This is a genomic window from Crystallibacter degradans, from assembly GCF_012952295.1.
Classification (GTDB): domain Bacteria; phylum Actinomycetota; class Actinomycetes; order Actinomycetales; family Micrococcaceae; genus Crystallibacter; species Crystallibacter degradans.
In genome coordinates this window covers 57672-515360 of sequence record NZ_JABBCH010000001.1, presented here as the reverse complement: position 1 = coordinate 515360, position 457689 = coordinate 57672, and the positions used below count along the sequence as shown (strand labels likewise).

At 65.0% G+C, this 457689-nt stretch carries 418 protein-coding genes, 2 tRNA genes, 6 pseudogenes and 2 riboswitches (1 of these 428 cut by a window edge); of the genes and pseudogenes, 224 read left to right on the top strand and 202 right to left on the bottom strand.

Translation table 11 applies throughout. The features are described from left to right. Both HGO92_RS02325 and HGO92_RS02320 read right to left on the bottom strand, forming a co-directional pair. Positions 1 to 235 carry the start of a dihydrofolate reductase family protein gene (locus HGO92_RS02325; protein ID WP_169991477.1) on the bottom strand. 383 nt of this gene lie to the left of the window's left edge, so only the first 235 of its 618 coding nucleotides appear in the window; the start codon lies at positions 233 to 235; the stop codon falls past the left edge of the window. Positions 236 to 330: 95 nt separating this feature from the next. Further along, on the bottom strand, positions 331 to 1896 hold the full coding sequence (locus HGO92_RS02320) for a HAMP domain-containing sensor histidine kinase (protein ID WP_169991475.1): 1566 nt from the start codon (positions 1894 to 1896) through the stop codon (positions 331 to 333). Between the two features lie 101 nt (positions 1897 to 1997). On the opposite strand from HGO92_RS02320, the gene HGO92_RS02315 reads away from it, so the two are divergent. Further along, on the top strand, positions 1998 to 2744 hold the full coding sequence (locus HGO92_RS02315) for a response regulator transcription factor (RefSeq protein ID WP_169991473.1): 747 nt from the start codon (positions 1998 to 2000) through the stop codon (positions 2742 to 2744). Positions 2745 to 2845: 101 nt separating this feature from the next. On the opposite strand, the gene HGO92_RS02310 is transcribed toward HGO92_RS02315, so the two are convergent. The 20 genes from HGO92_RS02310 to HGO92_RS02215 form a co-directional block, all read right to left on the bottom strand. Further along, positions 2846 to 3097: a hypothetical protein gene (locus tag HGO92_RS02310; protein ID WP_169991471.1), complete on the bottom strand. Its 252-nt coding sequence runs from the start codon at positions 3095 to 3097 to the stop codon at positions 2846 to 2848. Between the two features lie 33 nt (positions 3098 to 3130). Continuing rightward, on the bottom strand, positions 3131 to 4384 hold the full coding sequence (locus HGO92_RS02305) for a heparan-alpha-glucosaminide N-acetyltransferase domain-containing protein (protein WP_169991469.1): 1254 nt from the start codon (positions 4382 to 4384) through the stop codon (positions 3131 to 3133). Between the two features lie 112 nt (positions 4385 to 4496). Continuing rightward, positions 4497 to 7328 (bottom strand): PEP/pyruvate-binding domain-containing protein, encoded by a 2832-nt coding sequence (locus tag HGO92_RS02300; RefSeq protein WP_240974336.1) that lies wholly within the window; start codon positions 7326 to 7328, stop codon positions 4497 to 4499. Positions 7329 to 7351: 23 nt separating this feature from the next. Continuing rightward, entirely contained in the window at positions 7352 to 7741 is a 390-nt protein-coding gene (locus HGO92_RS02295) for a CBS domain-containing protein (protein WP_169991467.1), read from the bottom strand. 33 nt (positions 7742 to 7774) lie between these two features. Continuing rightward, on the bottom strand, positions 7775 to 8125 hold the full coding sequence (locus tag HGO92_RS02290) for a P-II family nitrogen regulator (protein ID WP_169991465.1): 351 nt from the start codon (positions 8123 to 8125) through the stop codon (positions 7775 to 7777). Continuing rightward, on the bottom strand, positions 8122 to 9600 hold the full coding sequence (locus HGO92_RS02285) for a DUF1538 domain-containing protein (RefSeq protein ID WP_169991463.1): 1479 nt from the start codon (positions 9598 to 9600) through the stop codon (positions 8122 to 8124). Before HGO92_RS02285 ends, HGO92_RS02290 begins: the two co-directional genes overlap by 4 nt. A gap of 16 nt (positions 9601 to 9616) precedes the next feature. After that, entirely contained in the window at positions 9617 to 9934 is a 318-nt protein-coding gene (locus HGO92_RS02280) for a hypothetical protein (RefSeq protein WP_169991461.1), read from the bottom strand. A 232-nt stretch (positions 9935 to 10166) separates the two neighbouring features. Then, positions 10167 to 10550, bottom strand: a complete 384-nt coding sequence (locus HGO92_RS02275) for a hypothetical protein (RefSeq protein WP_169991459.1) — start codon at positions 10548 to 10550, stop codon at positions 10167 to 10169. A 73-nt stretch (positions 10551 to 10623) separates the two neighbouring features. After that, positions 10624 to 11463, bottom strand: coding sequence for an alpha/beta fold hydrolase (locus HGO92_RS02270; protein ID WP_169991457.1), 840 nt, complete (start codon positions 11461 to 11463; stop codon positions 10624 to 10626). 56 nt (positions 11464 to 11519) lie between these two features. Next, positions 11520 to 13181 (bottom strand): alkaline phosphatase D family protein, encoded by a 1662-nt coding sequence (locus tag HGO92_RS02265; RefSeq protein WP_169991455.1) that lies wholly within the window; start codon positions 13179 to 13181, stop codon positions 11520 to 11522. A gap of 86 nt (positions 13182 to 13267) precedes the next feature. Next, positions 13268 to 13711 (bottom strand): UPF0158 family protein, encoded by a 444-nt coding sequence (locus HGO92_RS02260; protein ID WP_169991453.1) that lies wholly within the window; start codon positions 13709 to 13711, stop codon positions 13268 to 13270. Between the two features lie 25 nt (positions 13712 to 13736). Next, positions 13737 to 15251, bottom strand: coding sequence for a tripartite tricarboxylate transporter permease (locus HGO92_RS02255; protein ID WP_169991451.1), 1515 nt, complete (start codon positions 15249 to 15251; stop codon positions 13737 to 13739). A gap of 3 nt (positions 15252 to 15254) precedes the next feature. Further along, the gene (locus HGO92_RS02250) at positions 15255 to 15770 is read right to left on the bottom strand and encodes a tripartite tricarboxylate transporter TctB family protein (protein WP_169991449.1); all 516 of its coding nucleotides are present in this window, start codon (positions 15768 to 15770) and stop codon (positions 15255 to 15257) included. Further along, positions 15767 to 16798, bottom strand: a complete 1032-nt coding sequence (locus HGO92_RS02245) for a Bug family tripartite tricarboxylate transporter substrate binding protein (protein WP_205834090.1) — start codon at positions 16796 to 16798, stop codon at positions 15767 to 15769. The genes HGO92_RS02250 and HGO92_RS02245 overlap by 4 nt, the downstream gene beginning before the upstream one ends. Before the next feature lie 317 nt (positions 16799 to 17115). Further along, positions 17116 to 17298, bottom strand: coding sequence for a type II toxin-antitoxin system RelE family toxin (locus tag HGO92_RS23625; protein ID WP_346768818.1), 183 nt, complete (start codon positions 17296 to 17298; stop codon positions 17116 to 17118). A 78-nt stretch (positions 17299 to 17376) separates the two neighbouring features. After that, entirely contained in the window at positions 17377 to 17625 is a 249-nt protein-coding gene (locus HGO92_RS02235) for a type II toxin-antitoxin system prevent-host-death family antitoxin (RefSeq protein WP_169992014.1), read from the bottom strand. Between the two features lie 9 nt (positions 17626 to 17634). Further along, positions 17635 to 18147: a pyridoxamine 5'-phosphate oxidase family protein gene (locus HGO92_RS02230; RefSeq protein WP_169991447.1), complete on the bottom strand. Its 513-nt coding sequence runs from the start codon at positions 18145 to 18147 to the stop codon at positions 17635 to 17637. 31 nt (positions 18148 to 18178) lie between these two features. After that, entirely contained in the window at positions 18179 to 18616 is a 438-nt protein-coding gene (locus HGO92_RS02225) for a pyridoxamine 5'-phosphate oxidase family protein (protein WP_169991445.1), read from the bottom strand. A gap of 59 nt (positions 18617 to 18675) precedes the next feature. Then, complete coding sequence (locus tag HGO92_RS02220; RefSeq protein WP_169991443.1) at positions 18676 to 19032, bottom strand: hypothetical protein; 357 nt, start codon at positions 19030 to 19032, stop codon at positions 18676 to 18678. Between the two features lie 67 nt (positions 19033 to 19099). Beyond that, complete coding sequence (locus HGO92_RS02215) at positions 19100 to 20245, bottom strand: benzoate/H(+) symporter BenE family transporter (RefSeq protein ID WP_169991441.1); 1146 nt, start codon at positions 20243 to 20245, stop codon at positions 19100 to 19102. Positions 20246 to 20558: 313 nt separating this feature from the next. Here HGO92_RS02215 and HGO92_RS02210 point away from each other — a divergent pair, with 313 nt between their 5' ends. Both HGO92_RS02210 and HGO92_RS02205 read left to right on the top strand, forming a co-directional pair. Then, positions 20559 to 22205 (top strand): HNH endonuclease signature motif containing protein, encoded by a 1647-nt coding sequence (locus HGO92_RS02210; protein ID WP_169991439.1) that lies wholly within the window; start codon positions 20559 to 20561, stop codon positions 22203 to 22205. A 154-nt stretch (positions 22206 to 22359) separates the two neighbouring features. Beyond that, positions 22360 to 23331: a D-2-hydroxyacid dehydrogenase gene (locus HGO92_RS02205; RefSeq protein WP_169991437.1), complete on the top strand. Its 972-nt coding sequence runs from the start codon at positions 22360 to 22362 to the stop codon at positions 23329 to 23331. 18 nt (positions 23332 to 23349) lie between these two features. Here HGO92_RS02205 and HGO92_RS02200 read toward each other — a convergent pair whose 3' ends face one another. The 3 genes from HGO92_RS02200 to HGO92_RS02190 all read right to left on the bottom strand — a co-directional run bounded on the left by HGO92_RS02200 (position 23350) and on the right by HGO92_RS02190 (position 25900). Next, positions 23350 to 23925, bottom strand: coding sequence for a hypothetical protein (locus HGO92_RS02200; protein ID WP_169991435.1), 576 nt, complete (start codon positions 23923 to 23925; stop codon positions 23350 to 23352). Next, the gene (locus HGO92_RS02195) at positions 23922 to 25223 is read right to left on the bottom strand and encodes a serine/threonine-protein kinase (RefSeq protein WP_169991433.1); all 1302 of its coding nucleotides are present in this window, start codon (positions 25221 to 25223) and stop codon (positions 23922 to 23924) included. The genes HGO92_RS02200 and HGO92_RS02195 overlap by 4 nt, the downstream gene beginning before the upstream one ends. A gap of 218 nt (positions 25224 to 25441) precedes the next feature. After that, a complete protein-coding gene (locus tag HGO92_RS02190) occupies positions 25442 to 25900 on the bottom strand; it encodes a DUF4383 domain-containing protein (RefSeq protein WP_169991431.1) in 459 nt (152 codons plus the stop codon). A gap of 153 nt (positions 25901 to 26053) precedes the next feature. Between HGO92_RS02190 and HGO92_RS02185 the strand changes: the two genes are divergently transcribed. The 4 genes from HGO92_RS02185 to HGO92_RS02170 all read left to right on the top strand — a co-directional run bounded on the left by HGO92_RS02185 (position 26054) and on the right by HGO92_RS02170 (position 30051). Next, positions 26054 to 27676 carry a molybdopterin-dependent oxidoreductase gene (locus HGO92_RS02185; protein ID WP_346768817.1) on the top strand — a complete coding sequence of 541 codons (1623 nt, stop codon included), beginning with the start codon at positions 26054 to 26056 and terminating at the stop codon, positions 27674 to 27676. A gap of 131 nt (positions 27677 to 27807) precedes the next feature. After that, a complete protein-coding gene (locus HGO92_RS02180; RefSeq protein WP_169991429.1) occupies positions 27808 to 28494 on the top strand; it encodes a fasciclin domain-containing protein in 687 nt (228 codons plus the stop codon). 145 nt (positions 28495 to 28639) lie between these two features. Continuing rightward, positions 28640 to 29221, top strand: a complete 582-nt coding sequence (gene sigK / locus HGO92_RS02175) for an ECF RNA polymerase sigma factor SigK (RefSeq protein ID WP_074702956.1) — start codon at positions 28640 to 28642, stop codon at positions 29219 to 29221. Continuing rightward, complete coding sequence (locus tag HGO92_RS02170; RefSeq protein ID WP_169991427.1) at positions 29221 to 30051, top strand: anti-sigma factor; 831 nt, start codon at positions 29221 to 29223, stop codon at positions 30049 to 30051. The genes sigK and HGO92_RS02170 overlap by 1 nt, the downstream gene beginning before the upstream one ends. A 119-nt stretch (positions 30052 to 30170) precedes the next feature. Here HGO92_RS02170 and HGO92_RS02165 read toward each other — a convergent pair whose 3' ends face one another. Together HGO92_RS02165 and HGO92_RS02160 are read right to left on the bottom strand one after the other, a co-directional pair. Then, positions 30171 to 31847: a thiamine pyrophosphate-dependent enzyme gene (locus HGO92_RS02165; protein WP_169991425.1), complete on the bottom strand. Its 1677-nt coding sequence runs from the start codon at positions 31845 to 31847 to the stop codon at positions 30171 to 30173. A 210-nt stretch (positions 31848 to 32057) separates the two neighbouring features. Beyond that, positions 32058 to 32714, bottom strand: a complete 657-nt coding sequence (locus HGO92_RS02160; protein ID WP_169991424.1) for a GntR family transcriptional regulator — start codon at positions 32712 to 32714, stop codon at positions 32058 to 32060. A gap of 185 nt (positions 32715 to 32899) precedes the next feature. Here HGO92_RS02160 and HGO92_RS02155 point away from each other — a divergent pair, with 185 nt between their 5' ends. From HGO92_RS02155 to HGO92_RS02105, 11 genes are all read left to right on the top strand, one after another. Then, positions 32900 to 33961, top strand: a complete 1062-nt coding sequence (locus HGO92_RS02155) for an aromatic ring-hydroxylating dioxygenase subunit alpha (RefSeq protein ID WP_169991422.1) — start codon at positions 32900 to 32902, stop codon at positions 33959 to 33961. An 8-nt stretch (positions 33962 to 33969) separates the two neighbouring features. Continuing rightward, positions 33970 to 34419, top strand: a complete 450-nt coding sequence (locus HGO92_RS02150) for a hypothetical protein (RefSeq protein ID WP_169991420.1) — start codon at positions 33970 to 33972, stop codon at positions 34417 to 34419. After that, positions 34407 to 35474 (top strand): M14 family metallopeptidase, encoded by a 1068-nt coding sequence (locus tag HGO92_RS02145; RefSeq protein WP_169991418.1) that lies wholly within the window; start codon positions 34407 to 34409, stop codon positions 35472 to 35474. Before HGO92_RS02150 ends, HGO92_RS02145 begins: the two co-directional genes overlap by 13 nt. A gap of 67 nt (positions 35475 to 35541) precedes the next feature. Further along, the gene (locus HGO92_RS02140) at positions 35542 to 36483 is read left to right on the top strand and encodes an ABC transporter substrate-binding protein (protein ID WP_169991416.1); all 942 of its coding nucleotides are present in this window, start codon (positions 35542 to 35544) and stop codon (positions 36481 to 36483) included. A gap of 18 nt (positions 36484 to 36501) precedes the next feature. Next, positions 36502 to 37440, top strand: a complete 939-nt coding sequence (locus tag HGO92_RS02135; protein ID WP_169991414.1) for an amino acid ABC transporter permease — start codon at positions 36502 to 36504, stop codon at positions 37438 to 37440. Continuing rightward, complete coding sequence (locus HGO92_RS02130; RefSeq protein ID WP_277351850.1) at positions 37437 to 38234, top strand: amino acid ABC transporter ATP-binding protein; 798 nt, start codon at positions 37437 to 37439, stop codon at positions 38232 to 38234. The genes HGO92_RS02135 and HGO92_RS02130 overlap by 4 nt, the downstream gene beginning before the upstream one ends. 21 nt (positions 38235 to 38255) lie before the next feature. Next, complete coding sequence (locus HGO92_RS02125) at positions 38256 to 39209, top strand: PDR/VanB family oxidoreductase (RefSeq protein ID WP_169991412.1); 954 nt, start codon at positions 38256 to 38258, stop codon at positions 39207 to 39209. 141 nt (positions 39210 to 39350) lie between these two features. Further along, positions 39351 to 40304 (top strand): Lrp/AsnC ligand binding domain-containing protein, encoded by a 954-nt coding sequence (locus HGO92_RS02120; protein WP_169991410.1) that lies wholly within the window; start codon positions 39351 to 39353, stop codon positions 40302 to 40304. A 176-nt stretch (positions 40305 to 40480) separates the two neighbouring features. Continuing rightward, positions 40481 to 41245, top strand: coding sequence for a DUF5058 family protein (locus tag HGO92_RS02115; RefSeq protein ID WP_169991408.1), 765 nt, complete (start codon positions 40481 to 40483; stop codon positions 41243 to 41245). A 37-nt stretch (positions 41246 to 41282) separates the two neighbouring features. Further along, positions 41283 to 42017: a hypothetical protein gene (locus HGO92_RS02110; protein ID WP_169991406.1), complete on the top strand. Its 735-nt coding sequence runs from the start codon at positions 41283 to 41285 to the stop codon at positions 42015 to 42017. A gap of 23 nt (positions 42018 to 42040) precedes the next feature. Beyond that, positions 42041 to 43288 carry an amidohydrolase gene (locus tag HGO92_RS02105; protein ID WP_169992011.1) on the top strand — a complete coding sequence of 416 codons (1248 nt, stop codon included), beginning with the start codon at positions 42041 to 42043 and terminating at the stop codon, positions 43286 to 43288. Here HGO92_RS02105 and HGO92_RS02100 read toward each other — a convergent pair. The 5 genes from HGO92_RS02100 to HGO92_RS02080 all read right to left on the bottom strand — a co-directional run bounded on the left by HGO92_RS02100 (position 43245) and on the right by HGO92_RS02080 (position 45761). Further along, positions 43245 to 43802, bottom strand: coding sequence for a hypothetical protein (locus HGO92_RS02100; RefSeq protein ID WP_169991404.1), 558 nt, complete (start codon positions 43800 to 43802; stop codon positions 43245 to 43247). The genes HGO92_RS02105 and HGO92_RS02100 overlap by 44 nt on opposite strands. 98 nt (positions 43803 to 43900) lie before the next feature. Further along, complete coding sequence (locus tag HGO92_RS02095) at positions 43901 to 44332, bottom strand: VOC family protein (RefSeq protein WP_169991402.1); 432 nt, start codon at positions 44330 to 44332, stop codon at positions 43901 to 43903. Continuing rightward, positions 44286 to 44816 carry an SRPBCC family protein gene (locus HGO92_RS02090; RefSeq protein ID WP_169992010.1) on the bottom strand — a complete coding sequence of 177 codons (531 nt, stop codon included), beginning with the start codon at positions 44814 to 44816 and terminating at the stop codon, positions 44286 to 44288. The genes HGO92_RS02095 and HGO92_RS02090 overlap by 47 nt, the downstream gene beginning before the upstream one ends. A gap of 106 nt (positions 44817 to 44922) precedes the next feature. Beyond that, positions 44923 to 45408 (bottom strand): SRPBCC family protein, encoded by a 486-nt coding sequence (locus HGO92_RS02085; RefSeq protein ID WP_169991400.1) that lies wholly within the window; start codon positions 45406 to 45408, stop codon positions 44923 to 44925. Then, positions 45405 to 45761 (bottom strand): ArsR/SmtB family transcription factor, encoded by a 357-nt coding sequence (locus HGO92_RS02080; RefSeq protein ID WP_169991398.1) that lies wholly within the window; start codon positions 45759 to 45761, stop codon positions 45405 to 45407. The genes HGO92_RS02085 and HGO92_RS02080 overlap by 4 nt, the downstream gene beginning before the upstream one ends. 183 nt (positions 45762 to 45944) lie before the next feature. Here HGO92_RS02080 and HGO92_RS02075 point away from each other — a divergent pair, with 183 nt between their 5' ends. Next, positions 45945 to 46181: a DUF6480 family protein gene (locus HGO92_RS02075; protein ID WP_169992009.1), complete on the top strand. Its 237-nt coding sequence runs from the start codon at positions 45945 to 45947 to the stop codon at positions 46179 to 46181. 41 nt (positions 46182 to 46222) lie between these two features. On the opposite strand, the gene HGO92_RS02070 is transcribed toward HGO92_RS02075, so the two are convergent. The 7 genes from HGO92_RS02070 to HGO92_RS02040 all read right to left on the bottom strand — a co-directional run bounded on the left by HGO92_RS02070 (position 46223) and on the right by HGO92_RS02040 (position 50943). Further along, positions 46223 to 47050: a hypothetical protein gene (locus HGO92_RS02070; RefSeq protein WP_169991396.1), complete on the bottom strand. Its 828-nt coding sequence runs from the start codon at positions 47048 to 47050 to the stop codon at positions 46223 to 46225. Next, positions 47047 to 47598: an RNA polymerase sigma factor gene (locus HGO92_RS02065; RefSeq protein ID WP_169991394.1), complete on the bottom strand. Its 552-nt coding sequence runs from the start codon at positions 47596 to 47598 to the stop codon at positions 47047 to 47049. The genes HGO92_RS02070 and HGO92_RS02065 overlap by 4 nt, the downstream gene beginning before the upstream one ends. Before the next feature lie 71 nt (positions 47599 to 47669). After that, entirely contained in the window at positions 47670 to 48311 is a 642-nt protein-coding gene (locus HGO92_RS02060; protein WP_169991392.1) for a hypothetical protein, read from the bottom strand. A 301-nt stretch (positions 48312 to 48612) separates the two neighbouring features. Further along, a complete protein-coding gene (locus tag HGO92_RS02055; RefSeq protein ID WP_169991390.1) occupies positions 48613 to 49011 on the bottom strand; it encodes a hypothetical protein in 399 nt (132 codons plus the stop codon). Between the two features lie 331 nt (positions 49012 to 49342). Next, positions 49343 to 49663 (bottom strand): hypothetical protein, encoded by a 321-nt coding sequence (locus tag HGO92_RS02050; RefSeq protein ID WP_169991388.1) that lies wholly within the window; start codon positions 49661 to 49663, stop codon positions 49343 to 49345. Further along, the gene (locus tag HGO92_RS02045) at positions 49660 to 50028 is read right to left on the bottom strand and encodes a GNAT family N-acetyltransferase (protein WP_169991387.1); all 369 of its coding nucleotides are present in this window, start codon (positions 50026 to 50028) and stop codon (positions 49660 to 49662) included. Before HGO92_RS02045 ends, HGO92_RS02050 begins: the two co-directional genes overlap by 4 nt. A gap of 201 nt (positions 50029 to 50229) precedes the next feature. Continuing rightward, complete coding sequence (locus tag HGO92_RS02040; protein WP_169991385.1) at positions 50230 to 50943, bottom strand: TetR/AcrR family transcriptional regulator C-terminal domain-containing protein; 714 nt, start codon at positions 50941 to 50943, stop codon at positions 50230 to 50232. Between the two features lie 254 nt (positions 50944 to 51197). Between HGO92_RS02040 and HGO92_RS02035 the strand changes: the two genes are divergently transcribed. Then, entirely contained in the window at positions 51198 to 51467 is a 270-nt protein-coding gene (locus tag HGO92_RS02035; protein WP_169991383.1) for a hypothetical protein, read from the top strand. Between the two features lie 145 nt (positions 51468 to 51612). On the opposite strand, the gene HGO92_RS02030 is transcribed toward HGO92_RS02035, so the two are convergent. The 3 genes from HGO92_RS02030 to HGO92_RS02020 form a co-directional block, all read right to left on the bottom strand. Beyond that, positions 51613 to 53022, bottom strand: a complete 1410-nt coding sequence (locus tag HGO92_RS02030; RefSeq protein ID WP_169991382.1) for a trimethylamine monooxygenase — start codon at positions 53020 to 53022, stop codon at positions 51613 to 51615. Positions 53023 to 53400: 378 nt separating this feature from the next. After that, complete coding sequence (locus HGO92_RS02025; protein WP_169991380.1) at positions 53401 to 55038, bottom strand: ABC-F family ATP-binding cassette domain-containing protein; 1638 nt, start codon at positions 55036 to 55038, stop codon at positions 53401 to 53403. Between the two features lie 105 nt (positions 55039 to 55143). Continuing rightward, positions 55144 to 57606 (bottom strand): penicillin acylase family protein, encoded by a 2463-nt coding sequence (locus HGO92_RS02020; RefSeq protein ID WP_169991378.1) that lies wholly within the window; start codon positions 57604 to 57606, stop codon positions 55144 to 55146. A gap of 303 nt (positions 57607 to 57909) precedes the next feature. On the opposite strand from HGO92_RS02020, the pseudogene HGO92_RS02015 reads away from it, so the two are divergent. Then, a pseudogene (locus HGO92_RS02015) lies at positions 57910 to 59335 on the top strand (amidase). Between the two features lie 17 nt (positions 59336 to 59352). Here HGO92_RS02015 and gluQRS read toward each other — a convergent pair. The 4 genes from gluQRS to HGO92_RS01995 form a co-directional block, all read right to left on the bottom strand. After that, positions 59353 to 60261 (bottom strand): tRNA glutamyl-Q(34) synthetase GluQRS, encoded by a 909-nt coding sequence (gluQRS, locus tag HGO92_RS02010; protein ID WP_346768816.1) that lies wholly within the window; start codon positions 60259 to 60261, stop codon positions 59353 to 59355. A 9-nt stretch (positions 60262 to 60270) separates the two neighbouring features. Further along, positions 60271 to 61608 (bottom strand): NtaA/DmoA family FMN-dependent monooxygenase, encoded by a 1338-nt coding sequence (locus HGO92_RS02005; RefSeq protein WP_169991376.1) that lies wholly within the window; start codon positions 61606 to 61608, stop codon positions 60271 to 60273. Beyond that, positions 61608 to 62372: a 3-oxoacyl-ACP reductase gene (locus HGO92_RS02000; RefSeq protein ID WP_169991374.1), complete on the bottom strand. Its 765-nt coding sequence runs from the start codon at positions 62370 to 62372 to the stop codon at positions 61608 to 61610. Before HGO92_RS02000 ends, HGO92_RS02005 begins: the two co-directional genes overlap by 1 nt. Before the next feature lie 52 nt (positions 62373 to 62424). After that, positions 62425 to 62518: riboswitch (TPP riboswitch) on the bottom strand. 72 nt (positions 62519 to 62590) lie between these two features. After that, positions 62591 to 62935, bottom strand: a complete 345-nt coding sequence (locus HGO92_RS01995; protein ID WP_169991372.1) for a hypothetical protein — start codon at positions 62933 to 62935, stop codon at positions 62591 to 62593. A gap of 266 nt (positions 62936 to 63201) precedes the next feature. On the opposite strand from HGO92_RS01995, the gene HGO92_RS01990 reads away from it, so the two are divergent. Further along, complete coding sequence (locus HGO92_RS01990; protein ID WP_169991370.1) at positions 63202 to 63552, top strand: hypothetical protein; 351 nt, start codon at positions 63202 to 63204, stop codon at positions 63550 to 63552. A gap of 47 nt (positions 63553 to 63599) precedes the next feature. On the opposite strand, the gene HGO92_RS01985 is transcribed toward HGO92_RS01990, so the two are convergent. Continuing rightward, the gene (locus tag HGO92_RS01985) at positions 63600 to 64997 is read right to left on the bottom strand and encodes a dihydrolipoyl dehydrogenase family protein (RefSeq protein WP_169991368.1); all 1398 of its coding nucleotides are present in this window, start codon (positions 64995 to 64997) and stop codon (positions 63600 to 63602) included. A 162-nt stretch (positions 64998 to 65159) separates the two neighbouring features. Here HGO92_RS01985 and HGO92_RS01980 point away from each other — a divergent pair, with 162 nt between their 5' ends. From HGO92_RS01980 to HGO92_RS01955, 6 genes are all read left to right on the top strand, one after another. Then, positions 65160 to 65351, top strand: coding sequence for a hypothetical protein (locus HGO92_RS01980; RefSeq protein ID WP_169991366.1), 192 nt, complete (start codon positions 65160 to 65162; stop codon positions 65349 to 65351). Between the two features lie 85 nt (positions 65352 to 65436). Next, positions 65437 to 66513, top strand: coding sequence for an AraC family transcriptional regulator (locus HGO92_RS01975; RefSeq protein ID WP_169991364.1), 1077 nt, complete (start codon positions 65437 to 65439; stop codon positions 66511 to 66513). Between the two features lie 183 nt (positions 66514 to 66696). Then, positions 66697 to 67542 (top strand): catechol 1,2-dioxygenase, encoded by an 846-nt coding sequence (gene catA, locus HGO92_RS01970; protein WP_169991363.1) that lies wholly within the window; start codon positions 66697 to 66699, stop codon positions 67540 to 67542. Between the two features lie 69 nt (positions 67543 to 67611). Then, complete coding sequence (locus tag HGO92_RS01965) at positions 67612 to 68202, top strand: flavin reductase family protein (protein WP_205834088.1); 591 nt, start codon at positions 67612 to 67614, stop codon at positions 68200 to 68202. 28 nt (positions 68203 to 68230) lie between these two features. Next, positions 68231 to 69832: a 4-hydroxyphenylacetate 3-hydroxylase family protein gene (locus HGO92_RS01960; protein ID WP_169991361.1), complete on the top strand. Its 1602-nt coding sequence runs from the start codon at positions 68231 to 68233 to the stop codon at positions 69830 to 69832. A 119-nt stretch (positions 69833 to 69951) separates the two neighbouring features. Beyond that, positions 69952 to 71133 carry an MBL fold metallo-hydrolase gene (locus HGO92_RS01955; protein ID WP_240974335.1) on the top strand — a complete coding sequence of 394 codons (1182 nt, stop codon included), beginning with the start codon at positions 69952 to 69954 and terminating at the stop codon, positions 71131 to 71133. Between the two features lie 147 nt (positions 71134 to 71280). Here the strand turns inward: HGO92_RS01955 and HGO92_RS01950 are convergent, their stop codons facing one another. Together HGO92_RS01950 and HGO92_RS01945 are read right to left on the bottom strand one after the other, a co-directional pair. Next, complete coding sequence (locus HGO92_RS01950) at positions 71281 to 71520, bottom strand: DUF6221 family protein (RefSeq protein ID WP_169991359.1); 240 nt, start codon at positions 71518 to 71520, stop codon at positions 71281 to 71283. Between the two features lie 66 nt (positions 71521 to 71586). Next, positions 71587 to 73335, bottom strand: coding sequence for a pyruvate dehydrogenase (locus tag HGO92_RS01945; protein WP_169991358.1), 1749 nt, complete (start codon positions 73333 to 73335; stop codon positions 71587 to 71589). Positions 73336 to 73426: 91 nt separating this feature from the next. Here HGO92_RS01945 and HGO92_RS24185 point away from each other — a divergent pair, with 91 nt between their 5' ends. After that, positions 73427 to 73561, top strand: coding sequence for a hypothetical protein (locus tag HGO92_RS24185; RefSeq protein WP_277351849.1), 135 nt, complete (start codon positions 73427 to 73429; stop codon positions 73559 to 73561). Between the two features lies 1 nt (position 73562). On the opposite strand, the gene HGO92_RS01940 is transcribed toward HGO92_RS24185, so the two are convergent. The 3 genes from HGO92_RS01940 to HGO92_RS01930 all read right to left on the bottom strand — a co-directional run bounded on the left by HGO92_RS01940 (position 73563) and on the right by HGO92_RS01930 (position 75450). After that, complete coding sequence (locus HGO92_RS01940) at positions 73563 to 73853, bottom strand: DUF3040 domain-containing protein (protein ID WP_169991356.1); 291 nt, start codon at positions 73851 to 73853, stop codon at positions 73563 to 73565. Between the two features lie 289 nt (positions 73854 to 74142). Continuing rightward, on the bottom strand, positions 74143 to 74373 hold the full coding sequence (locus HGO92_RS01935) for a hypothetical protein (protein WP_169991354.1): 231 nt from the start codon (positions 74371 to 74373) through the stop codon (positions 74143 to 74145). An 81-nt stretch (positions 74374 to 74454) separates the two neighbouring features. Further along, on the bottom strand, positions 74455 to 75450 hold the full coding sequence (locus HGO92_RS01930) for an NAD-dependent epimerase/dehydratase family protein (RefSeq protein ID WP_169991352.1): 996 nt from the start codon (positions 75448 to 75450) through the stop codon (positions 74455 to 74457). Positions 75451 to 75652: 202 nt separating this feature from the next. Between HGO92_RS01930 and HGO92_RS01925 the strand changes: the two genes are divergently transcribed. Next, a complete protein-coding gene (locus HGO92_RS01925; protein WP_169991351.1) occupies positions 75653 to 76771 on the top strand; it encodes an NAD(P)-dependent alcohol dehydrogenase in 1119 nt (372 codons plus the stop codon). A gap of 170 nt (positions 76772 to 76941) precedes the next feature. After that, on the top strand, positions 76942 to 77799 hold the full coding sequence (locus tag HGO92_RS01920; RefSeq protein WP_169991350.1) for a pullulanase X25 domain-containing protein: 858 nt from the start codon (positions 76942 to 76944) through the stop codon (positions 77797 to 77799). Positions 77800 to 77932: 133 nt separating this feature from the next. Here the strand turns inward: HGO92_RS01920 and HGO92_RS01915 are convergent, their stop codons facing one another. Together HGO92_RS01915 and HGO92_RS01910 are read right to left on the bottom strand one after the other, a co-directional pair. Next, entirely contained in the window at positions 77933 to 78205 is a 273-nt protein-coding gene (locus HGO92_RS01915) for a DUF3040 domain-containing protein (protein WP_169991348.1), read from the bottom strand. Positions 78206 to 78311: 106 nt separating this feature from the next. Next, positions 78312 to 79256 (bottom strand): NAD-dependent epimerase/dehydratase family protein, encoded by a 945-nt coding sequence (locus HGO92_RS01910; RefSeq protein WP_169991346.1) that lies wholly within the window; start codon positions 79254 to 79256, stop codon positions 78312 to 78314. 137 nt (positions 79257 to 79393) lie between these two features. Between HGO92_RS01910 and HGO92_RS01905 the strand changes: the two genes are divergently transcribed. Beyond that, positions 79394 to 80113: a TetR/AcrR family transcriptional regulator gene (locus HGO92_RS01905; RefSeq protein ID WP_169991345.1), complete on the top strand. Its 720-nt coding sequence runs from the start codon at positions 79394 to 79396 to the stop codon at positions 80111 to 80113. Between the two features lie 40 nt (positions 80114 to 80153). Here HGO92_RS01905 and HGO92_RS01900 read toward each other — a convergent pair whose 3' ends face one another. Continuing rightward, positions 80154 to 80864, bottom strand: coding sequence for an HAD family hydrolase (locus tag HGO92_RS01900; protein WP_169991343.1), 711 nt, complete (start codon positions 80862 to 80864; stop codon positions 80154 to 80156). A gap of 217 nt (positions 80865 to 81081) precedes the next feature. Here HGO92_RS01900 and HGO92_RS01895 point away from each other — a divergent pair, with 217 nt between their 5' ends. Beyond that, positions 81082 to 81807 carry a hypothetical protein gene (locus tag HGO92_RS01895; protein ID WP_169991342.1) on the top strand — a complete coding sequence of 242 codons (726 nt, stop codon included), beginning with the start codon at positions 81082 to 81084 and terminating at the stop codon, positions 81805 to 81807. Positions 81808 to 81882: 75 nt separating this feature from the next. Continuing rightward, positions 81883 to 82284 (top strand): hypothetical protein, encoded by a 402-nt coding sequence (locus tag HGO92_RS01890; RefSeq protein ID WP_169991340.1) that lies wholly within the window; start codon positions 81883 to 81885, stop codon positions 82282 to 82284. Positions 82285 to 82368: 84 nt separating this feature from the next. On the opposite strand, the gene HGO92_RS01885 is transcribed toward HGO92_RS01890, so the two are convergent. The 4 genes from HGO92_RS01885 to HGO92_RS24180 all read right to left on the bottom strand — a co-directional run bounded on the left by HGO92_RS01885 (position 82369) and on the right by HGO92_RS24180 (position 86075). Beyond that, a complete protein-coding gene (locus tag HGO92_RS01885; protein ID WP_169991339.1) occupies positions 82369 to 82983 on the bottom strand; it encodes a DUF305 domain-containing protein in 615 nt (204 codons plus the stop codon). Between the two features lie 115 nt (positions 82984 to 83098). Next, positions 83099 to 83566 (bottom strand): DUF6153 family protein, encoded by a 468-nt coding sequence (locus tag HGO92_RS01880; protein WP_169991337.1) that lies wholly within the window; start codon positions 83564 to 83566, stop codon positions 83099 to 83101. 105 nt (positions 83567 to 83671) lie between these two features. Then, on the bottom strand, positions 83672 to 85819 hold the full coding sequence (locus HGO92_RS01875) for a heavy metal translocating P-type ATPase (protein ID WP_169991336.1): 2148 nt from the start codon (positions 85817 to 85819) through the stop codon (positions 83672 to 83674). 28 nt (positions 85820 to 85847) lie between these two features. Beyond that, positions 85848 to 86075 carry a heavy-metal-associated domain-containing protein gene (locus HGO92_RS24180; RefSeq protein ID WP_346768845.1) on the bottom strand — a complete coding sequence of 76 codons (228 nt, stop codon included), beginning with the start codon at positions 86073 to 86075 and terminating at the stop codon, positions 85848 to 85850. 451 nt (positions 86076 to 86526) lie between these two features. Here HGO92_RS24180 and HGO92_RS01865 point away from each other — a divergent pair, with 451 nt between their 5' ends. The 3 genes from HGO92_RS01865 to HGO92_RS23615 all read left to right on the top strand — a co-directional run bounded on the left by HGO92_RS01865 (position 86527) and on the right by HGO92_RS23615 (position 90273). Next, positions 86527 to 86934 carry a four-helix bundle copper-binding protein gene (locus tag HGO92_RS01865; protein WP_169991333.1) on the top strand — a complete coding sequence of 136 codons (408 nt, stop codon included), beginning with the start codon at positions 86527 to 86529 and terminating at the stop codon, positions 86932 to 86934. A gap of 204 nt (positions 86935 to 87138) precedes the next feature. After that, positions 87139 to 88488 carry a Na+/H+ antiporter NhaA gene (gene nhaA / locus HGO92_RS01860; protein ID WP_169991331.1) on the top strand — a complete coding sequence of 450 codons (1350 nt, stop codon included), beginning with the start codon at positions 87139 to 87141 and terminating at the stop codon, positions 88486 to 88488. A 123-nt stretch (positions 88489 to 88611) separates the two neighbouring features. Further along, a complete protein-coding gene (locus HGO92_RS23615) occupies positions 88612 to 90273 on the top strand; it encodes a DUF222 domain-containing protein (RefSeq protein ID WP_240974333.1) in 1662 nt (553 codons plus the stop codon). A 68-nt stretch (positions 90274 to 90341) separates the two neighbouring features. On the opposite strand, the gene aztD is transcribed toward HGO92_RS23615, so the two are convergent. Together aztD and HGO92_RS01845 are read right to left on the bottom strand one after the other, a co-directional pair. Then, positions 90342 to 91595, bottom strand: coding sequence for a zinc metallochaperone AztD (gene aztD, locus HGO92_RS01850; protein ID WP_169991329.1), 1254 nt, complete (start codon positions 91593 to 91595; stop codon positions 90342 to 90344). Positions 91596 to 91792: 197 nt separating this feature from the next. Next, a complete protein-coding gene (locus HGO92_RS01845) occupies positions 91793 to 92203 on the bottom strand; it encodes a hypothetical protein (RefSeq protein ID WP_169991327.1) in 411 nt (136 codons plus the stop codon). Positions 92204 to 92264: 61 nt separating this feature from the next. Between HGO92_RS01845 and HGO92_RS01840 the strand changes: the two genes are divergently transcribed. From HGO92_RS01840 to HGO92_RS01815, 6 genes are all read left to right on the top strand, one after another. Continuing rightward, complete coding sequence (locus tag HGO92_RS01840) at positions 92265 to 94118, top strand: L,D-transpeptidase family protein (protein WP_169991325.1); 1854 nt, start codon at positions 92265 to 92267, stop codon at positions 94116 to 94118. 179 nt (positions 94119 to 94297) lie between these two features. Further along, a complete protein-coding gene (locus HGO92_RS01835) occupies positions 94298 to 95689 on the top strand; it encodes a CAP domain-containing protein (protein WP_169991323.1) in 1392 nt (463 codons plus the stop codon). 58 nt (positions 95690 to 95747) lie between these two features. Next, positions 95748 to 96779, top strand: a complete 1032-nt coding sequence (locus HGO92_RS01830) for a universal stress protein (RefSeq protein ID WP_169991321.1) — start codon at positions 95748 to 95750, stop codon at positions 96777 to 96779. A 76-nt stretch (positions 96780 to 96855) separates the two neighbouring features. Continuing rightward, the gene (locus tag HGO92_RS01825; RefSeq protein ID WP_169991319.1) at positions 96856 to 97860 is read left to right on the top strand and encodes a pirin family protein; all 1005 of its coding nucleotides are present in this window, start codon (positions 96856 to 96858) and stop codon (positions 97858 to 97860) included. A gap of 64 nt (positions 97861 to 97924) precedes the next feature. After that, entirely contained in the window at positions 97925 to 98287 is a 363-nt protein-coding gene (locus HGO92_RS01820) for a GNAT family N-acetyltransferase (protein ID WP_169991317.1), read from the top strand. Next, positions 98275 to 98748 (top strand): carboxymuconolactone decarboxylase family protein, encoded by a 474-nt coding sequence (locus HGO92_RS01815; RefSeq protein WP_346768815.1) that lies wholly within the window; start codon positions 98275 to 98277, stop codon positions 98746 to 98748. Before HGO92_RS01820 ends, HGO92_RS01815 begins: the two co-directional genes overlap by 13 nt. A 28-nt stretch (positions 98749 to 98776) precedes the next feature. On the opposite strand, the gene HGO92_RS01810 is transcribed toward HGO92_RS01815, so the two are convergent. After that, positions 98777 to 100300 carry an FAD-dependent monooxygenase gene (locus tag HGO92_RS01810; RefSeq protein ID WP_169991315.1) on the bottom strand — a complete coding sequence of 508 codons (1524 nt, stop codon included), beginning with the start codon at positions 100298 to 100300 and terminating at the stop codon, positions 98777 to 98779. 212 nt (positions 100301 to 100512) lie between these two features. On the opposite strand from HGO92_RS01810, the gene HGO92_RS01805 reads away from it, so the two are divergent. After that, a complete protein-coding gene (locus tag HGO92_RS01805) occupies positions 100513 to 100905 on the top strand; it encodes a TraR/DksA family transcriptional regulator (protein ID WP_169991313.1) in 393 nt (130 codons plus the stop codon). A 25-nt stretch (positions 100906 to 100930) separates the two neighbouring features. Here the strand turns inward: HGO92_RS01805 and HGO92_RS01800 are convergent, their stop codons facing one another. Then, positions 100931 to 101215 (bottom strand): hypothetical protein, encoded by a 285-nt coding sequence (locus HGO92_RS01800; RefSeq protein WP_169991311.1) that lies wholly within the window; start codon positions 101213 to 101215, stop codon positions 100931 to 100933. A 246-nt stretch (positions 101216 to 101461) separates the two neighbouring features. Here HGO92_RS01800 and HGO92_RS01795 point away from each other — a divergent pair, with 246 nt between their 5' ends. After that, positions 101462 to 102772, top strand: a complete 1311-nt coding sequence (locus HGO92_RS01795; RefSeq protein WP_169991309.1) for a Glu/Leu/Phe/Val family dehydrogenase — start codon at positions 101462 to 101464, stop codon at positions 102770 to 102772. A gap of 88 nt (positions 102773 to 102860) precedes the next feature. On the opposite strand, the gene HGO92_RS01790 is transcribed toward HGO92_RS01795, so the two are convergent. From HGO92_RS01790 to HGO92_RS01765, 6 genes are all read right to left on the bottom strand, one after another. After that, positions 102861 to 104387, bottom strand: a complete 1527-nt coding sequence (locus HGO92_RS01790; RefSeq protein WP_169991307.1) for an APC family permease — start codon at positions 104385 to 104387, stop codon at positions 102861 to 102863. Continuing rightward, the gene (locus HGO92_RS01785) at positions 104384 to 105421 is read right to left on the bottom strand and encodes an agmatine deiminase family protein (protein ID WP_169991305.1); all 1038 of its coding nucleotides are present in this window, start codon (positions 105419 to 105421) and stop codon (positions 104384 to 104386) included. The genes HGO92_RS01790 and HGO92_RS01785 overlap by 4 nt, the downstream gene beginning before the upstream one ends. 2 nt (positions 105422 to 105423) lie before the next feature. Further along, entirely contained in the window at positions 105424 to 106449 is a 1026-nt protein-coding gene (locus HGO92_RS01780; RefSeq protein WP_169991303.1) for a nitrilase-related carbon-nitrogen hydrolase, read from the bottom strand. A 137-nt stretch (positions 106450 to 106586) separates the two neighbouring features. Next, the gene (locus HGO92_RS01775) at positions 106587 to 108065 is read right to left on the bottom strand and encodes a gamma-aminobutyraldehyde dehydrogenase (protein WP_169991301.1); all 1479 of its coding nucleotides are present in this window, start codon (positions 108063 to 108065) and stop codon (positions 106587 to 106589) included. An 82-nt stretch (positions 108066 to 108147) separates the two neighbouring features. Next, positions 108148 to 109599, bottom strand: coding sequence for an NAD(P)/FAD-dependent oxidoreductase (locus HGO92_RS01770; RefSeq protein WP_169991299.1), 1452 nt, complete (start codon positions 109597 to 109599; stop codon positions 108148 to 108150). Then, the gene (locus HGO92_RS01765) at positions 109596 to 111335 is read right to left on the bottom strand and encodes an amidohydrolase family protein (RefSeq protein WP_169991297.1); all 1740 of its coding nucleotides are present in this window, start codon (positions 111333 to 111335) and stop codon (positions 109596 to 109598) included. Before HGO92_RS01765 ends, HGO92_RS01770 begins: the two co-directional genes overlap by 4 nt. A gap of 127 nt (positions 111336 to 111462) precedes the next feature. On the opposite strand from HGO92_RS01765, the gene HGO92_RS01760 reads away from it, so the two are divergent. From HGO92_RS01760 to HGO92_RS01750, 4 genes are read left to right on the top strand one after another with little or no spacing between them, the layout of a single operon-like run. Beyond that, positions 111463 to 112215, top strand: coding sequence for a TetR/AcrR family transcriptional regulator (locus tag HGO92_RS01760; RefSeq protein ID WP_169991295.1), 753 nt, complete (start codon positions 111463 to 111465; stop codon positions 112213 to 112215). Beyond that, positions 112212 to 113582 (top strand): NAD(P)/FAD-dependent oxidoreductase, encoded by a 1371-nt coding sequence (locus HGO92_RS01755; protein WP_169991293.1) that lies wholly within the window; start codon positions 112212 to 112214, stop codon positions 113580 to 113582. Before HGO92_RS01760 ends, HGO92_RS01755 begins: the two co-directional genes overlap by 4 nt. A 42-nt stretch (positions 113583 to 113624) precedes the next feature. Next, positions 113625 to 113900: a hypothetical protein gene (locus HGO92_RS23610; protein ID WP_240974332.1), complete on the top strand. Its 276-nt coding sequence runs from the start codon at positions 113625 to 113627 to the stop codon at positions 113898 to 113900. Beyond that, positions 113828 to 115027, top strand: a complete 1200-nt coding sequence (locus tag HGO92_RS01750; protein WP_240974331.1) for an AAA family ATPase — start codon at positions 113828 to 113830, stop codon at positions 115025 to 115027. The genes HGO92_RS23610 and HGO92_RS01750 overlap by 73 nt, the downstream gene beginning before the upstream one ends. Before the next feature lie 123 nt (positions 115028 to 115150). On the opposite strand, the gene HGO92_RS01745 is transcribed toward HGO92_RS01750, so the two are convergent. Next, on the bottom strand, positions 115151 to 116554 hold the full coding sequence (locus HGO92_RS01745; protein ID WP_169991291.1) for an aspartate aminotransferase family protein: 1404 nt from the start codon (positions 116552 to 116554) through the stop codon (positions 115151 to 115153). Further along, positions 116551 to 116979, bottom strand: a complete 429-nt coding sequence (locus HGO92_RS01740; protein WP_346768844.1) for an Lrp/AsnC family transcriptional regulator — start codon at positions 116977 to 116979, stop codon at positions 116551 to 116553. Before HGO92_RS01740 ends, HGO92_RS01745 begins: the two co-directional genes overlap by 4 nt. A 323-nt stretch (positions 116980 to 117302) precedes the next feature. Here HGO92_RS01740 and HGO92_RS01735 point away from each other — a divergent pair, with 323 nt between their 5' ends. From HGO92_RS01735 to HGO92_RS01720, 4 genes are read left to right on the top strand one after another with little or no spacing between them, the layout of a single operon-like run. Further along, on the top strand, positions 117303 to 118523 hold the full coding sequence (locus tag HGO92_RS01735) for an ABC transporter substrate-binding protein (RefSeq protein ID WP_169991289.1): 1221 nt from the start codon (positions 117303 to 117305) through the stop codon (positions 118521 to 118523). A 5-nt stretch (positions 118524 to 118528) separates the two neighbouring features. Continuing rightward, on the top strand, positions 118529 to 119695 hold the full coding sequence (locus HGO92_RS01730; RefSeq protein WP_240974330.1) for an ABC transporter ATP-binding protein: 1167 nt from the start codon (positions 118529 to 118531) through the stop codon (positions 119693 to 119695). Further along, a complete protein-coding gene (locus tag HGO92_RS01725; protein WP_169991285.1) occupies positions 119692 to 120630 on the top strand; it encodes an ABC transporter permease in 939 nt (312 codons plus the stop codon). Before HGO92_RS01730 ends, HGO92_RS01725 begins: the two co-directional genes overlap by 4 nt. A gap of 9 nt (positions 120631 to 120639) precedes the next feature. Further along, positions 120640 to 121437 carry an ABC transporter permease gene (locus tag HGO92_RS01720; RefSeq protein WP_169991283.1) on the top strand — a complete coding sequence of 266 codons (798 nt, stop codon included), beginning with the start codon at positions 120640 to 120642 and terminating at the stop codon, positions 121435 to 121437. Position 121438: 1 nt separating this feature from the next. Here HGO92_RS01720 and HGO92_RS01715 read toward each other — a convergent pair whose 3' ends face one another. Continuing rightward, the gene (locus HGO92_RS01715; RefSeq protein WP_346768843.1) at positions 121439 to 122056 is read right to left on the bottom strand and encodes a TetR/AcrR family transcriptional regulator; all 618 of its coding nucleotides are present in this window, start codon (positions 122054 to 122056) and stop codon (positions 121439 to 121441) included. A gap of 221 nt (positions 122057 to 122277) precedes the next feature. Here HGO92_RS01715 and HGO92_RS01710 point away from each other — a divergent pair, with 221 nt between their 5' ends. From HGO92_RS01710 to HGO92_RS01695, 4 genes are all read left to right on the top strand, one after another. Then, entirely contained in the window at positions 122278 to 123717 is a 1440-nt protein-coding gene (locus HGO92_RS01710) for an FAD-dependent oxidoreductase (protein ID WP_169991281.1), read from the top strand. Positions 123718 to 123722: 5 nt separating this feature from the next. Beyond that, positions 123723 to 124637, top strand: a complete 915-nt coding sequence (locus tag HGO92_RS01705) for a universal stress protein (protein WP_169992000.1) — start codon at positions 123723 to 123725, stop codon at positions 124635 to 124637. A gap of 2 nt (positions 124638 to 124639) precedes the next feature. After that, positions 124640 to 126169, top strand: coding sequence for an APC family permease (locus tag HGO92_RS01700; RefSeq protein WP_169991279.1), 1530 nt, complete (start codon positions 124640 to 124642; stop codon positions 126167 to 126169). A gap of 125 nt (positions 126170 to 126294) precedes the next feature. Beyond that, positions 126295 to 127191 (top strand): diacylglycerol/lipid kinase family protein, encoded by an 897-nt coding sequence (locus HGO92_RS01695; RefSeq protein WP_169991277.1) that lies wholly within the window; start codon positions 126295 to 126297, stop codon positions 127189 to 127191. Between the two features lie 18 nt (positions 127192 to 127209). On the opposite strand, the gene HGO92_RS01690 is transcribed toward HGO92_RS01695, so the two are convergent. Continuing rightward, complete coding sequence (locus HGO92_RS01690; protein ID WP_169991275.1) at positions 127210 to 127704, bottom strand: LapA family protein; 495 nt, start codon at positions 127702 to 127704, stop codon at positions 127210 to 127212. Positions 127705 to 128140: 436 nt separating this feature from the next. Here HGO92_RS01690 and HGO92_RS01685 point away from each other — a divergent pair, with 436 nt between their 5' ends. Further along, positions 128141 to 129043, top strand: a complete 903-nt coding sequence (locus HGO92_RS01685; protein WP_169991273.1) for a macrolide 2'-phosphotransferase — start codon at positions 128141 to 128143, stop codon at positions 129041 to 129043. Here HGO92_RS01685 and HGO92_RS01680 read toward each other — a convergent pair. The 4 genes from HGO92_RS01680 to HGO92_RS01665 all read right to left on the bottom strand — a co-directional run bounded on the left by HGO92_RS01680 (position 129040) and on the right by HGO92_RS01665 (position 132723). Then, entirely contained in the window at positions 129040 to 129873 is an 834-nt protein-coding gene (locus HGO92_RS01680) for an MSMEG_6728 family protein (RefSeq protein WP_169991271.1), read from the bottom strand. The genes HGO92_RS01685 and HGO92_RS01680 overlap by 4 nt on opposite strands. 5 nt (positions 129874 to 129878) lie before the next feature. Next, complete coding sequence (locus tag HGO92_RS01675; protein ID WP_169991269.1) at positions 129879 to 131312, bottom strand: FAD-binding oxidoreductase; 1434 nt, start codon at positions 131310 to 131312, stop codon at positions 129879 to 129881. 251 nt (positions 131313 to 131563) lie between these two features. After that, positions 131564 to 132298, bottom strand: coding sequence for a hypothetical protein (locus tag HGO92_RS01670; RefSeq protein ID WP_169991267.1), 735 nt, complete (start codon positions 132296 to 132298; stop codon positions 131564 to 131566). A gap of 47 nt (positions 132299 to 132345) precedes the next feature. Continuing rightward, positions 132346 to 132723, bottom strand: a complete 378-nt coding sequence (locus HGO92_RS01665; protein ID WP_169991265.1) for a MarR family winged helix-turn-helix transcriptional regulator — start codon at positions 132721 to 132723, stop codon at positions 132346 to 132348. 359 nt (positions 132724 to 133082) lie between these two features. Between HGO92_RS01665 and HGO92_RS01660 the strand changes: the two genes are divergently transcribed. After that, positions 133083 to 133529, top strand: coding sequence for a hypothetical protein (locus HGO92_RS01660; RefSeq protein ID WP_169991263.1), 447 nt, complete (start codon positions 133083 to 133085; stop codon positions 133527 to 133529). A gap of 50 nt (positions 133530 to 133579) precedes the next feature. Here the strand turns inward: HGO92_RS01660 and HGO92_RS01655 are convergent, their stop codons facing one another. Then, positions 133580 to 133861, bottom strand: a complete 282-nt coding sequence (locus HGO92_RS01655) for a hypothetical protein (protein WP_169991261.1) — start codon at positions 133859 to 133861, stop codon at positions 133580 to 133582. Between the two features lie 238 nt (positions 133862 to 134099). On the opposite strand from HGO92_RS01655, the gene HGO92_RS01650 reads away from it, so the two are divergent. Beyond that, complete coding sequence (locus tag HGO92_RS01650; protein WP_169991259.1) at positions 134100 to 134588, top strand: NADPH-dependent FMN reductase; 489 nt, start codon at positions 134100 to 134102, stop codon at positions 134586 to 134588. An 11-nt stretch (positions 134589 to 134599) separates the two neighbouring features. Here HGO92_RS01650 and HGO92_RS01645 read toward each other — a convergent pair whose 3' ends face one another. Further along, a complete protein-coding gene (locus tag HGO92_RS01645) occupies positions 134600 to 135142 on the bottom strand; it encodes a histidine phosphatase family protein (protein ID WP_169991257.1) in 543 nt (180 codons plus the stop codon). A 265-nt stretch (positions 135143 to 135407) separates the two neighbouring features. Between HGO92_RS01645 and HGO92_RS01640 the strand changes: the two genes are divergently transcribed. The 3 genes from HGO92_RS01640 to HGO92_RS01630 all read left to right on the top strand — a co-directional run bounded on the left by HGO92_RS01640 (position 135408) and on the right by HGO92_RS01630 (position 140143). After that, on the top strand, positions 135408 to 136517 hold the full coding sequence (locus tag HGO92_RS01640) for a DUF1611 domain-containing protein (RefSeq protein ID WP_169991255.1): 1110 nt from the start codon (positions 135408 to 135410) through the stop codon (positions 136515 to 136517). A 14-nt stretch (positions 136518 to 136531) separates the two neighbouring features. Beyond that, entirely contained in the window at positions 136532 to 138289 is a 1758-nt protein-coding gene (locus HGO92_RS01635) for an ABC transporter transmembrane domain-containing protein (protein WP_169991253.1), read from the top strand. Positions 138290 to 138481: 192 nt separating this feature from the next. Beyond that, positions 138482 to 140143: a catalase gene (locus tag HGO92_RS01630; RefSeq protein WP_169991251.1), complete on the top strand. Its 1662-nt coding sequence runs from the start codon at positions 138482 to 138484 to the stop codon at positions 140141 to 140143. Positions 140144 to 140211: 68 nt separating this feature from the next. Here the strand turns inward: HGO92_RS01630 and HGO92_RS01625 are convergent, their stop codons facing one another. From HGO92_RS01625 to HGO92_RS01615, 3 genes are all read right to left on the bottom strand, one after another. After that, positions 140212 to 141867, bottom strand: coding sequence for an HNH endonuclease signature motif containing protein (locus HGO92_RS01625; RefSeq protein WP_169991249.1), 1656 nt, complete (start codon positions 141865 to 141867; stop codon positions 140212 to 140214). 394 nt (positions 141868 to 142261) lie between these two features. Then, a complete protein-coding gene (locus tag HGO92_RS01620) occupies positions 142262 to 142888 on the bottom strand; it encodes a GNAT family N-acetyltransferase (RefSeq protein ID WP_346768814.1) in 627 nt (208 codons plus the stop codon). Between the two features lie 169 nt (positions 142889 to 143057). Continuing rightward, positions 143058 to 143480 carry a hypothetical protein gene (locus HGO92_RS01615; protein ID WP_169991245.1) on the bottom strand — a complete coding sequence of 141 codons (423 nt, stop codon included), beginning with the start codon at positions 143478 to 143480 and terminating at the stop codon, positions 143058 to 143060. Positions 143481 to 143786: 306 nt separating this feature from the next. Between HGO92_RS01615 and HGO92_RS01610 the strand changes: the two genes are divergently transcribed. Both HGO92_RS01610 and HGO92_RS01605 read left to right on the top strand, forming a co-directional pair. Beyond that, positions 143787 to 144692: a phosphodiesterase gene (locus HGO92_RS01610; protein ID WP_169991243.1), complete on the top strand. Its 906-nt coding sequence runs from the start codon at positions 143787 to 143789 to the stop codon at positions 144690 to 144692. A gap of 85 nt (positions 144693 to 144777) precedes the next feature. Continuing rightward, positions 144778 to 145191 carry a hypothetical protein gene (locus tag HGO92_RS01605; protein ID WP_346768813.1) on the top strand — a complete coding sequence of 138 codons (414 nt, stop codon included), beginning with the start codon at positions 144778 to 144780 and terminating at the stop codon, positions 145189 to 145191. 81 nt (positions 145192 to 145272) lie between these two features. Here HGO92_RS01605 and HGO92_RS01600 read toward each other — a convergent pair whose 3' ends face one another. The 5 genes from HGO92_RS01600 to HGO92_RS01580 form a co-directional block, all read right to left on the bottom strand. Continuing rightward, positions 145273 to 146691: a stealth family protein gene (locus tag HGO92_RS01600; RefSeq protein WP_169991998.1), complete on the bottom strand. Its 1419-nt coding sequence runs from the start codon at positions 146689 to 146691 to the stop codon at positions 145273 to 145275. Between the two features lie 273 nt (positions 146692 to 146964). Further along, complete coding sequence (locus HGO92_RS01595) at positions 146965 to 148662, bottom strand: dipeptide ABC transporter ATP-binding protein (RefSeq protein ID WP_440915753.1); 1698 nt, start codon at positions 148660 to 148662, stop codon at positions 146965 to 146967. Beyond that, positions 148662 to 149609 (bottom strand): ABC transporter permease, encoded by a 948-nt coding sequence (locus HGO92_RS01590; RefSeq protein WP_240974329.1) that lies wholly within the window; start codon positions 149607 to 149609, stop codon positions 148662 to 148664. Before HGO92_RS01590 ends, HGO92_RS01595 begins: the two co-directional genes overlap by 1 nt. After that, positions 149606 to 150589: an ABC transporter permease gene (locus HGO92_RS01585; RefSeq protein WP_440915705.1), complete on the bottom strand. Its 984-nt coding sequence runs from the start codon at positions 150587 to 150589 to the stop codon at positions 149606 to 149608. The genes HGO92_RS01590 and HGO92_RS01585 overlap by 4 nt, the downstream gene beginning before the upstream one ends. 52 nt (positions 150590 to 150641) lie before the next feature. Then, the gene (locus HGO92_RS01580; RefSeq protein WP_169991239.1) at positions 150642 to 152303 is read right to left on the bottom strand and encodes an ABC transporter substrate-binding protein; all 1662 of its coding nucleotides are present in this window, start codon (positions 152301 to 152303) and stop codon (positions 150642 to 150644) included. A gap of 326 nt (positions 152304 to 152629) precedes the next feature. On the opposite strand from HGO92_RS01580, the gene hpaH reads away from it, so the two are divergent. Beyond that, positions 152630 to 153415, top strand: a complete 786-nt coding sequence (gene hpaH, locus HGO92_RS01575) for a 2-oxo-hept-4-ene-1,7-dioate hydratase (RefSeq protein WP_074699314.1) — start codon at positions 152630 to 152632, stop codon at positions 153413 to 153415. Beyond that, on the top strand, positions 153400 to 154227 hold the full coding sequence (locus HGO92_RS01570; protein WP_169991237.1) for an aldolase/citrate lyase family protein: 828 nt from the start codon (positions 153400 to 153402) through the stop codon (positions 154225 to 154227). The genes hpaH and HGO92_RS01570 overlap by 16 nt, the downstream gene beginning before the upstream one ends. Positions 154228 to 154329: 102 nt before the next feature. On the opposite strand, the pseudogene HGO92_RS01565 reads toward HGO92_RS01570, so the two are convergent. Then, positions 154330 to 155486, bottom strand: a pseudogene (locus tag HGO92_RS01565) (glycosyltransferase family 4 protein). Between the two features lie 125 nt (positions 155487 to 155611). On the opposite strand from HGO92_RS01565, the gene HGO92_RS01560 reads away from it, so the two are divergent. The 5 genes from HGO92_RS01560 to HGO92_RS01545 all read left to right on the top strand — a co-directional run bounded on the left by HGO92_RS01560 (position 155612) and on the right by HGO92_RS01545 (position 161110). Beyond that, a complete protein-coding gene (locus HGO92_RS01560; RefSeq protein WP_169991236.1) occupies positions 155612 to 156364 on the top strand; it encodes a TSUP family transporter in 753 nt (250 codons plus the stop codon). Positions 156365 to 156505: 141 nt separating this feature from the next. After that, complete coding sequence (locus tag HGO92_RS24175; RefSeq protein WP_257790771.1) at positions 156506 to 156637, top strand: hypothetical protein; 132 nt, start codon at positions 156506 to 156508, stop codon at positions 156635 to 156637. A gap of 328 nt (positions 156638 to 156965) precedes the next feature. Next, positions 156966 to 158333, top strand: coding sequence for an FAD-binding oxidoreductase (locus HGO92_RS01555; RefSeq protein WP_169991234.1), 1368 nt, complete (start codon positions 156966 to 156968; stop codon positions 158331 to 158333). Between the two features lie 148 nt (positions 158334 to 158481). Next, the gene (locus HGO92_RS01550; RefSeq protein ID WP_169991232.1) at positions 158482 to 159660 is read left to right on the top strand and encodes a zinc-dependent alcohol dehydrogenase; all 1179 of its coding nucleotides are present in this window, start codon (positions 158482 to 158484) and stop codon (positions 159658 to 159660) included. A 124-nt stretch (positions 159661 to 159784) separates the two neighbouring features. After that, the gene (locus HGO92_RS01545; protein ID WP_169991994.1) at positions 159785 to 161110 is read left to right on the top strand and encodes a cell division protein PerM; all 1326 of its coding nucleotides are present in this window, start codon (positions 159785 to 159787) and stop codon (positions 161108 to 161110) included. A 26-nt stretch (positions 161111 to 161136) separates the two neighbouring features. Here the strand turns inward: HGO92_RS01545 and HGO92_RS01540 are convergent, their stop codons facing one another. Continuing rightward, positions 161137 to 161553, bottom strand: coding sequence for a hypothetical protein (locus HGO92_RS01540; RefSeq protein WP_169991230.1), 417 nt, complete (start codon positions 161551 to 161553; stop codon positions 161137 to 161139). Positions 161554 to 161593: 40 nt separating this feature from the next. Here HGO92_RS01540 and purN point away from each other — a divergent pair, with 40 nt between their 5' ends. From purN to HGO92_RS01525, 3 genes are all read left to right on the top strand, one after another. Then, positions 161594 to 162163: a phosphoribosylglycinamide formyltransferase gene (purN, locus tag HGO92_RS01535; RefSeq protein WP_169991228.1), complete on the top strand. Its 570-nt coding sequence runs from the start codon at positions 161594 to 161596 to the stop codon at positions 162161 to 162163. A 165-nt stretch (positions 162164 to 162328) separates the two neighbouring features. Continuing rightward, entirely contained in the window at positions 162329 to 163000 is a 672-nt protein-coding gene (locus tag HGO92_RS23605; protein ID WP_169991226.1) for a DUF6318 family protein, read from the top strand. A gap of 482 nt (positions 163001 to 163482) precedes the next feature. Then, entirely contained in the window at positions 163483 to 163977 is a 495-nt protein-coding gene (locus HGO92_RS01525; RefSeq protein WP_205834144.1) for a PKD domain-containing protein, read from the top strand. A gap of 19 nt (positions 163978 to 163996) precedes the next feature. Here HGO92_RS01525 and HGO92_RS01520 read toward each other — a convergent pair whose 3' ends face one another. Then, on the bottom strand, positions 163997 to 165349 hold the full coding sequence (locus tag HGO92_RS01520) for an MFS transporter (protein ID WP_169991224.1): 1353 nt from the start codon (positions 165347 to 165349) through the stop codon (positions 163997 to 163999). Positions 165350 to 165524: 175 nt separating this feature from the next. Here HGO92_RS01520 and HGO92_RS01515 point away from each other — a divergent pair, with 175 nt between their 5' ends. The 5 genes from HGO92_RS01515 (at position 165525) to HGO92_RS01495 (ending at position 172011) form a co-directional block, all read left to right on the top strand. Then, positions 165525 to 165920 carry a hypothetical protein gene (locus HGO92_RS01515; RefSeq protein WP_169991222.1) on the top strand — a complete coding sequence of 132 codons (396 nt, stop codon included), beginning with the start codon at positions 165525 to 165527 and terminating at the stop codon, positions 165918 to 165920. A gap of 198 nt (positions 165921 to 166118) precedes the next feature. After that, a complete protein-coding gene (purH, locus tag HGO92_RS01510) occupies positions 166119 to 167786 on the top strand; it encodes a bifunctional phosphoribosylaminoimidazolecarboxamide formyltransferase/IMP cyclohydrolase (protein ID WP_169991220.1) in 1668 nt (555 codons plus the stop codon). A 107-nt stretch (positions 167787 to 167893) separates the two neighbouring features. Next, entirely contained in the window at positions 167894 to 168154 is a 261-nt protein-coding gene (locus HGO92_RS01505; RefSeq protein WP_169991218.1) for a hypothetical protein, read from the top strand. Positions 168155 to 168321: 167 nt separating this feature from the next. After that, on the top strand, positions 168322 to 170541 hold the full coding sequence (locus HGO92_RS01500) for an NADP-dependent isocitrate dehydrogenase (protein WP_169991216.1): 2220 nt from the start codon (positions 168322 to 168324) through the stop codon (positions 170539 to 170541). 261 nt (positions 170542 to 170802) lie between these two features. Beyond that, positions 170803 to 172011 carry an AI-2E family transporter gene (locus HGO92_RS01495; RefSeq protein WP_169991214.1) on the top strand — a complete coding sequence of 403 codons (1209 nt, stop codon included), beginning with the start codon at positions 170803 to 170805 and terminating at the stop codon, positions 172009 to 172011. A 12-nt stretch (positions 172012 to 172023) separates the two neighbouring features. Here the strand turns inward: HGO92_RS01495 and HGO92_RS01490 are convergent, their stop codons facing one another. Continuing rightward, positions 172024 to 173502, bottom strand: coding sequence for a glutamate-cysteine ligase family protein (locus tag HGO92_RS01490; protein WP_169991212.1), 1479 nt, complete (start codon positions 173500 to 173502; stop codon positions 172024 to 172026). Positions 173503 to 173627: 125 nt separating this feature from the next. Next, positions 173628 to 174089, bottom strand: coding sequence for an Hsp20/alpha crystallin family protein (locus HGO92_RS01485; protein WP_169991990.1), 462 nt, complete (start codon positions 174087 to 174089; stop codon positions 173628 to 173630). 240 nt (positions 174090 to 174329) lie between these two features. On the opposite strand from HGO92_RS01485, the gene HGO92_RS01480 reads away from it, so the two are divergent. The 3 genes from HGO92_RS01480 (at position 174330) to HGO92_RS01470 (ending at position 178389) form a co-directional block, all read left to right on the top strand. Beyond that, positions 174330 to 175418, top strand: a complete 1089-nt coding sequence (locus HGO92_RS01480; RefSeq protein WP_169990810.1) for a hypothetical protein — start codon at positions 174330 to 174332, stop codon at positions 175416 to 175418. Between the two features lie 87 nt (positions 175419 to 175505). Beyond that, positions 175506 to 177260, top strand: a complete 1755-nt coding sequence (locus HGO92_RS01475) for an LPXTG cell wall anchor domain-containing protein (protein ID WP_169991210.1) — start codon at positions 175506 to 175508, stop codon at positions 177258 to 177260. 145 nt (positions 177261 to 177405) lie between these two features. Next, entirely contained in the window at positions 177406 to 178389 is a 984-nt protein-coding gene (locus HGO92_RS01470) for a bile acid:sodium symporter family protein (RefSeq protein ID WP_169991208.1), read from the top strand. A 24-nt stretch (positions 178390 to 178413) separates the two neighbouring features. Here the strand turns inward: HGO92_RS01470 and HGO92_RS01465 are convergent, their stop codons facing one another. After that, the gene (locus HGO92_RS01465) at positions 178414 to 179505 is read right to left on the bottom strand and encodes a Gfo/Idh/MocA family protein (protein ID WP_169991206.1); all 1092 of its coding nucleotides are present in this window, start codon (positions 179503 to 179505) and stop codon (positions 178414 to 178416) included. Positions 179506 to 179634: 129 nt separating this feature from the next. Between HGO92_RS01465 and HGO92_RS01460 the strand changes: the two genes are divergently transcribed. From HGO92_RS01460 to HGO92_RS01445, 4 genes are all read left to right on the top strand, one after another. Next, positions 179635 to 180768, top strand: coding sequence for an efflux RND transporter periplasmic adaptor subunit (locus HGO92_RS01460; protein WP_169991204.1), 1134 nt, complete (start codon positions 179635 to 179637; stop codon positions 180766 to 180768). Further along, entirely contained in the window at positions 180765 to 181505 is a 741-nt protein-coding gene (locus HGO92_RS01455) for an ABC transporter ATP-binding protein (RefSeq protein ID WP_169991202.1), read from the top strand. Before HGO92_RS01460 ends, HGO92_RS01455 begins: the two co-directional genes overlap by 4 nt. Further along, positions 181502 to 182695, top strand: coding sequence for an ABC transporter permease (locus HGO92_RS01450; protein ID WP_169991200.1), 1194 nt, complete (start codon positions 181502 to 181504; stop codon positions 182693 to 182695). The genes HGO92_RS01455 and HGO92_RS01450 overlap by 4 nt, the downstream gene beginning before the upstream one ends. Before the next feature lie 171 nt (positions 182696 to 182866). Continuing rightward, on the top strand, positions 182867 to 183379 hold the full coding sequence (locus HGO92_RS01445; RefSeq protein WP_169991198.1) for a hypothetical protein: 513 nt from the start codon (positions 182867 to 182869) through the stop codon (positions 183377 to 183379). A gap of 108 nt (positions 183380 to 183487) precedes the next feature. On the opposite strand, the gene HGO92_RS01440 is transcribed toward HGO92_RS01445, so the two are convergent. The 8 genes from HGO92_RS01440 to HGO92_RS01405 all read right to left on the bottom strand — a co-directional run bounded on the left by HGO92_RS01440 (position 183488) and on the right by HGO92_RS01405 (position 191404). Continuing rightward, the gene (locus HGO92_RS01440; protein WP_169991196.1) at positions 183488 to 184372 is read right to left on the bottom strand and encodes a carbohydrate ABC transporter permease; all 885 of its coding nucleotides are present in this window, start codon (positions 184370 to 184372) and stop codon (positions 183488 to 183490) included. Further along, positions 184372 to 185277 carry an ABC transporter permease subunit gene (locus HGO92_RS01435; protein ID WP_169991194.1) on the bottom strand — a complete coding sequence of 302 codons (906 nt, stop codon included), beginning with the start codon at positions 185275 to 185277 and terminating at the stop codon, positions 184372 to 184374. The genes HGO92_RS01440 and HGO92_RS01435 overlap by 1 nt, the downstream gene beginning before the upstream one ends. Positions 185278 to 185368: 91 nt before the next feature. Beyond that, complete coding sequence (locus HGO92_RS01430) at positions 185369 to 186649, bottom strand: ABC transporter substrate-binding protein (RefSeq protein ID WP_169991192.1); 1281 nt, start codon at positions 186647 to 186649, stop codon at positions 185369 to 185371. A gap of 146 nt (positions 186650 to 186795) precedes the next feature. After that, complete coding sequence (locus HGO92_RS01425; RefSeq protein ID WP_169991190.1) at positions 186796 to 187989, bottom strand: ROK family transcriptional regulator; 1194 nt, start codon at positions 187987 to 187989, stop codon at positions 186796 to 186798. A 65-nt stretch (positions 187990 to 188054) separates the two neighbouring features. After that, positions 188055 to 188573, bottom strand: a complete 519-nt coding sequence (locus HGO92_RS01420; RefSeq protein WP_169991189.1) for a gamma carbonic anhydrase family protein — start codon at positions 188571 to 188573, stop codon at positions 188055 to 188057. Positions 188574 to 188630: 57 nt separating this feature from the next. Beyond that, entirely contained in the window at positions 188631 to 189242 is a 612-nt protein-coding gene (locus HGO92_RS01415; protein ID WP_169991187.1) for a class I SAM-dependent methyltransferase, read from the bottom strand. 96 nt (positions 189243 to 189338) lie between these two features. After that, positions 189339 to 190208 carry a formyltetrahydrofolate deformylase gene (purU, locus tag HGO92_RS01410; protein WP_346768811.1) on the bottom strand — a complete coding sequence of 290 codons (870 nt, stop codon included), beginning with the start codon at positions 190206 to 190208 and terminating at the stop codon, positions 189339 to 189341. Between the two features lie 74 nt (positions 190209 to 190282). Continuing rightward, on the bottom strand, positions 190283 to 191404 hold the full coding sequence (locus HGO92_RS01405; RefSeq protein WP_169991185.1) for an FAD-dependent oxidoreductase: 1122 nt from the start codon (positions 191402 to 191404) through the stop codon (positions 190283 to 190285). A 354-nt stretch (positions 191405 to 191758) separates the two neighbouring features. On the opposite strand from HGO92_RS01405, the gene glyA reads away from it, so the two are divergent. Beyond that, complete coding sequence (glyA, locus tag HGO92_RS01400; protein WP_169991183.1) at positions 191759 to 193042, top strand: serine hydroxymethyltransferase; 1284 nt, start codon at positions 191759 to 191761, stop codon at positions 193040 to 193042. Between the two features lie 52 nt (positions 193043 to 193094). Then, entirely contained in the window at positions 193095 to 193994 is a 900-nt protein-coding gene (locus HGO92_RS01395; protein ID WP_169991181.1) for a bifunctional methylenetetrahydrofolate dehydrogenase/methenyltetrahydrofolate cyclohydrolase, read from the top strand. A 430-nt stretch (positions 193995 to 194424) separates the two neighbouring features. Here the strand turns inward: HGO92_RS01395 and HGO92_RS01390 are convergent, their stop codons facing one another. Next, entirely contained in the window at positions 194425 to 195837 is a 1413-nt protein-coding gene (locus HGO92_RS01390) for an MFS transporter (protein ID WP_169991179.1), read from the bottom strand. A gap of 169 nt (positions 195838 to 196006) precedes the next feature. On the opposite strand from HGO92_RS01390, the gene HGO92_RS01385 reads away from it, so the two are divergent. After that, a complete protein-coding gene (locus HGO92_RS01385; protein WP_169991177.1) occupies positions 196007 to 196918 on the top strand; it encodes a LysR substrate-binding domain-containing protein in 912 nt (303 codons plus the stop codon). 7 nt (positions 196919 to 196925) lie between these two features. On the opposite strand, the gene HGO92_RS01380 is transcribed toward HGO92_RS01385, so the two are convergent. Genes HGO92_RS01380 through HGO92_RS01370 form a run of 3 tightly spaced genes read right to left on the bottom strand, consistent with a single transcriptional unit; the run spans position 196926 to position 199866 of the window. Further along, positions 196926 to 198263, bottom strand: a complete 1338-nt coding sequence (locus HGO92_RS01380; protein ID WP_169991175.1) for an NAD(P)/FAD-dependent oxidoreductase — start codon at positions 198261 to 198263, stop codon at positions 196926 to 196928. 29 nt (positions 198264 to 198292) lie between these two features. Continuing rightward, positions 198293 to 198619: a 2Fe-2S iron-sulfur cluster-binding protein gene (locus tag HGO92_RS01375; RefSeq protein ID WP_169991173.1), complete on the bottom strand. Its 327-nt coding sequence runs from the start codon at positions 198617 to 198619 to the stop codon at positions 198293 to 198295. A gap of 47 nt (positions 198620 to 198666) precedes the next feature. Continuing rightward, positions 198667 to 199866, bottom strand: a complete 1200-nt coding sequence (locus HGO92_RS01370) for a cytochrome P450 (protein ID WP_169991171.1) — start codon at positions 199864 to 199866, stop codon at positions 198667 to 198669. A gap of 136 nt (positions 199867 to 200002) precedes the next feature. Between HGO92_RS01370 and HGO92_RS01365 the strand changes: the two genes are divergently transcribed. Beyond that, positions 200003 to 200926, top strand: a complete 924-nt coding sequence (locus HGO92_RS01365) for a LysR substrate-binding domain-containing protein (RefSeq protein ID WP_240974327.1) — start codon at positions 200003 to 200005, stop codon at positions 200924 to 200926. A gap of 37 nt (positions 200927 to 200963) precedes the next feature. Here the strand turns inward: HGO92_RS01365 and HGO92_RS01360 are convergent, their stop codons facing one another. The 8 genes from HGO92_RS01360 to HGO92_RS01325 are packed head-to-tail and all read right to left on the bottom strand — an operon-like array spanning position 200964 to position 209874. After that, positions 200964 to 202112, bottom strand: coding sequence for an XdhC family protein (locus tag HGO92_RS01360; protein WP_169991167.1), 1149 nt, complete (start codon positions 202110 to 202112; stop codon positions 200964 to 200966). Positions 202113 to 202139: 27 nt separating this feature from the next. Beyond that, positions 202140 to 202901, bottom strand: a complete 762-nt coding sequence (locus HGO92_RS01355; protein WP_169991165.1) for an SRPBCC family protein — start codon at positions 202899 to 202901, stop codon at positions 202140 to 202142. Positions 202902 to 202922: 21 nt separating this feature from the next. Next, positions 202923 to 204215, bottom strand: coding sequence for a vWA domain-containing protein (locus HGO92_RS01350; RefSeq protein ID WP_346768810.1), 1293 nt, complete (start codon positions 204213 to 204215; stop codon positions 202923 to 202925). Then, positions 204208 to 205131, bottom strand: a complete 924-nt coding sequence (locus tag HGO92_RS01345; RefSeq protein ID WP_169991985.1) for an AAA family ATPase — start codon at positions 205129 to 205131, stop codon at positions 204208 to 204210. The genes HGO92_RS01350 and HGO92_RS01345 overlap by 8 nt, the downstream gene beginning before the upstream one ends. A 12-nt stretch (positions 205132 to 205143) precedes the next feature. Then, a complete protein-coding gene (locus HGO92_RS01340) occupies positions 205144 to 206073 on the bottom strand; it encodes an XdhC family protein (RefSeq protein ID WP_169991163.1) in 930 nt (309 codons plus the stop codon). Between the two features lies 1 nt (position 206074). Beyond that, complete coding sequence (locus HGO92_RS01335; RefSeq protein WP_169991161.1) at positions 206075 to 208468, bottom strand: aerobic carbon-monoxide dehydrogenase large subunit; 2394 nt, start codon at positions 208466 to 208468, stop codon at positions 206075 to 206077. Further along, complete coding sequence (locus tag HGO92_RS01330) at positions 208465 to 208992, bottom strand: (2Fe-2S)-binding protein (protein WP_205834084.1); 528 nt, start codon at positions 208990 to 208992, stop codon at positions 208465 to 208467. Before HGO92_RS01330 ends, HGO92_RS01335 begins: the two co-directional genes overlap by 4 nt. Before the next feature lie 3 nt (positions 208993 to 208995). Next, positions 208996 to 209874: an FAD binding domain-containing protein gene (locus tag HGO92_RS01325; RefSeq protein ID WP_169991159.1), complete on the bottom strand. Its 879-nt coding sequence runs from the start codon at positions 209872 to 209874 to the stop codon at positions 208996 to 208998. 113 nt (positions 209875 to 209987) lie between these two features. Here HGO92_RS01325 and HGO92_RS01320 point away from each other — a divergent pair, with 113 nt between their 5' ends. The 10 genes from HGO92_RS01320 (at position 209988) to HGO92_RS01275 (ending at position 218597) form a co-directional block, all read left to right on the top strand. Further along, positions 209988 to 210959, top strand: a complete 972-nt coding sequence (locus HGO92_RS01320) for a LysR family transcriptional regulator (RefSeq protein WP_169991157.1) — start codon at positions 209988 to 209990, stop codon at positions 210957 to 210959. Positions 210960 to 211011: 52 nt separating this feature from the next. Next, positions 211012 to 211965: an ABC transporter ATP-binding protein gene (locus tag HGO92_RS01315; protein ID WP_440915690.1), complete on the top strand. Its 954-nt coding sequence runs from the start codon at positions 211012 to 211014 to the stop codon at positions 211963 to 211965. Then, on the top strand, positions 211958 to 212899 hold the full coding sequence (locus HGO92_RS01310) for an ABC transporter permease (RefSeq protein ID WP_346768809.1): 942 nt from the start codon (positions 211958 to 211960) through the stop codon (positions 212897 to 212899). Before HGO92_RS01315 ends, HGO92_RS01310 begins: the two co-directional genes overlap by 8 nt. Beyond that, entirely contained in the window at positions 212896 to 213747 is an 852-nt protein-coding gene (locus HGO92_RS01305) for an ABC transporter permease (protein ID WP_169991155.1), read from the top strand. Before HGO92_RS01310 ends, HGO92_RS01305 begins: the two co-directional genes overlap by 4 nt. Before the next feature lie 113 nt (positions 213748 to 213860). After that, the gene (locus HGO92_RS01300; RefSeq protein ID WP_169991979.1) at positions 213861 to 214220 is read left to right on the top strand and encodes a VOC family protein; all 360 of its coding nucleotides are present in this window, start codon (positions 213861 to 213863) and stop codon (positions 214218 to 214220) included. Positions 214221 to 214353: 133 nt separating this feature from the next. Then, positions 214354 to 214884: a hypothetical protein gene (locus tag HGO92_RS01295; RefSeq protein WP_169991153.1), complete on the top strand. Its 531-nt coding sequence runs from the start codon at positions 214354 to 214356 to the stop codon at positions 214882 to 214884. A gap of 47 nt (positions 214885 to 214931) precedes the next feature. Beyond that, positions 214932 to 215792, top strand: a complete 861-nt coding sequence (locus tag HGO92_RS01290) for an exodeoxyribonuclease III (protein WP_169991977.1) — start codon at positions 214932 to 214934, stop codon at positions 215790 to 215792. 15 nt (positions 215793 to 215807) lie between these two features. Then, complete coding sequence (gene trpS, locus HGO92_RS01285; RefSeq protein ID WP_169991151.1) at positions 215808 to 216878, top strand: tryptophan--tRNA ligase; 1071 nt, start codon at positions 215808 to 215810, stop codon at positions 216876 to 216878. A 2-nt stretch (positions 216879 to 216880) separates the two neighbouring features. Beyond that, positions 216881 to 217510, top strand: a complete 630-nt coding sequence (locus HGO92_RS01280; protein ID WP_169991150.1) for a 2'-5' RNA ligase family protein — start codon at positions 216881 to 216883, stop codon at positions 217508 to 217510. After that, a complete protein-coding gene (locus HGO92_RS01275; RefSeq protein ID WP_169991148.1) occupies positions 217452 to 218597 on the top strand; it encodes a YihY/virulence factor BrkB family protein in 1146 nt (381 codons plus the stop codon). The genes HGO92_RS01280 and HGO92_RS01275 overlap by 59 nt, the downstream gene beginning before the upstream one ends. A gap of 50 nt (positions 218598 to 218647) precedes the next feature. On the opposite strand, the gene HGO92_RS01270 is transcribed toward HGO92_RS01275, so the two are convergent. The 5 genes from HGO92_RS01270 to sdhC form a co-directional block, all read right to left on the bottom strand. Continuing rightward, positions 218648 to 219427, bottom strand: coding sequence for an alpha/beta hydrolase family protein (locus HGO92_RS01270; RefSeq protein ID WP_169991146.1), 780 nt, complete (start codon positions 219425 to 219427; stop codon positions 218648 to 218650). 134 nt (positions 219428 to 219561) lie between these two features. Then, the gene (locus HGO92_RS01265; RefSeq protein ID WP_169991144.1) at positions 219562 to 220344 is read right to left on the bottom strand and encodes a succinate dehydrogenase iron-sulfur subunit; all 783 of its coding nucleotides are present in this window, start codon (positions 220342 to 220344) and stop codon (positions 219562 to 219564) included. Next, positions 220344 to 222131 (bottom strand): succinate dehydrogenase flavoprotein subunit, encoded by a 1788-nt coding sequence (sdhA, locus tag HGO92_RS01260; protein ID WP_169991142.1) that lies wholly within the window; start codon positions 222129 to 222131, stop codon positions 220344 to 220346. Before sdhA ends, HGO92_RS01265 begins: the two co-directional genes overlap by 1 nt. A gap of 135 nt (positions 222132 to 222266) precedes the next feature. Continuing rightward, positions 222267 to 222737, bottom strand: a complete 471-nt coding sequence (locus HGO92_RS01255; RefSeq protein WP_169991140.1) for a succinate dehydrogenase hydrophobic membrane anchor subunit — start codon at positions 222735 to 222737, stop codon at positions 222267 to 222269. Between the two features lie 2 nt (positions 222738 to 222739). Next, positions 222740 to 223123 (bottom strand): succinate dehydrogenase, cytochrome b556 subunit, encoded by a 384-nt coding sequence (sdhC, locus tag HGO92_RS01250; protein WP_169991138.1) that lies wholly within the window; start codon positions 223121 to 223123, stop codon positions 222740 to 222742. 354 nt (positions 223124 to 223477) lie between these two features. Between sdhC and HGO92_RS01245 the strand changes: the two genes are divergently transcribed. The 22 genes and pseudogenes from HGO92_RS01245 to HGO92_RS01140 all read left to right on the top strand — a co-directional run. Then, positions 223478 to 224626, top strand: a complete 1149-nt coding sequence (locus tag HGO92_RS01245; RefSeq protein WP_169991137.1) for a mannose-1-phosphate guanylyltransferase — start codon at positions 223478 to 223480, stop codon at positions 224624 to 224626. A 105-nt stretch (positions 224627 to 224731) separates the two neighbouring features. After that, positions 224732 to 225910 (top strand): amidohydrolase, encoded by a 1179-nt coding sequence (locus HGO92_RS01240; protein WP_346768841.1) that lies wholly within the window; start codon positions 224732 to 224734, stop codon positions 225908 to 225910. A gap of 242 nt (positions 225911 to 226152) precedes the next feature. Then, positions 226153 to 227259 carry a BMP family lipoprotein gene (locus HGO92_RS01235; protein ID WP_440915684.1) on the top strand — a complete coding sequence of 369 codons (1107 nt, stop codon included), beginning with the start codon at positions 226153 to 226155 and terminating at the stop codon, positions 227257 to 227259. 154 nt (positions 227260 to 227413) lie between these two features. Then, positions 227414 to 228967 (top strand): ABC transporter ATP-binding protein, encoded by a 1554-nt coding sequence (locus HGO92_RS01230; RefSeq protein WP_169991131.1) that lies wholly within the window; start codon positions 227414 to 227416, stop codon positions 228965 to 228967. Then, positions 228964 to 230331: an ABC transporter permease gene (locus HGO92_RS01225; RefSeq protein ID WP_169991129.1), complete on the top strand. Its 1368-nt coding sequence runs from the start codon at positions 228964 to 228966 to the stop codon at positions 230329 to 230331. The genes HGO92_RS01230 and HGO92_RS01225 overlap by 4 nt, the downstream gene beginning before the upstream one ends. Further along, a complete protein-coding gene (locus tag HGO92_RS01220; protein WP_169991128.1) occupies positions 230328 to 231617 on the top strand; it encodes an ABC transporter permease in 1290 nt (429 codons plus the stop codon). Before HGO92_RS01225 ends, HGO92_RS01220 begins: the two co-directional genes overlap by 4 nt. Positions 231618 to 231846: 229 nt before the next feature. Continuing rightward, complete coding sequence (locus tag HGO92_RS01215; protein WP_169991975.1) at positions 231847 to 232227, top strand: cytidine deaminase; 381 nt, start codon at positions 231847 to 231849, stop codon at positions 232225 to 232227. Between the two features lie 28 nt (positions 232228 to 232255). Next, positions 232256 to 233542: a thymidine phosphorylase gene (locus HGO92_RS01210; RefSeq protein WP_169991126.1), complete on the top strand. Its 1287-nt coding sequence runs from the start codon at positions 232256 to 232258 to the stop codon at positions 233540 to 233542. A gap of 391 nt (positions 233543 to 233933) precedes the next feature. Continuing rightward, on the top strand, positions 233934 to 234644 hold the full coding sequence (locus HGO92_RS01205; protein WP_169991124.1) for a VTT domain-containing protein: 711 nt from the start codon (positions 233934 to 233936) through the stop codon (positions 234642 to 234644). 88 nt (positions 234645 to 234732) lie between these two features. Beyond that, complete coding sequence (locus HGO92_RS01200) at positions 234733 to 235878, top strand: adenosine deaminase (RefSeq protein WP_169991122.1); 1146 nt, start codon at positions 234733 to 234735, stop codon at positions 235876 to 235878. A 7-nt stretch (positions 235879 to 235885) separates the two neighbouring features. Next, on the top strand, positions 235886 to 236599 hold the full coding sequence (locus HGO92_RS01195; protein WP_169991121.1) for a MazG nucleotide pyrophosphohydrolase domain-containing protein: 714 nt from the start codon (positions 235886 to 235888) through the stop codon (positions 236597 to 236599). Positions 236600 to 236695: 96 nt separating this feature from the next. Beyond that, positions 236696 to 237976 carry a phosphopyruvate hydratase gene (eno, locus tag HGO92_RS01190; protein ID WP_169991119.1) on the top strand — a complete coding sequence of 427 codons (1281 nt, stop codon included), beginning with the start codon at positions 236696 to 236698 and terminating at the stop codon, positions 237974 to 237976. A gap of 180 nt (positions 237977 to 238156) precedes the next feature. Next, the gene (locus HGO92_RS01185) at positions 238157 to 238888 is read left to right on the top strand and encodes an FtsB family cell division protein (protein ID WP_346768808.1); all 732 of its coding nucleotides are present in this window, start codon (positions 238157 to 238159) and stop codon (positions 238886 to 238888) included. A gap of 129 nt (positions 238889 to 239017) precedes the next feature. After that, positions 239018 to 239722: a DUF501 domain-containing protein gene (locus HGO92_RS01180; protein ID WP_169991115.1), complete on the top strand. Its 705-nt coding sequence runs from the start codon at positions 239018 to 239020 to the stop codon at positions 239720 to 239722. Then, the gene (locus HGO92_RS01175) at positions 239719 to 240663 is read left to right on the top strand and encodes a Ppx/GppA phosphatase family protein (RefSeq protein ID WP_169991113.1); all 945 of its coding nucleotides are present in this window, start codon (positions 239719 to 239721) and stop codon (positions 240661 to 240663) included. The genes HGO92_RS01180 and HGO92_RS01175 overlap by 4 nt, the downstream gene beginning before the upstream one ends. Before the next feature lie 110 nt (positions 240664 to 240773). Next, positions 240774 to 242288, top strand: coding sequence for a S8 family serine peptidase (locus tag HGO92_RS01170; protein ID WP_169991112.1), 1515 nt, complete (start codon positions 240774 to 240776; stop codon positions 242286 to 242288). Positions 242289 to 242402: 114 nt separating this feature from the next. After that, positions 242403 to 243845 carry an NAD(P)/FAD-dependent oxidoreductase gene (locus HGO92_RS01165; RefSeq protein ID WP_169991110.1) on the top strand — a complete coding sequence of 481 codons (1443 nt, stop codon included), beginning with the start codon at positions 242403 to 242405 and terminating at the stop codon, positions 243843 to 243845. Between the two features lie 213 nt (positions 243846 to 244058). Continuing rightward, positions 244059 to 244571, top strand: coding sequence for a GNAT family N-acetyltransferase (locus HGO92_RS01160; RefSeq protein ID WP_169991108.1), 513 nt, complete (start codon positions 244059 to 244061; stop codon positions 244569 to 244571). Positions 244572 to 244639: 68 nt separating this feature from the next. Then, positions 244640 to 244712: transfer RNA gene (locus HGO92_RS01155), tRNA-Leu, on the top strand. Positions 244713 to 244997: 285 nt separating this feature from the next. Next, positions 244998 to 246380, top strand: coding sequence for an ABC transporter substrate-binding protein (locus tag HGO92_RS01150; protein ID WP_169991106.1), 1383 nt, complete (start codon positions 244998 to 245000; stop codon positions 246378 to 246380). A 260-nt stretch (positions 246381 to 246640) separates the two neighbouring features. Beyond that, positions 246641 to 247309 carry a 13E12 repeat family protein gene (locus HGO92_RS01145; RefSeq protein ID WP_169991104.1) on the top strand — a complete coding sequence of 223 codons (669 nt, stop codon included), beginning with the start codon at positions 246641 to 246643 and terminating at the stop codon, positions 247307 to 247309. Between the two features lie 138 nt (positions 247310 to 247447). Continuing rightward, positions 247448 to 248380 (top strand): annotated as a pseudogene (locus HGO92_RS01140) (HNH endonuclease); the annotation flags it as partial. Between the two features lie 62 nt (positions 248381 to 248442). Here the strand turns inward: HGO92_RS01140 and HGO92_RS01135 are convergent. The 5 genes from HGO92_RS01135 to HGO92_RS01115 form a co-directional block, all read right to left on the bottom strand. Further along, a complete protein-coding gene (locus HGO92_RS01135; protein ID WP_169991102.1) occupies positions 248443 to 249198 on the bottom strand; it encodes an ABC transporter ATP-binding protein in 756 nt (251 codons plus the stop codon). Next, positions 249195 to 250256 (bottom strand): ABC transporter ATP-binding protein, encoded by a 1062-nt coding sequence (locus HGO92_RS01130; protein WP_169991100.1) that lies wholly within the window; start codon positions 250254 to 250256, stop codon positions 249195 to 249197. Before HGO92_RS01130 ends, HGO92_RS01135 begins: the two co-directional genes overlap by 4 nt. Beyond that, positions 250253 to 251233: a branched-chain amino acid ABC transporter permease gene (locus HGO92_RS01125; protein WP_169991098.1), complete on the bottom strand. Its 981-nt coding sequence runs from the start codon at positions 251231 to 251233 to the stop codon at positions 250253 to 250255. Before HGO92_RS01125 ends, HGO92_RS01130 begins: the two co-directional genes overlap by 4 nt. Positions 251234 to 251243: 10 nt before the next feature. Then, positions 251244 to 252566: a branched-chain amino acid ABC transporter permease gene (locus HGO92_RS01120; RefSeq protein WP_169991096.1), complete on the bottom strand. Its 1323-nt coding sequence runs from the start codon at positions 252564 to 252566 to the stop codon at positions 251244 to 251246. Between the two features lie 228 nt (positions 252567 to 252794). Beyond that, positions 252795 to 253157 (bottom strand): GroES family chaperonin, encoded by a 363-nt coding sequence (locus tag HGO92_RS01115; protein WP_169991094.1) that lies wholly within the window; start codon positions 253155 to 253157, stop codon positions 252795 to 252797. 200 nt (positions 253158 to 253357) lie between these two features. On the opposite strand from HGO92_RS01115, the gene HGO92_RS01110 reads away from it, so the two are divergent. Further along, positions 253358 to 254200 (top strand): Bax inhibitor-1/YccA family protein, encoded by an 843-nt coding sequence (locus tag HGO92_RS01110; protein ID WP_169991092.1) that lies wholly within the window; start codon positions 253358 to 253360, stop codon positions 254198 to 254200. Positions 254201 to 254300: 100 nt separating this feature from the next. Here the strand turns inward: HGO92_RS01110 and galK are convergent, their stop codons facing one another. After that, positions 254301 to 255503 (bottom strand): galactokinase, encoded by a 1203-nt coding sequence (gene galK / locus HGO92_RS01105; RefSeq protein ID WP_169991090.1) that lies wholly within the window; start codon positions 255501 to 255503, stop codon positions 254301 to 254303. Then, on the bottom strand, positions 255500 to 256609 hold the full coding sequence (gene galT / locus HGO92_RS01100) for a galactose-1-phosphate uridylyltransferase (RefSeq protein ID WP_169991088.1): 1110 nt from the start codon (positions 256607 to 256609) through the stop codon (positions 255500 to 255502). Before galT ends, galK begins: the two co-directional genes overlap by 4 nt. A 39-nt stretch (positions 256610 to 256648) precedes the next feature. On the opposite strand from galT, the gene HGO92_RS01095 reads away from it, so the two are divergent. The 4 genes from HGO92_RS01095 to HGO92_RS01080 are packed head-to-tail and all read left to right on the top strand — an operon-like array spanning position 256649 to position 260856. Then, the gene (locus HGO92_RS01095) at positions 256649 to 257584 is read left to right on the top strand and encodes an aldose 1-epimerase family protein (protein ID WP_169991086.1); all 936 of its coding nucleotides are present in this window, start codon (positions 256649 to 256651) and stop codon (positions 257582 to 257584) included. Positions 257585 to 257603: 19 nt separating this feature from the next. Then, positions 257604 to 259007 carry an AI-2E family transporter gene (locus HGO92_RS01090; protein ID WP_169991084.1) on the top strand — a complete coding sequence of 468 codons (1404 nt, stop codon included), beginning with the start codon at positions 257604 to 257606 and terminating at the stop codon, positions 259005 to 259007. Further along, positions 259004 to 260242 carry a threonine ammonia-lyase gene (gene ilvA / locus HGO92_RS01085; protein ID WP_169991082.1) on the top strand — a complete coding sequence of 413 codons (1239 nt, stop codon included), beginning with the start codon at positions 259004 to 259006 and terminating at the stop codon, positions 260240 to 260242. Before HGO92_RS01090 ends, ilvA begins: the two co-directional genes overlap by 4 nt. A gap of 2 nt (positions 260243 to 260244) precedes the next feature. Then, on the top strand, positions 260245 to 260856 hold the full coding sequence (locus HGO92_RS01080) for a rhomboid family intramembrane serine protease (protein ID WP_169991080.1): 612 nt from the start codon (positions 260245 to 260247) through the stop codon (positions 260854 to 260856). Positions 260857 to 260968: 112 nt separating this feature from the next. Here HGO92_RS01080 and greA read toward each other — a convergent pair whose 3' ends face one another. Beyond that, a complete protein-coding gene (greA, locus tag HGO92_RS01075) occupies positions 260969 to 261460 on the bottom strand; it encodes a transcription elongation factor GreA (RefSeq protein WP_169991078.1) in 492 nt (163 codons plus the stop codon). A 306-nt stretch (positions 261461 to 261766) separates the two neighbouring features. Continuing rightward, on the bottom strand, positions 261767 to 262219 hold the full coding sequence (locus HGO92_RS01070; RefSeq protein ID WP_346768806.1) for a DUF4307 domain-containing protein: 453 nt from the start codon (positions 262217 to 262219) through the stop codon (positions 261767 to 261769). A gap of 84 nt (positions 262220 to 262303) precedes the next feature. Here HGO92_RS01070 and mca point away from each other — a divergent pair, with 84 nt between their 5' ends. From mca to HGO92_RS01055, 3 genes are all read left to right on the top strand, one after another. After that, a complete protein-coding gene (gene mca, locus HGO92_RS01065) occupies positions 262304 to 263236 on the top strand; it encodes a mycothiol conjugate amidase Mca (protein WP_440915672.1) in 933 nt (310 codons plus the stop codon). A gap of 82 nt (positions 263237 to 263318) precedes the next feature. Then, positions 263319 to 263708 (top strand): hypothetical protein, encoded by a 390-nt coding sequence (locus HGO92_RS23405; RefSeq protein WP_205834081.1) that lies wholly within the window; start codon positions 263319 to 263321, stop codon positions 263706 to 263708. A 6-nt stretch (positions 263709 to 263714) separates the two neighbouring features. Next, positions 263715 to 265856, top strand: coding sequence for a thioredoxin domain-containing protein (locus HGO92_RS01055; RefSeq protein ID WP_169991077.1), 2142 nt, complete (start codon positions 263715 to 263717; stop codon positions 265854 to 265856). Here the strand turns inward: HGO92_RS01055 and trhA are convergent. Next, a complete protein-coding gene (gene trhA / locus HGO92_RS01050) occupies positions 265853 to 266596 on the bottom strand; it encodes a PAQR family membrane homeostasis protein TrhA (protein WP_169991075.1) in 744 nt (247 codons plus the stop codon). The two genes, HGO92_RS01055 and trhA, sit on opposite strands and share 4 nt — an antisense overlap. Positions 266597 to 266757: 161 nt before the next feature. Here trhA and HGO92_RS01045 point away from each other — a divergent pair, with 161 nt between their 5' ends. Beyond that, positions 266758 to 267519, top strand: a complete 762-nt coding sequence (locus HGO92_RS01045) for an isoprenyl transferase (protein ID WP_169991073.1) — start codon at positions 266758 to 266760, stop codon at positions 267517 to 267519. Between the two features lie 268 nt (positions 267520 to 267787). After that, positions 267788 to 269194 carry an RNA 5'-3' helicase PhoH2 gene (gene phoH2, locus HGO92_RS01040; RefSeq protein ID WP_240974326.1) on the top strand — a complete coding sequence of 469 codons (1407 nt, stop codon included), beginning with the start codon at positions 267788 to 267790 and terminating at the stop codon, positions 269192 to 269194. A 24-nt stretch (positions 269195 to 269218) separates the two neighbouring features. Here the strand turns inward: phoH2 and HGO92_RS01035 are convergent, their stop codons facing one another. The 5 genes from HGO92_RS01035 to HGO92_RS01015 form a co-directional block, all read right to left on the bottom strand. Beyond that, positions 269219 to 269875 carry a GNAT family N-acetyltransferase gene (locus HGO92_RS01035; protein WP_169991071.1) on the bottom strand — a complete coding sequence of 219 codons (657 nt, stop codon included), beginning with the start codon at positions 269873 to 269875 and terminating at the stop codon, positions 269219 to 269221. Between the two features lie 47 nt (positions 269876 to 269922). After that, on the bottom strand, positions 269923 to 271434 hold the full coding sequence (locus tag HGO92_RS01030) for a sensor histidine kinase (RefSeq protein ID WP_169991069.1): 1512 nt from the start codon (positions 271432 to 271434) through the stop codon (positions 269923 to 269925). Beyond that, on the bottom strand, positions 271427 to 272092 hold the full coding sequence (locus tag HGO92_RS01025) for a response regulator transcription factor (RefSeq protein ID WP_169991067.1): 666 nt from the start codon (positions 272090 to 272092) through the stop codon (positions 271427 to 271429). Before HGO92_RS01025 ends, HGO92_RS01030 begins: the two co-directional genes overlap by 8 nt. A 191-nt stretch (positions 272093 to 272283) precedes the next feature. Next, entirely contained in the window at positions 272284 to 273225 is a 942-nt protein-coding gene (locus tag HGO92_RS01020; protein WP_240974325.1) for an AfsR/SARP family transcriptional regulator, read from the bottom strand. A gap of 378 nt (positions 273226 to 273603) precedes the next feature. Next, positions 273604 to 274512 carry a hypothetical protein gene (locus tag HGO92_RS01015; protein WP_169991065.1) on the bottom strand — a complete coding sequence of 303 codons (909 nt, stop codon included), beginning with the start codon at positions 274510 to 274512 and terminating at the stop codon, positions 273604 to 273606. 60 nt (positions 274513 to 274572) lie between these two features. Here HGO92_RS01015 and HGO92_RS01010 point away from each other — a divergent pair, with 60 nt between their 5' ends. Together HGO92_RS01010 and HGO92_RS01005 are read left to right on the top strand one after the other, a co-directional pair. Then, on the top strand, positions 274573 to 275085 hold the full coding sequence (locus tag HGO92_RS01010; RefSeq protein ID WP_169991063.1) for a prepilin peptidase: 513 nt from the start codon (positions 274573 to 274575) through the stop codon (positions 275083 to 275085). A 10-nt stretch (positions 275086 to 275095) separates the two neighbouring features. Then, positions 275096 to 275566 (top strand): NUDIX hydrolase, encoded by a 471-nt coding sequence (locus HGO92_RS01005; protein ID WP_169991061.1) that lies wholly within the window; start codon positions 275096 to 275098, stop codon positions 275564 to 275566. Here the strand turns inward: HGO92_RS01005 and HGO92_RS01000 are convergent. From HGO92_RS01000 to HGO92_RS00980, 5 genes are all read right to left on the bottom strand, one after another. Further along, positions 275538 to 277199, bottom strand: a complete 1662-nt coding sequence (locus HGO92_RS01000; protein ID WP_169991059.1) for an MDR family MFS transporter — start codon at positions 277197 to 277199, stop codon at positions 275538 to 275540. The two genes, HGO92_RS01005 and HGO92_RS01000, sit on opposite strands and share 29 nt — an antisense overlap. A gap of 60 nt (positions 277200 to 277259) precedes the next feature. Continuing rightward, a complete protein-coding gene (locus HGO92_RS00995; RefSeq protein WP_169991057.1) occupies positions 277260 to 277913 on the bottom strand; it encodes a TetR family transcriptional regulator in 654 nt (217 codons plus the stop codon). A gap of 209 nt (positions 277914 to 278122) precedes the next feature. Beyond that, entirely contained in the window at positions 278123 to 279553 is a 1431-nt protein-coding gene (locus HGO92_RS00990) for a class II fumarate hydratase (protein ID WP_074699222.1), read from the bottom strand. Between the two features lie 22 nt (positions 279554 to 279575). After that, positions 279576 to 280190 carry a carbonic anhydrase gene (locus tag HGO92_RS00985; RefSeq protein ID WP_169991056.1) on the bottom strand — a complete coding sequence of 205 codons (615 nt, stop codon included), beginning with the start codon at positions 280188 to 280190 and terminating at the stop codon, positions 279576 to 279578. 60 nt (positions 280191 to 280250) lie between these two features. After that, positions 280251 to 280862 carry a DUF4245 family protein gene (locus HGO92_RS00980; RefSeq protein WP_169991054.1) on the bottom strand — a complete coding sequence of 204 codons (612 nt, stop codon included), beginning with the start codon at positions 280860 to 280862 and terminating at the stop codon, positions 280251 to 280253. 196 nt (positions 280863 to 281058) lie between these two features. Between HGO92_RS00980 and glpX the strand changes: the two genes are divergently transcribed. Beyond that, complete coding sequence (glpX, locus tag HGO92_RS00975; RefSeq protein WP_169991052.1) at positions 281059 to 282096, top strand: class II fructose-bisphosphatase; 1038 nt, start codon at positions 281059 to 281061, stop codon at positions 282094 to 282096. A 265-nt stretch (positions 282097 to 282361) separates the two neighbouring features. Here the strand turns inward: glpX and HGO92_RS00970 are convergent, their stop codons facing one another. From HGO92_RS00970 to HGO92_RS00950, 5 genes are read right to left on the bottom strand one after another with little or no spacing between them, the layout of a single operon-like run. Beyond that, positions 282362 to 283411, bottom strand: a complete 1050-nt coding sequence (locus HGO92_RS00970; protein WP_169991050.1) for a lipid II:glycine glycyltransferase FemX — start codon at positions 283409 to 283411, stop codon at positions 282362 to 282364. 32 nt (positions 283412 to 283443) lie between these two features. Beyond that, a complete protein-coding gene (manA, locus tag HGO92_RS00965; RefSeq protein WP_139005219.1) occupies positions 283444 to 284718 on the bottom strand; it encodes a mannose-6-phosphate isomerase, class I in 1275 nt (424 codons plus the stop codon). A 56-nt stretch (positions 284719 to 284774) separates the two neighbouring features. Continuing rightward, positions 284775 to 286451 carry an LCP family protein gene (locus HGO92_RS00960; protein WP_169991048.1) on the bottom strand — a complete coding sequence of 559 codons (1677 nt, stop codon included), beginning with the start codon at positions 286449 to 286451 and terminating at the stop codon, positions 284775 to 284777. Then, entirely contained in the window at positions 286448 to 286960 is a 513-nt protein-coding gene (gene purE, locus HGO92_RS00955) for a 5-(carboxyamino)imidazole ribonucleotide mutase (RefSeq protein WP_074699217.1), read from the bottom strand. The genes HGO92_RS00960 and purE overlap by 4 nt, the downstream gene beginning before the upstream one ends. After that, positions 286957 to 288150: a 5-(carboxyamino)imidazole ribonucleotide synthase gene (locus HGO92_RS00950; RefSeq protein ID WP_169991046.1), complete on the bottom strand. Its 1194-nt coding sequence runs from the start codon at positions 288148 to 288150 to the stop codon at positions 286957 to 286959. Before HGO92_RS00950 ends, purE begins: the two co-directional genes overlap by 4 nt. Before the next feature lie 172 nt (positions 288151 to 288322). Between HGO92_RS00950 and HGO92_RS00945 the strand changes: the two are divergent. Then, positions 288323 to 288829, top strand: a pseudogene (locus HGO92_RS00945) (GtrA family protein); the annotation flags it as partial. A gap of 185 nt (positions 288830 to 289014) precedes the next feature. Here the strand turns inward: HGO92_RS00945 and HGO92_RS00940 are convergent. Beyond that, complete coding sequence (locus tag HGO92_RS00940) at positions 289015 to 289716, bottom strand: TIGR03089 family protein (protein WP_169991044.1); 702 nt, start codon at positions 289714 to 289716, stop codon at positions 289015 to 289017. A 398-nt stretch (positions 289717 to 290114) separates the two neighbouring features. Here HGO92_RS00940 and HGO92_RS24170 point away from each other — a divergent pair, with 398 nt between their 5' ends. The 3 genes from HGO92_RS24170 to HGO92_RS00925 all read left to right on the top strand — a co-directional run bounded on the left by HGO92_RS24170 (position 290115) and on the right by HGO92_RS00925 (position 296133). After that, positions 290115 to 290669, top strand: coding sequence for a WhiB family transcriptional regulator (locus HGO92_RS24170; RefSeq protein ID WP_139005223.1), 555 nt, complete (start codon positions 290115 to 290117; stop codon positions 290667 to 290669). 116 nt (positions 290670 to 290785) lie between these two features. Next, the gene (locus tag HGO92_RS00930) at positions 290786 to 294295 is read left to right on the top strand and encodes a glycosyltransferase family 2 protein (RefSeq protein ID WP_346768805.1); all 3510 of its coding nucleotides are present in this window, start codon (positions 290786 to 290788) and stop codon (positions 294293 to 294295) included. A 2-nt stretch (positions 294296 to 294297) separates the two neighbouring features. Further along, positions 294298 to 296133 carry a DUF5719 family protein gene (locus HGO92_RS00925; RefSeq protein ID WP_205834080.1) on the top strand — a complete coding sequence of 612 codons (1836 nt, stop codon included), beginning with the start codon at positions 294298 to 294300 and terminating at the stop codon, positions 296131 to 296133. Positions 296134 to 296169: 36 nt separating this feature from the next. Here HGO92_RS00925 and HGO92_RS00920 read toward each other — a convergent pair whose 3' ends face one another. Beyond that, a complete protein-coding gene (locus HGO92_RS00920) occupies positions 296170 to 296661 on the bottom strand; it encodes a metallopeptidase family protein (protein ID WP_169991042.1) in 492 nt (163 codons plus the stop codon). A gap of 90 nt (positions 296662 to 296751) precedes the next feature. Here HGO92_RS00920 and HGO92_RS00915 point away from each other — a divergent pair, with 90 nt between their 5' ends. The 4 genes from HGO92_RS00915 to HGO92_RS00900 all read left to right on the top strand — a co-directional run bounded on the left by HGO92_RS00915 (position 296752) and on the right by HGO92_RS00900 (position 300540). After that, positions 296752 to 297141 carry a DUF3499 domain-containing protein gene (locus tag HGO92_RS00915; RefSeq protein WP_139005225.1) on the top strand — a complete coding sequence of 130 codons (390 nt, stop codon included), beginning with the start codon at positions 296752 to 296754 and terminating at the stop codon, positions 297139 to 297141. 104 nt (positions 297142 to 297245) lie between these two features. Next, entirely contained in the window at positions 297246 to 297500 is a 255-nt protein-coding gene (locus tag HGO92_RS00910) for a Trm112 family protein (protein WP_139005226.1), read from the top strand. A gap of 19 nt (positions 297501 to 297519) precedes the next feature. Further along, positions 297520 to 299022 carry an adenosylhomocysteinase gene (gene ahcY / locus HGO92_RS00905; protein WP_139005227.1) on the top strand — a complete coding sequence of 501 codons (1503 nt, stop codon included), beginning with the start codon at positions 297520 to 297522 and terminating at the stop codon, positions 299020 to 299022. A 408-nt stretch (positions 299023 to 299430) separates the two neighbouring features. Further along, a complete protein-coding gene (locus tag HGO92_RS00900) occupies positions 299431 to 300540 on the top strand; it encodes a pyridoxal-phosphate-dependent aminotransferase family protein (protein WP_169991040.1) in 1110 nt (369 codons plus the stop codon). A 48-nt stretch (positions 300541 to 300588) separates the two neighbouring features. Here HGO92_RS00900 and HGO92_RS00895 read toward each other — a convergent pair whose 3' ends face one another. After that, complete coding sequence (locus tag HGO92_RS00895; RefSeq protein ID WP_139005229.1) at positions 300589 to 301392, bottom strand: RDD family protein; 804 nt, start codon at positions 301390 to 301392, stop codon at positions 300589 to 300591. Between the two features lie 110 nt (positions 301393 to 301502). Here HGO92_RS00895 and HGO92_RS00890 point away from each other — a divergent pair, with 110 nt between their 5' ends. Continuing rightward, positions 301503 to 302495, top strand: coding sequence for a stage II sporulation protein M (locus tag HGO92_RS00890; protein ID WP_346768804.1), 993 nt, complete (start codon positions 301503 to 301505; stop codon positions 302493 to 302495). A 161-nt stretch (positions 302496 to 302656) separates the two neighbouring features. Continuing rightward, positions 302657 to 304363 carry a TIGR01906 family membrane protein gene (locus HGO92_RS00885; RefSeq protein ID WP_346768803.1) on the top strand — a complete coding sequence of 569 codons (1707 nt, stop codon included), beginning with the start codon at positions 302657 to 302659 and terminating at the stop codon, positions 304361 to 304363. 78 nt (positions 304364 to 304441) lie between these two features. Here HGO92_RS00885 and HGO92_RS00880 read toward each other — a convergent pair whose 3' ends face one another. Both HGO92_RS00880 and HGO92_RS00875 read right to left on the bottom strand, forming a co-directional pair. Next, the gene (locus tag HGO92_RS00880; protein WP_169991038.1) at positions 304442 to 306253 is read right to left on the bottom strand and encodes an AMP-binding protein; all 1812 of its coding nucleotides are present in this window, start codon (positions 306251 to 306253) and stop codon (positions 304442 to 304444) included. A 60-nt stretch (positions 306254 to 306313) separates the two neighbouring features. Then, entirely contained in the window at positions 306314 to 307957 is a 1644-nt protein-coding gene (locus tag HGO92_RS00875) for a dolichyl-phosphate-mannose--protein mannosyltransferase (protein WP_169991036.1), read from the bottom strand. 532 nt (positions 307958 to 308489) lie between these two features. On the opposite strand from HGO92_RS00875, the gene rsmI reads away from it, so the two are divergent. Continuing rightward, a complete protein-coding gene (gene rsmI, locus HGO92_RS00870) occupies positions 308490 to 309356 on the top strand; it encodes a 16S rRNA (cytidine(1402)-2'-O)-methyltransferase (protein ID WP_346768802.1) in 867 nt (288 codons plus the stop codon). 168 nt (positions 309357 to 309524) lie between these two features. Then, a complete protein-coding gene (locus HGO92_RS00865; RefSeq protein ID WP_169991034.1) occupies positions 309525 to 311012 on the top strand; it encodes an NAD-dependent succinate-semialdehyde dehydrogenase in 1488 nt (495 codons plus the stop codon). Positions 311013 to 311111: 99 nt separating this feature from the next. Here the strand turns inward: HGO92_RS00865 and HGO92_RS00860 are convergent, their stop codons facing one another. Genes HGO92_RS00860 through HGO92_RS00850 form a run of 3 tightly spaced genes read right to left on the bottom strand, consistent with a single transcriptional unit; the run spans position 311112 to position 316004 of the window. After that, on the bottom strand, positions 311112 to 313466 hold the full coding sequence (locus tag HGO92_RS00860) for a transglutaminase TgpA family protein (protein ID WP_169991032.1): 2355 nt from the start codon (positions 313464 to 313466) through the stop codon (positions 311112 to 311114). Then, positions 313463 to 314914, bottom strand: coding sequence for a DUF58 domain-containing protein (locus tag HGO92_RS00855; RefSeq protein WP_169991030.1), 1452 nt, complete (start codon positions 314912 to 314914; stop codon positions 313463 to 313465). The genes HGO92_RS00860 and HGO92_RS00855 overlap by 4 nt, the downstream gene beginning before the upstream one ends. A gap of 10 nt (positions 314915 to 314924) precedes the next feature. Continuing rightward, positions 314925 to 316004 carry an AAA family ATPase gene (locus tag HGO92_RS00850; protein WP_169991029.1) on the bottom strand — a complete coding sequence of 360 codons (1080 nt, stop codon included), beginning with the start codon at positions 316002 to 316004 and terminating at the stop codon, positions 314925 to 314927. Between the two features lie 115 nt (positions 316005 to 316119). Between HGO92_RS00850 and HGO92_RS00845 the strand changes: the two genes are divergently transcribed. The 5 genes from HGO92_RS00845 (at position 316120) to HGO92_RS00825 (ending at position 322528) form a co-directional block, all read left to right on the top strand. Further along, positions 316120 to 317067: a TatD family hydrolase gene (locus tag HGO92_RS00845; protein ID WP_169991027.1), complete on the top strand. Its 948-nt coding sequence runs from the start codon at positions 316120 to 316122 to the stop codon at positions 317065 to 317067. 337 nt (positions 317068 to 317404) lie between these two features. Further along, positions 317405 to 318541: a resuscitation-promoting factor gene (locus tag HGO92_RS23600; protein ID WP_346768801.1), complete on the top strand. Its 1137-nt coding sequence runs from the start codon at positions 317405 to 317407 to the stop codon at positions 318539 to 318541. 167 nt (positions 318542 to 318708) lie between these two features. Further along, positions 318709 to 319599 carry a 16S rRNA (adenine(1518)-N(6)/adenine(1519)-N(6))-dimethyltransferase RsmA gene (gene rsmA, locus HGO92_RS00835; RefSeq protein WP_169991953.1) on the top strand — a complete coding sequence of 297 codons (891 nt, stop codon included), beginning with the start codon at positions 318709 to 318711 and terminating at the stop codon, positions 319597 to 319599. Positions 319600 to 319628: 29 nt separating this feature from the next. Then, positions 319629 to 320564: a 4-(cytidine 5'-diphospho)-2-C-methyl-D-erythritol kinase gene (locus HGO92_RS00830; protein ID WP_169991951.1), complete on the top strand. Its 936-nt coding sequence runs from the start codon at positions 319629 to 319631 to the stop codon at positions 320562 to 320564. A 68-nt stretch (positions 320565 to 320632) separates the two neighbouring features. Then, positions 320633 to 322528: an ABC-F family ATP-binding cassette domain-containing protein gene (locus HGO92_RS00825; RefSeq protein WP_169991023.1), complete on the top strand. Its 1896-nt coding sequence runs from the start codon at positions 320633 to 320635 to the stop codon at positions 322526 to 322528. Between the two features lie 14 nt (positions 322529 to 322542). Here HGO92_RS00825 and HGO92_RS00820 read toward each other — a convergent pair whose 3' ends face one another. Further along, entirely contained in the window at positions 322543 to 324213 is a 1671-nt protein-coding gene (locus tag HGO92_RS00820; RefSeq protein ID WP_169991021.1) for a response regulator transcription factor, read from the bottom strand. A 141-nt stretch (positions 324214 to 324354) separates the two neighbouring features. Here HGO92_RS00820 and HGO92_RS00815 point away from each other — a divergent pair, with 141 nt between their 5' ends. Continuing rightward, the gene (locus tag HGO92_RS00815; RefSeq protein WP_169991019.1) at positions 324355 to 325179 is read left to right on the top strand and encodes a methyltransferase domain-containing protein; all 825 of its coding nucleotides are present in this window, start codon (positions 324355 to 324357) and stop codon (positions 325177 to 325179) included. A gap of 17 nt (positions 325180 to 325196) precedes the next feature. On the opposite strand, the gene HGO92_RS00810 is transcribed toward HGO92_RS00815, so the two are convergent. Beyond that, positions 325197 to 325691 carry a MarR family transcriptional regulator gene (locus HGO92_RS00810; protein ID WP_169991018.1) on the bottom strand — a complete coding sequence of 165 codons (495 nt, stop codon included), beginning with the start codon at positions 325689 to 325691 and terminating at the stop codon, positions 325197 to 325199. Positions 325692 to 325793: 102 nt separating this feature from the next. Here HGO92_RS00810 and HGO92_RS00805 point away from each other — a divergent pair, with 102 nt between their 5' ends. Together HGO92_RS00805 and HGO92_RS00800 are read left to right on the top strand one after the other, a co-directional pair. Beyond that, positions 325794 to 326372 carry an NADPH-dependent FMN reductase gene (locus HGO92_RS00805; protein ID WP_169991017.1) on the top strand — a complete coding sequence of 193 codons (579 nt, stop codon included), beginning with the start codon at positions 325794 to 325796 and terminating at the stop codon, positions 326370 to 326372. Between the two features lie 494 nt (positions 326373 to 326866). Beyond that, positions 326867 to 327049, top strand: a complete 183-nt coding sequence (locus HGO92_RS00800; RefSeq protein ID WP_169991016.1) for a helix-hairpin-helix domain-containing protein — start codon at positions 326867 to 326869, stop codon at positions 327047 to 327049. On the opposite strand, the gene HGO92_RS00795 is transcribed toward HGO92_RS00800, so the two are convergent. Then, positions 327046 to 327708 (bottom strand): TetR/AcrR family transcriptional regulator, encoded by a 663-nt coding sequence (locus HGO92_RS00795; RefSeq protein WP_169991015.1) that lies wholly within the window; start codon positions 327706 to 327708, stop codon positions 327046 to 327048. The two genes, HGO92_RS00800 and HGO92_RS00795, sit on opposite strands and share 4 nt — an antisense overlap. Positions 327709 to 327781: 73 nt before the next feature. Between HGO92_RS00795 and zapE the strand changes: the two genes are divergently transcribed. Continuing rightward, on the top strand, positions 327782 to 328264 hold the full coding sequence (gene zapE / locus HGO92_RS00790) for an AFG1/ZapE family ATPase (RefSeq protein WP_169991014.1): 483 nt from the start codon (positions 327782 to 327784) through the stop codon (positions 328262 to 328264). 140 nt (positions 328265 to 328404) lie between these two features. On the opposite strand, the gene HGO92_RS00785 is transcribed toward zapE, so the two are convergent. The 4 genes from HGO92_RS00785 to HGO92_RS00770 form a co-directional block, all read right to left on the bottom strand. After that, positions 328405 to 329364, bottom strand: coding sequence for a DMT family transporter (locus tag HGO92_RS00785; RefSeq protein ID WP_346768800.1), 960 nt, complete (start codon positions 329362 to 329364; stop codon positions 328405 to 328407). A gap of 74 nt (positions 329365 to 329438) precedes the next feature. Continuing rightward, the gene (locus HGO92_RS23400; protein WP_205834079.1) at positions 329439 to 330011 is read right to left on the bottom strand and encodes an avidin-fold protein; all 573 of its coding nucleotides are present in this window, start codon (positions 330009 to 330011) and stop codon (positions 329439 to 329441) included. A 102-nt stretch (positions 330012 to 330113) separates the two neighbouring features. Beyond that, entirely contained in the window at positions 330114 to 330929 is an 816-nt protein-coding gene (locus HGO92_RS00775; protein WP_169991013.1) for an ABC transporter permease, read from the bottom strand. Beyond that, on the bottom strand, positions 330929 to 331897 hold the full coding sequence (locus HGO92_RS00770) for an ATP-binding cassette domain-containing protein (protein ID WP_169991012.1): 969 nt from the start codon (positions 331895 to 331897) through the stop codon (positions 330929 to 330931). Before HGO92_RS00770 ends, HGO92_RS00775 begins: the two co-directional genes overlap by 1 nt. 213 nt (positions 331898 to 332110) lie before the next feature. Between HGO92_RS00770 and HGO92_RS00765 the strand changes: the two genes are divergently transcribed. The 7 genes from HGO92_RS00765 (at position 332111) to HGO92_RS00740 (ending at position 348132) form a co-directional block, all read left to right on the top strand. Continuing rightward, positions 332111 to 333628, top strand: a complete 1518-nt coding sequence (locus tag HGO92_RS00765; protein WP_205834078.1) for a SulP family inorganic anion transporter — start codon at positions 332111 to 332113, stop codon at positions 333626 to 333628. An 835-nt stretch (positions 333629 to 334463) separates the two neighbouring features. Beyond that, entirely contained in the window at positions 334464 to 337169 is a 2706-nt protein-coding gene (locus HGO92_RS00760) for an AAA family ATPase (protein ID WP_169991011.1), read from the top strand. Further along, positions 337169 to 339955 (top strand): helix-turn-helix transcriptional regulator, encoded by a 2787-nt coding sequence (locus HGO92_RS00755; RefSeq protein ID WP_169991010.1) that lies wholly within the window; start codon positions 337169 to 337171, stop codon positions 339953 to 339955. The genes HGO92_RS00760 and HGO92_RS00755 overlap by 1 nt, the downstream gene beginning before the upstream one ends. 318 nt (positions 339956 to 340273) lie before the next feature. Continuing rightward, positions 340274 to 342388 (top strand): helix-turn-helix transcriptional regulator, encoded by a 2115-nt coding sequence (locus HGO92_RS00750; protein WP_169991009.1) that lies wholly within the window; start codon positions 340274 to 340276, stop codon positions 342386 to 342388. A 38-nt stretch (positions 342389 to 342426) separates the two neighbouring features. Further along, positions 342427 to 345456, top strand: coding sequence for a LuxR C-terminal-related transcriptional regulator (locus tag HGO92_RS00745; RefSeq protein ID WP_169991008.1), 3030 nt, complete (start codon positions 342427 to 342429; stop codon positions 345454 to 345456). Between the two features lie 372 nt (positions 345457 to 345828). Continuing rightward, the gene (locus HGO92_RS23590; RefSeq protein WP_240974323.1) at positions 345829 to 346281 is read left to right on the top strand and encodes a hypothetical protein; all 453 of its coding nucleotides are present in this window, start codon (positions 345829 to 345831) and stop codon (positions 346279 to 346281) included. Positions 346282 to 346293: 12 nt separating this feature from the next. Next, positions 346294 to 348132, top strand: coding sequence for a bifunctional polysaccharide deacetylase/glycosyltransferase family 2 protein (locus tag HGO92_RS00740; RefSeq protein WP_346768839.1), 1839 nt, complete (start codon positions 346294 to 346296; stop codon positions 348130 to 348132). On the opposite strand, the gene HGO92_RS00735 is transcribed toward HGO92_RS00740, so the two are convergent. The 6 genes from HGO92_RS00735 to HGO92_RS00710 all read right to left on the bottom strand — a co-directional run bounded on the left by HGO92_RS00735 (position 348122) and on the right by HGO92_RS00710 (position 352879). Beyond that, positions 348122 to 348526, bottom strand: a complete 405-nt coding sequence (locus HGO92_RS00735) for an NUDIX domain-containing protein (RefSeq protein WP_169991007.1) — start codon at positions 348524 to 348526, stop codon at positions 348122 to 348124. The two genes, HGO92_RS00740 and HGO92_RS00735, sit on opposite strands and share 11 nt — an antisense overlap. 83 nt (positions 348527 to 348609) lie before the next feature. Continuing rightward, positions 348610 to 349590, bottom strand: a complete 981-nt coding sequence (locus HGO92_RS00730) for a chitinase (RefSeq protein WP_169991006.1) — start codon at positions 349588 to 349590, stop codon at positions 348610 to 348612. 185 nt (positions 349591 to 349775) lie between these two features. Further along, a complete protein-coding gene (locus HGO92_RS00725; RefSeq protein ID WP_169991005.1) occupies positions 349776 to 351368 on the bottom strand; it encodes an HNH endonuclease signature motif containing protein in 1593 nt (530 codons plus the stop codon). A gap of 261 nt (positions 351369 to 351629) precedes the next feature. Further along, positions 351630 to 351824 carry a hypothetical protein gene (locus HGO92_RS00720; protein WP_169990808.1) on the bottom strand — a complete coding sequence of 65 codons (195 nt, stop codon included), beginning with the start codon at positions 351822 to 351824 and terminating at the stop codon, positions 351630 to 351632. 93 nt (positions 351825 to 351917) lie between these two features. Then, entirely contained in the window at positions 351918 to 352382 is a 465-nt protein-coding gene (locus tag HGO92_RS00715) for a hypothetical protein (RefSeq protein ID WP_205834077.1), read from the bottom strand. Between the two features lie 215 nt (positions 352383 to 352597). After that, the gene (locus HGO92_RS00710) at positions 352598 to 352879 is read right to left on the bottom strand and encodes a DUF3040 domain-containing protein (RefSeq protein ID WP_169991004.1); all 282 of its coding nucleotides are present in this window, start codon (positions 352877 to 352879) and stop codon (positions 352598 to 352600) included. A gap of 364 nt (positions 352880 to 353243) precedes the next feature. Between HGO92_RS00710 and HGO92_RS00705 the strand changes: the two genes are divergently transcribed. From HGO92_RS00705 to HGO92_RS00695, 3 genes are all read left to right on the top strand, one after another. After that, the gene (locus HGO92_RS00705; RefSeq protein WP_205834076.1) at positions 353244 to 354038 is read left to right on the top strand and encodes a helix-turn-helix domain-containing protein; all 795 of its coding nucleotides are present in this window, start codon (positions 353244 to 353246) and stop codon (positions 354036 to 354038) included. Positions 354039 to 354110: 72 nt separating this feature from the next. Then, the gene (locus HGO92_RS00700) at positions 354111 to 354341 is read left to right on the top strand and encodes a hypothetical protein (protein ID WP_169991003.1); all 231 of its coding nucleotides are present in this window, start codon (positions 354111 to 354113) and stop codon (positions 354339 to 354341) included. An 11-nt stretch (positions 354342 to 354352) separates the two neighbouring features. Further along, complete coding sequence (locus tag HGO92_RS00695; RefSeq protein ID WP_169991002.1) at positions 354353 to 354808, top strand: VOC family protein; 456 nt, start codon at positions 354353 to 354355, stop codon at positions 354806 to 354808. Positions 354809 to 354829: 21 nt separating this feature from the next. On the opposite strand, the gene HGO92_RS00690 is transcribed toward HGO92_RS00695, so the two are convergent. Further along, positions 354830 to 355033 carry a helix-turn-helix domain-containing protein gene (locus HGO92_RS00690; RefSeq protein WP_169991001.1) on the bottom strand — a complete coding sequence of 68 codons (204 nt, stop codon included), beginning with the start codon at positions 355031 to 355033 and terminating at the stop codon, positions 354830 to 354832. An 18-nt stretch (positions 355034 to 355051) separates the two neighbouring features. Continuing rightward, positions 355052 to 356014, bottom strand: coding sequence for an AfsR/SARP family transcriptional regulator (locus tag HGO92_RS00685; protein WP_346768799.1), 963 nt, complete (start codon positions 356012 to 356014; stop codon positions 355052 to 355054). 174 nt (positions 356015 to 356188) lie between these two features. Here HGO92_RS00685 and HGO92_RS00680 point away from each other — a divergent pair, with 174 nt between their 5' ends. The 3 genes from HGO92_RS00680 to HGO92_RS00670 all read left to right on the top strand — a co-directional run bounded on the left by HGO92_RS00680 (position 356189) and on the right by HGO92_RS00670 (position 358248). Further along, entirely contained in the window at positions 356189 to 357070 is an 882-nt protein-coding gene (locus HGO92_RS00680) for an SDR family oxidoreductase (protein ID WP_169991000.1), read from the top strand. Between the two features lie 212 nt (positions 357071 to 357282). Further along, positions 357283 to 357660 (top strand): nuclear transport factor 2 family protein, encoded by a 378-nt coding sequence (locus HGO92_RS00675; protein ID WP_169990999.1) that lies wholly within the window; start codon positions 357283 to 357285, stop codon positions 357658 to 357660. Between the two features lie 141 nt (positions 357661 to 357801). Next, a complete protein-coding gene (locus tag HGO92_RS00670) occupies positions 357802 to 358248 on the top strand; it encodes a cupin domain-containing protein (RefSeq protein WP_346768798.1) in 447 nt (148 codons plus the stop codon). Between the two features lie 79 nt (positions 358249 to 358327). Here the strand turns inward: HGO92_RS00670 and HGO92_RS00665 are convergent, their stop codons facing one another. Further along, positions 358328 to 358996: a haloacid dehalogenase type II gene (locus HGO92_RS00665; protein ID WP_205834074.1), complete on the bottom strand. Its 669-nt coding sequence runs from the start codon at positions 358994 to 358996 to the stop codon at positions 358328 to 358330. 202 nt (positions 358997 to 359198) lie between these two features. Between HGO92_RS00665 and HGO92_RS00660 the strand changes: the two genes are divergently transcribed. Continuing rightward, positions 359199 to 361580, top strand: a complete 2382-nt coding sequence (locus HGO92_RS00660) for an FdhF/YdeP family oxidoreductase (RefSeq protein WP_169991937.1) — start codon at positions 359199 to 359201, stop codon at positions 361578 to 361580. A 50-nt stretch (positions 361581 to 361630) separates the two neighbouring features. On the opposite strand, the gene HGO92_RS00655 is transcribed toward HGO92_RS00660, so the two are convergent. Further along, entirely contained in the window at positions 361631 to 364318 is a 2688-nt protein-coding gene (locus tag HGO92_RS00655) for a LuxR C-terminal-related transcriptional regulator (protein ID WP_169990997.1), read from the bottom strand. 655 nt (positions 364319 to 364973) lie between these two features. Between HGO92_RS00655 and HGO92_RS00650 the strand changes: the two genes are divergently transcribed. The 15 genes from HGO92_RS00650 to HGO92_RS00580 all read left to right on the top strand — a co-directional run bounded on the left by HGO92_RS00650 (position 364974) and on the right by HGO92_RS00580 (position 381739). Next, positions 364974 to 366491, top strand: a complete 1518-nt coding sequence (locus tag HGO92_RS00650) for a sugar transferase (protein WP_169990996.1) — start codon at positions 364974 to 364976, stop codon at positions 366489 to 366491. Next, entirely contained in the window at positions 366491 to 367573 is a 1083-nt protein-coding gene (locus tag HGO92_RS00645) for a Gfo/Idh/MocA family protein (RefSeq protein WP_169990995.1), read from the top strand. The genes HGO92_RS00650 and HGO92_RS00645 overlap by 1 nt, the downstream gene beginning before the upstream one ends. Next, positions 367570 to 368568 carry an NAD-dependent epimerase/dehydratase family protein gene (locus HGO92_RS00640; protein ID WP_169990994.1) on the top strand — a complete coding sequence of 333 codons (999 nt, stop codon included), beginning with the start codon at positions 367570 to 367572 and terminating at the stop codon, positions 368566 to 368568. The genes HGO92_RS00645 and HGO92_RS00640 overlap by 4 nt, the downstream gene beginning before the upstream one ends. A gap of 31 nt (positions 368569 to 368599) precedes the next feature. Beyond that, the gene (locus HGO92_RS00635; RefSeq protein ID WP_169990993.1) at positions 368600 to 369739 is read left to right on the top strand and encodes a DegT/DnrJ/EryC1/StrS family aminotransferase; all 1140 of its coding nucleotides are present in this window, start codon (positions 368600 to 368602) and stop codon (positions 369737 to 369739) included. Next, on the top strand, positions 369739 to 370428 hold the full coding sequence (locus tag HGO92_RS00630) for a NeuD/PglB/VioB family sugar acetyltransferase (RefSeq protein ID WP_169990992.1): 690 nt from the start codon (positions 369739 to 369741) through the stop codon (positions 370426 to 370428). Before HGO92_RS00635 ends, HGO92_RS00630 begins: the two co-directional genes overlap by 1 nt. Further along, on the top strand, positions 370425 to 371630 hold the full coding sequence (locus HGO92_RS00625) for a glycosyltransferase (protein ID WP_169990991.1): 1206 nt from the start codon (positions 370425 to 370427) through the stop codon (positions 371628 to 371630). The genes HGO92_RS00630 and HGO92_RS00625 overlap by 4 nt, the downstream gene beginning before the upstream one ends. Further along, positions 371627 to 372751: a DegT/DnrJ/EryC1/StrS family aminotransferase gene (locus HGO92_RS00620; protein WP_346768797.1), complete on the top strand. Its 1125-nt coding sequence runs from the start codon at positions 371627 to 371629 to the stop codon at positions 372749 to 372751. Before HGO92_RS00625 ends, HGO92_RS00620 begins: the two co-directional genes overlap by 4 nt. Further along, positions 372748 to 374235: a lipopolysaccharide biosynthesis protein gene (locus tag HGO92_RS00615; RefSeq protein WP_169990990.1), complete on the top strand. Its 1488-nt coding sequence runs from the start codon at positions 372748 to 372750 to the stop codon at positions 374233 to 374235. The genes HGO92_RS00620 and HGO92_RS00615 overlap by 4 nt, the downstream gene beginning before the upstream one ends. Continuing rightward, complete coding sequence (locus HGO92_RS00610) at positions 374232 to 375500, top strand: glycosyltransferase family 4 protein (RefSeq protein ID WP_169990989.1); 1269 nt, start codon at positions 374232 to 374234, stop codon at positions 375498 to 375500. Before HGO92_RS00615 ends, HGO92_RS00610 begins: the two co-directional genes overlap by 4 nt. Positions 375501 to 375826: 326 nt before the next feature. Then, positions 375827 to 376633 carry a glycosyltransferase family protein gene (locus HGO92_RS24485; protein WP_346768796.1) on the top strand — a complete coding sequence of 269 codons (807 nt, stop codon included), beginning with the start codon at positions 375827 to 375829 and terminating at the stop codon, positions 376631 to 376633. After that, on the top strand, positions 376630 to 377955 hold the full coding sequence (locus tag HGO92_RS00600; RefSeq protein WP_169990987.1) for a hypothetical protein: 1326 nt from the start codon (positions 376630 to 376632) through the stop codon (positions 377953 to 377955). Before HGO92_RS24485 ends, HGO92_RS00600 begins: the two co-directional genes overlap by 4 nt. Beyond that, on the top strand, positions 377952 to 378890 hold the full coding sequence (locus HGO92_RS00595; RefSeq protein ID WP_169990986.1) for a glycosyltransferase: 939 nt from the start codon (positions 377952 to 377954) through the stop codon (positions 378888 to 378890). The genes HGO92_RS00600 and HGO92_RS00595 overlap by 4 nt, the downstream gene beginning before the upstream one ends. Then, positions 378890 to 379630: a YveK family protein gene (locus HGO92_RS00590; protein WP_169990985.1), complete on the top strand. Its 741-nt coding sequence runs from the start codon at positions 378890 to 378892 to the stop codon at positions 379628 to 379630. The genes HGO92_RS00595 and HGO92_RS00590 overlap by 1 nt, the downstream gene beginning before the upstream one ends. Positions 379631 to 379637: 7 nt before the next feature. Then, positions 379638 to 380966 (top strand): O-antigen ligase family protein, encoded by a 1329-nt coding sequence (locus tag HGO92_RS00585; protein WP_169990984.1) that lies wholly within the window; start codon positions 379638 to 379640, stop codon positions 380964 to 380966. 2 nt (positions 380967 to 380968) lie between these two features. Continuing rightward, positions 380969 to 381739, top strand: a complete 771-nt coding sequence (locus HGO92_RS00580) for a hypothetical protein (RefSeq protein ID WP_169990983.1) — start codon at positions 380969 to 380971, stop codon at positions 381737 to 381739. Between the two features lie 345 nt (positions 381740 to 382084). Here the strand turns inward: HGO92_RS00580 and HGO92_RS00575 are convergent, their stop codons facing one another. Beyond that, the gene (locus HGO92_RS00575; RefSeq protein WP_169990982.1) at positions 382085 to 384907 is read right to left on the bottom strand and encodes a WecB/TagA/CpsF family glycosyltransferase; all 2823 of its coding nucleotides are present in this window, start codon (positions 384905 to 384907) and stop codon (positions 382085 to 382087) included. 311 nt (positions 384908 to 385218) lie between these two features. On the opposite strand from HGO92_RS00575, the gene HGO92_RS00570 reads away from it, so the two are divergent. The 3 genes from HGO92_RS00570 to HGO92_RS00560 all read left to right on the top strand — a co-directional run bounded on the left by HGO92_RS00570 (position 385219) and on the right by HGO92_RS00560 (position 387864). Continuing rightward, positions 385219 to 385290 (top strand) — tRNA-Gln (locus HGO92_RS00570). 100 nt (positions 385291 to 385390) lie between these two features. Next, a complete protein-coding gene (gene glmU, locus HGO92_RS00565) occupies positions 385391 to 386887 on the top strand; it encodes a bifunctional UDP-N-acetylglucosamine diphosphorylase/glucosamine-1-phosphate N-acetyltransferase GlmU (RefSeq protein WP_346768795.1) in 1497 nt (498 codons plus the stop codon). Beyond that, positions 386884 to 387864, top strand: a complete 981-nt coding sequence (locus HGO92_RS00560; RefSeq protein ID WP_169990981.1) for a ribose-phosphate diphosphokinase — start codon at positions 386884 to 386886, stop codon at positions 387862 to 387864. Before glmU ends, HGO92_RS00560 begins: the two co-directional genes overlap by 4 nt. A 40-nt stretch (positions 387865 to 387904) precedes the next feature. On the opposite strand, the gene HGO92_RS00555 is transcribed toward HGO92_RS00560, so the two are convergent. Further along, positions 387905 to 388255 (bottom strand): hypothetical protein, encoded by a 351-nt coding sequence (locus HGO92_RS00555; RefSeq protein ID WP_169990980.1) that lies wholly within the window; start codon positions 388253 to 388255, stop codon positions 387905 to 387907. Positions 388256 to 388359: 104 nt separating this feature from the next. Further along, positions 388360 to 389298, bottom strand: coding sequence for a prolipoprotein diacylglyceryl transferase (locus HGO92_RS00550; protein ID WP_169990979.1), 939 nt, complete (start codon positions 389296 to 389298; stop codon positions 388360 to 388362). Positions 389299 to 389300: 2 nt separating this feature from the next. Next, positions 389301 to 389473, bottom strand: a riboswitch (cyclic di-AMP (ydaO/yuaA leader). A gap of 619 nt (positions 389474 to 390092) precedes the next feature. Between HGO92_RS00550 and HGO92_RS00545 the strand changes: the two genes are divergently transcribed. Together HGO92_RS00545 and HGO92_RS00540 are read left to right on the top strand one after the other, a co-directional pair. After that, positions 390093 to 392378 (top strand): hypothetical protein, encoded by a 2286-nt coding sequence (locus tag HGO92_RS00545; protein WP_169990978.1) that lies wholly within the window; start codon positions 390093 to 390095, stop codon positions 392376 to 392378. 137 nt (positions 392379 to 392515) lie between these two features. Continuing rightward, positions 392516 to 393007, top strand: coding sequence for a hypothetical protein (locus HGO92_RS00540; RefSeq protein WP_169990977.1), 492 nt, complete (start codon positions 392516 to 392518; stop codon positions 393005 to 393007). Positions 393008 to 393029: 22 nt separating this feature from the next. Here HGO92_RS00540 and HGO92_RS00535 read toward each other — a convergent pair whose 3' ends face one another. The 6 genes from HGO92_RS00535 to HGO92_RS00510 form a co-directional block, all read right to left on the bottom strand. Next, positions 393030 to 393383 (bottom strand): GNAT family N-acetyltransferase, encoded by a 354-nt coding sequence (locus tag HGO92_RS00535; protein WP_169990976.1) that lies wholly within the window; start codon positions 393381 to 393383, stop codon positions 393030 to 393032. 183 nt (positions 393384 to 393566) lie between these two features. Beyond that, complete coding sequence (locus tag HGO92_RS00530; protein ID WP_169990975.1) at positions 393567 to 394832, bottom strand: ArgE/DapE family deacylase; 1266 nt, start codon at positions 394830 to 394832, stop codon at positions 393567 to 393569. A 34-nt stretch (positions 394833 to 394866) separates the two neighbouring features. After that, positions 394867 to 395607, bottom strand: coding sequence for an RraA family protein (locus HGO92_RS00525; protein ID WP_240974321.1), 741 nt, complete (start codon positions 395605 to 395607; stop codon positions 394867 to 394869). A gap of 3 nt (positions 395608 to 395610) precedes the next feature. Then, a complete protein-coding gene (locus HGO92_RS00520) occupies positions 395611 to 396003 on the bottom strand; it encodes a RidA family protein (protein WP_346768794.1) in 393 nt (130 codons plus the stop codon). Beyond that, complete coding sequence (locus HGO92_RS00515; RefSeq protein WP_240974320.1) at positions 396000 to 397388, bottom strand: MFS transporter; 1389 nt, start codon at positions 397386 to 397388, stop codon at positions 396000 to 396002. Before HGO92_RS00515 ends, HGO92_RS00520 begins: the two co-directional genes overlap by 4 nt. A gap of 299 nt (positions 397389 to 397687) precedes the next feature. Then, positions 397688 to 398503, bottom strand: a complete 816-nt coding sequence (locus tag HGO92_RS00510) for a class I SAM-dependent methyltransferase (protein WP_169990973.1) — start codon at positions 398501 to 398503, stop codon at positions 397688 to 397690. 181 nt (positions 398504 to 398684) lie between these two features. On the opposite strand from HGO92_RS00510, the gene HGO92_RS00505 reads away from it, so the two are divergent. The 3 genes from HGO92_RS00505 (at position 398685) to HGO92_RS00495 (ending at position 400127) form a co-directional block, all read left to right on the top strand. Then, entirely contained in the window at positions 398685 to 399365 is a 681-nt protein-coding gene (locus HGO92_RS00505; protein ID WP_169990972.1) for a winged helix-turn-helix transcriptional regulator, read from the top strand. Positions 399366 to 399492: 127 nt separating this feature from the next. Continuing rightward, positions 399493 to 399768, top strand: a complete 276-nt coding sequence (locus HGO92_RS00500) for a hypothetical protein (protein WP_169990970.1) — start codon at positions 399493 to 399495, stop codon at positions 399766 to 399768. Continuing rightward, positions 399765 to 400127, top strand: a complete 363-nt coding sequence (locus HGO92_RS00495) for a ribbon-helix-helix protein, CopG family (protein ID WP_169990969.1) — start codon at positions 399765 to 399767, stop codon at positions 400125 to 400127. The genes HGO92_RS00500 and HGO92_RS00495 overlap by 4 nt, the downstream gene beginning before the upstream one ends. Before the next feature lie 27 nt (positions 400128 to 400154). Here HGO92_RS00495 and HGO92_RS00490 read toward each other — a convergent pair whose 3' ends face one another. Further along, complete coding sequence (locus HGO92_RS00490; RefSeq protein WP_169990967.1) at positions 400155 to 401330, bottom strand: helix-turn-helix domain-containing protein; 1176 nt, start codon at positions 401328 to 401330, stop codon at positions 400155 to 400157. Between the two features lie 178 nt (positions 401331 to 401508). On the opposite strand from HGO92_RS00490, the gene HGO92_RS00485 reads away from it, so the two are divergent. Next, a complete protein-coding gene (locus HGO92_RS00485; protein WP_169991925.1) occupies positions 401509 to 403164 on the top strand; it encodes a thiamine pyrophosphate-dependent enzyme in 1656 nt (551 codons plus the stop codon). A gap of 43 nt (positions 403165 to 403207) precedes the next feature. Further along, positions 403208 to 404506 (top strand): M20 family metallo-hydrolase, encoded by a 1299-nt coding sequence (locus HGO92_RS00480; RefSeq protein ID WP_169990966.1) that lies wholly within the window; start codon positions 403208 to 403210, stop codon positions 404504 to 404506. Here the strand turns inward: HGO92_RS00480 and HGO92_RS00475 are convergent. The 5 genes from HGO92_RS00475 to HGO92_RS00455 form a co-directional block, all read right to left on the bottom strand. Beyond that, complete coding sequence (locus HGO92_RS00475; RefSeq protein ID WP_169991923.1) at positions 404488 to 405069, bottom strand: dihydrofolate reductase family protein; 582 nt, start codon at positions 405067 to 405069, stop codon at positions 404488 to 404490. The genes HGO92_RS00480 and HGO92_RS00475 overlap by 19 nt on opposite strands. 44 nt (positions 405070 to 405113) lie before the next feature. Continuing rightward, positions 405114 to 405668: a hypothetical protein gene (locus HGO92_RS00470; protein ID WP_169990964.1), complete on the bottom strand. Its 555-nt coding sequence runs from the start codon at positions 405666 to 405668 to the stop codon at positions 405114 to 405116. Between the two features lie 472 nt (positions 405669 to 406140). Then, entirely contained in the window at positions 406141 to 407769 is a 1629-nt protein-coding gene (locus HGO92_RS00465; RefSeq protein ID WP_169990963.1) for an efflux permease Rv1217c-related protein, read from the bottom strand. Further along, positions 407769 to 408674, bottom strand: a complete 906-nt coding sequence (locus HGO92_RS00460) for an ABC transporter ATP-binding protein (protein ID WP_169990961.1) — start codon at positions 408672 to 408674, stop codon at positions 407769 to 407771. Before HGO92_RS00460 ends, HGO92_RS00465 begins: the two co-directional genes overlap by 1 nt. A 217-nt stretch (positions 408675 to 408891) precedes the next feature. Next, positions 408892 to 409452 (bottom strand): dihydrofolate reductase family protein, encoded by a 561-nt coding sequence (locus tag HGO92_RS00455; protein WP_169990959.1) that lies wholly within the window; start codon positions 409450 to 409452, stop codon positions 408892 to 408894. 91 nt (positions 409453 to 409543) lie between these two features. Here HGO92_RS00455 and HGO92_RS00450 point away from each other — a divergent pair, with 91 nt between their 5' ends. The 3 genes from HGO92_RS00450 to HGO92_RS00440 all read left to right on the top strand — a co-directional run bounded on the left by HGO92_RS00450 (position 409544) and on the right by HGO92_RS00440 (position 412701). Then, the gene (locus HGO92_RS00450; RefSeq protein WP_169990957.1) at positions 409544 to 411181 is read left to right on the top strand and encodes a helix-turn-helix transcriptional regulator; all 1638 of its coding nucleotides are present in this window, start codon (positions 409544 to 409546) and stop codon (positions 411179 to 411181) included. A gap of 180 nt (positions 411182 to 411361) precedes the next feature. Continuing rightward, complete coding sequence (locus HGO92_RS00445) at positions 411362 to 412228, top strand: alpha/beta fold hydrolase (protein WP_346768838.1); 867 nt, start codon at positions 411362 to 411364, stop codon at positions 412226 to 412228. Continuing rightward, complete coding sequence (locus tag HGO92_RS00440; RefSeq protein WP_169990955.1) at positions 412225 to 412701, top strand: OsmC family protein; 477 nt, start codon at positions 412225 to 412227, stop codon at positions 412699 to 412701. Before HGO92_RS00445 ends, HGO92_RS00440 begins: the two co-directional genes overlap by 4 nt. Here the strand turns inward: HGO92_RS00440 and HGO92_RS23580 are convergent. After that, positions 412702 to 414679: pseudogene (locus tag HGO92_RS23580) on the bottom strand (APC family permease). Positions 414680 to 414839: 160 nt separating this feature from the next. On the opposite strand from HGO92_RS23580, the gene HGO92_RS00430 reads away from it, so the two are divergent. From HGO92_RS00430 to HGO92_RS00420, 3 genes are all read left to right on the top strand, one after another. Then, a complete protein-coding gene (locus HGO92_RS00430; protein ID WP_169990954.1) occupies positions 414840 to 416678 on the top strand; it encodes a DUF4118 domain-containing protein in 1839 nt (612 codons plus the stop codon). 479 nt (positions 416679 to 417157) lie between these two features. Next, positions 417158 to 417841 carry a response regulator gene (locus tag HGO92_RS00425; RefSeq protein WP_169990952.1) on the top strand — a complete coding sequence of 228 codons (684 nt, stop codon included), beginning with the start codon at positions 417158 to 417160 and terminating at the stop codon, positions 417839 to 417841. Between the two features lie 71 nt (positions 417842 to 417912). Further along, entirely contained in the window at positions 417913 to 418248 is a 336-nt protein-coding gene (locus HGO92_RS00420) for a hypothetical protein (protein ID WP_169990950.1), read from the top strand. Between the two features lie 59 nt (positions 418249 to 418307). Here the strand turns inward: HGO92_RS00420 and HGO92_RS00415 are convergent, their stop codons facing one another. Continuing rightward, complete coding sequence (locus HGO92_RS00415) at positions 418308 to 418832, bottom strand: flavin reductase family protein (protein ID WP_240974316.1); 525 nt, start codon at positions 418830 to 418832, stop codon at positions 418308 to 418310. Between the two features lie 271 nt (positions 418833 to 419103). Here HGO92_RS00415 and HGO92_RS00410 point away from each other — a divergent pair, with 271 nt between their 5' ends. Next, complete coding sequence (locus tag HGO92_RS00410) at positions 419104 to 419778, top strand: urease accessory protein UreF (protein WP_169990946.1); 675 nt, start codon at positions 419104 to 419106, stop codon at positions 419776 to 419778. A 49-nt stretch (positions 419779 to 419827) separates the two neighbouring features. Then, a complete protein-coding gene (gene ureG, locus HGO92_RS00405; RefSeq protein ID WP_346768793.1) occupies positions 419828 to 420583 on the top strand; it encodes an urease accessory protein UreG in 756 nt (251 codons plus the stop codon). Between the two features lie 63 nt (positions 420584 to 420646). On the opposite strand, the gene HGO92_RS00400 is transcribed toward ureG, so the two are convergent. Beyond that, the gene (locus HGO92_RS00400; RefSeq protein ID WP_169990943.1) at positions 420647 to 421783 is read right to left on the bottom strand and encodes a glutamate--cysteine ligase; all 1137 of its coding nucleotides are present in this window, start codon (positions 421781 to 421783) and stop codon (positions 420647 to 420649) included. 235 nt (positions 421784 to 422018) lie between these two features. Then, positions 422019 to 422465 (bottom strand): Hsp20/alpha crystallin family protein, encoded by a 447-nt coding sequence (locus HGO92_RS00395; RefSeq protein ID WP_169990941.1) that lies wholly within the window; start codon positions 422463 to 422465, stop codon positions 422019 to 422021. 307 nt (positions 422466 to 422772) lie between these two features. On the opposite strand from HGO92_RS00395, the gene HGO92_RS00390 reads away from it, so the two are divergent. The 7 genes and pseudogenes from HGO92_RS00390 to HGO92_RS00360 all read left to right on the top strand — a co-directional run bounded on the left by HGO92_RS00390 (position 422773) and on the right by HGO92_RS00360 (position 427540). Further along, complete coding sequence (locus HGO92_RS00390; RefSeq protein WP_169990939.1) at positions 422773 to 423090, top strand: hypothetical protein; 318 nt, start codon at positions 422773 to 422775, stop codon at positions 423088 to 423090. A 403-nt stretch (positions 423091 to 423493) separates the two neighbouring features. After that, complete coding sequence (locus HGO92_RS00385) at positions 423494 to 423769, top strand: hypothetical protein (RefSeq protein ID WP_169990937.1); 276 nt, start codon at positions 423494 to 423496, stop codon at positions 423767 to 423769. Between the two features lie 72 nt (positions 423770 to 423841). Continuing rightward, a pseudogene (locus HGO92_RS00380) lies at positions 423842 to 424075 on the top strand (hypothetical protein); the annotation flags it as partial. A gap of 3 nt (positions 424076 to 424078) precedes the next feature. Continuing rightward, entirely contained in the window at positions 424079 to 425542 is a 1464-nt protein-coding gene (locus HGO92_RS00375) for a protein adenylyltransferase SelO (RefSeq protein ID WP_169990935.1), read from the top strand. Positions 425543 to 425717: 175 nt separating this feature from the next. Next, positions 425718 to 426338 carry a DUF3592 domain-containing protein gene (locus tag HGO92_RS00370; RefSeq protein ID WP_169990933.1) on the top strand — a complete coding sequence of 207 codons (621 nt, stop codon included), beginning with the start codon at positions 425718 to 425720 and terminating at the stop codon, positions 426336 to 426338. A 17-nt stretch (positions 426339 to 426355) separates the two neighbouring features. Continuing rightward, the gene (locus HGO92_RS00365; protein WP_169990931.1) at positions 426356 to 426793 is read left to right on the top strand and encodes a hypothetical protein; all 438 of its coding nucleotides are present in this window, start codon (positions 426356 to 426358) and stop codon (positions 426791 to 426793) included. Positions 426794 to 427204: 411 nt separating this feature from the next. Further along, on the top strand, positions 427205 to 427540 hold the full coding sequence (locus tag HGO92_RS00360; RefSeq protein WP_169991917.1) for a nucleotidyltransferase domain-containing protein: 336 nt from the start codon (positions 427205 to 427207) through the stop codon (positions 427538 to 427540). A 207-nt stretch (positions 427541 to 427747) separates the two neighbouring features. Here HGO92_RS00360 and HGO92_RS00355 read toward each other — a convergent pair whose 3' ends face one another. Further along, on the bottom strand, positions 427748 to 428701 hold the full coding sequence (locus HGO92_RS00355) for a GlxA family transcriptional regulator (RefSeq protein WP_169990929.1): 954 nt from the start codon (positions 428699 to 428701) through the stop codon (positions 427748 to 427750). Between the two features lie 98 nt (positions 428702 to 428799). On the opposite strand from HGO92_RS00355, the gene HGO92_RS00350 reads away from it, so the two are divergent. Continuing rightward, a complete protein-coding gene (locus tag HGO92_RS00350; RefSeq protein WP_169990927.1) occupies positions 428800 to 430152 on the top strand; it encodes an alpha/beta fold hydrolase in 1353 nt (450 codons plus the stop codon). 550 nt (positions 430153 to 430702) lie between these two features. Here HGO92_RS00350 and HGO92_RS00345 read toward each other — a convergent pair. The 9 genes from HGO92_RS00345 to HGO92_RS00305 all read right to left on the bottom strand — a co-directional run bounded on the left by HGO92_RS00345 (position 430703) and on the right by HGO92_RS00305 (position 438733). After that, positions 430703 to 432883, bottom strand: coding sequence for an Rv1352/Rv1906c domain-containing protein (locus HGO92_RS00345; protein ID WP_169990925.1), 2181 nt, complete (start codon positions 432881 to 432883; stop codon positions 430703 to 430705). Between the two features lie 140 nt (positions 432884 to 433023). Further along, the gene (locus HGO92_RS00340; protein ID WP_169990923.1) at positions 433024 to 433701 is read right to left on the bottom strand and encodes a class F sortase; all 678 of its coding nucleotides are present in this window, start codon (positions 433699 to 433701) and stop codon (positions 433024 to 433026) included. 24 nt (positions 433702 to 433725) lie between these two features. Continuing rightward, positions 433726 to 434502: a GVDTG sorting domain-containing protein gene (locus tag HGO92_RS00335; RefSeq protein WP_346768792.1), complete on the bottom strand. Its 777-nt coding sequence runs from the start codon at positions 434500 to 434502 to the stop codon at positions 433726 to 433728. Between the two features lie 138 nt (positions 434503 to 434640). Further along, a complete protein-coding gene (locus HGO92_RS00330; RefSeq protein ID WP_169990921.1) occupies positions 434641 to 434856 on the bottom strand; it encodes a hypothetical protein in 216 nt (71 codons plus the stop codon). A 141-nt stretch (positions 434857 to 434997) separates the two neighbouring features. Beyond that, on the bottom strand, positions 434998 to 435291 hold the full coding sequence (locus HGO92_RS00325) for a hypothetical protein (RefSeq protein ID WP_169990919.1): 294 nt from the start codon (positions 435289 to 435291) through the stop codon (positions 434998 to 435000). Between the two features lie 193 nt (positions 435292 to 435484). Further along, positions 435485 to 436240, bottom strand: coding sequence for a ZIP family metal transporter (locus tag HGO92_RS00320; RefSeq protein ID WP_169991913.1), 756 nt, complete (start codon positions 436238 to 436240; stop codon positions 435485 to 435487). After that, a complete protein-coding gene (locus HGO92_RS00315; RefSeq protein WP_169990917.1) occupies positions 436240 to 437367 on the bottom strand; it encodes an AI-2E family transporter in 1128 nt (375 codons plus the stop codon). The genes HGO92_RS00320 and HGO92_RS00315 overlap by 1 nt, the downstream gene beginning before the upstream one ends. A 7-nt stretch (positions 437368 to 437374) precedes the next feature. After that, complete coding sequence (locus HGO92_RS00310; RefSeq protein WP_169990915.1) at positions 437375 to 437791, bottom strand: GNAT family N-acetyltransferase; 417 nt, start codon at positions 437789 to 437791, stop codon at positions 437375 to 437377. Positions 437792 to 437893: 102 nt separating this feature from the next. Continuing rightward, positions 437894 to 438733 (bottom strand): glucose 1-dehydrogenase, encoded by an 840-nt coding sequence (locus tag HGO92_RS00305; RefSeq protein ID WP_169990913.1) that lies wholly within the window; start codon positions 438731 to 438733, stop codon positions 437894 to 437896. Positions 438734 to 439018: 285 nt separating this feature from the next. Here HGO92_RS00305 and HGO92_RS00300 point away from each other — a divergent pair, with 285 nt between their 5' ends. Beyond that, positions 439019 to 439621, top strand: a complete 603-nt coding sequence (locus HGO92_RS00300) for a TasA family protein (RefSeq protein ID WP_169990911.1) — start codon at positions 439019 to 439021, stop codon at positions 439619 to 439621. 110 nt (positions 439622 to 439731) lie between these two features. Beyond that, positions 439732 to 440367: a signal peptidase I gene (locus HGO92_RS00295; protein ID WP_169990909.1), complete on the top strand. Its 636-nt coding sequence runs from the start codon at positions 439732 to 439734 to the stop codon at positions 440365 to 440367. A gap of 70 nt (positions 440368 to 440437) precedes the next feature. Here the strand turns inward: HGO92_RS00295 and HGO92_RS00290 are convergent, their stop codons facing one another. Continuing rightward, positions 440438 to 440614: a CsbD family protein gene (locus HGO92_RS00290; protein ID WP_169990907.1), complete on the bottom strand. Its 177-nt coding sequence runs from the start codon at positions 440612 to 440614 to the stop codon at positions 440438 to 440440. Positions 440615 to 440832: 218 nt separating this feature from the next. Here HGO92_RS00290 and HGO92_RS00285 point away from each other — a divergent pair, with 218 nt between their 5' ends. The 3 genes from HGO92_RS00285 to HGO92_RS00275 all read left to right on the top strand — a co-directional run bounded on the left by HGO92_RS00285 (position 440833) and on the right by HGO92_RS00275 (position 445144). Continuing rightward, positions 440833 to 441321: a hypothetical protein gene (locus tag HGO92_RS00285; protein WP_169990905.1), complete on the top strand. Its 489-nt coding sequence runs from the start codon at positions 440833 to 440835 to the stop codon at positions 441319 to 441321. 510 nt (positions 441322 to 441831) lie between these two features. Continuing rightward, positions 441832 to 444792, top strand: a complete 2961-nt coding sequence (locus HGO92_RS00280; protein ID WP_169990903.1) for a hypothetical protein — start codon at positions 441832 to 441834, stop codon at positions 444790 to 444792. A gap of 139 nt (positions 444793 to 444931) precedes the next feature. Next, positions 444932 to 445144: a hypothetical protein gene (locus tag HGO92_RS00275; RefSeq protein WP_169990901.1), complete on the top strand. Its 213-nt coding sequence runs from the start codon at positions 444932 to 444934 to the stop codon at positions 445142 to 445144. A gap of 63 nt (positions 445145 to 445207) precedes the next feature. Here the strand turns inward: HGO92_RS00275 and HGO92_RS00270 are convergent, their stop codons facing one another. Continuing rightward, a complete protein-coding gene (locus HGO92_RS00270; RefSeq protein ID WP_169990899.1) occupies positions 445208 to 446350 on the bottom strand; it encodes a carboxylate-amine ligase in 1143 nt (380 codons plus the stop codon). A 189-nt stretch (positions 446351 to 446539) separates the two neighbouring features. On the opposite strand from HGO92_RS00270, the gene HGO92_RS00265 reads away from it, so the two are divergent. The 3 genes from HGO92_RS00265 to HGO92_RS00255 all read left to right on the top strand — a co-directional run bounded on the left by HGO92_RS00265 (position 446540) and on the right by HGO92_RS00255 (position 449281). Beyond that, positions 446540 to 447016, top strand: a complete 477-nt coding sequence (locus tag HGO92_RS00265) for a hypothetical protein (protein WP_169990898.1) — start codon at positions 446540 to 446542, stop codon at positions 447014 to 447016. Positions 447017 to 447048: 32 nt separating this feature from the next. After that, the gene (locus HGO92_RS00260) at positions 447049 to 447651 is read left to right on the top strand and encodes an arsenate reductase/protein-tyrosine-phosphatase family protein (RefSeq protein WP_169990896.1); all 603 of its coding nucleotides are present in this window, start codon (positions 447049 to 447051) and stop codon (positions 447649 to 447651) included. Between the two features lie 79 nt (positions 447652 to 447730). Then, a complete protein-coding gene (locus tag HGO92_RS00255; RefSeq protein WP_169990894.1) occupies positions 447731 to 449281 on the top strand; it encodes a sugar transferase in 1551 nt (516 codons plus the stop codon). 371 nt (positions 449282 to 449652) lie between these two features. On the opposite strand, the gene HGO92_RS00250 is transcribed toward HGO92_RS00255, so the two are convergent. Further along, complete coding sequence (locus HGO92_RS00250; RefSeq protein WP_346768791.1) at positions 449653 to 451251, bottom strand: tyrosine-protein kinase domain-containing protein; 1599 nt, start codon at positions 451249 to 451251, stop codon at positions 449653 to 449655. 324 nt (positions 451252 to 451575) lie between these two features. Between HGO92_RS00250 and HGO92_RS00245 the strand changes: the two genes are divergently transcribed. The 4 genes from HGO92_RS00245 to sufU all read left to right on the top strand — a co-directional run bounded on the left by HGO92_RS00245 (position 451576) and on the right by sufU (position 454856). Further along, a complete protein-coding gene (locus HGO92_RS00245) occupies positions 451576 to 452178 on the top strand; it encodes a 50S ribosomal protein L25/general stress protein Ctc (protein WP_169990890.1) in 603 nt (200 codons plus the stop codon). Positions 452179 to 452187: 9 nt separating this feature from the next. Beyond that, on the top strand, positions 452188 to 452775 hold the full coding sequence (pth, locus tag HGO92_RS00240) for an aminoacyl-tRNA hydrolase (protein ID WP_169990888.1): 588 nt from the start codon (positions 452188 to 452190) through the stop codon (positions 452773 to 452775). A 302-nt stretch (positions 452776 to 453077) separates the two neighbouring features. Further along, a complete protein-coding gene (locus HGO92_RS00235) occupies positions 453078 to 454394 on the top strand; it encodes a SufS family cysteine desulfurase (protein ID WP_169990886.1) in 1317 nt (438 codons plus the stop codon). Beyond that, the gene (gene sufU, locus HGO92_RS00230; protein WP_169990885.1) at positions 454395 to 454856 is read left to right on the top strand and encodes a Fe-S cluster assembly sulfur transfer protein SufU; all 462 of its coding nucleotides are present in this window, start codon (positions 454395 to 454397) and stop codon (positions 454854 to 454856) included. Between the two features lie 66 nt (positions 454857 to 454922). Here sufU and HGO92_RS00225 read toward each other — a convergent pair whose 3' ends face one another. Beyond that, positions 454923 to 455549, bottom strand: coding sequence for an LPXTG cell wall anchor domain-containing protein (locus HGO92_RS00225; protein WP_169990883.1), 627 nt, complete (start codon positions 455547 to 455549; stop codon positions 454923 to 454925). A gap of 139 nt (positions 455550 to 455688) precedes the next feature. Beyond that, positions 455689 to 457335, bottom strand: coding sequence for a DUF4012 domain-containing protein (locus tag HGO92_RS00220; RefSeq protein WP_346768790.1), 1647 nt, complete (start codon positions 457333 to 457335; stop codon positions 455689 to 455691). Positions 457336 to 457689: the final 354 nt, after the last annotated feature.

The window sequence follows — 457689 nt, the reverse complement described above, 5'->3', positions numbered from 1 at the left end:
CGTTTGGATCGGTCATGTTAGGCCAGGACTGCGCGAACTCCTCGTACGTGCGGCGGCCCAGCAACAGGCCATCTGCTTCCGCCAGCCAATCGGCGGCCTGCTGCATGAACGTCTCGTCCATGTGCGGGACGAACCATCCGCCCTGTGTGAAGCCGCCGCTGGTGTCCTCTTCGGGTGAGCCCGGACCTTGGGAAACGCCGTCCAGGGAAAGGAACTCGGTCAGGGTCAGTTTCATGGCTGTACTTGCTCCCGAGAGAAGTTGGAATGGCCTTCATACAGCAAAGCCTAGGGGCAGCCGGGATCGCACGACACCCGTTCGCGCAGGTTCTTTTACCCCGCGTGCTGGACGCCGGCGCCCGGGAGACGGACGATAAACTCCGTTTTCCCCTCGCTGCTGCTGACGTCGATGCGGCCGCCGTGCGACTTCACGATGGCATCCACGATGGACAGGCCCAGGCCGTGGGTGCCGCTGCGGTCGGAGCGGGCGGTGTCGGCCCGGGTGAAGCGGGAGAAGATCTTGTCGATGAAGTCTGCGGGGATGCCGGGACCGTCGTCGGCCACCGTCAGGACGGCGGCGCCGGGCTCGGCGGCCAGCGAGGTGACCACGGTGGTTCCGGGGCCGGTGTGTTTGTGCGCGTTGGTCAGCAGGTTGATGAGGACCTGGCGCACCTGGCCTGGGTTGGCCCGCACGGTCACGGGGTCATCGGGCAACTGCAGGACCCAGCGGTGTTCGGGGGCGGCGGCGCGGATGTCGCTGACGGACTCGACCACCAGCTGGGTCAAATCGACGTCGTGCTGTTCCGCCCGGTGCCCTTCCTCCATCCGCGCCAGCAGCAGCAGGTCTTCGACGAGCGCCGTCATGCGTTTGGACTCGGACTCCACCCGCGAAATGGAGGAGCGGCCTTCTTCGCTGAGGTTCTCGGTCAGCCGGATCATTTCAGAGTAGCCGCGGATGGCGGTCAGGGGAGTGCGCAGTTCGTGGCTGGCGTCGGCGACGAACTGGCGGAGCTTGGTTTCGCTGCGATGTCGGGCACTGAACGCGCCGGCAACGTTGTCCAGCATCAGATTGAAGGCGTGGCCCAGCCTTCCCACTTCGGTGGCCGGGACCGCGATCCCGGCGGGCACGCGTTCGGCCATGGCGACTTCGCCTTCGCCCAGCGGCAGCCGGGAGACGCGGGTGGCAACGCCGGAGAGCTCCTCCAACGGGCGCAGGGTACGGCGGATAATGAGTGTGCCCAGCAGTGCCGCCGCGGCCAGTCCTGCTGCGGAGACCACGGTCATGGTCCGGGTCAGGGAGGCTAAGGTTTCCTCCTTGGCGAGCAGCGGCAGGCCGGTGACGATGGTGTATTCGCGGTCCGGGTTGTAAGTCGCCACCAGCCGGTAATCGCCCACCGAAAGCGTGCGGTCAACAGGCGGAACGTCGAGGGACAACTCGTCGAGGATCTCTTCATCCGCCTCGGTCAGGTCCTGCCTGCCGCCGTCGGGGGTGAAGATGCCGGCGCCCCGGACGCCGTGGTCGCCGATGCGCGCGTTCAGCGTTCCCCCCTGGGTGCCTGGTCCGTTCAGCGGATCCGCAACATTCTCCGACCCCTGGGCGCCGCCGTCGTCCTCTTCGTGGTCTTCATCATCACGGTCCCGGCGGAACTCTTCCTGCGACCGGTTGGCCCGGAAGGAGGCCTGCGCCAGCTGCTCGTCCAGCTGCCCGGTCAGGAACGAGGTCATCGCCGCGTGCGCGGAGAGGCCGACGGCGAGGCAGATCGCGGCCAGCAGCGCCAACGTGATCAGGACCAGCTTGGTGCGCAGCTGCCATTTCCGGAACGGACGCCAGCCGCCGCTGCGCCCGTGGCCGGACGCAGGCGCTGACGGCGGGAGGGAAGGCCGCTTGTCGCTCTGCATGGGCTTCTCTTTCAATCTGACCGATCCACTGATGGGATGTAGTAACTGTAGTGGTTATTGTTGAAACAGTATCCGCGCAACTTGTTACCAGGGGAGTAATCATGGCCGCACAGGATCCCACCGAACTGGTCAGCGGTCTGCCCAGACTCCGCCATCCGGACGGCAGCCCCGTCCGGGCGCTGGTGGTCGATGACGAGCCGCAGCTTTCGGACCTGGTACGGATGGGACTCCGGATGGCTGGCTGGGACGTGCACGTGGCGCATGACGGGCCGTCGGCGGTAAAAATTGCCCGCGATATCCGCCCGGACGTGCTGGTGCTGGACGTAATGATGCCAGGGTTCGACGGCGTGGAGGCGCTGGGTCGGATCCGGTCTTTCTCGCCCAATGTGCCCGCCTTGTTCCTGACCGCAAAAGATGCCGTGGCGGACCGGATCACCGGCCTTGCCGCGGGCGGGGACGACTACGTGACCAAGCCGTTCAGCATGGAGGAAGTGATGCTGCGCCTGCACCGTCTGGTCCAGCGCTCCGGCGTGGCGGCAGCGGCGGCGGCCGAACTGGTGGTGGGGGACCTGGTCCTGAACCTGGATACGCGCGAGGTCACCCGCGCCGGGACGGACTTCCAGCTCACGGCCACGGAATTCGATCTGCTGCATTACCTGATGGACAACGCCCGTACGGTGGTCAGCAAGAGCCAGATCCTGGACCACGTGTGGAACTACGATTTCGGCGGCCAGAACAACATCGTGGAGCTCTACATCTCCTACTTGCGCAAGAAGATCGACGCCGGCCGCTCGCCGATGATCCATACCGTCCGCGGCGTGGGTTATGTCCTCAAACCAGCCGTTTGAGGGGCCGATCGAGGGAAGACGTTCGGCCGGCCCGGCGGCGCGCACCGGACCGGCAGGGCGGCCGGTCCGAAGGGGGCGGCTCGGACCGGCAAGACTCATGGTTACAGCGGCTGGGTGATGAATTTGAGGAGCTCCGGAATGACCGGCTGGATTTTCGTCACCCAGAAATAGATGCCGCAGGCGATCAGGCCTACGGCCAGGATGGTCCACGTGAACCACGATGATGACCAGAAATGCCCGCGGTTCCCCGCTCCCGGGGAGCCCGTGGTACCGGGGGATTCCGTGGTCCGGTTGGTCCCGCTTGTCCTGTGCAGGGCTCGTGCGCCGGGCCGCCGATGGAATTTGCTTGCCATGGTCTAAGGATGGAACCGTGGCATAAGCGGCCCCTATGGTGAACCTGTGGACGGGCTGTGTAGGGAAACCGGCCCGCGCCCCGCCTTGCTGGCGGTGAAGGCCAGCAGCTCAAGAGGACCCCGGCGCGCGGAAACCCGGTAGGCAATGCCGATGGCCGTGAAGATGAGGACCTGGCCCCAGAAGAGCAGGTTTTCCCCGACCTCGATTTCCGTGGTGTAGACGAAGCTCATGACCAGCACATGCGCGCTGTAGAGGGTCAGTGTCATACCGCCGGGGCCTGCGAGGGCAAGCATTCCCCGTCCGGCAACGCGGGCAAGCAGCAGGCACAGTCCCAGCACCATCGCCGCGCTGCCCATGGTGTTGAGCAGGTCCAGCGTGGTCCCGGAGTGCGGGGCGCCGACGGCCAGCCACCAGCCCGATGTTGTCTGGTCCACCTCCGAAACGTCCAGCAGCAGCCGGTTGTCCCACTCCGCCAGGTCCCAGCTATCGACCTCGCCGGTGGCCAGCAGGGCGCTGCCGCCGCCGAGGCCATTGAGCAGGAACGTGCTGGTCAGCTGGGCCGCGGCCACCGCGGCGGCACCGCCGGCCGTCAGCCACAGCTGGACCCGGACGGAATCCAGCGCCAGCCGGCCCAGCAGCAGGCCGAGCAGCAGGTAGCTCAGCCACTGGAACACCGGGTAGGGCCCGGTAAAGAACAGGCTGGACAGCAACGCGACCGGGTCGGCCAGGTTGGTCCAGTTCGGATCGGTGTCAATGACGGCCATGAACGGAGCTTCATAGAGCACCGGCCGCACCAGATACGCGATGGCGGGGGAGAGCAGCGTCCACGCGGCGGTGAAGACGGCCAACTGCCTGATGCCCATGGTGATGAACGGCAGGGCGAGGACGAACAGCAGCGAGTAGCAAACGAGGATGATCGCGACGTCGACCCAGAACAACCCCAGCGTCAGACCGACGACGGCGATGACCGCGGCCCGTGCTGCGATGCCGCGCCGGCCGGCCGACGCCTGCGCTCCGGTGTGGCGGTGCACGCCGCCGCTGACCAGGGCCAGTCCGACGCCGGCCATCACGGCGAACAGGGCGGAGGCCCGGCCGTGGAAGACGGCCGCCAGCCAGGACACGGAGTCCGTCTGCTCGTCGTACAGGCTGAAGATGTGGACTGCCATCATGCCGATCAGTGCGATGCCTCGCGCGGCATCCACCCCGACGAGCCGGGGTCTCTTCGGCGGCGGCCCCTCGCCGGGGCGGTCGGACTGGTCGGCGGAGAGGCGCGATGGGATCGACATGTTCCCAGCCTTCGGGGCCCGGTTAAGCAGTTCTTATGTCCTTCCTATGAACCCGCTGTGAAAGGGGGGCCCCAAGGAAACTACAAGGACGGCGGCTGCGCAATAGCTGAGGCTACTTGACACTGATGGTGCCCGCCGCGCCGTCGACCGTGATGGTGTCGCCGGTGGCGATGCGGGTGGTGGCATCGGGGACGCCGACGACGGCGGGGATGCCGTACTCGCGTGCGACGACGGCGCCGTGGGAGATAGGTCCGCCCATCTCCATGACGAGGGCGCCGGCGGTCAGGAACAGCGGAGTCCAGCCGGGATCGGTGGACGGGGCGACCAGGATTTCGCCGGGCTCCAGGTGGGCGCCGGCCGGGTCCAGGATGACCCGTGCCTGGCCGGTCACGGTGCCTGCCGACGCTGGCGCTCCGGTGAGGGTCCCGGGCGGAAGGTGGGCCCCCGCCGTCGTTGTTGCGGAAGCGCTTGCGCCCATGGCGGCCTCGACGTCCGTGCCGTCGGAAAGCAGCAGGCGGGGGATGCGGCGGCGGCGCAGTTCGCGGTTGTAGGTGCGGCGGCGTTCGGCGGCGAGCTCGTGCAGGTCCGCGCCGCGCAGGCCGACGCGGGCTTCGGCGAGGTCCAGGAAGAAGATGTCCTCGGGACTGGCGATCCTGCCCGCATCGGCCAAGACCGTTCCGACCCGCCGGAGCTGGGCGCGCAGCGCGGCGAGGGCCACGATGAGGCCGAACTTCGGGTACTCGCGCCGGCCCGCGGTGGCCCTGACCCGGCGCAAGCCGTAGGCCACGAGCCTGCCGCGGACCCGGCCTCTGGTTCTGGCGCGCTGGGTCAGCTCGGCGGCCTTGGCCTCGGCGGTGGCGGCGGCGCGTGCGAACTGCCGGTCCGGGGCCCGGTCCGGATCGTTCAGGCGCAGGTAGTTGGCGAGCACGTTGATGATGTGGGCCGGCTCCTCTGACCAGCGCGGGATGCCGAGGTCGATTTCCGCCACCGCGCGGTGGCCGTACTTGTCGAGGAACGCGGCCAGCTCGTGCTGGGCGACGGCGGGGAGTGAGCCTTCGGCATACCGGCGGGCAAGCTCCGGCGGGTCCTCCTGGGTCAGCGCCTGCGCTGCCTCGGCGTCGTCGCGGATGATGGTGGCGGCGTGCCACAGCTCCAGGTCCATCTGCGTGGTCACGTTGTCCGGCAGCCCGCGCAGGACGGCCTGCAGGTCACCGGACTGGACCAGCGGGCCCAGCAGCCAGCGCACGATGCCCAGCCAGATGTAGCCGGCGGCCGGGGGCGGGAGCTGCTTGAGCAGGCCCGGCGTAATCATCCTGCCGAGCATGCTTTCGACGAAGTCCAGCCGCCGGGCGGGCGTGGCCGGCTCGGGAAGCACCAGCATCCGGTGGAATTCCTGCTCGGCCCGCCTGCTGCGTTCCAGCGCGGCGGCCGGCCGGACCAGGCCGTGGAGCACGTGGGGAATCATGGCCAGCTGCGGCATGGACTTGAGCGAGCCTTTCAGCGATCCCCTGAACGACCCTTTGAGCGCGCCCAGTTTCGGCGCGCTGAGGATGGAGAACCGCGGATCCTCCATCAGATACTGCAGCGCCCCGACCGAGCGGGCATCGGCCGCCCTCATGGCGGCGGGGATGATGCGCCGTCCGGTCTTGCTCCGCAGCACCGGCGTCACATCCACGAAGAGCCGCAGCCCGGCCTGGCTGTAACTGAAGGGGACCGGCGCCCCGTAGTTCCCGCCGGCCGGCCGGTAGGCGTCGGCCAGCACCTCGAACGCGGACAGCCCCATCGGCGTCAGCGGCCGGGTAAGCCCTTGCAGCAGGCTGGCGCAGAGGTAAGCCCGGGTTCCGCCGTCGCCGCTATCGCTCGCGTTGCCCTCAGCGCTGCCGCCGTTGTTCCCTCGGCCGTTCGCACTGCCTGTCTCCGCGGGCTCGGGCAGCGGGTACAAGGTGGTGATGGGGCGGGACTGCACCAGCTGGATTGCACCGTCAGGTCCGATGGCCCACTCCAGATCCTGCGGTTCGCCGAAGTGTTCCTCCGCGCGGGCGCCGAGTTCGGCCAGGGCCCGGACCTGCTCATCGTCCAGACACACCTCGCCGCTGCCGGCGGCGTTGTCGCCCGCTGTCCGCCCAAGTGTGTCGCCGAGCGTCCGCTCGAGGATCCGCCCGCTGGCGGTGTCCACCACGAACTGGTCCGGGTTCACCGCGCCGCTGACCACCGCCTCGCCCAGCCCGGGTGCCGCATCGATCACCGCCTCATGGCGCCGGCCGGTGAGCGGGTTGGCCGTGAACAGCACCCCGGAAACCCCGGCGTCCACCATCTTTTGGACAACGACGGCGATGCTCACCGCGCGCTGGTCGATTCCGTTGTCGCTGCGGTAGGCCACCGCCCGTTCCGTCCAGAGCGAGGCCCAGCACCGGCGGAGCGCATCCAGCAGCGCGTCCTCGCCGACCACGTTGAGGTAGGTGTCCTGCTGGCCGGCGAAACTGGCCTCCGGCAGGTCTTCCGCGGTGGCGGAGGAACGCACCGCCACGGCCAGGCGCCGGACGCCGTCGTTGTTCCCAAGCTCCGCGTAGGCAGCGCGGACGGCGGTGGCGATATCGTCCGGCATGGGCGCGGCTTCCAGCGCGGCGCGGGCACGTTCCGCCAGCCCCGCCAGCGCGGCGGCTCCTTCGGCGGAGGTGTCCCGGCTTCCACCGGTGCTTGCCTCGGCACCCGCCCCCGCCTCGAGCTCGGCCACGATCGCATCCAGGCCGGCCTCCGCCGCGACCCGCTGGTACGCCGTCGTCGTAATACAGAATCCGTCCGGCACCGGCAGGCCGGCGTTGATGAGCACGCCGAGGTTCGCCGCCTTGCCGCCCACCCAGGCGAGCATCCCGCCGTCGACCTTCGCCAGCGGGAGGACGGTTCCGGGCCGGTCCAGCAGGTGTCGTGCAGCGCTGTTCATCATCGGGCTCCTTTAAATCAGGTCGTCTAAATCAAGTCGTCCATCAGCCGGGCGAGGATGTCGTTCATGGCCAGCAGGCCGATCAGCTTGTTGCCCTCCACCACCACCATCCGGTTGAGGTGATAGCGGCTCATCAGCGCCGCGGCCTGGTGCACGGAGAGGTCCTCGCCCACGGTGATCACCGGTTTCGACGCGGCGTCGTACACGTTGAGCAGGTCCACATCCCCCTCCTCGGCGACCACGGTGCGCAGCAGCTCGCTGTAGGTCAGCAGCCCCCAGGCATCGTGCGGGTGCTGGCGATCCACCACCAGGCTTTTCACCTGGCGGGTTTTCATCACCGACAGCGCATCGCGCAGGGTGCTGAACGGGGAGATGGTCACGATGTTGCGCACCATGACATCCTTGACGGTCAGCATGGGACTCCTCCTGTGATCTTGTGTCCTCTAGTATCAGCTGTCTTCATGGCGCATGTGCTCCTCGAATTTGGCTACTTGGCGCAGGTCGATGCCGGTCAGGTGCTCGATGGGAATGCTGAAGGCGAGGCCCCGGGAGTTGCCGTCGTTGACCAGGATGGTGTGCAGTTCCTTCAGGATCGAGGTGGACAGGTGCGAGCCCACCACCATCAGCAGCACGGACTGCGAGCCCTCGAACGTCAGCCCGAAAAACGTCCGCTTGGACTCGCCGCCGATGCCTTTGCCCGGCAGGATGGTCACACCCGTGGCGCCGGCTCGCTGGGCGTGCTCGATGACCCGGTCCTCCAGATGGTCCGGGGCGATCACGACGACGGCGGTGAATTTCATGACGTTTCCTTCCGCAGGGTGGGAATTCTTTCCAGGAGCATGGCATAGAGCAGTACGGAGATGATCGGGAAAATGGACGCGAAGGCGATCAGCCCGAAGCCGTCCATCAGCGCATCGCGGCCCTCGAGCGCGGTTGCCAGCCCGATGCCCAGGGCGGTCACGAGCGGGACGGTGACTTCCGACGTCGTGACTCCGCCGAGGTCGAAGGCGAGGGCGACAATGTATTTGGGTGCCAGGAAAACCAGGACAACGACGACGCCGTAGGACGCCATGACGTAGTAGTGGAATGGCCCGCCGACGAGGATGCGGTAGACGCCCAGCGTAATGCCCGCCGCCACCCCGACGGCGACGACAATCCGGATGACGGAGCCGTTGACTCTGCCGCGTGAGGCGTCCTGCGCCTGGTTGCCGATCGCCACCAGCGCGGGCTCGGCCATGGTGGTGGCGAAGCCGATCAGCAGGGCGAAGAGCAGGATGAGCACCGGCACGTCGCGCTCGATCAGCTGCTCGGCCATCTGCGTGCCGATGGGGAAGAGCCCGATTTTGAGTCCGACGACGAAGGCATACAGGCCCACCAGGACCATCACAAAGCCGACCATGACCCGCACCGGGTGGGCGATCTTGTGCTTGAGCACCAGATAGTGGAAGAACAGGACCACCAGGACTATGGGCAGCACATCGCGCACGGTCTCGGCGAGCCCGAGGGCGAAGTCCGCCGCCCAGTGGACTGACTCGGCGCCGGGGGCGGCGGCAACGGTTCCGGTGTTGCCGAAGGTGTAGACCCAGACCCCGTACAGCTGCACGCCGATCATCGGCACCATCACACAGAGCGCCACCAGGCCGAAGCCGTCCGCGAGCACGCTGCGCCCCCTGATCGAGTTGGCCAGGCCCAGGCCGATGGCGGCGATCATGGGCACGGTCACGATGTTGGTGGTCACGCCGCCGGAATCGTAGGCAAGGCCGACAATCTCATCCGGCGCGATGAAGGTGATCGCCAGCGCCAGCACGTAGCCGCCGATCAGCAGGCGGTGCACCGGCCAGCCGCGCAGGATGCGCAGCAGCCCCAGGACCAGAACGCAACCCACGGACACCGCGACGACCACGCGCAGGGTCAGCCCGTTGATCCTGCCGTCGCTGACAATTTCGGCCTGTTCCGCGACGGCGATCAGCGCGGGCTCGGCGACAGCGGCGGCAAACCCGATGGCGAAGCCGAAGGCCAGCAGCGGTCCCAGCGCACCGCGGCGGGTGAACTGGTTGGCGATGTTCTTGCCCACCGGGAAGACACTGAGGTCCAGGCCCTGCAGGAATAACGCGATGCCCACCCCCACGATGAGCAGCCCAACCACCAGCTGCAGCGGATCGTCGGGCAGCCTGCGGAAGACCACCAGTTGGAACACCGCGACCACCGCCACAATAGGCAGGAGGTTCCTCATCGCCTTCAGGAATTCGCGGGCGAAGCCGGTGAGGTGTTCCATCTCGTCAGGGCTTTGTCTACGTGGCCTGCGCGTCCTGCCCGGTGTCGGCCCACAGTACGTCCAGGTTGCGGAAGACGGGCGGCCCGTCGCACAGAGAGGCGAACTTCTCGGCGAATTCGGAAGTCTCCGGACGGGCCGAATTTTCCATCGCCGACTCATACGAGTCGAACTCCACAATGGTGTAGTAGTTGCCGGGCCGGTCCCTGTCCGCGGTGACCTTTACCCCGCGGAAGCTGGCAGGCGTGCTTCCTTCGGCCCTCGACGGCGTCCCCAGTTTTTCAATCTCCTCGATGCGCGAGGTCTTGAACTCGATGATCTGCACAAACCCGGCCATGGCGGTTCCTTGTTAGCGGTGGATGCTGATGCGCATCACGCTAGACCCAGCGGGGGAGCGGCGCAATAGTTGATGTCCCGGGCCACCAGGTGGCTGACCGCCCGGGACAGATCCCCCCAACAGCCACAGATCGAGCGAACGGTCCCGATCAATGGTTGCCGGGCAGGAGTGGGGTCCTTCCCGGCTCCTTACATGATCGGGGCAGCACCCGGTGCTAACGCTCAAGAAAAGCTCAAGTTTTGTGCAAGAAACCGAAGTCCGCCAACTGCACAATGCTCCAGCGCCCTACCTGCTGCCGCTCGCCCGGGGCAAAGTGCACGGACGCATCCGCCGCAAGCTCGTCCAGCACCCCGGCGTGGCCGGCATCCTTCCGCTCGGCGGGTGCGGCCGCCGCACTGTCCGTCTCCTCCGCCGCGGCACCTTTGCGCTCCGCCGGCGGCATGTATGTGTGCACCAGCTCCCAGTTGCCCTCGAGCAGCTCGTGGTTATCCAGCGCCTCGGCCAGCTGTGCCGCCAGCAAACCCTCGGCGCCACGGTAGACGAAAACGGGAGGCGGGGCGCCGCCGTCGTTGTTGGGGGTTTCTGCTGCCGCGAAATACTCACCCTGAATGCTCATGCGAGCAGTGTAAGCACACAAATAACGACGGCGACAGGCCCTCCCGCGCTCCGGTGCACGCTCCTGCCGAGTGTCAGCTCTTGCCGAGGAAGCGCAGCAGGGCCTCGTTGACCTCGGCGGCGTGCGTCCAGAGCAGGCCGTGCGGCGCGCCCTCGATCTCGACGAACTCGGCACTGGGCAACGCCTTGGCGAACTCGCGCCCGGTGGCGTCGATGGGCAGGATGTTGTCCGCCGTGCCGTGCACGATCAGCGCGGGCACGTCGATCTTGGGGATGTCCGCGCGGAAGTCGGTCAGCCACGTCGGCTGCGCGGCGATCGAGGCGACGGCGCCGGACCTTGCGGCGATGTTCCAGCTGGCGTTGACGTGCTCCTGGCTCAGCCGCTCGGTGCCTAGGAACGTGTCGGAGTTGTAGAAGTTTTTGAAGAACTCGGTGAAGAACGAGTACCGGTCCGCCGTCACGGCTTGGCCCAGCCCGTCGAACACCTCCTGCGGGACACCGGTGGGATTGTCCTCGGTTTTGAGCAGGAACGGTTCGAGTGAACCGAGGAACGCGGCCTTGCCGACCCGCTTCGAGCCGTACGTGCCCAGGTAACGGCCCACTTCGCCGGTGCCCATGGAGAAGCCCACCAGCACCACGTCGGTCAGGTCCAGGGTCTCCAGCACCGTGTTCAGGTCCGCGGCGAAGGTGTCATAGTCGTAGCCGGTGGTCGGCTTGCTGGACTGGCCGAAGCCGCGGCGGTCGTAGGTGATGACGCGGTAGCCGGCCGTCAGCAGCGCGGCGGTCTGCTTCTCCCAGGACGAGCCATCCAGCGGGTAGCCGTGGATGAGGACAACGGGCTGGCCGGCGCCGTGGTCCTCGTAGTGCAGTTCGATATTGGTGCTGTTCTCGGTTCCAACCTTGATGTAACCCATGGCAGATATCCCTTCGACAGATGGCAACTCGGGGGTTTCCCCGCACTGCCCCCAGCTTAGGCCCCGCGCGGCGGGACCGTCACGGCGGCGACCTCCTGCACCCGCGGCCGGTCGTGGTCCCCATTTTCGACGACGCCGGTCTGCCACCAGAACTTCAGCCCGTCCGGGGTGTCCTCGAGGCCGGCCAGGTTGTTGTCGAACCACGGCCCCTTGATCGTTTGCCAGCTGAACGGCGGATCGGGCACCTTCGCGGACTTCGCCATCAGCGCGCCCACCGGGCCGGCAACGCCGTAGGACATGATCGCGGTGAAGGAGCGGATCAGCCGGGGCAGGGGGTTGCGGATCGGCGAGCAGACCGCCTGCACAATCCGGCTGCCGGCGGGTCGCTGTACTTCGGCGACGTAGGAGAAGTGCACGTCCCCGGAGAGGAATGTGATGGTTTCCGGGGCCGGCCCGCGCTCGCCGTCGGCCACCTCGAGCACCATGGACGCCACCTCCTGGAAGCTTTTCTGGAAGGCGCCCCAGTGCTCCAGATCGATCGCCTGGCGCAGTCTCTCCCCGAGTTTCGCCGCCGGCTTGCCCCAGACGCCTTCGGAGAGCGCCTCGTTCCAGGACTCGAGATGGTGCAGGCCGGTGGGCAGCAGGAACGGCAGCGAGGTTGCCACCAGCACATGCCGGAAGCCGCCCTGCAGCCGGCCGTCCAGCCACGCCATTTCCTGGTCGTCCAGCAGCGCACGGTGTTCCGGCTCCAGCACCCGTGCGGCGCGGGAGTCCAGCACAATCAGCCGCACTCCGCCGATATCGCGCGAGAAACTCCACCGGTAGCTCTCCGGATAATGGTCTGCCTTCTCGGCAAAGGCGTCCAGCGCCTCGCTCAGGTCCAGTTCCTCCTCGCCGTGATGCTCCGCAATCAGCCGCCAAACGACGTCGTCGGCCCTTTGCCGCGGGGAAAGATTGCCCAGGTGCTGGTAAACCCAGTACGAGGCGAGCCCGGACACAATCCGCCCGTGCCACCACGAGGTCTCCTGCATCTGCTGCTTCCAGGTCTGCGAGGCGTTCCAGTCGTCGCGGATGTCATGGTCGTCGAAGATCATGGCGCTCGGCAAGGTCGAGAGCAGCCACCGGTTGGCCTCGTCCGACCACGCGAGGTAGTAGAGGTGCGCGTACTCCTCGTAATCCTTGAGCTCCTCGCCGGGAGGTTCGCCCATGTCGCGGCGGGCCCGGATGAACTCCTGCATCTGGTCGCTGGTGGAATCCGCGTAGACCTGGTCGCCCAGGAACAGCAGCAGATCCGGCCAGGACACGTCGCCGCCCTTGGCCATGTCCAAGGCATAGGCCCGCATCGAGTCGACGCCGTGGGTGCGATTGCCGTGCTTATCGTGCGGCACACTGGTGCGGCAGGTTCCGTAGGCCAGCCGGAGCGGTTTGTCCGGCTTGAGCGTTGCAATGCACGACGGCGGGAATTCGGCTCCCGCTGCCGGCCAGACTTCCTCGCCGTCGATCTCCACTGTGTAGGGAGTGACGCTTCCCGGCTCCAGGCCGGATACTTCCACCAGGGCATAGTGGTGGCCGTGAACGGCGAAAGTCCGGGCTTGCCACGATCGGCCGCCCGCCCGGACGGCGACGCGCGCGGCGTCCCGCGTTTCCACCCAGATGCTCGCGGTCGTCTGGTCCACATACCGCATCATCGGGCCGAGCACGAGGGGCGATGTCGTCATGAATCAGTTCTACCTTTCCAAGCGGTCCGCGGCTACAGAATCGGCCAACCCAAATTCGGCCGCCCCTGCTCCTGCCGCCAACGCACTCATGCCTGCGTGCCCAGGGTGCCCTGGGCTTCCTGTTCGTCAATGAGTCCTTCGGACAGGAGCCAGGTGATGGCGTGGTGGCGCATGCGCTTTTCGTGGAAGGCATACCAGTCTTCCTGGACCTTGGGATAGTCGTACAGCACGTCCTTGAAATGGCGGAACGGACGCTTCCTCTCGATGGCTCGGAACAGGGCGGCGCGCACCCGCTCGTCTTCGAGCGTGGCGATGAAGTCTTCCATGTCCCGGTAGCTCCGGTGCGAATCCGCTTCCACAACCACCAAGTCACGTTCTTCAAGTTCTTCCGGCGAGAGGCCCTCGTCCACCATGTCGCCACTCAACTCCAGCTCGCCGGTGTCCCGATCCAGCCGCCACCGCATGTCATAACTGGCGTTCTCCATCGCCGTGGTCAGCATGTCCATGTCAATGTCCTTCAGGCGGAGCATTCTCTGCCTCCGTGAGCAGCTGATTTCATGTGGTGGTCCCGGCATCCGTCGCGGTGCGCCTGGGCAGGACCCGCGGCAGCAGTGTCGGCAGCACCAGCACCGCGAGGGCCAGCAGCAGCAGGACGAGCGTCAACGGGCGCGTGAAAAACACTGAGAAGTCGCCCTGGCTGATGGCCAGTGCACGGCGGAACTGGGTCTCCATCATGGGGCCCAGGATGGAACCGAGCACCGCCGGCGCCACCGGGAAATCGTAGAGGCGCATGAAGAAGCCGACGATGCCGATGACGTAGACAATGATGACTTCGAGCACGCTCCCGGACAGGCTGTAGACCCCGAGCGTGCCGAAGACCAGGATGCCGGTGAACAGCAGCGGCTTGGGGATGTCCAGGATCCTGACCCACACCTTGACCAGGGGCAGATTGATGATCAGCAGCATGATGTTGCCGATGAACAGGCTGGCGATCAGCGTCCAGACCAGGTCGGGGGAGTTCTCGAACAGCTGTGGGCCGGGCTGGATGTTGTAGATCTGGAAGGCGGACAGAATGATCGCCGCAGTCGCCGACGTCGGAATGCCCAGGGTCAGCAGCGGCACCATCACGCCGGAGAAGGACGCGTTGTTGGCTGCTTCCGGACCTGCGATGCCTTCAATGGCGCCCTTGCCGAATTCGTGCGGGTGCTTGGAGAGCCGTTTTTCAAGGTTGTAGCTGAGGAAGGTTGGGACCTCAGAGCCGCCGGTGGGCATGGAGCCGAAGATGAAGCCGAGGAAACCGCCGCGGATCCAAGGCTTCCACACCCGGCGCCGCTCCGCCTTGTTCAGCCAGATCCGGCCTTCGAATTTGACCTCTTCCACCTTGGCGAACTGCAGCCGGGCCAGCCCGTAGAGGGCTTCCCCGATGGCGAACAGGCCGATCACCACAATCACGATGTCGATCCCGCCGAGCAGCTCCGGGGCGCCGAAGGTGAAGCGCTGCTGCCCGGTCAGGAAATCCAAGCCGATGAGTCCGATGAACAGCCCCAGGAACAGGCTGACCAGCCCGCGGATGATCGATGTGCCGACCAGTGCGGTCACGCTGACGAAGGCCAGCACCATCAGGGCGAAGTAGTCTGTCGCCTGGAAGGACTTGGCGAGATTGGCGACGGCTGGCGCGAGGAGGGTTAGTCCGAGCGTAGAGATGATCCCGGCGGCGAAGGAGCCCATTACCGCCGTTGCAAGGGCCGGTCCCGCCCGGCCGGCCTTGGCCATGGGATAGCCATCGATCGCCGTCGCCACGGACCCTGCTTCACCAGGGGTGTTGAGCAGGATGGAGGTAATGGCACCGCCGTATAAGGAACCGTAATAGATGCCGGCGAAGATGATCAGCGCGCCCGTGGGATCGAACCCGTAGGTGAGCGGCAGCAGCAGCGCGAGCGCCATCGCCGGCCCGATCCCTGGCAGCACACCCACCAGCGTTCCGATCGTGACCCCGATGGCGGCGAAGAGCAGGTACTGCAGCGACAGCGCGTTGGCGAAGCCGCTGGCAAGGTCAGCGAAAACCTCCATGTCCTAGAGCACCCCCTGCAGGATTCCCGCGGGCAGCCGGACTCCCAGCAGTTCCGTAAAGCCGAAGTAGATGGCCGCCGAGAAAAGGACGGCAACAATGATGTCCCGGATCCACCGGCGGCTCCCGGCCACCCACGCAATCCCAACAAAAAAGAGCGATGTGGAGACGATATAGCCGACAGGTTGCAGGACAAAGGCGTAGGCCACCAGCGCGGCGATGACCAGCCAGACAGTATTCCAATGGGTTTCGGACTGCTCTTCGGCTGCATACACAAAGAGCGCCTTGTCCTGCATCAGGGTGGTGCGCAGCAAGAACAGCAGGCTCACCACCACGAGCCCTACACCCACCGCCATGGGGAAGAACCCCGGTTCGCCCGGCGCCAGGCCGCCGCGCTCGGAGATGCTGATGGCGTCGTACAAAATGATGGCGGCACCGAGCAGAAGCACGACGGCGGCAATACGGATCCCGGACTTGCCGCCCCGCTGGTGCGGGGCGGCTTCCGGACGACCGGAGGTCACTCGATGATTCCCAGGTTTGTCAGCGTCTGGGTGATCGTCTTGTCCTCACTCTGGATGTACTCCGAGAACTCGTCACCGGTGAGCAGGTAGTCATCCCAGTTGTTGGACTCCAGCGTCTCCTGCCACTGCTGGGTTCCGGCCATCTCCTCGATCATGCCGATCACGGCTTCACGCTGTTCGTCGGAGATTTCGGGCGGGGCAACCAAACCGCGCCAGTTGGCGATGGACACGTCGTAGCCGGCATCAATGATGGTCGGAGCGTCGACGCCCTCGATCGGCTTCTCACTGGAAACGGCCAGCAGGCGCATTTCTCCGGCGTCGATCTGGTCCTGGAATTCGGCCAGGCCGGAGGCGGCTGCCTCCACATCCCCGGAGAGGATAGCCGGCGTGAGTTCGCCACCGCCGGAGTAAGGGATGTAGTTGAGGTCGGCCACTTCCACGCCCACGGCGTCCGCGAGTTGGGCCACCAGGATCTGGTCTACACCGCCCACCGAACCGCCGCCCCAGGCGATGCTGCCTGGATCCGCCTTGAATGCCTCCATCAACTGTTCAAGGGTCTGGTACTCGGAATCCGCCGGCACGACGATGGCATCGTACTCGGCGGTCAACCGCGCGATGGGTGTGGTGTTCTCCAGCGTCACCTGGGAATCGGTCTGCTGGATGGCGCCGACCAGGATCTTGCCGATCACCATCAGCTGATGCGGGTCTCCGCTGTTCTGTACGAACTGGGTGAGGCCGATGGTCCCGGATCCGCCGGGGACGTTGTAGACATCGGCCCCGGTTTCGATGACGCCGCCCTCGGTCAGCGCCCGCGCGATGGAACGTGCCGTCTGGTCGTAGCCGCCGCCGGGGTCTGCCGGCGCCATGATCTCGATGGACGCGCTCGGATATTCCTCGGCGGTCCCGCCGCCTCCGCCCCCTCCTCCGCCGTTACCTCCGCAACCGGTCAGGGCCAGGAGCCCTGCGGCCACGGCAGCCAGCGCGGTATAGGTACGTTGTTTCTTCGAGCCTCTTGTCGAAATCATCATTGAATCCGTCCTTCTCGTCGGGCAGGCCCTGGGCACGCCTTGTGAGGACATCGGTGCGAGTGACAGCTGACACTGATGGGGCCTGCTTCACTGTCTACCATTGGACGGCAAGCTTGTACACGATTGTGATCTACCTGCAATGTGGCACTGGCAGCCGCCACATCGCGTGTGACCAGGGCTCGGCGTTCCAGCTTGAACTCGTCCGCCAGAGCGGTCCGGCGACCGCAGATCTGCGAGGGTGCGATTCCACAAAGGTGGTTTTGACCGACGCTGTCCATGGACGCAGCGACAGCGCTCCGCCGTGACGCCGCCAGCTCCTACCGGTAGATTTCCCGCCGGTGGCCGGCCCTAAAGACGAGGATGACCAATGCGTCGTCGTTGATCTCGTAGATGATGCGACAGTCGCCGGTTCGTATCCGGTATTCGCCGCCGCCGATGATAAGCTTCTTCGCTGCAGGCGGGCGGGGGTTGTCCTGGAGCAGTTCTATTGGCTGCGGCAACCCGGACCTTGGCCTTGGCATCAAACTTTCGAAGCGACCTCTCCGCCGCATGGGTCGGCTTGATCTCGTACGCCCTGGTCACTCAAGTCCGAGGTCTGCTTTGACCTCCTCCCAAGGGATGGAACCGCCCTCAGCTCGGGCCTCTCGGGCGGCTTTGAGATCCTCGGCATCTTCCAGCGCTTCCAATGCACGCTCTGCGAGCTCGGCATTCATGAGGACCACAGCTTCTCGCCCATGCCGGGTGATGGACACCGGCTCTCGTGACGCCTTGTCTATCGTTTCGCTCCAATGCTGGCGGGCAGAAGCGGCCGAAACAGAATCGCCCACAGTCAAGGTTCAGCGCTCCAGCTTGAACTCGTCTGCCAAGGCAATCCGTCGGCCCCTGATCTGGGAGGGCGTGATTTCCACATAGGTGGTTTTGACCGATGCTGTCCACGAACGCAGGGACAGTTGCTCCGCCGTCGTTATTTCGGCTTCGGCGGTGAGCTCACGGACGGTGCCTTTGACCACCACGCTCCAGACAGAGTGGAGGGAACGACCGTCCGCCTCCAGCGCCACCTTGTTATTGATGGCCATGGAGACCAGCTTGGTGCCCTGCATGGTGCGGATCAGGATGCGGCGGTCGTGGGCCAGGAAGTTGACCGGGTACAGTTCCGGCTTGTCCGCTACGCTGACCGCCAGCCGACCCAGCATCGTGCCGATCAGTAAGTCCCAGCATTCGTCCTCGCTGAGCTCGATTACGGGATTGTCCAGGTCCGGAATGGCGGGCAGAGTGGCGTCTGGCTCGTTGCCGGCGGCAGCATTCTCGGTAGGGATGGTCGACGGCGGACCGTTGGGATGCCGGGGCATGGAGGATTTCCTTTCGGCAGGCCGAGTTGGCTCAGTCATTGATTTCAGGTCCGACGGCGATGCGCCGCCCGGTAAGTTCCGAGGGTTCCAGTTCCAAATACAGCACCCTGCGCGTGAGGGTCCAGGGCTTGAGTTGCCGGCGCTCGGCCGCCGCGATTTCATCCGGGCCGGTCAGCTCGCGGAGCATGCCCTTGGCCATCACGCTCCAGACCGATGAACCGCTGCGCCCGTCTGCCTCCAGCACCACCTGGTGCCTGGCCCGGCGCACGATATCCCTGACGTGCTCGGACCCGTGGAGCAGAATGCTCTTCTCCGCGGCCCAGAAGTTGACCGGAATGACGTCCGGCTCGTTGCGGTAGCTGACGGCCAGCCTGCCCAGCGTCGTGCCCGCGAGAAGTTCCCAACATTCTTCCGGGCCCAACCGGAGGGTCGGATGGCCGGCGTCGGGCATCCGCAGATCTTCGCTCATGGCGCCACTTTGCCATGAACCGGCCGCGCTGGATAGGGGCGGAACGGCAGGGTTAGATGTTAGGCAGTTCCCTGTTGGTAGTCGAGGTAGATCTTGGTGGGCAACGGGGATTCGAGGATCTCCTGCGATATCCCATGGACTTCCTTGAGCTTGCCGCGGAACCAGACGTCAAAGGGGTCGTCCGAGCGGGCAATGGCGCTAAAGGCCTCGGACAAGTTTTCGGCCTCGTGGAAGAGGCAGCAGACGTCATCGCCCTGCGGCGTCTGCATGTGCCCGGCGACTTCCCGGACCAAGCCGATGCGCTGGCGGGAACGTACGAGCTCTTCGCGCCGCGGCCCTTGGCACTCTTGGACGAATTCCTTCCAGGCCTCCAGTTTTCCAGGCACGATCGGCACAAACCAAGTAATACATTCCATGGCACATCCCTTTCCAGCGAAGTAGCGCCAATGCTAGCGACGCCGCCGCCCGAGGGACATCCTCAGTTCAGGGGGTGGCCGGGCCATTAGTTGTGCTGGCCTCCCGTAACGCCTTCAACTCATCGCGTTCCAGCAAGCGGGACGCGAGCACGCCAATCGCCAACGCCCAGAAGGCCGGGCCAAGGCCGAGCAATGAGATGTCGGACAAGGTCACGGCAAAAGCAAAGAGCGGCCCTAGCTTCAGCGGGCCTGCCGTGACCTGCCCCAGAGCCATGCCGAGGACGCCGATGACCGCCAGTCCGGCTATCGCCAGCATCATCTGCCGCGGCACCAGTTCGATGACATCCGCAGCGAAACCGGCCAGCGCCAGCATCGCCAGAAAGGCACTGCAGACAATGAGATTTGCGCGGTACCGGTGTTCGGGCCGGCCCGCGTCCGGTCCGGCCACCAGTGCCGTTGCGGGCAGGGACATGGAAACGCCCACCGGCCCGAGCAGCGATCCGGTCATAGTGCCGATGCCGGAGAGAAAATCCAACACCCGCGCCGGTGGAGAGTAGTCCTGGCTCCGCAGGAAAACCAGCGAGGGCACGTTGGCCTGCAGCACAATCGGCACCACCAGCACCGGGGTGACCGTCAACATCGATTCCCACGAGAACACCGGAAGGGTTGGCTCCACAATCGGCGCACGGAATCCGCCGTCGATGCTGCCGAAGCGGCCCAGCACCGCCGCGCCCACCAGCGCCACCACCAGCGCAGCGAAAATCGGCGGCACCTTGCCCAGGAACAGCGAGCTGAGCAGGTACGCGGCAAACGCACCGCCGATGATGAGCGGCTCCTGGCCAAGGACAGTGAAAATCCCGGCGACAAACGGCAGCACCGATCCGGCAAGCAGCCCCATCACCACCGGCGCAGGAACCCATTCGGCCAGGAGCCCGTTGAGCCCCAGCAAATTCAGGATAATAACGACGGCGCCCGCAGCCACTGCTGCCCCGGCCAGTTCCGCGAAGCTCAGCCGTCCGTTCAGGGAAACGATGAAGATCAGGACAAAGATGTTCCCGGTCAGCAGCAGCGGCTGGCGGTAACGCAGGGCCAGCACCAGTCCCAGCACCGACGGCAGCCCGTAGACCGCCACGATCCAGGCCGTGATCTGCGGACGGGGCAGGGCCAGCTGCTCGGCCGCCGCCAGCGGGATGGTGATGACGGAGGTGGCCACCCTAAACAGCGAAAGTGCCGCGCCGAGCTGGCGGACATCCCTTATGCTGCCACTTTCCCACAATCCCCGCGGCCCGCACAGGGCACGCCGCTCTGCTGCAGACGATTGAACGGCTTGCACGGCGCCTGTCCTTGTTCTTATCGCCGCCGCTTCGCGAGCTGCTTCGGATGCCTTGGGCATCGCGCCGCTCTGGTCGCCCTGGTCGCCATTGTCGGCCTTGGCAAACACGGCCGTCGGAAAGTTTTCTCGTGTTCTCCACCCCACGGTGTGTGCGCACTCACAAACTGTCACAGCCGGTTCATAGGGTGGTGGTATGGATAACTTCCAGTTTGATTTCGTGGCGGCGCCGGAGCCGGACCGGGACCGTGGCCTGCGGGCGCTCGGTTTGGCGGGGAGTTCGCTGCTGGAAATCATGCTGCATAAGGTCCTGCTTGATGCCTGGGCCGAGGAGAACCTGGCCTTCGGCGGCCGGCTCGGGGATCCTTTCGACGAAGCGGCCGAGGAGGCCGCGGCGGAGGCCGGCCAGGTGCTGGCGAGGGCTGCGGTGCTGCCGGAGGTGCCGGGCCTGCCGGAAGGCTGGGAGAACCTGGCGCCGGCGGCGCTGGCCGGGGTGCTGGAGCGGATTGATCCGGAGGCCCTGGATGATGTCGGGACCATTGATTACCTGCAGGCGTCCGCGAAGACCGTGGCGTGGCTGCAGTCCGGCCGGGTGAAGGCGTTGAACCGGTTCACCGAGCTGCGCCCGGCCGAAGGCGCCGAGACCGGCAACGCGCACGGGTTCTCCTCCTGCGCCGCGACGGAGATCGCCGCTGCCCTGGCCCAGCCCCGCGGGGCTGCGCAGAAAGACCTCGCCGAGGCCGCGCAGCTGTGCGGGCATTTGCCGGCCACGGTGGAGGCGATGGCCGCCGGGACCCTGGACCTGCCGCGGGTCACCGCGATCGCCCGCGGCTCCGCCGACCTGCCCGAGAATCTGCTGCCTGCGTTCGAGGCAGGGGTCCTGCCCAAGGCCGGCGAGATCACCGTCGAGAGTGTCCGGGCGCGCGCCCGCAAGGCCCGCGAACGGTTACACCCGGAAAGCCTCACCGTCCGCCACGAAAAAGCGAACCAGTCCCGCAACGTCGGTCTCGTGCCGCAGGATGACGGGATGGCCGAAGTCTGGTTCCGCTGCAGCGCGGACAAAGCGGTCATGGTGTTCAACCTCGTCCAGGCCCTCGCGAAAAAGCTGCAGGGCCCCGAGGAGACACGGACCCTGCCCCAGCTGCGCGCCGACGTCATCACCGACCTGCTCGTCAACAACCCAGGCGCGTGTAACGGCACCGGCAACACCACCGGTACCTGCACGGGCGCCGGCACCTGCAACAGCAGCACAGCTACCAGCACGTGCAACGGCAGTTGCAAGGGCACGGGGACGGGCACCGGTGCCGGGGCCGGCGTGACGGCCAGTGTCGCGGTCACGTTGTCGTTGGAAACCGCGGCAAGGTTGAGCGAGGAGCCCGGCGAACTCGCCGGATACGGGCCAATCCCGCCGGAAATGGCGCGGAACCTCGCCGGACTGGCGAAATCCTGGCTGCTGGTGCTCACCGATGAATACCGCAACGCGATCGCCGCCGCCAAAGACCTCCGGCATCCATCTGAATGGCTGAAACGACTCGTCCGGTTACGTGACGGGCACTGCAGCGGCCCCGGCTGCCGCGTGGAAGCGAAATTCTGCGAAGTGGATCACACCATCGCTTGGGAAGACGGCGGCAAAACCGTCCTGGAAAATCTCAAGGCCGCCTGCAAACCTGACCATCGTGCGAAGCACAAAGGTGGCTGGAAAGTCACCCAGCACCCGGACGGCAGCACCACCTGGAAATCGCGGACCGGCCACGAATGGACCAGCACCCCCGAAAACAGTTGGTCCATCCGCCCGCCAACCGAACCACCACCACCGGACCTCTACACCCCACCACCATTCTGACACCGGCATATAGCCGCGGCCGTGCGATCTGTGAAAGATCTCCGATGTCTGCAAGTCGACGTCGTACGCCTCGAGGAAGCCGGCAGGCAGCGAGGGCAGCCAATCCCCGGTACAGGAGTCCTCCAATGCACAGTTTGGCTACTAGATTGGACGGATGAACGCAAAGCCCATAGTCACCGTCCTGGCAGGGGACAGGCCTGTTATCGGACTAGAGAAGCTGCAGGAACACGCGGAGCTCAGGATCACGGACATCGAGGGTCTGGAAGCCGCGCTGTCCGGGGCGGAGGTGCTGTACCTGTGGGACTTTTTCGCCGAGGGTCTGCAGGATGTGTGGCACAGCGTGGACGCACTGAAGTGGATACACGTGCCCGCAGCCGGTGTGGACAAGCTGCTCTTTCCAGAGCTCGTCGAATCGGACGTGGTGGTCACGAACGCCCGCGGTATCTTCGACCGGCCGATGGCGGAGTTCGTCCTCGGCGGCATCCTGCATGCCGCCAAGGGATTCGGACTGGCAGGCGAGCGCCAGCGCCGGCAGCAGTGGGAAAGCTGGCCGACAACGGAGGTTGCGGGGGCACGGGTGCTGGTCGCCGGTACCGGGAGCATCGGCCGCTGCACCGCCAGGCTCCTGCGCGCTGTCGGAATGGAGGTGGACGGATTGGGCCGTACCGCCAGGACCGGAGACCCTGACTTCGGGACGGTCCACGCCAGCGCAGACTTTGCCCAGGTCGCCGGCGAATATGACTACGTGGTGCTCGCGGCTCCGCTGACGACGGCGACAGAGAGGATGGCCAGCCGGACAGTCTTGGAAGCGATGAAGCCGTCTGCCGTGCTGATCAATGTGGGCCGGGGCAGACTGGTGGACCAGGACGCGCTCGTGCAGGCCCTGTGTACCGGGCGGCTCGGCGGCGCTGTGCTCGACGTCTTCGAAACCGAGCCGCTGCCCCAGAGCCATGCCTTGTGGCAGCTGGACAACGTCCTCGTCACTCCGCATATGTCCGGCGATTCCCAGAACTGGCTGGACGAACTAGCCGCGCAGTTCGAAAGCAACTTCCATGCCTGGCGGCAGGGGAAACCGATGGCCAATGTGGTGGACAAGCGGCTCGGCTTCGTTCCGCGGGACCACTAAACGGCGGTCACGCCTGCATCAGTGGTGTCCGTGATCTGAGTCGTCTCGTTCGTCATCCCATTGGTCCCAGGACTCGTCTTGTTGGTTCTCCCAGTGGTCCCATGACTCGTCCTGCTGGTCATCCCACCGATCCTGGTCTTCGTCATCCCAACTGTCCCGGCCGTCGTCGTTCTCCCACTGTTCCCAGTCCTCATGTCCCTCGGAGTTCCGCCAGTCTTCACCTTCATCGGAGAAAGTTTCCTCAGGGGCCGGAAGGTCGGGCGTTTGGGTCACGTCCGGCTGGGCGGATTCCTCGGCCAGCACCTCGAGATCATTGCGGACTTTGGCCAAGGCCTTCGCAGCTTCCTGCTGCATTTCCGCCGCGATATGCCCATTCGCGGCCGCCCTGTCCAAATCGTTCTCCAGCAGGTCGACTTCGTCCAGAGCAGTGGAAAGGTTCTGTTCTGATGCAAGTTGCCTGATGGTGCTGGCCCGTTCCTGGAGGGTGTCGAGGGCGGTTGCGGCCGGATTCTCCTGCTGGACGCAACCTGCCAGCAGTGCCGTGGCTGCTACGCCGGCCAAAAGCATTCGGGTGAGGGCTGCCGGCCGGTTCATGGGGTGAGGCTTTCTTCGAGCTGTTGCAGGTGCTCGTCCAGCTCCGTAGGCACAGCCGGAGCGGGCGTTTGCGCGGGGTCGGAGCTCCCGGAGGTGGCGATCACGGCGCCGAAGATCAGTGCCGCGACCATGAGGATCAGGGCCACCGCCGCAAGGCCGAGTTGCAGCATGGACGGCTTTCGTCTGCCGCGGGTCCGCGTGGCTGCGGACCCGGACCGCGCTGCCGGATATACCGGGGCCGGTTGACGGGTAGGCCTTTCCGGCAGGGCCTGCCAGGGCAGGCCTCGCGTGGCGTTGGTCATTAGGCTCGTCTTCAGGACGGGCAGGGCAATGTGTGCTGTCGGCGGTTCGATGCCCGGGCGGGCAGCAGCCGGTGGCATGGCAACGGATCTGACATCGGAACCAACACCGGAACGCACATCGGAACCGACACCGGCAGCGGCGACGGGTGCCTCGCTACCGGAAATCCTGCGGAGGATTTGGGCGGCCTCGACCGCTGCGGGACGATGCCGTGGATCGATGGCTGTCATGGATTCAAGAAGCCGGGCCATGTCCACCCCGAGGTGACTCGGTATTCTTGGCGGACGCGCCAGCCTGGCTCTTGCCGATGCCAAGGGCTGGCCGGGATACTCCAATTCGCCCGTGAGGCACTGCAGCAACACCAGACCAAGAGAGTAGACGTCTGAAGGAGATCCAACGGCTGAGCCGATCACCTGTTCTGGGCTGAGGTAGCTGGCAGTGCCCAGAATAATCCCGGAGGCCGCCAGCGGCGTCCCATTGATCATGCTGGCAATGCCGAAATCGGCGAGTTTGGGGTGGGGAGCTTCATCGTCGAAGTAGCGGGCCATGACGATGTTGGCCGGCTTCACATCACGATGGACTATGTTGCGCCGGTGGATGTAGTGAAGGGCGGAAGCCAATTCGGCACCGAGCCGGGCCGTTTCCCTGTAGTCCAGGGGACCTACATCCAGATGCCGTCCGAGGTCGACCCCGGGGATGAGTTCCATGACCAGCCAGGACACGGTCCCGCCGTCGAAAGGGGAGCTGCCGGCATCGTAGAGCGTGACCAAGCCCGGGTGATTCAGCCGGGCCAGGGTCGCGATTTCCTCCTGGTGCCAACGGAGACGTTCCGGATCAACGGGATCCGGGCGGTAAACCTTGAGTGCCACTTCGCGGCCAAGGACTTCGTCCTCGGCGCGGTAAACGGTACCCATGCCGCCCAGCCCGATGACCGGACCCACTCGGTAACGGCCGGCCAGAAGATTATTCGAGATGCCCGGAACTGAGTGGTCGGTCATCAGATTCCCCGTCGGTCCCGGCGGGGTTCTGGTGGCAAAGACGCTGTGTTTAGCTGTCATAGCGGTCCGCTCCCTGCAGCCAGACGTGTTAGCTGGCCTTGCTCGCGTAGTTCCCCCTGCGGGGCTATACCTGAGACCTTAGGCGGCGAATCTATGAAGAAGCTGTGACAGTCCTTTGTTCCTCAGGTCAGATGCTCCCTGCGTCAGGCGTTCCCAGATCAGGCCCTGGTTGCCGTGTGGCCTCGTCCCAGGAGAAGACCGAGGCCGAGCATGGCCACGCCGAGGACGAAGTGCAGCCAGTTATCGGCCATGTTCAGCGGAACGAAGTTGGCCGGAGACTCGTGCCCGATGACCAGCCCGTAGATCCACAGCACAAGGTAGATTGCTCCGCCCCAGATAAGGTAGCTTCGCGAGCCGGTCCAGCTGCGCGATAGCGCCAGACCGACGACGCCGAAGAGCAGGTGCACAATGTTATGCAGGACTGAAACCTGGAACAGTCCCAGCAGCATGGCACCGGACTGGTGACCTGCGAAACTGAGCTGATCGACGCCGCTGGTGATGCCCGGAACGAAGCCCAGGATCCCGACCAGCAGGAAGACCGCGCCGACGGCCAAAGTTACGGTCTGAACGCTGGTCCGCCGGCCACCACGGATGCTGGTTTGATCTGACGTAGTCATGATGCTCTTCCTCTCTGATGGACTTACTTTTCGGCGGCCACATAGTTGTCGTGTGGACGCGCCTGTCAGTTATTCGGAGCGGACGCGCGGGTGGTTTGGGCCTTCTGTGAAAATCCGGCCAATACTTTTGGGCCGCGGCTACGAATACCGGGTGTGAAGAAGCTCAAGAGAATCCCCTTATCCGCCCTGGCCGCAGCGCTCGCCGGGCTGGTTTCGGCCGGTGTGCTGCTGGGAGTCGCCCAGCTGGCCGGCGTCTGGTTCCGTCCGGCCGCTTCGCCGCTGGTCGCCCTCGGCGCCGCGTTTATCGATTTCACTCCGGCATGGCTGAAGAATTTCGCCGTCGAAACCTTCGGCACGGCGGACAAGACCGTCCTGTTCATCGCGATGGGTGTAGTCACGGCAGTACTGGCCTGCCTGGTTGGACTGCTCGCCCGGCGCCGCTGGACCTGGGGTGCCGCAGCGGTGGTACTGCTGGGCGCGGTGGTCGGCGCGGCAGTGATCACCCGGGCGGGGGCCAGTGTCCTGGATTTAATCCCGACGGCGGCAGGCACCTTGGCCGGACTCGTTTCGCTGCGGCTGCTGGAGCGCCGCGTTCCCGAGGCAAGAGAAACTGGCGCTGCAGCCGCCGATCCCGCTGCGGGCGTTACCTCCGGTCCGGCCGTTGCCGGTAACCGCTCGCCCTCCGGTCCCGCTGCCTCCGGCCCGCCGACAAGGCGTTCCTTCTTTGCCGCCGCGGGGCTGCTCGCCGTTACCGCGGCGGTCATGGGGGCTGGCGGCACCGCGCTCGCCGGCCTGCGCAACAGTGTGGAGGATTTCCGCAAGGCGCTCCGGCTGCCGTCGCCGCTCCGCAAAGCAGAACCACTGCCGGCGGGTGTCCATCCACCGGTCGACGGGGTGGTCCCCTTCGTCACGCCCAACGCGGACTTCTACCGGATCGATACGGCGCTGGCCGTGCCCCGGGTTGATCCGCAGAGCTGGCAGCTTCGCGTGCACGGCATGGTGGAGGAGGAGTTCACGATGTCCTTCCAAGAGCTGCTGGATTCCGAACTGCTGGAGTCCTATGTGACGCTGACCTGCGTCTCCAACCCCGTGGGCGGGGACCTGGCCGGCAACGCCAAATGGCTCGGCTATCCGCTGGCGAAGGTACTGGAACGCGCCCGTCCGCTGCCCGGTGCGGACATGGTGCTCTCCACCAGTGTCGATGGCTTCAGTGCCTCGACTCCGCTGGAGGTGCTGCGGGACGGTCGGGATGCGTTGCTGGCGGTCGGCATGAACGGCGAACCGCTGCCGCTGGACCACGGTTTCCCCGTGCGGATGGTGGTGCCCGGACTCTACGGCTTCGTTTCAGCTACCAAGTGGGTGGTGGATCTGGAGGTCACAAGGTTCCAGGACAAGACCGCCTACTGGACGGACCGCGGCTGGTCGGAGCGCGCTCCCATTAAGACCGCGTCACGGATCGAAGCCCCGCGGCCGTTCGCACGTGTGCCGGCAGGCAAGGTCGCGGTCGGCGGCACCGCGTGGGCCCAGCAGCGCGGCATCGAACGGGTGGAAGTGCAGGTGGACGACGGGCCCTGGCAGGAAGCCGAGCTGGCCGCCGAAGCCACGGTGGACACCTGGCGCCAATGGTCGTTCAGCTGGCAGGCCGAGCCCGGGCAGCATTACCTGCGCGTCCGGTCCTACGACGCGGAGGACGGACTGCAGACCGATGAGCGGGCAGACCCGATTCCGAATGGCGCCTCGGGCTGGCATTCCATCAGCGTCACGGTCGAACCCTGACCGGTCCCAAAGTTTTTCCAATCTCATCCAATCCATCCCGGCACCGGTTCCGAATACATCATGACAGCCCGGAAGCGTTGCTTCCGGAACAGGAGGCGGCAGCAGCCGCGCCACCCTCAAGGAGAAAACCCATGTTGAAGAACAGCAGCAGGAACTTTGCAGCACTCGGAATGATCGCAGTGGCGACCCTCGGCCTGTCCGCGTGCGGCGGCGGATCCGAGGAATCGGGGGACGCCGGCGCCGCCCCTGAATCAACCACCGGATCCGAGTCCACCTCAACGGAGTCCATGGCCCCGGAGTCCGGCGAAGCCATGGATCCGGCCGCCAACCTGGTCGGCCCGGCCTGCGCCGACTACGCCGCCGCGGTGCCGGACGGCGCAGGATCCGTGGCAGGCATGGCGCAGGACCCGGTTGCCGTCGCCGCCTCCAACAACCCGATGCTCACCCAGCTGACCGCAGCCGTCTCCGGCGAACTGAACCCCAAGGTTGACCTGGTAGACACGCTCAACAGCGGCGAATTCACCGTCTTCGCACCGGTGGATGAGGCCTTCGGCGCCATCCCCGCCGAAACGCTGGAAACGCTCAAGACCGACGACGCCACACTGAGCACCATCCTGACCTACCACGTGGTGGAGGGACAGCTGAGCCCGGACGAAATTGTCGGCGAGCACACCACAGTGCAGGGCGAGTCCGTCGAGGTCAGCGGCAGCGGCGACGAGCTGATGGTCAACGACGCCAAGGTTGTCTGCGGCGGCGTCCAGACTGCCAACGCCACGGTCTACATGATCGATTCGGTCCTGATGCCCCCGGCCAAGTAGCCGGAAAAACTCCGCCGGGGGAGCGGAAGGGGGGAGAACGACGGCGGCAGCCCGCCTGCCGCCGTCGTTCATCGCCAAAAAAGCAGGGCCGACACAGGAACGAGGGAGGTGCAGAGTGTCCGACGGGCGTGAGAACCTTGAATCCATGCGATTGCCATGGCTGCGGCCCGTGGGGCCGGACGCCCCGCCGACACAGGAGGAGCTCATCCGGCGCGTGGCGCTGGGAGACGAATCCGCGTTCGAATCGCTCTATGACTCGGTGTCGCCCACCATCTTCGGGCTGGTGCGCAGGGTGGTCAGGGACCCGGCCCAAAGCGAGGAAGTCACGCAGGAAATCTTCGTCGAAATCTGGCAGAACGCGGCCCGGTTCGACGCGGACCGCGGCAAGGCCCTCTCCTGGATCCTGGTGATCGCCCACCGGCGGGCCGTGGACCGGGTGCGGGCCAGCCAGGCCAGCATGGACCGGGACCTGCGCCAGGGGGCCAAGGAGTACCAGGCCAGTTACGACGACGTCGCGGATACAGTTGAACTGCGGCTGGAGTCCGAACGCGTGAACAAGGCGCTCGCCAGCCTGACGGACAGCCAGCGCGAGGCGATCACGCTGGCCTACTACGGCGGCCATACCCACCGGGAAGTCGCTACGATGCTGCACATTCCGGTGGGAACAGTAAAGACGCGGATCCGCGATGGCATGATCCGCCTCAGGGACAAGTTGGGAGTGGCGTGATGGACGAGCAGTTGCATCTGTTGACCGGCGCGTACGCCCTCAACGCCTTGGACGATGACGAACGCGATGCCTTTGAACGGCATGCCCTGGGCGCCGTGGATACCCGCGAGGAAGTCCGTGGATTGAGCGAAACCGCCGCCATGCTGGCCTACGGAACGCCCGCCGTCGCCCCGCCGCCGGAGCTCAAAGCCAAGGTGATGGCATCCATCCGCAACACACGGCAGCTGCCCGTTGACGCAGTGGTCGCGGACCTCGGTACGAAACGGCTTGAGGCCGCAGAGAGCCGGACCGGCCGCAGGGCCCGGGTCGGCGGCACGGACCACGGCTCGGACGGTGCCAGGGCCAGGAGTACGACGGCGGTGCGCTGGCTAAGTGCCGCGGCCGGAGTTCTGCTGGTCACCACCGCAGCGCTGGGCGGCTGGGCGGTTGGAGTCTCCAATGACCAGGAACGGACCGAGCAGCGGCTCCAGGCGCTGGCCGAGCAGCAGAGCCAGGTGATGTCGGTCTTGACGGCGCCGGACGCCAAGATGATTCCGGCACGGATGCCGGACGGCGCGGCGGTGACCATCGCCTTGTCCGCGCAGGCTGACAAAGCCGCGGTGATCACGCACGACCTCCCGCAGCTGGAGCAGGACCGGACCTACGAGCTGTGGCTGATCTCGGACGAGGGCGCCCAGCCCGCCGGCCTGATCCAGACGGACGCCGCGGGGCAGACCAGCATGAGACTGCTGGAAGGGGTCTCCGCTGCTACCCATCTGGGCATCACGGTGGAACCCGCCGGCGGATCACCCCAACCCACCACGGATCCGATCATGCTGCAGGAGCTCTAGGCAGAGCCGGTCCTACTAGCACCAGCCATTAAACGAAGCGGGCGGCCACCGAAAAGGTGACCGCCCGCCGTCGTAAGCCCTTCGGATAAGCCCGGCCTTGAGCCGGACTTGGCCGGAGCTTAGTAGGCGCGGACCCGCTGCTCGACCACGAGGTGGATGAGGGCGAAGGTTTTCTGCTCGTCGATTGCCTTCAGGGCCGCTTCGAGGGCGGCGGGCACATCGGCGTCGTTCTCTACCTTGATGCCGAAACCACCGAAGGCCTGGGCCATGAGCGCGAACTCCGGGTTCTTCAGCTGGGTGCCGGAGATCCGCTCGGGGTAGTGCCGCTCCTGGTGCGTGCGGATGGTGCCGTATTCCTGGTTGTCCATCACGATGACCAGCGGAGTGGCGCCGTACTGCGCGGCCGTGGCCAGCTCCTGGCCGTTCATCAGGAACTCGCCGTCGCCGGCGATGGTCACCACGCGGCGCCCGGGATGCGCCAGCGAGGCGGCGATGGCGGACGGGATCGAGTAGCCCATGGAACCGTTTCGGGCACTGAGCATCGAGGCGTACTGCTGGGTGGGGAAGTAGCGGTGCGCCCAGTTGGTGTGCTCGCCGGCCCCCAACGTGACCATAGCGTCTTCGGGCAGGCCGCGGACCATGTTGGACATGAGGGTGTCCATGCGGGCCTGGCCAGCCGTGGGCTCGGCCGGCGGGAGGGCAGCGAACTTCTCCTGCTCGGCACGCATGCGCTCGGTCCAGGTCTTCCATTCCGGCTTGACCGGCAGGTCCATCATCACCAGGTCGCGCACAAAGACATCGGGCTTCGCCACGATCTGGTGCGAAACTGCGCCGGAGCGGCCACGCAATGACGGGTCGATGGTGACAAGGAAGTTCTTCTTCGACCAGTCCTGCCGGACGAGGAAACCGTCGGTGATGACGTCGCCGGGCACGGTGCCGACGAAGATCAGCAGGTCCGTTTCCTCCAGCAGGTCGTACGTGGGCTTAGGCCGGCCGTAGCCGATCGGGCCCACGTAGGACGGCGAATCGAACGGGACAATGCCTTCGCAGCGCCACTCGGCGGCAGCGGCAATATGGTGGTCCTCCAGCCAGTTGGCCAGCGCTGTTGCGCCCTCCTGGGTCCAGTCATTGCCGCCGACTACGAACAGCGGCTTCTCGGCATCCTTGAGCGCGGACTTCAGCGCCTTCCAGTCCGTGACGGTCATGCCGCCCTGGGCCACGGGGATTTCCGGGTGCAGCGTCGGCTCGATCTGCTCGCGGATGATGTCTTCCGGCAAACCAACGACGACGGGGCCCGGGCGTCCGTTCATCGCGGCGAACATGGCTTCGGCGACGATTTCGGACGCGCGCTCGGCGTGGTCCAGCACCATGACGCGCTTGGCGCCGGTGTCGAACCAGGACTTGATGTCGAACTCCTGGAATGCCTCGCGGTCCCGGTGCTCGAAGGGAATCAGTCCGACAAAGAGGACCATCGGGGTGGAGTCCTGCCACGCGGTGTGCAGGCCGACGTGCGCGTTGGCCGCTCCCGGGCCGCGGGTGACCATGGCGATGCCGGGGACCTGGTTCATCTTGCCGTCGGCCTCGGCCATGTAGGCGGCGCCGCCTTCGTGGCGGCAGACCACGGTCTCGATGTCGGACTCATGCAGGCCGTCGAGGACATCCAGGAAGCTCTCGCCCGGAACCACATAGGTGCGCTTCACCCCGTGGGTCACCAGCGTGTCCACAATGACGTGCCCGGCTGACTTCAGCAGCTGCTGCTCCTTGGCGTCGGCTGGTTCCACGGTCAACTGCGTCATGGGCGTCCTCTTTCATCTTTGAATGAACAGTTTGGTCGGTTCGTCAATGTGCGGTCGCATGGATTTTGCACATTGCGATTGAGCAAAAGTTACATCACTATCGGCGTAGGACGTCAGCGGGCAGGACACAGTGGGGTAATGAATGTGAAACGCGGCACTTTGGGTTGTTTTGCCCGATTGCCGCGCTTCCGTCGGGCTGGAAGGCCCGCTTTAGCCGATCGGCTCAAAGCGGTTGGGGTCTTTAACATCGTGGCAGTGCGCCAGCACGTCGACGGCGCGGGCTATGTCCTGGTCCTTGAGCGCCTGGAGAATGCGGCGGTGATCGTGGATGACCTTGGCCTGGTGCTCGGGACCTTGGCGGTAAGTGAGGGTGATGCGGTGCTGGATGGGGTGGTTCCAGATCGATGTGATGACGCCGCGCAGGTAGTCATTGCCCGAGGGCTCGACCAGGGCCAGGTGGAACGCCCGGCCAAGCCGGAAGAGTTCGGCGCTGTCCGCGGGATCGACAATTTCCGTTTCATCAATGAGGCCCTTGAGCCGCACAAGCTGCTGGGGCGTGTAAGCGCCGGCGGCACGCTGGACCGCAAGGGATTCGAGCGCGTAGCGGACCTCGTAAACATTTTCGATCTCGCGCTCATCCAACTCGTTGACGATATAGCCCTTACCAGGGACGAGCGTCGTCAGTCCTTCAAGGGTCAGCTGGGTCAGGGCGTCGCGCACCGGCGTGCGTGAGACGCCGTATTGTGCGGCGACGGTCTCCTGAGCCAGCGCCGAACCCGGCTCGATGGTCCCGCTGATGATGTCGGTGCTGATCTGTTCGTAAACGCGCACGGCCAGTGGCCTCACATCATTCGGCATTCCGGCCATGGCGGTCCTCCTTGGGTCTGATCCATCTTGGCATGAAGTTGGTCCGTCCAGCATTAGCCCCGCTGCCCGTGCGTGGTCAGGACCGAAGGCTGGATAAGCATTTGCAAACCTTTTTCCAAAAGTGGTTGACCTCACATCGTTCCTCTGAATACAGTGTATACACCCTGAACGAGGAGATCTAGAAAATGTATGTGTTGAACACCTGGTACGTAGCCGCGTGGTCCACTGAAGTGACGCGCAAGCCGGTTCGCCGGGTCATCTGCGAACAGCCCATCGTCCTGTTCCGCACCCAGGACAACCAGGCCATCGCGCTGGCGGACCGCTGTGCCCACCGTGCCTTCCCGCTGTCCGAAGGCCGCACCGTCGGCGATTCGGTGGAATGCGGCTACCACGGCTTCACGTATGGGCCCGATGGCATGTGCACGAAGGTGCCGGCGCAGTCTTCGATTCCGGAACGCGCAAAGGTGCGCAAGTATCCGGTGGTCGAACAGGACGGCTGGATCTGGGTCTGGACCGGCGATCCCGAACTGGCGAACCCGGCCGACGTGCCCGATACGCACTGGATGGTGGACCCGGAATGGGCCACGGTGACGCACTCATACCACTTCAAGTGCCGCGCTGATCTAATCCACGACAACCTGCTGGACCTGACCCACGAGTCCTTCCTGCACAAGACCACCGTGGGAGATGACTACATCTACGAACACGGCATCACGGTAGAGGTCGAGGGCAACGTGGTCAGCGTCGACCGCCTGATGCCCTCGGTGGCAGCGCCCCCGCTTTACGCCGAAACGATGGACGCGCGCGGACTGTTCGACCGCTTCCACTGCACGGAGTTCTTCGTGCCGAACCTGCACGTCCTCCACTCCGGGATCACGGGCGAGGGCAAGCCCCGCGAGGAGGGCTACCTGATCAAGGTCCTCAACGGCATCACCCCGATCGACGAGCACAATTCCTGGTACTACTACGCCTTCAGCCGCAACTTCGCCGTCGACAACGAACAGGCGACCGAGGATCTGCGCATAGGTTTGGCCACGGTGCTGGACGAGGACGCATCGGCGCTGGAGGCGCAGGAGATCGGCATGCAGACCCGGCCCGAGGGCGAGTTCGACGTGCTGATCGCCCAGGACGGCGGCGTGGCCAAGGCCCGCCGTATCCTGAGCGCCCTGCTGAAGAAGGAACAGCAGGCGAAGTCCGCGGCCGGATCAGCTGTCCGCCGGGAGCCGGTTGCTCCCAGGACGGCGTAGGTGCCCGCATGTGGATGCTGATCAGAGCCAACGCGCTGGGCGGGGAGACCGCGGCTGAATCCGGTGCCAGGATTCTTGCGGCCTGTCCTGACTCGGCTGAGCGCGGCGACCCATGGCGCTGGACCGTGGAGCTGGATGAATCCGGCCCGGAACCGGCAGTAGCGCTCGACGCCGATGCCAGCTACATCTCCTCCGAAAGCCACCGCTACACCGGCGGCTATACCGGAGTGCTGCAGCGTGGAGCCGGCGAGCAGCTGGTGGTGACGGGGCTGGCAGGCGAAGCACTCGTCGCCGCGGAGGACGGCCCCTGGGAGCGCTGGCTCCGGGCGGGCGACGTTTTCATCGTCGAAGGCGAGGAAGCCGAGACCCTCAGGCTGTCGCTGGCAGCCGGCAATGCGGCCGTCCAGGTCATCACCCTCGCCCCGAGGCAAGCCAAGGTTCTGCGGTGGGTCCCTTGACCGCCGGTAGCGCCGTCGACACCCAGCGCGGTACATCAGGTACGGCCCTGCACGGGATCGAAACCGGCCGGGCAGGCAAGCAGTTGGGTTTTGCCGGCCTGTCGCATTCGGACAACGTCTACGACAACGGGCTGATTCCGGTGCCGGTCGCGGTCATCTCCTCGGGAACCGGGCCAACGGCGTTGCTGGTGGCCGGCACCCACGGGGACGAATACGAAGGCCAGGTGGTGCTGCACGAACTGATCCGCTCGCTGGAACCGGAGCACCTGAACGGCACGGTGGTCATCGTGCCCGCCGCGAATGCGCCGGCAGTACGGGCCGGCACCAGGGTTTCGCCGATCGACGGCGGCAACCTCAACCGCAGCTATCCGGGACAAGAGCTCAGCGGTCCCACGGACCAGGTCGCCGATCTGATCGCGGGCACGCTGCTGCCGGAGGCCGACGTCGTTATTGACCTGCATTCGGGCGGTTCCAACTCCACCTACCTGCCGAGCATGTTCATCTACCGCGGGCCCGACCAGCAGACGTGGGAGCGGAAGGTCTCTGCGTCGCGGGCCATGGGACTGCCCTATGTGATCGCGGTGCAGCCCCGCCTTGAACCGGGTTCGCTCAGTACCGCGGGCGACGACGCCGGCGTGCTGGCACTGTCCACGGAACTCGGCGGCGGAGGCACGGTGGATCCGGGCATTCTGGCTGACGCGCGGCGCGGCGTACGCTCGCTGCTGGCCCACCTGGGAATCCTGGCAGCGCAGCCCGGTACCGAAGTGGAGCCGGAAGCAACGGCCGCCGAACCGACCTGGTTGGAGCTGGTGCCCGATTCCCCGGTCATGGCTACCGCTGCGGGGATCTTCGAACCCCTGGTGGGCCTGGGCCAGCGGGTCCGGGCGGGCGATCCCGTTGCCCGGGTCCATGCCATCGATGACCTGGCGCGTCCGCCCCAGGAATACACGGCCCGGGTGGACGGCGTCGTCGCCATCTTGCGCCGGCCCGCACTGGTCGCGCTGGGCAACTACCTGCTGCATGTCGCACCTGAACTTGAAGCACCGAGGCACTGATCGTCTCCTGATCAATGCCGGATATCCATAACCGGACAACGCTGTCCGGACCATGAGAGGAAAATCCATGCGTCATTCCCGTCAACGTGCCACCCGTTCAACCATCCTGGCCGGCTCCGTCCTGCTGGCCTTGTCCCTGAGTTCCTGCACCAATGCTTCCCAGGCCGCACCGGAACCGGCAGGTTCCGCTGCGTCAGCCGGATCCGGTGCCGAAGCTGTTGCCCTGAACGAGGCGGCCAGGGACCTGCTGCCTGAAGAGATCCGGGCCGCCGGAACCCTCCGCGTGGCCTCGGACCCGACCTACGCTCCATTCGAGTACTACGACACCGACAACAAGACGATGATCGGTTACGACGTCGACTTCTCGGACGCCGTGGGTGCCGCTCTGGGTCTGGAAGTCGAACATGTGCCGGCAACGTTCGATACCATCCTGCCGGGTCTGGCCTCCGGCAAGTACGACATGGCCATGTCGACGTTCTCGATCACACCGGAACGCGAGAAGATCGTGGACTTCGTGAAGTACCTCGACGGCGGTTCCGGCGTCGCTGTTCTGCCGGGAAACCCCAAAAATATCTCCATGGACCCCCTGAGCATGTGCGGCAAGAAGATCGCCGGCCAGAAGGGCTCGATCCAGTCCATGGACTATCTGCCCAAGTTCTCCAAGGAATGTGTCGACGCCGGCAAGGAGCCCATCACCATTCGCAACTTCCCGGGGCAGACGGATGCCAACCTTGCACTCACCTCCGGCCGGGTGGATGCCGTTGTCGCTGACAGCATGTCGCTGGCCTACCAAGGCAAGGAAGCCGACGGACAGTTCGAGCTGGCCGCCGGCGAGGATTACGACCCGATCCCCACCGGCATCGCGCTAAGCCAGGACGGCGGGCTGCAGAAAGCTGTCACAGAGGCCACCCGGGGAATCCTCGACAGCGACTACTACCAGGAAATCGGCGACAAGTGGGGCATCCCGGACTCTGTCCTGCTGACCTCCGACGCCCTCGACAAGAAGTAGAGGAGGGGAAGCAGCCGCATGACTGCCGTGACTACCCGAACCGAGCAAGCAGCCGCCACCAGCGACGGCTACACCGTTGTGAAGGCCAAACACCCCGGCCGCTGGCTGTCCGCCGTCGTTATCATTGTGATCGCGGGGCTGCTGCTGCGCTCCGTGATTACCAACCCCAACTTCGGTTGGGACATCGTGGGACTGTACCTGCGCGATGTTTCCATTGGCCGCGGCATCCTGGTCACCCTTGGGCTGACCGCGATCAGCATGGCCATCGGCATCGTTCTCGGTGTGATCTTCGCAGTCATGCGGCTCTCGGCCAATCCGATTGTCCGCAGCGCCGCCTTCGCCTACGTCAACTTCTTCCGTGGCACGCCGGTGCTGGTGCAGCTGCTGTTCTGGTTCAACCTGGCGGCACTGTACCCGGTCATCACCCTCGGCATCCCCGGTGTCCAGCTGGACGCTAACCAGCTGATCACACCCATGACCGCGGCAATCCTCGGACTCGGCCTGAACCAGGGCGCCTACATGTCCGAGATCGTCCGGGCCGGCATCCTCTCCGTGGACCACGGGCAGACCGAGGCGGCCGAGGCCTTGGGCATCACCCGGCTGCAGACCATGCGCCGGGTGGTCCTGCCGCAGGCGATGCGGGTAATCATCCCGCCCACGGGCAATGAAACCATCGGCATGCTCAAGACCACCGCCTTGGTCAGTGTGATCTCGGTGCCGGAACTGCTGTATTCGGCGCAGATCATCTATGCACGGACCTTCGAGACCGTGCCGCTGCTGATCGTCGCCAGCCTCTGGTACCTGCTGATCACCTCGATCCTGACGGTTGGTCAGTACTACCTGGAGCGGCGGTTTGCACGCGGCAACCAGCGGAACCTGCCGCCGACGCCGCTGCAGCAGCTGAAAAGGTTCTTCGCCACCCATGACGCACTCTCCCTGAAAGGCGGCAAAAAATGACGACGGCGCACGACGTTGAACCGATGGTCAAAGCCAACGCGATCTGCAAGAACTTCGGCTCCAACCAGGTGCTCAAGGGCATCGACCTGCACGTCCAACCCGGAGAGGTAGTGTGCCTGATCGGCCCGTCCGGATCCGGGAAGAGCACGTTCCTGCGCTGCATCAACCATCTGGAAACGGTCGACGGCGGCCGGATGTGGGTCAACGGGAAGATCGTCGGCTATGACCTGAAGGGCAGCAAGCTTTACGAGCAGAGCCATAACGACGTCTGCCGCAGCCGCTCCGAAGTGGGCATGGTCTTCCAGCAGTTCAACCTGTTCCCGCACATGACCGTGCTGGAGAACCTGATTGAGGCGCCGCGACTGGTGCGGAAGGAGAAGAAAGCCGAGGCTGTGGCACGGGCCATGACCTTGCTGGAGAAGGTGGGTCTGGCCGAGAAGGCCCAGGCCTATCCGCGCCAGCTCTCCGGCGGCCAGCAGCAGCGGGTGGCGATCGCACGCGCCCTGTGCATGGAGCCGCAGCTGATGCTCTTTGACGAGCCGACCTCCGCCCTGGACCCGGAACTGGTGGGCGAGGTCCTGAAGGTGATGAAGGACCTGGCCAACTCCGGCATGACCATGGTGGTGGTCACGCACGAGATGAACTTCGCCCGCGACGTCGCCGACCGGGTGGTCTTCATGGCCGACGGCCACGTGGTGGAGCAGGGCCCTGCCCGGGAGGTCATCACCAATCCGCAGAACGAACGAACCAAGGCCTTCCTCGCCTCGGTGCTCTCCGAGCCGGCCGCGGCCTGAACTATCAACGGTGAATGAATCATGAATGAAGAATTTTTCGACGTCGAGGTCCGCTCGATCCAACGCGAGTCCAGCAGCGTGGTCTCGCTGCGGCTGGAACACCCATTGGGGGAGGAGTTGCCGGAATGGGAGGCCGGCTCCCACGTGGATGTCCTCCTGCCCAACGGGATTCTGCGCCAGTACTCGCTCTGTTCCGAGACTGCCGACCGGACTGCATGGCGGCTGGGTGTGCTGCGCGAAGCCGAAGGACGCGGCGGCTCGGCCTACGTCCACGACGAGCTGAAGCCTGGGACCAAGATCCAGCTCCGCGGACCGCGCAACAACTTCGCGCTGGAGCCAGCCACTGGCTACGTCTTCATCGCCGGCGGGATCGGCATCACCCCGGTGCTGCCGATGGTCCGCGACGCTGACGTGCGAGGGGTTTCCTGGCGGCTGGTTTACCTAGGGCGCAGCCGGGAATCGATGGCATTCCTGGAGGAGATACAGGCGCTCGGCGGGAACGTCGAAATCCACGCCGACGACGAAAGCGGTCTCTACCCGCTCGCAGACCTGCTGGGCGGGCTGGAGACGGGCACCCATGTGTATGCCTGCGGGCCAGGGCCGCTGCTGAATGTGCTGCAGTCGTTCGCCGACGGGTGGGATGATGCCTCGCGCTTCCACTGCGAGCGGTTTGCCGCTAGCGACCAAGCCGCGGCCAAACCATCCGGCGAGTCTTCCTTCGTGGTGGAACTAACCGACGGTACCGAGGTTCCGGTGGGACAAGATGAGACCATCTTGCAGGCGCTGGAAAACGCCGGGATCAACCAGCCAAACTCCTGCCGGGAAGGAATCTGCGGTACCTGCGAGACCGGCGTGCTTAGCGGCGAGATCGACCACCGTGACTCGCTGCTCTCCGACGACGAGCGCGAGGCCGGTGGCACGATGATGATCTGTGTCTCCCGGTGCAAGGGCAAGCGGCTGCTGCTGGACCTGTGAGGCGTCTCCGCTGCTTGTAAGCTGGACGAATGCTTCGACGCCCTGCTGGCCAATCCCTGGTTCCGTCCGGCCCGCTGCCGCCGCGCGCCGGCTACAGCGGCCGCAGCGGACGGCGCGGCTCCGCCGGAAGGGAGTAGGCGCGTGCACGAGCTGACAGTGCTGGAGCAGCAGATTGTCACGGCACTTCAAATAGACCCGCGCGCGTCCTGGCGGAAAATCGCCATGGTCCTCAGGGAACCCGAGCGGACCGTCGCCCGCCGGGGGAGCGAACTGCTCGAGTCCGGCATCGTCGGCGTGCTCGGGATCCGTTTGCGGCCGACACCGGTACTGGTTGAAATGCGCTGTGCCCCGGGGACCGCCCGGGTCGCAGTCCAGGCGATGGCTCAACGAGCGGATACTTCCTTCGTCTATATGGTCACGGGTACTACCGACTGCCTCGCCGAGATCCTCACCGATCGGGACCGGCTGCATTCGGCGCTGGCCGATGAGCTGCCCGGAATTGCCGGACTCCAGCATGTGAACACCTACCCGATACTGCGCTACTTCAAGACCCTGCGGGCCTGGCAGCCCGGGCCGCTCACAGTTGAGCAGCGTGCCGCACTGCAGCCCGTCCCGCTCAAGGATCCGGCAGTGTTCGGCGAATACCCGGAGATGACCAAGGCCGACGAGCAGATTGCCACGGTGCTGTGCGAGGACGGCCGGGCGTCCTTCGAAGCCATTGCCCGGCGGGTGGGAGTCTCCGAGGCAACGGCACGGCGGCGCACCGAATGGCTGCTGGAAACCAACACCGTGCACCTGCGTGCCCTCGTTGAACCGGCAACGCTCGGACTGCCGGTCGAGGCATTGTTGTGGATCAAGACCAGTCCCGCCCAGCTCGAAACCCTCGGGCAGCGCTTGGCCGCGCTGCCGGAGACACGGTACGTGGCTGCGATTACGGGGGACTACCAGATCCTTGCGGACGTCACCGTGGCAAACAACCAGGCGCTGTATGACTTCACCAGCAGCGGCGCCTGGACCGCCGATGTTGCCCAGATCAGCACGTCGCTGCTGCTGCATGCGCGCAAGCGCGGCGGCCGCCTCACCCCAGGGAAATAGCAAAACTGCGATCCCGGTGACGCTATCAGCCCCCACTGCCTTCGATGATCGTGCCACATGACGGATTGGGGCAGAGTTGTGGCAGATTCCGTCACCTATTGCTTCTGGTTGGCCGAAAGACGCATTGTTGTTCCAACAAGAAACCGTTTGAGACACACATCACATCTTGAGGAACCATGTCACCCACAACCTCCAGCATTGTCTCCGCCGCCGGCGAATCCACTGACATTCTGGCCATAGCAAACATGCCCGTGCTGTGGATCTGCGCAGCCGGCGTCTTCGCCGTGATCCTTATCCAGTCCGTCATCTATATGAAGGCCGCCCGCAAAGCCGCCCCGGCGGCCGAGATCACCGGCCCTGAGCTGAAGACCGCCTTCCGGTCCGGTGCGATTGCCGCCATCGGCCCGTCCCTCGCCGTCGTCATGGTGGCCATTGCGCTGCTGGCGGTCTTTGGTACACCTGCCGTACTGGTGCGGATCGGCCTGATCGGCTCGGCTGCCTATGAGACCGGCGCGGCGAGCATCGCGGCCGGTAGCGCCGGGGCAGAACTCGGCGGACCGACTTACACCCAGAACGTCTTCGCCATCGCCTTCTTTGCCATGAGCATGGGCGGCGCGATGTGGATGCTTGCCACCCTGATCCTGACTCCGTTGATGAAACGCGGCGGCACCAAGCTGGCCAAGGTCAACCCGGTGGCCATGTCGATTGTCCCCGGCGCCGCCCTGCTCGGTGCGTTCATCGCCTTGGGCGTTGCCGAGGTACCCAAGTCCATGATCCATGTCTATGCACTGCTCACCTCCGCCGCAGTGATGGGCCTGTGCGCGGCAATCGGCCGGAGCCGGAAGCGTGCCTGGCTGCGCGAATGGGGCTTGGGTTTCGCCATCGTCGCCGGTCTTGTGGTGGCCTACATGGCGCACACGGCCGGAACCCCTGTCGCCTGATCCGCCGCCCTACCGGAACGCTCTTAAGGAACGCATAATGTCTGCAACCAGCATCTCTACTCCCATCACCGCGGCCGAGGCCGAGTCGGATCTTGCCGAATTCGACCGCACTACGTCCCGCTGGGGACGCCTGACCATGATCGCCGGCCTCATCCTCTCGGTGGCCGGGCCGCTGTACCTGGTCTTCTTCACCGGACTGGACATCAGTGCGGCCCAGCTGTGGACCGCCTTTGCGGCCGTGGCCGCCGTGTTCGCCATCATCTGGATCGTCGAACCGGTCACCTATTTCCCGATCCTGGGGCCGGCCGCCATGTACCAGGCCTTCATGATCGGCAATATCTCCAGCAAGCTGCTTCCTTCGGCCCTGATCGCGCAGACCCGGATCGGTGCCAAGCCCGGCACCCGCCGGGGTGATTTCGCCGCCGTCGCCGCTATCTGCGGTGCCGCAGCAATCCACCTGGTCTCGCTGGCCCTGTTTGTCGGCATCCTTGGCACCTGGCTGATCAGCATCATCCCCGTCGAGGTCATCGACGTTGCCCGGCTCTACGTCCTCCCGTCGGTGTTGGGAGCGGTCATCGTACAGGCGATCCTCACGATCAAGCAGTTGCGGATCACCATCATCGCCGTGGTCGTCGCGCTGTTGGTACAGTTCGTCCTGTTGCCGCTGGTCCCGGCCATCGCCTTCCTGACCACCGGTATCGCCGTGATCGGAACCATTATCGTTTCGTGGCTGGCACGGGACCGTAAGCCCGCTGTCGCCGTCGAGAATTAGACCTTAGAACTACAGGAGAGATGATGACCAACACCCTCGACGCCGTGGAACAGACCGCCGGGCTTGCCCTCACGCAACAGCAACAGGCGCAGCTGCACGAGCTCTACCGCCACCTCCACGCCCATCCGGAACTATCCATGCAGGAGCACCGGACGGCGGAATTCATCGAGCAGCAGCTGGACGGGCTGGGCATCGAGAACTTCCGCTGCGGCGGCACCGGCGTGGTGGGCGTACTGCGCAACGGCAACGGCCCTGTGGTCGGCTTCCGCGCCGATACCGACGGCCTGCCGATCAAGGAAGATACGGGGCTGGATTACGCCAGCACGGACACCGGCATCCTGCCGGACGGCGCCGAGGTCCCGGTGATGCACGGCTGCGGCCACGACACCCACGCCGCGGTGCTGCTGACCGTGGCCCGCATGTTCGCGGAGTCCCGAGAAGCCTGGGCCGGAACCTTGGTCCTGATCTTCCAGCCTGGTGAGGAGACCGCCGCCGGCGCGGCCGCCATGGTGGCCGACGGGCTGTGGGAGCGCGCCCCGAAACCGGAAATCGTCTATGGTCAACATGTCATGCCCGGGCTTGCCGGGACGGTCTCGCTCTCGGTCGGCAGCGCCATGGCCATGGCGGACTCGCTCAAAGTCACCGTGCACGGCCGCCAGTCCCACGGCTCGCAGCCGCAGGATTCCATCGATCCGGTTGTCCTGGGTGCCCACATGGTGGTTCGGCTGCAGACGATCGTCTCGCGCGAACTGGATCCCCGGCAGTCTGCCGTGGTCACCGTCGGTACTTTCCACGGCGGATTGAAAGAGAACATCATCCCCGCGTCCGCGGAGTTCACCCTGAACATCCGTACCTTCGACGACGGCGTCCGTGCCCGGGTGCTGGCCGCGGTACGGCGCATCGTATCGGCCGAGGCCGCCGCCTCCGGAGCGCCCGAGCCGGAGATCGAGGAGCTGTACACCTTCCCGGCCTGCTACAACGAGCCCGCCGAGGCCGAAAGCTTGGCCGAGGTGCTGCGGGGCGCGATCGGGCACGATGCGGTCTCCGTAGTGCCGGCGCTGATGGGCAGCGAGGACTTCGGCCATCTGGCCGCAGCCATCGATGTGCCGGCCGTGTACTGGTTCTTCGGCGGCCACTCCGCGGAAGTAGTGAACGGCGAGGGGTCGGTTCCGATGAACCATTCCCCGTTTTTTGCTCCGGTCATGGAGCCCACGCTTTCCACGGGCGTCAACGCCGCTGTGGCAGCTTTGCAGTCGCGGCTGGGCCGCTGAAACCGGTTTCTAAATAACGACGGCGAGGGGCGGGCTTCTGCGGGAGCCCGCCCCTCCGGCGGCTCCAGGCCATCAGCAGCGCGGTCAGCACGGCGGCAGCCAGATGGAGGTGGAGCATCAGCATGACATACTCCGAGTGGGGTCCGGCATGCTCGGCAGCGATGTTGGCTGTGGCCGCCAGCTGAGCAGCGTCCACTTCTGCATGGTGGGAGTGGGACATGCCTGCCGATGAGGCTGCGGACTCGCCCGATGCTGCCGGTCGTGCGGCAAAGGCCTCGAAGGCCAGATGCAACACCTGCTGTGCAACGCCGGCGGCCAGGATAAGCGTCCAGGCCGGGGCATCGACGCGGGACAGCACGGTGGCGGCGAGGGTGGTCAGGGCACTGATGGCGATGAGAACCGGAAGGGCCGGCATGGTCCCGCCCGAGGCCAGATGGGCGACCAGGGCCAGCACTATTGTCAATCCTGCCGCCGCCAGTACAGGCACAAGAGGACTGGTGGAATTCCTGGCCATCTATGCCCTCCGTGCCGTTGCTGGTGTTTTAGCGTAGAAGTAGTTCGGAGCCGGCCGCACCACGGATTGCATTCCCAGCAGGAAAAACCGTATACGGGCTATTTCTCGCCGAAGCCCGTGCGGACGTCGCTTGGGATCAGCGGCTTTTCGGCCCGGACTTTCAGCTCCTGCACAGCCCACGTGTTGCCGTCCGGATCGCTGAAGCCGAAGAAGGTCCCGCCGTCGCGCTTGTCGAAAACGGTGATTTCGCTGGCCTCCACACCGCGGGAGAGGAGTTCCTCGCGGGCGGCTTTGGCATCGGAAACCACCAGTTGGAGGCCGCGCAGGGAACCGGGCTCCATTTCGTTCTGGGCTGGCAGGTTGCCTACGACGATCGAGCAGCCCGACCCCCGCGGCGTCAGTTGGGCCACGTTCATGTGCTCATTGATGGTGTGGTGGTCCAGGTTGAAGCCGACCTTGTCGCGGTAGAACTCGATGGCGCGGTCAATGTCGGCGACCGGCAGCAGCACTACTTCCAGCGTCCAATCCATGGCGTATCTCCTTATTGGCGAGCAGTTCCTCGAGCCGATCGTAACCTTCGGAGATGCCCCTTTCCATGCCATCGGTCAGATAGCGGTCGCGCGAAGCCAGGTCAGGGAAGACGGAGCGCCCGGTCAACCGGGACCGTCCGCCGGGCAGATCCTCGAACGTTGTGTATTCCAAGGTCACGACGTCGGGGTATCCCTCGTACTCGAAAGTATTCAGGATGAACTCGTTGTTGCGGACACTGTGGAAGATGCCGCGGAAGGCGTGTTCAATGCCGTCGCCCCGGTGCTGGACGAAGCGGAAGGATCCGCCGCTCCGGTAGTCGTGCTCCTCGATCCGGGTGGTCAGGCCGCGCGGGCCGATCCACTGTCGGTACAGCTCCGGATCGGCATGGGCGCGGAAGACCTCGGCCGCCGGGTAGTCGAACTCGCGCTCGTACTCGCTGTACGGCAGGCCGTCAGGATTGTTGAGCTTCAGTACGTACGCCATCATGTCCTCCTAGCATTTGGTGAGGTGCCCGCACAAGGGGCGAGCACCGCCGTCGTACTTTGTTTGTAGTCGTACTTTGTTTGTGTAGGTGGAATCAGCGCTGGAGTTAGGCCGTCCGCGCGCCGGTTAGCAGTTCGTCCAGCCGCTCGTAGCCCTCGGTCATGCCGCCCTCCATGCCGGATTGGGCCATGCCGTCGCGGGCCTCCTGGCTGGGGTAGACGGAGTGACCGATCAGCTTGCAGCGGCCGCCGCCGAGGTCCTCGAACGTCATGAACTCGATGCTGACCACGTCCGGGTAACCGCCGAACTCGAAGGTCTGGACGGCGAAGTCGTTCTCGCGGACGGTGTGGAAGACGCCGGAGAAGGAGTACGCGACGCCGTCCGGGCCGGTGTGCAGGTAGCTGTAGCTGCCGCCGGTGCGGAAATCGTAGTGGTCGATGTCCATTTTCAGGCCGCGCGGGCCGAGCCACTGCTTGATCAGCTCCGGGTCCTTGTGGGCGCGGAAGACGTCCGCTACGGGGAAGTCGAATTCGCGCTCGTAATCGATGAACGGCACGCCTTCGGGGACGGTGAGTTTCAGTGCGTTGCTCATGATGGATCCTTGGTGATGTTGGTTGTTGCCTGGGATTGGAGCACGGCGTCGAGGCTGCGGAACTGCCCCTCGCGGACCAGCCGGTACTGGTCGATCCACGCGGTGAGCGCTTCCAGCCGTGCGGGATTCAGGTGGACGGGCCGGCGCTGGGCGTCGCGGGTGCGCGTGACCAGTTGCGCCTGCTCGAGGACCTGGATGTGCTTCGAGACCGCCTGCTTGGTGATCTCGAAGGGCTCCGCCAATTCGTTGACGGTGGCCGGACCGCGGCTGAGCCGGGCGATGATGCGGCGGCGGGCCGGATCGGCGAGGGCCAGGAATGCCTTGTCGAGGAGGCTGTCGTCGCTGCGGTCCATGGCTTAGTCAACTTCTTTGTTTATCAACCGATTGGTTGTTAACAAATTACGCCCGGAGTGGGGGCCGGTCAAGAGGTTCGGGGTGTTAATTCATCCGAGGCATTCTGATGGACAGTCTGCTTATTACCTGTCTACTGTTGCAATCAGCAGGTTCACGGTTTGTTCTTGCAAGGAGGCATGACGATGTCCAGTTCCAACCCGGATCCGGCCGAAGACCACATCACCGGACTTGAGCCCGGGGGCGGCGTCCCGCCGGGGGAAACGCCGCCGGCGGAGGCACAAACAAATCTGACTCAAGGGCATGCAGAAGGCGGGCCCAGGAGATGGGTGCCGTGGCTTTGGCTCGGCATTATTGGCCTATCGGCCCTCATCATGGCACTGCTGTTCCTGGTCTATGCGGGCGTGCTGGCCTTCTCCTGATCGATGAACCTTGAGCACGACGGCGGACCCCGGCCGTTGATTTAATTGCTGCCGTCCACAGCCGATCCGGGGAGGACCGGGACGTCGGGGATCGCGGCGGGATCGGTTTTCTGTGGGGCGGCCGGTGGCTTCGGCTCCGCCGGCAGGGGCAGCTTGTCTTCGCCGGGCTGGTCGTCGAGGTTCTTGGGCAGGACCTTGTCGCCGGGCAGCTCGGGCACCGGCAGATCCGGCTGGGCGCCGTCCTGGTGCCGCCTGCCGTCAAGCAACGGAACACCGTCGCTGCGTGTGGCCCCGTCCTGCTTGCCGGACGGGGAAGTACCGGACCGGGATGTGCCGGTAGAGCCGGTTCCGGTTTCATCGTGCTCACCTGGTTTACCGGCGTCGTCGGCCTCACCGGAGTTGGAGTCGGCGGAATCGGTGTCGCCGCCCTCGGCGGGCGTCCGCCGATCTTTGCCGGTGTCCTCGTCCGTGCCCTTACTATCGTCCTGGCCGGGGTTAACTACGGTGGTTTGCTGCAGGGGCGAGCCGCCGTCGTCGCTGTTGAAGAAGGAGGCGACCTGCTGGACTGTCTGGTCCGCGGCGCTGCGGAACTCGGGGCTCGCAGCGGCGACGCCGGTTACGCCGAGCCCGGTGGCGGCGGCTACTGCGACGCCGATCATGGCGCCCTTGGCTGCCCGGCGCCGCGGCCGCAGGGGAGTGACCTTCGGCGACATGAAGGCGGCCAGCTCAGCGGAAGGAGGGGCGGCCTGGGCCGAGCCGGCGGCGCGCAGCTCCAGCAGCGCGTTGTGCAGCGTGTCCGAGGAGGGCACATCCGCTTCGTCCAGCAGCTGCCGGAGGAATTCTTCGTCGGTGGACGCATCGGTCTTCATACCAGTGCCTCCTTCCTTTCAATCAGTGACTTGAGTTTCAGCAGGCCGCGGCGTTGCAGCTGCTTGATGGAGCCGGTGGATTTGCCCATGATTTCGGCGACCTGCTCGAGGGAGAGGTCGGCCACGATCCGCAGGAGCAGGACCTCGCGCTGGTCCGAGGGCAATTCCCGCAGCTTCTCCTCGACGATGCTGCCGCCCAGAGCTTCCAGCGCCACGGTTTCGGCTGAGTCCGAGGTGCGGGCGTCGGTTTCCGGATCGTATTCGGCAACATAAGGCTGGCGGGCACGCTTGCGGACTTCGTCGACGTAACGCGCGTGCGCAACCGAAAAGGCAAAGGTGCGCAGGCCCTGGTAGCCGCCGCGCACCGTGCCGATGCGGGAGAAAACGGTGAGGAAGACCTCCTGCGCCGATCCTTCCGCATCCTCCATGCCCCGGGCTTTCAGATAGCCGGAGACGCCGGGTGCAAGCGTGTAATAGATCTGGCTGAAGGCTTCCGCGTCGCCGGACTGCGCAGCTGACAGAACGTCATCTGGGAGCGCTTGGGGCAAGGGGTATCCTTCGATCCTGGGCAGGGGTGCGGCGCCACCAGTGTAGCCGCCGCACCTCCGCCGCCCGGAATCTACTTGCCGGCTTCGGGCTGGCCGGAGATAGCGATGCCGGCTTCAGCACCCGCGTCAACGCCCTTTTCGGACGCATCGGCGGAAGCCTCGCCGCGGGCGTCGATGTGAGCCTGCGCCTGGCCATTGGTGGCCGGAACCTCCGGCGTGGCCGGAACAGCGGGCACGGCGGGAACATCTACGCCATCGACGCCGGGAACCGCGGGAGTTGCGGGAGTCGCGGGGCTAACGACGGCGCCGTTGTTGGCTTCCGCGTTAACGTTCACCTCCGCGTCGGCCTCCACCTCGGCATCAACATCAGCGTCGACATTTGCGTCCGCCCGACCTTCACCGTTGATGCCCGCGTCAACAGCAGCATCAGCGTCGGCTTCAAAATTGCCTTCAACATTGGCTTCGGCCTCGGCCTTCGCGTCACCGGTGGCGGGCACTGCGGGAGTTGCCGGAACAGCCGGAACCGCACCTTCGACGTCGTCTGTCGGAACTGCGGGAGTGGCGGGCACTGCCGGAGTGGTCACAGCAGTCGTGTCGGCAGCATCGGTCAGGGCCGGGGCTGCAACGGCTGCACCCGCACCGCCGACGGCGATGATGGCGGCCAGTGCGGCGCCCTTGGCGGGAAGGCTCAGGGTGCGGAAGCGGTTGGTCATGAATCTCCTCATACTCGTCTAGAAGGCGCCGGCGCTGCGGAAAGAAGTGCTGCGCCGTGCTCGTACACCCAACTAATCGAATGCCGGAGCCGAAAGGTTACGCCTGCCCTGAAATTCTTTCGACCGGTCGGGAAATGCGCGGCAAAAGTGGGGCGAATCAGGCCCGCTGACAAGACAAGGGGACGCCCGCGTCCGGACGTCCCCTTGGTTTGGGCTCAATTGGTTTTTAGTTATGTCGGAAGCTCGCGTTCAGGACCGCCGGCCTTCCGCTGTAGTAGTAGCGACCAGTAGCGCGCTTGGCCTAGCACTTGACGTGCAACGTCCTGCTCGAGTCCCAGTCGTCCTTGTAGCTGTAGGAGTGCGCCTGGTATGTCTTGCCGCACTGCAGCTTCTTGCCGGACCACTCGAAGTTGCCGTTGTTGGTCACCAAGTGCTTATGCGCGACTATGTGAGACCTGCCGTTCTTATTGATCTTGACGACCTTCACATAGACCTTCGTGGCCTTGTAACCCTCGCCCTTGACTACGAACTTTCCGCTGTACCTGAGGTCCAGATCCGCCCCGTACCTGTCGTTTGAAGCGGCAGAGACCGAAGTCGGTGCTGCAGCGGTTGCCGGAGCCGGGAGGCCTAGTCCGGCGAGCAAGCCGAGAAGGGTTCCGGCGACTAGGACAAGCAGTCGCCAAGTGCGTGGTTTTTTCATGATGACTTCATTCTTTCGCGAATACCGGTAGCACTGCGAGTCTGGACTCCAGCCTTCTTTGGCTGAACCTCCGCCGAGGGTAAGGCAAACAATAAGTCGCCCTCAGGGACGGGGACAGCCCAGAATTGGGGATTGCGAACTGCCAAAATCTGGGTATTGCCTCGGCTGAAACGGTTGCTTTCGTGAAAAATCCCCAAGCTGGGGGATTGATTTCTGAGGCTTTCCCCTGATAGGCCGGGCCCGGCCCCTCCGCCAGCCAGTCCTCGCTATCGGGTGCGCCGACTCTGGCAGACAGCGTGTGGCGACCGGGTTGCGGAGGCCGAGATACGGATCAGGCAGCCAATGCGAGGCTCGACGGCGTCTGTGCCGGAGCTGCGCTGACACTCAGCCGGCATTCGGACTGGCCTGGGTCAATCTTGGTGGGTAGCTGGCGCGCCGCCGCGTACTTCAAGAGCTGCGCCATGACTTCCGGCTGGACGGTTGCCCGCTTCAGGTCGAGGACAATATCCATCCCGGGCATGATCGCGTTGGTTCGTTTGGCCACAACGTAAAGCGCCTGGACGTTCCGGACATCCACCGAGCCTCTGATTTCGATGCGCGCGTGTGAGCATTCCAGGTCCATCTGGACGAGGGCCTTCAATCTGCCGCTCACCGGACACCCGCTTCCGCCAACTCGCGCCGGGCATAAGGCCAAACGGGCAGCTGTTCTTCCACGGGCTTACGGAAGCTCTCGCGGTCGGCTTCGGGCACCAAGTTGAAGTAAACAGGATGGGCGAAAATTTGCTTGCGGACTTCATGGCAGAACGGCAGGACCTCAAGCCGACGGCGGTGCGCATCGGCCAGCGCATTCCGGATCAGGCCGGTTCCCAGGCCTTGGCCGCGGTGCGTATCGTCCACGGCGGTATGAAGAAGCCACAGCTGATCACCCTGCATCTGATAGTGCAACGATCCCGCTACCGCTCCGGCGATGTAGGCATCGAACTGGGACGCTCGAAAGTTATTGTGAATCACGTGCATGCTTCTCTCCTCACTTTTCACCCCGGACGTGGTGAGGCGGTCAGAGCGACTCGTAGCGCTGCGAAACTGTTCCGCCCTGTCCGGACGTGGCAGCCTCAAGGCTGTTGCCCGTAGACTGCAATCGGATTGGCTTACAACGTAAGCTAAGCATGCTTAGTTATTTCCAGCAAAACGGGGTCGATGGGCGGTTTGCATCTGCGACTAGGCCTGGAGGGTCTCCAGCCGATCGAGCAGGCTCTCCAGTGACTCCTCGAATTCCTGTTCTGAACGGTCTTCAGAGAGCCGCTCCTGCAGGCGCTGCAAGAGGGGGTAGTCATCCAAGTCCGTGCTCCTCGGCGGCCGGGGCTCGACGTCATCCACCGGTCCTACATCAGCACCCAGAGCTGCCACTTCCAGGAGGAGATGGCCCAGCAGGAAACTGCTGAAGGCGCGGTAGGCATCGACGGCGGCCTGATCGGAAAAGCCGGCTGACGTCAGCGCTTTGAGGAAGGATTCGACCCAGCGCAGGCTGCGAAGGGGCGGGCGCACCCATGGCGCCTCGGTTGGCCGGGTAGCGATCAGGGGGAATACCTGGGGATGCGCCAGGGCCAACCGGCGCAGTCCGTGGGCCAACCGCAGGAGGTAATCCTGCCAGCCGTGACGCGGCTCGGGGTAGACCTCCGGGTCTTTGTAGAGTTCGTCGATGACGACTTCGACAATGCCGTCCAGCAGGTTTTCCCGAGACGGGATGTAGCGGTAAAGGGACATCGCTTCGACGCCCAATTCGGTTCCAAGCCGACGCATGGTTAAGTGGCGCGGGCCGAACTGTTCGATAAATTCAGCGCCGGCCTCGAGAATGCGCTGGCGGTCCAGCCGGGGTTTCTCCGCGGTGGATTTCCCCCTGTCCCCGCTATCGCGCCTTTCGGGTCCAGACATCGATCGCTCCCTCCATGCGTTCTCCCCACACCCTACGCCGCGGGAAACAGCTTCGTCACGTGGTGAGGGTGAGGTGGGGACTTCGTGCGGGGGTTAGGCCTCAGTCGGAGAATATCGCGTCCGGCTGAAAGGGTTATCCTTCTGAAGGCTTACATTGTAAGCTGGGCGGAGGCAGCGTCCGCCGGCGGCTGTCCGGCACGCCTGGTTGGATTCCGACCCGGGCGCCTGCCCGGACCGACTGATTGGATGAGTAAATGATGGACGACGAGTTGAAGCAGGTATGGGCCGCCTCTGCGGCGCTGGAAACACTTCAGGTTGAAATGGATCAGGCTCAGCTTTCCCTGAAGGAAGCCATTGACGAGGCAACCAAAGCCGGAGCGGATCCCGAATCGATCGACGAGGCGGCGCAGCTGACCTCAGTTGAGTTGACCGACCCTGAGTTGGCTGAGCCCGTAGTGCTCACCGAGCCCGTTGAGCTGACGAAGCCTGCGGAGCCGAGCCACGCCGAGCTGGAACTCCGCTAGCTCTTTGGCTCTCATCGCCTGTTAAGCGCGGCACGGCCGTTGCAACCCCAACCTATTGAGTGTTGCAACGACCGCCTGGACCGAAGCTCCTATGGTGAGCCCCGCCGTCGTGCTTTAATCGACCGATTACTGACCGCAGCGCGCCTTACTTGGCGGCGAGCTGCTCGTCATCGCGAGTGAGGGCGGTCAGCGCGCCGGTATCCACGTCCTGGGACGGGCCGCTGAGGTAGCGCCGCAGGCTATCGTCCATGGCATTGATCCAGCGGGTGTGGTGGCGCGTGGCCATGGTGCCGGTGATAACGGAGCGGTGGATGTTGTCGCGGTAGCCGAGGATGTCGTCTTCCTTGTCCTTCATCCACTGCTTGAACAGGGCGGAGACGGTGTCCAGATCGAACGCGGGGTAGTCCGTCAGCGCGATCAGTTCGCGCAGGTAGTCCGTCTGGTAGTCGGCCTCGGCGTCGTGGTCAGGCAGCGCATCCTGGCGCTCAAGCCAAGCCTGGATATCGGCGGCGCGTTCCTTCGCCGCGGGCAGCTCGATGCGGCCGAGCATCACGTCGCGGGCGAACCAGGCCTGCGCGTCGAACATGTTGAACGTGTAGTACTGGTCCTGCGCGCCGAGGTAGAACAGGTTGATGTTGTCCTGCCACACCACGCCCTTGTAGAGGTTGCCCGGGTAGAGCACGTTCTTGGACTTCAGCGACAGTTCGGCCGGCAGGAACGGGTACTTGTGCTGGTAGCCGGTGCAAAGCACGACGGCGTCAAACTCGCCGGTGGTGCCGTCGCTGAAGTGCGCAGTGCGGCCTTCGAAGCGCATGACCAGCGGGCGCTCGACGGCGGATTCCGGCCAGTCGAAGCCCATGGGGCCGCTGCGGTAGCTGAACGTGACGGACTTTGCGCCCATCTTGTGGGACTGCATGCCGATGTCCTCGGCGGAGTAGCTGCTGCCGATCAGCAGGAGATCCTTGCCGGCGAAACGCTCGGCGCCGCGGAAGTCATGGGCGTGCAGGACTTCGCCGGGGAAGCTGTTGATGCCGTCGAACTGCGGCACGTGGGGGACCGAGAAGTGGCCCACGGAAACGACCAGCTTGTCGAAGACATGGGTCTCGGTCTTCTGGGCGGTCAGGTCCTCGACCGTGACCGTGAATTCCTGCGTTTGCTCGTTGTAGGAGACCCAGCGTGCCGTTGTGTTGAAACGGACGTACTTGCGCACATCCGACTTCTCCACGCGGCCCTTGATGTAGTCGAAGAGGACCTCGCGCGGCGGGTAGGAAGAGATCGGGCGGCCGAAGTGCTCGTCGAAGGTGTAGTCCGCGAACTCAAGGCATTCCTTGGGCCCGTTGGACCACAGGTGGCGGTACATGCTGCTGTGCACGGGCTCGCCGGCGGCGTCCAGGCCGGTGCGCCAGCTGCTGTTCCACTGACCGCCCCAGTCGGACTGCTTTTCAAAGCAGACGATTTCCGGGATATCGGCGCCGAGCTGGCGTGCCGATTCGAACGCCCGCAGCTGTGCCATTCCGCTGGGGCCTGCACCAATGATTCCGACTCGCAATTTCATGCATCTCCTCATCCATTGGATCTTGTTTCGTCAGATGCGACGCCCGGAATGACGCGGAACCAGTCGGCCAGGCTGCGCAGAGGCGCGTACGCCCGGCGCAACGCAGGTTGCGGCGGCAAAACAGTAACAGCGCACTACGCGCTTGGCCCTGTTCATCAATCCCGGCGATGGGAGACGGTCAATCAATCCCGGTGACGGGAGATCGGGGCACTGCAGGTCAGAGGTCCAGGCGGTCAGGCCTGAACCAACGATTCCGAGCGGTTCACTGAAGATCCAATAACCACAGCAAACCTACTCCCCAGTACAACATTGCAGGATTGCTAAGTCAAAGCGTGCCGAGGATAAGCGCTGCTTGAGCTCCGCGCGTCCTGCCTGGAATTAGTTGACCGCAACCCGGCCGTTATCGACTTCCCAGCGGGTGTCGAGCCGGACGTTTTCGAGCAGCCGGCGGTCGTGGGAAACCAGCAGCAGGGCGCCGTCGTAGCTTTCGAGGGCTTCCTCGAGCTGCTCGATGGCAGGCAGATCCAGATGGTTGGTGGGTTCGTCGAGCACGAGCAGGTTAACCCCGCGCGCCTGCAGCAAAGCGAGGGCGGCACGGGTGCGTTCGCCGGGGGAGAGGGCACCTACCGGACTGCTTACCTGATCGGCTTTCAAGCCAAATTTGGCCAGCAGGGTGCGGACTTCGGCTTGGTTGAGCTGGGGCACCAGCGATTCGAAGGATTCGCTGAGCGGTTTCGTGTCCGCCAGTTGGCCGCGGGCCTGGTCGATCTCGCCGACCGCGACGCTGGATCCCAGGCTGGCTGCGCCGTCGTCGGGGGAAAGATGGCCGAGCAGCAGCTTCAACAAGGTGGACTTGCCTGCGCCGTTGGGGCCGGTGATGCCGATCCGCTCGCCAGCGTTGACCTGCAGGGAAACGGGGCCGAGGGTAAAGCTGTCGCGACGCACAGTGGCCTGGTTCAGGGTGGCCACCACGGAGCTGGAGCGCGGAGCGGCGCCGATGCTGAACTGCAGCTGCCACTCCTTGCGCGGCTCGTCGACCTCGTCCAGGCGGGCGATGCGCGATTCCATCTGCCGGACCTTCTGCGCCTGTTTCTCCGAAGATTCCATGCTGGCGCGGCGGCGGATTTTGTCATTGTCCGGGCTCTTCTTCATCGCGTTGCGTACACCCTGCGAGCTCCATTCGCGCTGCGTCCGTGCCCGCGAGACCAGGTCCGCCTTCTTGTCGGCAAACTCCTCGTACGCCTCGCGGGCATGGCGCTTGGCCACGGCCCGCTCCTCCAGGAAGGCGTCGTAGCCGCCGTCGTACACCGCCACTTTGTTCTGCGCGAGATCGAGCTCCACCACCTTAGCGATGCAGCGGGCCAGGAATTCGCGGTCATGCGAGACGAGTACGACGCCGCCGCGCAGCCCGCGGACAAAGTTCTCCAGCCGTGCCAGTCCGGCAAGGTCCAGATCGTTGGTGGGCTCGTCGAGGAGTACGACGTCGAAGCGGCTCAGCAGGAGAGCGGCGAGGGCCACGCGCGCGGCCTGCCCGCCGGACAGGCCGGTCATGTGGGCGTCAGGCCCGGCGTCCAGATCAAGCTCGGCCAGCACGGCCGGAATCCGGTCCTCCAGATCCGCGGCGCCGGAGGCCATCCAGCGGTCCAGCGCAACGGCATAGGCATCCTCGGACTGCTTGGTCCCGGAGCCGAGGGCCTCGGCAGCGGCTTCCATTTCGGCGGTTGCGGCCGCGGAGCCAGTGCGGCGGCTGATGTAATCGGCGATGGTCTCGCCGGGAATGCGCTCGTGCTCCTGCGGCAGCCAGCCGATAAACGCGTCCGAGGGAGCGGCGCTGACCGTGCCGGCCATCGGTGCGTCCACCCCTGCCAGGAGGCGCAGCAGCGTCGATTTCCCTGCTCCGTTGGCACCCACGACGCCGACAACGTCTCCCGGGGCGACGGTCAGGTTCAGATTGGCAAACAGGGTGCGGTGGCCGTGGCCGCCCGAAAGGTCTTTCGCCACAAGGGTTGCAGTCATTAGTCCATCTTAGAGACGGAACTGCAGACCCACGGCCGCCGGTCCTGCCCGGAGCAGAAGGCGGCAGGCCACGTAGGTGACCTGCCGCCGTCGTTATTCCTGCTGTTACTTGAGGACTGTGGTGCTTTCCAGATTCGCATCGAGCTGCTGCGGGTACAGGTTCTCGGTTTTGCATTCGAAATCCGCATACATCTGCAGCTGGTCCGCGTAGTGCTCGGACTTGGTGCCGTCGGGAGCGATGAAGCCGCTCTGCCCCGGCGGTGCGACCGTGCACATGCTGGCTTCCGAGCCGAAGAGCGAGACGATGTCGTTTTGCGTGCCGCGGTTCATGTAGGCGGGTCCGGTCAGGTTTTCTTCCGCGTTCGCCTGTGGGACGCCGATGAAGTTCTTGTAGGAGAACTCATGCTGGGGTGTCGGCACGCTCCACGCGGAGCGGTCCGCACCCTGCTCGGCTGCCAGCTGGGCCAGCGCCTGACGGTAGGTGTCCAGCAACACCTGCTTTTTGTCGGCTCCGTTGAAGAAGTCGACACTCTGCTCGACGCCGGCGTCCTCGCCCAGCAGGGCGTTGTAGACGAGCTTGCTGCCGTTGGCGGGCCGCGCCAGGCCGGTGCCCTGTGCGTAGTTCTCGAACACCGATGCCGGAAGGTCGTCCTTGAGTACGGTTTCGAACAGGATGGGCAACCAGGTATTCATGATCGCAGCCTGCGGACCATCCAGATCGCCATCGCCGTCCCCGTCGCGCCGCTGGCCGTCCCACTCGGTGAGCAGCCGGACATCCTGCGCCAGGGCATCCTTGGCGGGGAGCGTCTTCACGGCCTCTTCGAGGAAGGGGCGGAAGTAGCGGATGTTCAGGTCCGCGAAGGACGTTTCCTCGTTGATGTCCCAGATCTCGTCCGTGGTGAACTTCTGCTTCTCCTCCAGCCGTTCGATGATCTCGTTCACCCGGTCCACGGGGGACCAGTTGCCGGAGCCGGCATTGAATCCGGCGGCCGACTGGTTGTTCCAGTTGACGATGTAGCCCTGCTTGGGGTTGTAGGCCTTGGGGTTCTCGGAGAAGGGGCGGATGCCCTCCCACTCCATGGAGCCATCTCCGACGGCGGGCAACCGCGGGTCGTGGCCTTCGGCACGGACCGGCAGCTTTCCGGGCGAGACGTAGCCGATGTTGCCTTCCTTGTCGGCGTAGTACCAGTTGATGGTGATGCCGACCTTCTCGGCCTGCTCCAGGTACTCCTCCCAGTTCTGGGCCTTCATGATCTTGATCCAGGCCATGAACGACTGGATTTCCGTACCGGCCCAGCTGCGCTTTTTCGAGTAGGCGGTGTTGTTCGCTGCGTCGAAGCTGGTCACATAGCCGTGCACCGTGGAGTAGACCTGATGCTCGACAGGTTCCTGTCCGGCGACCTCGATCTTTTCAGTGCGCACGTCCATGGGGCGCCATTCGCCGTCGTATCGGTATTCTTGCGGGTTCTCCGGGTTGAGCTGTTCCTGATAGACGTCGTTGACGTCAAGCGGCCCGGCCGTTGAACCCCAGCTGATGTCCTTGTTGGTGCCGAACAGGATGGTGGGGTGTGCAAACGGGGTGTTGCCGGTGACATCGAAACCGGCTCCGTGCAGGCCGATGCCGTAAACATAGGAAGGGTTGAACCAGGAGAACTGCGGGCCGTTCAGGAGGATGGAGCCCTTTTCCTTGGACTTCTTGTCGCCCACAATCCAGAGGTTGCTGGCTTCCGGCTTGACCGCGGGCCAGTCACTGCCGCCGAACTGTTTCATGGAAGCCAGCCCGCTGTCCTCCAGATCCGGAGAGACCTTGGCAAGATCGGACAGCTGGGAGGGGCTGTCCACGGCCAGTTTGTTCGGGTGCTTCTTGTCCTCGCGGGGAACCGTGGTCGGCGCCGTCGGATCTTCGGTCCACTGCAACTGGTCGAACAGCAGCTGGCCCTGCTCCGCGCCGTACTCGGTGGTGAGCTGCTGGAGGACCTGCAGGTTGGACAGCTCGCCGGCGCTGTCCGAGAAGCGGTTGGCCATGGTGCCAACCCAGATCATGGCGACGTCGTAGCCGCTCCAGGTGGTTGGCTCGAAGCCGTAATCGGTGAACTGCTTCGGCAGCAGCTCCTCCTGGTTCGCCATGACCTCGCCGACGCGCTCGTTGAAGCCTGCCGCGTAGCCTTCGAGGATGTCGCGGTCCTCCTTTGGCAGGGCCTCGATCTGCGCCTTGATGGCCTCGGGATCGAAGGAGGCTCGGGAACGCTTGTCAATCTCCACGTAGTCCGGGCCGAGCACCTCGGCGGAGGTTCCGAGGACGGCCCGCTTGGCCATTTCCAGCTGGAACATCCGGTCCTCCGCGACGGCGTAACCGTAGCCGTAGAAGAGGTCGCGCGTGGTGTCAGCGTAAACATGGGGGACGCCGTAGCTGTCCCGTTTGATGGTTGCCTTTCCTGCTTCGGACACCTGTGCATTGACCTGCGCTGCCGCTGGTTCCTGGGCTACGGCGCCTGGAGCGGCGACCCCGGCAACCAAGCCGGTTGAAAGGAATAAGGAAAGTGCCGCTAAGGCGGACTTCTTCTTCATCGGACTCCTCATCGAATCTAATGGAGCACGCCTCAAGGCGCTGCGGGGGAGGGAGGGGAGGCGCCGGCACGGCGGGCTTATGGCGCGCAGGGCCGGCGGACCGCGGCAGGGCGTGGGATGGCTTCCCGGCGCGGGCGTACCTAGTGTTGCGACGAAAAGATCCGATGGCAACCCAGCTGGTCTTAATTCCTGACCGGCCGTTCATTTGGACAGGTGGCCTTGAAAAGCGAAGGTAAGGTCTATTAGTGTTCGCCGTCACTGCACGCCCTTGGCTACGACTCATGGGCGGGAGAAGCTGGAAGCATGACCGAGATTCTGGACCTGTCAGCGGCAGACTTGGTGGCCGGCATCCGCCGCCGGGACTTTTCGGCCCGCGAGGCCGTGGCTGCGCATCTGACGCGGATCGAAGAGGTGAACCCGGTGATCAACGCCGTCATCACTCTCGATCCCGAGGCCGCAATCGCCGCCGCGGATGCCGCCGATCGGCTGACCGCCAGCGGGGCGGAACTGCCCCCGCTCCACGGGCTGCCGATGACGCATAAGGATACGCACCGGACCAAGGGGATGCGGACGACGCAGGGGTCGCCCGCTCTTCAAGGACGATGTTCCCGACGAGGACGACCTCATCGTGGCGCGGCTCCGGGCAGCCGGTGTTGTGACTACGGGGAAGACCAACGTGCCGGAGTTCGCGGCCGGGTCCCACACCTTCAACGAGGTCTTCGGCACGACCACCAATCCTTATGCGCCGGCGTTGAGCGCGGGTGGTTCGTCCGGCGGTGTGGCTGCCGTGATTGCGGCGGGCGTCCAGCCGCTGGGTGATGGCTCCGATATGGGCGGTTCGCTGCGGATTCCGGCGTCGTTCTGCAACGTCGTGGGTTTTCGGCCGTCCTACGGCGTCATCCCGCTGCCCTCGCCGAACAATGCCTGGGCCTGGCTTGGCCGCACGGGTCCCATGGCCCGGGAAATAAGCGACATTGCGTTGTTTATGTCCGCTGTTGCGGGGCCGTCGCCGCTGCTGCCGACACCGGCCCCGCTGGATGGGTCCGCGTTTGAGGGCAGGCTCGACGGCGATTTTCGCGGCGTCCGAATCGGCTGGAGCCCCGATTTCGGCATCGGCATCCCGGTGGAGCCGGCAGTGCTGGAGGTGCTCCAGCCCCAGCTGCGCGTCTTCGAAGAGGCCGGCGCCATGGTGGAAGAGGCGGCTCCGGATTTCTCCGAGGCGGACCTGGTTTTCCAAACTACCCGCGCCATCGACTTCGCGGCGATGCTGGGGCCGCTGGTGCGCGAGCACCGCGACATGATCAAGCCCGAAGTGGTCTGGAATGTGGAGCTTGGCTGGTCGCTCACCGCAGAGGACCTGATCGAGGCAACGGCGGCACGGACCAGGCTCGAAGCCTCCGTGCGCGAGTTCTTCGGCCGGTACGATCTGTTCCTGAGCCCGGCGGCGCAGGTCCTGCCTTTTGATGCAACGCTGCGCTATCCCGAATCCGTGGCGGGCACCGAAACCCGGACCTACCTGGACTGGATGCGTTCGGCCTGCATGATCTCCGCGACCGGCCTGCCGGTGCTGGCGGTGCCTGCGGGATTCACCCCTGACGGCCTGCCCGTTGGTTTCCAGCTCGCCGCTAACCATTACCGCGACGTCGGGCTGCTGCGCTATGCGAAGGCGTTCGAAGACCGCACGCGGTGCGTAGACGTACGGCCCGAGCTGCGTCGGCCGTCGTCGTAGTTGGAGTGTGGATTTTTTCAGTGCAGGTCGAGCACCGGCGGTTCGAAGATCCACGGTTCGGTGGGCAGCTGACCGGGTGAGAACGCCTCGAGCGCCTGCTCCAGCGGACCGGCCGGGAGATCTACCGAGCGCAGAACCACGTCCCGCACTGCGTCCGGGCCAATCCCGGCCAGCGCGAGGGTGCGCAGGGAAATGGCGCCGTCGCGCTTAGCAATCCGGCGGTGATGGGCATTCAACACCAGCGGCACATGGGCATACTCGACCGACGTCAGGCCGAGCAGGGATGCCAGATAGGCCTGCCGGGGAGTGGAACTGAGCAGGTCGTCGCCGCGGACTACCTGGTCGATGCCCTGGTCCGCGTCGTCGACGACGACGGCGAGGTTGTAGGCCGGCACGCCGTCGTTGCGCAGCAGCACCAGATCGTCCACGATGCCGGTGTACTCGCCGTGCAGCCGGTCCATCACGGTGTATTCGGTGACCCCGGCGCGCAGCCGGAGTGCAGCGGGCCGCTCCTGCCGCCGTCGTTCGCGTTCTGCATCGCTGAGGTTCCGGCAGGTTCCAGGGTAGGCGCCAGCCGGGGCGTGGGGAGCGCTGGGGGCTTCGGCGATCTCCCGGCGGGTGCAGAAGCATTCGTAGACCAGGCCCGCGTCGGCCAGGGTCGTGATGGCCGTTCGGTAGACGGGGAATCGGTCCGTCTGGCTGAGCACGTTGCCGTCCCACGTCAGCCCGACGGCGGCCAGATCCTCGAGCGCCTTGGCCTCGGCTCCGGCGCGGGCGCGGTCCAGATCCTCGATGCGCAGCAGGAAATCACGGCCCGTGCTGCGGGCGAAGAGCCAGGCGAGAATGGCGGTGCGCAGGTTTCCCACATGCAATTCACCCGATGGGCTGGGGGCGAAGCGGCCGGCACCGGCGTCGATAGGAGGCACGGGTCCAGTCTATAAAGCGGAGCCGGCGGTTGCCCTTACTTCAGCCGCGGCAGCCGGACGGTCCAGCCCCAGGTGCTCGCGCAGTGTGCCGCCCGTATAGGAGGTGCGGAACAGCCCCCTGCGCTGCAGCACCGGAATGACGCGGTCCACGAACTCGTCCAGGGAGTCCGGCAGCAGCGGCGGCATCAGGTTGAACCCATCCGCGCCGCCGGAGCTGAACCAGAGCTCGATCTGGTCCGCCACCTGTTCCGGCGTGCCGGTCATGGTGCAGTGTCCGCCGCCGGCAGCCAGCCTTCCGAGCAGCTGGCGCACCGTGGGCTTTTCGGCGTCGATAATCCGCAAAATGGTGGTGTAGCGGCCCTGCGGGCCGGTAAATTCCGACGCCGGCGGGAGGCTGGGCACGGGCGCGTCCAGCTCCCAACCGCTGCAGTCCTGCTGGATGAAGGTGCCCAGCTGGGCCAGGGAGTGTTCCGTGGGCAGCAGCGCATCGGTTTCGGCCTGCTTGGCCTTGGCTTCCGCCGTCGTTGTCCCGAGGTAGGTCACCAGGCCTGGCATGACGGCCACCTTGTCCGGGTTCCGGCCGGCGGCGGCGATACGGCGCTTCACGTCCGCGTAGTAGGCCTGTGCGCCGGCCAGATCGTAGGCGACGGCGTAGATGCCTTCGGCATAACGGGCGGCGAGGTCGCGTCCCTGCTCCGAAGCGCCGGCCTGGAACAGCACCGGCCGGCCCTGCGGGGAGCGCGGGACGGTGAGCGGGCCGTCCACCAGAAAGTGCTTTCCGGCATGGTGGAGCGGCAGGACTTCGGCCGGATCCGCGTAGTGGCCCTGGCGGTCGAGGACAAGCGCGTCGTCGGACCAGGAATCCCACAGCCGCAGGGCGACATCGATGAACTCGGCGGCGCGGTCGTAGCGTTCCTGATGCCCGGGCATGGCCGCCATGCCGTGGTTGCGTGCTTCGGCGTCGAACATCGACGTGACGATATTCCAGCCGACGCGCCCGGCGCTGATATGGTCCAGCGAGGCCAGCATGCGGGCTGCGTGGAAGGGCGTGTAGAAGGTGGCCGAAACCGTGCTGACGAGGCCGATCCTGCTGGTGGCACGGGCCATGGCGGACAGGGCGGTCAGCGGTTCCAGGTGCCAGAGCGGACCGGCGCCCAGATTGCCCGCGGAGTGCCCGTCGGCGAAGAAGACGGCGTCGAACAGGCCTCGCTCGGCGGTTTGGGCCAGCCGCTCGTAGAACGCGATATCGCCGAGCTGCTCGATGGGGGACTGCGGCCGGCGCCAGGCGGCGCTGTGGTGGCCGCAGCCGAACAGGAACGCGTTGAAGTGCAGTTGCCGTGCAGCCACTAGTTCATCACCAGTCCGCCGTCGACCATCAGGTTCTGCCCGGTCACCGAGCGGGCCCAGGGCGACGCGAAGAACAGTACCGCGTCGGCGAGTTCATCCGGCGTCGTTACCTTGCGCAGCGGAGTGGAGGCGGCGATCAGGTCGAAGACCTCGTCCGGGGTGGCGGCGCTGGCGTCGGTGGTGCGGAGCAGCCCGCCGGAGACCATGTTGACGGTGACGTTGTGCTGGCCCAGGTCCGCCGCCAGCGTCCGGGTCAGCGAGAGCAGGGCCGCCTTGGCTGCGGTGTAGTCGTGGTAAGGCACCACCGGATTCTGGAAGAGGTTGGTGCCGATGTTGATGATCCGACCGAACCGCTGGCCGCGCATGCCGTGAAGTGCTTGCTGCGTGGTGTTCAGCGCGCCGCGCACGCTGCCGGAGAATTGGGTTTCGAACTCGGACCAGGAGATGTCGGCGGCGCCGGAGCGGGCGTCCCCGTTGAAGGAGAAGTCCGCCAGTGCGTTGTTGACCACCGTGCTCACTGCGGCGCCGAAATGGGCTTCGGCACGGCTGAACAACTCCGCCACCTGGCCGGCATCGGTGACGTCCGCCGGCAGTGCCACGGCCTGCTCCGGCCCGAACTTGGCGGCCAGTTCCTCGGCGGTCGAGCCGCTGTTGCGGTAATTGATCACTACCCGGGCGCCGGCTTCCGCGAAGGCTGCGACGATCCGAGCGCCGAGGCCACGGCCGCCGCCGGTTACCAGTACGGTCTGTTCTGCGAGCTGCATAGAGGTTCTCCACCTTGAGTAAGGCGAAAAGATGGGTGCAGCGCACCGCACGGCAGCCGCTGCATGACATCCCTTCGCTAGTACGAACTAGATCAGGTTCAACGGGTTTGCTCTCAGCCCCTCAAGGGGCACCCCGTGTCACTGCCTGCGAGTCTACCTGCGTGAACCGGCTACTGCAGCAACGCCACCTCCATGCGGTCTAATTAAGCTCCGCGCCGTTACGCCCGGTAGTCCAACACCACTTGAGAAGGCGGTCCCTGAGCCAGCATCTCCTTGGTGACCCCATGGAGCTCCAGAATCTTGTCCTTGAACCAGACGTCGAAGGGGTCCTCGGAGGCAGCCAGCTTGCTGAACCCCGCGGAGACGCTCTCGCCCTCGTGGAACAAGGCGGCGAAGTCTCCTTCGGGACTCTGGACCAGGCCGATCACTTCACGGCTGGCTCCGAGGCGCTGCCGGGACTGGGCGAAATCGTCCTTGCGCGGACCGTTGATCTCCTCCACGAAAGCCCTCCACGCCTCAAGCTTCCCGGGCAGGATAGGCACAAACCAGGTAATACATTCCATGACGGATCCTTCTTTTGCTGCTGCAGGGAACTCATGGTGCGAGCCGGTGTAGGGCTCATCGTAGGCCCGGCCCGGGAGCGCTAACACCCTCAATCTGAGGGATGCGGCGGCGCTAGGCGCGTCTAACCTGGGTAACCGGTAGCAGGCCGTCCTACAGTAAGGAACTTGGGTCATTCCCGGGCGCCTCCGATCCCCGTTTGGGAGGGCTAATCTGGAGCGGTGATCATCGTCCTTGGGGCATTGATGGTTTTCCTGGGCCTGCTCTGGTGGGCCTCTCCCTCCTGCTGCCGGACGGGATCGCGCTGGTTGGAACCGTGGTTTTTGGCGGAGCCGTGGTTGCGGTGCTGGCGTTTGTATACGTGAAGTCAGAGCGCTTCGGCCGGCCGGAACAACGGGAGTACAGCCGCCGGTTCCGGGCCGTGCTGCGGGAAGCCGGGCGTGCCGGCCGGTACGAGGAGATCTGGGCCGTCACCCGCAGGGAAACAGCCGATCAGGACATGGCACTGTTTATTGCCGCCGAAGATCAAGGGCTCCTCGACGGATTCATCGCCGAATGGGACCAGGCGCTGCGGCACGGCCGGGAGGACGATTTCTTCCGGGAGCGCCGGCAAGGCTGATACGGCCATCTCCACTATCTGGCCCGCAGCGCGGCCGTCCCGGTGGCTCAATCCTCAAGGTATGCCGGGGTGACGAGCAGGTTCAGTCCTTCGGCAATGGTCGGATGCGTGATGACGGCATCCCGGACCGCCGTGAAGTCCAGCCCTGCCAGCATGGCCATCTGGACCACGGCAATGGCTTCACTGGCCTCGGTGCCTAGCAGCGCCACGCCCAGGATCCTGCCGGTCTTCCGGTCCAGCACGGCCTTCCAGACGCCCTCGGTCTGGCCCAACGTACGGGCGCGCGGAATGGCGGCAACCGGCATCTTGGCGATGCGCACGTCGTGGCCGGCGTCGCGGGCTTGCTGCTCAGTCAGGCCGACCCGACCCAGCTCCGGCGTGATGAAGACCGTGTAGGGGATGAGCCGTCCGGCGGTGGTGCGGGCTTCGCCGTCGCCATGCCGGGCGGCCAGATTGGCCTTGAGGATGCGGTAGTCGTCGTAGGAAGCGTGCGTGAACTGCGGGGTCCCGGCGGCATCGCCGGCGGCCCAGACGCCATCCCCCGCCCGCAACTGCTGGTCGACCTCGATGAAGCCGCGGTCGTCCAGGACTACGCCGGTGGCTTCCAGATTGGCGCCGTCGGTCATGGGTTTCCTACCGAGCGCCACCAGGACGTCCTCCGCGCTGAGCCTTTCGCCGTCGTCGAGGGTGATGGTGACCGTGCCGTCCGCAGCGCGCTGGATTTTCTCGGCTGCGGCGCCGAGTCGGACGGTGATGCCGGCGTCGATAAAGGCCTTCTTGACCGCGGCCGACACGTCTTCATCCTCGCGGCCAAGCAACTGCTTTCCGCGCTGGACGATCGTGACGTCAACGCCGATGGTGTTGAGCAGGTCAGCGAACTCACAGCCGACGTAGCCGCCGCCGAGGATGACAATGTTCTCCGGCAGGGACTCAAGCTCCAGCAAAGTGTTGCTGGTCTGTACCCGGGCCTCTGCCAGCCCGGCGATGGGAGGCAGCGCTGGTTCGGTGCCGAGGTTGATCACGACGTCGGTGCCGCGCAGGACGCGTGTGCCGCCGTCGTTCAGGTCGACGTGCACCGTTCTGGGGCCGGTAAATTTCGCTTCGCCCAGAATGAAGTCCATGCCGGAGTCGGTGAAGCTGGTGAGCTGCCCCTTGACCATAGTGCCGACGACGTCGTCTTTGCGGTGCCTCAGCAGGGCCAGGTCCATCCGTGGGTCTTCGACGCCGGAAATGCCGAACTCTTCGGCGCGACGGACGGTCTCCAGTACGCGGCCGCTGTTGATCAGGGTCTTCGTGGGAATGCAGGCCACGTTAATGCAGGTGCCGCCGATCATGCCGCGTTCAACCATGGCAACTTTTTGCCCGGCCTTGGCCCGGTCCATCGCGAGGGATTTGCCCGCCTTGCCGCCGCCGATGACCAGCAGGTCGACTTCTTCAATGTCCATGATGGTCCTCCTGAAGTGTGTCGCCGGGCAGTGCCGCCCTCGGCTCGATCCTACGCGGGACGGCGTCTAGAAGGGTGTAGACAGGTTGCTTAGCACCTACCTACGCTGGGAATCCGCCGTCCGGCAACCCGCAGGACAGAGCAACGCCCAGGAGCGTCCACGATGACCGGTGAAGAGAACGAAAACAAGGATCAGCCCGAGGACTCGGAACTGCATCCGCACGAACCCCAGCCGGCCGCCGAAGCCGGCAGCAGCCAGGAGGAGCCGATGGAGGCGTCGGCCGGCCCGGATTCGGAAAAGGTGGATGGCTCAGCCGAGGCCCAGAACGCCAAGGAAGGCGGTTACGGCTACTGACATCCGGTGCCTAGACCAGCGAACACCTTCTCGGCAGAGTGCCGGGCTATCGGGAAAATGTGATTCACGCTACACTACTTGATCCATGAGCCAGCACCACTTTGATGCCGCGCGGCGTGCCGCTGCAAGGCAGGGCTCTGCCCCGGGACAGGAACAAACCACAGTTCCGGCCCCGGGTCTTGCCAGTCACAAGCCTGCCAAGCTCCTGAAGTTCAGCACCGACGGCATCCCGGCTACCAATCGGGTCCAGCTCTGGGAGCACCATAACTCCAAGGCGTTGATTCCGCTGGACATCCGCACCATGGACGATGCCCCGCTGCAGGCCAGCGAGGTGAACCTGCATTTTCCCTCGCTGAAGTTTGCCCAGGTCAAGGGCAGTGCGCAGGTAGTGGAACGAAACGAACGGTTCATCCGGCAGAACCCCATGGACGCCATTGCCGTCTTCTTCGCGTTGGAAGGCGAAGCATTTTTCTACTATGGAGACGGACAGGAATCGCTCAAACCCGGACAAGCGGTCATCTACGACGCCGACCGGCCGTTTCTGCGGGGCTTTTGCAAGGGTCTGCGTGAACTGGTGCTCACCATCCCGCGCGATGACTATCTGGAACTGTCCGGCGGGAAACCGCTGTTAAAGCCCCGGGTCTTCAACTTCAATCAGGGCGAGTCAGCGAACCGGCACATGCTCGCCTTGGCCAAGTTGGTCAGCGGTACGATCGTCGGGCAGGCGCAGCCCGGCCAGCCCTCGGATCTGGAGCGCGCGGAGGACTCGGCCCTGGAACTGCTTAGCCTCATGATCAGAGGGGAGCGCAGCGGCACCGGTGCCGGCTACCTTGCCACCGCCCGCAGTTACGTCGAGGACAGGCTGGGCGATCCGCGGCTCAGTGCCGCCGAAGTTGCCGCGGCGGTCGGCATCAGCGAACGCCATCTGACCCGGATCTTTGCCGAGGCCGGCGAACCGCCCAGTCTTTATGTCCTGGGCCTGCGGCTGGAGCTGGCTCGGACCATCCTCTCCGATCCAACCCAAAGAACGACGCCGGTGGGCCGGATCTCCGCACAGGCCGGCTTCGCGTCGCAAAGCTATTTCACCCGTGCATTCAAGGCGCGTTTCGGGCTCACTCCGCTCCAACTGCGCAAAGACGCCCTCCTCAGCGTCGCGCCTTAGGTTCCGCACCGCCGTCGAAGTCATCCGCACCGAAGACAGAGGTGCGCCGTGCCGGATTAGCACCCACCGGACCTGTTTTGTCACTGTTCGGCCGGATCCTCGTGAACAGCCCCCGCCAATTGGTGTGATCCAGAACACTGTTGTCTAACGGCGATATCGCCGAAGACCATAGGAGGGACAGTAATGACTACTGAAACACAGGCAACGGCGGCTGCTTCCGGTGCCAATGCGACGGACCGCTTTCGGGAGAACAAGAAGTTCGCGGCCGGTACCAGCCAGGAGCGGGTGGACCTGCTGGCCTCACGGGTCATCGGGGCCATCAACCAGACGATCCTGGAAGAAAAGGTCACCTACGACGAGTACAACGCGTTGAAGGCGTGGCTGATCCAGGTCGGCGAGGACGGGGAGTGGCCGTTATTCCTGGACGTATGGGTGGAGCACTCGGTGGAGCAGGTGGCCAACGAGAACCGTGAGGGCACGAAGGGCTCCATCGAGGGACCGTACTACATTCCGGACGCCCCAAAGCTTGAGTCCCCGGCGACCCTGCCGATGCGCGACGACGAGGAGGGCACGCCACTGCTCTTCCAAGGCCGCGTCACTGACCTGGCCGGAACGCCGCTGCCCGGAGCCACGGTGGAGATCTGGCACGCGGACGATCTGGGTTTTTACTCCCAGTTCGCCCCAGGCCTGCCGGAATGGAACCTGCGCGCGACCGTCATCGCGGATGGGAACGGCGACTACCGGATTCATACCATGCAGCCGGCCCCGTACCAGATTCCCACGGACGGTTCCTGCGGCAAGTTGATCGCGGCGGCCGGCTGGCATGCCTGGAGGCCGGCGCATCTGCACCTGAAGATCTCCGCGCCAGGGCACCAGCTGGTCACCTCGCAGCTCTACTTCAAGGGGGATGAGCATGTGGGCGACGACATCGCCTCCGCCGTCAAGCCCGAACTCATCCTCGATCCCACGCCCAAGGCGGATGGGAACGGCCGCGAAGTCACCTACAACTTCGTACTGGACGCGGCGTAACCGCAAGCTGTGCGGCCGGCGGGGCGACCCCACCCCCCGCCGGCCGTGCCCCAACAGCAGGAGGACATGATGTCTGAAACAACCCCCGTTGCCGCTGCCGCAACGGCCATCGATCCGCGCGAGCTGCGGAACACGTTCGGCCAGTTCGCGACCGGCGTGACCGTGGTGACCTGCCGCTCCGCGGACGGCACCCCGCACGGTGCGACGGTGAACGCGTTTACCGCGGTGTCGCTGGATCCGCCGCTGGCCCAGGTTACGCTGACCCGCAGTTCCAAGGCGGCCCAGTACCTGGAAGGCGCGCCGTTCGCGATCAACATCCTCTCCCAAGACCAGCTGGACGTCGCATGGCATTTCGCCGGTAGGCCGCTACCGGAAGAACCGGCCTGGACCGTGGACGGGGACGTCCCGGTCCTGCTGGAGAACAAGGCAACCCTGGAATGCCGGCCCTGGCAGGTGTACGACGGCGGCGACCACGTGATCGTGATCGGCGAAGTCCACAAACTCGAGACCACGGACCGGGAACCACTGCTCTTCTTTGGCGGCAAGTTCCGCGAGATCGGCCCCATGTCCGGCTCCAGCCACTGGCACCACTGCGGCGACTCGCTGGAGGCCGGCTGGTTCTCCGGCGCCGATTCCTTCAAACCCCTCATCCAGGCCTGACGGCCGCTGAACTGATAAGGACACGACGATGACTGAAACTATCGACACCACGACCACCACAGGCAACGACACCGACATGAGCGCCCGGACCACGCAGGCGGATCAGCTCAAGCCCCAGACCGGCGATGAATACATCGAGTCGCTCCGGGACGACCGAGAGGTCTGGATCTACGGCGAACGGGTCAAGGACGTCACCACCCACCCGGCGTTCCGCAACTCCGTGCGGATGGCCGCCCGCCTCTACGACGGCTTCCACAAACCGGAAACAGCAGATAAGCTCCTGGTCCGCACCGACACCGGCTCCGGCGGCCTGACGCACCCCTTCTTCAAGGCCGCGCGTTCCATTGACGACCTGAAGGCGTCGCGAACCGCGATCGAAACCTGGGCGCGGATGTCCTACGGCTGGATGGGCCGGTCCCCGGATTATAAGGGCGCGTTCCTGGGCACCCTGGGCGGGATGCCGGACTTCTACGAGCCGTTCCAGGACAACGCCAGGCGCTGGTATGCCGAGTCTCAGGAGAAGGTCCTGTATTGGAACCACGCCATCATCAACCCGCCGGTGGACCGGCATCTGCCGCCGGACCAAGTCGGCGACGTGTTCATGAAGGTCGAAAAGGAGACCGACGCCGGGCTCGTTGTCTCCGGCGCGAAGGTCGTTGCCACCGGCTCGGCCATCACCCAGTACAACTTCATCGCGCACTACGGGCTGCCGATCAAGAAGAAGGAATTCGCGCTGATCTGCACCGTTCCCATGGACGCACCCGGGGTAAAGCTGATCTCCCGTGCCTCCTACTCGCACCAGGCGGCTGTGATGGGCACCCCGTTCGATTACCCGCTCTCCTCCCGACTGGATGAGAACGATTCGGTGTTCGTCTTCGACAAGGTCCTCATCCCGTGGGAGAACGTGTTCGCGTACGGAGACATTGAGAAGATCAACAACTTCTTCCCGCAGACCGGGTTCCTGAACCGGTTCACGTTCCAGGGCGTAATCCGCCTGGCCGTGAAACTGGACTTCATCGCCGGCCTGCTGCTCAAGGCCCTGGAAATCGCCGGTACCAAGGACTTCCGCGGCGTCCAGGCCCGCGCCGGCGAAGTCATCGGCTGGCGCAACATGTTCTACGCCCTTGCCGACGCGATGGCGCTGAATCCGGATGCCGGCCCCGACGGGACCGTGCTGCCCAAGCTCGACTACGGCCTGGCGTACCGGATGTTCATGTCCACCGGCTACCCGCGTATCAAGGAAATCATCGAACAGGACGTGGCTTCCGGCCTGATCTACCTGAACTCCTCCGCGCTGGACTTCAAGACCCCGGAGATCCGCCCTTACCTGGACAAGTACGTCCGAGGCTCGGATGGCATCCAGGCCGTGGACCGGGTGAAGCTGATGAAGCTGCTCTGGGACGCGATCGGCACCGAATTCGGCGGCCGGCACGAACTCTACGAACGCAACTACTCCGGCAACCACGAAAACGTGAAAGCTGAGATCCTCTTCGCCGCCCAGGCCCAGGGCCACACTGACATGATGACCGGCTTCGCCGACCAATGCATGTCCGAGTACGACCTGGACGGCTGGACCGTACCCGACCTGATCAACAACGACGACGTCAGCATCTTCCTTAAAAAGAACTAGCTGTCGCAGCGTCAGGCCGCGACGCTACGTTCGTCGCGGCCTGACGTCCGGCTGCCAGCAAGAGCACCCAATACAGGTTTCGAAACGGTAATTCAGGAGAACTATTCGTGTGTGACATCTTGAGCAACATCGCGTCCTCAGGCGTTAGCCGGCGAAAGATGCTGGCAAGTTTTGGTGTTGGTGCGGCCGCCGCTTCTCTGGCAGCATGCAGTCCGGCTAGCAGCGCTGCCTCGACCGCATCGGCTGCCTCCCGGCGCTTCGGCCCTCTGCCGTTGAGCGGACAACAAACCAAACTCGTACTTCTCGGAACATCGGGCGGGCCGCCATATTGGCCGGGCAGCGAGCGGCAGGGCATATCTTCTGCACTCGTCGTCGGGGACCGATACTACGTCATCGATGCGGGTCACGGAGTCATGCACCAGGCGCGTAAAGCAGAACTAGGAACAAAATTTGAGACGGATATGGAAGGCCCCTTAGATGCTCTTGCGGGAATTTTCCTGACGCATCTGCATTCGGACCATGTCGTCGATTTGAATAACATCCTTAGCGAGGGGCTCTACAATGGTCTGCAATCTGTAGACAGGATCCCGATCTGGGGACCGGGGAACCGTGGACAGGTGCCCGAACTTTTCGGCCCCGGGCTACCGCCTGAACCCGTCAGCCCAGGCAACCCCACGCCAGGAACCAAAGAAATGACAGACCTCATCGTGCAGGCCTTTGCCACGGATTTCAACGATCGCTTATTCGATAACCGCAAGCCGCGTCCGGAAGAGCTTTGGGAAGCTCATGACGTTCCCGTTCCTGCCCGTTATATGAAGGATCCGAACACTGATCCGTGTCCCGAGATGGATCCCTTCACGTTCTTCGAGGACGATTACGTCAAGGTCTCGGCAACGCTTGTGAACCACGCCCCGGTTTTCCCCGCTCTGGGATACCGATTCGATACCGACGCTGGCTCCGTTGTCTTCTCAGGTGACACAGGTAAAACACCCAATATCATCTCCTTGGCGAAGAACGCTGACGTTCTCGTCCACGAAGTCATCGACAAGTCGTGGCCCGAATCGCTCTTCCCTGAACCACGCGACGAAGCACAGGAAGGGTTGTATCAACACCTGATCCAAGCACACACGGTGATTGAGGACGTCGGTCCAATAGCCCAGGAGGCAGGTGTCGAAACGCTGGTGCTGTCGCATCTAGTTCCGGGTAATCGGCCCGATGAAGTCTGGGAGGCATGTGGTGAAGGTTTCGACGGACGCTTAATCATTGGGCACGATCTGGACGTTATTGGAATCGGTTCGTAAAGAGCGCGCCGGCGAGCTGCCAGATCGCCGGGTGTCCTTGTCAGCAGAGGTTCTCCGACCCCTCATATGGAGAGGCTGCGCTTTGTAGCGGGCACTGGCACCGCCGTCGGGCGTTGGTTAAACGCACAGGCTCTTGGGCTGCCGGAGCTAAGGGCGCCACTCGTCCCGGTAGGCGGGATGCCCGGCGTATGGCACGGCCATGATCAGCAGCATCGGTCTGCGGTGGACGGCGTCGAGGCGCTGCAGCTGCTCGATCATCCGGCGCTTCGCCTCGCACTCGGCCAGGGCCCGGTCCAGCACGGGAACGGACGCGGTGTGCCACCAGGAGTGCAGGTTGGACTCGTCCTCGGCGATCCTCGCCAGCAGGAATTCGACGATGTCCTCCATGCACCCACCGTACGCCGCAGTGGACCCCGGCTGCTGGCGCAGCCGGAGAGCCGTCCGACTCCGCGGTTAGCCGCGGGGGATGTTGCGCAGGTTGCTCCGTGCCATGCTGACAGCTTCGCCGGCTCCCCTGTTCAGCACGATTTTGGACATCGCGGTGGCGAAGCCGAAGACTTGGGTCCCGGTGATCTTCGGCGGCAGCGAGAGCGCCTTCGGATCGGTGATGAGTTCCACCAGCGACGGGCCCGGGTGGGCGAAGGCGTCCCGGTAAGCCTTCTCGATGCCGGCCGGATCGGTGACGCGGACGGCATGGAAGCCCATGGCCTGGGCGATAGCGGCGTAGTTGGTGTCCGGGACATCGACGCCGAAGTCCGGGAGCCCGTCCACCAGCATCTCCAGCTTCACCATGCCGAGGCTGGAATTGTTGAAGACGACGACGTTCAGCGGCAGCCGGTAGGCCGCCGCGGTGACCAGTTCGCCCAGCAGCATGGAGAGCCCGCCGTCGCCGGAGACGGAGATGACCTGGCGTTCGGGGTAGGCCAGTTGCGCGCCGATGGCGTGGGGGAGGGCGTTGGCCATGGAGCCGTGCAGGTAGGAGCCGATCAGCCGACGCGTGCCGCGCGGGGTGATGTAGCGGGCGGTCCAGACATTGCACATCCCGGTGTCCGCGGTGAAGACGGCGTCCTCGGCGGCGACCTGGTCCAGCAGCGAGGCGGCATACTCGGGGTGGATGGGTTTGATCTTGTCGGCACGGCGCGTGTAGGCGCCCACGGCCTTGTTCATCAGCTTGTCGTGCTTCTTGAGCATCTGGTCCAGGAAGCGGCGGCTCTTCTTGCGTTTGAGCAGCGGCATCAGGGCTGCCAGCGTGGGCAGCACGTCGCCGTGGATCGCGATGTCCACATCCGTCCTCCGGCCCAGGTGCTCCGGCGCCCGGTCCACCTGGGCGGTGCGGGTGTCCGGCAGGAACTGGTCGTACGGGAAGTCGGTGCCCAGCAGGATCAGCAGGTCCGCGTCCTCAATGCCCTCGGCCGCGGCACCGTAGCCCAGCAAGCCGGTCATGCCGATGTCGTACGGATTGTCGTACTGGATGAAGTCCTTGCCGCGCAGCGAATGCCCGATCGGCGCGCCGATCAACTCCGCCAGGGCCACCACTTCATCGTGCGCGCCTTCCACGCCGGCACCGGCGAAAATGGCGACCTTGCCGGCGTCGTTAATCGCGTCCGCGAGCTGTTTGACGCTTTCGGCGGCCGGCACCACGGTGGCGGGCAGGAACGGGGTACACAGCGGCGTCGGGGCTACAGCCTCCAGGCTGGCGATGTCGCCGGGCAAGGTAACGACGGCGACGCCCCGCTTGCCGAGGGCATGCCGGATGGCGCTCTGCGTGACCCGCGGGGCCTGCTCGGCGGTGCTGACCATTTCGGAGTAGACCGAGCATTCGTTGAAGAGCCGGTCCGGATGGGTTTCCTGGAAGTAGACGGTGCCGATCTGCTTGCTGGGAATGTGCGAGGCGATCGCCAGCACCGGCGCACCCGAGCGGTTGGCGTCGTAGAGCCCGTTGATTAAGTGGAGATTGCCCGGCCCGCAGGAGCCGGCGCAGACCGCCAATTGCCCGGTCAGCTGGGCTTCAGCCGCCGCGGCGAAGGCTGCGGCTTCCTCATGGCGGACGTGGATCCAGTCGATGCCGCCCTTGGCCGCCCCGCCGGTCTGCCGGACCGCGTCCACAATCGGGTTGAGGCTGTCGCCCACTATCCCGTAAATCCGGCGGACCCCCGCGGCGCGGAGTTGGTCGACGAGCTGGGCTGCGACTTCTTGGGCCATGACGGAACGCTCCCGGTGGTTGGAGGAAGTTACCTGTTCCGGCCAATATAGCCGAGTTGCCGCTTCAGGCGAGGCAGACCGGGGGGAGCGCGTGGAACAACCCGATGTTGGTCGAAGCCCGGGCGCGCCGGAACTGTCCGAGCTGAAGCTGGTCACCCCGGACCTGAAGAGAATCGCCGCCGGTCAGGACGCCGCGGTGGAAAAGCTCAACTCACTGCAGGACTGAGCTAGTGCTGGGGGCCGTGATGCACGTGCCCCCGGAACCAGTCCGTGCCGGAGACCAGCAGCCCGCCCGCGAACGCGATGACACCCACCATGGCCAGCAGCAGCGAGTTGCCGGCGATACCGGCCAGCAGCAGGAACGCCCCGGCCAGCGCCATTAATGCCCCGTTGCCGATTCGGTGCCCGAAGACGAGGACACCCTTGCCGGAGAGGGATTTGGCCAGGCGTGGATCATCTTCTTCCAGCTGGTGCCCAAGCTTGTCCAGCCGTTGTCGTTCCTCATCGGATAATGACATTTCGCGCCTCCTCGAGACCGTGCCGACGTACTACAAATTTACCGCTGTTGGCCGGAAACGGGCAGGACCTTGTGCCCCGAGGATCCGGATCGAATGCAATCGTTATCGCGCCGGAGCCGGGCAAGGACCACGACGGCGGGACGTTGCCGAACCGTGACAGGTGGGCCCGTTTCAAAACGCATGCGGACGATGCCTGCGCTGAATTGGTTCGGCGGCCGGCCGCCGTTCGCTTTCCCGACAACTGGCCCCGCATAGATCGATGGCCAGTGATCCGGCGGCCGCGCCCGGCTTAAGGCTCGCGCGGCGGGATGACCGGTCCGGGCTCCGGGATCGGCAACGGACCGGGAGCCGGCGGCGGCGGTTCCGGCGGGTTGTCCGGCTCGGGGCCGGGCAACGGGTTCGGGAACGGATCCGGTGTCATCGGATCAGGCTCACCGGGCTCATTCGGCCTGCCGGGCTCTGACGGGTGCGGCGAGGTGGGATCCGGATCCGGTTCCGGCGGCGGCTGTGGAATAGTCATGACGATGCCCCTTCTGCGCGGCGTGCTGCCAGCGTACAACCGTGGTCCGAAGGCCACAATGGCCCGCTCTTGCACAGCCCGTCACAGTGCGGCGAGGAGCTCACGCTCTTCCTGGGCGGTCAGTCCGGCCTTGCGCTCGCGGTCCGGGCCGGCCGCCTGCTCCCAGTCCAGCACGTCCGCCAGCGTCTCGGCGAGCGGCCGCAGCTTCAGCCCTGCTGCCACGGCGGCGCGGTTGTCGCGGGACGCGAACCCGGAGTACTCGGGCAGCGGCAACCACAACGGCAGGGAGCGCTCGCCGGACCAGTAGTTGACGCCGGCGTCGGCCAGCCGCTGCGGCGCCACGGAAACCACCGGACCGGTGTGGCCTGCGGCCTGACGGGCAAGCTCCAGATGCGCCGACAGCATCATCGGCTCACCGACTGCGTTGAACGTGCCGCTGGCTTTGCGCTCCGCTGCTCCAACGAGCCAGGCCGCCAAGTCCCGGACATCGATCACCTGCGTAGCCAGCTCCGGCGCATCGGGCACCAGCACACTGTCGTCAGGGGCCGCCGGGCGGGCGAAGCGCAGCGGCCAGTAGCCGGTGCGGTCGGAGACATCACCGGGGCCGGCGATCAGACCGGCGCGTGCGATGATCGCCCGGCCGGGACCGAACGCGTCCAGCACGTGCTGCTCGCAGGCGGCCTTGGCTTCCCCGTAGGTCTCCATCGATGCCATGACGTCCGCATTCAGAGCCGGAAGCAGCGGGGCCGACTCATCGGCGCCCGGGACATCGTGCCCCGCGTAGACGCTGCAGGAGGAGACGAAGATGTACCGGTCCGCGCAGCCGGCGAGGGCCTCCGCAGCCCGCCGCACCTGGCCGGGCTGGCTCGAGACGTCGACGACGGCGTCCCAAGACTGCCGCCCGACCGCAGCATAGGCGTCCGGCAAGTCCCGGTCGGCGCGGCGGAAGACCGCGCCGTCCGGAACCGGCCCCGACTCGCCCCGCGCCAAAGCGGTCACGTCGTGGCCAAGCCGCAGCGCCGCCGTCGTAATTTTTCCGCCGAGCCATGCCGTACCGCCGAGCACCAGGATCTTCATAGCTTTTATGCAACCTCTGATCGCCGCCGTGCGCCGCAGGATTCACTGACGGTGAACTTGGCGTTGACCGCCATGACCGTGCGGGAGTACCGCCAGGGCGTGGCCGGATGGCCCTAGCCGGGTCCTCCTTCCGCACCTAGGCTGGCCTCAGCACGATCCACGCCGGGGCGAACCTACGGCCCGCTTACCTGAGGTGGAAACGATGACGACATCAGCCCGGGCCGCCGTCCTGCGCGGAACGCACGAGGACTTCGCGCTTGAAGATATAACTCTGGACGATCCGCGGCCGGACGAGGTGGTGGTGCGCGTGGTGGCCAGCGGGGTCTGCGGCACCGATCTGGGCGTGCAGGCGGGCCATATACCGTTTCCGCTGCCCGGCGTGCTGGGGCATGAAGGCGCGGGGATCGTGGAGGCCACGGGCAGCGCCGTCACATCCGTCAAGCCCGGCGACAAGGTGCTGATGACCTTCACCAGCTGCGGTGTGTGCCGGAACTGCCGCTCCGGGCATCCGGCGTACTGCGTGGAGTTCCTGTCCCGCAACCTGCTCGGCGGCGGACGGGCCGACGGCAGCGCGACCATCCGCCAGGGTGATGAGGTGTTGCACGGGCACTTTTTCGCCCAGTCCTCGTTCTCCACCCTGGTGCTGGCCGACGAGCGCGGGCTGAGCAAGGTGGATCCGGACGCGGACCTTTCCCTGTTGGCACCGCTGGGCTGCGGCATCCAGACCGGGGCAGGCGCGGTGCTGAACGTGCTGCGGCCTGCACCGGGCAGCACCCTGGCGATATTCGGCGCCGGGGCCGTGGGCCTGGCCGCCGTGATGGCTGCGGCGTTAACCGGATCGGTGCGGATCATCGTGATGGACCTGGTGGATTCCCGCCTGCAACTGGCGAAGGAACTCGGCGCCACAGACGTGGTTAACAGCAAGGAAACCGACGCGGGGGAGGCGCTCGTGGAGCTGACGGGCGGATTAGGCGTCACCCATGCGATCGACGCCACCGGGAACGCCGGGGTGCTCGGCACGGCACTCAATGCGCTGGCCCCGCTGGGCGAGCTGGGACTGATCGGCGCGCCAGCCGCGGGAACGACCGTCGACGTCGATATCAATTACATGCTCAACGGCCGGCGGATCACCGGTATCACCGAAGGCGACTCGATGCCGCAGCTGTTCCTGCCGGCGCTGGTGGAGCTGGTGCAGCAAGGCAGAATGCCGCTGGACAAGCTGGTGGCGCCGTACGCGTTCGCGGACATCAATACCGCTGCGCAGGCGGCCAAGGAAGGCGCGGTCCTCAAACCCGTCCTGCACTTCCGCGACGAAAGCTGAACCGGCGCGCCGTGTTCCGAATCCGGGCAGGACACCTGTAACATCGTTGCCGATTGGGGAGAGCGGTGTCACAAACCGTTAAGTCATGAGGAATTAACCTTTAACTTATCCTTCCGGCATCACCGTCATGCCACACTGCAAGTAAGCGATCGACGATGGGGAAAACCATAATGAGCACAAATCCTGCCGACCGTACTAACCTGCGGCTGAAAATTGTCCTGGACACGCTGGCGGAGGCGGCTGCCTCCGGCGAGGCTGCCATGGGCGGCAGCGCAGTCCTGGCGCAGGCCATCACGCAGTTGCCCTTGAACGATGCCGAAAGCGAATTGCTTGCCGGGGGAGTCCCGCGGGGCCATAAGTCCCTGACCACCGCCACCAGCAAGCTGGTCAAGGCCGGCTGGCTGGTCAAGAAGCGCGGCGGCTGGGTGCTGACGGACGAGGGGCTGCGCGCCGCGGCCGCTTTCCCGGATGCTGAATCCCTGACCGACGCACTGCAGAACGGCTCGCCGGTTCCGGCTGTCGCAGCGGCGGCCGCGAAGACCTCCGGATCGAAGTCCGCGGTGGCACCGGTTGAGGAATCCAAGCAGGCCGGGGGCCGCAAGCCGCGCGCGAAGAAGACTGCTGCCGCAGCGCAAGCAGTTGCAGCAGCCGGAACCGCAGCGCCGGCCGCAACCGAACCCGCAGCTCCGGTCGAGACTGCAGCGCCTGCCGCGGCCGTGGATACCGCCGGGCAGCCGGAGGCAGTAGCGATCGCCGGTGACTTCAGCACCAAGCTCGGTGCGCCGGAAAACTGGCAGCCGCATTTCGACGAGGTCCAGATGGAACTGGATCCGTCGGACCGGCTCTGGAAGCTGACCGCGGAACTGCCCGCCGGCTACTACACCTACAAGGTCGCGCTGGACCGGTCCTGGGAAGAGAATTACGGTGCGTTCGGCGTCCGCGACGGGGCCAACCACGAGTTCCACCACGACGGCGGCGCCCTGACCTTCCACTACGACCACAAGACCAGGGACGTCAGCCGCGTCTAGCGGTATCAGGCCCGGCGGATCATCGGGTCCGGCGAATCCGCGGCCATCCGCTGGGACTGCGGTGCGTTTCAGTCCCTGAAACGCACCGCAGTCTCGCGCAGGTACTGGTCCTCCCGGACAGACACATAGCGGTTCAGTTTTGACGGATCCAGTCCGTGGCCATCCGGAACATCCCCGCGAGCAGGGTGACCAGGCCGATCACGGACAGCACCGAGTTGTTCGTCGAAATGCTGAACAGCAGGAGCAGGGCACCGACCAGCATGAGCTTGGCGCCGAAGCTTAGTTTCCAGCCGGCTCCTGGCTGGCGGCCCTTGCCCGAGAGCGAAGCCGCGAGTCTGGGGTCTTCCGATTCCAGCTGCTGTTCCAGTTCGGCCAGCCGCTTTCTCTCCTCGTCGGACAGGGGCATGGACGGCTCCTCAAACTGGATGATGTCAGCGGGACGGCCTCCGCTCTTCGGCGGCGGACCATCAGTATACGTACCGGTTGCCGTTAAGCGGCAGGTGCGGCCGGATTTACCGCCGGGCAGAAGCATGTTCGCCCTGCCACCAATGCACCGTCTCTTCCGCTGCCGCCGCGAACGGGGTAGGAGCCAGCCCCAGCAGCGCCTGCGTGGAGGGCGAGTCCATGACGAACGGCTCCTCGAACTGGTAGAGCATCTCCGCGAGTTCACGGGCATCGGCCGACAGCAGGCCCGCGGCGCGCACCACCCACCCCGGAATCGCACCAACCTTCGGCGCTGCTACTCCTGCGGCGCGGGCAAAGGCCGCCGCCATGGTCCGCTGCGTCACCGCCGGTCCGGTGGGAGCATGCAGCACCGAGTTCCAGGCCGCCGGGTTGTGCGCGGCCGCGATCATCGCCGCGGCGAGGTCGGGCACGTAGGTGAAGGAATGCGGCATGTCCGGGTTTCCCATCACCCGGATGGTCCTGCCCGCCAGGACTGCCGGCACCATACGCTCGCCGGCGTGGGCATTGAGCGCCCGCGGACCAAAGTAATCCGAGGCCACCATGCTCACGGTCGGCGTCGCCGAAGCCGCCCGCGCCCGAAGCAGCTGCGCGCGGATGCCGCGTTTGCCGCACGCTGCGTTCCGTGAACTGCGCTCCGTCATGACGTCCTGCGGCCGGTCATAGGAGTAAAGGCTTTCCGGGAAAACAACGACGGCGCCGGCCCGCCCGGCTGCCTTGAGTACCGTTTGTTCGGCGGCCGGGAGCTCATGGGCCCACGTCTTGGCGCTGTAGGCGCTGGCATGGATGCAATGGAAGACCGCGACGGCGCCTTCGAGTGCGGCTTCGAATCCGGCCGGCTGCGAGACGTCGACTTTCCGTCGTTCCACCAGAGGGTGCTCGGGTCCGCTGCCGGAGCGGGTCAGCAACCGGACCCCGTGGCCCTGTGCGGCGAGTTGCTCGGCTGCGGTCCAGCCGATGGGCCCGGCGCCGGTGACGATGTGCAGATCTGACATTGCTTGTCCCATCCCTGGAGTCTCAAGAATTGGAGAGCGGTGCTCTCTCAACCCAGAATGCGCCGCCGTTGCAATCCTGTCAAGAGCACTGCTCTCTGAAGTTGACAGTGCTCTCTTGCGGCGGCAGGGTAGAGGGCATGGCTGGTACTCCGCGGGAGCGTGCACGAGAGCAAACCATCACTGAAATTATCCGGATCGGCCGGGAACATCTGGCGGTCGAGGGCGCGGCAGCGCTGTCCCTGCGGGCTGTGGCGCGCGATCTTGGCGTCGTCTCCAGCGCGGTGTACCGCTACGTCAAAAGCCGCGACGAGCTGCTGACCCTGCTGGTCGTGGACGCCTACAGCGAGCTCGGCGACGAGGTGGATAAAGCAGTCGTGTCCGCCGGTGCGGATTTCATCATGCAGTACAAGGCTCTGGCCCGGGCGGTACGCGGATGGGGAATCCGTGAACCGTCCCGCTACGCGCTGCTGTTCGGCAGCCCTGTTCCGGGCTACCGTGCCCCTGCCGAGCGCACCACCGGCCCCGGAACGCGGGTGATCCGGGCGCTGGTGGACATTCTCGAAACGGCCTATCGCACCGGGAAGATCGTGCCAAGGGAGCAGGGGGAACAGGGGGAACAGGGGGAACAGGGCGCGCTGCGGCCGGTTCTCGCCGACGATCTGGCCAAGATCCGCGCCGAGCTGGATTTGTCTGCTCCGGAGCGGCTGGTCGTCCACGGCGTGATGGTCTGGTCCGCGCTTTTCGGTGCCGTCAGCTTCGAGGTCTTCGGGCAGTATGGGGAGAACACATTCACCGACTCGGCCGGACTGTTCGAACAGCATCTGGAGGTCCACGTCAGGTTACTGGGACTCGAATAGCCCGGCGCCGCCGTCGTTGTTTTAGGGTTGTGGTCTGGTTTTACCGGTTTTGGTCTGCATCCGCAGCGTCCGCGGCCAGTCGGCCCAGGGCGCTGGTCTCGAAGTTCGCCAGCAGTGCCGCCGGATCCGTGTGGATTTCGACGGCGCCGGCGTCCCGCAGTTCGGCCTCGCCGGTGCCACCGCAGGTCAGGCCGATGGTGGGGATGCCCAGTTCGCTGGCGGCGAGGACATCCCAGACCGCGTCGCCGACGAAGAGCGCGTCCGCCGCCTGCAGTCCGCCCGCTTTCAGTGCAGCGGCCAAGATGTCCGGCGCCGGCTTGCTCTCCTCCGCGTCCGAGGAACTCGTGGTGCCGGCCACCGCGTCGTCGGCGTGGATGGCGGCGGTGAGGACGTCCAGTTCGCGCCGTTTCGACGAGGACGCCAGCACCACGGTGAGGCCGGAACCGGAGCAGCGCTGCAGCAGGTCCTTGGCGCCATCGAACGCCTGCAGCGCCGGCCAATAGGTGGAGAAAACAGCGCCGTGGGCGGCTTCGGCCTGGCTGTCCTGGTCCTTGTCCCGGTCCTCGCCCAGCAGGTGCGCGATCAGCTTATCCGCGCCCATGCCCACCGCGCGGTGGATGGTGGCCATGGGAACGTTCCGGCCCAACTGGCGGAAGGCGTGCCACCACGAGATGGTGTGCAGATAGTTCGAATCAACCAGGGTGCCGTCCACGTCGAACAGTACGCCGAGCTTGCGGTTGGCCTGCTGCATGGTCTCCTCCTGGCCGTTCCTGCGCGGATGTGACCGAGTCTAGCGGCAAGCCTGCCCTGCCGCGGCGGGTCATAGTGGTAGAGGGTTTGATCGATCAACCTTCAACCACCCAGTTTTGGAGAGTATCCTAGGTAATCCATCCACAGCAGTAGGGGCCCGCCGGTCGGCGCCGCGCCCTCAGGACCTGCCCCAAAACTTACCGGATCGAGGTACGGCTGTGTACCAGCTCAAGGACGGATCGCCGCGTTATGGCATCCGCACTGAACATCATGACCAGGCATTGCAGCAGGACACGCTCCCGCGGGGCGGCAGCCCGGAAACGATCGCCCGTGAGGCCTCGCAACTTGGGCTGCACCATTTGGCGGCGGGCGCGGAGCACCGGCTGACCCAGTCCTGGGCGGACGAGGATGATGCGTTGCTGGTGTCGCTTCGGAACGAGAACCCGCTGGAACTCGCCGTGGCCGAGAAGATCGTCAACGAAAAGCTGGGCAGCACGAAGCAGTGGCTGCACAAGGCCCGCACCATCTATAGCCGACGCCTGGCCCCGGCGGCCGCCCGCCGGCAGACCGCCGGCATGCTGGCCAAAGCGTTGTTCCTGCGGCTGTTCCTGATTGTGCTGCTGATCGGCCCGGCCGTGTTGGCAGTCAGCGTCAACGTTCCGCTGCTGGTCCTGGTGCTCATCGGTGTGGCCTCGATCCTGGCGGCGATGTACCTCGGTGGCGTGGTGACGGAGTGGTTGCGGCTGCCGGTCCATCCTCCCGTCCGGGCAGGCTGGGTCAAGGAACTGCGGCGGGACGTGGTTGATGCCACCCTGCTGGCCGTGCTGCAGAACAAGCGGGCGGCTGTGGACCGCCAGACCGCTACGGCCGCCGCGCGCGGTTGGAAACATCTGAGCTTCGTCGCGGGGCAGCTGGACCGGATGGACCAGGGACCGGCACTCTGAGTAGCCCGCTGCCAAGGGGAGATTTGTGACGGAGCCGGCCCCCCCGCCGTCGTACTTTGGAATAACATCGGAAGTATGCCCAGCGCTTTGGAATCCATCGGTCTGATCACCGAAATTTTGACCTGGGTGGGGCTGGTGCCCGGGCTGCTGCTCCTGCTGGCCGGTTGGATTGTCCGGCACTCGGGCGTGAAGTGGCGCAGCGCGGACGGCGTGGTCTTCATGGACGGCGAGGGAACCGGTTTCCGCTGGTTCGACACGCAGCATGGCTTTCTGCAGGCCAGGCTGCCCGTCGAACAGGAGCGCAGCGTGGTGCCCGGATCCGACGTGCTGATCTATTACGACGCCCACCGGCCGATGACCTATCGGACCACGCCGCCGCCGGAGCGCGGGACCATACTGCTGCTGTTGGGCAAGATCCTCACCGCTGTCGGCGTCGCGGCCTTCGTTGCCGGGATCATCGTCATGCTGATGCTCTGAGTGCTCCCGGCGTCGCGGCATTTTGGGGTGCGCTGCCGAGCGGCGGCGGCCATGACTGCAACCGCCGCCGCGGGTATAGGCCAGCTACAGCGCCGCGAGAAGGTTGTTCATCTTCTCAATTTCCGCTTTCTGGTCCGCCACAATGGTTTCCGCCAGGGCGACGGCGTCCGGGTCTTGCCCGTTGGCGGCTTCCTCTTCGGCCATGGCGATGGCGCCCTCGTGGTGCTCGATCATCTGGGTCAGGAACATCCGGGCTGCCTCATCGCCGGGGGCCGCCTCAAGCGCGGCGAGGTCGTCGGGGCTCAGCATGCCTTCCATGGCATGGTCGCCGGACATCTCCATCGGTTCGTCCCAGCTCTGTAGCCAGCCCGTCATTTTCTCGATTTCCGGGCCTTGCGCAGCCTTGATGTCTTCTGCCAATTGGGTGATCTGCGGATCGAGACTGTCTTTGGCGAGCATGATGTCGCTCATCTGCACGGCTTGTTCGTGGTGGGGGATCATCATCTGCGCGAACATCGCGTCGGCGCTGTTGTGGCTGCCGCGAGCGTCAGAAGAGGCAGGGGCGGGGGAGCGGGACATGGTGCTGTGGTCCATGCCCGTGGATTCATTGGTGGTATTCGAACCAGTGTCCGAGCCGCAGCCGGCCAGGAAAAGGGCAGCGGCAACGGCGGTCGCCGAAAGAGCGGTAAAGCGTTTCATGATGGGTTCCTTCGAAAGTAATCTCAGACTGCTGAATATGAGTGCGCCCTGGCCGGCAGAGGATGCAGGGTCAGGCGGCGGCAGCCTTCCCGGTAGACGGCAAGGCTCAGGAACTCTAGGTGCGGCTGATCGAGAGTTGAACGAGTGAAGGAGGACGAAGCGCAGGCACGCCCGGGCCGACTGCATTGGGTGGCGCACGGAGGCCGTCCCCGCTTCTGAGCCGGAGCCATTTGGGGACGAAGAGCAGGACGAAACCGGCCACGATCGTCATCAGCACGCAAACAGCGGCCATCAGATGATGGCCACCGGCGCAAGGTCCGTTGCACCCGCCGGCAGGAAGTATGCCATTGGCCGTGTCAGCCGAAGGGATGGCCGTGTCCGCTGCGGGCACATGATGCGCGGCATGGGCAGTATCTGCCGAAACCGATGTGGAGTGACCGGGTGCCGCCGGTACGGAAGCCTGGTGCGAGACATTCAGGATGTGCATCCCGATGATGCCGAAGATGATCGCGGCCACTCCCAGGAGCAATGCCACGGTGGGGCGTAGGTGCAGGCTGAGGCGGGGTGCCGCGCCGTAGCTCATCGTTCCCTGCCTTTCCCTCAGGCCACATCTGCTGGCCGCCATCAACGGTATCGAAGGGTGCGGCCCCGGGCGAATCCGCCCAGGCCCACACGCACCGCCGACCGGCTATTGCACAGCGGCAGGATCGAGCTTGATGCGGCGCAGCAGTTGGGCGTTCAGGGCCACCACGATGGTGGACACCGACATCAGTATTGCTGCTACTGCGGGGGAGATTGCGACGCCGGCAAAGGCCAGTACACCCGCGGCCAGCGGGACTGCGATGACGTTGTAGCCGGTGGCCCAGATGAGGTTCTGGACCATCTTGCGGTAGCTGGCGCGGGACAGATCCACCATGGACAATACTGCCCGCGGATCGTTGCCGGCCAGGACCACGCCGGCCGATTCCATCGCCACGTCCGTTCCCGCTCCAATGGCGATGCCGACCTCGGCCCGGGCGAGGGCAGGGGAGTCGTTCACACCATCGCCGACCATGGCCACCTTCAGGCCGCGGGACTGCAGTTCGGCGACTTTCTTGTCCTTGTCCTGCGGCAGGACCTGGGCGAAGACTTCGTCGATGTTCAGTTCAGCTGCCACGGCATCGGCGACCTGCTGCGCGTCCCCGGTGATCATGGCGACCCTGATGCCCCGCTTCTGCAGGGCAGGGATCGCCTGGCGGGATTCCTCGCGGACCTCGTCCTCCAGGCTGACGGCCCCGATGACCTCTCCGCCGCGGATTACATGAAGCACGGAAGCGCCGCGTTCGACCCAGGGACGGGTCTGGTTCCGCAATTCCGGTGGGACCTGCAGGCCTTCGGCCGCGATCAGGTTCGGTCCACCGACCATGACGGCGGAGGCACCGACGTCGGCCTTGACCCCGCGGCCGGTCAGCGAGGCGAAGGCGCTGGCGTTCGGTACGCGGAGACCGCGTTCCCGGGCTGCGGAGACGATTGCCCGGGCGGAGGGATGTTCGCTGTCCGCTTCCACGGCCGCGGCCAGCGCCAGAACGTCGTCGTCGTTCATTCCCTCGGTTGCCGCAATGCCGGTCAGGCCGGGCTGTCCCTTGGTCAGGGTTCCGGTCTTGTCGAAGAGTACGACGTCGATAGTGCGCATGCGCTCAAGCGCGATGCGGTTCTTGATCAGGACTCCGGCACGGGCCGCCTGTTCCGTGGAGATCGCGATGACCAACGGGATGGCCAGGCCGAGGGCGTGCGGGCAGGCGATGACCAGGACGGTGACGGTACGGATGACGGCCTCGTCGGGGCTGCCTAGGAGTACCCAGGCGATGAAGGTGATGATGCCGGCGCCGAGGGCGAAGTAGAACAGGAACGCCGCCGCCTTATCCGCCAGCGCCTGCGCTTTGGAGGAGGACGCTTGTGCTTCGGCAACCAGACGTTGGATGCCGGCCAGCGCGGTGTCGGTGCCGACCGCGCCCACTCTGATCCGCACTGCACTGTCGGTTGCCACCGTTCCGGCCACCACGCTATCGCCGGGGCCACGCGGTACGGTCTTGGACTCACCCGTGATCATTGATTCGTCGAGTTCGGCCCGGCCCTCGATGATTTCGCCGTCGGCGGGCAGGCGCGCGCCGGAGCGGACCAGGACGACGTCGTTGACGGAGAGCTCGCTGAGGCTGACAGTTTCCGTGCCGTGTTCGGTGATGCGTTCGGCTTCATCGGGCAGCAACTCGGCGAGTGCGTCCAGGGCGCCCCGTGCCGAGCCGAGGGCGCGCATTTCGATCCAGTGGCCCAGCAGCATGATGACTACGAGCAGGGCCAGCTCCCACCAGAAGTCCAGATTGAAGTTGCCGATGCCCAGTGTGGTGATCCAGGATGCGACGAAGGCGACGGTGATGGCCATCGCGATGAGCAGCATCATGCCCGGCTGCCGGCTGCGCAGTTCCGTCCAACCGCCCTTGAGGAACGGCAAACCACCGTAGAAGAAGATCAGCGATCCCAGGACCGGGGGGATCCAGAGGGAGCCCGGGAATTCCGGGATGTGGTAGCCGAGCAAGTGGGCAAACATGGGGCTGAAATAGACCACCGGGACGGACAGCGCGAGGCTCAGCCAGAACTTGTTCTTGAACATGGCCGTGCTGTGTCCGGCATGCTGGCCGTGTTGGTGGACGGCATGTTCCTCGTCGACGGCGGAGTGGGCAGCATGGCCGTCCGGCATCGCCTGGCCGTGCGTGTTGTGGTCCATGTGCTCAGCTTCGGAAACTGTCGCACTGGCGGAATGGTCTACGGATGTGTGCCGTCCGTGGTCTTCGTTGTTCATGGTCTTGCTCCCCTCCAGATCCGGCCGATCAAACCGTGCCGGCGAATTCGTACCCTGCTTCAGAGACGGCAGCGCGCACAGCGTCAGGGCTGATGTTTTCGGTGCCGTAAACGGTGACGGTGGAAACGCCGTCCGGCACAAGGTCCACTGCCACGTCGGCGATGCCCTCGAGCTTGCCCAGCTTCTCGGAGACGCCGGCAACGCAATGTCCGCAGGTCATGCCGGTGACTTTGAACTGCGTCGACCGGTGGCGGATGTCGGCTGTGTCTACCGCAACCGCCGGTTCTACTGCGCGGTTTCCCTGCGGGGAACAGCAGGCGCAGCCTGATGAAACCTGAATAAGCGGCAGGTTATGGCTGGATGTGCCACACATAATGATCTCCTCAGTGAGGTATCGGGATTGGCCTTCGCCAGAACCTTCCATCGGGAAGGCATGCGCTTGAGCCCTGTGTGGACCGTTGGGGGCGTAGGGACCGTGAGGATCCGACGCTGTTTCCGGTAATCACGAACTTATACCCCCTAGGGGTATAAGTCAAGGGCTATTTGTGACCGGGTCCTGGGCAGGTAGCAGCTGCCCCCGCTCGCCAGAAGTTGCCCTGCGTGGGCGCGCAGTAAGGTTTCCGCGTCCGAATAGTAAGGCTACTGTGGTTTGTGAGGTGGCCGGACTGCCGGTCCGTTCCCTGGCTAATTGCAGAAGGAGCAGAACAATGAGCCACATCAAGTCCATGCTTGAGACCTACCCGAAGGATCTGGGCGGGATCGACAAGCAGAAACTGACGGACTGTATCGCGGCATGTTTTGAATGTGCGCAGACCTGTACGGCCTGCGGGGATGCGTGCCTCAGCGAAGATATGGTGGCTGAGTTGACGAAGTGCATCCGGACCAATCTCGACTGTGCGGATATCTGTGCCACGACCGGCAAGATTCTGTCCCGCCACACCGGGTATGACGCGAACGTTACCCGCGCTGTGCTGGAGGCCTGCCGGGTCACCTGCAAAGCCTGTGCAGACGAATGCGAAAGCCATGCGCAGATGCACGAGCACTGCCGCGTCTGTGCCGAGGCCTGCCGGCGATGCGAGCAGGCCTGTGCTGAACTGCTGGGAGCGCTCGGCTAAGCAGCGGCAATGGGTGCCTTGCGATTTGCCTCTTCAGGGGGTGCGACTTATCCCAAGCGACATATGCCCAGGGGCGGTTTTTCATGGCCGCTGACAGACAGTGCTGTTCCGCTACGACAGTTTGAGGCGATAGGGTGAATTCTGGTGAGCCGGGAAGTCTGGTCGGCATGAGATTTCGTCGACCCTTCCCGTAAGGAGCCCCTGGTGGCCCAAAATTCCCCCGATCGTCCCCGAAAGCCCCGCGTTCTCGGCAGAGGCAGTTACGCCGAAGCCCTGCGGATCGGCGAAATCCTCCGGAAAGAGACCGTCGGCGGTGCATTGCTCGTCGCGACGGCGCTGATCGCCCTGATTTGGGCCAACTCGCCGGCGTCCGAGAGCTACTTCGCCTTGCGGGACTTCAAGATCGGCTACGAGCCGTGGCACCTGAATCTAAGTCTCGGTGCTTGGGCGGCCGATGGTCTGCTCGCGGTTTTCTTCTTCCTGGTAGGCCTGGAACTAAAGCGTGAGTTTGTTGCCGGGGATCTGCGCGACGCCCGGAAGGCGGCAGTGCCGGTGGCGGCGGCCGTCGGCGGCGTCGTTGTGCCGGCGGTAATCTATGCAGCTGTGAACTGGGGCAGCACGGATACCATCCGCGGATGGGCCATTCCGACAGCCACGGACATCGCCTTCGCCGTCGCAGTTCTTGCCGTTATTGGTTCCCATCTGCCTACGGCCTTACGGATATTCCTGCTGACACTGGCGGTAGTCGATGATCTGATTGCCATCGCCATCATTGCGTTCTTCTACACCAGTGAGATCCAGGTTGCCCCGCTGCTGCTGACACTTATCCCGCTTGCAATTTACACCCTTCTGGCGCAGAAATACCGGCGGTTCTTCGGCCTCAAGCCAGCGGCCGCGTGGCTGATCCTGCTGCCGATCGGGATCGTGGCCTGGGCGCTGCTTCATGCGTCAGGCATCCACGCGACGGTTGCAGGTGTCCTGCTCGGTTTTGCCATCCCGGTGCTGCGTGGCAAGGCCAGCGGCGGCCCGACAGCGGGGCCCGGGCTCTCGGAGATTTTCGAACACCGTTTCCGCCCCGTCTCTGCCGGCTTCGCAGTTCCCGTTTTCGCGTTCTTCTCGGCCGGAGTTGAGATCGGTGGATTCGATGGCCTGACCGCCTCGCTCACCGACACAGTGGCCATCGGCATCATCGTCGGCCTGGTCCTCGGTAAGCCGATCGGCATCGTGGCGACTACGTGGTTGATGAGTAAGTTCACGCGCGCCGAGCTTGATCCGTCGCTGAGGTGGGTCGACCTGCTTGGCATTAGCCTGCTGGCCGGCATTGGGTTTACCGTCTCGCTGCTGGTGGCCGAACTTAGTTTCGGGCTCGGATCTGCGGCGAACGACCATGCCAAGGTCGCCATCCTCGTCGCTTCGCTGCTTGCGGCGCTGTTGGCGACGGTTGTCCTGCGTGCACGCAACCGGCACTACCGCAGGATCGAAGCAGAGGAAAAGATCGACGCCGATCACGACGGCGTTCCGGATGTTTACCAACGGGATCCTGATGCTGCGTAGGCCCTGACCCCCTGCTCCCCGATGGCGCGGTCGTGTCTCCTGTGCCTACAGAGCGGCGGAAGTTATCCACCGCCGCCTTGCCCTCTCTTGTGGGCAGCATTACACAACGATAGAGTCGAATGTATGTTCGAGTCAATCGTTCCGGCAGAGATGGATCCGGTGAAGCCGGTTCCCGGTGATCCGGGTGCCGGGCTGGTCCGTACCGCGATCCTGGCACTGGCGGACATGGACCAGGACGTCTCGGAGGGTGTGCGGATCGACCGGATCACCGCGCTGGAGGAGCTCAAGGCCGCCTGCGCCGCGGCGCAGGCCCGCGAGACCGAGGCGTTCGTGGCTTCCCGTAAGGAGACCCGTGCCGCGGCGGGGGTCGCGGCGGAGAAGCGGGGCCGCGGCCTGGCCAAGGAAGTCGGCCTGGCCAGGAAGGATTCGCCGAACCGGGGAGGTAAGCACCTGGGCATGGCGACCACGTTGATTCGGGAGATGCCGCACACGTATACGGCGTTGGCGGAGGGCCGGCTGAACGAGTGGCGGGCGACCATCCTGGTCCGCAAAACCGCGTGCCTGAGCGTGGAAGACCGGGCCCGCGTCGACCAAGAATTGTGTGCTGATCCGAAGACGCTGCAAGGGTGCGGCGACAAACAGATCGGGGCCATGGCGAAGCAGGCCGCACTGCGGCTGGACCCACTGTCGGTGGTCCGCCGGGCCGCGAAAGCCGAAACCGAACGCCACGTCTCCTGCCGTCCCGCGCCGGACACCATGGCCCAGGTGAGCTGCCTGCTGCCGGTGGTGCAGGGCGTGGCCGTCCACGCGGCCCTGGCCAAGGAGGCCGACCGGCTGAAGGCGCAGGGCGATGAACGTGGCCGGGGGCAGTTGATGGCCGACATCCTCGTCGAGCGTGTCACCGGCCAGCCCGCGGAGAACCCGGCGAAAATTGAAGTGCAGCTGGTTATGACCGACCGCACCCTGTTCCAGGGCGATTCCGAGCCGGCCCACCTGGCCGGGTATGGCATCGTCCCCGCCCAGTGGGCCCGCGACCTGCTCCGCACCGACGATGCCGACGGTGGCATCGCGGGACCGGACGCCGCCGACACCGTCGTTTCGGGAGCGGCCGGCAACGTTGACGCCGGGAACGGCAGTACGGATCGCCCGGCGGCCGGCAATCCGGCAAGGGGCGCCGGGGAAGACAAGACCGTTGCCGGCGCAGCGGACGCCGGCAACGGGGACGGTGCTACCGGTTCCGGCCCGCCCAACACCGTCGAACCGGTACCGGCGACCGGACCTCCCGGTTCGAAGCGAACAGACCCCGGCGGTGCAGGCGGTTCGGAAGGGGTGGAAGTGTGGGTGCGCCGGCTCTACACGGCGCCGGGTACCGGGCAGTTGCTCGGGATGGATTCGCGGGCCCGGCTGATGCCCGCCGGGATGCAGCGGATGATCCAGGCCCGGGACCAGCTCTGCCGCACACCCTGGTGCGACGCGCCGATCCGCCACCACGACCACGTCGTGCCCTGGCGCGACGCCGGGGAGACCAGCGAGATCAACGGGCAGGGTCTATGTGAAGCGTGTAACCTGGCGAAGGAATCAGGCGGCTGGCACGCCCAAACGATTCCCGGGCCACGCCACACGGTGGAAACCACCACGCCGACCGGACACGCCTACCTATCAACCGCACCGGGACTGCCCGGCACACCACCGGCGGCGGAGCAACCGGACGAGGCACTGGAGCCGGTGTCGATCTTCGAGCGGGCGCTCGGCCGGATCGACTTCCTCTACCGCCCCGCCGCCTAAAAGCCGTGACATCCGAAGCTACCGAAGTGAAGGTATTCACCCTGATACTTGGCAGGCAAGGAACGGCATCAGTCGCCGGCGCCGGTCAACTCATTCGGAACATGCGGTAGATTTGCGCTCTCAATCACGTCGCCGGATTCCAGATCGACTGCGTGGATGGACGAGGTGCCCGGATCAGTCACATACGCGGTATGGCCCTGGACTGCCAAAGTGGGCCTCGGCTGCTGCCATTCCACGGGCTCCTCCCATTCGCCGATCACAGGAATGCGGGCGGTGACGGCTCCGCTCGCGGGATCCACGACGTGGAGTGATCCATCCGTGCCCAGCACCAAAGCTTCACCATGCGGACCTCGACCAAGCGATCTGAAGGAGTAGCTCGTGCCCAGTTCGACCAGGTCCACGGTGTTGTCGCTCGTATCGATCAGGGCGATCCGCTCGGGCCGTTCCAGTTCAGCGTCCGGGTCCGTTTTGTAATCCGCAAGTACAACGGCCGACTCCTCCGAGCCCCTCTGGTTCCCCATCCGGCCGTAGTCGTCCGGACTGTCCACCTTGATGATCTTGCCGTCCCGGTATACCAAGGCGCCGTCCTCACACCCAACGGTGACCACCTCGTCTGCCGCCGTTGCCTCGCCGTGCACGCCGGGGCATTGCTCGTTGCGGGTAATCTCGCGGCGGTCCTGATCCAGCAGCGCAAGCCCCGAGCGGGAAGTGCTGTTGCCTATTGTCAGCAACATGTTGCCGTTTTTCAGCTCGACGGCGACACCGTGGTGAGCTTCGGCAGCGGTGTAGGTGTCGGTTTCCGGCTGTCCGTCGGCAAGCTGGGCAGAGTCGAAGGATTCGATGACGCCCGAGCCGTCGCTGAACAGGACCGTCCGTCCGGCATGCCTGACCACATGGCCCGGTTCGTCCGCGACGAACTGGACGTCCGTCAGCGAGGGCGTTGTGGCGTAATGATGTGCATGGTCGCCGTGGGCCTCGCTCCAACTTCCGGTGTCAAGGACTTTGAAGGCACTGCCGGTCGAGATGACGACGTGTCGGCCGTCGCCGGCTGGGTTGAGCCGGTTGAAGCCGTCCAGCTCCACGGTTTCCAGCAGTTCAAGGCTTGCGCCGTCGAGAACCATGACGCCGCCGTCGTACGTCAGGGTCAACCGGGGTGCGGCCTCACCCAGTTCGACGACATCGGACTTCGGGATGGGGGCGGCAGCAGAAGAGCCAGCCGGATCCGGTCCCGCGGCGGCTGCTCCACAGGAGGTCAGGAGCGCGAGGGCAAGAGGTGCGGCGAGCAAGGTGTGCCTGCGGCAAGGTGCTGTCAGTGAATGCATGCATTGAAGTTAGCATTAAATGAGAATCATTTTCATTAACGAGATGAGAAGGATTATTTTGGGGTTGGGGATAGAAAGTGGCGCTGAGGTCTAACGTTTCAGCAGCTTTGGCCGCATAATGTCGTTGGGGGAGCGGCGGCGACATCGTGGACCCCCATCCGGAACGAATCTTGGGGGTACATCATTAAGGGTTTCAGTCATTTCCGGCCACGTCTGACGGGACGAGTTGCCATAGCAGCACTTGCATCATTGGCGCTGCTGGCTTCCGGCTTGCCGGCGCAGGCCGCGGACCTGCCGGAAGTGTCCGTTGCGTCCGCGACGCAGCCGCCGGCCCGTGAAGTGAGGGCAACGGACGCTGCTGCGCCGTCGACGGCGTCGTCGTCAGTATCGGAACCGGATGGAGCTTCTTCCGGGATGCCATCCGATGGCTCGGCTGATCCCGCTCCTGGAACGACGGATGCACGGACGACGGGCGGGACTGAAACGCCAACGGAGACGCCGACGGGCGGGACCGAAGCGCCCGCGGGATCCACTGCGCCTGCCGAAACTGCGGTGCCAACGGAAACCGCGGTCCCGGTCGAGCCGTCTACGCCAGCGGAAACTTCCACGCCGGAAGAAACACAGTTGCCGGATGGGCAGTCGACTCCCGATCCCGGCGAAACAGACCAGATGGACTCTACGGAGGAAGCAATCGAACCCCAACCGCCAGCCGAGGAGGCAGCCGAGGCCGAAGCGAGGGCGGAGGAGGCTATCGCCGCGAAGGCCGATGAGCTGAAACTCGTGCCGCACAACGATCTAAATTGCACCCTGGTCGGCGAGGGCTGCGTGCAGACCTACACGTCGGCCGAACGTTCCACGGAGCGAATTGCCATTTACTGGAGCCCGCAAACAGGGGCGCACAGCGTGGACCTGCTGCACTACGTCGGCAAGGCCTACCGCAAAGCCGGGTGGGAAGAGGGCAAGTACGGCTACCCGACGTCGGACATGTCCGGCGTGCCGAACACCAAGGTTTCGGTGCAGTCCTTCGAGCACGGCAAGATCGTAGACACGTCCGCCCACTACGCCGCGGGCCGGAAGGCGCTGGCGGACCGGGCGTCGCAACTGAGGCTCACCACGGTCAACGGCTACGCCTGCGAGCTGCGCGGCTACGGTTGCGTGCGCACGTACAAGCCTGCCGGCAGCAGCAAGCGGATCGCGATCTACTGGACCCAGGCCACAGGTGCGCGGACCGTGGAGCTGACCCACGCCGTCGGAAAAGCCTACAGGGCGTCCGGCTACGAGAAGGGCAAATACGGCTACCCGACGTCGGATATGAGCGTGAATTCGAAGACCCTGGTGGCAACGCAGAGCTTCCAGAAGGGCAATATCGTCCACACGCCGCCGCACGTGACTGCCGGCCGGAAGGCCCTGGATGCCCGGGCCAAGCAGCTGAAGTACACGGCGGTCAACGACTACAACTGCCGCCTGCCCGGCGACGGTTGCGTGCGCACCTACAAGCCCTCGCTCTCAAGCAAGCGGCGCATTGCCATTTACTGGACCGCCAAGACCGGTGCCCGGACCGTGGAACTGACCCACGCCGTCGGTAAGAAATTCACGGCGGCCAAATACGAGCGCGGGATCCTCGGCTACCCCACCGGGGACATGAAGTGCGGGCTCAAGTCCAAAGGCTGCGTGCAGGTGTTCCAGAAGGGGCAGATCGCCTACTCGCCGGCCACGGGAGCCCGGACGCTGACCGCCCAGATCAACCACAGCTGGAAGGCCCGCAGCAGCCAGAACGGGACGCTTGGCTACCCACTGCAGGACGCGGTGACGCGCAGCGGCAAAACCACGCAGGTCTTCCAGGGCGGCTCGCTGATCGCCGCGAAGGCCGGCGCCAGCTACCTGCCGAAGAACGAGTGCTGGGCCATCGGCGCGCACAAGACCCGCTACTACCACGGCTGGGCCAACCGGGTCTCGTTCACCATCTCGGAGAAATACGGCACGTACAAGGCCAGCTTCATCAACTGCGTGCGGATCGGATCCGTCTACAAGCAGGAATGGAAAACGTCCAGGGCTACGGTGGGGCTCAAAGGCTTCAAGAAACCCGGCGTCGCATCGGGGCACACGATGTACCGCTGGTCGCCGCAGGGCAGCTTCACCGTCACCGATGCCTTCGGCGAAGGGAACCCGGGCACCGGGCTCAACTACCGGAAGCTGAATCCCCGGTCGCAGTGGTCGGGCACACCAGGCAGCGGGTACAACAAGTACTTCGAGTCCTCCTTTAACCGCTGGCCGGACGAGCAGATGTGGCAGATCATGCGCGCCCCCACCGGCGACTACCGCCAGGGCGCGGTGATCGACTACAACCGCGGGCCCGGACAGAAGATCAAGCAGGGCGCGGGTTTCGCCATCTTCCTGCACGCGAATGCGGTTCCCACTTACGGTTGCATCGCGCTGGATCTGTCCAACGTGACCAGGTACCTGAAGACCGCGGATAAGGGCGACCGGATTGTGATGGGAGTCCGGGCAGACATCTTCAAATAGCTCCGCAAGCAGTTTCCCGCCGGCCCGGCTATGAGCAGATGACGGGTGCTGACAAGGGTCTTTGGGCCATTGTGTGCGCGTTCGTTATGGTTTTGTGAGCTAACGACGGCGGCGCCCCACCTGAGGTGGAACGCCGCCGTCGTTGTGACCCTCCCCAAGGAAAAACAGGAAAAAAGACAGTGTCGAAACTTAAAGCATTAATCTCCCTCGCTCTCGGTGCCTCCGTGGCCGCCGCAGCCGTTGTGGGACCCGCCCCCGCCGCCCTGGCCGCTGTGCAGCCGAACCAAGGTGCCGGCGTCGTTGTTCCGCAGGCCGCGGGCGACAGACTCAACACAGCAAACAAGCAGCAGATCATCGACGTGTTCAACGGGATCAACAAGTTCCGGGCGAGCAAGGGCCTCAAGCCGGTCAAGTTCAACGCCACCGTATCCGAGCTGTCCGAGGACTGGTCGGACAAGATGGCCAGCACCGGCGACTTCAAGCACAACCCCGGCTACACCCAAGATCCGCGTGTTGCCGACCGCTGGTCCAATGCCGGCGAAATCATCGCCTACCGGACGGATACCAGGGGCCAGGGGCTGGTGGACCAGTGGATCGGCTCGCCCGGCCATAACCGGATCATGAGCGACCCGGCGTACGACACGATCGGCGTCGGCATTTCCATCAAGAAGGACGCGAACGGGCGCGTGAAGATGTACGGCACGGTGAACTTCTTCAAATTCCGCACGCCTCCGGCCGGCCAGTACAACACAGCATCGGCGTTCTTCGGCTCCACGGCGCCCTCGCCCGCTCCGGCCCCGGCTCCGGCCGCTGTTTCTGCTCCTGCGGGTCCGTCCATCCAGTCCCCAGGGGACATCGTGGCCGTGGACCAGGCGGGCGTGCTGTGGAACTACGGGACCGGTAAGAACAACGCGAATTCATCCGCGTGGAAGATCAGCTCCGGCTTTGGTAACGCGAAGGAAGTCCACGTCGCGGACTGGAACGCCGATAAGACGATGGACATCGTGGCCCAGTGGGAGAGCGGCAAGCTCAGCGTCTACCCGGGCAAGCCCGGCGGCGGTTTCGCCAGTGCCATCACCATCGGCGCCAGCGGCTGGGCCGGCTACGAGGTCACGGTGGGTAAATGGAAGAAAACGGACCGCTACCCCTCCGTAGTCGCCAAGAGCGGGTCGGGCATCCTGTACCACTACCCTAACCTCTCCGGCGGCAAGCTCTCCGCGCGGACCCAGGTGGACACCGGCTGGAAATCCCTGACGATCAACCAGCTTGACTGGGACAGGGACGGAAACACCGACATCGTCGCCCGCCCGCCGGCCGGCCAGCTGAAGGTTTACCGCACCAACGGCAACGGGAAGTTTGTTTCGGAGAGCCGCAGGATCATCGGCAACAGCGGGTGGAACTCGATGACCGCGCTGACCTCGATCCGCGGCTACAACGGGGCGGGAACCCAGGGGCTGCTGGCCCGCTCCGCTGCCGGCGTCCTGTATTACTACCAGGCGAATGACTCCCGCTGGGCTGGCCGGGTCACGGTGGGAACCGGCTGGAACGGCATGGAGATCGCCGGCCACTAGCGCGTCTCCTGCCGCCTGCCCTCTACTCAGCCAGCGTGAGGACGCCTAGGGTTGAGTCATGGAAGACGTTGTACTTGTGGGCTATGACGGATCGCCGGCCAGCAGCCGCGCGTTGGACTGGGCCATCGACGAGGCCCGGCTCCGCGGCTGGCCGCTGCGGCTGGTGACTGCGTTCTCGCCGGCCCAGAACATCGCCGATCCTATGGTGGAGGGCAAATACGTCGAACTTGAGATCCGCCGGGGCGAGTCCATGCTGCAGGACGCCCTCGAGCGTGCCAGGAGCCACGGTGTGACGGTTGAGTCCCGTGTAGTCGCGGGGAATCCCGGTGGCGTGCTCGTAGATCTCTCGAAATCCGCCGCGCTGGCGGTGGTCGGCAAGCGGGGCAGCGGCGGGTTCGCCGGCCGGCTGATGGGCAGTGTGTCCTCCGGCTTGGCGGCACACTCGAAGGGCCCCACTGTGGTGATTCCCGAAGCGGCCGCTCCGGCCCGGAACGCCGGCCGGAACGCCAGGGGCACTGAGGCGGAGCACGCCGAAGTGCCTGCCCGCAGGACGGCGACGGCACCGGTTCCTTGGCTGGTTTCGGCCCCGGATGGCATGAGCGCCGAGGGCGTGCACCCCGACGACGAGAGCCGGTCCTGGAGCTATGCAGGCCAGATTGTCATGGCCATGGACGCCCTCGGATCGAAGAATCCGGCCCTCTGGGCTGCAGCGGAGGCGGCGCAGTTCCATGCCAGGCCGCTGACCCTGGTTTCCACCCGCGCTCCCTACTACCGGGACTCGGTCTGGCTGGACCATGCCGAAGGCGCCAGCCGGTTTCGGCAGGAAGTCGCCCATGACCTGGACACGGTCCTGGCGGAGGTCCGCTCGCGGTATCCCGATGTCAAGGCCAGCTGGCAGTTCTACATTGCCAAGCCGGCCGAGATCCTGGTCGAGGTCACGCAGACCGCGGATCTGCTGGTGCTCGGAACCCGCGGACACGGCGGCTTTCCCGGGCTGCTGCTGGGATCCGTCAGCCAGGCCGTCCTGCAGCACGGCGCTTCGCCCATGATGGTTGTCCCTAGGTCGAGACAGCAGCAGGAACAGCGTTAGCCATACTCCGATGTGCGTAGCGTGTAGGCTATACATGTGTTTGCATGTAAGCCTTGGCAGGAAAGGGCGTTGGGCAATGAGTAACCTTGAGCCGCATCCGCAGGAAATGCTCTGCGGGAACGAAGCGGAAGTGGGCTTAGCCCAATCGCGCGTGGAGCTGCTGGAGCCGCGCGAGGTCCCGCTCGGCGGCCCGCGGGCCATGAACGTCCGGCGCACTTTACCGCAGCGGCAGCGCTCCCTGATCGGCGCTTGGTGCTTTGTGGACCACTACGGCCCGGACGAGGTGTCCGAAACCGGCGGGATGCGGGTTCCGCCGCACCCGCACACCGGCCTGCAAACGGTGAGCTGGCTCTTCACCGGCGAGATTGAACACCGCGACAGCGCCGGGTTCCACGCGTTTGTCCGCCCCGGCGAACTGAACCTGATGACGGCGGGCCGCGGTATCTGCCACTCCGAGGTTTCCACCGCCGAAACAACGGTCCTGCACGGTGCCCAGCTGTGGGTGGCGCTGCCGGATCATGTCCGTTTCGCCGATCCCGGGTTCGACCACTACGCGCCGGAGCCGGTCATCACCGATGCCTACGAACTGCGCGTCTTTATGGGCTCGCTGGCCGGCAGCGTATCCCCGGTGGCACTCCACTCGCCGCTGCTCGGCGCGGAACTCCTGCTGAAACCGGGGCAGAGCGCCGTTTTCGACGTCGAGGAGGCCTTCGAATACGGCGTCCTGGCGGACAGCGGCGCCGTCCGCTTCAACGGTGCCACGGCCAACGCCGGCCAGCTGGCCTACCTGCCCGCGGGACATCGGGAAATCGAGCTGACCTCGGAGTCGGACCAACCCGTCCGGTTGCTGCTGATCGGCGGCGAGCCGATGGGCGAAGCGATCGTCATGTGGTGGAACTTCGTCGGGCGTGACCACGACGAGGTCGTTGAATTCCGCGCCAACTGGCAGGACGAGATCGGTGCCGAACCGCACCCGGCCGCAGCCGCGACAGCCAACCAGTTCGGCACGGTGGTGGGCAACACCTTGGCTCCGCTGCCTGCCCCGACGCTGCCCAATGCGCGCATCCGCCCGCGCCGCTAACAGCAACGCCTGCCCCGTCCTCCGGGCCGGGCGCACCGACTTACCCATCGAGGAGAGGAACACCATGTCCAACGAAACTGCCGCCGAGGCCCGGGAAATCACTGTGGTCCACGCGCCCGAGCGCCACCGCTACGAATTGCACGACGGCGATGCCACCATCGGCTTCACCATCTACCGGCGGCTGCAGCCCGGACAGGACCAGGTCGTGTTCGTCCACACAGAAGTGGATGATGCGTACGCCGGCCAGGGGCTGGCCTCGAAGCTGGCACGCTTCGCCCTCGACGACGTGAAAGCCAGCGGCCGGCGCATCCTCCCGCTGTGCCCCTACATCGCTGCGTTCGTACGTAAACACCACGAGTACGACGACGTTCTGGACGTCCCCGCGCAGGGCGAGGCCGAGACCGAGGAGGCCCGGTGGAGCAAGTGACGCGGGAGCGGATTTTTATCGACAAGCAGCACCCGGCCGTCTACCGGGCGCTGAATGGTCTGGGCCTCAAGGTTCGCGAGGCCGCGGATGCAGCCGGGATAGAGCGCATGGTCACCGAACTGATCAACATCCGCGTGTCCCAGATCAACGGGTGTGCCTACTGCCTGAATATGCACGTCACGGATGCCCTGGCGAATGGGGAAACCATTCAGCGGATCGTGGTCCTGCCGGCATGGCGGGATACCCAGCTCTTCACCGCCCAGGAGCAGGGTGCCCTGGCCCTCGCCGAATCCCTGACAGAGCTGCCGGACCATGAGAGCCAGGACCGGGCTTACGCCTTTGCCCGTAAATGTCTCACGGAGGACCAGCTCTCTGCGGTCAGCTGGATCACGCTGACCATGAATGCTTACAACCGGCTCTCCATCATCAGCGAGCATCCGGTGCGAGCTGCCAAGGCCTGAGCAACCGCCGGCACTGGCCACCTCGGGCTTACCGTGCCATCGCGGCCGTGAACGTAGAGACGGCGTTGACCGGCAGGGACTCCGCCGCGACAAAACCGTCCGGTCGGACCAGATAGAAGTACCCCGGATGCAGCTTCTTGTTGCCGTTCAGCGGCAGGACCTGGACGTCCAGACCCAGCGCGGAGCGGACATGATGGACGGCGACGTCGTCAATCCCGCCGTAGGCGTGGACCTGCCAGGTGAGTGAGCGGAGTGTCTCGAAGTTTGAACCTGTGTACGGCAGCCTGCGCCCGACCACTTTGCCCCGGCGGCCGTTCGCGGCTTCCTTGGCTTCGTCGCTCATCCAGTAGTGGATCCGTACCTGGGACACGTACTCGAACAGGCGCGGAGCTCCCTTGAGCCGGGGCAGGATGTTCGTCGCCACCGGTGCGAGCACGGGAAGGATCAGCCTGCGGAGGGTCCGGGCCACCGGGCGCGCCGAGGTGATAATGCCGAATAGCCGGTCCGTGGTCGAGATCAGCCGGCGCGCAACGGGACGCCGTTCGGCCCCGTAGCGGTCGAGATAGCCTTCCGACGCCCGGCCCTGCAATACATCCGCGAGTTTGAAGGCAAGGTTGTGCGCATCCTGCAACCCGGTGTTCATGCCCTGGGCGCCAACGGGGGAGTGCACATGGGCGGCGTCACCGGCCAGGAACACCGGGCCATCGCGGAAAACTGCCGCGGTGCGGTGGTGCACCTTGTAAGTGGAGTACCAGCGCGACGGTCCGTAACTGACGGAGTAGATCCGCTGCAGGCGCCGGCGCACCGTGTCCTCGGACAGCTCGTCACCGCCAATGTCGGAGTTCCGCACCGTGCCGATCAGCCGCACGTCTGAGTCGCCGCCCATGGGAAAACCGAGCAGGAAATCCTCGGTGCCCGGCCGGATGTTGACGGCATCATTGGCCAGACCCTGCACCTGAGTCGCATCCGAGACGTAGAAAGTGTGCGCGTTGGTGATTCCTTCGAACGCGATGCCGCGCGCCGAACGCACCGTGGAGGAACCGCCATCGGCACCCACACAGTACCGCGCGCGGACCCGCACCCCGCCGTCGTTGGTCGCGAAGGTGGCCGTCACCGGCAGCGGTTCGGACAGGTCCACGTCCAAGGCAGTCAGCCGGTGCTGCCAGAGCACGTCGGAGCCGAGCGCCGTGAGGTTGTCCACCAGGAGTTGTTCGTTCCTGCTTTGCTCCAGGAAGGTGATGCCGGGATACGGGGTCACACCACGGCCCAGCCGCCCGATGGGAACCCGTCCCAGCTCGCGCGATTCATAGCCGAAGACCAGTTTCTGCGCGACAGTGCTCTCGGTGAGTACCCTCTCGATCACGCCGAGTTGGTCGTAGATCTCCATGCTTCTGGCCTGCAGGCCTAAGGCGCGGGACTCCCGCGTCGGCTCCGATTTGCCGTCGGCCACCAGCATGGGCACACCCAGCTTGGCCAGCCAGTTGGCCAGCATCAGTCCGGTCGGTCCCGCGCCGACCACCAGGACATCGGTCTGGATCTCGCGCTCTGCCATGTTAGTCCGCACCCCGTCATCGAGCGATTTTTTACCCGGCCAGCGGCGCAGCCGGGCCCTCACCTCAGCGTGCGTTACAGAGCCGGAAACGGTCAAGGGGAAAGGCGGGTGACGGTTGCGGAACGATCGCATAACAGAGGTGTCGCAAGACGGATATAACGACGCCGGAGAGGACTATGATGCTCTCATAACTCCGAGAGGATGGTGGCGTCATGAGCGATGCGCTGGATGTAGGGTCCACGGCAGCCACGGCGGATAAAGGAATGTACCGGCAGTTGCTGGAGGAGAAGATCGCCGAGGCCCGCCTGCAGATCGAACGGCTGACGGCGGACATTCACGAGGCGACGCTGGCCGCGCATGATATCCCGGCCGACGACGAGCACGACCCGGAGGGTTCAACGCTCACGCTCGAACGTGCCCGCGAGGTCGCGCTGCTCGACGCCACCGAGAAGTCGCTCGCCGAACTGCTGGAAGCCGAGGACCGCCTCGAGAACGGCACCTACGGCACGTGCCAGAACTGCGGGCGCGAGATACCGCGCGAGCGGCTCGAAGTCCGGCCGGAAGCGCGGTTCTGCGTGCAGTGCGCCAGCGCCCGACGGCGGTAAAGACCGCCGCCAGGCTTGGGCTTGCTTATACGTCGGTGCCGGGATCATCCCTCAGCCCGCGCTGGGCACGGTCGGCCTCATCGGAGGCTTCCTCAGGCAGCGGATCTGCTGCCGGCGGCACCTGGCCCGGCGCGTAGTCCTGCAGCCCCGCGGCCACGCGCTCCTGTTCAGCGGCGGCCTGCAGATCGTCGTCGTCCACGGTTTCAGGCATTTTGCCGTGGCCGGTCCGTGTCGACTGGGGCAACGCGTCTTCCTGCGGGTCGATGACGTCGTCGAGGTTGGGGGAGTCTTCTTCGCGTGGGGTAGACATGGTCGCTCCTTCGCTTGGGGGTCTTTCCACCCTAGGAGCCCTACCGGTCGGCTGCAATGGGCGCGTGCAGATCCGCACGCCCACGGTACAGCGTGCACGCCCACCGCGGCTTGCACGTCGGCTGCTGTAGATGGCCACAACAACGCGGCGGCCCGCTGTGCACTCGCCCACTGACGTTCCCCTTTTGTCCTTATAGCCTCAGGAAGGCAGCTATCCGCCATCCAGATAAATAAGGATCGAACGTCAATGACGACAACTGTTTTATCTCCGCACGACTCCAGTGATTCCGTCCAGGCACCAGTGGCCCCTAGCGCAGATGCGGGTCCTTGGGAGAGCGCACAAAGCCAGCTGGCCTCGGCCGTCCGCACCCTCGGCTACAGCTCCGGGCTGCATCAGATGCTGGCCCGGCCACGCCGCGAGCTCTCTGTCAGCATCCCGCTGCGCAGGGACGATGGCAGCGTGGAAATCCTCACCGGTTACCGCGTCCAGCACAACTTCTCGCGCGGGCCGGCCAAGGGCGGGCTGCGCTACAGCCCTGAGGTTTCGCTTGACGAGGTGCGCGCCCTGGCGATGTGGATGACCTGGAAGTGCGCCCTTCTTGATGTGCCCTACGGCGGGGCCAAAGGCGGGATCACCATTGATCCGCGCAACTACTCGCAGCAGGAACTTGAGCGCGTGACGCGCAGGTACACCAGCGAGATCCTGCCGGTGATCGGACCCGAAAAGGACATACCGGCTCCGGACATCGGAACCGACGAACAGACCATGGCGTGGATGATGGACACCTACTCCGTCAACGTCGGCTACACGGTGCCCGGCGTGGTGACCGGCAAGCCGGTCAGCGTGGGCGGATCCCTCGGCCGGGCCAGCGCGACGTCCCGCGGCGTGGTCCATGTTGCCTTGGCCGCCCTCCGGCAGGCTGGGATCACCCCTGCCGGGAGCACTGCCGCGGTGCAGGGCTTCGGCAAGGTGGGTGCCGGTGCCGCGGAATTCCTCGCCGAAGCCGGCGTCGCCGTCGTCGCTGTGGGAGACCAGTATGGCGCGATCTACAACGCAGCCGGGCTGGAGATCAAGGCGCTTACCGAACATGTCCGCGAAACGGGCAGTGTGGTCGGATTCGAGGGCTCTGAAGCCATCGGCTCCGAGGAACTGCTCGAACTCGAGGTCGACCTGCTGGTGCCGGCCGCCGTCGAAGGTGTCCTGCACGGCGGGAACGCCGGACGGGTGCGGGCAAAGGTCATCGTGGAAGGCGCCAACGGGCCGACCACCGCTGCTGCGGATTCTGTTTTCCGCGAGAACGGCGTGCTGGTGGTGCCCGATATCCTAGCGAATGCCGGCGGCGTGATCGTGTCCTACTTCGAGTGGGTGCAGGGCAACCAGGCCTACTGGTGGACCGCGGCCGAGGTCGAGGAGCGGCTGGAACAGCGCATGCTCGCCGCCTGGGAGAACGTGCTGGCAGTAGCGGCCCGGCGCGGCCTGAGCCTGCGCGAGGCAGCAACCGTGACGGCGGTTGAGCGCGTTGCGGAAGCCCACCTTACCCGCGGCCTCTACCCCTAAGCCCGGAGCCTAGGCACGGCACAGATACAGCAAAGGGTGCTGCCGCAGATTGCGGCAGCACCCTTTTATTGAGGTGACGGTGCAGGAACTACTCCGGTACCACCAGGGCCGGCGAATCCTGCTCGAGCGTCTGCCCGCGGAAGAACGCCGGGTTCCGACGGTAGAACAGCAGCATCGCCACCAGTCCCAGCGCGATGATGCCCACGCCGATGATGAACACGAGCCCGATCCCGAAGACCTCCGAGCCGCTGCCGAACGCCGGATCCCAGCTGTCCACCGCGGTCTGGAGGAAGACGACCACCAGGGCCAGGCCACCGAGCAGCGGGAACAGGAACCGGAACAGGAAGCTGCGTGCATTCACGAACGCGGTCCGGCGGAAATACCAGACACAGGCCAGCGCGGTCAGCCCGTAGTAGAAGCAGATCATCAGGCCCAGCGCCATGATCGTGTCGTTGAGGACGTTGTCGCTGACAAAGCGCATCAGCGTGTAGAAGCCCGCCGAGACCGCACCGGCCACCACCGTGGCATAGACCGGCGACTGGAAGCGCGGGTTGATCTTCGCGAAGCGCTCCGGCAGGGCCTTGTAGTAACCCATGGCCAGCAGGCTGCGGGCGGGGGAGATCATGGTGGACTGCAGCGAGGACGCGCAGCTGGAGAGCACCGCCAGCGAAAGGAGGATGGCGAAGGGGCCCATGACGGGGCCGGCGATCGCGGTGAAGACGTTCTCGGCGATGTCCGGATTGTTCAGTCCCAGTCCGGTGTCCCCGATGCCGGCGAACATGATCGTCGCAACCGAGCCCAGCAGGTAGATGACCAGAACGGCGATGGCGGTAACCGCGGCGGCGATGCCGGAGGTCCGCTTGCCGTTGGTGGTTTCCTCGTTCATCGTCAGGCAGACATCCCAGCCCCAGAAGGCGAAGATGGACAGCGACAGGCCGGCGGCGAAGGCGGAGAAGCTCTCGATGCCGAACGGGTTGAACCACTCCCAGTCGAACGCCAGCGGCTGCGCCTCCGGGACAGTGCCGATCTTGGCCAGCGCGCCGAGCACAAACCAGGCCAGCACGCCCAGCTGGAAGATCACCAGCACGTACTGCACGGTCTTGGTGGTCTTCATGCCGCGGCACGAAACCCAGACCGCCAGCGCCACAAACACCAGGCAGGTCAGCACATTGACCACCTTGTTCGCGGCCAAATCCGCAATGGCCTGCGAACCGGTGAGCTGGGAGAGGAAGAGGTAGAAGAAGTCCACCGCCACGCCGGCCAGGTTGGAGAGCACAATGATGTTGGCGGCCAGCAGCCCCCAACCGCCCATCCAGCCCACAAACGGTCCGAACGCCTTGGTCACCCAGGTGAACGTGGTGCCGCTGTCCGGCGAGTCCGCATTCAGCTCGCGGTAGCCCAGCGCCACCAGGAACATCGGCACGAAGCCGACAATGAAGATCGCCGGCAGGTAGGTGCCGATGGCCTGCACGGTGGGACCCAGCGTGGAGGTCAGCACGTAGGCCGGGGCGATGGTGGAAATACCAATAACGACGACGGCCAGCAGGCCGAGCTGTCCGCTGGCGAGCCCCTTGCCGGTCCGGGCCGCCGGGGCGGTGCGTGTTGTCTGGCTCATGTCATGGCCTTTCGGGAAGAGCGGGGTTGCTGCTGGGTGATGCAGTGGATGCCGCCGCCGCGGGCGAAGAGTTCGCGGGCGTCCACACCGACAACGCGGCGGCCGGGATAGACGTCGGCGAGAATGGCCAGCGCCTTTTCATCCGACGGGTCCGCGAAGGTGCAGGCGATGACGCCGCCATTGACCACTAAATGGTTGATGTAGCTGTAGTCCACGAAGTCCTCGTCGTCCCGCAGCGTTTCCGGCGCGGGTACTTCGACGATGTTCCAGCTCCGGCCGGCGGCGTCCGTGGTGCCGTGGAGGAACGAAATGATCTCGCGGCTGACCTCATAGTCCGGATGCTCCGGGTTGTTCTGGGCGTGGACCAGCAGCGTCCCGGGGGAGGGGATCGCGGCCACAATGTCCACGTGCCCGCGGGTGCCGTAGCGCTGGGAATCGCGGGTCAGGCCGCGCGGCAGCCAGATGACCTTGGTGGCGCCGATGGTGCGCGCGAGCTCGGCCTCGATCTGCGCCTTGGTGGCCCCGGGATTCCGGCCTGGATCCAGCTGCACGGTCTCGGTGACCAGGACCGTGCCTTCGCCGTCCACCTGGATGCCGCCGCCCTCGTTGACCAGCGCGGAAGCAATGCGTTCGACGCCGGCCAGCTCGGCCACGTGCGCGGCGATCTTTTCGTCCTTGTCCCAGCTCGCCCAGTCCTGCTGGCCCCAGCCGTTGAACACCCAGTCGACCGCAGCCAGCCCGCCGTCGTCGTTCGTGACGAAGGTGGGGCCGATGTCCCGCATCCACGCATCGTTCAGCGGGGCCGTGACCGTTTCGACGGCGGGGGAGAGGTAGTCCCGCGCGGTGGCGACGTCGGCCGGATCCACCACCATGGTGACCGGTTCGAATTCGGCGACGGCGTTGGCCACGGCCGCCCAGGTGGAGCGGGCGGCATGGGCCTGCTCCGCGGTGCCGCCCAGCGTGTAGCCGCCGGGCGGGAACGCCATCCAGATGCGGGACTGCTTGGCCGTTTCGGCGGGCATCTTCCAGGCCATGGTCAGGCCACCGTTCCTGCGGTGGCTGCTGCCACGGATCCTGCTGCCGGCTGCGCCGAGCCAGTCGAGCCGAAGGGCTGGTCCACGCGGACAGGTTCGGTCAGCCGGGCGTAGGTGTCCGGGCGGCGGGTGGTCAGGAACGGGAAGAGCGTGAGCCAGTCCTTGCGCTGGTCCAGGTCGAGGTCCGCAACCAGTACCGCCGACTCGTCCCGCGGGGCCTGCACCAGGATGCGGCCGTAGGGATCGGAGATGAAGGAGGAGCCGTAGAAGGTGTTGGTGCCCTCGTTGCCCCAGCGGTTCGGGGCGACCATGAACAGGCCGTTGGCAATGCCGTTGCCCACGATGACCTGCTGCCAGAGCGGCTGGGTGTCGAAGTCCGGGTGGTCCGGCTCGGAACCGATGGCCGTCGGGTACACCAAGAGTTCCGCGCCGCCGAGGGAGTACATCCGCGCGAGTTCGGGGAACCACTCGTCCCAGCAGGTCGGCATGCCCAATCGGAGGCCGCCCAGTTCCGCAGGCTGGTGCACCGTGTAGGCGTCCTCGTCGGCGGGGCCTTGGCGGAAATACTTGTCTTCGTAGTAGCCGGCGGTGACCGGAATGTGGAGTTTGTGGGTGGTGGCGAGCAGTTCGCCCTGCGGCGACACCAGGATGGCGGTGTTCAGGCCGAGCTCGTCGGCCGGGTCATCAACGCGCTGGTACAGCGAGGCGTGCACGCACACATTGTTGGCGCGGGCGGCCTCGGCGGCGAAGGTGAAGGTGGGGCCGGTCAGTAGGTCTTCGGCCAGGTCCGCGGCGCGGCCTTCGGGCAGCTTGTCGGCCGGGTATTTGGACAGCGTGAGTTCCGGCAGGAAAACGACGTCGGCGCCGAGGGCTGCCGCACGTGCGATCCCTTCAGCGAGTTCGGCTTTGGTCTCCGCTGCATCGGCATGCCAGCGGTGCTGGACCAAGCCGACGCGCAGCGGTGCGCGGTCGCTCCGCTCAGTACGGGCAAACGAGACAGGCGGATCCAGTTGAGTCAGTTCAATCATTGGGAGAAACACTTCCGTGGGATGCGGGTCACATCAAATGAATTTGATTCATTTATTATGCAGGTGTGAGCCGCCCAACACAAGAGGAAAATGAATCCCGTTCTTTATTCACCTGGCCACAGACCAAATAGCGTGGATCAGCCCTTGGCGCGGAAGACGGTGTTCTGCCAGGCCTTGTGGGCTGCCTTGTCGCGGCTGAGCATGACGTGTTTGGTGTTGGTGTAGTCCTCGAGGGAGTAGCTGGACATGTCTTTGCCGAAGCCGGAGGCCTTGCAGCCGCCGTGGGGCATTTCGGAGACGATCGGGATGTGGTCGTTGATCCAAACGCACCCGGCCTGGATTTCGGCGCTGGCACGCAGGGAGCGGTTGAGGTCGTTCGTCCAGGCGGAGGCGGCGAGCCCGTACGGGGTGTCGTTGGCCAGGGTCAGGGCTTCGTCGTCGGTGTCGAAGGGCAGCGCGGTGAGCACGGGGCCGAAGACTTCCTCCTGCACGATTTCGGAATCCTGCGCCGCGCCGGCCACGAGGGTGGGACGGTAGTAGGCGCCGGCGGCGAGGTGGTCGCCAGGTGCGTGGCCGCCGGCGAGCACGGTCGCGCCGGCGGTGCGGGCGCGGTCGACGAAGCCGGCGACCTTGTCGCGGTGGGCGTGGCTGATCAGCGAACCGAGGTCCGTGGCGTCGTCGGTGGGGTCGCCAAGGAGGACCTGGTCCATGAGTTCGGCGACGCGGGCGGTGAACTCGTCGAAGAGCGGGCGCTGGATGTAGGCGCGGGTGGCGGCGGTGCAGTCCTGGCCGGCGTTGATGATGGATGCTGCGACGGCGCCGTGGGCGGCGGCTTCGAGGTCGGCGTCGTCGAAGACCACGAACGGTGCCTTGCCGCCGAGTTCCAGGTGCACGCGTTTGGTGCGTTCGCTGGCCAGGGCCATGATTTTGCGTCCGACGGCGGTGGAGCCGGTGAAGGAGGTCATGGCCACATCGGGGTGCCTGACGAGGTGTTCGCCGGCCACGGTCCCGGTGCCGGTGACGATGTTGATCACGCCGTCCGGGATGCCGGCGGCGGTGGCGGCTTCGGCGAAGATCAGCGAGGTGCCCGGGGTGAGCTCGGAGGGTTTGAGCACGATGGTGTTGCCGGCGGCGATGGCCGGCAGGATTTTCCAGCCGGCCATCTGGAACGGGTAGTTCCAGGGGGCGATGGAGCCGATCACGCCGATGGGTTCGCGGCGGACCATCGACGTGCCGCCTGCGCCGTATTCGCCGGCGGCCAGGCCCTGCAGTTGCCGTGCGGCGCCGGCGAAGAAGGAGACGTTGTCGATGGTGCCCGGGACGTCGAACTCCGTGGCCAGGCGGATGGCCTTGCCGGTCTGGGCGGTTTCGACCGCGGCGATTTCCTCCGCGCGGCGGCCGAGTTCGGCGGCGAGGGCCAGCAGGGCGTCGGAGCGCTCGGCCGGGGTGCAGCGCGACCAGGTGCCGAAAACGCGTTTGGCCGCTGCGACCGCGTCGTCGACGTCGTTTGTGTCGGCGTCGCGGATGGTCTCGGCGGGCTCGCCGGTGGCGGGGTTGATCCGTTTGGCCTCGTCGCCGCGGCCTTCGCGGTACCGGCCGTCAATAAACTGGTGCATTGGTCCTCCTGGTGCAGGGAAACTGGTGAGGGTGGGGCGTAACGGTGGAGCTGGTGGGCGTAGGGCGTGGCGGTGGCGCGGTTCAGGAATCGAAGCCCATTCCGACGGCGTCCATCAGTTTGAGCCAGGGGCCGCGCCTGCCTTGGCGGCGGTCCGCGCGGATCAGCGCGGCCGTGGTGATTTTGACGCCGAGCCAGGCCAGCGGCTCGGGCGGGAACGGGAGCGGCTTCCTGGTTACCAGTTGCAGCCGGGTGCGTTCCGTCGGCGTGCCGGCGAGCAGGTCCAGCAGTACGTTGGCGCCGAAGCGGGTGGCGCCCACACCCAGCCCCGTGTAGCCGGCGGCGTAGGCAACCCGGCCGCCGTACGCCGCCGTAAAGAAGGAGAAGAAGCGGCTGCACGTGTCGATGGCGCCGCCCCACTTGTGCGTGAACTTCACCGACTCCAGTTGCGGGAACGTGGCGTAGAAGTGCGCGGCCAGGCGGGCGAAGGTCTCTTCGCGCTGGTCGTATTCGGCCTTGACCTGCCGGCCGTAGTGGTAGACAGCGTCGTAGCCGCCGAAGAGGATGCGCTGGCACCCCTGCGGATCGGTGGCCAGCCGGTAGTAATGGAAGCGGTTGTTCAGATCGCTCAGCCCTTGCCGGTTGTGCCAGCCGATGGCCCGCAGCTGTTCGGGCGTCAGTGCTTCGGTCATCAGGACGTAGTCATAAACGGGCACGGTGTGCAGCCGCGTGCGCTTGAGCAGGGAAGGAAACACATTGGTGGCCAGGGCAACCCTCGCTGCGGTGACCGTGCCGCCGTCGGTAGTTAACCGGACCGGACCGTTGTCGTCTCTCGCGGCGCTGATGCCGCGGACCGGGGTGTGCTCGTAAATTTCGACGCCTGACTCGAGACAGGCGCGCTGCAGTCCCCATGCGAGGCGGGCAGGGTTGAGCATGGCGGTGCTCGTCTTTTCCCACAGGCCGGCCCGGTAGACCGGTGAGTTGAGTTCCTTGCGGACGGCGTCCCGGTCCAGGAACACCACATCCGGATCCTTGCCCTCGTCCTCACGCAGCCACTCCACCTGGTGGTCCTCGGTGGCGACGCTGAGCGTGCCCGTCCACTCGAAGCCGCAGTCGATCCCGTACTTCTCCACGGTGTCCGCGATCTGCTGCAGGTTCTCCAGGCCCAACTCCTGCAGGCGCTCGGTTTCCTGGGGGAGGTGCTTGACGCCGTTGGCCTCGCCGTGTGTCAGGCTGGCCTCGCAGAAACCGCCGTTGCGCCCGGAGGCCGCCCAGCCGATCCGCTTGCCTTCCAGCAGCACCACGCGCAGGTCCGGATCGCGTTCCTTGGCCATCAGCGCCGTCCACAACCCGGTGTAGCCGCCGCCTACGACGGCCAGATCGGTGGTGATATCCCCGTCCAGCGCAGGAAGGGGTTCCGGCCGGGCCGGGTCGTCGAGCCAGTACGGCGTGGTGGAAGCACCGGCCAGCGCCGCTTGGATTCGTGACCGCGGGAGGCGGCGTTCGGCGTCGTCGTACGTGGTGGGCCGGCTCATGCCTTCGCCTCCTGTGGCTGTCGGGCGTAGACCGGCACGCCCGCGATCATGGTGAAGTCCGTGCCGACGGTGTGCAGTTCGCCCGGGTCGAGCCGGAAGGGATCCGCATTCAGCACCACAAGATCGGCGGGCTTGCCCACGGCGACCGCGCCGCCGTCGTCGTTGCGGTTCAGCCAGGCCGAGCCGGCTGTGTAGGACGAGAGAGCGGTCTGCAGCGAAACGGCCTGTTCCGGCAGCAGCGGCGGCGCGTCGGGGTAGGCGGGGTAGGTGCGGTTGACTGCCACGTGGATGGCCTGCCAAGGATCGGGCGTGGACACCGGCCAATCTGAGCCCATCGCCATGACGGCGCCGGCAGCCAGCAGCGAGCCGAAGGGATACTGCCAGGCCGCGCGTTCCGCTCCGATAAGCGGCACGGTCAGCTCCAGCATCTGGTCGTCGTTGCAGGCCCAGAGCGCCTGGGCGTTGACCGTCACGTCGAGGGCGGCGAAACGGGCGATGTCGTCCGGGTGGATGATCTGCAGGTGCGCCATGTGGTGGCGTCCGCGGGTGTGCGGGTTGCTGCGGCGTGCGTGCTCGACGGCGTCCAGTCCGTCCCGGACGGCGCGGTCGCCGATCACGTGCAGGTGCAGGTCGAATCCGGCGGCATCCAGAGCGGTGGCGACGTCGGTCAGCACGTCCTTGGGCAGGTACAGCAGCCCCCGGTCGTCCCCGTCCGCGTCCTGGTCTGCGGCGGCGTGGCTGGCCCCGTCGCCGCTGCCGCCGCTGCCGACGCTGCCGCCTGCGTTTCCACAGCGGCACGGGCGCAGGTACGGATCCAGCATCGCGGCGGTGCGGTTCTCGGGCACGCCGTCCACCATGATCTTGGCGCTGGTGGTGACGAATCCGGCGGCACCGTTGGCCCGGCGTCGTTCTTCGAAATCGGCAACCAGTTCGGCGATGTTGTCCGAGGTGGTGGTGCGCGGTACCCAGAGCGCGCCGGTGGCCCTGCCGGTCAGCAGGCCGCGGCCGGCCAGCGTGCGGTAGGCGCTGCTGGCGTCCGGGTAGCCTGCATAGCTGCCGAGGATCGCTTCCTGCCAGCCGGTGACACCGACCGAATGCAGATAGCGCTGGGCCTCGAGCAGCCCACCGCAGAGATCCTCGTCCGTCAGCGGCGGCAGGAGCCTGTTGACCAGGTCCATCGCGCCTTCGTGCAGCGTGCCGGTGGGGAAGCCGTCCGTGCCGCGTTCGATCCACCCGTCCGCTGGGTCCGGCGTTGTCGCATCCATCCCGGCGAGTTCCAGCGCGCGGGTATTGACCCAGGCGCTGTGGTGGTCCGCGTTAATGAGGTAGACCGGCCGGTCCGGCACGATTCTGTCGAGCAGCTCGCGCGTGGGATAGCCGCCTGGGAAGTCCGCCTTGTGCCAGCCGCCGCCGGTGACCCAGGGCTTTTCCGTCGATTCAGCATAGATGGCGATGCAGGCCAGGACGGCGTCCAGCCCCGAGATGTTGGAGAGATCGCAGCCGAGCCGCTCGACGCCGCCGTAGACCGCGTGCACATGGGCATCCGTGAAGCCGGGCGTGAGGAGGCGGCCGTCCAGGTCCACCGTTTCCGCGGCGGTTCCGGCAGAGCCGCGCACCTCTGCGTCAGTCCCTAAGGCAGTGATCCGGCCGTCCGTGACCGCTACCGCCGTCGCCGTCGGGTGGACCCGCTGCCCGTCGAAGATCCGACCGGAGTGGAAGATCCAGTCTGCGCTCACAATGCCTGCTTTCCTGATGCTGCTGTTGAGGGGTGTCTCTTATCGAACTGAAAGCAGGCCAAATTGTCAACGGTGTTGACTTCACGGATTAGAGTGGGGTCAAAACCAGCCGGCGAAAGGTGAAGGGATGGCGGCGGCAGAAACCGGGATCCAGCGGGAGCGTGCCAAGGGGCTCTCACGCGAGGTCATCGTCGACGCCTGCCTCCGGCTGGCCGACGAGCAGGGCAGCTCGGCTCTGACCTTCCGCCGCATCGGGCGGCTGCTCGGCGCGGATCCGACGGCGCTCTACCGGCATTTCAAGGACAAGGACGAGTTGCTGCTGGCTCTGGCGGACCGGCTGATCGGCGAGGCTCTGAAGGACTTCGAACCGGGGCCATCATGGCGGGCCACCATCAAGGAGCTCGTGGTGCGCGGCCGCCGGGCGTACCTGGCCCATCCGCAGGTAGCGGCGCTCGCCGCAGTGCGGGTGACCCGGCAGGAGTCGGAGATGCGGTTTGTCGAGACCATGCTGGCCACCTTCCGGCAGGCCGGCTTCGGCGCGGAAGACGCGGTGCGGACCTACCGGGCGTGCGCGGACTTCATGCTCGCGTGGACCGGGTTCGACGCCGCCCTGAAGTCGCTGGGCGGGAAGTCCGAGGCGGACAACCGGGCGTGGGCAGAAGCGTATGCTCAAGCTCCGGCGGAACGCTTTCCGAACGCTACGGCCTCGGCGGCGGCGATGGCCGGCATCAGCGACGAGGACAACTTCGACTTCGCGCTGGAACTGCTGCTCGACGGCATCGAAGCCCGGCTGCGAGCTTGTGTTGCCGTCCGGCCGGACGTTCCACGGGCAGCACGGCAGTCTGCCCCACCGGCCAATCGAAGGGAACCGCAAGCATGACCGTCAACGGAAACGTCTCGTTCTGGTACGCCGCGGACGGCATCCCCGCCCCGCGCCCTGCCTTGGCTCAAAGCACGACGGCGGACGTCGCCATCGTGGGCGCCGGCTACACCGGGTTGTGGACCGCCTACTACCTGAAGCAGGCGCGCCCCGAGCTGGACGTGGTGGTGCTGGAGAGCCGCTTCGCCGGCTTCGGCGCGTCGGGGCGGAACGGCGGCTGGCTGACCAACAGCATCACCGGCGGGCGGGACCAGTACGTCAAGAGCCACGGCCGCGCCGTCGTCGGGCGCTTCCAGCAGTTGCTCAACGAGACCGTGGACGAAGTCATCGCCGTGGCCGGATCCGAGGGGATCGATGCGGACTTCCACAAGGGCGGCGAACTCAACGTGGCCCGCAACCACGCCCAGCTTGAACGGCTGCGGGCCTGGGCCGCGGAGGAAGCGCTCTGGCCGGAGGCCGGGACCGAGCTGCTCTCTGCCGGCGGGACCGCAGAGCGGGTAAAGATTGCCGGTGCCCTCGGCGGGCTGTGGCAGCCGCACTGCGCCCGGATCCACCCGGCGAAGCTCGTGCGCGGACTGGCGGCCGCCGTCGAACGGTTGGGCGTCCGGCTCTACGAAGGCACCACCGTGACGGAGATTGCGCCGGGTCTGGCCCGCACCGAGCACGGAGATGTCACGGCTAAGTACGTGCTCCGGGCCACCGAAGGCTTCACCGCGAACCTGAAGGGCTCGCACCGGGACTGGCTGCCGATGAACTCCTCGATGATCGCCACCGAACCGTTGCCCGAGGCGGTCTGGGCGGAGATCGGCTGGGAGCACCGGGATACCGTGGGGGACATGGCGCACGCCTACATGTACGCTCAGCGCACCGCGGACGGCCGCGTCGCGCTCGGCGGCAGGGGAGTGCCGTACCGCTTCGGCTCCCGAACGGACACCGACGGCGCCACGCAACAGCGAACCATCGAACTGCTGACCGGGATCCTCCATGACATGTTCCCCGCCGCCCGGCATGCCGCCGTCGACCATGCCTGGGCCGGCGTGCTCGGCGTGCCACGGGACTGGAAGGCCACCGTAGGACTGGACCCGGCGACCGGACTCGGCTGGGCCGGCGGCTATGTGGGTACCGGGGTCGCGGCGACCAACCTCGCCGCCCGCACCCTGCGCGACCTGATCCTGGAGCCGGGCAGCGAGCTGACCACCATGCCGTGGGTCAACCGCAAGGTCCGGCGCTGGGAGATGGAGCCGCTGCGCTGGATCGCGGTGCAGGCCATGTATAAGGCGTACTACGCCGCGGACGGCGCGGAGAACCGCAGGCAAGGGCCGACGTCGTTCATTGCCAAAGCAGCAGACAAAGTCTCCGGGCGTTAGGCCAGCCCTTGCCGCGGCGAGTCCCGCTGGTAGGGTCAAGCCATGACCGAGGGCCTGGGGAAGTTCATGGACGATTTCGCCGCGCTGGTGCAGTTGGCGCAGGCGCGGCAACAGCGGTTTCCCCGCGGCGAGCAGCTGCTGAACACGCTGTCGGAGCACCTCGGGCTGCCTGCAAATGAAGTCCCGGTGGTCGTGGAGGAAATCTCCGCACACCGCTTTGCGGACGTGGACTCCTGTTCGCCGACTTGGCAGCGGAGGATCCGGAGCAGCGGCTGGTCGGCATCGGCGGCGGGGACCAGCGCCACCACTCTTCCCTGAGCGACATGCTGCAGCAGGCCCAGCTGTTCCCGCAGTTTCCGCTCGCCCAGCCGGATTACACAAACCTTGCCATCGGTCCCAACGAGCAGCGTCAGGTGGTGGCCCTGGGGATCCGCCTGATCACCCGTTCCGGCGTGCCGCTCGCCGTGCTGCAGCGGGAAGCGAGCCCCCGCTTCGGCCGGCCAACAGCGCTGCTGGAGGTCCTTTCGCCCGAGCCGAGCGCCGCCGCGGAATTCCTGTCCGTGCTGCGCACCCAGCTGCAGACGCGCAGCGTCCTTAAGGGCCAGGTGGTCTCGCTGACCATGGATGAGTACGGCTCCAGCGGCGCCGGCGTGACCTTCCACGAACGACCCTCCCTCACGGCTGCGGACGTCATCCTGCCGGAGGGCCTGCTCGACAAAGTATCAGACCACGCCGTCGGCATGGCCGAGCACCGGAAGCAGCTCGAGGCGCTCGGCCAGCACCTCAAACGCGGCATCCTGCTCTACGGACCCCCCGGTACCGGCAAGACCCACACGGTGCGCTATCTGCTGGGCCGCAGCAAAGGAACGACGGCGATCATCCTCTCCGGCGGCTCGCTCGCTTATATCGCCGAGGCGGCCAGAATGGCCCGGGCACTACAACCGTCGATGGTCATTTTGGAAGACTGCGATCTCATCGCCGAAGACCGCAGTTTTGGCCATGGCCCGCAGCCGCTGCTCTTCGAAGTGCTGGACGCCATGGACGGGCTCGACGACGATGCGGACGTGGCGTTTATCCTCACCACCAACCGGGTGGACATGCTCGAGCGTGCCCTGGCGCAGCGGCCGGGCCGGGTAGACCTGGCCGTGGAGATTCCCCTGCCGGAAGTGCAGGAACGCGCTGCGCTGCTGGAACTTTATGCACGGGAAATCGCCTTCAGCGCGGAGGCCATCAGCGTGACAGCGGAACGGACCGCGGGGACAACCGCCTCTTTGGCCAAGGAACTGGTCCGCCGCGCTGTTGTGGCAGCGGCGCTCGCGGGAGCGGACGTGGCCGACGAGCACCTGCTCTCTGCCGTCGATGAGTTGATGGCAGACAGCGCTGCGCTCACCCGCAGCCTGCTCGGCAGCGGCGGAGACCGGCACGGGTTGGACATAGCGGAATGACGAAGACCTCCGACTGACCGGACCCCTGCGAGGTGCGAACGACGACGGCGGCGGGCAACACTCGTTGCCGCGGGTCGGCTTACCTGTCCTCGTCAGCCAGCCCACCGCCGTCGTTATTTGCGGTTAGAGGTGGTTCAGCCCCTCGACCAGGACGGAGCGCAGGATCTGCTCGATCTGGTCGAACTCCCGTTGCCCGATGGTCAGCGGCGGGGCGAGCTGGACCACGGGGTCGCCGCGGTCATCGGCGCGGCAGTAGAGGCCGGCGTCGAGCAGCGCATTGGAGAGGAACCCGCGCAGCAGATGCTCGGATTCTTCGGCGTTGAACGTCTCCTTGGTGGCCTTGTCTTTGACCAGTTCGATGCCGTAGAAGTAGCCCTCGCCGCGGACATCTCCGACGATCGGCAGGTCCAGCAGCTTCTCGAGCGTGGCGCGGAAGGCCGGGGCGTTCTGCTTCACGTGGGCATTGAGTCCCTCGCGTTCGAAGATGTCCAGGTTGGCCATCGCGACGGCGGCGGAGACCGGGTGCCCGCCGAAGGTGTAGCCGTGGTAGAACGTGGTGTCGCCGTGCTTGAACGGTTCGAAGAGCTTGTCCGAGGCGATCATGGCGCCGATGGGGGAGTACCCGCTGGTCATGCCCTTGGCGCAGGTGATCATGTCCGGAACGTAGCCGAAGTCGTCGCACGCGAACATCGATCCGATCCGGCCGAACGCGCAGATGACCTCGTCCGAGACCAGCAGGACATCGTACTCGTCGCAGATTTCGCGCACCCGCTGGAAGTAGCCTGGGGGCGGCGGAAAGCAGCCGCCGGAATTCTGCACCGGTTCCAGGAAGACCGCGGCCACCGTGTCCGGACCTTCGAACTCGATTGCCTCGCCGATCCGGTCCGCGGCCCAGCGGCCGAAGGCCTCCGGATCTTCCAAGCCCGACGGCGCGCGGTACTGGTTCGTGTTCGGCACCCGGAAGGCACCGGGCACCAATGGTTCGAAGGGGGCCTTCATATCCGGGATGCCGGTGATGGACAGCGCACCCTGCGGGGTGCCGTGGTAGGCGACGGCGCGGGAGATGACCTTGGTTTTGTTCGGCTTGCCCGTGAGCTTGAAGTACTGCTTGGCCAGCTTCCACGCGGTTTCCACTGCCTCGCCGCCGCCGGTGGTGAAGAAGACCCGGTTCAGGTCGCCCGGAGCGTAGTGCGCCAGGCGTTCCGAGAGGTCGATCGCCGCGGGGTGGGCGTAGGACCACAGCGGCATAAAGGCCAGTTCCTTCGCCTGCCGGGCCGCGGCCTGGGCCAGTTCTTCGCGGCCGTGGCCAACCTGGACCACGAAGAGGCCGGACAGCCCGTCGATGTATTCGTTGCCCTGGTCATCGAAGATCAGGTGGCCTTCGCCCCGGCTGATCACCGGGACCGAGCCACCGCCGGCCAAGTTGGAGTGGCGTGCCATGTGCATCCAGAGGTGGTCGCGCGCGGCCTGCTGCCGGTCGGTGCCGCGGGGCGTTGTATAGGTGCGGGTGGTGGATGTTTGTGTCATCGTGTTCCCCAGTTGTAGGCCTGCTTACGCAGGGACAGATACATCAGTGTTTCGGTGCTCAGCACACCGGGAATGCTGCGGATCTGGTTGACCAGCAGCAGCAGATCGTTGTCGTTTTCGCAGATGATCTCGGCGAGGATGTCGAAGGTACCGGCGGTGGCCACGCAGTAGTCCACTTTGTCCAGGGCCGCCACCTGGTCCGAAACTTTCAGCACGTCATTGTTGGCCTTGATGCCCAGCATGGCTTGGCGGGAAAACCCCAACTGCATGGGGTCCGTGACAGCGACAATCTGGACGATGCCGCTGTCCATCAGTTTCTGCACGCGCTGGCGGACGGCGGCCTCCGATAGTCCAACGGCTTTGCCGATGGCAGCGTAGGAGCGCCGGCCGTCTTCCTGCAATTGTTCGATGATGGCCTTGGACACCGTGTCTACCGGGCCGTGGGCGTGCCCGCTGCCCGTGTGCGTCGATCCGTTGTTGTTCGCAGTGCTACCGGGCTGGGCCGTCAAAATATCACCACCTCCAGGCGGGGGATGCGCCGGGTTGGACCGGCCGCGTGAATGTTTATGCCATTGAAGCCGCTGGTCGGCCGGTGCGCAAGACCTAGAGCTACGAAATAAGTTGGAAAACGGGACTCCGAAGCAGGGATCCGTCGGGTAACGAAAAATTTACAACTGAATCCCTTGTCCCGTTCGACGCGGTCTGGCATGATCTTCGTCACAGTGTCCATCACCTCAGGGAGCCTTAGATGCCGAATCGACTGCCCGACGATCCCCGACTGCGCCGCTTGGTCGGCGCACAGCTGTCCCGCCGGAACATCCTGATGGGTGCGGGCGGTTTGAGCCTTGCCGGACTGCTGGCCGCGTGCGGCACCGGCGGTACCGGCACGACGTCGAATGGTCCAGCCGGCGAACCGGCTGTGGCGGAGGATCTCTCGGCCGCGGAAAAGGAAGTCAACTGGGCCAACTGGACCCTCTACCTGGACTACGATGACCAGGCGCAAAATTACCCCTCGCTGGAAGCCTTCACCGCCGCGACAGGTATTGCGGCGAACTATTCCGAAGACATTGACGGCAATGACACTTACTTCGGGAAGGTCCAGGCGCAGTTGGCAGCCGGTCAGGATATCGGACAGGACGTCATCACGCTGACGGACTGGATGACAGCCCGGCTGATCCGGCTGGGCTACACGCAGGAATTGAATCACGCCAATATCCCGAACGCTGCTAACTTGCTCCCAACCCTGAAGAAGGTGGACTTCGATCCCGGCCGGAAGAACTCGCTGACCTGGCAGTCCGGTTTTGCCGGCATCGCCTGGAACAAGGAAGCGGTGCCTGGTGGACTCAAGACGGTCGCCGACCTGTGGAAGCCGGAGCTCAAGGGCCGTGTGGAGGTGCTGGATGAAATGCGCGACACTATGGGCCTCATGCTGCTGGAGCGCGGCGTTGATATCTCCGGTGACTGGGGCTCGGACGAATTCTCGAACGCCCTGGATGACCTGACGAAGCAGATCTCCGACGGCCAGATCCGACAGGTAAAGGGCAACTCCTACAAGGAGGACCTGATCTCCGGCGATGCCCTTGCCGTGATGTGCTGGTCCGGCGACATCACTCAGTTGAACTTCGAGAATGGCGACAAGTGGGAGTTCGCCCTCCCCGATGCGGGCGGAACGTTGTGGTCGGACAACCTGATGGTACCCGTCGGGGCGCCGCACAAAGCGAATGCGGAAGCCCTGATGGATTTCTACTACGACCCGAAGAACGCGGCAACGGTGGCGGCCTACGTGAATTACATTTGCCCGGTTCAAGGTGCCAGGGAAGCCATGGAGAAGATTGATCCGGAATTGGTGGAGAATCCGCTGATCTTCCCCAGCGACGAGTGCCTGGCCAAGTCCCACGTCTTCCGCTCGCTGAGCGCCGATGAGGAAACCGACTTCACCAACCGGTTCCAGAAAGCGATCGGCAACTAATGACTATGGTTCAGACCAAACCGGAAAGTCCCAATACCGACGCCGACGACCAGGGCGCCGACCTGAGGCTCGCTGCGATCACCAAACGGTTCGGCGGCTTCCTGGCCGTGGACAACCTGGACCTGGAAATCCCGGCAGCATCGTTCTTCGCATTGCTGGGTCCCTCGGGTTGCGGAAAGACCACCACCCTGCGGATGATCGCGGGCCTGGAGCAGCCGACGTCGGGAAGCATGAGCATCGGCGGCAAGGACATCACCGGAACCAGTGCCCACGAGCGGCCGGTTAACACCGTGTTCCAGAACTACGCGCTCTTTCCGCACATGAGTGTGCTGGACAACGTGGCCTTCGGGCTGAAGCGCCGGAAGATCCGGGACCATCAGGCCAAGGCCAAGCAGGCGCTGGAACTGGTTGAACTAGGCCATCTTTCGGCGCGGCGGCCGGCGCAGCTCTCCGGCGGGCAGCAGCAGCGTGTGGCCCTGGCCAGGGCGATCGTGAACGAGCCTGCCCTGCTCCTGTTGGATGAACCGCTGGGAGCGCTGGACATGAAACTGCGCCGGCAGATGCAGGGGGAGCTGAAGCGGATCCAGACCGATATAGGCCTGACTTTCGTCCATGTCACCCATGACCAGGAAGAGGCCATGACCATGGCGGACACCGTGGCCGTGATGAACCAGGGGCAGGTGGAGCAGCTGGGCGCCCCGCGTGAGCTGTACGAACTGCCGCGGACCGCTTTTGTGGCGAACTTCCTGGGCAAGTCCAACCTGGTAGCGGGTGAAATCATCGAGGACCGAGGCGACGCCGTCGTAATTAGTGCCGGCGGCAACCGGCTGGCAGTGCGCAAGGACCGCTCCACCACGCACCAAGGCAAGGCGCTGATTGGCATCCGGCCGGAGAAGCTGCGGATGATGTGGCCCGCTGATGCTCCTGCCGACGGGTCGAACATCCTGCGGGGCCGTGTGCTGGACTCTTCCTTCACCGGGGTCAGCACCGAGTACCTGGTGGAGGTGGCCGGGATCGGTCCGGTGGGTGTATTCAGCCAGAACCACGGACAGCAGTTGGCGGCCCCAGGCGACGACGTGGTGCTGACTTGGGATACCGCACATGCCTTCGGCCTGGACGGCGATGAAGACACCCAGGCCGGCGCCCGGGAAGCGGAAGCGGCGGCGACATGAGTTTGCTGACGGCGCCGCGCAGCGCCAAGGCCAAGCCGGAAGAGACCCGCAGCGCGTCCGAGATCCGGGCAGACAAGCGCCGGGGCCGGGTGGGCTACCTGCTGATCCTGCCCGGCTTCATCTTCATGCTGCTCTTCTTTGTGCTGCCGGTCTTCTCGCTGCTGGCCACCTCGCTCTACACCAAACCGCCCGGCGCGGACATCGGCCAGTTTGTGCCGGCGCTGCAGTTCAGCAACTACGCCGCAGTGCTGGGCAGCTACTGGCCGGAACTGGTCCGGTCCTTCGCGTTTGCGCTGATCGCGACGGTGGCGGCACTGGCCATCGGCTACCCCATGGCGTACCTGGTGGCAGTGCGGCTGCGCGGCAGGAAGCTGCTCCAAGGCATCCTGCTGGTGCTGATCATCGCGCCGTTCTTCACCAGCTTCATCCTGCGCACCCAAGCCTGGAAGCAGATCCTGGCGGACGAGGGGCCGGTGGTCGCGGTACTGCGGGCAATGGCCCTGCTGCCCGAGGACGGCCGGCTGACCGCCACGGCCTTCGCCGTGGTCTGCGGCCTGACCTACAACTTCCTGCCGTTCATGACGCTGCCGATCTACGCCAACCTGGAGCGGCTGGACACCCGCCTGATCGAGGCGGGCGGCGACCTGTACGCCAACTCCTTCACCACGTTCCGCACCGTCACGCTGCCGCTGTCCATGCCCGGCGTCATCGCGGGCACGCTGCTGACCTTCATTCCTGCCTCGGGCGACTACATCAATGCGGCGCTACTGGGCAACAACCAGAACACCACCATGATCGGCCAGGTCATCGACTCCCGGTTCTTCCGCGTGGTCGACTACCCGGGTGCTTCGGCCCTGTCCTTTGTTCTGATGCTGGCCATCCTGTTCCTGGTGATCCTGTATGTCCGCCGTTTCGGTACCAAAGAGTTGCTCTAAGGAGGCCTCATGAGAAGAAGAATCGGCCCATGGCTGGTACCGGCTTTCGGCGGACTGGCCTTCCTGTTCCTGCTGGTGCCCATTGCCTATGTGTTCGCCTTTTCGTTCAACGACGCCGGCAGGACCAACCTCAGCTGGCGCGGCTTCACCCTGGATAACTGGCGCAACCCCTGCGGCGCGCCCGCGGTGTGCGAGTCGCTGGCCAACAGCCTGCAGATCAGCTCGATTGTCACCGTCATCGCCACCATCCTGGGCACGGCCATCGCTATCGGGCTGGTCCGCCTCCGGTTCAAGTTCAACGCCACGGCGAACATGCTGATCTTCCTGCCGCTGGCGACGCCGGAAGTGGTGCTGGGCGCTTCGCTGCTGGCCCAGTTCCTGAACATCGGCGTTGATCTGGGGGTGGGGACCATCATCATCGCCCACAGTATGTTCTGCATTTCCTTTGTGGTGGTCGCGGTGAAAGCCCGCGTCGCCAGCCTGGATCCCAAGCTGGAGGAGGCCGCGGCGGACCTGTATGCATCGCCGATCCAAGCCTTCTGGCGGGTCACCTTCCCGCTGCTGTTGCCGGGCATCGTGGCGGCGGCGCTGCTGGCCTTCGCCATGAGTTTCGATGACTTCATCATCACCAACTTCAACTCCGGGAACGTGGACACATTCCCCAAGTTCATCTACGTCGCGGCAACCCGGGGCATTCCCGCACAGGCCAACGTGATCGGTTCGGCCATGTTCATCATTGCGCTGCTCATTGTGATCGGCGGGCAGATCCTGTCCAACCGGCGGGCGAAGATGCTGGCCGCGCGCTGAGTTACCCGGCGTTGCTGGGGGCGTCGGCCCATTCGCGCCGCTGGGCGTCCAGCCCGGAAATGAGGCCGTCGAGTCCCAACCGGAAGGCCGCATCCGCCGGCGCTCCGTCTGCCGGCAACTGGCGCGCCCGGACAGCCGAGGTGAAGTGCGGGCTGGAATCGGCCAGTTCGCCGGTTTCGAATATGTCCTCGGGAGCAGCCACGTCAAAGGCGGAGCCGAAGATAAAGGACTCCAATGCGACGATTGCCGGAACCACTAAAGGTTCGGGCCAGCCGGCGTCGAGAAAGCCGCGGGTCAGTTCTTCATACATCTGCAGGGTACGTGGTGCGCCGGTCACGGGCAGCACGGCGATGACCGGAATCAGCGGGGAGTGCTGGGTGAACACGTCGCGGTAGGACCAGGCCCAATTCCGCACGGCCTCGGGCCAGGGCAGCGTGCCGAAGCCGCTGACGTCCACCCTGTTCATCAGGTGGTCCTGCAGGAGGAGGAGGACATCGTGCTTGGACTTTACATGGTTGTACAGCGCGGACGGCGCGACACCCAGGCGTTTGGCCAGGGCGGACATGGTCAGGGCGTCATAGCCGCTGGCCTCGATCAGCTTCAGGGCCGCCGAGGTGATGAGCTCCTTGGACAGAACCTTCTGTGCCGGGCGTCCGGCAGAGCGGTGCGTCCCCGATGCTGAAACCGCGATGGCGGGCCTCCTTGTGGCTCGTTCATTAACCGGCCCCGTGCGGGCCGCTAAAAATATCCTACGTTCCGCTTCCCATCCGCCCGGCCACCGGCTACAGTTAAAGTAAATGAACGCTATTCATTTATTGAAAACACACTAGGAGTGAAAGAGTGAGCACCATGGAACGCGACGTCGTTATTATCGGCGCAGGACCCTCCGGACTGACGGCCGCCTGGGAGCTGAAGAAGGCCGGCCTGAGCGTCGCCGTGCTGGAGGCGCGCGACCGTGTCGGCGGCCGTACCTGGACGGACACCATCGACGGCGCCATGCTGGAGATCGGCGGCCAGTGGGTCTCCCCGGACCAGACCGCGTTGCTCGGACTGCTGGATGAACTGGGTCTGGAAACGTTCCCGCGCTACCGCCACGGTGAATCCATCTACATCGGTCCGGACGCAAAGCGGAAGCGCTACACCGGCGAGCTGTTCCCCGTCAGCGAGCGGACGCAGGCCGAAATGAACCGCCTGATCGGGATCCTGGACACGCTCGCCGCGGAGGCCGGTCCCGAGGCACCCTGGACCCATCCGATGGCGCGGGAACTGGACACCATTTCCTTCCACCACTGGCTCCGCAAGCAGTCCACCGACGAGGACGCCTGCAACAACATCGGCCTCTTCATCGCCGGCGGCATGCTGACCAAGCCCGCGCACTCCTTCTCCGCGCTGCAGGCCGTGCTGATGGCCGCCTCCGCCGGGTCCTTCAGCAATCTGGTGGATGACAATTTCATCCTGGACAAGCGCGTCATCGGCGGCATGCAGCAGGTTTCGGAACGCCTCGCCGCAAAGCTGGGGGACGACGTCGTACTCAACAGCCCGGTGCGCACGCTGCGGTGGGCGGGGCAGGCACCGGATGCCGCCACTGCTGCCGCGGATTCAACGCACGACGGCGTGACCGCCATTTCGGATTCCGTCACCGTGCGTGCCCGCTACGCCATCATGGCCGTGCCGCCGAACCTGTACTCGCGGGTCTCCTTCGAGCCGCCGTTGCCGCGCCGCCAGCACCAGATGCACCAGCACCAGTCGCTGGGACTGGTGATCAAGGTCCATGCCGTCTACGAGACACCGTTCTGGCGTGAAGAGGGCCTCTCCGGCACCTGTTTCAGCCCGGCCTCCGTGGTGCAGGAAGTCTACGACAACACCAACTACCAGGATCCGCGCGGCACGCTGGTGGGCTTCATCTCCGATGAAAAGGCCGACGCCATGTTCGAGCTCAGCGCGGAGGACCGCAGGGCCGCCGTCCTGGGTGCAGTGGCGGAATACCTTGGTCCGAAGGCGCTGGAGCCGGTGGTCTACTACGAATCCGACTGGGGTTCGGAGGAATGGACCCGCGGAGCCTATGCGGCCAGCTACGACCTGGGCGGGCTGCACCGCTACGGCAAGGACCAGCTCACGCCGGTCGGCCCGATCTACTGGTCGTGCTCGGATTTGGCGGCCGAAGGCTACCAGCATGTGGACGGGGCCGTCCGGATGGGCCAGCAAACCGCCGCCCGGATTCTTGGCGCAGCTGAAACTGCAGCCGGGGAGCCTGCCGGGACCGCGCGCCACGGGGCGTGAGCAGCATGCGCAGGTACGTCGTCGGGTACACGGCCACCGAGAACGGCAGGGCCGCGGTCAACCTGGCCGCGGCCCTGGCCCGCAGCCAGCAGGCCTCACTGGACCTGGTCATGGTCCAATCGCCGGACTCGCCCTATGCCGGAACGTACCCTCCGTCGGGCCGGGGCTACGAACGGATTCTGGCAGAGCAGCTCGATCAGTGGCTGGCCGAGGGCCTCGCACTGGTGCCCCATGATGTGACGGCGAAGGCCCATGTACGCCAGGCCGAGTCAACCGCCGAGGGCCTGATCGAGGCCGCGCGCGAGTTCTCCGCCGCGGTCATCGTGGTGGGCGCTGCCCGCAGCAGTCTGCTGCGCCGGTTCAGCATCGGCAGCGTTGCCTCGGCGCTGCTGCACGCCGCCGACGTGCCGGTGGCGCTGGCACCCAAGGGCTACCGGCGGCAGGCATCGATCACGCGCCTGACCTGCGGGATCGGAACCAGGCCCGGCGCCGACGACGTTATGCAGGCAGCGGTAGGGGCGGCATCCTGGCGGTCGCTGCCGCTGCGGCTGGTGTCCCTGGTGGCCCTGGACCCGGACAACCCTGAAGCCGTCCGCGCCGCAGAAGCGAACATGTCCGAGCGTTTTGCCGCGGCTGCGGCCCTGCTTCCGGGCAAAGTGACCAGGACGGTGGCCCACGGCAAGACCATTGAGGATGCCATCGAGGGACTGGACTGGGACGAGGGGGAGCTGATGATGATCGGCTCCAGCCGCCTGGCCCGGAACAACCGGCTTTTCCTGGGCGCAACGGCCAACAAGGTGCTCCGGACGCTGCCCGTACCGATGGTCGTGGTGCCGCGCAACTACCGGTCGGACCGGACTACCCCGGGCCCGACCACCCCCGACCGGACCACACCGGCGGACCTAAACAAGGATGGCTAGCCATGAGTGAATCCACCGGCACCCGGAGGGCATCCGGGCTGAGCCGCAAGGGCCTGAAGGGCGGTACGGTCGGGCTGCTTGGCGCCGTCGTTATTGGGGTTTCCTGCATCGCCCCGGCCTACACGCTGACCGCGTCGCTGGGGCCGACCATTGCCGAGGTGGGGGTGCAGCTGCCGGCGATCTTCCTGGTCGGCTTCATCCCGATGCTCCTGGTGGCGCTGGGCTACCGCGAGCTGAACAACGCGATGCCTGATTCCGGCACCTCGTTCACCTGGGCCACCCGCGCCTTCGGTCCGTGGGTGGGCTGGATGGGCGGCTGGGGACTGGTCGCCGCGACCATCATCGTGCTCTCGAACCTGGCCGCCGTTGCGGTGGAGTTCTTCTACCTGATGCTGGCGCAGGTCACCGGGAACGCTTCGCTGGCCGCGCTGGCCGAAAGCGTTCCGCTGAACATTGCCACCACCCTGGTGTTCATCTCGCTGGCGTGCTGGGTGTCCTACCGCGGCATGGAAACCACCAAGAAGCTGCAGTACATCCTGGTGGGCTTCCAGCTGCTGGTGCTCGCCTGGTTCGCCGTCGCCGCCTTTGTCCACGTGGGCAACGGAACGGCCTTCGACGCATCGGCCATCAGCGCCGAGTGGTTCAATCCGTTCGCGGTGGATTCCTTCTCGACCTTCGCCGCCGGCGTCTCGCTGTCCATCTTCATCTACTGGGGCTGGGACGTCACCCTGACCATGAACGAGGAGACCAAGGACCCGGAGAAGACCCCTGGCCGCGCCGCTGCCGCCACCATTTTCGTGATCGTGGTGCTCTACATGCTCATGGCGCTGGCCGTGCTGAGCTACGCCGGGATCGGGACCGAGGGTCTCGGCGCCGGCAACCCGGAGAACCAGGAAAGCATCTTCGCAGCCCTGGCCGGACCGGTGCTGGGACCGTTTGCCATCCTGATGTCGCTGGCCGTGCTGAGCAGCTCGGCGGCGTCCCTGCAGTCGACGTTCGTATCCCCGGCGCGCACCATGCTCGCTATGGGCCACTACCGCGCACTGCCCGCGAGCTACGGGCGGATCAGTCCGCGCTTCAAGTCCCCGGGCTACGCCACGGTGGCCGCGGCCATCGCTTCCGGAGCGTTCTACACGGTCACGCGGGTGCTGTCCGAGAACGCGCTCTGGGACACCATCACGGCGCTGGGCATGATGATCTGCTTCTACTACGGCGTCTCCGCGCTGGCCTGCGTCTGGTACTTCCGGGCCGAAGCATTCGCCGGCGCCCGGAATTTCTTCTTCAAGTTCCTCTCGCCGCTGCTCGGCGGGATCATCCTGCTGGTGATGTTCTTCCAGACCGCCAAGGACTCGCTGGATCCGGCCTACGGCTCCGGCTCGTCGGTGGGCGGCGTTGGCCTGGTCTTCATCCTCGGTTGCGGCGTGATCCTGCTCGGCGCGGTGCTGATGTTCGTGATGTACAAGCGGCACCCGGGCTTCTTCCGGGGCGAGACGCTGCGCCGTGGAACCGCCGCCGATGATGTCCACGCCTGACCGCCCGGACAACCGCAAACAAGACAACGACGGCGGTGCCTCCTTGGGCTCGATTGCTCAGCGTACGTCCGTCCGTCCACCCGCAATGGCGCACGCCATCGGTTCAGCATGATTAAGCTGGCCGTATGAGTAGTTCTCCTTCAGGACGTTTCGAACGGATTGTGCTGATCTACAACCCGGATGCCGTCAAGTTCCCGTTCTACCTGGCCGAGCAGTTGCGGGAGGACCTGGCCCTTCGGCTGCCCGCTGTGCCGGTCCAGCTGCGGCACACGAAGTCGGCTGGCCATGCCCGCGAACTGGCGCGCGCCGCAGCCGGGGAGGGGCGGCCGCTGATCGTCTCCATCAGCGGCGACGGCGGCTTCAATGAAGTGGTGAACGGCGTGATGGACGTCCCGGAAACGCAGGCCGTCTGCGCGGTCATGGCCGGCGGCAATGCCAACGACCACCGCCGCAGCACCCGCAGACAGGCCCTGATCGAAGCGATCGTGGACGGCGAGGTCCGGCAGATCGATCTGCTCAGGCTGCGCGTTGGCGATGGGCCGCAGGCATGGTCACGCTACGCCCACTCCTATGTAGGGTTCGGCCTGACGCCGCTGATGGCGATCGGTATCGAAGGGGGCCAGAAGGGCGTCATCAAGGAGCTGATCTCCGTAGCGCGCACGGTTGCCGGACTGCGGCCCTTCGAAATTGCCCGGGCCGATGGCGCCCGGGCCAGACTGGACAGCCTGGTGCTGGCCAACATCCCGGAGATGGCCAAGTACGGCCGGGTGAGCGAATCCGGAGATCCAGCGGACGGAAGGTTCGAAGTGGTGATGCTGCCGCACGCCAGTAAATGGCGCATTGCGCTCATGACCCTCCGCGCCGTCACGGTGGGCCTGGGCGAACAGCCCAGCGTCAGCAGCTACGCCTTCACTACAACGGACAGCATCCCCGTCCAGACCGACGGCGAAGTCATGACCGTCAGCGCCGAAACGGATGTGGTTGTGGAGTCGGTGCCCAGGGCCTTGACCGTCATCGGCTGAGACTCGCCGGGTGTCCGTTCAGCGGGTCTGGTTCCGTTTCCGCTTCCGGTCCTTGTGCGCAACGGCCCGAAGCTGGATGATCCGGGCGGCACCGGCAACGGCGGTCAAGAGTCCGCCGCCCACTGCCGCAATAAACAGGGCCAGACCCAGGTTTACTCTGCCCTCCAAGGCGAAGTAGCGCAGCGTGACCTGGTCCTGGTTCTGCGCGATGAAGATGATCAGCAGCACCAGCAGAATCAAGCCCGCTACCGTGGCGGTCCAGATCATGCCGGCCCGGGTTATCCGCGGCTTCTCCTCAACGTCCCTGTCCGCCGGCTCGGGCTGCTTGGGTTCTTCTGTCCCGGCCCTGCCCTTCTCTTTCCCTGCTTTCCCTTTCGGCACCACGGCACCGCCGGAAGCACCGGGAACGGTGCCGCGGCTGGAAGTGCCTGAAGCGCCGGGCTTGCCAGGTTCCTCGTGCCCCGACTCGTCACGGGCGGGAACGTTATCGGGCGTGCGCGGATCGGAGGCCATGGTTTCTCTCTTCTCTTGGCAGCAGTCTCGTGGCAAAGGGCCGGTTGCCCTTCAGCATAGGCCCGCCCGCACTCCCGCGTCAGGACCGGCAGGCAGATCGGCAGCGTTAATCTGAAGGAGACGGCACGGCTCGGGATCGCCTGTCGGGAGGAGGACACCCGGTCTTGGCTCCGTGAGTGCACCGGTGATGTCACGAACCCAGATAATTGCCACGATCTGTCTCGCCATGCCGCTCAGCCGGATCAAGGAATCGCCCGGCTTGGACTTCTGCACCGCCCTTATGCAGGCTGCCCACCGGATAGAAGCCGATCTCACACAAGCCCAGGAACGTTAACCCGCTGGCTGCCGTCTTTGGCATCGCGGGCCGAAACCGTTTTGTCGCCGGGCCACGCTAGCATCCGTTCGGTACAGTGGCACCAACGCAAGGAGGACCGCCATGTCAGACGAACCGGAATTCACCGCCGCCTCGGTCGCGGAACTGGCCCAGGAACACGGACTGAATATCGATTCCACCAGCGTCACGTTCAATGAGGCCGGCCTGGATTACCTGGTGGCGTTCGCCGTCGCCAGGGACAACAAACACTGGGTCCTGCGGATCCCGCGCCGGCCGGACGTCTCCGCCAAGATCGCCGACGAAGCGAAAATCCTCAAGCTGGTCAAAGGTAAACTTTCCGCCGCGGTGCCGGACTGGCGGATCCGCAGCCGCTCACTGATCGCGTATCCAGCGCTGCCGGGGGAGCCGGGCCTGACGGTGGAGGACGGCCAGCCCGTCTGGCATTTCGACCGCGAATCGCCAACCTATTGTGCCTCGCTGGGTCGGCTGATCGCCCAGCTGCACCGGATCGACGCAGAGCAGGCCCATTCCGCCGGCATTCCCACGCTGACCCCGGAGGAGGTACGCGAGGAATGGCGCACCAATCTGGCCAAGGTGGAGGCCGAATTCCAGATAGCCGATAACTTGCTGGAACGCTGGAACGCCTGGCTGGCCGAGGACAGCTATTGGCCGGACTTCACCGTCTTCACCCACGGGGAGCTTTACCCGGCGCACCTGCTGCTGGACGAGAACGCCGAAATCCGTTCCGTCCTCGACTGGACCACTGCCAAGGTGGCGGATCCGGCGCTGGACTTCATGTTCCACCACATGGTTTCCACCCCGGAGGCCTTTGACCTCACCGTACGCAGCTATCTTGACGACGGCGGACGCGTACCGCCGCGGCTGGCCGACCAATGCGCGGAGCTAATGTCCGCCGCCCCCATCAACTACGGCGTGTATGCGATGACAACAGGGAATCCCGACCATCAGGCGGCGGCTGCCGCGCAGTTAAACCCGGCGGACTAACGGTAAGTTGATCGCGGCCCCGGAGCACCGCGGAGAACTGCCGGAAGCGGGACGGCGAAGAACAGCCGCGGGTCCTGCAGCAAGGCGGGACAGTCAAAATCCGTCCGGCTGATTTCCCCGCTGAGCACCAACGTCCGCGCGAGCGTGTCCGCCGCACCGGTGACCGGACCGAGCGTACCGGTAGCGAAGCGCAAGCCGCCGTCGAGCGGTAAGGCGGCCAGGTCGCCGTCGTTCGCTTCGTTGAGCAACGCATCCAACTGCCTGGCCTTCTTCCCCCGCACCGGCACCCCGGCGGGCGTCAAAGCAGGAAGACTAACGACGGCGGTGCCCGGCTTTGCGCCTTGCCCGCCTTGGGTGCGGGCTATCCACAAGCGCGGGCCGGTGACTTCAGCGGGGACCAGTTCGGTGGACGGTTCGGGCCAGATATAGGGCAGGGCATCGGCAGTGCCGGGGAAGCGGGGCCCGTAGAATCCCGGATCCTTCTGGATCAGGTTGGAACGATGGGCCCGGTGAAAATCTTCATCGCCCAGCCACGGCGGAGCCGCTGGCGCCGCGCTTTCAGCTTCCGGTGCGAACTCACGGATCAACCCGCGGGTGCCGTCCGCATGGCTACGTGCAAGCCATTCGTCCGTCATGGCCAAGCCGTAGCGGACCAGCGCCGGCACGTACCCCATCCACATCCGCACTGCCGGATGCCGCTGCCAACCGTAGTCGGGGACAACCAACGCGCGCAGGATCTGCAATGTCTCCACCCGTTGCTTGCCCAGGCGCGGCCCGTCGAGGACGGCCGCGCTGGCAGCAAAGTCAGGAAAGGGCAGGAAGGTCTGCATCCTGCCTAGGATAGCTCGGCAGGTGGGGCGGGAGCTGGACGATCCGCTCTTTCCGGACCCTGTGCTGCCTCCGCCCTGATCGTATGGCCGAAGCGCAGCAGGTTCGCGGGATCCCAGCGGCTCTTGGCTGTAGCGAGCTCCTCGTACGCCTGCGGGGACCAAGCACGGGCACGGTCCGTGGCGTCCCCAGGCGTTCCGTGGAAGTTCACCAGCGTCCGGCCTGTGGAATAGGGCGCCATTGCTTGCAACAGAGACCGGATGGCCGCGGTAGTGGCAGTTGCTATGGGCGGGGCCGTCAAACCAATGGCAAGCAGAGAGAATGCGGCGTCTCGTCCGGAAACCGCGTCCGTTCCGACGCCACCCAGGGAGAGCGCGCCCCCGAGTGGACGAAGCTCGATCAGAATGAGGGGGCAGTCCGAGTCCGGGCCAGCCGCGGCGAGGAAGGCCGCCTCGGCATCGCCGTCGAAACTGTGCAGCAGCGCGCCGGCTTCTTCGTATGGCAGCGGTTCCTGTGGGTCGAAGTGCACCATATCGACGTCCAGATAACTCATTGGCCCGACCATATCCATGATCGGTGATGAAACCATGCGCATGGGCGCCAACAGGGTCTCGGCTTCCTCCTGCGGCCCGGGATAAGCGAAGCGGAGGTGAACGACGAATTGCGCGCGCAAAGGTGGCGGTACGAAATCCAGATCCGGGAGCCGCAACAGCGCGATAGAGGTGGCTGCCTTCGTGGGCAGGGTCGGCCACCAACGGTTGAAGGTGGAGAGTACGTTGGCTGCATCTGTCCCGGGGAAAAAGATGCCACCGCCGTAGAACTCGTCAACGGGCAGAAGGTTGCAGGTCAAGGAGGTTACGATACCGAAGTTGCCTTTGCCGCCGCGTAGCAGGCGGAACAATTCCGGCTCATGCTCCGCGTCCACGTGGCGCAGCACGCCGTCCGGTGTGACGATCTCGAAGCTTCGTACATGATCGGCGGCAAAACCGTATGCCCGGCCGAGAAGAGGCAACCCTCCGCCGAGCGTATAGCCGACGACGCCGACGTCGGTACTTGAACCGTGCAGGCCGACCAGGCCGAGCGGAACGCTGGCTGCCAGCAAGCTGCGCCATTTCACTCCGGCACCGATCCGCGCCGTCCGTTCCACCGAATCGATCTGCAGGTCCTGCATACGGCTGGTATTGATCAGCAGACCGCCTTCGATGGAGCTGTTGGCTCCATGGCCGGTGGCTTGGACCGCGATGGGAATATTGTGGGCTGCAGCCCACTGTATGCCCGCCACAACATCAGCGGCGTTCATAGCACCAAGGGCCACGTCCGGTCGATATACGGCAGCGAGATTAAACGCGGCGGTATCCTCCGCGTAGCCCGGCGCCCCAGGTGCCGTAACAGGTCCCGCGACCAAGGCAGCCAATGTTTGTATTTCTTCAAGAGATAGCATGACGAGCTCCAACCATTCCGGCTCAGCCAATGACCCGGGACCGCGAGCCCGGATCCGAAGGTATTCAATGCCACGTCCTCATGAGCCGGTAGAAACATCGGCCCCAAGCCCTGCGTCCTTCCGGTCCACCAGTCGGTTTTCCAATTACTGGAAACAAACCCCAACCAGTTGGACTATCCTCCAGGTTCAGTAGACCGTCAAGAGGCCTGTGGCGTTCCTACCTGTGGCGTTCCTAATGGTGCACTGGTCCGCTATGGCCGCGGTCTTGTGCGGCCTTTGCGTTTCAGCAGCGGCTTCGTTTTGGACGCTTTCGCGGTTGAGGCTTTCGCCGCAGATGCCTTCGCCGCAGATGCCTTCGCCGCAGGCGCCTTCGCGTTGAGGCTCGTTCCACTCTTGGCCGGTGCTGGCGGTTTGGCGGTGGTGGGAACTTCGGTTGCTGGGGCTGCGGTTGTTGGCTCCGCAGTTTCGCATGTTTGCCCGGCAGGTGCGGCAGGGGCCGTGGAGGCGGTCTGCTTGCTGGAAGTCGTGGGCTGGTCGGCCGGCATGCCGCTCTCTGACGGTGCTTCGACGGCTGGGTTGGTCGAGGTAGTAAGAGCCAGCGGGGAGACCGGGGCATCCATGGAAGAAACCAGTTTAGTGATCTGTCCGGTGAAGTCCGGGATGGAGGAATCCCACATCGGGGCCGGCGGCGGCTGTTCTGCGCTGTCGTCCGTGCCGTCGAAGAACACGTCACGGTAGCCCAACCTTTGAACGATCATCCAGACCGCGATCGCGACCATGAGCAGCGTCAACATGACAAATGCGCCTGTCCCGTAGATCCGGACGAGTACGCCCACGGGGGAGATAGAGCCCTGCAGGGCATGGTCCGCCAGCCAGACCACAAGCCAAAAGGTGGCCGTGACAGCCAGAATTCCCAGCGGGAGGCCAAGGCTGGCCTCGGAGGCACGGCGCCGCCAGTTATCCAGAGCGAGGAGCAATCGAGTCATAGGGCTGGTTTTGAACTCCTGTATGTTCCGGGTGGGGGCGGGGACGCTCACTTAGTGTTTCCTTCGGGGACTGGTTCGAAACCGGTTTCTTGGTGGTCAGCGAGTTCCTGGACGAAGCGGTCCAGCATACGCGCAAGTGTTTCACGGTCCTTCGCGGACCAGGTAGCCAGGACCTCGTCAAAGAGATCGGCTCCGGCCGCACCGATCTGGCGCTGCATCTCGCGGCCTTCTTCGCTGGTGCTGACCAGGGTTGCCCGGGCGTCGCCAGGATCTGACTGGCGGTCCACGAGCCCCTTGTCGTCGAGCCGACGGACCTGCGGGGTCATGGTGGATTTATCGACGCCGTGCTGGACGGCAAGTTCGGAGACGCGGACGGGGCCGTTTTTGCTGATGTAGTCCAGCAGCGCCACATCGTTGGGGGACATGTCTGAAGCGGCGGGGCCAAACAGTTCTTTGCGGACCTGCGAACGCGCAGCCCAGCGGATCAATTGGGTGACGCTGGACCGCACTTTGTCGCCCGCGGTTGGGCCGGTGTCAGCCTGACTTCCGGCCCCTTGAATCTTTTGCACATGATGAGGATACGTCCTAAAGTTTGATTGTGCCAATCAAACTAATAGGGAGGCAAAGTTGGCGAGTTCATGCGGTTCGCACCCTACGGCCGGTTGTCAGGTTTACACTGTAAGTTGAACCGGTAAGTATACTTAGTGGTAGTTAGACCAGATCTAGTTGGGGGTTGGCGTAGCAAAGGCCAGATTGATCTTCTGTGAAGGAAGTGAGAGTGGTAATGCCCAATCACAAAGAGCGCTACCGGCCCATCGGCAGGGATGACGAAGTCTCTGATCCTTGGTGCTCCGTCTGCGCCACAGACGACTATTTGATTGTTGAAGAGGTCGAGCCCGCGGAGGAGCAGGATCTCAGCGGGCATCCGTTGTGGAACATCAGCTATTCATGTGCCGAGTGTGAAAGCTTCTACGGGCATCAGACCCGGAAGCCATGGCTGGGCTCGACCGATGAGGCAGGCTGGCTGGTGGCAATCGATACCGCCTACATCCATTGCGGCGAGCCGATGCGGCCATTTGATTCCGCCCAGCGGCCCATCTACGATCCGGTGCTCAACCATGATCCCGAGGCGGACACTCTGCCGCATGTCGAACTGGACACGCTGGTGCTCCGTTGCGCCTGCGGGTTCCAGATCGCAGTGCCGGCGGACAGCTATTCGGAAGGCAACTGAGCCGGCAGGAATGCTAAGAGCCGCACCGGCATTCGGTGTGGCTCTTGACCTTAGGCGACGGTCACGCGTTCTACGGTCAATGGGGAGGTGGCTGCGGTTTCAGCGGCGGGTGCTGCCACGGGGGACCAGGAAAGCGTGATCTGGATGCCGTCCGCCAGTTCGCTGATCCTCAGGCGCAGATCCTCGTCGTAGAGGTTCCTGCGCTGGGTGGCAAGGCCGTCATCCTCTGCCTGGTGCAATAGCTTGGAGACTGCCAGGGCCATGGCGCGGCCCCAGTCGTACGGATGCTTGCTGTTGGCTTTGGCTGTGGCCGTGTACCTATTCTCACGCATGGCAGATGTCCTAACGGTCCTGGGGATGGGCGTATTGGAAGGCCTGATGATTCGTCCGCCCGGACGCGGGGTCAGAGGGGACATGCGTTATTCAGTTGCTAAGGGTGCTGATTTGGTCATTCAGTGTAACGCCGAATAAAAGCATTCGTCCATCATGCGAACGGGTGGCAGCGAAGCCGGGTTGTAACGTCCTGACACGTGGCTCCCCAGGGCCGAGACAGAACGGTAGCGTCCCTGTATGACTGTTACCGTAGTTGCAGGAAACCCGAAGCCGGCCTCCCGGACCCTTGCCGCGGCCCGGCTCGTGGCCGAACAGATCACCGGAGCCCCGGTGGACCATGCCATCGACGTCATCACTTTGGGGCCGGGCCTACTGGGGTGGGGGGACGACGCCGTCGCTGCGGCCGTGACGACAGTCCAGTCGAGCGATCTGGTGATCTTCGCGTCGCCGACCTTCAAGGCCACTTATACCGGAGTGCTCAAACTCTTCCTTGATCAGTTCGCAACCGGCGACGGGCTCAAAGGCGTTGTCGCGGTGCCGTTGATGCTCGGCGCCGGCCCGGCCCACGCGCTGGCCCCGGAGTTACTGCTCAAACCGGTACTCGTTGAGCTCGGTGCCACGGTTCCGGTCCAGGGTTTGTACCTCAACGAGAAGTCCTGGGAAGACCCGGCAAGCTCGCGCGAATGGCTGGACCGATGGACACTGGTGATCCAGTCGCTGCTCTGAATTAGCCGGAACTAGCCGGCGACGTGCTCCGCCTTGAACCCGAGCAGCAGGTCCGGCTCCAGCTCGATGGCTTCGCCGTTGATGACATGGGCATGGGCTTCGCCGCGCAACAGCCCCATGGTCACCCTGATGAGCGTGCCATGCGCGACGACGATGATGCGCTGGTCCGGGTTCGCGTGGACCAGCTCCTGCAGGGTGGCAATGCTGCGTGCCGCCACTTCGGCTTCCGGCTCGGAAACGAGCAGCAGCTTGTCGATCTCGGGCCGGTCCATGCCCAGCAGTACCGTGCCTTCGGCGTCACGGAAATCCCGTTCCATCAAGCCGGGAAGGGTGACGGAGATCGACAGCCCGACGTGCTTGCCGATGATCTCTGCGGTCTCGCGGGCGCGGCGCAAAGGTGATGAAACCAAAAGGTTCCATTCCTCCGTTGCCAGCTTGGCGCCGGCGTCGTTAGCCTGCCTGCAGCCCAACTCATTCAGCGGGATGTCCGTATGCCCCTGCAGCCGTCCAGCCGAATTCCAGTCGGTCTCACCGTGTCGCACCAGTGCCAGCACTTAGGCCTCCTCATGTCCAGTTGTCTGCATCAATCCTGCCCCACCGCGGTGCCAATGGGAAACGACGCCGCGGCTTGGCGCGCGAATGGGTGCGGCGGTCCGGGGGATTCCGGGCCAGGCGGCAGGGCCGGCTGAAGCCGCGGTGCACGCAACATGAACCGAGGGTAAACGGTTCATGAGAGCGCTCTCATCGGTACATCATGTCCCTTTCATCTGGGCCCGGTTTAGTCATTACTGACAGCAAACCCGGACCAAGGAGAAGACCGTGACACTCGTCGCCCACCCCAGCGAAGCCCTTTCCCTCACCACCAGCGCCGCCGGCACAGCAGTAACCGCGGATCCGCAGCGGCTGCAGCGGGCCAAGAAGGCCTACACCACCCGGTTCCTGGCGGACCGGTTGGCACTCGATCCGGCAGGTTACGAACTGCTGCACACCGTTCCGGCCGCCGGCGACGTGGTGCTGGCCAGGGTCGTGGAGCTCGGGAAGCACACGAAGCTGGAAAGTCCGGCATCGCGCCGCCAGGCCATGTTCCCCGGCGACGAAATCCTGGTCGCCTTCGGGAACCGCTACGCGCCGGACCAGTTCCTCGCCGTCGTGCCGGATGACCTCGGCGAATGCAGCCTGGTGGCCGGCGGCGGACTGGCCGCCCGCGTCCTTGAACAGCACGCGGACATCGACAAGGCCACCACTATCCAGCCGCTCGGCCTGCTCGCCAAGGACGGTGTGGTGGTCAACCTGCAGGACCTGGCACCGCACGCCGTCAACCACGCCACCGAACTGCCCGGCCGGCCGCCGGTGATTGCGGTGCTGGGTACCTCGATGAATTCCGGCAAGTCGACCACGCTGGGCTGCCTGGTCAACGGGCTGGATGCAGCGGGCCTGCGGGTTTCCGCGGGCAAGGCGACCGGGACCGGCTCCGGCAACGATCCGCGCCTCTTCACCGACGCCGGTGCCCGCCTGGTGCTGGACTTCACCGACTTTGGCTTCCCGACCACTTATCTGCTGGACTACGAAACCGTGCGCGGCCTGCTGACCAGCCTCATCGACACCCTGACCACGGCCGAGACCGATGTGATCGTGGTGGAAATTGCCGACGGCGCATACCAGGGCGAAACCAGCCGGCTGCTCCATGACCCGGTTTTCCACGCGGCCGTCGACCATGTGGTGTTCGCCGCCGCGGATGCCCTGGGCGCTACGGCGGGGATCGGTGTCCTGCAGGAAGCCGGCGTTTCCGTCCCGGCTGTCTCGGGCCTGCTCACCGCCTCGCCGCTTGCCGCCCGGGAAGCCGCCGGCGTGATCACCACCCGCGTGATCAATACCTACGATCTGTGCAACCCGGCAACGGCCCTGGACCTGTTGCCCGCGCGCAAATAAGGCAGGTGCGAAGCATGCCCAGCAAGAATCTTCCGCCCGGCCTGCCCAGGCTGCTGAGCGGGCGGCGTCGCGGTCTGATGGCGCTGCTGGTCGGCGCCGGCCTGGCCATGGCGGCGGTGACCGGGGCCAGCGCGCTGCTGATGATGTGGCTGCTCGACCAGGCCCCGACAACTGGTGGCGGGAATATCGTTCCCCTCGTCGCCGGACTCGCCGCGGCCGCGCTGGCCATCGGCGGCCTGCGGGCCCTCGAACGGGTGCTCGGCGAGATGCTCGGCCAGGACTACATCCATCAGATCCGCAAGGGCCTGGTGAAATCCGCGCTGGCCACCGACCGGAGACCGTCGCCGGGCGTGACCATCGCGCGCAGCACCAACGACCTCTCCAGCGTGCGCGACTGGATTGCGATGGGGATTGCGCCGCTGGCCGTGGGCATCCCGCTGATCCTCGGCACCGCGGTGGCGCTGTGGCTGCTCGCGCCGGGACTCGCCCTCGCCGTCGTCGTTCCCTTGGCCATCCTGGCCGCAGGCCTGGCGATGTTGGCCAGACCGGCCTTTGAACGCGCGCGTGCCCTGCGGCGCCAACGCGGGCGGCTCGCGGCACGGCTCGCCGATACGGTCATGGCAGCCGGCACGATCCGCGCCGCGGGTGGCGAGGAGCGCGAGGTCAAGCAGGTGGACAAGGCCGGCCGCAACGTGGTCGACGCGGCGGTGCACCGCGCCGCCGCTTCCGGCTCCATCCGTGGTGCCGCTGCCGCCGCGGCCTCGCTCGGCACGGCTGCCGTCGCCGCCGTGGGCAGCTGGCAGGCCATTCCGACGGCGACCGTCGCCGCCGCGCTGACCATCGTCGGCATGATCGCGGCCCCCATTACCGACATGGGCCGCGCCGTCGAATACCGGCAGAACTTCAAGGCCGCACGCCGGATCCTCGGTCCAGCCCTCGCCGTTTCGGCAACGCAAGGAAACGAACGACGACGGCGGGTTGCCGCCTACGGGCGCCACGCCGGTGTGGTGGGTGTGAATGCCGTGGGCGCGAATGAGGAGGCTCCAAACGGGCAGACACTGAACGATGAGGTGATGAACGGTGAGGATGCGGGCATGCTCCTGGTGGCGGGCTTGTCGGAATGCCGGAACTGCCCCGTCCCGGAGCTTCGGGCTTGGCCGGGGCAGCGGGTGCGCATCCGCTCCGCCGATCCGGCAGTGGAGACCAGGCTGCTGGAAACGTTGATCGGTGTGCGCAGCGATCCAGATGCGTTCACTCAGGTCGACGGCATGTCGCTGCTGGACAGTGGCGGACGGGACCGGCGGCGGCTGGTGGGCTATGCCGCTGCCGGAGCCTTCCTGGAGCGGGGATCGATCGCGCGCAGTGTGCGCTACCGCAGGCCTGATTTGGACGCGGCGGAAGGATCGGCTGCGTTGGAACGGGTGGGGCTGGCCGGATCTATTGCACGGCTGGAACGGGGCGAGCAGACCATGCTCAAACGCGGCGGCGAGCCTCTGTCCACCTCGGAGCGGGCGCGGCTGGTGCTGGCCCGGGCAATGCTGGGGGAGCCGCCGGTGCTGGTGATCAACAGGCTGGACGCGGACCTGGACCGGGACGGCAGACAGATGCTGGCCCGGGTTGTGCGTGATTATCCCGGTGTAGTGCTGTTCGCGTCGGATGATCCGGACGCGCTCGCCGCCGGGTTCACGGAGTGGTCCGTCGACTGTCCGCACGCCGGGCTGGACCTGACCTGGGTAGCCGCGCGCCCCGCCGTCGTTCATGATGCCTATTGACCTCGGTGGGCTGTGCTCTGATAACTGCAGTGACTGGTGCAAGGAGGCGTCGGCCAGGGCGTTCATTCACGGCTGTTGTCTCTTGGCGTCTGCACCTATTGACCTCTGTCGCGGCCGGTAACAGAGTGGTAACTACGGGCGATGGCCTGTCCCGGGCCACCTTGCATCCATTTCCCCTAAGAAGGTAAGACCATGACAGATGCAGCCAATCGGCCACCAGCAGAAGGCGATGACCGGTCCATCCTGACCAACCGGCAAGGGCATCAGGTTTACGACAATCAGAACCAGCGGACGGTTGGCCCACGGGGTCCGGCCACCCTGGAGAACTACCAGTTCCTGGAGAAGATCAGCCACTTTGACCGGGAGCGCATTCCCGAACGGGTGGTCCATGCGCGCGGGTTCGTTTCCTTCGGCACGTTCGAAGCCACCGGCAAGTGGGGCGACGAACCGATCTCCAAGTACACGCGGGCGAAGCTGTTCCAGGAAGCGGGCAAGAAGACGGACGTGGCAGTGCGGTTTTCCACGGTGATCGGCGGCCATGACTCCTCGGAAGCAGCCCGTGACCCGCGCGGTTTCGCAGTGAAGTTCTACACGGAGGACGGCAACTGGGATCTGGTCGGCAACAACCTGGCGGTGTTCTTCATCCGGGACGCCATCAAGTTCCCGGACGTGATCCACGCGCTCAAGCCGGACCCCATCACCTTCCGGCAGGAGCCCGCGCGGATTTTTGACTTCATGTCGCAGACACCTGAGTGCCTACACATGCTGGTCAACCTGTTCAGTCCGCGCGGCATCCCGGCGGACTACCGCCACATGCAGGGTTTCGGCGTCAACACCTACAAGTGGTGCAACCAGACCGGCGACACGGTCCTGGTGAAGTACACGTGGCAGCCGCACCAGGGTGTGAAGAGCTTGACCGAAGCGGACGCGGCGAACATCCAGGCCAATGACACCGGGCATGCTTCCAAGGACCTGTTTGAAGCGATCGAACGCGGCGACTTCCCGAAATGGGATCTCTACGTGCAGATGATGAGCGACGACGAGCATCCGGAACTCGATTGGGACCCTTTGGATGACACGAAGACCTGGCCGGAACAGGACTTCGAGCCCAAACTCGCTGGCACCATGACACTGAACGAGAACGTCTCCGACCACCACAACGAGAACGAGCAGATCGCCTTCGGCACCGGCGTCCTGGTGGACGGACTGGATTTCTCAGACGACAAAATGCTCGTTGGCCGCACCTTCAGCTACAGCGACACCCAGCGTTACCGGGTGGGACCGAACTATCTGCAGCTGCCCGTGAACTCGCCGCGACGTGTCCAGGTAGCCACGAACCAGACCGGCGGCCAGATGTCCTACGGGCGCGATCTCGGCGTGGGACAGAACCCGCGCGTCAACTATGAACCCTCCATCACAGGCGGTCTGCGCGAGGGACATTACCAGACGGAGGACATTGAGGGCCCGGAACTCACCGGCCGGCTGACCCGTGCCCGCATTCCGCGCACCAATGATTATGAGCAGGCAGGCCAGCGCTACCAACTGTTGGAGGACTGGGAGCAGGATGACCTCGTCACCAACTTCGCCACGCTGATTGCGCAGGCGGACCGGAAGGTCCAGGAGCGCATGCTCTGGCACTTCTACATGGTCGACGACGAACTGGGCTCCCGCGTGGGCGAGGGACTGGGTATCAGCCTCGAAGATGTGAAGGACCTTGGCCCGTTGCAGTCGCAGACGCTTACCGATGCCGAGGTGTCGCGGATGAAGAACCTGGGCAAGAACGGCCCGCGGAACGTCGAAGGGCTCACCATGACGCATTGCGTGCCGAACGAGCACGTCGTGGTCGCTCCCTGACCTGGAGCCTTGATTAACGACGGCGGCGTCTGACCTTTGGGGTGCCGTGCCGCCTCCATTGAGAAGCGTCAGAAGGGTGGTGGGGTGTAGAGGTCCGGTGGTGGTGGTTGGGTTGGTGGGCGGATGGACCAGCTGTTTTCGGGGGTGCTGGTCCATTCGTGGCCGGTGCGCGATGTCCAGGTGGTGCTGCCGTCGGCGTATTGGGTGACTTTCCAGCCGCCGGCGTGCTTCGCAGCGTGTTCGGGTTTGCAGAGGGCTTTGAGATTTTCGAGGACGGTTTTGCCGCCGTCTTCCCAGGCGATGGTGTGGTCGATTTCGCAGAAGCGGGCTTCGACGCGGCAGCCGGGGCCGCTGCAGTGCCCGTCGCGTAAGCGGACGAGTCGTTTGAGCCATTCGGGCGGGTGCCGCAGGTCTTTCGCGGCGGCGATCGCGTTGCCGTATTCATCGGTCAACACCGGCAGCCAGGATTCCGCGAGTCCGGCGAGGTTGCGGGCCATTTCCGGCGGGATCGGCCCGTACCCGGCGAGTTCGCCGGGCCCCTTGCTCAACCCCGCCGCGGTCTCCAGCGACAACGTGACCGCGACGCTGGCCGTCACCCCGGCCCCGGCACCGGTCCCCGTCCCCTTGCAGTTCCCGGTACAGGTGCCGGTAGAGGTTCCGTTCCCGGTCCCGGTGGCTGCGCTGCCGCCGCCGCAGGTGCCGGCGCCCGTGCAGGTGCCGGTGGTGTTGCCGGTGCCGTTACACGCGCCTGGGTTGTTGACGAGCAGGTCGGTGATGACGTCGGCGCGCAGCTGGGGCAGGGTGCGGGCTTCGTCGGGGCCCTGCAGCTTCTTCGCGAGGGCCTGGACCAGGTTGAACACCATCACCGCCTTGTCCGCGCTGCAGCGGAACCAGACTTCGGCCATCCCGTCATCCTGCGGCACGAGGCCGACGTTGCGGGACTGGTTCGCTTTTTCGTGGCGGACGGTGAGGCTTTCCGGGTGTAAACGTTCGCGGGCCTTGCGGGCGCGCGCCCGGACACTCTCGACGGTGATCTCGCCGGCCTTGGGCAGGACCCCTGCCTCGAACGCAGGCAGCAGATTCTCGGGCAGGTCGGCGGAGCCGCGGGCGATCGCGGTGGCCCGCGGCAGGTCCAGGGTCCCGGCGGCCATCGCCTCCACCGTAGCCGGCAAATGCCCGCACAGCTGCGCGGCCTCGGCGAGGTCTTTCTGCGCAGCCCCGCGGGGCTGGGCCAGGGCAGCGGCGATCTCCGTTGCCGCGCAGGAGGAGAACCCGTGCGCGTTGCCGGTCTCGGCGCCTTCGGCCGGGCGCAGCTCGGTGAACCGGTTCAACGCCTTCACCCGGCCGGACTGCAGCCACGCCACGGTCTTCGCGGACGCCTGCAGGTAATCAATGGTCCCGACATCATCCAGCGCCTCCGGATCAATCCGCTCCAGCACCCCGGCCAGCGCCGCCGGCGCCAGGTTCTCCCAGCCTTCCGGCAGGCCCGGCACCTCCGGCAGCACCGCAGCCTTCGCCAGCACTTGGTTGGCTTCCTCGGCCGCTTCGTCGAACGGTTCGCCGTGCCGGCCGCCGAAGGCCAGGTTCTCCTCGGCCCACGCATCGAGGAGGAGTTTGTGCAGCATGATTTCCAGCAGCGAACTGCCCGCCAAACCGAGCGCCCGCAAACCACGGTCCCGGTCCGGCTCCGGCGCCGGTATGAAATCAAACTGGAAATCTTCCATACACCCACCCTACGAACCAGCACCGACAGTTTGTGACTGCGCGCACATCACAGGGCGGAGAGCGGCGGAAAAGCACCGGAAGATTTTTCAGCGGCTGAGCTTGCAAGGGCGACCACGGCGACGTGATGCCCAAGGCAGCCGAAGCAGCTCGCGACCGGTGGCCAGCAGGGGGGCGTGGGACAAGCCAGCAGGATCAGTGGGGTAATAGGCCCCTAGAATCCGCTGTGGGGGTTACTGATGGAAGTTAAAGAGATAGCGCCGGCTGGTTGGAGGTTGGGGGAAAACTCCGACCGGCCGGCGCCGCATCACTCGCACCTTTATGAGGTAACTTCACAGTAGGCCTTAAACTTGATTGTTGGCCGGGAGCAACCTGTGAATTGCCTGAGTATGGTTTTTAGACCGCTCGTTCCAGCACGAAGTCGCGCAGGATCAAGCGGCCGGTGGGGAAGTTCATACCGCCAACGGTCCGGAATCCGTTCTTGGCGTAGAACTTCTGGGCACGTACGTTTTCCTCGCTGACGGAAAGCCAGACCGCGCGCGAACCGTTTTCCGCGGCGGCGGACAGGGTAGCGTCCATGAGCCGATGGGACAGGCCGCTGCCGTGGGCGTCGGCCCGAATGTAGAACTTGCTCAGCATCGAAGTAGGCCGCAAAGTCAGAGCCGCCTGGACTTCGACATCCAGGGGAGGGGTGTGGATGAGCATGCTGTAGCCCACCAACCTTCCGCCCGTGCCAGCAGCGGGGGCGTCGCCTGCATCCACGTTGGACACTTCGAGCACCAGCACGGTTCGTTCCGCCGTCGTAATATAGCTGCCGAAGCGGACCTCGGTGAGGTGCTCGGCAATGTAGCCGTTGATGTCGTCCTCGGTCATGACCGGAGGGCACGCCAGGGGGAAAGTTGCCGCGGCCAAGTCGGCCAGGGCAGCGGCGTCGTCGGCTGTGGCCTGGCGGACCAAAGCGTTGGCGGGCAGTAACGGATTGCCGGTCGCAGACCTGGGCGCGCTGCCACGATCGGCTGACACTAATCCTGCGTCTGGGTGGATCGAATTGCTCACGGGAACAATCCTAAGCGGGTGCGACCGCGGTTTCATGTCCGGCGCCATCAGCTGTATTTTCAGCAGACGACGACGGCGCCCCACCTTCAAAAGGTGAGGCGCCGCCGTCGTTGTTGGCTTTAGAGACAGGTGCCGGCTAGACCTTCAGCGCCTTCTGCTTGCCCTTGGAGTCCAGGATCAGGGCCAGCGCGATGCCGAACATCCAGATGTCCTTGGCCAGGCCGGTGCCCTCGGCCGTGGGGCGGACGTTGTCTTCCTGCGTCATGCCCGGGGTCTTGAGGTACATGCCGATCAGCGTGCCGGAGAACGCGGCGAGACCCAGGCCGACAAGCCGGCTGGGGATGAACGGGGCCAGCAGCGCGCTGCCGAGGGCGAGCTCGCCGTAGCTGACGTACTTGCCGAACTGCTCGGGCTCCATCTCCTTCACCTGGGGCAGGATGTTGGCGGCCATGCCCTGCAGGCCGGCAGCGCTTTCCTTGTCCAGATTCATCTTGCCTATGCCGGAATTGAGGATAAATCCGCCGGTGGTCAGGCGCAGGGGAATGTGGCTGAGCTTCATGTCAGGTCCTTCCGGTTGTCAGGCTCGGTCACTTCGAGCGTACTTCCGGCGGGCTGCTCCTGCCACTGTTCAGGAGGCCGCTTCTGCCGGTAGCGGACGCCCGCACGTGCCGGTGCCCCCGGTTGTGGATTGTTTGGGCAGCAGTTCCGACTGTTCTGCGTTGCTAATGCATGGGCCGCTGAGATTGAGTTAAGCGAAACAAACCGAAATGCCGCCCTGCGTTAACTTGCGGTTTGAGCCTCGTCTGCTTGGATGGAATGTAATAGGAAGCGGGTATCCCGGTTCCGAAACAGCAGAAGGTTAGTGATGGATTACATCCAGGCCGAGCATCCACGGCCTCACCATTTCATACTGCACATGAGCGACACCCATCTGGTGGGCGGTCCGAATCCCCTGTACGGACAGGTGGACAGCGAGGCCCGGCTCCAGCAGGTCTTCACCGAACTCGAGGCTTCCGGCGCGCGTCCGCAGGCCATCGTGTTCACGGGGGATTTGGCGGACAAGGGCGAGCCGGAAGCGTACGTCAAGCTCCGGGCCATCGTCGAGCCGGCCGCGGAACGCCTCGGCACGCAGGTCATCTGGGCCATGGGGAACCATGATGACCGCGCCAATCTGCGCGCGGGTCTGCTGGATCAGCCGGCGGACATGTCCCCGCTGGATAAGGCGTACGACGTCGATGGCTTGCGCGTGATCACGCTGGATTCCACCGTGCCCGGGTTCCACCACGGCGAGCTCAGCGACAGCCAGCTGGACTGGCTCAGGGGGGAGCTGGCGGTGTCCGCGCCGCACGGCACCATCCTGGCGCTGCACCACCCGCCGGTGCCCTGCGTGCAGGATCTGTCCGTGCTGGTGGAACTGCGGGACCAGAGCCGGCTGGCCGAGGCGCTGGAGGACACGGACGTCCGGACCATTCTGGCCGGACACCTGCATTATTCCACCACCGCCATGTTCGCCGGCATTCCGGTGTCGGTGGCGTCGGCGACGTGCTACACGCAGGACCTGAACGTTCCCGTGGGCGGAACCCGTGGCCGCGACGGGGCGCAAGCGTACAACCTGGTCCACGTGTACGACGAGACGATTGTCCACTCGGTGGTGCCGATCGGCGACTACGCCACCGTGGGCGAATACGTGTCCCCGGAGGAAACCCAGCGCCGGCTGGACGCGGCCGGCATCCGGATTCCCGAAAGCAGCCGCCAGCTCGCCGGAGTCTAACAACGACGGCGGCACCCACCTTTGCGTCTACGGCTTCCACGGGGCGGCTGTAGCCAGCGGCGCCGAGGCTGAATAGGCTTGGGCCATGTTGCCTGATTCTTCCGAAACCTCCGCCAGCAGTCCATCCGCCAGCCCGACTTCGGCCGGCCCAACTCGCGCGGCGGAACCTGCCAAAAGGGCCAACGTCATCGTCGCGATCGCCGACAAGGTGACTTCTTTCGGCGTGCGCAGGGCCTACGGCGATCCCGTCCAGGTGGGTTCCGAGCAGGTGGTTCCGGTGGCGCTCGTCCAATTCGGCTTCGGCGGCGGCGAATCGGAGACCGGCGAAGGCGGCGGTGGCGGCGGCGGAATGGTGCTGCCGGTGGGCGTGCTGGCGCCGGATAGCCAAGGCAAAGCCTCGTTCCGGCCCAATCCGCTGGCTCTGCTGGTCTGCACCGTGCCGCTGGTGTGGTCGGCCGGCCATGCGGTGGCGCGGGTGGTCAAGGCCTGCCGCAGGTAACCAACGACGGCGGGTGGCCCCCGCCGTCGTTAGTTTCCCGTGGTCTCTTAGTTCTGCTTAGCGACCTGGTTCCCCGAGCCTCTATTTTTCCCAGGGCGCGGGGATGGGGAAGTACTTCTCGAGGAAGTCCGTGACAACTTCTTGCCGCTCCAGCGCCGGAACTTCCGGGAAGCTGCCGTCATTGAGGCAGAAGAAGTCATGGTTGCGCTTCTTCAACAGCTTCGCCAGCGATTTCAGCCCGGAGTACATGGTGGTGTCGATGTACTTGACCTTGGCCTCGGTCTGCGTGACGGCGCGGCCGGTCAGCAGCGCGTAGTAGTGGTAGAGCGAGTTTGTCACCGAGATGTTGTCCTTGGCTCGGAAGCGGCTTGCCGCGGTGGCCTCGAACTCCGCCTCGAATTCCTTCTCCATTTCCAGCAGCACGCTCTTGCGCAGGGGCGCGGCGCAGTGTTCCAGATGCCGGGTGGTGATGCGGCCGAAGCGCTCATAGAGAAGCTTGCGGTTCACGCGCGCGGCGTTCTCGAAGCCTGAACGGTCCAAGTGGTTATCGCCCAGCCCGATGCGGGTGGAGGCCTCGATGAACTTCGTGATGCCGCCGGGGGAGAAGAATACGTGCGGGCCCACCGGGCGGCCGAAGAACATGTCGTCGTTGGAGTACAGGAAGTGCTCACTCAGGCCTTCGATGTGCTGCAGTTGGGCCTCGACGGCCTGCGAGTTGTGCGTGGGCAGGACCGAGGGGTCCTTGAAATGCTCTTCGCTGCGCACGATGTTAATGGCCGGATGTTCGGCGTTCAGCCACTCCGGCACGGGGGAGTCCGTGGCGATGTAGATGTTGCGGATCCACGGGGCGAACATGTACACCGAGCGCAGCGCGTACTTGAGTTCGTTGATCTGGCGGAAGCGGGCCTCGGCGTCGTCCCCTTCGCCGAGGATGACCCCTTCCATCCGCTTGCGGCGGGCGGCCTGGTAGGCCGGGTCGTTGCCGTCCACCCAGGAGAAGACGATGTCGATCTCGAAGTCGATGTCCGTGGCGTGGTCGGCGAACATGTTCTCGATGGTGGGCCAGTCCAGGCCGTACCGGCGCACGGTCCCGCGGACGGCTTCGGCGGCAGGGAGGGAACGCCGGGTCAGCGAGTTTTCAATGGGAAGGATGAGCTTCTCGTCCTGCCACATCCACAGTTCCAGCTGCACGCCGGCCGACTGGCCGTAGACCAGCCCGCCGTTCGGCTCGATGCGGGGACGGTAGAGCCGGAAGATGCGGGCCTGGTTGCCCTCGGCGAGCCGGCCGTCGCCGACCAGCAGCGCGCGCTTTTTCTTGGCGTCCACGGTCATGGAGTAGAACGGCTCGTTCAGGCAGGCCTCGGCCAGTGCGTCCTGAAGTTCCCGGCGGTCATCCCAGTTGATGGCGATGACCGGGCGCGCGTCATTGCCCCGGACCAGCAGGTAGCCGATGCCTGCGTCATCGAGCACGCGGCGGATGAACAGCAGGTCCTCGACCATCGCCTCATGCTGTGTGCGGTCCTTGTTGACCAACGCATAGCGGCGCTTGACCTTGACCACATCCTCGCGGTCGCTCAAGCGGGCGACGGCGGCGGGAGAGGTTACCTCAACGACGTCGCGCTGGCTTTCCTCCGGTTCAGGAGAACCAAAGTAAGCATCCGAAATGTCACTGGGGGCAAGCGATTCGGTAATGGAAGTCTCCTTCTAGTTGAGGGCAGGGCGTGCCACCTCCATAGTAAGCCCGCCTTCCCGCCCGGGGACGCGGCTGCCGACTCAGCGGGCTTCGAGGGCGGGGGAGGACGCGAGGAGCTGCTGTGTGTAGGGATGCTGCGGCGCCGCGAAGAGCTGCTCCGCCGGGCCTTGTTCGACGATCCGGCCGCGCCGCAGGACGGCCACGCGGTCGCTCATGTGCCGCACCACGCCCAGGTCGTGCGAGATGAACAGGTAGCCCAGCCCCAGTTCCCGCTGCAGGTCATCGAGCAGGTCCAGGATCTGGGCCTGGATCGAGACGTCCAGTGCCGAGGCCGGTTCGTCGCAGATCAGGATCCGGGGCCGCGGCGCCAGGGCGCGGGCGATGGCGACGCGTTGGCGCTGCCCGCCTGAAAGTGTGCGCGGGCCGCGGCGGGCGAAGTCCGCGGGCAGCCCGACCATCTCCAGTAGTTCGCTGACCTGGGCTTCTTTGCCACGGGGATTCAGCGTCCGGCCGCCGGTGGCAGCATCCGCCAGGGTCTGGCCGACGGTCAGCCGCGGGTCGAACGAGCTGAGCGGGTCCTGGTACACGGTGCCGAGCAACGGCCGCCTGCCGCGGCGCTCCTTCTCGGTGATCGCGCTCCAGAGCTCGCCGAACAGCCGGACCTCGCCGGCATCAGGCATGGTGAGGCCGAGGGCGATGCGGGCAATGGTGGTTTTGCCGGAACCGGACTCGCCCACCAGCCCGAGCGTCTCCCCGGCGCCCAGTTCGAAGGAGACATTATCGACGGCGGTAAAGCTGGTTTTGTCCGGGGTGCGGAACCGCTTGGCCAGGTCTGTGGCCTGCAGGACGGGTGTGCTGGCGCCGGACTGCGGGATTCCGCGGTCCGGCGCTGTCGGTTGCGGTGCCTTCGCGCCGGACGAGATTGACAGACCCGACGAGCCGGACGCCTCCGAAGTGCCCGACATCACCGACGGGCCGGAGAGCCGCGCCCCGCGGGGGTGGCCGGAGGGCACCGCGCGCAGCAGCTTCTTCGTGTAGTCGTGCTGCGGCGAGCCCAGGACCTGCGCCACCGGGCCCTGTTCGACAATCCTGCCCTCGGTCATCACCGCTATCTGGTCCGCCACCGAGCCGACCACGGCCAGATCATGGCTGATCAGCAGCATCGCCGTTCCCCGCTCGCGCAGCGATGCCAGCAGGTCAAGAATCTGCGCCTGCACCGTGGCGTCGAGGGCGGTGGTCGGCTCGTCGGCGATGAGCAGTGCCGGATCCTGCGCGATGGCGGACGCGATCAGGGCCCGCTGGCGCAGGCCGCCGGACAGTTCGCCGGAGCGCTGGCCCGCCCGCAGCTGCGGATCGTCCATGCCCACGTCTGCCAACAGCTTCAGCACCCGCTGGCCACGCTCGGCCCGGGTCAGCCGGGTGCGCAGCCGGAGCGAATCCTCAATCTCGCGGCCGATGGTCCGCAGTGGATCCAGCGAGACCAGCGCATCCTGCAGCACAAAGCCCACCTTGCTGCCGCGAAGCTGCCGCCAGCCGCGCCGGCCCAGCCCGGTCAAGGACTCGCCGCCCAGTTCCATCCGTTCCGCCGAAACATCCGCGGTATCTCCGGCGAGGCCGATCAGGGACCGGGCAGTAACGGACTTGCCGGAACCGGATTCGCCCACCAGTGCCAGGCACTGCCCGCGGTCGATGGACAGGGACACCCCGCGCACTGCCGGGACGGCACCAAAGCCGACGTTGAGGTTCTCAACCCGCAGCACGGCGTCGTTCTTAGCAATCACCGGCCGGCCACCCTTCGCTGCAGGGCGCGCCCCAGCACGGTCGAGGACGCCGCCGTCAGGACAATCGCGACGCCGGGGAAGAACGTCATCCACCATGCCGTGCCCAGATAGGTCCGGCCGGCCGCCAGCATCGCGCCCCACTCGGCCGCCGGCGGCGGTGCCCCGAGGCCGAGGAAGCTCAGCGAGGACGCCCACACCACGGCCTGCCCCAGCCCGAGCGTGCCAAGCACAAACACGGGGGAGAGGGCGTTGGGCAGGATGTGGCGGAAGAGCACCTGCGCCGGACGGCGGCCAAGTACGACGGCGGCCTCCACCATTGCGGACGACCTCACCTGGCTGATTTGGCCGCGGATGATGCGCGCGTAGCCCGGTGCAGTGGAGAGTCCGACGGCGACAACCGAGGTGGTGATCCCCGGTCCGGCCAGCGCGATGAATACCAGCGCCAGCAGCAGGCCCGGCAGCGCGAACAGCACTTCGAGGATCCGGCCCACGCCGAAGTCCAGCCAGCGGCCGCCGAGCCCGGCCAGTGTGCCGAGCACCAGTGCCAGCCCGACGCCGATGGCGGTGGCCGCGGCGCCGATCAGCAGGGACGGGCGGGCGCCATGGATCACCCGGGAGTAGATGTCGCGGCCGGATTCGTCGGTGCCGAACCAGTGTTTCGCGGACGGGCCCTGGAACGAGTCGGCCGGGTTGATTGCCAGCGGGTCGAACGGTGCCAGCAGCGTGGGGAAGCACGCGGCCAGCACCAGGAACAGCGCGACGGCGGCGGCCCCGAGTTCGACGGCGCGCAGGCCGGACACCCGGCGCAGGCCGCGGGTGGGGCCGAGGGTTCCCGGGGCGCCGGGCGTGCCGGGAGTCTCTGCGACATCAGGGGTTCCAGCCGCTCTTGAGGTCCCGGCGAGGACCGGGTCCTGGTGGTTGCGTTTGCTCGAGAAGATGCTCATGCTGCCCGCAATCGTGGATCGGCGGCGCGCTCGGCCACGTCGCTGGCGGCCATGACCACCACATACGACAGTGCCGAGACCAGGGCGACGCCGGTGACCAGCGGGATGTCGCGCAGCGTGACGGCGTTGAGCAGGGTCCGGCCCAGCCCCGGGCGGGCGAAAATGGACTCCACCACGACGGCGCCGCTGAGCAGACTGCCGAAGGCCCAGCCGGATAGCGCGATCCCGGGCAGCGCGGCATGGCGCAGGGCATGGCGGAACAACACGCCGGTTTCGCCTTCGCCGCGGGCGCGGGCCGAAAGGGCGAAGGGCGACGTCATGGCGTTGAGCATCGATTCGCGCATCACCTGGCCCAGGAACCCGGCCAGCGGCAGGGCCAGCGCGAGCACGGGCAGCACGAGACCGTCGGCGGAGTTCGTGCTGACCGGCGGCAGCCAGCCGAGGGTGTTGCTGAACAGCAGGATCAGAATGCTGGCCAGCCAGAAGTGCGGCACCGCGGCTGCGGCGATCTCCAGCCCCGAAGCAACGACGGCGGCCGCCTTGCCGTTCAGCGTGGACCAGCCGGCAAGCGCGAGCGACAGCAGCCAGGCGACCAGCAGGGCAAGGGCGGACAGCAGGAGGGTGCCGGGCAGTTGGTTGCCGAGCAGTTCGGCCACCGGCATCCGCAGCGAGTAGGAGTCGCCCAGGTCGCCCTGCACCAGCCGGCCCATCTGGGTGAAGTATTGGACCAGCAGCGGCTGGTCCAGCCCGTAGTCCCGGCGGACCTGCTCCAGCGCCTCGGGCGACGCCTGCGATCCCGGCCCGCCCAGGATGGCCTCGGCCGGGTCGCCGGGGATCAAGCGGATGCCGAAGAAGATCAGCGTGGCGACGGCCCACAGCACGAAGACCGCGCCCAGCACCTTGGCGAGCAGCCAGCGGACGGTTGTTGGGAAGCGGACGCCATCGGCCAGCGTCCGCTCCGGCCCCCGGTTGTCACTCACCGCGCGCCCGCTGTCGCCGTTGCTCAGCGCCGGCCGGCCGGGAGCCGGTTGCTCAGGAGTTGAGCCAGGCATCGTAGAACGTCGGCGTGGACACGGTGGGCAGCGCCCGCAGCCCGGAGACTTCCGAGCGGTACAGGAAGTGGTTCTGCTGGTCGTATAGGGGCAGGATGTAGTAGCCCTCCAGCACGATCTTCTGCGCCTCTTCGTACAGCGCCGCGCGCTCGGCCGGGTCGGAGGTTCCGCTGCCCTTGGTCAACAGTTCATCGAGCTCGTCCTGCTTCACCTGGGACAGGTTGGCGAAGTAGCCGCTGGGTGCCGGAACGGTGCTGTCCGAGTGGAACAGGATCCGCAGCACGTCCGGGCCCACCTTGGTATAGGGGGCGCTGACCAGGTTGTAATCGTTCTCGGCCAGGGCGCCGTACCAGCTGGACAGATCCAGCAGGTTCAGCTTGATCTCAAAGCCGGCTTCCTTGGCCGTGGCCTGCAGCTGCTCGAACAGGGACTGCTCGGCCGGAATGGACTGGTTGGTGCTGACCGGGAATTCCAGGCTCAGCCGCTTCCCGTCCTTCACCCGGTAGCCCTCGGCGTCCCGCTCGGTCCAGCCGGCTTCGTCCAACAAACGGTTGGCCTCGGCCGGGTCATAGCCGAACAGGGACTCGTCGGAGTAGCCCAGCGGCTCGACACTGGAGAGCGGTGAGTACGAGCGTTCGGCGGTCCCGAAGAACAAGGAGGAAACGCCGTCGTTCACGTTCACGGCCCGCACAAACGCCTCGCGCACCAGCGGATCGTTGAAGGGCGCCTTGCTGGTGTTCAGCTCCAGCCGGTTGGACGCGCCGGGTCGTGGCGCGTCAAGATGCTTGATGACGTCGTTGTTCTCCGCCGCGGCAATAGTGTCCGGCTGCGCGTTGTCGATCACGTGCACCTCGCCGGCCTGCAGTGCGGCGTAGCGGGTGGCGGATTCCGGAATGAACTTCCAGGTGATGGACTCCAGGTAGGCCGGGCCCTCATGGGCGGCATCGGCCGGCGGGGAGTTGTAGTTCTCGTTGCGGACCATGGTGATCGAGTCCTGCTTGACCCAGTCCTCCACGATGAACGGGCCGGTGCCCACCGGCGCGGCGCAGTTCTCTTCCTGGCTGCGCTCGAGGGCCTTGGGGGACTGGATGGCGACCCACGGCATGCTGAAGGATTCCAGCAGCGCGCTGTCCGGAGCCTTGAGGTTCAGCTTGAGAGTGAGGTCGTCGACGGCCTCGGCGCTCTCGATCTTCTGCAGCGCCAGGTAGCCGGTGGAAGACGCGGTTTCGGGGTCCTGGACGTGCTCGATGTTGGCCTTCACCGCCTCGGCATTGAGCGGGGTGCCGTCGGTGAACTGCACGCCCTCGCGCAGCGTGAAGGTCCAGGTCAGGCCGTCTTCGCTTTCCTGCCATTCGCTGGCCAGCCACGGGATGATCTCGCCGTCGTCGTTCTTGGAAACCAGCGGTTCCAGATACTGGCTCGCCGCCAGCGCCTGCGGGTAATTGCCGCCCACATGCGGATCCAGGCAGGTCGGTTCGGCGTCGCCCGTGGCGTAGACCAGATTCCCGCCGCTGACCGGCTCGCCCGCGTTCTCTTCGGAACCGGTGCCGCCGGCACTGCAACCGGCCAAAAGTACGACGGCGGCCGCGGCACCTGCCGCGGAAACGACGGCACGGCGCGGGGTACGGAAGGGAAACGACATTGGATACTTCCTCAACTGGATCCGCCCGGCGGTGGCCTGCGGCGGTGTTACACGGCCGGAAGGGCGCCGGCCGCAGTTTGCTCCCATTAAGGGTAGGTCAGCCGCGCAAACCGGCGCATGACGGGCCGCACAGTGTGACCAACCTCTCCGGCGGGCCGGCGGGGCCAGGGGGTGGGCGGGCAGTAATGGAAGTCTCATGGCGGCGCGGGGAAACGTACTATGGTGCTGTGGCCGCCCGGCACCGCCGCCGTACGGAGGACCACCAGACCGGACGGGGGTTCCGTCCGGCTGCCGCAGCTGATGACTTTTGGACTGGAGCCTGTCGCGTGCTTGATCAGACGACCATTGAGAAGATTGCCGATGAGCTGGTGGAGGCAGGGCGCACCCGTACCCCGGTGCCGCGGCTGACGGCCCGCTACCCGGAGATGACGGTGGAGGACTCCTATGCCGTGCAGAACCTCTGGCGGGAGCGCAGCGAAGCGAACGGCCGCAAGCTCGCCGGGCGCAAGATCGGTCTGACTTCCAAGGCGATGCAGGCCGCCACCGGCATTACCGAACCGGACTACGGCATCATCTTCGACGACATGATCCTCGAAAACGGCTGCACGGTGAAGTGGGACCAGTACACCCACCCGCGCGTCGAGGTGGAGCTCGCATTCGTGCTGAACCGCGATGTGAAGGGCCCCAACGCCTCCATCTTCGACGTGCTGAACGCCACCGAATACGTGGTCCCCGCGCTGGAGATCCTGGACTCGCGGATCGAGATGGAAGGCCGCACCATCGTGGACACCATCTCCGACAACGCCGCCATGGGCGCCATGGTGATCGGCGGCAACCCGGTCCGCCCGCAGGACGTGGACCTGCGCTGGATCGCCGCGATCCTGTACAAAAACCAGACCGTGGAGGAGACCGGCGTCGCCGCCGGCGTCCTGAACCACCCGGCCGCGGGCGTGTACTGGCTGGCCAACAAGATCGCCCCGCACGGCGACCATCTCAAGGCTGGCGAAACCATCCTTGCCGGTTCCTTTACCCGTCCCATGTGGGTCTACGAGGGCGACACCGTGCACGCAGACTACGGACAGCTGGGATCCATCACATGCCGATTCGAGTAGAAGCAGCGCCGTCCTTCAAGGACCTTGTCAACAACGCCGACCGCACCATCGCCGGCATGTTCGTGTGCTCAGGCGACGCGGGCATCGCCGAGATCTGCGCCGGCTCCGGCATCGACTACCTGCTGATCGACGCCGAACACGGGCCCAACGGGCTGGAAACGGTCCTGGCCCAGCTGCGCGCCATCGCCGGCTACCCTGCCATCCCCGTGGTCCGCGTCCCCTTCAACGATCCGGTGCTGATCAAGCAGTTCCTGGACATCGGGGCGCAGTCGCTGATCGTCCCGATGGTCAACAATGCCGAGCAGGCCCAGGCCGCGGTGGCGGCCATGCACTACCCGCCGCGCGGTATCCGCGGGGTGGGTTCCGCGCTGGCCCGTTCGGCACGCTGGAACCGCATCCCCGACTACCTGAACCGTGCCGAGGAGCTGGTCACCCTGGTGGTACAGGTCGAGGCGGCCGAGGCAGTCCAGAACGCCGCGGAGATCGCGGCGGTGGACGGGATCGACGGCATCTTCATCGGCCCGTCTGACCTGGCCGCCTCCATGGGCGTGCTCGGCCAGCAGGAGCATCCGGACGTGGTGGCCGCGGTGGTCAAGACCATCCAGGACGTGAAGGCCGCCGGTAAGTTCGTCGGCGTCAACGCGTTCGTCGAAGCCTCTGCGCGGCGCTACGTCGACGCCGGGGCGGACTTCGTCAACGTCGGAGCCGACGTGGCGCTGCTGGCCCGCGGGACCGAGGCGCTCGCCGCCAAGTACATTCCGGAAGAAGCAGGGGTCGGGGCAGAAGCCCAAGCGCCCCGCGCCAGCTACTGACCTTCGCTCATTGTGCAGCTGGTGCCCTTTTGAACGCTGGAAAGGGCCCCGGCTGCACAATGGATCTGCCGGGCCCGAACCGGTGTGGTCCGGGAGGCTTGCTCAGCGAAGGTACTCCAGGGCCTCGACGTTCAGTGCGCGCCGCTTCACCGAGATCGCCTTCGCGTAATACCCGACCAGCTGCTCGCACAGCACGGGCCAGGTCCGGCCCTGGACCGACTCAAAGGCCGCCTGGCCGAAGGCGCGGCGTTTGATGTCGTCACCGATCAGGTCCTGCACGCGGGAGCGCAGTTCATCCAGCCTTCCCGGGGCGTAGATCCAGCCCGTCCGTGACTGGTCCACCAGATCCAGTGGACCGCCCCGTCCTACCGCCACCACCGGTACCCCGGAGGCCTGTGCTTCCTGGATGGTTTGGCAGAACGTCTCGGATTCACCTGGGTGGACAAACAGATCGAAGCTGGCCACCATCCGCGCCAGGTCCTCGCCGCCCTGGAAGCCGGCGAAATACGCATCGGGCAGCTTGGCACGCAGCGAGTCCTTCAGCGGCCCGGACCCCACAATAACCAGCCGGGTGCCGGGCAAGTCGGCGAGCACGGCAAGATCCTCAACCTGCTTCTCCGCCGCCAGCCGGCCCACAAAACCGATGATCCGCTCACCGTTGGGCGCCACGGAAGCCCGCCACCCGGCGTCGTACTTTTGCGGGTTGAAACGCGAGGTGTCCACGCCCCGCCGCCATAGGTGCACCCGCCGGACGCCGTGGCTGTGCAGCTGGTTCACGGCGAAGCTGGACGGCGCCAGCGTGAGTGTGGAGAGTTCGTGGATGTTCTCCACGTGCTGCCACAACAACTGCTCCAGCCATGGAGCGCCGTAGCGCGCGGCATAGGCGGGAACCTCGGTTTGGTAGATGGAAACGGCGGGGATGCCCAGCTGGTGCGCGGCCTGCACGGCCCGCCAGCCGAGGACGAACGGCGAGGCCACATGCACCACCTCGGGCATGAAGTCCGCGAAGATCCGCCGCAGCCGCGCCGGCGTCCCGGCGGCGACCCGGACGTTGGCGTAGCCGCGCAGCGGGACGGACGGCAGCCGGTGCACCGGGTAGCCCTCCACCTTGGCCGGCGCCTCGTCATCCAGGATGACGTCGGGGCGATGACCAGCACGTCGTCGCCCCGCCGGCGCAGGTGCGCAATGACCTGCAGCAGCGAGTGGGTGACGCCGTTCATATGCGGCAGGAACGATTCAGCAACAATGGCGATCCTCACGCTTCTACCGTGGCGGCCGGTCGCAGACTCCCGGCGATGACAGGGTTTCGCCCCGGTGAACAGTTGCAGAAGACTCACGACGGCGCCGGTGCGGGCCGGTGGCGGGAGAGGGCTAGTGTAGTCGGGTGACTCTTGGACTTCTGAGCGTGATTCTGGTGGCGATTTTCCTCGGCTCGGTAGCCCAGCGGATTGCCGGGGTGGGCTTCGCGCTGCTGCTCTCGCCCATCCTGGTGATGCTGCTCGGCGCGCACACGGGGATCATGATGATCAATATCTGCTCGGTGGTCTCCTGCGGCCTGATCGTGCCGCGGGTCTGGGCGGACATCAACTGGAACATGTTCTGGTGGCTGACCATCCCCGCCACACTCGGGACCATCGGCGGCTCCTTCATTGCCGTCAACGTTCCGTCCGCGCCGCTGGTGGTGACGGTCGGTGCCGTCGTCATCTTTGCCCTGGTTCTGTCCGTGATGCTCCACCGCGCATCCGTGACGGTCAGTGGCAATCCGCCCAAGGCACTGGCCGGGCTGGGGTCGGGACTGACCAACTCCCTGGCCGGAGTGGGCGGTCCTACCGTCAGCGCCTACGCGGTGCTGGCCCGCTGGCCGCAGCGCGAGTTCGCCGGCACCCTGCAGCCCTATTTCTTCGTGATCTGCCTGATCACCGTCGGCGTGCGGACCTGGCTCAACCCGTCCCATCTGCCGCAGCTGGATTGGTGGATGTGGGCCGCGCTGGGGGTCATGATCGTGGTCGGGATCTTCACGGGGGAGAAGTTGTTGCGGCACATCCAGGACGACCACGCGCGGGTGGCGGTCATCATCATGGCGTTCGTGGGCGCCGTCGCGGCTTTGATCAAGGGGCTGCTGGACCTCAATGGTTAAAGCTGGGCCTCAACGGTTAAAGCGGTGCTTTTATTCCCGTAGCGCACCTTTTCCACCGGTTCCGCCCCCGCACTGGCTTTTTATTCTAAAGCAGGTATGGTCTCTCATACCGTTGTATTTCGCCTTGAAAAAGGAGCTGGAATGGCAGGAAAGTCCCCGCAAGGGTCTAACACCAAGAAGCAGGGTAAATCTATCAAGGAAAAGCGCGCCGAGAAGCGCTCGAAGTCCTCAGCTGAGGAGGAGCTCATTCCCAAGCGCCGCAAGGGCGCCTAAACTGGGGCTCGATGGGGAAACCTAGGCTGGCGGAAATCCGGAGGCAGTCCGCGGCATTCTTGCCGTGTTGATTTCCCGGAATATTCCGCCTTTCCGGGCGGCTGGTTCTTTTTGAACCAGCCGCCCGCTTCCATTTAAAGTCCCTTGATTCAGAAACCTCACTAAAAATGTTTGCCTAACACCTTTTTCCAAACAGCGGATTTTTTCTTTCCGCGCCGGTGAAAGTGCATGATTGGCCCGCGCCCACCGCTCAATTTTGGTGCTGGCTGCCCTTCGCTGCCCGGCGTAACATCTGTCTCGGGTGGCCCATGGTGAGAAGGAGCAGACCATGGAATGGATCCGGCCGGAAGACGCCGGCTACGACGAAGCACGCACACTTTTCAACGCGATGATCGACCGGCGGCCGGCCGTCATCGCCCAATGTTCGAGCGCGGCCGACATCCGCGAAGCGCTGTCATACGGGCGGCAGCACGGCCTCGAGATCGCCGTCAGATCAGGCGGGCACTCCGTTGCGGGCATGTCCATGAACGACGGCGGAATGGTCATCGACGTGCGCGGGCTGAAGGACATCGCCGTCGACCCTCAGGCCCGCACCGCAACCGTTGGCGGCGGCGTAACCTGGGGAGAGTTCGATCGGGCGGGGCAGCCCTACGGCCTGGCGGTAACCGGCGGCCGGGTCTCCACGACCGGCGTTTCCGGTTTCACTTTGGGCGGCGGCTCCGGCTGGATGGACCGCGGCTGGGGACTGGCCTGCGACAATCTGGTCTCCGTGGATCTGATGACGGCGGCAGGGGAGGAAGTGACGGCCAGCGCCACTGAGAACCCGGAGCTGTTCTGGGCGCTGCACGGCGGCGGCGGGAATTTTGGCATCGCCACCTCCCTCACCTTCAAAATGTACGACGTCGGCGAGCAGGTCCAGTGCGGCCTGCTGCTATGGCCGCTCGGACAGGCCCGGGAAGTGGCGCGCGCCTACCTGGACTTCGTACCTGCCTCGCCCGAAGCCCTGGGCTCTTGCCTGCTCACGGTGATCGCTCCGCCCGAGGAGTTCGTGCCGGCCGAACTGCAGGGCAAGCCGGCACTGGCCATCGTGGTGGTCTATGCGGGCGACCCGGAGGAGGGCAGGGAAGCAGTCCAACCGCTGAGGGCGCTGCAGCCAGCAGCCGATATTGTCGAACCCCGTCCCTATGCGGATTTCCAGTGCATGCTCGACGATGCCCCGGGGCAGCTGAACTACTGGACGGCGGACTACCACGACGAGTTTCCGGACGCGGCGCTGGACGTCTTCCTCCGGTTCGGGGAAGCGCTGCCGCATGAATCCTCGCAGATGCTGCTGGCACCCTGGGGCGGCCAGGCCGGCAGGGTTGACCCGGGCTCCACACCGATGGCCCGGCGCACTGCCCAATGGGTCACCCACCCCTTTGCCTTGTGGCAGGATCCGGCACAGACTGCTGAAGCCATCGGCTGGGCCAAGGGCTTCCGTCGCGATATCGCCCCCTATGCCAGCGGCGGCGTATACCTGAACTTCATCGGCCACGAGGGGCAGGAGCGGATCAAGGCGGCCTTCGGGCCCGAGAACTACGCCAGGCTCGCGCGGATCAAACGGGACTTCGATCCGGACAATATCTTCCGCGGGAACCAGAACATCCTGCCCGCTGCCGGCGAGCCGGCCGAAAGGGAAGGTGCCGTTGCCCCCTGAGGTACGTGCCGCCGTCGTACGTTGACGCGTTTTCCCGCCGAGGCCTGTCAACCTCTAGCCCGAACCAGGACCGGCGCGTAGCGTTGAAAAGGTTCCCGCCGCCAGAAATCGCGGCCCGGCACGCGAATCATTGACAGGAGTTCCAGACATGAAAGCTCTGACCTGGCAAGGCAAACGTCAAGTGTCCGTCGAGGAGGTTCCGGACCCGGCCATCCAGGACCCCACGGATGCCATCATCCGCGTCACCTCCACCGCCATCTGCGGCTCGGACCTGCACCTGTACGAGGTCCTAGGCCCGTTTATGAATAAGGGCGACATCCTCGGCCACGAGCCCATGGGCATTGTGGAGGAAGTCGGCAGCGCCGTCACCAACATCAAGCCCGGCGACAAGGTGGTCATTCCGTTCAACATCGCCTGCGGGAACTGCTTCATGTGCGGCCTCGGCCTGCAATCGCAGTGCGAGACCACGCAGGTCAGGGAGAAGGGATCCGGTGCGGCGATGTTCGGCTACACGGAACTCTACGGCTCGATCCCGGGCGGGCAGGCGGAGTACCTGCGGGTGCCGCACGCGGACTACGGGCCCATCAAGGTGGCCAACAACAGCATTCCGGACGAGCGGTACCTGTTCCTTTCCGACATCCTGCCCACAGCCTGGCAGGCCGTGGATTACGCCAATGTCCCCGGCGGCGGCACGCTGGCCGTCTTCGGGCTTGGCCCCATCGGGCAGCTGGCCAGCCGGATCGGCAAACACCTGGGCTACCGCGTCATCGCCGTCGAACGCATTCCGGAGCGGCGGCAGATGGCCGAGCGGCACGGCATCGCCACGCTGGACTGGACCCGGAACTGCGCCGATGACCTGCGCGACATGACCGGCGGACGCGGGCCGGACTCGGTGGTCGACGCGGTCGGGATGGAATCGCACGGTTCGCCGGTGGCGGCTGCCGCCCAGGCCGCCGTCGGGATCCTGCCGCACCCCGTGGCCAAGCTGGCGATGACGACGGCGGGGGTGGACCGGCTGGCCGCCCTGCACGCCGCCATTGATTCCGTCCGTCGCGGCGGGACCGTCTCGCTCTCCGGGGTCTATGGCGGGGAAGCGGATCCGATGCCGATGCTCAAGATGTTCGACAAGCAGCTCCAGCTGCGGATGGGCCAGTGCAACGTCAAGCACTGGATCACCGACCTGCTGCCGTTGGTGGACGACGACACGGACCCGTTGGCCTTGTCCGATCTGGTCACCCACCGCGTCTCCCTGGACGAGGCGCCGGCCATGTACGAGATGTTCCAGAAGAAGGAGGACGGCTGCATTAAGGTTGTGCTTCAGCCGTAGTGTTGCACGGCTGCCGGGCGAATGTGCTCGCTGCAGGGGCGGCGGGCTGTTAGTACCGCCGCTTTTGGCTGCTCCGCCGCGTCGCTGGCCGGACGACGGCCCGTCAACTGGCACCATGGAGACAATGAAACTCAAATGGCGCCCGGGCGGGCAAAGCGGACTGCCCATGCCCCTCTGGCTGCAAGGTGGTTTCGAACTTTTCCAGAGCGCGCTGCTCTCGGCGATCGTCGTGTTGCTGCCGCTCGTCGGTGTGTGGTTCGCGGACGGGTTCGAAGACCGCAGCTTCGATTCGCTGGCCAGGCTTGGCGGACAGGCCTGGCTACTGATCCATGGCGTGCCGCTGCAGCTGGAGATCCTCATGGGTCCCACGTCCGCCGATATGGAGCGGGGAACACTGTCCCTCGTCCCGCTGGGGCTGACCCTGCTGCCCTTCTTCCTGTCCTGGCGGGCAGGGCGGCGTCTGGCGCGTGCCGCGTACACCGACCAGCTCTGGCAGGCTCTGCTCGGCGCCCTCGGGGTGTATGCCTTTGTCGGCGGTGCCACGGCTTATCTCGTGCAGACAAATGAAGTGGAAATCTCCATGGTGGCCGGCGCCCTGATACCGGTGATCCCGGCCGGAGCCGGCCTGATCATCGGGGCCTACCGTGCGGCAGGATCGTGGGGACGGCTGATCGGCGTCGACGCGGCGGCCTGGGTGGCCAAGACCAGCCAGCATTCACGCTGGGCCGGTTCCTATGTCTGGTCCGTCATTCGGGCGGGCCTGCTGGCCGTCACCGCCGCGGTCTGCCTCTCCGCGCTGCTGCTGGCCGTGGACATTGCCCTGCATTGGGCGGACATCATCGAGATCTACCAGGAGCTCAACACGGGTGTGGTCGGCGGGATCGTGCTCACTGTCGCGCAGCTGGGTCTGCTGCCGAACTTCGTTGGCTGGACGCTGGCGTGGTCCTCCGGCGCCGGGTTCGCCGTCGGCACCGGCAGCTCCATCAGCCCGCTCGCCACCACGGTGGGCCCGCTCCCGGCGTTCCCGCTGCTCGGCGCCCTGCCCACCGGCGAACTGACCTACGGCATGGCGGCCCTGCTGCTGCCGGTAGTTGCCGGTGTGCTGGCCGGCTGGTGGTTCCTGCGCGAAGGTGAAAACCACTTTGACGAATGGCTGTCCATCAAGGTCCAGACCCGCTGGTTTACCGCCGCCGCTTCCACCCTGGCGCTTGGCCTGCTGATCGGCGCCGTCGCCGGGGCCAGCGCTGCCTTCATTGCCTGGCTGTCCCGCGGTTCCCTGGGCATCGGCCGTTTTGTGGACCTGGGGCCGGACCCGATGTGGACGGCACTCTGGGTAGCGCTGGAAGTGGCTGTCGGCGTCGTTATTGGTTACGCCGTGGGGCCCTGGCTGGAGCGCGAACCGCGCCGCGCAGCAACAACGACGGCGGAGAGCCGCGGAAAGAAAGACTAGCTCCCGCCATTCTTACGACGGATCTGTCAGCTCTCCGGGTTGAACAGGCTGTTGTAGTCGAGCAGCTTTTCCGAGTACTCACTGGTGCACTGTTCCTGCGCGCTCTGGGTGACCGCCAGCCGCGTGCACTCCTCGTACTGTGCCGTGAGCGGCCAGAAGACCATTTGAGCCAGGGCGGTCAGCGCGAAGAAACCGCCGACGATGATGCCGAAAATGAACGTGATCCGCAGCGTCCCCGGCAGGCCGTGCCGGACTGACTTCACCAGGCCCACGATCGAAACCACCACGGTGGCCACGGCCAGGACGAGCGCGGCAATCTTCCACGGCAGCGGCAGAGCCGCAGCCAGGAACGTGGCCAGCACCAGCAACAGCAGAACCCGCAGATAGAGACTGGCGTTTTTTGTTTGTTCCTCGCTGGGCCGCGGCCGTGTGTCATGTTCCATGGGTTTAAGCCTAGGCGAGCCGGGAGCATAAAGTTGACGCATGCGCATCGTGGTACTCGTCTCCGGCTCCGGCACCAACCTTCAGGCAGTCATCGAAGCGGTGAAAACAGGGGAGCTCGCCGCCGATATCGTCGCCGTGGGTTCCGACGTTCCTGGCTGCCTGGGGCTCGAGCGCGCCGAGGGTGCAGGCATCGAGACGTTCGTGGTGGCTCCTGCCGACTACGGCAGCCGGCCGGAATGGAACCGCGCACTGCAGGCCGCCGTCGCATCCTACTCACCCGATGTTGTGCTGCTCGCCGGTTTCATGCGCATTCTGGATGCCGAATTCGTCGAGGCCTTCGATGGCCGCATGGTCAACACCCATCCCGCCCTCCTGCCCTCGTTCCCCGGCGCCCACGGAGTCCGGGACGCGCTGGCCCACGGCGTGAAGATCACCGGCGTCACCGTGCACATTGTCGATTCCGGCGTGGACACCGGCCCCATCCTGGCGCAGGCCGCCGTGCCCGTCCGCGAAGAGGATACCGAGGAAGTCCTGCACGAGCGCATCAAAGTGGAGGAGCGCAAGCTCCTGGTGCAGACGCTGGCGGACCTCAGTACACGCACCGGCTAGCTTTTTTTGGCGACGATGGCGTCGGTGTGGTCGGTTGCAGCCTTCACGACTTATTGCGCTCTCGGAGCCCGGTTTCCTGTGGATAACCTTCCTGCGCAGTTAAACGTGTGATTACACTTGCTCGAACACATCAGCTAGCAACCCGACCAGTGCATAGGGGTCTCGGTGAACCGCAGGACCAAATTCAACACCTTCACGCGCGCTCGATCGTCGCTGTTTGCCGTGCTGGCAGTGGCCGCTCTCGGCCTCGCGGCCTGCGGCGGGGACGCCGAAGGCGAGCCCGGCAATTCAGCCTCACCCGCAACTTCGGCTGTTGCTGCTGAAACGGCTACTTCGGCGCCGACCCCAAGTGCCACGCCTAAATATAAGCCTGCTTCAGCCGAGGGGCCTGCGAAGAATGTGCCCGTCCCAGAAATGCCTGAACTCGCAAAAGAGGATTCCAAGAAGGGGCTAGAGGCCTTCACACTGTATTGGTACGACCTTTTGAATTACGCCTACGAGTCGGGAGACGTGGAAAGGCTGCAGGGCATTACTAATGAATCATGTGTCCGTTGCAGTGATGTCGCGAAGAATATCAAGGAATGGCATTCGGAGGGTCGCTGGCAGGTCGGTGGCAAGGTCGAAATAGATGGTACGGGAACTGATTTCGTCAGTAATTCCGCTGGTGAGTATCACGTTGCGATCCAACTCGTATCAGGAGAGCTTCGTTATTACCTTGCCGACGGCACGCTGCACGGAACGACTCCAGAATCTGACATGCAAGTCGATGTTCTCGTCGCCCGCTACGAAGAAGGGTCGTGGCAGACCGTCGATGTAGGCGTCGCTGGGGATATGTAGCGACAATGAGGAGAACCTTTTTCAAACGATTGAGGCAACGGATCTCCTGCCAACTGCTCGCGACAATGTTAGTAGCAGTCGTCGTAGTTGCCTTAAGCCACTCAGCCGCATTCGGTGCGAAAACGTCTCCAATGTTTGTGCCATTCTCGAAGTCAGCAGACAAGCCACCCGAAATGCTCTCCGATTGGGCAGGAGGACGACCTACGGTTACCTCCTATTACCCGGTCGCCGATGGAGGGGGATGGACTAGCAGCCCGAACGCGCTTCCAAAGCCGGACACGGTTTTTCGTTATGAGATCGCGTGTATGGATGAAGGGCGAGACAACATCGATATAGCTTGTCTCGGCGGCCTCCCTGAATGCGATGCGGCTGACGATGGACGAGTAGTTTTTTGGGAGTCGGCTTCGACTTTAGTCGAACCACTGCAATGGCGCCGGTTGGATGGATACTCGTGCCTGTATGCGGAGAAGCCTGTGGACGTCATGGACTTAATCGCTGAAGATATCCTTCAGGCGTTTCGTGACCTGCCGATAAACGCAGGTGAAGTACTCGGTCAGCCGGCTCCGCATACCTTGCGTGGTGCTGAAACTAATTTTTATGCGGATTCGGGTGAACAGTCAGCCGACTTCGAGCTTCATGGCCAAGAGATCCACCTCGAAGCCCATCCAGTGCAGTATGAGTGGAATTATGGAGATGGCGCCCGAGGCGGACCATTCCTGTTTCCTGGAGGTCCTCTTCAGGAAGGCGAATGGGGCACGAAAACGGATACGAGTCACATTTTTGAGGAAACGGGAGACTTTGCTGTTGGCCTTACAGTGACTTACCGCGCTACTTACACCGTCAACGGTGGGGTCGTTATCGATGTCCCTGGCGACGCCGCATTTTCAGCTGAGCCGGTGACTATCAGTGTGTGGCGATCGGTCGTAAACAATTTTGCTGACAACTGTCTTGAGAATCCGAATGGGGCTGGCTGCTGACGGCGTCTCCCAGAAGCATTCAGTGTAGTTCGGCGCCTTTGGTTTCGGGGGAAAACCGGGCCATCCAGAGCACGGCGATCAGCACTAGGCCGCCGGCGATGGCGAAGGACCAGGCGAGGCCGAGGTAGGGCCACATGATGGAGACGAAGATCAGCGGTCCGAAGCCGGCGCCGACGCGGGAGAAGGTCGAGGCCCAGCCGAAGCCGGAGCCGCGCAGTTCGGTGGGGTAGAGCTCGGAGACGTAAGCGTAGAGGACTGGGATGGCGATCTGGACGACGAACCCGTAGACCAGTAGCCAGGTAATCACGGCCGCAGGCACCTCAATCACCAGCGCCACAATGACCAGGATCAGAGCAGAGAGCGGTCCGGTGACCGCGAGGATCCACTTCCGGCCCGTCTTTTCCACGAAGTACGCGGCGACGATGACGCCCAGCAGTCCAACGCCTGCCATGCCGGCGGTGGTGATGAAGGCGCGGACTTCGGCGAAGCCGGACTCGATCAGAATGCGTGGCATCCAGGTCAGAGCCAGGTAATAGACCAACAGGATGCTGAAGAATAAGGCCCACACCGCCGTCGTTATTTTCCAGTTGTGTTTCCAGATGGCCGGGAACTGTTCAAAGATGTTGCCGACGGAGAGCTTTGGCGCTGCCTCGGGCTCGGGCAGCCGCCATTCGGTGGGTGTGCCGCCGGTGCGTCTGACCAGATCGTTGATGATTCGGGCTGCTTCTTCGCCACGGCCTTTGCTGATCAGGAACAGGGGAGACTCCGGGACGGATCGGCGGATCCAGAAGACAAGAAGCGCCGGAAGCACCATGATCAACATGGTGTAGCGCCAATCGGCGAAGGTGGCCATGATGCCGGCGGAGACGAAACCGCAAAGGGCGGCGCCGACGGGCCACCAACCGTCCATCGCAGTGAGGACGCGGCCGCGTTGTTTGCGTGGCGTGAATTCACCGACAAGCGCGTAGTCCACGGGAACGCAGCCGCCAAGGCCGAAGCCTGCGATGAAGCGGAAGATGCAGAACCAGACTATGTCCGGGGCGAAGGCGCCGAAGACCGTGAAGATGGAAAAGACCAGCAGCGTGGCTGTGAAGGCTTTCTTCCGTCCGATGAGGTCCGCGATGGTGCCCCAGACGAATGCTCCGATAGCCATACCGATAAGGTTGGCGGTGCCAATCCACGCTGCCTGTGACGGTTCGAGGCTCCAGTGGTCGGACAGCAGGGGGATCAGGACGCCGTTGAGGGTGACATCCCACGCGTCGAACATGAACCCCAAGCCGCCGATGACGAAGATTTTTCCCTGTACCCTCCAGCGCCAGGGGAGTTCCTGCACTATGTGGTCGCCCGTGGGGATCCTCTGGGTTTCGGTCATGACGCCTTCCCTTTGCTACGCCTACAAAAACTCTACTGCGCCCGGTCTCGAGGTGCGCCGCGCGCGCGGCAACATCAAGATGAGAACTCTCTCATCCGGTTCTCCTGTTTATCTCACGTTCCAGGCGCACTGTTGTTACTAGCAAAGCACTCGGGCTCGCATCGAAGGACACCTCATGAACAAGCGGAACATCTGGATTGCAACGGGCTCCCTCGGGGTCATGGCACTTGGCCTGGGGGCCGCGGTTGCCGATAGTGTGCCCAGTCAGCAACACCTCGGCAGCATCACGGAACAGGCCCGCGTCTCGGCAACCATGCCAATCGTGGAGCGGGCAGTCTCGCCCGCGCAGGTGAACGTCGGGGACCAACCGCTTACGACGGCGGATTCGCCCACCAGCGCGCAGACGGCAGACTCGCCCGCGTCCCCGGCGTCAGCACAATCCCCGGCGTCGCCGGTGTCGGCACCGTCTCCTGCTACACCGGAGTCGGCGCCCAGCCCCGTCTCTTCGCCCAGCCCGGTCTCCTCAGCAAGCCCGGCGTCCGCCCCGAGCGCAGATACCGCCGCTGACTAAACCCGCCAGAACCGCTTCAACAGACTCGCCGAGCCCCGGATGTTTCCCCATCCGCCGGGGCTCGGCGTATTTATATCTGTCTCCAGAGGGATTGTCGCGGGGGAGTGGCTGGCGGGCGCCACTTCACACTCTCCGCTCAAGTCACCCGTGAACTAAACTGATGCCATCCCCCATACTTTTGCATCCTTGGAGATTTGCGTGAGCTTGAAGCAGCTTGACCGTGTTCCCATCCGCCGGGCCTTGATCTCGGTGTACGACAAGACCGGACTGGAGGAGCTGGCACAGGGCCTCCACCAGGCTGGCGTACGTATCGTTTCCACCGGGTCCACGGCCAAGAAGATCTCCGCGGCGGGCATCCCCGTAACAGAGGTGTCCGAGGTCACCGGCTTCCAGGAGTGCCTGGACGGCCGCGTCAAGACCCTGCATCCGCTGGTCCACGCCGGCATTCTGGCCGACCGCCGCCGCGAGGACCACGTCCAGCAGCTCAAGGAGCTCGGAGTGGAGGCGTTCGACCTCGTCGTCGTCAATCTTTACCCGTTTGTCGACACGGTGAAGTCCGGCGCGGGTCAGGACGAGGTAGTCGAGCAGATCGACATCGGCGGACCGTCCATGGTGCGCGCGGCCGCGAAAAACCACCCCAGCGTCGCCGTCGTCGTCGATCCCACCAAGTACGCGGATGTGGTGACCGCCGCAGCCGAAGGCGGCTTTGACCTGACCGCACGACGTCGGCTGGCGGCTGCCGCTTTTGCCCACACCGCTGCGTACGACAACGCCGTGGCCTCCTGGACTGCCGCGCAGTTCGGCGACGATACGGATGAGTCCAACCAGTGGCCGCCGTATGCCGGCCTGGCACTGGAGCGCTCGGAAGTGCTGCGCTACGGCGAAAACCCGCACCAAGGCGCTGCCCTCTATGTCGAGAAGGGCGCGACGCCGGGCATTGCCCAGGCCGACCAACTGCACGGCAAGCCGATGAGCTACAACAACTTTGTCGATGCCGACGCTGCCCTGCGTGCCGCGTTCGACCATACGGAACCCGCCGTGGCGATCATCAAGCACGCCAACCCGTGCGGCGTCGCCGTGGCCACGCCCGGTGCTGCCGATCCTATTGCGGACGCCCATGCCAAGGCCCACGCCTGCGATCCGGTTTCCGCGTTCGGCGGCGTGATTGCGGCCAACCGCACTGTGACCGCCGGCATGGCCAACACCGTGAAGGACATCTTCACCGAGGTGGTCATCGCGCCGGACTTCGAGCCCGAGGCCGTGGAGATCCTCTCGCGCAAGAAGAACATCCGCCTGCTCACGCTTCCGGACGGCTACCGCCGCGATCCGGCCGAAATCCGCCAGGTATCCGGCGGCGTGCTGGTCCAGGTGTCCGATACTTTGGAGGCCGACGGCGACAGCCCCGCGAACTGGACGCTTGCCGCCGGCGAGGCAGCGGATGAGCAGACGCTGGCCGATCTGGCCTTCGCATGGAAGTCCGTCCGCGCCGCCAAATCCAACGCGATCCTGCTGGCCAACGACGGCGCCGCGGTGGGCATCGGCATGGGCCAGGTCAACCGGCTGGATTCCTGCAAGCTCGCCGTGGAGCGCGCCAACACTTTGGGCGTGGCCGTCGACGGCGGTGCTGACGCCGCCGGGGGAGCCGCCAACGTCGAAGGCGCCGGTGCGCCGGAGCGGGCCCGCGGTGCGGTGGCTGCATCGGATGCGTTCTTCCCGTTCGCGGACGGACTGCAGATCCTGATCGACGCCGGCGTCCGCGCCGTCGTCCAGCCCGGCGGCTCGGTGCGTGACGAGGAAGTTGTGGCGGCAGCAAACGCCGCCGGCATCACCATGTACTTCACCGGGGCGCGCCACTTCTTCCACTAAACAGTTCCGCTATTGGCAAGTCTGGCCGACACCCCTTGCCAGCGCTGTGCCGGGCACCTAGGTTCAAAGCAACCGTTGTGCCCGGCAACGGCGTTTAAGGGGTTGCCGTGCTTCCGCTGCAGACCGTTGAATCGGCCGATTACTCGTCCAACGTATGGATCGGTCTCGCCGTCGTACTCATTATCGTGGCGGCGGCGCTGGCCTTTTGGCTGGTGCCCCGGTTCAGGAAGCCGCGTTCCCGCTCCGCGCAGGAGCTGGCAACTGCCCGCGAAGCGGAAGCACCCGGGGGTGCCATGCGGGACACTCACCTGGAGCACAGCAATGATGTGCGCCGCGGCCAGATCTTCGGACCGGGCAGCGGGTTCTAGCCGCCGAGAATCAAAGCGACCCGCCTGCTTGGCGCGGCGGGAGCGCGGTCATGAAATGGCCTATATCGGGCCACGATAGGGATCGAAGCGGCCTCCTCGGGTAAGTTAGATGGTGAATTCACACAGGATTTACAGAGTTCCGTAGACCTTAGGGAGACGCCTCACCAATGGCCAAGATTATCTATACCCACACCGACGAAGCGCCGATGCTGGCCACGTATTCGTTCTTGCCGATTGTCGAGGCCTTCGCTTCGACAGCAGGTGTGGAGGTGGAGACCCGCGACATCTCGCTGGCTGGCCGCATCATCGCCGTCTTCGGTGACTACCTCACCGAAGACCAGCGGACCGGCAACGCGCTGGCCGAGCTCGGAGAGCTGGCGAAGAAGCCGGAAGCCAACATCATCAAGCTGCCGAACATCAGCGCGTCCATCCCGCAGCTGAAGGCCGCCATCGCCGAGCTCCAGGGCAAGGGCTACGCCTTGCCGGACTACCCGGACAACCCCTCCTCGGACGAGGAGACGGACATCCGCTCCCGCTACGACAAGATCAAGGGTTCCGCCGTGAACCCGGTCCTGCGCGAAGGCAACTCGGACCGCCGCGCACCGCTTTCGGTAAAGAACTACGCCCGGCAGAACCCGCACTCCATGGGTGCCTGGTCGGCGGATTCGAAGACCAACGTCGCCACCATGGACGCCGATGACTTCCGCTCCAACGAGAAGTCCGTGGTCATTCCGGCCGACGATACGATCAAGATCCAGCTCGTTGCCGCAGACGGCACCGTCTCCGTCCTGAAGAAGGACTTCCCGGTCCTGGCCGGCGAGGTCATCGACGGCACCGTGATGCGCGCCGCCGCACTGGACGAGTTCCTCGCCGCACAGGTTGCCCGTGCCAAGGAAGAGGGCGTGCTCCTCTCAGCGCACCTGAAGGCCACCATGATGAAGGTCTCGGACCCGATCATCTTCGGCCACGTGGTCAAGGCCTACTTCCCTGAACTGTTTGAGACCTACGGCGAGCAGCTTACTGCCGCAGGCCTGAGCCCCAACAACGGCCTGGCCTCCATCCTCAACGGTCTTGAGGAACTGCCGGCCGACGTCCGCGAAGGCGTCCAGGCTGCCATCAAGAAGGGTCTGGAAGAGGGCCCGGCACTGGCCATGGTGGACTCCGACAAGGGCATCACCAACCTGCATGTTCCCAGCGACGTGATCGTGGACGCTTCCATGCCGGCCATGATCCGCACCTCCGGCCACATGTGGGGCCCGGACGGCCAGGAAGCGGACACGCTCGCCGTGCTCCCGGACAGCTCCTACGCCGGTATCTACCAGGTTGTCATCGATGACTGCCGTGCCAACGGCGCGTACGATCCGACCACCATGGGCACCGTCCCGAACGTCGGCCTGATGGCCCAAGCCGCTGAGGAATACGGCAGCCACGACAAGACGTTCGAGATCCAGACCGCCGGCACCGTCCAGCTTGTGGACGGCTCCGGCACCGTGCTGATCGAGCACCAGGTTGCCCCGGGCGACATCTGGCGTGCCTGCCAGACCAAGGACGTGCCGGTCCGCGACTGGGTCAAGCTGGCCGTCAACCGTGCCCGCGCATCCAACACCCCGGCCGTGTTCTGGCTGGATGAAACCCGCGCCCACGACGCCAACCTGATCGCCAAGGTCAAGGAATACCTGCAGGATCACAACACCGAGGGCCTGCAGCTCGAGATCATGTCCCCGGTGGAGGCCACCGCCTTCACCCTGGAACGCATCCGCAAGGGCGAGGACACCATCTCCGTTTCCGGCAACGTGCTCCGCGACTACCTGACGGACCTGTTCCCGATCCTCGAACTCGGCACCAGCGCGAAGATGCTGTCCATCGTTCCGCTGATCAACGGCGGCGGCCTGTTCGAAACCGGCGCCGGCGGATCGGCTCCGAAGCACGTGCAGCAGCTGCTGAAGGAAAACCACCTGCGCTGGGACAGCCTCGGCGAGTTCCTGGCCCTGGCCGTGAGCTTCGAGCACTTGGCCAACTCCACGGGCAACAAGCGGGCGCAGATCCTGGCCGACACGCTGGACCGCGCCACCGGAACCTTCCTGCTGGAGGACAAGTCGCCCAAGCGCAAGGTCGGCGAACTCGACAACCGCGGCAGCCACTACTACCTCGCCCGTTACTGGGCCGAGGAACTGGCCAAGCAGACCGAGGATGCCGAGCTGGCGAAGTCCTTCGCCGCCGTTGCCGACGCCCTGACCTCCAACGAGGATGCCATTATCGGCGAACTGCTCGCCGTGCAGGGTTCCCCCGTTGACATCGGCGGCTACTACGAGCCGGACGACGCCAAGGCCGCCCAGATCATGCGCCCGTCCGCCAAGCTCAACGAAGTTCTGGCAACGCTGAGCTAACGCCGACCAGGTACAGCCAAAAGCCTGAAGCGTACGACGACGGCCCGCACCTATTGAACGAAAGGTGCGGGCCGTCGTCGTACTTCGTTTTCAAGGAACAGGCCGAAGTAGCGGGAGCGGGAAGCTCGAGGACATGATCGCCGCGGAAATTCGATGACGTAGCGGTCCGGTTGGCATGAGGTACCGGATCCGTTGCCCAAGTGCGGCAGGATAGGAAGCATGCGATTTATTCCGAAGCGCCAAGCATCGACCGCCCGGTCGGTGACTAGGACCCTGAAAGCCGATCCGGACGCCGTGGAGTCAGCCACCGGACCCGGGGTGAAGCCGCAGGAACCGCGGGGGATTTTCGCCGCCGGCGTTGACCGCACGGCTCGGTGGACTGGCCGGGCCGTTGTCATCGCCATCGGCCTGGTGCTGGCCTGGTGGCTGGTGCGTTCGCTGTGGTCGGTGGTTTTCCCGACGATCCTGGCCCTGCTGCTGGCCAGCATCCTGTGGCCGGTGAACCGTCTGGTCCGGCGCATCATGCCTAAGGCGCTGGCGGCCTTTGTCACTGTGCTCGCGGCGCTGGCTGCCGTTGTCGGAGTGCTGATGCTGGTGATTCCGTCGCTCGCCTCGGGAACCGCGGGGCTGGCCGGAAGGGCGCGCGAGAACCTCGGGCAGATCACGCAGTTTCTGGCCGGACCGCCGTTCAATCTTGAAAACGCGGACCTGAATTCGCTGCTGGACACCGCAGTATCCCAGATCCGCGAGCACGCCGGCGGAATCGTCTCCGGAATCACCACCGGACTGGGGGCCATCACTTCGGGCGCGGTCATCTTTATCCTGGTTCTGGTCTTTACGTTCTTCTGCCTCAAAGACGGCGACCGCTTCCTCGCCTGGACCAGCCGGTGGACGGACGCGAAGGTCTACGTCCACGCCGCCGCGGTGACCTCCCGCGCCTGGCAGACCCTGTCCGGCTACATCTCGGCCCAGGCCGCCGTTGCCCTGGTCGACGCGGTCTTCATCGGCGCCGCCCTGTTTATCTTGGGCATTCCGCTGGCCTTCCCCTTGACCGTGCTGATCTTTATTGCGGCCTTCATCCCGGTGGTCGGTGCTGTGGCAACGGGCTTGCTGGCCGCCTTGATCGCCCTGATCTCCCACGGCTGGGTCACGGCCCTGATCGTGCTCGGCGTGGTGATTGTGGTTCAGCAGTTGGAGAGCAACCTCCTGCAGCCGTTCCTGGTGGGAACCAGACTGAAGATCCACCCGGCCGTGGTGCTGGCCTCCGTAACGGTCGGCGGCACCCTTTTCGGCATCGTCGGGGCTTTCCTCTCGGTACCGACAACAGCAGTGGGAATTGTCGTACTGCGTTATCTGCGGGACGTGGTCTTCCCGGTCCAATCGGAGGGGGACGCAGAGGCGGACGGTTCTGACAGCAGCCCACCGGAAGCCGAGGCAGCTGTGGCGGGCCCGCGGACCGAGCGGGGCTAACGGCAGATCTAACTACCCCGCACCCTCTACCGGCCACGTGTGCACCGGCTCGTTGGTGTGCATGTTGTGCGAATACTGCCGTGTCATCTCGGCCAGCGCGGCCGGACGGTCCAGCCCGCCTGCCTCGAGCAGCCGCAGGGTCTTGATCTGCCAGTTGGCGCCGTTCTGTTCCGTCTGGGCGCGGGCGCGCAGGATCTCCATGTACCGGTCGATCAGATCCGGGGCCACCCGAAGATCGGCCAGTCCGTCGGCGGCCAGCGGCAGCAGGTGGCGGATGATCAGCTCCACTACGGGAATGTCTCCGATGCCCGGCCAGTAGACGGTCGCTTCCAGGCCCTGCTTGGCACAGGTGATGAAGTTATCGGCCGCGCTCTTGAACGCGAGCCGGGACCACAGCGGCCGGTCCGCCGTCCTGAGCATCCGGACCAACCCGAAGAAGAAGGCAGCATTGGCAACGGTATCCACCACCGTAGGCCCGGCAGGAAGCAAACGGTTTTCGAGCCGCAGATTCGGTATGGCTTCACCAGGATCGTAGATGGGGCGGTTCCAGCGGTAGACGGTGCCGTTGTGCAGGCGGAGTTCCGGCAACAGCGGCGCGCCGGCCTTGGTCTGTTTGCCGCTGGTCCGCGAAAGTTCCGGCAGCAGGGCCGGGAAGTAGCGCACGTTCTCTTCGAACAGGTCGAAAATCGAGGTGATCCACCGCTCGCCGAACCACACGCGGGGCCGGACGCCCTGGTTGCGCATTTCAGGCGGCCGCGTGTCGATCGACTGCTTGAACACTTCGATCCGCGTCTCGTGCCAGAGCAGCTTCTCCATGAACACCGGTGAATTCGCCGCCAGCGCCACCTGCGGTCCGGCAACGATCTGGGCCGCGTTCCATACCGGCGCGAATTCGGCCGGCTGGACCTGCAGGTGCAACTGCACGCTGGTACAGGCGGCTTCCGGCGCAATGTTCTTGGCATAAAAGGACAGCGATTCGATTCCCCGCACGTCCATCAGCACGTCTTCGCCGCGGGCCTGCAGCACCGAAGTATTAAGGGCGGCATAACGCTTGCCGGCGCTGAGCCAGGACATGTCTTCCACGAGGGCGCGTTTGAGCGTGGGCAGGATACCGATCATGAGGATGCGGGCCTTCGCCGATGCGGCGCGTTCGTCCGCCTGGTTCAACTGGTCGCGCAGGCTGTTCTCGAGCTCCTCCAGCCCGCGGCCGGCCACGGCGAGGGCAGGATGGTTGAGCTCAATGTTGAAGGCGCCGATCTCGGTCTGGAAAGCGGGATCGGCGATGGCTTCGAGCACCGCGGAGTTGCGCAGCGCGGGGGAGCAGTCCGCATTGGTCAGGTTCAGCTCCAGCTCCATGCCAATGGAACCTGTTCCGGCGAAGTCGGCAGTGGCTAGATAATGCCCAAAGCTTTCCAGGTTTTCCAGCAGACGTTCACGGTAGCGGGTGCGCTGCTCACGGCTGAACGTCTTGGTTTTGACTTCTGAGCCCATGCTTGAAGGTAACCATCACACAGGCACCTTGTATAGGGTGGCAGGCCATCAGTGATAGCCAGCCACACAAGGGTGCGGCCCCGCACCCGGAAGGGCAAGGGGCCGCACTACACGCCGACAGGGAATTACGCCTCCACTGACTTCTGGTCGTCGGTAGCTTCGGCGCTATCCACCGCCACGGTTTCAGCCGCTCCGGTGACAACCTCGATCTTGCGCGGCTTGGCCTTCTCGCTGACAGGGATGGACACCGCGAGCACGCCATTTTCGTACCGGGCCGAGATGGCATCGATGTCGATGCCCTGGCCCAGGTTGAGCTGGCGCAGGAATGAGCCGCCTTCGCGCTCGCGGGTGAGCCACTTGACGCCTTCCGCGCCTCGCACAGTGCGCTCGGCCCGGATGGTCAGCAGCTGCCCGTCGACGTCAATGTCAACGGATCCCGGATCGATGCCAGGCAGGTCAGCGTTCAGAATGTAGTGGTCCCCGTCGCGGTACAGATCCATCGGCATTAGCCGCAGGCCCGGGCGGTTTTCCAGCAGGGCTCCGGCGACGCGGTCCAGTTCACGGAATGGGTCAAACTTCATGGCCATTGTCATCAACTCCTTCGCACCAACGCCCCGTACGGAGCGGTTGTCTTGGCTCTCCATGGTTGAGTCACCTTCGCTCAACTACGTTTATAGATTAGCACTCAGGTAGGAGGAGTGCTAACTCTTTTGATAGCTGTCAGCGAACAAATGACTAACCGATTCACCCAATCCTCTGGACGGGTGGTCGCAACGGACGTAGCCTGAAATTCGGAAGCAAAACTGGTCGTCACGGGGGTGGTCACGGTGCGCGTTGAGCCGCTGTCCCGTGTGCCCGTCCTCGTGCGCAAGGTCGTGCTCACAGCTGCCGCCACCGCCGGATTCGCCCTTTTCGGGATCGCCGGCGCGAGTGCCGCAAACGCTGACGACGGCCTTCTGGCCGAAGTGCTCAGTTCAGAAACACAAAGCACGACGGCGGCGCTCACCGAGGAGCTCATACCCGTTACCGACAACGTCGGGGCAGTGGCGGGGAAGCTGGCGCCCGTTACCGACGAACTTGCGGCCGTGACGGAAGAGGTCGCCCCGGTTGTCGAAAAGGCCGCCGCTCCTGTCCTTGAATCAGCCGCGCCCATGACCGAACCGGTGCTCGAAACCGCTGCGGACGTCGTGGAGCCTGTCGTTGAAGCGGGCACTCCCGCTGTGCAGTCGGTAATCACTCCGGTTCTCGAAGCCGCGGCACCTGTTGTCGCACCTGTCGTCGACGTAGCAGCACCTGTTACCGCTCCGGTGATCGAAGCTGCTGCTCCCGTTGTCGATCCGGTCGAAGAGACAGCTGAACCGATCGTTGACGCAGTAAAAGCCGCTGGGTTGGCCGGCGAAACTGCTGGCTCGAACGAAACGATTAGTGCGGTCGAAGCCGGCCTGACCGCGGATGCATTATCGGTCCCGGTTGGGGCAGTTGAGGTTCCCGCCAACCAACTGGCGAATGGCCCGGTTGAAGTTGTTCCCGCCGATTCCGTCGCTGGCGCATCGGGCAACCCCCAGGAGGATGAGCGCGAAGCAGCGCACGCTCCGGCGGAGCTTCGACCAATTCCGGCGCAGTTCTTGGTCCAAATGGCCCCAACATCTTCGGCGGTCGCGGATCAGGATGCCCTTGGTGCGGCGAGGGAATCGTATCCCGGCCAGCCCGTCGCGGCTCCTCCGAACGCCGTCCCAGCGGGCGTTGGCGGAAACGGCACTGCTGCCGCTGGCGGAAGTGCCTCCGGCGGCCAGAGCGCTGCTGACGTCCCTTTTTCTAATCTGCTCCCGCCGTTAGCCAATTCGGGTACTGCCGATGGCTCGGCTTGGAGTCTGCCCGCTTCACGCTCTTCGGATCCCGGTTCCTCTCCTGATTGATTCCGGTCCACGCTGCCCGCTTGCTGGCAGCACACGGACCACTGCCACCCGCAACGGGCGGCAACAGATTCAATCAGGAGAAGAACCATGCGTAGAACAATGCGGACGGCGCTGTGCAGCGTCGTCTTTAGCGGAGGACTTATGGTCCTCGGTACCGCGGCTGCTTCAGCCGCGGAATCTGAACCACCGGAGACTGCGGTTGCTCCGGACAGCACAGTGGCAGTTGAAGCGGACCTGGATGTGATCACCGACGATGTCGGGCTCGATGCCGTAGCGGACGTGGACGCACATGTCCTCGGTCTTGAGGCAGACGCGGATCTTGACGCCGAACTGCTTGGAGCTGAGGCGGTGATCGATGTTGTGGCCGACGTTGATCTAGGCGGCGACGCGGTTGAGTACGCCGCTCCCGTAGAGGTAGGGCCTGCCAACTCGACCGATTCTGCCGCTGCCGCTGTCGTTGCGGATGCGGAAGTCGAGGTCAGTGAGGCAGCGCCGGACTACACCAATGCAGCCGAACTTGAGGCCGTCGAACCTGAGTCAACCGTGGTTGTGGATGCTGACGTTGCCGTCGGGATAGCAGAACAGGATTACGGGGTTGCCGAGGAACCTCAGGCGACGAAAGCGGAGGTGGAAGCGGTTGCGGATATAGAAGCAGAAGCGACGGTAGGCACCGAGGAAGGCGCTCTGGCCGAAGAAAAAGACGAAACCCCGGCAGTAGAGACCGATGCAGACACCGCTGCGGATGTGGTGGTCGAGGACGTTGCTGCTGCCGACGTTGATGCCGCCGCGGATGTAAATGTGGCGCTTGACGAAGACAACCTGGTCGACGTTGCCGCTGACGTTTGCCTTGATGCTGATGTTGCGTTGCTGGGTGACGGACTCTCGGCGGACGGGTTGCCGTGCCGCACTGCGGAGAGCAGCACCGGTGGTAACGGTGACGGCTTCATTGACGCCGATGCGGACCTGCTTGCGGACGCAACGGTGGTGATCGGTGAAATGATCGGTACCGATGATTTCAATAACGTCGAGACTGATGTTGCCGGAGACCTTGTTGCCGAGGTGGAGACGGTTGTAAACGCTGGCGACGGCGTTAGCGTACTGGCCGATATTTGTCTGGATGCCGCGCTGGTCCTTGGAGGCTTTGCGACAGGTGACAATGACTGCCTGACTGGAACAGCGGGCAATGGAACCGGCGGTGCTGAGGATACCGACGGAACACCAGGATCGGACCCCGCTGATGAGGGTGCAACAGATCCCGACTCGGACGGTGAAGGTACTCCAGGGTCAGACGTCACCGGCGGCGATGCAACTGACGAAGATGCAACCGGAGGAGACAGCAACGACGGAGACGGTGTAGCTGGAACGCAGGGTTCCGGCAATACCGGGATTCCGGGTGGCGACACCTCCACCGGGACTGATGCCGGAACCGATGCAACTGAGGCGAACACGGATTCGCCTGCAGGAATCGTGGGAGACCGAGGGGTCCTCGCCGGCGGTGAAGGAACTCCCGGAATGGAAGGAACTCTGGATTCTGCCTTCGTTGCTGCTAATGGTAGCGAGGCAGCCACAGGGACACAGGGTGAGGCCGCGGCCAACGGCGTTGAAGTGTCGGCAGCCGCTAACCGGATCGCAAGCAGCGACATGACCGGAACCAACAGCGGAACGCTGGCGGCCGGCGTCGTTGTTGGTAGTTCGGATACCGGCACGCCAGGTGCCGGTGCTGAAACCCTGGCGGAGACAGGAGCAGCTACGACGCACCTGCTGTTCGGCGGGATGGCGATGATTCTGCTCGGCGGCCTGCTGGCCATCAGGCGGAAGGAAGTTGCACCGATGAGGAGCTAACGGAGGGACAAGCAGCGGTGCGGCCTCTTCACAGGGATCTTGGCGGGAGCCAAACGCCGGAAGAGGCCGCATCACACGCGTCCGTATATTGATACAAGTCTCCACATAATGGACGTTTCGAATGGAGCATTTATAAGCTTGCGCAATGACTTCGCCAGTTGAACCACCGCGGACAGCAACCGCTAGCATCGATACCAGCCGGGAAGACAGGGCCGCGACAATAGCGGTCACGCTGTTCCCGATCCTGATTCTGGCCGGCGGTGTTGTAGCTTTCTTGTTCCCCTCGGCCTTCACCGGCTGGGGAGTACTGGTCACACCGGCACTGGGCATCATCATGTTCGGCATGGGGCTTACCCTGACGCCGCCGGACTTCGCGCTGATCGCCAAGCGTCCGATTCCTGTGGTGCTCGGGGTGATTGCGCAGTTCGTCATCATGCCGCTGCTGGGCCTGCTGATCAGCATGGCGCTTGGTTTGCCGCCGGCTCTGGCGGCCGGTGTGATCCTGGTGGGCTGCTGCCCCGGCGGGACCGCCTCCAACGTGGTGTCCTATCTGGCCAAGGGCGATGTCGCCTTGTCGGTGGCGATGACTTCGGTGTCAACGTTGCTGGCGCCGCTGCTGACGCCGGTCCTGACCTTGTGGCTGGCCAACCAGTACATGCCGGTTGATGCCGCCTCCATGGCCGGATCGATCGTGCAGATTGTACTGATCCCGGTGGTGCTGGGCCTGGTGGCACGCTTCTTCCTGCCCGGGCTTGTGGCCAAGGCGCTGCCGCTGCTGCCCTGGGTCTCGGTCCTGGCCATTACCTATGTGGTGATCGCCGTCGTTTCCGGCAGTGCGGCCGCCATTGCCGCGGCAGGGCTGCTGGTGTTCATCGCGGTGGTGCTGCACAACGGGCTCGGCTACGCGCTCGGTTACGGCGCCGCACGGCTGGTCAAGCTGCCGATTTCCTCGCGCCGCACCACGGCCATTGAGGTGGGCATGCAGAATTCGGGTCTTGCTGCCGGCCTGGCCGCCCAGCACCTCACGCCTGAATCCGCGCTGCCTGCCGCCCTCTTCTCCGTGTGGCACAACGTCTCCGGTGCGCTCATTGCGGCGTTCTGGCGCCGGCAGGATGCAGCCAAGTCCTGACCAAGGACGCAGCTTGGCGGCGGGTCAGTCCGCTACCGGCACGGCCCGGTCGTTGACATAGCTGACGCCGAGCTGGGCGCGGACGCCGTCGAAGAGGCGCATGGTGTTCAACGTGTCGTCCAGCGGCATGGTCGGATTCTCCAGCATGCCCTGCTGGATGCAGCGTGTGACATCGCGCAACTCGTAGACGTAGTTCTGGCCCACCGGCTCGAAGGTCTCGATCCGCGGCGTTCCGTTGTGCTCCCGGATGATCAGCTCGGTTGGATTGTGCAGCGGGCTGTTGGTGCGAAGCCAGCCGTTGCTGCCGCAGACGGTGGCGGTCCGCGGCGAGGACGCCAGGAGCGAGGAAGTCAGTTGCGCCTGGGCACCCGAACTATAGGTGAGGGTCAGCGCGTTCTGGGCGTCCACGCCGTCGTCGTTAATATGGCCGACGGCGGAAATGGTCTGCGGGAATCCCAGCGTGCCGAGCGCCCAGGTGAGCGGGTAGACGGTCAGATCCAGCAAGGCCCCTCCGCCGGCAGCGGGGTTCCACAGCCGGGCGGCCGCCTCATAAGGGGCGGGAAAGCCGATGTCCGCCTGCAGCCACTGGATCACACCAAGCTCCCCGGAATGCAGGATCTCCCAGGCCCGGTGGACAATCGGCAGGAACCGCGTCCACACTGCCTCCATCAGGAACAGCGAATTGCTCCGGGCAAGTTCGGCCAGTTCCAGGGCCTCGCGCGCGTTGATGGTCAGGGATTTTTCGCACAGCACGTTCTTGCCGGCTTCCAGCGCGCTCCGGGCAATTTCGTAATGCTGGCCGTGCGGGGTCGCCACGTAGACAATATCGACGTCGGGGTCCGCGAAGAGCTGCTCGTAGCCTTTGCCGCCGTCGTTATCGAAATAGGCGGTGGAAAAGCCGAACTGGTCCCGGAAAGCCAGCGCGTTATCCGCCACCCGCGAGCTCACCGCCTGCAGCACAGCGTCCTCGAGCAGGGCGAGGTCACCGCTGACCTTGGCGGCAACTTTGCCCGTCGAAACCACGCCCCAGCGCAACGGCCGGCCGGTCGCGGCTAACGGGCTGGGTGCCCCGGGGGCGGCGCAGGGCGGCGTGATGATTCGCGGGGACGTTGTCATGAATCCATCATTGCCGCTGCAAATGATAACGTCCATCAAGCGGGGCAAGTCTCAACGTTTCACCTCTCGGTGGTGCCGCGCTGTTCGGGTGTCCGGTGAGTGGCACCTTCATCGAAATGGGGGATAGGCATGGGCACTGTGCGCCGCTACGTTTTTCCGATTGTCTGGATGGCCATTTTTGCCGTCATCGCCATGGCACTTTTCAAGCTGGCCTTCGTCGATGGCATGCGTGCGGAGGCCTCCGGCCAGCAGCCCGTCGCGCAGCTGGTCACGCCGAGCATCCCGGCCGCCCGCGGCACGGTGACCAACGTCGTCCAGGTGCAGGGGGCCGTTGCCAACGATCCGTCCGTTGTGGTCCGCAGTACTGCCGAAGGCACCGTGAACTTTGTCCATGTGGCAGTGGGTGCTGACGTCGCCAAGGGCGATCCGCTCTTCCAGGTGCAGAAGCTCGTGGAGCCGGAGTCGGCGCAGGCAACTGAACTCTTTGCTGGTCGGACGGCCGACGACGGCGGGACCTCCGACATAGGCGGGTCCAACGAGACTGCCGGAAATGCCGAGCTTGAGCAGGTACGGCAGGCTGCTACGCCCGCTCCTGTCTATACCTACACCGACGTGGTGGCCACGGCAGCGGGCAAAGTCACCGATCTGGCGGTGCTCGTGGACCAGCAGGTTAGCGTCGGCACCGACGCCGTGACGCTTTCGCCCGGCACCTTTTCCGTCTCCGGCTCCCTGACCTCGGACCAGCAGTTCCGGCTGCTGGACCGCCCGAGTACCGCGATGGTTACGGTCACCGGTGGTCCCGCGCCGTTCGAGTGCCAGGCCGTCACGGTAGGCGAAGCGTCCTCCTCGGATCCGGCCCCGCAGGCGCCGCAGGATCCAGCGGCAATGGGGCCGTTCGGGCCTGCAGCCCCTGAGACGTCCACCGGTACGGTCAGCTGTGCAGTACCCGAGGATGTCACCGTTTTCGCCGGTCTGGGAGCCAGCATCGATATCAGCGCCGGTACCGCCGAAGACGTGATCACGGTGCCCACCACCGCGGTCAAGGGCGCGGTGGACTCCGGCGTCGTTTGGGTTTTGGAGAACGACGGCGGTGCGGAGCCCGTTGAGCGCGAAGTGAGCCTCGGTCTCAACGACGGCCAGCAAGTGGAAATCATCGAAGGACTGGACGAGGACGAGCTGGTGCTGCAGTTCGTCCCGGGTGCTCCCGCCGATGAACTGATGGGGCCGGGCATGGAGGACTTCGGGATGGTGATGGGCGGATGACGGCCCCCGCCACTTCGCGGACGCCGGCGGCGCAGCATCCGGAACCGCCGCTGGTTGCGCTGGAGCGCGTGGAGCGCACGGTGCTCATTCCCGACCACGAACCGCTGCGCATCCTGCAGGGCGTGGACCTGGAAATCCGGATCGGCGACCACTTGTCCATTGTGGGCCGGTCCGGTTCGGGCAAGTCCACTCTGCTGAATATCCTGGGCCTGCTGGACGTTCCTACCGGCGGCACAATGTCCTTCGGCGGCGTGCCGGTCCGGTCCATGAGTGAAAAGCGCCGCGCCCTGACGCGCGGCGCCCGGGTGGGATTCATCTTCCAGCAGTTCAACCTGCTGCCCGGCCGCACCGCGCTGGAGAACGTCATGACGCCGCTGCTCTACGCCCGGGGCAAGCAGTTTTGGCAGCGTGAGCGGCTGGCCACAGAGATGCTCGGGTTGGTGGGGCTGGGCGACCGGCTGCGGGAGAAACCCCACAAGCTCTCCGGCGGCGAGCAGCAGCGCATCGCCATCGCGCGGGCGTTGGTACGCTCGCCCCAGCTGATCCTGGCGGACGAGCCGACCGGCGCACTGGACATCGAAACGGGACAGTCCGTCATGAAGCTGCTGGACGACGTGGCGCGGGAGTCCGGGGCCGCTCTGGTCACCATCACGCACGACCCGAACGTCGCCGCGCTGGCACATCGGCATTACCGCCTGCACAATGGTGTGCTCGTTGATGGGGAGTTGGCAGCATGACCGGCTTGATCGCAGCCCTTGTCGAAGCCTGGTCCGAGTTGCGGATCCATAAGACGAGGGTCCTGCTGGCACTGATCGGGGTGGCATTGTCGGTGGCGGCCCTGACCACCGTGGTCGGACTGGGCAACATGTCCCGGGAAGCCATGGTGCAGACGCAGGAGCAGCAGGGCGGCCGCGCGGCCACCGTGACCGCTGAAGTTTTCCCGGCCAGCGGCGAAATAGACGTACCGCAGGTGCGGGAAGCTCTCGAGGGGCTGGTGGAGCGCTACGGCGTCGAGCATTCGAGCCTGCGCTACCAGACGTCGGTTCCGTTCCAGTTCCCCGACGGCGTTTCGACGGCGGAAACCATGGTGGTGGACCGCGGCTACGGCACGATGCGCAGGGTGGATCTGTCCCTCGGGCACTGGTTCACACCCACTGATGAACAGCGGCTGGCACCTGCCGTCATCGTCAACGAGGCCTTCCACCAGCGGCTGGGGCTTCCCGATCTGCAGCAGAACCCGGCGGTGCAGATCGTCCGGGAGCGGTCGATCGCGGCCACCGTCGCCGGCGTGGTCCCCAACCAGTGGCCCGAGGCGCCGCCACAGGCAATGATGCTCGCGGGGCACTACGACGCCTGGGCGCTGGGCGGCGAGGCACTGATGCCCCCGGCGATGGAGATGTGGGTTCCGGAGGAGATCGCGGAACCGCTCGCCGCCGCCATGAGCAGCGATCTCGGGGCCCAGTTCGGGCCCGGTTCGGCGCAGGTATACAGATCCGACTACGCAGCCTTCGGCGACCCGTTCGAGAGCATTCAACTCGCAGTAGGCGGAATTGCGGGTTTGGTGCTGCTGCTCGGCGCCGTCGGGCTGCTCAACATCTCCATGGTGACGGTCCGCTACCGGGTGCGCGAAGTCGGTATCCGGCGCAGTTTCGGTGCGACGGGTGGCCGGATTTTCTTCGGCGTGATGCTCGAATCCGTCGTTGCGACGTTCGTGGCCGGGGTCGTCGGTGTGATGCTGGCGGTGGCCGTTGTCAAGAGCCCGTGGGTGCAGGACGTGATTGCCGCCGGGGTGAGCGAGCTGCCGCCCTTTCCGCTGGAGGCTGCCTTGATCGGCCTGGGGGCGGCGACCGTGGTGGGTGCTCTGGCCGGTCTAATCCCGGCCGTGGTGGCGGTCCGGGTCAAGGTCATCGACGCCATCCGGTACTGACAATACCGGCCGGCGTATTCCTGTCCTGACACAGGCCGGGGCCGCCGCCGGCTGGCACGCATTGCCGCTGACCTGCGGTTCCGGTGCTGCGCCCCTGTTACTGCTCCTCCATGAGTGGTACAAAGTAAGTAGGCTGATATTCCCGTTCAGCAGGAAAGAGGCGCTATACCCATGGATACATCCCAGATTGTATGGATCGTTGTTGCAGTTGTAGTTCTTCTGATCATCATCGGTTTGATTGTCTTCTTCGCGAAGAAGCGCAACAAGGCCAAGATGCATGAACGGCAGGAAGCGGACCGGGCGAAAGCCGCCGAAGTCCGCCAATCGGCCCAGGCTACTGCACTGGGCGCCCGTGAACGCGAAGCGGAGGCACACCGCGTCCAGGTCGATGCCGAGCAGGCGGACATCGAGGCCGAGCGTGCGCGGATAGAAGCGGACCGGATGCGGAGTCAGGCCGATGAGCGCAAGGCCGATGCCCAGGGCATCCGCGATGAATCGCAGGAGCAGCTGCGCAAGGCTGACGAAATGGACCCGGACGTCAATACCGACGACAAACGCAAGGGTGGGCGCGGAAACGACCGGGTCGCCGGTGACCGCGACGAAAACCGCGGCCCCGACCAGAACCGCGACGACGAAGGCCGCCACGTTGCCCGCGACGCGGACGGAGACCAGCGCCGCCCGTAATGGCTCCGTCCTGAGTCCACCGCGTGAGGAACTGCTCAGCGGCCGGCATCTGGCAGGAACACATGTTCCGCAAAGATGCCGGCCGCTGCTTTGTGTCCGTGGACGGGACTAACCCTTGACGGAGCCGCTCATCAGACCGCCCACAAAGTACTTGCCGAGGATGATGTAGACGATCAGGGTGGGCAACGATGCGATGAGCGCACCTGCCATGGACGCCGCGTAATCGGTCAACTGGCCGCCGGCGAGGAAGCTCAGGGCAATGGTGACCGGGCCGTTACTGCCTGAGGAGAAGAAGGCGGCGAACAGATAATCGTTCCAAGCTGACGTGAACTGCCAGATCAAGACAACAACGAAGCCCGGCGCGGAGACCGGCAGGATGACCGAGGCGTAGGTCCGTAGCAGCCCCGCACCGTCCATCCTGGCCGCTTCGATCAGTTCGCTGGGAACCGACTCGTAGTAGTTGCGGAAGATCAGGGTGCAGATGGGCAGGCCGTAAACGATGTGCAGGACCAGCAGGGAGGGGATCCCGTTGGGGATGTTGAGCCCCTGCATCAGTTGGGTCAGCGGGATCATGACCGCCTGGTACGGGATGAACATGCCGAACAGGATGAGCGTGAAGACCACGTTGGCGTAGGGGAACCGCCAGCGCGAGAGGACAAAGCCGTTCATCGAGCCCAGCATCGCGGAGATGATGGACGCCGGAATGACCAAAGCGAAGGTGCGCCCCAGCGCAGGCGCTAGCGTTTCCCAGGCCTTGGCCCAGCCGGCGGTTTCCCACGTTGTCGGCAGCAACCAGGCCGTTGAAGGATCCGCGTCGGCGGGTCCCTTGAAGCTGGTAATGAACAGCACATAGGCCGGAATCAGCACGATGACGACGAAGACCAACAGCAACACGTACTTGAGCGTGCGGTTGATTTTCTGCCGGCCGCTGCTGCGGGCGGGCGCGCGCGGGGTCGAGACTTCGACCGGGGGCGGTACCGTGGAGGTCGCCATCAGCGCTTCTCCTGTCGCGAGGTGTAGACGAGGTAGGGGACAACCACCAGGGCCACCAGGATGAGCATGATGGTGCCGATGGCGGCGGAATCGGCGTAGTCGCTGCCGATGTACTTAACCCACATCATGGTGGCGGGTACCTGGATGTCGTAGGTGTTGGCGTCCGGGACGATGGCCCGGATCAGGTCGAAGAGCTTCAGCGACATGTGGCCGATGATGATGACGGCGGAGAGCATGACCGGGTTCAGCTGCGGGAAAATGACATGGCGGTAAAGCTTCCATTCGCTGCAGCCGTCGATCCGGGCGGCCTCGCGCAACTCGTCCGGAATGCCGCGGAAACCAGCCAGGAACAGCGCCATGACGTAGCCCGAGAGCTGCCAGATCGCGGGTACGGCGATGGCAGCCACACCCCAGTTGGGGTCCGACCACCAGCTGTTCTGCAGGAAACCCAGCCCAATGCTCTCCAGCAGGCGGTTAAGGCCGGTGGTGCGCTCGCCTCCGGGCTGGTCCGTCTGCAGGCTGGAGAGCAGCCAGCGCCAGACCACGCCGGAGGCGATGAAGGATACGGCCATCGGAAACAGGTAGACGGAGCGGAAGAAGCCTTCGCCGAAGTCGGGGCGCTCGAGAATCCAGGCCCAGAGAAAACCGAAGATCAGCGTCCCGGCCAGGAAGACAACCGTCAGCAGCAGTAGGTTGCGCAGCGAGTGCTGGAAATCGGCGTCTCCGAACAGGCGGAAGTAATTGTCCAGACCGACGAAGTCCGCGCGGGGCAGGGACGTGTGCTGGTTGGTCATGGAAATTTGGACGTTCTGGGCGATCAGTCCGTAGACGAAGATGCCCAGCAGAAGGATGGTGGGGGATATCAAGGCCAGCGCCGGCCCCCAGGTCCTGATTTTCGTGAACACGAACCCTATCTCTCCTCGCGCAGCAGCGGAACGAACGCGGTGGGCGGGTGCTTTAGGGCTGAGCCGCACCCGCCCACCGGTTTGTCCGAGACTACTGCGCGAACTTTTCTGCTATCGAAGCAGCAGATTCCTGCAGTGCGGCAACATCCTGGGGCCCGCCGAACTTGCTCACGGCGGTGCTCAGTTCGTTCAGCCACGCCACCGGCACCGCTGCGCCGTGGGCGAGCGAGGAGACGATGGTGTCCGAGGAGAAGTCCTCGATGGCGCTCTTCTGGTACTCGCCGAATTCATCGCTCGGCACGTCCGTGCGGGCGGGGATGGATCCCTTCGCCGCATTGAACGCCTGCTGGCCTTCGACACTGGAAATGGTGGTCAGCCATGCCTTGGAGCCGGCCGGATTCGGTGCGCCCTTTGGCAGTGTGAACGAATCGGCCAGGAAGTCGAAGACGCCGTCGGTTCCCGGTGTCGGGAAGTAGACGTAGTCCGTACCCGGCTTCAGCCCGTCCTGCGCGAACTTGGCTTCGGCCCAGTCACCCATGACGTTATAGGCGGCAGCCCCGTCTTCGACCAGCTGCGTGGCCGGGCCCCAGTCACTGAGGGTGTCGCGGTCCGAGTTGGTGTAGCTGAGCGCCTTCTTGTAGTTCTCGATCGCCTCGGTCACCTCTGGGCTCTTCCAATCCGTGGTGCCGTCCCAGAGGCCGCTGTAGCCTTCGGGACCGAGGGTCGCCAGCAGGATGTTCTCGAACAGCTGCACCTGGGTCCAGGTGCCGGCGACGGCCAGCGGAGTGGTGCCGCTTTCCTTAATCTTGTCCATGTCCGCGAACCAGGCGTCGAGATCGGCGGGCGGATTGTTCGGATCGAGGCCGGCTTCCTCAAGGACTTCCACATTGGCCCACACCACGTTGGCCCGGTGGATGTTGGACGGAACCGAGTAGATCTTGCCGTCCACGGTCAGCCGGTCCAGCAGATCCTGCGGGAAAGCTTCGTTGAGCTGGGCTTCCTCGTAGAAGGAGCTCAGATCCTCGAGCTGGTCCGCATTGATGTAGTCCTGCAGCTCGGCTCCGGCGTGGGCCTGGAACGAGTCCGGCGGATTGCCGGACTTGAGGTTGGCCGCCAGAACGCTCTTGGCTTGGCTGCCCGCGCCGCCCGCAACGGCCAGGTTGTCGAAGGTCAGATCCGGGTACTGTTCGTCGAAGATGTCCACGAGCGCATCCAGGCCTACTTTCTCCGAGCCGTCCGCCCACCAGGTAAAGACCCCAACCGAGCCGGTAGCTTCTGTCGGGTTCGCTTCTTCGACCGAGCTTCCTCCGCCGCATGCGGACAGGAGCAAGCCTGCTGCCGCAACGCTGGCGAGCAAAGATACGCGTCGCATAACGCCTCCATTACTGAGCAGTCATTGACTACTTTGTCGTCTGCTTGAAGATGCACACGGGTTCGTGGCTTGCCTTGAAGTTAACTCCGTCACACACGTTGCCGTCAAGAGTTGAACGCAAAACTTCTGCGTAGCATGCTGGGTTCTTACAGCGAGGGCAGCTCGGCCTGCTGCAGGACCAGCGTGGCAGCGCCGAGGGCCTCTGCCCGGTTGCTCAGCCCGGACATGGCCAGCTCGGTGGATTCGCCCACGGCGGGTACGGCGTGGCGAAGCAGCCCCCGGCGCACGGGGTCGAGCAGGATGGCGTCCAGTCCCGTCAGGGAGCCGCCGAGGACAATGACTTCCGGGTTGACTAGATTGCACACGTTCGCCAGCGCCCGGCCAACAGCTAGTCCTGCGTCGTCAATAACCCGCAGTGCCGCCGGATCGCCGTCGAGGGCGATCCGGACGATGTCTTCGGTGCTGACCGGCTCGGACCTGCCGCGGCTCAGCAGGTCGATCATGGTGGAGGTCGAGGCCACCGTTTCAAGGCAGCCGCGGTTTCCGCAGCGGCAGATGAGACCGTGGTCGGCGACGGTGGCGTGGCCGATTTCGCCGGTCACGCCGATGTTGCCGTAGAACGGTGCGCCGTTGAGGATCAGTCCCGCGCCGATGCCGGATCCCAGTTTCAGGAAAACCAGGTTCTGCACGTTCTGGTAGGGGCCCCAGCTGACCTGAGCCAACGCACCCAGATTGGCGTCGTTGTCGATGAAGACCGGAATGCCGAACGCCTGGCGGAGCCGGCCCAGCAAGTCGATGCCCACCCACTCGGGCAGGATCGCTCCGTGGATGACCCTGCCGGTGCGGTGGTCAATCGGGCCAGGGATGCCGGCGCCCAGACCGAGGAGCGACCCTGCGTCCACTCCGGTTTCCGCCAGCAGCCGCCGGACCAGCTGTGCGGCGGCCTCGATGCCTTCCTCCGCCTGGTGGCCGAGGGGCAGTTCGACGCCGTCCTCGGCCAGCACCCGGTGGTCCAGACTGACCAGCACCACGTTGACATGACGCCGGCCGAAATCCACTCCGACCGCTACCGCACCGCGGCCGTTCAGCGTGACGGAGAGCGCCCGGCGGCCGGAGCTGGTGGTCGGCGAGGTCAGGATCAGGCCGTCGTCGACCATTGCCTTGACGATGTTGGACACGGTGGCCGTGGAAAGACCGGTCTGCCGGGCCAGCTCGGCCTGGGTCAGCCGGCCGCTGGTCATGAGCGCGCGGATGATCCGTTGGCTGTTGCGCCTGCGCAATGCACTCTGGGAGCCGGGCCGCTGGTGGGTACCCGTCGCGGTGGCTGGTTCGGCTGGCATACCTAACAGGGTGCTCCCGCCGCCCCTTGTAGTCAAGAAGTTAACGCAGGACGACTGCCCGGAAATTATGCATTGGCGTCCCGGTGCAGCTTGGCGAGCTCGACGTAGTGCGCCGCGTTGTCGAGGACCGACTGGTATTCCTCGTCGCTGAGTTCGCGACGGACCTTTGCGGGAACTCCGGCCACCAAGGACCGGGGCGGGATCTGCGTGCCCTCCAGCACCAAGGCTCCCGCGGCAACCAGTGAGCCTGCACCGACCACTGCACCGTTCATGATGGTCGCGCTCATGCCGATCAGGCAGTTGTCCTCCACTGTGCAGCCGTGGACCACGGCCGTGTGCCCGATGCTGACGCCGGCACCCACGGTGCACGGGAAGCCCTCGTCAGCGTGAAGCACCACGTTGTCCTGCAGGTTGCTGCCTGCACCCACCCGGATCGGGGCGGTATCGCCGCGGACCGAGACGCCGTAGAAGGCGCTGGAATCGGCAGCCAGTTCAACATCGCCGCTCAAGGTGGCGGTGGGAGCGACAAAGGCGGACGGGTCGGTGGCCGGGGTTTTGCCGGCGAGTGTGATGATGTGGGCCATGGCAACCAGCCTACCCAAGCCGCGGTGGCGGCGCGGGGTGCGCACCGCCGTCGTAAATCAGGGTTTATAGATGATGAAGTACTGGTAGTGCCCGGGATCCTGCCGGTGTTCCCATGTCGCGAAGTCCCGGATGGTGCCGTGCGGTTCGAACAGGCTCAGGATTGTTTCGTCGGAGCGGCGGCTGAAGAAGCGCTGCGGTTCCTGATCGTCCGCGGCGTTGATGCCCTCGCTGTCGGAGCCGGACCAGAGGCCCACGGCCAAGGGAGAGCCGGGTTTGAGGACCCGCATGATTTCGGTCAGGACCCCGTAGAGATCGGTGTTGGCCACGTGCAGCAGCGTGCTCATGGTCCAGCCGGCGTCGAAGGTTTCGTCGGCGAAAGGCAGTTCGCGGGCAGAGGCGACCGAGGCTTCGAGCTGTTTGTGCCGGGCCAGCCGGACGCTCGTTTCGGAGAGGTCCACGCCGGTGTAACGGATGCCGGCGGCCTTGAACGCCAGGCCGTCCACGCCGGTGCCGCAGCCGATCTCCAGCAGGTCATGCCGGCGGGTTGCCTTGAGGTGCTCGATGAACTCGCTGCGCTTGGCTACCCGCTGTGGATCCGGCTCGCGGGCATCGCAGGCCTCGGCCTGCCGGTCATAGTAGGTTGTCAGGTCCCTCTCGTAGTTGCCCATGCTCCGACCCTACGTGGGGTCGGCAGCCAGGAGAAGGGCAGGTGAAGGGCCAGGGCAGGCGGAGGCCCGGGAGGTGGGCAGCCCGGAGTCTCGAGGTCAGTTGAAGACGACGGTCCGGTGCCCGTCCAGCAGGACACGGTGCTCGGCATGCCACTGGACGGCGGTGGCGAGGGTGCGGGCTTCCACGTCGCGGCCCATGGCCACGAACTGCTCGGCCGACTTCGCGTGGTCCACGCGGATGACTTCCTGCTCGATGATCGGGCCCTCGTCCAGGTCCGGCGTGACGTAGTGCGCCGTGGCGCCGATCAGTTTGACGCCGCGGTCGTGCGCCTGGTGGTAGGGCCTGGCGCCCTTGAAGGACGGCAGGAAGGAGTGGTGGATGTTGATCGCCTTGCCCTGCAGGTCCGTGCAGAGTTCATTGCTCAGGATCTGCATGTAGCGGGCGAGCACCACGAGCTCGATGTCGCATTCGGCCATCAGGTCGCGCAGCGCTTGTTCGGCTTCGGCTTTGGTGTCCGGCGTGACCGGAATATGGCGGAATTCGATGCCGTAGAACTCCGCCATGTCAGCCAGGTCCGTGTGGTTGGAGACGATGACCGGGACGTCGATGGGCAGCGTGCCCGAGCGCTGCTGGAACAACAGCGAGTTGAGGCAGTGCGCGGACTTGGAAGCCATCAGCAGGGTGCGCAGCTTGGCGCCCTGCGGGTTCAGGCTCCACTGCATGGTGAAGGTTTCGGCCACGGGCTGCAGCGCCCGGTGCAGGTCTGTGTAGGACGTGCCGGTGGTGACGGCAACGCGCATGAAGAACCGGCCGGAATTCGGGTTCCCGTACTGCTGCGAATCGACGATATTGCAGCCGGCTTCCACCAGCGCTCCGGTCACGGCGTACACAATGCCGGGGCGGTCCTCGCAGGAGAGCGTCAGGTTGTAGGTGGAATCGGTGCTGGGCAGGGAAGCTTCACTCACAGCTCCAAGGTTACCGGTGCGGGCAGCAAGACCGACGACGGCGTCAGCCGCTACCCGCCTCAGCCGCTACTGCGTCAGCCCGCCACCGCCGCCAGTGCGCGCGCTCTTTGGTCCGGTACCCCGGCAGTCTTCAGCTGGCGCACCGCGGCCATCGCCGCCGCCCGGCCGGCCCGGGTGGCGCCGACTGTCGAGGCGGAGGAGCCGTACCCCACGAGGAACAGCCGCGGTTCCTTGACCACGGAGACGGCGTCCGGGCCCATGCGGATGCCGCCGCCGGGCTCGCGCAGCTGCAGCGGGGCCAGATGGTCCAGCGAGGCGCGGAAGCCGGTTGCCCACAGGATGGCATCCACTTGCTCGGCCGATCCGTCCGCAAACACCACACCGTCCCCGGTGATCCGGGCAAGCCGCCCGCGGGAGACCAGGACGCCGGCGTCGATACCGGCCTTATAGGTCTCGTTCAGCGGCAGGCCCGTCACGCCGACCACGCTCACCGGCGGCAGCCCGGCGCGCGTGCGTTCGTTGACCTTACGTTCAACCTCGATGCCCCAGCTGGCATCGAAGGGCTCGGTAATGAAGTCCGGCTCCCGCCGGGTGGACCAGACGGTCTGTGCACCGGCGGCGTCGAGCTGGAGCAGGAACTGCAGGGCCGACGTCCCGCCGCCGACCACCAGCACGCGCTTGCCGCGGAAGTCCTCGGCGGAGCGGAAGTCATGGGTGTGCAGCTGCCGGCCGCGGAATGTCTCGCGCCCGGGGTAGTAGGGCCAGTACGGCCGGTCCCAGGTGCCGGTACCGCTGATCACCGTGCGCGCCAGCCACTCGCGGCCCGAGGCACTGGTGACCCGCAGCAGCTGCCCGGCGCCGTCGTCGTTGTTGGTAATGGATTCAACGCGTTCGGGACGGTGGACGGGAAGGTTGAACTTCTGCTCGTAGGCACCGTAGTAACGGCTAACGACGGCGGAGGCCGGCTCTGCGGGGTCCGGAACCCCGAGCGGGAGGCCGGGGAGATCGTGCAGCCCGTGCGCTGCGTCGAAGGTCAGGGAGGGCCAGCGGTGCCGCCACGCGCCGCCGGGGCCTTCGTTCGCGTCCAGGACTATGTAGTCCTGCTGCGGAACCAGGCCGCGCCGCTGCAAGTGGTAGGCGGCGCTGAGGCCGGCCTGGCCGGCGCCGATAATCACTGCGTCCAGAACCTTGTCCATGCCGCTCCTGTCCAAGTTGGTTGATACGTCAACTTCTGTAGGCTCCAACGGCCCCGGGCGCGCAGGTATTCCGCCGTCGTACTTTTCACTGCCTGCATTACGCACAGTAGACTTGCTTTTCGTCGCGACTGGCGTCAGGTGGACCACCATCAGGAAGCGGCGGCAGGGCCAATCGACCACGGGTTGACTGGAGCTGCACAGTGCAGACCACGGATCGCACGCCTGGGCCGAGGGTCAAGTTTCAACCGGATGTGCCTGAGGGCGTAATTTCCGCAGGCCGGACACACAATGCGTGAGTCTGCCCGCAACCGGTAGCCTGACCTGTAGCAAATCCCTTACCTCCAGGAGAACCCCGTGACGTCTTCCACCCCGTCAGTCACCGACCAGCCTCTGGCCGAAGTCGATCCCGAAATCGCCGCCGTTCTCGATGCCGAGCTCGGGCGCCAGCGCGACACGCTGGAAATGATTGCCTCCGAAAACTTCGCCCCGCGCTCCGTGCTGGAGGTGCAGGGATCCGTCCTGACCAACAAATACGCCGAGGGCTACCCGGGCCGCCGTTACTACGGCGGCTGCGAGCACGTGGATGTGGCCGAGAACCTGGCCATCGAACGCGTCAAGAAGCTGTTCGGCGCCGAGTTCGCCAACGTCCAGCCGCACGCTGGCGCGCAGGCCAACGCCGCCGCGCTCGCCGCCCTGATCAACCCGGGCGACAAGATCATGGGTCTGTCCCTGGCCCATGGCGGTCACCTCACCCACGGCATGAAGCTGAACTTCTCCGGCAAGCTCTACAAGGTCGCCGCGTACGAGGTGGACCCGCAGACCTTCCGCGTGGACATGGACAAGGTCCGCGAGCAGGCACTGGCCGAGCGTCCGAACGTCATCATCGCCGGCTGGTCCGCCTACCCGCGGCAGCTGGACTTCGAGGCCTTCCGCTCCATCGCGGACGAGGTCGGCGCCTACTTCTGGACCGACATGGCGCATTTCGCCGGCCTGGTGGCGGCCGGCCTGCACCCGAACCCGGTGCCGCATTCCGACGTCGTAACCTCCACCGTGCACAAGACCCTGGCCGGACCGCGCTCGGGTGTCATCCTGGGCAAGCAGGATTTCGCCAAGAAGATCAACTCCAATGTCTTCCCGGGCCAGCAGGGCGGACCGCTGATGCACGTCATCGCAGCCAAGGCCGTGGCGTTCAAGATCGCCGGCAGCCAGGAGTTCAAGGACCGCCAGGCGCGCGTGCTTGAGGGTGCCCGCATCCTGGCCGAACGGCTGACCGCCGCCGATGTCACCGAGGCCGGCGTCTCCGTGCTGACGGGCGGCACCGACGTGCACCTGGTCCTGGTGGACCTGCGCAACTCCGAGCTGGACGGCCAGCAGGCCGAAGACCTGCTCCATTCAGTCGGCATCACCGTGAACCGCAACGCCGTGCCGTTCGACCCGCGCCCGCCGATGGTCACCTCCGGCCTGCGCATCGGCACGCCGGCGCTGGCCACGCGCGGTTTCGGCTCTACCGAATTCACCGAGGTTGCGGATATCATCGCCACAGCGCTGAAGGGCGGCGCCGACGTCGAGGCGCTGCGCACGCGCGTGACCAAGCTGGCCCAGCAGTTCCCGCTGTACCCCGGCCACGAGCAGTGGTAACGCCGGCTCCGGCCGGTTCCCGCAGTCCACACGTATTCCGAACAGGAGCCCGATGAATTCTGAAGCCACCCAGACCGCGCAGAAGCTGGACGGAACGGCCACGGCCAAACGCATTAAGGAAGAGCTCGCCGAGCGGGTCGCCGCACTGAAGACCCGCGGGATCGTTCCCGGCCTCGGCACCGTGCTGGTGGGGGAGGACCCCGGCAGCAAGTGGTACGTCGGTGGCAAACACAAGGACTGCGCCGAGGTGGGCATCAATTCCATCCGCCGCGACCTGCCGGACACCATCTCGCAGGAGGAACTGGAATCGGTCCTCGATGAGCTGAACAACGATCCGGCCTGCACTGGCTACATCGTCCAGCTGCCGCTGCCCAAGCACATCGACACCAACGCCATCCTGGAGAAGATGGATCCTGCCAAGGACGCCGACGGTCTGCACCCGATGAACCTGGGCCGGCTGGTGCTCAACGTCAACGCGCCGTTGGATTCGCCGCTGCCGTGCACCCCGCACGGCTGCGTGGAACTGCTGCTGCGCCACGACATTAAGCTGGCCGGCAAGCGGGTGCTGGTGGTGGGCCGCGGTGTGACCGTGGGCCGGCCGCTGGGACTGCTGCTGACCCGCAAGACCATCAACGCCACTGTTGTGCTGGCCCATACCGGCACCGTGGACCTGGCCGACGAGCTGCGCCGCGCGGATGTGGTGATTGCCGCCGCCGGCATGCCGCACATGGTCAAGGCCGAAGATCTCAAGCCCGGTGCCATCGTGCTCGACGTTGGCGTTAGCCGCGTTGAGGATGAGGAGACCGGCAAGGCGAAGGTCACCGGCGACGTGGAGCCCGCGGCCCAGTCCGTGGCCAGCTGGCTCTCGCCGAACCCGGGTGGGGTGGGTCCGATGACCCGCGCCATGCTGCTGGCCAACGTAGTGGAAGCCGCCGAGCGCCAGGCACGCTGACCACAGTTCCGCTGCGTTTCGGGATTCTGCTCTGCTTTCGCGGCAGCAGCAGAATCCCGTTTCGCAGTTAAACCACGTATTCAAGCGGGCGTACTCCCGGTGGAGTAGGCCCGCTACAACGCCGGGTGGAAGCGCAGCGCCCCGTCGCGCAGGTACGCTCGGATCATGAACCCGGGCTTCCGCGGGCCGCCCGCTGCACCATGTGGCGCAATCGCAGGCAGGAGAGTGTCCTCGGGGCCGAAGACGTCTGCGCGAGCGGTATGCCCGCGGGGAGATCGATGAGACGGGGTTCCGCCAGCGGCTGGAGGTCCTTCGCGCGCAGCCGCAACGCTGACCGGCTCCGGTCTGGCCCGGCCCCGGCGCCGTGCAAACGAAGGGGCCCCGGACATAGAACCCGGGGCCCCTTCGGGCAGTTCTGCGCAGGAGCGCTTTAGACCGTGGCCTTCGTGACGTCGACGGCGACGTCATCGGTGGAGGCGCCGCGGCGCTTATCGAAGATGGTGGCTCCGACTTCCTGCTCGGCCTGGTTCTTAATGCTCAGGTCGATCCCCGGGCGGTCCCGCAGGACCAACACGGCGCCCATGGCCACGAAGGTCGCGACCAGCAGGTAGACAGAAATAGCCGTGGAGGAACCGGTTGCCTGTACCAGTGCCTGGGCAATGGTAGGCGCGAACGCTCCGCCGAGGATGGCGCCAAGGGCGTAGGAGATCGAGACGCCGGAGAATCGCACGGAGGCCGGGAAGATCTCGCTGTACCAGGCCGCCTGCGGCCCGTAGCTCAGTCCCAGCCCTACCGAGAACAGTCCCAGCGCCAGGTAGAGGCCCCAAAGCTCGCCGGTGTTGATCAGCCAGAACAGCGGGAAGACGGTGATTGCCTGCGCGGTGAAGCCGATCAGGTAGGTCTTCTTGCGGCCGATCTTGTCGGCGAGAATGCCGGCCAGCAGGGTAAAGACAAACCACATGGCGGCACCGAACGTGATGGCCAGTAGGACCGGGGTACGGTCCAGCCCGACCGAACCGTTCGGATCGGTGGCGTAGCTGGGGATGAACCCGCCGGTTGCCATGTAGCCCGCAGCGTTGTTGCCGGCGAAGACCAGCGCGGCCAGGATGACCAGCAGCCAGTGCTTCTTGAAGAGCTCGACGGCGGGAACTGAGCGCTGCTCTTTCTTCTCCGCGATTTCCTGGAAGACCGGGCTTTCCTCCACGGTCCGGCGGACAATGTAGCCGACCACAATGAGCACGAAGCTCAGCAGGAACGGTACGCGCCAGCCCCATTCGACGAATGCTGCGCCGGGGGAGATGACACCGGTCATCAAGGCGGTGACGCCCGAGGCCAGCAGCATGCCCAGGGGAACACCCAACTGCGGGAAGGAGCCTGCGCGGCCGCGGCGGTCCCGCGGAGCATGCTCGACGGCCATCAGGACGGCTCCGCCCCATTCTCCACCGGCGGAGATGCCCTGGACGATGCGCAGCAGGAGCAGCATGATGGGCGCCAGCACGCCGGCGGTGGCATAGGTGGGCAGGAAGCCGATCAGCGTGGTGGACGCGCCCATCAGGATCAGCGTGAGCACCAGCATGGCGCGACGGCCGATCTTGTCGCCGTAGTGGCCGGCCAGGAAGGCGCCCAGCGGCCGGAAGAGGAAGCTGATGCCGACGGAAGCGAAGGCAAGCAGCAGGCCAATCGAGTCGCCGGCCGGCTTGAAGAAGAGGTCGGCGAACACCAGACCGGCGGCCGTGGCATAAATGAAGAAGTCGTACCACTCGATGGTGGTGCCGATGATGGTGGCAAAGGCCACCCGGCGCTGGTTCGAAGCCTCGGAGCGGGGCTGCGCGAGAGTGCTCATAGATATTCCTTGATCGGGCGGCTACTGCAACGTGGCCGGCGCGGGGTTCGATTAAATTCCTGAACGGTTGAGATTGGAACTAATCCGCCTTTGTTACCAGTATCACGGGAAAACATCCTGCGGTAAACTTCAGAGAACAGAACAACTTCCTTGATTGGACTGAAGAACTGTGGCCAACTTCACGCTCCGCCAGCTGGAGCTTTTCGCTGCCCTGCCCGATTTCCCCACCATGAGTGCGGCCGCCGCCAGCCTGCGCATCTCGGAGTCCGCTCTCTCCCAGGCGATCACAGCCCTGGAGAAAGTGGCCGGGGAGCAGTTGTGCGTGCGGCGCAAGGCGCGCGGACTCCAGCTGACCCCTGCGGGGCAGTTCTTTGCCCAGCGGGCCCGCCGGCTTGTCCGCGAGGCCAATGACCTGGTCAACGACTTGGCCGGAGAAGCAGGCACGCTCAAGGGCCCGGTGAAGCTCGGCTGTTTCAGCAGCCTGGCCCACAACATGCTGCCCGGCATCCTCGAAGCCCTGCCCGCGGCGCATCCGGAGCTGAAGGTAGATGTCACCGTGGGCACGCACACCGAACTGCTGCCCGCGCTGGACGCAGGACTCCTGGACATGGCCATTGTCTACGACATGCAGCTGCCCGCGGGTTACAACCAGCGGACCATCTACCGGACGGAACTCGAAGCGGTCCTGCCGCCGGACCACAAGCTGGCCGCACAGGAGACGGTGGATCTGGCGCAGCTGGCAGGGGAGCCCCTGATCATGTACGACTCCAGCCCCAGCACTGCCAACACCCACCACGTCTTCGCCGAACGCGGCCTGCGTCCCAACGTTGTCTCGTCAATGCCCCAGATGGTCCTCGTCCAGGCCATGGTCGGCCGCGGACTTGGGTACGCCCTGCTGATGTCCAGGCCGAACTCGCCGGGGCTGACCGTCGAAGGCCGTCCGGTGGCCATTCGGCCGCTGTCTCCGCCGGCCACCCGGACCACGGTCTGCGCCATCTGGCCCGAAGACATGTCCCTGAGCCCGCGGGCCGAAGCCGTGGTGGACCTGGCAGCGCGGATTCTGGACGGCGGCAAGGACTGAGAACCGGCTACACGCCTGCCGCGGCGGCCTTGGAATAGGCCTTGAAATCGAAGTCCAGGTCCGCGGCCTGTTCCGGGGTGAGAGTGCGTTCCTGGGCGAGGAGCCTACGGGCGGCCATGTGGTCCGCGGGCTGGTTCACGGATTCCACGGCCACCAGCCGGCCGCTGCGGAAGCAGAACACGGAGAACTTGCCGCCGTCCGGGTTCCCGCGCAGGACGGTTTCGTCGTCGGGGTGGGCGATGCCGGCGATCTGCAGCCGCAGGTCGCCCTGGGTGGACCAGAACCAGGGCAACTCGGTGTAATCACGGCCGCCGTCGTGGGTGTCGAGGATGGACTTGGCGGTGTGCCGGGCCTGGTCGGTGGCGTTCTGCACGGATTCGAGCCGGGTGCGCGCCTCGGCATGGTGGCTGGGGTAGTTGGCGCAGTCGCCCAGGGCGTAGATGTCCTCATCGTCGGTGCGCATGGCGCTGTCCACCGTGATGCCGTTGGAGACCGAGAGGCCGGCCTGCTCGGCGAGTTCGGTGCGGGGGATGACGCCGATACCCACCAGCACCATGTCCGCGGGGTACGTTTCGCCGGTAGTGCTGACCGCGGCGGCCACGTGCCCACGCTCGCTTGCCTGCCCGTCGTTGCCCTGCCCGCTGCCGTCCCCGATGAAGGAGGCGATGCCTTCGCCCAGGCGCAGGTTCACGCCCAAGTTCCGGTGGGCCTGGGCGAACCAGTTGCCCATCACGGGGCTCAGCGCGCGGGCCATCGGCCGGTCCGCGTATTCGAGCACCGTGACGTCGAGTCCGCGTTTGCGCGCGGCGGCGGCGAACTCGAGCCCGATGAAACCGGCCCCGATGACGACGACGGAGCGCACTGTGTCCAGGCGTGCGTGGACGGCTTCGGCATCGGCCAGGGTCCGTAGCCCGTAGATCCCCTCCAGACCGCTGCCCGGCACGTTGAGTTCACGGTTGGCGGCGCCGGTGGCCAGGACCAGCGTGGTGTAGCCGATGCTGGATCCGTCGGACAACGACACGGTATGTCCGGCGCGGTCGATGGAGGTGACCCGCACGCCCAGGCGGGAGTCGACGTCGTTATCGGTGAAGAACTTTTCCGCGCGCAGCGGCAGCGGTTTCGGTTCCTTGTCCGCGGCCATGAAGTCCTTGGACAGCGGCGGGCGCTGGTACGGGAAGTGCGTTTCCTCGCCGATGACCGTGATGGCCCCGGTGTAGCCTTCCTTGCGCAGCGAGTCGACCAGCTGGATGCCGGCCTGCCCGTTGCCGACGATGACGATGTTCTGCGGGTTCTGAGGGTGCTCGGGATTCTGCGCGTTGCTCGAGGTGCTGGGTACGGCGGTCATGGTGGCCCTTCTCTGCGGTGGCGGAATTCCTAGATCTGGCTGGCGGGGACGTCGACCTCGATCTCGTCGAGCCCTTCGCCCGCCTTGATCTGGCAGCCCAGCCGGCTGCGGTCCTCATCGCGCGGGTCCGCGGTGCATTCGAGCATTTCCTCCTCGTCCTCGCTGATTTCCGGGAGGCCGTCGAGGTACTCGGGGCGGACGTAGACGTGGCAGGTGGCGCACATCGCCTGGCCGCCGCATTCGCCGACAATCCCGGCAACGCCGTTGGTCACCGCCGCGCGCATCAGGGACGTGCCCGGATCGACGTCGAGCACGTCTACATTGCCGTCATTGTGGTGGAAGCTGACTTTAGCCATGGGAAGTTCCTTCTCGAAAAGTATGGTTTGGTCTGATGATATGCCGGTTACTTCGCGTCCCAGCGGACCGGCAGGGCAGTCATGCCGCGGAACACCCAGCCGGCATCGACGGCGGGCCGTTCCGGGTCCAGGCGCAGATTGGGCAGTTCGGCGAAGAGCTGCGGCAGCGCGATCCCCGACACGGAGGCCTTGGCCACCCACGCGCCGGCGCAATAGTGGTTGCCGCCGCCGAAGGCCAGATGCGGCTTCTTCGGACGGTTGATGTTGAAGCTCTCCGGATCCTCGAAGACCTCCGGGTCGCGGTTGGCAGCCCCAACAACGACGCCGAGGCGGGCGCCCTTGGGCAGCTGCACGCCTTCCAGGACGGTGTCGCGGGTGGTTTCGCGCGGGTACATGCCGATGGGCGCGACCCAGCGGACGGACTCCTCGAACACGGTGGGATAGAGTGCGGGGTCTGCGAGCACCTGGGCCAGCTGGTCCGGATGGGAGAGCAAGGCCCAGACTGCCACGCCGAGCACGTCGCGCGGTTCGTTCAGGCCGCCGCCGATGGTCATCTTCATGTTGGCCCGGATGGCCTCCAACGGGATCGGCATGCTGGTCATGCCGGAGAGCAGACTGGAATCCGGGTTCTTGCGCAGGTACGGCAGGATTTCGTCGATCGCGTCGTCGACCTCGTTGTAGGACTTTTCCGAGGCGGCCCAGACGTCGGGGTTATCGGCGTAGTTGCCGGTGCCGTTGATCATCGTCTGAGACCAGCGCTGCATGTCTTCCTGCGTGGCGTTGTGGAAGCCCATGACCAGGCGCAGGTTTTCCGCGGCGTACGGAGCGGCGTATTCCCAGATCAGGTCCGCGCCGGGGCCGGCGGACTTGAGCCGGGCCAGGTACGTCTCGTGGTTGGCCTGGAAGATCGCGTTCCAGTGCTCCTTGATCGCCTTCGGCCGCAGCACCGAGCCATAGGACTTGCGGTCGACGTCGTGCTCCGGATCATCCTTGCGGAGCATCGAGTGGCCCATGGCGCGCTTCATCAGCGAATTGGTCTCGTCCGCGGAGAAGATTTCCTGGTTATTCTCGACGGTGTGGCAGGCCTGGTAGCTGGTGACCATGTAGCGGTTCACAGCCGGGACCCAATGGACCGGCGCCTCGGAACGCATCTTCCGGTAGATGGGGAAGGGGTTGCGGTAGAGGTCCTCGATGGTCACCCAGTCCGCGGTGGGCACCGGTCGGGCTGCAATGGCTTCGGCGGTCATCGTCCACTCCTTGTTGCTGCCGGTCGGACCGGCACGGTAGGTGAGCTGTCTTTTATTCGAGTGTGGCAGGGGCCATATCCCCGGGTAAAGTTCATAAATAGTTGCTTTATCCGCAGAAAAGCGGGGGATGGGAGGAATGGTGGCGCGCTACACGCTGAGGCAGCTCTCCTACTTTGCCGCCGTGGCGGAAGCAGGAACCATTTCCGCGGCCGCGGCTAAGCTGCACGTGTCCCAGACCGCCGTTGCGGCAGCGGTGACCGAGCTGGAAAGAATCTTCAAGACGCAGCTAACGGTCCGGCGCAAGGCCCACGGGGTTTCGCTGACGCCGGTCGGCACATACCTCTACGCGCAGGCCGCCGAACTCCTGCGCTCGGCCGAGGAGCTGGAGCTCAACGCCAGCAGCGGCGGACGGGAGCTGGCCGGGCCGCTGGTGATCGGCTGCTATGCCACCGTGGCGCCGACCGTTCTGCCGGTGCTGATCGAGGGCTTCACCGTGAACCATCCGAAGGTGCAGCTGGACTTCGTCGAAGGCCCGCAGGACCGGATCCAGGAGCGGCTCTTCGCCGGTGAACTGGATCTGGCCATCGTGTACGACATGGACCTGCGTCCCGGGCTGGGCTCGGTCCGGCTTTACGATGTGCGGGGCTATGTGCTGCTGCCGCAATCCCACCGGTTGGCGGAACGGCCGGAGGTTTCGCTGCAGGAGCTGGCCGAGGACCCGATGATCCTGCTGGATGCCCCGCCGAGCAGCCACCACACCATGACGCTGTTCGAGCAGACCGGCGTCAGCCCCGTCATCCGCTACCGCACCACGGACTTCGAGCTCACGCGTTCGCTGGTGGGCCGCGGCGTCGGGTATTCGGTGCTGGTGCAGCGGCCGGCGATCGATTCGTCCTACGAGGGGCTGCCGGTGGTGCCCAAGCCGATCGTGCCGGCGGTGAAGCCGGTGGGGGTGAAGATGGTCTGGCCCGAAGCGATCCGGCTGACGGACCGTGCAGAGGCCATGGTCACCTTCGCCGCGAGCGCCGCCCGGAATGCCCGTAATCCGCCGCCGGCCTGACCCGGCTCGGTATGGCTCAATCTGGCTCGTCGCGGTTTCAGCCCGGACTGCCCGCAGGGTCAGGTGCCTCATCATGATGGATCCGTTCCGTGAGACCGGCCAGGGGCTGGCCGGTCCCGCCCCACTGGAGTGAGATGATCTCCGCAGCAATGGACACTGCGGTTTCTTCCGGCGTCCGGGCCCCCAGATCAAGCCCAACCGGACTGTGCAGCACGCTGAGTTCCGCGTCGCTGAAGCCGGATCCGCGCAGTCTCGCCATCCGGTCTTCGTGGGTGCGGCGTGAACCCATTGCACCGACGTAGGCGAACGTCCTGCCGCGCAGCGCCACTTCGAGCAATGGGACGTCGAACTTCGGATCGTGCGTGAGGACACAGATCACGGTCCGCTCATCCACCAACCCCTGCTCAAGCTGATCCGCGAGGTACTTGTGCGGCCAGGCGACCACCACCTCGTCGGAGTCCGGAAAGCGCGCGGGGGTGGCGAAGACGGGCCGGGCATCGCAGACGGTGACGCGGTAGCCGAGGAACGAGCCCATCCGCGCCAGCGCGGCGGCAAAATCAATAGCGCCGAAAACCAGCATCCGCGGCCGCGGCGCGTAGCTGGCAAAGAACACCCGCATCCCTTCGTCCAGGCGCTGGCCGTCCGGCCCGTACATCAAAACGCCGTTCCGGCCTGCCGCCAGCAGTCCCCGGGTGTCGTCATTGACGGCCTGGTTGGCACGGTCGGACCCGAGGTCGCCCTCGGAACCGTGCGGCCGCACCACCAGGTGGCGCCCCAGCCGCTGCGGGTCAGGATGCTCGATCACCGTGGCGACCCCCACGGGGGCAGAGGCCTCGATGTCCTCGCGGACGGACTCAAGCTCCGGAAACGTCTGCGGCGAGATGGGCTCCACGAAGACGTCCAGGATGCCGCCACAGGTCAGCCCCACAGAGAATGCATCGTCGTCGCTGATGCCGTAGCGCACCAGGGCCGGCCGCACCTCTTCGATAACCTGTGAGGCCAGTTCGTAGACCGCGCCCTCGACGCAACCGCCGGAAACGGATCCGACTGCTTCACCCCCGGCGGTCACCAGCATGGAGGCACCCGCCGGTCTCGGAGCCGACTCGAAGGTTTGGACGACTGTCGCCAGGCCGGAAGTGTTGCCCCTGCGCCAATCTGCCAACAGTTCGTCCAGCACGTCACGCACGCGTACTCCTCCCACCCGGCGGCATCTTCAGTCCTTGTGTCCTGCCCGCCGCCCCAAAGCATAGGCTACGCCTGCCACGACGCCGAGCAGGCCGAGGACGCCGGCTGGACTGCCCAACTGGTCGCGGAGCACGCCCTTCATCACCCCCAGCCCGTTCAGCCCGGGATCGGTCAAGACAGGGGAGGTCGACGGCGAGGCTGGCTGCGGCGGGGGTGGGGCAGCAGGAGGCCTGGAGGTTTCTGCGGCCGGGGACGGCGGCCCGTTTGGCTGCGTTGCGGCTGCGGCCGGTGGTACACGCGCATCCTCAGTGCCGGGGACTGACCCCGCTGCCGGACCGGGCTCAGGTGCTCCCAGCATCTCCTGTAAGTTGCTGGTGAACAGCGACAGCAACTGGTCCGTGACGCTGCCGATCACGCTCTTGCCCATGGCCGCTGCCTTGCCGGAGAGCGTCAGATCCGCGTTGACCGTTCCCGTCGTGGTGCCTTCGGATTCGCTCAACGCCATGGTGACGGTGGCCTGTGCCGTGCCCTGCCCACGTGTCTCCTGGGCTTGGCCTTCCATCATGGCGCGCCGGGCAGCGGCGTCGCGCTCCAAGACGTTGAGCCGGCCCTTGTACTGCATGGTGACCGGGCCCAGCTTGACCTTCATGCCCACTTGGTACGCGTCATCGGAGAGCTTCTTGAGGATTTGGGCGCCGGGAAGGCAGCCGGCAACCCGTTCAAAGTCCATCAGAGTGTCCCAGACGGTGTTGATCGGTGCTACGACGGAGAATGTTCGTTCCAGCTGCATGACGATGTCCCTTCTCGTACCTCAAGATCTGCCTAGTGACTGATGTGGCCGATGAGCCAATTCTTCGGCGCGGGCAGGCCGGCTACCGCGGATAGCCGCTACCAGTTCCGCCAGCGCTGAGTAACTATGGCCGCTGATAAACGCGTCGCAGTAGGGGAGCGCTGCCGCCATACCGCCGGCCAGCGGCTGATAACCGGCGGCTGCCTTACGTGGGTTCACCCAGATGATCCGGTAGGCAAGCCGCTTCAACCGAACCATCTGGGCCGCCACCTGCTCAGGCTCATCCTGCGCCCAACCGTCGGAGAGGATGACGATCACGGCGCCCCGGGCCAGACCGCGCCGGCCGTAGCCATCGATGAACCGGCGCAGGCTTTCGGCCAGCCTGGTTCCGCCTGCCCAGTCAGGGGTCGCGGCGGCCGCACGCGCCAACGCCTGGTCCGGATCGCGGACTGCCAACTGCCGCGTCAACCGGGTCAGCCGGGTGGAGAAAATGAAGGCTTCGGCACTGGCACCGGCCACCGCTCCCTGCAGCAGGGACAGGAACACTGAGGTGTAAGGCTCCATCGAACCGGAAACGTCGCACAGCAGGACCAGCCGCCGCAACTGCTTACGACGGCGGGCGAAGACCAGGCGGGTGCCGGCCGAGCCGGTGCGCTGCGCGGCTCGCACAGTGCGGCGGATATCCAGTTGGGCGGTGCTGCGCTGTGACCTGCGGGTACGCCGGCCTTCACGCTCCGGGGTGGCCAGCACGATTCTGCGGACCAGCGTGCGCATCCGGGTCAGCTCCTCGGGACCTAATTCGGCGAAGGATGTCCCGTGCAGGCGTTCCTCGGACGAGGCCATGAGCAGGACCGATTCCCGTTCCTGCCCGCCGCTGCCGACCCCGCCGGACTGGCCCGGAACAGGGGCTGGAGCTTGCGGCGGGGATGCATCCGACACGCGCGGCCGGGGCGGGTCGGGACGGGTGACGCTCCGCCCCTGTCCGGCGCCGACCGGGGGCGGGGCGTTGGGTTCGCCGCGCCGGTCAGCGGCATCGTCCACCCCGTCTATTGCGCCGAACACGGAGGCAAAGACGGTGTCGAACAACGGCAACTGTTCCTTCGACGTGACCAACACGGCGCGGCAGGTCCAGTACAGCCTGTCCTGGCTCGCCGGCGGGATCAGCTGGAGTGACCGGGCAAGCCAGGCTGCGCGTTCCGGAGTGCTGGGCAGACCGGCCCGGTGCAACGCCGTCGTAAAACCCACGGCCAAAGCCGCGGCATTCATCCCCGTCTTGCCCCGTGTCCCCTGCCCCGCAATGCCTCTATCAGCCACTTCGGCCGCCGATCAGCCACGCGGCACCACGGGCCTGGATAAGTTCCAGATCGTCGCGGTTTTTCACGATGGAACCCCACGTCCGGTCCACCACGTCAGCGTCAAGATGCTCAATTCCGAGCACCGCCAGCGCGGTGGCCCAGTCGATGGCCTCGGCGATGCCTGGCGGTTTTGCCAGATCGAGGGCACGCAGCCTCGTGATGGCCGACGCGGCCTCCAAGGCCAGCGGCGCCGTACTGCCCGGCACGCGCCGTCGGACTATCTCGGCGATCCTTTCCGGTGCGGGATAGTCGATCCAATGGTAGATGCAGCGCCGGGTCAGGGCATCGTGCAGGTCCCGGGTGCGGTTGGATGTCAACACCACAATCGGCGGATGCGCGGCCGTGATCGTGCCTAGCTCCGGAACCGTGACGGCGGCTTCAGCCAGCAGTTCGAAGGTAAAGGCCTCGAATTCGGCGTCCGCACGGTCAATCTCGTCCAGCAACAGGACCGCGGGCCGGGGGCCGGGATGTTCGATGGCCTTCAGCAGAGGACGCCGCAGCAGGTACTGTTCGGCAAACAAATCCGACTCGTCCAGATCCAGATCGCGGACTTCCGCCAGGCGGATGCCGAGCAGTTGGCGCTGGTGGTTCCACTCGTAGAGCGCCTCGCCGGCGTCGATTCCCTCGTAGCATTGCAGCCGGTAGAGCGGCGTTTTGAGGACACGGGCCAACGCCTTGGCCGACTCGGTCTTGCCGACCCCGGCCTCGCCCTCCAGCAGAATGGGTTGCGGCAGGCGCAGGGCCAGGAACAGGGCCGTGGCCAGGCCTGGATCCGCCAGATAATCTGCTTTGTCCAGAGCGGCCATGAGGGATGGCACGTCAGGAACCAGCGCCCGGACCTCGTCTTCCGCGCCGTCCCGGGCCGGGCCGGTCATGGAGCCCACGGATCAGGATGTTGGGGCATAGCGTTCCGGATCCGCGAGGAAGGCTTTGCGGCAGCCCGCTGAACAGAAATAAACCACGGAGCCAGCATGCTCGACGTGCAGGGTGGACCCGACCGCGGCGACCGTCATGCCGCAGACGGGGTCCAGGGCCGTGGCAGGTTCCGAGGCAACCTGTTTGACGGACCCTCCGGTCTCAAGTGTTGCCTTCCGGCTGGCAGCCCGTTCGGCAACGAGTTCGGCCAGGATGGACAGCGCGACCTCCTCGGCGGTGCGGGCTCCCAGATCGAGCCCGGCCGGACAATGGACCCGTGCGCGCAGCTCATCGGCGACATCGAGGGATCCGAGGACCGACTTGCCCCTGGTATGGCTGGCAACCAGTCCCACGTACGGCACCCCGGCCCGTAGCGCCGCCTCCAAGGCAGATTCTTCGTCCCGTCCGTGGGACGCCACGATAAGCGCCGCGTCCTCCGCCTTGGGCATCGCCGCTGATCCGTCCACGAGTTCCAGCTCGAAATTCAGGACCCCGCCGAGTGTCTCCAGCGCTAGGGCAATGGGCGTATTACCGACGACGACGACGCGGGCCGCCGGCAACTGCGGTTGCAGGAAAATTTCTACCGCGCCGCCGCTCAGGCACGGGTTGGCCACCTCCACGGCGCCGGGTTCCTGCGTGTCGGTGGGCTCGCCTGGAACCACGCGCAGCAGCAGAGGCTCCTCCGAGGAGAGGGCCCTCAGCCCGTAGTCGCGCACGGAAGCTTCCACGCAGTTGCCGCCGACAAAACCTTCCAACCTGCCGTCTGCCAGTAGCAGGGCGGTATCGCCGGCATGCGCGCTGGTGGGATGCTGCGCGCGGACCACTGTGGCGCGGACGTAGGGTTCGCGCCTGGCAGTGAGTTCATCGGCCCGTGCCGCCAGGGCCTGTGCATGGGTAGTCATCTCAGACCGGCGGCCTCGGCCGTCCCTGCATCGCCTCCCAGACCCGTGCCGGCGTGCAGGGCATATCCATATGCGTGACCCCCAGCGGTGCCAGGGCATCCACCACAGCGTTGACGATGGCGGGCGGCGAGCCCACCGTGGCGGATTCGCCGATGCCCTTCGCCCCTATCGGATGGTGCGGCGAAGGAGTGACCGTGAAGCCGGTTTCCCAGTCCGGCACTTCCATCGCCGTGGGAATGAGGTAGTCCATAAAGGAACCGCCCAGGCAGTTGCCGGCGTCGTCGAACTCAATGATCTCCATCAGCGCCATGCCGACGCCGTCGGTCAGGCCGCCGTGCACCTGTCCTTCGATGATCATCGGGTTGATGCGGGTTCCGCAGTCGTCGACCGCAACGAAACGACGCACTTTCACATGGCCGGTGCCCGGATCCACATCCACCACGCAGATGTAGGCGCCGAACGGGAACGTCAGGTTCGGCGGGTCGTAGGTGACCTCGGCGTCCAGATTTCCGTCGATGCCTTCGGGCAGTGCCACCGTGCCGTGTGCGCCGAGCGCGATCTCGGCCATGGTCTTGCCAACGCCGGGATCTCCCTTGACGAACCAGCGGCCTTTCTCCCATTCCAGATCCTCCGGCCTCGTCTCAAGCATGGCGGCGGCAATAAACTTGGCCTTGTCCCGTACCTTGCGGGCGACCAGCGCCACCGCGCCGCCGCTGACCGGCGTTGAACGGCTGCCATAGGTGCCCAGGCCGAACGGCGTCTGGTCCGTATCGCCGTGGACAACATCGATGTCCTCGGGAGGAATGCCAAGTTCCTCGGCCACAATCTGGGCGAAGGTGGTCTCGTGGCCCTGGCCCTGCGACTGCACGGATATGCGGACTACGGCCTTGCCCGTGGGATGGATGCGCAGCTCGGCGCCGTCTGCCATGCCCAGGCCAACAATGTCGAAATGCTTGCGCGGTCCGGCCCCGACGGTTTCAGTAAAGAAGGAGATTCCGATCCCCATCAGCTCACCGCGCTCACGTTTCTCGGCCTGCTCTCGGCGGAGCTCGTCGTACCCGGCCATCTCCATGGACAGGCGCATCGCCGGTTCATAATTGCCGGAGTCGTATTCCCACCCGGTCTTGTTGGCATAGGGAAACTGCTCGGGCCGGATGAAGTTCTTCAGCCGCAGTTCCGCGGGATCCATCTCCAGATTCCGGGCCAGGATGTCAACCATCCGCTCGACCAGGTAGACGGCCTCCGTGACACGGAAAGAACAGGCATAGGCCACTCCCCCCGGTGCCTTGTTCGTATAGACACCGGTGACCTTGCAATGGGCAGCCTGCAGATCATAGCTGCCGGTGAAGATGCTGAAGAAGCCGGCCGGATTCTTGGTCGGCTGCGCCGTGGCGTTGAAAGCGCCGTGATCTGCCAGCACATTGGTCCGCAGTGCGAGGATTTTGCCATCTTTAGTGGCGGCGATCTCACCCTGCATGATGTAGTCCCGGGCGAACGACGTGGACATCAGGTTTTCGGAGCGGTCCTCCACCCATTTCACCGGCTTGCCAGTGACAATCGAACCGACCACGGCGAGCACGTAGCCCGGGTAGATACCCACCTTGTTTCCGAAACCCCCGCCGATATCGGGGGAGACCACCCGGATCTTGTGCTCGGGAATGCCGGCGACCATCGCATACAGCGTGCGGTGAGCATGCGGGGCCTGCGTAGTTTCGTACAGCGTCAGCCCGCCGTCGATCGGATCGAAATCCGCCACGGCGCCGCAGGTCTCCATGGGCGCCGGATGGACGCGCGGATAGACGATTTCCTGACTGACAACGACGTCGGCAGCAGCGAAGGCGGCATCCGTTTCGTCCGCGTCGCCCATCTCCCAGTCGAAGATGTGGTTGTTGGTCCGGCCCTCGATGTCGTCGCGGATCACCGGCGCTTCCGGAGCCAACGCTTTGCGCGCATCGATGACCGGCGGCAGGATGTCATATTCAACGTCGATAAGCTCCAGCGCATCCCGGGCAGCGTAGCGGTCCTCGGCCACCACGAAAGCGACCTCCTGCCCTTGGAAACGCACCTTGTCCGTGACGAGCACTGCCTGCACGTCGGCGGACAGCGTAGGGGCCCAGGCGAGATTGAGTCCCTGAAGATCCTTGCCCGTAATGACAGCCAGTACCTTGGGATGCGCGAGCGCCTCGGTGGCATCGATCGAGACCAGCCGCGCGTGGGCAACCGGTGCGCGGAGGATGGCGCCGTGCAGCATGCCTGGCAAGGTGATGTCGTCCACGTAATGGCCCTTGCCGCGGACGAATCGGGGGTCCTCTTTGCGTTGGATGCGGCCGAAACCGATCGGCCGGTCCGCGTCCGAAGCCGCGGGATTCGCCGGATGTTCCTGGGTGGTAGTCATGTCGTTACCTCGGTGGACTCTGCGGCGGCTCCGGCGGGCTGCTGTCCGTCCGCCGGCTCACCGGCTGCGGGGTGGCTGGCCGCCCACTGAATCGAGCGGACAATGGTGGCGTAGCCGGTACACCGGCAGATTTGTCCGGAAATCGCCTGACGGATTTCGCCGTCGTCGGGATGTGGATTGCGGTCCAGCAGCGCCCGTGCGGTGAGCATCATTCCCGGGGTGCAGAAACCGCACTGCAGGCCATGTTCCTCGATGAAGCCCTGCTGCACCGGATCCAGTGCTCCGCCGGAGGCGAGGCCTTCAACAGTGCGGATCTCGTGTCCGGCGGCCATCACCGCCAACACAGTGCAGGATTTCACCGGTTGCCCGTCCATCAGGACAACGCAGGTGCCGCAGTTGGACGTATCGCAACCCCAGTGGGTGCCGGTCAGGCCCAGGACCTCGCGGATAAAGTGGACCAGAAGCACACGGGGTTCAATGTCGCGGGTGACTTCCTCGCCGTTGACCGTCATGCTGATCTGCATTGTTCAGCCTTCCTGTGTCTTGGCTGCGCGGCTGCAGGCACGTCGCAGGACCCTGCGGGTCAGTTCGTCGGCTAAGTGCCGCTTGTAATCGACGGGCCCACGCTGGTCAGCCATCGGATCACAGGCGGCCGCGGCCGCCCGGCCCGCTTCGGCAAACAGTTCTTCACTCGGCTGCTGTCCTGCCAGGATGTCGGCAGCCTCGGACACCGTTCCTTCCAGCCCCACGGCCGTGAGCCCGACGCTCGCGTGGGAGATGGTGCCGTTTTCCGCCAGCGAGACGGCTGCCCCGGCTGCCGCAACGGCCCAATCACCGACCCTGCGCTCCACCTTTTCGTAGGCGCTGCCGGAACGTGGACGGACCGGGAAGCGGATTTCACAGAGCAGTTCCGTCTGGGCTACCGCCGTTTCATAGGGACCTTGATGGAACTCGGGCATGGACAGCACCCGCTCGCCGCCGGCGCCGCGGATGATTACTTGTGCCGCCAGGACGTTGCACACTGTTGAGAGATCTTCGGCCGGATCAGCCTGGCAGAGCGAGCCGCCAATGGTGCCCCGGTTGCGCACCACCGGGTCCGCGATGACACGTTCGGCGTCGGTGACAATCGGGAACAGCCTCGCCACCTCGGCGGACTCCAGCAGCGCAGTGTGCCGGGTCATCGCGCCGATGCGCAGCACGTCACCCTCTCGCACCAGAAAGTCCAGTTCGGTGAGGTCGTTAATGTCGATGACCCATTCGGGCCGAGCAAGCCGGAGTTTCATCATCGGCAACAGGCTGTGCCCGCCGGCGATGACACGGGCTTCCGGCCCATGGCGTTCCAAAAGCGCGATGGCGTTGTCCACATCTGCGGCGCGGACATAGTCGAATGAAGCCGGAATCTGCACGATCAACCCTTCCCCAAGGGTGCCCCGCAACGTCGAGGGGCGCCGAATATGCCAAGTCTTGTCCGCGGGTCATCCGGGTGTCAATATGCTGATAAGCGAAAGGTTATGAGCCCATGTCGATGACATTGAGCCAGCTGCGGGCTTTTGCCCTCGTGGCCAGATTGGGGTCTCTGCGGGCGGCAGCCGAAGCCCTCCAGATCAGCGAACCGGCTGTGTCCTCGGCGTTGGCGGCATTGCGGGCCGATCTGGGGGATCCGCTGTTCGTCCGGTGCAGGGGCGGCATCGCGCTGACGCGGGGAGGCAGAGCCCTTGCCGATCACGCCCAGGAGATTGTCGGGCTGGCGGACCAGGCGCGGCAGGCAGTTGCCAATGCGCGGACTTCTACCGGCGGACTGCGGGCAGTCGCAACGGCTGCCTTCGCCGAACACGCTGCCGGCCGCTTGCTGGATCTTTTCACCAAGCGTTTTCCCTTGTTCACCGTGGATGTTGTCGTCGAAGGCGTTGCGGACGTGGCCGCCTTGTTGGCCAGCCACACCTACGACATCGCGTTGGGTGCCCGGCCGGCCCCGATGGGGCCGGCCATGCAGCTGGTCCCGTTCCTACGCTACCGGCGGGTTTTGGTGGCGGCCGGTGCCCATCCATTGGCGCGTTGGTCCAAGGCACCGCTGCAGTTGTCGCGTCTTAAGCCGTACAAATGGTTCGCCGGACCGGTCGGTGTCGAAGGGGCGGATGCTGCGGGACGCTGGTCGGCAGGCACGGGGCCCATGCCCGAGGTCGTCCAGTTGTCCAGCGAAACCGATGCTTTGGCCGCAGTGCGGGCCGGCGAGGGAGTCATGCTGGCACTTGAGCACATTGTCCGGTCGGAGACAGTAGCCGGTTCGTTGGTGCAGTTGCCCCTGGTCGGAACGCCCATTGCCGGTATCTGGTGGGCGAGCACGTTGGACCATGGACGCACCGTCACCGGTGCGCAGACGCTGCAACGGTTCGTCACTACTGCTGAAGCCACGGCGGCCATGATGGCCCCTGCCGGGTCGCGGGGGCTGGCCCGCCGAGGGTCAAAGGTGCACGTTGCCCTGTGGAGCTGATCCCGCCGGTGATTGACTTTGCTCAATCACTGAACTCGATTACGCTTGTGATGTGCCTAACATCGCCGCGCCGAAGCAGCTGACCAGAACGGTTATTACCGCCCGCGGGCTCACCAAGAAGTACGGGGACTTCGCCGCAGTCAACGGAATCTCCTTCGACGTGCCCGCCGGTGAATCTTTCGGGCTGCTCGGCCCCAACGGCGCCGGCAAATCCACCACCATGCGGATGATCGGCGGCGTCTCCCAGCGCACCTCCGGCGAACTGGCCATCATGGGCCTCGACCCGGAGCAGCATGGCCCCGAGGTCCGTGCCCATCTGGGCGTGGTTCCGCAGCAGGACAACCTGGACGAGGACCTCCGGGTCCGCGACAACCTGATTGTCTACGGGCGCTACTTCGGCCTGCCGCACAGCTACCTGCGGCCCAAGGCGGATGAGCTGCTCGAGTTCGCCCAGCTCTCCGACAAGGCCAAGGCCAAGGTCGACTCGCTCTCCGGCGGCATGAAGCGCCGCCTGACCATCGCGCGCTCGCTGATCAACGAGCCGAAGATCCTGCTGCTGGACGAACCCACCACCGGCCTGGACCCGCAGGCGCGGCACATCCTGTGGGACCGGCTGTTCCGGCTCAAGGAACAGGGCGTGACCCTGGTGCTGACCACCCACTACATGGACGAGGCCGAGCAGCTCTGCGACCGCCTCATTGTGGTGGACAAGGGCGAGATCATGGCCGAGGGATCACCGGCAGCCCTGATCCGCGAATACTCCACGCGGGAGGTGCTTGAGCTGCGCTTCGGTTCCGAGCGCAACACCACCGTGGCCGCCCAGCTGGAGGGGATCGGCGAGCGCCTGGAAACCCTGCCGGACCGCGTGCTGATTTACACGCACGACGGCGAAACATCGCTGGAACAGGTCAGCGCCCGCGGCCTTCACCCGGTGACCTCGCTGGTGCGCCGCTCCAGCCTGGAAGACGTGTTCCTGCGCCTGACCGGCAGGAGCCTCGTTGACTGAGAACCACCTCCAGCACGGGCCCGCACAGTCCGGGCCCACCCCGTCCCCGGGATCCGCCAGCGCGCGGGAGGCAGACGCTGCCACACCGCTGCTGTCCCTCCGCGTTCCCTTGACCCCCGGGCAGTCCGCGGCGAAGGCCCGGAAATACGGTTCCCTCTACTTCGCCGAACACTGGATCCGCACCATGCGCGGCTACGGCTGGACGGTGGCCATGACAGCCGTGGGAACGCCGCTGGTCTACCTTTATGCAATGGGCATCGGACTGGCCTCGCTGGTCGATGCCAACACCAATGCAACGCTCGACGCCGGCAACGGCGCCGTGGTTTCCTACCTCACCTTTGTGGCCCCGGCACTGCTGGCCACGGCTGGCATCATGGTGGCGAGTGAGGAGAACACGTATCCGGTGATGTCCGGCTTCAAATGGCGGCGGACCTACTACGGGCCCAACGCCTCCCCGTTGGGCAGCCATCAGCTGGTCAACGGCCACGCGCTGGGGGTTTCCTTCCGGCTGCTGCTGACCACCGGCATCTACTTCGCGTTCCTGCTGCTCTTCGGGGCCGTGCCCGAATCCACCGGCTGGATCATGATCTTCACGGCTGCCCTGGGCGGAATGGCCTTCGGGCTGCCGCTGATGGCTTATGCCGCCAGCATCACGGAGGACCGCGGGCAGTTTGCCATGGTCCAGCGGTTCATCGTCATGCCGCTGTTCCTGTTCTCCGGCACCTTCTTCCCGCTGGCCTCCATGCCGTGGGCTGTGCAGTGGATCGGCTGGGTTTCCCCACTGTGGCATTCCGCCGAACTTGGCCGGGTGCTCAGTTACGGATACGAGGAACCGGTCTGGCTGACCATCATCCACGTGCTGTACCTGGCGGTGCTGGCACTGGCGGGCTGGGTCTTCGCCCAACGGATCTACGAACGGAGGCTGGGCAAATGAGCCGGATCGCCGGCAGCGGCGAAACTTCCTCCGAGGACCAGCTCCGGCTCCTGCCGTCCGGCCGCCCCTTCGGTTCCCTGTACTCGGGAAACGTACGTGCCGTCGTCGCACGTGGTCTGAAGGCGACGTGGGGCAGCAACTGGGCCATCATGGCCAGCGGTTTTGTGGAGCCCGTGCTCTTTCTCATTGCCATGGGCATCGGGCTCGGTTCGTTGATCGGAACCGTGGAAGGCCCGGGCGGCCAGGAGATCGGCTACATCGCCTACATCGCCCCGGCGCTGCTGGCCGTCTCTGCGATGAACGGCGCGGTGTACGACTCCACCTGGAACGTGTTCTTCAAGCTGAACTTCGCCAAGCTGTACCAGGGCATGCTCTACACCTCGCTCGGCCCGCTGGACGTGGCGCTCGGCGAAATCACGCTGGCCCTGCTCCGCGGCGCCCTCTACGCCACCGGCTTCACCGCCATCATGGGGGTGTTGGGCTTGATCACCACGCCCTGGGCGCTCCTGATGATTCCGGCGTCGGTGGTTATTGCTTTTGGGTTCGCGTCCTTCGGGATGGGCATCACCAGCTTCATGAAGACCTTCCAGCAGATGGACTGGATCAACTTCATCATGCTTCCGATGTTCCTGTTCAGCGCGACGTTCTACCCGCTGTCCGTCTACCCGCAGGCCATCCAGTGGGTGATCCAGGCGCTGCCGCTGTGGCACGGAGTGGAACTGCTGCGCCAGCTGAGCGTCGGCACGTTCACCGCCGCCACCGGCATCCACGTTCTCTACTACCTCGTCATGATCGTGCTCGGCCTGATCCTGACCACCGCGCGGCTGCGGAAGCTGTTCCTGAGGTAAAGGGGCGCTTCTTATCCGTTCGGCAGGCCAGCTGAGGGTAGCCAGCTCCTCCCGGTGCAGGTCATGATGGAAAGTGCCCGGTGAAACGCGTGAACCAAGTTCAGGAGTTGGCGATGATAGGCACATGGCAGTCGCTGGTCATAGATTGTCCGGATCCGGATTCCCTGGCCACGTTCTATGAGCAATTGTTGGGCATGATCCGCATCCAGCACGATGAGGACGGCTGGATCAGCATCGGGGACGGGACGGGCCGGCCCGGTATCGATTTCCAAAAGGTGGAGGACTACGTGCCGCCGCAGTGGCCCGGCAGCGAGCACCCGCAGCAGATGCACGTCGACGTGCGGGTCAAGGACCTGGACATTGCCGAAGAACTGGCCCTCAAGCTCGGCGCCACCAGTATGGAGGCGGGCACGAAAACCTTCCGGGTTTATCTGGATCCGGCCGGCCATCCCTTCTGCCTGGTGCTCTGGTGACGCTTTCTGGTGAACGGGTGAGAGACGGTCCACCGTCCGGCTAAGAGGGGACCTGGGAAACGGGCCGAGGCAGATCGTTCGCCTGCGGTGGAAGCAGCCCGCGCGCCGGGGAAGGATTTGAGACAATAAGTCCATGCAATCCCTTGGGAACCCCTCAGCGAACACCTCTGCCAACCGCGTCCTGCCGTTCAAGGCGGGCAACCTCGGCATCGCCGTCATGGTGCTGGTCTTTCTTTTCGCCGTCGTTTTCGCCGCCAACCAGAACGACGTGATCGGCTGGATCGTGGCCATCATCGCGCTCGGCTGGCTGCTGCTGGCTGCCTTCGTGGTGTTCAGCGTCCGGGGTGCCACCAAGAAGGCCAAGGAGAAGTTCGCCACGGCGCAGGCAGACTTTGCGGCCCAGCAGATGCCGCAGGGCACCGCCGGCGGCACCGCCGTGGTGGAGGAGCAGGTGGCCAGGGCCAACGCCGTCCGGGACGAAAAGCTGGACCACAGCTTCAAGATCGTCCAGGTCCAGGCCAAGGTCGTCCGGGACTACCTGGGCAAGGACGAGGGCATGGTGGAGCGCGCGCTCGATACCATCGAGGTGACCGCCCACAACGGCCGCGGCATGATCCGCAAGAACGACGGCGATGGTCCGGTTACGGGCACGGTTGTCAACTGAGCTGCGGGCTTGGGTAAGGTAGTCGAGTGAGTTTGGCACCCGAGGGCATCGTTCAGGAATCCGGTACTGCAGCAGGCGGAGCAGACACCGCATTAAGGCAAAAACTGCGGATCGCCACCGTCAACGTCAATGGCATCAGGGCCGCCTACAAGCGCGGCATGGAAGCCTGGCTGGCGGAGCGCGATGTGGACATTTTGTGCCTGCAGGAAGTCCGGGCACCTGACGCGATTGTGCGCGAACTGCTCGGGGACGGCTGGCACATCCTGCACGCCGAAGCCGAAGCGAAGGGCCGTGCCGGCGTCGCCATCGCCTCCCGTACCGCTCCGGTGGCCACCCGGGACCACATCGGCGACGACTATTTCGTTACCTCCGGCCGCTGGGTCGAAGCGGACTTCGAGATCCCGTCCGACGGCGGCCCGAAGACCCTGACCGTGGTCAGCGCCTATGTCCATTCCGGCCAGGTGGATACCCCGAAGCAGGTGGACAAGTTCCGCTTCCTGGACGTCATGGGCAACCGCCTCACGGAGCTGAAGGCCACCAAGGACTACGCGCTGGTGGTAGGGGACCTCAACGTCGGCCACACCACGCTGGACATCAAGAACTGGAAGGGCAACGTCAAGAAGTCCGGCTTCCTCCCCGAGGAACGGGCGTACTTCGACCGCTTCTTCGGCGACGCCGTCGGCTGGCGGGACGTGCACCGCTCCCTTGCCGGCGAGGTTCCCGGTCCGTACACCTGGTGGTCGTGGCGGGGACAGGCATTCGACAACGACGCCGGTTGGCGCATCGATTACCACATGGCCACCCCGGAGCTCGCGACCCTCGCGTCCGACGCCGTTGTTGACCGCGCCGAGACCTACGACGCGCGCTTCTCAGACCACGCACCCTTGGTAGTGGACTACCGCTTCTAGAAAGATCCTGCTCATATGACCAGCACAACCCAGACCACCGATAGCGCCGCAACCACCGAGGCCGCCGGGAGTACTTCGCGCCGGCGCCTGCTCTCCGGCATGCAGCCCTCGGCGGATTCGCTCCACCTCGGGAACTACCTCGGCGCCCTGGTGAACTGGGTCAGCATGCAGGATGAATACGATTCCATCTTCTTCGTCCCGGACATGCATGCCATCACCGTGGACCATGACCCGGCCGGGCTGGCCACGCGCACCCGGGTGACCGTGGCGCAGTACATTGCCGGCGGGATCGATATCGAGAAGTCCACCCTCTTCGTCCAGTCACACGTGCCCGAGCACGCGGAGCTGGCGTGGGTGCTGAACTGCATTACCGGTTTCGGCGAGGCCTCCCGGATGACCCAGTTCAAGGACAAGTCGCAGAAGTCGGGAGCCGAGCACTCCAGCGTAGGCCTGTTCGCCTACCCGGTCCTCATGGCCGCGGACATTCTGCTCTACCGTCCGTACGGCGTGCCGGTCGGCGAAGACCAGCGCCAGCATCTGGAACTGGCACGCAACCTGGCCCAGCGCTTCAACCACCGCTACGGCGAGACCTTCGTGGTTCCTGAAGCGGTGATCCCGCGGGAGGGGGCGAAGATCTACGATCTGCAGCACCCGAACGCCAAGATGTCCAAGTCGGCCGATTCCCCGGCGGGCCTGATCAATATCCTGGACAACCCGAAAACCGCGGCCAAGAAGATCAAGTCCGCGGTGACCGACGACGGCACCGAGATCCGCTTCGACCGTGAAGCCAAGCCGGGCGTGTCGAATCTGCTGACCATCTACTCCACGCTCAGCGGCAAGAGCATCGACTCGATCGTCGCGGATTACCAGGGCAAGATGTACGGCCACCTGAAAGTGGATCTGGCTGAACTCGTGGTCGAGCGGCTCGCGCCCATCCAGACCCGTGCCCAGGAACTGCTGGACGACCCGGCCGAGCTGGACCGGCTGTTGGCCCGCGGAGCCGAAAAGGCCCGCGGAATCGCCTCGGCTACACTGGCCGATGTGTATAACAAGGTCGGTTTCCTGCCCGCGGGAGCACGGCGCTAGCAATGTGCCAGCACCGGCTGCAGGTGGACCCCGGCGTCACTCCCGACGGCGGTGTCCTTCAGGCTGCCCTGCCCGAGGTGGGCTGCGCCGGCGTCGTTATTGGTATTCCGGAGCCGCTGGCCGGCGACCTTGAGGGCTGGCGTGCCTCCTTCGGAGACCCGATGGCCGCAGTCATCCCGCCGCACGTCACACTGGTGACGACGACGCCGGTGGCGGACTGGGCCGAGACTACCGAGCACGTCCGCCGGATTGCCCGCAGCCAGCAGCCCTTCACCGTGGCCCTGCGCGGCACCGGCAGCTTCCGCCCGGTATCGCCGGTGGTCTACCTCAACATCGCCGAGGGCTTCGACGAATGCGTTGCACTGCACCGGAAGCTGCAGGCGGGCCCGTTGGCCCGGCAACTGGAATTCGACTTCCACCCGCACATCACCGTGGCCCACGACGTCAGCGACGCCGGCATGGACGCGGCCGAAAACAAGCTTGCCGACTATGACGCGTCCTTCACCGTTAGTAGCATGGGCCTGTACGAGCACGATTCGTCAGGTGTCTGGATACTGCGGGAAGAGCTGAGCTTTGGGACAGAAATCGGCGCAGAGGGCAGCGCGCAAGGCGACGGGCAGCAGCGGGAGTAAATCCGAAACACCGCATCCGCTCGAACGGCAGAAGCTGAAGGTCGCCGAGCTGGAAAAGCGGCGCGCCTACGTCCAGGCCCAACGCCATGCTTCCAAGGGCAAGGTCCTGCTGGCCCGCATGCAGTACCTGCTGGCGAAGGCGCACGCGTGGCGGGTGATGCGCGTCTGGATGCTTTACAGCATGCGCCACGGGCCGCTCATGGCCGCGGGCAGTGCCTACAACATGTTCTTCTCCGTGGCAGCGATGCTGGTGGCGGGATTCTCCATCTTCGGCCTCATCGCCTCCGGAAACCGCGACCTGCAACTGGCCGTGGTGGAAGTGGTCAATGAGTCCACGCCCGGGCTGATCAATACCGGCGACGGCGGTCTGGCCACGCCGGAACAGCTCTTCTCCCAGAGCGGGGCGTTCGGTATCACGCTGATCATTTCCACGGCCGCCATGATCCTGACCTCCCTGGGCTGGATTGCCGGCCTGCGCGAAGGGATGCGCGGCGTTTTCGGACTCCCGCCGCTGCAGGGGAACCCCGTCATGATCAAGCTCAAGGACGTCGGCACGCTGCTGTTGCTGGGGGTGGCCCTGATGCTGACCTCCGCCGTGGCCGGCATAGCCAACACCGCGCTGGACCTGATCATCAACCTGCTCCATTTCGACGGCGGCGCAGTGGTCCCGCTGACGAAGATCACCGCGGTGCTGGTGATGCTGCTGCTGGACATGGTGGCAGCCGTGGTGCTGTTCCGGATTGCCTCCGGTGTCCGCATGCCGCGCAGCATCATGTTCCAGGCGGCGCTGATCGCCGGGCTCGGCAGCACCGTGCTGCGGTACTTCGCCTCGGACCTGCTGGGCACCGTGGGAAACAACCCGCTGCTGGCGCCGTTCGCCGTGATCCTGGGCCTGTTTGTCTGGTTCTATTTGCTCAGTCAGGTGTACCTGGTAGCGACGGCGTGGGGTGCCATCGGCAAGGCGGACCTGCACGCGCGCGAACAGGCCGGCGGCCGGACACGTGGCTTCCTGTCCCTGCGCCGGCGCGCCCGGCTGAAGCAGGACGGCAGTCTCGAACACGCGCTCGGCGGCGCAAGCGTTCCCTGAGCTGGCAACCGCCCTGCCAGCGACGGCCTGCCGGTTCCGCTCCCGCTGGGTCAGCTCAGCGGGTCTTGGGTATCCAGGTACTGGTTGGCCCAGGCTGCGATCAGCAGGCCGGCGCGGTCCGTCTGATCCCGGTCCGTGAGCATATGGTTGCTGCCTTCGAGCGAGATAAATGACTTGGGGTGCTTGGCCACCGCGAAGATCTCTCCGGCGTTCTCCACGCCCACGGTGTTGTCGGTGGGGGAGTGCATGACCAGCAGCGGCCGGTCCAGGTTGCTGATGCAGCCGGTGAGATCGGTCCGGCGCAGGTCTTCCACGAGTTGCCGGCGGATTTCGAGCCGTTTGCCGCCCAAGGTAATTTGGGCCGAGCCGGTGCGTTCGACGTCGTCAATCTCTTCGTCGAAAAGGTGCATCACATGGTCCGGCCGGAACGGGGCGGCCACGGTAGCCACGGCCTTGACCTCGTCGAGGCTGCCGACGGCACCCAGCACCGCCGCCCCGCCGAGCGAGTGGCCGATGAGCAGCGAGATCCGGCGCCCGCTACCGCGCATGAACGCCGCCGCACTGCCGATGTCCGCCATCTTCGTGGAGAAGGTTGCCGCCGACCAGTCGCCGGTGGAGCCGCCCAGGCCGGCGGCGTCGTACCGCAGCACGCCGATGCCGTGCCGGGCCAGCGCCTTGGAGATCCGGGCCGCGGCCGCGCTGTTCTTGCCCAGGGTGAAGCCGTGGCAGAACAGCGCCCAGGCCCGCACATCGCCGTCGGGAATATCCAGGACCCCGGCCAGCGTGGTGCCGTTAACCCCTGGGAACTTCACTTTCTCGAACGTGGTCATGCTGCTCCTGTCTGCCGTTAAGCCGGAACGCGGACGGATGATTAAAAGCGTAAGGTGCCGATTCCTGACGAATCGGCACCTTACGACTGCTGGCAGGCCGTAAGAACCTGGCAGACCCGGCAAGCCGGGACAGATCAGATCTTGCGGTTCAGCACAGCGTTCTTGACCTCGGAGATCGCCTTCGTCACCTGGATGCCGCGCGGGCAGGCCTCGGTGCAGTTGAAGACGGTGCGGCAGCGCCACACACCTTCCTTGTCGTTGAGGATCTCCAGGCGCATGTCGCCGGCATCGTCGCGCGAGTCGAAGATGAAGCGGTGTGCGTTGACAATAGCGGCCGGGCCGAAGTACTGGCCGTCGGTCCAGAAGACCGGGCAGGACGAGGTGCACGCAGCACACAGGATGCACTTGGTGGTGTCGTCGAAACGCTCGCGGTCCTCGGCGGACTGCAGGCGCTCCCGCGTCGGCTCGTGCCCGGAGTTGATCAGGAAGGGCATGATCTCGCGGTAGGACTGGAAGAACGGCTCCATGTCCACGATCAGGTCCTTCTCCACCGGCAGGCCCTTGATGGGCTCGACGAGGATGGGCTTGGACGTGTCCAGGTCCTTCAGCAGCGTCTTGCAGGCCAGGCGGTTGCGGCCGTTGATGCGCATGGCATCCGAGCCGCAGACGCCGTGGGCGCAGGAACGGCGGAAGGAAACGGAGCCGTCGTGCTCCCACTTGGCCTTGTGCAGCGCGTCCAACACACGGTCCGTGCCGTACATGGTCAGCTTGAAGTCGTCCCAGTGGGCTTCTTCCGAAACCTCCGGGTTGTACCGGCGGACCTTCAGGGTGATGTCGAAGCTCGGGATTTCCCCGCCGCCGCCGACCCCCGGGGCCAGTTCAACCTTGGATGCAGGTTCCACAGTTTCAGCGGTCATTAGTACTTCCTCACCATCGGTTCGTAGCGCGTGAAAATAACCGGCTTCGTTTCCAGACGGATACCGGCGACGGACTCGGACGTAGCCAAGTCATCCTTGTATGCCATGGAGTGCTTCATGAACTTTTCGTCATCGCGGTCCGGGAAGTCTTCCCGGAAGTGGCCGCCGCGCGATTCCTCGCGGTGCAGGGCGGCAACGGTCATGACCTGGGCCATGTCCAGCAGGAAGCCCAGTTCCACGGCCTCGAGCAGGTCCAGGTTGAAGCGGCGGCCGCGGTCCTGGATACCGATGTTCTTGTAACGCTCGCGCAGGGAAGCGATCACGTTCAGCGTCTCGTTCAGGGTCTGCTCGCTGCGGAAGACCTGGACGTTGGCGTCCATCGTGTCCTGCAGTTCCTTGCGCAGCTGGGCCACGCGTTCGGTGCCGTTGGCGGAGCGGACCTGTTCGATCAGATCGATAGTGAACTGGTCGGCGTCTTCCGGAACCTCGACGTACTCGGCGGTCTTGGCGTACTCGGCGGCGGCAATACCGGCGCGCTTACCGAAGACGTTGATGTCCAGCAGCGAGTTGGTGCCCAGACGGTTGGAGCCGTGGACCGAAACGCAGGCAACCTCACCGGCGGCGTAGAGGCCCGGAACAACGGTGTCGTTGTCCTGCAGCACTTCGGCCTTGATGGTGGTGGGGATGCCGCCCATGGCGTAGTGCGCGGTGGGGAACACCGGCACCGGATCCGTGTACGGTTCCACACCCAGGTAGGTGCGGGCGAACTCGGTGATGTCCGGGAGCTTCGCGTCGATGTGCGCCGGCTCCAGGTGCGTCAGGTCCAGGAGGACGTAGTCCTTGTTCGGGCCGCAGCCGCGTCCTTCGCGGACTTCATTGGCCATGGAACGGGCCACGATGTCACGCGGGGCGAGGTCCTTAATGGTCGGCGCATAGCGCTCCATGAAGCGTTCGCCGTCGGAATTACGCAGGATCGCACCTTCACCACGGGCGGCTTCGGAAAGCAGGATGCCCAGGCCGGCCAGGCCGGTCGGGTGGAACTGGAAGAACTCCATGTCTTCCAGGGGGATGCCGCGGCGGAACGCGATGCCCATGCCGTCGCCGGTCAGGGTGTGCGCGTTCGAGGTGGTCTTGAAGACCTTGCCCACGCCGCCGGAGGCGAACACAACGGACTTGGCCTGGAACACGTGGATCTCGCCGCTGGCAAGGTCGTAGCTAACGACGCCGGCAACCCGCTTCTGCTTGTAAGTGCTGCCGTCCTCGCGCGTTGCATCTTCCTCAACGATGAGCAGATCGAGCACGTAGTACTCGTTGTAGAACTCAACGTTGTGCTTGACGCAGTTTTGGTACAGGGTCTGCAGGATCATGTGGCCGGTACGGTCGGCGGCATAGCAGGCGCGGCGGACCGGGGACTTGCCGTGGTCGCGCGTGTGCCCGCCGAAGCGGCGCTGGTCGATCTTGCCTTCGGGCGTGCGGTTGAAGGGCAGGCCCATCTTTTCCAGGTCCAGCACGGCGTCGATGGCTTCCTTCGCCATGACCTCGGCGGCGTCCTGGTCTACTAGGTAGTCGCCGCCTTTGACCGTGTCAAAGGTGTGCCATTCCCAGTTGTCTTCTTCCACGTTCGCCAGGGCGGCGCACATGCCGCCCTGCGCCGCACCGGTGTGGGAACGGGTGGGGTAAAGCTTGGTCAGTACTGCTGTTCGCGCGCGCTGGCCTGATTCAATGGCGGCGCGCATACCGGCGCCACCGGCACCGACAATAACGACGTCGTACTTATGGACCTGCATACCAGATGCTCTTTCTGTTGAAACCAAATGTTCTTCACGGGCTGATGCTGCCTCCGGTGCTGCCCCGATGGCAGGGCCCGCGGCGTTCTGCTTGATGATCTGCCGGCCGCGTTTCCGGCGCGGCCGGGCACCGGACTACGGTGCGGGGCAGAAGGAAGGCAGCAGTTCAGCAGCGGCGTTTGGCGGGCACGGATCGAAGGTGAAGATCACCAGGGTGCCGAGCACAATGATGACAGCCGTGGCCGCGTACAGCACGGTCTTGAGCCAGAAGCGCGTGCCGTCCTTGTCCGCGTAGTCGTTGATGATGGTGCGCACACCGTTGGTGCCGTGCAGCATTGCCAGCCACAGCATCGCCAGATCCCAGATCTGCCAGAACGGGTCGGCCCACTTGCCGGCCACGAAGCCGAAGTCGATGGCGTGCACGCCCTCGCCGACCATGAGGTTCACAAACAGGTGGCCGAAGATCAGGACAACCAGGACGAGGCCCGAAACGCGCATGAAGAGCCATGCGAGCATTTCGAAGTTGCCGCGGGAGCTGCCATGGCGGGTGTACTTCGGTGCAACGCGACCGGAGCGCGGAGCCTGGATTTCAGATGAAACTGCCATGATTAGTGACCCCCGGTGAATGCAAGCGTTAGGTGACGGATCAGGAACGGAACCATGACGAGAACCCACAGTCCGACAACGCCCCACAGCAGCTGTGCCTGGTACTTCGGGCCCTTCTTCCAGAAGTCCACGAGGATGATACGCAGACCGTTAAAGGCGTGGAACACGATGGCTGCTACGAGCCCTGCTTCCAGAAGCGCCATGAACGGGTTCTTATACGTGGCTATAACGACGTTGTATGCCTCCGGCGATACGCGTACCAGCGCGGTGTCCAGTACGTGTACTAAGAGGAAGAAAAAAATTGCGACGCCGGTGACGCGGTGTCCTACCCATGACCACATGCCTTCTCGGCCGCGGTAGAGGGTCCCTGCTGGTGTCTTCGACACTGAATTAACCTCCCTGCATCGCAAGGGCGCTAGCGTGGTTTCCACGCAGAGTTACGCCATGCGAGAGCGCTCTTCGTTCAAGACTAATCTAGGCTTCGCTCAGGGCTTATTCAATTTGAAGAACTCCCATGTGAGCTTTTTAACAGCCGCGCTGTCATGAACGCCTGATCCGCGCGAAATAGGGGCAAATTCAGCCATTTAGGCCATTAAAACGTGCCCTATTCCTGGCCTCGCAAAGTGACTGCAACAACCGAACTTGGCGTTCACGCTGCGGACGGCCCTTGACAGGCGCGTGCGCCGGATCCCTCCACAGGATGAGTACACCCGGCGCCGGACTGGTCTACCTTTGAAGTGATGACTACTGATAAGCCGCTGGGCAATGGCCCGGCCAACGAAGACAATGTGCTGGGCCGTTTTTACGGTGTTATTCCGGCCGGCGGGGTGGGGACCCGGTTGTGGCCGCTCTCGCGGGCGGCGGCGCCGAAGTTCCTGCATGATTTGACCGGGTCCGGGAGCACGCTGATCCGGGCGACGTATTCGCGCCTGGAGCCGTTGTGCGGGGACCGGACCATGGTGGTCACCGGCACCGCGCACCGCAAGGCGGTCCTGGCGCAGCTGCCGGAACTGACGAAGAACAACCTGGTGCTCGAGCCCGAACCCAAGGACTCCGCGGCCGCGATCGGGCTGGCCGCCGCGATCCTGTACCACCGGGATCCGCGGATCATCATGGGTTCCTTCGCCGCGGACCAGGTGATCAACCCGGTGGAGAAGTTCCAGGCTGCGGTGCGCGAGGCGATCCATACCGCGGCCGAGGGCTACATCGTCACGATCGGGATCACTCCCACGCACCCCTCGACCGGGTTCGGGTATATCCGCACGAACGGGAACCTGGGCATCGGAGCGGCGCCGAACGCGCTCGGGGTGACCGAGTTTGTGGAGAAGCCCGACGCCGAGACCGCGCAGGCGTACCTGGCCGAGGGCGGGTACTCGTGGAACGCGGGCATGTTCGTGGCCCCGGTGGAGCTGCTGCTCAAGCACCTGGAGACGAACGAGCCGCTGCTCTACGCGGGTTTGATGGAGATCGCCGCGGTCTGGGATACCCCCAAGCGCCGCGAAGTGGTCCGCCGGGTGTGGCCCGGGCTGGCGAAGACCGCGATCGATTACGCGGTGGCCGAGCCGGCGGCCGCGGCCGGGGATGTAGCGATGATTCCGGGCGACTTCTCCTGGGACGATGTGGGGGACTTCGCCGCGATCGGCCGGCTGAACGCCGCGTCGGAGACGAACAACCTGACCGTGCTCGGCGAGGGCGCGCGGGTGTATGCGGAGAACGCGACCGGGATGGTGGTCTCCGATACCAAGCGTGTGATCGCGCTGATCGGTATTGACGACGTCGTTGTGGTGGACACTCCGGACGCGCTGCTGATCACCACCAAGGAACACGCCCAGCAGGTCAAGAAGGCCGTCGAATCCCTCCGCGCCAGCGGCGACATCGACGTTCTCTGAGTCCGGCCGTGGGGTCCGCTTAACGCGGGTACGTTGAACACGCCCCTTCCGGCGGCAACTGGGTAGAGTTTGTCTGTGCAGACTATTTCAGAGACTTCGGACAGCATTCCCCGCATAGGTGTGTGGACGGCCCCGTTCGTGGACGGATTGCGGCAGTTCCGTCGGGATCTGCACCAGCATCCGGAGTTGTCCCACAAGGAGTTCCGTACGACCGCCAACCTCATTGCCCGGCTGCGGGATGCGGGGCTGGAGCCCGTGCCGCTGGAAGGTACCGGGCTGTACGTGGACATCGGCGAGGGGCCGCTGGCCATTGGCCTGCGTGCCGACATCGATGCGCTGCCGATCATGGAGGAGACCGGGCTGGAATACGCCTCGGTTAATAAGGGCATCAGCCACGCGTGCGGCCACGACATCCACACTACGGTCATGCTCGGCGTGGCCCTGGTGTTGTGCAAGCTTGAAATGGAGGGTGAGCTCGGCGGCCGGGTGCGCGTCATCTTCCAGCCGGCCGAGGAGACCATGCCCGGCGGCGCGTTGGCCGTGATTGAACAGGGCGTCCTGGTGGATGTGCCCCGGATCCTCGCGCTGCATTGCGACCCCCGGGTGGACGTAGGCCAGGTGGGCACCCGGATCGGCGCCATCACCTCGGCCTCGGACACCATCCGGATCGAGTTGTCCGGCCGCGGCGGGCACACCTCGCGGCCGCATCTGACCGAGGACCTGGTCTTTGCGCTGGCCGAGATTGCCGTCAACGTTCCGGCAGTGCTGAGCCGCCGGATCGACGTGCGCAGCGCGGTCTCCGTTGTCTGGGGCCAGATCCGCGCCGGCGCCGCGCCGAACGCCATTCCCGCGCACGGGTTTATGGCCGGCACCATGCGCTGCCTCGACGGCGAGGCCTGGCACGCCGCGGGGGAGTTGCTCGATGAGGTGGTCAGGCAGGTAGCCGCGCCGTTCGGCGTGGAAGTGAAGCTTGAGCACATTCGTGGGGTGCCTCCGGTGATCAATACCGAGCGGGAAACCGGCTTGATCGAGGCCGCCGCGCGGTCGGAGCTCGGACCGGGTTCCGTCATGCTGACCCCGCAGTCCATGGGCGGCGAAGATTTCGCTTGGATGACGCAGGAGATTCCCGGCGCCATGATGAGGCTGGGAACGCGGACGAAGGGCGGAGAGACGTTCGACCTGCACCGCGGCGACTACACGCCGGATGAGCATGCCATCGGCGTAGGAGTACGGGTCATGGCTGCCGCCGCCGTCATGGCCTGCCGAGGCAAGGACCTGGGCTAAGCAGCCCGTCCCCGCCGTCGTCGTTGTTCTGTGGCGATACCGGTAAGTAACAAATTTTCAACAATGTTCGTCCAAGCACCGGAAATTGATACTCTGCCCTGCCCGCGGCCGCTATTGTAGGCTCGTAACGCACCTGCAGGACGGGTGCGCCCGCCGCGCGGATGCCAGTGGTGACAGGACACAATCCTGACTGCACTCAGTGGCCTACGGCAGTGGGGCAATCTTTCTTTTCTGGAGGAACCTTGAAGAAATCACTGCGCACCATCAAGCGCGGCACCGGCCTGTCTGCGGCCATGCTCGGCGCATCCGCCCTCGTCCTCGCCGGCTGCGGCGCCCCTCCGGCCGAAACCGAAGGCAGCGCGGGAGCGGAAGGAGCCGACTACCTCGGCTGCATCGTTTCCGACTCCGGTGGCTTCGACGACCGTTCCTTCAACCAGTCCAGCTACGAAGGCCTGAAGATGGCCGAAGAGGATCTGGGCATCAAGATCCAGCAGGCAGAGTCCCAGGCGGAAACCGACTTTGTGCCCAACGTGGACGAAATGGTGCAGTCCGGCTGCGACATGGTCCTGACCGTCGGCTTCCTGCTCGGCGATGTCACCAAGGAAGCCGCCAAGGCCAACCCCGAGACCAACTTCGCTATTGTCGACTACTCGGATCCCGAGTTCACCGACAACGTCAAGCCGATTGTCTACGACACGGCCCAGGCCGCCTTCATGGCCGGTTACCTGGCCGCCGGTGTCACGGAGACCGGCAAGGTTGCCACGTACGGCGGCATCCAGATTCCCACCGTCACGATTTTCATGGACGGCTTTGCCGACGGCGTGAAGTACTACAACGAGCAAAAGGGCGAGGACGTCCAGCTGCTCGGCTGGAACAAGGAACGGCAGAACGGTACCTTCGTCGGCAACTTCGAAGACCAGGGCAAGGGCAAGACCAACACCCAGAACTTCATCAACGAGGGCGCGGACATCATCATGCCCGTCGCCGGCCCGGTGGGCCTGGGCACCCTGGACGCCGTGATCGAAGCCAACGAAGGCGGCAAGGAAGCCAAGGTCGTCTGGGTTGACTCGGACGGATACGAAAGCGCCGGCAAGGGTGAAGAATTCATCCTCACGTCGGTCATGAAGGGCATGGCCGCCTCCGTCGAAGACGTCATCCGGACCGATCTCGAAGGCAACTTCGACAGCACCCCGTATGTCGGCACGCTGGAAAACGAGGGTGTCTCGCTGGCACCGTTCCACGATCAGGAAGCCAACGTTCCGGATGAGCTAAAGCAGGAGCTGGAGACCATCAAGGAATCCATCATCTCCGGCGAAATCACCGTTGAATCCGAGGCAAGCCCCAAGTAGCAGCTGAACCGGCCGGACCGCCGCCTCCGTGCGCTCATCCGCATGGGGCGGCGGTTCGTTCTGTTATTGGTGTGATCGGTTTAGGCTGTAGACAGTTCGCCCGTTGCACGAAATCGTTCCGCTGACACCTACAAAGAACAGGTTGGTTGGGGTTTTGAAGCTCGAGCTAAAGGGAATTACCAAGAAATTCGGTTCCTTTGTTGCCAACGACCACATAGACCTCGTGGTCGAACCGGGACAGGTGCACAGCCTGCTTGGCGAGAACGGCGCCGGGAAGTCCACGTTGATGAACGTCCTCTACGGTCTGTACGAACCCACCGAGGGACAGATACTGATCGACGGCAAGCCCGTCGACTTCAACGGGCCGGGCGATGCCATGGCAGCGGGAATCGGCATGGTGCACCAGCACTTCATGCTGGTACCGGTGTTTACCGTGGCGGAGAATATCGCGCTGGGCAACGAGGCGACCAAAGCGGGCGGGATCCTCAACCTGGACGAGACCCGGACGAAAATCCGGCAGATTTCCGAGCAGTACGGCTTCCAGGTCGACCCGGATGCCGTGGTGGAGGACCTGCCGGTGGGTGTCCAGCAGCGTGCCGAAATCATCAAGGCACTGGTCCGCGACGCCGAGGTGCTGATCCTCGACGAACCCACGGCCGTCCTGACACCGAAGGAAACCGACGAACTGCTCGCGATCATCGCCCAGTTGAAGTCGGATGGTAAATCGATTGTCTTCATTTCCCACAAGCTCCGCGAGGTCAAGGCAGTCTCCGACCTGATCACGGTGATCCGCCGCGGCAAGGTGGTCGGCGATGCGGATCCCAACGCCTCCACTACCGACCTGGCGTCCATGATGGTGGGCCGCTCGGTGAGCCTGTCCCTTAATAAGGCGCCTGCCCAGCCGGGTGAAGCAACCTTTGTCATTGACGGCCTGACCGTGACGGCCCCGACCGGCCAGCGGGTGGTGGACAACATCTCCCTGCAGATCGCCCAGGGCGAGATCCTGGCCATCGCCGGGGTCCAAGGCAACGGTCAGACCGAACTCACCGAGGCCATCCTCGGGCTGCAGGAGCATGTGTCCGGTTCCATTCGGCTTGAGGGCAAGGAACTGGTTGGCCGCGGGACCAAGGAGATCATCAACTCCGGCGTCGGCTTTGTGCCGGAGGACCGCAGCGTGGAGGGACTGGTAGGTGCCTTCTCGGTAGCCGAGAACATGATCCTGAACCGCTACGACCAGGCGCCGTTCGCCAAGGGGCTGGCAATGAAGCCGGCGCGGGTGGCGGAGAACGCCGCCGAGCGGATCGCCGAGTTCGACGTCCGCACGCAATCGGCCACTGCTGCCGCGGGCACGCTTTCCGGCGGTAACCAGCAGAAGGTGGTAATGGCCCGTGAACTGTCCCGCCCGCTCAAACTCTTCATCGCCTCGCAGCCGACCCGCGGCGTCGACGTCGGTTCGATCGAATTCCTGCACAAGCGGATTGTCTCCGAACGCGACCGGGGCACACCGGTGATGATCGTATCCACCGAACTGGACGAAGTTCTGGAGCTGGCGGACCGCATTGCCGTCCTGTATCAGGGAAGGCTGATGGGGATAGTTCCCGGCAACACCTCGCGCGACACCCTCGGCCTGATGATGGCGGGGATGGGCGCGGAAGATGCGCAAGGCACCGATCCGGCACGCACAGATCCTGAAAGCGGGGACAAATGAGCGAGGACGAGCATAAGCACGCCCGGAAGAAAACCGACGAGCACGCCTCCGAGGTACGCCTTGAGGCCATGGTCGACACGGAGGACGGCCGGATTGCCCCGCCGCCGGTACCGGCCACTGCGCAAAGCGGGGACCTGCACCCGGAAGCCAGCTCGCAGACAGTAGGCCAGCGGATCATGAGCGGCGACGCCCTGGTGGCCGTGCTCGCCGTCGTACTTTCGCTGATTGCCGGCGGAATCCTGATCGCGCTGACCGATGAAGACGTTGCGCAGACAGCTACTTACTTCTTCGCGCGGCCGCAGGACATGCTGCTGGCCGCGTGGTCGGCCGCGTCCGAGGCGTACCTTGCGCTCTTCCAAGGGTCGGTCTTCGACTACGAGGGCGAGACCTTCTCCCGGATGATCTCCCCGCTGATGCAGACACTGACCGTGGCGACGCCGCTGATCTGTGCCGGCCTGGGCGTGGCGCTGGCCTTCCGCGCCGGTCTGTTCAACATCGGCGCCCAGGGCCAGATCATCATCGGTGCCACGCTGGCGGCCTGGGTTGGCTTCGGCCTGCACCTTCCGGTCGGCATCCACTTGCTGCTGGTGATCGTGGCCGGCATTATCGGCGGCGCGATCTGGGGCGGCCTGGTGGGCCTGCTCAAGGCAAAGACCGGCGCGCACGAAGTCATCCTGACCATCATGCTCAACTACGTGGCGATCTACCTGGTCACTTATTTACTAACCACGCCCGCCTTCCAGCGGCCCGGGTCGTCCAATCCGATCAGTCCCCTGCTGGATGAAACGGCGATGTATCCGCCGCTGTTCGGCGACGCCTTCCGGCTGCACTGGGGCTTCATCGTGGCGTTGCTGGCAACGGTGTTCGTCTGGTGGCTGCTCAAGCGCTCGATCATCGGCTTTGAACTGCGCGCGGTGGGGGCGAACCCGGTGGCAGCGCGCACCGCAGGCATCAGCGTGACCAAGGGTTACGTTGTCGTCATGCTGATTGCCGGGGCGCTGGCCGGACTCGCCGGCGTGGCCCAGGTGGCCGGCACCGAACAGGTCCTGTCCTCCGGCGTGGCAGCCAGCTTCGGCTTCGATGCTATTACCGTGGCACTGCTGGGGCGCTCGACGCCGTGGGGAACGTTCTTCGCCGGACTGCTGTTCGGCGCGTTCCGGGCCGGTGGCGTGACCATGCAGATCAGTACCGGAACCAGCATCGACATTGTCCTGGTGGTCCAGTCCCTGATCGTGCTCTTCATCGCGGCGCCGCCGCTGGTCAGGGCGCTGTTCCACCTGCCCGAGCCCGGCAAGACCAAGGGACCCAGAAGCCCCAAGGGAACCCGATCCCGCAAGCCCGCCACGACCGGAGGTCCAGCATGAGCACGGCAGTGTCAACCGCGCCCGAGCAGAGCACCACCCGCGCCGGCGCAGTGCGGAGCTGGAAGACCCCCATCACGCTGGCCGTGCTGGCCGTCTTCGCGCTGCTGGTCTTCGCCATCGGCGCGCCCGGGAACGAGGTGACCTTCCGCCTGTCGGACCCGGGGGATGCCATTGTGCTGCCGCCGATTGTCGTCTTCGCCCCGGTCATGGGCTGGATCGGTGCGGTGATCATGGTTGCCGCAGCCGCGCTGGCGTTCGTGCAGGTTCGGGCGGGCCGGCCTGTCCCGGGCTGGCTGATCGCCGTGTTCGCCGTCGTATTTGTGGCCGCCTTCCTGAGCTGGATTGTCGGCAGCGCGCGCACTCCCAACGTGGCGCTCTACGGTCTGCTGGCCGGATCCGTGACGCTGGCCGTGCCGCTGATCTTCGGTTCGCTTTCGGGCGTGCTGTGCGAACGCTCCGGCGTGATCAACATCGCCATTGAGGGGCAGCTGCTCTTCGGCGCGTTCTCCGCGGCGGTTGCCGGATCGCTGTCGGGCAGCGCGTTTGTCGGGCTGATGGCCGCCGCCGTCGGTGGTGTCCTGGTCTCGCTGGTGCTGGCGGTGTTCAGCATCAAGTACCTGGTCAACCAGGTCATTGTGGGCGTGGTGCTCAATGTGCTGGTGTCCGGCCTGACAGGCTTCCTGTTCTCCACCGTGCTCAGCGCCGACGCGGAAACCTGGAACTCCCCGCCGCGCCTGCCGGTGATTTCCATCCCGTTCCTCTCCGACATTCCCATCATCGGACCCATCCTGTTCGAGCAGGCCATTGTGGGCTACCTGATGTATGTCGCCGTCGCGGTGATCTACATAGGCCTGTTCCACACCAAGTGGGGCCTGCGGACCCGGGCCGTCGGCGAGCACCCCAAAGCGGCGGACACGCTCGGCGTCAAGGTCAACCGCATGCGTTTCATGAACGTGTCCCTGGCCGGCGTGGTGGCCGGACTCGGCGGTGCGTTCTTCACCCTGGTGTCAGTCTCCAGCTTCGGCCGCGACATGACGGCGGGGCAAGGCTACATTGCCCTCGCCGCCCTGATCTTCGGCCGCTGGAATCCGATCGGCGCCTTCTTCGCGGCCCTGCTGTTCGGCTTCGCCACCAACCTGCAGTACGTGCTCAGCTTCCTGGGCACCCCGGTACCCAACCAGTTCCTGGCCATGCTGCCGTACATCGTGACCATCTTCGCCGTCGCCGGCCTGGTCGGCAGGTCCCGGGCACCGGCGGCCAACGGCGTGCCGTACATCAAGGGCTGACATGACTGAGCTGCCAGCGAATCCAGATAACGACGGCGGGGCGTCACCCAGCGACGGCGGGGCGTCACCCAGCGACGGCGGGGCGTCACCCAGCGACGGCGGTGCGTCACCCAGCGACGGCGGTGCGTCACCCAGCGACGGCGGGGCGTCACCCAGCGACGGCGGTGCGTCACCCAGCGACGGCGGGGCGTCGTCCCAAGCGGACCGGACCGGGGCGGACCGCGCGGAGGTGGACTGGGCCGCATTGCAGGACGCGGCGCGCGCAGCCTCCGCGCATGCCTATGTTCCCTATTCGAAGTATCCGGTGGGCGCGGCCGCCCTGACCGAGGACGGCCGGATCGTCACGGGGGCGAACGTGGAGAACGCCTCCTACGGCCTGACGTTGTGCGCGGAGTGTTCGCTGGTCAGCGCGCTGCATATGTCCGGCGGCGGGCGGCTGATGGCCTTCAGTTGCGTCGACGGCGCCGGCAACATCCTCATGCCGTGCGGGCGCTGCCGCCAGCTGCTCCACGAATTCCGGGCGCCGGGCATGCAGCTGATGACCATTTCCGGCATCAAGACCATGGACGAGGTCCTGCCGGACGCCTTCGGCCCCGAGAACCTGGGCTGAGTCCAGCACGCTAAAGAAGGAGAGTCACGTGGGAGAGAATTTCGACGCCGTCGACATCATCCGGATCAAACGCGACAAGGGCACGTTGAGTCCGGAGCAGATCAGCTGGACCATCGACGCCTACACCCGCGGTGCCATCGCCGACGAGCAGATGTCCGCCCTGAACATGGCCATCCTCCTGAACGGCATGAGCCGCGAAGAAATCACCCAATGGACAACGGCGATGATCGCCTCGGGCGAGAAGATGGACTTCTCTTCGCTCGGCAAGACGACCACCGACAAGCATTCCACCGGCGGAGTGGGGGACAAGATCACCCTGCCGCTGGCCCCGCTGGTAGCCGTCTTCGGGGTCGCCGTCCCGCAGCTGTCCGGCCGCGGGCTCGGCCATACGGGCGGAACCCTGGACAAGCTGGAGTCGATTCCCGGCTGGCGCGCGGATCTGTCCAACGACGACATGATGGCCCAACTGGCCGACGTGGGTGCCGTGATCTGCGCCGCGGGCGCCGGCCTGGCCCCGGCGGACAAGAAGCTCTACGCCTTGCGTGATGTCACCGGCACGGTGGAGGCCATCCCACTGATCGCCTCGTCCATCATGAGCAAGAAGATCGCCGAGGGCACCGGTTCGCTGGTACTGGACGTGAAGGTTGGCTCCGGTGCGTTCATGAAGGACAAGGACATGGCCCGCGAGCTGGCCGAAACCATGGTGGGCCTGGGCAAGGACGCCGGCGTGAACACGGTAGCCTTGCTGACCAACATGCGTACGCCCCTGGGACTGACCGCCGGCAACGCCATTGAGGTGGAAGAGTCCGTGGAGGTACTGGCCGGCGGCGGTCCCCAGGACGTGGTGGAGCTGACCATCCGGCTGGCCGAAGAAATGCTGCAGGCTGCCGGCGTGCCGGACGCTGATCCGGCCGCCGCGCTCAAGGACGGGCGGGCGATGGACGTCTGGAACCGCATGATCGAGGCGCAGGGCGGCGATCCTCGGGCAGCGTTGCCGGTCGCAAAGGAATCCGAAGTGGTCTATGCCGCGGCGGACGGCGTCCTGCTGGAACTGGATGCCCTCGCCGTCGGGGTTGCCGCCTGGCGCCTGGGTGCCGGCCGCGCCCGCAAGGAGGATCCGGTCCAGGCCGGGGCCGGGGTGCGGATGCATGCCAAGCCGGGCGCGCTGGTCCGGGCGGGGGAGCCGCTGATGACCCTGCTGACGGATACTCCGGACAAATTCGACCGGGCGAAGGAAGCGCTGGCGGACGCCGTCGTTATTGGTCCGGAAGGGGACAGGCCCGATCAGCAACTGGTCATCGACCGCATCGCCTGAGCGCACGCGCACGCTGTCTCCGTCGATGCACCCCGGCCGGGGCCAGCGCTCCCACCGGACTGAACCAACTACCCCAGCACCTAGAAACTGGGGTAGGAGTATCTACATTGGATGGACAAACCTCTTCCGCAGAGGGCACGGGGCGAGGATAATTGTTGTCGTACCGGCGTCCGGGGGAGCGGCCGGAGCCGCGGCTGCCTCGTCCCGAGGGATGAGGCAGCCGCGGTAATCAGTTGCGCAGATCCTGCCGTCATGCGACTCGGGGATGATGCGTCCAGGGTTTCGGGCACGTACCGTTATCTCAGGGTGTTGATCAGGGCAACGCCCCATAGCGGCACTTATTGCAACGTGACATCGTTGGAATAACCAACCGGCGAACAGGATCATTCACGTGCAGGCTTTTATGGACGCTCTCAACGTCTTCATCATCGATGCGGCCGCCCAATGGTGGGTGTATCCGCTGCTTTTCGCACTCTGCCTCATTGACGGAATTTTCCCGCCGGTGCCGAGCGAATCCGTGGTCGTTGCCCTGGCCGCGCTGGCCGTTTCGGCGGGCGTTCCGAATATCTGGCTGGTCATCGCGATCGCTGCCGCGGGTGCCATGGCGGGGGACAACATTGCGTATCTGATCGGCAGGCGCATCGGCTCGAACCGCTTCAAATGGATGCAGCGGCCGCGCGTCGCCTCGGCCTTCGCCTGGGCCCGGAAAGAACTCGACCGCCGCGGAGCCCTGCTGATCCTCAGTGCCCGCTACATTCCCATCGGCCGTGTGGCGGTCAATATGACCGCCGGCGCCACTGGCTTCCATCATCGCAGGTTCGTGTTCTTCAGCATCATTGCCGGCATCTCCTGGTCGCTCTATTCCGTGGGCATCGGCGCCCTCGCCGGGCAGTGGTTCCACGACCACAGCCTGCTGGCTGCCGGCTTGGCCATCGTCATCGCCCTGGCCCTGGGTCTCGTCATCGACCATGGCCTGAAACTGCTCTACAAGCGCAAGGCACGTAGGAGCCATGAGGCAGAGGACGCAGCCTCGGCAACGGAAAATTCAGCAGCCACCTCCAAGAGCGCGCAGGCGCGGACCGGCACCCCGGTCTCGCACTGAACCTCCCGTTATCACCTCGTTTTCACAACCTCTACACAACGGCCGCCGGGGCGTGCATCGGTTCGGCTGTCGACGTAAGGTGGTGCCTGTGACTGAGCCTAATTACTCTGCTGACCCTGCCGCCGACGTCGACATTGATATCCGCAGCCTCCCCAAAGTTTCGCTGCACGACCACCTCGACGGCGGACTCCGCCCCGGGACCATCATCGAACTGGCCGCGGAAGCGGGCCACCAGTTGCCGTCCACCGACCCTGTCGCCTTGGGCGAGTGGTTCCGTGAATCCGCGGACTCCGGCTCGCTGGTCCGCTATCTGGAAACGTTCGACCACACCGTAGCCGTAATGCAGACCAAGGAAGGCCTGCACCGGGTCGCCAAGGAGTTCGTCGAGGATCTGGCGGACGACGGCGTGGTGTACGGCGAGGTGCGCTGGGCGCCGGAGCAGCACCTCACCAAGGGGCTGACGCTGGATGAGGCAGTCGAAGCGGTCCAGGCCGGGCTTGAAGCAGGCGTGGACTCGGTCGAGGCCAGCGGCCGGCCCATCCAGGTCGGACAGCTGATTACCGCCATGCGCCACGCGGACCGCGGCCAGGAAATTGCCGAGCTCGCCCTCCGGCACCGGGACAAGGGCGCAGTCGGCTTCGACATCGCCGGCGCCGAGGACGGCTTCCCGCCGTACCGGTTCAAGGACGCGTTCACCTACCTGGCCGAAAACCAGTTCCCCGTCACCATCCACGCCGGCGAGGCCGCCGGGCTGGACAGCATCGTCGACGCCCTGGTCAGCGGCCGCGCCCTGCGCCTGGGCCACGGCGTGCGCATCGCCGAAGATATCCAGGTGGACTTCAGCCCGAATGAAGAGAACGACGCCGACCTGGGCCTCGTCACGCTGGGCCGGGTTGCCGCCTGGGTCCGGGACCGCGGCATCGCGCTGGAATGCAGCCCGTCCTCGAACCTCCAGACCGGTGCCACCGCGCCCTTTGGCGAGGGCATCGAAAACCACCCGTTCGACCTGCTGTACCAGACCGGTTTCAAGGTCACCATCAACGCGGACAACCGTTTGATGAGCGGCGTTACCCTCTCCGACGAGTACGAACTGCTGGTCGAAACTTTCGATTACGACCTCGATGACCTGCTCGAAATCACACTCAATGCGGCGGAAGCAGCCTTCCTGCCGCTGGAAGAGCGCGAGGCGCTGGTCGAGTTCATCGCCGAAGGATTCAGGGCCTACCAGGGCTAAACCTGCCATGGCTGAAAGCACGACGGCGGTCGGCCGGCTTGTGCAGGTGGTGGCGCTGCTGCGCGAGCATTGCTTGTGGACAGCCGCGCTCACCCACGAGTCCTTGGTCGAGTACCTGATCGAGGAATCCCACGAGCTGGCCGAGGTCATCGAGGCCGGGCCGGGTACCGCAACCGGCGAACTCAAGGGCGAGTTGGCCGACGTCCTCTTCCAGGTGCTGCTGCATGCCCGGATCCAGGAGGAGGCCGGCAACTTCGACTTTGAGGATGTGGCCGAGTACCTGAGCGCAAAGCTGGTCCGCCGGAACCGGCATGTGTTCAAGCCCGATGGTTCGCTGCAGGAGTCCTTCCCCGAAAGCATCGAGGAGATCGTCGCCAGCTATGACGCGGTCAAGCAGGATGAGCGGCCGGAGCGGGACAGCCCGTTCGACGGCATCCCGCCGACCTTGCCCGCACTGACGCTGGCGGCGAAGTCGATCGACCGGGCCAGACGCGCCGGCTTCCCGATGGACCAGCAGCTGGGAAGCTCCGAGGCAGGTAGCCAGTCACCGACGTCGCACGACGAGCCGCTGGCCCCGCAAAGCCAGGCCCCGACGTCGGAAACCGAACTCGGAAACCTGCTGCTCGCCGTCGTTAGCCAGGCTTCGGCCGCAGGTCTGGACGCGGAGCAGGCGCTGCGCGGCGCGGTACGCCGGTTTCAACGCGGCGTAACGGGCGCATAAGCACGCACCGTTCTCGATTACGCTTAGACCGACAGTGCTGTCCGGCGGCCTGTTGTAAAGAGTTTCATCTTTCGTTCCAATGAACAGGAGCAATCAATGGCGCTTATTGATGCCATCCACGCGCGTGAAATCCTTGATTCCCGCGGCAATCCCACGGTTGAGGTTGAGGTCTTGCTCTCGGACGGCTCCATGGGCCGCGCTGCTGTCCCGTCCGGGGCATCCACCGGTGCTTTCGAAGCGGCCGAGCGCCGTGACGGCGAGAAGAACCGCTACCTGGGCAAGGGCGTCAGCCAGGCCGTCAACGCGGTGCTCGACACGATCCAGCCCGCCCTGGTGGGCCGCGACGCGACCGACCAGCGCCTGATCGACCAGACCATGATCGATCTGGACGGCACCTCCAACAAGTCCAACCTGGGCGCCAACGCCATCCTGGGCGTTTCGCTGGCCGTGGCCAACGCTGCCGCCGAGTCGGCCAACCTGCCGCTCTACAAGTACCTGGGCGGCCCGAACGCGCATGTGCTGCCCGTTCCGCTGATGAACATCCTGAACGGCGGCTCCCACGCGGACTCCGACGTCGACATCCAGGAATTCATGGTGGTGCCTCTGGGTGCTGCCACCTTCTCCGAAGGCCTGCGCTGGGGCGTCGAGGTCTACCACAGCCTCAAGTCCGTGCTCAAGGACAAGGGCCTGTCCACCGGACTGGGCGATGAGGGCGGTTTCGCCCCCAACCTGCCGAGCAACCGCGCAGCGCTGGACCTGATCACCGAGGCGATCAACAAAGCCGGCTACACCCCGGGCAAGGAAATCGCGCTGGCCCTGGACGTCGCCTCCTCCGAGTTCTACTCCGACGGCGCCTACCAGTTCGAGGGTAAATCCCTGACCGCCGCCGAGATGAGCGAGTACTACAAGCAGCTCGTGGCCGACTACCCGCTGGTCTCCATCGAGGACCCGCTGGACGAGGACGACTGGGAAGGCTGGGCTACCCTGACCGCCGAACTCGGCGACAAGGTGCAGCTGGTGGGCGATGACCTCTTCGTCACCAATCCCGAGCGCCTGCAGCGGGGCATCGACGCCAACACGGCGAACTCGCTGCTGGTCAAGGTCAACCAGATCGGTTCCCTCACGGAGACCCTGGAAGCCGTCTCGCTGGCACAGCGCAATGGCTACACCACGATCACCTCGCACCGTTCCGGCGAGACCGAGGACACCGCCATTGCGGATATTTCGGTGGCCACGAACGCGGGCCAGATCAAGACCGGCGCCCCGGCCCGGTCCGAGCGTGTGGCCAAGTACAACCAGCTGCTGCGCATCGAAGAAGAGCTCGACGACGCCGCGCGCTACGCAGGTGCCGGCGCTTTCCCGCGTTTCAAAGCCTGAACCCTGCCCCTGAATCTGTATCGTCTTAAGTGGGAACTGATAACCTCAATGCCTGCCGACGACCAATGATCTAGGAGCTCCATGGCCACCCGACGTCCCAGAGTGCCACGTGCCGGCCGCCCGGCCGGCGGCAGCGGGCCTGTGCAAACAGGTGCCGGTTCAGGGGCGCCGGGTGGTTCCGTGTCCGGGAACACCGGCCGCGACCATGGCGGGGCAGCGGGGCATGAGGCGCACGAGGGTGCCTCGTCCGAGGCGAAGGTTATCCGCGCGGACTTCGGCGGCTCCGAGGCCAAGTCCCACGGATCGAAAGCCGAAGGACCCAAAAAGAAGCCCTCGCCGTCGGAGGCCCGGGCGGCCGAACGCCGCGAGCTCTCCGGCGCCATCCGGCAACCCATCATCAGCAGGACGACGCCGAAGGACCGGCCGGAGGACGGCGGCGACGGCACCGGAAGCACACCGGTCCCGGCCAGGGGTTTTTCCGGACGAATGCTGGCCCTCGCCGTCGTACTCGTGACGATCACGATTCTGCTGGCCCCATCCGTGCGGATCTTCATCGAGCAACGCTCCGCGATCGCCGCCCTGGAACGTGAAATTGCCGCGGAGCAGAAGACCCAGAGCCAGCTGGAGAAGGAGCTGGCGCGCTGGGAGGACCCGGAGTACATCAAACAACAGGCCCGGGATCGCATATTCTATGTAATGCCGGGTGAGACACGTTATCTGGTGACCGGGACCGAAGGGCTGAGCGAATCCGAGGAACATGCGTCTGTAGCGGCGCCGTCCAACCTGCCGTGGGTGGACGCGCTGTGGGACTCGGTCAAGCGGGCAGCGACCGACGTTCCGGCGGAAGAGAACGCCGACAAACCGGACAGCTCCGAAAAGCAGGACGAGCCGGCCGAGAAACCAGCGGAATAGCCGGTCTGCCCGGCTACATCGGTGGCCGACGGAACCGATGCAGCGCCGAGGCGTCCGCGTCGGACCAGGACCACGAGCCATCCATTCAGCCCGCACCAGCATGTCCGCACAGTCAGGAAGGACCGCGCCATGGAAGACCCGCGCACACCCACTCCCCAGGACCTGGAGACCCTCAGCCGGCAGCTCAGCCGGCCGGTGCGGGACGTGGTGGAAATCGGAGCGCGCTGCGTCTGCGGCAACCCTCTGGTAGCGACGACGGCGCCGCGGCTGGGCAACGGCATCCCGTTCCCCACGACTTTCTACCTGACCCATCCGATCATCACCTCGGCCGTGTCCCGGCTCGAGGCCGCCGGCGTCATGACCGAAATGACCGAACGGCTCGAACAGGATCCGGAACTCGCTGCCGCCTACCGCGGAGCGCACGAGGACTATCTGCGCGTCCGCGATGAAATCGGCGCCCGCACCGGCGTGGGGTCTGTCCCCGAGATCGCTGGTGTCTCCGCGGGCGGCATGCCAACCCGGGTCAAGTGCCTGCATGTGCTGGTGGGGCATTCGCTGGCCGTCGGCCCAGGCGTGAACCCACTGGGCGACGAGGCGCTGGACGGGATCGCGGAATGGTGGACCAAGGACCGCTGTTATTGCGACGGCGCTTGGGACGTCGCGGGGCCGGCCCCCGCGAAGGACCTGAGCCGCCACACCAAGACCCAGGGGCTCAGCCCCGAAGAGCTCGAAGCCAAGAAGGCCGAACGTCGTCGTGCTGCCGAAGACGAGCCTGCCGGCGAACACGGCGCACCTGAACACAACGCACCGGAACAGGAAGAGGGAGCCCGATGAGCCGCGTAGGGGCCATTGACTGCGGAACGAACTCCATCCGCCTGCTGATTGCCGACATCGACGACGACGGCGTGCTGACCGACGTGGTGCGGCTGATGAAGGTGGTCCGGCTTGGCCAGGGCGTCGACGCCACCGGCATGCTCGCCGATGAAGCGCTGGCACGTACCTTCGCCGCGGCGGAGGAATACGCGAGCCTGCTGCAGGAGCACGGCGCCGAACGCCTGCGCTTCGTCGCGACCTCCGCTACCCGCGACGCGGGCAACCGGCAGGTCTTTGTCGACGGGATCCGGGAGCGCGTCGGGGTGGAACCGGAAGTGGTCACCGGCGCCGAGGAGGCCGAACTGTCCTTCACTGGCGCGGCAAGCGTGCTGGCCACGGCACCGGGGGAGAAGGTGCTGGTGGTCGATCTGGGCGGCGGCAGCACCGAGTTTGTCCTCGGCACGTCCGAGGGCGTCCAAGCGGCCTTGAGCACGGACATGGGCTGCGTGCGCTTCACCGAACGGCACCTGAAATCAGACCCGCCGACCGCCGTCGAAATCGCCGCGGCGGAAGCGGACATCAAGGACTACATCGGCGCTGTGCTGGCGGACGTGCCGCTCGCGGACACGGACCGGCTGGTCGGAGTGGCCGGGTCCATCACCACCGTGACGGCGCATGCCCTCGGGTTGACCGAATACCAGCCCAACACCATCCACGGTGCGGAACTGGATGCGGCCAAAACCGCCGCCGCCTGCACGTCGCTGCTGTCCATGTCCCGCGCTGAACGCGCCGCGCTGCCCTACATGCATCCGGGCCGGGTGGACGTGATTGGCGCCGGGGCCCTGATCTGGCGCACCATTAACAACCGTGTCAATGAACTGACCGCCGGCAGGGTCAACGGGGCCACCGCCAGCGAGCACGACATCCTCGACGGCATCGCCATGAGCGCCGCCCGCAGGTAAGCAGGAAGTAACCGAGAAGGGCCGCCGGTCCGATCAACGGTAGGATTGTCCGCCATGCCCCGATCAAGGGGACTGGCAGGACACCGGGGAATCCAGGAAAGAGGACACGCATGCACAGCAGAGCCGGAAGACCGGGCCGTCGGGCCACGGTCCGAGCCGCCGCACTCTCTGTGGTCTCCGTGCTGGCCTTGGTGGGCGGCACAGTCTTCGCCCCGGCAGCCATGGCCGATGCAACCCGCGACAAGCAGTACTGGCTGGACTCCTACGGCATCCGCGAGGCCTGGAAGACCTCGCAGGGCGAAGGCGTCAAGGTCGCCGTCATCGACAGCGGCGTGGACGCCACCCACCCGGATCTCAAGGGCGCCGTCGTCGGTGGTACGGATGTTTCCGGAGCCGGTTCGGCCAACGGGCAGCGCGGCATCGGCCAGACTCCTGAACACGGCACCCTCGTGGCCACCTTGCTGGCCGGCCGCGGCCACGCGCCCGAAAAGAAGGATGCGGACAAGGGCGGCAAGGACAAAGACCGGAAGGACGACGACGAGAAGGCGCCGGAGCCCAAGGACAAGGGCATCGGCGCCGGTACCGACGGCGTTATCGGGGTGGCGCCCAAGGCCGACCTGCTGACCGTCTCCACCTGGCTCGGCTCGCCGAATCCGGCCGGCGTCAGCATCGAAGAGCAGATCCCCGCCGCGGTGAAGTGGGCCGTGGACAACGGTGCCAAGGTCATCAATATGTCGCTGACCAGCTCCAGCACATCCTGGCCTGAAAACTGGGACGAAGCGTTCCTCTATGCCGAGCAGAACGACGTCGTTATTGTGGCCGCCGCGGGCAACCGCGCGGGCGGAACAGAGCAGTCCGGCGCACCCGCCACCATTCCCGGCGTGCTGACGGTGGCCGGGCTGAACCGCGAAGGCGAAGCCAGCGAAGGCGCCTCCGCCCAGAGCATCGTGATCGGCGTGGCGGCGCCGGCCGAGGACCTGGTGGGCGGCCTGCCCGGAGGTCTCTACGCGGACTGGTCCGGCACGTCCGGCGCCACCCCGCTGGTCTCCGGCGTTGCGGCGCTCATCCGTGCCGAGTACCCGGAGATGAGCGCGGCCCAGGTGGTCAACCGCATCATTTCCACGGCCAAGGATGCCGGCGTGCCTGGTCACGACCCGATCTACGGTTTCGGCATTCTGGACGCGGAAGCCGCCCTAACCGCGGACGTGGCCGTTGTCGGCGCGAACCCGGTGGGCTCGATTGCCCAGTGGATCACCGTGCACCGAAGAGGACAGGTAGCCCCGGCGGAAACAAAGGTCCCCGCCAACCGTGTGGAGGAAGAGCCAGCCGTGCCCGAGCCCACCACTCCGGTGGCAGAGGCGCCGCGGCTCGAAGGGGACGTGCTCCCTGCCGTGATCGTGGTTGGTTTCAGCCTCGTGTTTATCCTGGTCATCGGCCTCGGCGTCCAGCAGACGCTGCGGGCCAGGCGTCTGGCCGCCGCCGAACAGGGTGGCACCGAACAGGCTGGGACCGACGACGGCGAAGACACCGGTTTCCTGCCGCCGATCCGCGAGCCGCTGCTCAAGGAAACGGGCAAGAGTGTGAGCCATGGAACCGGCAAAGGAAGCGGTCCGCGGAACCGCTGACCATGCGGGGGCCTGACGGTGCTGCAGCCCCTGCTTGGTGCGGCGGCCGTGTGGGGCAGCAGCGGCGCCGACCACTTAGTGAAAACTTTCACAAAAGGGTTTACACTGTCTCGTATGGCATACACTCCTGCTCTCTCAGACCGTCCTCGCGTCCTCGTAGTCGGCGGCGGCTACGTCGGACTTTATGTGGCGCTTAAGCTCCAGAAGAAGGTTAAGGCCCACGGCGGCATCGTAACCCTGGTGGATCCGCTGCCCTACATGACCTACCAGCCGTTCCTGCCGGAGGTTGCTGCCGGCTCCATCGAGTCCCGCCACGCCGTGGTTTCCCACCGCATGCACCTGAAGCAGACCGAAGTTATCACCGGCCGGGTCGCCTCGATCGACCACGCCAACAAGACCGCCGTGGTTGAATCCGAAGACGGCGAAGTCAGCTTCAACGTCCCGTACCGCGACGTCGTGATTGCCGCCGGCGCGGTAACCCGTACCTTCCCGATCCCGGGCCTCGCCGAAGAGGGCATCGGGCTGAAGACCATTGAAGAAGCGCTGGAATTGCGCAACACCGTGCTGGAGCGGATCGAAGCCGGCTCCATCATGCCGGACGGCCCGGAGAAGCAGCGCGCCCTGACCTTCGTCTGTGTCGGCGGCGGCTTCGCGGGCATCGAAGCCATGACCGAGATCGAGGACATGGCCCGCCACGCCGCGGAGAACAACCCCCGCCTGAAGCGCTCGGACCTGCGCTTCGTGCTGGTGGAGGCCATGGGCCGCATCATGCCCGAGGTCACCGAGCACCAGGCCGAGTGGGTTGTCTCGCACATGCGCTCGCGCGGCATCGAGGTGCTGCTGAACACCTCCCTGGCATCGGCCGTGGGCGGCAAGCTGGACCTGATCAACATGCCGGACAAGACTCCGGCGCAGTCCTTCGAGACCGACACCCTGCTGTGGACTGCGGGCGTGCAGGCCAACCCGATCGTCCGCCAGTTCGGCTTCCCGCTGGACGACCGCGGCCGGGTCAAGGCCAACGCCGAACTGCACATCATCGATGAAAACGGCCAGCCGATCGACGGCGCCTGGACCGCCGGCGACGTCGCAGCCGTCCCGGACCTGACCGGCGGCGGCGTGGGCGGCTTCTGCGTCCCGAACGCCCAGCACGCAGTGCGCCAGGCCAAGCTCATGGCGAAGAACATCCTCGCCGAGCGCTGGGGCGTGGGTGAGGTCAAGGAGTACAAGCACGAGAACCTTGGCGCCGTGGCCGGCCTGGGGCTGAACAAGGGCGTTGCCAAGGTCATGGGCATCAAGCTCAAGGGCCCGCTGGCCTGGCTGGCACACCGCGGCTACCACGGCTTTGCCATGCCAACCATGGAGCGCAAGATCCGCGTCGTCGCCGACTGGCTGCTCAACGCCATCCTCGGTCGCGACACCACGGAGATCGCAGATCTGGATACACCGTACCGCGCCTTCCGCACCGCTGCCACGCCGCGCAAGTCCACCGAACCGAAGCCTGCCGAAAAGAAGGCAGAGGACAAGGCGGACGAGCAGGCCCCTGCAGACTCGCGCTAACAGCGGGCCACGCCTCGGACCGATAGCGACCGGGGATCCGGGCCTAGCGACGGCGGCAACTGAACTCAACGACGGCGGGAGCCGGGGTCTCGTACTGAACCTCGGCTCCCGCCGTCGTCCGCTTGGTTGCCGGTTGCCGGTTGCCGGTTGCCGGTTGGCGGTTTGGACGGTGATGGTTGCTGTCGAGGGTGGCTGGCGATCTACACTGCAGTGATGGAATTGCGCAGCGAACACGCCAGCGACCGGCCGGCGATACTGGAGTTGACCGGCCGTGCCTTCGCCACCGATGACGGGGCCAATCCGCCGGTCGAGGTTGGCCTGCTGGCCGAGTTGTTCGAATGCGACGGCTACCTGCCCGGGCTCTCGATCGTTGCTGCCGATGCGGGCATGGTTGTTGGGCATTCGATCACCACCCGTGGCTTTATCGGCGATCAGCCGGCGCTCGGACTGGGCCCGATTTCCGTTCTGCCCGAACGTCAGCGGCAGGGGATCGGGGCGGCGCTGTTGGAGGAAACCAGAATCCGGGCCGAGGGAATGGGGGAGTCAGTAATCGTGCTGCTCGGACACACCACCTACTACCCACGATTCGGCTATCGCCCGGCCTCGGAGCTCGGTATCCAAGCGCCGGATCCGCAATGGGGCGACTATTTTATGGCGCTGCCGCTTGGCGGACGAGAGGTTCCGGTGGGAACGTTCCGCTACGCGGAGCCCTTCGCACGGCTCTAGTCCTTCGTGCCCGTCTCGTCCTGGCCGGGGCGGATCGAGTAGGCTTAGGGCGAGCATTTTCACGGCACGCCCCCGTAGTCCAATGGCAGAGACAGTCGACTTAAAATCGATCCAGTGTGGGTTCGAGTCCCACCGGGGGTACAACTGGGTACGACGGCGCCCGTTCGGGCGGATCTCAGCGCGGGGACAATGTCTGCGTTGGAGGGCGGGACGACGCCCCTTGAGGAAATGTGGCTATCTAACTGGCCCGATAGGACTCGGATGGGTCCATTTTGGGGCATAATTCGACGGCTGTGACGAGCGTTACAAGGATGTAACCGAATAGTCTTATTTTTTGGCCATTTGTGCACTAGCTTTTCTTCTAATCAGGAAACCCTGATATTCGCATCGAAGGTTCGCGGACCTTTGGATCGAGGAGAAAAATTCATGACTGCAACACGTAACGCAGTGCTGTTTGGCGCCGGCGGTAACACCGCGCGCGCGGCCAGATTCGCGGCACTCGGTCTCGGCGTCGCACTGTTCGCGTCAGCCTGTGGGGGCGGCACTTCGACCGAAACCGAAGGAAACGGCGGCTCTGCACCCGCAGCCGCAGGGCTTGTCTGCCCAGAGGGCGGCGAGGGCGCGGGTCCGACCACCGGAACCAAGGGGGATCCGGCAGCCGTACCGGAGACAAAGGGGTCCACCGATACACCGTTGAAGATCGGCTCACTGCTGCCCACCACTGGCGCGCTGGCCTACCTTGGCCCGCCAGAAATTGCCGGCGTTGATCTGGCCATCAAGCAGATTAATGAAGCAGGCGGCGTTCTCGGTGAAGACGTCGACGTCGTGCACCGTGACTCGGGCGACACCACAACGGATATCGCCACCCAGTCCGTGTCCGCGCTGCTCGGCCAGGACGTCAACGCCATTGTCGGCGCAGCGTCATCGGGCGTTTCGAAGACCGTCATCAACCAGATCACCGGTGCTGGCGTCCTGCAGATTTCGCCGGCGAATACCTCGCCGGACTTCACTGACTGGGACGACAACAACCTGTACTGGCGTACAGCCCCCTCGGACGTGCTCCAGGGCCGCACCCTTGGCAGCTACATGGTCGCCTGTGGAGCGCAGACGCTCGGCATGATCGTCCTGAACGATGCCTACGGCACAGGCCTGCGGGATAACGTGAAGACCGCGTTTGAGGGCGCCGGCGGCCAGATCGTCGCTACGGAAATGTTCAACGAGGGCGATTCGCAGTTCAGCTCGCAGGTTGACGCCGTCGCTGCCGCCAACCCGGATGCCGTCGCGCTGATCACGTTCGACCAGGTGAAGTCCATTGCCCCGCTCCTGCTGGCCAAGGGAATCACCCCGGACCAGCTGTTCCTGGTTGATGGCAATACGGCTGACCTGAGCAAGGACCTGGACCCGGGGGCCATGGAAGGCGCGCAGGGCACCATCCCCGGCACCTTCGCAAAGGACGAGTTCAAGGCCTCGCTCGCGGAAATCGACGACGGGCTGACTTCCTACGCCTATGCCGGTGAAGCCTATGATGCCGTGAACCTCGTGGCTCTGGCCTCCGAAGCTGCCGGGAGCACCAAGGGTGAAGACATCGCCGGGGAAATGCAGTCGGTGTCCAGGGACGGGGAGAAGTGCTATGACTTCGCTGGCTGTGTGACCCTGCTCCGCGAGGGTGCCGATATCGACTACGACGGTATCTCCGGCCCGATCACCTTCGACGAGAACGGTGATCCGACCGAGGCTTACATCGGCATCTACGAATACGACGCCGAGAACCGTCCCCAGCCGATGCGTGAGGAGTTCGGCCAGCTATAAAGTAAAACAACGTCACTCGCAGTCACTCGCACTGACGCAGGAAGCCTCCGCTCTTCGCGGGGGCTTCCTCGCGTGTGGGGTACAAACGGATCTCCAACTGTGGCATCCTCACGCATGGCGGGTTTGAAGTGCCGTTCCCTTGGTCGTCTCGATCCAGGGAAGGTGGGGATTTGCCAGCAGCTCGACAAGCGTTCTTGGGTTGTACACAGTCCCGCAAGTAGTCGTTGTGCCGTCCATCACATCACAGTAGAATCGAAAGTATGTTCGATTCAATCGTTCCGGCGGAGATGGATCCGGTGAAGCCGGTTCCCGGTGATCCGGGTGCAGTGTTGGTCCGTGCCGCGATCCTGGAGCTGGCGAACATGGACCAGGACGTCTCCGAGGGCGTGCGGATCGACCGGATCACCGCACTGGAGGAACTTAAAGCCGCCGCGGCAGCCGCGCAGGCGCGGGAGACGGAGGCGTTTGTTGCTTCCCGCCGGGAAACCCGCGCTGCCGCGGGGGTCGCGGCGGAGAAGCGGGGCCGGGGCCTGGCGAAGGAGATCGGCCTGGCACGGAAGGACTCCCCGAACCGGGGCGGTAAGCACCTGGGCATGGCCACCACGCTGATCAGGGAAATGCCGCACTCGTATAAGGCGTTGGCGGAGGGCCGGCTGAACGAGTGGCGGGCGACCATCCTGGTCCGCGAAACCGCGTGCCTGAGCGTGGAAGACCGGGCCCGCGTCGATCGGGAATTGTGTGCTGATCCGAAGACGCTGCAAGGGTGCGGGGACAAACGGATCGGGGCGCTGGCGAAGCAGGCCGCGCTGCGGCTGGACCCGCTGTCGGTGGTCCGCCGGGCTGCGAAAGCCGAAACGGAACGGCATGTCTCCTGCCGTCCGGCGCCGGACACGATGGCCCAGGTGAGCTGCCTGCTGCCGGTGGTGTAGGGCGTGGCCGTCCTCGCGGCCCTGGTGAAGGAGGCCGACAGGTTGAAGGCGCAGGGCGATGAACGCGGCCGGGGCCAGCTCATGGCCGACATCCTCGTCGAGCGTGTCACCGGCCAGCCAGCGGAGAACCCCGCAAAAATCGAGGTGCAGCTGGTCATGACCGACCGCACCCTTTTCCAGGGCGACTCCGAACCGGCCCACCTGACCGGGTACGGCATCGTCCCCGCCCAGTGGGCCCGCGACCTCCTCCGCACCGACAACACCAACACCGACAACGGGAACGGGAACGCTGGCAAGGACGCCTCCGCCGCCGGTAGCCCGATGAAGGGCGCCGCTGGGAACGGCGGCACAGATCATCCTGCGGTCGGCAATCCGATAAAGGGCGCCGAGGAAGACACGATCGTTACCCATGCAACGGATGCCGGCAACGGAGACGGCGCTGCCGGCTCCGGTCCGCCAGACACAGCCGAACCAATACCGGCCAACGATGCAGGTGCCGACACCGCAGACACCGGAACCACCGGAACCACCGGAACCACCGGAACCACTGGAGCCGCCGGTTCGGAGACCGGGCCCCCAGGTTCCAAGCGAAGAGCCTCCGGCGAAGACGTAGATGTGGAAGTGTGGGTGCGCCGGCTTTACACCGCGCCGGGCACCGGACAACTGCTCGGCATGGACTCGCGGGCGCGGTTGATGCCGTCCGGAATGCAACGCATGATCCAGGCCAGGGACCAGCTCTGCCGCACGCCGTGGTGCGACGCACCGATCCGCCACCACGACCACGTCGTGCCCTGGCGCGACGCCGGGGCGACCAGCGAGATCAACGGGCAAGGGCTATGTGAAGCGTGTAACCTGGCGAAGGAAACCGAAGGCTGGCACGCCCAAAGGATCCCCGGTCCACGCCACACCGTCGAAACAACCACCCCGACCGGACACACCTACGTGTCAACCGCGCCAGCCCTGCCCGGCACGCCACCGGCGACGGAGCAGGCGGACGAGACACTGGAGCCGGTGTCAGTCTTCGAGCAGGCCCTGGGTCGCATCGACTTCATCTACCGCCCCGCAGCCTGAGCAAAGCCAGTCATTGGCAGCGCGGAAAGCGCGGTTCAGGGTACGCCCCTGAACCGCGGCAACTAAGCTGAATCGGCCAATGTCCCCAGATACAGTTGGATGACCTTGGGATCCTTCATCAATTCTCGTCCGGTTCCCGTGTACGCATCCTTGCCCTGATCCAGCACATATGCACGGTCGCAGATCTGTAGGCACCGGCGCGCATTCTGCTCGACCATGATTACGGAAACCCCGGCACGGTTGATCTCATGTACCCGGAGGAAGGTTTCGTCCTGCTTAACAGGGGAGAGCCCCGCGGATGGCTCGTCGAGGAGCAGGACCGCCGGTTCCATCATCAGAGCGCGGCCCATGGCCACCATCTGCCGCTCGCCGCCGGAGAGCGAACCCGCGCGCTGGGTGCGGCGCTTCCCGAGTTCCGGAAACAGACTCGTGACAAAGTCGAAGCGTTCCTTGAAATTCTTGGGCTGCTGGAACATGCCCATTTGCATGTTCTCTTCAATAGTCAAAGAAGCGAATACATTGTTTGTCTGAGGTACGAAGCCGACGCCCTGCGTGACAAGCTTGTTCGCTTTGAGCCCGGTCAGGTCTTTACCGCGGACGACCACGGTTCCGGAATGTACCCGTACCAGACCGAACATGGCTTTGAGCAGTGTCGACTTGCCGGCACCATTCGGGCCGATGATGCCGATCAGTTCACCGGGACGGGCCTCAATACTGCACCCATTGAGAATATTGACGCCGGGAAGGTATCCGGCGACGAGGTCTGTGACCTTGACGACAGCTTCCTCGGGTACGGCCTCGCGGCTCTGCTCACTCATCGCTGTTCCTTACTGTCTCCGGAGCCTGGTTCGCCCGGGTGGTCAGTTCCGCCGTCGAGTTCGGTGATGTGGCGCCCGATGACGCCTTCGTCCTCTGTTCCGACAACCGATTCCTGGTCGTTTGAAAGCTGTTCTTCCAGAGCCTCAATGCCTTCCGCGTCGCCCAGGTCCACGTCGTGGTGAGCTCCAAGGTAGGCATCGATTACGGCCTGGTCCTTCATGACGTCCTGTGGCGGACCTTCGGCAACGATTTTTCCTTCCGCCATAACGACTACCCAGTCGGCAATATGGCGAACCATCTGCATGTCGTGTTCCACGAACAGCACCGTCATGCCCTCGGCTTTGAGGTTCTTGACGTGGTCCAGCAGTGACTGTGTGAGAGCCGGGTTTACGCCCGCCATCGGCTCGTCAAGCATGACCAGCTTCGGACGCACCATCAGTGCCCGGGCCATCTCAAGCAGCTTACGCTGGCCGCCGGACAAGGACGCCGCGTAATCATCCTTCTTCGTATCCAGTTTGAACTTCTCCAGCAGGACGTCGGCCTGCGTGGTGATCTCCTTTTCCCGGCTGCTCCACATGCCTTTGAAGAGTGCTTTGCTCAGCCTTTCACCGGGCTGACTATCCCCGCCGAGGCGCATGTTCTCCATCACCGTAAGCTTGCCCATCACCTTGGTGAGCTGGAAGGTGCGGACCATACCCATGCGGGCAACTTTGTGGGACGGGACGCCCGCCAGCGAATGGTCATCGAACTTCCACTCGCCGCTTTGCGGCACGTCGAATCCGGTCAACAAGTTGAACAGCGTGGTTTTGCCTGCGCCGTTGGGGCCGATCAATGCGGTGATCTTGTGTCGCGGAACTTCCAAGTATTCGACGTCGACCGCCTTCAGTCCGCCGAAGGTCCGGGTCACGTTCTTGGCAATGAGGATCGGATCCCGCTTCTTGCAGCCCGGTGCGGTTTCACCGGCCGCGATGGGCCTGGTGTCGGTCATGAATTCAGAAGCCGCAGGCTCCCGCCCACTGCCCACGGGCGCCGGGACTGCGGTGTTGTTGTCGGTCATGCGAACGCCAGCTCCTTCTTATTGCCCATGACGCCTTGGGGCCGGAAGATCATCAACAGCATCAGCGCCACACCTACCAGAATGTAGCGAAGCTGGCCGGCTTGGGTAGCTGTGAGGAAGGTGATGTAACCGGAGCCGATGGCGCCATAGAGGATGCCCTGGGTCAGTGAGAGGACTACCCAGAAAATCATGGCGCCGATGACCGGGCCGAGTACGGTAGCCATGCCGCCCAGCAGCAGACAGGTCCACAGGAAGAACGTCAGTTCCGTTGCGTAGTTGGCCGGCTGTACGGCGCCGCGCGGCAGCGTGAAGATCATGCCTGCCAGCGAACCGAAGATGCCGCCGATGATGAGGGCCTGCATTTTGTAGGAATACACGTTCTTGCCCAGAGAGCGGACGGCGTTTTCGTCCTCGCGGATGCCCTTGAGCACGCGTCCCCAGGGGCTGCGCATCAGCAGCCAGACGATCACGCAGCAGATGGCCACCACACCCCAGCCTACGATCCGGATCCACAGGTCCCGCTCGTTGAAGTCCACCAAGCCGAGGTCGTACTGGCCCGGAGGGATGGGGTTCATAGCAAAGAATCCGCCTTCGAAGGCCGCTAGGCCATTGGCGGAACCGGTGATAGCGGTGAGCGAGTTGGTGGTGACGATGTAACGGAGGATTTCTGCCGCCGCGATGGTCACAATGGCCAGGTAGTCAGCGCGCAGCCGCAGGGTGGGAATGCCGAGCAGGAGGGCGAAGAGGACAGAAGCGATGAGGGCGATCAACAGCCCGACGACGAATGGCACGTCCCATAGGATCGTGGGGATGGCGAAGCCGTAGGCGCCGACCGCCATGAAGCCGGCCTGGCCGAAGTTGAGTAGCCCCGAGTAGCCGAAGTGTACGGCGAGGCCGAGAGCCGCAAGGGCGTACGCCGCCGTCGTCGGGCTGATGATTTCGCCGAACGCGTTGGCGAGAATGTTGAGAAAGTCCATATCGAAGCTCCTATCCCACTCGCTCTTTACGGCCCAGAATGCCCTGGGGCCTAAACAGGAGTACGACGATCATGATCAAGAGGGCGCCAACGTACTTCAGGTCGGCTTCCAGCCATAGGGTGGACAGCTCAACGAACAGGCCCACGAGCACGGAACCCAGCAGGGCGCCGAAAATGGTACCGAGACCGCCGAGAACGACGCCGGCGAAGATCAGCAAGAGGATCTGCTGCCCCATATTGAACGTCACGCCCGGACGGTAGTAGGCCCAGAGGATGCCGCCGAGGGCCGCCAGCACGCCGCCAGCGGTCCAGACAATCCGGATGACGCGGTCCACATCGATTCCCGATGCCGCTGCGAGAGCCGGGTTGTCGGAAACGGCCCGCGTGGCCTTGCCCAACCGGGTCTTGAGCAGCAGCAGACCGATGGCAACGATGACGATGGCGCTGACCACCAGTGACGTCAGGGTGTTGCGGCTGATGGAAATGGAGCCGAATTCGAGAATGGGGCTGTTGGCACCGGGCAGCTGCTGGGTGGCGCCGCCAAAGAAGAACTGGATGACGTAGCGGCTGGCGAGGGCGAGACCGATGCTGACGATCATCATCGGGATCAGGCCCGAACCACGGCGCCGGAGCGGGTTCCATAGCCACGCATCCTGGGTGTAGCCGAAGATAGCTCCGCCGACGATCGCCAGGGCTATCGCGAGCCAGACAGGGAGCCCGGCGGCGTTGAAGCCGAACACCAGGACGGCTCCGAGGGTCACCATCTCTCCGTGCGCGAAGTTCGTCAGGCCGGTGGTTCCGAAGATCAAGTTCAGGCCGACGGCGGCGAGGGCCAGGAGCAGCCCGAAGCTCAAGCCCGCGATCAGACGTTCAATAAGCTGTTCCCCGAAGCTGGCGCCCTGGATGACAATGCCTTCGCCGAGCGGGAAGATCGCTGCCGCGTTGGAGGTGTTGGTGAAGGTTACTTCGCGCGGATTAGGCGTTCCTTCCGCAAGCTCCACGCCCTCGGGAAAGGTAGATACATCCACTTCCACTTGGTAGGTGCCCCGCTGCGGAACCCCGATGGACCAGGAACCGTTTTCTCCGGTGACGGTTTCCCCCGTGAATCCTTCACCAGTGGCGGTTATTCTCACGCCAGGCACGGGGCCTTCGGCATTGCGCAGGACACCGCTGATCGTGTCCCGGAACTGTTCGGCCGGGGCACTCGTCGTTGAGTCCGGCGCCGGCGCGGGCGCAGTAGTAGCAGCCAGCGAGGGCGAAGCGATGAACAGCATTGCCGCCGTCATCGCCAGAATTGCGAGTAACTTCCCCCAGGGCCGAGCGAGCTTCGGCATAGTTCTCAAAATACAAACCTCCACAGTGTGGGGTGGCCCGACGTTTTGGCGGCAGGCAGCTGACGTCGCCTGTGATCTCTATCACGGACGTGTCGTTTATGTTACTCGGGGAATGCGTTCAGCATGTTGCGAAATGCTTGCTTTTCATCGCAATCGGATAACACTTGTGCAGGTTCGGTGAAACGAAGCCGCGTTTAGCGCGCGAGGGAGGCAGGCAGGTGCCTCAAGTCAGAGGTAAAGACCGGTGCTCTTGTCCTGCGCTTCCGGCTCGGCCACTGCATGGATGTCACGCTCGCGCAGCAGCACGTAGTCCGTGGCGTTTACTTCCACCTCGGCTCGGTCTTCCGGATCGAAGAGCACCTTGTCGCCGATGCTGACCTGGCGCACATGGGGGCCGGCAGCGACGACGGCGGCCCAGGCCAGCCGCTTACCCATCGCGGCGGTGGCCGGGATAACGATTCCGGAGGAAGAACGCCGCTCGCTGCTGTCCTTGTCCAGCGCCACGAGAATGCGGTCATGAAGCATCCGCAGGGGCAGCTTGGGGGCGGCACTGCGGCTGGAAGAGGAATCGGAGCGCGGGTTCACCCCCATATTCTAGCCATGCTGCCTGCCTGCACAGGCCGCAACTGATGGTAAGCCACCGCAGGTCTGCGGCCACTTGAACGCCGGTTCGGCATGCGGAAGTAGGCGATCCGGACATTATTCACGGAACGGGATAAATTTCGAGCCTTCAAGCGTTGTCATTGGTAGGGTTTATTCAGCTCGTACCCCCTAGATGGAGGACAACAACAATGGCCATGGGTGGAAATCCGGTCTTCAATAATCCAAATGCGTTCCGCAGCCAGCCGCAGCGCTCGGCGAACGCCGGCGCAGGCATGCTCGCGGGCCAGTCCCAAATGTCCAGCCAGCAGCTCAATGAGCTGTACAACCAGCCCTCGGCCGGTCCCGCACAGACCGGGCGGATGACCTACGACGACGTCATCATGAAGACCATGGCCTGCCTGGCCTTGGTCCTCGCAGGTGCCGCCGTCGGTTGGATGATCCCGGCCCTGATGATTCCGGGCATGCTCGTCGGCCTGGTGCTCGGCCTGGTCAACGCCTTCAAGAAGGAGCCGTCCAAGGGCCTCATCCTGGCTTACGCCGGAGCCGAAGGCCTCTTTGTCGGCGGCCTGTCCATGGTGCTCGACAGAATGTACCCCGGCGTCGCACCCCAGGCCGTGCTCGGCACCGTCTGCGTCTTCGCCGTGACCCTGCTCCTCTTCAAGAGCGGCAAGGTGCGCGCGACGCCGAAGGCGATGAAGTTCTTCATGATCGCCATCATCGGCTACGCGGTGTTCTCGCTGGTCAACCTGGGCCTGCAGATGTTCGGCGTGATGGACACCCCGTGGGGCGTCCGCGGCATTGAAATCAACATCATGGGCATTGGCATTCCCCTCGGCGTGATCATCGGCCTGTTCGCCATCGGCCTGGCCGCGTTCTCCCTGATCATGGACTTCACCTCCATTGAGCAGGGCGTCCGCGCCGGTGTGGACCGCAAGTACTCCTGGACGGCCGCGTTCGGCCTGACGGTGACGCTGATCTGGCTGTACGTGGAGATCCTGCGCCTGCTCGCGATCCTTCGCGGCACTGAGTAGCAGCACCTTCCATAGTTTGAGCGCAGCGGGTCCCGGCAGCCATGCCGGGGCCCGCTGTGTTTGGCGTGCTGTATCTATCGGGCACATCGGCACGTGGCGTTCAGGCCAACCGCCGGGCGCCGTCGGCCGGGGCAACCGGAAAGACATCGGGCTGCTTGAGTCCGGCCAGTCGGAAAGAATTGACGACGGCGGTGCCCACCTTTTCTGCCGCTTCTTCCGGCACCAGCGCGATGGCCGAACCGCCGAATCCGCCTCCCGTCATCCGGGCGCCCAACGCGCCGTGCTGCAGTGCGGTGTCCATCGCGAGGTCCAATTCCGCGCAAGACACCTCGTAGTCATCTCGCAAGGAGACATGGCTGGCCGTTAGGAGGTCGCCGATGCTCGCGGTGCCGGATACCGGGCCGGCTGTAGGCGCTGATGCAAGCCCCGCTGCATCGCCTTTGGACGTCAACACGTGTGCTGTCTGCTGCACGCGCTGGTTCTCCGTGACGACGTGCCGCACGCGGCGGAAGGTTGTTTCGTCCAACCGGCCCCGTGCCTCCGAAAGCATTCCTTCCTCCACATCCCGCAGGGAGTCCACGCCCAGGGCGTCGACCGCCCGGGCACAGTCGGCACGGCGTGCCGAGTATCCGCCGCTGGCGTGCGAGTGCGAGACCTTTGTGTCGATCACCAGCAGTTGCAGCCCCGCTTCGTGCAGCGGCAGGGGGACCGGCTGCGTAGCCAGGCTGCGGCAATCAAGGAGCAGGGCATGGTCGCCGCGGCCCAGGAGGGAAGCGGTCTGGTCGAGAATGCCGGTTGGTGCGCCGGCCATCTCGTTCTCCGCCTGACGGCAGATCTGGACCAGCTCCGGCAGGTCGAAGCCGGCTCCCAGCAGATCGTTGAGGGCAACGGCCACGGAGCATTCCAGCGCCGCCGACGACGAGAGCCCGGCCCCGATGGGAACGTCGGACCCGAGCTGCAGCTCCAGGCCGGGAATTTCCACGCCACGCTGGGCGAAGGCCCAGACGACCCCGAGCGGGTAGGTCGCCCAGCCGGTCACGGCGCCCGGTGAGATGTCAGCGGCAGCCAGCGTCACGTCGTCGTACGCAGGATCCAGGGCGGTGGCGCGGACGGTCGAATCAGTACGCAGGGAAACCGCGGCGATCGTGGAGCGGTCGATGGCCAGCGGAAGGGCGAAGCCAAGGTTGTAGTCGGTGTGCTCGCCGATGAGATTGACACGGCCCGGGGCGGCCCAGATGCCGTCGGGGGCGTGGCCGAAGCGTTGGGTGAAGGCGTCGGCAGCGGCGGTGGTGCGGCGGATCATGCCGTGTCCGCCGCCCGGAGCCGCGCGGCGGTGTCCTCGGGCGCGGTGTCGTTGATGAAGGCGCCCATGGCGGCTTCCGAGCCGGCCAGGTACTTGAGCTTGTCCTCGGCCCGGCGCGGGGAGGTCAGCTGCAGATGGAGATGGCCGGAGGGGCGGAACTCTTCGGCGACGGGTGCCTGGTGCCACGCGGCGATATAGGGAGTGGGGGAGTCATAGAGATTGTCCAGCCGGCGCAGCAGTTGCGGGTAAAGCTCGGCGAGTTCGTCCCGTTCCTCTCCAGTCAGAGCGGTGAGGTCGGGGACCTGGCGGTGCGGAACCAGGTGTATTTCCAACGGCCAGCGCGCGGCGAACGGAACATAAGCACTGAAGTGCCGGCCCTCGACGATCATGCGCTCGCCGTCGGTCCGCTCGGCCGCCAGCACCGAACTGGTCAGAGTTTCCAAGCCGCCGGAGCGCAGGTAATGCCGCCGGGCCAGCTTCGCCATGCCAGCGGTCCGCGGCGTGATGAACGGATAAGCGTAGATCTGGCCGTGCGGGTGATGCAGCGTCACGCCGATCTCGGCTCCGCGGTTTTCGAAGCAGAAAACCTGCTGCACCCCGGCCATCGCGGACAGGGCCTCGGTACGTTGCGCCCAGGCATCCACCACCGTGCGGACCCGCTCGAACGGGAGCGAGCCGAAGGAACCGACGTGGTCCTCGGTAAAAGAGATGACTTCGCAGCGTCCGTATGCCGGGGCGCTGGCGGCAGGGGCGCCGTCGGGGGCGGGCAAGGTGCCGAGCTGCGGGCCGAAGGATGGGAAACGGTTCTCGAAGACCGCGACTTCATAGCCGGAGGGAATTTCCGTCTGCCGTGCGCCGTCGGAGGGGCACAGCGGGCATTCGTCCGCCGGCGGCAGGTGCGTGCGGTTCTGCCGGTGCGCAGCCACGGCCACCCATTCTCCGGTCAGGACGTCATACCGCACCTGGCCGGTATCTCCGCCGCGCGGATCCAGCTGCCGGCGGTCCACAGAGGAGGTGCCGCGGCGCCGTTTTGCTGCGTCGGGGGCGCTGTCAAAGTAGATCAGTTCCCGCCCGTCGGCGAGCCGCGTGGAAGTCATGGTTGTCATGGCGGCTCCTGAGGATGCATTCTCCGGTACGTTTTAGCTATGAGCCACCCTACCTTTGCCACCGGTGAACAGTTTGAGATTGTCCGCGGAGACTCACGCGCCGTCATCACGGAACTCGCAGCCTGCCTGCGGTTGTTCGAGAAGAACTCCGTGCAACTGACGGAGACCTTCGGCGACGACCAGATTCCGCCGGGGGCAGTGGGGATTCTGTTGGCGCCGTGGCCCAACCGGGTGGACAAAGCGGTCTGGACGCTCAACGGCCAGGAACAGCGGCTGGACATCACGGAGCTCAAGCGCGGCCACGCCACCCACGGGCTGCTGCGGAACACCGGCTACCGCAAGGTGGAACACACCGAATCCGCCGTTTCGCTGCAGGCCGGGATCTTCCCGCAGCACGGCTATCCGTTCCACCTCACCCACCGCGTGCGCTACGAACTGGATAACGACGGCGATCTGAAGGTCACGCAGTCACTGGTCAACCATTCGGCGGAGGCCGCGCCCGTTGCCCTCGGCGCGCATCCCTACCTGCGGCTCGGCAGTGAAGACACGTCGGGCCTGACGCTGACGGTCCCCGGCGAGACGTACCTGGTCACGGATGAGACGCTGATTCCCCGGGACAAAGCGCCCGCCGCAGAAGGTGTGGACCTGCGCGCCGGGCGAGAGGTGGGCTCGCTGGACATGGACCGTGCCTACACCGATCTGGTTCCGGCTGCCAGCGGCCGGGTGGAGAGCACCTTGAGCGCCTCGGATGGCAGATCCGTGACTTTATGGCAGGACGAAACATTCCCCTACACGCATGTGTTCGTGACAGACAAGTACCCGGGGCAGGCGCAGGCGGTGGCCATTGAACCGATGACGGCGCCTGCGAATGCGTTCAACTCCGGCGATGGCCTCATCTGGCTGAAGCCCGGCAATGAATTCGGCGGCAGCTGGGGCATCAGCGCCAAGGTCAGTCCGACGAATGTCCGGGCGTGAATATGAAACTATTGACACTATGACCCGGCCCTTCCCCGAGAACCGTCCACCGGCCGCCGGCCCGCGCGCCGGAACCGGTGGTGCTCACCATGTCCGCGAGGACGTTCCGTACGCCCTGCGGATCAGTGCGGCCTGGGCCTGGCGGCTCGGCTTGATCATTGTGGTGATCGGGGTCCTGATCTGGCTGCTCAGCTACATTTCGCTGATCATCATCCCGCTCATGATCGCCGCCCTGCTGGCGGGCTTGCTCCAGCCCGTGGTCCGCTTCCTCCACAAGGCCAAGGTGCCTGGCGGCCTGGCCGTCGCCATCACGATCCTGGGCTTCCTGGGCCTGATGGGCGGGGCCTTGTCTTTGGTGGGGCGCCAGCTGTTCTTCGGCTTCCGCGAGCTGTGGGACCAGGCACTGGAGGGCGTGCGGCAAATCCAGGGCTGGCTGACCGATGGTCCCTTGGCACTGACCTCGGCCCAGCTGAACGACTACATAAACGAACTGCTGGACCAGCTGCAGAACAACAGCAGCGCCATCCTCTCGAGTGCCCTGTCTGTCGGCTCCACCGCCGGCCACCTCGTGACCGGCCTGCTGCTGGCGATTTTCGCGCTGATCTTCTTCCTGCTCGACGGCGAGCGGATCTGGGTGTTCGTCGTCGGGCTGCTGCCTAAGCGGGCCCGCGCGGCAAGCAACGGTGCCGGCCGCAAGGGCTGGCATTCGCTCGTCCAGTACATCCGTGTCCAGGTGTTCGTGGCGTTTGTGGACGCCGTCGGCATTGGTGCCGGCGCGGCGATCATCGGCGTCCCGCTGGCGCTGCCACTGAGTGTGCTGGTGTTCATCGGCTCCTTCATCCCGATTGTCGGTGCCCTGGTCACCGGCTTCGTGGCGGTGCTGCTGGCCCTGGTAGCCAACGGGTGGGTCAACGCCCTGATCATGCTGGCCATCGTGCTGGGCGTCCAGCAGCTGGAAAGCCACGTCCTCCAGCCGGTGATCATGGGCAAGGCGGTATCCCTGCATCCGCTGGCCGTGGTGATTGCCGTGGCCGGCGGCACCATGGTGGCCGGAATTCCCGGTGCGCTCTTCGCCGTTCCGCTGCTGGCCATCGTCAACACAGTAGTGAAGTACATCGCGGCCCGGGACTGGGAACATGACAGCGCGCTCGTCGGGCAAGGGCCCAGTGAACCGTTGGCCGAGCCGCCAGGCACGAAAGGTGCACGTGGGGCCGGAGGTTCTTCGCCGGACAACGATGACGGGTCCGGGGACGCGGCAAAGAACGACGCCGACGTCGCCCTAAAACAGGGCGACGCTGTGAAACCCGATGCCAGGGACGGGACTGCGGAGGGCGCCGCCGTCGAGAATACGAAGCCCGAAAAGACTGAAGTTGGGGAACCGGGCGGTAATGCCCCCGAGGATAGGAACGAACTGCGAAAATGATGGATCTGAAAGCACTTCCCGTTACCGTTGACGACATCATGGATGCCGCCGAATTGCTCGACGGCGTGATCGAGCTGACCCCGGTCGAACAGTCCCGCGCGCTGGGCCGGATGACCGGGTCCGATGTCTACTTCAAGTGTGAGAACCTGCAGCGCGCGGGCTCGTTCAAGGTCCGCGGCGCCTACGTGCGCATGGCCCGCCTGAACGAAGAGGAGCGGGCGCGCGGCGTGGTTGCGGCATCCGCGGGAAACCACGCCCAGGGCGTCGCCGTCGCTGCGGCCAGACTGGGCATCAAAGCCCGGATCTTCATGCCCATGGGCGTCGCCCTGCCCAAGCTGGCAGCAACCCGCGGCCACGGCGCGGAAGTTGTCCTGCACGGCCACAACGTTGACGAAGCCCTGGCCGAGGCACAGCGCTACGCTGATGAAACCGGCTCCGTCTTCGTCCACCCCTTCGACAACACGGACATCATCGCCGGGCAGGGGACCGTCGGCCTGGAGGTGCTGGATCAGATCCCCAACGTGGACACCGTGGTCATGGGTGTCGGCGGCGGCGGACTGCTGGCCGGGGTGGCGACGGCGATCAAGGCCCGCGCCAAGGAGCTGGGCCGCGAGATCAGGGTCATCGGTGTGCAGGCTGAAAACGCTGCCGCCTACCCGCCGTCGTTGGCCGCTGACGCACTGGTGCCGCTGCAGAAAGTCTCCACCATGGCGGACGGCATTGCCGTGGGCCGGCCCGGACAGGTGCCGTTTTCCATCATCCGCGAGCTGGTCGACGACGTCGTTACGGTCAGCGAGGATGCCCTCGCGAGGGCGCTGATCTTCCTGATCGAGCGGTCCAAGCTGGTGGTGGAACCGGCCGGCGCCGTGGGCGTGGCCGCGCTGATGGAAGGGGTCATCGAGAATCCCGGCACCACGGCGGTCATCCTTTCCGGCGGCAACATCGATCCGATGCTGATGCTGAAGGTAATCCAGCGCGGTCTGTACGCCTCCGGGCGGTTCATGTCCGTGCGCATCATGCTGGACGACCGGCCCGGTTCACTGGCCCAGATCTCGCGCATCATCGCCGAGTCGGACGCGAACGTCACCCGCGTGGACCACACCCGCATCGGCGGGTCCATCAGCATGGGCGACGTGGCCATCACCATCGACATCGAGACCAAGGGCCACGAGCACTGCAAGCAGGTGCTGGGAAATCTGCGCGCGGAGGGCTTCCAGCCCGTCGTTGTGCATTAGCCATGGCTGACTCTTCAGGCCAGGCGCCCCGGACCCAAGCGTCACGGGCGCGGCGGGGACTGGTGGTGCTCGGGGTTCTCACTGCCGTGCTGTGGGGCGTTCAGATAGTCAACGTGTCCACCGGCCGCGAGCTCAATTTTCTGCTGGGAAACATCCCGCGGACGCTCTACGGGCTGGACGGCATCATCTTTTCGCCGCTGTTGCACGCGGACTTCAGTCACCTGCTCAGCAACAATCTGCCCTTGGTGGTGCTGGGGTTCCTGGTGTTCCTGGAGGGCGTGCGCCGGTTTGTCGCAGTCCTCGCGTCCAGCTGGCTGGTATCCGGCGTCGGCGTCTGGCTCACCGGCGCGGGCCTGACTGTGGGCTCTTCGGGACTGGTCTTCGGCTTCCTGACGTACCTGCTGGTGCGCGGGTTCTACAACCGCAGCTGGAAGCAGATTCTGCTGGCCGTGGTGATCTTCATGTTCTACGGCTCGGTCCTGTGGGGCGTCTTGCCGACGCCGGGGTCCGGCATTTCGTGGCAGGCCCACCTCTTCGGGGCGGTTGGGGGAGTGCTGGCGGCCGTCCTGCTGCGCAAGGATTCCCGGCGCCGGAACCGGCGCGTGGGCAGTTAAAGCCAACTGCCGCCGTCGTTATTTTGGCGCCGTCGGCAAAGAGCTGCTGACACAAATGGCGGGCTCCCGGTGGGGAACCCGCCATTCGAATCCGGTCTGGCCGGATGCTGCTTTAGCCCTTGTACGGCTTGGCGGAGATGATTTCCACCGTGATTTCTTTGCCGTTCGGGGCCGTGTAAGTGGTCTTGTCGCCTGCTTTGAGGCCCTGGATTGCGGCGCCGAGGGCTGACCGCTCGCTGTAGACGTCGATGGCGGCGTCGCCGGCAACTTCGCGGCTGCCAAGCAGGAAGGTTTCCTTGTCGCCGGCGACTTTGGCTTCAACAACCATGCCCGGTTCGACAACGCCGTCATCGGCAGGTGCTTCCCCCACGTGCGCGTTGCGAAGCAGCTCGGTCAGCTGCCGGATGCGTGCCTCCGCTTTGCCCTGTTCCTCTTTGGCTGCATGGTAACCGCCGTTTTCCTTGAGGTCTCCCTCGGAACGGGCCTGCTCAATACGGGCAACAATCTCCGTCCGGCCGGGGCCGGAGAGATGATCCAGTTCAGCCTTCAGGCGGTCGTAGGACTCCTGGGTGAGCCAGGCGACGGATGCGCTGGATGTAGACACGTACTTCTCCTTAGTTACTGCCGGTTTTCAAAGCTGAGACTCCGGCACGGTTACTTATTGCAGAAACGGCCGCCTGGTGGCAGCCGCTTCCATGCAAAGACCCCGCCATACTGGTGACTCGTCTAGCGAATTTCCTTAGTCACCTGATGGGCGGGGTGGAATGTATTTGAATAAGTCTAGTCAATCACAGAAGCAAATCCCAATAACCGAGACCGAGCTGCAACATTTGCTTCGGATTTTGACACCCGCTTCGGCAGGGGCACCACGCGCATCACGGGAAGGACCGCCGGGCCGGCTTCGGCCGGGTCAATCAACAATCCAGCAGCTGTCGACGCCGCCGGTAGTCGCGGGGGATTCCGTCCGGAGTTCTACGCGGTGTGCCGTGGTGCGGCCGCTGGCTGCTCCCTCGTCCTCGGCGTTGGGGCCGATGGTGACAACCTTCCAGCCGACGATCGCGTAGTTTTCGCTCAAGGCCTGGACCGCGCACTGCGCCGTGGCGTCCGCATCCTTCATGACCTGGAAGTCCACCGCTACTGTTCCGTCGTCGCTAAGATTGAATCCGACGTCGGTGCTTGAGACGTCCTCGGAGCCCTGGATGGAGAAGGACATCCAGCCAGCGATGACGACGGCGACAGCCAGCGCGGCGATGGCCATCCACTTTTTGGCTTTCCCGCTGAGCCCGCGCTTTGGGGTGCCGTAGCGATTGGCTACGCTTAAGCCGGACGAAGTGTCCGTGGGAGTGGGTCCGGTGGTGCTCACACCACCACTTTATCGTGTCCCGGGAACGCCCCGGTCCCTTCAGAATTCAGTCCTAGTCCGTCCGTAGATCACCAGGAGTCTTTCGTGAGCATCCCCGCACAGCCCGGCGTGGCACCCAAGGGAAGCAGTTCCGGGGGCCGGCTTCGCCTGCTCGCGGTCCATGCGCACCCCGACGATGAGTCGAGCAAGGGTGCGGCGACGATGGCCAGTTACGCTGCGGCCGGCGTCGACGTTATGGTCGTCACCTGCACCGGCGGTGAGCGGGGCGACATCCTGAACGCGGAGGTGGCCGCGGTTCCGCACGCCCTGCGCGACCTGCCCGGCCTGCGCCGGCTGGAAATGGCCGACGCCGCCAAGGAGCTTGGCGTTGCGCACCGCTGGCTTGGTTTCGTCGACTCGGGCCTGCCGCAGGGCGACCCGCTGCCGCCGCTGCCCTTCGGCAGCTTTGCCACGCTGCCGCTGGAGCGCGCCGCGGCGCCGCTGGTCCGCCTGGTCCGCGAGTTCCAGCCGCACGTGATCATCAGCTACGACGAGAACGGCGGCTACCCGCACCCGGACCACATTATGGCGCACAAGGTTGCGGTGGAGGCCTACAACGCCGCCGGCGACGCCGAGAGCTACCCCCATGCCGGCGAACCCTGGACGCCGCTGAAGCTCTACTTCGACCGCGCCTTCAACCCCGAGCGGTTCCGCGCCCTGCACTTCGCCCTCGAAGAGGCCGGCCTGCAGTCGCCGTATGCCGCGCGTATTGCGGCCTGGCAGGAGGCTGATGCCGAGGGGCACCAGCCGCCGATGCCGGTCCACCGGACCACCACGCAGATCGACTGCGGGGACTTCTTCGAGCACCGCGACCGCGCCCTGCTGGCCCACCGCACGCAGATCGAGCCCGACGGTTTCTTCTTCGCCGTATCGCCGGATATGCAGCGCAAGGTCTGGCCGTGGGAGGACTACACGCTGGTTGACGCCCGGGTGGAAACCTCGGTGCCGGAAACGGACTTCTTCGCTGGCATACGATAGAGACAGCACCACCTGATTTTCCGGGCACCTTGTGCCTATTCCGGGCGATTTGTCCCGGGTTCTGCCAGAAAGAGACTGACTTTTGCACCTGTTGCACGTATTTGCCGCCGCAGCCCCGAACGACGAGCCCTCGCTGCGTCCGGGCCTTGACCCCGACCAGGTCACGCCCGGCGCCTGGGGCTTCTTCGCCACCTTCTTCCTGGCTGCAGCCATCATCCTGCTGATTTGGGACATGGCCCGGCGGATCCGTCGCGTGCGCTACCGCCAGCAGGTTGAGGAAGCCGCCGTGCTCGAGGCAGCAGAGCGGAAGGCAGCAGACCAGAATGACGACGGCGAAGGCCGGCCGGGCGGCTCCGCTGCGGACACGGGGCGCGAGTTCCGGCTGCAGGACGGGCTCGATGAAAAGATCACCGGCGGCAAGCGCGCGGATGAATCCCGCGGGGACAAGTCCGGCCCGGATCGCGTGGGGTAGCTGATCATGGCCGGCAGACTGCGCAGCGAGGCCTCGGCCTACCTGCGCCAGCATGCCGGCAACCCGGTGGACTGGTGGCCGTTCGGCGACCAGGCTTTTGAGCAGGCACGTCTGCGCGACGTGCCTGTTTTCATTTCCATCGGCTACGCAGCCTGCCACTGGTGCCACGTCATGGCGCACGAATCGTTCGAGGACCAGGCCACCGCGGACGAGCTGAACGAACACTTCGTCAGCATCAAGGTGGACCGGGAAGAGCGCCCCGACGTTGACGCCGTCTACATGGCGGCGACGCAGGCGATGACCGGCCAGGGCGGCTGGCCGATGAGCGTGTTCGCCCTGCCGGATGGCCGCGCGTTCTACGCGGGCACGTACTATCCGCCGCGGCCGGCCTCCGGCATGCCCTCCTTCCGGCAGGTCCTCGCCGCGGTCTCGGAGGCGTGGACCCAGCGGCGCAGCGGCGTCGAGGAAAGCGCCACGGCACTGTCGGAGGCGCTGGGCCGGGCCGAAGACGGCAACCGGCAGCTGCTGGGGAACCTGGTCCAGGTGCCCGACGGCGGGTGGACCGGACAACTGCCGACCTACCTCGAGCAGGGGGTCCGGCTGCTGGCGCAGCAGGAAGACCGGCAGTTCGGCGGCTTTGGCGACGCGCCTAAATTCCCGCCGTCGTCGGTTGTGCAGTTCCTGCTCCGGCACGCGGCCAGCGGCAGTTCCACGGCCGGGCTGGCGGACGGGCTCGCCGGGCGGACGCTGGCGACCATGGCCGGTTCGGCGCTCTACGACCAGCTGGACGGCGGCTTCGCCCGCTACGCGGTGGACCGGCAGTGGTCGGTGCCGCACTTCGAGAAAATGCTGTACGACAACGTCCAGCTGCTGCGGGCCTACGCACAGTGGGCTATGCAGTCCCCACCGGGAGCGGACCGGGAGCTGGGCGCCGCGGTGGCATCGGAAACGGCGGACTGGATGGTGTCGCGGCTCGGCATGCCCGGCGGCGGCTTCGCCTCGTCCTTGGACGCGGACACGGTGGTGGACGGGGTGCACCACGAGGGCGCCACCTACCTTTGGTCGGTGGCCGAGCTCGACGACGTCCTCGGGGCGGACGGGGCCTGGGCGGCGGAAACCATGAACGTCGGGGCGCGGGGCACGGTCAGCGAAATGGGCTCGCCGCTGCATCCCGGACGCCGGCTGGATTCCGCTGAGCAGCAGCGGTGGAACGCGCTCAAGCCCGCGCTGCTGGACGTACGCAACCGCCGCCCGCAGCCGGCGCGGGACGACAAGATCGTCGCCGGCTGGAACGGACTGGCGATCGCTGCCCTGGCCGAAACAGCCGAGCTGCTGGACCGGCCGGACCTGCTGGCGGCAGCCGAGGCCGCAGCGGACTATCTGCTCCGGGTGCACCTTGACGACGGCGGACGCCTTGCCCGGGTGTCGCACGACGGCGCGGCGCAGGGCATCGAGGGGCTGCTGGAAGACTATGCCGGCTGCGCCGAAGGCTTCTTCGCGCTGTACGCCGTAGCGGGAGCGGAACGCTGGTACCGCGCAGCCGAACAGTTGGTGTTGCGGACCCGCGGGCTTTTCCTGCGCGACGGCGTGCTCAGCGACTCCGCGGCCCGTCCTGCACAGCTATCGGCCGCCGCAGGGGAGCGTGGTGCGGCGGATCCGCTGGAAAGCGCCACACCCAGCGGGGCGAATCTTTTCGCCGGGGTACTGCTGACCTACGCCGCCTACAGCGGATCGACCGAGCACCGCGGGTTGGCGGAGAACCTGCTGCAGTACCTGGAACGTGCCGCTCCCAAAGTGCCGCGGGCGGCGGGCTGGGGCATGGCCGTGGCCCAGGCCCTGCTCGCCGGACCGGTGGAACTGGCCGTCGTGGGGGAAGCGGATACGGTCGCGGAACTGGTGCGGGCGGCGCGGAAGGCCGGGCTGCCCGGCATGGCGGTCGCCCGGGGAACTGGGGGAACTGGCCGGAGCGGGGGAGCCGCCGGGGCCGGTGGGACTGCTGGAAACGGCGAGACGGCAGAGAGCGTTGTGCCGCTGCTGGCGGGTCGTCCGGCGCCCGCCGAGGGCGCACTGGCCTACGTGTGCCGGGGCATGGTGTGCCGCCGGCCGGTCGGCAGCGTGGAGGAGCTCGTCGCCGAACTTGCCGGCTAGGAGGCGGCGTCGGCGCCCAGGACGGCCATCATGATGGCGGCGAAGTGGCAGGCGAAGCCGACCACGGTGAACGCGTGGAACAGTTCATGGAAACCGAACCACGCGATCGAGAGGTTCGGTTTCTTCAGGCCGTAGAACACTGCGCCGGCAATATAGAAGGCACCGCCGACGCAGATGAGGATGGTGGCGGCAGGGTCCGCGGAGTAGAAGTCCGGGAGATAGAAAAGTGCGGCCAGACCAAGGCCGATGTAGACCGGCACATAGAGCCAGCGGGGCGCGTGGGGCCACAGCACCCGGAAAGCGACTCCGGCGAGGGCTGCGCACCAGATCAGCCACAGCAGCAGCGTCGCTTTGGGCCGCTCCAGCAGTGCCCAGGCCAGCGGGGTGTAGGAGCCGGCGATGACCAGCATGATGTTGGTGTGGTCCAGCCGCTTGAGGATCAGCTTGGTCCTGGGTTCCCAGTCGCCCCGGTGGTAGACAGCGCTCACGCCGAACAGCAGCAGGCCCGTCAGCGCGTAGATCCCGGAGGTCAGCTTCCCGGCCGGGGTGGGAGCCATGCTGACCAGGATGATGCCCGCGATCAGCGCCAGCGGCGTGGCTCCGGCGTGCAGCCAGCCGCGCAGCTTGGGCTTGATGTTCAGCGCATCGGCGACTTCTTCGACCGCGGACTCGAGGGGGCCGTCGTTTTGTTCCGGGTCCCGGTCATAGGAATCGGGAGGCAAGGTACCGCGAGGAGTCATATGCGCATTCTATTCCAGTGGGATGCGTCACCTCACCGCCACGTGGAGCGGCATTGCCGCTGGATGAAAGCCTGGCCGCAGGCAACCTGGAACGTGGACCGGTAGCGGAAGCGATAGTATTTTCTCCGTTGGTTGCTGACAAGGAAAGGGCGGGTGCACAGTTGAGACTTCCGGCTGTGGTGTACCGCCTCTATGAACGCAAGCTGCAGCGGACCCTGGCACAGGAGCGGATCCCCGGCCACATCGGCGTCGTCGTCGACGGGAACCGCCGCTGGGCCAAGCTCGCCGGCACTCCCACGCGCGAAGGCCATCAGGCCGGCGCGGAGAAGATCCTGGAGTTCCTGGGCTGGTGCGACGAGCTCGGGGTCAAAGTGGTGACCCTCTACATGCTCTCCACCGACAACATGAACCGTTCCGGTGAGGAACTGGAACAGCTCATGGGGATCATTGCCAACACGCTGGACCGGCTCGGCGAGGGGAAGAACGTCCGGGTGAGCCCGGTCGGCGCGCTCGAAACGCTCCCGGAATACCTCAGCGACAAGGTCTGCCAGCTGGCGGAACAGACCAAGGGCGTGGACGGCGTGCACGTCAACGTTGCGATCGGCTATGGCGGCCGCCGGGAGATCGTGGACGCGGTCAAGGGCCTGCTCTACACCGCGGCCCGGGACGGCCAGGACCTGAACTCCGTGGCGGACGCGCTCGATGTGGACGACATCTCCCGCTACCTCTACACACGTGGCCTGCCGGACCCGGATCTGGTCATCCGCACCTCCGGAGAACAGCGGCTCTCCGGCTTCCTGATGTGGCAGAGCGCCTACAGCGAGTTCTACTTCTGCGAGGCGCTCTGGCCCGATTTCCGCCGGCTGGATTTCCTGCGCGCACTGCGCGATTACGCGAGCCGGCAGCGCCGTTTCGGCGCGTAAATAAGCCGGCCACGCGCCGTCGTCGTTCGTTCACCGTGAATTACTCCACAGGTTGCCCAAAAGCAGTTGTGCGGTAAATGACAGGGGCGTAGTTTGGAGCTATCAGTCAGCAAAACCGCAGATTGATCGGGAGGCCACCATATGCCGCTTTTCACGAAGCAGCGGGGGAGGCCGGTAACGGCCAGGTGGCCGGACCGTCTCACCCTGACCCAGATCATTCGGAGCGCCAGCGCTCCGGACGGGAGCTAAAGTGGCCACCACTGAGAATATGAGTCAAGTCGCCGAGACCGGACGCCAGGCAAACGAAACAGATGTTTCTGCTGCGGCGGACGGTCTTTCTGTTGCTGCCCAGGCGGCGGCAGAACCGGCCGGCGGAGCAACGGAGCCCGTGCAGTCCTTTGTGCTGGACACCTCCGTTCTGCTCTCCGATCCGCGGGCGCTGATGCGCTTTGCCGAACATGAAGTCATCCTGCCGGTAGTGGTCATCACCGAGCTGGAGGGCAAGCGGCACGATCCCGAGCTGGGCTATTTCGCCCGCAAGGCGCTGCGGCTGCTGGATGATCTGCGGATTGAACACGGCGGACTCAATATGGCGATCCGACTTGGGGAAGAGGGCGGATCGCTGCGCGTGGAGCTGAACCACATTTCCCCCGACGTGCTGCCGGCAGGTTTCCGGGGCGGGGACAATGACAGCCGGATCCTGGCGGTGGCCAAGAACCTGGCGGACGAGGGCAAGAACGTCACGGTGGTCTCAAAGGACCTGCCGATGCGCGTGAAGGCATCCGCCATGGGGCTGCAGGCGGACGAGTACCGCAACGAGCTGGTCAAGGACTCCGGCTGGACCGGCGTCGCGGAACTGGACGTGCTCGAGGACGACGTCAACAACCTCTACAACCACGAGCCGGTGTTCATTCCGGCGGCCGCGGAAATGCCGGCCAACACCTGCCTGGTGATGCTCTCCAACCGCGGCTCGGCGCTGGGCCGGGTGGGGGCGGATAAGCAGGTCCGGCTGGTCAAGGGGGACCGTGATGTCTTCGGGCTGCACGGCCGGTCCGCGGAGCAGCGGCTGGCGATCGACCTGCTGATGGACCCGGAGGTCGGGATCGTCTCGCTCGGCGGCCGCGCCGGAACAGGCAAGTCCGCGCTGGCACTCTGCGCCGGTTTGGAGGCCGTGCTGGAGCGCCGCGAGCACCGCAAGGTCGTGGTGTTCCGGCCGCTGTACGCGGTGGGCGGCCAGGAGCTGGGCTACCTGCCCGGCTCCGAGTCGGAAAAGATGAACCCATGGGCGCAGGCGGTCTTCGACACGCTCGGTGCCCTGGTCTCCACCGAGGTGGTGGAGGAAGTGATGGACCGCGGCATGCTGGAGGTGCTGCCGCTGACGCACATCCGGGGGCGCTCGCTGCATGACTCGTACGTGATCGTGGACGAGGCACAGTCGCTGGAGAAGAACGTCCTGCTCACGGTGATGAGCCGGATCGGGCAGAACTCAAAGATTGTCCTCACGCACGATGTCGCCCAGCGCGACAACTTGCGGGTGGGCCGCCACGACGGCATCGCCGCGGTGGTGGAGACGCTCAAGGGCCACCCGCTCTTCGGCCACATCACGCTGACCCGATCCGAGCGCTCGCCGATCGCAGCGCTGGTGACGGAACTGCTGGAAGGGGCGGAGATCTAGGGGAGTACCGCTAAGGCCGCCGCTTCAGGCGTCTTCGAGCCCGAGGAAGCGGGCCGCCGCGAGGTGGCCCGCTGTCTTCAGGCTCCAGCTGGGGCGGCGGAATTGTTCCGGTGTCAAGCGCATGCGCTGCATAGTGCGCACGTGGCCGCGGCCGGAGGAATGCCGCCAGACACCGTTGGGCTCGTACCCCAGCGACCGGGAGACGCCCAGAGACGCGGAGTTGAAGTCGAACGCCTCCGATTCGGCAACCTCGGCACCGAGGAAATCAAAGGCGTAAAGAACGACGGCGGTGCGCATCTCGGTGCCGAGCCCTTGCCCCTGCGCGGACTGCTTGAGCCATGATCCCGTGCTCACGGTCCGGGTTTCGGCGAAGGTGGTTGCCATCAGTTCCTGGCAGCCGGTGAAATCGTCCCCCTGCCAGACACCGAAGAGCAGCGACCAGCTGCCGGCCGTGGTTTTGGCTCGTTGGTGCCAGACGTGTGCGGCCGTATTGCGCGGGAGCTCCTCGCGTGGCGCGTCGGTCCAAGGGAAGGAGAAGGGCGAGGCATCCGGATCATGGATCCCGCTCAGCACCGCATCGACCATCGCCGGGATGTGGGCATCCGCAACCGGACGCAGCTGCAGCCGGGGCGTGGTCAGAGTCAGGCCGAGCACGGGCCAGATATCGGTCAGCTGCGTCATTGGTCTTGTCTACCACACCGGTCCTGCCGAGCCGTCGCCCAGTTCTGTCAGGCGGGCAGGCTCACCAGGACCTCGGTGCCTTGCCGCGGGGCAGTGTGCAGATCCAGGCGGCCCCCGGCGGCGGACACGGTGTCCTGCAGGATCTGCAGCCCAAGGTGGCCTTCCGGGGCTCCGGACGAACGCTCGAAGCCTTCGCCGTCGTCGTACACGGCTAGCTGGATCCGGTCGCCGCTCCGGCTGAGTTCGACGCTGATCACGCTGGCGCGGGCATGTTTGATGGCATTGGTGATGGCTTCGCGCGCCGCACGGTACAGCAGGGCCGCTTGCTGCGCATCCGGCGCGGGGTCGCCGACAACCCGCAGGTGCCACTCCAGCCCGCGGGCTCGGACCGGATCGCCGAGGCGCTCGAGGGCGCCGGCCAGACCGAGGTCGGCCAGATCCGGCGGGTACAGCTCGGTGGTGATGCCGCGCAGAGCGCTGATGTTGTCCTGGACCAGCGCCCGCGTCCGGGCGAGGAACTCCTTGGACGGCGGTTGATCCTGCAGTTCGAAAGACTCCAGCGCGTAGGCCACGCCGGACAGATCCTGGATGACATCGTCGTGCAGGTCCCGGGCCAGCCGCTGGCGCTCAAGTTCAGAGGATTCGATGGCGCGTTGGAGCAGTTGACGTCGGGTAGCGCTGTCCCGTTGCAGGCGCCGGGCCATCCGCAGGGCCGGGACCAGCTGGACGAGCTGGAGCACGGCGAGCGCACCGAGCACCGGCGGCAGGATGCCCAGCATCATCTCCCTCTCGTCCGCGCGCACCTCGTCGGGCTGGTAATACGTCTCGTACAGCACGGGTTCACTGCCGGTGGTCCCGGTGGCGACATAGACTTCCAGCATCTCGCCCTGTCCGCTTTCGAAGGTGTTCTCAAAACCGGTCTGGGGCTCAAAGTGGGCGATGCCTGGGTGGTCCCCGGCGAGCAGCTCCTGCTGCCAGGGCTGCAGGTCGAACTGCTGGCCGACCAGCGAGCGTTCATCCGAGTAGATGATGACACCATCGGAACTCCACACCTTGATCCGCAAGATGCGGTGGCGTTCAAACCGTGGCTGAAGCAGCCGGTCCATCCGGTCCAGCGCATTCGGCTCACCGGCCAGCAACCGTTCGTCGATGAACGGGGCCACGGCGAAGTCTGCTGTGCTTTGGGTTCTTTCGATCGCGTGGTCGATGGCTTGCTGGCGCGAGATGGCGCTGGCACCGATGACCACGGGAACCACCACAATCAGCAGCGTCGCCAGGCTGCCGATGAGGAACTTCCAGATCGCCCGCCGCATTTCGGAGTTTTCGGGAACCAGTTGCGGCGCACCCTGGTCGCCGGACCCGGCGGCGCCCGACGGTGCCGGCGTCCATCGCCTCCGCTTCGTCCGGGTGTGTGAAGCGGGCGCAGCGGCGGGGTCTTCGGGCGAAGACGGTTTCGCCGAATCGGACGTTGGCGAAGCGGGCTCCGCCGAGGACCGGGCTTCGGCACTGACCTCTTCCGCGGAGGCGTCGTCGCGTACCCCGCGGGCCCCGCTAGCCATCCCTGTCCGCCGTCAGGAGCCCCAGACGCCCGGCAACGGCGACGGCTTCAAGCTGCGTGTGTGCGTCCAGCTTCGCGAGGATGGATTTCACGTAGCCGCGGCAGGTGTTTTCCGTGATGCCCAGATGCTTCGCGTTGGCCCGCACGTCGTGGCCGGCGGCCATCAGCCCCAGCACCTGCCGTTCACGCTCGGTCAGCGACGGCGTGTCCGCGGGCTGAGTGGCTGAGGGCCGGCTGGCGATGGCCAGCAGGGACGGGTGGATCACCAGGGAACCCGTGCGGGCGTGCCGCAGGGTGTCCAGCAGGGTGGCCAGCGAGCCGTCCTTGGGCAGGAAGCCGCAGATTCCGGTGATGGCCGCGCGTCCAAGAATCTCCGGCGACGGATCCCCTGTGAGCACGATAACGCGCGTCAGCGGATTGTGCGCGAGTATTTGTTCCGCGGCATCGAGCCCGTTGCCATCCGGCAGGTGGTAATCCATCACCACCACGTCCGGTTCCAGCGAGCGGCACAGTTCGACGCCGTCCTTGGCGCTGCCCGCGATACCCGCGTTCTCCAGATCCTCCTGCCGGTCCAACGCATCCGACAACAATTCCGCAAATGTTGTGTGGTCATCAACGACTACAACACGGGCTACATCCCGTGCATTTTCTTCGGTCATAGCAGTGTCCCCAACCCAAGCCCCCCGACACGGTCATAGAGTGAGTATGCTCTATCAGCGTGTGCTTGTACATAGCTTCTTTGCGGCAGCACCGTGGTTCTGCGCCGCCGCCAGGGGTCTGTTACAGACTTTGACGACGGCGCAGCCTGCCTGTTGCTGCGCCCGCACCGTAAGCGGTGCGTACCTGATGCTCAGCTAACGGCGAGTGCTTTGTTGAGGAACGAACTGATGATCCTGCTGGCCGATTCGTGGTTGCTGCCGGTCCTGAAGCCGCGCGACCGCGAGTTCGCCGCCGCCATGGCGCTCTCGCGCAGGGACTGGGCACGCATCCGCTCGTTCAGGTACAGCAGGGCCTCCAGGACTTCGGACAGTTCGCCGTCGGTCTCTGCGGTTTTCTGCAGCAGCCGCACGTGCGCTTCCCGCAGGGCGGGGCCCGGGGCGCAGCCGAGGTCACGGTCCAGCAACCGCCGGCACTTGTCGTAGGCCTGCAGGCCTTCCGCGTAACGGCCGGCGCTTTCCAAGCTGGTGACCAATGCGGACCAGGCCCGTTCGTTCAGCGGCTCCGATGCCACCGCGTGCTCGGACCACTGAACCGCTTCGTGTGCCTGTCCCAGGCCGGCGGCGATTTCGGCCGCCCGGATCTGGGCGGCCGTCACTGTGGCCGTGTGGTGGTCGCGCGCTTCTTCAGCCCATTCCGGTGTGAGCTCGTCGCTAAGCAACGTTCCGGAACCGACGTTCAGCGCCTGCGTCAGCGCGGCATAGGCCTGCTGCGGGTTGCTGTGCTCGGCGAGGTCCACCAGGTCGTTGAAACGCGCCAGGTCAAGTTCCACCAGGGACGGTTCCAGCAGGTAGCCGCCGTTGGCGGTCCGCAGCGGACCGGTCTTGGCGCAGCCTGGCTGGAGATTGCGCCGCAGGACGCTGACGTAGCTTTCCAAGGTGGCCAGAGCCTCGCCCGGAGGCCGGCCTCCCCACAGCAGCTCGACGAGCCGGTCCTTGGAGACCGGAGTACCCAGCTTCAACAGTAGAATTTCGAAGATCTGCCTCGGTTTCGGGCCGCCCAGCGTGGCTGCCGTCAATACGGCGTCGCCACGGCGGACCTGAAGATTACCGATGATCCGAACAGAAATGGGCATGCAATGCCCGGCTAACATTTGCTCCACGATGTCCCCCTCGTAGGTAGCACCCCCAACGAATGCTGGTTCCATCCTCCAGTGCGTTACTGTTCTGCAACAGCCCCCATTGGGGTTGGACCGTTACCCCAATTTTGGGGGGTGGTCTACGTCACAGTGCGCGTTCGAGGTTTTTCCCAAGCCTGTCCAGCGAGAGTGTTCCTACACCTTGAACCTGCAAACGGCCCACGGATGGTCCGCGCCGGCCAAAGGTGCGGCGCCTGACAGCGCCATCCTGGTAAGACCCCGGACCCCGGTTGCCCGCCCCCAACAGCCGGGGTCCGGGCCTGCCTGTGGACCAGGCGACCGCCAACGCCTGCCGGCGCCCGCCGGGCCGTGCCGTCACGCGGTGTGCGGCTGCAGCGGCCAGGGGATGTGCTCTCGCACATCGGTCAGGTTCATGCTGACTTCGACGAAGAGGTCATCGAGCATGTATTCGTCGACGCCCAGGATGCGAAGCGTGTGGCCGCTGCCGGCATCCGGCCCATCCAGCGCGGCCGCGGACACGCAGACGCCGGTCTGCCAGTCGATCCGGACCAGGGAGCGGCCGGGCCCGATCAGCGGGTGCGCCGGGTCAAAGGGCCTGTAGGTCCGGTTCGGCGAGACGACAGCTTCGAGCGCCTTGCGGCCGTTGTAGTCGACTTCAGCGAGCGAGAGTATTTCCACCACATTGGCGTAAGGGACTTCGAACGACACGGGTGCATTGCCCGCCAGCTCTACCGGATCCAGCATGGCGGACCAGCGCCCGTTGCCGAAGACCGGCTCGCCATAGGCCGCCTCCGGTCGCCGCCGGACGAGGTTGATGTCGTTGTACACCGGTGTCACCAGATTCGGCGGCAGCAGCCAGGACTTGCGGGTGGCGCTGACGTAGAATCCGCCTTTGGAATCGTTGATGCCCGTGGTGCTGAAGAGCAGCCGGCCATCCGTCGTCTCAACCCGGAGGGCCGCCGGACGGCGGGTCCAGGCACGCAGCCCGGTGCCCGTGCCGTCGTCGGCAGTGGAGGCAGTGGAGGCAGTGGAGACGCTGGAGGCAGCGGAGGTGTCGGAGGCGGCGGCCGCTCCGCCGTCGTTCGCGGTTGCAGTGTCCGAGGGCCCGCCGTCGTCGTCGGCGTGGACCGCGGGATCATGCGCGAAGACTTCGAAGCGCAGCGTTTCCCATTTCCACGGCGAAGACCGGCACAGGCAGCGGAAAAGCTCCGCGCTCTTCGCAGAGACATCATCAACGTGGTTCAGAATCTCCCCGGCATCCATATCCACAGTGTAAGACTTCACACTGCACCGCGGGCCGGACCGTGAAGTACGTTGGGAACTATGATCCAGGAACTGGCCCGGCTGTGGAGCGTCCACCCGTTGGCCTTCGCCGCGCTGCTGGTTGCCGCGGTCTACCTGGTGGCTACCGGCGCCGTGCTGAGCTGGATCGATCTGCGCACCCACCGGCTGCCCAACCGCATCGTCTTCCCGGCCTATGCAGTGGCGGGAGTACTGCTAACGACGGCGGCGCTCGCCGCGGGTGAGCCCGGCCGGCTGGTGCGGTTGCTCGCCGGGGGAGCGGTGCTGTGGATCTTCTACTTCGCGGTTCGTTTCGTGTACCCCGCCGGGATGGGATTCGGCGACGTCAAGCTGGCCGGAGTGCTGGGACTGTACCTGGGCTACTTCAGCTGGGGGCATCTGCTGGGCGGGACCTTCGCCGCCTTCCTGCTGGGCAGCCTGTACGGCCTGGCCCTGCTGCTGGTCCGGCGTGGCACCCTGAAGTCCAACATCCCCTTCGGCCCGTTCATGATCCTCGGCGCCGTCGCGGCGATGGCGATCCCGCTCGGCTTATAGGGTTGGAACTATGCCTACACCGGACTTCATTCTTCAACTGCGCGAAAAAATCGGCCAGGACCTGTTGTGGCTGCCCGGCGCCACCGCCGTGGTACTCGACGACAGGGACCGGGTGCTGCTCGGCCGGCGCGCGGATAACGGCATCTGGACGCTGATCACCGGGATCCTGGAACCGGGGGAGCAGCCCGCCGTCGGGATCGTCCGGGAGGTGTTCGAGGAAACCGGCGTGGTGGCCGAGGTGGAGCATCTGGCCGAGGTTTTCGCCGGCGGCCCGATGGAATTCGTCAACGGCGACCAGGCGCAGTTCCTGACGCTGAATTTCCGCTGCCGGTACCTTTCCGGCGAGGCCCGGGTGAACGACGACGAGTCCGCCGAGGTGGGCTGGTTCGCCTTGGATGACCTGCCGGAACTGCCCGACTACCACCGTGCCCGGCTCCGCGCGGCACTGCGGGCTACCGGCGTGCCGGAGTTCGTGCGCTGAGACTGCGGGCGCCGTCGTCGTTTTCATCCTTGCGTCCGGCGGCCTGGGCTGCCTCCCGCTCGGCTTCCTCGCCGCCGATTGCCTCGCCGCGGGCGACCATGCCGGCCACGTCGGACAGCGGAATCTGCTTCATGGTGATGGCCAGCACGAGGGCGATGACCAGGAACGGCACGAGATACCAGAAGACCGGCGCGAGGGACTCGGCGTAGGCCGTGACGATGCCGTCCTGGACCTGCTGGGGCAGCTGGCTCATCGCCGCCGGTTCAAGGGTGGCGGTGGCGCTCGCCGCGGCTTCGGGCGAGGCCCCGGAGCCGGTGAACACGTTGGTTAACGACTCCGAGAGGCGGGAGGTGAACATCGCGCCGAAGATGGCGACGCCCAGGGCCGCTCCGACCTCGCGGAAGTAGTTGTTGGAGCTGGTGGCGGTGCCGATCTGGTCCACCGGGACCGAGTTCTGGACCACGAGGACCACTACCTGCATGATCAGGCCGAGGCCGGCGCCGAAGAGGAACAGCTGGGCGCAGATGACCCAGATCGGGGTGCCGGCTTCGAGCGTGGTCATCCACAGCATCGCCGCGATCACCACCGCGCTGCCGGCGATCGGATACGCCTTGTACTTGCCGGACTTGGTGATCGCCAGGCCGGACCAGATGGAGGTACCCATCATGCCGACCATCATCGGCAGCATCAGCAGGCCGGAGACGGCGGCGGAGGTGCCGGAGGACATCTGCAGGAAGGTCGGGACGAACGCCAGCGCGGCAAACATGGCCACGCCGAGGGTGAAACCGATGGCCGTGCTGTTGATGAAGATCGGGTTCTTGAACAGACTCAGCGGGATGATCGGGTCTTCCGCCTTACGCTCCACGAGGACAAACGCGACGGCGGCCAGCAGCATCCCGGCGCCGAAGAGCCAGGTCAGCGGGGCGCCCCAGCCGTAGTCGTTGCGGCCACCGAAGTCGGTGAAGAAGATCATGCAGGCGGTGGCAGCGGACAAGAGTACGACGCCGGCAAGATCGATCCGCTTGTCGGACTTCTTGGTCGGCAGGGTCAGCGCGAAGTAGGCGATCAGGAAGGCAATAATGCCGATGGGAATGTTGATGTAGAAGGCCCACTGCCAGGTCAGGTGGTCTACAAAGTAGCCGCCGAGCAATGGGCCGGCCACTGCGGAGAGGCCGAAGATGCCGCCGAGCGGCCCCATATATTTGCCGCGCTCATTGGCCGGGACGACGTCGGCGATGATGGCCTGGGAGAGGATCATCAGGCCGCCGCCGCCCAGGCCCTGCATGGCGCGGAAGACCACGAAGGTCCAGAAGTCCGGGGCGAACGCGCAGCCCACCGAGGCCAGCGTAAAGAGCGCGATGGCAAAGAGGAACAGGTTGCGCCGGCCCATGACGTCGCCGAACTTGCCGTAGATCGGCATCACGATCGTGGTGGCGAGCAGATACGCGGTGGTGATCCAGGTCTGGTGCTCCACGCCGCCGAGCTGGCCGACGATGGTGGGCATCGCCGTCGAGACGATGGTCTGGTCCAGGCTGGCCAGCATCATGCCGGCGATCAGCGCGGAGAAGATGATCCAGATGCGTTTCTGGGTCAGCAGCAGCGGGCCCTCGGTCCGTGCGGCGGTTGCGGTCATGAAGGTTCCTTGGTGAGGATAGCGGCTGCAGGCTCAGGGTTGTCTGCGGCGACTGGGCGGTCAGGTGGTGGTCGTGTGGGCTGCCGGGTGGATGATGGTGCGGACGGCGTCCACCGCTTCGGTCAGGACCTCGCGGTAGCTGCGGGTGTTCCACGGGGCGAAGAATTCTTCGCCGGCCTGCTTGGAGATGGCGGTCATGACGCCGACAGCCAGCCGGATCCGCAGGTCCTGGGGCAGCAAGCGTTCCCGCGCCGCCAGCAGTTGGGCGAAGGCCTCCTCGGCCTTCGTGGATCCGTGCACGGCCTTGTCCAGGAGCTTGGGTTCGGCCGTGATGGCGTCCCGGAGCCGGACTACGTCCTCCCGGCTCATCGCCAGACGGTCCATCATGGCGCAGGCGAGCTCGATGAAATCGGGCAGCAGGGTCGGCGAGATGTCGTCGGCGGGAAAACCGGCGCCGCCTTCGACGAACACCTGCGCCAGCGCTTCCGGGATGTGGTCCATCGGATCCCCGAGGATGGCGTCCTCTTTGCCCGGAAAGTAGTTGAAGAACGTGCGGCGCGAGATGCCGACTTCTTCGCAGAGCTGCTCGACAGTGAAGCCGTTGACGCCGTGCGCGGCGGTGAGGGCGCGGGCGGCGTCGGTGATGGCCACGCGCGTTGCAGTGCGTTTGCGCTCGCGTCTCCCGCCGCCGTCGTCCTTTGTACTCTCAACCACCGTTGAATTTTTGCACTTTCGCCGCGATAGTGCAATTGAGTGGCCTGCGCCACAGGAGCCAGAGGAAAGCAAAGGTCGGGCGGCAAAGCAAAGTGTCCGGCAGCACAGCAAAGCGCCCCCGGTCCGGCGTGGACCAGGGGCGCTTTGCGTGGTGCAGCAGGTCTGCGCCGGTGGCGCTACCTGTTGCGGTTACTTATGCCTACTTGGGCTTACTTCTGCGGCGGGGTGGTCATGGACAGCACGTCCAGGGCCTTGTCTAACTGCTCTTCGGTCAGTTCGCCGCGCTCGAGGAAGCCCAGTGCCACGACGGACTCGCGGACGGTCAGGCCTTCCTTGACCGCGTGCTTGGCGATCTTGGCCGCGTTCTCGTAGCCGATGTACTTGTTCAGCGGGGTCACGATGGACGGGGAAGCCTCGGCCAGGAAGCGGGCGCGCTCCACATTGGCGGTCAGGCCGTCGATCATCTTGTCGGCCATGACGCGGCTGGTGTTGGTCAGCAGGCGGATGGACTCGAGCAGGTTGGCCGCCATGACCGGGATACCGACGTTGAGCTCGAAGGCGCCGTTGGTGGAGGACAGGGCGATGGTGGTGTCATTGCCGATGACCTGGGCGGAGACCATGATGGCGGCTTCGCAGATGACCGGGTTGACCTTGCCGGGCATGATCGAGGACCCGGGCTGCAGGTCCGGAATGGCGATCTCGCCCAGGCCGGTGTTGGGGCCGGAGCCCATCCAGCGCAGGTCGTTGTTGATCTTCATGAACGAGTAGGCGATGTTGCGCAGCTGGCCGGAGGCTTCGACCAGGCCGTCGCGGTTGGCCTGGGCCTCGAAGTGGTCGCGGGCCTCGATCAGCGGCAGGCCGGTGTCGGCTGCGAGCAGCTCGATCACGCGGGCGGAGAAGCCGGCCGGGGTGTTGATGCCGGTGCCGACGGCGGTGCCGCCCAGGGGGACCTCGGCGACGCGGGGGAGCGAGGCGTTGATGCGCTCGATGCCGTAGCGGACCTGTGCGGCGTAGCCGCCGAACTCCTGGCCCAGGGTGACCGGGGTGGCGTCCATCAGGTGGGTGCGGCCGGACTTGACGACGTCCTTGAACTCCACGGCCTTGCGCTCCAGCGAGGCGGCCAGGTAGTCCAGCGCCGGGATCAGGTCATTGATCAGCGCGGAAGTGGCGGCAACGTGGACCGAGGTGGGGAACACATCGTTGGAGGACTGCGAGGCATTGACGTGGTCGTTGGGGTGGACCACCTTGTCGCTGCCGGACTCCTTGAGCGACCGCGAAGCCAGCTCGGCGAGGACCTCGTTGGTGTTCATGTTCGACGACGTGCCGGAACCGGTCTGGAACACATCGATGGGGAAGTCGCCGTCGTACTTGCCGGAGGCGACCTCGTCGGCAGCGGCCTCGATCGCCTTGGCCAGCTCGCCGTCGAGCACGCCCAGTTCGGCGTTGGCGGTAGCGGCGGCCTTCTTGATCCGGGCCAGCGCCTCGATGTGCGCGCGTTCCAGCGTCTTGCCGGAGATCGGGAAGTTCTCGACGGCGCGCTGGGTCTGCGCCCGGTAGAGGGCGTTTACCGGGACGCGGACCTCGCCCATGGTGTCGTGTTCAATGCGGTACTCAACGGAGTCGGCAGTAGTGGAAGTCATGCCCCCAGTTTCTCCCACGGCGTTAGAGCGCACCAAATCCTGAGACACACTCTGCCTTGCCATCTGCCAGCCGGTAGGTGACGCCGACCACGGCTACCTTGCCTTCGTCGACAGCCTCGGAGACTGCCCGCGAGCTGTCCAGCAGCCGTTCGGTGGACTGGCGCACATTCTCGATCACCATGTCGTTGACATCCGTGAAGCCGGCGCGCTGCGCGGCCAGCACCGAAGGGGTGATCCGCTCGACGAGGTCACGCAGGCCTCCGCGGGGCATCTCGCCGGTTTCCACGGTGTTCTTCGCCGCAGTGACGGCGCCGCAGCTGTCATGGCCGAGGACCACGATCAGCGGAACGTTGAGCACGTCGACGCCGTATTCGAGTGAACCGATGACGGCATCGCCCAGGACGTGGCCGGCGGTCCGCACCACAAAGGCGTCGCCCAAACCGAGGTCGAAAATGATCTCGGCGGCGAGTCTGGAGTCGGAGCAACCGAAGATGATGGCGAACGGGTGCTGTTCGTTGACCAGTTCGCTGCGGCGGGCGGCGTCTTGGTTCGGGTGGATTGACTCGCCGCTCACGAAACGCGCGTTGCCGTCGATCAGTTTTTGCCAGGCTTGTGCGGGGGAAAGGTTAGTGGTCACCCTGCTTACTTTACTGACGTGAGCGGGATACGCCGTTTCCGTTGCACTGCGTTACGCCGGTTACTTTTCGGCCGGCTCGTTCTCGGCCAATTCCTCCACCACGGCAGTGCCGAGGGTGTCGAACTCGTCAAGGTCGGCGCCGCCGCTGAGGATCACGGTGAAACCGTCCTGCTCAAGCACCAGGTGCTTGCGGTCTTCGCCGCGGTCGCGCAGTTCCCAGCTTTTCCCGCCGGCCTGGCGGTCGCTGGTGATGGGCGCGTTGTCGGTGGTCTGCGCAATCCAGGTGGGATTGGCTTTGTCCGTCTGGGTCAGGGCGATGTGCTGGCCCTTGGGCGTGAGGTAGCCGACCTCCCATGCGGGGACTGCTCCGGTGCCGCCAGTGTTCCAACGGGCATAGTTGGCACGCCACGGCTCGGGCAGTTCGACGGTCAGCGGCTCGTAGCCGGCGGTGGCCGCGGCCTGCGATGCCGTGCCGGAGACGTCAATGTTACGTTCGTAAACCTCGGACTTGCTGGCCGGGTTCAGGAAGAAGATCGGCAGGAAGATCGCGATGGTCAGGCCCAGGGCAATCAGCATGCCGGTCACGGTGGCATTGGCGCGTTTGGCCTGTTTTGCCGTCAGAACCGGGGTAGCTGCAGGTTGGGCTGAATCTTCGGGGCGTACTTCATTCACCCCTCTATCGTCTCTTAAACTACGGCACCCTCGCACCGCCGTCGTGCCTTGAATGGGTTTGGGCTGTGCTGGATAAGTCGGACGTGCCTGTCATCACAGAGTTAGCAGGCGCCCCGGCGACTATGATCAGAAGTACAGGAAAACCGATGCAGTCCCGATCGGAACTGCGCCCAAGCCACTCGAAGATGAGGTTCTCGTGTCCAAAGCCGCACCGGCCGCCCAGTATTCAACGCTTTCCCCGTCCCTGGCTGTCGCCGACGATGGGCCGGACCGCAACCTGGCCCTGGAGCTCGTCCGCGTGACCGAAGCTGCCGCCATCGCCGGCGGCCACTGGGTTGGCTACGGGGATAAAAACACCGCAGACGGCGCCGCCGTGGACGCCATGCGTTCCTTCCTCTCCACCGTGCACTTCAACGGCGTTGTGGTGATCGGCGAGGGCGAAAAAGACGAAGCCCCCATGCTCTACAACGGCGAGAAGGTCGGCGACGGCTCCGGCCCCGAGGTTGACGTGGCCGTGGACCCGATCGACGGCACCCGCCTGACCGCGCTGGGCATCAACAACGCGCTGTCCGTACTGGCCGTGTCCGAGCGCGGCAGCATGTTCGACCCGTCGGCCGTGTTCTACATGGAGAAGCTGATCACCGGTCCCGAGGCCGCCGACCTGGTGGACCTGCGCCTGCCGATCAAGCAGAACCTGCACCTGATCGCCAAGGCCAAGAACAAGAAGGTCAACCAGATCAACGTGATGATCCTCGACCGTGACCGCCACAAGCCGATGGTCGAAGAGATCCGCGCAGCCGGCGCCCGCACCCGGTTCATCATGGACGGCGACGTGGCCGGCGGCATTGCTGCCGCCCGCGAAGGCACGGGCATCGATGTCCTAATGGGCATCGGCGGCACACCGGAGGGCATTGTCACCGCGTGCGCCATCAAGTCCCTGGGCGGCGTCATCCAGGGCCGGCTGTGGCCCACCAACGATGACGAAAAGCAGAAAGCGATCGACGCTGGCCACGACCTGGACCGCGTGCTGACCACCAATGACCTGGTCACCAGCGACAACTGCTACTTCGCCGCCACCGGCATTACCGACGGCGACCTGCTGCGCGGCGTCCGCTACGCACCCAACACGGTGCGCACCCAGTCCATCGTGATGCGCTCCAAGTCCGGCACCATCCGGTTTGTCGACGGCGAGCACCGCGCCGACAAGTGGGAAGGCTACGAGCGCAAGCACTAGGCTCCCGCGGCGCGCTCCCGCGGCGGTCCCGCGCAAGAAAAACCCGCTCCGGCTCAGGCCGGGGCGGGTTTTCTTATGGCCGGCTGGGGGCGCCTGCCGCGTTGCAACCCATGTTCAGGCCTAACGGTCCATGTTTAGGCTTCAAGCAACGTCCTGACTTGGGGCGATGTTTTGGGCGCGTTTTAAACGTGGGCCGCTAGAATCCGCCGAGTGACGGGCCAGCGGACGAGCTGAGGGGCCGGGGAGCCTCCTGAGGGAACCGCGGTCAGCGGCGGAACTTGGCGCGCACCTTGTCCAGCGCCGGACCGGCTGCGGAACGTGCCTTCTCCAGCGCGGGGCCGGCTCCGGTGCGTGCCTTGTGCAGGGCCGGCACTGCGGTATCGCGCAGCTTGCGGGCCAGGCCGTAGGCGGAGTACATCAGCTTGTTGACCGGCAGGTCCCAGGAGCCCGGGTAAGCCACCTCGAAGCCGCCGAACGAGCGCTTGAAGCGGGAGAAGCCGGCCCAGGCATGGTCCGGTTCGTCCTCGGGGGAAACGCCCCACATATCGAAGCGGGTCATGCCAGAGGCCTTGGCGTCCATCATCATGGTGACCACCAGCGGGATGCCCGCGTTGAGCTTTCGGTAGGTGTCGTCGGAGGCCGCATGGGCGTAGACGCGCGTAGTCTCCGTGTCGTAGGACAGGGCCGCGGCGATCGGAGTGCCCTCCAGCTTGGCGATGAAAAGCTTGGCATTGCCGGCCGGGACCAGGGCCTCGGCGGCGCGGGTGAGGTAGTCATCGGACTGCGCCTTGAAGTCGGCCCGCTCCGACACGTCATGCAGGAAGCCCAGCAGGATGGAGATGTCCTTCGGATCGGTGGAGATCTCGAAGGTCACGCCCTTCTTGTGGATATTCCGGTAGAGGTTCCGGCTGGTGCTGCGCATGTCGGCCAGGATCTTGTCTTCGTCCTGGGTCAGATCCACCATCCAGGTCAGGTGCGGCTGGACGTCGGTGGGCGCCTTGACGAGTCCCAGTCCTGCCAGCTCGGCCTCGGCGTCGGTGCCTGGGCCGGAGGCCAGACCCGAGTGGATCGGTTCCACGCGCACGTAGTGGGCGCCCTCGGCCTTTGCCAGCGCGGCCAGGGCGTCGAGCGCGCGGGTCAGGGCCTGCTTGTCCTCGGCGGCGGGTCCGTACGGCACGTAGAGGTAACTGCCCAGCGGGGTCTTCTCGTGGATGGCCAGAAAGGAATAGCCGTCCCCGGTGGACTCGAAGACTTTCTTCCCGAGACTGCGCTGGAACTCGGCCCAGGCGGCGGACTGCAGGATGGAGGAACTCATGCGTCGATATCCGTTCGTTGATTCACTGAACTTCATAGACTTTCATAAAACTCGGCGAATTCGCTGGCATTACCTGCGCAGGTGACCGCGAAAAGGACGGCGGGGGAGTCCGTGTTGAGCACCGGATGGACCAGCACGGGCTGTTCCGAAGCCGGGATGAACGCCGAATCTCCGCGGTGCAGGGTCAGATCCGTAACGGGCGAGTCCAGCAGTGCGCTGCCGCTGACGGCCAGCACCACAACGGGACCATGCTGGGCCAGCGGTACGGGCGTGTCGCCGTCGTTAATCTCGATGCGCTGGAGCTGGAACTCGGCGAACGGTGGGCAGTAGAGTTCCTGGCCGGCGTCCGTCAGCTTCCGTTCCACCCGGGGAGGCTCGATCGGGCGGAAATCCGTGATCTTGAGCAGCTCGGGGATGTTGATGTGCTTCGGGGTCAGCCCGCCGCGGAGCACGTTGTCGCTGGTGGCCATGACCTCGATGCCGAGGCCGCGCAGGTAGGCATGCACATTGCCGGCCGGCAGGCTCAGGGCCTGGCCCGGCTGCAGCGTGGTCAGGTTCAGCAGCAGCGAAATCAGCGTGCCCGGGTCCTGCGGGTAGAGCTCGGCCAGCCAGCGTACCGCGGCGAATTCCGGCCCGGTTTGCTCTTCGGGGACGGCCGCCAGCACCGCGGCCGTGTTGTCGACCAAGGCAGCGGACTCGGCGCCGCCTTCGAGCAGTGTCACGAAGGCGCCGCGGATGGCCGCAGATTCATCCGGGCCCTCGAGCGACTTGATCACCCGTTCCAGCAGGGCGGTGTCCGCGTCCGCGGCACTGAGCTTGCCATGGAGTCCACGGAAAAACCGGACGGAATCCTGCGGGTGCCGGAAGCCGCACAGGGCCTGGAACTCAGTCAGGGCGAAGAGCATTTCCGGCTTGTGGTTGTCGTCGCGGTAGCTGCGTTCGGGGGATGACAGCGGGACCTTGGCGGCGTTCTCGGCCGCGAAGCCCTGGCGTGCCTGCTCCAGCGTGGGGTGGACCTGCAGGGAGAGCGCCTCATCGGCGGCCAGGACCTTGGTCAAGAACGGCAGCTTGGCGCCGAACAGGGCGAGCGCGTTCTCGCCGAGCGCCAACCCGGGGCCGTCGTCAATGAAGTCCGTGAGGGGCTGCTCGTCGCCGTCGGGCAAATGGATCGACGACGGCGAGTCCGGGTGGGCTCCGATCCACAATTCCGCCTCGGGGCTGCCCGAGGGTTCGCGGCCGAACAACTCGGCAATCGCCGTCGGCGATCCCCAGGCATAGGGTCGCAGAACATTGGTCAGCCGGTACATTGTGGAGCCTCTTCTCTATGCAGGTACCTGAACGTGCTGATGCGGCGTCTTCGATGCTAGGGCACCGAGCATTCCCCGTTCCCGCGCACGATCGACGAAAGCGTTGCCGAGTCGCCGATGACGGCCAGCTGTTGCAGGTACTCCTCGGTGATCTCCGGAGTCTGTTCAGCCGGTGTCTCGGCCGGGGCGGCTTCGGCGCCGCCGTCGTTAGCCGAAGTGTCCTCTGCGGTGCCGCCCGAATCCGCGCCGCCGTCGTTGTTTTCGCCGGCGCCGGAATCCGAACCGCTGTCCGGCTTGGAGCCCGCGTCGCCGCCAGCTTCCTTAGTCTCCTCTTCCTGGATGAACATTTCCTGAACACGAGGGTGGATCTGGCTGAAGTCCGGGAAGGTGACGAAGTTGTCCGAGGGGGTGCCGAAGTCCGGTGGGCCGATGGTCAGCCGCTTGATCTTCTGCCCCTTGGCGTCTGCCGCCAGGGATACGAAGCTGCCGAGCTGTTCGCTGGGAATGTCCGTCTCCACGACCTCTTCGCCGGCGGAGGCCAGCTGCTGGAAGCGGGTCAGCACGGTGGCAGGGTCAAGCTGCTTGACCATCGCGGACATCACGCACTGCTGGCGCTGCACGCGGTCATAGTCGGTGGCGAATTCGCGCGAGCGGGCGTACCAAAGCGCGTGGTAGCCGTCCAGCTCCTGCACGCCGGGGGCGATCCAGCCCTTCGGCGGGTAGTGCTGGTTGGTGCCGGGGATGGTGCGGTCAGAGATGGGCACCCAGCCGCCAGCGTCCACGGTGATGCCGCCCATGGCGTCCACGAGGGCCTCGAAGCCGCCCATGTCCACCAGCGCGTAAGCCTGGATTTCGATGCCGAGGATTCCGCTGACCGCATCCTTCATGGCCTCGGCGCCCGGGTTTTTGGCGTCCGGGTAGAGGTCCGCATGGTTCTGCTCCACGTCCACGTAGAGTGCGTTGATGATGCACTCGTCGCCGCAGTTGAAGCCCTCCGGGTAGACCGCGTGCATCGGCGAGTCCTCCGGGAACGGGGCGTTCTGGAAGTTGCGCGGGATGCCGAACATGACGGTCTGGCCGGTCTTGGCGTCCACGCTCACCACCTGGATGCTGTCCGGGCGCAGGCCCACACGGCCCGCTCCGGCGTCGCCGCCCATCAGCAGGAAGTTGTAGCGCCCGTCCACCGGATCGAAAGCCGGGCGGGTCTCGAAGATGGTGCCCAGCGTGCTGCGTCCCACGTTCATCAGGTAGGCGCCGTAGCCCAGCGTGCCGGTGGTCAGCGCCATCAGCGCCACCAGGCAGACCGCCACAATGGGACGCATGCCCGGCGCGAGCAGGCCGGGACGGATGATCCGCAGCGTGTCCAGGAACAGGAACCCCCAGAACAGCGCCAGCGCCGCCAGCACAATGACCAGTATTAGCGAGCCCCAGGGGTGGGTGGCGATGTTGACCAGCGTCGGCCAATTCACCAAGGCCACGATGCCCGCGGCGATCAGCAGCGCCCACACGGTAAAGGTCACCCGCAGCGCTTTGTGGCCGAGACTGCGGTTGCCCGCCACCAGCTGCGCGCTGCCCGGGATGAACAGGGTCAGCAGCAGCAGGATGAACGCGCGCTTGGTCCGGACCGGGGCGGGCGCGCTCTGCGGGTAGCGGACCGGATCGGTGACGCCGTAGCCATCGTCGCCGCGATTGCCGCGGCGCGGACTGTCCTGTGGGGCGATGCGCGGCGTCATGACAATTTTGCCCGCAGGGCTTCACCCTTGTCGTACGCGCTTTGGCGCAGCTCAGCGGCGAAGTCGGCCAGCTGCGGCTGCAGCCGGGCGGCAAGGTCATCGGTTCCGGCGGCCAGCATCCGGACCGCCAGCAGCCCGGCGTTGCGGGCACCGCCGATCGAGACCGTGGCCACGGGAACGCCGGCGGGCATCTGCACGATGGACAGCAGCGAATCCATGCCGTCCAGCATCTTCAGCGGCACCGGGACACCGATGACCGGCAGCGTAGTGACCGATGCCAGCATGCCCGGCAGGTGCGCGGCGCCCCCGGCCCCGGCGATGATAGCGCGCAGCCCGCGGCCCTGGGCCTCCTTGCCGTAGCGGATCATGTCCTCGGGCATGCGGTGCGCGGAGACCACATCGGCCTCGTACGGGATGCCGAATTCTTCCAGCGCCGCGGCTGCAGCCTGCATGACGGGCCAGTCCGAATCGGAGCCCATTACGACGCCGACAATCGGGTTTTCGCTCATAAGTTGCCTTCCTGCGGGTCTGCCCCGGCGCGCTGCGGGTCTACCCCGTCGCGGATGATCGCGGCCACCCTTGCGGCCTTGGTGCGCAGCACGTCTACGTCCGAAGCGTGCCGGCCCACCACATTAACATGTCCGATTTTGCGGCCCGGACGCACCGACTTGCCGTAGCCGTGGACCTTGACGTCCGGTTCGGCCGCCAGCGCCTGCGGGTAGGCGCCGAACAGATCCGTGTTGGCTCCGCCCAGGTAATTCTTCATAACGACGACGGCGCCCAGTGCCGCCGTATCGCCCAGCGGCAGGTCCAGGACCGCGCGCAGGTGCTGCTCGAACTGGCTGGTCACGCAGCCGTCCATCGTCCAGTGGCCGGTGTTGTGCGGGCGCATGGCCAGCTCGTTGATGACGAAGCCCTGGCCCTGGCCGGGGGTCTCGAACAGTTCGGCGGCCATCACGCCGGTGACGCCGAGCTCCTCGGCGAGGCGCAGCGCGGCCTGCTGGGCGGCCTCGGCCACCTCGGCGGAAAGTTCCTGGGCCGGGGCGATGACCTCGTCGCAGACGCCGTCCACCTGGATGGTGTGGGCCACCGGCCAGGCCTTGGCTTCGCCGGAAGGCGTGCGTGCCACCAGCGCGGAGAGCTCGCGGCTGAAGTCCACCTTGTCCTCGGCCAGCAGCGGTGTCCCGGTGAACCAGTCAGCGGCAGCCGCGGCAGCGCCGGCGTCGTCAATCATGCGCACGCCCTTGCCGTCATAGCCGCCGCGCGGAGTCTTGAGCACCACAGGCCAGCCCGTCTGCTCGCCGAACGCGACCAGCTCCTCGACGGTGGAAACCGCTGCCCAGGCCGGGTTGGGCAGGCCGAGCTTTTCGACGACGCCGCGCATGATGAGCTTGTCCTGTGCGTGGATCAGGGCATCCGGTTGCGGCTGGACATTGACACCCTCGCCGATCAGGGTTTGCAGGTGCTCGGTGGGGACGTGTTCGTGGTCGAAGGTCATCACATCCAGGCCCTGGGCGAACTGGCGCAGCGTGTCCAGATCCTTGTAGTCGCCGACCGGAGCGTTGGCCACGGCCGCGACCGCGGAGACGTCTTCTGCCTCGGCCAGGACACGGAGTTCGAAGCCAAGGGCTACTGCACAGGGGGCCATCATGCGGGCTAGCTGGCCGCCGCCAACAACGCCAATTACTGGGAAAGTCACGTAGTTAGCGTACCGAACCACATCCCCGATAGCCCTATCCCCGGCCGTGCGGCACTGCTAACCTTCGCTGACCCGGCCCGATGTCCTAGGAAACATTCAGCCGCCCGACTTAGAATGGGGCCTCGGTGCCATCCGGTGCTGCCCGTTGAGGAAAAGGATCCCGCTGAAGCTCATGCAGATAACGATCGCCGACCGCATCCGGGGCCTGATCTCCCTGTTCTGGCGGGAGGTGGCGAAGTTCGGGACCGTCGGCGGCGTGGCTTTCGTCATCGACAACGGCCTCTACTGGTGGCTGATCAACGGCCCCATGTCGGACAGCGAGGTCAAGGCGCGCCTGGTTTCGGCGTCGGTGGCCACACTGTTTTCCTGGGTGGCCAACCGCTACTGGACGTTCCGCGACCGGCGCCAGCCCAACCCCGTCCGCGAACTGATCATGTTTGTAGTGATTAACGTCATCGGCATGCTCATTTCGGCCGGGTGTGTCTGGATCGCCAAGTACCCGCTGGACATCGAAGGCCGTACCGAGCTGCTCATCGCCGGCATCTTCGGCACCGTGGTCGCCACGGTCATGCGCTTCTTTGCCTACCGCTTCTTGGTCTTCAATGCCGAACTGGATGCCGAGCCGGAGTTTGCGCACGACCACGAGATCTTCGAGCACGAGCATGCCGGTGCAGGGCATGACCGCGTTGAAGAACGCGGCGGCCGCGGGCACGGCGGAGCTGCAGGCGGCGGAACCGCGACCGGTGGAATCAGCCCAAGCGAGAATGAGCGTCGCGGATTCAGCTCTGACGATCAGTCACGCGACAGCCAGGCCCGCGATGGACACGTGGCCGGCCCCGGCCCCCGGCGCCCCCAGCCGCCGATCTAGAGCTGCTCGGTGATCCGTTCGTTGGCCACCAGCTTCGCCGTGTCGTGCACCGACTGGTGGCACAGCACCACGGTTCCGCCGCCGAGCCAGGTGGCCACGGCCTCGGTCAAGGTGGTGAACCAGTCCGACTTCGTGGGAATCAGGATGTTGCGGCTGACAGGCTCGCGGTGCAGCAGCGCATCAAAGGTGAGCGAGCCGCCGTCGTACTCCAAGGCCGTTGCCGAGTTCTCGGCCGAGCCCATCCCCATAAACACGTCGCCGTAGGAACGCACTTCGGCCGCGTAATCCAGCACGCCCTCGGGCAGCGCACCCGGCCAGCCCAGCGCCAGCGCGCCCTCGGCCACAGCAACCTGGTACGCCGGGCCGCCGCCCAGCCGGTCCAACTCATTGCTTACGACGACGTCGGGCTCCGTGCCGCCGTCTCCGGCTGCGTCCACGGTCAGCGTGGCGCCGGTCTGCCAGCCGGCCAGCGCCCACACCACGGACCGCCAATGCGGCGGCATGGCCAGCCGGATGACCGTCCCGGGCTCGGCGTCCAGTTCCTCCGAGAGCAGGTTCGCCGTCTTCGCAACCCAGTTGTCCAGCACCCGGCCGGAGAGCTCCACTCGTTCGCCATCCGGGCCGTACCAGATGAGCGCGGGGGAGGAGTCCGGGCGCAGGACTGCCAGCAGTTGGTCGATGGTGCTCACTGAATGCACGGGTGCTCCTGAAGGTGGGTAGGTGCGGTTGGGCTTGCTTCCAGCGTATCCGCAGGCACTCGAGCGGGCATCGGGGCGGGACTGCTTCACCGCCCGCTTTCCACAAATCACATCCGCCCCGCTGACACCACAAGCCACGAGTAGTAAATTGGGCTGCAGCTTGCGTATTCCTTGAGCTGACGGGCCTTCCGGCGCGCCGGGCAAACCCACCCACGCTTTCGGGCGTGGCGTACACGCTTTTTTGCCGTCGGAGTCGATAAGATTCCCGCTTTGGCTTGACTTGCACGACTTACACCAATGTAATTAGGTATCGGATTTGTAACAGCAATGAAGACGCAGCGGCTGTTCAGGCCATTGCATTTCTGGCACACGCTGGGACAACGACACCGGGAGGGCTCATGGGGCAGGCAGAGCGTATAACGGACCGTACGGAATTAGAGGCACAGGCTTCAATCCGGTACGGTTCCCGCGGCGTACCAGCGGACTGGTATGTGGATCCGGCTGATCCCGCAGCCGCAGAGCGCTACCACGAAACAAGCCAGCAGTCTCTGGAAAACCAGGCCACCGCATTCCTCGCCGCGCATCAGGCACTTGCTGCCGATGTCGAGGATCTGCAGGCCGACGAAACACACGAAGTGGCCGCGCCGCGCATGCTGCATGAGGTCGCGCCGCCGAAGGAACAGCCCGTCTGGATCGGTCTGCCCGGATTCGGTTCGGACTTTGACGATGAGGGCGAGCTGGGCTGGCAGGCGGATGCCTTGTGCGCCCAGACGGACCCGGAGGCGTTCTTCCCCGAAAAGGGCGGCTCAACCCGGGATGCCAAGAAGGTCTGCGGAGCGTGCACCGTGCGCGCCCAGTGCCTGGAGTATGCCCTGGCCAATGACGAACGCTTTGGAATCTGGGGCGGTCTTTCGGAGCGCGAGCGCCGACGCCTGAGGAAGCGGGCAGTCTAATTCACCAGCAAGTTCGCGTTACCGCCGTTGTAGTCGCCCACAACGGCGCCGAATACCTGTCCGAGACGCTCGCTGCCCTCAACGCGCAAACCCGGCCGGCTGACTTCCATATTGGCGTGGACACCGGCTCCACCGACACCTCGGTTTCGCTTCTGGAACAGACCTTGCCGGCGGGCAGTCCCGTGGTCAAGACCTCTGCGCGGGCCGGATTCGGCACGGCGGTGCGCGTTGCCCTGGACGAGCTCAAGAACCAGAAGAACGACGACGGCGTGCCGACCTCCGTTGCGCCTGCCCTCTCCGTTCCGTCCCCGGCTTCGGGCCAGGCGGACGAGTTGGCCGAGGCTTCCCGCCCGGCCGCCACAGGCCGGGGGGATTCCCATGCTGCGGCGGGGACTGCCGGCGGCGCCGCTACACGCCCAACCGCTTCCGGCGCTACCGCTCCCGCGGCCATGGCTGCTGCCGGCGGCCGCGTGCAGGAATGGGTGTGGCTGCTGCATGATGACTCCGCGCCGGAACCGGATGCGCTGGAAGAACTGCTGCTCGCCGTGGAGACCGCGCCGTCGGTGACCATCGCCGGCTGCAAGCAGGTGGACTGGGAGAGTCCGCGCAAGCTGATCGACGTCGGGCTGACGGTAACGCGCGGCGCCGAACGGCTGACCATGATCGACCTGGACGAGATGGACCAGGGCCAGTACAACGGCCGCAGCGACTTCTTCGCCGTGAACTCCGCGGGCATGCTCATCCGCCGCGATGCGTTCGAGGAACTGGGAGGGTTCGACCCGGCGCTGCCCGGCATCGGCGACGACGTAGACCTCTGCTGGCGCAACAGGCTTGCCGGCAACCGCGTAGTCGTGGTGCCGACGGCGACAATGCGGCATGCGACCTCACGCGGCAACCCGCATGCTGCGGCCATGGCAGCCCGGCGCTCCCAGATCCACCTGCGGCTCAAGCACGCGGCGTGGTGGCAATTACCCCTCCTGTGGATCGGTACGCTGCTCGGCGGTTTCTTCAGCTTCATTATCAGCACCGTTGCCAAGGACCCCGGACACGGCCTGCGGCAACTCCTGGCCACGCTGTCCGCCCTGTTCCGGCCGCGGGAATTCCTGCAGGCGCGCAAGCAGGCCGGCGCTACCCGCAGGTCATCCAGAAGCATCATCAAGCCGCTGATGGTCAAGCGGCAGGATGTTTTCGCCTACCGCCGCTCGCTGATGGAATCCGTCAGCGCCGAGCATGTGCTCGGGGACGGTACGGGCACCGACACCACCGGCAGCTACGAACCCACGGGTGGTTCGGACGAATTCGCGTCCATGGCCTCGCCGCTGCGGACCTGGGTAGGCACCGGCGCCGTGGTTGCCACCCTGGTGCTGGCGCTCGTGTCCATCATCGGCATGTTCGGCTTCCTCGGCGTTCCGGCGCTGGCCGGCGGCGCCCTGCTTCCGGTCTCCGCGGATCTGGCCGAGATCTGGCACAACGCCTCCGCCTGGTGGATCAGTCTCGGCTCGGGCCTGCCCGGCCACGGCGACCCGTTCGGCTATGTGCTGGCCGTACTGGCAATCCTCGCGCTGGGCAACGGCTCCGCCGCGGTCCTCACCCTGATCCTGCTGGCGATGCCGCTGGCCGGTCTCGCCGCGTGGGTGGCGGCCGGTGCCTTCACCCAGCGCCGCTCGCTGCGCTTGTGGGCCGCTTTCTTCTGGGCCAGCCTGCCGGTTCTCCAGGTGGCCCTCGGCTCCGGCCGGCTCGGCGCGCTGATCGCCCATCTGATGATTCCGTGGGCCGTGCTGGGGCTGGTCCGCGCAACCGGCTCCGCGGTACAGCGGCTGAATCCGGATCCGCTCAAGCCGCGGCCCGAGGTCATCCACAAGCCGGGCATCAACGGCATTCCATCCTGGACCGCTGCCGCTGCCGCAGGTCTCTGCCTGGCCGTCATCACCGCTTCCGCTCCGGCACTGCTGCCGGTCTTTATCATTTTCGTCGGCATTATTTGCCTCAAGCGCGGCCGGCGCGCCAAAACCGTGTGGTGGTCGCTGGTGCCGCCCCTGGTACTCGCCCTGCCGATGCTCCTGACTTCGATGGACAACCCTCGGGCACTGCTCGGCGACCCGGGCGTGCCGCTGTCCTTCGACGGCGCCCCGCTCTGGCAGCAGATCATGGGCTTCCCCGTGGCGTTCGACACCTTCGCCGGTCTGAGTGCCTTCGGCTTCCTCGAGTCGCTGGGCCAAGGCCCATGGGCACTGGTCTTCGCACTGCTCACCGGCGTGCCGATGCTGGTGCTGGCCGCCGTCGGCGTGCTGCTGCCCGGCAGCAGCGCCGGCGTTGCCAGGTTGTCCTGGCTGGGCGCGATCGTGACTCTGGCCGCCAGCTGGGTCTCCGCCATGATCGCCACCGCAATCGCCCCGGGTGCCATGGTGCCTGCGTTCACCGGCCCGTTCGTTTCGCTGGCGCTGTTCCTGCTCCTGGCCGCGGCCCTGGTCGGCGGGGACAGCGGCGTGCAGCGCCTGCACACCCTGAACGAGCCGCGGAAGGAACGCAAAGGTGCCTTCCGCGCCATAGCCGTTGCCGCCGTCGTTGTTCTGGCTGCCGGCCCGGTGCTGAATCTGGCGCACTGGCTCCTGCCGCAGCTGATCGCCGAGGAAACCGTTGCCGCCGAAGGGCGCGCCCTGACCGACTTCGGCGCTGAAATGCAGCTCGAGCCGGGCCAGGCGCGGATCCTTCCGGCCACGGCCACGGACCGGGGTACCGGGCCCGAACGCACCCGCTCGCTGGTGCTGAGCAGCGAGAGCGGTTCGATCAGCGCCGCCGTGATGCACAGCGGCGGGACCACCATGGATCAGCTGTCCCCGATCTACGCGGCCCGGTCCATTACCGGTGGCCTCTTCGACGCTGAACGGCGGGAGGACGACGACGCCACCGCGGCCGCACGGAACGCGGTCGCCGTGATCGCCGCCGGCACCGGAGTGGATCCGCGGGAGGAACTGGCACGGCTCGGCGTCGGCTTCGTGGTGCTGCAGCAGACGGACAGCTCCGCCGAACTGCTGGCCAACAGGATCGACGCCGTGCCCGGGCTCAGCGCCGTGGGACGCACGGATTCGGGCTGGCTGTGGCGCGTAGTTCCGGACCGGAGCGGCGAAGACGACACCAGCAGCACGCTGACCAGCCGCGTGCGCGTGATCGACAGTACGGGAGCGCTGCTGCAGACGGTGCCGTCTTCCTGGACCAGCGCCGGAACCACCATTCCCGAAGGCAATGCCGGACGCATGGTGGTCCTGGCCGAACGGATGAACCCGGGCTGGACTGCAACCCTTAACGGCCAGCCGCTCGAGCAGGCAGAGAACGGCTGGGCGCAGGCGTTCAAGGTGCCCGAAACCGGCGGCGAACTGCGGATCAGCTACACCAACCCGTGGGGCATTTGGGTAGCCATTGTGCAGATCATCTTCCTCGGCATCACCGTCCTGCTGGCCATCCCGATCCCGTCCCGGCAGCGCTTCGTGCCCCGGCGGGTCGACCACATCAGAACCACCGGCACGGACAGCAGCCCCGAAGAACTGCGGATCGCCGCACACGAGATCGACCGCGCCGACAGTCACCACGCCGACGCGGCACCTGCCACGGCAGGGAAGGAACCGTAGCCATGGCAGACACACCTGACAACCAGCCCGACGAGCACTCCGCCCCTGCGGATCCGCAGGACGCTGTGCCCGGCAAGGCCAAACGCGGGACCCGCAAGGGACGCCGCGCGGCGAGGGCTGCCAAGGCTGAAGCAGCCGCGGCAGCAAAGTCATCGGCTGCAAATTCGTCCCCGGCAACCAAGAAGGCTGCGGCTCCCGCTGCCGGTACGACGGCGGACGCAACGCCGCGCCCGGACAGCCGGGAAGACAATCCTGCAGTCGGGAAGAAGAACGGCCGCCTGGTTGGCCTTGCCGCCGGGCTGGGCATCCTCGTTCTCGGCACCGGTGGCGTCGTAGCCGGCAGCGTCATGCAGCCGCCGCGGGCTGCCGCCGAACTGCCGCCGGTTTCGGCTGCCGTTCCGGCGGGCGAGTACACCGGCGTCTGCCCCGAGCCGTTGAAACTCCTGGACAGCTCGGCCGAAGAGGTGGATCCCGAGTTCAGCCCTCTCTCCACGACGGCGGAAACCCGGGCACGCGCCGTCGTACTTAGTGATTTGGGCGGAACGGTGCCGGGCAGCGCACTGTATGAACTCGGCTCCGACTCTCCGCTGCGCGAAATCGCGGAGTTCACCGGTGAGGCCGGCAGCACCGGCCGAAGCGAAGCGGGGGAGACCAAGGTCCTGGCCGAAGTGGTGCCGAGCCAGGACACTTCCGCGGCTACCGTGCTGACGGTGGAGCCGATGGGGCAGCAGCACCCGCAGGCGGGGGCGACCATGACCTACACCGCCGAGGACGGTGACCTGCGCGGTTTGGCCGCGGCCAACTGCATGACGCCATCGAACGATTTCTGGCTGCTCGGCGCCTCCACCACGGTGGGCAGCAGCGCCGTGCTGAACCTGTACAACGCCACCGAATCCGCGTCCACGGTGGACCTGGAACTAGTCGGCGCCGAAGGGCCGATCCAGGCCGCCGGCAGCCGCGGGCTGCTCATCGCCCCGGGCGAATCGAAGTCCATTGTGCTGGCGGGCCTGGCCGCCAACCAGGAATCGCTGGCCGTGCATGTCAGTTCCTCCGGCGGTCCGATTGTCGGGACCATCCAGCAGAGCATCCTGCGCGAACTGACCCCTGGCGGCGTGGAACTGCTGCAGCCGTCGGCCGGCGCGGGCCTGAGCCAGGTGCTCACCGGGATTGCCGTGCAGGACGAAAAAACTGCGCAGCAGATCCGCGGGCAGGCCGGGTACGAGAATGCCTCGCCTGCGCTGAACGTTGTGGTTCCGGGCGCCAGTGACGCCACGGTTCAAGTACGGGTTTTCGGTCCGAAGGGCCAGGTGGCCCTTCCCGGCGGGGGAGTGTTCAACGCGGCGGCGGGAACGGTGTCGGCTATCCCGCTCGACTCGCTTCCGCAGGGAACGTACTCGGTGGAAGTGACCTCGGACGTCTCCGTGGTGGCTTCGGCACGGGTGAGCCGGGGCACGGGCGAGGGCGACCCCGTCGATTTCGGCTGGGCTCCGTCCACCGACCGGTTGGGCAGCGAACACCTGGCCCTCGTGCCCGGCGGCGTCAGCTCCCGGTTCTCCTTCATCGCCCCGGAAGGCAACGCAAAGGTCAGCGTGACGCCGATCAGCGCGAACGGCCGGCTCGGCACCGAGCGGGTGGTCGATGTGCCGGGCGGAAGCACCGTCTCGCTGGATCCGAAGGCCAACGGTGCGGATCCGGCGGCCCTCCTGATCGGCGCCACCGGGGATCCGGTCTACGGTTCGCAGGTGGTCTTCAACGGCAGCTCGCCGAACATCTCGGTGCTGCCTGTTCCGCCTGGAACGCAGGGCCGGCAGAGCGTGCCGGTCTTCCTGGGCTACTGAGCCGGCTGGCCTGCTGAGGCAGTTGGGCCGACTGGGTCAGGAGCGGGTGCGGCCGTAGCTGGGGTCAACGGCCTCGGGCGCCATGCCGAGCAGCTCGGCGGCTTGCTCCACCACGACGTCGTGAACCAGTTCCGGCAGCTCCTCCCTGCTGTCCGCCTCCCGTTCCACCGGACGCCGGAAGACAGTAACGACGGCGGGCCGTCCCGGAGCCGCAGGAGTGAAGCTGCCAAGGGGCGCGGGGCCGCCTGCAGCAACCAGTTCCTCCAGGTTCGGCGGGATTTCGGCGACCACGAATTGGGTGGCTTCGATGGGGTCCCCCCACAAATAGTGAAGCCGTTCCGCGGAGTCCGAGACCCAGCCTTCAAAGCGTTCTTCCCGGGTGCGGTTGCCCGGCAGGTGGGCGGGCAGAAGCTCACCGCGCAGTCCGCGCCCATGGCGGTTCCGCCGTCGTTTTTCGAACGGCTTTGATTTGCCGCCGGACTGCGCTGCATCACTCAGCCTGACATTGAGCGATGGTCCGTTTTTCATATATTGACTCTAATCCTGTGCGCCGCCAAAAGCACGGCGAAGCGTGCCGTTGCACGTTCTTCAGGCCTGAGGCGGGTAGGATGCATAGTCGTGGGATCCATACGCCAATGTTCACGCTCGGCCTGTCAACGGTCGGCCATCGCTACTTTGACGTACGTGTATGCCGATTCCACGGCTGTCCTCGGGCCGCTGGCCACTTATGCCGAACCGCACTGCTACGACCTGTGCGCCGAGCACGCGGAGCGGCTGACCGTACCGCGCGGCTGGGAAGTCATGCGGCTGGCCCTGCCCGAGCAGCCTCCGGTCCCGAACACCGATGACCTGATGGCCCTGGCCAAGGCGGTCCGCGAGGCAGGAACCGTGCCCGCCGGTCCGGACGAAGCTCCGGCCCAGCGCGGCCTGCGCGAACCGATCGAGCCGCCGGCCGAGCCCGGCGGAGCCCGCCGCGGTCACCTGCGCATTCTGCGCGGACAGCAGTAGGGCGATAACCTGAAGTGAAGAAATCCGCGCCGCCGGCCAGCCCGGGCCGTCTGCGTGCCGGTATGTCCTGACGCCAGGATCACAGGATCAAAGGAACTATCACCATGGCACATCTTTCCCCTGAATTGCTTGCCGTCCTGCGCTGTCCGGTGACCGGCTCGTCGCTGGTACAGGAAGGCGAGGAACTGGTTTCCAGCGCGAAGGACGCCAGCGGCCGGCAGCTGCGCTACCGCATCGACGAGGGCATCCCCGTCCTGCTTCCGCCGGCGCTGCAGGAAGCCGGCCAGGCCGGCGCCCAGCCCGCCAAAGAGCAGCCCGCCACCGACAATTCCCCGAATACCCCGGCAACCGACGCCTAACCAACGCCCAGGAGAACACATGTCATTCGATTACAAGGTCAAGGACCTTTCCCTGGCCGAGGCCGGCCGCCACCAGATCCGCCTCGCCGAGCACGAGATGCCGGGCCTGATGGCCCTGCGCGAGGAGTTCGGCGCCAGCCAGCCGCTCAAGGGCGCCCGCATCGCCGGGTCCCTGCACATGACCGTGCAGACCGCCGTGCTGATCGAGACGCTGACCGCGCTCGGCGCCGAGGTCCGCTGGGCCTCGTGCAACATCTTCTCCACGCAGGACGAGGCCGCAGCCGCCATCGTCGTCGGCAAGGGAACTGTTGAAGACCCGCAGGGCGTGCCCGTGTTCGCCTGGAAGGGCGAGACGCTCGAAGAGTACTGGTGGACCGCCACGCAGATCCTCAACTGGCCCGGCGCTGCCGAGAACCCTGAGCTCGGCCCCAACATGATTCTCGACGACGGCGGCGACGCCACCCTCCTGCTGCACAAGGGCGTCGAGTTCGAGGCCGCCGGCGCCGTTCCGGACGCCACCGCCGATGATGCCCACGAGTACACGATCATCCTCGACGTGCTGCGCAAGTCGCTGGCCGAGGACCCGCAGCGGTGGACCCGCATTGCCGGCGGCATCCTGGGCGTGACCGAGGAAACCACCACCGGCGTTCACCGCCTGTACCAGCTGGCCGAACAGGGCAAGCTGCTCTTCCCGGCCATCAACGTCAACGACTCGGTCACCAAGTCCAAGTTCGACAACAAGTACGGCATCCGCCACTCCCTGCCGGACGGCATCAACCGCGCCACCGACGTCCTCATGGGCGGCAAGGTCGCCGTCGTCTGCGGTTACGGCGATGTGGGCAAGGGTGCCGCGGAGGCGCTGCGCGGCCAGGGCTCGCGCGTGATCGTCACCGAGATCGACCCGATCTGCGCGCTGCAGGCCGCGATGGACGGCTACCAGGTCACCACGCTGGAGAAGGTGGTGGACCAGGGCGACATCTTCATCACCACCACCGGCAACAAGGACGTCATCATGGCCTCCGACATGCTCAAGATGAAGAACAAGGCCATCGTCGGCAACATCGGCCACTTCGACAATGAGATCGACATGGCCGGGCTCGAGAAGATCGACGGCGTGCAGAAGGTCGAGATCAAGCCGCAGGTCCACGAGTGGGTCTTCGACGCCGACCCCGCCGCAGGCAAGGAGGGGCGCTCCATCATCGTGCTCTCCGAGGGCCGCCTGCTGAACCTGGGCAACGCCACCGGCCACCCGTCCTTCGTCATGAGCAACTCCTTCGCCAACCAGACCATCGCGCAGATCGAGCTGTTCACCAAGGCCGGCAAGCCTGCCGCGGACTCGACCACCGGCGAACCGGAATACGCCAAGCAGGTCTACGTGCTGCCGAAGATCCTGGACGAGAAGGTTGCCCGCCTGCACCTGGGCGCCCTTGGCGTGGAGTTGACGGAACTGAACAAGGAGCAGGCGGAGTACCTGGACGTGGACGTGGCGGGGCCATACAAGCCGGAGCACTACCGCTACTAAGTCCCAACGCACCACCGCTCTCCAGCGAACGACGGCGGGCCGGTCACCTTCGGGTGCCCGGCCCGCGGTTTTTCGTGGGCCCTGCTGCTGCTGACGGCGGTGCGACGTTTCTGTAGCCGCCCGATCCCATGTGAAGTTGCCCTAGCCCCTTCGAGCCCAGGTACTAAACGGGCCGCCGGCATCGCCGCAGGTCAGAGCATTGCTTGAATGCTAAAGCGGAGAAAAAGTGCCTAAACGTGGGCGCGAACGGACTCCCGAAGGACCGAACCACCGAAATCACCGCTCGCAGCGCTGCGCCGTGCCGCCCGTTCCCCGTGGCGGGCGAAAGCCGGACCGGCTGGCATGATGAAGTGAGGCGTGCAGCCAGGCTGCACCGAGAACCGCTCACAACGTTAGGATGCAGACGTCATGACCATGAGTCCGGATCGGATCATTCCCACCCGTCATCTGTTTGGGCCGGGGCCATGCAACCCCTACCCGGAGGCGACCGCGGCGCTGGGCCTGCCGCTGATCGGGCACCTGGACCCGGAATTCATCGCACGGATGGACCGGACCAACGAGGGGCTGCGGGTGCTCTGGGGAACCCGGAACGCCCGGACCCTGCCGCTGAGCGCCACCGGCTCGGCCGGCATGGAAGCCGCTTTCGTCAATACCGTGCAGTCGGGCGACGTCGCCGTCATCGCGGTGAACGGCCTCTTCGGCGAGCGGATGTGCGAGGTCGCCTCGCGCGCAGGCGCCGAGGTTGTGCGCGTAGACCACGAATGGGGCACGCCGGTGGACGCCGAGCGGGTTGCCGCTGCGCATCCGAACCCCACGGTGATCGGTGCCGTCCACGCAGAGACGAGCACCGGCGTCCTGAGCGATATCGCTGCGCTCGGCGCCATCAAGGGTGACGCCCTGCTGATTACCGATGCCGTGACATCCATCGGCGGCATGCCCCTCCGCGCGGACGATTGGGGCATCGACGTCGGTTATGCCGGCACGCAGAAGTGCCTCGGCGTGGCTCCGGGACTCGCACCGTTCACCATCTCGGACCGCGCCTTCGAACGCCGTGTGCCCAAGCCGCAGTCCTGGTACCTGGATCTGGGGCTGCTCGGCGGCTATGCCAATGGTGCACCCGGCGGACAGCGCGCCTACCACCACACCGCTCCGGTGGGCATGGTTGCCAGCCTCGAAGCGGGCATCAACCGCATCCTGGCGGAGGGGCTCGACGCGGTGACCGAACGCCACCGCTCGGCCGGCAAGGCTTTGCAGGACGGGCTGCAGGAGATGGGCCTGGAGCTGTTCGCGGCCGAGGGTCACCGGCTGCCGCAACTGACCACGGTGAAGGTTCCCGAGGGGGTCGACGCCGCGGCGGTCCGTGGCTACCTGCTGGAGAATTTCAACGTCGAGATCGGTGCGGGGGCCGGCGAGTTCACGTCTACCGTCTGGCGCATCGGGCTCATGGGTCCCAACGCCAACCCGGCCTCCGTGGCGCTGCTGCTGGGCGCCCTCAAGGAAGCCATCGCCAAGGCCTGACCTGATTGCGGTTTCGGTTCCAAGCCGTTGGTCCGGAACCGAAACCGCTCAGTCCTGGAACGGGAGCGAGTGCAGCCGCCGGCTTTGGGCCTGGGACCGTTCGTACTGGCGGCTGAGCCGGACGAAGTCGCGTTCCCGGCGTTCGGCCATGACCGCGATCAGGAACATTTCCGGCGCGGTCCCGGCTGGCGGCGGGGGAGAAACAAAGCCCGAGGTCTCGTTCGCCAGATCGATCGCCAGCCGTTCCCGCGAGGCCGGAATCATCTTGGGCGACTGGACGATGAACTGGGAGATCCGGCGGGCCAGCGGCTCCGGCAGCCGCCCCATGTCGGTCAGCTTCACCCACGGCACCAGCTGGGGCGGAATGTGCGGAAGTTCCTGCGGGATGACTCCCACGCGTTCGCGCATGCTGTAGGTCCCGGCGAGCAGATCGCCCAGCCGCTTGGACCGGTCATTGAAGAGTGCGACGACGAACGCCACGGAACCGAGCAGCAGGTACAGCTCGAACACGCCCACCAGCCCACGGATCAAGGCATGCCGGAAGCGGATGGAGCCGCCATCGTCGCGCACTATCCGCAGTCCCATGATCAGCCGGCCGATCGACTTGCCGCGGGTGAGCGTCTCAAAGGTCACGGGCACGATCACGAGGAAAAACACCACCATGGTCAGCACCAGGGCCTGCGCCGCCGCAGGGTCGAAGCCGATCTGCACGGTTTCCGCCAGGAACGCGGTGGTGAGGATCAGCAGCAGGAAGTTGATGATGCAATCGATCATCGAGCTCAGCGCGCGCACCCCGAACGACGCCGGACGCAGTTCCAGGACGACGGCCTCGCCCGTGACGATGTTGCTCATGCCACCACTCTACCGAGCACCCGGAGACCCGGCCGGGCGCCCGGCGGCCCGACCCAGCACTGCGCGCCTCTACCCAGCACGGCGGGGCCATGGACCGATAGGCTGGAGGCGTGGATATCGATGCCTTCACCGCGGTGCACCAGCATGACTGGAAACGCCTGGACGAGCTCAGCGCCCAGCGCCGCCTGACCGGCGAGGAAGCCGACGAGCTGCTGGTGCTCTACCAGCGCACCTCCACGCACCTGTCGATGATCCGCTCGATCGCACCCGAAAGCCAGCTCTCCGGCGCGCTTTCCACCCGGCTGTCCCGCGCGCGCACCAAGTTCACCGGCGCGCGTTCCAACTTCGCGGAGGACGTTGCCGGCTTCTTTGTGCTTTCGCTGCCTGCCGCGTTCTACCGGATCCGCTGGCTCACGGTCATTATCGGCGTCGTTTTTATCCTGGTGTCCTGGCTCTTCGGCGCCTGGGTCACCGGCAACCCGGAGGTCATCAAGGCCATCGGCTCGGACGAAGAGCTGCGCCAGTACGTCGAAGAGGACTTCGTCAACTACTACAAGGAAAACCCCAACGCGTCCTTCGCCGGCATGGTCTGGACCAACAACGCGTGGATCGCCGCCCAGTGCGTTGCCTTCGGCGTGACCGGTCTCTGGGTGCCGTACGTGCTCTACATGAACGCCCAAGGCGTAGGCATGGCCGGCGGGATGATGGCCGCCTACGACCAACTGGACACCTTCTTCCTCTACATCCTGCCGCACGGCCTGATGGAGATGACCGCCATTTTCATTGCCGGTGCCGCGGGCCTGCGGATCTTCTGGTCCTGGGTTTCGCCCGGCCGGATGACCCGCGCCGCGTCGCTCGCGAAGGAAGGCCGCTCGCTGATCACCGTGGCCCTGGGGCTGGTGCTGGTCCTGTTCATCTCCGGCCTCGTGGAGGGCTTTGTGACGCCGAGCGATCTGCCGCACTGGGCCCGCATCGGCATCGGCGCGCTGGTGCTCGCCGCGTACTGGACCTACACCTTGGTGCTCGGCCGACGCGCCTACAACGCCGGGGAACGCGGCGACCTGGGCCGCTTCGACGCCGGCGAGGTCGCCCGGACCAGCTGAGTTGTCCTTAAACTGATCCGGCCGGTACCGGGATGACTCCCTCCGGAGCCGCCGGTAACTCGGCGACTCATCAGGTGTGGTCGGGGTGGCATCCGCTGCCGGAACGCTCCCGGCGGTACTGTCTTTAACAGACGTGCCAAGCGCGAGGAAAGAGGGAGAACGTGGCAGGCGAGGACCGGATCTCCGGCAACATTGATAACCCCCGTACGGATCGTGCGCCGGATACCGACAGCGACCCGGTGGAGGCGCCCGCACCTCCGGTCCCTGCCAGCGGCCGGTTCCTTGACGAGGCCAACCGGTTGCCGATGCGCAAGGCCAGCCGGTTGCCGGATCTGAGCGCCTTCAACAAGGAACCTCGCGGGACCGCAAAGAATAACGACGGCGGTGCTCCCGCGGCGAAAAGCGACGGCGGCGCTACCAATGGGAAGAGCGACGGCGGCGTTCCCGCGGCCAAGAGCGACGGCGGCGCTCCCGCCGCTTCGCGCTTCAAACCGGACGCCGTCCCCGGCTGGGGGAGCCCGGCACCGAAGCCCACTACTTCTGCGCAGGCCGATGTTTCCGCGAATCCGGATCAGCCCGGAACAGATCGACCGGCGCCAGCCGAGGCGCGAACAGACTCCGCCAGCACTGAAGCCACAACGGCGAAGGCTGCTCCCACGGCGGCAACTCCCACCGGCAGCGAGGGACCGACAAGCGAAGCAGCCTCCACGGCGTCACCCGACTCCTCCGAGCTGCCCAGTACTGGCCGTCGGGCTGCCGCGGGCGGACCGGAGGGTGACGCTAAGTCTTCGACCGAACCACAGAAGGACGCGCAGGTTCCAAGCGGATCGACGCCCGGACCAAACCCCGGACCGAACGCCGGAGCGAACGCCGGGAACCCCGGGCCGGATCGGGCACCGGAATGGCAGCCAGGACCAGACGAGACGGTGCGGGCGGAGAAGACCCGCGCCCGGCCCGGAGATAAAGGTGCCGGCAAAACATCGGCGGCGGCAGCAACGGCGTCGTCCGCGGCGGTTGGCGGAGCCAAAGGCGGAGCGGGCAATGGGTCCGGCGCCAAACCGGGCGCAGCGAAGCCAAACCGGCCCGTGCTTTCGGACGTGGAGCGCCGCGCGGCCGAGCGCGAGGAAGCCGTCAACGCGAAGCCTCCGGCGGGCCGGATCCTGCAGGTCATGCTGGCCGTCTTTTTCCCGTTCCTGCTGATCATCGGGGCGATCCGCGCGGTCTGCACTCCGCTGTTCCTGTGGATCGAGTACCACCGGCCGGGTTTCCCCGCGGACAGTTTCGGGTTCAGCACCGAGGACCGGATGACCTACGGTTCGTACACCGTGGACTACCTGCTGAACTGGGCCGGGCCGCGCTACCTCGGCGGGCTGGTGGGGCCGGACGGGGAGCAACTGTTCCTCGACAGCGAGGTCGGCCACATGGCGGACGTGAAGACCGTGATCATGGGCGCGTGGATTGCCGGAGCGGTGATGCTGGTCCTGGCCGTGCTCGCGGTGATTTACCTGGCGCGCACGTATCCCGGCGGCATCCGCCGCGGCCTGTTCGCCGGCTCGGCGGCCACCCTGATCCTGATCATCGTGCTCGGCGTGCTGGGCGCGTTGAACTGGCAGGGCTTCTTCACCGCGTTCCACGGGGTCTTCTTCGCGGACGGTACGTGGACGTTCTTTGTGGACGACACGCTGATCCGGCTGTTCCCCGCGCAGTTCTGGATGGACGCCGGGATTGTGATCGCGGTGCTGGTGCTGATGGTGTCCTCGCTGGTGCTGGCCTTCACCTGGCCGACCAAGTCCCGGCGGGAGCGCAGCTCCGAGAAGCTCGCCGCCGCCCGCGCCCGCTACCTGCAGGACCTGCGCGAAGGCTTCTAGCCGTTCCGGCGGCCCGCACAGCAAGCACGGCGGGGCGCCAGATCAGCTGTAGAGGAGGCTTCAGCCGAAGCGGCCAGGTCAGCTGTAGAGGCGGTCGACGTCCGCAGTGAAGTCCTCGATGACCTGCGTCCGCTTGAGCTTCAGCGACGGCGTCATGTGTCCCGAAGCCTCGGTCAGTTCCTGCTGGAGCACCGTGAATTTCCGGATCTGCTCGGCGCGGGAGACCAGCTTGTTGGCATGGTCCACCGCGCCCTGCAGCTCCGCCAGCACCGCCGGATCCGAACCGGCGGAGGCAACGCTGATACCCTCCCGGGACTGCGACTGGCTCCAGGCGGCCAGGCCGTCGGGATCGATGCTCAGCAGCGCTGCCACAAAAGGCTTGCCCTCGCCGACCACCACGGCCTGCGACACCAGTTGGTGCTCCCGCAGCGCGTCCTCCAACGGACCCGGGGCGACGTTCTTGCCGCCGGCCGTGACCAGGAGGTCCTTCTTTCGCCCCGAAATGGTGAGGAAGCCGTCGTCGTCAATTGTGCCCAGATCACCGGTCCGAAAGAAGCCGTCCGTGAAGTTGTCCCGGTTGGCGTCCTCGGTGTTGTGGTAGCCGGGGGTGATGCCGATGCCCTTGATCAGCACCTCGCCGTCATCGGCAATGCGGATGGTGGTGCCCGGCAGCGGCAGGCCGACGGTGCCGATCCGGTTGCGGCCCGGCAGGTTGACCGCGGCGGGCGCGGTGGATTCGGTCAGCCCGTAGCCCTCGAGCACGGGAACGCCGATGCCGGTGAAGAAGTGCGCCAGATGCGGATTCAGGGCGCTGGCACCGGAGACCGTGAAGCCGACCTGGCCGCCGAAGACGGCGCGCAGCTTCGCGTAGACCAGCTTGTCGAACACGGCGTGCTTGAGCTTCAGGACCGGGCCCGGGCCTGAGCCGGTGCCGCGGTCCCGCGCGTCGACTGCCCGCGAATAGGCGACGGCGGTGTCGGCCGCGGCGTCGAAGATGCGGCCCTTGCCGTCGTCGTGCGCCTTTTGCTTGGCGGATGCGTAGACCTTCTCGAACACGCGCGGCACCACCAGCAGGAAGGTGGGGTTGTACGTGCGGAGGTCATCGATCAAGTCCGCCATGCTCGCCGTGTGGCCCATCTTCACGCCGGCGGCGAGGCAGATGACCTGGACGGCGCGGGCGAGGACGTGGGCCAGGGGCAGGAACATCAGCGACCTGGCGCCCGGTTCCTTGAGGATGGCGGGCAGGAATTCCGTGGTGTTCAGGGCGAGCTCGGCGAAGTTGCCGTGGGTGATGATGCAGCCGCGCGGGCGGCCCGTGGTGCCGGAGGTGTAAACCAACGACGCCGCGTCCTCCAACGTGCGCGAGGTGCGGGCCTGCTCCAGCTCCTCATCCGATACGGCAGCGCCCTGCGCCCGGAGTTCGGCCAGGCCCGGGTCTTTGCCGGCCATGGTCCAGACCGGCAGCGGGGCGGGCAGCTCCTGCATGGCCGTATTCACGACGGCGGCCTTGGACTCGTCCTCCACAAAGACGAGCTTGGCGCCGGAATCGGAGAGGATCCACTGCACCTGGTGGGCCGAGGACGTCTCATAAATGGGGACCACCACGGCGCCGGCAAACCAGCCCGCAAGGTCTACCACCGTCCACTCGAACCGGGTCTTGGACATCACGGCGATCTTGTCCCCGGGCCGGATGCCGGCGTTGATCAGCCCCTTGGCCAGAGAGGAAACCTGGCCGAGGAGTTCGGCGGCGGACACATCGGTCCACACGCCGGCCCGCTTCACGGCATAGAGCGCATGCTGCGGGTTGCGCTTGTGCCGCGCCAGGAGAATGTCCGTGATGTTGGAGCCGTCCGGCATGCGCTCCAGCAGTTCGGTTGATGCTTCGCGCACCGCGTTCTCACTTTCATCGTTGGGTATGGTTCGGGTTTCGTGTTGCCCGTGGCCGTCTGCTCATACCCAGCTGGGCATCCACATCCGCCACCGCCACTGATCGTAAGGGATCTGCTCGGCCGTCCAGACCGGCATGAAATACGCCGAGACCAGCAGCACGGCAATGATGAACCCGCCGACCACCACCAGTCCCTGGCGGCGCCGCCACGCCGGGTCGGTCCGTTTGCCGAGGAACAGGCCGAGCACATAGGTCAGGGCCAGGATCAGGAACGGCTGGAAGGAGATGGCGTAGAAGAAGAATGTGGTGCGGTCCGGGAACAGGAACCATGGGAGGTAGCCGGCGGCCAGTCCTGCCAGGATCGCGCCGGCGCGCCAGTCGCGGCGGCCCAGCCAGGCGAAGGCGACGGCGATCAGCGCCAGTGCCGCGGCCCACCAGATGAGCGGGTTGCCCACCACCGTCACGGCGGTGGAGCACGTGTCGACGGCGCATCCGTTCACGCCGTTCTTATCCGAGTGGTAGTAGAAGGAGGTGGGCCGGCCCATGAACAGCCAGGTCCAGGCGTTGGACTGGTACGGGTGCTCGGAATCCAGCCCGTTGTGGAAGGTGTAGGCACTGCGGTGGTACTCGGCGAGGGAGCGAAGCGGGTCCGGCACCCAGCCCCAGATGCCGCCGGCATTGTCCCGGGCCCATTGCCGGTGGTAGGCATCTTCGGACAGGAACCAGCCCGTCCACGTGGCCAGATAGGTAGCCGCGGCCAGCGGCATCATGGTGAAGAACGCAGGCACGCCGTCGCGGAAGACCCCGCCGGAGATCCAGCCACGGATTCCGGCAATGCGGCGTGCATTGACATCCCACAGCACGGCCATCACACAGAACACCGCGACGAAGGACAGCGCCGACCACTTCGTTCCGACGGCGAGACCCATGCAGACCGCGGCCACCAGCCGCCATGGCCGCCACAGCACTAACGGACCGTAGAGCAACGGCAGTTTATTAGGTACCCCGGACGGCCCGGCGAGAGCCGCCATTTTGCCGGCCAGCCGCCGTCGTCCGTCGTCGCGGTCCAGCAGCAGTGCACCGAACGCCGCGACCACCCAGAAGGCGAGGAAGATATCCAGCAGCGAGGTGCGTGAATGCACCAGATGGTGGCCGTCGACGGCGGTCAGCAGACCGGCGACACCGCCCAGGACGGGGGACTTGAACAGTCTCTGGGCGATCAGCGCGATCATCAAAATGGACAGTGTGCCGGCCAGGGCCGCGCCGAAACGCCAGCCGAAGCCGTTGTCGGAGCCGAACAGCCACATGCCGAACGCGATCATCCACTTGCCGACCGGCGGATGGACCACATATTCGGGGGAGTCCAGCAGGATGTCCGGTTTGCCAGCGTTGAAGGAATCATTGGCGTCTTCCGGCCACTCACGCTCGTAGCCGGACTGCAGGTAGGAGTAGGCGTCCTTGACGTAGTAGGTCTCGTCGAAAACGAGGGAGCCGGGTTCGCCCAGCCGGTAGAAGCGCAGGATTCCGCCGATCACCGCGGCCAACACGGGGACCAGCCAGCCCCAGATCCCGAAGGCTACAGGCGAGCCCAGCAGACGCCGCTTGAGGACCTCTGCTTTGAAGGCATGTGCCGGCGGCTGAAGCCAGTGCGCCGGGCGCTCCGGTTCCTGCTGTCGCTGGCTGGTGGTCTGGGTCACGGTAAACATGTTACCCGCGAGTAACTTGCTGGGAGCAAGCCGGGGTGGCACGACCCCGTGGGCGCTGTGGGCAGGGCTGACAGTTCAATGAAGCCACATGTAGACCTTATCTACCGGGGCTGCGAAACGTCGCCATTGTGCACATGTCAGCCTTGGCTCTCGAAGCATCCTGCGACCTCGCTGTTAGGCTGACTCAAATTGAGCGGGAGGGGAGTGGCAACTGATGCCGGGATTTCTCATTGAGTACAACCGAAGGACCGGCGATCGGCGTGTCCGCGAGTTTCCGGGGAAAAACGGCCACCGGGAAGCACTCATGCCCGTTTTGAGGCCGAAGAACGACGGCCTAGCAACGACTGGGAAGTCGTGTCGTTGAACAGCGGTTCATTGAGCGCTATCAGAACCACTCACTCCAGATACTTCTCGGGACAAGAAGTCTCCAGCCTCTGAAGGTTGGTGTTCGGCTGGACGAAGGTGTCCAAGACGACGGTCATTCAAGCACTATGCCGGCTCGCTTCCCGTAGCGGAGCGGTAGGGTTGACGTGTGAATGAGCAGGAAAAGCCGGACAGCGCGGGCCGCGGACAAATCGTGCTGGCGGGCACGCCCATCGGCAACATCGGGGATGCCTCCACCCGCCTGGTGGAGTTGCTGCAGACCGCCGATATTGTGGCCGCGGAAGATACGCGCCGGCTCCACAAACTCCTGAATGCGCTGGGCATCACTGCCACCGGGAAAATCATCAGCTACCACGAGCACAATGAAGCCACCCGGACCGCCGAGTTGCTGGAGCTCATCCGCGGCGGCAAGACCCTGATCATGGTGACCGACGCCGGCATGCCTGCAGTGTCGGACCCGGGCTTCCGCCTGGTCGAAGCCGCCGTCGAGGACGGCGTGGTGGTCACCGCCATCCCGGGGCCGTCGGCAGTGCTTACGGCGCTTGCCCTGTCGGGTCTGCCAACGGACCGGTTCACCTTCGAAGGCTTCCTGCCGCGCAAGGCAGGGGAGCGCAGTGCCAGACTCTCCGACCTGGCGGACGAAAGGCGGACCATGGTGTTCTTCGAAGCCCCGCACCGCCTCGAGCCGATGCTTCGGGCGCTGCACACGTCGTTCGGTCCGGACCGGCGCGTAGCGGTCTGCCGCGAACTGACCAAGCTGCATGAGGAGGTGCTCCGCGGCCCAGTGCGCGAGTTGTTGGAGTGGGCGGAGACATCCGAGGTGCGCGGGGAAATCGCCGTCGTTGTTGCCGGAGCCCCGGATGCAGAGCCGGAGCAGGCCGAAGACCATGTTGCAGCGGTGAATGAGCTGATCAGCCAGGGTTCCCGCCTGAAGGACGCCGTCGCGGCGGTCGCAGCGGACGCGCGGATCAGCAAGCGCGAGCTCTACTCGGCAGTGCTGGCTGCGCGTTCCTGACTTGGTCCGGCCGGCGCCATCGAACTAATCGCCCTTGTACACCTGCACAGGCGTAATAAAGCGACCTAGTGCAGTCCTGCATTTACAGCCGTGAGCGCCACCACCTACCGTAAAAGCAGTTGGGCAGCTCGCCCGTCGATTCAATGCTGAAAAATTGGAGGCACCGCTATGGGTGAAACCGCAACCCGCGAGGCAGAACTGCTCGCCAAGGTTCCCACAGGTCTGTTGATCAACGGCGAGTGGCGCGACGCCGCCGGCGGACAGACGCTCGACGTCGAGGATCCCGCCACCGGCAAGGTCCTGCTCACCATCGCCAATGCCCAGCCCGAGGACGGCGCCGCCGCACTGGATGCCGCCGCTGCCGCCCAGGCCGACTGGGCCAAGACCTCCCCGCGCGAACGTGGGGAGATCCTGCGCCGCGCCTTCGAGCTCGTCACCGAGCGCACCGAAGACTTCGCCCTCCTGATGACCATGGAAATGGGCAAGCCCCTGGCCGAAGCCCGCGGCGAGGTTACCTACGGCGCCGAATTCCTCCGCTGGTTCTCCGAAGAGGCCGTGCGCGTCAACGGACGCTACGCCACCGCCCCGGACGGCAAGAACCGCCTGCTCGTCCAGAAGAAGCCCGTGGGCCCCTGCCTGCTGATCACCCCGTGGAACTTCCCGCTGGCCATGGCCACGCGCAAGATTGCCCCCGCGATCGCCGCCGGCTGCACGGCCATCCTCAAGCCCGCTACCCTGACCCCGCTGACCAGCCTGCTCTTCGCCCAGGTCATGATCGAGGCCGGCGTGCCGGCGGGCGTGCTGAACGTCATCCAGACCTCCACCGCCGGCAAGGTCACCGGACCGCTGATCAAGGATGACCGGCTGCGCAAGCTCTCCTTCACCGGTTCCACTCCGGTGGGCCAGGCCCTCATCCGCGACTCGGCGGACAAGGTCCTGCGCACCTCCATGGAGCTCGGCGGCAACGCCCCGTTCGTGGTCTTCGACGACGCCGACCTGGACAAGGCCGTCGAAGGCGCGCTCGCCGCCAAGATGCGCAACATGGGCGAGGCCTGCACCGCCGCCAACCGGTTCATCGTGCAGGACACCATCTCCGAGGCCTTCGCCGAGAAGTTCGCCGCCCGCATCGCCGAGTTGACCCCGGCCCGCGGCACCGAGGCACACTCCAATGTCGGCCCGCTGATCGACGGCAAGGCCCGCGACGGAGTGCACGAACTCGTCACGGACGCGATCTCCCACGGCGCAACCGCCGTGACCGGTGGCGCTTTCGTGGACGGACCCGGCTACTTCTACCAGCCCACCGTGCTCACCAACGTCTCGCCGAAGTCGCGCATCCTCGCCGAGGAAATCTTCGGCCCGGTGGCTCCGATCGTCACGTTCCGCGATGAGGACGAAGCCGTGGCCCTGGCCAACGGCAGCGAGTACGGTCTGGTTGCCTACGTCTACACCAAGGACCTCAACCGCGGCCTGCGCGTGAGCGAAAAGATGGAGACCGGCATGCTCGGCCTGAACGCCGGCGTCATCTCCAACGCCGCCGCTCCGTTCGGTGGCGTCAAGCAGTCCGGCCTGGGCCGTGAAGGCGGCTCCGAGGGCATCGAGGAATACCTCTACACCCAGTACGTCGGCATCGCCGATCCGTACGCGGACCAGCTCTAACCTGCTCTACAGCGGGGCGGCAAGCCGGATGGTCTGCCGCCCCGCTGCTGTTTAACTACTCATACCTTCAAGACCAACAACGACGGCGGGGGCCAAGTGTCACCGGCGGCGGAAGAGTGACTGGGGCAGGAAGCGTCCCAGCAGGCGTTGCTGCCAGGAGCTTCTCGCCTTCAGCCGCCCGGCCACGGCCGTAACGTCCTCCCAACGGCGGCTGTTCGCCGGCGGCTGGGCAAGGGTTTGCGGATTGGCGTAGGCGGCGTGTTCGTATCCGGTGCGCAGCCGTTCCAGCGCTGCGGCGGGCGCGCCTTCGAAGGCGCCGCTGGCAGCCAGCCGCTGGTGGAAGGCCCGGGCGGACTCCTCCGGCGCGGACGGCGCTCCATAGTCCGCGGCGACGTCGAGCGTTTCCTCCCAGGCCAGCAGGGCCGACTGGCGTTCCGGCACTGCCGGCGCGAGCAGCTGGGTGCGGCGTTTCCGCGTTCGCGAGGTGCGCAGCAGCATCGGGGACAGGAGGGCCAGCAGCAGGGCAGCCACACCGGCTGCACTCCACAGCCGAGGCGCCAGGCTTTCCGCCGCGGTGCCGGTGCCGGCTTCCGGTTCGGCGCCCGCCGAGGGCAGCGGCAGGGTTGGGCCGGCACGGGGGTTGAGGTTTTCTTCCTCCGCCGGATCCGGAACGGGCGCGACTTCCGCCTGCGCGTAGTCGGGCACTGCGCCGCGGCCCGGCGTCGGCTCGAACGCCACCCAGCCGAGGTTTTCGAAGTACAGCTCGGGCCAGGCATGGGCGTCGCGTGAATCGATCTCGTATTCGGTCAGCTCGCGCCCATCCATGTCGACAACTTCACCGGTCTCATCACCGGGCGCGTAGCCGACGGCAATCCGGCTGGGGATACCGGCTGTGCGTGCCATGATCGCCATGGTCGAGGCGTAGTGGGTGCAGTAGCCGGACTTTTCCTCCAGGAAGGCGCCCACCACGTCGAAACCGCTCTGGTCGTAGCCGCCGTCCACCGGGGCCTCTTCCGAGTAGACGAAATCCGGACCGCGCAGGTAGCTCTGGATCGCCATCGCTTGCTCATAGGGCTCGGTCAGGCCGTCGAGCACACCGGCGGTGGTTTCCTCGATGATGTCCGGCATGCTGTCGGGCAGTTCGGTGAAAATGTCATCCACTACCGGAGCGTCGATCGACTCGGCTGACTCCAGCCCTTCCCGGGTCAATGCTGGTTCCACGCTGCGGACCGTATATTCCTGGTCCGCGCTGGTGGTGTTGCCGGTGCCGCGGATGGCCAGCGTGCGCGGATCCCAGGTCCAGTTGCCGCTCAGCCCCTCCACTTCGGTGGGCGCGTAGGGGGCCGGGAGCCAGGGACTGGTGAAGGAGCCCGTACTGATGACTGTGGTGGTCACCTCGCCGCGTTCCATCAGCTCGCGCGTGCTCCGCGTTCCGATCCGCTCGACCCCCGAGCGCTGGACGCCGTCGGAATCGGTGGGCCGCCAGCGGGCGCCGGCCAGGTTCTCCAGCGTCACGGACCGGATATACAGCGGGTCCGCGGAATCGGTGGCGTAGGTCATCCGGCCGAAGGCCCCGGGCCGGCGCAGGTTGTCGCCCAGGCTGACGATGGGATTGAGCCCGGTGGGTGCGCCCAGCCAGTTCAACCGGGATCCCTGCGGAAACGCTCCGCTGGTGAAGCCCGGAATCGCCAGCGGCAGCAGCAGCGTCACAGCCAGGGCCGCGGCGCCGATGGAGGCGGCGCGGGTGAACTGCCCGGCCCGGACGGTGCCCGCGGGGGCCTGATCGTCCCCGGCCAGCCATTGCGCGCAGCCCAGGATCAGCAGGAAGCCGATGGCGGCGGCCAGAAAACCCACGGCTCCGAGGCTGTTGGGCTTGATGATCGCAGGAACCATCAGGACGGCGAGCAGGCCGCCGCCGGCGGTGGCAGGCATCTGCAGCGGGACTGCCACCGTATCCACGAGCAGCGCCACCAGCCCGATGCCGACACACGCCACCATGACGATGCCGGGTGTTGCGAGCACGGGCGCCACCTGCGAGATGACGGTCTCCTGTGCCTGGTCGACCATCGGCCCCAAGGCGCGGAAGGTCCCCGGACCCGGGATCACGCCCAGGAAGCTGGTGGACGCGAAGAACATCAGCGTGACGGAGCCGATAAGGCCCGCCAGCCCCAGCAGCGTGGCGGCAACCGCAGGCCAGTTCAGTGCCCGTCCCAGCGCCGTGCCGGCTTCGACACAGAGGACGGTGAAAAAGATGTTGCCCAACCAGGCCCAGCCTTCGATGACGCCGTTCAGGTTGGCAGCGGTGAGCACCACCGCCGCGGCGATTGCGGCGGACATGAGCCAGGGCCCGGACCCAGTTGGAAGTCGCCGTCGTGAGCCATTGTCCGGCGCGAGGTATTCCGGCGTTCCGGAGCGGGCACCGTGCCCCTGTCCGCGGTCCAGCGTGGCCGTCATCGCCGGCCTCCCCGGGAGGCGGGGCCCAAACGGGCGGATCCCGCGGCGGCAGGTCCGGCGGCAGAGGCGCCGTCGGCGCGTGACCGGGCGGTGGACCCCGTGACAGCGGCCTGGGCGTCGAAGTTGCTCCACGCCGCCGGCAGCGAAGCCTTGGCGTTGACCGCGACCGCGCGCCAGCCGCCGTTGCGCAGGGCCTCGAGCACCGGCGAGGAGTCGTGCGGATGGTCCATGACCAGGATGGCGAAGGCATGTGAGCCGAACTCTGCGGCCGGGGCCAGCAGGCGGGCTTCGGCGGCGGAAATGTTGCCCAGCAGGGCCAGCAGCGGGCCCTTGAGCTTGTGTGCGGCGAGCTTGTCCATCAGCCGGTCCCCGAACGTCTCCGCCCCCGGCTGCGGCCGGTCCGACCTGCGGTGCGGATCCTCGGCCAGCCCCAGCGCGGCCAGTCCCTCCGCCAGATTCTGGTAGCCGGCAGGCCCGACGAAGCTTTCGTCCTCGGGCCATGGCGCCGAGGGGGAGCGCAGCAGGCCGGGCTCGGCGTGGACGTCGAGCAGGCGCACGGTGTAGTTGCGCTGGATGAAGTCATGCGCGGCCGAGGCCACCGCGGTGACCGCCCATTCGAACGCGGGCGAACTGTGCAGCAGCTCCCCGCCGTCGTGCTCCGCGGACAGCGACGGCAGCAGGCCGCTGCCGAACGTGTGCACGCGCTGGTCCAAAATGATGGTTGCCTGCGGAGTGGTGACGGATTCCTCCTGCCGGACCATCAGCTCGCCCTGCCGCGCGGTGGCCGCCCAATGTACCCGCCGCATCGGATCGCCGTGCCGGTATTCGCGCGTCATGACGTCGTCGTCGCTCGGATTTGCCTGCCGCCGGGTGCTGGCGGTGCCGTCCGTGCCGCGGGCGCCGGTCAACGACGTCGGCGGCAGCTCCACCGGGGCCGGCGTGACAATGAGCGCGGAGACCTCGCCCAGGTTGTGCCGGTGCCGGGCCAGCCCGAAGGGGTCCTCGAAGTCTGCGGTGACGGGGCCGATCCCGAACATCCCGCGCTTGCCGGAGCGCAGCCGGTACTCGTAGATGCTCTCGCCGGTCCGCGTGGGGTAGCGCGCCGGGAACCGGAACGTGGGGGAGCGGCCGAACCGGTGCGGCAACTGCTCCTCCATGTAGGCGATGCCGCCGAAGCTGCCGGTGCGCCGGACGGAGAGCTGGACGTGCGTGATCAGCCCGGTCTCCACGGAGGCGGGCCGGAATTTACGTTCGACGGCGAAGCGCGGCTTGAGCACCACCATCACCGCTGCGGCGAGCAGGGGCAGGGCGATGAGGAAAACCGCAAGGCTCAGCAGGTCGCGGCGGCCGAAGACCTGGGCCAGCAGCAGGGCGACGACGCCGGCGGCGAGCAGTCCCCAGCCGCGCATCGTCACGTAGCGGGTGGGTAGCCAGCCGAACCGGTCCATGGCGCTTGACCTACACAGCGGGACGGCGGGATTCGCCGTGGACCGGAACCTTGGCCAGGATGGACGCCACGATGCCCGGCGCATCCTCGCCGGCGGTCACGGCCTTGCGGTCCAGCATCAGCCGGTGCGAGAGCACCGCCTCGGAGACTGCGGCAATGTCATCCGGGAGCACAAAGTCCCGGCCGTCCAGTGCCGCGGCGGCCTTGGCGGCCCTGAGCAGTTGCAGGAGCGCACGTGGGCTGGCGCCGAGGCGCAGGTACGGGTGCTCGCGGGTGGCCCGGCCGATGTTGACGGTGTACTCCTTGACCGCGGGGGAGACATAGACGTCCTGCACGGTGGCCACCATGGCGCGGACGTCCTCGACGCCCACCACCGGTCGGACATCGGCCAGCGGGGAAGTGGACTGGTGGTTTTCCAGCATGTCCATCTCTGCCCGCTGGTCCGGGTAGCCCATGGAAATCCGCGCCATAAAGCGGTCGCGCTGGGCCTCCGGCAGCGGATAGGTGCCTTCCATCTCGATCGGGTTCTGGGTGGCCACCACCATGAACGGCGGTTCCAGCCGGTAGGAGCGCCCGTCCACGGTGACCTGGTGTTCCTCCATGCACTCCAGCAGCGCGGACTGCGTCTTGGCCGACGCGCGGTTGATCTCGTCCCCGATGACAATGTTGGCGAACACCGGCCCGGGCCGGAACTCGAAGCTGTGCTTGTCCTGGTTATAGATAGAGACGCCGGTGACGTCCGAGGGGAGCAGATCGGGCGTGAACTGGATGCGGTGGACGCTGCAGTCGATGGTGCGCGCGAGCGTTTTGGCCAGCATGGTTTTGCCGACGCCGGGAACGTCCTCCACCAGCAGGTGGCCCTGGGCCAGCAGCACGGTCAGCGCCAGCCGGGCGGCCTCCTCCTTGCCGTCGATCACGGTGTTGATCGCCGAAAGGATGCGCCCGCACGCCTCGTGGAAGTCCACCAGCGGCAACCGGCCGACGTCGTCAATCACCTGTCCGTTGGTGGCCGTACCTGCAGCAGCGGTCGCCCCGCCGGCACCTGCCTGCCGCGCGGGATCCGATACTGCCGCCTGCTGCTGGATGTCCATGGAAACCTTCCGCTAGCCTTCCCCCCAGGGCCGGATGTACCAACACTACTGGCAGAACTTTCCGGACGGTAGGGCCTGAAACGTTTCTTTCGGGCGCCGGCGATAACCTAGAAGCATGCCGAACAACCTCGCAGTCCAGCCCGGAGAAACGCCCGCCCCCTATGTCGCCGAAGCACCGTCACCGGCGGCAGGGCGCGCCCGCAGCGCCGAAGAGGAAAACAGCGGACGACGGCGGCAGCTGCAGTATCCGCCGGCGCCCGAACCCCTGCCGGTGCCGGTAATGGACAACCACACGCACCTGGATTTCCGCGACGGCGACGTGCAGGTCGGCGTCAAGGAAGCACTCGACGCCGCCGAGGCATTAGGCGTCCGCGGCGCTGTCCAGGTCGGCTGCGACCTGGAGTCCTCCCGGTTCACCATCGAAGCGGTGGAAGCAGACGCAAGACTGCTGGGCGCCGTCGCACTCCATCCGAACGACGCACCGGCCCTGGGGGAGGCGGGCACGCTCGAGGATGCGCTCGCCGAGATCGAAGCGCTCGCCGCCCATCCGCGCGTGCGGGCCATCGGCGAGACCGGCCTGGACTACTTCCGCACCGAGGGGCCGGGCCTGAAAACGCAGGAGTATTCCTTCCGCCGGCACATCGACATGGCCAAGCGGCTGGGGCTGGCGCTGCAGATCCACGACCGCGACGCGCACCAGGATGTGGTCCGGGTGCTGCGCGAGGAAGGGGCGCCCGAAAAGGTGGTCTTCCACTGCTTCTCCGGCGATGCGGAACTGGCCCGGATCTGCAACGAGAACGGCTGGAACATGTCCTTCGCCGGCACCGTAACCTTCAAGAACGCGGGCGACCTGCGCGAGGCCCTGGCTCTCGCCGATCCAGGCCTGGTTCTGGTGGAAACCGACGCCCCGTTCCTCACCCCGCACCCCTACCGCGGCAGGCCCAACGCGAGCTATATGATTCCCTACACAATGCGGGCGATGGCCGACGTTTTGGACAAGGATCTGGCGCAGTTATGCACAGAGGTGTCACGAAACACAGAAGAAATTTACGGGACTTTGTGAGCTAAGTTACTGCAGAGTATTTTTCCTAGTCAGCCCCGGTTTTCCGACGTTTCACCGGGGCTGACTTGGGACGTTCCGGCGTGACCAAAACGAGATTTTGGCCGTACTCGAGTTGGAGATGCATCACGGTTCGGTTACGGTGGGGAGCTAATGGCCGGGGTCGGGGAAGGCAACCGGACATGAAATCACTCGCTTGAGGCAAGTTGGGCGTTCCGTTCGTACGCCCAAACCCTCTCGTCTAGTGCTGCCTGCACAAAGCATCGTGCCGTGCGATTCGGCGCGCGACTGCTCGTGTCCAAGTCCTCGTGCCCGGGAAACGTTAAAAAAGTTGGGTACCGTGGCAAACGCACTGAAAAACCGCTGGGTAAAGATTGCCGGGCAAATGATCGTGATGACTGCACTCGTGCTGGGGCTCGTGGCCTTCGTCGGCAACAACAAGTCGGTGACCCTGACCGTTGACGGGCAGGCCAGCAGCGTCTCGACCTTCGGCAGCACCGTTCAGGACGTCCTGAACGACGCCGATGTCCAGGTGGGCGAGCTGGACGAAATCACTCCGTCCGCCAATGCCGAGATCACCGACGGCAGCAGCATCCAGGTCATCACAGCCAAGCCGGTCAAGCTGACCCTGGACGGTACCAGCAAGACAGTGCACTCCACCTCCGCCACCGTTGAGGACCTCCTCCACGAGCTCGGCGTCGAAGAGGATTCCGAACTTTCCGCCCCGCTGGATGCCGAACTGGCCAGCGTGAGCACGGTGACCATCACCACCCCGAAGACCGTTTCCATCACGGTGGACGGCGAAACCAAGAAGAAGATTACGACGGCGGCCACCATCGGTGAGCTGCTGAAGGAACAAAAGATCAAGCTGGGCAAGGACGACGAGCTCTCCGACCCGAAGTCCACTGAGATCAAGGACAAGCTGAAGCTCAAGATCACCCGCATCGACCGGGACCAGAAGATCGAGGTCACCGAGCCGATCGAGTTCGAGACCGAGACGAAGAAGGACTCCTCGATGTACGAGGGCGAGCAGGAGATCACCCGTTCCGGCGTCACCGGTGAGCGCACCAAGACCTACGCCCTGGTGCTGGTGGACGGCGAAGAAACTGAGCGCAAGCTGGTCAGCAATGAGATCACCCGCAAGCCGGTCACCCAGCAGGTCAGCGTCGGCACCAAGGAACGCCCGGCACCCAAACCCAAGGCTCCTTCCGGCAGCGACAACACCAACGTCGGCGGCACCTGGCAGGCCCTCGCCCAGTGCGAGTCCGGCGGCAACTGGGCCATTAACACCGGCAACGGTTACTACGGCGGCCTGCAGTTCAGCCAGAGCTCCTGGATCGGCGCCGGCGGCGGCAAGTACGCCCCGCTGCCGCACATGGCGAGCCCGTCCGAGCAGATTGCCACCGCAGAGGTCCTGCGCGGCAGCGGCGGCTGGGGCCACTGGCCGGCCTGTTCAGCCAAGCTGGGCCTGCTCTAACCGCAGCAGCATCACCCCATCGGCAGGACCCGGGCACGATCCCGGGTCCTGCCGGCGTTTAAGGCCCGGCAGAGATCAGCGGCTACGATGGCACAGTGACAGAAGCGAATTCTTCCTCAGGGCTGGCCGACGACGGCTCGGCGTCGCCAACCCGCGAGGGTGCGGCAATGTCTGCGAACGACGGCGGCCGCCCGGCTGCCGCGGGCACGGCACCTTTGCTGGGGGCAGCGGACATCAGGCGGCTAGCGGACGAACTGGATGTCCGCCCCACCAAAACCCTTGGACAGAACTTCGTCATCGACGGCAACACGATCCGCCGCATTGTCGCCGCGGCACACATCGATCCGCAGGAGACCGTGCTGGAGGTCGGCCCCGGTTTGGGCTCGCTGACCCTGGGCCTGCTGGACGCCGCCAAGCATGTGGTCGCCGTCGAAATTGATCCCAAACTTGCCGGGAAGCTGCCGGACACCGCAGCCCTCCTGCGTCCGGACGCGGGCTCGCGGCTCGACGTCGTTCTTGCGGATGCCATGAGGGTGACCGAGCTGCCGCAGCAGCCCACCGCGCTGGTGGCCAACCTCCCGTACAACGTGGCCGTGCCCGTGGTGCTGCACCTGCTGGAGCATTTCCCCTCGCTCGAGCACGGTTTGGTGATGGTGCAGGACGAGGTGGCGGACCGGCTCGCGGCGAAACCGGGCTCGAAGATTTACGGCGTGCCCAGCGTCAAGGCCGCCTGGTACTCGCAGATGCGCAAGGCCGGCGTGATCGGCATGAATGTGTTCTGGCCCGCGCCGAAGATCGCCTCCGGACTAGTGGAGTTCACCCGGCACGAACCGCCCGAAACCAGGGCAACGCGCAAGGAAGTCTTCGCCGTGATCGACGCGGCCTTCGCCCAGCGCCGCAAGACCCTGCGGGCCGCCCTCGCCGGCTGGGCGGGAAGCCCGGCCGCTGCCGAGGATGCCCTGCGCGCGGCAAACGTGGACCCGAGCGCCCGCGGCGAAGTGCTGGACGTACACGCCTTCGCGCGGATTGCCGAATTCAAACAGCCCTTGATTGCGTGAGCTAAGACCCGGTGGAGGAGGCAATGAGCATGTCCAGAAAGCGTTCGGTCCGGGTGATGGCCCCGGGCAAGATCAACGTGTCCTTCCGGATGGGCCCGCAGCGCCTGGACGGCTACCACTCCGTGGCCAGTGTCTACCTGGCCGTGTCGCTCTACGAGGAAGTCACCGCCACGGTGCGCGACGACGACCGGATCACCGTGAGCGTGCGCAACGGCTCCACGCTGCCGCTGGAACTCGACGACATCCCGCTGGACGAGTCCAACCTGGCCGTCCAGGCCGCACAGCTGATGCGCTCCATGGCAGAGCGGCCCACCGGCGTGCATCTGGACATCACCAAACGCGTGCCGATCGCCGGCGGCATGGGCGGGGGATCGGCCGACGCGGCGGCAGCGCTGGTGGCGTGCAGCGCGCTCTGGGATACCGGCTTTTCCCGCGAAGAGCTCGTCCGCATTGCCTCGGACCTCGGCGCCGACGTGCCCTTCGCCATCCTCGGCGGGGTCGCCGTCGGGCTTGGCATCGGCGACCAGCTGACTCCTGCGCTGGCCCGCAAGGACATGAACTGGGTGCTGGTGCCCGCTAGCTTCGGACTGTCCACCCCCAAGGTCTACGCCATGGCGGACCAGCTGCGCGAAGAGGCCGGATTCGAGGCCACGGAGCCGGAGGGCGTGGACCCGGCCGTGCTGAAGGCCATGCATGCGGGGGACGTGGACTCGCTGGCGAACGCCGTGGGCAATGATCTGCAAGCCGCCGCGATGGCGCTGGCGCCGGAGCTGGCCGATATCCTTGAACTGGGCGTCGCCGAGGGCGCGCTGGCCGGACTGGTCTCCGGTTCGGGGCCGACACTGGGCTTCCTGGTGGCGGACCGGCTCGAAGCCGAGGACCTTGCCCAGCGGCTCTCGGACGTGGCGGGCGTGGCGGCGCTGCCCGTGCACGGCCCGGTCCACGGCGCGCGCATCATGGCCTGACCCGGCCTGCACAGCCTGACCCGGCCTGCGATAACTTCACCTACACAGCAACAGAAAGTATCTTCACCTTGGCCCACCTGCTTGGCGCGGAAAACATCAGCGTCTCCTTTGCCACCCGCACCGTCCTGGACTCGGTTTCCATCGGCTTGAACCAGGGCGACCGGATCGGCATGGTCGGCCGCAACGGCGACGGCAAGTCCACGCTGATGCGGCTGCTCGCGCAGCGCACGACGCCGGACGAAGGCCGCGTGACCAAGCGCGGCGACGTTAATATCGGCTACCTCGACCAGCAGGACGTGCTCAACGGCGACCTGCCCGTAGGCGAGGCCATCGTCGGCGACCAGGCGGACCACGAGTGGGCCTCGAACCCGCGGATCCGCGAAATCATGGGCGGACTCGTGGGAGACGTGGACTGGCACGCCAAGGTCTCCCTGCTCTCCGGCGGGCAGCGTCGGCGCGTGGCCCTGGCCAAGCTGCTGATCGAAGACCACGACGTCATCATGCTTGACGAGCCCACCAACCATCTGGACGTGGAGGGTGTGGCCTGGCTGGCCCGGCACCTGAAGGAACGCTGGCGCCCCACCGAAGGCGCGTTCCTGGTGGTCACCCACGACCGCTGGTTCCTGGATGAAGTGTGCACCCGCACGTGGGAGATCCATGACGGCATCGTCGACCCGTTCGACGGCGGGTACGCGGCCTACGTCCTGGCCCGCGCCGAACGCGACCGCATGAACGCCGTCGTCGAAAGCAAGCGCCAGCAGTTGGTCAAGAAGGAACTGGCCTGGCTCCGCCGCGGTGCGCCCGCCCGCACGGCCAAGCCCAAGTTCCGCATCGAGGCGGCCAACGAGCTGATCTCCGATGTCCCGGAACCGCGCGATACCGTGGCGCTGAACAAGGTTGCCACCGCCCGGCTGGGCAAAGACGTGCTGGATCTGGAACACGTCTCCTACACACCCCCGCCCCGCGAAGGGATCGAGGCAAAGAACGACGGCGGCCGGCCGCTTTTCGACAACATCACCCTTCGGCTGGCGCCGGGCGAGCGGCTGGGCCTCGTAGGGGTCAACGGCGCGGGCAAGACCACGCTGCTGCGGCTGCTCAACGGCGAGATCGAACCGGATTCGGGCAAGGTCAAGCGCGGCAAGACCGTGAAAACCGCCATCCTCACGCAGGAAGTGCGCGAGCTGGACGACGTCTCGGACCTGCGGGTCATCGAGGTCATCCAGCGTGAACGCCAGGTCTTCAACGTGGGCGGCAAGGAAGTCTCCGCCGGTCAGCTGGTGGAGCAGCTGGGGTTCAACAAGGAGAAGCAGTGGACGCCCGTGCGGGATCTTTCCGGTGGTGAACGCCGCCGGCTGCAGCTGCTGCGCCTGCTGGTGGGGGAGCCGAACGTGCTGATGCTCGATGAGCCCACCAATGACCTGGACACGGACACGCTGGCGGCGGTGGAAGATGTGCTGGACGGCTGGCCGGGGACCCTGGTGGTTGTCTCGCACGACCGTTACCTGCTCGAACGCGTCACCGACCACCAGATGGCTCTGCTGGGCGACGGCCGGATCCGCGGCTTGCCCGGCGGCGTGGACCAGTATCTTGAGCTGCGCGAAGCGGCACTCGCAGCCGGCGACGGGAAGGTGGGGCCGTCGTCGTCCGCTGGCTCCGCACCGACAGCGGGTTCCGCCGGCGAAAACGGTGCTGCCCAGCACCGTTCCGGCGGTCCTGCACCGTCCCCGGCGCACAGCGAGGCGGAAAAGCGGCAGGCCAAGAAGGACCTCAACCGGATTGAGCGCCAGCTGACCAAGCTGACCCAGCAGGCGGACAAGGTCAAGGAGCAGATGACGAACGCCGGCTCGAAGGCTGACGCGGACTTTGAGCAGCTCGCCGAGCTGAACAAGAAGCTGCAGGAGATCAGCACGGAGCAGGAAGAACTCGAGATGGAGTGGCTCGAGGCGTCCGAAGTCCTCGAGTAGCTTTCGCACAAAGCCTAGGCGGGCTGATTTGTGTGGCCGCGGCTTGCATAGGCCTGGACCTCAGCCCTGGTGGCGAGCCCCAGTTTGGCGAGAATACTCCCTATGTGGTGTTCCACCGTGCGCTTGCTGATAAATAGCCGCGCCGCGATCTGGCTATTGGACAAGCCGTCGGCGATGAGTTGCAGCACCTGGTTTTCCCTTGTGGTCAGCTGGCCGCCGGCCCGGGGGAGATGCGCGGAACGGTGCCCCAGAGAGCGGAGGATCTGGGCTGCCGCATCGGCGTCGTAACGAGCGCCGAGCTGCTGGAAGTCCCGCAAAGCAGTCAGCGCTTCCGCGGCGGCAAGCTCCGGCTGGTCTGCGGCCACGGCCCGGGCGAGGGCCAGGCGGCAGCGGGCCTGTTCGAGCGGCAGACCGGCAGTACCGAAAGCCACCAGCGCCGTCTCCAGATGTTTGCGGGCACCGCTGCTCGCCCCGGCGCCGCCAGTACTTTCGATGGCCAGGCGGCACAGCCCTACGGTGTACTCAGCCAGCGCGGCGTACTGCCCAAGGCCGGTCGCTGCGGCGATAACACCCAGTTCGCAGCCGAGGCCGGATGCTTCATCCGGACGCCGTGCAGCCAGATAGACCTCAGCGAGGAGTGCTATTTCCGGTGCCACCAGGACGGAGCCGGCGGCCGCCTGGAGACGCCGGCGCAGGACAGCCGCCGCGGACTCGGCGTCGCCGTTCATCAGCCGGAGCCGGGCCAGCGGTTGGACCGTGGCGGGATCCGACTCGTAGCCGCGCAGCAGGGTTGCCGCTTCTTCCGCTCTGCCCTGGCGTAGCCGCAGGTCAGCAAGGCGCACTACCGCACCGCCGCGCAAAGCCCGGAAGCCGCCGTCGTAATCTTCGATGGCGCGCACCAACCGGTCCTCGGCCTCGGCCCAGCGGCCCGCAGCGGTGAGGATGCCGCCGTAGTGCATCCCGCAGATCGCCGGCACCCAAGCAGCGTGCTGGTTGTGGCCGAAACCGGCAGCAACCTCCATCCATTGCTGGGCCCGCCTGACATCGAGGGTCAGCTCCGAGCAGAGCAGCATCTTGCAGTAGATTTCACCGGCGGCCTGGTAGTCGGGGACCTCGCCGCTGGTGGCAGCGGCCGCGGCTTCATCAATGAACCGCACGCCCGCGGCGATGCGCCCACCGAGTACCAGCGCCAGGCCCTCGTAACTGCGGGCGCAGAACTCCAAGTCCGGTTCACGCAAGCGCCGGCCAAGTTCGGTAGCGGCCGCGGCATGGGCGCGCATCTTGGCGGGGTCGAGGGTGCCAAGGCACTGGGCCAGATGCACCCAACCGGCCTCCACGCAATCGCCCGCGTCGCTGACGAGGGTGGTAGCCCGCGCCAGCCAGCCGTCCGCGGCAGCCGCATTTGCGTAGACCGCATCGTAAAGGAAGCTGAGCTCGCGGGCGGCGATCAACGCCGGAAGCCGGAATTCACCGCGCCGACGGAACAGAGTGAAGGCCTTTTCGTAGAGTCCGATGGCTGTCTCGAAGTCCCCGGCCCATTCAACGGCTCTGGCCAAGCCGTAGGCGGCCTCGGCAGTCGCGCCGTGCTCAAGCGCCAGACTGAAGAATGACTGCGCTTCCCTCCAGTCCCCGCCGTCGAGTGCGGCGCGGCCGTCCTCGAGAAGCTGCTCCAGGGTGGAAGCCATGACCTATTTTACGTCCGGCCGGCGGGGAGGAAAGGGCTGGAAGATAGGTGCACGCACCGATGCAGGCGCGCCCGGATCGGTCGATCCTTGTAGCAATAAGGCTGTGCGCAACAAGCCAGACCGCGCGAAAGGGTGAGGACCATGGCCAGTACAGAAAGCTTCCAGCTGGAAGAAGCAGCGGCAGAGGCTTACGAAGCAAAGTTCGTTCCCGCGATGTTCGCGGAGTGGGCGCAGCAGCTGGTGGCCGCGGTCGGAGTATCGCCTGGCCAGCGGATTCTTGACGTTGCCTGCGGTACCGGGATTGTGGCCCGCACGGCGGCGGAGATAGCCGGTGCGGGAGCGGTGACCGGCGTGGACATTAACCCCGCCATGCTGGCCGTGGCTGCCAGGGTCCGGCCGGAGATCAGCTGGGTACAGGGTGACGCGGCCGCGCTGCCCGTGCAGGACGGCACCTTCGACGTCGTGCTTTGCCAGATGGCGCTGATGTTCTTTCCGGATGCAGTGGCGGCGCTGCGGGAGATGTGCAGGGCGGCGGTCGACGGCGGAACAGTTGCGGTTGCGGTGCCTGGGCGCCTGGAGGACCAGCCGGGCTATGGACCTTTCGTGGAGCTGGTCTCGCGCCATGCGGGTTCCGGCGCCATGTCGGTTCTCGGTGCTTACTGGGCCTGCGGCGACCTTGAGGAACTCAAGCGGCTCTTTGCCCAGGCGGGTTTTCCGGAGGTCGAATCCCATACGCACATCGGCAAGGCCAAGTACTCCTCGGCCGCGGATTTCGTGGCGGTTGAAGTAGAGAGCACCCCGCTGATGGCGCGATTGACCGAGGATCAGCTTGCCAGCATCCATACGGAAGCGGCTGCCGTTCTGCAACCTTTCGCCGAAGCCGACGGTTCCCTCACAGTGCCGTTGCAAGGACACCTAGTGCTTGGGCACACGAGCACTGGGCATGGGGCCCGGCAGGCCGGATAGCCACGACGACGCGTGCGTTACGCCTTAGGCGCGCCGCGGTTCTCCCAGAGCCCGGCCGCCCGGATTGACGCTTGGATCTTCGTGGCCGCCGAGTGCAGGGCATCGCGCTCGTCCTCGGTCAGCGGGTCGAAAATGTTCTCGCGGACGAAGCTCACATGTCCCGGCGCCGCCCGCACAATGGCCTTGTGCCCGGCGGCCGTCATCGAAATGTTGAATCCGCGTGCGTCGGACTCGCACTCCGTGCGCGCCACCAGTCCCTTGGCCTCCATGCGCTTGAGCAGGTGGGAGAGCCGGCTGCGCTCCCAGTCCAGGGCCTGGGCGATATCACGCGCCCGCATGACGCCGTCCTCGGCTTCGGAGAGCGCGGCGAGCACGGAGTACTCCACGCCCGAGAGTTCCGAGTCGCGGATCAGCTGGCGGTCCATGGCTGATTCGAAACCCCAGATCAGTTCGCGCAGCGCGCGCCAAACTTCCTGCTCGCCCTTATCGAGCCACCGCGTGTCCGAGCTCACAATACTTCCCCTCCGCTTTTGTTGACATTTCAAGTGTCTCCCGTGCATGATTGACATGTCAACAAATCAATGACGTGTCAACAACCTGAAGGGGTTATCCACATGACCAAGATTGCAATCGTCACCGGCAGCACCCGTCCGGGCCGCAACAACAAGGGCGTAGCCGACTGGGTTCTGTCCCAGACCGCAGGCCGCACTGACGCCGAATTCGAGCTTGTCGACATCGCAGACTTCAACCTCCCGTTGCTGGACGAGGCCTACCCGGCCGCGTACCAGAACTACCAGAATGACCACACCAAGACCTGGTCCGCCAAGATCAACGAATTCGATGGCTTCATCTTCGTTACCGGCGAGTACAACCATACTCTGACCCCGGCCCTGGCCAACGCACTGTCCTACCTGAACGTCGAGTTCAACAACAAGGCAGCCGGCATCGTGTCCTACGGTTCCATGGGTGGCGCCCGCGCCGCCGAGCACCTGCGCAACGTGCTCTCCGAGCTGCAGATTGCCCACGTCCGTAACCAGGTCATGTTCTCCCTGTTCACCGACTTCGAGAACTTCTCCGAGTTTAAGCCGACCGAGCAGAACGCCGGAACCCTGGCCCCGATGATCGACCAGCTCGTGCCGTGGACCCGTGCCATGGAGTCCGTCCGCGCCGAAGCAGCTGTCGCCGCCAACTAAGGCGGACGGCCCTCCGCGCGCCGGCACACCAGCCAGCATCGCGGATCTCCAAGCTGCAAGCGCTCCGTTCCCCCACCTGCCCATGAGGGGGAACGGAGCGCTTGTTCTTTTAACCCTTGTATTAATCCACCACGCGGGTGCTGCCCGTGTCCTCGCGCCGGTCAATTGGATACGATCGTTGCGTCAGACCGGGTAACGTCATGGTCGGGGAGGGCCGTGCCGATTGCCGGCAGGGCTGAGGAAGAATTCGACGGGGAGGAATCACGGATGCGGCAAGGACAAGGACGGGGCGGTCCCGGGCCGGCACCCGCAGTCGGAGCAACCGAGGCGGATAACGCCATCAGGCCGGCGGCTCACCCGGCAGGAAAGGTGTCCCTGTGAGCGAGCGGCAGGAAGCACGACGCCGGCTGGTGCTGGCCGTGGGCGTGGTCCTGATCGTCTTCGGTATTGCGGCGTTGACCTGGGCCTTCGTGCTGCTCGGACGCTGAGCCACCATGGAGCTACCCCGTGGAATCGGCCAGCCGGCTACCCGTGCATTGAACAGCGAGGGCATTGAGAGTCTTGAGCAGGCGGCCGCCTATACGGAGGCCCAATTGCTGGCCCTGCATGGCGTGGGGCCCAAAGCCATCAGAGTGCTCCGCGAGGCGTTCGCGGAGCACAATCTTGACTTTGCCTAGTCCAGCGGTTCGGGGTCGCCCACGCCTAGCAGGTAGGACGCGATGGCCTCGTGGAAAACATCCACCCGGCGGCAGCCCGGAACCAGGGAGGAATTCCCATCGAGCAGGCTGCGGAACGCGAGGCCCTCGATCAGCGCTGTGAATCCGCTGGCAAGTTTGGCCGGTTCCGTTGATCCCAGCGCTTCGAAAAGCTCCAGCGCCCGCGACTGCGAGAACAGTGCGTCCGAAATACTTCCCCGGAACTCTTCTCGCTCGGAGAGCTCCAGGGCCAGCGCCACGCGCGCCTTGATGTGGTGCGGGCGGGTACTCAGCTGGATGTCGAGGTACTGGGCAATCCGGGTGGCCACGTGCTCAATGTCCATGCCCTCTTCGACGGTCCGCGGCGCCTCCAGATGCGCATTCTCGAAGTCCGCCACCGAACGCTCGCGCAGGTACTCCAAAGCGCCTGCCATCAGTTCGTCCTTGGTCCGGAAGTAGTAGCTGGTGGAGCCTGTCGGTAGGTTCAGGTGCGCATCCACGGCCCGGTGTGTCAGGGCCCGTAGGCCCTCGTGGGCGATGATTTCCGTGGTTGCTTCTGTCATCAGGGTCCGGCGCTGCGCCTTGTCGTCGTGCGCGGAGGTAGCCGGGCTTTGATGGAGTTGCGGTAATGCTGCTTCCACGGGGGAGGCTCCTGATCGTTCGAGGTACTCTACAGATGTAGAGTACCCTGTCTGAGGGGAAAAGAATGACGCATTGAGGGGCAAGTCGCAGACCAAGCAGGAAGTTCTGGCGCACTTTGAGCAACGTGCGGCAGCGGCTGGTTTCGACCTCGACGAGTACCAGCTCCAAGCCATCCGGCAACTGGCGGACGTTGCCGCCAGGACGGTTAATGCTTCCTGCACCGCGCACGCTCCCAACGTAGTCTCCGCACTGGCATCCGGCAACCAGAAGCGGCGGAATCTCTACCTTTGGGGCCCAGTTGGCCGAGGCAAGAGCTGGCTGGTCAACGAGTTCTTCACGGCGCTCCCGTTTGATGGTAAAAAGCGCTGGCATTTCCACGACTTCTTCCGCGGGCTGCACGCCCGCCGCCGCGAATTGCAGGATTCGTCGTCACGGCCGTCCGGTACCAGCGCCGTGGACCTGGCCATCGGCTTGTTGCTGCAGGACTGCACCCTGCTGGTCTTGGGCGAATTCCATGTGCACGATCCCGCCGACAGCCAGCTGCTGGCCGGTTGAAACACATGCAGGTGGCCGGCGTTGCCGGCGCGGTGGACTACCGCTCCCTGCCCTCAAATAACGACGGCAACCGCGAACGTCCGCGGTTCAGCGACGGCAGCGGCCGGCGCCATCGTGGATGCGGAACCGTTACCCCTCGCTCATTCCAGCGAATCCTGGCTCACGTCCTCACGGCGCCTGATCTTGGGCTCCGGGCTGCGGCGGCGCGAGAGCGCAACTCCGAACAGGCACACCGCGCCGCCGACCACCGCGATAAGCGTCGGCACTTCGCCCAGGAAAAGGAGCCCGAGCACAATGGCGGCAGGCGGCACCAGGTACGAGGAAACGATGAGCTGCCCGGCCGCCATCTTGGTCAGCGCGTACCCCCAGGTGCTGAACGCGACGGCCGTCGGCACCACACCGAGGTAGACGACGCCAAGAACGGACGCGGCCGAAGCATCCTGCAGGTCAACGATGAGTTCGCCGGTGAACGGCAGTGCGGTCACGGCGCCAATGGCACAGGCCAGCCAGGTCACCTGCGCCGCCGGCACTCTGCGCAGGGCTGGTTTCTGGAGCAGCACGCCTACCGAATACGTCAACGCCGCCACCAGGGCCCAGATGACGCCGGTTCCGCTGCCCGCTGCGCTGTCTGCACTCGTGCCGAAGCCGATCAGCAGAACGCCGATGAAAGCCACTCCGGCGCCGATCGCGAGCCATTTCGGGATGCCTTCGCGCAGGAAAACGCCCGCACCCAGGGCTATCAGGATCGGTGCGAAGTTCACGATCATGGCCGTGGTTCCGCCGTCGAGCGTCTGCTCCGCAGTATTGAGGGCAACGTTGTAGATGCCGAACCACATAACGCCGCAGCCGATGATCAGCAGCCATTCCCGCGGGTTCGGCTTCACCCATGGCCGGCCGATCAGTCCGATGGCCAGGACAGCCGCGCCGACGAGCAGCCGCAGCAGGGTCAGGGCGCCGGGCGTGAAGTCGCTTCCCACACCGCGGATCACAATGAACGCGCTGGCCCAGGCGAGCACGGTCACCGCTACGGCAACCAGGACGAGCGGGGTCAGCGTTTTCGCCAGCGGTTCAACCGGCAAGGAAGGCGTAGGGGAACTCACGCCGTCAGGTTATCCGACGCCTCGGGGCGGCACACCGGCCGGCAGCGAGGATGGCAGTTCCTTGCCGATAGTTGTCAGCTTCGTGCCGGGATTTCTTCCACCACGCTGGTGCCTCGTTCCGGGCGCGATTCCCACTGCCAGGTTTCGTGCAGCCGGATGCTCCCGTCGTCGAGTACCTCCAGCTTGCTTGCGCACACTCCGTTGGCGGTCTGCAGGTTGATGTTCAGGTGCGAGTAGCGGAAGTCCAGCCGGTCGCCGTCGCGTGTGCCCACAAGATAACCGCGGACGACGGCGCCGCCTGAGTATTCTGCCCAGATCATCCTGCCGTCCTGACGGTAGTGGAAGCGCGTGGTGCGGCCGACTTCACCCGATGCCGTGTTGGCTACGGCAGCGAAGACTTTCCCGTCAATGACCGCCTTCACGGCCGCGGGATCGGGGGCCTCGGCCTCGTTGTCCTCCGTGGTGCCTTCCTCGGCGTCGATGGCTTCCTCAGGCTCGGCCTCGGCGGTGGCTCCTGCATCCGCACTGGCTCCGGCGTCCGGTGCAGCGATGGCCGGCTGGTCCTCGGCCGGAGAGAATCCTGCGTCCGTTTCCACCTGTCCGTCGGGCAAATCGGAAAAACTCGTCGCTGAGACTGATTGAGACATGGATACAGAGTAGAGGTCATCACGAAAAGGTCACAATGACGGGGCGTGTCGGATCCGCCTTTGTGATGGAAAGTTTCACCTCACCTGGTCAATCGGCAGCGTTCAGAGAGTACTGCGCTTGATCACCCTCACTCCCACGGCCAAACCGACGACGGCGGTAATCACCGCCGCGACGACGCCCCACAGAGTGTCCGAGCCGAGGCCGCCGGCGAACAGCTCCCGCTCGGCGTTGACCATGTAGGTCAGCGGGTTGAATAGGCTGAGCACCTGCATCCAGCGCGGGCCCGCTTCGATGGGCAGCATGATGCCGGAGAGGATCATCAGCGGGAACAGCAGCGTCTGCTGCACGCCCCAGAACACCCACTCCTTCCCCTGGGTGACCAGCGCCAGTGCGTAGGAGAGCGCGCCGAGGCCGATGCCGAAGACCCCGATCACCACCAGTCCGAAAAGCACGTGTAGCGGATAGAAGACGAAACCGAACGGGATGGAGGCCAGCGCAATCACCAGACCCTGCAGGACCAGCGGCGCCCATTCCTTCAGCGCGCGGCCGATCAGTAGCGAGGAACGGGACAGCGGCGTGGCCAGGATCCGCTCGTAGGAGCCGGTCATCAGCTCGTACTGCAGGTTCGAGCCGGTCATGGAGGTCCCGAAGAGCGCGATCATGACGACGACGCCGGGGAGGAACCACTGCAGCGACGACTCGCCACCGAAGGCCTCCGCGCCTACGGCCGCCCCGAGCAGCGGACCGAAGAGGGCCAGGAACACCAGCGGCTGCACCAGCGAAAAGATCAGGGAGAACGGATCCCGGATGACCAGCAGCATTTCCCGCCAGAACACGTATTTGGTGTCCTGCAGGATCCGCCCGAGCCCGGGTTTCCTCACGGCGGTGCCGGCGGCGGTGGCTTGCTGGAGCTGCATCAGACTTTGCCTCCTTCCCGCAGGCTGCGGCCGGTCAGCTCGAGGAAAACATCGTCCAGCGTGGGCGGTTTCAGCTCCAGCCGCAGGGCCGGCGCGCCGGCGTCGTTCATGTCCTTGAGCAGTCCCGGTGCCAGCCGCGCGCCGTCGGGGAGCCGAAGACGGAAGCGGATGACGCCGTCGTACGCTGTTTCTTCCAGCTCGCCTGCGGCCGCGGCCCGGCCGAGCAGTCCACGCACCTTGGCCGCCGCGGCAGCAGACACCTCCACTGCCAGCAGGTCCCCGGCCAGGTCCGACTTGAGCCTGCCGGCCGTGTTGTCCGCGATGATCTCGCCGTGGTCGATCACGATGACCCGCTCGGACATTGTGTCCGCTTCCTCCAGGTAATGCGTGGTGAGCACGATGGTGGTCCCGTGCTCGAGGCGCATGCGCATGATGTGCTCCCACAGGTTGGCGCGGTTCTGCGGGTCCATGCCGGTGGACGGCTCGTCGAGGAACAGCAGGGTGGGGGAGTGCATCAGCCCCAACGCCACATCCATGCGCCGACGCTGGCCGCCGGAGAGCTTGATGACGGTGCGCTTCTTCAGGTCCTCCAGTTCCAGCGACTTGAGCAGCTGCTCCGCCCGTGTGCGCGCGTCGGTGGTATTCATCCCGTAGAAGCGGCCTTGCATGATGAGCTCGTCGATGACGCGGTAGCTGTGCCCGCCGCCGTTACCCTGGCCGATGTAGCCGATGCGCGAGCGGACACCCGCGGGGTCCGCGACGACATCAACCCCTGCCACCCGCGCGGCTCCGGACGTCGGCGCCAGCAGCGTGGTGAGCATGCGCAAGGTGGTCGATTTGCCCGCGCCGTTGGGCCCGAGGAACGCGACCAGTTCGCCGCGCTCGACGTCGATGTCCACGCCCTTGACGGCCTGGATCTTCTCTTTCTTCACGGTAAAGGTCTTGGTGAGCTTGCTCGTATGGATCATTAAGACCCCTGGTTGGTGGGATTCGCGATGTCAAAACGCTACGCCTGCGGCAGGAGCCAGTCCATGGGATCGCGGAGCTATGTGGACATCTTCTGTCCTTGTCGTGGCCCTGACAGCTTGAGCAGGGCGGTTAGGGTTGAACAGCGTGGACCTTGTCCTCACGCTCGCATCCATCCCTCTCCACGCCCACATCACCACGTATAAGGAACAGCCATGCCCGCCCCGGCCCCTGCCACGAAGCCAGCACTGACTCCCGATGAGCGGCAGTCCGTGCTGCGCACGCTGAAGTCCCCGCGGCTGCTCAAGACCGAGGTGCTCGCCGGCCTGGTGGTCGCGCTGGCGCTGATTCCCGAGGCCATCGCGTTCTCGGTGATCGTGGGCGTGGATCCGCGCATGGGCCTGTTCGCCTCCTTCATCATGGCGGTGACCATCTCGTTCGTCGGCGGCCGGCCGGCGATGATCTCGGCGGCGACGGGCGCGGTGGCCCTGGTCATCGCCCCGGTGATGGCCAGCCACGGCGTGGAATACCTGATCGCCACAGTGATCCTCGGCGGCATCTTCCAGGTGCTGCTGGGAGTGCTGGGGGTGGCCAGGCTGATGCGCTTTATCCCGCGTTCGGTCATGATCGGCTTCGTGAACGCGCTCGCGATCCTCGTGTTCGGTTCCCAGGTGCCGGAACTTCTGGGCGTGCCGTGGCTCGTCTACCCCATCACCGCCGTCGGCCTTCTGATCGTGTTCGGCCTGCCCAGGCTAACGACGGCGGTGCCCGCGCCTTTGGTCGCGATCGTCGCCTTAACGCTGGTGACCGTGCTGGCCGCCATCCAGGTGCCCACCGTGGGGGACAAGGGGCAGTTGCCGGACAGCCTGCCGAGCCTGTTCATCCCCGACGTGCCGCTCACGCTGGAGACCTTCCGGACCATCGCGCCGTACGCGCTGGCGATGGCCTTCGTCGGGCTGCTCGAATCCCTGCTGACCGCCAAGCTGGTGGACGACATCACCGACACGCGCTCCAGCAAGACGCGCGAGTCCTGGGGCCAGGGCGTGGCCAACATCGTCACCGGCTTCTTCGGCGGGATGGGCGGCTGCGCGGTGGTTGGCCAGACCATGATGAATGTGAAGGCCTCCGGCGCCCGCACCAGAATTTCCACCTTCCTGGCCGGCGTGCTGCTGTTGCTGCTGGTGGTCGTGCTCGGCGATGTGGTGGCGCTGATCCCGATGGCCGCGCTCGTGGCCGTGATGATCTACGTGTCCATCGCGACCTTCGACTGGCACTCCATCAAGCCATCAACGCTCAAGCACATGCCCAAGTCGGAGACGGGGGTAATGGTGAGCACCGTCGTCGTGACCGTGTGGACGCACAACCTGGCCATCGGCGTCGGCGCCGGCGTGCTGGTCGCCATGGTCCTTTTCGCCCGCCGGGTGGCGCACTTCGTCACCGTGGAGCGCACCGTGGTGGAGGTCAACGGGGAGGAGACGGCGACCTATCGTGTGGACGGTGAGCTGTTCTTCGCTTCGTCCAACGACCTCTACACGCAGTTCAACTACGCCACCGACCCGCAGCACATCATCATTGACATGCATGCCTCGCATCTGTGGGATGCCTCCACCATCGCCGCGCTGGATTCCATTGCAGAGAAATACCGCAGCCTCGGGAAGAACCTGGAGATCATCGGGTTGAATGAAGCGTCCGTGCTGATGCGCGAGCGCCTGGCAGGCAAACTCAACGGCTGACCCGCCGGCCTTCTGGAGTGTCCGAGGACCTCACGAAGTCGTGGGAGACGGTGACCGGACCGTTGCATTTCGGAACGGTCCGTTTATCCAATAGTTATTGGCCCTTGACGTCGGGCAGGAGTACTCTTTTCTTATCGGAAAGTTGCCTATGTACAACGTTCCGTAGGTACTTTTTGGGGTTTCACTGATGTGCGCCAACGGCTAATGCGCGCGTACATTCCAGACGTGGACGGGTCCGATGACTACCCGTCCCGAAAAGAGGAATCCGCTTGCTTCAGCGGGATCAGTTCCTCGCACCGTCCGGTGCCGCATCCTCGGTGCGGCACCGGACCTCTTTAAGCGAGGAACTTCCCAGGCATCGCGCAGGTACGGCTGAAGTTCATTAGTCTCCGGCGTCGATGTATGGGCTTTTGTTACGGAAATTGATAGCTTTAACCGGCAGGGCGACTCTTTTCAGCAACCCCGTGAACTTAATAACCGCATGCAGGAAATGCACCCTGAATTGCGCATTGTTCGCCGCTATTAGACCGCCTGGGTCTGCGCCAGCCACGCAGCCGGATCAGGATCCGTCCGCTGCCGAGCAGCAGGGCGTTATTACTGCGTTACAGGTTTTTCCAAAACACTGGTTACTTCTGCATCCCGTCAGTATGCTGATTCTCAATGCAGGAACGCCGACGTTGGGGAATGTGTGGCAGGTGTGAGGCGTGAACCAGTTAAAAGATCTGTGCACGGCCGTGTCTTGGGGGCGGCTGCAGTGCATCCGGGTGCCAGGGTTCCGCGGGCGTTGGACCAGACCGGCCAGGTTACGGATCCAGCAGGGCGCGCCGTAGGAACGGTGTCGCCCATCGGCCTGATGCGCGGCGGCCACTTGGGTTCACCTGTCGGACTCCCCGCGCCGGCCAATGTTTTTGTGGGCCGGGAGCGGGAGATCGAGGAAGTCCGCTCCGCGCTGCAGGACAACCTGCAGGTGGGCGCGATGGTCGTGGGGGAGCCCGGCGTGGGCAAGACCGCGCTGGCGCTGGAAGCGCTCAAGACGTTCGACGGCAATCACCATATTGTCCCGGTACGCGGCAGCGCCATCTCCGCCAACGTGCCCTACGCGGCCCTGGGCTATCTGCTCAGTGAACTGCCCGAACACGTGCTGGACCACCCGGTGCTGGCCATGCAGGGCTTGTCCCGGCTCCTGACCGAACAGGCCGGTGGCAGGATCCTGGTCCTGCTGGTTGAGAATGCCCATGATCTGGACCCGATGTCGGTCATGGCCGTGACCCAACTGGCGGTCTCCGGCCAAGCGAAGGTGCTGATCCTCGCGCGCGAACTGACCGGTGCGGCCGAGGAGTTCATCCGGCTCTGGGCCGACGGCCACGTCCGGCGGATCGATCTTGCGCCCTTCACGCTGGAGGAGAGCGGCGGGTACCTCTCGGCACTGCTCGGCGGGCGGGTAGCCCGCGCCGCCGTCGCAAACCTGCACAGCCACACCTCCGGCAGCCCGGGATTCCTGCGCATGCTCGCGTCTGAGCAGCGCCACGCCGGCACCCTCGTTGAGCAGGACGGCAGCTGGGACCTGGTGGCGCCGCTGGTCCGCTCCGGCGAGATTGCGGAGGTCATCCGTGCCCGGCTGAACCGCTACGGCCCCGAGCAGCGGCGCATCATCGAGCTGCTGGCCTTCGCGGTGGAACTTCCGCTCGCGGCGCTGCAGCGGCTGGCCGCACCGGAGGACCTGGACGTCCTGGAAGAGCACGGCGTGATGCGCGTGCTTGCCACTTCGCCGCCTATCGTCCGCTTGCAAAACCAGCTCAGCGCCGATACAGTGCGCGAATCCGTGCCGCCGGCACGCAGCCGGGAACTGCGGGAGGCCGTGGCTGCCACCATAGACTTCAACGCGATTCCGGGCGGCACGCTGATGGGCTTTGCCTCCTGGAGCATCGACTGCGGTGTCGAACTCCCGCCCGAGGCCGCGCTGCGGGCCGCCCAGCTGGCCAACCGGCTCTACGACCATGCCGGTGCTCTCCGCTTTGTCCGCAGCGTGCCGGACCACCGGAAACGGCCCGAAATGGTGCTTCAGGAAGCCAATGCTCTGCGCAGCCTGGGCGAACTCAACGCGGCGGCCGAGGCATTGGAATCGGTTCTCGAGGCGGCACGCGGAAACCTGCGGCTTTGGACGCTGCTGTGCGTCGAGCGGCACCGCGTGCTCCGCCGCCTTCCGGGCCGCGCCGCCGAAGCTCGCGCCGTGATCGAGCAGCTGAAAGCCGCCATCGGCCACAGCGGCGAGGACACCGCAGGCGGAACCACCAACAACGACGGCGGCCCGCCGCTCCGCTGGGAAGCAGTGCTGATCGAGGCCGAGTACGCCACCTTCGAGGGCCGGCACGCACAGCTGCCCCGCGAGCTCGAAAATATTTACGGCGACGAAACCTTGCCGCTGGGCATGCGACTCTACGCCGGATGCCTGCTGGCCGAAGGCTGGTCCCTCACCGGGCGGAGCGAGGACGCGCTTGCCGTCGTCGCTTGGCTGGAAACCGGTACCGCGAACCCTGATCTCTCGCCGACCCTGCGGGACACCGTGCTGGTACGGGTTTTCGAAATCTACTTCAACTGCGGACTCTGGCAGCGCGCCGCGGACCTGCTGTCGCCCCGGCGCGGCACAGGTATCGCCAGCTTGGCCCGTGGCGCTGGCGCTGGCGCCGGCACCGGCGGCGATCTGGCGGCCGGGCTGCTGCACGCGTCCTGCGGCCGGCCCGACGAGGCGCTGGACCATCTGCTGCCCGCGCTGGGCAAACTCAGGCGGCGCGATCCCGCCGGCGCAAAGCCCGCAGCGTTGGCAGCTGCCGCCTACTGCAGCGCCTTGCAGGGCGACACCGCCCGCGCCCGCTACTACCTCGGTGAGCTGGGTGCCGTCGGTGAACAACCGCCCTGGAACATCAGCGTAGTTGCGGCCTATTTCCGCCTTACCGCACAGGCCCAGCTCGGCGGCCGGGACGCTGCACTCACGGACCTGAAGCGGCTCGCACACGAGGCCGCAGGCCGGGGCTTGGTCGCCCACAGCGCGCTCTTCCTGACCGCGGCCGCGAGGCTGGGGGACCGCGAAGCCGCCGTCGTCATCCTGGATCGAGTTCCGGAGACTGCGGGACAGCTGGCGAGGACCGGCAGGCTTTTCGCCGCGGGAATGCTCAACAACGACGGCGCCGCTTGGCTTCAGGCCGCGCAGCTCGCCCGCGGGGATGGCAACGAATTGTTCGCTTACGAGGCTGCCTCCGCCGCCCAGTCCGCGGCACCGGACCCGCTGACGGCCCGGCAGGCGCGGGAACTGGCCAACACGAGTTTTCGCAGGCTGCGCCGGCACCACGATCTGCACCGCAGCTTCGAAACGTTGAGCAGCTTCGAACAGGAACTGACCGTTGCCGCCGCACGGGGGCACAGCAGCGTGGAGCTCGGCGAGCAGCTGAACCTCTCGCCGCGCACGGTGGACTGGCATTTGGGCAAGATCTACAGCAAGCTGCACGTCTCCAGCCGCACCGAGCTTGCCGAACTTCTCGCCTGATGGAGGGTTTCGGGAGCGTCGGTTTGGTCGGGCGGGAAGCGGACCTCAGCATCGTGCTGCACGCCATCCGGACCAACGGAGGTGCCCTGCTGGTAGCGGACCAGGGACTGGGCAAAAGCGCGCTGGCCCGCGCCGTCATCGCCGAGCTGGGCAGTGAGATGACCCCGCTGCGGGTCTACGCCAGCCCCAGCCTCTCACGCATTCCGTTCGGCGCGCTGGCCCCGTACCTTTCCGCCCTGCAGGTGGAGCGGAAGGACTCCGTGCTGCCGGCCATGCGGTCCGTGCTCGCGTACATCCACCGGCTGTCGCCGGGCAAGGCGCCCGTGCTGATGGTGATCGACGACGTCCACGAACTCGACGAGTCCAGTTCCCTGCTGGCGGCGCAGCTGGTGGCCTCGGGAGCGGTCAGGCTGCTGGCGATGAGCCGGTCCGTTCAGGCGCCGCCGCCGGAAATCCAATCGCTGGCCACGGACGGGCTGATCCTGCGGCACACCCTGCAGCCGCTGGACGGGGCGCAGGCCCACGAGCTCTGCCGCCAGGTGCTGCAGGGCGAAATCCTGCCCAGCATCAGCGAAGCCCTGGTCCAGTCCGCCGGCGGCAATCCGATGTTCCTGCTGGCGCTGCTGGCCCAGGTCCGCCGGGACGGCACGCTGGTGGAACGCAACGGTGTCTGGCTCCTGGGCGGGGAGCCGCTGCCGCCGGATCTGCGCCTGACGGATCTGATCAAAGGCCACTTCGGCCGCTGTACCGAGGCCGAACGCGAACTGTTGGAGACGGTTGCCCTGGCGGACCCGGTGCCGCTGCAGGTCCTGCTGCAGACCGGCGCGGGGGACCAGGTCGACGCGCTCGTCGAAGCCCGTTTGATTACCATTGGCGACGACGCCGAACAGCTGGTCCGCGTGGCCCATCCGATCTACGCACAGGTGCTGCGGGCCATGGTTCCCGCCGGCCGCAGCCTGCGGATCCGGCGCAGCCTGGCCGCCTACCTGGGCCAACTTGGTACGCGGCCGCTGCGGGTGGAGACCTTGCTGCGCTCCGTGGACTGGTCGCTCGAATGCGGCGTGCCGGTGCCGGACCAGCAGCTGCTGCAGGCCGCCCAGGTAGCCAATGGTCTGTTCCACTCACGCTTTGCCCTCCGCGCAGCCGGAGCGGTCAGGGATCCGGCGTACCGCCCCGCGGCGCAGGTGGCCATGGCTCGCGCCCATTTCCACTCAGGCGACTATGAGCGCGCCGGGGAAAGGCTGGCCGGTGTCCTGACCAGAACCGACGATCTGGGCACGGCCAAACGGGCGGCGGTACTGGCGGCCCAGCTGCATCTGCACCTGCACGGCGAACCGGCCGGACTGTATGTTCTCGCCGATCAGTGGGCTCGGGCGGTGGAGCGGATCCAAGGCGCGAATCCGAAGCTGCAGGCGAGCCGCGCCGTCGTTATTGCGGAGCAGGGCCACCGGCTGATGCGCGTGCACGCCAAGCTCTCCGAAGGCCGCCTGGCCGATGCCGAAGCCGAACTGCGTACGTTGCAGGAAGAGTCCGACGGCTTCCCCGAGACCGAGCTGGTCATCAAGACCCTGCTGGGGGACGTGTATGCCGCCACCGGCCGGCTCGTCAGCGGAGCTTCGCTGACCCGCGAGGCGTTGGCGCTGCTGCGGCGGAACGAAGACGAGCTGCTGGGGTACTACGAATACGTCCTGACCACGCACATCATGGCCTGCGTGCGGCTCGCCGAATGGGAGGAGGTGCGGGTTGAACTGGAGCGGTACGCCGGCACCGGACACCGGGGGCTGTTCTACTTCGGCGGCGCCGTCAGCTACGCGTATGCCATGCGGGAGATCCTGCGGGGACGGACGGCCAGCGGGCTGCAGATGCTTAACGCCGCCATCGAGGGACTGCGCCAGTCCGACCTCGAACACCTGCTGCCCATCGCCCTCGCCTCCGGGGCCTACGCCTCCGCCATGGCCGGCCTGACCGCGCTCGCCGGAGAATACCTGGCCGCATACGCCGATGTGCCGTATAAATCCGTGCCGCAGCTGCAGCTCCTGAGCCAGGGGTACGTGGCCGCCGCCGGCTACCTCATTCAAAACGGCGACGGCGGACTCGGGAAGCTGCGTACGCTCAGCGGCGACGCGAAGAAGCGCGGCCTGGCCAGCACCGAGCTGGACCTACGGCAGCTGAGCCTGCGCCTGGGCGACCTGACGGAGCTGGACGAACTGGTAAAAGTCGCTGGCCTGACCGAGGGAACGCCTGCCGCGCAACTGACCGCGTTCGCCCGGGCCCTGCGCGACGAAGACATGGACGCCGTGCTCAGGCTCAGCCGCGATCCCTCGGCCGGGCACGCCCTGCGGCTGACCCTGCAGAGCCTTCAGCAGCGGGATCTGCTGCCCGAACATACCGGTGGAGCCGCTGGGCGGCAGGAGTTCCTGCAGCAGGTCAAACGGCAGCTGCAGAAACTGTCCCTGGTGCCGGATACCGCCGGCGGGCTGCAGACAGGCACGGCAGGCGGACTGTTAGCCGACGGATTGCCAGCGGGCGGACTCGCGGCCCGCGGGTCGTCCGGGGCGGGACTGACCGCGTTCGGCCTGCCTGCTGCCGGGGCAGTTACGGTGCACGCCAGGCTGACCAGGCGCGAGCGGGAAATCGGACGACTGGTGGTGGACGGGTTGGCCAACTCGGACATCGCCCGGCGGCTGAGCCTGTCGGTCCGCACCGTGGAGGGCCACATCTACCGGATGTTCACCAAACTGCAGATCAGCAACCGCGAGGACCTGACCGCGGAGCACCTGGACTGACAAACCGAGTAGCCGTGCGGCCTTTCCGGCTGCCAGCGACCCCCGGCGCAACGGAGCCGGTACCTGCACGTACCTACCTGAGTAGTCCGCACGCCGTCGGCAAGCTTTCTCCAAGGTTCCTGAGTACAGTCCGGCCGCCTCGGCACGAAGAACCCGTATCGGCTACGCAAGACACTGCAGCAGCGCGACTTTAGGCTCGATAGCACGTAGCTTCAGCCGATTGGTCTCATCATGTTCAGCCCTACATCGGCGTGGTCTGACCTACCGCTCGCACCGGATGAGAAGACTTCGCACCGACACGCTCACCTGCCGCCTTCCATGCCGCCGGTTCCACCCCCGGTGGGCAGCCGCAGCAAGCTGGCCGAATCCCTCGCCACATACCTGGCCGCCACCCTCGCCGCGTCCCGGTCCGGCTGTGGCGCACTGTTGATCGGCGGCCCCGGTACCGGCAAGACGTCCCTGGCCCGCGACGTACTCCACCGGCTGCACGGCGAGGTCCACATTGACTACCTCCGCGGCAGCCCCGCCGTTGAACGTCTTCCCTACGGCGCACTGAACGTGCTGCTCGCCGAGATCCCCGAAGCGGAATTGGGACACCCGCTGGCCGTGGTGTGCAGTGTGGCCAGTTTCCTGCACCGGCGATCGGGCGGCAAGCCCGTGCTGCTGTTTGTGGACAACGCGCACGCGATCGATCCGCTCGCTGCCGCGGTCATTACCGCAATGGCCGACGACGGCGACGCCCGCCTTCTGGTGTGTGCGGACGATGCGCGTCGCACGCCTGCCGGGCTGCTCCGCCTATGGAAGGACGGCCGGCTTGCGCGGACGGACCTGAGGGACTTCGGCGTGGAAGAAACCGGTGAATGGCTCGGGGCGGCACTTGGTCCGGGACTGACCCTCTTGGCCGTGCAGGCGCTGCATGAAGCCAGCGGCGGCAATCCGCGGCTGCTGCGCGTGCTCACCCGCGAATGGGTCGAATCCGGCCGGCTGGTACATTGCGACGCCGGGTGGATCCTCACCGAGGCGGACCAGGAAGGCATGGAGCAAGCAGGCCTCGAGAAGGCAGACCTGGAGCAAACAGAGCCGGAGCTGGCAAGCCTGCCAGCCGCCCCCATTGGCACGAATCCGTGTCTATCGGTGCTCACCACTGCAGAGCATGCGGTGCTCGACGGCCGCTATCTTGACGTCGTCGCAGCGGTGGAGGATCTCCTGCCGTCGAGGAACCCCGCCCTGCGGCTGCGGGTAGGAGCAGCCCTCTGTGAAGCCATGGCCGCCACCGGTCGCGAAACCGATGCCCTGGAACTCGCCGCCGAACTGCTCGCCGCCGAACTGCTCGGCACGGACCAAGAGGGCGGGCCCCGCCAACCGGGCGGGTTCGCCCTTGGACTTGCCGATCCCACGGATGAACTTGCTCAACGCACAAGCGGGATTGCCTACGGGGTCCGGCTGCTGGCGCACCAGCGGATGTGGGACGGCTTCGGCCGGTTGTTCGCCGCCGCCACCCCGTCCCGGGCGGACCTCAGCTCCGGCCTGCCGGTCGGCCGTGCCCGGATCTGGCTGTGGATCGAAACGGCTGAGGCGGTAGCCAGCACGGATGCAGGCCTGGCGGACGAAGCGCTGGCCAAACTGCGCCCCGTGCTGGCGCAACTCCAGACCGGCCCCTCCGAGAACGGGCTGAACGCGCTTGCCTCCGCGGCGGCCGCCTACGCGTTCGCCCTCGCCGGCGATAGGCAAGGTGCACGCGCGCAGCTCAGCCAGCTTCCCGCCGTCGTACTTCGTGCCGGCCCTAGGGGGCTGAGCTGGCAGCAGCAGGTCTGGATCCGCTACCTCGGCGCCATGGCCTCGGCCACGGTAGGCCATCGTGACCAGGCCATCGCCCGGCTGCTTCAGGGCGCCGCCCAGGCCACCACCCGCGGCGCGCTCACGGACGAACTGCTGTTCGTCAGCGGTGCGGTCCGCCTCGGCGCCACCGGATCCGCCGCTCGGCTCGCCGCGATCGCGGGCCAGATGCAGGGGGACTTTGCCCGGCTGTGCGGGCTCTTCGGTGAAGGCATCGCGCGCGGGGACGCAGAACGACTGTTCGCCGCGGCGGACCAGGCCGTGTGCCAGGGAAACCGGGTCTTGGCCCAGGAGGCCGCTCGGGCCGGATTGACCATAGCGGCGCGGCAGCACGACACCTCGCTGATGCGTTCCGCGCACACTTTCATTCTTGCCGAACGCAGGCTGCCGGACTTCGCGCCCGGCAGCGGCGGCACTCACGATGCCCTTAGTGGGCGTGAGCGCGAGATCGCTTCGCTGGCAGCAACAGGCGCCAGCAACGCGGTCATCGCGTATCGGCTGCACGTGTCCATCCGCACCGTGGAAGGCCACCTGCAGCAAATTTACCGAAAATTGCAGGTTGGCCCGCCGGCTGTCCCGGCCGGCGCGTTTGCCTAAGTCAGCTGGGCGGTAACACAGCAGAAACACGGTTAATCATGAGTCACTCGATCATCTCCGCACACGCGGGGGCCTTGGCAGAGGCAGGACACAACGGGGAAACGGCACCAGGGGAGGCGCTGACCGGGGAAACAGTCTTTGGGGAATCACCACCAATAAGTACGACGGCGGTGCCTCGCCTTCCAGCCTCGGCAGAACTTCCAGCCTTGGCAGGACGCGGGCGCGCCACGGCCGCAGTCACGGCAATCCTGAACAGCAAGACTGTCCGCGGCGCACTGATAATAGGGGCGCCGGGGATCGGGAAGACCGCTCTGCTCGGCCACATCGCCCAGGTGTTGAGGCCGGATTTCCGTTTCATCCGGCTTGCCGGCAGCGCGGCATCGCTGCTCGACGTACCGTTCGCGGCGCTGGGTCCGCTGCTCGGCGATGAGGTTCCACCGGCACCGGACACGCCGCCGGTGGAGGTCCTGCGGGCAACCCTGCGGTTCCTCTCTGGCCGCGCCGAACCGCCCGTGCTGCTGGTGGACGATGCCCACGAACTCGATCCCGTCAGCGCGGTCATACTGGCCCAGCTGATCGGAACCGGAGCAGTAAAAGCGCTGCTCGCGGCCCGGCCGGGGAATTCCGTTGATCCGGAGCTGGCGGCCTTGCAGCAGGACGGCCAGCTGGAACGTTGCGAACTGGCCCCGCTGACTGTGCCGGAAGTCCACGACGTCGTCCGGCACGTCCTCGGAGGTCCGGTGCTCCCGGCCGCCACACGACTGCTCTCCCGGAACTCCGTCGGTCATCCACGGAACCTGCTGGCCTTGCTCGAGGAAAGCCGTCGGCTGAACCGGCTGGTCGAACACAACGGCAATTGGCTGCCCACCGGCCGGTTCCCGGAAACCAGCGAGCTCCTGCAGGACATGCTCCGGGAGGACCTGCAGCGGTTGGCAACCGCGGAGCAGGAAGCGGTCTACGCCGTGGCCCTCGCCGGTCCGCTGCGCTTGCGCCTGCTGTCTCGGCTCGCACGGGGAGGGCACTTCGAGCGGCTCCAGGCCGGCCGCCTGCTCGAGTTCGATTTCGAAGAGACGGACCAGAATAGGGACCCGGACTCGGATCAGCAGGACTACACCCAGAATCAGCACCAGGCCCACCGCCAGGACCGGGCAGCCGCGGCGGAAGCGTTGGCCCACTTCGGTCCGTTGGTCCGGCTCGGGCCGGCCTACCCCGCAGCGGCGGTGCGCAGTATCGCGCCCGCCGGCACCCGTCGAGAACTGTACGGCCGCTTCACCCAGATCCTCGTCGACGAACCGGAGCTAACTCCCGACAGCGTGGGGCCGGCCAGGTGGGCCCTCGACGCTCAGCTTCCGCTGAGCGAGAAGACACTGCTGGCCACCGCGCAGCAGGCCAACCGGGGTCACGACCTCGCGCTGGCGCTGCGGGCCGCGACGGTGATCGAGTCGCCGCAGCTGGCACCCGCGGCGGAAGTAGAGATCATCCGGATCTACCTGCGACAGGGGTATGCCGGCCGCGCGCTGGCCCGGTTGTCCAAGGTTCTGGCCAATTCCACCGACCCTGCCGTGCTCCGCGACGCGGTCCTGCTGGGCCAGGAAGTCGTGGTGCGGACCGGTGCCGGGGCGGAGCTGTTGAGCCAGCTGCTCCGGAACTGGGACATCGCGTTGACGCGCCGGATCTTGAAGCCGGAGGACCGCCGGTTCGACAGGCTGCTGCACCATCATGCGATGCAACTGGAAGGCCGGTTTGCCGAAAGCATCCCGGGCCTGTGGCGGTTGGCTGCCGAGGCAGACGCCGCTCAGCAGTACGAGGGTCGCCAGGACCCGGCCACCGAACACGTAGTCCTGGTGGCTAAGACGCTCCTGGCCGAGGCGGCTCTGGCCACCGGCGACCGGCAGACCAGCGCCGACATCGCCAGCGCGGTGCTCCGCCTCCTGGAGGACGAACCGGACACCGGGAACGTTTTGCAGGAAGGCCTGGCCCTCCGCCTCATCCGCTGCCTGGTCCAGGCCAGCCACCTCACCGACGCCACCGGACATCTGGAACGCTACGATACCGACAGGCCGGAATCCCTGGTGGTCTTCGGTGGAACCACTGAGTTCCTGCACGGCTGGGTGGAACTCAAACAAGGGCGCGTCCGGGCCAGCCTGGACCGGCTGCTGCTGGCAGTGGACTCGCTGCGGATGCAGGATCCGCACCAGCTGCTCGGTTACTCGCTGGGCCTGGCCGCGGATGCAGCCGCCATGCTCAACGAGCGCGGGACCGTTGCATCGTGCACCAGCGCCTTCAGTGAGCACCGGGCTCACCACCGGGGCACCATCCGCGAGGCCATGCCCCTGACGGCCCAGGCGCGGATTGCCGCCGCCGGCGCTGCCACGCAGGGCATGACCGCTGCGGTCCAGGAGCTGACCGGGCTGGCGGCACGTCTGGCCCAACTCGGCCGGGTGACGGAGGAAACCGAAGTCCACATCCTGTTGCTGCGGCTCGGTGAACTGGACGGGCTGGCGCGGCTGCGGGACATTACCGCAGCACCGGCCGGCAGGGAAAACGGGTTGCTGCATGCCTTCGCCCAGGCACTGCTGGATAAGAATGCGGACCGCATCCTCGTCCTCGCCCGGGACGCGGCCGATGCCGGATACCCGCTGCTGGCCGCGGAAGCAGCCGCCTACGGCGCCCGGTACCTGGCACGCGAGGGCCAACACGACGGGCACCGCGACGGCCACCGGGCCAGACAGCGGAAGGCCTTGCGGCTGGTCCATCAGCTGCGCCTGCAACTGCCGGACGTGGTGACCTCGCAGCTGGGCGAGCCGTTTGTCACCCGGGAGCTGACCTACCGCGAACGGGACGTCGTCACGCTCGTGGCGCAGGGCATGCGCAGCCGGGACATCGCGGCGCGGCTGGGCGTTTCCGTGCGGACCGTGGACGGCCATATTTACCGCATCTACGACAAGCTGCATGTGCGCACTCGAGCTGAGCTTGCCGCCGTCGTACTCAGTGGCACGCAACAGGTGGAGCCTAGGGCGCTCGCTCCACGTGATTCCGTGCCCGTGTTGCAAGTAGGAGGCGGGTAAAACGCGTAGGAAGCACTCGTGCCGGGGGCTCCGCCGCTTCCTAGGCTGAGGGAATGGGGCAGGCGACGCCACGGCCAACCCGCTCCTGATCCGGGCCGCGGCGGGAAAGCCCCCGCAACTGCCGCGGTCCCGGCCTTGACGGGACCGGCGGTGAACGAAGTCTTCTGAGACCGAGACTTTGCCCCGTCACTGCCGGCCCCGTCTCCCGATCTTGCATTCATTGCCGCTCCCTTGCCGGAGCATCGCTAGTCACCATCCATAAACACCTAGCCACCATCCATAAACCACTGCGTACCTAATCCTTGGGGGATTGATCAACGTGGAGAAGAATGCCTTAGCTGCCCCTGAAAACTGTTCGACCGGGACGCTGGCATGAGCACGTCGGCGAAGATTCCGCACCCTGCCGTTCCGGTTTTTTTCGATCCAAGCGGTAAACGCTGGCGTCGCGTCATGCTCGTCCTGACTGCCCTGCTCGTCGCCATGGCCGGAACTGTGGCCTTCGTGACGCCCAGCGCTCTGGCCCCGACCTGGACCCCGCCGGAAAACCAGTCCGCCAGCTATCCGCGTGAGCTTCTCGCCAGTTGGGACGAAGAGAACATCCCACTGATCGGCGAGGAAACCGGCTTCGCCTTCGTCCGGGTGGACACGGTGGAGCGGATCGGTGGCAAGGTCATGCTCACGGACCCGTTCAGCGACAAGGTCTTCCGGGAAGCCGCCCCTGCTGAAGCGGAGGAAATCGGTCACGCCCCGTACACGGTGGAACGCTTCGGCACCCCGGCCGAGAAACAGCTGATGCTGACCTTCGACGACGGCCCCAGCGCATAGTACACCCCGCAGATCCTGGACCTGCTCTTGCGCGAAGGCGTGCCATCCACGTTCTTCAGCCTCGGCCAGAACGTGGTCAAGAATCCCGACGTCTTCCAGCGCATCATTCGTGAAGGCCATATGGTAGCCAACCACACCATGAGCCACATCGATTTTTATGAGCACGGCGACGTCCGCAACCGCGAGGAGCTGATCGGCACGGACCGGATCATGCGCTCTGTGGGCGGGTATGCCACGCGGCTGTTCCGCATCCCGAAAGGCGACCCGGATAACAACGCCCTAGCGGTGCTGCAGGCGCAGCAGCTCGGGTACCTGCACGTGGACATGGACATGGACACGCTGGACTGGTCCTATGACCCGGGCGAGGAGATCCCGGTGCCGGAACTCGACGGCGATGGCCACATCATCCTCATGCACGACGGCGGCGGCGACCGTTCCGGGACCGTGGCAGTTTTGGCGAAGCTCATCGAGCAGGCCAAGGACAAGGGCTACACTTTCACCACGCTGGCGCCGATCGTGCCAACGGGCTATCTCCCGGTGAAGTCCTACGAAGCGGGCCTCGTCGATCACGCCACCGCGGCGGTGAACACGCTTTACATGGTTGCCCCGCCTACGCTCATCAGCTGGCTGTTCTGGTTCGGCATCGGCTCGCTGACCCTGATGACCCTCGCCTACATAGTCCTGGCGCTCATCGGGCATCGCCGGCAGACCCGCAAGCAGTGGTCCGCGCTGGACGAGGCGTCCTTGCCGCTTGTCAGTGTGATTCTGCCGGTGTTCAACGAGGAACCCGTCATCTTGAAGACCCTGCAGGCCTTGAAGAATAGTGATTACACGGCCATGGAAGTCATCGCGGTCAACGACGGTTCAACCGATAACACCTTGGCGGTGATGAACGAGTTCGCCCGGGACTGGCCCGGCCTGCGGGTGCTGACGCAGGCCAACGGCGGCAAATCCGCGGCGAGTAACTTCGGCATCGCCATGGCCCGGGGCGAAATCATCGTCACGCTCGACGGCGATACCCTGTTCGAATCCCAGACGGTCCGGATGCTTGCCCGCCACTTCTGCGATCCCGACGGCGGCGACCGCGTGGGCGCCGTGGCCGGCCACGTAAAAGTGGGCAACCGGCGCAACCTGCTTACCGCTTGGCAGTCCTTGGAGTACATCTCCGGCATCTGCGTCACGCGTATGGCCGAAGGCTTGGTTGGCGCCATCTCGATTGTGCCCGGAGCCTGCGCCGGATGGCGCAAGGAGGCGCTCGACGTCGTCGGCGGTTACTCGCACGACACCATGGCCGAGGACGCCGACCTCACCCTGTGCATCCAGCGCCTGGGCTACCGGATCGTGCAGGAGAACAAGGCTGTGGCCTGGACCGAGGCACCGATGACCGTGAGCGGCCTGGCCAAGCAGCGGCTGCGCTGGACCTACGGCAACATCCAGGCGCTGCGAAAGCACTACACGATGATCCTGCGTCCCAAGTACGGGGTCCTGGGCATGGTTGCCCTGCCGTACGCGCTGCTCTCCACCCTGGTTCCGCTGGTGTTCATGCCGCTGACCGTCGTGGTGGCCGGCATCAGCCTGGCCAACGGCAACTGGCAGAGCATCGCTTGGTTTGCGCTCTTCGTCGCCGTGACGCACTTTGTCATCTCGGTGATCGCGCTGACGATGGTCAAGGAGAGCCTGTGGCACCTGCTCATGGTGCCGATCTACCGGCTGATCTACGAGCCGCTGCGGGCCTATCTGTTGTATGCCGCCCTGATCCAAGCCATGCGGGGCCAGGTGGTCGGCTGGTACAAACCGGAACGGACCAACAGCGTCATCGCCCCGAGCATGTCCACCCGGCTCAGTACATAGCCGCCAGCAACGGCAGGATGTGTTCGGTCAGCAGGGGAGCGAGGTCCTGCCGCGTGGAAGCCTCGTCCGGATGCAGCCAGAGGACCTCCTCGATCTCTGCCGCCGCGACAGGAGCCTGGCGGACCGAGCAGCTGAAGATCCCGGCGTCGATAAAAGTGTCCGCCTCATTGGCAGCAGCGCCGTACCAGCGGCCAAGGTCCGTCAGCCCGGACTCGTCCACCCGGATTCCCAGTTCTTCCTCGAGTTCGCGCACTGCAGCGGCCGCGAAGGTTTCGCCGGGCTCCAGCTTGCCACCGGGCTGCATGAACTTGGTGGTCCCATGCTTGCGGACCAGCAGCAGCCGGCCGGCGTCGTCGCGGATCACCAGGGCGGAAAGCGTCAGAACATCGGGCACCACAAGAGCGTAGCGAAAAAAGCTACACCGGTTGAACAGCCGCCAGTGGTAACGGGACCGTGCCGGCACTAATAGGCAGCAGGCTAGAGCAAGCTGCTACTGAACCCGCCGCCGAGGATGCGCGAGAACGCCCCCGGTTCTTGCTCCACGCCGCTGCAGGTGGGGGATGTTTGGCCGAGGTCCGCCTCGTCCGGATCACAGGCCGTGTCCCGGTTGAGTGACCACATGGACATCCTGCCGACACCGCGGCTCAAAGCGAACTCGTTCAAACTTTCTGCGGCTGCCAGATCAAAAACATCCGATTCGACGTCGTTCTGGCCGATCATTGGCGTCAGGCCGATCTTGCGCCAGAGCTCCTGCCCGTCCAAGCGCTGCCCAACTTGAGCATAGATGTCCCTGAGCTGTTCGTGGGTGGCATCAGCCGCCGCTGTCGAAGCATCAAGCATGGACTGCCCACCATCCCGGCTGTCGCTGAAGTTCATGGTCATGATGTTGACGCCCGCTAGGTCTACTCCGGAGTCGAGCATCTGTGCCACCGCGGCAATACTCTCTTCCTCCAGGCCATTCGGAGAAACTGGCAACGTTAGCCAGACTTGTAACGGATTCTGCGGTCCGCGCTCCTGCTGCAGCAAAGCCACTGCCTCAGAGCGCAGCCGTAGGGACTCTTCGTCCTTGAGGTCGTTCCCTTCGACGTCGAGGTCGATGGTGCTGATGCCATAGCGGTCCACCACGCTCCTGTATGCCTCGGTCAATGCTCCGAGGTCAGCGCAGACCGTGGCCAGTTCCTCCTCGAGCTGCCCGCCGAAGGAGATGACGACGTCTCCACCATTTGCCCTCAACCCGGCTATGCGCTGGTCCAGTCCGAGCGTCCCCGCCTTGTCCAAGCTGAGATAACCGCCCCAGGACGGGGTGCAGGGATCATCGGGATGCGCCACGATGAAAGACAGCACCGCGAGTCCGGCTGCTGGATTCGGCGGTTTGTCCAGTTCGTATTCGGACGGCAGGGTTACGTCCACGTAGCCGGCGTACCACGGGGCAGGTGTGTCGGCAGACGGCTCATTCATATCGGTACAACCTGAAATGGCGACAACCAGCGCGAGGGAACCGGCAACCATTGCACCGCGTAGTTGAAATGGGCTCCACATCGCCGGGTCCCCAAACTGTTGGCGAAAATGCGCGTGCAATTGCCGTCAGTCTAACTTTCGTTTGTTGGCCTGGCCTAGAGCCGCAAGAACTGCCGCAGCAGCTACTACCCGGCTGCTTGGGCTGCTATGGCGAGCGCCTCGGGGATTCCGGCGTGCCAGTACAGGTTTCGGCGCGCTCTTCGTTCCGGGTCGAGGTATGCCGGCGGGATGAACCAGGGGATGCCTTGCCGGACCTCGATTTCCCAGTTCCCGTTGTCCATAAGAGCGTGGTGAAACGAACAAAGTAACGTCCCGTTAACGACCTCCGTAAGGCCGCCGTCCCACCAGGGCTTGATGTGGTGGGCTTCGGCCCAGACAGCGGGTATGCAGCAGTCCGGAAAGGCACAGCCTTTGTCCCTTGCGACAAGCGCACGGCGCATCGCGCGGTTGAAGAACCGCTGCTTCCTGCCGACGTCGAGAATTTCGCCCTTCGAGCCGAGCACCACCGGGATAATGTCTGCGTCGCAGGCGATCCGCCGGGCCGTCTTGGGAGTGACCAGCCCGCCGAACACGGCATGGCCGCTTCCCGCGATTTCGCCGCGCAGTTGCTGGTATCCGATGGTGACCATGACTTGGGGACGATGCCCGCCGGTGTCCGGCAGCTCGTCCGTGGCCAGTGCCAGTTTGCAGCCCGCGACGAGCCCGTCAAGCAGCTGCTGCTCTCTGGTGCGCGGGTCCTCCCACGCCTGGCCGCTGTCCTGTCCGTTCTCCGGCTCGGCACCGATAGCCACAGGGTTTTCGGAGGATGCGCCTGATTCCGAAGGTGCGCGGTTTGCGGCGATGCGCGGGTTGGTGGCCACGTTCATGACCGTGGCGATGTACTCATGCTGTTCGTCGGTGGCCGCGATTTCGAGTTTGTGGAGACCGTTTCGCTTGCCCTTGTAGAAGACGCCTTGTCGAGCCTTGAGCAGTTCAGGGGACGGCTGGGCCCCGTCCTGATCCAGTGCTGCTTCCCACGTGGCCACGAGTGTAAACAGCACGTCTGCGTTGGTCTCCTGGGCCTGGCGGGTGAGGTTCTCCTCCATGGCGGCCAGTGCTTCAGGGGCCGCTACCGGGCGGACGCGGTCCACCGCATCCCGGATCATGGTGGCGGCCTTGCCGCTGATGGCTCCCTCGGCCAGCGCTTCGCCGAGATGTTCGAGTTTCGCTGCTCCCAGCTCGCCAGTGAGCTGGCGCCGCGGCAGAATGTCCGCCGCTACCCGGAGCCGGCGGCGCGCCTCCGTCCGGCTGATGCCGAGGCGCCCCCGAAGATAGTCGGCTGCGTCTTTGAACTCGGGGCGCGGCTTCTTCCGACCGGTGCCAGTTGCTGTGGCGGACGTTGTGTCCGATACAGCGGCACCGGGAGTGGACGTGTCCGATACAGCGGCACCGGGAGTGGACGTGTCCGATGGTGCCGGAGGATCCGACCAGCCAAGCCTGCCGCTGGACTCACCGAGGGCTGCAACGTTCTGGTCTTCCACTGCTCTGGCACCGACCAGCTGCAGAAATTCGACGACTTTGGCCAGTTCTTCAGTGAACGCAACAGAGTCAGCGAGATCCCGGCGGGACATCAGCAGTGAATCCTGGACAAACTCATCGGCTATGCGGAGGACTTCGGAGCGCAGGGCGGCGAGGGAGCTGCCCGCTCCGTCCGTTTCCTCCAGCATTCCAATGGCCATACCTCAAGGCTATTAGAACGCCTGTTCGAGGAGGATGGTTCCTCGGGTTATGTGGACAAGTTCCGACTGTGGAGGGGGAGTGCCGTCTACCCGAGGGGCATGCAACACCCGGTAGGGCGAGGAAGCGTCCTTCCCCGCCACCAAACCATGCAGGCGGAGGTCGATTCCTTCCTCCGCCTGCGCGTCAGCTTGTCCATGAGCGTTCTTGCGGCCGGACTTCATTCTCGGATCGATGCGGATGACTGCGGCTGCCGGTGACGCTCAATGGAGCCCTACGTGTGAATGCAGCCCAAGGTCGTCGACGTCGGCAGGTCCTTCAGCTGGTTCCTCCGCATGCATCCGTTCGTCGCTTGGATCGAATGCTGCGTCTCCTTCCGCAGGAGCCTCGCTGTGGACCCTGAGCTCCTGGCTCGAATACTTGTCTTTTTCCATTTCCGTCACCTTCCAGATACTCATGAACCGATGGGAACTTTCTGTTGGATCGGCAGGGCAGGACGGGTTTCACTGATCTTAGAAGGCGAGCAGTCAAGCCGATACTGGCACGGCTGTTCAGGACTTCGCCCGGCCTCGCCTGCTCTTGCCTGTGTCGTACGTCCGCGCCAGTTGTGCCAGCGCCAGTGCGGCGACGAGCAGGCCAAAGTCACGCAGGGCGACGTCGTAGAAACCGGAGTACGTCAGCAGATTAATGATGATGCCCGCGAGCCACAGGGCCACGACATAGGCCGCATAGCGTGGTTTGATTGCAATCATTATGCCGGCAACAATCTCGACGATGCCGATGATAATCATTGCGGTATGGCTGCTGAAAGGCAGCACATCTACTAACCAAGGGGCCAAATAAGCCTCCCAGTTGGTCAGGACGTTGGCGAATTTATCCACACCGAAAACAATCGGAAGGACAATGAAGCCAACCCAGAGTGTCAAAAACGCGCCATAGGCCGGTTCTGCCTTGGCCCGCTGAAAGGCCTGGCTGATCCCGCTACCGGCGGGGATGGGAATAGAGGTGGCAGCCACGATAATCTCCTTTGAAGTGACGATGGTGACGATGGTGACGATGGTGACGATGGTGACGATGGTGACGATGGTATTGGTGCAATCCGGATGCGCTTGAGTTCTTGGAGTCCCGATGTTTTATTCGAGCCATCGGGACGGCAACCCGGAGGGATGCCGCGGCCAGCCGGGGCGGGGTGGCCGCGGCGGGTACGTGGGCGCATGCCCTCGATTGGCCGCTACCCTAAGCGGCCGCCGGGATCCCGCAAGTTGATGGACCAGTACGCGCCGGCGCCCATCAGGACAAAACCGATGACTCCGATGAGCGCAGGTTGATGGGAGATACCGAAGATCAGTAGCAGGAATCCGGCAATCATGATGAGGATTCCGGCCGGTAGGGGGAACATGCGCGAAGGGCTTGACCAACCTGAGAGCAGCTTTCGGGCCAGCTTGGGATCCTCGGCGCTTAACTCTCGTTCCAGTTCTTCGAACTGCTTCCGTTCCTCATTCGACAGGGGCACCAGAATCTCCCTTTCTGCGGCGGGAGCAGTAGCTCCGGGCAGTCTCCCGGCAGGAGTTCTGGCGGGCGGCTCGGCTAAAGCGTCTTTAGGTGTTCGGGTTTCCCGCCGTAGCAAGGGGGATTGCCGACGAAGGCTGCGGGTTCCGCCTCTGCCTTCGGGGATTTCAGCGTCAAGAGAAGTGTGTTAGAGCAGACTTTACTACAGTAAATTCCGTAAAAATAGACCGCGGCTTTCTGCCCGTAGGAGGGCACGAGACTTTCGGGGCAAGGCGCTGCTCGTCCGACTAGCTTGCACGGCTGAGAAATAAGAGCTCGGGCGGCCGAAATGGTGGCACTGAGCGCCCATATTTATTACAATGAAGTCCGTGGAAAATGACCAGAACCACACCCCGCTCGGCCCGCTTCCGGCCAACTCGGGAACGAATGCACCCATGTCTTCGGCGCGCGCGGCTCTGCTGCAGCGGCTGCGCGACCAGCCCGAGGCCTGCACCGTGGAGAAACTGTCGACCGACACCGGCCAGCACCAGAATACGATCCGCGAACATCTAGAGGCGTTGGTCGAAGCCGGGCTGGCCCGGCGGATGACGGCAGCCCGGGGCAGCCGGGGAAGACCAGCACGGCTGTACCAGGCGGTCCCGGAGGAATCACAGGCCACAGCCTACGCCGCGCTTGCGACGATTCTCGCCTCGCATATTGCAAACAGCAGTACTCAACCACGGGCGGAGGGGATCAGTGTCGGTGAATTGTGGGCCAGGCAGTTGGAACGCGATGGGCCTCCTTCCGGGACCGATCACCCGATGGACGGGACGGATGGTCTGTCAGCGCGCCGGCGGACGGTGGCACTACTGGAATCTGTCGGATTCGGAGTTGACGTCGATGCTTCATGGAGCGCGGTTAGACTGACCCGTTGTCCGCTACTGCAGGCTGCCCGCCAGACCCCGCACGTTGTCTGCTCGGTGCACCTGGGCATGGTGCGCGGCTTGCTCGCCCAGCTGGGGGAGGATCCTGACCAAGCCCAACTGATTCCCTTCGCCGAACCCGGGGCCTGCATCCTGCGGTTGGGCCACCCGAGGCAAGGCCCCGAGGAGATGGACCAACAGGCGGATCCCACAGGGCCGTCGTCCAAGCCCGTCCGCCGAACCGGCCACACCGGAGCATAAGCGTTCCAGGGCACCGTCAAAGCGGGACCTCGTACCCTTCTGCCTTCGGGCCAGGACTGCCATCATGGAGCCATGGATACCACCGACCCGGTTTTGCAGGCCCAAGCCAATCTCAAAGAGGCCGAAAAGCAGTTCAAGCACGCGCAGGAGCAGTTCAAGCGACACGAGATTCCCCAAGAGCGGCTCGACGAATTAGGCAGGCTGCGGGACCTCGCCGCGGACGATCTGCGCCGCACCACAAAAGTATTCGGTTCCCCGATTCCCGATGACGAGAGGTGGAGTGGAAACTTCAGACCCGCCTGACACAGGGCAGGTTGGACCTGACCAAGCAGTACCAGCCGCTCAAGGAAGGCCCCATGAAGTACTCGGCGAAGGTTGTTTCATCAGTGCTGTTCGTATCCCAACTCGAGCGGTCAGTGAACTTCTACTGTGACGTGTTCGGCTGCGAGCAGGCCATCAGGGAGGAGGGCGCAGCCCTTCTTCTGGACCCCGGGGGATTCCAGGTCTATCTGATTGCGCAAGGCTCGGGAGCCGCACACTATCCCACCGGCGTCGGGCCCCGTCTGCTGATGTGGGCGACCGACAGCATGGAGGGGCTCGAGCATTTCGAGCAGGTGCTGAAAGACAGGACCGATCACACCTACAAACACTCAACAGGCGGCGTGACATTTGTTGAGGTCCGGGACCCGGATGGCATCCGGGTCGTCATCGCCTACCCCGATCCCGAGCAAATGCCTCGTTCCGTCCTGGACCTGCGCCTCTACCTGTGAAGTTGCGGCTCCGCTGCGGTTCTAGGTGCCCCCGGCCCGCACCGTTCCGTTTTCCAGATAGTTAGCCACCGCTTTTTCGCTGACCCGGTAGCTTTGGCCGATCCGGACGGCCGGCAGCTTGCCGGTGTGGACCAGCCGGTAGATGGTCATTTTCGAGACGCTCAGGTGCCCGGCGACCTGGGCGACGGACAGATATGTCGTGTTGCTGTCGATCTGGTTATCCATCTGGATCCCCTCCTAGTGTCAGCCGACGGTCAACGCCTTATTGAGGAAGGCGCTGATGACGCGGCCTGCAGTATTTGTGTACGACGACGCCGCCTGCGCGCGTTTGCCGGTGACGGCCAGCGTGTTTTGGTGCGTCGGCTGGGAGCGCATGCGGTCGTTCAGATAGAGCAGGGCTTCGAGGACTTCGGTGAGTTCGCCGTCGTCCTCTACGGTTTTCTGTAGCAGCCGCGCGTGGGCGGCGCGCAGGGTTGGCCCCGGCGTGCAGCCCAGCTCCCGGTCCAGCAGGCGCCGGCACTTGTCGTAGGCCTGGAGGCCCTCGGCGTAGCGGCCGGCAGACTCCAGCGTGGCGACCAGCGTGGACCACGCACGTTCGTTCAGCGGCTCCGACGCCACAGCCCGCCCGGCCCAGTGCAGCGCATCCTGCGTGCGTCCCAGATACTCAGCGGTTTCGGCCGCCCGGATCTGCACCGACGTCACCAGGGACGCATGGTGGACACGAGCCTCGTCGGCCCACTCGGTCGCCAGCTCGTCCCCGAGCAGCGGCGCCGATGCCAGCTTCAGTGCCTGTGCCAGCAGGGGATAGGCCTCCGCCGGCGCGCTTTCGTCGGCCTCGGCGACCAACTGGTTGAACCGGACCAGATCCACTTCCACCAGGTCCGGATCGAGGACGTAGCTGCCGGTTGCGGTCCGCAGCGGGCCGGTCTTGGCGTCGCCGGGCTGCAGACTGCGCCGCAGCAGGCTGACGTAGCTTTCCAGCGTGGCCTGTGCTTTGCCCGGTGGTTTGCTGCCCCAGAGCAATTCGATGAGCTCGCCTTTGGAAACGGGCGAGCCGAGTCTCAGCAGCAGAATTTCAAAGATCTGCCTGGCCTTCGGGCTGCCGAGGGTGGCCGACGTCAGGACGGTTTTGCCCCGACGGACTTCAAGGTTGCCGATCATCTGTACAGAAATGGGCGTGGCGTGCCCGGCGGTTATTTGCTCCACACATCCCCCTTGCATCTCGCATTCCCCAATGCGTCGCATTCCCCACGAATGCTCTCTTCATCATGACTGGTAACGATTGAGTTTCAATGGTGCAGTTGGGGCATGTCGGCCGCCCAAAATTGGGGGTTGCCCGAATATGGATTCTGAGGCAAAGGCAACGAAGGGCAGTTGGATATGACAGTGCTGATAGCGGGATGCGGCGACCTGGGGACGGAAGCGGGACTGCGGTTTGCCGCGGCCGGCCACCGCGTGATCGGCTGGCGGCGCTCGCCGGAAAAGCTGCCCGCGCAGCTGGAGGGCGCCGCCGTGGACCTCACCGGTCCGCTGCCCGAAATCCCGGCCGACACGGACATTGTGGTCATCGCGACGGCGGCTGCCGAGCGGACGGAGGCGGCCTACCGCAGCGCGTACGTTGACGCGCTCGCCAACCTGCTGGATGCGATGGAGCACGACGGCGTCCGGCCGCGCCGGGTGTTGTTCGTGTCTTCCACCGCGGTGTACGGGGAGAACGACGGCGGCGAGGTCGACGAAGCCACGCCGGCCCGGCCATCGACGGCCACCGGCAAGATCTTGCGCGAGGCGGAGGAGTTGCTGCACGCCCGGCTGCCGTCCGCCGTCGTGCTGCGCCTGGGCGGCATCTACGGTCCGGGACGCACACGGCTGATCGACCAGGTTCGGCAGGGGACCGCGGTGATCCCGGATCCGCCCCGGCTGACCAACCGGATCCACCGGGACGATGCCGCCGCGGCGATCGTGCACCTGGCCACGGCCATCGAGGTGCCGGAGCCGCTGTATGTCGGGGTCGATTCCGAACCGGCGGAACTGGGGGAGGTGTTGCGGTTCCTGGCGAGCGAACTGGGCGTGCCGGAACCGCCGGCCGCTGGGGTAGCGGCGATACGTGGCGGGAACAACGCGCCGGGCGGAACCAACGCGCGCGGCGGGGATAAGCGCTGCAGCAACAGGCGGCTCATCTCCACCGGTTTCCGGTTCAGCTTTCCGTCATTCCGCGAGGGCTATCGCGCCGTGCTCGCCGGCGAGGGCGTGCGCCACCCCTGACGGTCAGCCTCCGCTCGGCGGGCGAGGGTGTGCGCCACCCGCGAAGTTCGTTTTCTGTTTGCCGCGGCGCTCATCAAAGTCAGCACCGTCGGCACGTCTGGATGGTGACCGGGGCGGGTACATGAACCTTGAGGGTGCACATTGGGCCGCGGGCCAACGGGCCAAAAACCGGACGCCGCGGGTCGAAAAACGCGGGCAGCGAGGGGATGACCATGACACAGCATGAAGCAGAAGCGAGCAGGGGCAGCCCGCGCACGATCCAGGAGGTGCTCAATTCGCACCTCCACTGCCGCACGGTGGGGGATCTGGAAGGTGACCTGCGCGAGAACTATGCGGACGACGTCGTACTTCTGTCGGCTGAGGGAGTGAACCGCGGCCACGACGGCGTGCGGTACCTTGCGGGCGTTCTGCAGAGCTACATCAAGGACGGGTCGTTTCAGTTCCACAAACTGCTGACCGACGGCGAGGTTGGCATGCTGGTATGGACCGGCTCCACGGACGAGCTGGAAATTCACGACGGCGTGGACAGTTTTGTGGTCCGCGACGGCCGGATCGCGGCGCAGACCATCCACTACTCCACCCGGCGCTGACCTGCGAGCGCAATGCTCCTGTGACTCATCCCACAGGAAGGCGCGGAAGGGCCTAGGATGGTGGGAATCCGCGGTCCACGGGGATCCGAAGCGGACAGCATGATTCACGCAGTCTGGGAGGCAGAAGTGAAGAAGTTTTCTTTGACCGCAATAGGACGCCGTCATCTCGACACCGCGCGGCGGGTCACCAGCGGCAGAAGCGCCAACACGGTGTACGGCGGGCACGAACATGTTCTGCGCCAGACCGTGATCGCGCTCGCCGCTGGCCAGGAGCTGAACGAACACCTGAACCCGGGCGAGGCAACCGTCCTGGTCCTGAACGGCCGCATCCGTTTGGCCACGCAGACCGACCGCTGGGATGGCCGGGATGGCGATCTCCTCGTGGTTCCGCCGGGGCTGTACGCGGTCAGGGCCACGGAGGACTCAGTTGTCCTGCTGACCGTGGCCAAAACGGACCGGCTGCAGCAGCGCCCGGACGCTGGCTCTGCAACCCGGGAGGTGCCGGAGCCCAAAGCGGAGGATGAGGTGCCGGTCTCGGGGTATGAGCTGGACGAAGCTGCGGCCCCGGCCCTGTCGGAGAAAGGCTAGCCGGACAACGTTAGCCGGACAGAGCCAGCCGGAGAGTAGCCGGCGTGCAGGACGGCGCCGCTCTTCCTCGTGGAGGAAGTCACCGCGCCAAGGCAGTGGCCAGTTCGTCGAGGCTGGTGATCGTGTAGTCCGGTGCTTCGAAGTAGCCCGGGTAGTCCACGCCGCTGCGGTTGAGCCAAGCGGTCTGCAGGCCGGCCCGTTTGGCGCCGTGGATGTCCCAAGGATGGACGGCCACCAGGATCATCTGGTCCGGGTCCGTCTCGCAGACCCACGCGGCGTAGTCGTAGGCAGCCCGGGCCGGCTTCCAGGCGGGTGCGTCCTCTACGGAGAGCAGGTGTTCGAACTGCTCCAGCAGGCCGGCCGACCCCAGCAGGTTCCTCGCCACGTCGGCAGAACCGTTGCTCAGCGTGACCAGGCGCAGGCCGGCGCCGCGGAGAGCGCTGATGCCCTCGGCAACATCGGGATGAAGGGACAGGGCGGAAAAGCCGTCCATGATGTGCTGCACGGCCTCGTCAAGGTCGCGGTTCAGCGGAGCGTCCTGAAGCAAGCCGCCCAGGGACTCCGCGGCGATGCGGGCGAACTTCTCGTTGTTGCCCGCGGCTGCCAGGGCAAAGCCGTCGCGCAGGAGCCCCGCAAACCACACCTTCGCCAGGAAAGCCGGAGCTCCCGCCTGCGTGAACTTGGCGGACAGGGCAGAAAGGTCGGAGAGCGTTTCGTTGACGTCGAAAACCACAATGGACGGTTTCATGGCAACACCTTTCTGCTGGCGACCTGCTGGGAACCTGCTAACGACCCTACGGGAGGGCATCCAAGCCATCCAGAGGCCTGCTGGAATCCGGCAAATGCTTGCGGCCCCGCAGGATAACTGTTAGGCCTAAGGTACTCGTAATACTCCTGCTATGAGCACATCAATCGGACCTGCGTTTGTGGTGAAGAAGGGACGTGCGGCAATGACGCGCAATAATCCTGAGGTTGAGGAAGCCGACGAGAACGATCTCGAGGTGGAGAAGCCCAAATCCTGGGCGGCCGGAATCCCCGGCGTCGTGCATTCCATGCAGCCGGCGCTGAAGCACATGGGGGTGGACCGCAGCCGGAAGACCCTGCTGGCGATGAACCAGAAGGACGGGTTCGACTGCATGAGCTGCGCGTGGCCGGATCCGGACCACCGCAAGCCCTTCGAGTACTGCGAGAACGGGGCCAAGGCCGTCACGTGGGAGGCCACGCCGGTCACCATCGCCACGGAGTTCTGGGCCGAGCACACCGTGGAAGAGCTGCGCGGCCGCAGCGAATACTGGCTGGGCATGCAGGGCCGCCTCACCGAGCCGGTGTACAAGCCGGCGGGCGCGGACCATTATCTCCCGGTCAGCTGGGATGACGCCTTCAAGATCATTGCCGCCAAGCTGAACGGCCTGGACTCACCGGACGAGGCCGCGTTCTACACCAGCGGCCGCACGTCCAACGAGGCTGCCTTCGCCTACCAGCTGTTTGTCCGCGCGTACGGCACCAACAACCTGCCGGACTGTTCCAACATGTGCCACGAGTCCTCCGGCTGGGCGATGGGCCAGACCATCGGCATCGGCAAGGCCACGGTGAAGTATGACGACTTTGGCCAGGCGGACCTGATCATCATCATGGGCCAGAACCCGGGCACCAACCACCCGCGCATGCTCACGGCTCTGGAGGAGTGCAAGGAGAACGGCGGCGAGATCGTCGCGGTCAACCCGCTGCCCGAGGCCGGCCTGCGCCGGTACAAGAACCCGCAGACGGTCAAGGGCATCATCGGCCACGGCACCGAGATCGCGGACCAGTTCCTGCAGATCCGGCTCGGCGGGGACATGGCCTTGCTCCAGGCCCTCTCCAAGCGCGTGCTCGACGCCGAGGCCGCCAATCCCGGCACCGTGCTGGACCACGAGTTCATCCAGGCCCACTGCGAGGGGCTCGAGGAACTCAAGGCGCACCTGGACAAGCTGGACGAACAGGCGGTCCTGGAGGCCACTGGTTTGCGCGCCGAGGAGATCGACGAGCTTGCCGCCCGCTACCTCAAGGCGGACAAGGTCATCATCACCTGGGCCATGGGGCTGACCCAGCAGAAGAAGGCGGTCTCCACCATCAAGGAGATCATCAACCTGCTGCTCCTGCGCGGCAACATCGGCAAGCCCGGCGCCGGCGCGTCCCCCATCCGCGGCCACAGCAATGTGCAGGGGGACAGGACCATGGGTATCTGGGAACAGATGCCGCCGTCGTTCCTTGACTCGCTTCAGGACGAATTCGGCTTCAACCCGCCGCGGGAACACGGCGTGGACGCGGTCCAGGCCATTGCCAAAATGCGCGACGGCGGGATCAAGGTTTTCATCGCGCTCGGCGGCAACATGGTGGCCGCCATTTCGGACACGGCCGCGGCCGAGGAGGCCATGGAGAACACGGAGATGATTGTCCAGATCTCCACCAAGCTCAACCGCTCGCACACCGTCATCGGCCAGGAAGCGCTGATCCTGCCCACCATGGGGCGCACCGAGATCGACCGGCAGGCCACCGGCGAGCAGTTCGTCTCCGTGGAGGACACCGTCAGCGCGGTGCACCCGTCCTGGGGCAAGGTGGAACCCGTGGCGCCGGGCCTGCTCTCCGAGGTCGCCATCGTCACCCGTCTGGCGCGCGCGGTGCTGGGGGACAAGGTCAACGTGGACTGGGCCGGCTTCGAGCGGGACTATGACAAGATCCGCGAGCACATTTCCCACGTGGTGGTCGGCTGCGAGAACTACAACCAGCGCATCCGGCAGGAGGGCGGCTTCATGCTGGCCAACGGGCCGCGCGATTCGCGCACCTTCAACACGCCTAGCGGCAAGGCCATGTTCAGCACCAATGACCTGGAGGCGCTGGACTGCCCGCCCGGCCGCCTGATCCTGCAGACCCTGCGCTCGCATGACCAGTTCAACACCACCATCTACGGCTACAACGACAGGTACCGCGGCATCAAGAAGGGCCGCCATGTGGTCTTCGTGAACCCCCAGGACCTGGTCTTGCTGGGCATCCATGACGGCCAGCTGGTTGACGTCCACGGGGAGCACGACGACGGCCGGGAGCGTGTGCTGCGCAAGTTCCGGGTAGTTGCGTACCCCACAGCCCAAGGGTGCGCGGCAGCCTACTATCCGGAGGCGAACGTGCTGGTGCCCCTGGACAGCGTGGCGGAAGTAAGCAACACGCCCGCCTCCAAGCAAGTTATCGTCCGGCTGGAACCGGTGCCGGAGGAAGCCGGGCCGGACGGCGGAAAGCAGGAAGGCGCAGGAGCCAAGGAGCCGTCAGCCGAGCTTGGCTGGGTCGGGACCGCGCAATAGGGAACTGTGAAGGTTGAGCCTGTGAATGGGCCTTGTTGCTAATAAACTCGCTACGAGGCCCTGCTTGACCTGCTAAGTACTTCTTGGAGTTCGTTGCGCCCCGATACGTTAAGTCGACTGTAAATCTGATACAAGTGGCCTTCGACGGTCCGAATGCTCAGCTGAAGAGCCTGCGCTATGGTCCTGTTGGATTCTCCTGCCGCGGCGTGCAAAGCAATGTCTCGCTGACGCGGTGTAAGCCCATCCCACAGCACGGGGTTTTCAAGCCTGGCTAGAGCCAAATTGTCCTGAGGAGGCTGAAAGAGCCGAGCGGCCTCGGCGGTATCCGAGTCGCCGGAGGCTGCAGCAGCATCCGCTGCCTGGTTGGCTGCGTCAATCGCAAACTGTTGGTGCCCAAGGTCGGCTGCGCCGCGAGCGACGTCCAGGAGTGCTTGGCCATCGCGTCGGCTGAGGGCCCGGCCGTACGCGCTGCATAGCGCGGCGAACCTACCCTGTGCGCCAGCAGCAGCGGGAGCGAGACGTTCGGCCGCTTCCATACCGCCTATTCTCGCGGCGGCGGAAAGGGCCAAGAGTTCGAAGGCAGTGTTTCCCAGGATACGGTCCTCCTCCGCAGCTTGCAGCAGCGTGCGGAGTACTGGTTCTCTCGAGTCGATCAGGGCTGCCGCGAGCGCTGAGAAATACAAAGCGATGCGTCTGGCCTTCCAACTGGCAGGCATATCGATCGACGTTGTCTCATGAAGCAGCGCGTGTGCCTCCTCGGCGTTGCCGGAAAGCGCGTACGCGTAAGCTGCAGCGGAGATGGCTAGATTCAGAATGCCGTGGGGGTCCCGCTCCCGCAACTGGTAAATTTCGGGTATTAGCCGTAGCAATGCGTCCTCGTGCAGGCCGCTCATAGCGTATGCAAGGCCCTCGTCGAGTGCTCCCACTGTGATATCGCAGGGCCCAGCGTCGGCGGAGGGACTTCTAGCTATCTCCCAGCAGGTATCCATGTTCCCCGCGATGAAATGCAGATTGAACAATGTGGCATGCACTGCTTCATGGACCGCAGGTTCCGTTTCAATCTGGCTCAAGCGTGCGGCAAGTTTCTGCGCGCCATGGAGTCCATTGTCAGCAGAGCCGGTGATGACTTTGGCCTCGTTCAGCCGAATTGTAAGGTGCCATTTACTGGGTTGGTCTGGTCCTTCGGCCTTGACCGCTTGCTTCAGCCGACGGATAGATTGACTGTAGTCACCTTCATAGGCGTCTGCTTCGAGACGAATGATCTCTATCTCTCTGCAGAGATCATGAAGCGTTACACTATTCCCTTCGTCCGCTTCATCGACCCGGGCTTGAACTCGATCAGCAACATCTTTGAGGACCAGAACTGTATTTTCATTGTGATCGTTTTTATTGAAGCATTCAGGGGCCAACTGCCGCCCAAACCGTAATAGCCTCGCCTCGTTTATTTTCAACCGAGCAAATTGTTCAATGTCCGATGGCTCTCCTGCTTTTCTGTAATGCTCGAAAAGCAATTGGTCGGCCTCTCTTATTCGCCCCTCGTTTATAAGCCCACGGACCATCTCACTGACAAACGAGGGATCGCTTTTCCACGACTTAGCGGCGGATAGGAACTTTATAGCCGCCCGCCCATCGGGAATCCTGTTCGCCTCTTCAGCGGCGGCTAGCAGGGTCTCTTCGTCCACATCGCAGCCGCTGCTCATCTGCCACGAGACGAAGGGGATAGGCCCGATGGGAGGATGCCCATTGGTGGCCTCTAACGACACGAGTGACTCCAACAGTCGTCTACTGCGCCCTGGAGGAACCTGCGAACGGACTATGGGCCCAGCCATGTCGTTTCTCATTCGGATCCGAACCGGATGACCCGAGCTGAACCGCAGCAGGCCCTGTTCATAAACTGCGTCGAGGTCCGCCGGGTCCGTCAACTGCAGCGCTGTTCCCAAGGGGAGCTCCTCCGAGAGAGCAATCAGTTCCACAAATGAACGTTGGCCGGCAGTCAGAAGAGCCAGTCTTGATTTCCATATGTCCGACACATGGCCGTCCAAAGGCGCTACCGTTCCCGACAGGATCCACCCGCCCGGCGTCTCCTTCAGGTGACCGGACTTTTTCCACTCAAGTGCGAGCGCCTTGATCAATCTCTGGTTGCCATTGCTGCACTTCCATAGCTCCTGCACCACGGCAAATGAGGTCGGACCCCTCAATCCAACAGCCAACATGACGGCAGCCGACGACATGGACAACGGTTCAAGCCGGACCATAGCTAGCTTGTCATCGTGACAGAGCACGGCCGCTTCCTCTCCCATAGGGAAAGTGTCGTCAAAGGTTCCAACTAACGTAATGCTCTTGTTCATGCATAACTGGGCCAATATGGCGGCCGAAACATCGTCCAGAAACTCTCCATGGTCCACGTAAAGGACCGGGAGTAACCCATTTGCCCGGGAATCGATCAAGGCTTCTAGGTGCCGGAGCAGGTGAAATTGGTTTCCGAGCACTTCAGAATTAAGCTGGCTCACCAGGGGATACAGCGCAGCTAACGGTTCCGCTCCTGCGCCGCCCTTCCCTTTGAGGAAAAATACAGCGATCCGTCCGTTCAAACGCTCAAGGACGTGTCGAACCAAGGCGGTCTTACCTACACCTGATTCTCCAAGAACAGCTGCCCCTTGACCGTTAAGGATGGCCTGTTCAAGGGTTTTGACGAGCTTGAGATCGTCGAAGTACGGCCAATCGTCGTGCAGGCTCATTTTCTCGGAATTTCCCTGAACGAAGGATGGACGATCGAATTTCTTGGCACGCTATCCCCCAACTTCCTTAATAGCTGTCGAATCGATACTAACTTGTTACGCAAGCCAAAGGTGCCCGTCCTCACATACGGCATACTGGATAATCAATTCATCGAACGAGTTAAGGGATTAAGCACCCTGTGACAGACGATTATTCAGGACCAAGGTCCCGTCAGTTCGGCTTTTATGACTTCTCGCGTATCTAGATAGATGAGGCTCCCAGCGGGCGGTCAGAACTTTGCCTGCAAAGACGAGTGTCCCGAGTAGTCGTACTCATTCAGCTCGCGGCGATTCGCAGGTACCCGAGTAGTAAAAGTTGAGTAGGGGCCACTCGTGCTAAGCCTCAGGGGAATCCATAAGCTGACCACAGGCATCCAAGGGTGGGTGCAGGGAAGCTAGTTGGGGCAGTCTGGGGAAAATCGGGGCACATGATGGAGCCAATTCTGGGCTTGAGGTCTGCCAAAATCCAAGCCGGCAGCGAAACGAGAGGTCAATCGCGGGGCACCTATGGTGGATCCCCCGCGGCGCACGATCAGGGTCGGCGGCGTGATACATGGCGCTGCCCCGACCACCTGTTATTGTTTCCGACCCTGTTCTCCCCGCGGAGGAAGGCGTCATGAGCGGGCTCAAAGTCAACGCGGCACTTGATGGCGAATCACTTAGCCTCGCTTCTGCTCTCCGACGGCGGCAAGCACGCAGGAATTCTATTGAAAAATCGGGTCGTCAATGGTGCCGCACGTATCAAAGCCATCTTCACGCATCCGACTCACTGGTCATAACCGCCGCGGTTGGCGTTTCGGGCATGGTCCTCTACGGACTGGAACCTGCTCCTACTCAAGTGACATGGCTTCTGTATGTCAGCACATCCTCTTTCATTGCTGGAGCCTGGCTCGCCATGCTGGAATTGTTCCGGACCCGCGATCGGAGCCTCATAGGAGTGGGAGCTAGCGAGTACAAGCAGGTATTGCGCGCCACGTTAGCAACTTTTGGGCTCCTGGCAGCAGCGTTCGTACTGCTGAACACTGTCCACTTCCGCGGTTTCTTTCTGTTGGACTTGCCTATCGGCGTTAGCCTGTTGCTTTTCACCCGCTGGCTCTGGCGGCGGCATTTGAATAAGCATCGAGCCTTTGGTCGGTATCTCTCTGACGTGCTGGTATTGGGCCGAAGCAAAGATGTGAAGTATGTCGCGACTCAGATCGAGAAGTACACAGGCGCTACCTATCAAGTCGTCGGCGCTGTGCTGGAAGAGACCGATCTGGACAGTGTCATTGTCTGCGGCCGCAACATTCGGAACGTGGGGAACCTCGACGACGTGGAAAGCGCAATAGCTTCGTCTGGTGCGGACGCCGTGATTGTGGCGGGTGATATCAGGGGTGGAGGCGTTTATATCCGTGATCTCGGGTGGCAACTGGAACGTAGCTCAACGGAGATCGTGTTGGCATCGTCACTGACCAATGTGGCGGGTCCCCGGATCCGCATTCGGCCGGTTGAGGGACTGCCACTGATGCACGTTGAACTGCCCTATTTCGAGGGCGGCAAACATGTGATCAAACGTGCAATGGATATTGTCATTTCCGCCGTTGCCCTGCTGATTTTGGCTCCTCTTCTCGTGGCGCTCGCCATCGTCGTAAAGCTCGACAGTGATGGGCCCGCCCTGTACCGCCAGGACAGGGTGGGCCGAAGGGGCAAACTTTTCCGGATGTACAAGTTCCGCTCAATGGTTCAGACGGCGGAGCAGGAACTTGCCCAGTTGAGGGATCACAACGATGGCAACGGGCTCTTGTTCAAGATTCGGGACGACCCGCGGGTGACCGGACCCGGCAAATGGCTCCGAAAATACTCCTTGGACGAACTGCCGCAGTTCTACAACGTCCTCCGAGGGGAAATGTCGTTAGTGGGACCTCGCCCGCCGTTGCCGAGCGAGGCATGCAATTACCAAGGCCACGTCCACCGTCGACTCTTTATCAAACCTGGGCTGACAGGACTCTGGCAAATCAACGGCCGCTCCGATCTGGATTGGGAAGAGGCTGTCCGGCTGGATCTCTACTACGTCGAAAATTGGTCCGTCACCGGGGATCTGATGATCATGTGGCGAACCTTCAACGTCATGCTCAAACCTGTAGGAGCTTATTGATGGAAAACGTCCAAAATCCACTGAAGGTAGGCGTCGTTGGCGCTGGGTACTGGGGGCCGAACCTGGCTCGCAATTTCGTCAACAGCTCCGACTGGGAGCTGAAGGCCATCTGTGACCAGGACATGACCCGGGCAGAAGATCTGGCACGCAAGACCGGCAGCCCTGCCGTCGTGGGTTCCATTGGAGCATTGTTGGAAAATCACGACATCGATGCCGTGGCCATAGCGACGCCTGCCAGAACCCACCATGCCATCGCGATGCAAGCCTTATCTGCCGGCAAGCATGTGCTGGTGGAAAAGCCTTTGGCAGACAATCGTCGATCAGGAATGGAGATGGTTGCTGCGGCCGAAGCAAGCGGCGCAGTACTAATGGCGGATCATACCTACTGCTACACGCCTGCAGTCATGAAGATTCAAGAGCTTATTTGCGAGGGCGAACTGGGCGAGATCCTTTACATAGACTCCGTCCGAATCAACCTCGGTTTGGTCCAGCCCGACGTGGACGTGTTCTGGGACCTCGCCCCGCACGATTTGTCCATTCTGGATTTCATTCTTCCCGGGGGATTGGCCTCGGCGACGGTTTCCGCGCAAGGTGCCGACCCGCTTCACTCCGGAAAGTCCTGTGTTGGATACCTTAGCTTGCCTTTAGCCAACGGTGCGCTCGCCCATATCCACGTGAACTGGCTCAGCCCCACTAAGATCCGCCAAATGGTCATTGGCGGCAGCCGGCGAACGCTCGTTTGGGACGATTTGAATCCGCAGCAGAGGATCAGTGTCTACGACCGCGGCGTGACCCTAGGCGACAGCAGGGATCGGCAGGAGGACGCGACTATCCGCAAGGCTGCGGCTATCAACTACCGACTCGGCGACACCTGGTCACCCGCCCTTCCCGAGTATGAAGCCCTCGGCAAGATGGTTGGGGAATTCGCGGCGAGCATCAGGGAAGGCCGGTCAGCCCGCACGGACGGCAGGGCCGCACTAAGAGTGCTATCCGTGCTTGAGGCTGCCAGCCGAAGCCTGGCTAGGGGCGGCCGCCGCAGCCAGGTTAGTGGATCCGAACTACTGCTGGAGAAGGCGATATGAGAAATCTGCAGGGAAGCAAGATCCTGGTCACCGGCGGTGCCGGCACCATTGGATCGGAAATTGTCGATCAGTTACTGGCCGCCGGCACGGAACGGATCGACGTTCTGGACAACCTCGTTCGTGGGCGTGAGGCGAACCTGGAAGCGGCATTGGCGAGTGGTCGCGTAAATCTTATCGTTGGCGATCTCGCAGACCGCGGGCTGGTTCGCGAGTTATGCGAAGGCAAGGATCTGGTCTTCCATCAGGCAGCTATCCGAATCACCCAGTGCGCCGAGGAACCTCGGCTGGCGATGGATGTTCTGGTCAACGGGACGTTCAACGTGCTGGAGGCTGCGGTAGCCGCAAGAGTGGAAAAAGTTGTCGCCGCCTCCAGCGCCTCGGTATACGGTCTTGCGGAGGAATTTCCGACGTCGGAGCGGCATCATCACCATAACAACGACACCTTCTACGGGGCCGCCAAGTCATTCAACGAAGGGATGCTGCGCAGTTTCCGGTCCATGTACGGGCTCAACTATGTGGCCCTCCGGTACTTCAACGTCTACGGGCCCCGGATGGACGTGCACGGTGCTTACACGGAGGTGCTAGTCAGGTGGATGGAGCGCATCGCTGACGGCCAGTCTCCCTTGATTTTCGGCGACGGCAGCCAGACCATGGACTTCGTCTTCACCGAAGACATTGCCCGGGCCAACCTGCTCGCAGCCATCAGCCCGTTGACTGAGGGTGTTTTCAACGTGGCCAGCGGGTCGGAAACGAGCCTCCTGGAACTGGCCGAGTCGTTGCTGGATGCGATGGATTCGGATCTCCCCGTGGAGCACGGTCCCGAACGCGCAGTCAACGGGGTGACGCGCCGACTCGCAGACGTATCGGCTGTCCGCGATGCGTTGGGATTCGAGGCAACAGTGCCGCTGTCTGTCGGATTACGCCGACTGGTCGAATGGTGGTCGCCACTGCGCGAGGAAATTGCAGCCGGCCGGTCATTGGCGACCGCCAAATAACTAACAGTACGTGCGAGGAGGGGACATAATCATGAACCGCATCAATGTCATGAAGCCTTGGCTCGGCCAAGAAGAAGCGGACGCACTGGCCTCAGTCGTGGAGTCCGGGTGGGTAGCACAGGGACCAAAAGTTGCTGCATTCGAGCGTGCCTTCGCTGCCAGCCAACACGTGGACCACGCGGTGGCCACGTCCAGTTGTACTACGGCATTGCACTTGGCTTTGGTCGTAGCCGGTATCAAGGCCGAAGATGATGTCGTCGTACCGTCCTTTTCTTTCATAGCGACGGCGAATGCACCCACCTATGTCGGTGCCCGCCCTGTGTTTGCCGATGTTGATCTCGAAACAGGCAACATGACCGCTGCGACACTATTGGCCGCGCTCACACCGCAGACCAGAGCGGTCATCGTCGTTGACCAGGGCGGCGTTCCGATCGACTTGGAATCTATACGGAATGTGTGTGACCGGCTGGGGGTCGCCGTCATCGAAGACGCAGCCTGCGCGGCAGGCTCAACCCACCGTGGAAGGCCGGCGGGAGCGGGCGCGGACGTTACGGCTTGGTCCTTCCACCCCCGCAAGCTGCTCACCACCGGTGAGGGCGGCATGCTGACCACTCTCAACAAGGACTGGGCGGACCGCGCCAGACGGCTCCGAGAGCACGCCATGAGCGCGTCTGCGGCAGACCGGCACAGCTCCATCCTGGCTCCCGCGGAGCAGTACGAAGAAATCGGCTTCAATTTCCGAATGACGGATTTGCAGGCCGCTGTCGGGCTTGTCCAGTTGGGCAAGCTGCCGGAGATGGTGGCGCGACGGCGTCAGATCGCGGCAGTTTATCAGCAGCGGCTTGCGAACGTGCCCGGCCTGCGAACAGTGAAGGATCCGGCCTGGGGAACCAGTAATTTCCAGTCCTTCTGGGTGGAGGTCCAGGAAGACTTCCCGCTCGGCCGTGAAGAATTGTTGGAAAAACTGGCCAGCGAAGACGTCTCTGCCCGCCGTGGAATCATGGCCGCTCACCGCCAGCCCGCCTACCTGCATCGTAATACGGGCACTGCTGGACTGGGCAATACGGAATGGCTGGCAGACCACACCCTGATTCTGCCGCTCTATCACGAGCTGACAGAGGAGGACCAGGAACGGGTCATCAGCTGCCTCCTCGCAGCCGGAGGCCAGTAATGGCAGCGGAACGGATTGTGCTGGTTGCCGCGAGCGGACTGGCCAGGGAAACGCTGGTGGCAATCCGGGCGGCGGGGGAGTACGACGTCGCTGGAATCCTCGACGATGATCAGTCGCTCCACGGGTCGGTCATCGATGGTGCACGAGTACTGGCCGGAATCGACGGCGCCGGATGGCTGGACAACGTCCGCCCGCTCGTCTGTGTTGGGTTAGGCAGGGGGCGCGAAAAAGTGGTTTCTCGGCTGGACCGGCAGGGCATACCCCAATCCCAGTACGCCACGATCGTCGACCCGAGTGTCCGTGTGCCGGATAACTGCTCCGTTGGGTACGGCAGCATCCTCCTGGCCGGCGTAGTGCTGACTACCTGCGTGAACCTTGGTCGGCATGTCGTGGCTATGCCGCAGACCACTTTCACGCACGACGATGTCGTGGATGACTATGCGACTTTCGCCGCCGGTGTTTCGCTCGGCGGTGGTGTCGAAATAGCACGCGGCGCGTATCTCGGCATGAACTCAAGCGTCCGACAAAAAGTACGGGTGGGCGAAGGCTCGACGCTCGGCATGGGGTCAGTTCTGCTCCAAGACCTTCCACCCGGTGAAATCTGGGCCGGAGTGCCGGCCCGGTCACTGCCCGGTCCTCATCGGTTATTTGACGAACTCACGCTCGCGCATTCAAAGGAGGCATCATGAAAGTTCTCGTTTGCCCGCACCAGATGGTCATGGGTGGGAGTCAGCTCAATGCCGTTGAAATGGCTGCCCGGGTGCGGAAACAAGGGCACGAGCCGCTGATCTATGCGCCGCAGGGCGTGCTCGTCAGCAGCGTCAGGGCCATGGGTCTTGAGTATGTCGAAGCTCCAGAGCCCGTTCCCGGACTTAGCAGGGAATGGATGCGCCGGCTTAGCAGGTTGGTGAAGGAGCGGGACATAGATCTTGTCCACGCTTACGAATGGGCTCCCTGTATTGAAGCGACGTTCAGCGCGGGGTTGCGCCAACGAGTCCCTGTCCTGATGTCCGTCATGGCTATGGACGTACCTGAATTCCTGCCGCGCCACCTCCCACTGATCGTCGGGACCCCCGCGCTAGCCGCACGATCCCGGTCGGAAGGGCGCCAGGCCTATCTGCTGGAACCGCCGGTGGATATGTCGCACAATCGGACCACGGACGTAGAAGCGGCTCGAAGGCAGTGGGAAATTGAACCTCGCGAGTTGGTGGTCTCGACAGTGACAATGCTGACCACGGAACTGGAGAAACTCCAGGGGGTACTGGCGCTGATTGCCATGGCGGACCGACTAGGAGACCGTTACCCCCTGCGACTGCTGGTTGCCGGCGACGGCGAAGGACTCGAGCAGGTGTCACTCCGTGCCAAGCGGGTCAACGAACGGCATGGGCGCACTGTCGTCGACGTCCTGGGATTTCTCGCTGATCCCGCCACTGTCTACGAAGCTGCGGATGTTGTGGTTGGAATGGGCACGTCAGCTATCAAAGGTCTGGCTTTCGAGAAGCCGCTGATTGTCCACGGTGAAGGCGGATTCTGGCAGGTAGCGGATCCAGAGTCGTCGCAGCAATTCCTGCAGGAAGGCTGGTTCGGAGCCAACGGCAATGGAGCCAAGGACCTCGAAGCTGCATTGGTGAAGCTCCTTGACCATCCCCAATTGCGGTCTGATCTCGGTAGTTACGGCAGACATCTGGTCAAACGGCGCTACAGCCTGAAAGTTGCCAGCCGCGAGTTGTCAGGCATTTACGACGAGGTTGCGTCCAGCCACCCGTCTTTCAGCCGAACAGTGTCCTCGCTAGTCCGCAGCGCTGTGGGAGTCACGCGCTTCAGGGCTTCCATGCTTACTGGAAATCCAGTGCGGCAACAGCAGTGGAGCCATTCGGGAGTAGCGCTGTGAGCGGCGTGAACATTCCGCTGGTGGATCTGGCTGCCCAGCAGGAAGAAGTGGATGAAGAGGTCCAGGCCGGACTGAAAGAAGTGTTCGCCATGACCTCGTTCATCGGCGGTCCGGCCGTGGGTGTTTTCGAAGCCGACTATGCAATGGCTCTGTCGGTTGCCCACTGCATTGGGGTCGGAAACGGCACTGACGCACTGGAGTTGGCAATGCGTGCGAGCGGGGTGGAGGCTGGGGGGGAAGTCATTCTGCCCGCAAATACTTTCATTGCCACCGCAGAAGCGGTTTCCCGCATAGGTGCAGTCCCGGTTCCGGTGGACGTGGACCCTGTCTACCTGCTGATGGATCCCGAGCGGGCAGCCGAGGCTGTCACATCGAAAACCCAGGCGATCGTCCCTGTGCACTTGTTCGGCCAGACAGCCTTCGTTGAACAACTCCAACCCATCGCTGATGACTGTGGGGCCGTCATTATTGAAGACGCGGCCCAAGCCCAAGGCGCCCGGCGAAACGGCCGCTTTGCCGGCTCCCTGGGCATTGCAGCCGGGACCAGCTTTTACCCGGGCAAGAACCTTGGGGCAGCCGGTGATGCCGGTGCGGTTCTCACTAACGACGACGACGTCGCGGCCCGGGTGCGTTTGCTCGGTGCACATGGAAGCGTGGTGAAGTACCAGCACGAGGCCGTTGGCATGAACTCGCGCCTGGACACAGTGCAGGCCGTAGTGCTGAATGCCAAGCTGGCCAGGCTGGAGGCATGGAATGAGCGGCGCTGGGACGCCGCTGCCAGATACGCCCGGCTGCTCTCGGAGGTTTCTGATGTCCTGCTGCCGTCATCGGCACCCGGGAATGAAGATGTCTGGCATCTCTATGTGGTGCGGTTGCCAGCCTCGGTAAGAGATGGCGTGATGTCGGCATTGAACCACGCAGGCATCGGCGCGGGAATTCATTACCCTGTGCCGGTTCATCTCACGAAGGCCTTTACCTCACTCGGCCACGGCGAAGGCTCCTTCCCCATAGCCGAGCAATCCGCGCGGGAAATTCTCTCGCTGCCGATCCATCCGCACATCACACCAGAGCAGCAGGAATACATTGCAGAGAAGCTGCAGGCGGCGTTTACGTGGTCATGAGCATTCGCCAGGGGCATGAAGGAACCACAGACCGATCTGCTGGACCCGGCATTGGTGCTTCCAGTGCCTTCGGCTGGAGTCTGCTGAACACCGTAGTATCCCGGTTCGGGACGCTGGGTATCGGGATAATTCTTGCCAGAGTACTGGGTCCGGAATCCTTCGGCACGTTCGCCGTTGCCTTAGTCGCGTTAATGGCCGTGCTCAGTTTTAATGAACTCGGCGTCAGCCTTGCCATTGTGCGGTGGCGGGGCGACCCTGAACGAATAGCGCCGACTGTCACCACCGTCTCTGTCTTCTGCAGCCTGGTATTTTCAGCAGCGGCCTTTCTGGTGGCACCTACTTTCGCCAGCGCAATGGGGGATCCGGAGGCTACCGATGTTGTCCGTCTCCTGATCGTCAACGTGCTGATCAACGGCATTGTCGCAACCCCGGCGGCACTGCTTCAGCGGAACTTCCAGGAAAGAACCCGCATGGGCATTGATCAGGTGAACGTGTGGGTGGGTGCAGTGCTGTCCGTCGTTCTGGCACTTGCAGGGATGGGTGCCATGGCCCTGGCCGTTGGCAGGGCGGCCGGAGGTCTAACCTCAGCGATCATGTTTCTGAAAGCATCACCGCTGCCGTACAGGTTCGGTTTGGAGCGGGCGCATCTGGGCCCCCTGCTCCGCTTCGGTTGGCCTTTGGCCGGGTCCAGCATTGTGGTGTTCGCCGTAGGTTATGCGGATCAGCTGGCCGCCGGGTCGATACTGGGAGCGACCGCACTGGGGCTATATGTCCTGGCTTTCAACCTCGCCAGCTGGCCTGTGAGCATTGTTTCCCAACCGCTGAGGAGGGTAGCGCCTGCAGTATTTTCAAAACTGCAGGATCAGCCGGACCAGATGCATGCATCGGTGATCTCGATCGTGGGTGTTCTTGCCGCCGCTGCCGTGCCCACGTTCCTGACTCTGGCCGGCGCAGCTGTCCCGCTAGTTGGCTTCGTGTACGGGGAAGTCTGGCTCCCCGCTGCCGCCGCACTATCGTGGCTTGTGGTATCAGCATTGTGCCGAATCTTCTATGAGCTCGTGTACGACTATCTGGTTGTCCTGGGCCGCACGGGAATCGTTTTTGCCATCCAAGCGGGCAGTCTCATTGTGTTGGTGCCCGCTTTGGTGGCCGGTGCGTTCTGGGGCGGCATCGCTGGGCTCGCTGCAGCGCAGGCTCTCGTTTCCGCTGCAGTCGTACTTCCGCTCTATCTGTGGCAACTCAGGCAGACAGGCATCCTGCTCAGAAGCATTGCCTCAGGTCTATGGCTACCCATCATGGCTGGTCTGATAACAGGCGGGGGCTCCTTCATACTGGCAACGAACTTGGAGTCGCCCTTGCTTGCCCTGCTTCTCGCCGGCTTCCTTGCGCTCGTGGTTTCTGCTGTGTTGCTCTATCGACGGCGTGAGCAAGTGAAGTTGCTGCGACAAATTGGTCTTGCGGAGAAAACGGTGGAACGCTCATGAAAATCCTGGTTTACCCCCACGATCTGGCAATCGGCGGCAGCCAGCTGAACGCTATCGAAATTACTGCCGCCATCAAAGACCTGGGACACGAGGTAGTAGTCTTCGGACAGCCCGGACCTCTGGTCAGCCGTATTTCCGAGCTTGGACTGGAATTCGTAGAAGCACCATCTCCGCGGCTCCGCCCAACTCCTGCCATCGTCCGCGCGCTGTTGGATGTTGTGGACAGCCGAGGCATCGACATTGTCCACGGCTACGAATGGCCGCCAACGTTGGAATGCTTGTTGGCCGCCAAGCGGAGACGCGGACTCGTTGCCGTTTCGACGATAATGTCAATGGCCGTGGCTCCGTTTATCCCCACGTATGTCCCGCTCTGTGTGGGAACAGAGGAAATCGCGGCCGCAGAACGGCAATTTGGCCGTTCCGTAGTCGCATTGCTGGAACCACCTGTCGACACTGCTTTGAACGGACCGAATGTCGAAGTTGGGCTTGAAGCATTCCGTCGAGAGTGGGGGCTGGATACTGATGCATACACTGTTGTCTCTGTTTCGAGGTTGGCGCATCAGCTGAAACTGGAAGGCCTGCTTGGGGCTATAGCAGCCGTGGAAGCCTTGTCCGCCGAAATTCCCACTCGGCTGGTAATTGTTGGAGATGGCCCGGCGCGAACCGAGGTGATGGACGCTGCCGCCGCCGTAAACAATCGAACAGGTCAGAGGACTGTAGTTCTGACAGGCGAGCTGACTGATCCGCGACCGGCGTATGCAGCCGCTGATGTAGCACTCGGGATGGGCGGCTCCGCGCTTCGCGCAATGGCTTTTGCCAAGCCATTGGTGGTCCAAGGCGAAAACGGCTTCTGGGTGTTGTTAGACCCGACGACTTTGCCCGAATTTTTATGGCATGGCTGGTATGGCGCTGGGCAGGGAGCGGAGCGTGGAGCTCCGGAACTCGTCCGGATCTTGAAAAGCATTCTCCCTGAGGAGCGGCTCCGTAGCGAGCTGGGAAACTTCGGAGCGAACACGGTCCGAAACCGCTTTTCGCTCCAACTTGCGGCGCAACGCCAGCTTCAGATCTATCGCGATGCCCTGTCCCATGGGACAAACGGGCCGAATATCCGAGATGACATTAGCGCTGCGCGTCGATACCTCGGTTATTCCGTGGGCAGACTATTGGGTCGTTTTTTCGATAGAGCGCCAGCAGACGATTTCAATTCGCGACCTCTTGCCGCAGGAAGGCAACCGGCTACCGAGGCCCGGAGCTTAGGGTCATGACGGGCACTCGCGAGGTCTTCGTCCACATAGCCGGCTGCCGGTGGGAGGACGTTAAAGGAACAGACCATCATCTGGCGACGGCTTTGGCTGCGCATCTGCCAGTACTGTGGGTCGATCCGCCTCGTCCCGTTGGCTTGACGGGGCGTACAGCGACGTCGACAATTAGGGGCCTTAAAGACCTAAGCGACGTCGCGCCAGGCATAACGCGGTTGAGAGTACTGTCCCCGCCAGGTTTCACCCGCCGAGGAATCCGCGCCGTTGCGAACAGGCTTCTGCACAATGCTTTGAGGCAGTCCATATTCGAGTTGAAGTGTCGACCCTTTTCCGTGCTTGTTTCCTCACCAATGGCGAATTTCCCGGACCTGGATATTCCGAAGGTGCTTTATGTCACTGACGACTGGTTGGCCGGTGCATACATGATGGGACTCTCCCGCGGTTCCGTATATGACAATCTGCTTAAGAATATGGCCTGCGCCGATCTTGTCATGGTGGTCTCTCCGTATCTGAAAAGTCGCTTGGAAGCTGTAGGTGCTGAAGGGACTGCCATCCATATCCTGCCCAACGGCTGCCGGACTTCAACCAATCATGTGGATGCCCAACCTCACCGACGGCAAATCGCCGCGATGGTCGGCCAATTGAATGAGCGCATAGATTTTGACGTTCTGGAGGCCTTACAGGCGAGCGGCACCCCAATAGAGGTTGTTGGACCACGAACGGAACGGGATCCCGAAACGAGTGACCGGCTCGACCGCTTTTTAGCGGCGAAAAACGTAACCTGGCTCGGGCAACTATCCCAGTCCGAAGTTGCCCTTTTTCTGGAGGAAGTCGGCGTCGGTCTCACGCCGTACAACGATTCCGACTTCAACCGGTCCAGCTTTCCGCTCAAGACTCTGGAGTACCTTGCCCACGGTGCTCCAGTCGTAGCTACAGACCTGCCCGCGGTGCGATGGCTGGATACCGATCTAGTGGAAATTGCCAGTGGCACGACAGAGTTTGTCCGCTCCGTTCAAAGTGCATTGTCGGCTCCAGATACAGCAGTCACGCACGACATGCGCCGCCAGTTTGCCCGGCAGCACAGCTGGGATGCGCGAGCCGCGCAAATGCTCGAACTAATCAGAAGGAGCAATTCATGAGTTCAGTGAACATGTTGCTGGTTGGCGCCAGAGTACGGAAAAAGTTCCCTTTACTAATCTTGGTGTTTGCTCTGCTTTCGGGCGGTGCGGCTTGCAGCCCTCCATCAGATGCACCTGAACCGGGTGTCGCGGCTAATGCTGTCGCCGAGCCTCCCTTGTCGTTGCCGCTTATTGGCTGGGAGGGCGGACCCGAGTATTGGAAGCAGTTCGCAAGAGCGAATGCAGCAGGCTGGTCGGATCCAGAATTCTTCCCGATCGTCGTCTGGCACAGTGGGATTAGTAACGATGAAGAAGTTCAATTCGATAAACAAATCGGAATCAACACTTATATCGGCATGGCTGATACCACTCCTTACAGCCTCATTGAGGACAACGGTATGTTTTGGATCGGCGGCAAACTGAACGAGACATTTACAGCTGAAAGCAGAAATTGGGTGGGCTATTTTCTGGACGACGAAGTGGATGGGCGCTTTCCTCCGGATGAGGGTAGGGAACATTTACGCAAACTGACGGACGCAGTCCCGGCTGGATATTTCAAGTACGCCAACTTCACTCAGATGGTTATAGGCAAGGACATGGCCCAACCCGATGCCAACAGCTACGTCAACGATTTCACAGATGCAGTTTCAGTGGATATGTACTGGTACACGATTCCGTATTGCGACAAAAGACCTTATAGGGACGTCTATCTCGTACCTGTGGCAGAGAAATACTGCCGGACTGCCTCCAGCTACGGGAAAACTACTGAAGCTCTGCGGCTTCGTGACGGTGCGGACAGGAAGCGGCAGCCTACTTGGCAATTTGTTGAGAACCTGAATGGCGGCCCCGCGGAGGGACCGTTTGAGGGATATGTCAGTCCAGATGAGCTTCGTGGCTCAGTGATGAGCTCAATCATCAACGAGGCTCGAGGGATACTGTATTTCAACCAAAGTCTTAGCGGGCCGTGCCAGAGTGGCAATGTTTTCCGGGAGGCGCAGGTGACCGAGAACTTCTGTGGCGCGGATCAAGTAGCGGCAGCACAGGAGGTGAACACAAAGATTCACGAGCTGGCGCCCGTCATAAATACGCAGTCGTACCAGTATTCCTTCGGCACCGGTCTTGACACGATGCTCAAAACGCACGGAGGCTACGCCTATATCTTTGCCATGGTGGATGGGGACGCGGATCCGGGAAGCCGGACCTTCCTATTACCCGGACAGATCAGTGCTTCGAGCGTGGAAGTGCTATTCGAGGACCGGAGTGTGAGCGTCGGCTCGGATAATAAGTTCTCTGACACATTCAACTCCGAGAACACTTACCATATCTACAAGGTCAAACTATGAGCGCGCAGTCGGCGGATCATATCCTGCTCACCCGGTTCAATCTCCCGTCGGTAGGGGCGGAAGGTTACATTCGTGCCAGAGAGGGCTGGCTACGCCATCGGGTGCAGCTTTTCGAGCATTACTGCCTGCCCTCGGTACGGGCACAGACATGCACATCATTTTCATGGATCATCTACTTCGATCCGGCCAGTCCCGACTGGTTGCACGACCGCATTGCAGCACTCAACGCTGATTCGACTTTCAAGGCCATATTCCGTTCCTCGGTATCTACGGAGGAACTCGTGACGGATCTTGCCAGAGTCAGTGGTCAACGCCATGCGCAAATGATCACCACCAACCTTGATAACGACGACGGCATTGCCTCGGATTTTGTCGAAAGGCTGCAAGCTGCGCCGTCGCCGCATACCAGGACTGCCCTTTACTTATCCCAGGGGCTCATCAAGAACGGGCCAAAGTTGTACTCGAGGGTGGATCGGAATAACGCCTTCTGCTCGGTCCGCGAATCATGGTCTGATCCCATGACTTGCTGGGTAGATTGGCACAACAGTCTCTATAAGGTCATGCCTCTCCAAGTACTGGACGGGCCGCCCGCATGGCTGCAAGTTATTCACGGAGTAAACGTCAGTAATCGAGTGCATGGTCGGTTGGTCGCGGCGCCAAAATTTGCCGCAAGTTTTCCAGGCCTGCTGGACGACGTGGAAACGCCCAGCGCGCTCGACTACGTGTGCGACAGGGGTATCTTCGGACCTTCACGTTTGGCTGCACAAATTGGCAAGGCTGCACTGAAACGGGCAACCATGCGTTTGGGAGGCAGAGAAGGTCTCGATCGTCTAAAAACGGCCTGGATAACGATAAAGACGGACAGGGAACAGGGGAAAAGAATGATTAGCTCGACGAACTCGGTCCACGGTGAAAACAACGAGGAGGCTATTTAATGTTCCTCAGAGATTTGGCCCTGAGCCTAGCGCGCCGCTGGTATTTTGTGGTCTTGGGGATCGCACTGACCGTGCTCTTGGGTGTGCTGGCCCATCGCACGGTCCCGCTCAGTTATCAGGCCACCGCGAGCGTAGTGCTCATTCCGCCGCCCACGACCATTGCATCCGGAGATAATCCTTACTTGTACCTCGGGGGGTTGGAGCAGGCGCTGGGAGTCTTGGCTGTGACGCTGAACTCGCCAGCGGTCGCCGATCCGCTTCTGGTTGAAAACGAAGGGACATCTTTCGAGACGGGACGGGACGTAGATACTGCAGGACCGATAATGCAGCTTTCTGCATCGGGTGACTCGGAGCAGTCAACCCTAGCTGTTCTCGATGCCGTTTTAGCAGCCGTTCCCGAAACATTGACTAATCTCCAAGATGATTTGTCTGTGCCGGAGAACTCACGAATTTCCGTCTTGACCCTGGCCGTTGATGAGGCCCCGACAACAGCAAATAGGGAACAACTCCAGGCGGTGCTGTTAGCCGTCGCTTGCGGCGGGGCAGGAACGTTGTTGCTGGTGAGGCTTCTGGACGCATTCCTCCTCAAACGCGCGAAGCGGCAAGAAGACCGCTCGGGAATTGAGCATTCCTCCTCTAATACGAACGCCACAGTCCTTACAGAGGCTGGTGCGGGGATAGGAGCTAGTACGAAGCGACTCTCGAAGTCTTCTGCTTCGGATATTCCGGACGGTCGATGAACCAGCCATGCCTGAGACGAATCGAACTAAATGGCTAACGCGCAAGACATTACTGATCACACTACTTACGCCGCCCGACGCAGTTAGCGTACTCACCATCTATCTCGTGTTGTTATTCGTGATTCCGTCGGATCGAGGCATTGGAGCATTGGGCGGTGCGGGGTCAGTGGCTGGCGTATTCGCCCTTGCCACTTTGCTCTGGTGGTGCTGGCACCATATCCAAAGCCCGGGATCGCCACGGTTCGGAAGCCCAAGCCCTGTGCGAACAGCGATGTTCGTCTTCCTCGGTGCCGTGCTCGCCAGCTTTGCGGTCGCATCAATCAGTGCACTACCTGCTCCAGACGCCAACGCCGCGGATCTGGGACTCTTGCGTGCCGGTTCCTTCGCTGGAGTGTTACTGGTGGCCAATGACGGGATCCCTGACAAGGAGCGCTTTCTGACCTTGATGCGGCGTTTGGCCCTCCTCGGAGGATTGTATGCCGCACTTGGGGCCTTGCAGTTTTACACGGGCCAAAGCTTCACAGACGCGATTCAGATTCCGGGTTTGACTACCGGACAATTCGAAGGAGTTGACGCTCGCGGTGGATTTGTCCGGCCTGAAGCCACGGCGAGGCAGCCACTGGAGTACGCTGCCGTGCTGACGATGCTTTTGCCTATCGCCTTGACGCTGGCCATTCACGATCACAAATCGGCTCGTTTAGTCAGGTGGTTTCCGGTCGCAGCTATGACGCTAGCCATCTTTCTTTCGGTCTCTCGGTCTGCCTTTATCGGTGCGGTGGCGGTCTTAGCGGTGCTCTTGCCTACGTGGGCGCCCAAAGTCCGGCGTGCCGCGGCGTGGGCGCTGGCGTTTGCGTTCGTCGCAGTCTATGTTCTCGTGCCAGGTATGGTAGGTACTGTTCTTGGATTGTTCACTGTTAGGGATGCGAGTGTCGACTCCCGTACTGACGGTTACGACATCGCGGGTGAATTCGTGGCAATGAACCCGTTGCTGGGACGCGGCTTCGGCACGTTCTTGCCTTCTTATCGAATTCTGGACAATCAATATGTGGGCATGCTTATCGAGCTTGGGGCGATCGGTGTGGTGACCTTCGCCGCCGTGTTGGCCGTTGGCGCGGGCGTCGCATTCGCCGGACGGCGTCTACACCACGACCACATCATGACCCAGATGGGGCCGGCCTTGGGGGCTTCGGTACTTGTGAGTGCACTGCTGGCAGCTTTTTTTGATGCTCTTTCGTTCGCTCAAGCGGCCGGCCTGATGTTCCTGATGTCAGGTTTGAGCGGAGCATACTGGCATCTCGGGGCACCTACCAGAAGAATCGCCCGGGAAGGAGCATGAATGTGAAGAGGAACCTTTCGATGATCAGCGCGGTTTTCGGCCAGGGGAATGCTTTACTCCGCCGTTGGTATGTCGTGGCCGCCGTATTGCTCTTCATGATGCCGGTGATCGTCCAGGCGCAACAGGCAGTAGGCGTTTATTGGACGAAGGTAGACCTTATGTTCTTGCCGCCCCCGGGGGCATCGGCGCTGAATCCCCTTCGGGCCGATGACGGCGTCACCATCCCATATGCGGCTTTAGTGGAACGCAGTTTCAACAGCCTTGACCATCCACCTGCCATACACACCTCTGGTGCACCTTTATATGGAACCGGTATCCGTAGCGGTTATGCGGTGTATCTCCCTAACACGGGCACTCAGTGGGAGAGCAGCTTCAGCCGGCCGGCGATCACTCTTGAAGTCGTCCAGGAATCACCGGAGGAAGTTCTTACGGTGTTGGCGGGCTTGCAGCAAAATCTCGATCGTCTGGCTGTCACTCCACAGGAACGGATGGGCGTCACTCCCAAGGCGCGCATCACCACCCAGTTAGCACCGGAGAGTCCTCGCGTCATGTACATAGACGCCAGAAATACCCGCGCAGTCGTGGCACTGCTGGTTCTAACCCTCTCTTTAGCGGTGGCTACGGCAACCATGGTTGACCGCCTCGTATTGAAGAGGCAACGCGAGCAGCGGGGCCGTGGAGGGATGGGAGGTGGAAAGCCGGGACTCGCAGGCTCTCCACTCTGGTGGACGTTTGCCAACCTGGCCCTATTCTTCAAATCGCGACGGGGCTAGGTGTATTCCACTAAGAGGTTGGGCATGCGGCTGGCTGAAGGCTGACCTTGAGTGAGGTGTTGCCTCGGTGGTGATCGTAGTCATGGAGCCTGGCGGGGAGCGCTGCAACTCGTTCGGGGTTGGGCTGTTTGCACCACGCTAATGGGCACTACCCGGCTTTTGAGGAATAGGGTTTTGGGTAGGCCACATTCCTCGATCATGGTGCGGTTGAAGTGTTCGTCTTTGCCGTTGGTCTGACCAAGACCTCCGTTTGTGGACGCTCTTAAACAAGTCCCACTCCACGCGGAGGTCTTCTTTATGTCCCCCTGCCACGCCGAACATCCCTAACGTCCGTGGGGAATGCAGCTAGGACACAGGTATAGTCCGTCTGCTCGTGTCGTCCCGTTCCCAGGCCGCTTTCTCCCCGTGCTTTCGGGAAACCCGCGCCGCCGCCACAAAGCACGCGTAGATGGCGGCATTCAGAGCGCTGGCTGGGCCCCGGACGGAGTTGAGCAGTTCCCTCAGTGTTCGGCGTGTGGCCACGCCTCCGGCTCCGAGGGATGCTTGTGGTCGTGCAACATGGCCGACAGGGTGCTCTGAGCGGGCGGCAGGCAAGGAAGCGGTGAATCCGCGCTGCCGTAGCTCTGCTTGACCGCGGTAGTTGCGCTGCAGGATCGCCAGCAGGCCCTGAATATCACGAGGTGTCCTGACCGAGACCGGGGGAGCGTGCACCACTGCCTTTTCGGCGCGGGTGAATGACTCATCCACGAGGAGGTCGTCGGCGGTTATCGTTGGGAACTCGCCGAACCGCTGGTGTCCGGCCTCCGTCAGGCCATAAACCCCGGCGCCCCATAGCGCCTGAGCTGTGGACGGTATGCGGCGCCGTGCGCGGTAGAAGGCCTTGACCGGCCAGGAGGCGCCAGCCGTGTCATACCGGAAGGCCGGCCGGGCGGCGAGAACATCACCGCGGCCGAGGCGGTCCAACACCATGCGCAGTGCGGCCGGACTGATCTCGATGTCCGCGTCCAGATACAGTCGCGGCCACCGGGACGCGGCAGCGTCTGCCGCATTGAGCGCCGCAGTCTTGGAGGCCTGGCCGAGCTCGAGGACGCGTACGCCGTCGTACTCTTTGGCAATTTGCGCCGTATTGTCGGTGCAGCCGTTGCAGGCGACGATCACTTCGACCTTGCCCGTGGCCAGCACCGGCACAAGCCGGTCAAGGGCGTTCGAGATGACCGCTCCCTCGTTATGGGCCGGAATGATGACTGCGCCCGGCGGGAAGTGTTCGAGCAGGTGCGCCGTGCGCTCGGCGGCCGTGGGGCCGGGGAGCGCATCCCAGCTGTGCTCGTTCAGGACGGTGCGCAGGATTCCGCGCCGGGACGGCTTGAAGCAGCGCAGGACTTCGGCGAGGACAACGGCAGAGCGGAACCACGCGGCGTAGCGGCGGGAGTGATACTTGCGGACGTAGCGGATCCGGTTGACCGCCATGAGCGCGTTGAGCTTGGGCGAGGAGCCGGAACCGCCCTGCTGGTGCGTCATTACGGAAGAGGGCTCGTACCAGATGGCTTCGCCAAACTCCCTGGCGCGGCGGAAATAATCCACTTCCTCCGAGTACAGGAAGAACTGTTCGTCCCAGTCGCCGAGCCGTTCTGCGACATCGGCCCGGACCAGAAGTGCGGCGCCGGTTGCCCACTGAACCCTGTGCGGGTGACGGTAGCTTTCGGCGTCGTAATCCATCTCCGCCAGCCACGCAGGACGGGTGGGAAACCTGCTGCCGAACAACGCATCGCCAAATGCTCTGACGATTGTCGGTTCCCGCCGCAGGGAGGGGTAAGTAGCGCCGTCGCTTTCTAGCAGCTGCGGCACCACTATCCCCGCGCCGGATCTGACCATCCTACGGTGGAGAGCCCTGATGGCGCCCGGCTCCACCACCATGTCCGGGTTGAGGACTAGCACGGAGGCGCCGCCGCCTGGCAGGTGCATCGCGGCGTTGATGCCGCCGGCGTAGCCCAGATTTCCGCCAGTGGGCAAGGCGTAAACGTCGGGAAAGTCTGCAAGAGCATGCAGGGTGCCGTCCGGAGAATCATTATCGGCGACAACGACCCGCAAGCGGACGGATTGGGCCTCCTGCCGCAGCCCCTTGATCAGCCCGGCGAGGGCGTCGGCACTGTTGTAGGTCACTACATAAACAACGACGTCGGCGGGCTCGCCGAGGGGGACGAAGGAGCCATCCGGATTGCCACCCGAGGCAGGTGTCGGCAGGGTGGCGGAGTGGCCTGGAGCGTCGGCATCCGTAGCCAGCAGCGAACTGTGGCGGCGCAACTGGATCAGGCTGGGCGGGTCATCGACAAGGTAGCGGCGGGCGAGGCGCCGAGGTTCAAGCGCGAGCCGCCATGCCCATTCCAAGCTATGCTCGCTGGCCCACTTCGGCGCACGCCGGACGCTGCCAGCCAAGAAGTCAACCACCGCGCCGAATGCCAACAGAACATTTGCTCCTGTATATGGACCGTACTCTGCGATCCACAGTTCCTGCCTTGGCTTGCCCAGCCCCACCACCAGTAACTGAGTTCCGGAGGCAGCGATGACGTCCGCGAGCTCAAGCGAAGCAGCATGATCCGACAGTACGGACCGGTCCGGGGACCACATACCCGATACCAGCAGATTGGGCCTGGTGCGGGTCAAGCGCCTGGATAATAACCGCTGGATGATGGGGGATCCGCCGAGGAACCCTACGCTTATCTCTTCCTCCTCGGCCGCATCGAGCAAGGGCCCAATCAGGTCGCTGCCCGCGAGTCGTGGCCAGGAGCGTCCCGTCAACTGCCCGGCCTGGGTGACGAGCGGGGCACCATCAAGGAGCGTCAGCCAGTCGGCAGAAGGAGCCATCCGACTGGTGGCTGGCTCGACCTCCGGCCTGTAGCCCAAATCCGGCCTGGCCAAGCGGTAGTCCAAGGTGTCGTGCCAGCGTCCATCGCTGCCGAACTGGGCTATGTGGTCAAGGTTGGCGGAAACGACCGCCAGTGGGCGGCTGTCAGAGACTAACGGCAAGGTCCCTGAGGATCCGCCGCTAGCCGGACCGGCGTTGTCCGCCCGCACGCCAATGCCCTTCGCAGCCCGTTCCTTGATCTGGCTTACCGCTTCATCGAAGTCCAGCAGGTCCACTGCCACACCACCAAGATTTACGCGTTGCATATTTCCCCAAACTCCAGTGCGGCACCCAGATCAACCCCCCAATAGGTTGCCGGGACAAGGCCGCATAGGCGTCCCAATCTAACGGCAATTAGCGGAAGCGGCTAGGGCCTTTTAGTCCATATGGCGGGCATTTTTCGTTTCAAGCCCGTCCCAATCGTTTAACTCATGCTCAATGACTCATGTTCGACATGTTGGGCGGCCGGTAGGCCTGCGCGGACATGCGAGACGTGCACACCGAGGTAGCTAAGTGGGCTCAAGTCGCGCGGAACTCGGCAAACGTGGCAAAATGATTTCTTGTGCCCCCGGCACGGTCCGCCCTGGTGTAATGGCAGCACCCCAGCCTTTGGAGCTGTGGAGTATAGGTTCGAATCCTATGGGCGGAACGAGGACCCTCTGGTAAACGGAGCAAGTCCCGGCAAGTAGCATGGCGTTAACCCTTGCTTAGCTTTGACACGGATTCAGTCCGGGTAGGAGTGCCACTTCGTGAGCCCCCAAGACAACAGTCCAGACAACGCAGTACCGGTGATCCAGCCGGCCGCAGTCATCGTTCTCGCCGCAGGCGCGGGCACCCGGATGAAGTCGCAGAAACCCAAGATCCTCCACGAAATCGGCGGGATTTCCATGGTCGGCCACGCGCTGGCCGCGGCCCGGGGCCTCGAGCCCAAGGTGCTGGCCGCCGTCGTACGCCATGAGCGCGACCGCGTGGCAGCCCACATCCAGGAGCTGGATCCGGATGCGCTGATTGTGGACCAGGACGAGATTCCCGGCACCGGCCGCGCGGTGGAAGCCGCGCTCGAAGCCCTCCCCGCGGACCTCGAGGGCACGGTTGTGGTGACCTACGGCGATGTTCCGTTGCTCACAACCGCCCTGCTGCAGGAGCTGGTCCGGACCCACACTCAGGACAGCAACGCGGTGACCGTGCTGACCGCGGTGCTCGACGACGCCGCCGGCTACGGGCGGATTGTCCGCACCGGTGACGGCACCGTGCAGGGCATTGTGGAGCACAAGGATGCCACCGATGCGCAGCGCGAAATCCGCGAGATCAACTCCGGCATCTACGCGTTCGACGCGAAGGTCCTGCGCGATGCGCTCAAGGAGATCACCACGGACAATGCGCAGGGCGAGAAGTACCTCACGGACGTGCTCGGCCGGGCTAGCGACGGCGGGGGCCGGGTGGCAGCGGTGGTCACCACCGACCGCTGGCAGGTTGAGGGCGCGAACGACCGCGTCCAGCTGGCGCAACTCGGCGCGGAGCACAACAAGCGCGTACTTGAGGCCGCCATGCGTTCGGGCGTGAGCATCGTCGATCCGGCCACCACCTGGATCGATTCCACCGTCACGTTCGGCACGGACGTCACGCTGCTGCCCGGCACCCAACTGCACGGCAGCACGCACCTGGCGACGGACGCCGTCGTTGGTCCCGATTGCACCCTGACCAACGTCACGGTGGGCGAGGGCGCCAAGGTCATCCGCACGCACGGTTCGGACAGCCGGATCGGCCCGAAGGCGACGGTGGGTCCGTTCACCTACCTGCGCCCGGGCACGCAGCTGGGGGAGAAGGGCAAGATCGGCGCCTTCTACGAGACCAAGAACGTCATCATCGGCAAGGGCTCGAAACTGAGCCACCTCGGTTACGCCGGGGATGCCGAGATCGGCGAGAACTCGAACATTGGCTGCGGCAACATCACCGCCAATTACGACGGCGTGGCCAAGCACCGTACGATCATCGGCTCCGAGGTCCGCACCGGATCGAACACCGTCTTCGTTGCACCCGTTCAGGTGGGCGACGGCGCGTATTCGGGCGCGGGCGCGGTGCTCCGCAAGGACGTTCCGGCCGGCGCGCTGGCACTGAACGTCTCAGCCCAGCGCAACATCGAAGGCTGGGTCCAGCAGAACCGTGCAGGCACTGCAGCTGCAAAGGCGGCCGATGCCGCTGCTTCTTCCCAAACCCCCACCAATGCAGAAAGTGATCATTCATGACCGGAATTAAGGCCCAGGGCGAAAAGAGGCTGGTCCTTGCCTCAGGCAGGGCACACCCGGAACTCGCCAAAGAGATCGCCAAAGAGCTCGAGATCGATCTGCTTCCCACCAGCGCGTACGACTTCGCCAACGGTGAGATCTACGTCCGCTTCGAGGAAAGTGTCCGCGGCACCGACGTCTTTGTGATCCAGGCACACCCGGCCCCGATCAACGAATGGCTCATGGAGCACCTGATCATGGTGGACACGCTCAAGCGGGCCTCCGCCAAGCGCATCACCGTGATCGCCCCGTTCTACCCGTACGCCCGGCAGGACAAGAAGCACCGCGGCCGCGAGCCGATCTCGGCCCGCCTGGTTGCGGACATGTACAAGACCGCCGGCGCCGACCGTCTGATCTCGGTGGACCTGCACACCGCGCAGATCCAGGGCTTCTTCGACGGCCCGGTGGACCACCTGATGGCCATCCCGCTGCTGGCCGACTACGTCCGCACCCGCGTGGACCTGGACAACGTCACCGTGGTCTCCCCGGACACCGGCCGTGTCCGCGTGGCCGAGCAGTGGGCCGAGCGCCTCGGCGGTGCCCCGCTGGCCTTCGTGCACAAGTCGCGCGACGTCAACGTGCCCAACCAGGCCGTGGCCAAGACGGTTGTCGGTCAGGTTGAGGGCCGCGAATGCGTGCTGATCGACGACATGATCGACACCGGCGGCACCATCGCCGGCGCCGTCCAGGTGCTCATGAACGCCGGAGCCAAGGACGTCATCATCGCCTCCACCCACGCCGTCTTCTCGGACCCGGCGGCCCGCCGCTTGGCCGAGTCCGGCGCCCGCGAAGTGGTGGTCACCAATACGCTGCCCATCACCGCGGACAAGCAGTTCGCGCAGCTGACCGTGCTGTCCATCGCTCCGCTGATCGCCCGTGCCATCAGCGAGGTGTTCGAGGACGGTTCCGTCACCAGCCTCTTCGATGGCAAGGCCTAAGCCCCAGCCCTAACTAACTGCGCGGCGTCGGCCGGTCTCCTTAAGACCCGGCCGGCGCCGCGTCGTCGTTGTTTGCTGCAGTCCTCTCGCCCAAGGAGGTCTTGCGCACCGGATCGGTCCGCCGCTGCACGGCGGAGGCCCACACCCAGGTTGTCCGCCTGGTGCCGGCGTCCTCCCAGGTCACCTGCACAGCCCGCGACGTCCAGCCGAACGCCTCGCCCTGGACCAGCTCGGCGGCACCGGGAAAACGGATCCACGCCCACACCGGCACGCCCGGCACTACCCGGGTCACCTTGTGGTGCTCGAGATCCAGTTCCTCGGCGGTCAGCGATACCGCCTCCGCACGCTTCGCGTAACGGGCTGCCATCCGCGCCGCAGAATCCCGGTCCATACATCAAGAGTAGAACACATATTCGAAAAGTGGGAAGGATGGCGGAACGCATGTTCCGCCATCCTTCCCTTTATGCACACCAGCCCGCAGGGGTGGGTCAGGCTCTACCGGCTGCTGCGATTCTCCTCGTCCTCACCCAAGAGGATCCAGAGCCACTCTGCATCGTCGACGGTCCGGTCGGAATGCTGGCGATGCTTCTTCTTCTCTGCATCCCCGGTGGGCTTATCGGCAGTAGGCGAGGTCTCGGGTGATGGCCGTTCCTCCGGATCGGCGGCTTCGGTGGTCGGAACCGGTTCGACGGGCGCCGCCGAATTGCTGCGTACGCCTGACCTGGTGGGTTCGGTGTTGTCAGGCACGGCTCGTGCACTCTGCTTGGCCGGAGGGCTCGTGGCCGGACTTGTCGGTACCGCCGCGTCGGCCGTAGGCGAGGCCGTTGGTTTGGCTGTGTCCGTGGCTGTCGCATTGGCCTTTTCGGCAGCCTCCGTGGCAGCCGCAGTAGCTTTTCCAGCTGCATCCGTAGCGGCCTCGGTAGCGCCGGCAACCTTCTCTTTAGCGGCGCCCGTTGTCTTTTCGACGGCGCCGGTCAGCGGGGCGGCAGCCTCTCCCGTGGAGTCGGTGGCGAACTTCGTGGTCATTGGAGCGGGTCGCTCGGTAGCGTCCCCTCCGGGAGTCGGCTGGGTCGCGGCACTCGGAGTGACCTTTGTGTCCTGCTGCGCCGCCGCCGTGCTGTCTGTTGTCGGCCGGCTGAACGTCGGCTCAGCTTTATTGGACGGCGCGAAAATAGGCCAGGTCTTACCGGATGTCTGCAGTTGGGGGCGGCCTGCGTGAGCTTCCTGGGATCCGGACTGATCCAAGGGCAGGGCAGCCGCAGCAGCCACCGTGGCAACTACGGCCAGGCCGGTGAGCGCCCCAACGCTGCGGAAGGAGACGGCGGATGGTGCTTGGTCCTTGGCGCGGCGGCGGCCGCGGGCGAGACTGGTGACGCCATGCGACGAGACCGTGGGGCCGGCGCGCCGGCGCCCACGGGCAGAATAGTTCTTCACGGGATTCCTCTCTACACGCCTGCGAAGTTAGCTGTCGGATTCGAGACGGAGCATCTCGGCGCGGTCGGAACGCAGCAGAACGCCGCGGACAACTAACCGCACTTCACCCCAAGGCGCCGCTGGCGCCACTTCTGGTTCCTCCACCTCTGCCAGTGAAATTGAACGGACAGGTACGCTGGCAGAGCTCGGCGTGCGGACCCGGTCATAACCCTTCCCTAGGGCCATGGCGCGATTAAACGTATCGGCCACACTGAACCGTTACAAACCCGTGACATGTGTTTGTTGTCACCACCCTCGATGAAACTTTTCACCATATTATCCACTTGATGCATGGACTGTCCCTCGCTACGCATGCCCCTCACTGGTTATAAAACCGAGCCGGATTTCCGCGGTCATGCTTGCAGTGCAACGGTGACTGAAGCGCCGGACGAAGGAACTGCGCCCCGAGACCTTGCAAATACCTTGGAAAACGGCGCCAATCCGGCCGCGAGCAACGTTTATCCCTAGCGCCCGAACTGACCCCTCGCCTAGGCTAGCCGTACTTGGCAGCCACCACCGCCCTCCGTTGCCGGCGGCTGCCAGGGCACGAAGGCAACGGAGCAGGTTCTCAATGGTGAGGACCTTGGGGGAAGCAGTTTTCTTTATGAGGGACTGCACGTGTGGCAGCCCGTTGGGGAGCGGGCTGCCGCAGCGTCCGCATGGGCGCTCACGGCAATAAGGGACCAGGGGATGACGGTCCCACACTCGCACCTGCAACGGCACCCGACGTGTGCCGGTCTTTTTGGGGGAACAAGATGACAGACAAGCCAGCGCAGTCAGCGGCGTCCAATCCGAAACCGCCCAAGGAAGCGCGCCCGAAGAGGCGCGACGCCCTGAAGCGGCTGCGCGGAGGACTTGCTGCTGTGGCTGCGGGCTCGCTCATGTCGGCCGGCCTGGCCCTGCCTGTTCTAGCGGACGACGGCGGAGCAGAGTCATCGGGATCAGTCACCGAGATCGTGGGGCTGGCTGCGGCAGCCCCCGCCGAAGCCACGCTTGCCGGAACGGAAGACCCCTCGGCAGGAACAGGCGAACCCGCCGAAGCTGAAGTCGCGGAGGCGCCCGAACCCATTGAACCGGCGCCCGCCCCGGGCCAAGAACCGACCCCGGCTGCCGAAGATGCCGCGCCGGCCGTCCAGCCCGCCGCACCCCTGGCCGCGATCGCCGGCAGCGACGATGACGCCGGGCACGAAGACGAAGAAACCGAGACCGAGGACGAAGCCGAGCACGAAGAAGGTGAAGACGAAGAAGAAGCCGAGCACGAAGAGGGCGACCACGAGGACGAGGCCAGCCCGATCGTCGCCACCAAGAAGGCCAACTCGGTGGAGGCCCTCGGCGACGAGTCCGAAGGCCGCTGGTACATCAGCTACACCATCCAGGTAACCAACCAGCCCAACGGCGACGGCGACTACAAGGATGAGGAGGAATACACCCTCTCGGACACGCTCTCCTTCGGCCACGGCATCGAGGTTGAGAGGGCTACCTGGAGCAAGGGCGACAAGGAGAACCAATTCCAGGGCAACACGGCCGAACTCGCCAGTAAGGACGACGACGTCGAACTGGGCGAAGGCAAGAGCCACTTCTACCATGTGTACGCCACGGTCAAGGTGGCAGACGGCACCCCCGAATACGAGCTCACCTGCAAGGACGGTTATTCCGGCGGCCTGCTGAACAAGATCTACGTGGACGGAAACTACGCCGATTCCGCCTGTGCCGACATCCCGCACGCACCCAAGTACCGCGCCAGCTTCGAAGTCGATAAGAAGTGGGTCATCGACGGTGAAGAATTTGACCACGGCAGCCAGCCGGATGGCTTCGACGCCTGGCTCAAGCTCGGTCCGGACAGCGAGGAAGTCGCGGACGCAGCATGGGATACGCAGTACACCGACTTCTACAAGGGCGACTACGTCTACCTCAAAGAGGAAGCCAAGGTCCCTGAAGGCTGCTTGGTGGACTACCGCGAGGGCCTCGGCGAGCGGGAACTCATGGACAAGGACAGCGCCTTCACCGTCGTAAACCATGTTGAGTGTGAACAGAATCTGACCCTCGCCAAGGACATCGACCCCGAGGACTACTGGGACTACGCGGAGAAGTGGACGCTGACCGCTACCGCGGAGGGCGAGGATGAGCCCACGCTTGAGGGCACCTCGTGGGTGAGCGGCAGCGTGGATCCGGATGTCACCTACACCCTCGCCGAGGAAGCAGACTTCGACGGCGAGGACGAGTTCTCCGCCGGCGACTGGGTCTGCGAGCTGGTCTACGGCGAAGGCAAGGTCTACCAGGACGGCGACAAGCTCACGCCGTCGTACGGCCAGGACATCCGCTGCGTCATCGAGAACTCGCTCGACGCCGAGGGACTGGAAGTCGACAAGACCGCCGGAGAGGCGATCGACGTCGGCGCCGGCATCTGGGAAATCGAATACGAAGTCAGCGTGACCAACAATTCCAAGATCGCCTGGCGGGACTACCTTCTGACGGACACGCTGAAGTTCGGCGACGGCATCAGGGTCACCAATGCCGAATGGATTCGGGATAACGACGGCGAGGAAGGGGTTTGGGAGGATCCCGAAGAGGACGCCACAACCACCTTGGCGGACGGCCGCGGCATTGAACCCGACTCCACTGATCTCTACATCGTCTGGGCACGCGTGGTCGTCGATTCCGACGCCTCGGAGGACCAGCTGGACTGCCGGCTGGAAGAAGATGAAGGAACCGGCCTGCTGAACAAGGTCCTGCTCAACGGGAAGTACTCCGCCGAGGCCTGCGCCGAGGTCGAGGCTCCGGACGAGGAGACTCCGGCCAAGCCGAACCCGGAAACGGAAGAGCCGCCGGTCAGCCCCGAGGAGCCGCCGGTTGCGCAGGAGGAACCGCCGGCACCGGGTGCAGCGGCACCTAACCCCGAACCGGCGCCCGTCGTCTACCCGCAGGCAGGTGGCCTGGCTATGACGGGCACGGAATCCATCGGACTGGTTTCGGCGGCGCTGCTGCTGATGACAGCAGGAACCGCGGCTACCGTCTTCTCACGCCGGCGCCGCAAGGGCTAGGTAATCATCCGGCCATCCGGTCACGAATAACTTGAGGCCGTTGCCAGGCATCCCGCCCGGCAACGGCCTCAAGAATGTCCGATGAAGGAGCGGTTTTGGAACCGGCCGCAGGCTGCCGCAAGCCCTAGGATGAGCCTATGACGGTACCGGATGCAGTGATTGTCCAGCAGTCGGAATGGTGGAACATCCTCGAAGCTTTGGGCCCGCTGGCCACGCTGCTGGCAGCCGCCGTCGCCGGTTTCATCGCGTGGCAGGCGCTGAAGGAGCGGGCGCTGGCAGACCGCCGTTCCGAGTGGTGGTCGCGCGCGCAGTGGGCGTTGGACGCTTCCTTGTCAGCGGACATGGAACGCAAAGCGACCGGGCTGGGCGTGCTGGCGCTGCTGGCAAAAAGCCACTTGGCCACAGATGAAGAGATCGAAATCCTGGCCACGGCTGCCATCCGACCGCTGCAGGAAGCAGCGCTGCCCAAAGCGCTACCGGAGCGGGATGGCCAAGACCATTGCGTCAAAACCAACGCCGCCCGCTTGTGCGTGACCACTGATAAGCGTCTGGGCAGGGCCACTCCTGAATGGGTTTCAGATCTGGCAGCTTCCGGCCTTCCGCAGCCGGGTGCGGGTTCCGTGCAATAGGAACCCGCACCAGCAGAAAGGCTCAGGCTGCGGCAGTTGCGAGCTGCTTCGTTTTCTTGGGTGCGGGAACCGCGGTCAGGTGAAGGCGCCTGACCTCGTTGGGCGGAACCAGCTTCAGATACACAGGGTGTGCGGAGATGATCTTGCGGACCTCGTGGCAGAACGGGCGCACGGCCAGCCTCCTCTTGTGCGCATCGGCGAGAGCGTCGCGGATCAGGCGCTCGGCAAGGCCCTTGACCTCGCAGCTGTCGCTCACGGTTGTCCAGAGAAGCCACATCTCGCCGTCCTGGATCTGGTAGTGCAGTGACGCGGCCACCGCTCCGTCCACGTAGGCGTCGTATTGGGAAGCACCGAAATTATTGGTGATTACCTGCATGCCATCTCTCCTCTGTTCAAGAATTGATCCTGCTACAAGTTGAAGCCAAGCATGCTTACTATCCCTCATGCAACACGAAGAGCTGGTTTCGGGTCTTTCGAGGTCAAAATGCCGTTCCGGACACCCTCTGGACACCTGACCGTGATAAAGACGAGACTTCGTATCTGATCTCGGAACCGCCGCTCAGCCCGCGGTCGCCTCCTCCACGCCGCACCATTCCGCGATGAACAGGGCGATGGCCTTGGTGATCCGGCGGACGGACTCGATGTCCACACGTTCGTCGAACCCATGGATCGCCTCGGAGACCGGCCCGTAGACCAGGGTGGGAGTGTCGCCGTACAACGTGAACACCCGCCCGTCGAGGTAGCCCGGCGTTGTGAAGCTCTGCAACTCCTCGCCGAACGCCTCCCGGTGTGCGCCGGCCAGCACGGCTTCGGCATCAGAGCCTTCCTCCAGCACATAGCCTTCGGAATAGAAGCCGGTCTTGGTAGCGGTCAGCGGCAGCCCGGTGGAGTCGAGGCAATCCTGCAGTTCCTGCCAGGCCTGGTCCGCCGTCGTACCTGGGTAGATGGCCACGCGCACGTCGACCTCGCACCATGCCGGAACGCTGGAGGGCCAGTCGCCGCCGACGATTTTCCCGAAGTTGAAGTTGATCGGGTGCTCGAGGTCCTCGAAGTAGCGGTGGGAGCTCCGCTGCTCGTTCCACTTCTCCTCCAGCTTCCGGAGGCTGGACATCACTGTGTAGGCGGAGTCGATCGCGTTGAAACCGGTGGACATTTCGCGCGGATGGGTAGGTTCGCCGGCCACCCGTACCTTGAACCAGAGCACGCCGACGTTGGCCCGGACCAGCATGTTCTCTTCCGGTTCCGGGATGATCACTGCATCGGCGGTGTAGCCGCGGAGCAGGGCGGCCAGCGAACCGTTGCCGGTGCACTCTTCCTCCACCACCGACTGGACGATGATCTCGGCGGTCGGCGCCAGCCCTGCGGCGCGGACGGCGTCGAGCGCGAAGAGGTTGGCAACCAGCCCGGCCTTCATGTCGCCGGCACCGCGTCCGTACAGCCAACCGTCTTTCATCTCGGCGTGCCAGGGGGAGCGGGACCAGGTGTCCTCGGGCCCGGTGGGCACCACGTCCACGTGGCCGTTCAGGATCAGCGAACGCCCCGCCGTCGTCCGCGGTTTGTAGGTGCCGACCACGTTGACGCTGTTCTCGTAGGAGACGGTGGACGGGCCGTAGCCGACGTGGTTGCGCAGCTCCTCCGAGTCGATTTCCCAGCGGTCCATCTCCAGGCCGCGGGACTCCATCGCCCGGTAGAGCAGGTCCTGCGCGTCGGCCTCGTCCGCGCGCAGCGAGGGTTCGGAAATCAGCTCGGCGGTGAACGCGAGCTGCTCGTCGAACGCGGTGTCGACGGCGGCGAGGATGCGCCGTCTGATATCCGGATCCGGCATGGTTGCTCCTTCGGTCGAGGCTGGCGCGGGCGCGTTACTGGCCAAGGTACAGGATCCCGTCGAGCGGCTCACCGGCAGCAATCCGGTTGAGGATAGTCGGCTCTGCGGCATCGGATTCAACCGCTTGAAGTACGACGGCGGCGGCCACCTCGGGTGCCAGCACCACCACTCCGTTGTCGTCACCGAGGACAAGGTCGCCCGGCCGGACCGTGACACCGCCGACGCTCACGGGGACGCCGAACTCGGCCCGGCCCGACGCATGGCGCTTGGTAGTGCAGCAGGTGGTGCCGCGGGCAAACACTGGCAACGCCCCGCCGTCGTTCGCGTCATTGAGTTCCACCACGTCGGTGACCGGGCCGTCCACCAGGATGCCGGCCGCGCCGCGGGCACGGGCGGCGGCACCGGTAACCGCGCCGACCGGAGCGTGCTGCCGGTCGCCGTCCATGTCCAGCACCAGCACCTCGCCGGGCTGTAGGCGCAGCAGCGCGTGGTTGACCGCCACCGCATCGGCGTCGGGAATCCGGGCCGTGGAGGCAACGCCCACCATCCGGGCCCCCGGCACGATCGTGCGGATCTCGGAGGAGCAGAATCCCTCCTCGAGGAAGTGGCCCAGGGTCGGGAAGCTGACGCTGCGCAGCCGTTCCAGTAGCTCGGGCAGCTGCTGCGCCGGGCGCTCGGCCTGAGGCTCAGTCTCGACCTCAGCCTGAAGCTCGGTCTGCGCGGCCGGCTCGCCCAGGGTGGCGGCGGCAAGGGTTCCGGTGGCGGACATTTCCATTGGTTATTTCTCCTCTTGTGCGGGCACTACCGCCACGCATTCGATCTCCAGGCTCACGCCCCACAAGCTGACGCACACCGAGGTGCGCGCCGGCTTGTGGGGGCCGAAGAATTCCTCGTAGACCGCGTTGTATTCGGCCAGCTGGTCAGGTTCGGTCAGGTACGTGTTGACCTTGACCACGTGTTCCAGACCGGAGCCGGCTTCGATCAGCGCGGCCTCCAGATTCCGGATGGTCTGGCGGACCTGCTCGGCGAACGTCTCCGGCTGGTCCTCCAGACTGGACTTGGCGGGCACCTGTCCCGCGGTGAAGACAAAGCCGTTGGCGACGACCGCCTGCGAGTACGGGCCCACCGGCTCGATCGAGCCGGGGGCCGCGTGGATGCGCCGGATGGTCACCGGGCAACCTCTGCACTCTCAACCGAGCCGGTCGGAGCGTCATCGCTCTCGCTGGACGGGGCTGCCTCAACGGCGTCGATGTTGCCGTGCCGGGTCTCGGTCAGCAGGTACAGCGCAACCAGGGACAGTACGGCGGCACCCATCACGTACCAGGCGATGGAGGAGCTTTGGCCGGTGGCGGCGAGCAGGGCTACCGTGATGGCCGGGGTGGCGGCCGAACCCAGCAGGCCGGAGAGCATGTAGGAGACGGACAGACCGGAGTAGCGCACCTTGGAGCCGAACAGCTCGGCCAGGAAGGTGGCGATCGGGCCGTAGTTGGCGGAGAAGGCCAGCATCATGAGGCCGTAGCCGACGAACATCAGCGGCACGGATCCGGTGTCCATCAGCCAGAACATCGGGAAGGCCAGCAGTGCCTCTGCGGCTACACCGGCGAAGATGATTGGCTTGCGGCCCACGCGGTCGGAGAGCCGGCCGAAGAACGGGATGGCGACGAAGGCCAGGACGCAGGCGAACATGACCGCCCAGAGCATCGTGTCGCTGGAATGTCCCAGTTCGGTGGTGCCGTAGTTGACGCCGGAGGCGACCAGCAGGGTGAAGGTGCTGCCGGTGGAGAGGGTGGCGACGCCGCCGAGGATGACCTGCTTCCAGTACTTGCGCATCAGGTCGGCAAACGGGATCTTCGCCTTGGCACCGGTCTCGCGGACCTTCTGGAAGGACGGGGTCTCTTCGATGTTCAGCCGGATGTAGATGCCCACGCCCACCAGGACGGCCGAGAGCAGGAACGGTACGCGCCAGCCCCAGCTGAGCAGGTCGGCCTCGGACAGGTTGGCGGCCACCAGCAGGAAGGCCACGTTGGCAATCAGGGTACCTACGGGCACGCCGATCTGGACCATGGAGCCGTAGAAACCGCGCTTGTTTTCCGGCGCATGCTCCACGGTCATCAGGACCGCGCCGCCCCATTCGCCGCCGAGGGCCAGGCCCTGGATCAGGCGCAGAGTCAGCAGCAGCAGGGGAGCTGCGATGCCGATGGTGTTGAAGTCCGGCACCAGGCCGATGGCGAAGGTCGCCGCGCCCATCGCGATCAGCGAGATCAGCAGCATGGACTTGCGGCCCACGCGGTCGCCGAAGTGGCCGAAGAGGATGGCACCGACCATGCGGGCCAGGTAGGCGGACGCGAAGGTGAGGAAGGAGAGGAGGGTGCCGATGGCGCCGTCGAGCTCGGGGAAGAAGATTCGGTTGAAGACCAGTGCGGACGCCGTTCCGAAGAGGAAGAGGTCGTACCATTCGACGGTGGTACCGATGACGCTGGCTGTGGAAATCTTGCGCATCTTTGCGCGGTCGAGTCGTGCACTTGTCGAAGCGCTTCGCGTGGCTGCAGAAGACATTCGTAAGCTCCAATGAGGAAGGGGTGAAGGTGCACCTGGCTCTGATTAGCCTGCGGTGCGGAACAAGCTGTTGTGCAAACCACTATCCTCGCGGCGTGGCGGGCGTCACAAGGAAGATCCACACATGTTTATCGGGCCAGCATTGGGCACATGCACATCGGCCTCCAGCCTCGCCCTTCCCTTCCCGCCAACTACTTCCTTTCAACCAACGACGACGGCGCGCCGCCCGCTTTGGGCGGCGCGCTCACCTTCCGCTGGGATCGCTTCTTCTGCTCAGGGGCGTTTCTGCCGAGGCCCGGTCACTTTTTGACGGCCGTGAACAGCAGATACTCCCATTCCATCTTGCCGTTGCCCAGGTTCGCACGTGCCAGTTCGGCGAGCTCGTCATCCAGCGCCTGCACCCGCTCCGGGCTGTCGGCGAGGTTGCGGTACGCGGTGATGGTGGGGCCGTAACAGGTCTTGAAGAATTCGCGGAACTCTTCCGGTGTGCCGAACCGGTCGACCATCAGCTTCTCCCGTTTCGCAACAACGTCTGTCACCCGGTCGCCCAGCAGCTCCCGCACGTGCTCCTCGTTGCCCCACAGTGGCGGCGGTTGTGCGCCTGGAGGCGGCGGCGGAGCGTACGGCTTCATGGTCTTGAACATTTGGCCGATAAAGCCCTCGGGTGTCCAATTGATCAGCCCGATTCTGCCTCCGGGCCGGAGGACGCGGACAAGTTCGTCGGCGCTGGCCTGATGGTTGGGAGTGAACATGATCCCCACACAGGAGATCGCGACGTCGAAGGAGCCGTCGTCGAACGGCAGGTTCTCGGCGTCGGCCTCCCGCCATTCGAGTGTCAGCCCATCGCCTTCCGCTTGCCGGCGGCCGGCATCCAGCAGCGCAGGCGTCAGGTCGGATGCCGTAACCCGGGCGCCGATCCGGGCTGCCGGAAGGGCTGCGTTGCCCGAGCCCGCGGCAATGTCCAGCACATCCTCGCCAGGGCGAATTCCACTTGCCACGACGAGTTCCGGGCCCAGCGCTGGTATGACTTCCGTGGCGACCGAGGGATAGTCGCCCAGGGCCCACATAGCCCGATGCTTTGCCTTGACCCCGTTGAGAACATCTTGATCGCTCATTGAACTTGCCCTTAGAGGTTAGCGGGCTTTTGACGGCCCTTTGTTGGTGGTACTTCAAGGATCGATCCGGGCAACGTCTGCGTCCAGTAACAGATCTGAACCGGGAGCGCTTCAAAATTTGTACTGGTGCGGCCAGCGGGTCGGGCGTTTACTGGAAGAGGCATCAAAGGGAGGTCAACCGATGTCCACATATGGCCAGTTCTGCCCGGTGGCCAAGGCCATGGAGTTGCTTGACGAGCGCTGGACCATGCTCGTTATCAGGGAGCTGCTGGCCGGAAGTTCGCGCTTCAATGACCTGCGCCGTGGCAACCCGAAGATGTCCCCTGCACTGCTGTCGAAACGGCTGCGCAGCCTCGAGCGTGCAGGCGTTGTTCGCAACACCGTGGTTGACGGTCGCAGCACCTACAGCCTCACGCCCAGCGGACAGGATCTCGCCGGCGTTGTTGCCGCGGTGGGCGCATGGGGCGTGCGCTGGATCAACCAACTCGGCCAGGAGGACCTCGATCCCCACCTACTGATGTGGGACATCCGGCGGACCGTGCCACTCGGGGAGTGGCCGCGCAGCCGCACCGTTGTCGCGTTCGAATTCAGCGACGTCCCGCCGCCGGCCGCACGCTGGTGGCTCAACGTCACCGGCGATGAGGCAGATGTCTGCGACTACGATCCGGGCTTCGAAGTCACGGCGACGGTCCGCACCGGGCTGCGCACCCTGACCGAAATCTGGCGCGGCGACCGGGACTGGCTGTCAGCGATCAGGTCGGGCTTGGTCAGCATTTCCGCCCCGACTACTGTGCAGCGCGCAGTCCCGGTTTGGCTGGGACAAGGCAACTTCGCAGCGGTAGCTCGGCCCGGCGTGCTTTAACCCGAAAGTTTCCCGCCAGCGCCAATAGCGGCTTCCATTGCCTCGCAGCAACGACTGCAGCGGCTCTTCTCTTCCACAGGCAAGCACATTGTCTTGCAATGCCCTAATATTGCAGGACAATATTAATATGGCGATCAGGTGGACGGAGAGCGCGGGTAAGCACGGTATTGACCGTTCTGATGCGCTGCACGCGATCCTGAACCAGATCTACCACATAGGGCAGTTCGATGAACCACGTGTAGGGAACAGCCGCCGGCCGGATCTGTTTATCGGCCCATCCAAAGACCGAAGCATGATCCTCGAAGTTATGGCGGTCATCACCCCTCCTGATGACATCTTGGTCTTTCACGTGATGGAGGCGCGGCGGAAAATCGTCGAAATTGCAGAAAGGGGAACGGAATGAGCACCAAGAAAGCTATGGAAAGCAACGAGGCGGAACTGAGCCCTCAGGAGCAGGAGCACTACGAGGAACTAGCGGCGTGGGCGGAAACCGCTGATATCGCACCGAATGCTCGCATAACCAAAGCCGAAGGCCCAGAAGCCGGACGGTCCCTGCTCGAAGCTGCACTCGGCTCGCCAGAGGCCGTCCGTCGTGCCGTTGGGAAACCCTCTTTGAGCAAGGAAGGCATTTCGCCTACTCGCTCCATCAGGCTCCCGAAGGAGTTGGACGCGCAGCTCGTTGCAAGGTCCGAGAGCGAACATCGCAAGCCGAGCGAAATTGTCCGGGACGCGCTGCGCGAATATCTAGGAAGGGCATCGTGACGTAGTCCGCAAGCGCGTGGGTTTTAATCACGCCCAGGCGACGACGGCGCGGGCGGCCTGCACCGGGACCATCAGGTCGATCCCGGTCAGTTCCTTGAAGCGGCGCATCCGGTTCAGGATGGTGTTGCGGTGGCAGTAGAGCCGGTCCGCCGTGGCGCTGACGCTGCCGTTGGCCAGGAAAGTGGAGACGGTCTCGCGCAGCCGCTCCATTTCATCCGGCCGGGCTGCGGCAAGCTGGACGTCCAGCCCGGCGCCAAGCTGCACGCCGAGCGCATCCATCCGCGCCCGGGCCAGCCGGATCCAGTGCCGCTCAATAGTGATGGGCTCCTGATCCTCCGGCGTGGCTAGATCCGACAGGGCGGCAGCGATGCGGCCGGCCGCGGCGAGATCCACTAGTCCGGCGTCGGCGGCAGCCAGTCCGCAGGGAAGGGAAGAGAGCCCGGCACCAAGAGCGCCGCGCAAACCGCCGCCGCGCGGTTCCTGCCAGAACAGGTAGGTGTACTCCTCGGCCTGGTGCAGGAACATGGACAGGCTTCGGTTGGGTGCCGCGGCCACTTTCCGGAGCCCAGCAGCCGGCTGCCCCTTGGCTGCGGCGATGGCGTAGGGCACGTCCGGCTTCAGGTTGAAGGCCTTGGCAAACCGATCGCGGGTTTCGGGCAGGCGGCCTTGGGCACCGAAGAGAGCTGAGATGAATTCCTGCCGGACACCGGCTTCCTCCTGGGCCATGCTCACGCGCGCCGCCAGGTAGCTGGAGTGCGTGGCCGTGGCGTAGTCGTCCACGACCCGCCAGACTTCCTCGGCCCGGTGGACCAGCAGGGCGGCGTCGTCGTTGTTCGAAATTTCCAGCAGCGTGGCCCAGATGATCGGGAAGTCCAGCCGGACGGCGGAGATGAGAGCCTCGGCCGGTAAGCCCTGGCGGGCGCGGCGGTTGCCCAGATCGGTAGCGAACTCCAGCAGCCGCGGGTAGTGCTCCTTGCCGGCCATCGCGTCCAGCGTCAGCTCGATCGCCTTCGCGGCCGCGGACTGCAGATCCTCGCCGGAAACGGCGTGCCCGGAGTACTCGGGGATGGCGCGCACCCGCTCGACGAACGTCTCCTGCATCCTGGGCAGCTTGTCCTTCAGCCCGCGCACTAGCTGCACCCAGCGGGCATCGTCGACGCGGGATGCGGGGGATGAGGCGGCACTGCCAGCGGGTGTGTGCATGAGCACAGTGTAGGGGAAATAAAGCGTTGGCTATTGCTAGTTCCAGCTGCCCGGCTGACTGCGATCATGGGAACAGACCGACAGCCAGAGCGCCGGGTTCTGCACATAGCTGTGTAGGGCAACTGAGGCGAGTACCTGGACACCGAAGACCTGTGGAGGACGATTAGCAGTGAGCGTTATGACCGAGACCCGGACATCCACCGAGACGGACACGATTTCCGCCGGGCACCTGATCGTCGCCCAACTGGAGGCCGCCGGCATCCGCCGGGTCTACGGCGTGCCGGGGGAGAGCTTCCTGGATGTCCTCGACGGGCTACACGATTCGTCGATCAACACGGTGATCACCCGTCACGAGGGCGGCGCCGGTTTCATGGCCGTGGCGGAAGGCCGACTCACGGACCTGCCGGGTGTGGCCATGGTGACCCGCGGACCGGGGGCGGCCAACGCGCTGATCGCCGTGCACACCGCGTACCAGGACGCCACCCCGATGATCCTCTTCGTCGGCCTGATCCCGGTGGCTGACCGCGGCCGCGAAGCGTTCCAGGAGTTCGACATCACCGCCTGGTTCGGCAGCACGGCCAAGAAGGTGGTAGTGCTCGACGACGCAGCCTCGGCCGCCGCCGTCGTCGATGACGCCATCCACACCTCCCTGAGCGGACGGCCCGGGCCGGTGGTGATCGGCCTGCCCGAGGATGTGCTGACCCACGCGGTCCAGCGCGGCGCCCCGGTTGCTCCTCGTGCCCTGGCCAGGACGGCTCCTGCTCCCGCGGATCTGGAAGCACTGGGCCGCCGCTTCGCCCAGGCGCGGCGGCCGCTGATCGTGGTTGGCGGGGAAGGCTGGACGCAGGAATCCGGCGAAGCCTTGGCCCGCTGGGCCGCAGTGCACGGTGTACCGGTCGCCGCGGACTGGCGCGCGTATGACGCCGTGCCGCACGTGCTCGACGGCGGCAACTCCTACATCGGCTACCTCGGTTATGCCCGCAGCGACGCTAACGCACGGCTGCTGGACGAGGCGGACCTGCTGGTGCTGATCGGCTGCCCACGCGGCGACGTGCTTAGCGACGGCTACACTCGCGGGCTTTCGGCCGAAACAGTGCTGGTCATGCCCGGCGATACGCTGGGCCACTACGGCCCGCTGGACCAGCACATCTTCGCGGACGTGACCGCCTTCAGCCTGGCGCTCGCCGGGCAGGACTACCGCACGTCGCCGCAGCCGAACTGGCTCGCGGACGCCCGCGCCGACTATGAAAGCTACTCCACCCCGCGGCCGGACGGCGGGATCGGCGTCGACATGGGCGTGTGCATGGAGATCCTCCGCGGCGAGCTGGAGCAGGACGCCGTTATCACATGCGGCGCAGGCAACCACGCACTGTGGCCGGGACGTTACCTGCAGCACACCGCCGCCAACTCGCTGGCCGCGCCGCGCAACGGCGCCATGGGCATGGGCATCCCCGCCGCCGTGGCCGCCAGCCTGATCTTCCCCGAACGCCAGGTGGTCTCGGTGGCCGGCGACGGCTGCTTCATGATGAACGGCCAGGAAATTGCGACGGCGGTGGGTTACGGCGGCAGGTTCATCGCCATCGTGGTGGACAACCAGTGCTTCGCCACCATCCGCGAACACCAGGAACGGGAATACCCCGGCCGCCCCTCGGGCACCCACCTGACCAATCCCGACTTCGCCGCCTGGGCCGAAACCTACGGCGGCCACGGTGAGCGGGTGGAACGCACCGAGGATTTTCAGGCAGCCTTCCGCCGCGCGGTGGCCAGCGGCAAGCCCGCCGTGCTGCACGTCCTGCAGGACCCCGAAACCCGCGCCCCGCGGACGGATTCCTGACCCCGCGCAACTTTCGCCCGAACAGCTTTCCAGAGGAGAAACCATGAGTGCCACGATCGTTGAACCCAATCCGGCAGCCTTCACCGGCGGCGACGCGAAGTTCATTGAAGACTTCGCCACCCTGTGCACGTTCGGCGCCACCGCGAACGGCGGCGTGCACCGGCTGGCCGGCAGCGCGGCCGACGGCGAACAGCGCGCTTGGCTGACCCGGCTGCTCGAACAGCACGGATTCCGCGTGGAGTTCGACCGGATCGGCAACCAGTTCGGCCTGCTCGAACTGGTCCCCGGCGCACCGTACGTCCTGGTCGGTTCGCACTTGGACTCGCAGCCGACGGCGGGCCGGTACGACGGCGCGTACGGTGTCCTCGCCGCGGCGCACGCCGCCATTCGGGTCGCCGCCCACAGCGAAAACGGGACGTCTAAGCCGAAGTACAACCTCGCCGTCGTCAATTGGTTCAACGAGGAAGGCGCGCGCTTCAAGCCCTCGATGATGGGCAGCTCCGTCTACACCGGAAAGCTCGCGCTTGAGGATGCGCTAACGACGGCGGACCCCTCTGGCATTACGGTGGGGGAGGCGCTGGAATCGATCGACTGCCTCGGCACCGGCAACGGGCCGGAAGCCGCCTACTGCGCCGAAATCCACATCGAGCAGGGCCGCAGCATGGAGCGCAAGGGCATCACCATCGGCGTGGTCGATTCGAACTGGGCCGCCAACAAGTACCAGCTGGTGGTGCACGGCGAGCAGGCACACACCGGTTCCACCGTGATCGCCGACCGCAAAGACGCGCTGCTCGGTGCCTCGATGCTGGTGGTTGCCGCACGGGAGATCGCGGACCGGTTCCCGGGCGTCCTGCACACCTCGGTGGGCCAGCTGGACGTCTACCCCAACTCGCCCGTCGTCGTGCCCTCGAAGGTGACGCTCCTGCTGGATCTGCGGTCCGCGGACGAGGAGGTGCTGGCGCAGGCGGACCAGCTGCTGCATGACCGGATGGCCGAGATCGAGCGGCTGGCCAACGTGTCCGTGGAGAAGCACTCCTCGCACTGCTGGCCGGTCACCCCGTACCAGCCCGAAGGTGTGGATCTGTCCGAGAAGATCGCCGTGGACCTGGGCTTGTCCTACGGACGGGTCAAGACCCTGGCCGGGCACGACTCGACCAACATGAAGGACATCGTCCCCACGGTCATGCTGTTCGTTCCGTCGGTGGAGGGCATCTCGCACAACGAACACGAGTACACCCGGGACGAGGACATCGTCGCCGGCCTGCACATGCTCACCGTCGTGGTGCAGCGCCTGGCCGAGGGTGAGCTGGACCGCGGGTCGGTTCAGCGGCGCACCCGATAACGCAGGTGAAGCACCCGGTTGCCCTGAATCACCACGTCGGGATCCTCCAACAGGTGCTGTGCGTGGACCGACCCGAAGTAGCGCTTGCCGGACCCGAACACGACGGGTGCGACGTCCATGCGCACCTCGTCGACCAGGCCCGCGGCAAGCGCCTGGCCACCGACGTCCCCAGCGGCGACCTCGACGATGCGGTCACCCGCGAGCTCCTGCGCCTTGGCCACGGCTGCCTCGACGCCGTCGACGAAGTGAAACGGCGCCTCGGGGTCCCAGCCCTCGGGCTCTGGCCGGTGCGTCACGACGACCACGTGGTCGACCCCGGCCGGAGGCTTCCCGTCCCAGCCATCCGTCATGTCGAAGACATGGCGGCCGGCGATGGTCGCCCCGATCTGGTCCCAGTACGGCCGGGTGTAGTCGTAGGACGTCTGCGACACCTTCAACTCGCCGCTCTCGTCCAGCGGCACGTCACCGCTGGTCAACCAGTCGAACAGGGGTCCGGGCTGGTCGTTCTCGTCCGCGATGAAGCCGTCGACTGACACCGAGCCGTACATGACCACTTTGCCCACGGGGCTCTCCTTTGCTTTGGGGAGCCCAATATTACTCCTCAGGCTCACTCCTCAGCGGGTACTGAGGTATCAATATTGGTGGCCTCGATATACGGTTCCTTGTCGTGGTCGGCGAAGCCGTCGTCTTCGAGGTCCAGGTCCATGTTTTCTTCGACGGTCGGCAGGTCAAAGGCCTCCTGATACGTGCCCGTGACTTCCACGGCCGTACCCTCCGAGAGATCCGTCATCTGGCCGTCATGGACGATCAGCAACGGGTCCACAGTTGTCTCGTCCGTCCCTGCAATCGTGAAGGACATGGGTGTGACAATCTCGTTGACGTTGGCCGAGACCGTCACCACTTCACCGACATAGATATCGGCCTCATCGTTGAAGGCTTGGTCGTACGGCCCGACAAACAGCGGAGTCCTGACATCCTCGCCGGCAGCATCAGTAGCCTGCCCGGTAATGTCCGGGTTATCGCCTTCTTCCTGGACGTCCTCAACATCCGTGCCGGCTTCATTTCCGGCGGTATCGCATCCAACCATTCCGAATGCGCCCAGCGAGATAATTCCTGCGGCTGCCATCCGGGTTATCCAGCGTTTCTGTTCCTGAAGTGTCATGACCTTCTCCAATCGGAATTGTTGACGCTTCGGCCATGGACAGTAGGCCCAAGCCATATGTTCACCGTAGGTTTTGCCCGAGGGCGCGAACAATGGCATTAATCGAGATGCAATCCACCGTTCCGGAATGGTGAAGACAGCCCCTGAGATTGCGATTCCGCAACATCCGGCACTTTATGTGCGACGACCGCTAGAAGTACGACGACGGTGCGCACCTTGAGCGGTGCACAGCGTGCTTTTACTAATAAATCCCCGTCGAATCCGAAACCGATAGCGTCCGTGGGCGGCAGCCAGCACCACTAACCATGAGCGCCATGGCGGGTCGGTGGCGAGACGGGATGGCCGCCGAGCTTTCAGGAACAGTCGGCTTTCGGAGCGTGGCATGAGGAACCAGGGTTTTGCTCCGCAACAGGACCGAAATAGTGTCTTCGGCGGTTCGTGCCTCATAGACGAGGCATACCTCCGCGGCAGTTTAGTTTGTGAGGTCGCGTCTGTTGAGCAGGCCGGTGGCTACGGCGGCCAGGACTGCCGCGGCTCCGGTAAGGAGGAGTGCTGCGGTGATGGCGGTAATGTCCAGGTCTTCGACAGGCAGGGCCGGGGAGTGCCGGAATGGACTGAGGTTTTGCAGCCACGCGGGCAACCGGAGCAGTTCCCCGAACTGGCCGAGGACCAGGCCGGCCGCGAGCAGTCCCCAGCCCAGCGGAACGGTCAGCCGTGGCACAACGGCGAAGGTCAGGGCGGCTACCGCGGTGAATACGAGTGCCGCGGGCACATGGGCCAGGGCAGCCAGAATGATAGTTCCCCCGTTGCCGGTGGTGGTGCCCGAGGCTTCCAGCGCGACTGACGCTGCGCTGCCTGCCGCGGCGGATACGGACGTGACCGAAAAGGCGGCGACGGCCAGATTCGCGGCCAGCCAGCGGGCGCGTGTCTTCGGTGCCGCAAGCAGCAGTTCTGCCCGTGCCTCGGCTTCCTCGGCACGCATCCGCAGCATGGCCTGCACGCCGGCTGCAGCGCCAAGGACACCTGCCATACCCAGCAGCGCGGCAGCGAAGACATCGACCACGTCCGCCCGGCTCCCCGGCACCAGCCGGGCAATGAGCTCAGCCAGTGAAGGATTGCCGGCCACGGTGTCGGCAACCACGGGTCCGAGCACGCCGGCCACGGTTCCCAACGCTGCCCCGCCCAAGGCCCACCCGGCCAGAGTCGCACGCTGCAGCCGCCACGCCAGGCCAACCATTGACCGCCCCGCCTCGCTGCTGCGTGCCCGCCCTGCCCGGTCAGGCAGGAGGCTGGCCCCGAGATCCCGCCGTTGCCGAATCCGGAGAGCCAGTACCGCCAGAACGGCAGCCGCCACGGCCGGGACCAGCAGCGGTAGCGGGTCAGCAACAGTGAACGGGCGCGAGCGCTGTCCCCACCCGATGGGTGAGAGCAGGGACGGCCAGGCGCTGGTGACCCTCATGAGACTGGCCTCTGCCGTTCCGAGCGCGTCGCCGATCCCTCTGAGGAGGTACGCCAGCCCGACAAGGGCGGCCGCGGCCCCGTTGGCCCCGCGGCCGGATGGCAGGAACTGTGCGAGCACCGCCGCGGCGGCAACGAAGAAGAAGCCTACGGCGCCGACTGCAAGCCCGGCGATGGCTGAACCCGCGACGGGAAGACCGCCAGCAGCGAAACCCGCGGCAGCGAACACCGACAACAGGACGTTGGCAGCAGCACCCAGCAGCAGGGTCGCGGCCAGCGGAGCGCTTCTGGCGATGGGGGAGGAGCCCAACAGTTCCGCCCGCCCGAGTTCCTCCTCGCTTCGGGTGTGCCGGATGACCAAGAAGGTGTTCATCAATCCGGCAAGCACTGCCATGAAAGCATAGCCCTGGAAAAATACGACCGCTCCGATTCCGGTCCCATCGGGCAGCCCGCGCAGAAACAGGAAGGCCGGATTGGCAGCCGCCACGGCGATGATGCCCGCGCGCTCGGCCTCGCCGCCGAATTCGCTGCCCACCGCGGCGGCCGCAGCGAGTCCCAGCACGGAGATGCCCAGGACCCAGATACACAGCTGCCAGCGGTCCCGTCGGGCCTGGGCCACGGCCAGGCGCAGCATCGCGCCCATCAGCGGGCCTGTCCGTCCAGGCGGCTGTAGTGGCGCAGAAACAATGATTCCAATGACGGCGGCGCCACTTCGAGACCGTCGATGCCGGCTTCGGCAAGACTGGCCAGGACACCGTTAAGATCTGTTGCTTCGGCATCGAATTCAACCGTTGTACCCTCGACGCGCAGATCGTGCACTTCCGGACGCGAGGTGATGGCTCTCGGTTCCCTGAGACCGGTGGCACGCACATGCGTGCGTCGGAGATGGCGCAGGTCGGCCAGCGAACCTGATTCCACGACCGTTCCTTTGCGGATGATCGTGACCCTGTCGCATAACTGCTCGACCTCGCCCAAGATATGGCTTGAGAGGAGAACAGTTGCTCCTTCAGCGCGGACACGCCGGATCTGCCGGCGGAAGACCGTGTCCATGACCGGGTCTAGGCCCCCGCTCGGCTCGTCCAGCACATAGAGGCGGGCCGGTCTTGCGAAAGCGGCAATGAGCGCGGCCTTCTGCCTGTTGCCCCTCGAATACGTCCGGGCCTTGCGACGGGGGTCGAACTCAAACTCGTCAATGAGCTGCCGGCGCAGATGCTCGTCGGCGCCTCCGCGCAGCCCGGTCAGCAGATCGATCACTTCACCGCCGCTGAGATTCGGCCACAGATTCACATCCCCCGGAACGTAGGCGATATCCCTGTGGGTCCGCACGGCATGTGCCCATGGGTCCAGGCCAAAGACCCGAACTGTTCCCGAGGTGGCACGGATATGGCCTAGCAGCACCCGCAGCGTGGTGGATTTCCCTGCGCCGTTGGGCCCCAGGAACCCATGGACCTCGCCTTCTGCAACCGAAAGTCGAAGGCTGTCCAAGGCCCGGACACGACCGAAATCCTTCACAAGAGCGCCAGTTTCAACAATTGACCCGGTACCCATGACCAGTCCCCTTCCGCGCAGTGCAAACGCGGCCACGAGCGAGCCAGCGTTCCGCAGGTAAATACCCGCGTGCCGACCAGGCTTCCCGGCTCTCCGCTGCCCAGCCTACAAGCGGCGCATCTGCGATGGAAGAGCCGCCCAGCTGTGCCTGGAGCAGCCGCCTGCTTGTCCTGCGCCCTGTATCGGGAGCGCTGTCATCAGGTCTGAGCGCGGTTAGCTACTCAGACTTGTGGCGAACGGTGTAGGACAGGATGATGATCCCGTTCTTGAGGGCTTGGGTGTTCACCAGGTCCAGGCGCGCGGCGGGACTATGTCCGAACAGCAGGCTGTCCGTATCCGTTCCGCCGATGAAGAACGGGTGGACCCATAGCCGGATATCGTCCAGCAACCCATGTTCCATCAGCGCGCGACCCAGCCGGCCGAAGCCGTAGGTCACGATGTCCTTGCCGGGCTGCCCTTTGATCCGCCGGACCTCGGCGGCAGGATCACCGGTGATGACAGTGCTGTTCTCCCAGCTCGTCTCGTCCAGCGTCGATGAGACAACGTACTTTCTCATCCTGTTGATCTGGTCGGTATAGGGATCCCCGGATTGCCCCTCCCACACGGAGGCGAAGCTTTCGTAGGTCTCTTTGCCCAGCAGGACGGCGTCGCACTGTTGCAGCAGCTCAAGCTGAAGATCCGCGCCGGCGTCGTCGTGCCCTTCGAGGGTCGGCCAGGTCTGGGGATTCTTGATGACCCCGTCAAGCGAAATGTAGGTCGAGTTGATAATCCGCCGCACGATGTCCTCCTGGCTGAGCGGTGGGTGCTGGCTGTCCCTCCACAGCGTACTCACCCCGGACGTAAAATGGAGCCCTCGATGAGAGGCAACTATGGCCATCACAGAATCGATCGAGCGGGGCCGCGCAGCTTGTGCGGAGCATGCCTGGGACGACGCGTACCAACTCTTGTCGGACGCAGACCGTGCAGATCCGCTTGACGCTGCCGATCTTGAACGGCTCGGCGTAGCCGCATACCTCACCGGCCGGGATGAGGCCGCCGTCGCGGATCTGGAGCGCGCCTACCAGGCGTACCTGGAGCAGGGCGGGATCGAAAGGTCCGTGCGATGCGCGTTCTGGCTCGGGATCACGTTGGTTCTTCGCGGCCAGCATGCCCGTGGCGGAGGATGGCTCGGACGGGCGCAGCGGCTGGTCGACGAAAGGCTGCCCGGCTCGGTCGAGCAGGGCTACCTCATGATTCCGGCTGGCCTGCAGGCCTTGGAGGCAGACCCTGCAAGCGCCTACGAGACCTTCGACAAGCTGGTGGCCATCGCCAATGAGTTCGACGACGCCGACCTCACGGCCCTCAGCCGGCTTGGCCTTGGCCAGGCGCTGGTCGCGATGGGGGAGGCGGCGCGCGGCGTTGCCATGCTTGATGAGGCAATGCTGTGTGTGACCACCGGGGATGTTTCTCCGATCGCCGCCGGGATCGTCTACTGCGCCGTGATCCTGGCGTGCAGGGACACCTTCGACTTGGGCCGTGCCCAGGAGTGGACGGCAGCTCTGAGTGAATGGTGCTCCAAGCAGCAAGGCCTCAGGCCATACCGGGGCCAGTGTCTTGTGCACCGCTCGGAGATTATGCAGTTGCACGGCCAATGGGCGGACGCGATGGTTGAGATACATCGCGCTTGTGAGCACCTTTCCGCGCAACCTGGGAACCCGGTCATGGGGATGGCCCAATACCAACAGGCGGAGATCCTCCGACTGCGGGGCAAGTACGCCGATGCCGAGGTGGCTTACCGCGAGGCCGCTGCCTACGGGCATAATATGCATCCGGGTCTGGCCCTGCTCCGGCTGGCCCAAGGCCGCATACAAGACGCCTATGCGGCGATCCGCCGGGTGGCATCGGATGCGGCTGAGCGTCCGGTCGAGCGGGCGAAAATCCTCGGGGCGTATGTCCAGATCGCGCTGGCAGCGGGCGACACGAATGGGGCCAGATTGGCCGCCGAGGATCTGCAGGAGATTGCCGATCGGTTCGACTCCACGTACCTGCAGGCGATGGCCGGATCGGTACGTGGCATGGTACTGGTCAGCGAGGGTGACCATATGGCCGCCTGCACCACGCTGCGCGCGGCGTGGTTGGCATGGCAGGAGGTGGAAGCTCCGTACGAAGGGGCACGGCTCCGCGTCATCATGGCCCGCGCCTACCATGCACTGGGGGACCATGACACTGCAGAAATGGAACTCGACGCGGCGGCTCACGTCTTTGAAATGCTGGGGGCGGCACCGGACCTGAAGGAGATCGCGGAAATCTCGAGACGTTCGACGGCGCGTGCTGCAGGTGGTTTGAGCGCGCGGGAGATAGAGGTGCTCCGGCTCGTCGCCACTGGTGCGACCAACCGTGAGATCGCAAATACCTTGGTGATCAGCGAAAAGACAGTCTCCCGCCACATCAGCAATATCCTGACCAAACTCGGTCTGTCATCACGCACTGCAGCCGCCGCCTTCGCCTACGATAACGACCTCACCTAGCGCGGGCCGGCACGCTAACTTCCTGCGCAGCTGCAGCGGCTCCACCCAACGCCCTACGCAAAGCCCAGCACCCTACACAAAATTGCCCATTACTCTTCGCCGGGCCGGATGGTCCGTATTCCCGATGCGCCACAAGGTTGCCCGGTGGGATGCTCAAGCATAAGGAACGGTTTGAAGAAGGTGACGACGATGAACAGGAATGAAGGGAACGGGACACGGGAGCGGCTGCTCGCCGCGATCCCACTGGCAGAAAAGATCCGCGAGCTTAACGGCGTATCCACCGCCGTGCTGGAGGGCGGTGACGGCCCGCCGATCGTGCTGTTGCACGGCCACGGAGAGTTCGCGGCGGTCTGGCTCCGGGTGGTACCCGAACTCATGAAGACGCATCATTTGGCCATACCGGATCTGCCCGGCCAAGGCGCATCGGAAAACATGGACGGAAGCCCGCTCGATGCGGAGGGTGTGCTCGAATGGCTCGATCAGCTCATCGACGCGACGTGCGATTCCGCGCCCGTGTTGGCGGGACACCTGCTGGGCGGTGCCATCGCTGCGCGGTACGCGGTTAATCACGGCCATCGGCTCGCCCATCTGGTGCTCGTGGATACCATGGGCCTGGCCTGGTACCGGCCCGCGCCGAGCTTTGCCATCCCCATGATGGGCTTCATGGCCCGGCCCACCGCCAAGAGCCGGGACCGGCTCTTCAACCAATGCTTCCTGGACCGGGAGCAGCTCCGGCAGCGGATTGGCGACAGTTGGGAGCCGATGATGGACTACGCCCTCGATCGGGTCCGTACGCCGAGCGTGCAGTCGGCCGTGCGCCGGCAGATAACGGGCTTGGGCATGCGGCCGATCCCGCCGGAGGACTTGGCCAGGATCGATATTCCGACCACGTTGATTCACGGTCGCCACGATCTGCAAGTGCGGCTCAAGACCGCTGAAGAGGCCGCTGCCCGTTACGGTTGGACGCTGCATGTGATCGATGATTGCCGCGACGATCCCGCCTTCGAACAGCCTGAAGCCTTCATCTCTGCCATCATGAGCCTATGAGTGAAATCCAGGACCCCACGCTGCGTTCCGTCGAGCTGTCCCGCACCGCCACCAGCCGTTATACCGCCCGGAATGCGGCGGGAGCCGAGATCGAGTTCGGTCACGGCGAGGGCCTGCTGTCTCCCGTGGAGCTGCTGCTGGCAGCGCTCGCGGGCTGTTCAGCCATCGACGTGGATACCGCGACCTCCCGCAGTACGGAACCCACGGAGTTCCGGGTCGAGGCCACCGGACACAAGATTGTCGATGAGAACGGTGCGAACCGCATGGGTGACCTGAACCTTTCGTTCAGCCTCTCGTTCCCCGACGACGCGGGTGGCCGCAAGGCCGCCAGCATGGCCGAACGCCTCGTCGCCCTTTCCCACGACAAGTACTGCACGGTCTCGCGGACGGTCGAGCACGGCACTGCCGTGGGGTATGACGTCAGCGTCGGCGTCCCCGACCCCTTGGATGACGCGCAGTCTCCGCGCCCGTGATCAGCCGGCGTGGATGGCGGGACGGCGGTCCGGATCCGGCTCGTTCTCGCGGATGATCTCGCGCACCACCGGCGCCGTGTCGCCCTGGCCGAGCAGCAGGTAACGCATCAGGTGGGTGAGCGGGTTGCCCTCAGACCACTCGAAGTAGGCGTGCGGACGCACTCCGGTGGCATCGCGCAGGGCCAGCAGGATGGCGGCGATGGCGTTGGGTGCGGCGGGGCTCTTCACGCGCAGGATGCGGTGGCCGCCGACGTCGGTGCCCCGGACGTGGAGCGCGTCGCTGAAGCTTGACGGGTCGCTGACCTCGATCTCCAGGAACAGCACGTCCGCGCTTCCCGGCACCGGGTTGATGCTGCGCTGGGCGGTTTCCTTCATCGCGTACTCCTGCTCGGTGGCCACGTGCGGCTTGTGCGCGATCAGGTTCAGCCGGTGATCGCGCGCCAGTGAATCCGTGATGAACCGCCGTGCCGTTGCATCGAACTCGATCCGGTCGGCGCGCAGCTCGGTGGTCCGGGTGACCCGGGAAACCAGCGACACAACGATGATGCCGCCGATGAAGAACGCGGAGATCATCAGGCCGTCCGGCTTTTCAATAATGTTGGCCACCAAGGCATACACCAGGACCGCGGACAGCACCGTGAAGGCCAGCCCCGCCCGTCTTTGTCGCCGTAGTGCGGTGGAAATAGCGACGGCGACAGACGCCGAGACCATCATGGCCAGGATCCCCGTGGCATAGGCGCCGGCCTGGGCATTGACGTCGGCGTTGAACGCGATGGTGATCAGGATGCTGACGCCGGTGTAGACCAGGACCACCGGCCGCACCGCGCGGCTCCATTCCGGGGCCATGCCGTACGAGGGCAGGTAGCGCGGGACGATGTTGATCAGGCCGGCCATGGCCGAGGCGCCGGCGAACCACAGGATCAGGATGCTGCTGATGTCGTACGCGGTGCCGAAACCGTCGCCGAACCGCTCGTGCGCCAGGTAAGCCAGGGCGCGGCCGTTGGCCTCGCCGCCCTCCGCGAAGGCGTCGGCGGGGATCAGCAGGGTGGTGACGAAACTGCTGCCCAGCAGGTACACGCTCATGATGACGGCTGCGGCCGTGAGGAGCTTGCGGGTATTGCGGATCCGGGAGGCCAGCCGCTCCGCCGGAGTCCGGCCCTTCGCCGCGACCAGGGGCATCATGCTGACGCCGGTTTCGAAGCCGGAGAGCCCCAGGACCAGCAACGGAAAGGCCAGCAGCGCCGGGAGCACCAAGCCGCCGAGGCCGCCCGGAGCCGTGGTGAGGGCATCCGTCCAGCCGGTGAGCACCAGGCGAGGTGAAAACCTCGAGCATGCCGGCGCCGATGATGACGGCGTTGAGCCCCAGGAAGACAGCGACCAGCGGGATGGCCACGGCCACGGCCTCGGTGAAGCCGAGCAGGAACACCCCGCCGAGGATGAGCAGCAGGACAATCGTCACGGGGACGGGATGGCCGCGGATCACCTCGGGCGCGTAGGGGTTTTCGAGCAGGTGGACCGTCGCGTCGGCCGAAGACAGCGTGATGGTGATGATCCACGAGGTGGCGACGAAGCCCAGCAGGATCAGCACAAAGATCTTGCCCCGCCAGAACGGCAGCAGGTGCTCGAGCATCGCCACCGAACCCTGCCCGTGCGGGCTCGCCTTCGCCACCCGGCGGTACATCGGGAGCATGCCCAGCAGCGTCAGCGCGACGATCAGCAGCGTGGCCAGCGGCGAGAGCACGCCGGCGGCCAGCGCGGCGATCGCCGGCAGGTAGGACAGCGTGGAGAAGTAGTCCACGCCGGTCAGGCACATGACCTTCCACCACGGCTGCTGAGTGCCGTGGGTTTCCGGACTCGCCGGCCCGACCGGTTGGACAACGTGCGCGGTCAGCCAGCGTGAGACGCCGTGGGCCGGCTTGTGCTGCGGGCCCGGCCGGGGAACGCTGGCGGGGATGGAGTATTGAGTGGAAGTGGCCACTGTGCTGCTTCTTTCTGGTCCGGATCCGGTGGGGATCCGGGGCAAAAGCCTACAACTGTACAACGTCGAAAAGGCCGGAATTCCGCGTTCCAGGGCGTTAAGAATTCATCAAGAATACGACGACGGCGCCAGCAGCCGGCCGGTCGGGCAGAATGGGCGCATGACGGACATCGTGCCGGAGCGCGAATGCGTGCTCGTCGGGCTCAGCGGAGGTCCCGAGGGGCAGGCGCTTCTCCACCGGGCGGCACGGATCGTCGCCGGGACTCCAGGCGGTGAACTGCACGCCGTCCACGTCCGCGCGACGGGCAAGGCGGGAACCGAATCACCCAAGGAACTGGACCTGCAACGCAAGCTGGCCGCGGACCTCGGCGGCACCTACCACACGGTCGGCGGCGGCGACCCGGCGCAGACCCTGCTCGACTTCGCCCGCAGCATCGACGCCACGCAGATTGTGGTGGGAGTGCCCCGCGGCATGTTCAGCCGGGGGACCGGCGCCAGGCTCATCCGGGCTGCCGGAGACATTGACGTGCATCTGGTCGCGCAGGAGCGCGGCGGCGGCAACAGGCCTGCGCGTCGACCGAACGATCTGGGCCGCTTGAGGCTGATCGCCGGCTTTTTCCTGGCCGTGCTCCTGCCACCGGCACTGCAGTATTTGCTGGGGCACTGGCCGCATGACCATTTCGCCACCGATCTGCTCATCCAGTTGACCGGCACCATCGCCGTCGCGCTGCTGGGCGGACTTTGGCCCGCCGTCATCACCGCGGTCCTGAGCAGCCTGATCGTGAACTACTTCGCGGTCCAGCCTGTAGGCAGCATGGACATCCGCGATCCGGAGAACATCCTCACGCTGCTGGTCTTCCTCGCCGTCGCGGTGGCGGTATCGCTTGTCGTCGGGCTTTCCGCGCGGCGCAGCCGGGAGGCCTCGGCAGCCGGGGCGGAGGCGGCGGCGCTGGGGGAGCTGAGCCGCAACGCGGTGGCCACCCAGGAGAGCGTGCCGGCGTTCCTCGAGCGCGTCCGCGAACATTTCCAGAGCGACGGCGCGGGGCTTTACGTCCGCAAAGATTACGACGGCGAACCGGACGTCTGGCACCCCGTGCACAGCGCCGGCGTCGTACCTTCGAAACTGCAGGACGCGGACAACCTGGAACGTATGGACGCCACCCGGACGCTCGCGCTGACCGGACGGATCCTCACGCAGCGCGAGCGGCGGCTGCTGACCGCGTTCGGCGCCCATCTGCTGGCCATGCTGCAGCGCGACCAGCTGATGGCAAGCCGCCGCGACGTCCAGCGACTGGCGGAGGGAAACCAGATGCGCACGTCCATCCTGCGGGCGGTCTCGCACGATCTGCGCACCCCGCTGGCGGGCATCAAGCTAGCGGTGAGCAGCCTCCGCCAGGACGCGGTCCAGTTCCCGCCCGAGGAGGAGGCTGAACTCCTCGCCACCATCGAGGACTACACGGACCGGCTGGATTCGCTGGTGGGAAATCTGCTGGACATGTCGCGGATCACCGGGGACTCGATGGCGCCGCTGATCCGCCCGGTCCACTGGCAGGACGCCGTGGCCGACGCGCTGCGCGGGCTGCCGGCCGAGCACGTGCTGGTCGACCTGCCGGACAACATGCCGCCGGTCGACGCGGACCAGGGCATGCTTGAGCGCGTCATCGCCAACATTGTGGAGAACGCGCTGAAGTATGCGCGCGGTTCGGACGTGCGGATCACCGGCCTGGTCGGCGGCATGGGCAGCGCCACTATTGACGGCCGCCCGGCCAGCGAACTGCGGATTATCGACGCCGGACAGGGCGTGCCGACGGAACAAGTGATCAGCATGTTCCGGCCGTTCCAACGGCTCGACGACGCGCCCGCCGGCACCGGGATCGGGCTCGGCCTGGCCGTGGCCAAGGGCTTCACCGAGGCCATGGGCGGCAGGCTCCTGGCCGAGAACACACCCGGCGGCGGACTGACCATGGTCATCCAGCTGCCGCTCTCGACCGGGGTCTGAGCATCGTGTGTAACCTCACCGCGCAGTATCGGCGATCCCGTCGGCCGCGGTTGCGCGCGGTGGTACCGAGGCGCCCGCTGATGACTCCGGCCATGCAGCCCGTCCACGCGTTGGAAATACGTAAAGAACCGGCCCGCCGCCGTCAGGAAACCATCAACACCGGACTTTGAGGGAGTTCTGCGGCGTTGACTTGAAGTGACGGGCATGCGCAGGGCGGGGGACTACCTCATCCGGCAAGGCAGCCCGTCCGAATAGACGGAGTTCCTGTGATGGAAGCGGAGTTGTGGCAGATCCTGTTGGTGCTGGCTGTGGGCGGAACGGCGCTGGTTCTCCTGATCCGTTCGCTGCTCCGGTCACGCACGTGGTGGCGCTGAGCGATGTGGCGCTGAGCAGTCGACTGCGCTGAGGGCGGTGAAACCGGTTCCGCCCTGACAGAATGGCCCCAGCACAGTGCCCGGCCGCACGGCAGAAGGAGCCTCATGACCAACGTGCTCATCGTCGACGACGAGCCGCAGATCCTTCGTGCCCTGCAGATCAACCTCAACGCCCGGGGCTACCAGACCTTCCCGGCGGCGGACGGTGCCTCCGCGCTGGACCAGGCAGCCAGGCATGCTGTCGACGTCGTAATTCTGGATTTGGGCCTGCCGGACATGGACGGCATCGATGTCATCCGCGGGCTGCGCGGCTGGACGGACGTGCCGATCATCATTCTTTCCGCTCGGCACGCGTCGGATGAGAAGGTGGACGCACTGGACGCCGGCGCCGATGACTACGTCACCAAGCCCTTCGACCTGAACGAGCTGCTGGCCCGGGTGCGTGCCGCCACCCGCCGGGTCGGCGGCGCCCCGGAGAGCCCCACCGTGGCGACCGCTGATTTCGAGATCAGCCTGATCGACAAGCGCGTTACCCGCAACGGAGAGGCGGTCCGGCTGACGCCGATTGAGTGGAACATTCTGGAACTGCTGGCGCGCAATCCCGGCAGGCTGATCTCCCAGCAGCAGGTCCTGACCCATGTGTGGGGACCCGCCTACACCAAGGAAACGCAGTACCTGCGGGTGTACATCGCACAGCTGCGCCGCAAGCTCGAACCGGACCCGGCGAAGCCGCGCTACCTGCTCACCGAAGCCGGGATGGGCTACCGCTTCGAGCCGGGCACTAACTGACCCGCAGCCGGTTTTCTACGCGCCGCCGCTACGCAGTCAGCCTGCGCAGAAGCCGACGGTAGACTGCACCCGTGCCAGAGGGAACGCTGGACCCAAACAAACGGCGCACCCGGATCATCTCCGCGGTGCTGGCCGTGCTGCTCGGCTGGCTCATCGTCGGCTACCCGGCCGCCATTCTGGCATTCATCGCGATGGTCAGTTTCAGCGGCTGCTTCTTGGAATGTTCGGAGCCGGAACCGCTCGGCGGAGTCCTCACCCTCAGTGCAGCGCTGATCCTGGTTGCCGCACCGTTGCTGGTCGCCTGGAGCATCCTGAAACCCGGCTCGCCGGCATGGAAGTTCGGCGCCGGCGCCGTCGCGGTTCTGGCCGCGGTCTTCCTGTACGGTCAGCTGGCCGGAGCGTTCTGACGGGCCGGGTGCCCGGCGTCGCGCGCCGTGCCTTCGAGCCATCCGGCTGACCAATACAATCAGGTCCTGCTCCGCAGGGCGGACCAGGCGTCCAGTGCGTAATACGTCTGCCGTTGGTAGACCAGCGGCGGGGCGAACGAGCCGCCGTCGAGAATCTGCAGGACCTGGGCGGCCAGAACGATGCCGGTTCCGGCGGGCATCCGGTCAAGGGGCTTGCACCGGAGCACTGCGCCGACGCCGCGGATGATCGGTTCGCCGGTCGGGGCGGTGTACCAGTCCATGTTGAACCCGAAGCGGGGCGAACCGGGCCGTGCGAAGAGTTCGGCCAGCCCGCGGTTGCCGGTGGTGAGCAGGTGAACGGCAAGCGTTTCGCCTGCCAGCAGGGCAGCTCCGGACTCGCTGCCGGGCATGATGGAAACCGCGAGCACCGGAGGTTCCGCAGACACGGAAATCACGGAAGACGCGGTAATTCCTGCCGGCCCGTCCGGTCCGGCAGCGGTGACAATCGCTACCCCCGCGGGATGGCCGGCGAAAGCGGCGCGGAAGGCGGCGGCGAGGGCCGGAGGGTGAGCGTCCTGCGGCATGGGCACCAAGGTTGCTCCTTCCTGCAGAGGGGACCGACGGCGCGAAAGTACCTACCGCCCATGCTAGGACTGCTAAGTGCGCCACGCCAGCGTCGGAGATGACGCAAGCCCTACCCCTGCAACTGGTCCCCGTGTAACGTGACGGGAAAGCGCAGGTCCGACAGTAGGGCGGTAGATTTGTTGCTAACTCTTAGAGAGCGCGGGCGTCCAATAATCCGTACGACGGCGGACGCTGCCCTTCCGTCCGGATGCGATGCCTTGGGCACTGATCATGGCTGATAACGCAGCCGCGCTCTTGCTCTTAGCCGATGGACGGCTGCCTGCCGGCGGCTACGCGCACTCCGGCGGCCTCGAAGCGACCATCCGCGCCGGACGCGTACACGATGCCGACAGTCTGGAGAAGTTCCTGACCGGGAGGGCGGTCACCGCAGGCCTGGTAGCCGGCGCGTTCGCTGCCGCCGCATGCCATTCCTCCACCAAGGGCGATCAAGTCCTCCTGCAGGAGCTGGACCCTGAGCTCGACGCCCGAATCCCATCACCCGCCCTGCGCGCCGTCTCCCGCTCCCTAGGGCGCCAACTGCTTCGTGCAGCCACAGCCATCCGGCCGCATCCGCGCTTCCATGAACTTGACCGGACCGCGCATCAACCCATCGTGTTCGGCGTAGCGGCGGCAGCCTTTGATCTCGCCCCGCGGGATGCGGCGCTCGCCGTACTGCATGAAGCAGTGGCCGGGCCGGCCGTCGCCGCCGTCAAGCTGCTCAGTCTTGACCCGTTCAGCGCCCACGCCGCGCTGGCCCGCCTGACCCCCTTGTTGGACCAGTTGGCGAGCGAAGCAGCCAAACACGCGGACACGGCTCCGGCTGATCTTCCGTCCGCCGGTGCACCGCTGCTCGACATCGCCGCTGAACATCATGCGGCAACGGATATGCGGCTTTTTGCCTCCTGAGCAAACTCAGGGGGAATACACGAATGTTAGAGAGAATGAGGAGGGCATTGTGCCGGAGAACCAGGAACCACGAACGCGCTCACTACGGCTCGGAGTCGCCGGTCCCGTAGGGACCGGGAAAAGCTCGGTCATCGCGACCCTGTGTCGAAACTTGGCGGGTGAACTGAACATCGGAGTCATCACCAACGATATCTACACCGATGAAGATGCCCGCTTTCTCCGGTCGGCGGGGGTCTTGCCCGCCGAACGGATCCGTGCGGTGGAGACCGGGGCTTGCCCCCATACCGCCATCCGCGACGACGTCACGATGAACCTGATGGCGGTCGAAGACCTGGAACAAGACTTCGCGCCGCTGGACATCGTGCTCGTCGAAAGCGGCGGAGATAACCTCACCGCCACCTTCTCGCCGGCCCTGGTTGATGCCCAGATCTTCGTACTCGACGTCGCCGGCGGGGGAGATGTTGCCCGCAAGGGCGGCCCCGGAATCGCGCGCGCCGATCTGTTGGTGATCAACAAAATCGACTTGGCCGAATACGTGGACGTGGATGTGGAGCAGATGGTCAAGGACGCCACTGCCGCCCGCGAAGGGGCACCGGTCCTGGCGTTGTCGCGGAAGCAGCAGGACACGGTGCAGCAGCTCTGCGCCTGGGTGCGCTGGATGCACAGCCAGCACGTAAACGGAAGCCACACACCCATTGATCCAGGTCCGATGGCCCCGCATTTCCACGCCGATGAGAGCGGCGAGGGCTATTTCCACAGCCACGACGACGACGGCGCCACGGAGCCGGCCCACGAGCACAAATGATGGGGAGCACAGGCAAGCCGCCTCAGGCTGTACCTGATGGTTTGTATCCGTCCGTTTTTCCGGTTAGAGATAAGCAGCAGGGAGATGCGTGCGTCGGACGGCGTCGAAGACGACGTCGGTGAGCTTGCTGTGACGGGCGAAGACAGCCCGCTGGTGGTCTGCTCCTGTTCCGGTGCGGACAATCCGGCTGACCAAGTGCTTAATCGGTTCCAGGTCTCCGGTTTCGGCCAGGACCGGTCCTATGTGCTCGAACAAAGCGCCGACGGCTGATCTTGCCGGACACCGGCCGTTCCTCAGCGGATGGATCAGGTCATCAGTGACGGCAGACTTGCTTGCCCGCCAGGACGCCAGCCGCAGCAGCTCCGTCGGAACGGCAGGCGGTGGCCGGCCGTCAAGCCACTCCCGTGCCGCCGTCTCGACGAGGGCTCGGCACATCCCTGCCAGAGCGGCGGCATGGTCTGCTTCAAGGCAGACGTCCGCGACACGAATTTCCACGGTTGGCTGTCGTCGGCTGAGGCGGGCGTCGAAGTAGACCATTCCTTCGTCGAGCAGTACATCGCAGTCCAGGAGCACGCGGACCAGACTGTGGTAGGCGGACGGAGACCCGAATAGATCCGTGGGCCCTGCGGTGGGCCAGCGCTTCCAGACCTGGTAGCGGAAGCTGGCGTAGCCGCTGTCGGTGCCCTGCCAGTAAGGGGAGTTGCCGCTCAAAGCAAGCAGGATTGGTAGCCAGACCCGGATCCGGTCAAGGACTGCAACGGCTTCGTCGTCGGACGCAACGCCAACATGGACATGGAAGCCGCAGGTGAGCTGCTCGCGCAGCGTCAGGCCGTATCGGCCTTCCATCGCTAGATAGCGCGGGCGCCGGACCAATTGGGTCGCAGCCGGCATTGGATAGGTGCCGAGCGCGACCGCCCTGGCCCCGAACCTCTTGGCCTGCCGGTCAGCCTCCGCCCTGCCGGCCCGCAAGCCTGCAGCCAACTTCCGCAGGTCCCTGTACGGTGCGGATACGGCTTCAAGCTGTTCCTGCTTTAGCTCCGGAGCAAGGGCACCCGCGTAGGCAATCGGGGAATCCGCTGTCCCGGGCGTGGACGGCTCCTCTTGATGCTTGCCCCCGAGGAGCTGCTCGGAGACCGGGGCCAGCGCTCCGGTCTTTGCGTCCACCAGAAGCAGTTCTTCCTCGACGCCGAAACTGCGCATACCTTCAGTGTTCACCACGGGCGAGCCGGGCGGAACAGCTACCCTGCAAATAGATGGTCGGGCAGACAGGCGCCTCTGCGGGGTGGAGGGCTTCGGAAAGCTTCAACCGGTGGGATTGCCCTCTGCAAGGATCCTCGTGTTCTTCACCGGGAATCCGGATTGCTTCCGACATGGGGAAGGGTGCCGGAGCTCGGCACCCTTCCCTCCTCCCGGCCTGCCACTTGCCGACGTAGGCTCAGGTTTCTGATTTGTCCTGCTTGGCCGGCTCTTCGAGGGCCTCTTGCCTGCCCCCTGCCGCGATTTCGATCTTGCGGCGTTTGGTCATTTCGCTGACCGGGATGGTCACGCTGAGCACACCGTTGTCGTAGTGCGCCGCAATGCCGTCGACGTCGATGTCCTGGCCCAGCGTGAGCTGGCGCAGGAAGGAACCCCCCTGGCGTTCCTTGAGCAACCACTGAGTTTCGCCGTTGTCCTTCAGCGTGCGCTGGGCCCGGATGCTCAGAAGCTGTCCGTCGACGTCGACATCGACCGAGTTCGGATCGATGCCGGGCAGGTCGGCGTTGAGCACGTAGTGGTCACCTTCGCGGTAAAGGTCCATCGGCATCATGCGTGGTCCCTGCCTGCTGCCGAACAGTGCCTGGGACAGACGGTCCATCTCCTGGAAGGGATCAAACCTGGCCATTTTTATCAACTCCTTCACTCATTGATCGTCGGATAGTTGAGTCAGGTGCACTCAACTATTCGTATTTTAGCGTGCAGTTTCTCCGTCCGGTAGGGGTTCTCTGGCCGCGTTCGGGCTGATAATCCTCGGTGCTGCATCCGGATACCGGCAGCGGTGCCATCGCGCTCTTGCCATCGGTGTAGGCGGCTACTGGCTCTATCGCCTTCGGTGCACTCCGTGTCATGGTGGGGAATAGCAGTTACGGGGAGGCAGCTTTCATCCCGGCTGGCGACGAAGTGCATGGGAAGGGCTCGATGAGGAGGAGATCATGAATAGGGAAGAACCACCGGTCCTGCAGGGCGGAGCCACCGCCGACTGGCTGGAGCAGCAAACGCCCGTTCTGCCCGATGAACCGGACGGCGATGCTATTGCCGATGCGGGGCCTGCGCTTATAGAGCCGCCGCTACCCGGCGGTTCCGAAGCAGACCGAATGGAACAACAACTTCCGGCAGCGCCTGTGGCCGGAGACGACATCCGCCCAGCCGCTCAGGCGATTGCAGAGGCGGCAGAAGCTGACCGTCTGGAGCAGGCCAGGGGAATCGCCGGCGAAGACGAGGATGACTATCCACGTGAGGCCATGGACTAGCGCTCACCGCACACCTGTTCTGTAGCGGTACCTTGACTTGCCTTACCGTGGTTGCAGTCAAAAGCATGACGGCTGCATCCCAGCAGCGGTTCCTCAAGTCGCGAAAATTTCACGTCATTGACAGCGTTCGACGACGGCGTGAAAATATTTGCACGGAGCCCCTCGACGGGATTCCGGAGGTCAGGTTGATGCGCCTTCGCACCTACCGTCCATCGAGACGGACCATGCGCCTCCCGGATCCCTTCCGGGGGCTCCGTTGTGCTTCCGGCCTCGTGCGCCGCCAGTATTCTCTGCCAATCCTGGTCCGGACCTTGAAAACGATGCCTTCAGCAGAGAATCTAGTAAGCACACTTAGCACCTCCGTAGGGTATCTATCGACTCTTGCCAGAGAAGGAGCGGAACCGTGACACCCACACCAGAACAGCCCATCACCGATGACAGCATCAGGGTGCGCCAACTCAGCCACTACCAGTTCACCTGGGTAGCCGGCGAGCCGGGAGCTCCGGGCACCTGGACCCTGCAGCTTGTCCTGGATCACGGCGCTTGGGAAGAAGTGTTGACCATCGATGCCGACGACGCCGACAACCTGCAGGATCTGCTCTCCACCGCAGAAACCGTGTACTACGACATCGGCCGGCGCACGCTGATGTTTGGTACCACCAAGGCCGGCCACCACTAACCCACCCAAGTCCAGCCACATCCACAGGAATCCAATCATGTCCGGAAATCTCTTCGCACGATCGGCCGCAGTAAGAAGGTCGAACAGTTGGCGGATGAAGGGGCCGAAGGCGCAACCGAACCGGCGCCCGCAGCCTCTCATGAGTTGAAGGCCGCTCAGAAGCAGCTCAAGGCACTTCAATGGGCCATCCCGGTCTTCGCCGGAACTGTTATCGTCCTCGGTGCGAAGCACGGCGAAATGCAGCGGCCCAAACGGCTCTTCGAAGGCCTGCTCAAGCACTGGAGTCTGTCCCGAAGGTACCCTTGAAAAATGAGTGTCGAAGCCCAGTCAGCAGTCGCCTTTAACGGCCAGTTCGCCCGTGAATTCGCCGAGCTGGCTATTCCATGGCAAGCCGAAGATGCGCCGGATCCGAAGCTGCTCGTACTCAACGAGCCGCTGGCCATGGAGTTGGGCTTCGACCCGGCCTCGTTGCGGAACCCCGAGGGGCTGCGGCTGCTGATCGGGGTTTCGCTACCCAGCGGTGCCACTCCGGTGGCACAGGGCTATGCCGGCCACCAGTTCGGCTTCTACTCGCCGCGTCTGGGCGACGGACGCGCTCTCCTGCTTGGAGAGATCGCCGACGCTGACGGCGGCCTTCGGGACATCCACCTCAAGGGATCCGGACGTACACCGTTCGCCCGCGGCGGCGACGGCCTGGCTGCGGTCGGTCCGATGCTGCGCGAGTACGTGGTCAGCGAGGCGATGCACGCGCTGGGCATCCCCACCACACGTTCCCTCGCCGTGGTCGCGACGGGGCGGCCGGTGCGCCGCGAGACGCAGCTGCCGGGAGCCGTGCTCACCCGCGTGGCAAGCAGTCATCTGCGTGTAGGTAGCTTCCAATACGCCCGGGCAATGAACGACGACGACCTGCTGCGCCGCTTCGCCGACCATGCCATAACACGCCACCATCCCAGCGCCGCAGAGGTCGAGAACCCGTATCTCGCCCTGTTCCAAGCGGTGGTCGCCGCCCAGGCATCGCTGGTGGCCCAGTGGATGCTGGTGGGTTTCATCCATGGAGTCATGAACACGGACAACATGACCATCTCGGGGGAGACCATCGACTACGGGCCGTGTGCCTTCATGGATGCTTTCGACCCGGCAACGGTCTACAGCTCGATCGACGAAAACGGTCGCTATGCCTACGGCAACCAGCCGCTGGTAGCAGAGTGGAACCTGGCCCGCCTCGCGGAGGCTCTGCTGCCTCTCTTCCACGAGGACCACGAACAGGCCGTCGCACTCGCGCAGGAAGCGCTCGGCGCCTTCCACGATCAGTACAGCGCCGCGTGGCTGGCCGGCATGAAAGCCAAACTCGGTCTGCCCGACGGTGCCGACGACGAAACAGCGTCGACGCTGACGAACGAGCTGTTCACCCTCCTGCAGGAAGGCAAGGTCGACTACACCGCCTTCTTCCGCGCGCTCGGCACGGCGGCCCGCGGCGACACCGAATCCGCCCGCTCCATGTTCCTTAGTTCAGCAGTCTTCGATGCCTGGACCGAGCGCTGGCGCGCGCTGGACCCGGACGCCGACCTGATGGACCAGACCAACCCCGCCTACATTCCCCGCAACCACCTCGTGGAGGAGGCCCTCGCCGCCGCCGTCCAAGACGACCTGGAGCCCTTTAACCAGCTCCTGGCCGCGGTGACCGCACCTTACGAAGAGCGCCCTGGCCTTGAGCGGTACGCCACCGCAGCCCCGGAAAGCTTCGGCCCCTACCGGACCTTCTGCGGAACCTAAGGCCCAGCGCACCGCATCGCCGACAAGCCAAGCCTCCTCCTGAATGGACACGCCACAATTGAATGAACGCCCCGACGATCCAGATGCTGCTCCGACTCTGACCGATGAGTCCACTGCCGGATCCTTTGTACCTCCCGAGGGATGGACGCGATCGCCTAACCGCTCCACAAGCCGCTTGGCCTTCGAACTGAGCAAAACCACCAGCTGGTATAGGAATGATGGGAGAGGAAACGGGTACTTTGCTCCCGGCTGGGACAGCGAGCGGATCGCCCGCAGGACAGGAGTCTTTCGCTGGATCGGGCTGGCCCTCGCCGTCGCCATCCTCGCCATCGGCGCTTTCAACTTCAACCTGCAATACTCCGAACAGGGCGATTACACGCAGTTGAAAACCAACGGCGTTTTGCTTCCTGCCACAGTGGGCCCGGTGGCAGTAGGGCATTCCACAGACCGCTACAGCATCGGCGGCCAATCCGGATGGGACTACATCACCGAGACCTCGGCAGCGATTGAGTACAGGATTGACGGCCAGACGTTGCAAGGTGAAATCAACGATCACAGACAACGGAAGAAAGACTACCCGGAGCCTGCCTGGACCCAGGGGGAGACGGTCCAGGTGTACGTGGACCCGAACGAACATGAGCGGTTTGTTCTCTTCGATGAGTACATGGAGGAGGACGCGCACTCGTTCCCGCGCGGTGCGCTGTTTGTCCTGATCTTCACCGGGATCGTACTGATCCTGCCGGCGGTGTTGTTCATTGCGGGTATGAGAAATGTTCGTACCGCCCGAAAGCTCTGACATGAATAGAGGTTTTGATGTCAACGGGCCACGTGGTTTTGCTCGGCGAGTCCATCTTCGACAACAAGGCCTACGTTGGCCGCGGTCCCGACGTCGTCAATCAACTCCGTGACGAACTTCCGCCAACGTGGCAGGCCACCCTCCTGGCAGTCGATGGGGACGTCATCTCAGGCGTGCCGCGGCAGCTTCGTTGCCTGCCGCGCGACGCGACCCACCTGGTGATCAGCGCAGGAGGAAACGACGCGCTGGGGTTCGCCTACCTGCTGCAATCTCCCGCCCGTTCCGAGGCGGAAGTTGACCTGCGCCTGATCTGCAACCAGGACGGGGACTACGCCAACGCCATCGAGCCGTCGGTTCAGGGCGGCGCCAAGATCGCCCGGGCGGTTGCCGCCGTCGTCGGTCTTCGTCAAGATTCCCCCGCTTCCATCGTCATCGCCAGTGATCGCGACAGCTGAGGCTGCGAAGGCTCAGTTCATCCGGATCCAGACCATGAACAACGACGACGGCGGGGAGTCGAGGATTCCGGGGGAGCACTGAAACGCGTACAATTATGAGCGATCGGGAGGTTTGAGATGCAGCTGCACCCGGCGTACTGGATGTCCACCCGCTAGAGCCATGAGGACGTCGGCTTCGAGCGCGGGGCAGATGGCACGCAAGGGGTTCTGCAGTTCTCGTGCGGGAACACCGAGTCCGTGCTTCCATCTCAGGTGTGCGCCGTTGTCTGGAACGGCTGGAGGAGAACGGCGTAGTAGATGCCACCCATGTCGGCAACCGAGTCGAGTACTCAGTGAACGGCCAGCACATCCTTGCAGGTCTGATCGTTGAGGCTTCGAAGGCGATGGAGCAGTTCATCCGGTTTCTGACCAATCGGATCTCCGAAATGGAGAGAGCAGCCAATACAGGTCACTCTCTTCGGTTCAGCGGCCCGTCGTGAGATGCGCCACGACTCGGACATCGATCTGTTGTTCATCGTTGCAGACGGCGTCGGCGACCAGCTGTACGAAGCGATCAGCGATCTGGCCATCGACGCGTATCGCCTCACCGGTAACGACGTCCGTCCCATGGTCTACGAGGTAGCCGAAGTCCACCCGGCACCGATCTTCGATTCGATCGGCCGTGAAGGCGTCCACATTTTCGGGGACAGTCATTGGCTGTCGCGCCAGTTAAATGCTTTGACGACGCCGAGTCTTATGCCGACGTGATAGCGACTCTGGCGGTTCATGCCGGGATCGCCGCCTCAAATACCTTCTGCCTGATCGCGCTCGGACGGCACTCCAAGGCGGAAAACCACGCCGACAAAGGCCGGTTACAACGTCAAGAGCCTGACCCGGGCCAAGGCCACAAAATGCATTGAGTGGGCCAGTAAGTTGCTCCTCGCGGCCGAGGAGGAGGGGAGCTTTCTACGAGGTTCAGGCTGGCGCAGCTTGCCGGTTCCTGCCTTGGTAAAGGCGGCGGTAAGTTGACGGTGTGGTGTTAAACTTCCGGGCGAAGTGGAGCCGGAAGTTTGCTGTCGTTCCCAGGCCGGTCCTAAAGGCAACCGCCTGCACCGGCAGATCGGTGGTTTCCAGGAGCCGACATGCTTCGGCTATGCGCTGATCGTTTAGCCATCTCAAAGGTGTCATTCCTGCTTCGGCCGTAAATTTTCGTGTGAAGCTCCCGGATGCCCACCCGGCATGGGCGGCCATGTCCTCGACCGTGAGCGGTGCAGCCAGGTTTTGTCTTGCCCAGGCGCAGGTGTCGGCGAAGCGGGTCAAAGGTGCGGCGATCGCACGTTCGATGAACTGGGCCTGGCCTCCTTCCCGGTGCGGGGCCACAAGCATCCGCCGCGCAATGCTGTTAGCCGCCTCAGTTCCATAGTCCTTGCGGACCAGATGCAGACATAGGTCTATGCCTGCCGCCACCCCGGCGCTGGTGCTGACGCTGCCGTGGTCGATGTACAGGACGTCTGCGTCGACGGCGACGCCCGGGTACAGGGTGCGCAGGCGTTCGGCGTTTTTCCAGTGGGTGGTCGCCCGCTTGCCGTCCAAGAGACCTGCAGCAGCGAGAGCGAAGGCGCCAGTGCACACCGACACCATGCGGGATCCGTTGACTGCTGCCTGCCGCAGTGCGTCGCAAACCTCGGCGGGCGGATCGTTGAGCGGGGCGTAGCCGGGCACGACGACTGTATCCGCGGACAGAAGGGCGTCCAAGCCATCCGGCGCCAGGATGGAATACCCGGAGGTTGTCGGCACCAGGCCAGGCTCGCCGGCGCAGACCCGGAAGGAGTACCGCTCCCGTTCATCCTCGTGGCCGAAAACCTGCGCTGGAATGGCAAGGTCGAAAGCGACCACATCCGGTAGTGCCAGCGCGACGACTCGGTACATATGCCCACTGTACTCATTGAGGCGCCGGGGCAGAATCCTTTCCATACAGGTCATTTTTGCCATCTATTCCCGCTGCCGGTGAATGACAGCATTAGCGCATGAAACTCATTTCGGCGGAACAGGAACCGACGGCTGCCGCCCCCACAAGTCCCACATCCAAGGGCCGGGGCCGTCCGCCCGGACCTGGTCCGGCGCGGAAGGGACACATCGGTTGGATCGTGGCCGGTTCCCTGGCTACCGGGGTCCTCGCAGCACCGCTGTTGGCCGTAGCCCCGTTTATTCCGGCGACCGAGAGCGGCGTGGCCGGAGCCCTCCTGCTGGGGCTTGCGCTGGGATGGGCCATGCTCGCTGCACTGTCGGTGAGGTTCACTGATCAGCCGCAGAAATGGGCCGTTGTTCCGGCAATCTTTATGGGATGGGGCGGTTCCCTTCTGCTGGCGTTCGGCTCTCCACTGCACGAGGTACTCGCCTGGGCGTGGCCTCCCGCCTTGCTGGTGTTAGCGGTCTGGATGATCGTCCGGGCGAATCGGCAACTCCGTAGCCGGAGCGGGCGCTTCCTGCTCTACCCCGTGATCGCGATGCTGGTTCTGGCTTCGCTGGGCAGCGGTTACGAAACCGTGCGCGGAGCGGCGGATGCAGCGGCCGCTCCAGTGCAGGGTCAGCTGATCGACGTCGGCGGACACCGCCTGTACCTGAACTGCACCGGCTCGGGCAGTCCTACCGTCGTGCTGGAGCCGGGCGCAGGCCTCATGTCCTCCGACCTCGTGTGGGTAGCACCGTCCGTTGCCCATGACACCCGGGTCTGCATCTACGACCGGGCAGGGCGAGGGTGGAGCGACCCGGCGAAGACCCAGCAGGACGGCGCGCAGATTGCGACCGATCTTCACACGTTGCTGCAGCGCGCGAAAGAGACAGGACCTTATGTGCTGGCGGGGCATTCGTTCGGCGGTCTCTACGCACTGACTTTCGCTGCCAAGTATCCGGAGGATGTAGCCGGCCTGGTCCTCGTGGATTCGACGGCGCCGGCCCCAGCCATGGAATCAGCACAGTCCACACGCTCGGACTCCGATGAAACGGCCAGCCGAATCTCCGCACTGGTCTCGAGCGCATCTCGCCTTGGCGTCGGCCGGTTGCTCGGCGTGGAACCAAGCCACTTACGCAGCACGGTGGATGAGTACCTCCAGGCGGGATCCTCGGTGCAAGAGGCTGCCGCGCTGAGGGATTTCACCGATAAGCCGTTGGTTGTGCTGATGGCAGGCAGTGGGAGTGGGCCGGGATGGACGGCTTCGCAGGAAGCCCTTGCCTCCCTCTCGACCAACAGCCTGCACCGTGTCATCGACGGCGCAACGCATGCCTCTCTGATTACCGAGCAGAAGGATGCGGCCGCAACTGCCCGCGGGATCCTCGACGTCGGCTCCTCCGTTCGGACTGCGAGCCCGCTTATCCCGTAGGACGAAAGTAAGCCCGTGACCACGGTTCCTGGGCCTGCAAATAGCCCTGCGAACCAGCCCATTGTGTGCCGGTTATTTGGCGTCTATTCTGAATCCACGGGTAGGAGCGCGCCATGGAATTCACCCTTTTCGTCATCGTCTTCGTACTGATTCTCACGCCTTTTGTGGTGCTGGTGTTCGGACCCAATCTAAGGGAAGACAGACCCGTTGCACGGCCCCGTCGCTCCGCTTCCGGTTTGGCGGCTTCGCGCAGGGCTAGGCGGAAGATCGTCCCGGCAGGGGCAGGGCTTCCACTCCTGCCGTCTCCGTCAGATGCGGGCGGAGGAACCAGGGCGCCGACGCGGCTGCGGTCAGCCCGGCGGGCCACACGACCCAGGTTCCGCCGAGGTCCAAGAGGTCCCGCCCGTCAGCGATGAACGGAAGCATTGGTTGCCGGACGCGAACCACGACTAACGACGACGGCGGGGGCGGCTGAGCCACGGCTTCTGGGCAGCAAAAGGCCGGGCCGCCTCCCTGGAGAGACCGGCCCGGCCTTTGCCGTGAGAAGCGCTTACTTGCGGGTCAGCGTTCCACAGTCTGAAACGGTGAAGCCTTTGGCCGAGGCCGGGATGGTGACCACGATCCGAGCGGAACCGAAGTAATTGTCGATCAAATCATCGAAACTTTCGGTGAAGCCGCTCAAGGTTTCCCAGTAGCAGAAGTTGCCTGAGCTGTAGCCATAGTAGGTGCCCGGCTTGATATCGACACCGACACGGTACGTTCCGTCGGCAGTGATCTTCGATGCGTTGGCGCCGGTTGTCGGAGCGGTTGTCCATTTGCCGCAACCGGACGTATCGAAACCGACGTCGGAGGACGTGATCTGGACATACGTGCGGGCAGAGCCGAAGTAGTTCGCATTGATCTCATCGAAGTCGCCCGAGAAGCCGGACAAGGTCTCCCAGTAGCAGCTGTCGCCCGTTCCGGTGGCCTTGTACAGCCCCGGCTTCAACGAGGATCCGACGCGGTAGATGCCGTCGTGGCTGATCACTGTACGCGGCGGCAGCGGAATGCTGACCGCGGCGCTCGTTGCCGCACGCGTGTAGTAGTTGGTCTTCCGCGCCGAAACCTTGACCGTGATCTTCTTGCCGTTGTCCGAGGACGTCAGCTTGTAAGTGCGGTACTTCGCACCGGAAATGGCCTTGCCGTTGCGGTACCACTGGTAGCCGTAGGACGCGGGCTTCGGGGAGTAGGACCCGGCGCTGGCTGTCAGAGTGTGACCGGCCTTCTTGGTGCCGCTGATCTTGGGCACCGCCTTGGTAGTGATCAGGGCCTTGGCAACAGTGACAGCTTTCGCCGTGGCGGTCCGGGTAGTGTAGCCGGGCTTGGAGACCGTTACCTTGACGCTGACCTTGGAACCGATGTAGCCCGAGCCCAGATACAGGTAGTGCTTGGTGCCGCCCTTGATGGCCTTGCCATTCTTGTACCACTGGTACTTGAACGAGGAGCCTGAGGTCCAGCCGTGGGAGATCTTCACTGTCTGGCCGTAGCGGGCGCTGCCGGAAACGGTCGGCCATTTGCTGGCGTAGATGGATCCCGCCGCGACCTTCTTGGCGGCAGAGTACTTGTCCACCGTCTTGTAGCCGGACTTGGAGGCGCGCACGCGCACCTTGACGTACTTGCCGTTGTCCGCCGCCGTCGCAGTGTAGGACCTGCCGGTGGCGCCCTTAATCGCCGTGCTGCCGCGGTACCACTGGTAGGCGAGCGTGGCTCCGCCGGGCGACCAGGTACCGGGGCTCGCGGTCAATTTCGAGCCGACCTTGGCCGTGCCGCTGATGGCGGGTGCGGGAGCGGCAGTAAACGTCGCCGCGGCGGCCGTGAGAGCAGCAGGAGCCAGCACAATGGTGGTGTAGCCGGCCTTGCTGACGGATACCTTGACCGAGACCGGCTTGCCGATGTCGGCCGCAGTCACGGTGTACTTGGTGGACTTTGCGCCCGTGATGGCGGCCGAGCCGCGGTACCACTGGTAGCCCAGCGCATAACCACCGGGGCTGACAGCTCCGGAGACGGAAGTGGTGAGCACCTGTCCGGCGACAGCACGGCCGCTGACGGTTGCCTTGGCCGAGGACGAGAAGATCCCCGGCTTGATGGTAACCGCCGGCAGGGACACTGTGGCGCTGTCGCCGCTGGCCGAGTTTGTGGCCTCCACCGTCAGCTGGAGTTGCTTGCCGGCCAGATCGGCCGTCAGCGGGAGCTTGTTCGGCACCGTCTGTGCCAGCGGCAGCGACGAGAATCCGGCATGGCGCTCGCCGTCCAGCGTCCACGTCAACGTAAAGGTGTCGGCGTTCTGCCATTCCCCGATGGTGCCGGTGACGGTGCTGCCGACCACGGCATTGCCGCTCAGGACCGGCGAGGCAGTGTTGATCGGAGCCGCGGCTTCAACTTCCTGCGGTGCCGGTGATTCGACAGGGGGTTCAACGATAGTCTCGACGGCGGTTCCAGGCGGCGGCTCCACGGCCGGCTCAGCTGGTCCCTCCACGATAACTTCGGCAGGCGCCTCAACCGGAACCTCGGCCGGTGCTTCCACCCGAGCGGCGGTGGATTCGGAAGCGGTTTCGGTACCGGTTCCTTCAGGTGATGCGTAAGCCGCGGGACCGGCGAAGAGCCCGGCTACCAGGGCGGCGACGCCGATAAAAATAGTGCCCGACTTGGCGCGATTCAGGCGCGCAGAAGCCGGGACAACAGTGTGAGACAACTGTGTCTCCTTTCCCCAACATAAAAGATGATCGGGCGATCCCGATCGGAGTTATTCTATGGGGCTTTCAAGGATTTGGGGATACGTTTCATCAAACTGATTTGCAGTGTGTGCCTGGTGGCTGGATTTGTCTTAAACACCTACTCAGCGAGCGAGGCGTAGACGACGTAGTTGTCCTCGAAGATGCCGGTGTCCGGGTTGTAGCCGTCGCAGGTAATCAGGCGCAGTTCCGGTCCCTCGGTGTTGCCGTAGACCTCGAGCGTGGGGAACTGGTTCTTCTGGTATTGCTCGCCCCGGTCCACGGTGAAGACAACGCTGGTGCCGTCCTCGCGCTCAATGCGGATGCTGTCGCCCTTGGCCAGCTCCGGCAGCCGGGCGAAGACGCCCGGGGTCTGGCTGAGCGAGTTCACGTGACCCAGCAGCACGGCCGGCCCGGGATCGCCAGGCGCTGGGGAGCCGTTGTACCAACCGGCCGGGGCACCGGCATCCTCCGGCGGCACCTCCAAAGTGCCGTTTTCCTGCAAGCCCAGGTGGAGCAGCTCCGAGGAGACCCCGATCTTCTCGATCTCCATCGAAACGGGCGCGGCTGCGGGCACGGCGGCCGGCTTGCTTGCCTCGCTCGGCCCGGCAGTGGGGGCTGGGGCGGAGCTTGAAGCCGTCGCAGGGCGGGATGTGGAGACGGACGGGGAGCTCGGCGCGGCGGCGGAAGAGGGGGAGGGCGCCGTCGAGGGCGGCGAGGTGCCGCAGGCGGTCAGGAGCAGGGCGGCCGCCGCGGTCAGCAGTGCTGGTCCGCGGCGGCCTTTTCTACCAATCGTCATGGCTGGTGTGCTGTCCTGCCGTGCCTAGGACTTGGCTGCCATGCTGCGGCGGACAACCCACGTTCCGCCTGCCGCCGCGGCCAGCACCAGGCCGCCGCCGAGGGCGAGCATCTCGGTGGTGTTGTTCTCCGTCACTTCCACGCCCGTGTCCGGGGCGCCGTCGGGCATGGCGCCCATCTGGGAGGCGGCGAGCGTGCCGCAGGCTGCCGGCGAGGTCGCGGCCAGCGGCAGCTCCGGAACGAGGTCGCTCATCTTCTCCTGGGCCTCCGGGCTCAGGGTTGCCGGATCCAGGCCATGGACAACGACGACGGCGGTCCCCGCCTCGAGCGCGGCGGCGGTGTCAGCGTTGAGCTCGAACGTGCGGTCGTAGGTGTAGGCGCCGCCCTGGCCGCCGACCTCGAGGGTCAGGCCGGCATCGGGGCTGGTGTCGCCCGAGGTAGCCAGCGTGGTTCCAATGTGGCCGTAGAAGGGGTGGCCTTCGGTGGTCGAGACCACGCCGTCGCCGTCGGTATCTGCTTCCGGACCGGGGCAGGTGCCCTGGGCGGCGATGTGGATGTGCTGGACGTGCGGGTAGGCGGCGTCGTTGAAGGTTTCGGCCAGGCCGGAAACGTCCATCTTGACGTGGGCTTGATTGCCGGTGACATCGACCATGACGGTGCCGCTGGCGCTGCTGCCGTTCAGCGCGCCGAGGTTGGCCTGATAGTGGTCGGAATCGCCGTGGGCCATGGCGGGGGAGCCGGCCAAGGCGACGGCGCCGAGGGCCAGGGCGGGAATGGTCATCAAACGCATCTTCTTGTTCACGAAAGGATCCTCCAGAATGCGGGTTGCCAACGCCCCGGTTGTGGGGCGCATACAAGGTCTTCGGAGTGACCCGCATCATGGATTGGATTTCTTCGAGAAAGTTTTTGCCGGCCCCTCAGCTCCCGGCACTGGAGGTGTTCACCGCAGATTCTGCAGGCCGGTCAGCCACTCGCGGGCCATCTTCATTACCTGCTCGGGATCGGTAGTTGTTTCGATCGCAGGACGCCGGGCCCGGCGTGGGCCACGAATGATGCGCGCCCGGAAACCATTGCTGCCCGTTTCCTGCCAGGCCCGGATGACGAGCGTAACGGGAACTGCGTTCCTGCGGAGGCCTTTGTCTGCCGCGCCGGTCATGATCAACCACTCCCTCGATGCGTTATGTGCTCTTGGGATCCACGGTAGGAAGCGGAGCTATGTTCCAGCTATGAAACGGCACTGCTCCGGATATGAGTGGCGGGCTCAGCTACATCCAGCCCAGCGCTCGCCGGTCTTGACTCAGAGTTCGGAGTCGAGGGTGAAGCCGCAGCTGCAGCGGTAGGTGCGGACGGTTGTTTCCGCCGCTTCAGGCAGGACCGTTTCGGCGGTCAGAATCATGAGGGGTGCCGTGATGGGGAGATCGGCGGCGTTGACCAACTGCATCGGTTCCCCGCAGTGGACATGTTCGGCGATGGTCCGGGCCAGATCGGCGTCCTCGGGACAAAGCGCCGACGACTCAGAGGCGGGAGCGGAGTTCCCCGTGCAACCGCGCCACCGCAGGCCTTCTGACGAGAATGCTTCTATTGAAGTCATACTGATTTTTCCCGGGACGTAGGCAGACCAGGTCCTCGACGCATTCGGTGGCTCCTTAATTCGGCCGGCTTCGTTGCCGGCGACAACATCAATCCTACGGCTCATGGATTCTGGGTGACAGGGGCCATTGGGGCCTGCAACCCTTCCGTAATCTGTCTGCCCCGTGAGGCAACGGAATCATCACGGCGCGGTCTCAGCTTCCCGCGGTGTGGATGGCGAAAGCGATGACAAAGCCGAACGACGCCGTGAGGCCGGTCAGGATGTGGTGCTGTTCGAAGGCCTCGGGAATCATCGTGTCGGCGACCATCGCCAGGATCGCCCCGGCCGCCAGCGCGGTGATGAAGGCGATCAGTTCCTCGGGCGCTCCCTGCAGCAGCGCGAACCCCAGCAGCGAAGCCACACCGCACAGGATAGCGATGCCGCCCCAGACACCGAAGATGTAGCCGGCGCTGCGTCCAGCCTTCTTCATGCCGGCCGAGCTGGAGAGGCCTTCGGGCACATTGGAGATGAAGACCGCCGCCAGCATGGCCGGGCTGACGGACCCCGCGGCCACCATGCCCAGCCCGAGGACCAGGGATTCGGGAATTCCGTCCAGCAGGGCGCCGACGGCGATGGCCGTGCCGCTGCCGGGCTTTTCGTTTTCATTGGGCTGCTGTTCGCCGGAGCGCTTGCGGTGCTTGGCTCCCCGCCGCGCCAGCAGCAGGTTGGCTCCAGCGAACAGCACTGCACCAGCGAGGAAGCCGCCGGCGGTGGGCCAGAGACCGCCGGTCTCGGCGGCCTCGTCCACAAGCTCGAAGGCCAGCGCGGCGATCAGCACCCCGGCGCCGAAGGCCATGATCGTGGAGACAACCCTGTCCGGAATCCGCCACGTCCAAGATACGGCGGAGCCAACCACCAACGCCGCACCGCCGACCGTTCCCCAGATCAGCGCCTGCAGCCACAGCGGGATCATGTCGGCTCGGACCCCGCCGGCGGCAGGTCCGGATTCAAGTCTTCAACGCGGGGATCCTCCGCGCTCCACACCTGCAGCACGGCCCAGACGACGGCGGCCAGCGGCACCGAGAGCACCGCGCCGACAATGCCGGCGAGGATGGTGCCGGCCGTCAGCGCGAACAGGATGACCAGCGCGTGCAGGCTGAGGGCGTTGCCCATCACGACCGGCTGCAGCAGATCGCCCTCCAGCTGGTTCACCGCAATCACAATGATGACGACGATCAGCGCGACCACGGGTCCGTTCGCCACCAGCGCCACCAGGGCCGCGAGGATGCCAGCCACGGTGGCGCCCACCAGCGGGATGAACGCGCCGAGGAAGACGATCATCGCCAGCGGGATGGCCAGCGGAACCTGCAGGATCAGCAGGGAGACGCCGATCGCCGTCGCATCCACCAGTGCGATGATGGCCGTACCGCGGACGTAGCCGCCGAGTACCTCAAGCGTGCGGGCGCCAGCCCGGCGCAGCTTGGCTTCGCGCCGGCCGCTGAACGGGCGCATGAAAAAGTTCCAGATCTTCTGCCCGTCCTTGAGGAAGAAGAACAGGACCACCACCATCAGCGTGGTGCCCGCGATGAACTCGGTGACCACAGAGAGCCCGGTCAGGGCACCGGAGCGGACCTGGGTGCTGGTGGCGAAATCGATCAGCGCTTCGCGTGCCTCGTTGATTTGTGCCTGATCGATCGGCAGCGGACCGGTCAGCAGGAAGGCCTGCAACTCGTCGAGACCCGAGGTGGTGGCGGCGACCAGTTCGTCCCATTCGTTCCGGACCGCCACCACAATCACGGTCGTTGTCGCGGCCAGCAGCACCAGCAGGCTCAGGAACGCGATCACCGTCGCCAATGCTCCCGGCACGCCTTTCCGGCGCAGGAAGTTCACAAACGGGCCGATTGCCGCGGCCAGGATCAGCGCAATCATCACCGGGATGACCAGGAGTCGGATCTGCAGCAACCCATAGATTGATACGGCCACCAGCGTCAGAATGAGCAGGATTTGGGCCGCGCGGCTGCCCGCGCGGCCTAATCCGTCCTGCCAAGCCCGTGCACCCTGCGAGGTTTGGTCCTGCCTGCTGACGTGGCTGCTCATGCAGTCCTCAGGCAGCGGCCGGCTGGGCCTGGCGGACAGACCGGCGCCGGGCGTTCCGCTGTTCCTGCACCCGGGCCAGCTGCTGCTGGCGTTCGGCTTCCTGCTTGTCGGCGATGAGCGACGAGTGCAGACGCAGCCGTTCCTCGTGCGGGACCAGCATCAGGTAGTTGGGCAACGCCGCGATCATGTGCCGGACTTTGGGGCAGAACGGCCGGACCGCCAGGCGCCTGCGCTGGGCGTCGGACAGGGCGGTGTGGATCAGGCTGGACGCCAGCGCCTTACCGATGCGTCCACCGGGAACATCGGTAAAAAGCATCCAGATTTCGCCCTTGTGGATGCGGTAATGCAGGGAGGCAACCACAGCTCCGTCAATGTAGGCATCGAATTGTGAGGCGCCAAAATTGTCCCGTACTACAGGCTTCATGGGGGTTCGCCTTTCTCGTAAGCATGCTTTCTTTTCCGTACTTCGAAGCAAAGCATGCTTACTAACTTGATGCAAGACAGACCGGTCTGTTTTTTCGCTTTGCTACAGAATTGGTCGCCCGCCGGTGACCGCGATGCGTGCACCGGAGATGTAGCTGCCGTCGTCGGAGGCGAGCAGGACATAGGTCGGCGCCAGTTCGGCAGGCTGCCCGGCGCGGCCCAACGGTGTATTGCTTCCGAAGGATTCCACCTTCTCGGGCGGCATGGTCGAGGGGATCAGCGGAGTCCAGATCGGCCCCGGGGCGACGCTGTTGACCCGGATGCCCTTTTCACCCAGGAGCTGCGCCAGGCTGGCGGAGAAGTTAGCGATGGCCGCCTTGGTGGCGGCATAGGGCGCCAGCGTGGGGTTCGGCATGTCCGAGTTGACCGAGGAGCTGCCGATGATCGACGAGCCCGGAGCCATGTGGGGGAGCGCCGCCTTGACCAGGTAGAACATCGCGTTGATGTTCACCTTGAACGTGTGTTCCCACTCCTCGTCGCTGATTTCCTCGATCGTCTCGTGGGTCATCTGGAACGCGGCATTGTTGACCAGGATGTCGATCTTGCCGAACTCCTGCACGGCGGTGTCGATGACTTTCCGGCAGTGCTCGGCCGTATCCAGGTCGCCGGCCACCAGAACCGCTTTCCGCCCGGCTTCCTCCACGAGCCGGGCCGTGTCGCGGGCATCCTCGTCCTCGCTGAGGTAGGAGATCAGGACATCGGCACCTTCCCGGGCAAACGCGATGGCCACGGCCCGGCCAATCCCGCTGTCGCCGCCGGTGATGACCGCGGCCTTGCCCTTGAGCTTGTCCATACCGCGGTAGCTTTCTTCACCGCAGTCGGGGACCGGTGTCATCTCGGACTGGATGCCGGGTACGTCCTGCTGCTGCTTGGGCTGGTTCATGGTGTCCTCCTGCTGGACTGCTTGATCGGGATGTCTGTCCGACAATAGTAAGCAGACTTATAAGACGTACGACGGCGGACGTCGCCTTCGGTGTTTGGCAAGCCACTGCGCCCGGCTTGAGCCAATTTTGAGCACGGTCCCAACCTTGAGCGAACTCTGTACCAATGCTGCGTGAAGTTCCGCTTATTCCTTGAGGTCCGGCAGCCAAAGTAGTCATATCAGCCCGCGGGGCTGAGAAAACTTTGGCAGGACCTCGACGGTCCGGGATCACGAACGGGAAACATCATGGGCATCAGCATGAAGACCACCTCCGGTAAGCTCCTCGCCTCCGCCGCCCTCGTCGCCACGGCGGCAGGGGTCGCCGGCCTCGGTACCTATGGCGCGTTTACCGATACCACTGCCGCAGATCAGAAAGTGGCAGCCGGTACGGTCGACATCGCTCTGGGTGCTGGCTCCGGCAAGGGTTTCGACGTCATGGCAACCGATGTCCTGCCCGGCGATGCCATCGAGCGCGTTGTCACCCTGAAGAACAACGGAACCTCATCTCTGGACAGCATCTACCTCACCACGTCGGTTGCCGCATCGTCGCCACTGACAGCGGACACGGTCAACGGCCTGCAGGTTTCTATCGAGCGCTGCTCCACAGCCTGGAGCGGCACCTCGGCACCGTACACCTGCGGCGGAACCGTCGAAACCGTCCTTGCTGCCAGTCCGGTGATTATGGTCGGCGGCGAGCTCGCCAATGTGCAGTCGCTCACTCCGGGCCAGGAGGACAACCTGAAGGTCTCGGCTGTCCTGCCCGAGGATGCCGGCAATGAATTCCAGGGCGCCGCCAGCACGGTTACCTTCTCCTTCAACGCCACCCAGCGCGCGGCCGAAACCAAGTAAGCCTCCAAAACCAAAGCTGATCCGCCCTTCTTGGGGGAGGGCGGATCAGCTTCCACCACAGCGCCAGAACCACAACCAGCACCAGGGATCTGCGACAAGGAGGCAAAGCCATGAGCACGCATTCAGCAGCAGCACCGCCCGCACAGCACGGCGCAAATAAAGCGCCGCAGCCAGCCCGCGTCCGCAAAGCTCTCAACCGCGTCCTGACCGTAACCACCACGCTGCTTCTCGTTCTGGCGGCCGCAGTCTTCCTGCTGCTGGCCGTCGGACCGCGGGTGCTCGGCTACCAGACGGCCACCATGCTGACCGGTTCCATGTCGCCGCTGATCAACCCGGGCGACGTCGTGGTCACCGCTCCCGTCGACGTGGCGGACCTCGCCGTCGGCGACATCATCACCTACCACATTCCCATCGAAGATCACCGGGTGGAGACGCACCGGATCGTCGAAATTACCACCGACGGCGGCTCCACGGCGGTGCGCACCAAGGGCGACGCGAACAACGGCGTGGATCCGTGGACGGCCACGCTGCAGGGCGAGCAGGTCTACCGCCACGCCTTCACGGTTCCCTATCTGGGCTCGGCCATCCGCACCCTGCGCGAGCCGGTAGTGCTGAACACACTGATGTACGGCGCTCCCGTCGTGCTGGTCATCGGCGCCCTGGCCGCCATCTGGCGCAAGGATCCGGAAGCAGAAACGAAGACAAACAACGACGCCGGGGCTCACCAAGGCGCCACGCCCGCCTAAGCGCGAAACCTAAGCAGCGAAAAGGGGGTGCAGCCACAGTGGCTGCACCCCCTTTTCAACAGTAATTCAGTCAGTCTTTCTTGAACGCGTCCTTGACCTTCTCGCCGGCGTCCTTGAGGTCTGCCTTGGACTGGTCCGTCTTGCCCTCGGCCTGCAGGCTCTCGTCGTCAGTGGCGTTTCCGGCCGCTTCCTTGGCCTTGCCGCCTGCACGCTCTGCGGCGTTTCCGATCTTGTCATCCAAACCCATGGTGTTTCTCCTACGGTCGATGGTTGCTGCCGGTGTATCACCCGGCAGGCCGGACAGTAATAACCCTACTTATTATCGTCGTTGTCCGCCACCGCACCGGAACCTTGCGCCATTCCTGATCATCCATAGGGGCAGCGCTTGAGGTCTGGCAGCCAGACTGGGGAGGACGGACCAATCGTTCCCGTATGGCATTCCCACGGACTAGCGAAAGGCAGGACATGGCTTCGGACACCAGCAGACGAAACTCGGCGGCTCTGTGGCGTCGGCTTACCGCTGTCCTGCTGCTCGTACTCAGCCTCCTCAGCGTTCCCGCCTTGGCCCACGCCGCTTTCACCGGACATGCTTCCGGTTCGCTGTCCGTCGGAGCGGCCAAACTCATTGCCCCGTCGGCCTCGGCTACAAGCGTCACGGCCACCTGCAACCGGTACCAGCAGGGCTCGCGTCAGCTGATCATCACTGCTGGCAACTACGGGAAGGTCAACCACGCCACTTCGTACGAATTCATTGTCAAGGCGCCGGGCGGCATGGTAGCTCACACCGGCGACCCTGCCACCTCATCAGGCCGCCAATACTCACAGGTCGGGGATAAGAATGGCCTGTCCGGAACATGGACCTGGGAGCTCCGTGGCAAGTATCCGGTCCCCGGCAGCACCAATGTATGGACTGGCCAGCCGCTCGCCGGCCAGCTGAACATCGTCTGCAACTAATCAAGTCCAGTCGCTACTGATCCGGCCCGCGGCAAAGCTTCGTAAAACGCATCGTATAACCTGTTTTTCCGCGTGCTTACGCGGCACAGTCGGGTAACGACTATGGTTTTTACAAGCGGCGATTGGTAGCTTGGACGTATTGGAAAGGGTCCTGCTGGGGAGCAGGACACTCGCACGCGGTGCTCGGGGCGGCACCAGTTGGCGTGATGCGGGAACGCGCACCGTACCGCATCACCATCCGCTGCGGCCCTTCGTGGGGGAGGACCAACGCACCGTTCCCTGCGGTTCCGCAGGGCATGTGAGGTAGAGGTTTGACGTCGGAACCGGAAGGCAGCGAAGCCGCCCGGTGTGACTGCGTACAACCGCTTGGGGGAGCATATGAGGTATTTCCCTCTCCGGGGAACCGGAGGTGAGAGGTCCAGTTCCGCTGTGCCCCGGCACCGCCGGCGCGCAGCAGCCAGAAGCCGCGGAAGTGTCCGCGCGAAATCCGGCCGGCACGCGCTGACGACAATGCGCACAGCCCTGGCCACGGCAGTAATGTTCGCCATGCTCGTGCTCGGCTGGCCGGCCGCCGCGATGGCCACACCAACGCCAACGCCATCGCCCACCGCCACCGCTTCGGCAACAGCTCCGGCCGATGACCACGGAGCCGCCAGGACGGTCAAGGAACCCACGGATGATTCCACCACCCGCGAGCTGAGCACCCAGGCGCCGGAGCTCTCCGGCATCTCGCCATCGCCCACGCCGCAGACCTCGCCCACCGCTCCGGACACAACGGCCCCGTCGGAAACAACCACGGCGACGCCCACCCCGGACCCGGCTCCGGCAGGCACCACGCCCCCTGCCACGGATCCGGCAACGCCACCACCAACAACGACGACGCCGGAGGAAGTCGTCCCGACCACGCCTCCGCCAACCACCACGCCTCCGGTCGTCAGCCCGCCTCCCACCTCAGTGGAACCGCCGGCAACTGTTGACCCGCCGGCCACCGGAGGAACCACCGCGCCCCCGCCCGCCACGGACGGCGGCAACGTCGACATTCCCGTCCCGCCGCCCGTCGACGAGATCGACCCGGGCACGCCCACCGAAACCGAGGCCCCGCCCACGGACACCGGTGAAGGCAGCCAGGACACCCCGGACAACACCGGCGGCGAAGCCACCCCGGATACGCCCGGCACCCCGGGCGGCGCCGGAAAGCCCGTCGCGGTGACCCCGGACATCACCGTTGTCGAAGGCAAGCCCACGCCCAAAGAGGACGCCAACGGCAATAGTATCGAAAAGCCCGAGCCCCGCGACGACGATGATGACAATGACGGCATCAAGAACGCGGACGTCCTGGTCAACGTGAACTGGCAGGTCAACGGGCGCTCCACCACCCACCAAGAGGTCACCAGCCTCGGCGTCAGCGCCAACCTGATGCTGGCCCCGGCCTCCGCCAACGGCGCGCAGTTCGGCGTACCCGCCATCGGCTTCGAAGACGGCGGAAGCGTCACCATCAAGGAGGGCTTCTCGCCCGGCCAGCAGTGCCGCCTGCTCTCCCGCTCGCTCGCCGGCAAGGCGCTCCCGGACAGCGGCGCCACCGTTGCACTCAAAGCAGGCGTCAACTCCTTCACCATCACCAATGCGCTGGACTGCAGCAACCAGGAAGGTGACCTGCAGCTGCTGAAGACCGCGGGCATCCCGGTCCCAGGCGAGGCCGGCAGCTGGAGCATCGGCTACGACATCACCGTCACCAACACTTCCCGCAGCTCGGACAACACCTACAGCCTCTCGGACACGCTCGGCTTTGGCCCCGGCGTCACCATCAAGTCCGCCACCTGGACCCGCGCCGGCGGCGCACCCGCGTCGGGCTCCTGGGCCAGCCCCGATACCAACCGGACCACTGTCCTCGCCCCGGTCGGCACGGTGATCGGCCACAGCCCGGACGGCAACACCGTCCACACCTACAGCGTGCGCGCCGTGGTCGGCGTGCCCGCCGGTACCCGCGCCGCCCACTTGGACTGCCGGATCGACAGCGGCAGCGGCACCGGGCTGACCAGCTCCGTGCAGTTGAACGGGCTCAGTGCCAAGGCCTGCCAGCCGCTGCCCGTGACCCTCAAGGCCACCAACAGCTGGAACATCAACGGCACCGTGTACGCCGGCGGCAGCCAACCCGATGGCTTCGCGGCCGAGCTGGTCCTGCCGGACGGCGGGGGAGAGCCGGCCCCGGGCAAGTGGGGCACCGTGTATGCGTACGACGCCGGCACCCGCCTTGCGCTCGGTGCCAACCTCACGCTTCCAACCGGCTGCGCCGTGGCCGACTCGGACGGCCTGGGCCGGATCACCAAGCTGATGATCGCCAACGATGTGGCAGTTACCAACACCATCGACTGCCAGCAGCAGCTCACCCTGATCAAGGCGGTCGGCCCACAGCCGCCGGCCGGCATCCGCCCGGATGACTGGAAGCTCTCCGCCACCCCGGCCGGAGGCGAAGCTGCCGCCGTCGCCGGTGCCACTGGTATTGCAGGCAGCGTGGCCGCCGGCACCGCGTATGACCTCGCCGAAACGGCCGGCTTCATCGGCGGCACGGAGTTCCTCGCCAGCGACTGGTCCTGCGAACTGGACAGCGGCAGCGGCACCCTGTACCAGGACGGCACCATCGTGGTCCCGTCCTACGGGCAGAGCATCGTCTGCTCCATCGTCAGCAGCTGGGAAGCGCCGGCCCTGAACGTCACCAAGTCCGTCCGCGAACCGGTCAAGGTCGCCGGCGCCGGGGAAGGCGTCTGGGACGTGGTGTACGAGGTCTCCGTGGAGAACCCGTCAGTGGTGGCCGGTGCCACCTACAACCTGACCGACACCCTCGATTTCGGTGGCGGCGTGGACATATTGAACGCGCGTTGGATGCTCTTGGGAACGTCCGACGGCGGCGAATGGCCTGATCCCGAAGCTGATCCTGCCGCTGTGCTCGCCACTGACCGCAGCCTGGAACTGCTGGACAGCCACCTCTACCTGGTCAATGTGCGTATCCAGCTGGATCCGAACATTCCGGCTGAGCAACTGGACTGCGTGGCGGACGCTGCCTTCGGAACCGGGTTGAGGAACACCGTGCAGCTTGACGAAGAGGGCGGAGGCAGCATCTGCATTCCCGCGCCCAGCGGGGAGCCGGTCTTCACAGCAGCGCCGGAAGCTGACCAGCCGGGAACCAGTGCTCCGGACGTCGAACGTGCGGAAACCAACCTCCTGCCGGTTCCGTCGCTCAAGAGCCAGACCGACACACCGCAGGCAGATGACGACCAGCAGTCCGCCAGCCCCGGAGACTCAGAGACCGAGGCACAGCCAGTGGCAGCAGACGGTACGATTCGACCGCAACTGCTGCATCTGGACCCCGCCTTCGCCATGTCCGATCCGGCTACGTTCTCCGCCATCGCCGCGGCGATGCTCCTGATCGGCGCGTACGGCGCAGTGCTTTTCGCGGCCCGCAAACGCTCCTGAACCCGAGCGTGAACAGGCGGTTTACCTGTTGCTCGCCTTCCCGCAATCTTGACGCTAGGCAGCAGGCCGAGCAGTGACGTAGGGTAGATTCACCCTCGCAGGGGGCACTCCGGGGACGCATCGAGCATAAGGAGCAGGAATGTCAGGCAAGCCCTACCTTTCGCCTAAGGAAGCCTTCCCCGCGCACTTGGAGACTCTCTCCCGCGAGGAGCTGGATCTGCTGGCGCAGCAGCTGCAGGAGGAAGTCTTCCGGGAGTGCAATGCGGGGGCGGGTGAAGCGAACCCGGAAACCCTACTGCGGCAGTCGCTCGTGGAACTTGAACTCGCCGCCCGGGACAGCGACGGCGAATAGCCTCCTGCCTCGAAGCAGTACGGTCACAATATTGCCGTCGGCCCAACTTCGGCACGCATGACGTCAACGCTTTTGCGGATGTGTCAGGCGGATTGCTCCCGCAACAACGCCCTCCAGCGAGCCCGTCCGCTCTAGCGCATCGCGCTGCTGCCGCGCTCCGGTTCCCCTGCCGAGAAGCTGCCCAAACAGCCGCTGTACCTGTGCCTCATCCCCGTTATCGACAAGCGCCTCCCTGACGTGCTCCAGCAGCAAGTCGAGGACATTTAAGGCTTTGCAAGGCCTGCCAGTTACTGGGTGCAGTAGATCGCCTTCGATTCCCCACCTGCTCGACTGCCAGGCCGCGAGCCGCAGGATGGCAACGGGTACGGGTTCCGGAGCCTTTCCAGAGCGCCAGTCCCGGGCGGCCGTTTCCACGAGGGCCCGTGTGAGAGCAGCGATCAGCACAGCGTCGTCCGTCGCCAGACATACGTCGTTGACCCGGATCTCCACCGTCGGATAGTTGCTCGACAGCCGGGCGTCAAAGTAGAGCATCGCATTATCAAGAACGACGCCGGTCGCGAGCATCTGCTCGATTGTGCGGTAATAGGCAGCTGCCGAGCCGAAGATGTCCAGCGGCCCGGTAGACGGCCAACGCGACCAGGCTTGTCCGCGGAAGCTGGCATAGCCGGTATCGATGCCGTGCGAAAACGGCGAATTGCTGGCCAGAGCCGCCAGGACGGGCAACCAGATCCGGAGGCGGTCCAGGACAGCCACGCCTTCTTCATCGGATTCCACACTGACGTGGACGTGGCATCCGGACGTCAGCTGCTCCCGGGCCGTCAGCCCATAACGCGAGATCATGATGAATACACGTTCATCGGGTGCGGGGTGGGGGACAGTAGGCAGCGGAGCCATTGCCAAGGCAGTCGTCCTGGCACCAACCTCCTTGGCACACTCATCGGCCCAGGCTCTCCCCGCCCTGATATCAGCGGCCAGTTCCGCGAGGGAGCTGTGCGGCCTGCTGATGACTTCGATCTGCTCCTGCTGGAACTCCGTTGCCAGCCGCAAACCGTTGAACTCTGGAAGTGACGAATCAGCAGAAATGTCCCGCACCGTCTCAGGCAGCCGCTGGCGGTAGCAGTCCATCAGTGCCAGGGCGCGCGGCACAGCGTGTCCGCTCTCGTCGTCCACCAACAACAGTTCCTCTTCGACTCCAAAGGTACGCATGCGGCCCGGCCGTTCTCGTGATTGATGATCAAGACTCGGATTTCAACACTATGAGCTAAGCAAGAACGCGACAATATGCGCCGGTCGATTGGCCGGACGACCAAGGAACGGCGGACTCCAAGGTTTCGCCAACCACTCGTTGCTAAAAATAGAACGTCTCGTCACCATCCAGAGAGGTCCGGTGTGCACATGGTTACTGTTCCCATCACCAAGTCCGTCCGCCGGCATCTCACCGCCGGCGCAGTTCTGCGCATGTCCGACGCCATCGCCATCACTGTCTCGATCGCCGTGGGACTGATCCTCGTCCCAGTGTCCGGAGTTGGAGCAGACGGAGGCTCCGGCTGGGCTGCCTTTGTTCTCGGTTTCGCGTGGTTCTGCGCACTGTCCCTAACCTACCGGAGCGACATCCTGTTTCCAGGCCGGGTAATGGCGGAGTGCTGGAGTGCAGCCAAGGCAACGTTCTGGGCCTTCAGTTTCTTCGCCGCGTGGGTGCTGCTGGTCGAGATCGACGTTGCTCCCGGGCTTGTCCTGATCGCCCTGCCGCTCGGCGCCACGTTCCTGATGACTGCCCGCTACTTGCTGCTACGCGAAAAGTCACGGGACTTGGACTGGGTTGATCGTGCTCTCGCCCAAGCGAACATGAAGGCGACCAGCGACTCGGAATGACCACAAGCGGAGCCAGCCGCTAGAGTTCTGGAATGATCCGCATTCTGACCATCTGCACCGGGAACGTTTGCCGCTCTCCAATGGCGGAGCGGTTGCTGCAGCAAAAATTGGACCAGATCCGCCCCGGCGTCTTCGACGTCCGAAGCGCCGGGATCCAAGCCCTCGTCAATTCGCCCATGGACACCCGCGCAGCTGGCCTGCTCCATGTCCTCGGTGGATCGTCGGATGGTTTCGCCGCCAGGCAGCTCCACGAATCCCATCTGGCGGACGTCGACCTGGTGCTGGCTATGAGCATCGAGCACCGGGACCGGATCCTCAACTTGATGCCACGCCTGCTAAAGCGGACCTTTACGGTGCGTGAACTTGCCCGCATGATCGAAGCCCTTGAATCAGACCCGGCCACGGAGATCCCCGGCGGCACATCGGACGAAGAAGTCGAATACCGCTGGAAGCGGCTGCCTCATCTGGCCGCGCTCAAGCGCTATCAGGCTCGCGTGGCGGACCAAAGCGAGGACGAAATCGTGGATCCCTACCGCCGTGATGACTCGGTGTATCAGCAGATGGTGCGCGACCTTGTGCCCGCGGTGGAACGATTAGTCGAATTTGAAGCGAGAATTACTCCCGACCTTAGATAAACCCTTTGATCGCCCGTATACTTCATACGGGAATGGCCTGTCGGGCAAAGGCAGGCATCGTAGGGGGAGCTTCAATTTAATGCGTACAACAGTCGAGGAACCGAGTTACGACATCAGGGAACACATTCGCACCGTGGAACCAGAACAGAAAACGGCCGGTTCACTGCCGGCCCCATCACCAATGTCTGCAGGTTCTGTTGGGCAGGACCGAAGCTGGGGTAGATCCCTCAAGAACAGACTGGTTCTAACTGACACGCTCGTCGTTGCGGCTTCCCTCTTCCTCGCACAGCTTCTCCGCTTTGGTGTCACTGAGCAGGAACTTCAGCTCGCCGGGGCCGCCCAGACGTACTCAATGGTTTCCGTTGTCCTCGGGCTCATGTGGCTCGTCGCGCTCATGATCACGCAAAGCCGCGCCCTACCGGTCCTCGGAGTGGGAAATGACGAGTACCGCCGGGTAATTAACGCAACCATCGGAACGTTCGGCGCCTTCGCCATTGCCGCCATGCTGTTGAAATACGACGTCGCGCGAGGCTACCTTGCCATCGCTTTGCCTGTCGGTCTCGGTCTGCTCCTCCTGTCCCGGCATGTCTGGCGCCTGTGGCTGGGCAGGCAGCGAGCCAAGGGGAACTACACGGACCGCGCCATCATCGTCGGTTCGGTCTCGGACGTTACTTTCGTCGGCGACAAGATCTTCAAGTCCCCGCAGACGGGCTACCGGCTGCTCGGTGCGGCCATTCGCGGAAGTGAGGAATCCGAGGTCACGCTTGCCACCGGCCACAGGATTCCCGTCATCAGCTCTCCGGAATCCGTCGTTCAGGCAGTCAAGGACCATAACTTTGACACCGTTATTGTCGCCGGTACAGCACAGAACGGCCAGCGCTACCTCAAGGAACTGAGCTGGGAGCTCGAGGGGACCAACACCTCGCTCGTTGTGGCCAGCAAGCTGGTCGACGTTGCTGGTCCGCGAATCCACTGGCGGCCGGTCGAGGGCTTGCCGTTGATGAATGTCGAGATGCCGCAGTACGACGGCGCCAAGTTCACCTGGAAGCGCTCCCTCGATGTCGTTGCTTCGGCCTTCGGACTTATCGTTCTTTCACCCGTCATGCTCGCCATCGCCATCGCGATCAAGCTCGACAACCCGGGTCCGGTGTTTTTCCGTCAGGAGCGCGTAGGCATCCAGGGCAGCCGGTTCCACATGATGAAGTTTCGTTCCATGGTCGTTGACGCCGAGGCGCGGCTGAAGGAACTGGCGGAGCAGAACGAGGGCAACGGCACGCTGTTCAAGATGAAGCGTGATCCGCGGGTCACCCGCGTCGGTGCTTTCATCCGCAAGTACTCTCTCGACGAAGTGCCCCAGCTCTGGAACGTCCTGATCGGCGACATGAGCCTGGTTGGCCCGCGTCCGCCACTGGAGCGGGAAGTAGCTGTATATGAGCAGCACACCCACCGTCGACTTCTTGTACGTCCCGGCATTACGGGTCTGTGGCAAGTCAGCGGCCGCTCGGACCTCTCATGGGAGGAGAGCGTCCGCCTGGACCTTTACTACGTGGAGAACTGGTCCCTGGCCGGGGACCTGACCATCATTATGCGGACCATCAAAGCTGTAGTCGCCAAGGACGGGGCTTACTAAGAACGACGGCGGCGCCTTCCTCGTACACGGGCGTCACTTTCGCGGCCGATAACTAGCGCATAAGGACTCCGGCTCCTCTGAGAACAGAGGAGCCGGAGTCCTTGTTATTTCGTCCGCGGGCGATGACCGGGCCGTCTCTCGCAGATGTTGGCTTATGCTGCCGTGCCTCTGCTCAGCCGAAGGACCGGCGCCGGCGATACCTGGCGGATTCCGTGTAACAAGCCAAGCAGCAGCAGAATGGCTTCCTACTACTTGGAGATGATGAACTTGGCTCGAATACCGCTACGACGACGCCGGATACACTTCGCCCCTAGTATCCGACGGATACCAGGGGCGAAGTTTGTTGGTCCAGGTGGGCCGGACGAGGAGAACTAGCGGCGCGACTGCGGCGTGCGACGCGCCGGGAGCGGTTCTCCGCTCAGTAGGGCAGTGAATTCCTCTTCTGACCCTGAATCGAAGTTTGCCACTGGTGCGGGGGCCGTATCGGGAGCGCTAGCGCGGCGCGGCTGCTTCTGCTTGCGGCGGCCGCCCTTCTGCGTGGGCTCTTCGTCCTGCTGGTAGTACTGGCCGTAGTAGCCGTACTGTGCCGCATCTGCGCCCTGTGTGGGCACTCGGTTGAGAATAGCGCCAAGCACATGCGCATCAACCCGTGCCAGGTTACCCAGCGCCTTGTCGAATGCGTCGACTGTCGTTTTGCCGGCGTTGAGGACCACCATGGCGCCGTCTGCCACCTTGGACAGAATCGCGGCGTCTGTGACGGGCAGGAGCGGTGGAGCATCGATTAGGACGGTAGCGTGGGCCGCGAGCTGCTTGAGCATGTCCGCCATCGAATGTGATCCAAGCAGTTCGCTAGGGTTCGGCGGAATACGGCCAGCACCGAGGACGGCCAAGTTTGGAACCTGGCCCCAAACCTGCAGCACGTCTTCGAGGTCTGCTTGGCCGCTGAGAACGTCTGTAACTCCGGCGCCAGGAACGAGGTCGAACATGCTGGTTACAACAGGCCTCCGGAGGTCGCCGTCTACTACAACTACGCGCTTACCGGCGGCTGCGATGGTAACTGCGAGGTTGGCTGTGACTGTGGACTTGCCTTCGCCAGGAACCGAGCTGGTGACAACAATGATCCGAGGCGGGTTGTCGACATCTACGAAACTCAGGTTGGTACGAAGTTCACGCAGGGCCTCTGACATGGCGTGGCTTGCTCGGTCACTCTGGAACTCAACGGTCCCGGTCTCGACAACCTTACGGCGGTCCAGCATCCGCTTATCCACAGGAATGGTTCCGATGACGGGGACGCCGAACTGCTTCTCGATCATTTCCGCCGAACGGATTCGTCGATCCAAGTGGTTGCGAATCAGTGCGTAGGCAAGGCCGAGCATCAGACCAATGACGGCCCCGATGGCTAAGGTGAGTTTGACGTTGGGTGAGACGGGCGAGGTCGGGAGGGCCGCATCTGCCAGCGCTACAATCTGCACAGCAGCTTGCTCTGCGCCAGTGCCGGAAGTCTCGATTTCTTCGACTTGGTTCATCAATGCCGTGACCCAAGCGTCGGCCAGATTGCGCGCGTCGGCAGGGTCTTCGGAAGACGCCGTGATGCGGAGTTCCGCGGTGTCCAAAGGAGTTTCGACTTCGATTCGCTCGATGAGCTGCGCCGGTGTCGTGTCGAGGCCTAATTCGTCGATGACGGCCTGAGCAACGGGCCGCGTGGTGGCAACGCTGGCGTAGCTGGTCGCCTTCGATTTTGCCAAATTGTCGCCCGCGAGAGTTTGGTTGATGTCTTCGCCCGCACCAGCCGTCACGAGACCCATAGATTGCGCCTCGTAGACGGGCTTCTGCAGGAACGTCCAGCCGAAGGCCAGCAGTGTCACTAAAAGGGTGATGGCTACGATGCCCCGCCAGTAGGTGTGCAGGACCCTAAGATAGTCCCGGAGCTCAAGCCCTTGTGGCTGCTCTTCGGTTTGGTTCAATTCCACGAGACTCTTGCAGTCCTTCCCAATGGCGGTCATCTGGCCCCAAGTCAGCCTAAAGTCTAACGCAGGTTACATGAACGGAAAGTAACGAGGCGTCCCTTCGCCCGGTACAAGTTAAAGATTTCATTCTTGGAGCTATCGTTGGCGGATTCGGTGACTCAAGGGGCCGCTGATAGACTGTGCAACGATGCCTAGGCGAGGGAGCTCCACAGTTCTTGTGGAGTGTCCGTTATCGACGGTGGCTAGATGAGATCTTTCTAGACATTTTCCTGTAGCTCCGGCCATTGCACCGTTGAGAATCCTATTACTTCCTAAGAGGAGACAGATATGTCTGACCAGAAACTGGCTGCTGAAGTCCGCAGCGAATTCGGCAAGGGCGCTGCGCGCCGTGCCCGCCGCAACGAGCAGATCCCCGCAGTGATCTACGGGCACGGTGCCGAGCCGATGCACATCCTGCTGCCGGCCAAGGCCACCACCCTCGCGCTGCGTACCTCCAACGCGCTGCTGACCTTGGACGTGGATGGCGAACAGCACCTTGCGCTCGCCAAGGACATCCAGCGTGATCCGCTCCTGCAGATCATCGAGCACGTTGACCTGCTCACCGTCCGCAAGGGCGAAAAGGTTCACGTCGACGTCAACATCCATATCGAAGGCGAAGTCGCCCCCGGCGCCATCCTCGATCTGGAAGAGTTCACCGTTGCTGTTGAAGCAGATGCCACGGCTCTGCCGGAGACACTGACCATCAACGTTGAGGGACGCCAGGTCGGCGAGCACATCTACGCTCGCGACATTGAGTTGCCGCAGGGCACCACGCTGTTGATCGAGGGCGATACCCTCATTGCTGCGGTCTCGGCTCCGGCTGTCGCAGCCGAGGCCGAAGAGGGTGCTGGCGAGACTGCTGCTACTCCGGCTGAAGAATCCGCTGAGTAATTCCTTTCAGTGAATAGCAACACCTGGCTTGTAGTCGGGCTCGGGAATCCCGGGCCCGGCTACAGCCGTAACCGGCACAATATCGGTCAGATGGTGCTGGACGAGCTCGCCTCGAGAATTGGCGGATCGTTCAAGTCCCACAAGGCCCATGCCCAGGTCCTCGAAGGCAGGCTCCGCCTAGGTGGCCCCAAGGTCATTCTGGCCAAACCGCTCACCTTCATGAATTTGTCCGGTGGTCCGGTGTCGGCGTTATCGAAGTTTTTCGACATCGCGCCCTACCACATCGTAGCTGTGCATGACGAGATTGATATTCCCTTCAACACCCTCAAGCTCAAGATCGGCGGAGGAGAAGGAGGCCACAACGGCCTGCGCGATATGTCCAAAGCACTCGGAACCAAGGATTATTATCGGGTCCGCGTCGGTGTAGGTCGCCCACCGGGCAGGATGGATACGGCAGACTATGTCCTCCGGGATTTTGGCACAGCGGAGAAGAAGGAACTGCCGTTCCTGCTCGACGACGCCGCTGACGCGGTCGAATTGCTGGTGGATGAGGGGCTGCTGGTAGCGCAGCAGCAGTTCCATGCGAAGATCAGCTAGACGAAACTGACTTGAACGTCTAATATCAATTGTCGGGAGTGCGAAAGCCATCCTGCCGAGCGCGTCTGTCGCTCATAGCCTTAATGGCTCCGAAAGCGGGGGCCGACGATGGGCGGCCTCTGAGACTGGGCCACCCCCATCCCATCGTCGGTCCCTTTTTCACGCCCGGGTGCGATTTGCTTGGAGACAAATTAGGCGCCACTCACATGACCGCCACGGGTCGAGCGTGGGAAGATTAGGTCAGGGTTGTCTTGCGTATTGCAGACAGCTGATCCTGCCAAGTCAAACAAGGAGCTCCCGCAGTGCCTGTGGTTTCCACTCCAACAACGCTGAAGCACTCTGCCGGCGCCATCGACAATACGGAAGTCCTGCGCATCCGTAATGACTTCCCCATCCTGAATCGGGAAGTCAACGGACGACCTCTGGTCTACCTCGATTCCGGAGCCACTTCACAGAATCCGGTGAGCGTCATTGAAGCCGAGCAGGAGTACTACGAGCAGAGGAACGCCGCCGTCCACCGCGGTGCGCATAGCCTTGCGGTCGAAGCCACCGACGTCTATGAGGCTGCGCGTGAAACTGTCGCCGGCTTCATTGGTGCCCGCACCAACGAATTGGTCTGGACTTCCAACGCGACCGAGGCGATCAACCTCATTACCTATGCCTTTTCCAACGCCACCGCGGGTCGTGGGGGAGAGGAATCGGAGCCCTTCGTACTGAAGCAGGGAGACGAGATTGTCGTAACCGAGATGGAACACCATGCCAACCTGATCCCGTGGCAGGAGCTGGCGTTCCGCACCGGTGCTACCCTTACCTACTTGCCGGTGGACGACGACGGCGCCCTGCAGCTTGAGCGCGCCAATACCGTGATTACCCCACAGACGAAGATCCTGGCGTTCACGCACGCGTCCAACGTTCTGGGCACAATCAACCCGGTCGAAACGTTAGTGGCGATGGCCCGTGAAGTAGGTGCCTTCGTGGTGCTCGATGCTTGCCAGTCCGTGCCGCATCTGCCTGTGGATGTAAAGGCGCTCGACGTCGACTTTGCAGTTTTCTCGGGACATAAAATGCTCGCCCCCACCGGCATCGGTGCGCTCTACGGCAAGGCGGAGCTGCTCAATGCGATGCCGCCGTTCCTGACCGGTGGCTCCATGATCACTACAGTCACCATGGAGCACGCCGCCTACCTCCCCTCACCTACACGTTTCGAAGCCGGAACACAGCGTATCTCCCAGGCCGTGGCACTCGCGGCTGCTGTGAACTACCTGCAGGAAACCGGTATGGACCGTATCCACGCGTGGGAAGTCGAGCTCGGCCAGCGCCTCGTTACCGGGCTGGAGCAAATAGACGGCATCAGAGTCCTTGGCCCGGGCGCAGGCTCCGAGAGGATCGGCCTGGCAGCCTTCGACGTCGACGGTGTCCACGCCCACGACGTCGGCCAGTTTCTGGACGACAAGGGCATCGCCGTGCGGGTGGGCCACCACTGTGCGCAGCCGCTGCACCGCCGGCTTGGCCTGATAGCCACCACACGGGCCAGCACCTACCTGTACAACACCACGGACGATGTCGATGCTTTCCTGGAAGCTGTCGCCGGAGTTCGCCCGTTCTTTGGAGTGAAGTAAGTGAGTTCCGAGCTGCAGCAGCTGTACCAGCAGATTATTCTTGAGCACGCAAAGCTCAAGCATGGAGCCGGGCTCGCGGAGGCGCCGAACGGGGATGCGGTGGGGGAGTCTCATCAGCTTAACCCCACCTGCGGCGATGAAATTACCCTGCGCGCCTCCGTACATAGCGACGGTGATGAGCGGACGCTGTCGAGCATCAGCTGGGAAGGGCAAGGTTGTTCCATCTCCATGGCATCCGCGTCAGTCCTTTCCGAGATGGCCCGCTCCATGGAAAGAGATGAGCTCATGAAGCTCGTAGATCAGTTCCGTGAGGTCATGCGTTCCCGCGGCAGTCTTGAGGCGGACGAAGAGATCCTTGGTGATGCTGCTGCTTTCTCAGGCGTGTCGAAATACCCGGCACGCGTCAAGTGCGCAATGCTCGCCTGGGTGGCACTGGAGGAAGCTCTTCTAGCTGCCAACTAAGAAGCGCGGACATAAAGAATGCCCGCAACCTTAGGGTTGCGGGCATTCTTGCTAACTCAGGTTCGACTAGGCATTCTTGCGGCGGGAAACTACTACTGCGGTTGCACCTGCGCCGAGGGCGAGTAGGCCGGCGCCGCCCCAGAGGAGCGCGCTGGAGTCTAGACCGGTGTCAGCCAAGCGGTCGCCATTGGCAACAGCGTCATCGTTTGCAGCATTGTCAGCGCCGCCACCGATACCGCCAGCAGCACCGTCTACGTCGCCCTCAACCACTACGGTTGCCTCAACGGTAACCGGATCGCCATTCACATCAACGCCGCTAGCGGTCAACGTGTAGGTGCCGGTCTCATTGAAGGTAACGGGCACCGAGAAAGCGCCCTCTGCGTCAGCTGTGGTGGAGTCTTCCTGGACCTCAGCGAAGATGATGGGTCCACTCACTGCTGCTGAGGCGCCACCCGGGCCGAAGCTTGCGCTGGCACCATTCCGAGCCTCATTGGAAACGAGGATGCCGATACGTGAGCCGGGAGCAAAACCGGTTCCTTGGAAGAGAATGGTTGCCCCGATGCCAACGCGGCCTTCAGTGACGGTGGCAGAAACGGGAGGCTGCGGGTAGGCGGCGTCGCGGGCCTGTGCAGCGCCGGCGCCCAGGAAGGTCAGCGATCCGGCGATGGCCAATGCGGTCAAGGTCTTTTTCATATGTGATCCCCCGTGGGTCAAATGTATAGGTGCAGGCTTAATGACAGACTAACTTTATTCGTGTATGACGCTACAGCGATGAAACGATTGAAGCAACTCGGCATCAGCAAGCCGATCAACGTTTAACCCTATGTTAACGCTAGGACGCACAATTTGGTCCCGAGACGGTTGGAAGCAGCACTTCAGATCGAGTCTGGATAGTGGGTGTTACGCGCAGTTGTGGCTCGCCCGTTTCGTACAAGGTCGAGAATTCGAATTCAACAGTAGTCGATTCTCCAGGACTGAGTGAGACGGTCTGCCCGGCCACAGGACTCTCGCCATGACGGTAGGAACCGAATGGTGCTGTTTCGCCGTCGACACTTGCTGACTCAAGCAGCCATTCCGTGGGACCATAAGCGTAAACATTTGTCCTGACTGTACCTGGACTAACGCCAAAGTGCCCTCCCCCTGTTACATAATCAGGCAGAGAATCCGCCGCGTCCTCGGGGGCCTTGTTGGTCAACTTTGCCTGCACTGCATACCGGTAGTATCCGTCCGGCTGGCAGCGCTCAATGAGTTGCACTTCACGCTCCACGTAATAATCCATTTTGGCGCCGGTGCCGTCGTTGAAATATACCCCTACTGTCGGCTCCTCGGTCACGATGGAACCACCAAGAGTCGAAGCACCTATGACTGCCTGCTCATTTTCGTACTCGGACCACGCGAATAAACGCTGATCCTCCGAGCTCTTCTTCACGGCGTTGAACATCTTTACTGGGTCTGTGCTGCCATCGGTTAGGGCTGAGAAAATATCACTTGCTACAGCGGCAAAATAAGCGTCTTGCATCTGCGGCTCTTTGATTTCCCGATAGACATCTGAGAGCAAGGTCTGGACCACATTTTCACTGCTGAGTGTTGTTGGCAACTTTCCGGTATCTACAGGTAGAGAATCGAGAGAACTCAGTTCCACTGGGCCGGTGGCGACTAAGAGATGGGACAAGACAACGGCGTCTAGTGCAATCACGCCGTCGATCTTGCTCTGCGGGTTCTCCTTCTCCCACATAGCTTGAGCAGTAGAGGCTGCAGTAGGGAAGTCTGGGGTGAGGTTGACGTTCTGCATATACCCGCCAAGACGCGTGGTGTAGATGCGTTCCTGTTCTTCATCTACTTCGAACGGTGGCTTGAATCGGCCGAGGTCTGTCGCGCTGTCGTGGTCCGTGAACTCGATTTGACCGTCACTTGTCTGGAGAACAACCAAGGCGCCGGGAATCCCGCCGGTTGCACGGACTTCAGCATTGTTCTGTACCAGAACCAGATAGTTGCGATCGCCTTCTCCTCCAAGCATTGCAGGGAGAATTCCCGCTGCGGACGCCGCGCCATTTAAAGCTCCTTGGAGGACTTCCAGCGCTGACGTGGCCTGAACAAGCGGTTCCGACAGTTGTGGCAGGAGCTGATTCTCATCGATCTGCTCGAGGCTTTCATGGGCAGCAGACACCGTGGCTGAAGCACGTGTCAACTTTGGTGCAAGTTCTTGGAGCGGCTGTAACGCTATTTTTCCATCTTTAGGGACGAAGGCGTTGAGTCCACCGGGGCCGATGGAATCCATAAGGGGAGCAGCAGCAGCAACCACAGCGTCGGCCGATACCGTAACATCGGTTATCGCGGCGAAATTCTGACCAAACAGCGGCAACATAGCCGCTGCTCTCCAAAGCGGATCAGTGCCGGCACTGCGTGCTTCTGCTGTATGGGCACTCATCTGTTCGAGGCTCACAGTGGCTTTGTCGATATCACCCTCCGCAATTGCCACTTGCATAGTAGGCAGGAGTCGCGTGGTGGCTTCCAAATTGTCTTTTACTTGAACTGCTCGGAATGACAACCACGCAGCGGCTAACAGCAAGAGGAGCGCGATCGCCGCAACGGGAAGAACTACCCGCACCAACTTGTGTCTGGGGCGATTCCGCCCCGACCCAGACCGTCGACGCTGTTGGGGAGCCGTTGAGCCTTCTTGACATGCTTCAGTCGTGGCATCTGCGGCGCCTGGCATAAACGTCCTTCGTGAAAGCGGGAGTGGAAATCTCGACAATGCTATCCAACTGAGATCACCGCTCCCAATTGCAGGGAGCAACCGTGAGAGAGGCGTCGGCGTCGCCACAGGTTCGGA

Bases quoted from the DNA above. Each gene is read 5' to 3' on its own strand.
- HGO92_RS02320 (WP_169991475.1), bottom strand. From the start codon at position 1,896: ATGCAGAGCGACAAGCGGCCTTCCCTCCCGCCGTCAGCGCCTGCGTCC.
- HGO92_RS02315 (WP_169991473.1), top strand. From the start codon at position 1,998: ATGGCCGCACAGGATCCCACCGAACTGGTCAGCGGTCTGCCCAGACTC.
- HGO92_RS02310 (WP_169991471.1), bottom strand. From the start codon at position 3,097: ATGGCAAGCAAATTCCATCGGCGGCCCGGCGCACGAGCCCTGCACAGG.
- HGO92_RS02305 (WP_169991469.1), bottom strand. From the start codon at position 4,384: ATGTCGATCCCATCGCGCCTCTCCGCCGACCAGTCCGACCGCCCCGGC.
- HGO92_RS02300 (WP_240974336.1), bottom strand. From the start codon at position 7,328: ATGATGAACAGCGCTGCACGACACCTGCTGGACCGGCCCGGAACCGTC.
- HGO92_RS02295 (WP_169991467.1), bottom strand. From the start codon at position 7,741: ATGCTGACCGTCAAGGATGTCATGGTGCGCAACATCGTGACCATCTCC.
- HGO92_RS02290 (WP_169991465.1), bottom strand. From the start codon at position 8,125: ATGAAATTCACCGCCGTCGTCGTGATCGCCCCGGACCATCTGGAGGAC.
- HGO92_RS02285 (WP_169991463.1), bottom strand. From the start codon at position 9,600: ATGGAACACCTCACCGGCTTCGCCCGCGAATTCCTGAAGGCGATGAGG.
- HGO92_RS02280 (WP_169991461.1), bottom strand. From the start codon at position 9,934: ATGGCCGGGTTTGTGCAGATCATCGAGTTCAAGACCTCGCGCATCGAG.
- HGO92_RS02275 (WP_169991459.1), bottom strand. From the start codon at position 10,550: ATGAGCATTCAGGGTGAGTATTTCGCGGCAGCAGAAACCCCCAACAAC.
- HGO92_RS02270 (WP_169991457.1), bottom strand. From the start codon at position 11,463: ATGGGTTACATCAAGGTTGGAACCGAGAACAGCACCAATATCGAACTG.
- HGO92_RS02265 (WP_169991455.1), bottom strand. From the start codon at position 13,181: ATGACGACATCGCCCCTCGTGCTCGGCCCGATGATGCGGTATGTGGAC.
- HGO92_RS02260 (WP_169991453.1), bottom strand. From the start codon at position 13,711: ATGCTCCGCCTGAAGGACATTGACATGGACATGCTGACCACGGCGATG.
- HGO92_RS02255 (WP_169991451.1), bottom strand. From the start codon at position 15,251: ATGGAGGTTTTCGCTGACCTTGCCAGCGGCTTCGCCAACGCGCTGTCG.
- HGO92_RS02245 (WP_205834090.1), bottom strand. From the start codon at position 16,798: ATGATGATTTCGACAAGAGGCTCGAAGAAACAACGTACCTATACCGCG.
- HGO92_RS02230 (WP_169991447.1), bottom strand. From the start codon at position 18,147: ATGCCCCGGCATCCCAACGGTCCGCCGTCGACCATCCCTACCGAGAAT.
- HGO92_RS02225 (WP_169991445.1), bottom strand. From the start codon at position 18,616: ATGAGCGAAGATCTGCGGATGCCCGACGCCGGCCATCCGACCCTCCGG.
- HGO92_RS02220 (WP_169991443.1), bottom strand. From the start codon at position 19,032: ATGGAATGTATTACTTGGTTTGTGCCGATCGTGCCTGGAAAACTGGAG.
- HGO92_RS02210 (WP_169991439.1), top strand. From the start codon at position 20,559: ATGGATAACTTCCAGTTTGATTTCGTGGCGGCGCCGGAGCCGGACCGG.
- HGO92_RS02205 (WP_169991437.1), top strand. From the start codon at position 22,360: ATGAACGCAAAGCCCATAGTCACCGTCCTGGCAGGGGACAGGCCTGTT.
- HGO92_RS02200 (WP_169991435.1), bottom strand. From the start codon at position 23,925: ATGAACCGGCCGGCAGCCCTCACCCGAATGCTTTTGGCCGGCGTAGCA.
- HGO92_RS02195 (WP_169991433.1), bottom strand. From the start codon at position 25,223: ATGACCGACCACTCAGTTCCGGGCATCTCGAATAATCTTCTGGCCGGC.
- HGO92_RS02190 (WP_169991431.1), bottom strand. From the start codon at position 25,900: ATGACTACGTCAGATCAAACCAGCATCCGTGGTGGCCGGCGGACCAGC.
- HGO92_RS02180 (WP_169991429.1), top strand. From the start codon at position 27,808: ATGTTGAAGAACAGCAGCAGGAACTTTGCAGCACTCGGAATGATCGCA.
- sigK (WP_074702956.1), top strand. From the start codon at position 28,640: ATGCGATTGCCATGGCTGCGGCCCGTGGGGCCGGACGCCCCGCCGACA.
- HGO92_RS02170 (WP_169991427.1), top strand. From the start codon at position 29,221: ATGGACGAGCAGTTGCATCTGTTGACCGGCGCGTACGCCCTCAACGCC.
- HGO92_RS02165 (WP_169991425.1), bottom strand. From the start codon at position 31,847: ATGACGCAGTTGACCGTGGAACCAGCCGACGCCAAGGAGCAGCAGCTG.
- HGO92_RS02160 (WP_169991424.1), bottom strand. From the start codon at position 32,714: ATGGCCGGAATGCCGAATGATGTGAGGCCACTGGCCGTGCGCGTTTAC.
- HGO92_RS02155 (WP_169991422.1), top strand. From the start codon at position 32,900: ATGTATGTGTTGAACACCTGGTACGTAGCCGCGTGGTCCACTGAAGTG.
- HGO92_RS02150 (WP_169991420.1), top strand. From the start codon at position 33,970: ATGTGGATGCTGATCAGAGCCAACGCGCTGGGCGGGGAGACCGCGGCT.
- HGO92_RS02140 (WP_169991416.1), top strand. From the start codon at position 35,542: ATGCGTCATTCCCGTCAACGTGCCACCCGTTCAACCATCCTGGCCGGC.
- HGO92_RS02135 (WP_169991414.1), top strand. From the start codon at position 36,502: ATGACTGCCGTGACTACCCGAACCGAGCAAGCAGCCGCCACCAGCGAC.
- HGO92_RS02130 (WP_277351850.1), top strand. From the start codon at position 37,437: ATGACGACGGCGCACGACGTTGAACCGATGGTCAAAGCCAACGCGATC.
- HGO92_RS02125 (WP_169991412.1), top strand. From the start codon at position 38,256: ATGAATGAAGAATTTTTCGACGTCGAGGTCCGCTCGATCCAACGCGAG.
- HGO92_RS02115 (WP_169991408.1), top strand. From the start codon at position 40,481: ATGTCACCCACAACCTCCAGCATTGTCTCCGCCGCCGGCGAATCCACT.
- HGO92_RS02110 (WP_169991406.1), top strand. From the start codon at position 41,283: ATGTCTGCAACCAGCATCTCTACTCCCATCACCGCGGCCGAGGCCGAG.
- HGO92_RS02105 (WP_169992011.1), top strand. From the start codon at position 42,041: ATGACCAACACCCTCGACGCCGTGGAACAGACCGCCGGGCTTGCCCTC.
- HGO92_RS02100 (WP_169991404.1), bottom strand. From the start codon at position 43,802: ATGGCCAGGAATTCCACCAGTCCTCTTGTGCCTGTACTGGCGGCGGCA.
- HGO92_RS02095 (WP_169991402.1), bottom strand. From the start codon at position 44,332: ATGGATTGGACGCTGGAAGTAGTGCTGCTGCCGGTCGCCGACATTGAC.
- HGO92_RS02090 (WP_169992010.1), bottom strand. From the start codon at position 44,816: ATGGCGTACGTACTGAAGCTCAACAATCCTGACGGCCTGCCGTACAGC.
- HGO92_RS02085 (WP_169991400.1), bottom strand. From the start codon at position 45,408: ATGAGCAACGCACTGAAACTCACCGTCCCCGAAGGCGTGCCGTTCATC.
- HGO92_RS02080 (WP_169991398.1), bottom strand. From the start codon at position 45,761: ATGGACCGCAGCGACGACAGCCTCCTCGACAAGGCATTCCTGGCCCTC.
- HGO92_RS02075 (WP_169992009.1), top strand. From the start codon at position 45,945: ATGTCCAGTTCCAACCCGGATCCGGCCGAAGACCACATCACCGGACTT.
- HGO92_RS02070 (WP_169991396.1), bottom strand. From the start codon at position 47,050: ATGAAGACCGATGCGTCCACCGACGAAGAATTCCTCCGGCAGCTGCTG.
- HGO92_RS02060 (WP_169991392.1), bottom strand. From the start codon at position 48,311: ATGACCAACCGCTTCCGCACCCTGAGCCTTCCCGCCAAGGGCGCCGCA.
- HGO92_RS02055 (WP_169991390.1), bottom strand. From the start codon at position 49,011: ATGAAAAAACCACGCACTTGGCGACTGCTTGTCCTAGTCGCCGGAACC.
- HGO92_RS02045 (WP_169991387.1), bottom strand. From the start codon at position 50,028: ATGCACGTGATTCACAATAACTTTCGAGCGTCCCAGTTCGATGCCTAC.
- HGO92_RS02040 (WP_169991385.1), bottom strand. From the start codon at position 50,943: ATGTCTGGACCCGAAAGGCGCGATAGCGGGGACAGGGGGAAATCCACC.
- HGO92_RS02035 (WP_169991383.1), top strand. From the start codon at position 51,198: ATGATGGACGACGAGTTGAAGCAGGTATGGGCCGCCTCTGCGGCGCTG.
- HGO92_RS02030 (WP_169991382.1), bottom strand. From the start codon at position 53,022: ATGAAATTGCGAGTCGGAATCATTGGTGCAGGCCCCAGCGGAATGGCA.
- HGO92_RS02025 (WP_169991380.1), bottom strand. From the start codon at position 55,038: ATGACTGCAACCCTTGTGGCGAAAGACCTTTCGGGCGGCCACGGCCAC.
- HGO92_RS02020 (WP_169991378.1), bottom strand. From the start codon at position 57,606: ATGAAGAAGAAGTCCGCCTTAGCGGCACTTTCCTTATTCCTTTCAACC.
- HGO92_RS02000 (WP_169991374.1), bottom strand. From the start codon at position 62,372: ATGCAGCTCGCAGAACAGACCGTACTGGTAACCGGCGGCGGCCGTGGC.
- HGO92_RS01995 (WP_169991372.1), bottom strand. From the start codon at position 62,935: ATGGAATGTATTACCTGGTTTGTGCCTATCCTGCCCGGGAAGCTTGAG.
- HGO92_RS01985 (WP_169991368.1), bottom strand. From the start codon at position 64,997: ATGGACATTGAAGAAGTCGACCTGCTGGTCATCGGCGGCGGCAAGGCG.
- HGO92_RS01980 (WP_169991366.1), top strand. From the start codon at position 65,160: ATGACCGGTGAAGAGAACGAAAACAAGGATCAGCCCGAGGACTCGGAA.
- HGO92_RS01975 (WP_169991364.1), top strand. From the start codon at position 65,437: ATGAGCCAGCACCACTTTGATGCCGCGCGGCGTGCCGCTGCAAGGCAG.
- catA (WP_169991363.1), top strand. From the start codon at position 66,697: ATGACTACTGAAACACAGGCAACGGCGGCTGCTTCCGGTGCCAATGCG.
- HGO92_RS01965 (WP_205834088.1), top strand. From the start codon at position 67,612: ATGTCTGAAACAACCCCCGTTGCCGCTGCCGCAACGGCCATCGATCCG.
- HGO92_RS01960 (WP_169991361.1), top strand. From the start codon at position 68,231: ATGACTGAAACTATCGACACCACGACCACCACAGGCAACGACACCGAC.
- HGO92_RS01950 (WP_169991359.1), bottom strand. From the start codon at position 71,520: ATGGAGGACATCGTCGAATTCCTGCTGGCGAGGATCGCCGAGGACGAG.
- HGO92_RS01945 (WP_169991358.1), bottom strand. From the start codon at position 73,335: ATGGCCCAAGAAGTCGCAGCCCAGCTCGTCGACCAACTCCGCGCCGCG.
- HGO92_RS01940 (WP_169991356.1), bottom strand. From the start codon at position 73,853: ATGTCATTATCCGATGAGGAACGACAACGGCTGGACAAGCTTGGGCAC.
- HGO92_RS01935 (WP_169991354.1), bottom strand. From the start codon at position 74,373: ATGACTATTCCACAGCCGCCGCCGGAACCGGATCCGGATCCCACCTCG.
- HGO92_RS01930 (WP_169991352.1), bottom strand. From the start codon at position 75,450: ATGAAGATCCTGGTGCTCGGCGGTACGGCATGGCTCGGCGGAAAAATT.
- HGO92_RS01925 (WP_169991351.1), top strand. From the start codon at position 75,653: ATGACGACATCAGCCCGGGCCGCCGTCCTGCGCGGAACGCACGAGGAC.
- HGO92_RS01920 (WP_169991350.1), top strand. From the start codon at position 76,942: ATGAGCACAAATCCTGCCGACCGTACTAACCTGCGGCTGAAAATTGTC.
- HGO92_RS01915 (WP_169991348.1), bottom strand. From the start codon at position 78,205: ATGCCCCTGTCCGACGAGGAGAGAAAGCGGCTGGCCGAACTGGAACAG.
- HGO92_RS01910 (WP_169991346.1), bottom strand. From the start codon at position 79,256: ATGTCAGATCTGCACATCGTCACCGGCGCCGGGCCCATCGGCTGGACC.
- HGO92_RS01905 (WP_169991345.1), top strand. From the start codon at position 79,394: ATGGCTGGTACTCCGCGGGAGCGTGCACGAGAGCAAACCATCACTGAA.
- HGO92_RS01900 (WP_169991343.1), bottom strand. From the start codon at position 80,864: ATGCAGCAGGCCAACCGCAAGCTCGGCGTACTGTTCGACGTGGACGGC.
- HGO92_RS01890 (WP_169991340.1), top strand. From the start codon at position 81,883: ATGCCCAGCGCTTTGGAATCCATCGGTCTGATCACCGAAATTTTGACC.
- HGO92_RS01885 (WP_169991339.1), bottom strand. From the start codon at position 82,983: ATGAAACGCTTTACCGCTCTTTCGGCGACCGCCGTTGCCGCTGCCCTT.
- HGO92_RS01880 (WP_169991337.1), bottom strand. From the start codon at position 83,566: ATGAGCTACGGCGCGGCACCCCGCCTCAGCCTGCACCTACGCCCCACC.
- HGO92_RS01875 (WP_169991336.1), bottom strand. From the start codon at position 85,819: ATGAACAACGAAGACCACGGACGGCACACATCCGTAGACCATTCCGCC.
- HGO92_RS01865 (WP_169991333.1), top strand. From the start codon at position 86,527: ATGAGCCACATCAAGTCCATGCTTGAGACCTACCCGAAGGATCTGGGC.
- HGO92_RS23615 (WP_240974333.1), top strand. From the start codon at position 88,612: ATGTTCGAGTCAATCGTTCCGGCAGAGATGGATCCGGTGAAGCCGGTT.
- aztD (WP_169991329.1), bottom strand. From the start codon at position 91,595: ATGCATTCACTGACAGCACCTTGCCGCAGGCACACCTTGCTCGCCGCA.
- HGO92_RS01840 (WP_169991325.1), top strand. From the start codon at position 92,265: ATGGACTCTACGGAGGAAGCAATCGAACCCCAACCGCCAGCCGAGGAG.
- HGO92_RS01830 (WP_169991321.1), top strand. From the start codon at position 95,748: ATGGAAGACGTTGTACTTGTGGGCTATGACGGATCGCCGGCCAGCAGC.
- HGO92_RS01825 (WP_169991319.1), top strand. From the start codon at position 96,856: ATGAGTAACCTTGAGCCGCATCCGCAGGAAATGCTCTGCGGGAACGAA.
- HGO92_RS01820 (WP_169991317.1), top strand. From the start codon at position 97,925: ATGTCCAACGAAACTGCCGCCGAGGCCCGGGAAATCACTGTGGTCCAC.
- HGO92_RS01810 (WP_169991315.1), bottom strand. From the start codon at position 100,300: ATGGCAGAGCGCGAGATCCAGACCGATGTCCTGGTGGTCGGCGCGGGA.
- HGO92_RS01805 (WP_169991313.1), top strand. From the start codon at position 100,513: ATGAGCGATGCGCTGGATGTAGGGTCCACGGCAGCCACGGCGGATAAA.
- HGO92_RS01800 (WP_169991311.1), bottom strand. From the start codon at position 101,215: ATGTCTACCCCACGCGAAGAAGACTCCCCCAACCTCGACGACGTCATC.
- HGO92_RS01795 (WP_169991309.1), top strand. From the start codon at position 101,462: ATGACGACAACTGTTTTATCTCCGCACGACTCCAGTGATTCCGTCCAG.
- HGO92_RS01790 (WP_169991307.1), bottom strand. From the start codon at position 104,387: ATGAGCCAGACAACACGCACCGCCCCGGCGGCCCGGACCGGCAAGGGG.
- HGO92_RS01785 (WP_169991305.1), bottom strand. From the start codon at position 105,421: ATGGCCTGGAAGATGCCCGCCGAAACGGCCAAGCAGTCCCGCATCTGG.
- HGO92_RS01780 (WP_169991303.1), bottom strand. From the start codon at position 106,449: ATGATTGAACTGACTCAACTGGATCCGCCTGTCTCGTTTGCCCGTACT.
- HGO92_RS01775 (WP_169991301.1), bottom strand. From the start codon at position 108,065: ATGCACCAGTTTATTGACGGCCGGTACCGCGAAGGCCGCGGCGACGAG.
- HGO92_RS01770 (WP_169991299.1), bottom strand. From the start codon at position 109,599: ATGAGCCGGCCCACCACGTACGACGACGCCGAACGCCGCCTCCCGCGG.
- HGO92_RS01760 (WP_169991295.1), top strand. From the start codon at position 111,463: ATGGCGGCGGCAGAAACCGGGATCCAGCGGGAGCGTGCCAAGGGGCTC.
- HGO92_RS01755 (WP_169991293.1), top strand. From the start codon at position 112,212: ATGACCGTCAACGGAAACGTCTCGTTCTGGTACGCCGCGGACGGCATC.
- HGO92_RS23610 (WP_240974332.1), top strand. From the start codon at position 113,625: ATGACCGAGGGCCTGGGGAAGTTCATGGACGATTTCGCCGCGCTGGTG.
- HGO92_RS01745 (WP_169991291.1), bottom strand. From the start codon at position 116,554: ATGACACAAACATCCACCACCCGCACCTATACAACGCCCCGCGGCACC.
- HGO92_RS01735 (WP_169991289.1), top strand. From the start codon at position 117,303: ATGCCGAATCGACTGCCCGACGATCCCCGACTGCGCCGCTTGGTCGGC.
- HGO92_RS01730 (WP_240974330.1), top strand. From the start codon at position 118,529: ATGGTTCAGACCAAACCGGAAAGTCCCAATACCGACGCCGACGACCAG.
- HGO92_RS01725 (WP_169991285.1), top strand. From the start codon at position 119,692: ATGAGTTTGCTGACGGCGCCGCGCAGCGCCAAGGCCAAGCCGGAAGAG.
- HGO92_RS01720 (WP_169991283.1), top strand. From the start codon at position 120,640: ATGAGAAGAAGAATCGGCCCATGGCTGGTACCGGCTTTCGGCGGACTG.
- HGO92_RS01705 (WP_169992000.1), top strand. From the start codon at position 123,723: ATGCGCAGGTACGTCGTCGGGTACACGGCCACCGAGAACGGCAGGGCC.
- HGO92_RS01700 (WP_169991279.1), top strand. From the start codon at position 124,640: ATGAGTGAATCCACCGGCACCCGGAGGGCATCCGGGCTGAGCCGCAAG.
- HGO92_RS01695 (WP_169991277.1), top strand. From the start codon at position 126,295: ATGAGTAGTTCTCCTTCAGGACGTTTCGAACGGATTGTGCTGATCTAC.
- HGO92_RS01690 (WP_169991275.1), bottom strand. From the start codon at position 127,704: ATGGCCTCCGATCCGCGCACGCCCGATAACGTTCCCGCCCGTGACGAG.
- HGO92_RS01685 (WP_169991273.1), top strand. From the start codon at position 128,141: ATGTCAGACGAACCGGAATTCACCGCCGCCTCGGTCGCGGAACTGGCC.
- HGO92_RS01680 (WP_169991271.1), bottom strand. From the start codon at position 129,873: ATGCAGACCTTCCTGCCCTTTCCTGACTTTGCTGCCAGCGCGGCCGTC.
- HGO92_RS01675 (WP_169991269.1), bottom strand. From the start codon at position 131,312: ATGCTATCTCTTGAAGAAATACAAACATTGGCTGCCTTGGTCGCGGGA.
- HGO92_RS01670 (WP_169991267.1), bottom strand. From the start codon at position 132,298: ATGACTCGATTGCTCCTCGCTCTGGATAACTGGCGGCGCCGTGCCTCC.
- HGO92_RS01665 (WP_169991265.1), bottom strand. From the start codon at position 132,723: ATGTCCCCCAACGATGTGGCGCTGCTGGACTACATCAGCAAAAACGGC.
- HGO92_RS01660 (WP_169991263.1), top strand. From the start codon at position 133,083: ATGCCCAATCACAAAGAGCGCTACCGGCCCATCGGCAGGGATGACGAA.
- HGO92_RS01655 (WP_169991261.1), bottom strand. From the start codon at position 133,861: ATGCGTGAGAATAGGTACACGGCCACAGCCAAAGCCAACAGCAAGCAT.
- HGO92_RS01650 (WP_169991259.1), top strand. From the start codon at position 134,100: ATGACTGTTACCGTAGTTGCAGGAAACCCGAAGCCGGCCTCCCGGACC.
- HGO92_RS01635 (WP_169991253.1), top strand. From the start codon at position 136,532: ATGCCCAGCAAGAATCTTCCGCCCGGCCTGCCCAGGCTGCTGAGCGGG.
- HGO92_RS01630 (WP_169991251.1), top strand. From the start codon at position 138,482: ATGACAGATGCAGCCAATCGGCCACCAGCAGAAGGCGATGACCGGTCC.
- HGO92_RS01625 (WP_169991249.1), bottom strand. From the start codon at position 141,867: ATGGAAGATTTCCAGTTTGATTTCATACCGGCGCCGGAGCCGGACCGG.
- HGO92_RS01615 (WP_169991245.1), bottom strand. From the start codon at position 143,480: ATGAAGCTCAGCCACATTCCCCTGCGCCTGACCACCGGCGGATTTATC.
- HGO92_RS01610 (WP_169991243.1), top strand. From the start codon at position 143,787: ATGGATTACATCCAGGCCGAGCATCCACGGCCTCACCATTTCATACTG.
- HGO92_RS01605 (WP_346768813.1), top strand. From the start codon at position 144,778: ATGTTGCCTGATTCTTCCGAAACCTCCGCCAGCAGTCCATCCGCCAGC.
- HGO92_RS01600 (WP_169991998.1), bottom strand. From the start codon at position 146,691: ATGGTCGAGGACCTGCTGTTCATCCGCCGCGTGCTCGATGACGCAGGC.
- HGO92_RS01590 (WP_240974329.1), bottom strand. From the start codon at position 149,609: ATGAGCATCTTCTCGAGCAAACGCAACCACCAGGACCCGGTCCTCGCC.
- HGO92_RS01580 (WP_169991239.1), bottom strand. From the start codon at position 152,303: ATGTCGTTTCCCTTCCGTACCCCGCGCCGTGCCGTCGTTTCCGCGGCA.
- HGO92_RS01570 (WP_169991237.1), top strand. From the start codon at position 153,400: ATGCCGATTCGAGTAGAAGCAGCGCCGTCCTTCAAGGACCTTGTCAAC.
- HGO92_RS24175 (WP_257790771.1), top strand. From the start codon at position 156,506: ATGGCAGGAAAGTCCCCGCAAGGGTCTAACACCAAGAAGCAGGGTAAA.
- HGO92_RS01555 (WP_169991234.1), top strand. From the start codon at position 156,966: ATGGAATGGATCCGGCCGGAAGACGCCGGCTACGACGAAGCACGCACA.
- HGO92_RS01550 (WP_169991232.1), top strand. From the start codon at position 158,482: ATGAAAGCTCTGACCTGGCAAGGCAAACGTCAAGTGTCCGTCGAGGAG.
- HGO92_RS01545 (WP_169991994.1), top strand. From the start codon at position 159,785: ATGAAACTCAAATGGCGCCCGGGCGGGCAAAGCGGACTGCCCATGCCC.
- HGO92_RS01540 (WP_169991230.1), bottom strand. From the start codon at position 161,553: ATGGAACATGACACACGGCCGCGGCCCAGCGAGGAACAAACAAAAAAC.
- purN (WP_169991228.1), top strand. From the start codon at position 161,594: ATGCGCATCGTGGTACTCGTCTCCGGCTCCGGCACCAACCTTCAGGCA.
- HGO92_RS01525 (WP_205834144.1), top strand. From the start codon at position 163,483: ATGGACTTAATCGCTGAAGATATCCTTCAGGCGTTTCGTGACCTGCCG.
- HGO92_RS01520 (WP_169991224.1), bottom strand. From the start codon at position 165,349: ATGACCGAAACCCAGAGGATCCCCACGGGCGACCACATAGTGCAGGAA.
- HGO92_RS01515 (WP_169991222.1), top strand. From the start codon at position 165,525: ATGAACAAGCGGAACATCTGGATTGCAACGGGCTCCCTCGGGGTCATG.
- HGO92_RS01500 (WP_169991216.1), top strand. From the start codon at position 168,322: ATGGCCAAGATTATCTATACCCACACCGACGAAGCGCCGATGCTGGCC.
- HGO92_RS01490 (WP_169991212.1), bottom strand. From the start codon at position 173,502: ATGGGCTCAGAAGTCAAAACCAAGACGTTCAGCCGTGAGCAGCGCACC.
- HGO92_RS01485 (WP_169991990.1), bottom strand. From the start codon at position 174,089: ATGGCCATGAAGTTTGACCCATTCCGTGAACTGGACCGCGTCGCCGGA.
- HGO92_RS01475 (WP_169991210.1), top strand. From the start codon at position 175,506: ATGCGTAGAACAATGCGGACGGCGCTGTGCAGCGTCGTCTTTAGCGGA.
- HGO92_RS01470 (WP_169991208.1), top strand. From the start codon at position 177,406: ATGACTTCGCCAGTTGAACCACCGCGGACAGCAACCGCTAGCATCGAT.
- HGO92_RS01465 (WP_169991206.1), bottom strand. From the start codon at position 179,505: ATGACAACGTCCCCGCGAATCATCACGCCGCCCTGCGCCGCCCCCGGG.
- HGO92_RS01460 (WP_169991204.1), top strand. From the start codon at position 179,635: ATGGGCACTGTGCGCCGCTACGTTTTTCCGATTGTCTGGATGGCCATT.
- HGO92_RS01455 (WP_169991202.1), top strand. From the start codon at position 180,765: ATGACGGCCCCCGCCACTTCGCGGACGCCGGCGGCGCAGCATCCGGAA.
- HGO92_RS01450 (WP_169991200.1), top strand. From the start codon at position 181,502: ATGACCGGCTTGATCGCAGCCCTTGTCGAAGCCTGGTCCGAGTTGCGG.
- HGO92_RS01445 (WP_169991198.1), top strand. From the start codon at position 182,867: ATGGATACATCCCAGATTGTATGGATCGTTGTTGCAGTTGTAGTTCTT.
- HGO92_RS01440 (WP_169991196.1), bottom strand. From the start codon at position 184,372: ATGGCGACCTCCACGGTACCGCCCCCGGTCGAAGTCTCGACCCCGCGC.
- HGO92_RS01430 (WP_169991192.1), bottom strand. From the start codon at position 186,649: ATGCGACGCGTATCTTTGCTCGCCAGCGTTGCGGCAGCAGGCTTGCTC.
- HGO92_RS01425 (WP_169991190.1), bottom strand. From the start codon at position 187,989: ATGCCAGCCGAACCAGCCACCGCGACGGGTACCCACCAGCGGCCCGGC.
- HGO92_RS01420 (WP_169991189.1), bottom strand. From the start codon at position 188,573: ATGGCCCACATCATCACACTCGCCGGCAAAACCCCGGCCACCGACCCG.
- HGO92_RS01415 (WP_169991187.1), bottom strand. From the start codon at position 189,242: ATGGGCAACTACGAGAGGGACCTGACAACCTACTATGACCGGCAGGCC.
- HGO92_RS01405 (WP_169991185.1), bottom strand. From the start codon at position 191,404: ATGGACAAGGTTCTGGACGCAGTGATTATCGGCGCCGGCCAGGCCGGC.
- HGO92_RS01395 (WP_169991181.1), top strand. From the start codon at position 193,095: ATGAATTCTGAAGCCACCCAGACCGCGCAGAAGCTGGACGGAACGGCC.
- HGO92_RS01390 (WP_169991179.1), bottom strand. From the start codon at position 195,837: ATGAGCACTCTCGCGCAGCCCCGCTCCGAGGCTTCGAACCAGCGCCGG.
- HGO92_RS01380 (WP_169991175.1), bottom strand. From the start codon at position 198,263: ATGACCGCCGTACCCAGCACCTCGAGCAACGCGCAGAATCCCGAGCAC.
- HGO92_RS01375 (WP_169991173.1), bottom strand. From the start codon at position 198,619: ATGGCTAAAGTCAGCTTCCACCACAATGACGGCAATGTAGACGTGCTC.
- HGO92_RS01370 (WP_169991171.1), bottom strand. From the start codon at position 199,866: ATGACCGCCGAAGCCATTGCAGCCCGACCGGTGCCCACCGCGGACTGG.
- HGO92_RS01365 (WP_240974327.1), top strand. From the start codon at position 200,003: ATGGTGGCGCGCTACACGCTGAGGCAGCTCTCCTACTTTGCCGCCGTG.
- HGO92_RS01355 (WP_169991165.1), bottom strand. From the start codon at position 202,901: ATGCAGCTGGAACGAACATTCTCCGTCGTAGCACCGATCAACACCGTC.
- HGO92_RS01345 (WP_169991985.1), bottom strand. From the start codon at position 205,131: ATGACCGGCCCGGCCCGGGACGGCGCGGAAGACGAGGTCCGGGCGCTG.
- HGO92_RS01340 (WP_169991163.1), bottom strand. From the start codon at position 206,073: ATGACTACCCATGCACAGGCCCTGGCGGCACGGGCCGATGAACTCACT.
- HGO92_RS01335 (WP_169991161.1), bottom strand. From the start codon at position 208,468: ATGACTACCACCCAGGAACATCCGGCGAATCCCGCGGCTTCGGACGCG.
- HGO92_RS01330 (WP_205834084.1), bottom strand. From the start codon at position 208,992: ATGCAGATCAGCATGACGGTCAACGGCGAGGAAGTCACCCGCGACATT.
- HGO92_RS01320 (WP_169991157.1), top strand. From the start codon at position 209,988: ATGTCGATGACATTGAGCCAGCTGCGGGCTTTTGCCCTCGTGGCCAGA.
- HGO92_RS01305 (WP_169991155.1), top strand. From the start codon at position 212,896: ATGAGCCGGATCGCCGGCAGCGGCGAAACTTCCTCCGAGGACCAGCTC.
- HGO92_RS01300 (WP_169991979.1), top strand. From the start codon at position 213,861: ATGATAGGCACATGGCAGTCGCTGGTCATAGATTGTCCGGATCCGGAT.
- HGO92_RS01295 (WP_169991153.1), top strand. From the start codon at position 214,354: ATGCAATCCCTTGGGAACCCCTCAGCGAACACCTCTGCCAACCGCGTC.
- trpS (WP_169991151.1), top strand. From the start codon at position 215,808: ATGACCAGCACAACCCAGACCACCGATAGCGCCGCAACCACCGAGGCC.
- HGO92_RS01280 (WP_169991150.1), top strand. From the start codon at position 216,881: ATGTGCCAGCACCGGCTGCAGGTGGACCCCGGCGTCACTCCCGACGGC.
- HGO92_RS01270 (WP_169991146.1), bottom strand. From the start codon at position 219,427: ATGACCACGTTCGAGAAAGTGAAGTTCCCAGGGGTTAACGGCACCACG.
- HGO92_RS01265 (WP_169991144.1), bottom strand. From the start codon at position 220,344: ATGACCGCTGAAACTGTGGAACCTGCATCCAAGGTTGAACTGGCCCCG.
- sdhA (WP_169991142.1), bottom strand. From the start codon at position 222,131: ATGCAGGTCCATAAGTACGACGTCGTTATTGTCGGTGCCGGTGGCGCC.
- HGO92_RS01255 (WP_169991140.1), bottom strand. From the start codon at position 222,737: ATGGCAGTTTCATCTGAAATCCAGGCTCCGCGCTCCGGTCGCGTTGCA.
- HGO92_RS01245 (WP_169991137.1), top strand. From the start codon at position 223,478: ATGACTACTGATAAGCCGCTGGGCAATGGCCCGGCCAACGAAGACAAT.
- HGO92_RS01225 (WP_169991129.1), top strand. From the start codon at position 228,964: ATGAGCGAGGACGAGCATAAGCACGCCCGGAAGAAAACCGACGAGCAC.
- HGO92_RS01220 (WP_169991128.1), top strand. From the start codon at position 230,328: ATGAGCACGGCAGTGTCAACCGCGCCCGAGCAGAGCACCACCCGCGCC.
- HGO92_RS01195 (WP_169991121.1), top strand. From the start codon at position 235,886: ATGGCTGAAAGCACGACGGCGGTCGGCCGGCTTGTGCAGGTGGTGGCG.
- eno (WP_169991119.1), top strand. From the start codon at position 236,696: ATGGCGCTTATTGATGCCATCCACGCGCGTGAAATCCTTGATTCCCGC.
- HGO92_RS01180 (WP_169991115.1), top strand. From the start codon at position 239,018: ATGGAAGACCCGCGCACACCCACTCCCCAGGACCTGGAGACCCTCAGC.
- HGO92_RS01175 (WP_169991113.1), top strand. From the start codon at position 239,719: ATGAGCCGCGTAGGGGCCATTGACTGCGGAACGAACTCCATCCGCCTG.
- HGO92_RS01170 (WP_169991112.1), top strand. From the start codon at position 240,774: ATGCACAGCAGAGCCGGAAGACCGGGCCGTCGGGCCACGGTCCGAGCC.
- HGO92_RS01165 (WP_169991110.1), top strand. From the start codon at position 242,403: ATGGCATACACTCCTGCTCTCTCAGACCGTCCTCGCGTCCTCGTAGTC.
- HGO92_RS01160 (WP_169991108.1), top strand. From the start codon at position 244,059: ATGGAATTGCGCAGCGAACACGCCAGCGACCGGCCGGCGATACTGGAG.
- HGO92_RS01150 (WP_169991106.1), top strand. From the start codon at position 244,998: ATGACTGCAACACGTAACGCAGTGCTGTTTGGCGCCGGCGGTAACACC.
- HGO92_RS01145 (WP_169991104.1), top strand. From the start codon at position 246,641: ATGTTCGATTCAATCGTTCCGGCGGAGATGGATCCGGTGAAGCCGGTT.
- HGO92_RS01135 (WP_169991102.1), bottom strand. From the start codon at position 249,198: ATGAGTGAGCAGAGCCGCGAGGCCGTACCCGAGGAAGCTGTCGTCAAG.
- HGO92_RS01130 (WP_169991100.1), bottom strand. From the start codon at position 250,256: ATGACCGACAACAACACCGCAGTCCCGGCGCCCGTGGGCAGTGGGCGG.
- HGO92_RS01125 (WP_169991098.1), bottom strand. From the start codon at position 251,233: ATGGACTTTCTCAACATTCTCGCCAACGCGTTCGGCGAAATCATCAGC.
- HGO92_RS01120 (WP_169991096.1), bottom strand. From the start codon at position 252,566: ATGCCGAAGCTCGCTCGGCCCTGGGGGAAGTTACTCGCAATTCTGGCG.
- HGO92_RS01115 (WP_169991094.1), bottom strand. From the start codon at position 253,157: ATGGGGGTGAACCCGCGCTCCGATTCCTCTTCCAGCCGCAGTGCCGCC.
- HGO92_RS01110 (WP_169991092.1), top strand. From the start codon at position 253,358: ATGGCCATGGGTGGAAATCCGGTCTTCAATAATCCAAATGCGTTCCGC.
- galK (WP_169991090.1), bottom strand. From the start codon at position 255,503: ATGATCCGCCGCACCACCGCCGCTGCCGACGCCTTCACCCAACGCTTC.
- galT (WP_169991088.1), bottom strand. From the start codon at position 256,609: ATGACAACCATGACTTCCACGCGGCTCGCCGACGGGCGGGAACTGATC.
- HGO92_RS01095 (WP_169991086.1), top strand. From the start codon at position 256,649: ATGAGCCACCCTACCTTTGCCACCGGTGAACAGTTTGAGATTGTCCGC.
- HGO92_RS01090 (WP_169991084.1), top strand. From the start codon at position 257,604: ATGACCCGGCCCTTCCCCGAGAACCGTCCACCGGCCGCCGGCCCGCGC.
- ilvA (WP_169991082.1), top strand. From the start codon at position 259,004: ATGATGGATCTGAAAGCACTTCCCGTTACCGTTGACGACATCATGGAT.
- HGO92_RS01080 (WP_169991080.1), top strand. From the start codon at position 260,245: ATGGCTGACTCTTCAGGCCAGGCGCCCCGGACCCAAGCGTCACGGGCG.
- HGO92_RS01055 (WP_169991077.1), top strand. From the start codon at position 263,715: ATGGCCGGCAGACTGCGCAGCGAGGCCTCGGCCTACCTGCGCCAGCAT.
- trhA (WP_169991075.1), bottom strand. From the start codon at position 266,596: ATGACTCCTCGCGGTACCTTGCCTCCCGATTCCTATGACCGGGACCCG.
- phoH2 (WP_240974326.1), top strand. From the start codon at position 267,788: ATGAGTCAAGTCGCCGAGACCGGACGCCAGGCAAACGAAACAGATGTT.
- HGO92_RS01035 (WP_169991071.1), bottom strand. From the start codon at position 269,875: ATGACGCAGCTGACCGATATCTGGCCCGTGCTCGGCCTGACTCTGACC.
- HGO92_RS01030 (WP_169991069.1), bottom strand. From the start codon at position 271,434: ATGGCTAGCGGGGCCCGCGGGGTACGCGACGACGCCTCCGCGGAAGAG.
- HGO92_RS01025 (WP_169991067.1), bottom strand. From the start codon at position 272,092: ATGACCGAAGAAAATGCACGGGATGTAGCCCGTGTTGTAGTCGTTGAT.
- HGO92_RS01020 (WP_240974325.1), bottom strand. From the start codon at position 273,225: ATGCCCATTTCTGTTCGGATCATCGGTAATCTTCAGGTCCGCCGTGGC.
- HGO92_RS01015 (WP_169991065.1), bottom strand. From the start codon at position 274,512: ATGGATGCCGGGGAGATTCTGAACCACGTTGATGATGTCTCTGCGAAG.
- HGO92_RS01010 (WP_169991063.1), top strand. From the start codon at position 274,573: ATGATCCAGGAACTGGCCCGGCTGTGGAGCGTCCACCCGTTGGCCTTC.
- HGO92_RS01005 (WP_169991061.1), top strand. From the start codon at position 275,096: ATGCCTACACCGGACTTCATTCTTCAACTGCGCGAAAAAATCGGCCAG.
- HGO92_RS01000 (WP_169991059.1), bottom strand. From the start codon at position 277,199: ATGACCGCAACCGCCGCACGGACCGAGGGCCCGCTGCTGCTGACCCAG.
- HGO92_RS00990 (WP_074699222.1), bottom strand. From the start codon at position 279,553: ATGACTTCCACTACTGCCGACTCCGTTGAGTACCGCATTGAACACGAC.
- HGO92_RS00970 (WP_169991050.1), bottom strand. From the start codon at position 283,411: ATGAGTTCCTCCATCCTGCAGTCCGCCGCCTGGGCCGAGTTCCAGCGC.
- manA (WP_139005219.1), bottom strand. From the start codon at position 284,718: ATGTACCGGCTGACCAATGTTCTGCGACCCTATGCCTGGGGATCGCCG.
- HGO92_RS00960 (WP_169991048.1), bottom strand. From the start codon at position 286,451: ATGACGCCGCGCATCGCCCCACAGGACAGTCCGCGCCGCGGCAATCGC.
- purE (WP_074699217.1), bottom strand. From the start codon at position 286,960: ATGAGCGAAAACCCGATTGTCGGCGTCGTAATGGGCTCCGATTCGGAC.
- HGO92_RS24170 (WP_139005223.1), top strand. From the start codon at position 290,115: ATGGGGCAGGCAGAGCGTATAACGGACCGTACGGAATTAGAGGCACAG.
- HGO92_RS00925 (WP_205834080.1), top strand. From the start codon at position 294,298: ATGGCAGACACACCTGACAACCAGCCCGACGAGCACTCCGCCCCTGCG.
- HGO92_RS00920 (WP_169991042.1), bottom strand. From the start codon at position 296,661: ATGAAAAACGGACCATCGCTCAATGTCAGGCTGAGTGATGCAGCGCAG.
- HGO92_RS00910 (WP_139005226.1), top strand. From the start codon at position 297,246: ATGGCACATCTTTCCCCTGAATTGCTTGCCGTCCTGCGCTGTCCGGTG.
- ahcY (WP_139005227.1), top strand. From the start codon at position 297,520: ATGTCATTCGATTACAAGGTCAAGGACCTTTCCCTGGCCGAGGCCGGC.
- HGO92_RS00900 (WP_169991040.1), top strand. From the start codon at position 299,431: ATGACCATGAGTCCGGATCGGATCATTCCCACCCGTCATCTGTTTGGG.
- HGO92_RS00895 (WP_139005229.1), bottom strand. From the start codon at position 301,392: ATGAGCAACATCGTCACGGGCGAGGCCGTCGTCCTGGAACTGCGTCCG.
- HGO92_RS00875 (WP_169991036.1), bottom strand. From the start codon at position 307,957: ATGTTTACCGTGACCCAGACCACCAGCCAGCGACAGCAGGAACCGGAG.
- HGO92_RS00865 (WP_169991034.1), top strand. From the start codon at position 309,525: ATGGGTGAAACCGCAACCCGCGAGGCAGAACTGCTCGCCAAGGTTCCC.
- HGO92_RS00860 (WP_169991032.1), bottom strand. From the start codon at position 313,466: ATGACGGCCACGCTGGACCGCGGACAGGGGCACGGTGCCCGCTCCGGA.
- HGO92_RS00855 (WP_169991030.1), bottom strand. From the start codon at position 314,914: ATGGACCGGTTCGGCTGGCTACCCACCCGCTACGTGACGATGCGCGGC.
- HGO92_RS00850 (WP_169991029.1), bottom strand. From the start codon at position 316,004: ATGGACATCCAGCAGCAGGCGGCAGTATCGGATCCCGCGCGGCAGGCA.
- HGO92_RS00845 (WP_169991027.1), top strand. From the start codon at position 316,120: ATGCCGAACAACCTCGCAGTCCAGCCCGGAGAAACGCCCGCCCCCTAT.
- rsmA (WP_169991953.1), top strand. From the start codon at position 318,709: ATGTCTGCGAACGACGGCGGCCGCCCGGCTGCCGCGGGCACGGCACCT.
- HGO92_RS00830 (WP_169991951.1), top strand. From the start codon at position 319,629: ATGTCCAGAAAGCGTTCGGTCCGGGTGATGGCCCCGGGCAAGATCAAC.
- HGO92_RS00820 (WP_169991021.1), bottom strand. From the start codon at position 324,213: ATGGCTTCCACCCTGGAGCAGCTTCTCGAGGACGGCCGCGCCGCACTC.
- HGO92_RS00815 (WP_169991019.1), top strand. From the start codon at position 324,355: ATGGCCAGTACAGAAAGCTTCCAGCTGGAAGAAGCAGCGGCAGAGGCT.
- HGO92_RS00805 (WP_169991017.1), top strand. From the start codon at position 325,794: ATGACCAAGATTGCAATCGTCACCGGCAGCACCCGTCCGGGCCGCAAC.
- HGO92_RS00800 (WP_169991016.1), top strand. From the start codon at position 326,867: ATGGAGCTACCCCGTGGAATCGGCCAGCCGGCTACCCGTGCATTGAAC.
- HGO92_RS23400 (WP_205834079.1), bottom strand. From the start codon at position 330,011: ATGTCTCAATCAGTCTCAGCGACGAGTTTTTCCGATTTGCCCGACGGA.
- HGO92_RS00775 (WP_169991013.1), bottom strand. From the start codon at position 330,929: ATGCAGCTCCAGCAAGCCACCGCCGCCGGCACCGCCGTGAGGAAACCC.
- HGO92_RS00770 (WP_169991012.1), bottom strand. From the start codon at position 331,897: ATGATCCATACGAGCAAGCTCACCAAGACCTTTACCGTGAAGAAAGAG.
- HGO92_RS00765 (WP_205834078.1), top strand. From the start codon at position 332,111: ATGCCCGCCCCGGCCCCTGCCACGAAGCCAGCACTGACTCCCGATGAG.
- HGO92_RS00755 (WP_169991010.1), top strand. From the start codon at position 337,169: ATGGAGGGTTTCGGGAGCGTCGGTTTGGTCGGGCGGGAAGCGGACCTC.
- HGO92_RS00750 (WP_169991009.1), top strand. From the start codon at position 340,274: ATGCCGCCGGTTCCACCCCCGGTGGGCAGCCGCAGCAAGCTGGCCGAA.
- HGO92_RS00745 (WP_169991008.1), top strand. From the start codon at position 342,427: ATGAGTCACTCGATCATCTCCGCACACGCGGGGGCCTTGGCAGAGGCA.
- HGO92_RS23590 (WP_240974323.1), top strand. From the start codon at position 345,829: ATGAGCACGTCGGCGAAGATTCCGCACCCTGCCGTTCCGGTTTTTTTC.
- HGO92_RS00730 (WP_169991006.1), bottom strand. From the start codon at position 349,590: ATGAATGAGCCGTCTGCCGACACACCTGCCCCGTGGTACGCCGGCTAC.
- HGO92_RS00725 (WP_169991005.1), bottom strand. From the start codon at position 351,368: ATGGCCATTGGAATGCTGGAGGAAACGGACGGAGCGGGCAGCTCCCTC.
- HGO92_RS00720 (WP_169990808.1), bottom strand. From the start codon at position 351,824: ATGAGTATCTGGAAGGTGACGGAAATGGAAAAAGACAAGTATTCGAGC.
- HGO92_RS00700 (WP_169991003.1), top strand. From the start codon at position 354,111: ATGGATACCACCGACCCGGTTTTGCAGGCCCAAGCCAATCTCAAAGAG.
- HGO92_RS00690 (WP_169991001.1), bottom strand. From the start codon at position 355,033: ATGGATAACCAGATCGACAGCAACACGACATATCTGTCCGTCGCCCAG.
- HGO92_RS00680 (WP_169991000.1), top strand. From the start codon at position 356,189: ATGACAGTGCTGATAGCGGGATGCGGCGACCTGGGGACGGAAGCGGGA.
- HGO92_RS00675 (WP_169990999.1), top strand. From the start codon at position 357,283: ATGACACAGCATGAAGCAGAAGCGAGCAGGGGCAGCCCGCGCACGATC.
- HGO92_RS00665 (WP_205834074.1), bottom strand. From the start codon at position 358,996: ATGAAACCGTCCATTGTGGTTTTCGACGTCAACGAAACGCTCTCCGAC.
- HGO92_RS00660 (WP_169991937.1), top strand. From the start codon at position 359,199: ATGACGCGCAATAATCCTGAGGTTGAGGAAGCCGACGAGAACGATCTC.
- HGO92_RS00655 (WP_169990997.1), bottom strand. From the start codon at position 364,318: ATGAGCCTGCACGACGATTGGCCGTACTTCGACGATCTCAAGCTCGTC.
- HGO92_RS00650 (WP_169990996.1), top strand. From the start codon at position 364,974: ATGAGCGGGCTCAAAGTCAACGCGGCACTTGATGGCGAATCACTTAGC.
- HGO92_RS00645 (WP_169990995.1), top strand. From the start codon at position 366,491: ATGGAAAACGTCCAAAATCCACTGAAGGTAGGCGTCGTTGGCGCTGGG.
- HGO92_RS00640 (WP_169990994.1), top strand. From the start codon at position 367,570: ATGAGAAATCTGCAGGGAAGCAAGATCCTGGTCACCGGCGGTGCCGGC.
- HGO92_RS00635 (WP_169990993.1), top strand. From the start codon at position 368,600: ATGAACCGCATCAATGTCATGAAGCCTTGGCTCGGCCAAGAAGAAGCG.
- HGO92_RS00630 (WP_169990992.1), top strand. From the start codon at position 369,739: ATGGCAGCGGAACGGATTGTGCTGGTTGCCGCGAGCGGACTGGCCAGG.
- HGO92_RS00625 (WP_169990991.1), top strand. From the start codon at position 370,425: ATGAAAGTTCTCGTTTGCCCGCACCAGATGGTCATGGGTGGGAGTCAG.
- HGO92_RS00615 (WP_169990990.1), top strand. From the start codon at position 372,748: ATGAGCATTCGCCAGGGGCATGAAGGAACCACAGACCGATCTGCTGGA.
- HGO92_RS00610 (WP_169990989.1), top strand. From the start codon at position 374,232: ATGAAAATCCTGGTTTACCCCCACGATCTGGCAATCGGCGGCAGCCAG.
- HGO92_RS00600 (WP_169990987.1), top strand. From the start codon at position 376,630: ATGAGTTCAGTGAACATGTTGCTGGTTGGCGCCAGAGTACGGAAAAAG.
- HGO92_RS00595 (WP_169990986.1), top strand. From the start codon at position 377,952: ATGAGCGCGCAGTCGGCGGATCATATCCTGCTCACCCGGTTCAATCTC.
- HGO92_RS00590 (WP_169990985.1), top strand. From the start codon at position 378,890: ATGTTCCTCAGAGATTTGGCCCTGAGCCTAGCGCGCCGCTGGTATTTT.
- HGO92_RS00585 (WP_169990984.1), top strand. From the start codon at position 379,638: ATGCCTGAGACGAATCGAACTAAATGGCTAACGCGCAAGACATTACTG.
- HGO92_RS00575 (WP_169990982.1), bottom strand. From the start codon at position 384,907: ATGCAACGCGTAAATCTTGGTGGTGTGGCAGTGGACCTGCTGGACTTC.
- HGO92_RS00560 (WP_169990981.1), top strand. From the start codon at position 386,884: ATGACCGGAATTAAGGCCCAGGGCGAAAAGAGGCTGGTCCTTGCCTCA.
- HGO92_RS00555 (WP_169990980.1), bottom strand. From the start codon at position 388,255: ATGGACCGGGATTCTGCGGCGCGGATGGCAGCCCGTTACGCGAAGCGT.
- HGO92_RS00545 (WP_169990978.1), top strand. From the start codon at position 390,093: ATGACAGACAAGCCAGCGCAGTCAGCGGCGTCCAATCCGAAACCGCCC.
- HGO92_RS00540 (WP_169990977.1), top strand. From the start codon at position 392,516: ATGACGGTACCGGATGCAGTGATTGTCCAGCAGTCGGAATGGTGGAAC.
- HGO92_RS00535 (WP_169990976.1), bottom strand. From the start codon at position 393,383: ATGCAGGTAATCACCAATAATTTCGGTGCTTCCCAATACGACGCCTAC.
- HGO92_RS00530 (WP_169990975.1), bottom strand. From the start codon at position 394,832: ATGCCGGATCCGGATATCAGACGGCGCATCCTCGCCGCCGTCGACACC.
- HGO92_RS00525 (WP_240974321.1), bottom strand. From the start codon at position 395,607: ATGGAAATGTCCGCCACCGGAACCCTTGCCGCCGCCACCCTGGGCGAG.
- HGO92_RS00515 (WP_240974320.1), bottom strand. From the start codon at position 397,388: ATGTCTTCTGCAGCCACGCGAAGCGCTTCGACAAGTGCACGACTCGAC.
- HGO92_RS00510 (WP_169990973.1), bottom strand. From the start codon at position 398,503: ATGAGCGATCAAGATGTTCTCAACGGGGTCAAGGCAAAGCATCGGGCT.
- HGO92_RS00505 (WP_169990972.1), top strand. From the start codon at position 398,685: ATGTCCACATATGGCCAGTTCTGCCCGGTGGCCAAGGCCATGGAGTTG.
- HGO92_RS00500 (WP_169990970.1), top strand. From the start codon at position 399,493: ATGGCGATCAGGTGGACGGAGAGCGCGGGTAAGCACGGTATTGACCGT.
- HGO92_RS00495 (WP_169990969.1), top strand. From the start codon at position 399,765: ATGAGCACCAAGAAAGCTATGGAAAGCAACGAGGCGGAACTGAGCCCT.
- HGO92_RS00490 (WP_169990967.1), bottom strand. From the start codon at position 401,330: ATGCACACACCCGCTGGCAGTGCCGCCTCATCCCCCGCATCCCGCGTC.
- HGO92_RS00485 (WP_169991925.1), top strand. From the start codon at position 401,509: ATGACCGAGACCCGGACATCCACCGAGACGGACACGATTTCCGCCGGG.
- HGO92_RS00480 (WP_169990966.1), top strand. From the start codon at position 403,208: ATGAGTGCCACGATCGTTGAACCCAATCCGGCAGCCTTCACCGGCGGC.
- HGO92_RS00470 (WP_169990964.1), bottom strand. From the start codon at position 405,668: ATGACACTTCAGGAACAGAAACGCTGGATAACCCGGATGGCAGCCGCA.
- HGO92_RS00465 (WP_169990963.1), bottom strand. From the start codon at position 407,769: ATGGGCGCGATGCTGCGCCTGGCCGTGGCCCAGGCCCGACGGGACCGC.
- HGO92_RS00460 (WP_169990961.1), bottom strand. From the start codon at position 408,674: ATGGGTACCGGGTCAATTGTTGAAACTGGCGCTCTTGTGAAGGATTTC.
- HGO92_RS00450 (WP_169990957.1), top strand. From the start codon at position 409,544: ATGGCCATCACAGAATCGATCGAGCGGGGCCGCGCAGCTTGTGCGGAG.
- HGO92_RS00440 (WP_169990955.1), top strand. From the start codon at position 412,225: ATGAGTGAAATCCAGGACCCCACGCTGCGTTCCGTCGAGCTGTCCCGC.
- HGO92_RS00430 (WP_169990954.1), top strand. From the start codon at position 414,840: ATGACGGACATCGTGCCGGAGCGCGAATGCGTGCTCGTCGGGCTCAGC.
- HGO92_RS00425 (WP_169990952.1), top strand. From the start codon at position 417,158: ATGACCAACGTGCTCATCGTCGACGACGAGCCGCAGATCCTTCGTGCC.
- HGO92_RS00415 (WP_240974316.1), bottom strand. From the start codon at position 418,832: ATGCCGCAGGACGCTCACCCTCCGGCCCTCGCCGCCGCCTTCCGCGCC.
- HGO92_RS00410 (WP_169990946.1), top strand. From the start codon at position 419,104: ATGGCTGATAACGCAGCCGCGCTCTTGCTCTTAGCCGATGGACGGCTG.
- HGO92_RS00400 (WP_169990943.1), bottom strand. From the start codon at position 421,783: ATGCGCAGTTTCGGCGTCGAGGAAGAACTGCTTCTGGTGGACGCAAAG.
- HGO92_RS00395 (WP_169990941.1), bottom strand. From the start codon at position 422,465: ATGGCCAGGTTTGATCCCTTCCAGGAGATGGACCGTCTGTCCCAGGCA.
- HGO92_RS00390 (WP_169990939.1), top strand. From the start codon at position 422,773: ATGAATAGGGAAGAACCACCGGTCCTGCAGGGCGGAGCCACCGCCGAC.
- HGO92_RS00375 (WP_169990935.1), top strand. From the start codon at position 424,079: ATGAGTGTCGAAGCCCAGTCAGCAGTCGCCTTTAACGGCCAGTTCGCC.
- HGO92_RS00365 (WP_169990931.1), top strand. From the start codon at position 426,356: ATGTCAACGGGCCACGTGGTTTTGCTCGGCGAGTCCATCTTCGACAAC.
- HGO92_RS00355 (WP_169990929.1), bottom strand. From the start codon at position 428,701: ATGTACCGAGTCGTCGCGCTGGCACTACCGGATGTGGTCGCTTTCGAC.
- HGO92_RS00350 (WP_169990927.1), top strand. From the start codon at position 428,800: ATGAAACTCATTTCGGCGGAACAGGAACCGACGGCTGCCGCCCCCACA.
- HGO92_RS00340 (WP_169990923.1), bottom strand. From the start codon at position 433,701: ATGACGATTGGTAGAAAAGGCCGCCGCGGACCAGCACTGCTGACCGCG.
- HGO92_RS00330 (WP_169990921.1), bottom strand. From the start codon at position 434,856: ATGACCGGCGCGGCAGACAAAGGCCTCCGCAGGAACGCAGTTCCCGTT.
- HGO92_RS00325 (WP_169990919.1), bottom strand. From the start codon at position 435,291: ATGACTTCAATAGAAGCATTCTCGTCAGAAGGCCTGCGGTGGCGCGGT.
- HGO92_RS00315 (WP_169990917.1), bottom strand. From the start codon at position 437,367: ATGAGCAGCCACGTCAGCAGGCAGGACCAAACCTCGCAGGGTGCACGG.
- HGO92_RS00310 (WP_169990915.1), bottom strand. From the start codon at position 437,791: ATGAAGCCTGTAGTACGGGACAATTTTGGCGCCTCACAATTCGATGCC.
- HGO92_RS00305 (WP_169990913.1), bottom strand. From the start codon at position 438,733: ATGAACCAGCCCAAGCAGCAGCAGGACGTACCCGGCATCCAGTCCGAG.
- HGO92_RS00300 (WP_169990911.1), top strand. From the start codon at position 439,019: ATGGGCATCAGCATGAAGACCACCTCCGGTAAGCTCCTCGCCTCCGCC.
- HGO92_RS00295 (WP_169990909.1), top strand. From the start codon at position 439,732: ATGAGCACGCATTCAGCAGCAGCACCGCCCGCACAGCACGGCGCAAAT.
- HGO92_RS00290 (WP_169990907.1), bottom strand. From the start codon at position 440,614: ATGGGTTTGGATGACAAGATCGGAAACGCCGCAGAGCGTGCAGGCGGC.
- HGO92_RS00285 (WP_169990905.1), top strand. From the start codon at position 440,833: ATGGCTTCGGACACCAGCAGACGAAACTCGGCGGCTCTGTGGCGTCGG.
- HGO92_RS00280 (WP_169990903.1), top strand. From the start codon at position 441,832: ATGCGCACAGCCCTGGCCACGGCAGTAATGTTCGCCATGCTCGTGCTC.
- HGO92_RS00275 (WP_169990901.1), top strand. From the start codon at position 444,932: ATGTCAGGCAAGCCCTACCTTTCGCCTAAGGAAGCCTTCCCCGCGCAC.
- HGO92_RS00270 (WP_169990899.1), bottom strand. From the start codon at position 446,350: ATGCGTACCTTTGGAGTCGAAGAGGAACTGTTGTTGGTGGACGACGAG.
- HGO92_RS00265 (WP_169990898.1), top strand. From the start codon at position 446,540: ATGGTTACTGTTCCCATCACCAAGTCCGTCCGCCGGCATCTCACCGCC.
- HGO92_RS00260 (WP_169990896.1), top strand. From the start codon at position 447,049: ATGATCCGCATTCTGACCATCTGCACCGGGAACGTTTGCCGCTCTCCA.
- HGO92_RS00255 (WP_169990894.1), top strand. From the start codon at position 447,731: ATGCGTACAACAGTCGAGGAACCGAGTTACGACATCAGGGAACACATT.
- HGO92_RS00245 (WP_169990890.1), top strand. From the start codon at position 451,576: ATGTCTGACCAGAAACTGGCTGCTGAAGTCCGCAGCGAATTCGGCAAG.
- HGO92_RS00225 (WP_169990883.1), bottom strand. From the start codon at position 455,549: ATGAAAAAGACCTTGACCGCATTGGCCATCGCCGGATCGCTGACCTTC.